Source organism: Camelimonas abortus (assembly GCF_042432745.1).
GTDB classification, from domain to species: domain Bacteria; phylum Pseudomonadota; class Alphaproteobacteria; order Rhizobiales; family Beijerinckiaceae; genus Camelimonas; species Camelimonas abortus.
In genome coordinates this window covers 1,282,093-1,737,469 of the sequence record NZ_JBHLWR010000006.1, presented here as the reverse complement: position 1 = coordinate 1,737,469, position 455,377 = coordinate 1,282,093, and the positions used below count along the sequence as shown (strand labels likewise).

Here is a 455,377-nt window from a genome sequence, read left to right as displayed (position 1 = left end):
CTATTACAGCGAGTGCAACCGTCGCCTGAAGGGCTGACGCGTCCGGCCTGCGCCGCAGTTCCTGCGGCGGTGAACGGGGCGGTCTCCGGCGGGCCGGACGCCGCCCCATATCCGTTTGCGCGCTGGTTGCGCGCGGACGTGCGCGCCGGCGCCGCCTGCGGCCCCGTCATGCGGCCGCCGCATGCGCGGCGGCGCCGGCGGGCGCCGGGCGCGGGCCGCTGCGTCTTGGCCGCTCCGCGCCGGGCATGTAGAACTCCGGGGGCCGGCCCGCGCGGCCGGCGGGCGTGACAGGGCCCGGGGCGGGCGGCGCGGGCAGGAAACGACGGACGATGAAATACGAGGGCGTTCAGGCGCAGGACACCGGCTGGAGCCGGGTGCTTCCCTGCGAGGCGATCATCAATTTCCGGGACTTCGGCGGTTACGCCACCGCGGCCGGCGGCCGTGTGGTCACCGGCCGGCTGTTTCGCGCCGCCCACCAGCACGAGGCCACCGACGCCGACCTTGCGCTGATGGCCCGGCTCAATCTCGCGCTGGTGGTGGACCTGCGCCGGCCCACCGAGCGCCGCACCCAGCCCTCGCGCCGGCCGCCCAACTGGCGCGGCCAGGTGATCGAGAACGACATCGGCGACGAGGCTGAGACGCCGCATCTCACCTTCCTGCGCCGCACCGACGTCACCCCGGCCGCCATCGAGGAATATCTGCAGGGCTATTACCGCAAGGCGCTGCACGAGGAGCGCCACATGGACCTGTTCGCCCGCGCCCTCAAGGCGCTGCCGCAGACCGACGGGGCGGCGCTGGTGCACTGCGCCGCCGGCAAGGACCGCACCGGCCTGCTGGTCGCCCTGGTCCACACGGTGCTCGGCGTGCACCGCGACGACATCATCGCCGACTACCTGCTCACCAACGAGCTCACCATGACCGGGGCGCGCCGGGCCGAGGTGCAGAAGCGTCTCTCCGGGGCGCTGGGCCGGCCGGTGCCGGACGAGGCGGTGCACGCCTTCCTCGGCGTGGCCGGCCATCACCTGGAGATCGCCTTCGATTCGGCGAAGGAGCGCTACGGCTCGGTGGACGGCTATCTCACCCGTCTTGGCGTCACCAGCGCCGACCGCGACGCCATCATCGCCCGCTACACCGCGTGAGCGGCGCGCCGCGCGGGCCCTTGCCGGCGCACGCCGGCGCGGCTATCGCAGGGACAGGCCGGGAAGGGCGTCGCCCTTCCGGCGCGACAGGGCGTGAGGGGCGGCGACGGGCATGGCGCTGACGGGGAAGAAAATCGTGATGGGCGCGGCGACCGCGCTGTTCGTGGCGGGCATCGCCGCCATGGCCTTCATGCAGGACGCCGAGGACGTGTTCGAGGTGGACGACAGCGTCGTCTCCGAAACCCCGACGCGGCCGCTGCTGCCCGCCGAGCAGGCGGCGCTGGCGAAAACGCTGTCGCCCGGCCTCAATGATCCGTCCTCGGTGCAGTGGCGCTGGCCGCCGCTCGACACCCGGACCTTCGGCAAGGGCAGGGGACAGTACTGCGGCTATCTCAACGCCAGAAACGGCGAGGGCGTCTATCTCGGCTTCCAGCCGTTCCTCGCCGCGGTGCGCACGGCGCGCGGGCAGATCCGCTCCGGCGAGCTGGCTCTGGTGGCCACCGACGACGAAGCCCTGGCGGTGGTGCGGCGCATGTGCGCCGAGGCCGGCTACGTGATTCCCTGACGCCGCGCGCGGGGCCGGCGCCGGCCCCGCCTCAGAACGCGCACTCGCGGAACGCCGGCAGCACCGAGCCGCCCCACGGGCCGTGGAACCGCTCCAGCAGCTTTTCGGCGTTGTTGCGCCCCTCCGCCACCATCTGCTGCAGCGGCGCGAGGTAGATGCGCTCGTCCTCGCCGGCGGCGTTGCGGCGGGCGCGGCGGGCCAGCCCCTGTTCGGACAGTTTCAGGGTTTCGGCCGCCAGTTCGCGGGCGCTGCGGCCGCGGATGCGGGCGGCGAAGCCTTCGCGCGGAACGTCGTCGCGCAGCTGCTGGCGCTCCTGCGCCGTCCACTCGCGCACGATGTCCCACGCGCCGTCCAGGGCCGCGGAATCATACAGCAGGCCGGTCCAGAAGGCGGAAAGGGCGATGATCATGTCGCGGTCGCCCACGTCGGCGCCGCGCATTTCGAGGAAGCGCTTCAGCCGCACTTCCGGGAAAATGGTGGAGAGGTGGTTGGCCCAGTCGGCGACCGAGGCGGTCTCGCCCGGCAGCTGGGCGAGGCGGCCCGCCAGCAGGTCGCGGAACGACGCCCCGGCGACGTCGACGTACGCGTCGCCGCGCTTCACGAAATACATCGGCACGTCGAGGGCGTAGTCGACATAGCGCTGGAAGCCCATGCCGTCCTCGAAGGCGAAGGCCAGCATGCCGGTGCGGTCCGGATCGGTGTCGCGCCATATGTGCGAGCGCATGGAGAGGAAGCCGTTGGGCGCGCCCTCGGTGAAGGGCGAATTGGCGAACAGCGCCGTGGCCACCGGCTGCAGCGCCAGCGACACGCGCAGCTTCTTCACCATGTCGGCTTCGCTGCTGAAATCGAGGTTCACCTGCACCGTGGCGGTGCGGAACATCATGTCGAGGCCGAGCGCGCCCACCTTCGGCATGTAGCGGCGCATGATGTCGTAGCGCTGCTTGGGCATCACCGGCGTCTGCGCGCGCGTCCACAGCGGGCTCATGCCGAGATGCAGGAACTTCATGCCCAGCGGTTCGGCCACCGCCTTCACGTCGGCGAGATGGGCGTCCAGCTCGGCGGCGGTGTCGTGCAGGGTGGGCAGCGGCGCGCCGGAGAGCTCGAACTGGCCGCCAGGCTCCAGCGAGATGGCGCCGCCGTCCTCGCCGTAAAGGCCGATGGGATGGTCGCCCTCCATGATCGGCGACCAGCCGGTGCGCGCGGCGAGCCCCTCCAGCAGGGCGCGGATACCCTTCGGTCCCTCATAGGGCGCCGGGCTGTTGTCGGCGGCGTAGAAGGGGATTTTCTCGTGCTCCGTGCCCAAGCGCCAGTCGCTGGCCGGGCGACAGCCGGATTCCAGCCAGCCGACCAGCTCGTCAGGGGAACCGATTGGCGTGGAATCGGAGACGTCGCGCGCCATGTGTTTCTTTCCGGAAATGTCGCTGGTGGCCCTGCGCCGCAACGGTTCTCCGCCGCGGCGGCGTACGGCGGGCCGGTGGCTCCGGTTCGCCGCGCGCCCTGATTTCATAAGGGCCCGGACGGGCCCCGGCAATCTCCGGCGTCGCCGGGCGGCGGCCACGGGCGAAAAAAGCTGCGCCGGCCGGCGTGGATCAGCGCTGCGCCGGCGCGCCGGTCCAGTCGCCGGCGGCCGCCTGCGTCACCGCCAGCGCCGCCACCGCCGCCGTGTCGGCGCGCAGGATGCGCGGCCCCAGCGAGATGCGCGCCGCCTTCGGCATGCCGGCCAGCAGCCGCCGCTCCGCGTCGGTGAAGCCGCCCTCCGGCCCGACCAGCACCGCCAGCGGCGTCCCGCGCGGAATGGCCGCCAGCGTCTCCAGCGGATTGCCCGCCGGCGCCTCCTCGTCGCAGAAAATCAGGACGCGCTCAGGCTCCAGCCGCGCCAGCGCCGCCGGCAGACGTTCCCCGGCGGCGATTTCCGGAACGGCCAGCAGCCCGCACTGTTCGGCCGCCTCGATGGCGTTGGCCAGCATGCGGTCGAGATTGACCCGCCGCGCTTCGGTGCGTTCGGTGATCACCGGAACGAGGCGGCTTGCGCCCATCTCCGTCGCCTTCTGCGCCATGTAGTCGAGGCGGGCGTGCTTGAGCGGCGCGAACAGGTAGTGCAGGTCCGGGCCGCGGCTCTGGGGGCGGGTCTGCTCCTGCGGCGTCACGGTCACCGCGCCGCGGCGCAGCGCGGAGACGCTGGCGCTCCATTCTCCGTCGACGCCGTTGAACAGCAGCACCCGCGCGCCCTCCTGCAGGCGCAGCACGTTGGCCAGATAGTGGGACTGCTGCGGCTCAAGCGTCAGCGCCGGCGCGGGCCGGCCGTCGCGGACCAGCGGCTGGGCGACGAACAGGCGCGGCGCGCGGCGGTCCCGGTTGCGGGCGTTGGAGGCGTCTGTGGCGTTCAAGGCGGTTTCCTGCGATGCGTGCGTGCGGGGCGGCGCGGGCCGGCCGTCGCGCCCGGCCGGAGGGCGGCCGCGCCGCCGGATGACGCATATTGATCAATCCGGGCGAAAGGCGCTACCAGTGTCAGGCCCGGCCTGCGTCCCGTCAGGGACACATTTGTGACCGATACTCCGCGCACGGACTTGCCGCGGGCCTGCGAAACCTGCGACAACGCCGCGATCGCGGGGTCTGCGGCGGCCTGCGCGGTGGAACGCGGACACGCGCGGCCGGGGCGTCGCGCCGGCCGGCTCCGGCATGTCAGGCCGCCGGCCTGGCGCCGGGCGGCCCGCCAGGACACAGACGGGGAAACGTATGAAAGTGCCAGTTCGGCGTATGTCGCTTGTAGCCGCGCTTGTGGCGGGAGTTGCGGGCGCGGGAGCGCTGGCCGCGTCGCCAGCGCTGGCGCAGACCCTGCCTCCTGGCTGCGAAAAACTGCAGACCCTGCTGCTGCAGCGCAAGGCCGCCGTGGACGCCATCCAGAAACTCAGCGGCGGCGGCAAGAAAAAGATGGACCCGCGCGCCGCCTGCGCGGCCTTCGGCAAGCTGGTGGCCAACGGCGCCGAGACCATCAGGTGGGTTGAGTCCAACCGGGCATGGTGCCAGATACCGGACAGTTTCGCCCAGGGCCTCGAGCAGGACCACAAGAAGGCCGGCGAGATCCGCGCCCAGGCCTGCAAGGTGGCCGCCCAGATCACTGAAATGGAGAAGCGCGCCCGCGCCGAAGGCGCCCAGGGCGGCGGCCTTCTCGGCGGCCCGGGCCTCACCGGCCAGCGCCGCATCCCCTCCGGCGCGCTCTGACGGCGCGCTCCGGAAGGGCGCTGCTGGTCCCGGCGCGGCCGACGGCGGCGGACGCCGCGGCCGGCGTGGCCCCGGGGCGGACCGCAGGCTGCACAGGGGGCTGGGCATGAACGATGTCAGCGACGCGCTGAGACTACCTGACGCCGACCGCAACAACTGGGTCGACCGGCTGGCGCCGGCCTGGAGCCGGCCCTACCTGAAAATGGCGCGTATCGACCGGCCGGTGGGCTGGTGGCTGCTGCTGCTGCCGTGCTGGTGGTCGGCGACGCTGGCCGCCATCGCCCAGGGGCGCCCCTGGCCGGATCCGCTGCACATGGCGCTGTTTTTCATCGGAGCCGTGGCCATGCGCGGCGCCGGCTCCACCTGGAACGACATCGCCGACCGCGAACTGGACGCCCGCGTCGCCCGCACCCGCATGCGGCCGCTGCCTTCAGGGCAGATCACCGTTTTCCAGGCGTTCCTGTCGCTGGCGGCGCAGTGCCTGGTCGGCCTTGCGGTTCTGCTGTGCTTCAACCGCTTCGCCATCGTGCTGGGACTGCTGTCGCTGGCGCCGGTGGCGGTCTATCCGTTCATGAAGCGCGTCACCGACATGCCGCAGGCGGTGCTGGGCCTCGCCTTCGCCTATGGCGCGCTGATGGGCTGGGCGGCCGCCTGTGGCGCGCTCGCCGGTCCCGCCATCGCGCTCTACCTCGGCGCGGTGCTGTGGACCATCGGCTACGACACCATCTACGCCATCCAGGATCTGGAGGACGACGAGCTCGTTGGCATCCGCTCCTCGGCGCGGCTGTTCGGGCGCCGCGTGCGCCTTGCGGTCGGGCTGCTCTACGCCGCCGTCGTGGTCCTGTTCGCCATCGCCCTGTACGGCGCCGGCGCCGGCGTGGCGGGCTTCCTTGGTCTCGCCGGATTCGCCGGGCATCTGGCGTGGCAGACGCGGGGAATCGATCCGGCCGCGCCGGAGCGGGCGCTCAGGCTGTTCCGCTCCAACCGCGACGCCGGGCTGATCCTGCTGGCCGGCCTGCTGGCCGACGCGGCGACGCGCCTCGTCTGAACGGCGGGCGCCGGCGCTGCGCCGCGTCCGGCCGCGCCCGCGCGTCGTTCTTGCGTCCGGGCCTGCGGTCGCGGGATAATCACCGTCCGCCGCCGGCTCCGGCCGGCCTGGCGGGCCGCACGTCCAGTTTCCGGGGGGCAGAGCCATCGTCCAGCGCAGCACAACCAGCGATATTGCCGGCGACCCGGCCGGAGCCGAGGCGCTGCTTGAGGTGATGCGCCAGGCGGCGGTCGCCGGCGGCGAGATCGCCATGGCCTCCTTCGTTCCCGGCCGGCCCACCAGCGCCCGCGTGCGCTACAAGGCGGGCAATTCGCCGGTCTCGGACGCCGACGAGGCCGTCGACGCCTATCTGATGGAAACCCTCACCCGGGCGCTGCCCGCCGCCGGCTGGCTCTCCGAGGAGACCCGCGACGACCTCACGCGCCTGCAGCACGACCTGTGCTGGGTGGTCGATCCCATCGACGGCACCCGCGCCTATTGCCGCGGCGACAGCCACTGGACCATATCCATCGCCCTCGTCCAGGGCGGGCGGCCGGTGATCGGCGTTGTCCACGCGCCGGCGCTGGGCGAACATTACAGCGCCATCCGCGGGCGCGGGGCGCAGCGCAACGGCCAGCCGGCCTTCGCCTCCCGCCGGGAGACGGCGCGCGGCGCCCGCGCCGCCGGCCCCGGCCCGATGGTGGACCAGCTGGAGAACTACACGGGCGACCTGGTGAAGACGCCCAAGCTGCCGTCGCTGGCGCTGCGGCTGGCGCGGGTGGCGGCGGGCGACATCGATGTGGCGCTTGTTTCAGCAAATGCCCGTGATTGGGACATCGCTGCGGCCGATTTGCTCATAGAAGAGGCGGGAGGCGCGTTGACAGGACTGGACGGCTTCCTTCCGACGTATAACCTGCACGACCCGCAGCACGGCGCGCTGGTTTCCGCCGGCCGGTCGCTGCACGCGGAAGTGCTGCAGGGCGTGCAGGACCTGATGCGCCGCAACGGCTGGTCCTGACGCGCCGCCCGCGAGTCCGCGCCGGGACGCCGCCCATGGGGCGGCGCGGCGCGCGGCGGCGGGCCAGCAGGGGAGGAGACCCGCCATGTTCCGGGGAGGGGCGGCGCGCGCCTGCAGCCGCCGTGCGACTGACTGGCCATTACAGGGGCTCAAATGACAAACGCTTCGTCCAAACCGTCCAATCAGCTTCTTCACCTGGTGTTCGGCGGCGAACTCGTCGATCTCGACGGGGTCGAGTTCCGGGATCCCGACAGGCTGGACATCGTCGGCATTTTCCCCAACTACGCCAGCGCCTACGCCGCCTGGAAGGCCAGGGCCCAGAGCACCGTCGACAACGCGCTGATGCGCTACTTCATCGTCCACATCCACCGGCTGATCGACCCGGACCATGGCGGCCGCGGCTGAGGGTGCGGCCCGCGGCCGGCGGGCCGGAAAGGCGTTGTCCACCAGCGCCGCGCGACAGCGTTAATCCGCCGCGATTGCGGCGGATTTCGCCGATATCCCTTGCTTTTCACGCCGCACTCGGTGATCTGGAGCATCTGCCTGCCCGGCGGGCGTCCCGCGCCAGGGCCGCAGGCGGGCCGCCAGGGACGGATGGTTCGGAGCATATGGGATTCATCAAGCGCATCGGGCGGTCGCGGGCGGTGCAGGAAACCCTTGGCTTCCTGCTGGCGCGCTACCTGCGCCTGGTCCAGGCGACGACCCGGTTCCAGATGGACCCGCCGGACATCTATGACCGCATTGGTCCGCAGATGCCGGTGATCGTCGCCATGTGGCACGGGCAGCATTTCATGGTGCCCTTCGCCCGCCGGCCGCAGGATCCCGCCGCGGCGCTGGTGTCGCGCTCCGGCGACGGCGAGTTCAACGCCATCGCCCTGCGCCATCTGGGCGTGCGCGCCATCCGCGGCTCCGGCGCGCGCCGGCGCAGCCAGATCCGCGACAAGGGCGGCGCGCGCGCCCTCATCAGCATGGCCCGGGCCCTCGCCGGCGGCGAAATGGTGGTGATGACCGCCGACGTGCCCAAGGTGTCGCGCGTGTGCGGGCCGGGCATCATCGCCCTCGCGCGCATGTCCGGCCGGCCCATCTGCCCGGTGGCGGTGGTCAGCAGCCGCCGCATCGATTTCAACAGCTGGGATCACGCCTCCATCGGCCTGCCGTTCGGGCGCGGAGCCATCGTCATCGGCGAGCCGGTGAGCGTGCCCGCCGACGCCGGCGACGAACAGCTGGAGCAGGCGCGCCTCGCCGTGCAGAAAGGCCTCGACGACGTGCACGCGCGCGCCTACGCCCTCGTCGGTTCGCAGGATCCCGGCGCGGCCGTTCCCGCCGCCCGCGACCAGGGCGCGGCCGGGGCCGTCCGCAAACACGGAGAGCGCCGCTCATGAGCCCGATGCCTGTTTCGCTCAGGCTGTACCGCGCCGGCATGGGTCTCGCCGAGCCGTTCCTGCCTCTGGTGCTGGCGGCTCGCCGCCGGCGGGGCAAGGAGGATCCCGCCCGTCTCGCCGAGCGCCGCGGCGTCGCCGCCATTCCGCGTCCGCCGGGGCGGATCGCCTGGCTGCACGGCGCCAGCGTCGGCGAGACCATCTCCATCCTGCCCATCATCGAGCGGCTCACCCAGCGCAGTTTCACCGTGCTGGTCACCTCCGGCACCGTCACCTCCGCCACGGTGCTGGCGGAGCGGCTGCCGCCGGGGGCCATTCACCAGTACGCGCCGCTGGACGCGCCGCGCTATCTGCGCCGCTTCCTCGACCACTGGCGGCCGGACCTGGCGCTGGTGGCCGAATCGGAGCTGTGGCCGGGCATGATCATGGCGCTGGAGGAGCGCGGCGTGCCGCTGATCCTCGTCAACGGCCGCATGTCGGAGCGCTCGTTCCGGCGCTGGCGGCGGGCGCCGAAGACGGCCCGGGCGCTGCTGGGCTGCATCGACGTGGCCCTCACCCAGACCCCCGCCGACGCCGAGCGTCTGGCGCGGCTGGGCGCGCCGCGCGTCACCATCGCCGGCAACCTGAAGTTCGACGCGCCGGCCCCGCCGGCCGACGCCGAGACGCTGGCGCTGATGCAGGGCCAGGTGAGCGGCCGGCCGGTGTGGCTCGCCGCCAGCACCCACGGGCGCGAGGACGAGATCGCCTGCTATGTCCACATGGTGCTGAAGCAGCGCTGGCCGGACCTGCTCACCTTCATCGCTCCGCGCCATCCCCAGCGGGCCGCCGAAATCGCCGGCATCGCCGAGGCCGAGGGGCTGGAGGTGATGCGCCGCTCGGACGGCTACGCCCCAGGCTCGGCGACCGAGATCTACATCGTCGACGTCATGGGCGAGCTTGGCCTCTATTTCCGGCTCGCCCAGGCGGCGTTCATCGGCGGCTCGCTGGTGGAGCACGGCGGCCACAATCCCATCGAGCCGGCCAAGCTGCGCACGCCCATCGTGCACGGACCGCACGTTCACAATTTCAATGACGTTTACGCCGCCTTCGACGGCGCCGGCGGCGCCGCGCCGGTGACCGACCCCGACGAGCTGGCCGGAACCGTCGCCGCGCTGCTTGAGGACCAGGCCCGCGCCCGGCGCATGACCCGCGCCGCCGCCGGCGTGGTTGAACGTTACGGCGGCGCGCTGGAGCGCACCCTGCAGGCGATCGAGCCCTATATCCTGCAGATGGAGCTGGAGCGGCTCTGAGTCGCGGCGCGGGTCGCGCGCCGGGCGGCCGGGCCCCTGCCGGCGGGGCGCGCCTTCCTGCAGGGCTGAACGGGCGGAGAACGGCCAGATGCGGACACCCGGGTTCTGGTGGAGCGCGAAACCGGCCGCGCCGGCGCGGGCGCTGATGGCGGCGCTGGCCCCGGCGGCGGCGGCGTATGGCGCGCTCACCGCGCTGCGCATGGCGCGCCGCGGCGCGCGGGCCCCGCTGCCGGTGATCTGCGTCGGCAATTTCGTCGCCGGCGGCGCCGGCAAGACGCCCGCTGCTCTCGCCATCGCCGCGCGGCTGGCGGCGCTGGGGGCGCGGCCGGCCTTTCTCACCCGCGGCCACGGCGGAAGCCTCTCGCGCCGCTCCGGCGCGACGCGCGTCGATCCGGCCGCGCACACCGCCCGCGAGGCCGGCGACGAGCCCATGCTGCTCGCCGCCGTCGCGCCCACCTTCGTCGCCCGCGACCGGCTGGCCGGCGCAAGGGCCGCCCGCGCCGACGGCGCCGACGTGGCGGTGCTGGACGACGGGCTGCAGAATCCCGCCATCGTCAAGGATCTGGCCATCGCCGTGATCGACGGCGCCGTGGGCGCCGGCAACGGCCGGGTGGTTCCGGCCGGACCGCTGCGGGCGCCGCTGGCCGCGCAGTGGCCGCATGTGCATGCGGCGCTGGTGGTGGGCGAGGGGCCGCCGGGCGAAGCCATGGCCGACATGGCCCGCCTGCTGGGCAAGACCGTGCTGCGGGCGCGCCTCGCGCCAGACCCGGACGTGGCGGCGGCGCTGGGCGGGGCGCGGGTGCTGGCGCTGGCCGGCATCGGCCGGCCGGGCAAGTTCGTGGCGACGCTCGAGGAAACCGGGGCGGAGGTGGCGCGGCTCGCCGCCTTCGGCGATCACCACCCCTTCACCGTGGCGGAGATCGCGCCGCTGGTGGAGGAGGCGGCGCGCCGCGGGCTGCGGCTGGTCACCACCGCCAAGGACGCGGCGCGCATGGCGGCGGACGCGGCGCTGCGGCCGCTGCTGGCGCAGATGACCGTGCTGCCGGTGACGCTGCAGTTCGCCGACGTGGCGGAGGTGGACGCGCTGCTGGCCGGCGCGCTGGTCGCTGGGCCCAGGCCTGCGACGGCCTCCTGATCCGCGCCGCGCGGGGCCCTGCGGCGCCCAGCCGGGCCAGGCGGCGACGCCGCAACGCGGCCGCCTCCTGACGGGCGGTCTGGCGCGGGGCCCGGGGAAGGGGCCCCGCGGCGGCTTACGCCGGCTGGCCGCCGTCCTCTTTCCGGCCGCCGAGCCGGTAGCCGTGGGCCTTCAGCACCTCGGCCGGGGAGTAATAGGCTTCCTGGCGCTCCGCGCTCCAGTAGCGCAGCTCGTCCAGCGGGATCGGCCGGCCGGAGATGGCGCAGCGCACGAAATCGCCGGCGCGGATGACGCGGTAGTCGCCAGATTCATAGTGCAGCTTCGCTTCGGTCTGTGCGGCGTCGAATCTGGTCATGCGTTCAGGCTCCTCGCCCACTGGCGGGCGAAAACGGTGTTGCGCGGTCCCGCCGTCGCCGGCCGGGGCGGCGCGGTTACTGGCGTTATTACAGGTCCAGCGTCAGCATGTCATCGTCGCCGCCGGTCCGGCGTTTTGACGCGCGCCGGCGCCCGCCCGCCGGGGCGCCGCGCGGCTCCTCCGGCGCCGCGCCGTCATCGCGCGTGGCCAGCGCCCTGACCGCGCCGTCGGCGAACTGCAGCTCCAGCCGGGTTCCGGGCGGCGCGCCGGCGGCCGAGCGCACCGGCGCGCCCGCGGCCGTGCGCACCAGCGCGAAACCGCGCGCCAGCACGCCGTGATAGCTCAGGGTCCGCAGCATCTGGTCCAGCATCTCCAGCCGGTTCCGGCGCTGGCGGGCGGCGAGGCTCCAGGCGGCGGCGACGCGGCCGGCGCAGGCGTCGAAACGGGCGCGGCGGGCGCGCAGCTCCGCCCAGGGCGAATGGCGCGCCAGCGCGCCGCCGAGCTGCGCCAGACGGCGCGCCGCCGTCTCCGTGCGCCGGCGCTGCGCCGCCTGCAGGCGCGCGGCGGCCAGATCAAGCCGCTGGCGCGGCCCTTCCAGCGCCGCATGGCCGCGCGGCAGGGCGCGGGCGAGGGCGCGCAGCGTCTCCGCCCGCTGGCGGGAGAGCCGCGCCATGGCTCCGGTCTGGCGCCGTGACAGGTCGGCGAGCTGCGCCAGCAGCTCCAGCCGCACCGGCACGATTTTCTCCGCGGCGGCGGTGGGGGTGGGCGCGCGCAGGTCGGCGGCGTGGTCGATCAGCGTCCAGTCGGTTTCGTGGCCCACGGCCGAGACCAGCGGAATGGCGCTGGCGGCGGCGGCGCGCACCACCGCCTCGTCATTGAAGCTCCACAGGTCCTCCAGCGAGCCGCCGCCGCGGGCCACCACCAGCACGTCCGGCCGCGGCAGCGGCGCGTCCGGCGCCCCTTCCGGCAGGGCGTTGAAGCCGGCGATGGCGGCAGCCACCTCGGCGGCGCTGGTTTCGCCCTGCACCCGCACCGGCCAGACGATGACCCGGCGCGGAAACCGGTCCGCCAGCCGGTGCAGGATGTCGCGAATCACCGCGCCGGTGGGCGAGGTGATGACGCCGATCACCCGCGGCAGGAACGGCAGCGGCCGCTTGCGGGCCTCGTCGAACAGCCCCTCGGCGGCGAGGCGCCGGCGGCGCTCCTCCAGCAGCGCCATGAGCGCGCCGGCGCCGGCCGGCTCCAGATGCTCCACCACGATCTGGTATTTCGACTGGCCGGGAAAAGTGGTGATCCGCCCGGTGGCGATCACCTCCATGCCCTCCTCGGGGCGCACGCGCAGGCGGGCGAAAACTGTCCGCCAGATCACCGCGTCGATGCGGGCGCCGTCGTCCTTCAGGGCGAAATAGCAGTGGCCGGAGGAGTGGGGGCCGCGATAGCCGCTGACCTCGCCGCGCAGCCGCACATGGCCGAACTGGTCCTCCAGCGTGCGCTTCAGCGCCCCGGAGAGGGCGGAGACGGTCCACTCATGGGCGTTGGAGGCGGCGCTGGCGGCGTCGCCTTCTGCGGCGGGCGCGGTTTCTGCGCCGGTGCCGGCGAACAGCGGCGTGTCGGGAAGCGCGCCGTCGCCGGCGGCGCGGCTGCGTGACTTGCGGGAAGGGGCCATGGCGCCATTGTAAGGCGGCGGCGCCGCGCCCGCCAGTCGCCGCCGCCGCCGGCCAGGGGACGGGCGGGAGCGTGCGGCGTCGCGCCGGCATGAGGGCCGGCATTTGGGGGCCGGCGTTGCGGGCGGCATGCGGCGCGCGAAGCCCTGCCATGACGCCCGCCACGCCGGGCTTCGCGTAAATGTGCAGGCTTTTTGCGCCCCGAAGTGATAATGAGCGGGGCGCGTCCGCTCCCCCGCCGGGACTGCGGGTCGCGCTCCGGCCCCGCTCCGGCCGTATTGCCGGACAAGGATCCGGAACCGGAAAACAGGCGCGCGGCGTCCGCCGGCGCGTCGCTCCGTCACAGACAAGAGACATGCCGATGTCACGACAACTGTCCCTTTCCAAAGACAAGATTCGCGTCCTGTTGCTGGAGGGGATCAGCGACACCGCCGTCGAGCTGTTCCGCGCGGCCGGCTACACCAACGTCGAGCGCCTCAGCGGCGCCCTGGACGGCGAGGACCTGCGCAAGGCCCTGGAGGGGGTGCGCATGGTGGGCGTGCGGTCGCGCACCCAGCTCACCGCCGAGGTCATCAACGCCGCGCCGCGGCTCATCGCCATCGGCTGCTTCTCGGTGGGCACCAACCAGGTGAACCTGCCGGCCGCCGCGGCGCGCGGCGTTCCGGTGTTCAACGCCCCGTTCTCCAACACGCGCTCGGTGGCCGAGCTGACCATCGGCGAGATCATCATGCTGATGCGGCGCATTCCCGAGCGGTCGCGCGCCGCCCACGCCGGCCGGTGGGACAAGTCCGCCGCCGGCAGCTTCGAGGTGCGCGGCAAGACCCTGGGCATCGTCGGCTACGGCAACATCGGCAGCCAGCTGTCGCAGCTCGCCGAGGCGCTGGGCATGCGGGTGATCTACTACGACCAGACCGACCGGCTGCGTTACGGCAACACCGAGCCGGTGGAGACGCTGCGCGCGCTGCTGGAGCAGAGCGACGTGGTGTCGCTGCACGTGCCGGACACGCCGGTGACGCGCGGCATGATCGGCGAGGCCGAGATCCGCGCCATGAAGAAGGGCGCCTATCTCATCAACAACGCCCGCGGCAAGGTGGTGGACATTGAGGCCCTCGCCGCCGCCCTGCGTGACGGCCATCTCGCCGGAGCGGCCATCGACGTGTTCCCGGTGGAGCCGGGCTCCAACCGCGAGCCGTTCGTTTCGCCGCTGCAGGGGTTGCCCAACGTCATCCTGACGCCGCACATCGGCGGCTCGACCCAGGAGGCGCAGGAGCGCATCGGCGCCGAGGTGGCGCGCAAGCTGGTGGAATATTCCGACGTCGGCTCCACCATCGGCGCGGTGAATTTCCCGCAGGTGCAGCTGCCGACCACGCCGCATGGCGCGCGCTTCATTCACGTGCACCGCAACGTTCCGGGCGTGATGCTGCGCATCAACGAGACGTTCTCGCGCCACGGGCTCAACGTGAGCGCCCAGTACCTGCAGACCGCCGGCGACATCGGCTATGTGGTGCTGGACGTGGAGGGCGGCCGCGAGCGCGCCGCCGCCGCGGTGGCCGACCTGCGCGCCATCGAGGGAACCATCCGCGCGCGCCTGCTGTACTGAGCCGCAGCCGCCGCGGTCGCCCGCCCGCGCCGCGGGCAGGGGCGTTTTCCGCCAGTGACCCGCGCCGCCCCGCACCGGAAACAGGATTGCGCCGGCCGCCCGCCTGCGGCGCGGCGCGGTCCGCGCGAGCCGCCGCCCGTGCGCGGCGGGGCCGGCCGGACATTACCGCTTGAACGGGCGTGCCGGTCAGGCCAAAGAGACGGTCCAGTCAGGATCGCCAGATTTTCGGACGCCGGCGTCGCGAGAACGTCGATGTCCGGGGCAGGGGGATGGGCGAAAGCATGAGCAGCGAGACACCGCGGGCGCCGTCGACGGATGAGGCTTCCGGCGTAACGGGAGCGGACGCGGGGGAGCGCGTCGCCGCAGGCGTTCCGGCGTCCGGGGCGGGGGAGGAGAGCGTCGCGACGGAGATGGCGGTGGAGCTGCAGGGTCTGCTCGCGCGGCAGGAGGAGCTCGTCCGGCGTCTGCAGCGTGACAACGCCCTGCTGGCCGCGTCGCACGCGCGGCTGGTTGACGAGCTGGTGGCGACCTACGCCCGGCCGCACCGCCCGTTCCTGCGCTTCGCCAAGCGCCAGGTCCGCAGGCTGCAGCTGCTGCTTCAGGACACGATGGACGAGAACCGGGTGCTGCAACTGCGCCGCTCGTTCATCCATAACCAGCCGGAGCAGTTCCGGCGCGACGCGCTGGCGGCCATCGGCCGGCCCGTGGATGACCTCGCGCTGCGCGCGTGGGAAAATCTGGGGCGGGTGCCGCTGAAAGCCCGCCTGCTTGTCCAGGGCATGCGCTGGGCGGCGGCGGCGACCGGACTGTTCAGGCCGGATCTCGCCGCCCGGCTGCGCAACGGCGCCGACCGGCGCGATCCGTATATCCGCGCCTTTATGGATGCCACGCTGGCCGCCCGCGCCAGCCGGACCGACGTTCCGCTCATCACCGATCCCGCCCGCGCCGGCCGTATCTTCGTCTCCGATTTCCGGCTGCCGCGTCCGGACGTCTCCGCTGGCGAAAGGGCGACCGCCGGTCTGGTCAGGGACCTGGCGAGGCTCGGCTTCGAGGTGGTTTTCTGCCCGCTCGACATGGCGGAGAACCCCGCCAGCCGGAACATGCTCGAAGCCGCCGGAGCCAGGGTCGTCACCGCCCGGGACGGCTATCCGGACGTGCGCGCCTTTCTTCTGGCCCATGGCGGCGATTTCGGCGCGTTCTACCTGATCCGCATCGAGACGGCGGAAGCCATCCTGCCTTATGTCCGCATGCATGCGCCGGACGCGCGGGTCATTTTCCACGCGCCCGATCTCGCCTTCCTGCGGGAGCGGCGCGGCGCGGAGCTCTCCGGCAGTCCGGAGCAGCTCGGACATGCGGAGGCGACGGCCAGGCGCGAACTGGCCATGATGCAGGCCGCCGATCATGTCGCGCTGGTGAGTCCGGCCGAAGCGCCTTACGTCTCCGCGCATGTGGGCGCCGACCGCATCTCCGTGTTCCCGGCGCTGTATGGCGATGTTGCGCAGGACCCGCCGCCGTTCGGCGCCCGCGCCGACATCTTCTTTCTCGGCGGCTACGCCCACGCGCCCAACGTGGACGCCGTGCGCTGGTTCGTGGATGAGGTGTGGCCGCGGGTGCGCGCCGCCCTGCCGGAGGCGACGTTCCACATTCTTGGCGCCGAGGCGCCGGAGAGCGTGCGCGCCCTCGGCGAACGGCCGGGCGTGAAATTCGTCGGCTATGTTGAAGATCTGGCGCCGGCGCTGGCGGGCTTTCGCGTCGCCGTCGCCCCGCTGCTTTATGGCGCCGGCATCAAGGGCAAGGTCGCCATGGCCATGGGCGCGGGCGTCGCCACCGTCTGCACGGCCATCGCCGCCGAGGGCATGGACATCCGCCCCGGGGAGGACGCGCTGGTGGCCGACTATCCTGGCGCGTTCGCGGAGGCGGTGATCCAGGCATACCGCGACCCGGAGCTGTGGCGCCGGCTTTCCGCCAGCGGCCGCGCCCTCGTGGCGCGGAAATTCGGGGCGGAGGCGAACCTGCGCGCGCTCGCGCGTCTGCTGGACGAGGCGCATGTGCTGCCGCCGCGCCTCTACGCCGGCTGGATCGCGGCGCAGGCGCCGGACCCGGCCGGGTTCCGGACGTTTGACGGCGACGTCGTGGACGTCTCCATCATCATTCCGGTCCATAACCAGTGGCGGCTGACCCGGAACTGTCTCGTCTCGGCGCAGCAGGCGCTGCGTGATTTCGCCGGGAGCTACGAGGTCATTCTGGCCGACGACGCCTCCAGTGACGAAACCGTTCAGGCGCAGACGCTTTTCCCCGGTCTGCGCGTGACGCGCAACGACAGCAGCGTCGGCTTCCTGCGCAACTGCCGCAAGGCGGCTGCGACCGCCCGCGGCAGGCGCCTGCTGTTCCTCAACAACGACACGGTGGCGCTGCCTGGCTGGCTGGAGCCGCTGATGGCGGCCATGGAGGACGGGCGGGTCGCCATCGCCGGCTCGCTGCTGCTCTACCCGGACGGGACGATTCAGGATTGCGGCGCGGTCCTGCATTCGGACGGCTCGGCGACGCCTGTCGGCCGCGGCGCCCATCCCGCCGGTCCGTTCTGGCAGGGGGTGCGGGAGACGGATTACGTCACGGGCGCCGCCATGCTCGTCCGCCGCTCCTTCTGGGATGAGGTCGGCGGCTTCGACGAGCGTTACGCTCCCGCCTATTGCGAGGACTCCGATCTCGCCATGGCGGCGCGGGCGCGGGGCCATATGGTGGTTTGCGCGCCCGCGTCGCGCGTCATCCACTTCGAGCATGGCTCCTACGCGGCGGATCAGGCGTCGGCCCCACGCCGGATGTCTCGCGTGAATGGCGTGAAACTGTTGGAAAAATGGCGCGAGGAGTTCGTCCGGGATCACCTGCCGGCCGGCGTCGAGCCGCTGGTGGCGGCCGCTCACGCCGAACGCCGGCCTCCGGCGCCGGCTGTCGCGCGTCGCCGGAGCGGCCGGCTGAACGTGCTCTACTTCAGCCCGTTTCCTTCGCATCCGGACAGCCACGGCAACCAGGCGACCATCCAGTCGTTCGCCCGCCGTTTCCAGGCCATGGGCCACAAGGTTCATTTCGTGCTGCTGGAGAGCGGCATGTACTCGGCCACCGACCTGGAGCAGATGAAGGCGGCGTGGGACAGCCTTGACCTGCTGCCAAACTCCTGTCCGTTTAACGCCCACGACGAAAACGTGCCCTTCGACGGCTGGTACCAGGAGGGCACCGGCGAGCGCATCCAGCTGCTGTGCCGCAAGTACGACATCGACGTCGTGTTCTGCTCCTACGTGTTCCAGTCGCGGCTGCTGGAATACGTGCCGGCGCACATCCTCAAGGTCATCGACACCCACGACAAGATGGGCGACCGCTACGAGATGCTGCGGCGCAACAACCAGAAGCTGGAGTTTTTCTCCTGTACGCCGGAGGAGGAGGGCGCCTATCTGCGCCGCGCGGACATCGTGGTGGCCCGCCGGCAGGAGGAGGCGGACTATTTCAACGCCGTCACCGGACGGAACAGCGCCATCGTCATCCCGCACGTGGAGGACGCGCGCTATGTCGAGCGCCCGTTCACGAAGCTCGACGTCGTGGGGCTCGTGGCCAGCGCCAACCGCATCAATCTCGCCATCACCCTGGATTTCCTGAAGGCGGTGGAGCGGCGCGCCGGCGCCGGGGGGCCGCCGTTCTCGGTGCGGATCGCCGGCCAGGTCAAGAACATGGTCCGCGACCTGCCGGCGGCGGATCAGGCGCTGTTCGCGCGGCCGTGGGTGACCATGTGCGGTTTCGTTGAAGACATCGGCGACTTCTATCGCAGCGTCGATCTGGTGGCGTCGCCGGTCACCATGGGCACGGGCATCAATGTGAAGACCGTGCAGGCCATGGCCTACGGCATGCCGCTGGTGACCACCGCCTGGGGCGCCAAGGGCATCGAGACGGGGCATCCCCTGCACGGCCACAAGGATCTCGACGCCCTGGCGCAGACGCTGTTCGCCCTGCGGGACGATCCGGCGCGCCTCGCGGAGCTGGCCGAAACCAGCCGGCGCAGGTACGACAGTTTCCTGGCCGCGGCCCAGGCGGCCATGGCGGCCATGTTCGCGCGCGTCAGGACGGAGTGAGTCCGCCGCGCGGGCCGTGGCGACAGGAGAGGGCGCCCGTCCGGCTTCGTTCGCGAGACCGGCGGCGGACACGATGAAGGGACGACAGTGACGGATCCGGCCAACCGCCAGACGGCGTTCATCCGCGAATATTTCGCCGAGACGCAGCGGCTCATGGGGCTGCTGGACGCGCTCGCGCCGGAGATTTCCCGGGCCGCAGAGGCCTGGATGACGGCGCTGCGCAACGGCAACAAGGTTATCTTCTGCGGCAACGGCGGCTCGGCCGCCGACGCCCAGCACCTCGCCGCCGAGCTCATGGGCCGCTTCCTGTTTGATCGCGAGCCCATGGCGGCGCTCTCACTCACCGTCGACACCTCGGCGCTCACCGCCATCGGCAACGACTACGGCTATGACGACGTGTTCGCCCGCCAGCTGCGCGGCGTCGGCAGGGCCGGGGACGTGCTGTTCGGCATGTCGACCAGCGGCAACAGCGCCAATGTGGTGAAGGCCTTCGCCTGCGCCAGGGAAATGGGCGTTTACGCCATCGGCCTCACCGGCGCCAGCGGCGGCCGCATGGAGGCCGTCGCCGACCTGATGATCCGCGTCCCCCATGAGCGCACCAACCACATCCAGGAGGCCCACATCGCCATCGGCCACCTGATCTGCGCCATCGTGGAGAACACGCTTTGCTCGCCCAGGCGGTAATCCTGTGCGGCGGCCTCGGCACGCGGCTTGGCGAGCTCACCGCTTCGACTCCCAAGCCCATGCTGCCGGTGGCGGGCCGCCCCTTCCTTGAGCACCTGATCCAGGAAACGGCCCGTTTCGGCGTGGAGCGCATCCTGCTGCTGGCCGGACGCTTCGGCGAGCAGGTGGCCGCCGCCTATCACGGCGCGCGCCGCTACGGCGCCGACATTGCGGTGCTGGTCGAGCCGGAGCCCCTCGGCACCGGCGGCGCGCTGCGCTTCGCCCGCAATGCGCTCGATCCCACGTTCATGCTGCTCAACGGCGATTCGTGGATCGACGCCGACCTCACCCGCTTCATGGCGGACTGGGAGGCGCGGCGGCGCGCCCGCCCCCAGGTGAAGGCGGCGCTGCTGCTGCAGCACGTGGACGACGCCGGCCGTTACGGCAGCGTCACCGCGGCGGACGGCATGGTCGTGGCCTTCGCCGAGAAGACCGCAGGCGCCAGCGGCCGGCCGGGGCTGATCAACGCGGGCGTCTACATCATCGACCGCTCCGTCGTCGACGCGCTGCCGGCCCGCGGCGCCGCGTCGCTGGAGAAGGACGTGCTGCCCGGTCTGGCCAGCGCCGGCGCGGTGGTCGCCCACGCGGCGCAGCCGGGGCGGTTTTTCATCGACATCGGCGTTCCGGAAACCTTCGCCGCGGCGGAGCGGGGCCTGCAGCGGGCGCGCACCCGCCCGGCGCTGTTCCTCGACCGCGACGGCACGCTCAACGTCGACGCCGGCTACACCCACCGTCCCGGGGACCTGCAGTGGAACTCCGGCGCGCGCGAGGCCATCCGCTGGGCCAATGACCACGGCTATTTCGTCTTCGTGGTCACCAATCAGGCGGGGGTGGCGCGCGGCTATTACGACGGGGCTGCGGTGCTGGCGTTTCACCGCGCCATGCAGCGCTCGCTGTTCGAAATCGGCGCCCATATCGACGCCATCGAATGGTGCCCGCATCACCCGGAGGGAACGGTGGCCGCCTTCAGCCACGCCTGCCGCCGGCGCAAGCCGGAGCCCGGCATGCTGCTGGACCTGATGGCGCAGTGGCCGGTGGATCGCGACCGCAGCCTGATGGTCGGCGACAGGGAAAGCGACATGCAGGCGGGCGCCGCCGCCGGCGTGGCCACGGCCCTTTATACCGGCGGATCGCTGCTGGAGCTGGTGCGGGACAGGCTCGCAGGCTGAGCCCGGCGGCGAGCGTCACCCCGCCCGGCGTGCGCGCCGCGCAGTCCGCCGCGCCGGCCTGCTTTTTTGCGGGCGCTTCGCCGGCCGGCGCGGGCGGCGCGTCTCAGGCCGGCGCCGGAACGCCCGCCGCCGTGGCCATGGCGAACAGCGGCAGGGCCACGGGCGCGTCGTGGTCGCGGAAGGCGGCGCCTTCGTGGGTGAGCAGCCAGCGCTTGCGCGCCAGGCCCGCGGCGTAGCCGCCGAGGCTGCCGTCGCTGGCGATCACCCGGTGGCAGGGAACCACGACGCCGATGGGGTTGGCGCCATTGGCCTGGCCGACGGCGCGCACGGCCCGCGGCGTGGCGCCGGCCATCGTGGCCAGCTCCGCGTAGCTGCGGGTTTCGCCCGGCGGAATCTGGCGCAGCGCCGCCCATACCCGCTGCTGGAACGGCGTGCCGCTGGTGGCGACGGGCACGGCGTCCAGCGCCGCGAGCTCGCCGGAAAAATAGGCGTCGAGCGCGTCGGCGATGGCGGCGGGGGCCTGGCCTTCCGCGGGGCGCAGCGCCGGATAGTGGCGGCGCAGCAGCCGCTGCATGCGCGCTTCATATCCCTCCCAGTCGAGGGCGCGCAGCACGCCGTTTTCATCGCTCGCCAGCAGGATGACGCCGGCTGGGGCAGGGAAACGGGACAGGACCAGCCGCGCGGGCTGGCGGGACGGATTTCCGGTCATGGCGTGCTCCTGTTGCGCGGGCTGGCGCCGGCTCCGCGGCGTGCGGCCGGCGCGCCCTGCCGTTGACCGGACGCGTCGCCGGGGCATGGCGGCCGCGGCGGGTGCGTCCGCCGCCGACTATGACAGCGCGGCGCCGCCATGGCCAGAGGCGGCGCGACGGCGGCCCGCGGGGCGGCCTGACCCGGCCGTCGCTTCCGCGCCGGCCGCGCTTCGCCGGGCCGGACCCCGCCGGAACGGCCGGGCGCGGCGGCCCGTCGCCCTGGCGCGACAGGCTGGAGCCGCGGCGCGTTTCAGGGTATGCCCGAAAGAGTGGCGCCGGCTTGCAGGAGGATTTCCCATGACGGACGCGCAGCGCATCACCGAGCTCGAGATTCGCGTCGCCGAGCAGGAGAAGACCATCGAGGAGCTGTCCCAGGTGGTCGCCGGCCACTGGCATGACATCGACCAGCTCACGCGCAAGGTGGACGCCCTGACGCGGCGCCTGCTGGCGCTGGAGGAGCAGCTTGCGCCCGAGGCGCCGGTGACCCGCCCGCCGCACTGGTGAGGTCCGCCCGGGCGGCGGGGCCGGGGCGGGCACGCGGGCCCGGCGCGGCGGCCCGGCCTGCGCGCCAGGCGTTGATCCGCCGCCGGCGCGGCGGCTGCGTCCCCTCCGGCGGGGTTTCCCTGTTCCGCGTTCGCCGTGTCGTCGCCGTGCGGCGTCGCCGGGCGTCCGGTCCGCGCGCGGCCGTTCCTGCCCGCCGCCTTTACCTTTCCCTCTCCCGCTTTTCCTGTTCCGGTTTCGCGCTCCCCGATTTCCCGCGTCATGGCGGGGCATGACGCGGGCGTCCATGGGAGGGCGCCGCGTCGCCGCGGCCGGGCCGTGTAAAGGACCCTTGCGGCCGGCCCGGGCATGACCGGGGAAGGGGCGGGCGAGAGAAAGGCGGCGACGGGCGTGCTGGCGGCCGCAGGCCCTGCGCCTAATCGAATTTCAGCGGCGGCGGGTCGTCCTGGCCGCCGAAGCCGCCGGGGGCGGCCGGCGTGTCCTGCCCGCCGCCAAGACTGCGGAACTGCTGCTCCACCGCACTGTCGTCGATCAGCTTCACCTCCCCCAGCCAGTAGGTCACGGACGAAGGCCAGAAGATGACGATGGCCACCAGGATCAGCTGCATGATCACCCAGGGCGCGGCGCCCCAGTAAATGTCGGCGCTCTTCACCTCCCGCGGGGCGACGCCGCGCAGGTAAAACAGCGCGAAGCCGAAGGGCGGGTGCATGAAGCTGGTCTGCATGTTCACGCAGATCAGCACGCCGAACCAGATCAGGTTGATGTCCAGCCTGGCCGCCGCCGGCGCCAGCAGCGGAATGACGATGAAGGCGATCTCGAAGAAGTCGAGAAAGAACGACAGCAGGAAAATGAAGATGTTGACGAAGATCAGGAAACCGGTCTGGCCGCCGGGCAGGTGCGAGAGCATGTGCTCGATCCAGCGGCCGCCGTCCATGCCCTGGAACACCAGGCTGAAGCAGGTGGAGCCGATGAGGATGAACACCACCATTGCGGTGATGCGCATGGTGTTCTCCATGCCCTCCCAGCACAGCCTCCAGGTGAGGCGCCGGTGCAGCGCCGCCAGCGCCAGCGCGCCCACGGCGCCCATGGCGCCCGCCTCCGTCGGCGTGGCCAGTCCAAGGAAAATCGTGCCCAGCACCAGGAAAATCAGCGCCACCGAGGGGATCATGCCCCACAGCACGCGCCCCGCCAGCCGCCAGTCCAGCTCGCCGCGCGCCTCCGGCGGCAGCGGCGGCATGGCGTTGGGCCGCAGCAGCGCCAGCACCGCCACGTAGAGGAGGAAGATGAGCACCTGCAGCAGCGACGGGCCGATGGCGCCCAGATACATGTCTCCCACCGAGCGGCCGAGCTGGTCGGCCAGCACCACCAGCACCAGCGACGGCGGAATGAGCTGCGTGATGGTGCCCGAGGCGGCGATGACGCCGGTGGCGAGGCGCATGTCGTAGCCATGGCGCATCATCACCGGCAGCGAGATCACGCCCATGGCGATCACCGATGCGGCCACCGCGCCGGTGATGGCGCCGAGGATGGCGCCCACCACGATCACCGCGAAGGCGAGGCCGCCGGGCACGCCGCCGAACAGCTTGCCCGTGCCCTCAAGCAGGTCTTCGGCGAGGCCGCAGCGCTCCAGAATGGCGCCCATATAGGTGAAGAACGGGATCGCCAGCAGCAGGTCGTTGGAGATGACGCCGAAAAAACGCAGCGGCAGCGCGGAAAGAAAGTCGGCGTTGAAATGGCCGGTCCACACGCCGAGCATCCCGAAGGCCAGCCCCACCGCCGCCAGCGTAAAGGCGACCGGAAAGCCGGCCAGCATGAAGCAGATCATGCCGAAGAACATCAGGGGCGGGAAAACGCCGTACTCGAACATCCGGTCCGCCTCTCCCGCGCGCCGGACCCTCCCGTCCGTCCCGTCACTGCAGGGGTTTTGCGTATTTGCTGTCGAGGACGATGAGGCCGCGCAGCGCCGCCACGCGCTTGATGAGTTCGCTCAGCCCCTGCAGCACGAGCATGAAGAACCCGAGCGGCAGCAGCAGTTTGGCCGGCCACAGCACCAGGCCGCCGGCGTTCAGGGAGTGTTCCTGGGACTGCCATGAGACCAGGAAATAGCGCCAGCAGATGATGGTGAGGAAAACCGTGACCGGCAGCAGGAAGACGGTGAGGCCGGTGATGTCGATCAACAGCCGGGCCCGGTCGGACACCGTTCCGTAGATTACGTCCACGCGCACGTGTCCGTTGCAGGCCAGCGTCCATGACGCGCCCAGCATCACCATGGCGCCGAAGAAATACCACTGGAACTCCAGCAGGCCGTTGGAGCTGTAATGGAACAGGTAGCGGACCCCGGCGTTGCCCGCGCTCACCAGCACGGTGACGAGAACCAGCACGCTGGACAGCCGGCCGAGCCAGCGGCTCACGCCGTCGACGCTGCGGCTGAACCCCAACAACAGCTGCATGCTTTCCTCCCTGTATTATGGAAGTAACGGATTTCATTTCCGCCGTAACTAAGACTATCGTCAGGTGTCCGGCCTGCCCTGCGGCGGCCGGAGACAATGACGGGGCCAGTCGGGCGTCCTGCGCGACGGCCCGCCGGAGCGCGCCGCGCCGGCGGGCGGCGCGGCGCGCCGCAGCCCCGGGGAGGAACGCCGTGAATTTCGCCGCCCTGCCTTTCGACGCGGAAGCCATGCTCCAGGGGCTGATTCCCTGGGTGCTGTGCGAGAGTCCCACCCATGACGCCGCCGCGGTGAACCGCATGCTGGACCTGGCCAGCATCGACCTCGCCGCCATGGGCGCCGTCATCGAACGCATTCCCGGCCGCATGGGCTTCGCCGGCTGCGTGCGCGCCCGCCTGCCGCATCCGCGCGCCGGCGAGCCGGGCGTCCTGATCTGCGGCCACTTCGACACCGTGCATCCGGTGGGGACGCTGGAGCGCCTGCCGGTGCGGCGCGAGGGCGACAAATGCTTCGGCCCTGGCGTCATGGACATGAAGAGCGGCAACTATCTCGCCCTGGAGGCCCTGCGCCAGCTGGCCCGCGCCGGCGTCCAGACGCCGCTGCCGGTGACGGTGCTGTTCACGCCGGACGAGGAGGTGGGCACCCCCTCCGCCCGCGAGCTCATCGAGCAGGAGGCCCTGCGCAACCGCTACGTGCTGGTGCCCGAGCCCTCGCTCACGGACAACGGCGTGGTCACCGGCCGTTACGCCATCGCCCGCTTCAACCTGCGGGCGGAGGGACGGCCCAGCCACGCCGGGGCGCAGCTTTCCGCCGGCCGCTCGGCCATTCGCGAAATGGCCCGCCAGATTCTCGCCATCGAGGCCATGACCACCGCCGACTGCACCTTCAGCGTCGGCGTCATCAACGGCGGACAGTGGGTCAACTGCGTGCCCAGCGTCTGCACCGCCGAGGCGCTGAGCATGGCGCGCCGGCAGAAGGATCTCGACGCCGGCGTCGCCGCCATGCTGGCGCTGGAGGGCGAGCGCGACGGCGTGCGCTTCACCGTGACCCGCGGCGTCACCCGCCCGGTGTGGGAGCCGGACGCGGGGACCATGGCGCTGTACGAACGGGCCAGGGCCATCGCCGCGGACCTCGGCTTCGACCTGCCCCACGCCAGCCAGGGCGGCGGCTCTGACGGCAATTTCACCGGCGCCCTCGGCGTGCCGACCCTGGACGGGCTCGGGGCGCTCGGCGCCGGCGCCCACACGCTGAACGAGCACATCCTGGTGAGCTCGCTCGCCAGCCGCGGCCGGCTGTTCGCCGGCCTGCTGGCCACGCTGCAGTGAGGCGGCCAGCCGCGCCGCGGGAGGCGCGTCAGGGGCGGCGGCCCCGCCGCCGGCCGGCCCCCGGGGGCGCCTTGCCGGCGCCGCAATGATCGCCGATCGGTGTCCTGCGTCCGGTCAGGGAGCCAGGCGCAGGCAGGAATACCGTCATGTCCATGATTGACCGACGTGCGGCGCTGGCGGCCGGAGCCGGCGCGCTGACCGCCATTCTGGCCGGCCGGGCCGTGGCCGGGGGGCCCAGCCAGTGGTTCGACCTGAAGGACGCCTCCGGCGCGAAGCTGCCCAACATGCGCCTGCCGGTGGAGCTGACCCAGGAGCTGGACAGCCTGCCGGGCATCGTGTGGACTGGCGCGGCCCAGCCCACGGTGACCTTCGTCGAGGTCCATGACTACAACTGTCCGTGGTGCCAGGCGGCGGCGCAGGACCTGCACGCCCTGCTGGCGGAGGCCGACGACGTGCGCATCGGCTTCATGAACAATCCGGTGCTGTCGGCGGCGTCGGTCGAGGCGGCGAAGGTGGAGCTGGCCCTGACCCGGCTGATGGGCCCGCAGGTGGCCTATGACTTCTACCGCGCCATGTATTCGCGCCGGCGCCGGGCGGACGGCGCCGCGGCGCTGGCGGCGGCGCGGGTGGCGATCGACGGGCGGGTGAGCGCCGTCGCCCCGGCCGGCGCGCGCGTCACCATGGCGGACGTGGAGCGCATGGCCCGCGACCCGGCCACTGCCGCCGCGCTGGAGGCGCAGATGCGCCTGGCGCGGGCGCTGGGGCTGGCGGCGACGCCGTCGTTCGTCATCGGCGGGGTGGCGGTGCAGGGCTATCCGGGGCGCGAGACGCTGCGGCGGATGGTGGCGGCCATGCGCCGCTGCGACGAGCCGGCGTGCGAATGAGCGGGAGGCGGCGGCGCGCGGCGCTCTCGCCGCTATCCAGCGGGCGCGGATTTGCTCTATAAGCCCGCGCATGAACATGCCCATCAATATCCTGCTTATTGGCTCTGGCGGTCGCGAACATGCGCTGGCGTGGAAGCTGGCCGCTTCACCCTCGTGCGACAGGCTTTACGTCGCCCCAGGCAACCCCGGCACGGCGTCGGCCGGCGAGAACGTCGCGCTCGACGTGAGCGATCACGCCGCTGTGGCGGAGTTCTGCCGCAGCAGGAACGTCGGCCTCGTGGTGGTGGGGCCGGAGGCGCCGCTGGTGGCCGGCATCGCCGACGATCTCGCCGCCGCCGGCATCCGCGTGTTCGGACCGTCGAAGGCGGCGGCGCAGCTGGAGGGCTCAAAGGGCTTCACCAAGGAGCTGTGCGCCGAGTTCGGCATTCCCACCGCGGCCTTCGCGCGTTTTGACAGTCTGGAGGCGGCGCGGGCCCATGTGCGCCGCCACGGCGCGCCCATCGTCATCAAGGCCGACGGTCTTGCCGCCGGCAAGGGCGTGGTGGTGGCCGAAACCGTGCCCCAGGCGGAGGAGGCGCTGGACATGATGTTCGGCGGCGGTCTCGGCGAGGCCGGCGCCTCGGTGGTGATCGAGGAGTTCATGGTGGGCGAGGAGGCCAGCGTCTTCGCCATCAGCGACGGCAGGACCTTCATTCCCTTCGGCGACGCCCAGGACCACAAGCGCGTGTTCGACGGCGACCGCGGCCCCAACACCGGCGGCATGGGCGCCTACTCCCCCGCGCCGGTGGTGACCGACGAGGTGCGCCGCCAGGTGATGGAGCGCATCATCGCCCCCACCGTCGCCGGCATGGCGGCGCGCGGAACCCCTTATGTGGGCGTGCTCTACGCCGGCGTGATCATCACCAGCGAAGGGCCGAAGCTGATCGAATACAACGCCCGCTTCGGCGATCCCGAATGCCAGGTGCTGATGCTGCGCTTCCAGGGCGACCTGGTGCAGGTGATGCTGGCCGCCATCGACGGCCGGCTTGACCAGCTGGCGCCGGAGCAGGTGGCGTGGTCGCCGGAGGCGGCGCTGACCGTGGTGATGGCCTCGGACGGCTATCCCGGTCCGGTGAAGGCCGGCTCGGTGATCCGCGGCGTCGAGGAGGCCGCCGGCGACGGCGCGGTGGTGTTCCACGCCGGCACCAGGCTCGTTGACGGCGCGCTCACCGCCAGCGGCGGCCGCGTGCTGGCGGTGACCGCCCGCGGCCCCAGCGTCACCGAGGCGCAGCGCCGCGCCTACGCCGCCGTGGACCGCATCGTCTGGCCCGGCGGTTTCTGCCGCCGCGACATCGGCCATCGCGCCGTGGCGCGCGAGGCGAAGGCGCGGCAGGGCTGACGTCCGCGCCCCGGCCGGAAAGGAAATGAAAAGGCCGCCGGAGCGCTCCGGCGGCCTTTTCCGTCATCCGGGACTGGTCCCGCGGGGCCAGGGGCCGCGCCGGCGCCCGCCGGCCTGTCCGCCGGCAGGGGAGGGCGCGACGCAATTTCAGATGCTCAGCGGATGGCGGGGGGCGTCGCTGATGAGCGCGTCGGACGCGCTCTCGCCGGTCGCCGGCTCCAGCAGGCCGCGGCTGGCGGCGTCGAGGCCGCGGGCCTGGCGACGCGGCTTCAGCAGCGGCTCGGGGCGCACCGCCGCGCCGTGCAGCAGTTCGGCCCCGCCCATGGCGCCGCTCTCCTTCTGCAGCTCCAGGCGGGCGATGTCGCGCTTGCGCACGTCCTCCTGCAGCTCGCGCGCCTGCGCCGGCGTCACGCCGAGCGTCTCCAGCGTCGCCCGGCCCAGCTCCAGCGCCGAATGGAAGGTGTCGCGCACCTGGTAGTCCACCGGAAGCTGCATCAGCTCGATGGCGTGCGGCCGGTTGATGGCGCGCACGATGGTGCGCGCCTGCGGGAAGTGCTCGTGCGCCAGCCCGGCGATGAAGGTGGCGGTGGGCGCGTGGTCGATGCAGATGCAGATCACCGCCGCCCGGGCGGCGCCGGCGGCGTGCAGCACGTCAAGCCGGGCGCCGTCGCCGTAATAGACGCGGAAGCCGAAGCGCCCCGCCTCGCGGATGCGGGCGATGTTGTGGTCGATCACCGTCACGTCCGCGCCGGCGGCCAGAAGCACCTGGTTCACCACCTGGCCGAAACGGCCGAAACCAATGACGATGACGCCGCCCTCCGCGCCCTCGCCGGCGGCCTCGGGCGCGTCGTCGGGCGTGGTCTCCGCCTCTCCCGCGCGCCGGAACAGCACGGCGTCGATCGCCCGGGCGGCGATGGGCGCCAGCATCATCGACAGCGCCGCCAGCGACACCAGCATCTGGGAATGGTCGGCGGTGAGCAGGCCGTATTCCTCGGCAGTGGGGAACAGCACGAAGGCGAACTCGCCGGCGGTGGCCAGCAGCGCGCCGATGCGCAGCGCGTCCGTCCACGACGAGCCGGAGACGCGGGCGATGCCGGAGACGATGGCGATCTTCAGCGCCACCATGGCCATGGCGGCGAGCGCGAGGGCGAGGGCGTGGGCGGCCACCAGGCCGAGATTGATGGACATGCCCACGCTCATGAAGAACAGGCCGAGCAGCAGGCCGCGGAACGGCTCGATGTCCGCCTCCAGCTGGTGGCGGAAGTTCGACTCCGCCAGCAGCACGCCGGCGAGGAACGCGCCCATGGCCATGGAGAGGCCCACCGCCTCCATCAGCACCGCCGCGCCCAGCGCCACCAGAAGCGCCGCGGCGGTCATCACCTCGCGCGCGCCGCTCGCCGCCAGAATGGCGAAGATGGGGTTCAGCAGGTAACGGCCGGCCAGCACGATGGCGACGATGGTGCCCGCCGCCATGCCCACGTCGGCCAGCTGCTGCGACAGCGGCTCCGGCCCGGCGGCGGTGACGTTGGCCATCAGCGGCACGATGGCCAGGATCGGCACGATGGACAGGTCCTGGAACAGCAGCACCGCGAAGGCGCGCTGGCCATAGGGGGAGCGGGTTTCGCCGCGCTCGCCGAGAATGCCGAGGGCGATGGCCGTGGCCGAGAGCCCCAGCGCCATGCCGGCGACGACCGATTCCTTGGGACCGTAGCCGGCCAGCAGCGTCCCGCCCGCCAGCGCCGCGCCGCACAGCAGCAGCTGCGCGCCGCCAAGGCCGAAGATGTCGCGCCGCATGGACCACAGGCTGGAGAGCTTCAGCTCCAGCCCGATGATGAACAGCAGCAGCACCACGCCGAATTCGGCCACGCCGCGTATGGATTCGGCCTCCGACACCAGCTGCAGGCCCCAGGGCCCGATGGCGACGCCGGCCACGAGATAGCCGATGATGGCGCCGAGGCCGATGCGCCGGAACAGCGGCACCGCCACGGCGGCGGCGGCGCAGAACACGAGCACCGGCTTGACGAGGCTGATGTGGGTGGCGGCGTCAGTCATGCGTTCCCCGGCGGCGGACGGCGGGCGCCGGGGTTGCGCCCGGACGCCGCGTTTGCTGCGCGCCCTCCCGTGCGGGAGGCGCGGCGCATGCTCACCCCGCTCCGCCGCCGACGCAAGTGATTCATGCGCTGTTCCGCGCGCCCGGCGGCCGCCATGCGCGGGGCGCCGCCGCGCCGCCGCGCGGGGAGGGGCCGGGGCCTTGCGGCGGAACGCTCACGCCGCGGCGTCAGGGCGCGTGACTGCGGCGCCGGGGGCGTCGCGCGGCGGTTCCGGTCGTGGCGACTTTATGCGACAAGGGGACTGCATCATGGCCCATGCGCCGGCCGTCGCCGCCGGCTGACCTAACAGGACGACCGTTCGATGAAGGGCGCCGTTTCGCAGGCCCGCTCCCCCAAACCCCGGCTTGACGTGCTGATCTGCGCCCCGCGGGGCTTCTGCGCCGGCGTGGTGCGCGCCATCGACGCGGTGGAGCGGGCCCTGGCGCTGTACGGCCCGCCGGTCTACGTGCGCCACGAGATCGTCCACAACAAGTATGTGGTGGAAAGCCTGCGCCGGAAGGGCGCGGTGTTCGTCGACGAGCTGTCCCAGATTCCGGACACCACGGCGCCGGTGATCTTCTCCGCCCACGGCGTGCCCCGCTCCGTCCCGGAGGAGGCGGCGCGCCGCAATTTCTTCGCCATTGACGCCACCTGCCCGCTGGTCACCAAGGTGCACCGCGAGGCCGAGGTCCATCGCCGCCGCGGCCGCCATGTGGCGCTGATCGGCCACGCCGGCCATCCGGAAGTGATCGGCACCATGGGCCAGCTGCCCGAGGGCGCCATCACCCTGGTGGAGACCATCGCCGACGTGGAGAAGCTGGACCCTGCGCTCGGCGCGAACCTCGCCTATGTCACCCAGACGACGCTCTCGGTGGACGACACCCGCGAGATCGTGGAGGCGCTGAAACGGCGCTTCCCCAATGTGGTGGGGCCGCACCGGGAGGACATCTGCTACGCCACCACCAACCGCCAGGAGGCGGTGAAGCGCGTGGCCCCGCAGGTGGAGGCGATGATCGTGGTCGGCTCGCCCAATTCGTCCAATTCGCAGCGCCTGCGCGAGGTGGCGGAGCGCGCCGGCTGCCGCGTGGCGCGCCTGGTGCTGCGCGCCGCGGACATCGACTGGGAGCTGTTCGGCAATATCTCCAGCCTCGGCGTCACCGCCGGCGCCTCCGCCCCGGAGGTGCTGGTTGAGGAGATCATCGACGCCTTCGCCGAACGCTATGACGTGCGCGTGGAGAGCGTCTCCACCGCGGACGAGAGCGTGTTTTTCCCCCTGCCGCGCGAACTGCGCGCCGATCCCACGGAGTAATCGTGGCCGTTTACACCGAGATCCCGGATGAAGAGCTGGCCGCCTTCATCCGCGGCTATGACCTTGGCGCGGTGCTGGCGCTGAAGGGCATCGCCGAGGGCGTCGAAAACTCCAACTTCCTGCTGCGCACGGAAAAGGGCGAGTTCATCCTCACCCTCTACGAGAAACGGGTGAACCCGGCCGACCTGCCGTTTTTCATCGGCCTGATGGAGCATCTCGCCGCGCGCGGGGTGAACTGCCCGGTGCCGGTGAAGAACCGCAGGGGCGAGGCGCTTGGCCATCTGGCCGGCCGGCCGGCGTGCGTCGTCACCTTCCTGGACGGTGTGTCCGTGCGCCGCCCCGGCGCCGGCCACTGCCGCGAGCTGGGCGTGGCGCTGGCGCGCCTGCACGCGGCGGGCGCCGGTTTTCCCCTGAAGCGAGCCAACGCCCTGGGCCCGCAGGGCTGGCCGCCGCTGTTCGCCGCGGCGGAGGACCGCGCCGATTCCGTCTCGCCCGGGCTGGCCGCGCGCATCCGCGCGGCGCTGGAGGAAGCGACGGCGCGCTGGCCCACGGACCTGCCCTCCGGCGTCATCCACGCCGACCTGTTCACCGACAACGTGTTCTTCATCGGGCCGAAGCTGTCCGGGCTCATTGATTTTTATTTCGCCTGCAACGACATGCTGGCCTATGACGTGGCCATCTGCCTGAACGCCTGGTGCTTCGAGCCGGACGGCTCGTTCAATCTCACCAAGGGGCAGGCGCTGGTCGCCGGCTACCAGAGCGTGCGCCGTCTCGAGGCGGCGGAGGCGGCGGCGCTGCCGCTGCTGTGCCGCGGCGCCGCGCTGCGCTTCCTGCTGACGCGTCTGGTGGACTGGCTCAACGTGCCTGCGGGCGCGCTGGTGAAGCCGAAGGATCCGCTGGAGTACGACCGCAAGCTGGCCTTCCACCGCAGCGTCTCCAGCGCAACCGACTATGGGTGGAGCGCGTGAGCGACAGGGTCACCATCTACACCGACGGGGCGTGCAGCGGTAATCCGGGTCCGGGCGGCTGGGGCGCGCTGCTGTCCTATCGCGGCGTCGAGAAGGAGCTGTGCGGCGGCGAGCCGCTGACCACCAACAACCGCATGGAGCTGATGGCCGCCATCATGGCGCTGGAGACGCTCAACCGCCCCTGCGCCGTCGACCTGTGGACCGACAGCCAGTATGTGAAGAACGGCGTCACCGCGTGGCTGCGCGGCTGGAAGGCCAACGGCTGGAAAACCGCCGACCGCAAGCCGGTGAAGAACGAGGACCTGTGGCGGCGCCTCGACGCGGCCCAGCAGCGTCATGACGTCACCTGGCGCTGGGTGCGCGGTCACGCCGGCAACGTCCAGAACGAGCGCGTGGACGCCCTGGCCCGCCGCGGCATGGAGCCGTTCCGGACGCGGAAATCCGCCTGAACGCGCCGCAGGCGCGGGGCGGGCGCCGGCGGCGGACCCTTGCGGGCATGAAAAAGGCGGCCGGGAGCGCCGGCCGCCGCGGGGGCGCGCCGCCGCCTCAGAGCGAGGACAGCAGGTGGGCGGCGGTGGAGACGTCGGCCTTGCCCGAGATTTCCTCAACGTTGAGCTGCTCCACCACCCCGTCGCGCGCCACCATGGAGTAGCGCTGCGAGCGCAGGCCGAGACCGAAGCCCGAGCCGTCCATGGTGAGGCCGATGGCGCTGGCGAACTCGCCGTTGCCGTCGGCGAGGGCGGTGATCTTGCCTTCGGCGCCGCTGGCCTTCAGCCAGGCGTCCATGACGAAGATGTCGTTCACCGCGGTGACGTAGATGGCGTCGATCCCGCGGGCCAGGATGGCGTCCGCCTCGGCGACGAAACCGGGCAGATGGTTGCGGTGGCAGGTGGGCGTGAAGGCGCCGGGCACGGCGAACAGCACCACGCGGCGGCCGGCGAACAGGTCGTCGGTGGAGCGGGCCGCCGGGCCCTCTGCGGTCATCACGCGGAACGTGGCTTGCGGAAGGCGATCGCCGGGTTTGATCGTCATGGCAACTCCCGTTGGTCTGTGGGGCGCGCGCCGGCCCGGAACATGCGGCCGCGGCGCCTGCGCTCATGCATAGAGCAAAGCGGGACGCGTGTCGCGGTCGATGGTTCGCGGCCGCGCGCGGGCGCCCTTGTCCGTTCCGCAGGCGCCCTGCGGCCGGCCTGCTTTCCAATTCCCCATAGGAGAATTGCCCGCGGCCAATTACAATATCGGCATGGCGCGATCGATCATTTCACCTTCTGAACGTTCTGACGTCTGGCTGGATGGCCAGATGCTCGTCGCCACGCCGTCCATGCAGGACGAGCGCTTCGCCCGTTCGGTCATCTACCTGTGCGCCCATTCGGACGAGGGCGCCATGGGGCTGGTGGTCAACAAGCCGGCGCGGGGGCTGAGCCTCGCCGACCTGTTGCGCCAGCTCGAGATCATCGACGACGCCAGCATCCGGCTGCCGTCGGCTTCCGAACGGGTGAAAGTGGTGCGGGGCGGCCCGGTGGACGTGGGGCGCGGCTTCGTGCTGCACAGCTCCGACTTCGCCATCGACAACTCGACGCTGCACATCGACGACGACATCAGCCTCACCGCCACGGTGGACATCCTGCGGGCCATCGCCCGCGGCGACGGCCCGGGCAACGCCATCGTGGCGCTGGGCTACGCCGGCTGGGCCGCCGGCCAGCTGGAGCAGGAGATCCAGGCCAACGGCTGGTTCAGCTGTCCGGCCGATCCGGCCCTGATCTTCGGCCGCGTCGAGGACATGTACGAGCGGGCGCTGGCGATGATCGGCGTTGACCCGCTGCGCCTCTCGGACCAGGCGGGCCACGCCTGACCGCCGCTGCGCCCGCCGCCTTCGCCAGGCGGCGCGGGCGGCGGCGTTCCGGCCGCAGGCCGGCGCGCGGAGGGTTATCGGGCGCCGGCGGTGCTCCAGGCGCTGTATTCCCAGGGGCCGTATTTCCAGGGCGGGCTGTTTGCGGCGGGCTGTTCCCCGGGCGTTCTCAATCCGCCGGAGCCGTCCGGCGAAAGCGCAGGCGCTCCGGAGCCTTCGCCCGCCGGAACGATGGCCCGGACGCCGGACCGCGCCGCCTGACCATGCGCCGCGCCTGCCCGCGGCGACCGGCGCGCGCCGCCTTACGCCGCCTCGGGCACCGAGCCCACCAGACGGCGGGCGTCGTAGGGGCTCATCGGCTCGCCGAAGGCGCTGCCCTGGGCGAAATCGAAGCCAAGCTGCGCCAGCTCCACCGCGTCCGACTCATCCTCGGCGCCGTCGCCGCACACGTCCGCGCCCAGGTCATGGGCCAGCGCCGCCAGCGAACGCAGGATGGCGAGACGCGCCGGCAGGTTGCGGGCCCGCACCAGCGACGAATCCACCTTCACCATGTCGATGTCCGCATGCTGCAGGCTGGTGAGCGGCGACTGGCTGGAGCCGAACCGCGACAGGCTCACCCCGACGCCGGCGTCGCGCAGGCGCGGCAGCGTGCGCAGCATGAACTCCGGATCCTCCTGCAGATGGCGCTCGTTGACCTCGATCTGCAGCGTGCCCGGCCGCACCCCGGAGCGCTCCACCAGCGCCCGCAGCTGCGTCAGCAGGTCGGAGCGCAGCACGTGGACGCCGGTGAGGCTGACCGTGGCGAACATTGGCGGATCCACGTCCAGCGCGTCCTGCCACGCGGCCAGCTCGCGCGCGCCGCGCTCCACAGCGAACAGGAACAGGTCGCCGAGCATGTCGTTGGCCGAGGCGATCTCGCGGAAGTCCTCCCAGGCCAGACGCCCCTGGCGCGGATGGTCCCAGCGCAGGATGGTCTCGAAGCCGGCCACGGTGCGGTCCTCCAGACGCACCACCGGGCGGAAGAACAGCTTGATCTCGCCGCGCTCCAGCGCGCCGCGCAGGTCGGCGCCCAGCGCCAGCGGCTCGCTGCGCTCCGAGCGCATCACCGGGCGGAACGCCTCCACCTGGTCGCCGCCCTGGCGCTTGGCCCAGGCGGCGGCGATCTCGGCGTTGGCCAGCATTTCCTCCGCCCCGGCCCGCACGGACGGGTCGTAAAGGGCAATGCCGATGGAGCCGGTGAGATAGGCCTCCAGCTCGCCGAGCGGGGCAGGGGCGGCGAGCACCGCCCGCACCTGCTCGGTGAAGGCGCGGATCGCCGCCAGCTCCGGCTCGGAGAACAGCATCACCGCGAATTCGTCGCCGCCAAGGCGCGCCAGCGTGTCCTGCGGCTTCAGCAGCCGGGCGAGGCGGCGCGCCACCATCTGCAGCACCGCGTCGCCGGCGGCCGGCCCCGCCTCCTCGTTGATGGTGCGGAAACGGTCGATGTCGATCACCACCACCGTGGGGCGCACCGATTCGTCGCGCCGCGCCAGCAGCAGCGTCTGGTTGAGCCGGTCCAGCAGCAGCTGGCGGTTGGGCAGGCCGGTGAGACGGTCGTGGATCGAATCCTGCAGCAGCCGCTCCTCCACCGTCTTGCTTTCGGTGATGTCCGAGAGCGAGCCGACGATGCGGATCACCTCGCCGTCGCTTCCCACCACCGGGCGCGCCTTCAGGCGCTGCCAGACATAGTGGCCGCGCGCCGAGCGCAGGCGGAAATCAAGGTTGATGCGGCCGCGGCGCTGCTCCAGCACCGAATCGAGCGTGGCGCGGTAATGGTCGCGGTCCAGCGGATGCATCAGCGCCAGCCAGTCGGCGGCGCCGCCGCTGAGGGCGTCGCGCTTCAGGCCCAGCTGCTGCTCCAGCTCCGGGCTCACCGCGATGCGGTCGGTCTGCACGTCCCAGTCGAACACCACGTCGCCGGAGCCGGCCAGCGCCAGCGCCCGCCGTTCGGTGTCGCTCACCAGGCCCTGGGCGATGGCCCCGCCGGCGAAAGCGTGCTGCAGCACGGTGAAGCCGATCAGCATCACCACCAGCACGAGGCCGCCGATCAGCACCGCCGGCGCCAAGTCCTTGTTGATGTAGCCGGTCACCGTCAGGCCCGCCGCCGCCACCCACGCCAGCAGCAGCGTCCAGGTGGGAATCAGCATCACCGCCCGGTCGTAGCCGTGCAGGGCGAGGTTCACCACCAGCAGGAAGCCGATGGCGGCGACGGCGGCGATGGAGATGCGCGCCACGCCCGAGGCCACCGGCGGATCAATCACCGCAAGGCCCACCAGCGCGCCGAGGAACACCAGCCAGGCGGCGGTGATGTGGCTGTAGCGCACGTGCCAGCGGTTGAGATTGAGATAGGCGAACAGGAACACCAGCAGCGTCGCCGCCAGCACCGTCTCGGCGCCGGCGCGGTAGACCGCGTCCGCGCCCACGGTGAACGGGAACAGCCGCTGGATGAAGCCGAAATCAATGCACGCCCAGGCCAGCACCGCCCAGGCAAGCGCCGCCGCGGCCGGGAAGATCACCGCCCCTTTCACCACGAAGACGATGGTGAGGAACAGCGCCAGCAGGCCGCAGATGCCGAGAATGATGCCCTTGTAGAGGGTGAGGCCGTTCTCGCGCGCCTTGTACAGCTCCGGGTCCATCAGCAGGACCTGGGGCAGGTTGTCCGAGGCGAGCTCGGCGACGAAGGTCACCGTGGCGCCAGGGTCGAGCGTGATCGAGAACACGTCGGCGTCCGGGCTGTCCTCGCGCTCGGGCTTGAGGCCCTGGCTGGCGGTGATGGCGGCGATGCGCGGGCTGCCGAGGTCCGGCCAGATGACGCCCGAGCCCGCCAGCTTGTAATGCGGCGCCACCAGCAGGCGGTCGATCTGCTCGTCGCCCGGATTGGTGAGGGCGAAGACGATCCAGTCCGGCCGCGAACCCGCCTCGCGGGCCTTCACGGCGATGCGGCGCACGATGCCGTCCGGCCCGGGCGCGGTGGAGATCTGGATGACGTCGCCCTGGGAGCGGTAGCGTTCGATGGCGCGGGTCAGGTCGAGCGCCGGCCGCTCGGGCGTGACCCGCACGGCCTCGATCGCCCACGCCGCCCGGAAGGGCAGGCACAGGAGAATCAGCGCTGCGATCAGGGCGCCGATGCGGACGGAGACTGCTGGCGTCGCGGGCAAATCGGACTCTGTCTGGATCACCGGCCATAACCGGCGCGGCGGGCTGTTGCTGGGGAAGTGGTAACGGCGGCGCCGCCGCAGGGCAACCGCCTCCCGGCCGGAGCGGCGGGATTGGTGAATCGCCCCCGGCGCCGGGCGCGCTGGCGCGCGCCCGGGATGCGCGCCGCGGCCGCCCGTCCCGCCGCCGCATTTCCACGCGGCGAAGATGGCGTGAATATGTTGCCGGGCCGGTCTGTCCCGGCGCGCCGGCCGCAGGGCGCGGCGACGCCGGCGGCGGGCGCGGCTCATGACGCCCACGGCGGCGCCGGGTCCGTGGCCAGCCGGGCGTAGGTCACATGGTCCTCCCAGCGGCCGGCGATGCACAGATATTCCCGCGCCAGCCCCTCCAGGCGGAAGCCGTTGCGCTCCAGCACCCGGCGGGAGGCCACGTTGTGCGGCAGGCACGCCGCCTCCACCCGCCGCAGGCCCAGCGGCCCGAAGGCGTAGGCCAGCACGGCGCGCACCGCGTCGGACATCAGCCCCTTGCCGGCCCAGGCGGCGCCCATCCAGTAGCCGAGCGTGGCGGTCTGGGCGACGCCGCGCCGCACCTGGCCGAGGGTGAGGCCGCCGACCATGACGTCCCGGTCGCGGGTGAAGATGAGAAAGCTGTAGCTGGCGTCGCGGCGGGCGTCCTCACAGGCGCCCAGCACGCGCAGCCGCCAGCTGCGGCGGCTGTATTCGTCGCCGTGGCGCAGCGGCTCCCATGGCGCGAGAAAGCTCTCGCTGGCCACGCGCAGCGCCACCCATTCCCCGTGATCCTCCATCCGCGGCGGCCGCAGATAGACCCGCTCGCCCGCCACAGGCGCCGGCTCCGCGATGCGGGGCTTGAAGCGAAACAGCGACAAGGCGCGTCCTCCCGGGGCGGGGCGTCCACAACATCCCGCCCATTCTAGCGCAGGACGCGCCGGATGGCATTCCCCCGGCAGAAACGGCGTCCTGCAGGCGCGGGGCGCGGGCCGGGCCGCGTGGAGGCGCAAAAAAGGCCGGCCCGCCGGCCGGCCCCAGGGCCTCAGCGGCGGGAGGCGTGGGCGCGGATGAAGTCCGCCACCGCCGCCTGGTCGCTGGCCATCACCGTGAACCGCTCGCGCCGGCCGAACAGGTCGGCGAGGTGCGGCGGCAGGGCGGGGCGCACGCCAGTGGCCTTCTCCACCGCGTCCGGGAACTTGGCCGGATGGGCGGTGGACAGCGCGATCACCGGCGTGGCCGGCCGCGCCGCCACTTCGGCCCGGGCGCCGCGCACCGCCACCGCGGTGTGCGGATCGATGACATAGCCGGTCTCGCGCCAGACGCGGGCGATCTCGTCGCGGGTGGCGGCCTCGTCGACGGCGTGGGCGGTGAAGCCGGCGCGAATCGCCGCCAGCGGCTCCGGCTCCAGGCTGAAGGAGCCGGACTGGGCCAGCGACGCCATCAGCGCCCGCACCCGGGCGGCGTCGCGGCCGCAGGCCTCGAACAGCAGCCGCTCGAAGTTGGACGACACCTCGATGTCCATGGAGGGCGAGGAGGTGGGGGTGACGCCGCGCTTCTCGTAACGGCCGGTGGCGAGGGTGCGCGCCAGGATGTCGTTGGCGTTGGTGGCGATGGCGAGGTTGGCCACCGTGAGCCCCATGCGCCGGGCGATGTCGCCGGCGAGAATGTCGCCGAAATTGCCGGTGGGAACGGAGAAGGCCACCGGACGGTGCGGCGCGCCCAGCGCCACCGCGGAGGTGAAATAATACACCGTCTGCGCAGCGATGCGGGCCCAGTTGATGGAGTTGACGCCGGAGAGGGCCATTTCGTCGCGGAAGCGGTGATCGTTGAACAGCGCCTTCACGATCGCCTGGCAGTCGTCGAAGGTGCCCTCGATGGCGATGGCGTGCACGTTGGGCGCGTCGACGCCGGTCATCTGCCGGCGCTGCACCTCGGAGACGCGGCCGTGCGGATAGAGGATGAACACGTCCACCTGGTCGAGGCCGCGGAAGGCCTCGATGGCGGCCGAGCCGGTGTCGCCTGAGGTGGCGCCGACGATCACCGCCCGCTGGCCGCGCTGGCGCAGGGCGTGATTCATCAGTCGCCCCAGCAGCTGCATGGCCACGTCCTTGAAGGCGAGGGTCGGGCCGTGGAACAGCTCCAGCACGAAGATGTTGTCGGCGATCTGCACCAGCGGGCACACGGCGGCGTGGCGGAAGACGGCGTAGGCGTCGTCGATCATGGCGCCTAGGATCCCGTCCGGGATTTCGCCGTCGGTCAGGGCGCCGATCACGCGCCGCGCCACGGCGGCGTAGCTCTGGCCGGCCATGGCGGCGATGTCGGCGGCGGGGATCTGCGGCCAGGCCTGCGGCACGTAAAGGCCGCCGTCACGGGCGAGCCCGGCGAGCAGGGCGTCCGTAAAGCCGATCGCAGGGGCTTCGCCCCGGGTAGACACGTGCAGCAAGGTTGCCTCCGAAGAAACTCCAGCGGCCGGCCTGGCCGGCCCTCCGTCCGCCGCGGGCGCGGGCGTCAGGGCGCGGCGCGGCTCTCCCGCCGGCTGCGCGCCCAGCGCCAGACCCAGGCGACGTAAACCGCGACCAGCGCGAGCGCCAGCCCAAACCAGGTCATCGCGTACTCCAGATGCCGGTTCGGGAAGCTGAGCACCGTGAGGCCGCCGCGCGGCCCCTCCCTGTAACCGGGGGCGGCGTCAGCATCAACAATGAAAGGCGCGACCCGCCGCAGCCCGCGTGCGGCGGCGATCTCGCCGATGTCGCGGGTGAACCACTCCTCCCGCGCCGGATCGTTGGCCGGCACGAACGGATCGTGTTTCTGGCTGGCGCGCAGCAGGCCGGTCACCGTGGCCCCGGCCGGCGAGCGCGCGTCGGTCTGCGCCAGCGCGCCGCGCATCTCCATGGGGATGAAGCCGCGGTTGACCAGCACGACGGCGCCGTCGGGCAGCGTCATGGGCGTGATCACCACATAGCCGGGGCGCACCTCGCCGCCCGCGCCCGGACCGTTGGCGTGCACCAGGGTCTGGCGGGCGAAGTCGTAGCGGCCGGAGAGGCGCACGCGGCGGTATTCCTCCGCCTCGGCGTCGAAGGTCTTCCACGCGCTTTCCGGCGGCAGCGGCTCCGCCGGCCCGTGGGCGCGGGCGCTGATGCGGGCGATCAGCCCTTCCTTCCACGCCAGCCGCTGCATCTGCCATGTTCCCAGCGACAGCAGCGTCGCCAGCGCCGCGAGGGCGCAGACGGTGAGAATGGCCAGTGACGCCACGCCCGGCGCGCGCCGGTCGCCGGCAGGGGAGGGGGGCTGTCCGGTCATCACCGGGGCCCTCCCTCGCCGGCGCGGCTGGCGTATTGCAGGGCGATCATCAGCCCCTTGAGCGGCCGCAGCGGCGCCAGGCAGACAATGATTCCGAGCGGCAGGGTGGTGAGCAGGTGCAGCAGCACGCCCGGCTCGAAGTTCAGCTCCAGCCACAGGGCGAAGCCGACGACGATGAAGCCGCACGCAAGCATGATGAACACCGCCGGACCGTCGCCGGAATCGGCGAAGTCGTAGTCGAGGCCGCAGACGTCGCATTTCGGCGCGAGGGTGAGGAAGCCGCGAAACAGCCGGCCCTCGCCGCAGCGCGGGCAGCGGCAGCGCAGGCCGGTGGCGGCCGGCGACAGCGGCGGCCAGTGCTGCTCCTGCGCCGGGGCGGGACGGGAGGCGGAGCGGCTGCTGTCGTGCTGCATGGGGTGGTCTCCGGCTTCGGGGCGGTCGTGGTTTCGCGCGGATCGGGGCCCGGCGAACCGCGCCTGCGGACCTGGGCCTGAATGACAGGCCTGAATGACAAAGGGGCGGCGTTGCAGCCGCCCCCGGACGTGTGGCCGGCGCGCCGGACGGGAGGGCGCGCCGCGCCCGCCCGCCGCGCGGCGGTCAGTGGAAGTAGCGGATGTTCGAGCCCCACACGTAGATGGAGACGAACAGGAACAGCCACACCACGTCGACGAAGTGCCAGTACCAGGCGGCGAACTCGAAGCCGAGATGCTGGTGGGGCGTGAAGTGGTTGCGGTACACGCGGGCCAGGATCACCGCCAGGAAGATGGCGCCGACGATGACGTGGAAGCCGTGGAAGCCCGTGGCCATCACGAAGGTCGAGCCATAGATGTTGCCGGTGAAGTCGAAGTGGGCGTGGGTGTATTCGTAGGCCTGCACCAGGCTGAACAGCGCGCCGAGGGCGATGGTGAGCCACAGGCCCTGCTTCACGCCCGCGCGGTCATTCTCCAGCATGGCGTGGTGGGCCCAGGTGAGGGTGGTGCCCGAGGTGAGCAGGATCAGCGTGTTGAGCAGCGGCAGGTGCCAGGGGTCCAGCGTCTCGATGCCCTTCGGCGGCCACTGGCCGCCGGTCACCTCGAGGCGGGTGAACTGGACGGCCTCCGCCGGGAACAGCGCGGCGTCAAAATAGGCCCAGAACCACGCCACGAAGAACATCACCTCGGAGCCGATGAACATCAGCATGCCGTAGCGGTGGTGCAGCTGCACGACGCGGGTGTGGTGCCCCTCGTGCTCGGCCTCGCGGATCACGTCGGCCCACCACGAGGCCATGCAGTAGATGAGGGCGATGATGGCGGCGCCAAGGACGTACGGGCCGAGCTTCATCCCGGCCACGTCGATGCCCTTCATGCTCAGGACCAGGCCGACGGCCAGCGCGAAAACTGAGGCCGAGGTAAGGATAGGCCACGGGCTTGGCTCAAGAAGGTGATAGTCGTGCTCGGGCTTCGCGTGCGCGTGGGCCATGGATTCAGTCTCCTGCCTCGGGGCGTGAGTCTCTCGATTGCGTCACAGTTTGTTCTTGTCCGCGCCGGGCGCGGCTACGGCCACAGGGCGGCCATTTTTTGACCGAAAAACCGTGTACGACAAGGTGATGTCCGTCAGGTTCTTCGTTTCCGGCTGCTTCAGCAGGTCCGGGTCCACATAAAAAACAACCGGGGCGTGCACCGTCTCGCCCGGCTGCAGCGTCTGCTCCTCGAAACAGAAGCACTGCACCTTCACGAAGAACTGGCCCGCCAGGTCCGGCTGCACGTTGAACGTCGCCACGCCCGTGGTCGGTTTGTCCCCGGGATTGGCGATGGTGTAAAAGACGGTCTTCGTTTCGCCAAGCTTCACTTTGACGCTGGGCTGGTCGGGGCGGAAGGTCCAGCCCACGCCCGGCGCCACGTTGGCGTCAAAGCGCACCGTGATCTCGCGGTCGATCACCTGCGCGGAGGAGCCGGCGGCGGCCACCATGGGCGTGCCGCCAAAGCCGGTGGTCTGGCAGAACAGCCGGTACAGCGGCACGGCGGCGAAGGACGCGCCCACCATCAGCGCCGCCACGCCCACGCAGGCCAGCGCGGTGCGGGCGCCGGCCCGGCGGCGGGCGTCGGCGTCAGCCTGTCGGGGCGCTCCGGCGCGCGCGTCTGTTCTGTCGGACATGGCGTCTCCCTCAGCTCACATCGGCCGCTTCAGCACGTTGACCCCAAGCTTGACATAGGTCACGACGTAAAGAACTGCGACAAAGGCGGCCAGGATGACGGCGATGGCCACGTTCCGCATCGACCGCCGGCGTTTCTGCTCCGGGGTGAGCGTGACGTATTCGATTTTCTGCTTGTGGTCTTCCATCTCACATCACCGCCGAAACAAGGCGCGGGCCGATGTCGAAACCGGCGCCGAGGCCAAAGGCGTGCTCGGCCAGCAGTGTGGCGAACAGCAGGAACAGGTACAGGATCGAGAAGCCGAACAGGGCGTGCTCGGCGCGCGCGGCCGCCTCACCCTCCCGGCGCCGGTACACCTGTACGGCGAGCACGATCATGGCGAGGCCAGAGATCACCGACACCGCCGCATAGACCAGGCCGCCGAGCCCCATGAAGAAGGGCGCGACGCCCACCGGCGCCAGCAGCAGCGTGTAGACGAGGATCTGCCGGCGGGTGGCGTCAGGGCCGGCCACGTTCGGCATCATCGGCACTCCGGCGCGTTCGTAGTCGCTGGCCTTGCTCAGCGCCAGCGCCCAGAAGTGCGGCGGCGTCCACATGAAGATGATCAGGAACAGGATGAAGCTGTCCCAGGTGACCCGGCCGGTGACCGCGGCTTCCGCCACCATGGGCGGGAAGGCGCCCGCCGCGCCGCCGATGACGATGTTCTGCGCCGTCCAGCGCTTCAGCCACATCGAATAGATGACGACGTAGAAGAAGATGGTGAAGGCGAGGAAGGCGGCCGCGAACCAGTTGGCGATGAGGCCGAGGAACGCCACCGAACCCACGGAGAGCGCAAGGCCGAGGGCCAGCGCCTCGCCCGGCTGCACCGCGCCTGCGGGAATCGGGCGCCGGGCCGTGCGCGACATGCGCGCGTCGATGTCCTGGTCCCACCACATGTTGAGCGCGCCGGAGGCGCCGGCGCCGAGGGCGATCAGCCCGAGGGACGCCGCGGCGATGACCGGATGCAGCGAGCCCTTCGCCACCACCATGCCGACAAGGGCGGTGAACACCACGAGGAACATCACCCGCGGCTTGAACAGCTCGAAATAGTCCCGCGGGGCGCCTGCGTAGACGGTGGGATCCGCAGCGCCGGCGCTGCCGTCGGGGGATGCGGGATGGCGCTCGCCGTACATGGTCATCCGGAGTGGTCTTTCACCTGAGCCCGGCTTCGCCGGAGGGCCTGGTCGCGCCTGGCGCCAGGCGGGCGTCAGGAGGCGGCGGGCCGGACGCCTGCGTCCGTGGACGCGCGCGTTCCGGCGCGGCTGTCGCGGTCCCGGGCCGGGGCGCGGAGACGCGGCGGCCCAGGGCCCGGCGCGATTCAGAACCGGTCCGGGTTCTTCTAGCCGCTCGGGGCGTAAACTCAATAGCGGCGGAGGGCGCGCAGAGTGTGGCGTTTTGTCGGACGGGGCCCGCCGCCCGCGGATTTCAAAGCGAAGCCGCCGGCCCAGGGGGCCGGCGGCTCGTGTTCACGTCATCGCGTTCCGCAGCTTCAGTGGCTGTCCGAGCCGGTGATGCGCGGCAGCTTCTCGAACTGGTGGAACGGAGGCGGCGAGGACAGCGTCCACTCCAGGGTCGGCGAGCCCATGCCCCACGGATCGTTCGCGGCCCGTTCCTTGCGGCGCATCGCGACGAACACGCCGTAGAAGAAGATCAGCAGGCTGAAGGCGAAGATGTAGGAGCCGTAGGACGAGATCTTGTGCCAGCCGGCGTAGGCGTCCGGATAGTCCACATAGTGGCGCGGCATGCCGGCGAGGCCCAGGAAGTGCATCGGGAAGAACAGGACGTTCGCGCCGATGAAGGCCACCCAGAAGTGCAGCTTGCCGATCCAGTCCGGCACGATGTAGCCGAACATCTTCGGGAACCAGTAGTACCAGGCCGCGAAGATGGCGAACACCGCGCCCAGCGACAGCACGTAGTGGAAGTGGGCGATCACGTAATAGGTGTTGTGCAGGGCGCGGTCGATGCCGGCGTTGGCCAGCACCACGCCGGTGACGCCGCCGATGGTGAACAGGCCGACGAAGCCCACGGCCCACAGCATCGGGGCGGTCATGCGGATGGAGCCGCCCCACATGGTGGCGATCCACGAGAACACCTTGATGCCGGTCGGCACGGCGATGACCATCGTGGCGAACACGAAGTAACGCTGCGTGTCGAGCGACAGGCCGACCGTGTACATGTGGTGGGCCCAGACGATGAAGCCGACCACGCCGATCGCGACCATGGCGTAGGCCATGCCCAGGTAGCCGAAGATCGGCTTGCGGGAGAAGGTCGAGATGATGTGGCTGATCACGCCGAAGGCCGGCAGGATCATGATGTACACTTCGGGGTGGCCGAAGAACCAGAACAGGTGCTGGTAGAGCACCGGGTCGCCGCCGCCGGCCGGGTCGAAGAAGGTGGTGCCGAAGTTGCGGTCGGTCAGCAGCATGGTCAGCGCGCCGGCGAACACCGGCAGCGAGATCAGCAGCAGGAACGCCGTCACCAGCATGCCCCAGGCGAACAGCGGCATCTTGTGCAGCGTCATGCCCGGCGCGCGCATGTTCAGGATGGTGGTGATGAAGTTGATCGCGCCGAGGATCGACGAGGCGCCGGCCACGTGCAGGGCGAAGATGCCGAAGTCAACGGCCGGGCCCGGGTGACCGCTGGTCGACAGCGGCGGATAGGCCATCCAGCCGCCGCCGAAGCCGGTGCTTCCGGGCGCGCCGGGGACGAACAGCGAGATCACCAGCAGCAGGAAGGCGGCGACGGTCAGCCACAGCGAAATGTTGTTCAGGCGCGGGAAGGCCATGTCCGGCGCGCCGATCATGATCGGGATGAACCAGTTGCCGAAGCCGCCGATCAGCGCGGGCATGACCACGAAGAACACCATGATCAGGCCGTGACCGGTGACGACCACGTTGAAGGCCTGACCGTTGGCGAAATACTGCAGGCCCGGCTCCTGCAGCTCAAGGCGCATGAGAATCGACAGGAAGCCGCCGATGATCCCCGCCATGAGGGCGGAGAACAGGTACATCGTGCCGATGTCCTTGTGGTTGGTCGAGAACAGCCAGCGCCGCAGACCCCTCGGATGGTCTGCGTGGGCGTCGTGGCCCGCTGTGGTGGATGAAGCCATAATTCAGCTCCTGATACGGTTCGCCTGCAGGGGGCGCCGGGGGCGCGGTCCCTGCGGTCAGGAAATAACGGCGTCGCCGGCGGGGGCCGCCGGCGGACGGATGGTCATCAGCGGACCGCCGCGGCCGCCGGCGCGTCAGCCGCGGCGGAGGCGAGACGCGCGCCGCTGTTGGAGGCGAACTTCGCCTTCGCTTCCTGCAGCCACTTCTTGTAGGCGTCCTCGCTCACGATGCGGATCGCGACCGGCATGAACGCATGGTTCTGGCCGCAGATCAGCGAGCACTGGCCATAGAACACGCCTTCCTTCTCGGCGCGGAACCAGGTCTCGTTCAGGCGGCCGGGGATGGCGTCGATCTTCACGCCGAAGGACGGCACGGCGAAGGCGTGGATGACGTCCGAAGCCGTGACCTGGACGCGGATGGTCTTGTTGACGGGGAGCACCACCTCGTTGTCGACGGCCAGCAGGCGCGGCTCCTTGTCCTGCGCCATGTTGCTGTCGAACGAGAAACCGCCCTGATCCTCGGGATACTCATACGACCAGTACCACTGGTGGCCGGTCGCCTTGATCACCACGTCGGCCTGCGGCAGCGTCAGCTGGTCCTTGAGCAGACGGAACGAGGGAACGGCGATCACCACCAGGATCAGCACGGGGATGATGGTCCAGATGACCTCGACCAGCGTGTTGTGGCTGGTGCGCGAGGGGTTCGGGTTGCGCTTCTCGCGGAAGCGGAAGACCACCCAGAACATCAGCGCCAGCACCAGCAGCACGATGCAGGTGATGATCGCCAGCAGCAGGTCGTGGAACGAGTGCATCGCGTGGGCGATGGGCGTCACCGGCGTCTGAAGGCCCATCTCCCACGGGGTGGGCTGACCCTCGCCAGCCATTACATTGCCTGTCGCGGCGGCCAGAACGCCGCTTGCCGCCACAAGCCTGAGGGGCAACGTTTTCATTAGCATCAGAGAATCGGAGCTCCCGTACTCGCTAGGCAAATTTTTCTTGTGACGCGGCGCTGCGTCAGGACATGCTCGCGCACGGGCCTGCGCCACAAGCCTGCCACGTTGCCTGTGAAAGACCACAATGTGGCGGAGGGCGCAATGTTCGGCCCCCGTCCCGGTATGCGGCATTTGTGCACAAGAATAGTTCCAGAGAGGCTCCCGGCAACGGTTTTCGCCCTGATCCGGCCGCGCCGCGGCGTTTTTCTTGACAGGGACTTAACCAGATGGCCCAAACGGATGCGGCGACCCGCCGCCCTGAAAACGGGCGAAAATGCGGCGGCCGCCGGACCGGGGCGCACAGCAGAGGTTCAGGATGACGGACGCCTTCGTCGCGCAGCGCGGCTCCAGCCGTGCATCTTCGGGGCAGCACGGCTCCAGCCGTGCAACGTCGGGGCGGTACGGCGCCAGCCGTGTCGCGCCGGCATGGAATCAGCTTCGGCGCGCGGCGCGCGCCATCACGGCCGCTGCTTTCGCGACGGCGGCGACGCTCGCCCCCGGGGGCGCCGACGCCCAGGGCGTGGTGCGCGAAACCTTCAACGACTGGCAGTTGCGCTGCGAGAAGCCCGCCGGCGCCGCCGCCGAACATTGCGCCCTGGTGCAGAACGTCGCCGCCGCCGACCGGCCCAACGTGACGCTGCTGGTCATTATTCTTGACACCGCCGACGGCAAGGGCCGCCTGTTGCGCGTGCTGGCCCCGCTCGGCGTGTTGCTGCCGGCCGGCCTTGGCCTGAAAATCGACCAGACCGACATCGGCCGCGCCGGCTTCGTGCGCTGCCTGCCCACCGGCTGCGTCGCCGAGGTGGTGATGGACGACAGTCTCACCAGCCGGCTGAAGGAGGGCAAGGTCGCCACCTTCGTGGTGTTCCAGACGCCGGAGGAAGGCATCGGCGTGCCGGTGACGCTGGAGGGACTGGACCGGGGCCTCGCGGCCCTCAAATGACGGATACGGATGGAGCCGAGATGTCGACGATGGTTTGCGCGCCGCGCCGCGGCGGGGCCCTGTTTTCCGCGCCGGCCGGCCGCGCCGGCGCCGCCAGGCGGCTGAAATGGCGCATGGCGGCAGGCCTGTGCGCGGCGCTGCTGGCGGGCGCCGCGCCGGCGCAGGCGGACGTGCTGCGCGACCTGCTGGGCGTCAATCCCTTCAAGAAGCAGGAGGACGGCCTGCGCGAAGGCGTGTGGGTCGACGACCCCGGCGACGACATCCACTGCCCGCGCGTGGACGTGATCGAAGGCGCAGCCTATGTGCGCCGCGGCGAGGGCGCCGGGCTTTCCTACCAGCTCTCTTTCGGCGAGCTTTCACGTGAGTGCGTCCGCACGCCGGACGGCCGCGTCGTCGCCAATGTGGGCGTCGACGTGCGCGCCGTGCTCGGCCCTGCGGGCCGGCCGGGCGTGTTCTCCTCGCCGCTCACCATCCGCGTGATGCGCGGCGACGCCGTGCTGCACCGCCTCACCCGCCAGGTGAAGGTCGCCGTTCCGGCCGGCGAGGGCAACGGCATGGCCGCGGTGATCGAGCAGGGCGTGCCGCTGCCGGAGGACACCCACGGCGTCCTGATCGAGGTGGGCTTCGGCGGCGGCCCTGCTTCCGGGGCGAAGACGCGCCGCAACCGCTGAAGCCCCGTCGCCGCGCCGGCCGCCCTGCGGCTCCAGGTCGCGCGGCGCGACCTCCTGCGGCGCGACGCCCGTGAGACGCAGGCGCGCCTGGCCGGAAGGCCTGGCGCGCGGCGATTGACAGGCGGGCCGGCCGGCGACAGACTTTCCGGCAGGCTCAAGATCCCCGCGGGAGAGACCGGCCGGGGCGACCGTCGCAAGGCCGTCGCCGCGCCGCCGGCGCCGAAGGCGCAACCGCCCCGGAAACGCTCAGGCAAAAGGACCGCGCGGGAGTTGCCGATCTGGAAAGCGGATGGCCGCAGGCCGTCCCACCGAAGGGCGTAACCCGGGTCCGCGCGGCGCCGCAACCGTCCGCGGGCCGGCCGCGCAGGCGGCTTCCGGCCAGGGCGCCGGGCGGGGAAATCTCTCAGGTTCACGGACAGATGGGGCGCACGGTTCGCACGCCGCGAAGCCGCGCCCTGCTGTCCGCCGCCGGAACGCCGGTCCGGGAACCCGAGAGGCCACATGAGCCAGACGCCAGCCGATTCCCAATCCGCCGACGCGCAGCTGCTGCGCACCCCGCTGCATGGGCGGCACGTCGCCCTCGGCGCGCGCATGGTCCCCTTCGCCGGCTACGACATGCCGGTGCAATACGCGGGGATCATCGCCGAGCACCTGCACACGCGCGCCCACGCCGGGCTGTTCGACGTGTCGCACATGGGTCAGGGCTGGATCGCCGGCCCTGACCATGAAACCACGGCGCGCGCCCTGGAGACGCTGGTTCCGGGCGACATCCTCGGCCTGAAGCCGGGCCAGCAGCGCTACACCCTGCTGCTCAACGCCCAGGGCGGCGTGCTCGACGACCTGATGGTCGCCCGCCCGGCGGCCCCGGGCCTCGACGGACGGCTGATGCTGGTGGTCAACGCCGCATGCAGGGAGGCCGACTGGCTGCACCTGTCCGGCAACCTGCCCGCGGGCGTGCGCGTGGAGCCGGAGACCGGCCGGGCGCTGCTGGCCCTGCAGGGGCCGGAGGCGGCGCAGGTCATGGCCCGTCTCGCTCCGGCGGCGGAGGGGCTGCCCTTCATGGGCGTGATCGACCTTGCGGTGGGCGGGATCGAGGCCAGGGTCAGCCGCTCCGGCTACACCGGCGAGGACGGCTTCGAGATCTCCGTGGCCGCCGCCGACGCCGTCGCCCTGTGGGACCTGCTGCTGGCGCAGCCGGAGGTGAAGCCGGCGGGGCTCGGCGCCCGCGACACGCTCCGCCTTGAGGCGGGGCTGTGCCTGTACGGCCACGACCTCAACCAGGAGACCTCGCCGGTGGAGGCGGGGCTGGCGTGGACGGTTCCGCGCCGGCGCCGGGAGGACATGCGCTTCCCCGGGGCCATCCGCATCACCGGCGAGATCCGCGACGGCGCGCTGCGGCGCAGGGTGGGCCTGCGGCCGCAGGGCCGCGCGCCGGTGCGCGAGGGCGCGCGCATTTTCGACGCGGCGGGCGAGCTGGTCGGCGAGGTCACCTCCGGCGGCTTCGGGCCGTCCGTCGGCGCGCCGGTGGCCATGGGCTACGTCGTCGCCGATTTCGCCCGTCCGGGAACCGCCGTGCAGGTGGAGCTGCGCGGCCGCATGACGCCTGCCGTCGTCGCGCCCCTGCCGTTCACGCCGCACCGCTATCGCCGCTGAGGCATCCGCCGCGCCGCTCCGGCCGCGCCGGCGGCGCCGTCTCACCGCCAGTTCCGCGAAGCAACGGCGCCCGCCGTTCCGGACGCCGTCATTACACGGGAGCGCCACATGGCCGCCACGCGTTACACCAGAGACCACGAATACATCCGCATGGAAGGCGACGTCGGCGTCGTCGGCATCACCGGCTACGCCCAGGAGCAGCTTGGCGACATCGTTTTCGTCGAGCTGCCGGAGACGGGCCGCGCCCTGCGCCAGGGCGACGAGGCCGCGGTGGTGGAGAGCGTCAAGGCGGCGAGCGAGGTCTACGCGCCTGTCTCCGGCGAGGTGGTGGCGGTGAACAGCGACCTGGAGGGCGAGCCCGCCGCCGTCAACGAGGACCCGCTCGGCCGCGGCTGGTTTTTCCGCATGCGCGTCGCCGACCCGGCCGAGCTGGACGGGCTGATGGACGAAGCCGCCTACGACGCCTACGTCGCCACGCTCGGCTGACGCCGCGCTTGCGGCCAGATCACCGGAAAGGTTTCCCGGATGCGATACCTGCCCCTGTCCGGCGCTGACCGGGAGGCGATGCTGAAGCGCATTGGCGTGGACAGCATCGACGCCCTGTATGAGGACGTGCCGCCTGGCCGCCTGCTGCCGGCGGCCCCGGAGGGCCTGCCTTCCCGCATGGGCGAGCTTGCGGTGGAGCGCGAGCTGGGCCGCATGGCGGCCCGCAACGTCGCCGCCGGTTCGGTTCCGTTTTTCCTCGGCGCCGGCGCCTACCGGCACCACATCCCGGCCACGGTGGACCATCTGGTCCAGCGCTCGGAGTTCCTCACCAGCTATACGCCCTACCAGCCGGAGATCGCCCAGGGCACGCTGCAGTGCCTGTTCGAGTTCCAGACCCAGGTGGCGGAGCTCACCGGCATGGAGGTGGCCAACGCCTCCATGTATGACGGCTCCACCGCCTGCGCCGAGGCGGCGCTGATGGCGAGGCGCGTCACGAAGCGCCGCGGCGTCATCCTCTCCGGCGGCCTGCACCCCCATTACGCCGAAGTGACGCGCACCCTCGCCGGCGACGGCGTGACGGCGCTGCCTGCGGACGTGACGGCGCAGGAGGACATCGCCGCCCGGATCACGCCGGACGCCGCCTGCGTGGTGGTGCAGTCGCCGGACGTGTTCGGCAATCTCCGCGATCTCGCCCCCATCGCCGAGGCGGCGCATCGGGCGGGGGCGCTGCTGGTGGCCGTCGTCACCGAGGCGGTGTCCTTCGGTCTGCTGAAATCGCCCGGCTCCCTGGGCGCGGACATCGTCGTCGCCGAGGGCCAGTCGCTCGGCTCCAGCCTGAATTTCGGCGGCCCCCATGTCGGCCTGTTCGCCACGCGCGAGAAATTCGTGCGGCAGATGCCCGGCCGGCTGTGCGGCCAGACCGTGGACGCCGACGGCCGGCGCGGCTTCGTGCTCACCCTGTCGGCGCGCGAGCAGCACATCCGCCGCGAGAAGGCCACCTCCAACATCTGCACCAATTCGGGCCTGTGCGCCCTGGCCTTCTCCATTCACATGACGCTGCTCGGCGGGCGCGGCCTGCGCCGCCTGGCCATGATCAACCACGCCGGCGCGGTGGCGCTGGCGGAGCAGCTGGAGTCCATTCCCGGCGTCGCCGTGCTCAACCGCAGCTTCTTCAACGAATTCACCGTGCGCCTCGCCGGCCGCGACGCCGCGGAGGTGACGGAGCGCCTCGCCGCGCGCGGCGTGCTCGGCGGCGTGCCAGTGTCGCGCCTGCTGCCCCGGGCGGGACTGGACGACCTGCTGCTGGTGGCCGCCACGGAAATGAACGGGGAGGCTGACCGCCGCGCCCTGGCAGACGCCCTGAAGGAGGTGCTGCAATGAACGCCCGCCGAGGTCCTTCCGCGCCCGCCGCCGCCTGCGGCGGGCCGCAGCCCGCCACCTTCACCGGCAACCGCGCCCTGCAGCAGGTGGAGCCGCTGCTGTTCGAGACCGGCTCGTATGACCGCTGCGGCGTCGATCTCGACGGGCCGCCGCCGTTCACGCCGCGCCTCGGCGGCATGGCGGCGGAGGAGCCGGTGAAGCTGCCGGCGCTCTCCGAGCCGGAGACCATGCGCCACTACGTGCGCCTGTCGCAGAAGAACTACAGCATCGATACCGGCATGTTCCCGCTGGGGTCGTGCACCATGAAGCACAACCCGCGCCTCAACGAGAAAGTCGCCCGCCTGCCCGGCTTCGCCGACGTGCATCCCCTGCAGCCGGTCTCCACGGTGCAGGGGGCGCTGGAGGTGATGGAGACCCTGGGCCAGTGGCTGATGACGCTCACCGGCATGCCGGCGGTGGCGCTGTCGGCGAAAGCCGGGGCCCATGGCGAGCTGCTGGGCATGATGGCCATCCGCGCCGCGCTCGCCGCCCGGGGCGAGGCGGCCACGCGCACCGTCGTGCTGGCGCCGGAATCGGCCCATGGCACCAATCCCGCCACGGCGGCCCAGCTCGGCTTCACCGTGCGCGCCGTGCCGGCCGGCCCGGACGGCGCGGTGCGCGCCCGGGACGTGGCGCCGCTGCTGGGGCCCGATGTGGGGGCGATCATGTTCACCAACCCCACAACCTGCGGCCTGTTCGAGCCCGAGATCGAACAGATCGCCCGCCTGGCCCGTGACGCCGGCGCCTATTTCTATTGCGACGGGGCCAATTTCAACGCCATCGTCGGCCGGGTGCGCCCCGGCGACCTGGGCGTCGACGCCATGCACATCAACCTGCACAAGACCTTCTCCACGCCGCACGGCGGCGGCGGGCCGGGGGCTGGGCCGGTGGCGCTGTCGGAGCGGCTGGCGCCGTTCGCGCCGGCGCCGTTCGTGCGCCGGCGCGAGGACGGTTCGCTCACCCTCGTCGAGCACGCCGGCGAGGGCGAGGCGGCCCAGGCGTTCGGGCGGCTCTGCGCTTTCCATGGCCAGATGGGCATGTTCGTGCGGGCGCTGGCCTACATGCTCTCGCATGGCGGCGAGGGGCTCCGCCAGGCTTCGGGCGACGCGGTGCTGGCCGCCAATTATCTGGCCGTCTCGCTCGGGGACGTGCTGTCGGCGCCGTTCGGCTCCCGCCGGTGCATGCATGAGGCGCTGTTCGACGACGCCTGGCTGAAGGGCACGGGAATCACCACCCTCGACGTGGCCAAGGCGCTGATCGACGAAGGCTTTCACCCGATGACCGTCTATTTCCCGCTGGTGGTCTCGGGGGCCATGCTGGTGGAGCCGACGGAGTCGGAGTCCAGGGCCAGCCTCGACCTGTTCATCGCCGCCATGCGCGACCTGGCCATGGCGGCGCGTAACGGCGACGTCGCGCGCTTCACCGGCGCGCCCCGTTACGCGCCCGTGCGCCGTCTCGACGAGACCCGCGCCGCGCGCCAGCCAGTCCTGCGCTGGAAGCCGCCGCAGCCGGTTGCCTGACCGGGGCCGCGGCCGGATATATTGCGAAAGGAAGGGCCGCCCGGTCCGGCGCAGCGCGGGAGCGGGCGCGTCCGCCTGCGCCCCGCCGGGGCCAGAACGCCGGACAACACATGCGACATCAGGGAGAGGACGCAGATGACGGGCATGTCCGCGGGGGAGCTGCTGGAACGCGATTTTGGCCTGATCGCTGATCTCGTGGCGGCGCACGCACGGGAGCGGCCGCAGGCGCGGGCCGTGGCGCATCGCGGCCGCAGCCTGACCTATGGCGAATTCAACGCCCTTGCTGACCGCGTCGCCGCCGCGCTGCAGCGCGAGGGGCTGAAGCAGGGCGACGTCATCGCCATCTGCGCCCTGTCGTCGATTCCCTACGCCGTCACCTTCATCGGCGCGCTGCGCGCCGGCGTGGTGGTGACGCCGCTGGCGCCGTCCTCCACCCGCGAGCAGCTGCAGGGCATGGTGCAGGACGCCGGCGCGCGCCTGTTTTTCGTCGACCAGGACATCGCCGGTTCGCTCGGGCCGTTCGACTGGTTCACCGGCCGCCTCGTGGCGCTGGACGACGCCGCGCCGGGCGCGCCGTGGAGCGGCTGGCTGGCGCAGGAGGGCGCCCGGCCGCAGCCGGTGGAGATTCCGCCGGAGGCGCCGTTCAACATCATCTATTCTTCCGGCACCACCGGCCTGCCCAAGGGCATCGTGCAGTCCCACCGCATGCGCTGGGCCCACGTGCAGCGCGGCGCCAGTTTCGGCTACGGGCCCGAGGCGGTCACCATCGTCTCCACGCCGCTCTATTCCAACACCACGCTGGTGAGCTTCCTGCCCACGCTCACCCTCGGCGGCGCGGTGGTGCTGATGGAGAAATTCGACGCCCGCGGCTTCCTGGAGCTGGCCCAGCAGGAGCGCGCCACCCACGCCATGCTGGTGCCGGTGCAGTACAGGCGCATCATGGCGCTGCCGGACTTCGACAGCTACGACCTCTCGTCCTTCGTCATGAAGTTCTGCACCAGCGCGCCCTTCCACGCCGATCTCAAGGCGGACGTGCTGAAGCGCTGGCCGGGCGGGCTCATCGAATATTACGGAATGACCGAAGGCGGCGGCGGCTGCTCGCTGGTCGCCCACCAGTTCCCGCACAAGCTGCACACCGTGGGCCGCCCCAACGAGGGCCACGTCATCCTGCTGCTGGACGAGAACGGCGATGAGGTTCCGCCCGGCGAGGTCGGCGAGATCGTCGGCTACTCGCCCGCCGCGGTGATGAACGGCTATCACAACCAGCCGGAGAAGACCCGGGAGGCGATCTGGATACATCCGGACGGCCGCCGCTTCATCCGCACCGGCGACGTCGGCCGCTTTGACGAGGATGGCTTCCTGATCCTGATGGACCGCAAGAAGGACATGATCATCAGCGGCGGCTTCAACGTCTATCCCAGCGACATTGAGGCGGTGCTGATGACCCATCCGGACGTCAGCGACGTCGCGGTGGTGGGCGTGCCGTCCGAGGCGTGGGGCGAGACGCCGGTGGCCTTCGTTGTGGCCGCTCCCGGCCGGCGCATCGCGCCGCAGGAGCTGCGCGCCTGGGCCAATGAACGGCTGGGGAAGGTGCAGCGTCTCGCCGGCGTCATGGTGATGGACCAGCTGCCGCGCAGCGCCATCGGCAAGATCCTGAAGCGCGAGCTGCGCGACAGCTGGGCCGCCTCCGGCCAGAAAGTGGCCTGACCCTCGCGCGGATCCGCCGGCCGCAGCCGGCGCCACGGCGACGCCGCCCCCCGGCGGGCGGCGTCCGCCGTCTGGCGCGCCGCCGGCGCATCGCCCCGGCGCGCCGTGTCCTGCCGCGCCGGCCGCCGGCGCTCCCATGGCGGATTTCCGGCGGGCTCCAGGCGGCGCTGCGTCCGGCGTCCGGCCGGGCTCAGGGCGCGCCTGGCGGACCGATGCGCGGCGGCGGCGGCATGTAGAGCGGGCCGGTGCGGAAGCGCGACATGGTTCCCTGCACCGCCATGGTCAGCGTCAGGTCGCCGATGGAGGAGGGGGTGACGATGTCGGCGCGCAGCCGCCCGTAGGTGTAGGCGCCGGAGCCGCCGCGGCTGCCGATCTGCACCCCGGCGCCGACGGTTCCGCCAACATGGATGCAGGAGTCGGAGTTCCTGATCCGGTAAAAGCCGGGGCCGCGCTCCGGGCACGGTTCGGCCCCTAACAGGTCGGGAATGTAGGGCCTGTCCGGAAACGCCCGTCCGGGCGTCGCCGCGGCCAGCCGCGGCAGCTCCGGCGTGGCGGGAACGGGCCGGGTCCAGAACGTGAGCGGCAGCCGGTCCAGCCCGAAGGCGCGCACCACGTCCGGCGTTTCGGCGAGACGGGGCGCGGCGCCGGCATGCTCCTGCTGCAGCCGGGCGAAGGCGGGCGTCGCGGGGCCGGCGGCCTGCTGGCCGGCGGCGCTGCACGGCAGGGCGGCCGTGACGGCCGCAAGGCCGGCGAACAGGGCGGCGGGGCGGAAGACGCCGGAAAAGGCGGCCATGGCTCGTCGTCCTCCTGTAGCGCCGCAGCGCGGCGGGCGAAACATGCGGCGTCGCCCGGCCGGCAGGCGAAGCGGCGCCGTTCATTCCCATACTAGCCTGGAAATTGCGGGACGGCAGCCGCTGTCCGGGGACGGGGCGCGCCCGCGCCGCAGGCAGTTATGCACAGGCCCCCGCCTGGGGGCGGGAGGGAAAAACGGTCATAAATCAGAGGCACGGGAAAAATTTTTGCCCCCGCGGCGATGGCGCCAAAAATAACATGTTGCGCCCTGCCAAACCTGGTCGTATGAATAAGGTACGTTGCAGTATCGGCCTCGGGCGAGGCGGTTGCGGCGGCGGAAGCGCCGGAGAGCGGGCAGGGCGCAAGGGCGTGGCCCGGAAAGATGCGGCCTGCAGGCAAGACCCGCAGAACGGGCGGCCTGACGGGGCGCCCGGCGGAGGGACGATTGGTCCCCGCGGGGGGATGATCCGCGCGGCCAAAAAAAAGGCCACGTCAGGGACGTGGCCGAAAGTCTAGGGAGGAAACGCCCAAGGAGGGCTGCAGCATCGCTGCTGCGCATTCTGTATACGCGTTCCTCCCCGCGGGCGCAAGCATTTTATGGCAGGAAAGCTGTCCTTTTTTCGCCGTGCGCCCATGTGCGCGGCGCATGGGTCGTTGGGCCTGTCACTTTTGCGCCATTTTCGCTTCGCCGTCGCGCCGAATCGGTCCGGCGGGCCGCCGCGCCGGCAGGCGCGGTATCAGCTGCGTTCGCTGCTTCCGTTTCCATTGTCCCGCATGCACAGGTCCACGGGGAGCCGCCGGCGCGCCCGCCCGCTGGCCGGCCCAGGCTGACGGCCGCGCAGGGCCGTGTGGCCGTGCCGTCAGCGCGCCGGCGGGACGCGGGCTACCTCCTGTCACGATGACTGTCCGGTCACGGTGAACGCCGGCCGCCGGCCGTCGGCTCCTGGCCGTCGCCTGGCGAAGAGCGCCGTCCTGTCCGCCGCGCCTGCGCCCTCGCCGGACTGCGGTCCGCGAACGGCCGCGCGCGTCCGCGTTTTTGCGCCATGTCGGCAGGGGAGGGGCGGAGCGGGGCGCTTCCCGATGCCCTGTCGCTGGAAAGGTTTCGCGTCCTGATGAAAACGCCTGCGCGGCGACAGCCAGTCTCGCGCCCGCAGGCGTAATGCCTGGCGCGCATCGTCCCCGGGCGTGAACGGGACAGGGGCGGCCGCGCCCCGGGCCCGCATGCGCCGGCGCCGGAGAAGCGTCGTGGCCCTGGCCATCAGCCTGCCTGCGCCGGAGAAACAGCGGAGGAAGACGCCGGGGCGCCGTCCGTCCCAAAAGAAAAGCCGCCCGGAAACGGGCGGCCTGTCGCATGGCGCAGGCGGGAAGCCGCGGACGGCCGCGGCCGCCGCGTCAGTGGAAGGCGGTGCGGATCTGGCTGACGCCTTCGCGCACCAGCGCGTCGGCGGTCTCGCCGCGGGTGCGGTCGCGCAGGATGACCTCGGAGGCGCGCAGGGCGGCGTCGGCGGCCGCGGCGCGCACCTCGGCGGCGGCGCTGGCCTCGGCCTGGGCGATCTTGGCTTCGGCGGCCGCCTTGCGGGTGGCCACGAAGTCGTCGAGGCGCTGCTGGGCCTCACGGATCACGCGGGCCGCTTCCTCACGGGCGGAGGCGACGATCTCCTCGGCTTCCTTCTCGGCGGCCTTGCGGCGGGCGACATATTCGTCGCGCAGGGCGCGCGCTTCGGCGGCGAGGCGGCGGGCCTCCTCGAGCTCGCTGGCGATGCGTTCGCCGCGCTTGTCGAGCATGGCGCCGACGGCCGCGAAGCCGCCCTTCCACCAGGCCACGCCGAGCAGCACGAAGAAGGATACGGCGACCCAGAATTCGGGCGTATTCAACATCGATTGCACTCCCCAGTAGCGCTGTCGCCGGCCAGGCGGCGGCGTCAGGCGCCCGGAACATGGATTTCAGTTCTCCGCCCGGAAAACTGGCGGCGGGCGCCGGACGCGCCCGCGCTGTCCCGCGTGCGGCCCGCGCGGGATCAGGCCGCGCGGTTGAGGGCGGCCTCCACCTCGGCGCGCTCCGGCGCGACGCCGGTGAGGCGCTCGACGATGGCGCTGGCGGCCTCGGCCGCGATGTCGCGGACATTGGCCATGGCGGCGGCGGCGTTGGCGCGGATGGTCTCCTCGGCGGCCGCGATCTGGGCGGCGAGGTCGGCCTCAAGCGCCTTGCGCTTCGCTTCGAATTCGGCCGCCATTTCGTCACGGGCCTTCTGGGCGATGGCCTGCGCGTTGGCGCGGGCCTCGGCGAGGGCCTTCTCATAGGCGGCGACGGCCTCCTCGGACTCGGCGCGCAGCTTCTGCGCCTCGGCGAGGTCGGCGGTAATCCTGTTCTGACGGTCCTCCATCACCTTCGCGATGCGCGGAAGGGCGATGCGGGACATCAGGAAGTAGAGGACGGCGAAGGAGATCGTCACCCACAGGAGCTGCGACGCGAAAGTCGCGCTCTCGAAGGGCGGAAAAGCCGTCGAGGCGGCGTGGGTAGGGCTAGCCATGCGACCTAATCCTCAGGCGGAACCGGCTGGTTCGCTGCCCCGCGCAGGCGGGATGCGTATCTGCGATGCGTATCGTGGGTCTGGCGGAGCGACGCGGACGCCGCCCTGGTCATCGGCAATGCGCGGGCCAGAGGCTCCCGACGGAATCTCCGGCCAGTCGAACGCATGTCCTGATCCTGGAGGATGTCGTCCGGAGCCGGCGAGGCTGCGGACGACGACCAGGCTCCAACGCGCCAGGCAGACTGGCCCGGAGGGCGGACGCCAGAGGGCCGCCCTCCGACGCTGCGTCAGACAGCGAACAGCAGCAGCAGCGCGATCAGCAGCGAGAAGATGCCCAGAGCTTCAGTCAGGGCGAAGCCAAGGAGCAGCGTGCCCTGCTGGCCGGCGGCGGCCGACGGATTGCGCAGCGCGCCCGACAGGAACTGGCCGAACAGGTTGCCGAGGGCGAGAGCAGCGCCTGCCATGCCGAAGCAAGCGAGACCAGCGCCGATGTACTTGGCTGCAACGGGATCCATTTGAAAACTCCTGGTCGATGAAGTTGGAGAAGCTGGGATCAATGATGGCCCGGATGGAGCGCATCGTTGAGGTAGATCGTTGTCAGGGTGGCAAACACGTAGGCCTGCAGAACCGCGACAAGGAACTCCAGAGCGGTCAGCGCGATCGACAGCGCCAGCGGCAGCGGCGACAGCAGCGCCCATGCGCCGGCGGCGAGCAGCGTGGCCACGAAGCCGGCGAAGATCTTCAGGGCGATGTGGCCCGCGAGCATGTTGGCGAAAAGTCGCACTGACAGGCTGATCGGCCGCGAAACGAACGACACGATCTCAACCGCCACGAGGAGCGGAAGCAGCCAGCCGGGCACGCCCGACGGCACGAACAGGCGCAGGAAACCGAGGCCGTGACGGAAGAACCCGTACAGGATCACGACGCCAATGACCAGGGCCGCAAGCGCAAAGGTGACGATGATGTGGCTGGTGACGGTGAAGGCGTAGGGCACCATGCCGATGAGGTTCAGCACCAGCACGAACATGAAGATCGAGAACACGAAGGGGAAGAACTTCATGCCCTCGGTGCCTGCGCTGCTTCGCACCGTATTGGCCACGAATTCATACAGGCTTTCCACCGCCGACTGCAGACGGCCCGGCACGATGGCCGCGCGCGCGGCCCCGCCGATCATCAGCACGGCGATCAGGGCGACGGCGACCCACATGTAGATGGCGGAGTTCGTCACCGAGATTTCATGGCCGCCGGCGGCGCCGAGCGTCACGATGTTTTTGATCTGGAACTGATGGATCGGATCTGCCATGGCCCCGTCAGGTCCCTTTCCTGTCGCCTCGCAACGCCCCGATGCGCCTCGCGCGGCGAACGGTCCGTTCACTTTGTCAATCGATCAGCGGTGGTTAGCCCATATGGGCCCCTTTCGCCAGACCGCACGGTTGTCGCAAGCCGATTTATCTGGCGCCGTCGTCGTCACCCGCCGACGGCAGCTTCAACTGGCCGGTTGCGCGCATAACATTGTAGACGCCGGTCACAAAGCCCAGCATCAGAAAAACGATCATTCCCCACGGGGACGCGCCGGTGAACTGGTCGAACGACCAGCCGATGAGTCCGCCTGCGGCGACGCCGGCGATGAATTCCGCCGAGAGCCGGAACGCCCGCCCCAGCGCCGACTGGCCGCCCGCCGGGCGTTTCGGCTCCCGGGCCCTGGCCTTCTGCTCCTCCGCCCTGGCGACCTCGTCAAGCCGCGCGCCAAGCCGTTGCATTCGTTGCGCCAGGTCCGCCCCAGGCTGCCCCGGGGCCCCGTCCGTTCCGTTCCTTCCGTCGCCACTGCTCATGGAGAACCTGCTCCTGGTCCGCAAGGCCCTGAGTCCAGATTTCCCCACAAGCCGGCGGCACCATAATTTTTGCCCATTGTGGTGTCAAGGCGAGGCAAATTCGCTTAAATTTATGAAAATAAATACAAATCAGCGTCGCTGCGCCCCGCGCGCCCCGCCGCGTCGCCTTTCCGCGACACTTTCCCGCCCTGGGCGGAACACATTCGCCCGCCCCGGGCGGGACGCGTTCGCGGCGCGGCGCGCCCGCGCCAGGGCGGGTCGCGGCCGGCAGGGAGCGCCGCCGCCCGGCCGCGCCCTCCCGCCGCCAGGCATGATTCCCGGGCAGGGGCGGGGCCTCCGGGCGGCCCTGGCGGGAGCGGCGCGCTGGCGGCCCCGGCGGGGCCTTACCTGCCGAGGACCGGCTCCAGCGCCTTGTCCAGCTCCTCCATGGAGAGCGCGCCGCGATACAGCTTGCCGTTGATGAAGAACGACGGCGTGGCGTTGACGCCGAACTTCGCCCCCTGGTCGCGCACTGCGGTCACGGCGTCGAACAGCTTCTGGTCCTTGAGGCAGGCCTCCACCTTCTCCCGGGTGAAGCCGGCCTGTTTCAGCAGGTCGATGAGGCCGTCGAGCGGTTTCTGGGCGTAGGCCCAGTCCTTCTGGCGCGAGAACAGCAGGTCGGTGACGGGGTAGTATCTGTCGTTGCCCTCGCAGCGCGCCAGCATGAAGCCGGCGGCGGCCAGCGGGTCGAGCGGGAACTCGCGCAGGGTGAAGCGCACCTTGCCGGTGTCCACGTACTTCTTCTTGAACTCCGGCCAGGTTTTTTCGTGAAACTCGGCGCAGTGCGAACAGGTCAGCGACGCGTATTCGATGACATGCGCCTTCGCCGCCTTGTCGCCCAGCGTCACGTCGCCGAGCGGACCTGGCTGCTCCAGCTCCTGGACGCTGACCGGCTGCGCGAGGGCCGGCGCGGCGGCCGCCGCCATGGCGGTGAAGGTCGCGGCGACCGTGAGGTCTAACAGACGACGACGTGTGATCATGCAGTTCTCCTGACCGGATATCCGGCGTTCATGAGCCGGCGCGTCGGCGACGCGCCGGCCGGCCTGTCGCCAGCGCAGGTCGGAAAACTGTCCAGCCTGGCTGGGAGAATCACGCTGTTCCGGCGCAGGGCGCGGCGCCGGCGCCCTGCGCGTGCAGGACGCGCCCGTTCCGGGAACCATGCGTCCGCGCGGATTTCATCTGCGGATCGGGGCGGAATCAAGTCGGCGGCCGGCGCGCGCTGCGCTCCGGCGCTCCTCACCCGCGCCGGTCAAGCACGGCCGCGCCCAGCCGCGCCACCGCCGCGCGCAGCCGCTCGTCGGCGATTGGCGCGGCGAGGTCGGCGGCGCGCCGCAGCGCCTGCGGGTCCGGGGCGCGCGGCGGCGCCGGCTGCGGCTTTGACGGCGCCGGCCCCTGGCGGATGACGATGCGGCCCACGCAGCGCCAGCCGAAATGCTGGTTGATGCGGTCGATGATCACCGGGGCCATGTGCTGCAGCTCGACCGCGAAGGCGCTGCCCGCGCGCACCTCCAGCGTGGCCGGCGAGTCGGCCTCGCCATGGCGGGACTGGCGCGGCCATGAGATGCGCAGCGGGCGGGTGTGGCTGGCGAGCCGCGCGCCGACGATGTCCTCCCACGCCAGCAATATGTCGCTGGCGGCGAAGCCGCGCGCGGCGAGGGCCTGGTCGAGGCACTGGTCAATGAGTTCGGCGAGCGGCTGCGGCTGGAAGTCGCGGGCCGGCTGGCGAGGCTGGCTCATCCGCTCTGCTCTCCCGTGGCTGGTCTGGCGGGCGGGGCGCGCCGCCAGGGGCTGGCGTTTCGCCGCCCGCCTTTTATACCGTCGCCGGCGGCGCGCTCCAAGGCCGGCGGCGCGCCGCAGGCCGCGCGGGCCCGCGCCGCCCGACGGGCTGGCGCCGGCCGCCGCGGAGGGCTAGACCGTGCGGGACAGCGAGAAGGACGACCGTGCCCCCGACCCGCGATCTCACCGCCGCACGCGGCGACGACCTTTCTGCGCGCCCGGCCCGCGCCGGCCGGGGCAGGCGGCGCGGCCGCGCCGGGGCCGCGCAGGCCGGGGGCTCCGGCGCCGCCGCCGCTGCGGCGACCGTCGCCCCGGCGCCTGCTTCCATGGCGGACGGCGGGGGCGCGCGCCCGGCGGAGGCGGAGCTCGCGGCGGCGCTGCTCGCCTGGTATGACGCCAGCCGCCGCGCGCTGCCGTGGCGGGCGCCGCCGGGCGAACGCAGCGACCCGTACCGGGTGTGGCTGTCCGAGATCATGCTGCAGCAGACCACGGTCACGGCGGCGCAGCCCTATTTCATCCGCTTCCTGAAACGCTTTCCGGACGTGCGGGCGCTGGCGGCGGCTCCGGTGGAGGGGGTGATGCAGGCCTGGGCGGGGCTGGGCTATTACTCGCGCGCCCGCAACCTGCACGCCTGCGCCCGCGTCATCGTCAACGAGCTGGGCGGCCGCTTCCCGGACACCATCGCCGGGCTGGAGGCCCTGCCCGGAGTCGGCCCCTATACGGCGGCGGCCATCGCCGCCATCGCCTTCGGTCTGCCGGCGGCGGCGGTGGACGGCAATGTGGAGCGGGTCATCAGCCGGTATTACCGGGTGGAGGAGCCGCTGCCGGGGGCGAAGCCGCGCGTCCGGGCGCTGGCGCAGGCGCTGGTTCCGCAGCGTCGGCCCGGAGATTTCGCCCAGGCGATGATGGATCTGGGCGCGACGGTGTGTACGCCGCGGGGCCCCTCCTGCGGGCTGTGTCCGTGGCGGGCGGGCTGCGGCGCCCATGCGGCCGGCGACATGGAGACGTTTCCGCGCAAGGCGCCGAAGAAAGCGGTTCCCCAGCGTTATGGCGCCGCCTTCGTGCTGGTGCGCGACGACGGCGCGGTGCTGCTGCGCGTGCGCCCGCCCCGGGGGCTGCTGGGCGGCATGGACGAACCGCCGGGCAGCGACTGGCGGGAGGCGCCGGCGCCGCCGGAGGCCGCCGCGCTGCTGGCGGAGGCGCCGTTTCCCGCCCGCTGGCGCGCGGCGCCGGGCGCGGTGCGCCACGTCTTCACCCACTTCCGCCTCACCCTGACGGTGTTCGTGGCGCCGGCCCCGCCAGATTTCGTTCCGCCGCCGGGCTGCCGGTGGGAGCCGCGGCGCAGTCTCGCCGCCGCGGCCTTGCCCAATGTGATGCGCAAGGCGGTGGCCCACGGGCTGGATTGTCTGTCCAGGGACTGGCGGCGCCTGGAGCGCGCTGGCGCCGGCAAGATCTCCGGCGCGGGGGAGTAATCGTGACGCGCTTCCGGTAACCGGATGCTGAGTCAAAATCTATATCATTCGCCCTGATTTTTGTATATTTTATGCATTGGCTGGAGGTTCCGGGCTTTTTGTTTTGCCGCCTTGTTTTTGCTGCAGTCCTGTTCCGGCGCCTGTTCCGCATCACGCGGCCTCACCGGTTCCGACTGATCGGGTCAGGCGCGCTCCCGCTGCCGGGGCCACGGCGGTTATTCTCATTTGCGCGGCGACATCTCGCGTTTTTGGTTCCGCGCCGAAATATTTTCAGGTGAAACAGGCAGATTTTCGACGTCGGCGTCGCGCGCATCCGGGGCGGATGACGGGAGGGGCGGTGATGGCAAGGGTTTAATTGCTGTAACGTTATCGCCGCATTTTTGCCGCCCGGAATCAGGGAAAACGGCATGTCAGTCTGAAGGGACCTGGATTCTGTGGCCGCTCCGGAAAGGGCGGCGCCGTTGCGATCGACCTTCCAGTTATCGTGTGCAGAAGCAGACAGGGCGTCGCCATGGCGCGCCTATTGGCCATTTCTCCCTGGCGCGGCGTCATTGCTTGTGTTTTGCATGTCTTCTCATGGGCATGATGACACGCCGTTTCATGCGGCGTGTTTTTCTCGCGTGGCCTGACACGGCGTCAGTCGCGGCGGCGGCGGCGAACAAAAAAGCCGGCGGTCGCCGGCTTTCTGGACTGGGCGTCAGGAGGCGTGCGTGCTTTACGCCGCGGCCGCGTGGGTCTGGCGGTACTGGCTGCGCAGCGCGTCGATGAAAATGCGCCGGCCGTCGCGCTCGATCATCCAGTAGGTCCAGCCGTTGCAGCTGGGCAGGCCCTGGGAGAGCGCGCCGATCTTGTGAATGGAGCCGACCGCCGGGCCCAGCTGCAGGGTGCCGTCGGCCCGCACCAGGGCGCGGTGGCGGCGCTTTTCGTCCTCCAGCACTTCGCCCGGAGCGATCAGCCCGGCCTCGATCAGCGACAGGAAGGCGACGCGCGGCTCCGAGCGTTTCGCCGGCGCAGCAGCCACCGCCTGCGGATCGACCGGCGTCGCCGCCGCCACCCGCCGGCGCGCCGCCTCGGCGTACGCCGGATCGCGCTCGATGCCGATGAAATGGCGGCCCAGCTTTTTCGCCACCGCGGCGGTGGTGCCTGTGCCGAGGAACGGGTCCAGAATCACGTCGCCAGGGTTGGACGAGGCCAGCAGCACGCGCGCCAGCAGCGCCTCCGGCTTCTGGGTGGGGTGCAGCTTGCGGCCGGCGTCGTCCTTCAGCCGCTCCTCGCCCGTGCACAGCGGGATAAACCAGTCCGAGCGCATCTGCAGGTCGTCATTGCCGCCCTTCAGCGCCTCATAGTGGAAGGTGTAGCGCTTCGAGCGGGTCGGCGTCGCCCAGATCAGCGTCTCATGGGCGTTGGTGAAGCGCCGGCCGCGGAAGTTCGGCATCGGGTTGGCCTTGCGCCAGATGATGTCGTTGAGGATCCAGTAGCCGAGATCCTGCAGGATGGCGCCGACGCGGAACACGTTGTGATAGGAGCCGATGACCCACAGCGCCCCGTCCGGCTTCAGCACCCGCCGGCACTCGGCCAGCCAGGCGCGGGTGAAGGCGTCGTATTCGGCGAAGGAGCCGAACCTGTCCCAGTCGTCGTCGACCCCGTCCACCAGGCTGTTGTCCGGGCGCGTCAGGGCGCCTTCCAGCTGAAGGTTGTAGGGCGGATCGGCGAACACCAGGTCGACGCTGGCCGCGGGCAGGCGCCGCAGCTCCTCGATGCAGTCGCCGACGATGATGCGGTCCGGCGCGAGCGGCGCGGCGGCGGGGGCGGAAGCCGGCAGGACGGCTGGCGCCGCCAGCCCGGTACGCACTACCCTGATCCGGGAACTGACGCCAGCGGTCCTTGCGCGTGAAGCTTCCATGTCGCCCTGCCGGTTACGCAACTCACAGGGGCATGGTGAATCGACGGGGTAAAGGCGAGGTTCACGCCGCCGCCGCGCCGTCCCGATACGGCACAGCCGCGCCGCGGCCGCCGGCGCGGCAGGCGCCCGTTAAACCGCCGCTAACCATCCGCCGCCGGGAGCGGCGATGCGGACGCGGGCGGCGTCAGGCGTGCTGGTCCGCGTCAAGCGCGAGCTGCGCGGCGGCGGGCGAGTTCGGCGGCGCAGTCCGGGCGCTGGCGCAGCGGCGCGAAGCTGAAGCGGTGCCAGCGGCTTGGCCCCAGCCGCTCTATGGCGGCCCGGTGGGCGGCGCTGGCGTAGCCCATGTGCCTGCCGAAGCCGTAGCCGGGGCAGACGCGCTCCAGCAGCGCCATCATGCGGTCGCGCGTGACCTTGGCGACGATGGAGGCGGCGGCGATGGAGGCGACCAGGGCGTCGCCGCCGATCACCGCCTCGGTCTCGCAGGGGAGGGCCGGCCGGTCGCGGCCGTCCACGAACACGAAGGCCGGCGGCGCGCCGAGCGCCGCGACCGCGCGCGCCATGGCGGCGAGCGACGCCCTGCGGATGTCCGTGGCGTCGATTTCTTCCGCCGGCGCGCTGGCCGCCGCCACATGCAGGGCCCTGGCCATGATGTCGTCGTAGAGCCGCTCCCGCGCCGCCCTGGTCAGCTGCTTGCTGTCATTGAGCCCGGCGGGAACGTCGTCCGGATTGAGAATCACCGCCGCGGCCACCACCGGCCCGGCCAGCGGGCCGCGCCCGACTTCATCGACGCCGGCCACCGGCCAGACGCCGCGCAGAAGCAGCCGCCGCTCGCGGTCGAACGGGAGGCCCCCGCCGCCGGCGAGCGGCAGGGCGGGGGCGGCAGAATCAGGAAGAGCCTTGCGCGCCATCGCCCAGCTGTGGACCGGCGCCGTCGCCGGATCAAGCCGCGGCCGGCGCCGGCCCCGGCGCGGACGACGGTCGCCGCGGGACGCCGCCCGGCCGTCGCTCCGGGGAATGCGGCCGGGCGCGCGCCGCGCATGGGCCGGCGCATCCCCGCCGCCCTCCGGCCATGGCGGAGCAGGGATCACCCTCCGCCTGGAACGGCGCCGGCCATGTCCGCCCCTGTTCCCGCCCGAAGGGGGCGGACGCCGGCGCCCTGTCCCCGGCTCCGGTTCTGCATGCCGTTGTCGACGAAGGCGAGGCCGTCGGGATCGCCGGTCGGCCGCGGCGCCGGTCGCCGGGGCGCCGCTTCGCCGCGCCGCGGAGCGGGGCGCGGCGGCGCCTCATCCGCGCCGAACAGCGACATCTGCCCGTTCATCTCCGCCGCGGACGGCGGGCGGAACTGGCTCACGTCCAGCCGCAGCCGCGTCTGGTTGAGGCCGATGCGGGCGCAGGCCAGCTGGAAGCGCCGGCCGGTCATCCACGCATAGGGCCCCGAGCCGGTCATGCGCTCCCCCCATGCGGCGTCATAATCCCTGCCGCCGCGTGACTGGCGCATCAGCGCCCGCGCCCGCCGCGCCTTCTCCGGCCAGCTGGTCTCCAGCCATGTCCACATCGAATCACGCACCTCATGGGGCAGGCGCAGCATCACATAGCCGGCCTCGCGCGCGCCGGCGGCGTGGGCCGCCTCGAGAATGCGCTCGATCTCGTCGTCATTGACCCCGGGAATCACCGGCGCGGTCATCACCGCCACCGGAACGCCCGCCCCGGCGAGACTGCGCATGGCCGCCAGCCGCTTCGCCGGCGTCGCCGCCCGCGGCTCCATCGAGCGGGCGAGGGCGGGGTCCAGCGTCGTCACCGACAGCGCCACCTTCACCAGATTGCGCGCCGCCATGCGCGCCAGGATGTCGATGTCGCGGGTGATGAGCGCCGACTTGGTGACGATGCCGACCGGATGGTTGCAGCGCTCCAGCACCTCCAGCACCTGGCGGGTGATCCGGAACCGCTTTTCAATCGGCTGGTAGGGATCCGTATTGGTGCCCATGGCGATGACGCGCGGGGCGTAGCCCTTCGCCGCCAGCTCCTTCTCCAGCAGCTTCGCCGCGTCCGGCTTGGCGAACAGCCGGGTCTCGAAATCCAGCCCCGGCGACAGGCCCATATAGGCGTGGGTCGGCCGGGCGAAGCAGTAAACGCAGCCGTGTTCGCAGCCGCGATAGGGGTTGACGGAGCGGTCGAAGGAAATGTCCGGCGATGCGTTGCGGGTGATGATGGTCCGCGGCTTCTCGATGGTCACCTCGGTGCGCAGCGGCGGCAGGTCCTCCAGCGAGCCCCAGCCGTCGTCGGCCAGCTCGCGGACGCAGGGCTCGAAGCGCCCGTCCGGATTGATCAGCGCGCCGCGGCCGCGCCGCCGCTCCGCCGGAATGATCTGGCGCGCGCGCCACGGCGCGTCCGCCGCCGGCTGGTCCGCGGCCGGTCTTTCGGGAGCGCCGTCGCACGCGCCCGCCGGCCCGCCCGCGGCTGGAAGCCGGGCGCCGCGCCAGCGCCGGGAATATGTCGCCTGGGCCATGGTGGGTCTTCCTCGGATGAGTCTCCTGGGGTGAGTCTCCTAGGCGTCGCGCCTGTCCCATCATAAGAACAAAATGTGAACAAATGCAATTCCACGCCCGCGGCCGGTGCGGCGAGGCTCCGGCGGGCTCCTGAACGGCGCGGCGGCGAAGCCACAGGCCCGGCAGTTCACAACCGGTCCGGATTGACGCAACAATGATGAGGCTGAAGAACTTGTCGCCGTGGCGTCAGCACAGGGAGAGCGCAGCATGCGCTGGGACGATTTTCGCGTGTCGACCAATGTCGACGACCGGCGCGGTCAGGGCCCCACGGGCGGCGGCATGCTGCCTGGCGGTCGCGGCGGTCTCGGGCTGGGCGCGATCGTCGCGCTCGGGCTCCTGGGCTGGGCGCTGGGCATTGACCCGCGGCTGCTGATCACCGGGGCCGAGATTCTCAGCGGAGGCGCGCCTTACGGCCAGCAGGCGCCGGCGCCCCGGCAGGACCGCCCCTCCGGCCCGCCGCAGGACCAGACGGGCCGGTTCGCCGCAGCCATCCTCGGCAACACCGAGGACGTGTGGAAGGCGGAGCTGCCGCGCCAGGCGGGGGTGCGCTACCAGGAGCCGCGCATGGTGCTGTTCTCCGGGGCGACGCGCTCCGGCTGCGGCATGGCGCAGTCGGCCATGGGGCCGTTCTACTGCCCGCTCGACCGCACCGTTTACATTGATCTCTCCTTTTTCCAGGAGATGCGCCGCCGCTTCGGCGTCGACGGCGACTTCGCCTACGCCTATGTGCTCGCCCATGAGGTGGGCCACCACGTGCAGAACCTGCTGGGGGTGCTGGAGCAGGCCGAGAGCGCCAAGCGCGGCCGCGCCCGCGCGGAGGCCAACGCCATCTCCGTGCGCGTGGAGCTGATGGCCGACTGCCTCGCCGGCGTGTGGGCCTATAACAGTGACCAGCGGTACAATTCGCTGGAGGAGGGCGACGTCGAAAAGGCGATGAAGGCCGCCTCAGCCATCGGCGACGACCGGCTGCAGAAGCAGGCCCAGGGCTATGCGGTGCCGGACAGCTTCACTCACGGCACCTCGGCGCAGCGCGTGCGCTGGTTCATGACCGGGCTGAAAAGCGGCCGCGTCGCCGCCTGCGACACCTTCAGCCAGAAGGACCTGTGACGTGAGGCGGGCGGCGGGGCCTCAGCCCTGGTCCGTTCCGTCCAGCGCCATCTTCACGGCGAGGAAATCGCGCCAGGCAAGGCGTTTCTGCAACGGCGAGCGCAGCAGATAGGCCGGATGCAGCGTCGGCATGGCGCGAATCCGCCGCTCGCCCGCCTGGCAGACGCTCCAGCGGCCGCGCACCCGCAGGATGCCATCGCGCACGCCCAGCAGCGCCTGCGCCGCGGGGCCGCCCAGACACACCAGCACCTGCGGATTCACCAGCTCGATCTGCCGTTCGATGAACGGCCGGCAGATGGCCGATTCCTGCGGCGTGGGCGTGCGGTTGCCCGGCGGGCGCCACGGCACGGTGTTGGCGATGAACACCGACGAACGGTCATGGCCGATGGCGGCCAGCATGCGGTCCAGCAGCTGGCCGGAGCGGCCGACGAAGGGGCGGCCGATGCGGTCCTCCTCCGCTCCGGGCGCCTCGCCCACCAGCATCAGCCGCGCGTTGGCCACGCCGTCGGCGAACACCAGCTGTTTCGCCGTGCGCTTCAGGGCGCAGCCTTCAAACTGCTCCATGGCGGCGCGCAGCTCGTCGAGGGTGCGCGCCGCGCGCGCCAGGGCGCCCGCCTGCAGCGCCAGCTCCTCCGCGCCGCTGGCGAGCCCCGGCGCCGCGGCCGGCGCGGCGACAGGCGCGGGCGCGGCGGGGGCTGGCGGCGGCGCCGGCTGCGGCGCGGCCGCAGGGGGCGCCTCCGCCCCCGGAGCGCCAGCGGGGCGGGCAGGGCCGGCGGTGAGCCACGCCGGGGCGAAGCGCGCGGGCGGCTGGCCGGCCTCGGCGAAACGGTCGTGCGGGGTTTCGTCCAGCACCCAGTCGGCGCCGGATTCGGCGTGGAACGCCAGGAGCCGCTCGAGCTCGGCAAGGTCAGGGATGGGCGGGGCCGCTGTGTCGCCGGTCATGGGCCAATCTTACGCCAGCGCGCGGCCGCGCGCGAGCCGGCCGCGCGCTGGCGCAATCATCCGGAACGGCCGTCGCCGGCGCGCCAGGGGCGGAACATCCGCCGCCGTTCATGCGTCTGTTGCATGGGAGGCGCGGCGGGTCGGCGAAATTGACGCAGGCGCAACCGGCGCCAGGCCGTTGCTCCACATCAGTTCTTGTGACACTGCCTCGAATGGTTCAAAAGTGAACGGTATCTGTCCGCGCGACGCCCTGCCGGCGTGGCGCGGCGCCCGGTTGCGCCGGCGCGCGGCGCGGGCGATATCCGTGGATGTAACCGGCCATTAACCGGCGTTTGCATTGAACGGGACAGGATTTTGCGGCAGCCAGGGCGGCGCGCGCAGCCTGGCTGCAGGGGAATGGGCGTCCGGCGGCGCGCGCCGCGCCAGCGGGCGGGGGCGGCCTTTCGCCCTTTCGCCCGTGCGTGAACAGGAAGTGGTTGGGGGCAGGGCCCGCGCGCCGGCGCGGCCGGCTCCAGGTGCAGCATCGACGCGTTTCGCGCGGCGGGTCTTGTCCCTCCCCGTGAAACGTCCAGGAGACGATCCGGAGGAGCAACGGGATGGAACTGCCTGAACGCGAGGGTATGGATTACGATGTCGTGATCGTCGGCGGCGGCCCCGCCGGCCTGTCGGCAGCGATCCGCCTGAAACAGCTCGCGCACGAGGCCGGAACGGACATCTCGGTCGTGCTTGTGGAGAAGGGCTCGGAAATCGGCGCCCACATCCTCTCCGGCGCCGTGATCGACCCCATCGGCCTGGACCGGCTCATTCCGGAGTGGCGCGAAGATCCCGACCGGCCGCTGAAGACCGAGGTCACCGACGACCGCTTCTACTACCTCGGTCCGGCCGGCGGCGTGCGCCTGCCGAATTTCGCCATGCCGAAGCTGATGAACAACCACGGCAACTTCATCGGTTCGCTCGGCAACGTCACCCGCTACCTCGCCGCCAGGGCCGAGGCGCTGGGCGTGGAGATCTATCCGGGCTTCCCGGCCGCCGAAGTGCTCTACAATGACAAGGGCGCGGTGATCGGCGTCGCCACCGGCGACATGGGCGTGGGCCGCGACGGCAAGCCCAAGAGCGACTTCACCCGCGGCATGGAGCTGCGCGGCAAGTACACCCTGCTGGCCGAAGGCGCCCGCGGCAGCCTCTCCAAGGAGGTCATCCGCCGCTTCGACCTGCGCGCCAGGTCGGATTACGACAAGTACGGCATCGGCCTGAAGGAGCTGTGGCAGGTCGATCCGGCCAGGCACCGTCCGGGCCTGGTGCAGCACTCCTTCGGCTGGCCGCTGGACAACAGGACCGGCGGCGGCTCGTTCCTCTATCACTTCGAGGACAACCTCGTCGCCATCGGCTTCGTCGTCCATCTGAACTACGAGAACCCGACCCTGTCGCCGTTCGACGAGTTCCAGCGGATGAAGCAGCATCCGCTGATCCGCGAGACGCTGGAGGGCGGCAAGCGCCTCGCCTATGGCGCCCGCGCCATCACCGAGGGCGGCTGGCAGTCGGTGCCGAAGCTGTGCTTCCCGGGCGGCGCGCTCATCGGCTGCGCGGCAGGCTTCGTCAACGTGCCGCGCATCAAGGGCTCGCACAACGCCATGCTCTCCGGCATGCTGGCGGCGGAGAAGGCGTTCGCCGCCGTGCAGGCCGGCCGCGAGCATGACGAGCTGATGGAGTACGAGAACGCCTGGCGCGCCTCGGCCGTCGGCCGGGACCTGAAGAAGGTCCGCAACGTCAAGCCGCTGTGGTCGCGCTTCGGCACCCGCCTCGGCGTGGTGTTCGGCGGTCTCGACATGTGGACCAACGAGCTGTTCGGCTTCTCCTTCTTCGGCACGCTGAAGCACGGCAAGCCGGACTACGCCACGCTGAAGCCGCTCTCCGACGTGAAGCCGATCGTCTATCCCAGGCCGGACGGCGTCATCTCCTTCGACAAGCTCTCCTCGGTGTTCCTGTCGAACACCAACCATGAGGAGGACCAGCCGGTTCACCTCAAGCTGAAGGATCCGTCGGTCCCGGTGAAGGAGAACCTGCCGAAATACGGCGAGCCGGCGCGGCTCTACTGCCCGGCGGGGGTGTATGAGATCGTCTATGACGACGAGGCGACCAGGAGCAATCCGCGCTTCGTCATCAACGCCCAGAACTGCGTGCACTGCAAGACGTGCGACATCAAGGATCCGGCCCAGAACATCAACTGGACCACGCCGGAAGGCGGCGGCGGACCCAATTACCCGAACATGTGATCCATGCGAAGCGGCGGGCAGGGCCCGCCGCTTTTGCGTCTTGGGGGGCGCGCCCGCCGGGCGGGCGGTGGAGAAGTCCGCCCGCCTTGCTCCGGGGACCCAAAAGCGCCATTGTTTTTTCCACCCTTGCAGGGGGCGCCGGGAATCGCCCGGCGCGATGTTCCGGCGACAATCATGACCGACGCGCCCTTTCGCCGACGGCCGCTCACCGCCGGGCAAGACGCGGGAGGCGGGGCGGCGGCCAGGGCCATCCCGGAAAAACCAGCGAGTAGCCAGTGATACGACTGTTCCGGCGCCCTTCGGGGTTCGTTCGTTCCGTGAGCGCGATGGCGCTCGCCGTCGCGTTCGTCGCTCCACTCGCGCTTCCGGCCGTCGTCGCCGTTCCGGCGATGGCGGCGCAGGATCCTGGAGCGGACGGCGGCGCCGGCGGGACGCTCCCGGTCGCCAGCAGCCTGGAGGGCAACTATCTCGCCGCGCTGGTGGCGGGCGCCTCCCGCGACGCCACCGCCGCCGCGCGCTATTTCGGCGCCGCGCTGCGCGCCGATCCGCGCAACCGCGACCTCCAGGAACGGGCGTTCATCGCCTTCCTCGCCAGCGGCGAGATGGACCAGGCCTTCGCCACGGCGCGGAAAATCGTCGTCCGTGATCCGGAGAACGCCCTGGCGCGGCTGGCGCTGGGCGTGCGCGATTTCCGCGAGGGCAAGTACGCGCAGGCGCGCAACCAGTTCCGCCGCAGCGGCGGCGGCGGGCCGGTGGACGTCACCGCCACGCTGCTCACCGCCTGGGCCTGGGCCGGCTCCAGCGACACCCGCAAGGCGCTGCAGACCGTGGACCGGCTGCGCGGCGTCAACGCCTTCACCCTGTTCCGCGAATATCACGGCGGGCTGATCGCCGCCCTCGGCGGGCCGAAATTCCAGAAGGAGGCGGACCAGCGCCTCTCCGCCACCTACGCCCTGGAGCGCACCACGTTGCGGGTGGTGGACGCCTATGGCCGCTATCTCGCCCGCAGCGGCGACCGCGACGCCGCCATGGCCGCCTATGAGGCGTTCCTGAAGCTCGCGCCGCGCCAGCCCATCGCCCAGGCGGCGCTGGAGGCGCTCAGGAAGGGCGAGCCGCTGCCGCTGGTGGTGAACGATCCGCGCCAGGGCGCCGCCGAGGTGCTCTATGGCCTCGGCGCCGCCGGCAACCAGCAGGGCGACGAGCTGGCGGCGATGATCTACCTGCAGCTCTCGCTCTATCTTGAGCCGCACAATGAAATGGCGCTGGTGACGCTGGCCGACATCTACGAGCGGCTGCGCAAGTTCGAGGACGCGCTGGCGGTTTACCGGAAGATTCCGGCGGATTCGCCCATGCGGCTGATGGCCGACATCCAGACCGGCCTCGCCCTCGAGAACCTCGGCCGCAAGGAGGAGGCGGAGCAGCACCTGAAGCAGCTCATCGCCGCGCGGCCCGACGACGTGGACGCGCCCGCCGCCCTCGGCGCCATCTATCGCGGCCGCAAGGAGTGGCTGAAGGCGGTGGAGGCCTATGACGCCGCCATCTCCCGCATCGGCCGGCCGGAGCAGCGGTTCTGGTCGCTGTTCTTCTTCCGCGGCATGTCGCACGAGCGGGCCCGGCAGTGGCCGAAGGCCGAGGAGGACCTGAAGAAGGCGCTGGAGCTGGTTCCGGACGGGGACGGACGCGAGCGCGCCGCCGTGCTGAACTACCTCGGCTATTCCTGGGTGGACCAGAACAGGAACCTCAAGGAAGCCTTCGACATGCTGCACAAGGCCGTGGCGCTGCGCCCGCGCGACGGCTACATCGTCGACAGCCTCGGCTGGGCCTATTACCGCCTCGGCCGTTATGACGACGCGGTGCGCGAGCTTGAGCGCGCCATCGCGCTCAAGCCCTCCGATCCCACCATCAACGACCACCTCGGCGACGCCTACTGGAAGACCGGCCGCAAGCTGGAGGCGCGGTTCCAGTGGAATCACGCCCGCGATCTCGATCCGGAGCCGGACGAACTGCCGAAGATCCTGGAGAAAATCGCCAACGGCCTGCCCGACGACGGGCCGGCCAGGGACGCGCAGGCCCCGCAGCCGGCGTCCGCGGAAGGCGCTTCCGGCGCGCGGCCGGAAGGCGCGGAGCAGCCGCCGCAGCCGAAGCCGGCCCCTGACGACCGCGGCGCCGCTCCGGCCGCGCCTGCCGGCGCCGCGACCGGCGGGCGGCCCGCCGCCGGCGACAGGGACGCCGCGGCGCCAGCGCCGAAGCCGCTGCCGGAGGACAGGCCGGCGCCCGCCGCTGGCGGCGCGGCCAGCCAGGCGGGCTCCACGACCCCTGGCGGCGCGGCCGGGCAGGGCGGCGACGCCGGCGCCGGAAATGGCGGGGCGACGCCCGCCGGCGGCGCTGCGCCGGCGCCTGGACCGGACGCGCGGCCGCAGGGGGCGCAGGGCGACAGGTAAGCCCTGCCCGCCGGCCGGGGCGGCGCGCGTCGCTCCGGCGTCGCTGTTTCCCGCCGCCGCGCCGGCCCGCTCCTGCGGCGAGGGGCGGGGCCGGTCCGTCGCCGCCTGTCCCGCGGTCCGGGCGGGCGCGCCGGCGCGTTTTCATTTTTCCTGGTGTTCCGATGTCCGCGCTCGCCACCGAGGCGCCCGCCAAGATCAACCTGACCCTGCGCGTGTCCGGCAGGCGCGCCGACGGCTTTCATGAGCTGCTCAGCCTCGTCGCCTTCGCCGCGGAGGCGGACGCGCTGACGCTGGAGCCCGGCGATTCGCTCGCCCTGACGGTGACCGGCGACACCGCCGCCCAGGCCGGGCCAGACGCGGACAATCTGGTGCTGCGGGCGGCGCGGGCGCTTCTGGCGCTGGCTCCGGGGCTGCGCGCCGGCCGGTTTCATCTGGTGAAGCGGCTGCCGGCGGCGGCGGGCATAGGCGGCGGCTCCTCCGACGCCGCCGCGGCGCTGCGGCTGCTGGCGCGTCTCAACGGCCTTGCGGCTGATGATCCGCGGCTGCTTCAGGCGGCGCGGACCACCGGCGCGGACGTGCCTGTATGTCTTGATCCGCGCGGGCGGGTGATGGCGGGCGCTGGCGAGGCGCTGGGGCCGCCGCTGGGCTTCCCGGCCCTGCCGGCGGTGCTGGTCAATCCCGGCGTCGCGGTGGCCACGCCCGCGGTTTTCCGCGCGCTCGCGGCCGGGCCGCTGGATCCGGAGGCGGCGCGGGCGGCGCGCCGGCTGACGCCGGATGTTTCCTCCGCCGCGGCGCTGCGGCGCCATGTGCTGGCCGGGGGCAACGATCTTGAGGCGCCGGCGATGGGCCTGTGCCCGCAGATTGGCGACGCGCTGGCGCTGCTGCGCGCGGACTCTGGCTGCTGGCTGGCCCGCATGTCCGGCTCCGGGGCGACGTGTTTCGGCCTGTTCGACAGCGCCGCCGCAGCGACGGCGGCGGCCGTGCGCCTGCAGGCGGCGCGCCCCGGCTGGTGGGTGCGGGCGACGACGCTCGCCTGAGCGCCCGGCCCGCGTCCACGACGCGCCGCGGCCGGACGGTGGCCGCCGGACGGGCGCCGGCGCCCGTATTCCGTCCGCGCCGTCGCCGCTTAGCTTCCGCGGCCCGCAACGTCATGCCGGGGCTGGCGGGGGCCTCTCCCCCGGTCGCGCCGGCGCGCGGGATGGCGCAAGAGCGGCGGCGCCTGTCCTGCATCCGGACCACGGCGCCCGCCGCTGCGCGACCGCGGACGCCGGGCCAGGCGGTCCGGGCGGGCGGCGCGCCTCAGCGCGGCGCGGCGGCGCGGCGCAGGCGGTCGTTGATCGCCTCGCCGAGCCCGTCCGCCGGAACCGGCGCCACCGCAATGGCCGCGGCGCCGGCGGCGTCCAGCGCCCGCAGCGCGCCGAACAGCCGCGCCGCCGCCTCCGCCAGATCGCCCGACGGGCTGAGATCCGTCACCGCCGCCGCCAGTTCCGTCCCCGGCGGCCGCTGGCCGGCGAAGGTCAGCAGGGCCTCGCCGGGGCGCACCTCCGTCACGTTGAGCCGCACGGCGGCGTTGGGCGCGTAATGCGAGGCCAGCATGCCGGGAGACGCCGGTTTCGCCGGACCGGCGGCGCGATTGTCCGCCAGCGGCCGCCCCAGCGCCGCCTCCAGCTGCGCGCGGGTGACGCCGCCGGGGCGCAGCAGCGTGGCGGCGCCGTCCGCCACCGCCACCACGGTCGACTCCACGCCCACCGCCGTGTCGCCCCCGTCGATCACCGCGTCGATGCGCCCGTCGAGATCAGCCAGCACGTGGGCGGCGCTGGTGGGGCTGACATGGCCGGAACGGTTGGCGGAAGGCGCCACCACCGGCGCGCCGGCCCGCGCCAGCAGGTCGCGGGCGATGTCCGACGCCGGCACGCGCAGCGCCACCGTTTCCAGCCCCGCCGTGGCCAGCGCGCTCACCGGCGAATCCGGCGCCGCCGGCAGCACCAGGGTGAGGGGACCGGGCCAGAACGTCTCCGCCAGACGCAGCGCCAGCGCGTCGAACAGGCCGTAACGGCGGGCGCCGGCCAGGTCCGGAACGTGGACGATCAGCGGATTGAAGGAAGGCCGGCCCTTGGCGGCGTAAACGCGCGCCACGGCCGCGCCATTGGCGGCGTCCGCGCCAAGGCCGTAGACAGTTTCGGTGGGAAAGGCCACCAGCGCGCCGTCGCGCAGCAGCTGCGCGGCCCGCTCCAGGCCGGCGGGGCCGGGGTCCAGTCGCAAGGTGGGCGGGGTCATGCAATAATCCGTGTCTGCCGGCGCGGCCCCTGGCGGCGCGGGCGCCCTGCATCTGGAGCCAATGGCGGCCGCGGTCAATCCCCGCCGCACGGTTAGATGCCGGCGCAACCGGACCAGGTGAAACAAGTTACGGAAACCATTCAAAAAAATTCGCTTCCGGCGCGCTGCGCGCTGGCGTGCGCGCCCGGTTGCCCGTAAACAGTCGCTGTTCGCAACAGACGCCCGCCGCGCCCGATGGCGGAGCGCCAGCAACTGAAGTCAATGCAGGGCGGCCGCGCGGCGCCCGCCGGGCCACGGGCCCGCGGCGTCGCCGCGCCGCCGCCTGTGCGGCGCCGGCGCGCCGGCCCCGCAGCACTCCGGAGACCGAGCCATGACTTACGTCGCTCCCGTCAACGATATGGTGGAAACCATCCGGTGGGCCGCCGGCTTCGACCAGGCCGTGGCCGAGGGCGTCTACGGCGATCTCTCGATCGACCTGGTCGCCGCCGTGCTGGAGGAGGCCGGGCGCTTCGCCGGCGAGCGGCTCGCGCCGCTGAACCGCGTGGGCGACGAAACCGGCGCGAAATGGGCCGACGGGGCCGTCACCACCCCGCCTGGCTGGAAAGAAACCTACGCCGACTGGACAGCCGCAGGCTGGAACGCCCTGCCTGCGCCGGAGGAGTGGGGCGGCCAGGGCCTGCCCGCCGTCGTCCAGGCCGCCTGCAGCGAAATGTGGAACGCCGCCAACATGGCCTTCGCCCTGGCGCCGCTGCTCAGCGCCGGCGCGGTGGAGGCGCTGCTCGCCCACGGTTCGGACGAGCTGAAGCGCATCTATCTGCCCAGACTTGTCTCCGGCGAATGGACCGGCACCATGAACCTCACCGAGCCGCAGGCCGGCTCGGATCTCGCCGCGTTGCGCGCCAGGGCGGTTCCCGACGGCGACGGCGCCTACCGCATCACCGGCCAGAAGATCTTCATCACCTATGGCGAGCATGACATGACGGACAACATCGTCCATCTGGTGCTCGCCCGCCTGCCGGACGCCCCTCCCGGCACCCGCGGCATCTCGCTGTTCCTCGTGCCCAAGTTCATTCCGGACGCCGACGGCAGGCCCGGCAGGCGCAATGACGTGCGCTGCGCCAGCATCGAGCGCAAGTTGGGCATCCACGGCTCGCCCACCTGCGTCATGGTCTATGGCGACCAGGGCGGGGCCACCGGCTGGCTGGTCGGCGAGGAGAACCGCGGCCTCAACTGCATGTTCACCATGATGAACGCCGCCCGCCTGGCCGTTGGCCTGCAGGGCGTGGCCATCGCCGACCGCGCGTACCAGCAGGCGCGGGCCTACGCCGGCGAGCGTCGCCAGGGCCGGGCCCCCGGCGCGCCGGCAGGGGAGATGAGTCCGATCATCCGCCACCCCAACGTCCAGCGGAAGCTGCTGGCCATGAAGGCGCTGGCCGCCGCCGCCCGCGTCATCTGCTACCGCACCGCCGCCGCCCTCGACCGCGCCCACCGCGCCGCCACGCCAGAGGAGCGCGCCCGCGGCGCCGCCCACGCCTCGCTGCTCACCCCGGTGGCCAAGGCCTGGTCCACCGACATGGGCGTGAAGGCGGCCTCCATCGGCGTGCAGGTGCACGGCGGCATGGGCTTCATCGAGGAGACCGGCGCCGCGCAGTATCTGCGCGACGCCCGCATCGCGCCGATCTATGAGGGCACCAACGGCATCCAGGCCATCGACCTGGTGACGCGCAAGCTGCCGATGAACGGCGGCAAGGTGGTGGAGGCGGCCATCGCCGCCATGCGCCAGACCGTGACGCGCGCCGCCAGCGCCGGCGTTCCCGGCCTTGGCGCCGCCGCCGCGCGGCTGCGCGACGCCGCCGAGTCGCTGGACCGCGCCACCGCCTTCATGCTGCAGACGCTGGCGGGCGACAGGCCGGACACGGCGCTGGCGGTCGCCGCGCCCTATCTGCGCCTGTTCGGCGTCGCCGAGGGGCTTGACGGTCTGGTCAACATCGCTCTGGCCGCCGGCAAGGCGATGGCGGGCGGCGACAGCAACCCGGCCCACGCCGGCCGCATCGCCGTGGCCCGTTTCTTCGCCGACAACATCGCCCCCGAGGCGCAGGCGCTGGAGACCATCGTGCTCGGCGGCGGCGAGGCGGTGCTGGGCGGCGCCGAAGCGGCGCTGGCCGGCTGAGGCGCGCGGCCGGCTCCGGCCTGCGGTCCGCCGCTTCCGGAAGCCGCCCGCGCGGGGCGGCCGCGGCGGCCCCGCGTCCGTTGCCGCGGGCGCCTTCCGGCGGTTGCGCCGGCGCGGAAAAAGGGTTAGAGCCGGCGCAGGTCTGGCGCAGGATATCGCCACGCCGTCCCCTGCGGCCGCGGTCGCGGCGGCTGGACTTGCGGCGACGCCCGCATCATGGTCCGGACCAGGGCGCGCTGGCCGCCGGCTCCCGCGCGCCCCGGCGCGCGCGCCGGCGCCGCCCGTGGCCGGCCTCCGCCAGACGGCGGAAACCCTTGCAGACAGATCAGGCAGAACCCGGCGGTGATGCGCGCCCTGCGGCGCCGGCGCGGCGGCGCGCGGCGACCCCGGAACGGAAACCGTGGAGGCGCCCGGCCGGCGCCTTGCGCGTCCCGGCGCCGGCGCGCATCGTCGCCAGCAGGGGCGCCGCCGTTTCCCGCGGCCGCGTTTTCGCCACATGCGGGCGCCAGGCGCGGCGCAGGCGCCGCAAGGGTCCTGCGGGCAGCCAGTGAACCGCGCCGGCGCGGGAAGCGCGCCCGGCCGGCGCGCAGCGTAGCAGTCGTCACGCCAGTGACATGATCAGGGCGGCGTCGCCGCCTGGCGGGAGACCTGGAAATGATCATCGTTCACCGGCCTGCCAGAACCCCTGAGGGCGAAACCTTTCTCGAGCGGGTCATGCTCGCCCGCGACGAGGCGATTCCGGCTGACGCCGTGTGGATCGACATGCTCGAGCCCACCCGCGCCGAGGAAAAGCTGGTGGACGCCCATTTCGGCGTCTCGGTGCCGACGCGCGAGGACACGGACTATCTGGAGCCATCCGAGCTGATCTACGCCGAAAACGGCGCCCGCTACATGACCATGCGCCTGCTGCACAACGTGGCCCAGGACGCGCAGCTGGCCAATGTGTGCTTCATCCTGGCGCGCAGCGCGCTCATCACCGTGCGGCACAACGAGCCGCGGGCGTTCGTGCTGTTCGCCCACCGCGCCGGGCGCCCTGGCGGCGCGCGGCCGACCCCCGAGGACATCATGGCCGGCCTGGTCGAGACCATCATCGACCGCGTGGCCGAGGTGCTGCAGAACGTGGGCGAGGAGATCAACGCCCTGTCGCGCACCGTGTTCGAGCCCAAGCCGGATCCGGGCAAGCGCAACGCCGAGTTCCAGGACATCGTGCAGACGCTGGGCCATCACGGCGACCTGCTCGGCAAGTGCCGTGAGAGCCTGCTCTCCATCGAGCGGGTGATGCTCTATCTCAGCGTGGCCTACCGCTCGGCTAGGGTCTCCAAGGAGATGCGCGACCAGGTGCGCTCCAACCAGCGCGACCTGCAGTCGCTGGAGGAGCACGCCACCTTCCTCGGAGCCAAGATCCAGTTCCTGCTCGACGCCACCCTCGGGCTGGTCAACATCGAACAGAACAACATCATCAAGCTGTTCTCGGTCATGGCGGTGGTGTTCATGCCGCCGACGCTGATCGCCTCGATTTACGGCATGAACTTCCGGGTGATGCCGGAGCTGGAGTGGAGCTTCGGCTATCCGCTGGCGATTTTCTCCATGCTGTTCGCGGCGGTGGCGCCGTATCTGTTCTTCCGCTGGAAGAAGTGGCTGTAAGCGCGCCCGCGGGCGCCTGCGCCGCGCGGCCCTTGCCCGGCCGGCGGCTCCCGTCGCCGGCCCTGGCGGCCGGCCGCGGGCCGGCGCTCCGGGCGTGGAACGGACGGTCTGGCCAGGGCGCAAACGCGTCACGGGCGGTCTGACGGGGGCCGGCCGCCGCCGGTGCGCCGTCATCCCTGGCCCGTTCCTGCGCCCCGGGCCCGGCTCACGGGTCGTCCGGCGCTGGCCCCGTTCTTCCGCCGTCTTGACCGCGCCTGACCCGGGCGGCCCCGCGCCGGCGTCGCCGTCAGGCCGCCTGTTCCGTTCCGCGGTCGCGCCGAGGCCTGCCGCCGCGCCGGACTGGCCCGCGCCCGCCGCAGGCGCGCTGCGCGGCGGCCCGGACGGCGAAAGGCCCGGCGACAGGCCGCCGGGCCTCCGTCATTCCCGTCAGGGGGCGGCGCGCCGCGCCGCCAGCCGCCGCTCACCCTTCGAGGCGCGAGAAATCGGCGATGGCGCGGGTGGCCTCGCGGATGCCCGCCAGCAGGCGCAGGCGGTTGGCCCGCAGCGCCGCGTCGCCGGCGTTCACCGTCACCTTCTCGAAGAAGGCGTCCACCGGGCCGCGCAGCGCCGCCAGCGCCGCCATGGCGCCCTGGTAGTCCTCGCGGCGGGCCGCCGCCTCCGCCGCCTCGCGGGCGGCGGAGAGCGCGGCGAACAGCGCCTTCTCCTCCTCCGCCTGGAGCAGCGCCGGATCGGCGTCGGCGGCGTAGCTCACGCCGTCCTTCTTCTCCTCGATGCGCAGGATGTTGGCGGCGCGCTTCACGCCCGCCAGCAGGCTCCTGCCGTCGGCGGTGTCCAGGAACTGCTTCAGCGCCTCCACCCGGCGCGCCACCAGCAGCAGGTCGTCCTGGCCGCCCAGAGACAGCACCGCGTCAATGAGGTCGTGGCCATAGCCGCGGTCGCGCAGATAAACCTTCAGGCGATCGTGGAAGAACTCCAGCAGCGACACGGCGTCCGACGACACGACGCGGCCGGCGAACGTCTCCGGCAGGCGCGGCGCGGCGCGCTTCGCGCCCTCCGGCTCCGCCTCCTGGAAGATCTCCACCAGCGGCAGGCGCAGGCTGTTCTCCAGGATCAGGCGGATGACGCCAAGCGCCGCGCGGCGCAGCGCATAAGGATCCTTCGAGCCTGTCGGCTTTTCGTCGATGGCCCAGAAGCCGGCGAGGGTGTCGAGCTTCTCCGCCAGCGCCACCGCCACCGAAACCGGCGCCGTGGGCGTGCGGTCATTGGGGCCGAGCGGCTTGTAATGCTCCTCGATCGCCGCCGCCACCTGCGGATCCTCGCCCTGGGCGAGGGCGTAATAGCGGCCCATCAGGCCCTGCAGCTCCGGAAATTCGCCCACCATCTCGGTGGTGAGGTCGGCCTTGGCGAGGCGGGCGGCGCGGGTGGCCAGCGCGGCGTCGGCGCCGATGGCCAGCGCCAGCTTGCCGGTCAGCTCCACCAGACGGGCGACGCGCTCGCCCTGCGTGCCCAGCTTCTCGTGGAACACCGAACGGGAGTCGATGAGCTTCTGCAGCCGCTGCTCCAGCGGCTTGAGATGCTTCGTGTCCTCGCGGTCGCGATAGTCCGGCAGCGGCCGCTGGTCGGTGTCCCAGAAGTGGCGGGCGTCGGAGAGGCGGGCGCGCACCACCCGCTCGTTGCCGGCGACGATCGCCGCGCCGCCGTCCGGGGCGACGATGTTCGCCACCAGAATGAACCGGTTGGCCAGCGAGCCGTCCGGCTTCTTCAGCACGAAGCACTTCTGGTTGGCGCGGATGGTGGCGCGGATCACCTCGGGCGGAATCTCCAGGAACGACTCGTCGAACGAGCCCACCAGCGGCACGGGCCACTCCACCAGGCCGGCCACCTCCTCCAGCAGGCCCTCATCCTCAACCAGCTCAAGTCCCTGGGCGAAGGCGAGATTGCGCGCCTCGGTGAGGATGATGTCCTTGCGCCGGTCGGGGTCGAGAATCACCCTGGCCTTCTCCAGCGCGGCCACATAGTCGTCGAGGCGCTTCACCACGATGTCGCCGGGGAAGCCGGCGTCCTTCGCCATGAAGCGGTGGCCGCGGGTGACGTTGCCCGCCGTGACGCCGCCGACGCTGAACGGCACCACCTGCGGCTCCTCCGTTTCCGGGCCGAAGGTGGCGACGATGGCGTGCAGCGGGCGCACCCAGCGCAGCGCCCCCGGCCTGGCCGACGCCGCGCCCCAGCGCATGGACTTGGGCCAGGGGAAGTTCTGGATGATGCGCGGCAGCACCTCGGCCAGCACCTCGATGGTGGGCTGGCCGGGCTTCTCGATCACGGCGACGTAGAAGGTGCCTTTCTTCGGATCCTGGACAGTCTGCGCCTCGTCGATGGAGGCGAGGCCGGCGCTCTTGAGGAAGCCCTGGATGGCGGCCTCCGGCGCGCCGACGCGCGGCCCCCTGCGCTCCTCGCGCACGTCCCTGCCCACGGCCGGCAGGCCGGCGACGTGCAGCGTCAGCCGGCGCGGCGTGGCCCAGGCTTTCGCGCCCTCATAGAGCAGGCCGCGCTCCACCAGCGCGTTGGTGACCAGCGACTGCAGGTCATGCGCCGCCTTGCGCTGCATGCGGGCCGGAATTTCTTCACTGAACAGTTCGAGCAGAAGGTCGGGCATCGGATGTTCCATCGGCCCGTGGGGCCTGAAAATCGGTCTTGCGGGCGTGGCCCTCGGGGCCAGGCGAATGTCCGGGCGCGCGGCTCAGGCGGCCGCGCCGCCGCCCTCGGTGCGCAGCCAGGCGGCGCCGCAGGCCTTGGCCAGCTCGCGCACGCGCAGGATGTAACTTTGCCGCTCTGTCACCGAGATCACGCCGCGCGCGTCCAGCAGGTTGAAGGCGTGGCTGGCCTTGATGCACTGGTCATAGGCCGGCATGGCGAGGCCGTGGCGGCCGTCGGCGCGCTCGCCCAGCTCCAGCAGCCGGCGGCACTCCTTTTCCGCGTCGGCGAAGTGGCGGAACAGCATCTCCGTGTCGGCGTATTCGAAGTTGTAGGCGGAGAACTCCTGCTCGGCCTGCAGGAACACGTCGCCATAGGTGACCCTGTCCGCGCCTTCGCCGCCGTTGAAATTCAGGTCGTAAACGCGCTCCACGCCCTGCACGTACATGGCGAGGCGCTCAAGGCCGTAGGTCAGCTCGCCGGCCACCGGCGAGCACTCCACGCCGGCCACCTGCTGGAAATAGGTGAACTGCGACACTTCCATGCCGTCGCACCAGCACTCCCAGCCGAGGCCCCAGGCGCCGAGGGTGGGGCTCTCCCAGTCGTCCTCCACGAAGCGCACGTCGTGCAGCGACAGGTCGACGCCGATCGCCTCCAGCGACGCCAGATACAGCTCCTGCAGGTCCGGCGGGTTCGGCTTCAGGATCACCTGGTACTGGTAGTAGTGCTGCAGGCGGTTGGGGTTCTCGCCATAGCGTCCGTCCGTCGGCCGGCGCGAGGGCTGCACATAGGCGGCCTTCCACGGCTTCGGTCCCAGCGCCCGCAGGGTGGTGGCGGGGTGGAAGGTGCCGGCGCCGACCTCCATGTCGTAGGGCTGGAGGATGACGCAGCCCTGCTTCGCCCAGAAGTCGTGGAGCGTCAGGATGAGACCCTGGAAGGAGCGCCGGGGGCTGGACTGGTTGTTGCCGGACATGATCGCATTCTTCTGGTGAGACATTGCCGGACGCGCCGCACGGGCGCGTCCGCCGCGCTCCGCTTCGCACGCGGCGCGACCGCCGTCCACGGGGCCGGGGGAGCGGGCGGCCCCGCACGCGCGGGCCGGCCCTGGCCGCCGCGGCCCGGGGGCGAGGGAGCGCCGCGCGGCACCCTGATTGCGCCGGCGGCGCAAGTCAAGAATCGCGCGCGCAATTCTGGCGCCGCCGCCGGTCCGGTCGCGGCGCCGGCCGCCGTCTCAGCCGCCGGCGCCGTCTGCCCCCGCCGCCGCGCCCCAGCTGCCCCACGGCAGCGGCGCGCCGGCGTGAACGGCGCCGGCCAGCGGCGTGAAACGCCCGTCCGCCTCATGCAGCGTGAGCGCCGGCTCCAGCACGAAGGGGCTGCGCCGCCCCCGCGCGGCCCGGACCAGCACGCGGACGGCCGGCGCGCCGGCGCGCGGCGCCACCGGCGCGACGCGGATGTCGCCGAAGCGCCGCGCCATGCTGGCCAGCAGCTCCGGCAGCGCTTCCGCCCGGTGAATGACCAGCAGCAGCCCCCCCGGCCGCAACAGCCGGCAGGCGGCGCGCAGCCACGCCGCCAGCGGCGCCTCCGCGGCGGAGTCCTCCGGCGCGAACACATGGGCGGCGCGCCGGCCGTCGCCGGGGGAGGGGCGCACGCGGCCAGGAGCGAACCACGGCGGGTTGGTGACCACCAGATCCTGGCTCCCGGGCGCGAGGCCGGCGGCGGCCAGCTCCGCCGGGCGGGCGAGCAGGTCCGCCTCCGCCACGCGCACGCGTTGCGCGAGGCCGTTGCGGCTGGCGTTGTCCCGGCACAGCGCCGCCAGCTGCGCGTCCCGCTCGGCCAGGGCGACGCGCGCGCGCGGAACGGCCTGGGCGACGGCGAGGCCGATGACGCCGCAGCCGGCGCCCATGTCGAGCACGTCAACGGCGCCGTCCGGGCTGCGCGCCGCCATCTCCGCCGCCAGCGGGGCGGCGGCCATGGCCGCCAGCACGCCGTCGGTGCCGGCGCGGTGGTGGCCGCGGCGGAACTGGGCCAGCGTCAGCCGGCCGCCCAGAAAGGCGTCGAGGGTGACGTCCGGCGATGCGGCGAAACCCGGCGCGCTCACGGGCCCGCGTCCGGCAGATATTCGGCGAGGCCGGCGTCGGCCAGCACGGCCCGCGCGTAATCCAGCATGCCGGCGGCCACCATCAGCCGGCGCGGCACGGCGCCGATGGAGCCCTCCACGGCGCTTGCGTGAAAATCGGCGACCATGTTGGGCACGCCGGCCTGGTCCAGCAGGCCGCACATGAGGCCGAGGGCGACGATGTCATTGGTGCGCAGCAATTCGTTCATGCCCGTGTATAACACCGGCGGCTGCGGCCCCCAACGCCGCGCGGGCGGCGGCGGCGGACGCGAGGGGCAATCCGTCGCTGTCATGACGTTGGGACGTCATGCGGATTCATTTGCAAATCTGACGGAAACAGTGGACAAGTCGCCGTGCAAGCGATGCGTTCATGGCGGAGCCGCGCTCCAGCCGTGAACCGGAAGGAGAGCAGTTTGGGTATCGCCGTCGCACTGGAGAAGGACAGGGCCTCGCAGCCAGGCATCGAGGCGCTCGTCTCTCTCGTATCCGCCGACATGGAGCGCGTGAACGAAATGATCCTGTCGCGCACGGGGTCGGACGTCATGATGATTCCGGAAGTGGCCAACCACCTGATTTCATCAGGCGGCAAGCGGTTGCGGCCCATGCTGACCCTAGCTTCGGCCAGCCTGTGCGATTACGCGGGCGACGGCCACATCAAGCTGGCGGCCAGCGTCGAGTTCATGCACACCGCCACGCTGCTGCACGACGACGTGGTGGACGAGAGCGACATGCGTCGCGGCAAGCTGGCGGCCCGCAAGGTGTGGGGCAACGAGGCCAGCGTGCTGGTGGGCGACTTCCTGCTCGGCCAGGCGTTCCGCATGATGGTGGAGGTCGGCTCGCTGCCGGCGCTGGAGGTGCTGTCCACGGCCGCGGCGGTGATCGCCGAGGGCGAGGTGATGCAGCTCTCCGCCGCCCGCACCGTGGCCACCGGCGAGGAGGAATATCTGGCGGTGATCCGCGCCAAGACGGCGACGCTGTTCGCCGCCGCCTGCGAGGTGGGGCCGATCCTGGCCGGCGACGATCCCGCCGACCGCGCCGCCTGCCGCGATTTCGGCATGAATCTGGGCGTGGCCTTCCAGCTCATTGACGACGCCCTTGATTATGGCGGCGTGGCCGCGACGCTGGGCAAGAACGTCGGCGATGATTTCCGGGAGGGCAAGCTGACGCTGCCGGTGGTGCTCTCGCTGCAGCGGGCCGACGCCGCCGGGCGCGAGTTCTGGCGCCGGGTGCTGGAGGAGGGGCAGAACGACGACGAGTCGCTGGCCCGGGCCATCGCCATGATGAAGGAGAGCGGCGTTCTGGCCGAGACGGTGGCGCGCGCCCGCCAGTATGGCGCCGCCGCCAAGCAGGCGCTGGACCGCTACCCTGACAGCCCGCTGAAGCAGGCGCTGCTGGACACGGTGGACTTCTGCATTTCCCGCGCCCACTGAACCGCCCGGGCGTTCGCCCGTTCTCCCGCCGTCACGTCCGGGTCGCGCCAGGCCCATCCATGCGCCGCCGCCCGGCGCGGCTTCCGTCATGCGCTGGCGCGTCGGGACAGGAAAACGCCCGGGTCAGGCCCGGGCATGACGTCGCGGGGAGGGCGGCCGTTCGCCGGGCCGTCCGCGCGGCGCCGGCCGGCGGCGGAGCAGCCGCCCGCCGCAGGCCGCCCGCAGCGGCAGGCGGTCGCGCGGACGCCCGCTGCGGAGAGCCCGGGCCGTCTCAGCCCGCCAGCCTGGCCGCGATCCGCGCCACATGCGCGCCCTGGTAACGGGCGCCGGCGAGCTCAACCTCCGACGGCTGGCGGCTGCCGTCGCCGCCGGCGATGGTGCTGGCGCCGTAGGGCGAGCCGCCCTTGATCTCGTCAACGCCCATCTGTCCGGCGAAGCCATAAGGCAGGCCGACCACCACCATGCCGTGATGCAGCAGCGTCGGCAGGAAGGTCAGGATGGTCGACTCCTGGCCGCCATGCTGCGTCGCGCTGGACGTGAAGGCGCTGCCCACCTTGCCCGCCAGCTTGCCCTGAGCCCACAGGCCGCCGGTCTGGTCAATGAACGCCCGCATCTGCGAGGCGAAGACGCCAAACCGCGTCGGCGCGCCGAAAATGATCGCGTCATACTCCGGCAGCTCGTCCACCGTCGCCACCGGCGCCGCCTGGTCCAGCTTGAAATGCGCCGCCTTCGCCACCGCCTCCGGCGCCGTCTCGGGCACGCGCTTCACCACCGCCTCCGCGCCGGCGCTGCGCGCGCCCTCGGCGACCGCCTCCGCCATTTTCTCGATGTGGCCGTAAGAGGAATAATAAAGCACAAGCACGCGGGTCATCGCAGTCTCCATGGTCGCGGCGTCCGCCGCCGCGCGCCCCTGAAGGTGGACCCGCCGGCGGCGTCGCGCCAGCGTCCGCGCGCAAGCGGCGGCTTGCAAAAATGCAAGCGGTCGCGCACCTTCGCTGCATGAGCGAGCCGCAACGCAAAGGGCGCGGCAGGCGCCTCGACAACAACGCCGTTTCTCTCGACGACTTCCGCATGGTGCGCGCCGTCGCCCGCGCGCGCGGCCTCGCCGGCGCCGCCGCGGCGCTGGGGGTGAACAGCTCCACCGTGTTCCGCCGTCTCGCCCGGCTGGAGGCCACGCTGGGCTGCGCCCTGTTCGAGCGCCGCCGCGGCGGCTACGCGCTCACCCCCGCCGGCGAGGAGATGGTCGCCGTGGCCGAGACCATGGAGGCGGCCGCCGCCGGCTTCCTGCGGCGGGTGGAGGGCACGGATCCGGCTCCCTCCGGGGAGCTGCGCGTCACCACCAGCGACGGGCTGATGACGCCACTGCTGGCCGACATCCTGCGGCGCTTCCGCCAGACATATCCGCTGATCCGGCTGGAGCTGGTGCTGGACAACGCCCGTCTCAACCTGTCGCGGCGTGACGCCGACATCGCCATCCGCGCCACCGACAGGCCCCCGGAGACGCTGGTGGGGCGGCGCATCGGCCGCATCGCCTGGGCGGTCTACGGCCGGCGCGCCGACTTCCCCGACGCCGACGGCGCGACGCCGCCGCAGCCTGGCGCGGGCGTCAGCTGGATCGGGCTGGGCGGCGAGCTCGCCGCCATCCGTCCGGCCCGTTTCGTGCGCGATCTCGCCGGCGGCGACGACAACGTCGGCTTCCGCGTCAACACCGTGCGCGCGCTGGCCGAGGCGGTGTCGATGGGGCTGGGCGTGGCGCCGCTGCCCTGCATGTGCGGCGACATCCGGCCCGATCTGGTGCGCCTGTCGCAGCCGTACAACGATATCGCCACCTCGCTGTGGCTGCTGACCCACCCCGACCTGCGCAACGCGCCGCGCGTGCGCGCCTTCATGGATTTCGTCGGCGGCGAGCTGGCGCGCCGGCGCCGGCTGGTGGAGGGCGAGGAGCCGGATGCGCCCATCCGCCGTGAGGCTTCCGCGCCCTGAAGGCCGGCCGCCGCGCCGGCAGGCGGACGCGCCGGCGACAGGGACATGCGCCCGGCGCCTCAGCCGATGTCCACCACCAGGCGGCCGCGCACCTTGCCGGCGAGAATGTCCTGCGCCGCCCGCGGCACGTCCTCCAGCGCGATATGGGAGGTCATGGCGGCGAGCTTGCCGTGATCGAGCTCCTTCGCCAGACGGCTCCACGCCTCGACGCGGTCCGGCGTCGGGCACATCACGCTGTCGACGCCGAGCAGCGACACGCCGCGCAGGATGAACGGCGCCACCGTGCCGGGCAGGTCCATGCCCTGGGCGAGGCCGCACGCCGCCACCGCGCCGCGGTATCTGGTCGAGGCGATGGCGTTGACCAGGGTGTGCGAGCCGACGGAGTCGATCACCGCCGCCCAGCGCTCCTTGCCCAGCGGCTTGCCCGGACCGGAAAGCTCGTCGCGGTGAATGACCGAGCTGGCGCCCAGGCTTTTCAGGTATTCCGCCTCCTCCATGCGGCCGGTGGATGCGATGACCTCCCAGCCGGCGGCGGCCATGAGCGCCACGGCCACCGAGCCGACGCCGCCCGCCGCGCCGGTGACCAGCGCCGGGCCGCGGTCGGGGGTCATGCCGAAGCGGTCGAGCGCCATGCGGCAGAGCATGGCGGTGTAGCCGGCGGTGCCGATGGCCATGGCCTGCGCGGTGGTCAGGCCGTCCGGCAGCTTCACCAGCCACTGCGCCTTCACGCGGGCGCGCTCGGCGTAACCGCCGGGGTGGGTCTCGCCGACGCCCCAGCCGTTGAGCACGACCTTCGCGCCGACCGGAAAGTCCGGGCTGGCGGACTCCTCCACCACGCCGGCGAAATCAATGCCCGGAATGACCGGGAACGTGCGCAGGATCGGCGAGCGGCCGGTGATGGCGAGGCCGTCCTTGTAGTTCACCGTGGAATGGGTGACGCGCACCGTCACGTCGCCGTCGGCCAGGATGGAGTCATCCACGGTCTCCAGCGAGACGGCGTGTCCCTTTGCGTCCGGCGCGGTCTTGCGCGCCACCAGGGCCCGGAATGTGGTCGCCATCGTTTCCTCTCCGTCGCCAGCGCGGCTGGCGGCATGTGCGTCGTTTGCAGCGGTTTTCGCCGCCAACTTGTGGCGTAAAGCGCCGTTTCCGGCAAGCGCCGGCGCAAGGGCGGCGGCGTCGCTCCGGCGCCGCGCGCGAGCCTGGCGGCGGCTGCGCAGGCCCCCGCGACCGGCGCGTAACTTCCGCCGCGCGCCGCCGGTCCGGGACGTGCGCGCGCCAGAACGTAGATGTTCACGGAACCGCCATGATATCTGTCCGGTCCGCATGTATTTTCCTGTTGAACTGAAGAAGTTATATCCGTATATTCAAGATGAACTCCGGTTACGCCTGTTCGCAAACGTGGATTGTATTTGTGTGCAGGTATGCGGGGCAGTTTCGCCGCAGTTTTCACTGCGTGCGCATAAACGCCTGGCCGTGGATTGCGCGCCATGGCGTCTGGCCGGGCTGGACCGGCGCGGCGCTTGCGAGGCTATCCCCTCATGTCCGCCTGCATGTCTGCAAGAGGAGAACAGCCGTGTCAGAAGAGACTGGAGAGCACAGTATCATTTCAATGACGACCAGCATTGTTTCCGCCTATGTCCAGAACAACCAGATCGACAGCGACCAGCTGGCGGACGTCATTAACTCGGTGCACAACTCGCTGTCCCGTCTCAGCGGCCAGGCCGCCGAGCCGGCGAACAAACTGAAGCCTGCGGTGCCGATCAAGAAATCGGTGACGCCGGAGTACATCGTCTGTCTTGAGGACGGCAAACGCTTCAAGTTCCTGAAGCGTCACCTGAGCGCGGCCTATGGCATGACCCCGGCCGAATACCGGGCGAAGTGGAACCTTCCGCCCACCTATCCGATGATCGCTCCGAACTACGCGTCGCCACGCACCCGTGGTCCTTACGGATACAACGACATTTACATTCCGGAGGACGAGAAGGAGCACAACCGGCTCGTCAACAGGCAGGCGGGCGGCGCCAGCCGCAAGCGCATGGCGCACACTGGCTGAGCCCGCCGGCGTCGTCAGCGTGACGGCGCGCATGGCCGGACGGACGCGGCGAAGGTGGGGCGCGCCGGCCGTCCGGAGGGCCATGGCCGCCGGGATAACGGTGGCCGGCCATGAGACGGAGGCGCCGCCGGGACGCGGCGCTTCGCGGCGGGGGCGGGAACGCGCCCCGTCCGGTCCGGGCCGCTGGAGCGGCCACGCCCGGCGGGGGCGGCGGCCAGGGCGCGGGCCGTTATGGAATGCGCAGGCGCCGTCGCTGGCCGCCGTTTTGTCCGGACATCGTCATGCCGCCGTCTCCAGGACGCGCGACCAGCTTGCGCCCCCGGCGACCGGGCTGCCGCCGGCGGCGTTCCGCGCCTGCGTGCGCCGCCGGTCGCGGAGCGGCGCGGATATCGCCGGCGCAGTCCGGTTCGCGCAGGATCGCGGATGTCCGGGGCCGGTCCGGCGAGGACGCCGGGGCGGCGCGCCTGGCGGGGCGCCCGCCGCGTCGCCGCGTTGCGGTCGCCGGCGCCGTCAGGTCTGTCCGGGGCGCAGCTGGTAGAAAATGTGACGGCCGATCACGTCGTTCTTCTTCAGCTTGCGCGCCCAGCGCGGGCGCACGTAATTGGCGTGGTAATGCGTCGCTTCGCCCACCGACGCCAGATAAAGCTGGCCGGAGTACACCTCGCGGGCGATGCGCACCGCCTGGCTCCACGCCGCCGTCTCGGTGGGAACCAGCCGCTTGCCTTCGCAGGCGAAGGTGAACTGGCAGCCCAGATAACGGTGCCGGTTCTGGTACACCACGCCGCAGATGCTGCGCGGATAAAGGCCGCTCTTCACCCGGTTCAGCACCACCTGCGCCACCGCCGCCTGGCCGGCCGGCGGTTCGCTGCGCGCCTCGAAATAAACCGCCTCGGCGAGGCAGCGCTGCTCGCGCTCCAGCCGGTCAGGACTGATCAGGCTGGCGTAGTCGGGCCGGCCGTGGCGGGCGCGGGCGAAGGCTGCGCCGCTGTCGCCACGGCCCGGAATCACCGGCGCGGCGGCGACCTCCACCGGAACCGCCTCCGGCGGCGCCGGCGTCGCCGAGGCCAGCGCCATGGCGCGCGGCACGGACGGGGTGCCGCCGTCGCGGGCGTCGGCCGGCTTGCGCCACAGCCGGGCGGCGCGGCGGGCGGCGCCGGACAGGCGGCCCGGCTCCGCCGTTTCGGGCTCCGCGGCGGCCGCGCCCGTCAGGTCGGTGGCGTCGGCGGCGGGCGAGGATTCGGTCGTCTGGCGGGCGGTGGCGCCGTCGTCGTCGTCCGCCGCCTCAAAACGCCTGATCTCGTCCAGATCGGGAATCTCCACCGCCCCTTCCATCAGCACCGTGCCCGGCAGCAGCCGCTCGTTGCGGGAGAACAGCAGGGCGGAGGCGGCGGTGCGGGCGCGCAGGGCGGCGGCGTCGAGGGCGGCGCGGCTCAGCGAGGCTTGCGGGCGCAGCGGCGGCCCCTTTCGGGCGCGCTGCGCCTCGGGAAAACGCGGCGCCGGTCCGCGGGTGAGCTCGCGCTTGAGCGCGGCGCGCGGCCGGATGACATCGCCGGCGGGCGCCTCCGCCGGCGCGGCCAGCGCCGCCAGGGTGCGGGCGGCGGGCGAAAGGCCCAGCGCCGCCGCCGCCAGGCCCGGCGAGCGCGGCACCAGGTCGCCGGGGTCGGGCGCCGCGGCCGACGGCGGCGGCGCCACGCTGGCGCCGACGCCAAGATCCTGTCCCGCCGTCGCGGTGAAGGACACCAGCATGCCGGCGGCGAGCGCCCATGGCGCGGTGGTCGCGCACATCCATCTCATGCTGTTCCGACGCACACGCATGGCTTTCCGCTGCCTGTCCGGAGGGGCGCATGACGCGGGACCGGCAGGGCCGCGCCCCGCGGGCGCCCGCGCGCCCCCTGTTTCCCGACCTCACGTCCGCCGGAAGCGACGCCGGCGCGACGCGGCCGGCTTCCGGGTTTCCCGCAACAATCGGCGAACAGCGTTGACAAACGGTAAAGCGGCGCCGGGCCGGCGCCGCCTTCGCGATGCGCTCCGGACGGCGCCATGGCGAAATGAAACAGGCCGGCGCGGGGCGCCGGCCTGACGGTTACGCTGCCTTTGCCTGAACGGGCGTCAGGCGTTGACGCCCTTGCGGCGCAGGGCGGCCTGGGCCGCCGCCAGGCGGGCGATCGGCACGCGGTAGGGCGAGCAGGACACGTAGTCGAGCCCGGCCTCCTCGCAGAACGCCACCGAGGCCGGATCGCCGCCGTGCTCGCCGCAGATGCCCACCTTGAGCGCGGGACGGGTCGTGCGGCCGCGCTCCACGCCGATGCGCACCAGCTCGCCCACGCCCTCCTGGTCGATGGTGACGAAGGGGTCGGCCGGCAGCAGGCCGCTGGCGGTGTAGGCGCCGAGGAACGAGGCGGCGTCGTCGCGGCTGATGCCCAGCGTCGTCTGGGTGAGGTCGTTGGTGCCGAAGGAGAAGAACTCCGCCGTCTGCGCGATCTCGCCGGCGCGCAGGGCCGCGCGCGGCAGCTCGATCATCGTGCCCACCTGATAGGTGAAGCTGACGCCGGTCTCCTGCTGCACGGCGGCGGCCATGGCGTCGATGCGGGCCTTCACCAGGTCCAGTTCGGCGCGGGTCATGACCAGCGGAACCATCACTTCCGGGATCACCGGCTGGCCGGTCTTCTTCGAGGCGGCGACGGCGGCCTCGAAAATGGCGCGGGCCTGCATTTCGGCGATTTCCGGATAGGCCACCGCCAGGCGGCAGCCGCGGAAGCCCAGCATCGGGTTGAACTCGTGCAGCTCATGGGCGCGGCGGCGCACCCGCTCCGGCGTGGAGCCGATGGCCTTCGCCACCTCGGCGATGTCCGCGTCGGTCTGGGGCAGGAACTCGTGCAGCGGCGGATCGAGCAGGCGGATGGTCACCGGCAGGCCGGCCATCAGCGTGAACAGCTCCTCGAAGTCCGAGCGCTGCATGGGCAGCAGGCGGGCGAGGGCGGCGCGGCGGCCTTCCCCGTCCTCGGCCAGGATCATCTCGCGCATGGCCATGATGCGCGAGGCGTCGAAGAACATGTGCTCGGTGCGGCACAGGCCGATGCCCTCGGCGCCGAAGGCGAGGGCGGTTTTCGCGTCCTTCGGCGTGTCGGCGTTGGCGCGCACCTTCAGGCGGCGCGCCTCGTCGGCCCAGGACATCAGCGTGGCGAAGTCGCCGGAGAGCTCGGGCTCGATGGTGGGCACCGCGCCGGCGAACACCTCGCCCGTGCCGCCGTCGAGGGTGATGACGTCGCCCTTCTTCAGGGTGCGGCCGCCGACGGTCATGGTCTGGGCCTGGTAGTCGACGCGGATGGCGCCGGCGCCGGAGACGCAGGGCTTGCCCATGCCGCGGGCCACCACGGCGGCGTGCGAGGTCATGCCGCCGCGCGTGGTGAGGATGCCCTCGGCCGCGTGCATGCCGTGGATGTCCTCCGGGCTGGTCTCCACGCGCACCAGGATGACCTTGCGGCCGGCCTTGCGGGCCTCCTCGGCCTCGTCGGAGGAGAACACGATCTCGCCGCAGGCGGCGCCGGGCGAGGCCGGCAGGCCGCTGGCGATGCGGTCGCGCGGGGCCTTCGGGTCGAGCGTCGGGTGCAGCAGCTGGTCCAGCGCCGCCGGATCGACGCGCAGCACGGCCTCTTCCTTCGTCAGCAGGCCCTCATTGGCCAGGTCGACGGCGATGCGCAGGGCGGCGCGGGCGGTGCGCTTGCCGTTGCGCGTCTGCAGCATCCAGAGTTTGCCTTCCTCGACCGTGAACTCCATGTCCTGCATGTCGCGGTAATGGCGCTCCAGCAGGTTGTAGATGCGGACGAGCTCGGCGTAGACCTCCGGCATCTCCTTCTCGAGCGACGGCTTGTCGGAGCCGGCGGCGATGCGGGCGGCCTCGGTGATGTCCTGCGGCGTGCGGATGCCCGCCACCACGTCCTCGCCCTGGGCGTTGATGAGATATTCGCCGTAGAGCGCCTTCTCGCCGGTGGAGGGGTTGCGGGTGAAGGCCACGCCCGTGGCCGAGGTGGGGCCGCGGTTGCCGAACACCATGGCCTGCACGTTGACGGCGGTGCCCCAGCTGGCCGGGATGCCGTGCAGTTCGCGGTACTTGATGGCGCGGGCGTTCATCCACGAGCCGAACACGGCGCCGATGGCGCCCCACAGCTGCTCGCGCGGGTCCTGCGGGAAGGGCCGGCCCAGCTCCTTCTCGACGATGCCCTTGTAGACGCCCGCCATCTCGCGCCAGTCGTCGGCGGTGAGGTCGGTGTCGAGGCTGTAGCCCTTGCGGTTCTTCAGCTGGTCGAGGGCGTCCTCGAAGTGGTGGTGCGGCACGCCCAGCACCACGTCGGAATACATGGTGATGAAGCGGCGGTAGCTGTCCCAGGCGAAGCGCGCGTCGCCGGAGAGGCGGGCCACGGTCTCCACGGTCTCGTCATTGAGGCCGAGGTTGAGCACCGTGTCCATCATGCCCGGCATGGAGGCGCGGGCGCCGGAGCGCACCGAGACCAGCAGCGGGTTGTCCCGGTCGCCGAACGTCTTGCCGGTGAGGGCGCCGACCTTGTCGAGAGCGGCGTTGACCTGTTCCTCCAGATCGGCCGGATACGTCTTGCCGTTGGCGTAATACCAGGTGCAGACCTCGGTGGTCACGGTAAATCCGGGCGGAACCGGCAGGCCGAGATTGGCCATTTCGGCAAGGTTCGCGCCCTTGCCGCCCAGGAGGTTCTTCATTCCGGCGTCGCCTTCAGCGCTTCCGCCGCCGAAGGAGTAGACCCACTTAGCCATTTTAGGCGCCACTCTCTTGGTTAGCATGCGAGGGTTGGGGGCAGGGTTTACGGATAGATCGCCAAAAGGCAATGCGCGAATGCGCCCGCGACGCCAGAATTTGCGACCGGCGTCTGTATTTTCGCCTCTTTGCCGCGCCCGCCTGCGGTCGCCCGGCAGGCCCTGGAGCCCCGAATTTCCGCCCTGAATTTCAGGAAGATCGGCGCGACGGGGCGGCATCCTGCGCGTCCGCGCGCGGGCGCGGCCCGGGACCCTCCGGGGGAGGAGGAATTTTCGCGCGCCGGCGCAGTGCGGGCCGCACGCGCCGCCCGGGCGACGCGCGGCCGCCGGCGCTGGTTTGCGCCGGCGGCCGCGTCATGATCAGGTGCTGCCCGATGTTGATGTGAGTCGCACAAACATTAGGCATTGCATATTGTTGCGGCGGCGGGACGCGCCGTCACATGCGCCGGCCCAGCAGCACGCCCAGCAGCGTCGCCGCGAGGGCGGCGTTCACCAGGGCGCTGCGCGACACCGGTTTCTTGCGCTCGCCTGTGAGATCTTCGGCCAGGTTTTCCCCAATCGCCCTGATTCGCTCGCCGGCTGCGCGCGCGGCGTCGAAAGCCTGGCCGGCCGCCGCGCCGGCGGCGCGTACGCCGGCCTCTGCGGCCGCGTTCACCACGCCGGCGCCGAGGCCGCCCGGCGCGGCCGGGGCGGCGAGGGGCGCGGGCCCCGCCGCCGGCCGCGGCCGCCAAAAGGCGATGGCGAAGCCGATGACCGCGACCAGCAGCGCCGCGCCGGCCACCGCGAGATAGCCGGTCACCGGGCCGTGGAGCCACGTCACCACGATGAACAGCGCCCGCAGCAGCGCCACCATGACGGTGATGAGCGCCGCCACCGCCAGTCCAAGGCCGATGGCCAGGCGGATGACGCTCCGCCGGACCCCGGCCGCGTGCGCGGAAGCCGCCGACAGCAGCGCGTTGATCATCAGTGTCTCCGGGTCAGCATGCCGATGAGAATGCCCACGCCGAGCGAGGCCATGACGGCGCCGAGCGGATTGCGCCGCACGGTGTCCTCCACGTCGCTGGCGAAGGAGGCGGCGTGCTCCCTGGCGGCGCCGGCCACGTCCGCGCCGGCGTTGCAGGCGCCTGCGGCCGCGCCGTAGACGGTGTCGCGCACCGCGCGCGCGCCTTCGCTCACCGCCGAGGCGGCGGCCGAGCCGCGGCTGGCGGCGATGGCGGCCACCGTTTCGCTCAGCCGCGCGATGTCTTCCCGGAGCTGTTTCAGGTCGGCGGCCAGCGCCTCGCTGGCGGCGTCAGCCGCGGCGCGCGCCTCGCCGGCGCCCTTGCGGATCTCGCCGGCGGCCCTGCCGGCGGCGTCCCTGGCCTCGTCGAGGGCGGTCCTGCCCACGCCTTCGCCCTGCGGCGTCGCATCATCTTTCTGGACCATGCCTGTGCGCTCCTGTCATCTGTGCTCGCCGGGATGGTAGGGCCGCGCCGGGGCGGGCGACCGGCCGGCCCTTGCGCCAGCTTGGGACCGTCGGCGCGGCCGCGGCAACCGGCTTCACGCGTTTTGGTGAATCCGGCCGCGCGCGCCCCGGTTCCGGCCGGCATGGCTGAAACGCCGGAGGTCACGGTCCGGTTCCGGCGCGCGGGCCGTTCCTGACGCAGGAGCGGGAAAAAGGGCGGGAACGACGGCGGGCCGGCAGCGCGCCCTGGCCGCGACGTCGCCGCCGCGCCCGGGACGCCGCCGGCGGCGGGCGCGGGGCGGCGCGGATCAGAGCACGGCGCCGGGGTTGAGCAGACCCTCGGGATCGATGGCGCGCTTGATGGCGCGCATCAGGTCCAGCGCCACCGGGTCCTTCACTGCCGGCAGCAGGTCGCGCTTCAGCCGGCCCACGCCGTGCTCCGCCGAGATGGAGCCGCCGAGGCGCGTGACGATGGCGTGGACCTTCTCGTTCATGGCGTCCCACAGCCCGAGAAAGGCGTCCCGGTCCGCTCCTTCCGGCTGGCTGACGTTGAAGTGGATGTTGCCGTCGCCCATGTGGCCGAAGGGCACCGGCCGGCAGCCGGGAACCATGCCGGAGACGCAGGCGACGGCCTCCTCAAGGAACTGCGGAACCAGCGCCACCGGCACCGAGACGTCGTGCTTGATGGAGCCGCCTTCGAGCTTCTGCACCTCGGAGAGGGCCTCGCGCAGCGTCCAGAAGGCGTGGCGCTGGTCCAGCGAGGCGGCGATGGCGGCGTCGGCGACCACGCCCTGTTCGATGGCCTCGCCCAGCAGCGCCTCCAGCATCTCGTCGAGGCCGCTTTCCGCCGGGGAGGAGAGCTCCAGCAGCACGTACCACGGCGAGACGTCGCTGAGCGGATCGCGCGCGCCGGGGATATGCCGGGTGACGAACTCCACGCCGATGCGCGGCACCAGTTCGAAGGTGGTGAGGGCGGAGCCGGCCTGCTTCTTCGCCAGCATCAGCAGCGCGAGTGCCGCCTCCGGCGACGCCACGGCGCAGAAGGCGGTGGCGCGGCTGCGCGGCCGCGGAAACAGCTTCAGCACCGCGGCGGTGACGACGCCCAGCGTGCCCTCCGAGCCGACGAACAGGTCCTTCAGGTCGTAGCCGGTGTTGTCCTTGCGCAGCTTGTTGAGACCGTTCCACACCCGCCCGTCGGCCAGCACCACCTCGAGGCCCAGCACCAGGTCGCGGGTGTTGCCGTAGGCCAGCACCGCGGTGCCGCCGGCGTTGGTGGCGATGTTGCCGCCGATGGTGCAGGAGCCCTCCGAGGCCAGCGACAGCGGGAACAGGCGGTCGGCCTGTTCGGCCAGCTCCTGGGCCTTCAGCAGGGTCATGCCCGCCTCCACCGTCATGGTGTCGGTGAGCGGGTCGATCTCGCGCACCCGGTCCATGCGCGCCAGCGACAGCACGATGGCGTCGCTCTCCGCCCCCGGAATCTGGCCGCCGACGAGGCCGGTGTTGCCGCCTTGGGGCACCACGGCCAGGCCGAGCGCGCGGGCGTGGCGCACCACCGCTGCCACTTCCCCGGTGCTGCCCGGCTTCACCACGGCGCGGGCCACGCCCCGGTAGAGATCGCGCGCCTCGCGCAGGAACGGCTCCATGTCCGCCGCCGCGGTGATGACGTTGCGCGCGCCGACGATGGCGGCGAAGCCGTCGAGGTCGACGGGCGCGCGGACGACGGGAGTGGTGGGGGCGACAGGCTTGCTCATCGTCTTGCCCTTGCGGCGCGCTCGAACACGCCGATGATTTCCGTGTGGGCGGAATGGCGGAACTGGTCCACCGGGGTGACGCTGGCCGCGGCGAAGCCGCCGGCCAGCAGGATGGCCGCGTCCCTGGCGAAGGTGGCGGCGTCGCAGGAAACATAAACCACCTTGCCGATTCGGGCGGCGGCGATCTGCCGGACCAGCGCCTCGGCCCCGGCGCGCGGCGGATCAAGCACGAGCGCGTCGAACCGGTCGATTTCCGGCGGCAGCAGGGGCCGGCGGAACAGGTCGCGCCGCTCGGTGGTGACGCGCTTCAGGCCGGGCGTGTCGCGGAAGCCCCGGTCGAGGGCGGCCAGCGCCGCCTCGTCCAGCTCGATGGCGTGGGTTTCGGCGCGTTCGGCGAGGCGCAGGGCGAAGGGGCCGCAGCCGCTGAAGCAGTCGGCCACGCGCTTCGCCTTGCCGGCCGCCGCCAGCATGATGTCCGCCAGCGCCTGCTCGCCCGCGGCCGTGGCCTGCAGGAAGCCGCCAGGGGCGGGCCGCACCAGCGCCCGGCCCATGGGCACGAAAGGCGGGCGGCGCTCCACCAGCACGTCGCCGTGCAGCGACAGGCGCGCCAGGTCCAGCTGCTCCGCCAGCGCCACCAGACGCAGCCGCGTGGCCGCCGCCTGGCGGCCGAGATTTCTCTCCCCGAGACCGCGAATGTCCACGTCCAGCCCGCCCAGGGTTGCGGTGAGCTGGATGTCCAGCGGCTTGCCGAAAGCGGCGAGCAGGCGGGTGAAGGCCAGCGCGACCTGCGGGGCGCGGGCGAGGCCCGGGTCCAGCTCCGGGCAGCGGTCGATGGCCGCCAGCTCATGGCTGCGCGGGGCCATGAAGCCCACCGCTGGCCCGCCCGGGCCGGAACGGCCGTGCAGCGTCACCCGCCGCCGGCCGGAGCCGCCGGCGTGAACCAGCGGCCGCAGCTCCACGGCCACGCCGGCGCGCTGCAGGGCGGCGCGCGCCGCGCCGGTCTTCCACTCCGCGTACAGCTGCGGCGCCATGTGGCGGGAGACGCAGCCGCCGCAGCGGCCGAACCAGGCGCAGTCCTGGGCCACGCGCATGGGCGAGGGCCGCAGCACCTCAATGAGGCGCCCGCGCCCGTCCGCCACCTCCGCCAGCACCGTTTCGCCCGGCAGGGCGCGGTCGATGAACACGGGGCCGTCCGGCGTGCGCGCCACGCCGTCGCCTTTTGCGCCGAGGTGATCGATGGTCAGTTGCTGCGCCACGGAGGCCTCATCGCGAAACGGTGTTCCGGGTCATGTGCGGGGCGCGCGGCCTTGGCCGGCGCCACGCCGGCGAAACAGCGCTTTTGCGCCCCGCGGCGGCGAAAATAAAGTCCGGCCGCCGCCGGGGCGGGCGCCGCGACGCCGCAGCCTCAGCGCGCCAGCCGCGCCGCCGCCAGAAACTCCTCATTGCCGTCGCCGCCGGCGATGGGCGAGGGGATGACCCCGGCGACGGCGAACCCCAGCTCCTGCAGCAGCGCCACGACGCCGTCGCACACGCGCCGGCGCACGGCCGGATCACGCACCAGCCCCCGGCTGTCGACGAAGGCGCGGCCGGCCTCGAACTGCGGCTTGATGAGCGCCACCAGCGTCCCCTGCGGCGCCAGCAGCGCCGGAACCGCCGGCAGCGCCAACTTCAGCGAGATGAAGCTGAGGTCCATCACCGCCATGTCGGCGGCGCCGAAGCCGTGGGCGCGCATCAGCTCCGGCGTCACCGCGCGGGCGTCCTGGCCTTCCAGCGACACCACGCGCGGATCGGCGGCGATGCGCGGATGCAGCTGGCCGTGGCCCACGTCCACCGCCAGAACCCGCGCCGCGCCGCGCGACAGCAGCACGTCGGTGAAGCCGCCGGTGGAGGCGCCGAGATCGACGCAGGTCCAGCCGGCCGGCTCGATGCCGAAATGGTCGAGCGCCCGCGCCAGCTTGACCCCGCCGCGGGACGCCCAGGGATGCGGCGCCGCCGCCGTCACCGCGTCGTCGTCGCCGATTTTCTCGGAAGGTTTGGCGATGACCCGGCCGTTGACGGCGACAAGGCCGGCGGCGATGGCCTCCTGCGCCCTGGCGCGGCTTTCGAACAGGCCGCGCGCCACCAGGGCGCGGTCGGCGCGCTCCCGGGCCATGGCCTCACCCTGCCCGGCGCGCCGTGACGCCGGCGTCGCCCAGCGCGCCGAGCACCTTCGCCACGATGCCGGCTGCGTCGAGGCCGGCGTCGGCGTACATGCGCTCGGGCCTGTCGTGCTCCTGGTAGCGGTCCGGCAGCGTCATGGCGCGCACCTTGAGGCGGCCCGAATCCAGCAGGCCTTCGTCGCTCAGCGCCTGGAACACCCAGGAGCCGAAGCCGCCCACCGTGCCCTCCTCGATGGTGACCAGCAGCTCGTGTTCGCGGGCGAGGCGGCGCAGCAGGTCGCGGTCCAGCGGCTTGGCGAAGCGCGCGTCGGCGACCGTGACGGAGACGCCCATGGCATCCAGCTCGTCCGCAGCCTTCAGCGCCTCGGCGAGGCGCGTGCCCAGCGACAGGATGGCGACGCGCCCGCCCTCGCGGATGATGCGGCCGCGGCCGATGGGCAGGATCTCGCCCTGCTGCGGCAGCTCCACGCCAACCCCCTCGCCGCGCGGATAGCGGAAGGCGATGGGGCCGTCGTCATAGGCGGCGGCGGTGGCCACCATGTGCACCAGCTCCGCCTCGTCTGCGGCGGCCATCAGCACCATGTTGGGCAGGCAGCCGAGACAGGCGATGTCGAAGGAGCCGGCGTGGGTGGGCCCGTCGGCGCCCACGAGGCCGGCGCGGTCCAGGGCGAAGCGCACCGGCAGGTTCTGCAGCGAGACGTCATGCGCCACCTGGTCGTAGGCGCGCTGCAGGAAGGTGGAGTAAATGGCGCAGAACGGCCTGTAGCCCTCCGCGGCCATGCCGGCGGCGAAGGTCACCGCATGCTGCTCGGCGATGCCGACGTCGAAGGTGCGCTCCGGAAACTCCCGGCCGAACAGGTCAAGGCCGGTGCCGGAGGGCATGGCGGCGGTGATGGCGACGATGCGCCCGTCCGCCCGCGCCTCCCGGATCAGCGCGTCGGCGAAGACGCGGGTGTAGGAGGGGGCGTTGGCCTTGGGCTTGCTCTGCGCGCCGGTGACCACGTCGAAGCTGACCACGCCGTGATACTTGTCGGCGGCGGCCTCGGCCGGGGGATAGCCCTTGCCCTTCTGGGTCACCACATGCACCAGCACCGGGCCGTTGTCGCGGTCGCGGACGTTCTTCAGCACCGGCAGCAGGTGTTCGAGATTGTGGCCGTCGATGGGGCCGACGTAGAAAAAGCCGAGCTCCTCGAACAGGGTGCCGCCGGTGAGCATGCCGCGGGCGAATTCCTCGGCGCGCTGGGCGTTGCGGTAAATGAACTCCGGCAGGCGGCTGGCGATCTGCTTGCCCATCTGCCGCAGCGAGGCGTAGGCGCCGCCCGACACCAGCCGGGCCAGATAGGCCGACATCGCCCCCACCGGCGGGGCGATGGACATGTCGTTGTCGTTGAGGATGACGATGAGCCGCTCGCCGCGGGCGCCGGCGTTGTTCATGGCCTCATACGCCATGCCGGCGGACATGGCGCCGTCGCCGATCACGCACACCACATTGCGCTTCTCGCCCCTGAGCTGGCTGGCCACCGCCATTCCCAGCCCCGCCGAGATGGAGGTGGAGGAGTGCGCCGCGCCGAAGGGGTCGTATTCGCTCTCCGAGCGCCTGGTGAAGCCGGAGAGGCCGCCGCCCTGGCGCAGTGTGCGGATGCGGTCGCGCCGGCCGGTGAGAATCTTGTGCGGATAGGACTGGTGGCCGACGTCCCAGATGATGCGGTCGTGGGGGGTGTCGAACACGTAATGCAGCGCCACGGTGAGCTCGACCACGCCGAGGCCGGCCCCCAGATGGCCGCCGGTGACCGACACCGCGTCGATGGTCTCCGCCCGCAGCTCCGCCGCCAGCTGCGGCAGGTCGCTTTCGGGCAGCGCCCGCAGGTCGGCGGGGATGCGGACTTTATCGAGGAGCGGGGTCTCGACGGCCAATGGAGCTAACCTTCAGCGTTCGGCGCCGCCCGGGCGCGCGGGGCCGCAGGCGGCGGGGCGTCGCGCGCCGTCACGCCGGCGCGGCGGTTCCGGATCCACGGACATAAGCCTTCCGGGCGCGGAGGTCAAAGGCGGCGGCGCGCGAACACGCTCCGGGACGCCGCGGCGCGGCGCGCCAGCGGCCCAGGCGCGGCGTCACTCCGGATCAAGCGGCGTGACGCCGGCGGGGCTGCCGTCGGGCCCGAGCGCAATCTTCTCGATGCGCGCCTCCGCCGCGCGCAGCAGGCCCTCGCAGTGGCGCTTCAGCGCCTCGCCGCGCTCGTAGAGGCTGATGGATTCCTCGAGGTCCACCCGGCCCTCCTCGAGACGCCGCACGATGGCCTCCAGCTCGGCCATGGCGGCCTCGAACGGCAGCGCGCTGATGTCGGCGGGGGCGGTCTGCTGCGTGGTTTCGGCCATGTGCGGTCCCTCCAGACGCCGCGGCGGCGCGCGCCGCGCGGCGGTCGGCCCCGTTATCGCTCCGGGCGGCGCCGGGCTCAAGCGCCGTCGCCGTTTTTCTCCGCGCGCGGCGTCCCGTTTTCCCCTGGCCGGGCGCCGTCTTCAGCCGCCGTCCGCCGCGAGGGCGTCGAAGCGGGCGAGAAAACGCGCCGCCGCCTCATCGGCGCTCCACGGCGCCAGATAGGGGGCCACGTCGAGCGGCAGCGGCGGCGGCGGGCCGAAAAAGCGCTCCGCCTCGGCGACGCTGAACCCCGCCAGCGCCACCGCCTCCAGCCGCGCCGAGGCGCGGTCCGCCTGCTTGATGATGCGGCGCACCGGCGGCGACGGCCGGGCGCTGAGGCCGAAGCGCAAATGCACCGCCTCCTGCAGCCGCGCCTCAATGCGCGCGTAGGCCTCGCCCAGCGCCGCCTTGAACGGCGAGATCATGTCGCCGATCACATATTCGGGCGCGTCGTGCAGCAGCGCCGCCAGCCGCGCCTTGCGCGACAGGTGCGGATGCAGGCTGGCGGCGATGGCCTCCACCAGCACGCAGTGCTGCGCCACCGAAAAAATCGCCGGGCCGCCGGTCTGGCCGTTCCAGCGGGCGACGCGGGCGAGGCCATGGGCGATGTCGGCGATCTCGATGTCCAGCGGCGAGGGGTCGAGCAGGTCGAGCCGCCGGCCCGACAGCATGCGCTGCCAGGCGCGGGCTGGCTCCGCCGTCCGGCGGCCGCGGGCCGCAGGAACCAGGGCCGGCTGGACCGGCGCGGCCGGCGTCGCGACCACTGGATCTGGCCGGACCGCCGGCGCCGGGACGGGAATGGATGAAGTTGCCTTGCGGGACATGATCAGCACTGGCGCGCCGCCGGCGGGGCCGGGGGCGGGGACTGGAAGGTTGCGCCGGCCGTCTGCGCCTGGGCGACGGGGCCGGCTGCGGGTGGGCGCATGTCGCGGCCGGACGCCGCCGCCCATGCGTCTGGCCGTCCGCCTGGCCATGCGCTTCGCCAGACGTCTGGCCGCGCGCGTGGCCATGGTCTGGCCGCGGGCGTCATCCGCCGCCGTCAGGAAACGCCGGACCCGGGCCGTCCGGCCCGTCGCGGCGCGCCGGTCCGGCGGCGCAGGCGCGACAGGCGTCATGGCGGTGGCACTCCGTCAGATGGTCGTTCACCATGCCCACCGCCTGCATGAAGGCGTAGGTGATGGTGGGGCCGCAGAAGCGGAAGCCGCGCGCCTTCAGCTCCCGCGCCATGCGCTGCGACTGCGGGCTCTGGGTCGGCGTCTCCGCCCGCGTCCGCAGGTTGTTCTGCACGGGAACGCCGTCGACGAAATCCCACAGGAAGCGGGCGAAGCCGGTTTTCTCCTGGATCGCCAGCCAGGCGCGCGCCCCGCTGACCGTCGCCTCGATCTTGGCCCGGTTGCGCACGATGCCAGGGTCCGCCATCAGCCGCGCCACGTCCGCTTCGGTGAAGCGGGCGATGCGCTCCGGATCAAAGCCGGCGAAGGCGGCGCGGAACGCCTCGCGCTTGCGCAGGATTGTGATCCACGACAGCCCTGCCTGGAAACCGTCGAGGATCAGCTTCTCGAACAGCGCCCGGTCGTCATGCTCGGGCACGCCCCATTCCCCGTCATGATAGGCGACGTAGAGCAGATCGGTTCCCGGCCACCAGCAGCGCAGCAGCCCGTCCGGATGGCGCAGCAGCCCCGCCTCCAGATATTCCGCCTCTTCCTGTCGCGTCCGGCCGGCGCCGCCCGCCAGCGCGTCGTCCTGCGCCTGCGTCCCTGTCACCGCTTCCGCCCCCCTGTCTGGCCCGTCTGCGACCGAGTTAAGAACAAAAGTGGAACAGTTGCAAGCGTCGCGCCGGCTGCGGCGCGGCGGGGTCAGGGCGCGTCGAAACTGGCCCAGGCGGGCCGCGCCAGCTGCAGCGGCGCGCCGTTGACGGTGAGGGCGAGGCCCCCCGCCTTCGCCTCCGCCGCCCGGTCGAGGCGCACGAGGGCGATGGCTGCCTCGCCGCTCACGGCGCGGATCTCGCCCACGCGTTTCTCGCCGGCCATGACCGCGTCGCCCGGAGCGGCGGCTGCGTCCGCCGGCAGGCGCGCCGCCATCATGCGGGCGCGGGCCGTGCCGCGGTGCTGCATGCGCGACACCACTTCCTGGCCCACGTAACAGCCCTTGCCGAACGACACCGCCCCGAACTGGTCCAGCCCCGCCTCATGGGGAAACACGTCGCCGGCGGCGAAATCGGCGCCGCATTCGGCCACCGCCGCGGCGATCCGCCAGGCCCGGTAGGCGTCCGCGCCTGCGTCCGGCAGGGCGGCCACGGCGTCGCGCGGGGCGATGCAGCGCTGGCCAAGGCCGGGATGACGGGCGTCGGTCCACACGAGGCCGGGCAGGGGCGCCGCGTCCGCGCCCCAGCCGGCGGCCACCGCCAGCTCCTGGCTGCGGTCCGTGAAGACGGCGCTGGCGCGCAGCCGGTAAAAATTCAGCCGCCTGATGAAGTCGGCGACGCTGGCGGCGGCCACGTCGAACAGGAAGCCGTCGCCCTGCGCCTCCGGCAGGCGGAGCAGCTGGAAATCGAACAGGATCTTGCCCTGGGGCGTCAGCAGGGCGCCGGCGACCGCCGCTCCGGGCGCAAGGCCGGCGACGTCGCAGGTGAGCAGCCCCTGGAGCAGGGTCGCGACGTCCTCGCCGGCGGCCGAAACGACGCCGCGATCGACAAGATGGGCCGTGGGCATGGTCTACTCCTGCAGGGTGCGCCTTTGGCGCTTGCGCGCCCGCGCCGGCTGACATAATCCGGGCGGGCGCAGGTTCCAACGGTCGCCGCGGGCGGGCAAGCCCCCGCGCCGGCGCCGCAGCTTTCTCCAGCACAGGAAACGGGGCTGATGGCCGAAACCTATGATCTTGTTCTCGCCGGCGGCTCCGTCGTCAACCAGGACGGCGAAGGCGTCCGCGACGTGGCCGTGCGCGACGGCGTCATCGTCCGCATCGGCGACGTGGACCACGCCCGCGCCGGGCGGGTCATCGACTGCCGCGGCCTCACCATCCTGCCTGGCGTCATCGACACCCAGGTGCATTTTCGCGAGCCCGGCCTCGACCACAAGGAAGACCTGGAGACAGGCTCGCGCGCCGCGGTGATGGGCGGCGTCACCGCGGTGTTCGAGATGCCGAACACGAACCCGCTCACCACCTCGGCCGGGACGCTGGCCGACAAGGTGAGGCGCGCCCGCGGCCGCATGCACTGCGACTTCGCCTTCTGGGTGGGCGGCACCCATGGCAATGTCGCCGACATTCCGGAGCTGGAGCGCCTGCCCGGCGCCGCCGGCATCAAGGTGTTCATGGGCTCGTCCACCGGCGACCTGCTGGTGGAGGACGACGAGGGCGTGGCGCGCATCCTGCGCCAGACCCGCCGGCGCGCCGCCTTCCACTCCGAAGACGAGATGATGCTGCGCGCGCGCAAGGACCTGCGCGTGGAGGGCGACCCCTCCAGCCATCCCGTGTGGCGCTCGGCGGAGGTTGCGCTCAACTGCACGAAACGCCTGGTGCGCATCGCCCGCGAGGCCGGCGCCGCCATCCACGTGCTGCATGTCTCCACCGCCGGGGAGATGCGCTTCCTCGCCGACCACAAGGATCTGGTCTCCTGCGAGGTGACGCCGCATCACCTGACCCTCGCCGCTCCTGAGGCCTATGAAAAGCTCGGGACCCTCGCGCAGATGAACCCGCCCGTGCGCGACGCCGCCCACCGGGCCGGCCTGTGGGAGGGGGTGACCCAGGGCGTGGCCGACGTGCTTGGCTCCGATCACGCGCCGCACGCGCTGGAGGAGAAGATGAAGCCCTATCCGGCTTCGCCCTCCGGCATGACCGGGGTGCAGACGCTGGTGCCGGTGATGCTGGACCACGTCAACGCCGGCCGGCTCAGCCTCGCCCGCTTCGTCGACATGACCAGCGCCGGCCCGGCGCGGCTGTTCGGCATCGCCGGCAAGGGCCGCATCGCGGTGGGCTATGACGCCGACTTCACCGTCGTCGACATGAAGCGCGTGGAAACCATCCGCAACAGCTGGATCGCCTCGCGCTGCGGCTGGACCCCCTATGACGGCGTTTCCGTCACCGGCTGGCCGGTTGGCACGGTGGTGCGCGGACATGTGGTGATGTGGGAGGGCGAGCTGGCCGCCCCGTCCCGCGGCGAGGCGGTGCGTTTCATCCAGGCCATGCCGCGCGCCTGACCGGCGCCGCGCCTGCGCCCGGACAGCCGGGGCGGGCGCGCCAGGTCGGGGCGCGTTCCTGCCGGGGTCCGGCGCCGTCCGGGCCTTCGCCGTTTCCGACCTGACCGCGGACGGCGGGGGGCGGCTATTTCACCACCACGCGGGTTCCCGCCGGCGCGCGGTTGTACAGGTCGATGACGTCGATGTTGCGCATGCGGATGCAGCCGGACGACACCGAACGGCCGATCTTCTCCGGCTCGTTGGTGCCGTGGATGCGATACAGCGTGTCGCGGCCGTTCTGGTAGAGATACAGCGCCCGCGCGCCCATGGGATTGGCGGGGCCGCCCTTCATGTCGCGCACGTGCGGCCAGCGCGCCTTCATCTCCGCCGGCGGATGCCAGTCCGGCCACTCGGCCTTGCGCTGGATCACCGCCTCGCCGGTCCAGCCGAAGGCCTCGTCGCCCACGGCCACGCCGTAGCGCATCACCCGGTTGTCCGGCAGCACGTAGAACAGCTGGCGCGCCTTCGTGTCGACGACGATGACGCCGGGCGGCTCGCCGGTTTCGTTGGTCGACAGCAGGTAGCGTGCGTAAACCGGATCGTCTTCGGCTTTCGGGATCTGCGCGAGCCATTCCGCGTCGCGCGGCGACAGCTGCGGGTCTGGAGTGGTGGTGTAGCAGCCGGCGAGAACCGCCGCCGACGCCAGCGCCAGCGCCGCCCTGAGAAATGTCCGCATCGCCCGCCCCAGCCCCTGTCGCGGGCCGCAGGCGCCGCGAATCGCAGGAAAGATCCTGCTCGCGCCAAGGGGTAAATGAGGCGGTCGCCGGAGGCAACCGCGGCGCGCTCACGGCGCCGTGAAGGGCGCGACGGGGGCGGGCCGGCGCCGCTGGCGGGGGCGAAAACGCGGCCGCCGCGCCCCGCCGCGCGCAGGGATGATGGACAAGCTCCGGCGGGCTTGCGACAGTATCCCCGTCCAGACCGCGTAAAACAGGGCCGTTCATTTGACGACAACGCTGTATCTGTCGCATCCCGCCAGCCTCCATCACGAGACCGCGCCGGGACATCCTGAATCCAGCGACCGCATCCGCGCGGTCGAGCGCGCGCTTGAGGACGAAAGGTTTTCCATTCTCGCCCGCGAACAGGCGCCGCTGGCGTCGGAAGCCGACCTGCTGCGGTGTCACAGCCGCGACCATGTGGAGCGTCTGCGCGGCCTCATCCCGGCCGACGGCCGTCTGGTCGAGATTGACCCGGACACCACGGTGAGCATGGGCACGTGGGAGGCGGCGCTGCGCTCGGCGGGCGGGGCCATCCGCGCCGTGGACGAGGTGCTGGAGGGCAGGGCGATCAACGCCTTCGTCGCCGCCCGTCCGCCCGGGCACCACGCCGAGCGCGGCCGGGCCATGGGGTTCTGTTTCTTCAACAACGCCGCCATCGCCGCCCGTCACGCCATTCACAGGCACGGGGCGGAGCGCGTCGCCATCGTCGACTGGGACGTGCACCACGGCAACGGCACCCAGGACATTTTCTGGGACGATCCCAACGTCCTGTACTGCTCCACCCACGAGATGCCGCTGTTCCCGCACACCGGCGACATGGGCGAGCGGGGCGAACACAACAACATCGTCAACATTCCCCTCACGCCCGGCACCAACGGCCGCACCTATCGCGAGATCTTCGACCTGATGGTGGTGCCGCGGGTGGATTCGTTCCGCCCGGACCTGATCATCATCTCCGCCGGCTTTGACGCGCACTGGCGCGATCCGCTGGCCAACATCAATCTCACCGAGAACGACTTCTCCTTCGCCACCAAGCGCCTGCTGGACATCGCCGACCGCCGCTGCAAGGGGCGGGTGGTCTCCGTGCTGGAGGGCGGCTACGACCTGGAGGCGCTGCAGCGCAGCGTCGCGGTCCACGTGGAGGCGCTGCTCGGCGGATGAGGCGGGGCGGCGGTTGTCGCGGCGGGCGCTTCGCCTGCCGTGACGCTCCCCCACAGGGACGTCGCGACGGGCCAGGGCGTGACGCTGGCGCATGCGGAAGGCGCGCGCGGCGGGCGGCAGGCGGACGCCTGGCCGGCCCGTTCCGGTGACCGGCGCGCGCCGCGCTCTCCCTCCGTCATGCGCGGCGGGGCTGGCGGGGGCTGGGCTGGCCGTCCCATGCGGGCCATGCGCCTGCGTCCGGCAGGCGTGACGCGCGCCGCCGCGCCGGCGGCGACTGGCCGTCCGTCCGCGAAAAAAACGCCCGGACCGGAGGCCCGGGCATGACGCGGGCGCCTGCATGACGCTGGCGCCTGGCGGCGGGGCGGCGTCAGCCGTCCAGCGGCTCCGTGCGCGCGATCTCGATGCCGAAGCCGGCGAGGCCGACGAAAGCGCGCTCCGTCGACGACAGGTTGATGATGGAGTTCACCCCCAGATCCCGCAGGATCTGGGCGCCAAGCCCCACCTCGCGCCACTCGCGCACCCGGGTTTCCTCGGCGCTGGCCGGATTGTCGTCCCCCTGGCGGTGCAGCGGCACGCCCGCCGCGCCGTCGCGCAGGTAAACCAGCACGCCCCGGCCCTCGCGGGCGAAACGCGCCAGCGCCTTGTGCACCGCTGACGGGCCGAACAGGTCCGCCACCACGTCGGCGCGGTGCAGACGGGCGGGAACCGCCTGGCCGTCGCCAATGGAGCCCATCACAAAGGCGAAATGCTGCACGGTGTCGAGGCCGGTCTCGTAAACATGGCCGGTGAGGTCGCCGAACTGCGTCTTCACCGGGAACGAGCCGACGCGCTCCACCAGCTTCTCGCGCGAGCGGCGGTAGGCGATCAGGTCGGCCACCGAAATGCGCTTCAGATTGTGCTCGCGGGCGAACGCCTCGATCTGCTCGCCCTTCATCACCGTGCCGTCGTCATTGGCCAGCTCGCAGATCACGCCCACCGGCGGCAGGCCGGCGAGACGGCACAGGTCCACCGCCGCCTCGGTGTGGCCGGAGCGCATGAGCACGCCGCCGTCACGGGCGATCAGCGGAAACACGTGGCCAGGACGCACGAAATCCTCCGGCCCCATGTTGTTGCTGGCCAGCGCCCGCACCGTGTTGGCGCGCTGCTCCGCGGAAATGCCGGTGGTGAGGCCATGGCGCACGTCCACCGTCACGGTGAAGGCGGTGCCGAGCGGCGCGTCATTGGCCGCCACCATCGGGTCAAGGCGCAGGCGGCGGGCCTCGTCGCTGGACAGCGGCGCGCACACGATGCCGCAGGTGTGGCGGATGATGAACGCCATCTTCTCCGTCGTGCACAGCGCGGCGGCGCAGACCAGATCGCCCTCGTTTTCGCGGTCGTCGTCGTCGGTGACGATAATGATCTCGCCGCGGGCGATGGCTTCGATGGCTTCAGTGACGCTGTTCGACATGGCTGGTGTTCACCCCTGCAACCTTGGTTTCCCGGGCCGGCGCGCGCCGCGCCCGGGAGCAGCCGGGGAGGCGCCCCCGGCGTCTCCCGCCCTGTTTCCGTCGCCCCCGGCTTACGCGCCCGCCGGCGCCGACACAAGCGCCGTCTCTCACGTCCCTCCCTGTGTCAGGCGCGCGGCGGGCGCCGGCGCGCGCGAAGGTGGAAGGTGAAGGCGGATCCGCGCCGGCGGCGGGGGAGAAGCGCCGCCGCTTACGCCCGCGCGCCCGGCCAGCGCCGCACGCCGCCGGTCTGGGCGCGGTCGCGCAGATAGTGGTCGGCGATGGCGCAGGCCACCATGGCCTCGCCCACCGGCACGGCGCGCAGGCCGACGCAGGGGTCGTGGCGCCCTTTCGTCATTATGTCCGTTTCCTGGCCATGGCGGTCGATGGTGCGCCGCGGCGTCAGGATCGAGGAGGTGGGCTTCACCGCGAAACGGGCGATCACCGCCTGGCCGGTGGAGATGCCGCCGACAATGCCGCCGGCGTGATTGGAGAGAAACGCCGGGCGGCCGTCGGCGCCCATGCGGATCTCGTCGGCGTTCTCCTCGCCGGTGAGCGCGGCGGCGGCGAAGCCGTCGCCGATCTCCACGCCCTTCACCGCGTTGATGCTCATGAGGCCGGCGGCGATGTCGGCGTCCAGCTTGCCGTAAACCGGCGCGCCCAGGCCGGCGGGCACGCCCTCGGCCACGATCTCCACCACCGCGCCGGCCGAGGAGCCGCGTTTGCGCACGCCGTCGAGATAGTCGGCGAACACCTCCACCATCTGCGCGTCCGGGCAGAAGAACGGGTTGTCGTTGACGATGGACCAGTCCCAGTTGTCGCGGTTGACGCGATGCGGGCCGATCTGCACCACGGCGCCGCGCACCACGAGGCCGGGCACCACCTTGCGGGCGATGGCGCCGGCGGCGACGCGCATGGCGGTCTCGCGCGCCGACGAGCGCCCGCCGCCACGATAGTCGCGCAGGCCGTATTTCACGTCATAGGCGAAGTCGGCGTGGCCGGGCCGGTACCGGTCCCGGATGTCGCCGTAATCCCTGGAGCGCTGGTCGGTGTTCTCGACCAGCAGGCCGATGGAGGCGCCGGTGGTGACCTGTTCGCCGGTCTCCGGATGGGCGAAGACGCCGGAGAGAATCTTCACCGCGTCCGGCTCGCGCCGCTGGGTGGTGAAGCGCGACTGGCCCGGCCTGCGGCGGTCGAGATCGCGCTGGATGTCGGCTTCGGTGAGCGGAATTCCGGGCGGGCAGCCGTCCACCACGCAGCCGATCGCCGGACCGTGGCTCTCGCCGAAGGTGGTGACGCGAAAGAGGTGGCCGAATGAATTGTGCGACATGGGATTTCCTCTGCCGCCTGCATAGGGCCGCCGCGCCGCCGGGTCAAACGCTCCGCCGCCGTTTCCCGCGCCGTCGCGCGGCGCGCGCGCGACACAAGGGCGACCGCGGCCGCGCGCACGCCCTCCGGCCGGCGGACGGCGCCGCTCAGGCGGCGATGCGGGCCGGGGCGGCGCCGCCTGGCGCGGCGGTCTCCGCGGCCGTGGCGGCCTGCGCCGCCGCCCGCGCCCGGCGCAGCGGCTGCGCGGGGGCGCCGGTCCATTCCGAATGCGCCGGCACCGTCTCGCCCTTCATGATCACCGTGGTCTGGCCGATGCGGGCGAAGTCGCCCACATGGGTGTCGTAGAGCACCGTCGAGCCTGCGCCGACGGTGACGCCCCGGCCCAGCTCGATGCGTCCCACCTTCATGATCCGGTCCTCATAGAGGTGGGTCTGCAGCGCCGCGCCCATGTTGATGACGCAGTAGTCGCCGATCGTCACGCAGTCGAACTCGGTGATGTCCGCCCAGTCCATCCACACCCCCCTGCCGGTCTTCACGCCATAAAGGCGCAGCAGCCAGGGCAGGAACGGCGTGCCGCGGAAGAACTCCAGCGAGGCCTTGCCCACAAGGCCGCTGTAGATCACCGCCACCGCCTCGGTGCGCATGGCCCACCACGACCACATCGGATGGGCGCAGGGGCGGTAGACGCCCATCATCAGCCATTTCACCGCCGCCGAGAACGCCACCAGCGCCATGGCGATGGCCACGCCGGCGGCGAGGAACACGCCCAGCGCCGCCAGCCACGCGCCTTCGTCCAGCGGCCCGGCGATCACGTCCGCCGTCATGTAGCCGCAGGTGATGAACAGCGCCGTCGGCAGCGAGGTGTGGAACGCCTCGAACAGGGCGCGCAGCACGAGCATGCGCCGCGGCGGCTGGTAGGTGAAGCTGGCGGCGGCGCTGAATTTCTGGCGCACTGGCAGGCGGATGGCGGGGCTGCCGAACCAGGTCTCGCCGGCGCCGACATGCAGGCTCTCCGGCATGCGCGACTTCACGCCGAGCAGGGCGTCGTTCTCCACCACCGAACCGCCGGGCACGATGGCGTCATTGCCGAAGAACACCCGGTCGCCGGTCTTCACCCGCTTCAGCGTCATGTAGCCGCGGCGGACCTCCTCGTCGCCGAAGATCACCTCGTCGCCGAGGAAGTTGCCGTCGCCGATGTCGACGAGATCGTAGCGGCCGGCGAGATTGGTCGAGATCTCCGAGCCCTTGCCGATCTTCGCGCCCATCAGGCGGCACCACACCCGCATGTAGAGCGTGGCGTAGAGCGAGTTCAGCGTCTCCAGCGTCACCTCGGAGGCGAGGCCCATCAGCCAGCGCCGCACGTAAAACCAGGAATGGATGGAGTGCGTCCCGGGCTGCACCCGCCGCGGCAGGATGATCCAGCGGCACGCCACGATCACCGCCATGGACACCACGATCAGCGCCAGCGCCGTCGGCAGGGCGAGGAGGGGCAGCGTCGCCCAGGAAATCTCGTGGTCCGCCGCGCCGCTGAACAGGGTGTCCAGGTTGTAGAGCAGGTAGAAGGCCGGGAAGATGGGCAGCAGGCCCAGCATCAGCATGACGATGTAGCCGACGCCGTAGGCCACGCCCTGCAGGGCGCGGGTGGCCGGGGTCGTCTGCGCCTGCGGCGGCAGCGCCGCCAGATCGGCCATGCCGGTCTTGCGGGCCGGCGAGCCTTCCCACTTCTCCGCCTCGCCCACCGTCATGTTCTCCTCGATGGCGGTGAGGTCGGCGATCTCGGCGCTGCGGCCGACGCGGCAGTTGGGCCCGAAGGAGCACGCGTTGCCGATGTAGGCGTCAGGGCCGATGTCGATGGTTCCGATGACCAGCTCGTCGCCCACCGCCGCCACGTTGGCGAAGCGGGTCTTGTTGCCGATGGAGGCGCAGTCGCCGATGCTGATCAGGTCGATGGCGCCGGCCTCAAAGTCGCCGATAACCACGTCGCGGCCGATTCTGGCCCCGAGCAGGCGCAGGTAGACGCGCATCAGCGGCGAGTTCTGCAGGAAGTGCAGCGTGCTGGCCTGGATCATGCGCTGCACGAACCAGACCCGGAAATAATAGACGCCCCACAGCGGGTAACGCCCTGGCTTCGTGCGGCCCAGCACCGCCCATTTCACGCCCGCGATCAGCAGCTTGGCGCCGATGTTGAGCGCCACGTAAATCACGAACAGCAGGCCCATCTCCACCCACCAGGGCGCGTCCTCCCGCACCACGGCGATCGAGGCCAGGAACAGCCCCAGCCACTGGATGGTCACCATGCCCAGGATCAGCGGCAGCGCCAGCGCCTGGGCGACGCCGCACCAGAAGCGCCGCGCCAGCGGCGGCGGGGTGAAGGAAAGGTCCCGCGCCCCGTCCTCGCGGTTGGCCTCCAGCAGCGCCGCCATGGCCCGCAGCGTGCGGGCGGCGTAGACGTCCTGCATGGTGAGGCTGGCGAAGGCCGGGGTCTTGCGCACCTCCGAGACGAAGCGCGCCGCCAGCAGCGAATGGCCGCCGAGATCGAGGAAGAAGTCGGCGTCGAACGGGATTGTCTCGCCGGGGAACACCTTCTGCGCCGCAGCCAGCAGCGCCGCCTCGGCTTCGCCCTGCGGCTCCTCCTGCACGGCCGTCTCGCTGGCCGCGCGCAGCGGCAGCTGTTTCAGCGCCTTGCGGTCCACCTTGCCGGACGTGAGGCGCGGCAGGCTGGCCACCGTCTCGAAATGCGCCGGGAACATGTAGGAGGGCAGGCGGTCGCGCAGCGAGGAGCGGATCGCCATGCGGTCGACCGTCCGGCCGGGCTGCGCCACCAGAAAGGCGGTCAGCCGCTCCACGCCGCTGTCCTCCCGCACCACGACCGCCGCCTGGGCCACGTCCGGGAAGTCGCACAGCGCCGCCTCGATCTCGCCGAGCTCGACGCGGAAGCCGCGAATCTTCACCTGGTCGTCGATGCGCCCGTGGAAGGCGAGTTCGCCGTCCTCCGTCAGGCTCACCGCGTCGCCGGAGCGGTAGAGCACCGGCTCGCCGCCGGCGTCGCCGAACGGATTGGCGATGAATTTCTCCGCCGTCAGCTCCGGCCGGCCGAGATAGCCCATGGCCACGCCCGGACCGCCGATCAGCAGCTCGCCGGTGACGCCAGGCGGCGCAGGCCGCAGCGCCTCGTCCACCACATGGCAGGTGTAGTTGGGCAGCGGCCGGCCGATGGTCACCGGCCGGCCCGGGACGATCTCCGCCACGGTGGCGACCACCGTCGCCTCGGTCGGGCCATAGGTGTTGAACAGCCGCCGGCCCGGCTTCGCCCAGCGCTCCGCCAGCGCCGGCGGCAGCGCCTCGCCGCCCAGCAGGATGACGCGCAGCGAGGGGATGTCGTCCGGCAGCATGGCCAGCAGCGTCGGCACCGTGTCCAGCACCGTGACCCCGGCGGCGGCGAGCCGGCCCGGAAGGTTCTCGATGTCGTTCATCACCTCCGGCGTCGCCACATGCAGCGTGGCGCCGGCGAGATATGGCACCCACACCTCTTCCATGGAGAGGTCGAAGGCCAGCGACGCGCCCTGGAAGACGACGTCGTCCGGCCCCACGCCGTAGACCTCATTGGCGGCGCGCAGGAAGTGGCAGATGTTGCGCTGGCTGACGACGATGCCCTTGGGCGCGCCGGTGGAGCCGGAGGTGTAGATCACATAGGCGGGGCTGTCGGGGCCAAGGCCGCGGGCGCGCGGATCGGGCAGGGGAGCGGGATGGCCGGCCGCCCCTTCGGCGCGAAGCGTTTCGATGGTCCAGCAGGCGGCGCCGGGCCCTTCGGCGCGCCCGGCGAAGGCCTCGCAGGTGACGAGGCCGGCGGCGCCCGCGTCCTTCAGGCACACGGCGATTCGCTCCACCGGGGCGTCGGCGTCAAACGGCAGCCAGGCGGCGCCGGTGCGGGCGATGGCCGCCTGGGCCGCCAGCAGGTCGACGCCGCGCGGGGCCCACAGGCCCACCACCGCGCCCGGGCCGACGCCGCGGGCGACGAGGGCGCGGGCGATGGCGGCGGTGAGCGCCTCGGCCTCGGCGTAGGTCCAGCTGCGGCCGTCGCAGATCCAGACGGGATGGTCGGGACGACGGCGGGCGCTCTCCTCGAAAATCTCGGCCAGGGTTTCGTCGCGGAGCAGGTCCGGTCGCGCCGGCCCCCGCAGGCAGGACGACGCGGCGGTTCCCGCGTCCGCCTGGTTCATCTCATCAAACGCTGCCTTCATCCGTCTCCCTCCGGGAGCTCCGGGCGGGACGCTGGCCGGCCCGGTCACGCCCCTGTGACCAGGGCGCGCCGCAGCAATGCCCTGCGCCAGCTGAACCACGCATGAACGGAAGCGCGGACGTGGCCGCGGCGACGCGCCGGCGGCCGGCCGGTGTGGATGTAACGCTCCGGAACGTATGGATTTTCAGGGCTGGGCCGCCGGCGCGCGCCGGGGGGCGCGGGCCGCGGCGAATGGTCATGCTCAGGCTTGCGGCGCTTCGCCGCCGGCTGCGTCCGCCCCGGCCAGGAGCGGCGCGTCGCCGTGGCCGGGCGGCAGCCCTTCCGGCAGCCAGCGGTAGCCGCAGGCGTCGATGCGCAGCACCCGCCCCTGCCACACCGGCGCATGGGCCGCTTCATCCGGCGGCAGGCCGCATGCCAGGGCGAGCAGCGCCCGGGCGACGCCGCCATGCGACACGATCACCGCGTCGCCGGCCAGCTCCGCCAGCAGCGGGGCGAGGCGGGCGGCCACGGCGGCGTAGCTTTCGCCGCCCGGCGGGGTGAAGGTCCAGGGGCTGGCCTTGCGCGCCGCATGGGCCTGCGGCGCGCAGGCGCGGATTTCCTTCCAGGTCATGCCCTCCCAGCGGCCGAAGGAGATTTCGGCGAGGCGCGCGTCCGTGACGTAATCCGCCGGGTCGAGGCCCATGGCGGCGCGCATGATCTCCATGGTGAGACGGGTGCGGGAGAGGGGGCTGGCCAGCCAGCGCAGCGCGTGCGGCCGCGCGCCAAGGCCGGCGAGCGTGCGCCCGGCGATCTCGGCCTGGCGGCGTCCGCGCGGATTGAGGGACGTGTCGCGCCGGCCCTGCAGGCGGCCGGCGGCGTTCCAGTCGGTTTCGCCGTGGCGCACGAACAGCAGGACGCCGCGCGGAATGATCCGCTGCGGCGTCACGCCGGCGGATCCGGATGACGGCGCGGGCGCGCTCACCGCGGCGCTCACTCCCTGTTGAGGACGATGTCCGGGGCGTCCGGATTCTTCATGCCGACCACGTGGTAGCCGGCGTCCACATGGTGCACCTCGCCGGTGACGCCGCGGGAGAGATCGGAAAGGAAGTAGACGGCGCTGTCGCCCACGTCCTCGATGGTCACCGAGCGGCGCATGGGCGAGTTGTACTCGTTCCACTTCAGGATGTAGCGGAAGTCGCCGATGCCGGAGGCCGCCAGGGTCTTGATCGGGCCGGCGGAAATGGCGTTGACGCGGATGTTCTGCGGGCCGAGGTCCGCCGCCAGATAGCGCACGCTCGCCTCAAGCGCCGCCTTGGCCACGCCCATCACATTGTAGTGGGGCATCCATTTTTCGGCGCCGTAATAGGTCAGGGTGAGGATCGAGCCGCCACCGGGCATCAGCTTCTCGGCCCGCTGGGTGATGGCGGTGAGCGAGTAGCAGGAGATCAGCATGGACTTGCTGAAATTGGCCTCGGTGGTGTCGAGGTAGCGGCCCGTCAGCTCGTCCTTGTCCGAGAAGGCGATGGCGTGGACGACGAAGTCGATGGTTCCCCACTGCTTCTCCAGCGTGGCGAACACGGCGTCGATGGTGGCCGGGTCGGTGACGTCGCAGTGGCCCACGACAATGGCGCCCAGCTCCGCGGCGAGGGGCTCCACGCGTTTCTTGAGCGCGTCGCCCTGATAGGTCAGGGCGATTTCCGCGCCATGCTGGCGCGCGGCTTTCGCGATGCCCCAGGCAATCGACTTGTTGTTGGCCAATCCCATGATGACGCCGCGCTTGCCGGCCATGAGATTACTGATCTGCGCAACATTGCCTGTCATGTGAACTGTAACCTTGGCGCCGACCGGAAACGCCGACGCTTCATCCGCTGCATCATTAGCCGACGCGGGCGGGGGACGGAAGCCCGCCCGCGCCCGCGATTCGCCATAATTCATGTCCGCTCCGCCCGCCGCGGGCCCGCCGCCCCAGGGCTTGCGCGGAGCGCGCGCCGTAGAAGCCGGAAAGCGGCCGGACCGCCGGCGGCCCCTCCCTTTCACCGCAAATACGGCGCTTGCGCGGCGCCTGATATGGTTTATACCCGCCGCCCTTGCAGGCGCCGCACGGCATGGCGTCGCCCGGGCGGCTGTGGCCGGCCGGTCACGGCGCGCATCCGGCCGTTGCGGAAATGCGGTTTGCAGTCCTCTATACGGGGGGAGGGCCCGCGCCGGCGAGCCGGCAGGCGGGGCCAGGGGCGAATTACATGGTGATGCGACAGGGCGGGGACGAAGGCAGCGCGGCTGATGCGTCGCGCGACGCGCAGGACGCCCGCACGGACTTGACCCGCATGGATCCGGCCCACGCCGCCGCAGGGCATGGCCACGGTCCCGCCGGCAGGGCCGGGTTCTGGGGCCTGGTCGTGGGCGCCGCGGGCGTGGTGTTCGGCGACATCGGCACCAGCCCGCTCTACGCCTTCCGCGAGGCGGCGCGGGTCGGCATGGAGAGCGGCCTCGACGCCCGCGCCTCCGTCATCGGCGTGCTTTCGCTCATCCTGTGGGCGCTGATGGTGGTGGTGACGCTGAAATACGTGTTCATCCTGCTGCGCGCCGACAACAACGGCGAGGGCGGCATTCTCTCGCTGATGGCGCTGGCGCAGCGCGCCGTGGGCCACAGCCGCAGCGGCGCCATCGTCGTGCTGGGCATGCTCGGGGCGGCGCTGTTTTACGGCGACGCCATCATCTCGCCGGCGATCTCGGTGCTCTCCGCCGTGGAGGGCCTCAAGCTGGTGACGCCGGCGCTGGACCACGCCGTGCCGCAGATCGCCAGCGCCATTCTCGCCGCCCTGTTCCTGGTGCAGAGCCGCGGCACGGCGACGGTGGCGCGGCTGTTCGGGCCGGTGATGATCCTGTGGTTCGCGCTGCTGGCGGCGGGCGGCCTCTACCACATCCTCGACGATCCGGGCGTGTTCGCCGCCCTTGATCCGCGCTATGGCGTGGACTTCATCATTCACAACGGTTTCGTCAGCCTCGCCATTCTCGGCGCGGTGTTCCTGGCGGTGACCGGCGCCGAGGCGCTCTACGCCGATCTCGGCCATTTCGGGGCCGGGCCGATCCGCTTCACCTGGTTCGTGGCCCTGCCGGCGCTGGCCCTGAACTATCTCGGCCAGGGGGCGCTGGTGCTGTCCCATCCCGAGAAGCTGGCCAATCCGTTCTTCCTGCTGTTCCCGGACTGGGCGCTGATGCCCATGGTGCTGATGGCGACGCTGGCCACCATCATCGCCGGCCAGGCGGTGATCACCGGCGCCTTCTCGCTCAGCCGCCAGGCGATCCAGCTCGGGCTGCTGCCGCGCCTCGAAATCCGTTACACCTCCGAAACCACCTCAGGCCAGATCTACCTGCCGCGCATCAATTACCTGCTGCTGGCCGGCGTGCTGCTGGCGGTGGCGCTGTTCCGCAATTCCGGCGATCTGGCCGCCGCCTATGGCGTCGCCGTCACCGGCACCATGGTGGTGACCACGCTGCTGGCCTTCATCGTCATCTGGAAGAGCTGGAAGCGGCCGGCGTGGCTGGCGGCGGCGGCGATGCTGCCGTTCCTCGCCATCGACTCCACCTTCCTGTTCGCCAACCTGCTCAAGGCGCTGCACGGCGGTCTGTTTCCCATCATCGTCGCGGCGCTGATCATGACGATGATGCTCACCTGGCGGCGCGGCGCGCGCATCGTGCTGGAGAAGACCCGCAAGGCGGAGATGCCCATCAACGAGCTGGTGGACATTCTCTCGCGCAGCAATCCGCACCGGGTGCGCGGCACCGCCGTTTTTCTCACCAGCGATCCGGACTTCGCCCCGGCGGCGCTGCTGCACAACGTGAAGCACAACAAGGTGCTGCACGAGAAAAACGTCATGCTGACGGTGATCACCGAGGACAGGCCGCGGGTGCCGGACAGCGAGCGCGTCTCCATCGAGCCGCTGCGCGACGGCTTCAGCCGGGTGACTATGTCGTTCGGTTACGCCGAGACGCCCAACGTGCCGCGCGGCCTCGCCATCGCCCGCAGCCAGGGCTGGCGCTTCGACATCATGTCCACCTCGTTCTTCGTGTCGCGCCGCTCGCTGCGCATCGGCGCCGCGCCGCGCATGCCGCTGTGGCAGTCGAAGATGTTCGTGTTCCTGGCGCGCAACGCCTCCGACGCCACGGACTTCTTCCAGATCCCCACAGGCCGGGTGGTTGAGGTGGGCACCCAGGTGACCCTGTGACGGCCGCCCGGCGCCGCGGGCGCCCTGACGGCGCCGCCGCGGTCAGGCGCTGATCCCGTCCGCGTCCTGGCCCGGCCGGCGGGCGAGCGGCCGCGCGGCGTCGCCGCCGGGGCTGCGGCGCCGGGCCGCGCCCCCGACTTTATTATGAAACCATTCATCTTGCCGCCTGAATTCCGGCGATTTACCTGAAATTTCCGCCGTCCCGCCCTGATTTCGCCGCCGCCTTCGTCTGAAAATGCGCGCGCGTGGCGCGGCCAGGGGCCGCGACGGCGCATGGATCCGCAATGGGCGCAGGGGGAGCGCCGGCGGTCCGGATGATCGCAGACATTGCGGAGGGACCAGACAATGGCAGATATGGCTCGGGCAGATACAGCCCGCAGACACGCCGGCCGCGCGCCGGCGAAGCAGTCCGAACGGCGCGAGACCGCGCCGCTCACCTTCAGGCCCATCGGCCTGCCGGCTCTGGCCGGCGCGCTCGCCGCCGCCCGCGGCGCGGGGCGCGGACGTGCGGCCGGCGACTGCGTCGTCCTGCCGCCGCGCGAGGCGGACGGCGAGGATCCGGTGGCCTGCCGTTCGGGCGCCTGACGCTCCGGACCGGGAGGCGGGCGCCGCCTTCCGCCGGGCGGCCGCCGTCAGGCGGCCGCGCTCCGTCACCGGCCGCCGCCCTGGCGGCCGTTTCTGTCCGCACGCCGCCTGCTGGCGGCTTTCTTTCTGGCGACTTTCTTTTCGCGCCGCGGCTGCGGCGGGGACGCGGGGATCCGCCCGGGCGACAGCCGCCGGAACAGCGGGTGCAAAAAGGACGGGCCCGCCGGAGGCGGGCCACGCATGCGTCAGCCCGGAAGGGCGCGGCTCAGTGCCGCGGCCGGGTCGAGAAGCTGCCCTCGCGCAGGCGCGCCGGCAGCGTTTCGGCGAAGGCCGCCACGGCCTCCTCGCCATATACGCTGACAAGCTCGCGGAAGGCGGTGAACAGGGCGGCGTGAGCCATGCAGTCCCCGTCCAGCCCGTCCAGCTGCGCTTCGGCGAAAGCTTCGGACAGGTAGTTCAGCGCCGCCTGCTTTTCTTCGCTGGCTTCGCCGAATTCGTAGTCGAAATGTGTGTCGTTCATTCACTCAAGCCTGAGCGCCGGCGCCATTCGCCATGCGGCGACAGGATAGTCGCCGCCCCGCGGGGCGCCACCAGGATCTTTCCAGACAGTTAACACGGATGGACGCCGGCGTAAAACGCCGCGTGCGTCCTGGCGACGCCCCCCGGCATGGTCAACTGGCCCCGCGGCGGGCGCCCCGACAGTAATGGCGCTGAAATTACGGTCGCGTTCCAGGTAAACGGCCGGGCGGCCGCCAGCTGTTCGCGCGCTGTCGCCGGCGCCAGCCTCATCTGGAGCCAGAATCCGCTGTCCGCCGTCCGCACATGACTTGCGTCAGCGCCGGACTCCGCCGGCGTTCCGGCGGGAAGTCCCGCCGCATGGCCGCACGCCGGCCGCGGCGTCGCCGCCAGGCCGGAGGCGGCGGGCCGGGGGCGCCGCGCCAGGGCGCGGCCGCGGCCGCGGCCTAGCGTCGCGCCAGGGCGGCGAGCGCGCGGGCGAGCTCCTCGCCTTCGGCCAGATAGCGGGTGATGACCTGCGTCGTCGCCGGGGTGCAGCGGCGGTGGCTGAGGCTGTAGGCGCTGCGCCCGGCGTTGAAGGCGCTGACCAGCAGCTCGCGACGCATGGGCGCGCCGGATTCGGCGTCGGCCAGGGCCTGAAGGCGCTCGCGCCACTTGAGGGCGTCGGCGGCGCCGCACAGCTGGCGCAGCCACGACAGCGCCCCCATGATCTCCGCCAGCCGCGCCATGCTCCGGTCCACCTGCGCGGCGGTGGAGGCGGCCGTGGCCGGCGGCGGCGCGGACGCCGCCAGCGCCGCCCAGCCGATGGTCCACGCCGCGACGGCGCCGGCGCGCGCAAGGCGTCGCCAGCCGTGGCCGGGCGGCCCCATCCGTCCGCCGCGCTCCGTGGTCGCTTGCATGCGGCCGTCTCCCCCGTTCAGCGGTCGTCCCCCGCCGGCCCGTCGCCGGTCACGCCGCCGGCGCCTCCGCCAGGCGCAGCGCCCGGCGCGCCAGCTCCTGCAGTCCGTCCGTCACGTTCAGCGCCGCCATCTCGGCGGGCGTCGCCCAGCGCACGGCCGCGGCTTCGGCGCTCACCTGCGCCTCGCCCGCGATCCAGCGCGCAGCGAAGCAGATGATAACATAATGGCGCAGCACCCGGTCGGCCTCGTCGGCCGGCGCGGCGCCGCCGCGCTCCCATGCCACGTGCTCCAGATGTCCGGCGAGGCCCGTGATGCGGGCGCTGACGCCGGTCTCCTCGCGCAGCTCCCGCAGCGCCGCCGCCTCCAGCGATTCGCCAGCCTCCACCAGACCGCCCGGCGCGCTCCACACCAGCGGCGGGGCCACGCGCCGCGCCACCAGCACGCGCCCGTCGCGCACGGCGAGGCAGCTGGCCGCCAGCAGGGGGCGGGCCGGATAGAGCCGGTCGGCGGCTTCGCCCGGGGCGGGCCGGACAGGTGAGGGCGCAGGCGGCGCAGCGGCGCTGGACATGGCGTGCTCCCGGCGGGGGATAGGCGCGGACCGCGCCGTGGCCTTACGGGTACAGTCGCTGGCGGCTCCACGGCGCTGACGCCTCTGGCCGCGTGAACAGGACGCGATCATGCAGGCGGAAGGGACGGTCATGCCAGAACTCGATGGCGAGCGGCGTCAGGCGGTAGCCGGTCCAGTGCGGCGGCCGGGGCGGCGCCGATCCTTCCGGATATTTTCGCTCCAGCTCGGCGACGCGGGCGACGAGCGTCTCGCGCGAGTCGAGCGGTTGCGACTGGTCGCTGGCCCAGGCGCCGAGCCGGCTGCCATGCGGGCGGCTGGCGTAATAGGCGTCGGCCTCCGCGTCGCAGACGCGGCTGACCGGGCCGCGCGCCCGCACCTGGCGCCCCAGCGACTTCCAGTGAAAGACGATGGCGGCCCGGCCGGCGCCGTCCAGCTCGCGGCCCTTGGCGCTCCGGGTGTTGGTGAAAAAGCTGAAGCCGCGTTCGTCAAAGCCCTTCATCAGCACGATGCGGGCGTTGGGCATGCCGTCGCCGTCCACGGTGGCGAGGGTCATGGCGTTGGGATCGGAAGGCTCGGCGGCGGACGCCTCCGCCATCCAGGCGGCGAACAGCACGAAAGGGTCGGCGGCTGTCGTGAAGTCACCGGACATTAACGGTTCCAAGGCAATCCTCCGTCCTGATCGCAACCCATGGAGACCCACGTTGCCGTCTGTCGCGCCGAACACAGGCCGGTCCCCGTCCGGAGCGATATATACGCGCGCCAGCGCTTTTGGCGAAGAACGCAAGGAGCCCGGCGTCGCGGCGGCGGTCCTGCGGGCCGCGGCGCTGGCGGCCTGTCTGGGGCTGGCGGGGTGCGGCTTCGCCATTCCCATCGGGCCGCTGGCCAGCGACGGGCTCACCACCGGCTCGGTGACGCCGGCGCCGCCGGCGCCGGCGGCGCAGGCGTCCGGGGCCGCGGCGCGCGGGCTCGGCGACGACCTCACCGGGGAGGACTGGCGGCGCGCCAGCAACGCCCTCGCCGTCGCCCTTGATCCGCTCGGCAATGGCGAGCGCACCCCCTGGGACAACCCCGAAAGCGGCCGCTCCGGCGCGTTCCGCGCCGCCGGCATGCCCTATGTGCGCGCCGGCGAGGTGTGCCGGCAGTGGGAGGGCGAACTGCGCGGCGCGGGCGTCACGCGCCGCCTGAAAGGCTCGGCCTGCCGCGCTCCCGGCGATGAATGGCGCGTGGCCTCGGTCTCGCCCGTGTGACATCGCCGCGCCGGAACGCCCGCCCTGCGCGGCGCCGTCGCGACATAGTTGTAAATTGGCAACAGTCTCCCATATGCAGGAAGACAGCCATGCGGCGGGTCAGCGACCCTGGCCGCGGCGTTGCGCGGCGGGCGGCGCGGGGGCGCCCGGAAGGGGCGGTCAGGGGCCGGGCGCGGCGCGCTTGCGGCGGCGGATAACGCTGCAGTCTGCGTCAGGCCAGGCTATTGTCGTCCGGGGACGGACGCGCCCGGGCCGGCGCGCCGGCGCATGGTCACGGGATTCAGGCCCAACAGGGCGCAGGAGCAGACAGGGTATGCGTGATCCGTATCAGGTTCTGGGCGTTGCGCGGGACGCCAGCGAGGCGGACATCAAGAAAGCGTTCCGCAAGGCTGCGAAGACCTGGCATCCGGACCAGAACAAGGATCCGAAGGCCAGGGAGCGGTTCGCAGAAATCAACGCCGCCTACGAGATCCTCGGCGACAGGGAGAAGCGCGGCCAGTACGACCGCGGCGAGATCGACGCCGAGGGCAAGCCGCGTTTCCAGGGCTTCGAGGGTTTTGGCGGGGGCCGCCCGGGCGGCGGGTTCGGCGGCGGCGGCTTCGAGGGCTTCAGCTTCGGGTTCGGCGGCGATCCCTCCGACCTGTTCGGCGCCGCCTTCCGCGACGCCATGGGCGGCGGCCGCGGCCGGCGCGCGCCGCCGCGCGGCCATGACGTGGAGGCGGAGATCGCCGTCAGCCTGCGTGAGGCGGCGCTGGGCGGCCACAGGCGCCTGCAGCTTCCCGGCGGCCGCGAGGTCAGCGTGACCATTCCGCCCGGCGTGCGCGACGGCAAGGTGCTGCGCCTGCGCGGCCAGGGCGAGCCCGGCATGTTCGGCGGCGAGTCCGGCGACATGCTGCTCACCGTGCGCATCCGCGACGACGGGCATTTCGAGCTGGACGGCGACACGCTGCGGGCCCGCCTGCCGGTGTCGCTGGAGGATGCGGTGCTTGGCGGCAAGGTGCGCGTGCAGACCCTGGACGGCGAGGTGGAGATGTCGATTCCGCCGATGACCACCAGCGGCCGCGCGCTGCGCCTGCGCGGCAAGGGCTTCCCGAAGGCCGGCGGCGGCCGGGGCGACCTGATCGTGACCGTGGAGGTGCAGCTGCCCTCCGAGCCCGATCCGGAGCTGACCGGGCTGATGCAGAAGCGCCGCGCCGCCCGCGGCGGCTGAACCTGGCCGGCGCGGCGGGCCGGAAAACGGGGGCCGGAAACGGCTGGCGCAAAAAAGGGCGGCCCGGGGCCGCCCTTTCGTCATCCGCGCCCCGTTCCCCCCGGACGCTGTGCGGGCGTCAGGGGCGGCCGTCTCAGCCCTGGCGGACCAGCGGCGGGGGCGTATAGCCGCCGAGCAGCCGCTCCAGCATGCCGGCCACGGCGATGGTGGTGAGGTCCGCCCCTTCCGGCCCGATGACCTGCACGCCGGCCGGCAGCGCGCCTTCCGCCTGCGGCACGGGCGCCACCGTGGCCGGCAGGTGCGCCACCGTGGCCAGCGAGGCCCAGTGCAGCAGGTCGAAATAGGGCGCGGACGCGCCGTCGCCGAGGTCGAGCCGGCGGGCGTGGATGTCCCTGTTGTGGTCATGCAGGATGGCGGTGACCGTGGCCGGCGGCGCCAGCACCACGTCATGGCCGGCGAAGAACTCCGCCCAGGCCTGCTTGATCTTCTCGCGGCGGGCGACCAGCGCGCGCCATTCCGCCGCGCCGAGGCCGGCGGCGCGGCACTGCTGCGCCTGGTGACTGTGGTCGTCCGGGGCGAAATTCGCGGCGTTTGCGGCGAGGCGCTGGCGCACCTTCTCGGGCACGGCCGAGAGGGCGATGGCGTGGTTCATCAGCGCATAGACCTCGAAGGCCTCGAAGAAGCTGAACGCGGGCCGGGCGGTTTCGCTCACCACGGCGCCGGCCTTCTCCAGGGCGCGGGCGGCGGCGCGCACCGCCGCCGCCACCGGGGCGGACACCGGCGCCGCCGGCTCGTCCAGCCACACGGCGACGCGCAGCCCCTCTGGCGACTCGCGGCGCGGCGGCTCCAGCCTGGCCAGCGCCCCCTGCGGCGAGTCGGCGCCGGCCACCAGCGACAGCGCCAGGGCGAGATCGGCAGCGGAGCGGGCGATGGGGCCGCCCACGCCGAGGTCCGGATTGTGGCTGGTCACGCCCGGCGCCGGCGGAATGTGGCCGCGCATCGGCGTGAGGTCCCAGGTGGACTTGTGGCCGAACAGGCCGCAGCAGTGCGCCGGCCAGCGGATGGAGCCGCCGATGTCCGAGCCCCACTCCAGCGACGACATGCCCGTGGCCACCGCCGCCGCGGCGCCGCCGGAGGAGCCGCCCGGGCTGCGGGCCAGGTCCCAGGGATTGCTGGTGGAGCCGTAAATGGCGTTGAACGACTGCCAGTCGCTGGTGAAGGCCGGCACGTTGGTCTTGCCGTAGATCACCGCGCCGGCGGCGCGCAGGCGCGCCACCGCCGTGGCGTCCTCCTCCGGCACATGGTCCTTCAGCGCCGGCGCGCCGGCGGTGGTGGCCATGCCGCGCACCGCGTAGGAGTCCTTGATGGTCACGGGCAGGCCGTCGAGCGGCAGCGCCCGGCCGGCGGCGCGGCGGGCGTCGCTGTCGCGGGCGGCGGCGCGGGCCGCCTCCACGTCCATGGCGACCACCGCGTTCAGCTGCGGGTTGAGCGCCGCCACCCGCTCCAGCGCCATGTCGAGCAGCTTTTCGGCCGTCACGTCGCCGCGCTCCAGCGCCGCAAGTTGTTCCGTGGCGGATGTGGTCAGCAGGTCCATGGCGTGCTCCTCGGCGCGGTTGTCGTGGCGCCCGGCCGGGGGAACGGCGGGCGCGACCGTATTGTTAGCGCCGGCGCCGGCGCGCGCAAATGGCGTCCGCCGCCGGGGGAAGGGCCCCGCCGGCCCGGGCGCGCCGGCGCCGGCGGCCAAAGGAGGCCTCAGGCCTCGTCGATCGCGGCGCGCCAGGCGCGCTGGATGCGGTCGAGCGCGGCGATGTCCTGCGGCGGCAGCCGGCCAAGGGTGCGCTGCACATAGGCGCGCTGGATGGCCAGCGCCTGCTCCGCCACCGCCCGGCCGCGGTCGGTGAGATGCAGGGCGTGGCTGCGCCGGTCGCCGGGCAGGGGGCGGCGTTCGGCGAGGCCGCCGCGCACCAGCCGGTCCACCAGGCCGGAGACATTGCCCTTGGTGACGTAAAGCCGGTCGGCCAGCTCCTGCTGGCTCAGGCCCTCATGTTCGGAAAGGGTGGAGAGCACGTCGAACTGCGGCACCGACAGGTCGACCGCGCGCAGCTCGGCGGTGACGCGCGCGTACAGGCGCCGGTTCAGGCGCACGAAGCGCAGCCACACCTTCATCACGTCCGGCGCAGCCGCGTCCGGCGCCGCTGGAGCGCGGGATGATTCCCTGGTTCCGGAGCCGTGCCTCAAGGTCGCCTCGTGCGGTCAGGCCGGCGCGCCGGCCGGCGCGCGCGGGCGGAGCGCCGTCGCCGCCAGTGACGCCGTCGCCCGCCGGGAAACAGACGGAGCCGTCGCTTCGCAGGCCGCCGCCGGCGCAGATATAAACCATCGCCGCCCGCGATTGTCACGACGACGGTCTTCGTCGCCAACGTAACAGTTGTGCCGGCCGTGAACTTCCTCTTTTATCTGGTTCTCCGCCCGGGGAAAAAAGCAACGGGCGGCGAACCGGACGCCTCCGGACGGGCCGTCGACGCGCAATCACTGACATCAGGCGCGGCGACGCCCGCCATTCCCGTCAGGGCGTGACGCCTTCCCGCGGATCCGCGCGATCCCGGGACACGGAAGGGCCGCGCGCCGTGGACCCGTCGCACGCGGGCTGTCCGGCCAGTTACAGGAGATCACGAACGTGCAGGGTCTGATGCAGGACTGGCCGCTGCTGATACACCGCATTATCGATCATGCGGCGTTGCAGCATGGCGCGCGCCAGGTCATCACCCGGTCCATCGAGGGGCCGTTCCACGCCACCACCTACGCGCAGATCCGCGCCCGCGCCCTGAAGGTGGCCCAGCGCCTCACCCGGGAAGGGATCACGAAGGGCGACCGCGTCGCCACCCTCGCCTGGAACACATGGCGGCACATGGAGACGTGGTACGGCGTCACCGGCGTCGGAGCCGTGTATCACACCATCAACCCGCGCCTGTTCGAAGACCAGATCGTCTATATCGCCAATCACGCCGAAGACCAGCTGATGTTCCTCGACCTGACCTTCGTCGGCATGGTCGAGAAGCTGCAGGAGCGGATGCCGACCATCCGCAAGTACGTCGTGCTCACCGACGCGGAGCACATGCCCCCGACCAGCCTCAGGAACGCCGTGGCCTATGAGGACTGGATCAGCGAGGCGGACGGCGACTTCGCCTGGGTGACGGTGGACGAAAACGACGCCGCCGGCATGTGCTACACCTCCGGCACCACCGGCAATCCCAAGGGCGTGGTCTATTCGCACCGCTCCAACGTGCTGCACGCCATGATGTGCGTGGCCCCGGACGCCATCGGCCTCGCCTGCACCGACTCGGTGCTGCCCATCGTGCCGATGTTTCACGCCAACAGCTGGTCGCTGGCCTTCTCCGCCCCCATGGCCGGCGCCACGCTGGTGATGCCGGGCATGAAGATGGACGGCCAGTCCATCTACGAGATTCTTGAATACGGCAAGGTCACGCTCACCGCCGCCGTGCCCACCGTGTGGCTGATGCTGCTGCAGTACATGGAGGCCAACAACCTGCGGCTCTCCACCCTGCGGCGCGTGGTGATCGGCGGCTCGGCCTGCCCGCCGTCAATGATCGAGAAGTTCGAGAAGGTTTACGGCGTCACTGTGCGTCACGCCTGGGGCATGACCGAGATGAGCCCCATTGGCTCCATCGGCGTGGTGAAGCCGGATTATGGCGATCTCTCCTGCGACGAGATGCTGGCGGTGAAGGCCAGGCAGGGCGCCGCCCCCTTCGGCGTCGAGATGAAGATCGTCGACGACGGGGGCCGGCGCCTGCCGTGGGACGGCAAGACCTTCGGCCGGCTGATGACCCGCGGCCCCGCCGTGGCCCGCGCCTATTTCCGCGGCGAGGGCGGCGACATTCTCGATGACGAGGGCTTCTTCGACACCGGCGACGTCGCCACCATCGATCCGTTCGGCGCCATGCAGATCACCGACCGCGCCAAGGACGTGATCAAGTCGGGCGGCGAGTGGATCTCATCCATCGACATCGAGAACCTCGCCGTCGGCCATCCCGACGTGGCCGAGGCGGCGGTGATCGGCGTGCGTCATCCCAAATGGGACGAGCGGCCGCTGCTGGTGGTCGTGCGCAAGCCCGGCCGCAACCCGGAGAAGGCCGACATTCTCGCCTTTCTCGAGGGCAAGATCGCCAGATGGTGGATGCCGGACGACGTGGTGTTCGTGGACGAGCTCCCCCACACCGCCACCGGCAAGATCCAGAAGATGGACCTGCGCCAGAAGTACGGCGACTATCTGATGCCGAAAGCGTAAGGCGGCCGGCGCCTGCGCGACGCCGCGGCGCCGGCCCCGCGCCGCGGCGGATGCGTGTTTCAGGGGCCGCACGGGGAGGTCTGGCTTGCTCAGCGCGGCGGGAATAGCGTGATGCGGCGCGCGCAGTTTCTGGAAACGCGCACGAAGGCCGGTCGCGCCGGCCGTTTCCTCGCCTGGTTCGGCCTGTTTGCGGCGCTGGGCGCCGTGGCCGTGGCGCGCGCCGGCCGCATCACGCCGGCGGAGACGCTGGCGGTGCTGTGCGCCGGCTGGGCGGTCTCGCTCGCGGCGCTGGCGCTGTCGGCGGCGGGCGTCGTCACCGTATGGCGCGAAGGCGCGCGCGGCGGGCTCGCCGCGGTCACCGGCCTTGTGGTGAGCGTGCTGTCGCTGCTCTGGCCGGCCGTGGCCGCCCTGCAGCTGTGGCGCGCGCCCGGCGAGGCGGACATCGTCACCGACGCCGCCGATCCGCCGGCGTTCTCGCCCGGCTTCGTGACGGTTTCGCCGCCGCGTCCGGCGGGCGCGGGCGGCGAACCAGGTCATGGCCTGGCGCTGCCGCTGTTTCTGGAAAAGTCGCCGGCCGCCGCCGCCGCGGACGCCGCGGCCGCCGCCCGCGCACTTGGCTGGCGGACCGGACCGGTGATCGCCGGGGCCGGCGGCGCCGCTTCCTTCGAGGCCGCCGCCCGCGGCGACATTCTCGGCATGCCGCAATATGTGGCGGTGCGCGTGCGGCCCACCGCCGACGGCGCCCAGCTCGACGTGCGCGTGGCCGATCCTTACGGCTTTCTGGTTCCCGGCTCTGGCCGCCGGCGGATCCAGGAGCTGCAGGAGGCGGTGCGGGAGCTGGCCGGGTGAAAAGGGCGTCCCGTCGCGGCGGGAAAGGGGCTCAGGCCAGCCGGTAGCGGCCCTTGAGGCGCGGCTGGCCCTCGGTGACCACCCTGCCCTGGTTCACCAGATCCTCAAGATGCGCGAACACCGAGAGGCCCGCGGCGCCGACCAGCGCCGGGGCGAGGCCCTCGTAGAGACGCGGCACGATCTCGTCCACGGTTTCGTCGCCGGCCTTCAGCCGGGCGAGGATCGCGTTTTCGCGCTGGCGGCGGTGCACCATCAGGCCGCGCACCAGCCGCTGCGGCTCGTGCACCGGCGCGCCGTGACCGGGCCAGTAGACGGCGTCCTCGCGCCCGCGCAGCTTCTCCAGCGAGGCCATGTAAGCGGACATGGAGCCCTCGGGCGGGGCGACGATGGTGGTGGACCAGCCCATGACGTGATCGCCGGAGAACAGGCCGTTCTCTTCCGGCAGGGCGAAGGCCAGGTGATTGGCGCTGTGGCCGGGGGTCTCGATGGCGACGAGGGTCCAGCCGGGGCCGCAGACGGCGTCGCCCTCGCGCATCACCATGTCCGGCGCGTAGTCGAGATCGGCGCTGGCGTCGAGATTCGCGCCTTCGCCCTCGGCCAGCGGGCGCGCCAGCTGGTGGGGGCCGCAGCCCACGAGCTTCGCGCCGGTGGCGGCCACGAGCGGGGCGGCGCCGGGCGAGTGGTCGCGATGGGTGTGGGTGACGACGACATGGCTGATGGTTTCGCCGCGGGTGGCCGTGAGAATGGCCCCGATATGGCGTTCGTCCAGCGGGCCGGGGTCGATGACTGCGACCTCGCCGCGGCCGACGATATAGGTGTTGGTGCCGCGGAACGTGTAGGGGCCCGGGTTGTCCACGACGATGCGGCGCACCAGCGGGCTGAGCTCCATGACGACGCCCGGGGCGACGTCAAATTCTTTGACGAAGGCAGCTTCTTCGGACATTCCGGTCTCCTCCGGGAATGAACTAGCGCAGCTGCGGCGCAATCGCCAGAAGTAACGGTCGCTCCTGTCATGCGTGCGGCGGTGGACAGGCGTCGCCGGCGTCCGGGAAGCGGCCGGACGGGGGGAGGGAACGGAAGAGCGCCCTGGGGGGAGGCTTTCGCCGGGGGCGTCTGCGCCCCGTTTTCAGTCCGGACGGATGATGACGGGCACATGTCCGGCGCCGGGAGCGCCGTCGCCGGCGGCGCGGGCCCGCTTGCGGCCGCCCTTGCGCAGGCTCTGCAGGTTGACGGCCTGTTTCTGCCGTTCGCGCGCATATTGCGAGCGGGATCTGGCGTAATTCGGCGCCACCATGGGATAGTCAGGCGGCAGGTTCCATTTCTTGCGATATTCCGCCGGCGTCATCCCGTAGACGGTGGTGAGATGCCGCTTCATGATCTTGAATTTTTTGCCGTCCTCCAGACAGATGATGTAGTCCGGGGTGACGGAGTTCTTGATCGGCACGGCCGGTTTCTGCGCCGGCTGGGGCGGTTCGGCCTTCCCTGACAGCCGGTTCAGGGAGTCGTGCACCGTATTGATGATTCCGCTGATTTCATTCTGGTCCAGGGTGTTGTTCTGCACATAGGCTGACACGATTCTCGCAGTCAGCGTGACCAGGTCCTGATTTACTTCGGCTTTTCGCATGTCAGGGCGTCTCCACTTGGGTCCGGAGCGCCTGTCGGGGGCAGCGGCGCGGAGCGCCGGCGACAGTTTCTCCTGGCTCATGCGTATTTTGCGAATGGTTATCGTTTTCTTCAATCATAAATTTGTGTGATCGTGTAGCAATTTAAAATTGGCGCCTGATCTGGCGTCACACGCCGGATATACATTGGCGATGCGGTAACCGCGCCGGCGTGACGTCCTGCCCGTACGGCCGGGCCGCCGGCGACGGGCGTTGCGCGTCAGTTCAGGAAATCAGCAGACGACGCAAAAGAACCATGGCGCGTTTCAGGATGATTTTCCTGCGGGAGAGATCATGCCAAATATTTAATGGCGGGGTGCTTTCCAGACGCAGTTATTCGGGAAATGATGGGGAAACGCCAGCAGGGACAACGTCGCGCGGGAAGTTTTCGCAACGTCGCGCGGCGGCCGGGTGAGACCCCTCTGGCACGGGGGAGGGCGCTCTGATGACGCATGCATCCATGCTTGGCCGCGCGCTGGTCGCCGCGGCGCTGATAACCGTGAGCGCGCCGCAGGCGGCGTCCGCGGGGAAGAACCATGGCCCCGGCGTCACTGACGCGGAGATCCGCGTCGGCAATACCATGCCGTACAGCGGGCCCGCCTCGGCCCTGGGCGCCGCCGGCAAGGTCATCGCCGCCTATTTTGCGATGGTGAACGACAGCGGCGGGGTGAACGGCCGGAAAATCGACTTCCGCTCGCTTGACGACGGCTTTGCCCCGCCGAAAACCGTGGAGCAGACGCGCAGGCTGGTGGAGGACGACCAGGTGGCGTTCATGTTCGCCACCATGGGCACGGCGCCGAGCTCCGCGATCCAGCGCTATCTCTCCCAGAATGGCGTTCCGCACGTCTTCGTGATCAGCTCGGCGGCGAAGTTCAACGATCCGCAGAACTTTCCGCTGACGATCGCCTTTCCGTGGCAGCCGCCCTACGCGGCCGAAGCGCGCATCTATCTGGAGCATCTGCGCAGGACGAGGCCTGGCGCGCGCGTCGCCGTGCTCTACCAGAACGACGACAGCGGCAAGGAATATGTGCGCGGCCTGCGCGAGGCGCTGGGAGCGGAGGCCGACAGGGTGATCGCCGCGGCGCTGCCCTTCGAGGTCACCGAACCCACCGTTGACTCCCAGATCGTGACCCTGGCGGCGACGAAGGCCGACGCGCTGATGATTCTGGGGGTGACGCCGCGCGCCTGCTCCCAGGCCATCCGCCGCGCCTGGGAGACGGGCTGGCGACCCGTGCGCTTCCTCGCCAGCAGCTGCATCAATCCCGAGCAGATCCTGAAGCCGGCGGGCCTGGAGAAGGCGGACGGACTCGTCACCATGCTCGCCTTCCGCACTGTGACGCCTGATTCGGCGAATGATCCGCCGGTGGCCGGGTTTCTCGACTTCATGAAGAAATACGCGCCGGCGGTCGATCCGGCCGATTTCTACGCCGTCTACGGCTATACGGTCGCCGGGGCGCTGGTGGAGGTGCTGAAGGCCGCCGGCGACGACCTGACGCGCGAGAACATCATGAAGCAGGCGGCAAACATGAAGGGCGTGCGCCTGCCGATGCTGCTCGACGGCATTACCCTCAACACCTCGCCCACGGACTACCGCCCGTTGCGCTCCGGCTATCTCGCGGTGTTCCGCGACGGCCAGTGGCGGCCGTTCGGCGAGCTGCTCACCGCCGACTGACAGGGCGCGCCGGCGGCGGGGCCCGCCGCCGCCCGGCGCGGCGCCCCGGCGTCCCTCCAGAAAAGGGGCGCGCGCGCCGGCGCAGCCTGCTGGACCATGCGAAACAACGCTCGCCGGCCCGTCTGCAACGCGGCCGTTCCTGCTGCGGCGGAGCGGTTTTCCGGCTGGGGGATAATGCGCCGCCAATTTCTGCGCAGGCGGCGGCTGATCCGCGGGGACATCAACATAAGGGCCCCTCCGGGGCGGCGACGGGCGACCTCATCGCGCAGGGTTCGCGGGCGCGGCTGGCCCGGCGCCAGGGAGGCGCGGGCGACGCCGCGCTCGGCCGGCCGTTAACGTTCCTTCAACCAGGACTCGCGCCAGACGGCGCTTTCCCGCATGATCAGGCGAAGCGGGGGCCTTGCGGAAACCTCCTGCTCACTTCTGCGCCGGATGGTGGGCCTGCGGCGCCGTGCGGCGGCGCGACAGATACTGTAAGCACGCAGGCGGCGGGGCGCGCCGGTTTCCTGCGGCAGGCCACAGGCCGGAGACGGGTATGAGACGACGGAAGCGCGGGGTCGCCGGCGGCGCCCTGTGCAGGAAACTGATTCTGGGCGCGGCCATCGCCGCGGGCGTGACGCCGGCGGCGACGCTGGCTCTGACGGCGACGTCCGGCGCGGCGCGCGCATTTGATTTCTTTGGCCTGTTTGGCGGCGAAAAAAAGCCGGAGCCGAGGCCAGACGCCGTTCCCTACGCCGTCGCCTTCGAGGCGGACGGCAAGAAGGCACTGGCCAGCGCCCTCAGGAGCGCCTCCACCCTCTATCGCCTGCGCGCCGACGCGCCGCCGGACGGCGCCTCCCTGGCCCAGCGCGCCGCCATCGACATCGCCCCGCTCATGGACGCCATGTGGGCCGAGGGCTACTACGACGCCCGGGTCACCATCGACGTCGCCGGCGCGCCGCTGCAACTGCCGGTGACCGAGGCGGCGCTGCAGGCCGCGGCCCGCGCCGCCGACGCCATGCGCGGGCGCGAGGTGGTTCCGGTCACGGTCAAGGTCGATCCCGGCCCGCTCTTCCATCTCTCCTCGGTCACCGTGGTGGACGAGAACGGCCGTCGCCTCGAGGACGCCGTGGTTCCGGCCCGGGCGCTGGAGCTCGGGCCGGGCGATCCGGCCCGCGCCGCCGACGTGCGCGCCGCCAGCGTCCGGGTGGTGGACTGGTACCGCGCCCGCTCCTATCCGCTGGCCAAAGGCGTCGACATCTCCGCCACCGTGGACCATCGCGACCAGACCATGCAGGTGACGCTGGTGGTGTCGCCCGGGCCGCGCGCGCCCATCGGCGAGGTGGAGCTCACCAACGCCGGCGACCGCAAGGGCGAGGTCCACGTCGATCCGCGCGTGATCCGCTCCTTTATCTATCTGGAGCCGGGCGAGCCCTTCTCGCCGAAAAAACTCGCCGACACCCGCCGCTCGCTCATCCAGCTGCCCATCATCGGCGGCGCCCGCGTCACCACGCCGGACCGGCTGGACGCCCAGGGGCGCATACCGGTGTTTGTCAGCGTCACCGAGCGGCTGCCGCGGGTGATCGGCTTTTCCGCCGGCTACTCCACGGTGGACGGTCCCAACGCCCGCGTTTACTGGGAGCACCGCAACCTGTTCGGCGGCGCCGAGCAGCTGCGGCTGGAAGGCAGCGTCTTCGTGCTGCCGCGCAATGACGGCACGCGCCGCAAGGATCTCGGCGACCTCAGGGCCGGCGACTTCGGCGGCCGTTTCAAGGCCACCTTCATCAAGCCGGCGCTGGGCGGCTCCCGCAACGACCTGATCGTCGAGGCCATGGCCGAGCGCGACCGCACCGGCGGCGACCGCTACGGCGGCTACACGGTGCGCGACGTCACCGCCACCGCCTCGATCCGTCACCGCATCAGCGAAGCCTTCAGCGTCCAGGGCGGCGCCGCCGTGGAGCGCGGCCAGACTGTCGATTCCCTCTCGCAGGTCAACTACACCCTGGTGGGAACGCCGTTTTCGGTCATTTATGATTCCACCGACAATCCGCTGGACGCCACCCGCGGCGTGAAGCTCACCGCCGCGGCGACGCCCTATCCGGGTTTCCTTGGCTCCACGGTGAATTTCGCCGAGGCGCGCGTAACCGGCTCCACCTATCTGGCCCTGGACGATTCGGCCCGCTACGTGCTGGCCGCGCGGGCGAGCATCGGCGTGCTCGGCGGCCCGAAGCTCAGCGAGATTCCGGCCAACCACCGCTTCTACGCCGGCGGCGCCGCCTCGGTGCGCGGCTACCGTCTGGCGTCGCTGGGCCCGCGCGATCCGCTGACCGGCTTCGTCGTCGGCGGCCGCAGCCTGTTCGAGATGAGCCTGGAGGCCCGCGTGAAGGTGACGGACACCATCGGCGTCGTGCCGTTCTTCGACGCCGGCAACGCCTTCGCCAGCTCCACGCCGCGCCTGAAGGACAGGCTGTACAAGTCGGCGGGCCTCGGCCTGCGCTATTACACGCCCATCGGGCCCATCCGCGCCGATTTCGCCGTGCCGCTTGACCGGCGCAAGGGCGACCGGCCTGTCAGCATGTATATCAGCATAGGGCAGTCTTTCTGATGACGGCGGTCCCCGCAAAACGTCTCCGCGCTGGCGTAATTCTCGCCCTTGTCGCGGCGCTGCTGCTGGCGCTGGGCGCGCTGTTTCATGCGCTGCAGCCGCGCGAGGTGCGCTCCGACGATTCCGAGCGCACGGTGCTGGGCGAGCTGCTGTCGCGGCTGCTGTCGTCCGACAACGCGAAAGTGTCGGTGGGCGCGGTGGAAGGCGCCCTCTCGTCCGACGCCACCATCCGCAATGTGGTCATTTCCGACCGGGACGGCCCGTGGCTGCGGCTGAACGAGGCCCGGCTGGTATGGCGGCGCCTGGCGCTGCTCTCCGGCCGGCTGGAGGTGGACCGGCTGGAGCTCGACCGGCTGGAGATCCTGCGCCGGCCGGCGCCGGCGGAGAGCGAGGCTCCTGAATCCGACGAGCCGCTGCTGCCGGAGCTGCCGGTGGAGGTGATCGTGCGCGCCTTCCAGCTGAAAGAGCTGGACCTGGCCGCTGACGTCCTCGGCGCGGCGGCGAAGATTGGCGCCGACGGTGAGGCGCGCCTCGGCGACCCGGCCAGGGGTCTCACCTTCAGGCTGGAGGCGCGCCGTCTCGACGCCCCCGGCCAGATCGGCGTCGCCGTGGCGTTCACGCCCGCCGGCCAGATGCTGAAGCTGTCGGTGCGGGCGGACGAGCCGGCCGGCGGCGTCGTGGCGCGGCTCGCCTCCATTCCCGGCCTGCCGCCGGTGAAGCTCGACTTCGCCGGCGAGGGACCGCTGGACCAGTTCGCGGCGCGGCTCAGTTTTCACGCGGGCCCTGACCTCTCGGCCAGCGGCGAGGCGACGGTCGCCCGCCAGCAGGACGACCAGACCACCGGGCAGGGGGGCGCCGTGCGCGTCGCCCGCGTGCTGACGCTGGACATGAACGCCCGCGTCTCCGGCGTGCTGCCGGCGCCGCTGGCGCCGGTGTTCGCCGGCGACACCCATCTGGGCGGCCGCGTGCTGTTCAACGCCGACGGCTCCACCGTCATGCAGGACGTGGGCGTCACCGCCCGCGCCGCCAAGCTGCTGGTCAACGGCGGCGCCGACGCGGCGCGCAACCTCGACCTCACCGTCACCGCCGCGGCGCTGCCGGTGGACGACGGCGTGCTGCGCGCCGGCGAAGCCGAGATCCGGAGGCTGGATTTCCTCGCCCGCGTCACCGGCAAGGCGGAGATGCCGACGGTGAAGGCCAGCCTCGATCTTGCCGGCGCGCGCCTGCCCGCCGGCAGCATCGGGTCGGCGAAGGCGACGCTGGACGCCGCGCCCACCGGCGTCATCGGCGAGCGCGGCACGCGGCTCAACGTCTCCGCCGACGCAGCGGCCACCGGCCTGGCTTTCGCCGATCCGGGCCTCGCCGCCGCCATCGGCGAGCGGGTCAGCCTCACCCTGCGCGCGGCCATCGGCCGGCGTGGCACGGCGTTCGTGGACACCTTCGAGGTCGGCACCGGCGCGGGGTCGGCGCACTATCAGGGCGTCGCCGGCTCCCGCCGGCTGGACGGCGTGCTCGCCGCAAGGGTTCCCGAACTGGCGAAGCTGCGCCAGCTCACCGGCATGCGCCTCAGCGGCGCGGCGGCGCTCACGGCCAGGCTCACCGGCCAGCCGCGCTTCAGCCGCGTGCGCGCGGAGCTGGACGGCGAGGCGCGCGACCTTGGCGTCGGCATACAGGCGGTGGACGGGCTGAGCGGCGGGCGGCTGAAGCTCTCCGGCGCCGTGGAGCGGCTGCCGCGCGGCGGCTTCGGCTTCGACAATCTTGTGCTGGAGGGCGCACGCGCCTCGCTGCGGCTGAACGGGCGTGCGCGCGAGGACCAGTCGGCGGTGGAGGCCGTCGCCCGCATCGCCGACCTGCGCTACGCCGACCGGCGCCTCACCGGTCGCGGCGAGCTGGCCGCGAATCTCACCGGCCCGCTGACCCGGCCGGACGCCAGCGCCGTGCTCACCCTGCGCGACGGCTCGATGCTGGGCCGCCCGGCGCCGCTGGTGGAGCTGAAGGCCGAGGCCACGGACATCACCGGCGAGCTGAAGGCCACGGCGCGCCTTTCAGGCGAGATCGACCGCAAGCCGCTCACGGGCGGCCTGTCGCTGGCCCGCGCCGGCGCCGGCTGGAGCCTGCAGGACCTCGCCCTCGCCATCGGCTCGGTGAGCGCCCGCGGCGCCCTGACCCTGGACGGGGAGGGGCTGGCCCGCGGCGCCCTCGCCATCCGCGCCGCCAGTCTCGACGACGCTTCGGCCCTGGCGCTGCGCCGGCTTGCCGGCCAGCTCAACGCCGACCTCACCCTCACCGCTGACGGCGGGGCCCAGGACGTGGCCATCCGGGCCGACGGCGCGCGCATCCGCGTGGAAGACGTGGCCATCGACCGGCTCACCGCCGACCTCACGGCCACGGACGTGCGCCGGCGCCCGGCCGCCAACGGTTTCGTCGCCGTCGACAACGCCGTGATCGCCGGCCAGACCCTGACCGGGACCCGCCTTGAGGCGAAGGGGGACGGCGCCGCCACCGACATCACCCTGCGTTCGCGCGCCGCCGGCCTTGACCTCAGCGGCGCCGCCAGGCTGACGCCCGGCGAGCCGCTGCGTCTCGACGTCACCCGCTTCGACGCCCGCCGCGGCGCGCGCCGCATCGGCCTCGCCGGTCCGGCCAGCTTCGCCTTCCACGACGGCGTCGTCGACATCCGCAAGCTGGCGGTGGCGCTCGACAGCGGCCGCCTGACCGTGGAGGGCAGGGCGGGCGAAACGCTGGACCTCAACGTCAATGTGAAGGCGGTTCCCCTCGCCGTGGCCGACATCTTCGCGCCTGGGCTCGGCCTGCAGGGGCAGGCCGACGGCGCGGCCACCGTCCAGGGGCCGTCGCTGGCGCCGCGCGGCCAGTGGAGGCTGACGCTGTCGCGGCTTTCCGTCGCCGCCGCCCGCGCCGCCGGCCTGCCGGCGGCCAGCATCGCCGCCAGCGGCCGCCTGGACGGCGCCGGGCGCACCAGCCTGGAGGCGCAGGTCAGCGCCGCGCGACTGGTGGACCTGCGCGTCGCCGGCAGCGCGCCGCTGGATACCGGCGGGCGGCTGGACCTCGCCGCGCGCGGCCGCGTGGACCTCGCCCTCGCCAACGCGCAGCTCTCGCCCATGGGCCGCCGGCTCTCCGGCCAGGCCAGCGTGGACCTGCGCCTCGCCGGCGCCCCCGGCGCGCCGCAGCTCTCCGGCGGCGTCACGCTGTCCGGCGGCGCCTTTTCGGACGCCGTCACCGGCCTGAAGCTGGAGCGCATCGCCGGCCAGTTCGCCGCCGGGGGGACGCGGGTCGTGATCAGCCGCCTCACCGCCGCCACGCCCAATGGCGGCTCCCTCAGCGTGTCCGGCGAGGTGGCGGTGGACCCGGCCGCAGGCTTCCCCGGCAATATCCGCCTCACCGGCGACAACGCCCTGCTGCTGAACGACGGCACGGCGCGTGCGGCGGCTGACCTTGCGCTGACGCTCTCCGGCCCGCTGGCCCTCCGGCCGCTGGTCGCCGGCTCGGTGGGGGTGCGTTCGCTGGTCATCAACGTGCCGAACCAGCTGCCCGGCTCGCTGACGCCGCTGGAGAACGTGCGCCAGATCGATCCGCCGCCGGAGGCGAAGGCGCGCCTGGCGCTGGAGCAGAAGGCGCGTCGCCAGGGCGGCGGCGGCTTCGACGCCGCGCTGGACATCGTGGTGACGGCGCGCGGCGCCATCCGCGTCACCGGCCGCGGCATCAACGCCGTGCTCGGCGGCCAGCTGCGCATCGCCGGCACGTCCTCGGCGCCGCAGCCCACCGGCGGCTTCACCCTGCGCCGCGGCAGTTTCGACCTCGGCTCCACGCCGCTCGACTTCACCCGCGGTTCGGTGACCTTCGACGGCACGCTGAGCCCGGAGCTGGATTTCGTCGCCGAAACCGTCGCCGCCGGCGTCACGGCGCGGGTGTCCATCTCCGGCCCTGCGTCCGATCCGTCGTTTGAGTTCTCCTCCAGCCCGTCCATGTCCACGGAGGAGATCGTGTCGCGCATCCTGTTCGGGCAGGCGGCGGGCGAACTCTCGGGTCTGGAGGCGCTGCAGCTGGCGCAGATCGTCGCCCAGTTCTCCGGCGACGGCGACAGCGCCTTCGACGCCCTGCGCAGGGGCCTGGGGCTGGGTGGCTCCGACATCGGGGCCGACGGCGACCAGGGCGCCCTGGCCCGCGCCAGCCGCGCCCTCGGAAAACGGGTGCGGGTTAACCTCAAGCCCGGCGCCACGCCCGAGACCACGGGAGTCGGCGTCAACGTCAACGTCTCGCGCCACATCCGCGTGCAGGGGATGGTGGGCGCTACCGGAGACACGTCGGTGAACGTCGGCGCCGAATGGGAGTACTGAGCCGGCGTCCGGCCGGGGGCCGCGTCCCCCGGCCCGCGGCGGAAAAATCGGGCCGCGACAGGGCATGCGGCGAATTTTCCGTTCCCGCCCTGCCTGTGGAGGCGTTGCCGTCGCGCCTGCGGGCGCGTATTGTGTCGATGCTTCACAAATTGTTTACCATGACATGTGAGGCGTGGCGGGGGTGTGAGCCGGCGCACGTCGCGGAGCGGCCCTGCAGGGAGCCGGCCGGCTCCGGAGCCCGGCGCGGAGCGACGCCGGCCAGCCCGCGCCGCCTCGGGGCGGTCATGCTCCGGAAGGTCGTGCTCCGGGCGGTCTGGCCCGGCGACGTCCCGCCCGGCGCGGTCTTGCTCCGGGCTGTTCTGGGGAATGGCGCGGCGTCACAGCGGACACGGGAGCGGAACATGCGTCTGGCGATGTTGGGCGTGACACTCGGGATGTTGCTCGCAGGACCGGCGGTCGCCCAGCCGGTCCCCACCTATTACGCGCCGGCCACCGCCTCTTACGGCTTTCCGGGCTACGGGGAGCCCCGTTACGCCGATCCTGCCGGAGCGCCGCGCAACGTGTGCTTCAACGCCGCCGCCCTGCACCGCTGGTGCCGGGTGTTCGTGACGCCCAATCCCGGCTCCTGCGTCTGCGGCTCGGCCGGCGGCGTGGCGTTCACCGGCACGCTGATCACCGACGCCCAGCTCTACGAGCTGATCGGCGAGGACGTGAAGCAGGCGGAAGTGGGCGCCAACGGCCGCCGCGTTGCGGGCCGGCCCCGCAGCGCCGCCAGTCACTACGGCTACTGATCCCGGGGCGGCGGGCCGCCTGACCTCCGGCCTTCCCGCCGTGTTGCGCGGGCGTGACGCGCTGCGCCACGGCCGGTCGCGGCGGGCCCGCCGGAAGCAGCTTCGGCGGCGCGGCCGCGGGTCTCAAATCTCCTGCCTGAATCCGGCGGCGTTGCGTGAAAGCGGACGCATGCGAAGGCGCGGCTGCGAAGGCGCTGCGCCGGGGGGCGCGGGCCCGCGGCGGGCGCCGGCGCTTTTCCGGCCGGGCGGCGCCTGCGCCGGCGCGCCCCCAGTCCCGCGCGCCCTTCCGGTTTCGCCGGGGGGCATGCCAGCCGCGCGGCGCCATCTCCGCCGCGCGGAGCCCGCCTGGGCGCGCCGTCAGCCGGCGGCCGGCTGGCTGGCCGCGCCGGCGGTCGCGCTCACGGCCGGCTGGCGCGCCGCCTGGGGTGCCTGGTCGGGAGTCGCCGGGAAGGTCGGCAGCACCGTGTGGATCACCCCGTAGACCTTGCTGCGCTCGCCGCGGGCCACGGCGCCCGCCAGGGCGTCGAGGCTGCGCTCCAGCGCGTCGATGTCCGGGAAGCTCGGATCTGCGGCGATGATGCCGGCGAGACTGACGTCGCGCGTGGCCTCGCCCTCGTCCAGCACGATCTCCTCAAGCCGCTCGCCCGGGCGCATGCCGGTGAAGACGATGTCGATGTCCACGTTCGGCCGCAGCCCCGCCAGCTCGATCATGCGCGTGGCGAGATCGAGGATCTTCACCGGCCGGCCCATGTTGAGCACGTAGATCGAGGTGGCCTTGTCCGGGTCGTTGATGGCGTGGAAGGAGGCGATCACCACCAGGTCGCAGGCCTCCGGAATGGTCATGAAGAAGCGCACCATCTCCGGATGGGTCACGGTGACCGGGCCGCCCTTGGCGATCTGCTCGCGGAACTTGGGCACCACCGAGCCGTTGGAGCCAAGCACGTTGCCGAAGCGCACCACCACGAGGCGCGTCGGCCGGCCGTTGGCCGAGACATTGGCGAGGCGGCCGCTGGCGATCTCCGCGTCCTTGGCCTGCACGTACATCTCCGCCAGCCGCTTGGTGGCGCCGAGGATCGACACCGGCTTCACCGCCTTGTCGGTGGAGATCATCACGAACGCCTCCGCCCCGCAGGCGATGGCGGCGTCGGCGGCGTTCATGGCCCCGAAGACATTGGTGCGGATGCCTTCGCTCCAGTCTGTCTCCAGATAGTGGACGTGCTTGAGCGCGGCGGCGTGATAGACCACGTTCGGGCGGAACTCCCCGAGGATGGCGAACAGGCGGTCGCGGTCGCGCACGTCGCAGATGCGCCCCAGCGGCCGGCAGCCCTCGACCCGCGACAGGTCCTCGAGAATGGCGTGCAGCGCCGGCTCGGAATTCTCCAGGATCAGGATGTCCCGGGCGCCGTAGCGGGCGAGGCGGCGGGCCAGCTCGCCGCCGATGGAGCCGCCGCCGCCGGTGATGGCGATGCGCCGTCCGGCCGTGAGGCTGGCGATGGTGTCCTCGTCAATGCTCACCGCCGGGCGCAGCAGCAGGTCCTCCATGGACAGCGGCGCAAGGCGCGCGGAGACGGCGGAATCGCTCTCGTCCAGGCCGTGGGTGCGCAGCACCTCCACGCCGAAGCGCCGCGCCGCGTTGAGAATGCCGGCGGCCACCGCCTCGTCGCCCAGCGCCGAAGGAGCCAGCACGATCACCGACGGGGAACGGTCGCGCGCCGCCAGGTCCTGCAGCACTGCGGCGGCGTCGCCGAGGCCGCCCAATACGCGCACGTTGCGGATCGACTGGCCCACGTCGGCGGCGTGGCGGCTGAGCGCTCCCACCGGACGCAGCCGCGACAGCGCCCCCTGCTCGATGCCGCGCAGGATGGCCTCGATTTCAATGCCCGTGCCGGCGATCAGCGCCGCGTCGCGCCGCCCGGCCGGCGCGGCGGCGTTGATCTGCCGCTGCTTCAGCGCCCGGTAGGCGACCCGCGGCGCCGCCAGCATCGCGATTTCGAGAATGAAGAACAGCAGGATCCACAGGCGGCCGAAATAGTTGCGGCCCAGCAGGTCCGGATGCGACAGCGCCGTGTCGATGATCAGGATGGCGAGGCTGATGATCGCCGACGCCTTGGCGATCTTGATCACGTCCGGCAGCGAGGTGAAGCGCCACTTGGACTGCGGCAGCCGCACCAGCAGGAACGCTCCCGCCGCCACCGGCAGCACGCAGGCGAGGATCAGCGGCAGCTGCTGCAGGTAGGTGGCCAGGCGCGCGTCCTGGAAACGCAGTACGATCGCCAGCGCCGTCGCGCAGGCGGTGACGGTGACGTCAGCCGCAAGGTTCAGCAGGATCGTCCTGATCGCGCGTCGCGATGCCATGGTGCTCCCCGAATGGGCCGGACACGCGGCCAGTGAATTCCGTCAGCATGGGGGGCGCCGCCCCGCCTGGCGCCCGCAGCCCCGGGCCGCGCCGGGCGCGCCGGCGCGTATTCCCTAACGCGACAGGCCGCCTGACGCCAGCTCCCGCAACCCGCCGCGCGCCATGCGCAGGCGGCTCCGGCCGCTCCGCGCGTCGCTACATAACCGATCGCGGTCGCGCGCGCATCCGCCCGGCCCGCCGCAGCCGCGGCGCCCGGCGTGATTGCAGGGCGCAATGGCGACAGTCAGGCGAAAAAACGCGCGCGCCCGCCGCCATTGCGCCGTCCGCCCGGCCCGCGGCGGTTGACCGCGCGCCCCGGCGGCCCAATCCTCGTGAACCGCAACCTTTCACGCCATCGCCATTGCTGACGGGAACCCGCCGTGTCCGCACCGACTCCGGAAACTGTCCTCACGCGCCGCCAGATCGCCGCCGGTCTCGCCGCCGGTCTCGCCGCCGCCCTGTGGCCCTCCGGCCGGGCCGCCGCCGCGCCGGTGGTGATCCGCGGCGAGGCGTTCTGGCGCGAGCGCATGGCGCTGCCGCGCGGCTCCCGTATTGAGGCGCAGCTCGTGGAGCTGAACGCCGCGGGCCGGCCCGGCGCGGCCGTCGCCAGCTCGGCCGCGCCGGCCGGGCCGGGCTCGCCGGCGCCGTTCACGCTGCGTTTCGAGCCGCGCGGGGCGCCGCGCCGCCGGCGTTTCGCGCTGACGGTGCGAATCACCGATCCCGGCGGCGCCGTGCTGTTCGAGAGCGAGCCGCAGCCGTGGAAGCCCGGCGACCGCGCGCCGGTGAGCGTGCCCGTGCGCCGCGCCGGGGGCGGCGCGCGCTCCGGTGGCGACGCCAGGCCGTGGGGCGCGTGGCGCGCGGCGTTCATTCTCGGCGAGGCGGTGGCGGCGGGCGACGCCCCGACCCTGAAGCTGTCGCCGGACGGACGGGTCTCCGGCGACGGCGGCTGCAACGCCATCTCCGGGGTGGTGCGGGTGAAGGACCGGCGCATCCGTTTCGGTCGCCTGGGCGCGACGCCGGCGGCCTGCCCGGGGCCGGCCATGGCCCGCGAGCGGCGCTTCCGCGAGGCGCTGGGCCGCGCCCGCGCCTTCCGGATCGAGGCCGGGGAGCGGCTGCTGCTGCTGGACCACGCCAGCCATGTGGTGATGCGTCTGGTGCGGGCCTGACGGCGCCGCGGCCGCGGCGCGCGAATCAGACCACCACGCCGCAGTGCTTGGCCTTGTGCTCGGGCTCCACGTGGATGGTGACCTGCGCCCCGGGCACTTCCTGCTTCAGCGCGCCCTCGATGCGGTCGCAGATCCGGTGCGCCGCCTCTACGGTGGAATCGCCGGCCACCACCAGATGGAAATCGATGAACGTCACCTGGCCGGCCTGGCGGGTGCGCACGTCATGCGCCTCCAGCGCGCCCACCGCCTCGCGCGAGATGATGGCGCGGATCTTGCCCTGCATGCTCTCCGGCGCAGCCTCGTCCATGAGGCCGCCCATGGACTCGCGGATCACCCGCCAGCCGGACCACAGGATATTGACCGCCACCAGGCAGGCGATCAGGGGGTCCAGAAACAGCCAGCCGGTGGCCAGCGCCACGCCGAGGCCCGCCACGACGCCCCCTGACGACACCACGTCGCTGAACAGGTGGCGGCCGTCGGCGACGAGGGCAGGGGAGCGCAGGGCGCGCCCGCGCCGCACCAGCACCCAGGACCACACGCCGTTGATGGCGGTGGCGACGGCGATCAGCGCCAGGCCTTCCGCCGGCGCGTCGATGACGCGCGGCGCCCGCCAGGCGCGCCACGCCTCGTGCAGGATGAGCAGCGCCGCCACGACGATCATCACCCCTTCCATCACCGCGCTGAAATATTCCGCCTTGTGATGGCCGTAAGGGTGGCGCGCGTCCGCCGGGCGGCGGGCGATGCGCACCGCCACCAGCGCGGCCAGCGCCGTGGCCACGTTGACGATGCTTTCCATGGCGTCCGAGTAGAGCGCCGCCGAGCCGGTGATCCACCACGCCAGGGTTTTCAGCGCCAGCACCGCCACGCCGGTGACCAGGCTCCCCACGGCGATCAGGGTGGCGCTGTCCGTCGCATTCTGCGCAGTCACGTTCTCTTGTCCCAGGGTGACCAGACGCTTTTGTAACCAGACGCAACAGCCGCGTCCGGGCCGCTGTCGCGCCCGGGAGGAATGCGCCGCGCCGCGACGCCCCGCATGTCGTTCCGACCGTTTGTCTAGGCCAGGGCTACCGGAGGCGCAACAACCGTGTTATTTAATGCAAACAGATTGCATCTGCAGGACATGTCGTCCACACGGCGCATGCATTGTACAGGTTGCGCCATGAAAACATTTTGCGAGAACATGATTGTTATCATCAATCATTATGCGCATGACGGCCGCGCGCAGCAGTGATGACCGCGGCTGCGGCGTGACGGCGCGCGGAACAGCTTACGTCATCATCGCCGGCCGGCGGTGACGGCGGAAGTCCGGCTCAGCCGTCGCTCCAGGTCACCGTGAGCTCTTCGCGGAAGGCGAAACGGACCAGATGGCTGGCCATCACCTGCTTGAGCCGTTCCAGCGCCTGCGCGTCGGCGGCGGCGAGGCGCATGACGAGAGCGGCGTCGCTGGCGGCCAGCTCGCATGTCCCCATGGGGAAGGTCACCCGGCCGTTATGGGCGTCGAAGGTCGCCTCCACCTTGTGGCCGAAGTGCTTGCACAGCTGCTGCAGGTATTTGCTGGCGCTGGCGGTGGCCACTTCAGCGCGCGACGACAGGGGAAGGGCGGGGGCGGACGTCATGGCGGGGCTCCATGGATGGCGGCGGCGCCGGCGCGGCGGCCGGCGCCCCGAGGCTTACAGCTTGCCCTTGCGCCGGGCAAACGCTTCCAGCGCCGCGCGCGCCTCCGGCGTGGCGAAGGCGTTGCAGAAATCCTCCACCGCCACGGCGACGCTGCGCCGGTAGTCGAGATCGTTCTGGCGCATGAAGGCGGCGCGGGCGCGCGCCACCCCCGCCGCCGGCTTGGCCGCCAGCTCCGCCGCCAGCGCCATGGCCGCCGCCTCCAGCTCCGCCGCCGGGGCGATGCGGCTGACGAGGCCGAGCGCCTGGCCTTCCGCCGCCGTAAACGTCCGTCCGGTGAACAGCAGCTCGAAGGCCCGGTGGCGGCCGACGATGCGCGGCAGGTGCGCGAAATGGAGGGCCGGCGGCAGGCCGAGGTCGATTTCGGGGTAGCCGAGGGTGGCCTCACTGGCGGCGATGATGATGTCGCAGGAAATGGCGAGGGTCATGCCGCCGCCGCGCGCCGTGCCGCTGACCACGGCGACGGAGGGCTTGCCAAGGGCGTGCTGGGCGTCGGCGAGGCCTGGGTAAAGGTCCAGCAGCGTGGCCCGCGTTTCCTCCGGCGTGGCGCGCAGCAACAGCGGCAGGTCCAGGCCGGCCGAGAAACGGCCGGGCACGTCGCTGGCCAGCAGCACGACCCGCGCCGAGCTGTCGTCCGCCGCTTGGCGAAGCGCCGCCAGCAGCTCCTGCAGCAGCTCGCGGGTCAGCGCGTTCACTGGCGGCCGCGCCAGGCCAATGCGCGCCACGCCGTCGCGCGTGGTGAAGGTGATGTGGCGGTAGCTCCGCCCGTTTCCGGCGTTTCCCTCCAAGGCGTCCTCCCTGATGGCGCGCCGCGTTTCCCGGGCTGCGGCGTCGCCGTTCCGGCGAGGTTAGCCCGGCGGGCGGGCGCCGTCAGCTGCGCCGCGCGTGCTGCGGCCGTCCCTTGCGGGGCGTGGCGGCCAGCTCCCTGAGATGCCGTTCGCTCATGGAGCGCGCCATGTCGCGGGCGGCGCCTTTCAGGGCGGATTGCTTCATCTCGCCGCGCTTGGCGGCCAGCGCCGCTCCGGCGGCCTTCTGCTGCGCTGCGGATTTGGCTGGCATGGCTGGTCTCCCCTTGTGCGGCGCGCCGCCGTGGCGCGCCTTGCGGGGACAACGTGCGTGGGGGCGGGGGCGTTCGCCGCCGGGCGCGCAACAGGTCGTGACCGGAGAAACAAAAAGCGCCCGAAGGGCGCTGCAGGGATCCGGGTCCCGCCCGGTCCGTCCGGAGATCCTGGACATCTCCGGAAGAAAAAGAATGGTCGGAGTGAAAGGATTTGAACCTTCGACCCCCTCGTCCCGAACGAGGTGCGCTACCAGGCTGCGCTACACTCCGACGGCCGGCGTCACCGCCGACGTGGCTGCCTTATACCCAACGCCCCCTGGCCGTTCAAGACCTTCTGTCGTCATGGGGCGCGCGACCTGTTGAATCTGCGTCGCGCGCCGGCAAGCGACTGATATTTAAGGGGCCGGCGCCTCCCCTCCTGGGGATAACGATCGCCGGGCCGGGGCGCGCTGCATGGCGCGCCGGCCAGAAAACGCGCTGATTCCCGCCATGCCGGGACGCCCCGGGCCGCGCGGGGCGGTCCCCGGTCAGACGCGCCGTCTCAGCCGCCTCGCGCGCCGTCGTCGTGGCGCAGGCGCTCCCTGCCGTTTCGTCTGCGCCCGGCCATGACGGCGCCGGGGCTGGAGGGTGCGAGGCGCTGGCGGGCGCGGCGGTGGGGAACGGCGAAGGGCGTGTGCTGAAGCAAGAGGGGCAGAGGGTGAGAGGCGCCGGTGACCACGACGGCAGGGACCGGGGCGGAGCGCGCGCCGGCGTCCGGGACGACGCGCCGCGGCCGGCGCAGCAAAAGGGGGGCGAAGGAGGCGGGAGAGCGCGGACGGCGGGAAAAGGCGGAGCAGGGGCGCCGGCGCGGGGCAAATCTGCTGGCCGCCGGGGCGCGCCGTCTGGAAACGGGGAGCGCGCGTCGCCATGTTTGCGGCTATTTCCAGCCCTGCCGCCGCCGCAGGCGTGGCGCCGGCCCCGGGAGAGACTCACCAGGGAAGGGGCGAACCATGAGGGGAAGGGGCGAAACGGTGACAGCATTGCGGCGCCTTCGCGCCGCATGTGCGCTGGCGCACCCGCAGGGGCGCATGCACAGCGTATGTTGCAGCGTATGTTCAAGACGTCACGTCCGCTTCGCCGGATCGGTTATGTATTAACAGAACGTTAACCGGTGCTGTCGCAGCGTAACAGGCGCGAAAAGCGGACGTTACGCCAGCCGGCGCCGGATGGTTCCGGCTGGGGACAGCCGCCGCCGGGCGCGCACGGCGTCCGGGTCTGGCGTCACACGGATGCTTTTGGGAGAGACACTGTGGCAGCGTCAGTAATCAGCAATCTTCTGGTGGTGACGGCGAGCGTCGGCGTCATGGGCCTGCTGGTGTGCCTGCTGCCCGTTCCGCGTCTGGCGCGCACGGGCATGTGTCTGCTGACGGTTCTCGCCGGTCTCGCCTAGGGCGTCGACCAGGTGCGGCTCGCCGCGCGCAGCGACGCGGCGCCGCTGGCGATGACCCGCCTCAGCGCCGCCATGTGAACGGCGTCATGTGAACGGCGTCATGTGAACGGCGCCATGTGAACGGCGCCATGTGGGCGCCGCCATGTGAAGGCGCGATGTGAGCGGCGTCATGTGGGCGCCGCCATGTGAAGGGCGCGGCGCGCTCCGCCGGGTCCGGCGCCGCGGCGGGGCAGGGTCCGTCCGGCATCCCTGGTTCCTGCCTGTGACAGGCGCGCGTCCGGCTGGCGCGCGCCAGCCGCCGTTCCGGGGGCGTCGCGCAGTTCCGCGCCGCCGCCCGGCGCGCCGCTCTGCGGCCGCGCGTCCCGGGGCTCCGGGGCGCGGGCCGGCCGGCGGCGCGGAAAACTGTCGACGTCCGCCGGCGGCGCCGGCGCTGCGGCGTATTGGCGGTACACTTTTTGCGACAATGGGTTTACGTGACGCCACGAAACGGCGGGGCGTCCCGTCACGCATAACCCAGGAGATCAGACATGGCCGGGCAGGTCAGGGAGCCGGACGCGCTGGACGGCGAGAGCGGCCGCGCGTCGCTGCGCAGCTTTCTGGAAGGCTATTTCGGCGAGCAGCCGGAGCATTTCAGCGTCACCAAAATCTCCGGCGGCCAGTCCAATCCCACCTTCTTCGTCGACTACGGCGCGCGCCGGCTGGTGCTGCGCAAGCAGCCGCCGGGCAAGCTGCTGCCCGGCGCCCACGCCATCGACCGCGAATTCCGCGCCCTGCAGGCGCTGAACCCCACCGACGTGCCCACCCCGCGCGCCGTGCTGCTGTACGGGGAGCGCGACGTGCTCGGCACGCCGTTCTATATCATGGAGCGCCTTGAGGGCCGCGTGTTCCATGACTGCTCGCTGCCGGGCCTGGTCCCGGAGGAGCGCCGCCAGGTGTATTTCGGCCTCGCCGAAGCCATGGCGAAAATGCACGCGGTGGAGCCGGAGAAGGTCGGCCTCGGCGATTTCGGCCGCCCCGGCAACTATTTCCAGCGCCAGATCGCCCGCTGGACCCGCGCCTACAACGAGAGCCCCAGCGAGCGCATCCCCGCCCTTGACCGGCTGGTGGAGTGGCTGCCCGCCAACATGCCCGGGGACGACGGCCGCGTCGCCATCGCCCATGGCGACTTCCGCCTCGGCAACATGCTCTACCACCCCACCGAACCGCGTGTGGTCGGCATTCTCGACTGGGAGCTGGCCACGCTCGGCCATCCGCTGGCGGATCTCGCTTTCGCCTGCATTCCGTGGCGCACCACGCCGGAGCAGTACGGCGGCATCCGCGGCCTCGACCACAAGGCGCTCGGCATTCCCTCCGAGGAGGAGTTCGTGGCGCATTACTACAGGCACGCCCGCCCGACCTCCGAGCTGAAGCCGTTCCACATGGCCTTCGCCCTGTTCCGCTTCTCCGTGATCTTCCTGGGCATCAACGACCGCGTGCGCGCCGGCAACGCCGCCGGCGAGGACGCGGCGAAGCTGGAGCCGCTGGCGCGCGAAATGGCCGAACGCGCGGTGGAGGCCATCGACGGCTGAGCCGTCCCCGCCGCGCCTCCGCCGCAGGGCCGGTCCGGCGCCGTCCGGGCCGGCCCCTTTTGTTGTCGCGGTCCGTTGCGTCCGTGCGGCCAGCTGGCCTGAAGTATTTCCAGAATCATGTTTTCGCGCGTGGGGAATCGCGCAAGTAATATTGCGTCGTGAACGTGGCGCGCTTCCTGAAAAACCGCGTCGCGGACCGGCGACACGCCGGGCGACGTCATGTCGGGAGCCATGGGGGCGCGATGTCTGGTTCTGTTTCATCTGGGCGGCCGTGTGGACCGGCCGCATTCTGGCGGCGCTGGTCGTCGCCGCGCTCGCGGCGGACGCGGCGGTGCTGCTCTTCGCCGTCGACGTGCTGCGCGAGGACATGAAGCTCACCGGTTTCGATCCGGCGATGGCGCCGGAGCTGGCGGCGATCATCACCGCCTGCGCGGCGCTGTTCGCCATTCCGGCCACGTCGGCGCTCGGCGCCGTCCTCGTCACCGGATTTCTCGGCGGCGCCATCTGCATGCATTTCCGCATCGGCGAGCTTGCGTCGCCGTCGCAGCTCGCGTGCCTCGCCCTCGGCGTCATGGCCTGGCTGAGCGTGTACCTGCGCTTTCCGGCGACGCGCGCGCTGCTGCCGCTGGCCCGCTGAGCCGCGCCACGGGGGACGCGGCGCCGGGCAAGGCGGCGGCCGCGGAGCGGGCGCGCGGGCCGGCGAGCGGAGCCATACCCTGCGCGCGCCCCTGCATCGCCCGGGCGCCGGGCCGTGGGCGCGCGTCAGGCCGGCTGGCCGTCGGCGCGCGGGAAGTCGGTGTAGCCCTTCTCGCCCGGCGTGTAGAAGGTCGGGCGGTGATAGGGCGTCAGCGGCGCTCCCGAGCGCAGCCGCTCCGGCAGGTCCGGATTGGAGGTGAAATAGCGGCCGAAGGCGACCACGTCGGCGTGGCCGGCGGCGATGGTGCGCCCGGCCTCGTCGCCGGTGTAGTTGCCGGCGGATATCAGCACGCCCGGCCACAACGGCCGGAACAGCTCCGCCGCCCGCGGCGCGCCCTCATGGTTCACCTCGCGCTGGCCGGCGCCGCTGGCGCGCGGTTCGATGAGGTGGAGATAGGCGAGGCCCATCGGCGCCAGCTGCTTCACCACATGGGCGTACAGCGGCATGGGGTCGTCCTCGCCCGAGCCGTTGGCGACGCCGAACGGCGACAGGCGCACGCCCACCCGCTCCGGGCCGCAGGCCGCGGCCAGCTCGCGCGTGACCTCCAGCAGCAGCCGGGCGCGGTTCTCGATGCAGCCGCCCCAGTGATCGTCGCGGCGGTTGCTGCGCGACTGCAGGAACTGCTCCAGCAGGTAGCCGTTGGCGCCGTGCACCTCCACGCCGTCGAAGCCGGCCTCCAGGGCGTTGCGGCCGGCGTCCCGCCAGGCGCCGATCAGGGCGTGGATCTCGGCGTCGGCGAGCGCGCGCGGCGTCAGCATGGGCGTGGGCTGGCGGTCGCGGGTGAGCACGTTGATGTCGGCGGCGACCGCGGAAGGAGCGACAGGCAGGGCGCCGTCCGGCTGGTGCGACGGATGGGACACCCGCCCCACATGCCACAGCTGCAGGAAGATCTGCCCGCCGCGCGCGTGCACCGCCCGGGTGACCGCCTTCCAGCCCTCCACCTGCTCTTTCGTGTAGATGCCGGGCGTGTCCGGCGCGCCGCGCCCGGTGGGATGCACCTGGGTGGCCTCGGCGATGATCAGCCCGCCGCGGCTGGCGCGCTGGCCGTAATAGACGGCGTTGAGCGGCTGCGGAATCTCTCCCGGGCAGCGCATGCGCGTGAGCGGCGCCATCGCCACGCGGTGCTCAAGGCGCAGCACGCCCGAATGCAGGCGCGAAAACAGATGGGCGCGGCCGGGGCCGGCGACGGCGGTGGTCAAGGCGCGTTTCCTCCCGGTTGTCCCGCCGCGCCGGCGCGCGCCAGCCGTGGCCGCCCGCGCTGCGGGGCAGGCGGGGCGGATCTGTTCCGGCCGGGTGCGGCGGAGATGGCGGCGTGACCTGCTGTCCGTGACGTTATTTGTGGCTTCCGCCGCGCAGACGGTCAAGGCGACGCCGGCGCCGGCCGGTTTCCTGCGAAAACCGCATACGCTCACGCCGGAAATGCACTAAGACAGGCGCGCGGCCGCCGCGGCGCCGCGCCACGCCTCCTCCTGGACGACGCTTTCACCGCACGGACACCGCCATGCCCGACGCCCGCCCGCTTCCGCCCCGCGCAGCCGCCGTGATCGGCGCCGGCCCCGCCGGCCTGATGGCGGCGGAGCGTCTCGCCAGCGCCGGCGTCGCCGTCACCGTGTACGAGCGCATGCCGAGCCCGGCGCGCAAGTTCCTGCTCGCCGGCCGCGGCGGTCTCAACCTCACCCATTCCGAGCCCATGGAGGCGTTCGTGCGCCGCTATGGCGCCGCGCCGCCGGCATGGCTGACGGCGGCGCTGGCCGGTTTTCCGCCGGCGTCGCTGCGCGCCTGGGCGGCGGAGCTGGGCGAGCCCACCTTCACCGGCAGCAGCGGCCGGGTGTTTCCGCAAGGCTTCAAGGCCTCGCCGCTGCTGCGGGCATGGCTGCGGCGTCTCGACGGGCTGGGCGTGACCCTGGCGACGCGCGCCGAGTGGCGCGGCTGGACGGCGGACGGCGCCCTGCGCATCGTCACGCCCGGCGGCGAGCTCAACCCGCGCCCGGACGTGACCGTTCTGGCCGCCGGCGGCGCCAGCTGGCCGCGCATGGGCTCCGACGGCGCCTGGACCGGCCCGCTGGCCGCGGCGGGCGTGACGCTGGCGCCCTTCGCTCCCTCCAACAGCGGCGCGCTCATCGCCTGGTCCTCGTATTTCCGCGAGCGTTTCGCCGGCCAGCCGCTGAAGCGCATTGCGCTGGCCTGCGGCGGGGAGAGCGTGCGCGGCGAGGCCGTGGTCACGCGCGGCGGCCTTGAGGGCGGCGCGGTTTACGCGCTGTCGCGCGCCATTCGCGCCGCCCTGGCGGCGGACGGCGCGGCGCGGCTGCGCCTTGACCTGCGCCCGGACCTTGACGGGGCGGAGCTGGCGCGCCGGCTGTCGGCGCCGCGCGGCTCGCGTTCCGGCGCCACCTGGCTGCGCCGGGCGGCCGGCCTTGCGCCGGTGGCGGTGGCGCTGCTGCGCGAGGCGGATCTCGGCGAGGGCGTGGACAGCCTGAAGCTGGAGCCGCAGGCCCTTGCGCGCCGCATCCGGAACCTGCCGCTGGCCGTCACCGGGCTGGCCGGGCTGGAGCGCGCCATTTCATCCGCGGGGGGCGTGAGCGCCGCGGCGGTGGACGACATGCTGATGCTGCGCGCCCGCCCCGGCGTGTTCGTGGCCGGGGAAATGCTGGACTGGGACGCGCCGACCGGCGGCTACCTGCTGCAGGCGTGTTTCGCGCTGGGCGCGCGCGCGGCGGCGGGCGCGCTGGCCTGGCTGGCGGCGCGCGCCGGCGCCTGAGCGACGCAGGGCGCACGGCCGGGGCCGGCGCTTGCGCGGACCCTGCAGGGGCGCGCCGGCGCGCCGGACGGCGGATCGTGACCGCAAGGGCCGGCCGGGGCCCGTTATGACTGTCATCCGGCGGCGCGGGACTTTGGGGGCGGCGTTGCGCGGGCGCGCCCTCCTGCCGCGGCGTCTGCGCGGCCGCGGACCGGCCCCCTCCGGACGGTCCGCCGGCGCTCCGCCGGCGCGGCCGGGGCGGGGAAGCACGGGGGGCGGCGCCTTATCAACACCTCCGGGCCTGTGGCCGCGGCGGAAACCGATCCGGTGATTGCGGAGGCGGGCCGTGTCGGATAATGTCCGCTCCGTCAGCGCCCGTAGCTCAGCTGGATAGAGCGTTGCCCTCCGAAGGCAAAGGTCACACGTTCGAATCGTGTCGGGCGCGCCAGTCGCAAGTTTGGCATTTGGCCAAAGCTTTATCACTCATAGAAAATGAGTGAAGTAGCTGCTAGGTGGTCACCGTAGCGGCGAACGCCAGCCAACCCTGGAACAGGGTAGTGTTTTCGGTGTGATTCGAGCGCCCACCGGGAGTTCGAATGGCCGGCCCATTATCCGGTTCAGCTGCGGGGTTGCCATGCTGGGAGGCGGGGGGGCTCTGTTGGACCGTCCGTTAGCGACCGTTGTGAATGGCAGCGTCAGGATCGCCGCGGTAGCGCTTGCGCACGTCTTTATTAGGCCTTTGCCAGCATGGCATAGAATTGCGCAATCTCCGGTTTGCCCAGGCGGCTGGTACTTGCCGCATGATGCGTTAAGAGGTGTCACATTCGCATCTCGTCCAAATAAGGCCCGCCACCAAGCAACGTGGCGGGTTAGAAGCTAACGCAATCTACGCTGGTGAGTCCAGGCGGCGGGGGAGAGGCTCCTGCGACGGCGAGCTAACTAGTTATCACGCGGATGTATCGATAACTCAAAATTTTTTAATGCATCCTCGCCTGGATGTGAAATATTGATATCGTCGTCGAAATCTGTTTTTATTGCAGCTGTAATTTCTTCCTGAAGGATTGCTTTTTGATTTTGGTAATACATTGCTAAATCGCGTTGTCGACTTGAATGACTGTCTGGCATCTTATTGAACACGGTTTCTGTATTGCTGATAATATATGGGCGATCAATAAGCCTTGAGTTTTTTACTATAAACGCTTCAGCAAATTGCTCCAAGTCCTTTGCCTCTGCTCTGGGCGCTGAAGTGACCTTTTCTTCGGCAATAACTTCCGGCTCTTCCGCTTGCATATCAATCCAGAAAACTGGATATGGAGCACCGCCAAGTACCCCTTTGAGCGAAACTCTTCCGTCGTATCGATATACAAAGCCATCATATTTAAAATGATGCGGTTTGGTTCTGTCGCCAGTAGCTACCAGTAATGCGAGGTCCAAGGTCATTACAAGTTTTCTTGGTGATGCCAAGTGAGATACTCTAAATCCAGCATCGATATTTGGGCCAACAAAATCTTGTATCAAATCGTGACGATCAGAATCTGAGTAATATTTCTCAAGCAACATCGCGTTTTCATAGACAAAATCATCAACTGGCTGCTCATTTGTCAATCCATTGTTGGCTGGTGCTGATCCCTTGCGTCGTATGATTATTTCGGCGTTATTCACCGGGAAGCCTGCGAGCCAAGCTGAAGCTTTAAGGTCGAGGGAGGGTGATTGTTGTTGTAGCTCTTTGCGATAGTGATTTACAGCATTTATCCAGCAATGCATGCAGCCAAAGGCTTGACGGTGATCAGTAAGTTCTTTTTGATATATAAGCTCATCTCCAACGCCTTTCCATATTTCTGGATCTGGTCCAGGAGGTAAATGATATTCTTTGGATGTTTTTTTATAATCCTCCCATTCTTCAAGGAGGAAAGCTTCCATTTTTTGATAAAAGCGCACTATAGGTGAAAACCAAGCTTCTGCAGGTACCTTAGTATCAGTTGCGGCTTGATTTTTGGCTGACTGCTTAAAAACTGTAGAGCCAACAATATCAACACTCATAAACATGCGCAGCTTTGGGCGGAATGGTCCAAGATCGTCCATCTTGATCCCCTTGGTCGGGCATCCTCAACGCAAATTGAGCGATTTAATGCGGACATCGACCGCCATGGGGGAAACTTTATATCTAACAGATAATAATATATTATTATAATTATATTTGTTTGCATAGTCGCGGAAATCTTCGGCGGGCATTAAAAAACCTGCCGCAAACCAGTTGGCTTCCCATTCGACGCGCCCAGTTCCATATCGACGCGCCTCTATCGGGCCGACAGATTTATTTTGGTGGCGTGGCCATAAAAAATGCACAACCAGATGGCCAAGCTCGTGTGCAATTGTGAATCTATTTCTGAGATGGCCAGTGTGGGATGGCAAGAATATAACGAATGTGCCGTCGTCGTTAATGCGAATTGAACCAGAGCTTGGATCGGCAACTTCACTCAAACTACGAAATTCTATGTGGCCGCCAAGTTTCTCAACTATTGGCTCGATTTCGTCTCCTGGCGTAAATCCAAGTTGACGGGCAACGCCGCTCGCAAGCCGGTCGATTGCCGGTTTGGATAAACAAGATGCCTCTGGCGCGTTATACATCGTATCCACACCCATCCAAGCGTACAGTGCGTGGTTCAGCTTCTATGCCTCGCAATCCGCGAGTAGTCCATTCCTGTCGGTTTTCACCGCAGTTATCATTCCGCTTCTGATACAAATCCGTCTTGCAACGGACAACCTAAACCCGCGTCGTATATTCAGAATTTATGTCATATGGCACGGCCGTATGGACCGTTGTTGCGCTAAACCGCCAGAGGTCGGTGGAAGGGCACCCTCACTCATACATATCATATAATCAAGCCGGCAGCGCTACAGCGATCCCGGCGTCGCTCCTTGGCCGCGGACAAGGGTGAACGCGGACATGCCTGAAAACCTCTCGTTTCGCGGGCCATTCCCGTACAGCCGCCGGGTGGCGTTCCGGGCGCGATGGCGGCGACGGCGGTGACCTGCTTCCTCGTCGGCCACGCAGCCTGGAGGTCCGGCCGCCGGACACGCAGCCGCAGGCGCTGCGCAGGCGACGGCCGCGCACGCCCTGCCAGAATGTCGCCGGCGTCCTGCGGCAATATGGCCGGTGACTTCATGAGAACACTGCATGAAAACGCGGGCTGGTCCCGGAACGAATCTGCGGCAGCGCTGTTTCCTCACAGGTTAAGCGTGTCGTCCTGAGGGAAATTGTGTTTAATTCAACGGTAGAATTCTGTATTTATACTGCATTTCTGTCAGCAGGAATATATACGATCTATCTCTTTGGCTGATCCCGGCGGCCGCGCCGTCGCGCCGGCCGCCCCGCCTGTCGCTCCCATGGCGGCGTGTCGGCATGGCTCCGCCTGGGTGGGGTTTCGCGCGCCTCCTGTTCGCCGCGCCGCCCGAGCTTTCGCCGCGCGCCGCCTGCGCCGCCGCCAGGGCTGCGGCGGGCCCGTCTGGCGGCTTCCCGATGGATCTCCCCCGTGACGGCGTCCACTGTGACGGCGCATGTGACGGCGCCGCTGTCCGCCGCGCGCCCTGCGACGTCGCCGCCGGTCCGCCGTGTGACCGGCGGCTGCTCGGCATCACGCCGGGCAATGGCCGTCTGGCGGAAGCGCCCGGAGCCGGCGACGCCGCGCAAAAGTCACGCTCCTTCTCGCGGAAATGGGGAAGAAACGGGCACGGACGGAGGTTTTTGCGTCGCGGCTTTGTCGCCGGTTTTCACTGACGCAGCCGCAGCGAAAACACGCCGGGACGTGGAGAGCCGCCGGCAAGACGGGGAGCCGTGGCGCGGCGGCCGCGCTGACGGCGATGGCGAAGGCGCGCGCTGCGCGAACGCCTGCAGGTCGCGCAGGCAGGTGTCCGGCGCGGGACCGGTTGCAGCCGGCTCTGGCCGCGCCGTTTGGGGCCGCGCGATGCGCCGGACGCTTGACCAGGATCAATGACAGCCGCCGCCACGGGTGCGCAGAAGACCGCGCAGGGTCAACGACGCGACTGCCCCCGGGGCAGCCGGGGGGCGCCCGATGAGGCCGGTCGTCAGGGTATTCTGGGGCTTTCTCGCCCTCACCGCGGTTCTGTGGCTGCTGGTGGAGGACCTGCCCGCGCCTTCCGCCGGCCTGCTGGCCATGCGCGGCTCAATGGTGCAGCTCAGCGGCGTTCTCGCCATCGGCTGCATGAGCCTGGCGGTGATTCTCGCCGCCCGCCCGCGCTGGCCCGAGCGGCTGCTGGGCGGGCTCGACCGCATGTACCGCCTGCACAAATGGCTGGGCGTCGCCGCCCTGGCGCTGGCGACCATGCACTGGCTGTGGGCGAAGGGGCCGAAATGGGCGGCGGCTCTCGGCCTGCTGGAGCGCAGGGCGCGCGGCCCGCGCCCGCCGGCGGACGGCGAGCTGGAGCAGCTGTTCCGCTCCATGCGCGGAACCGCCGAAACCGCTGGCGAATGGGCCTTTTACGGCGTCGCGCTGCTGGTGATCGTGGCGCTGGCGCGCCGGATTCCGTATCACGTTTTCTGCAGGACCCACCGGCTGGTCGCCGTTCTCTATCTGGCGCTCGTTTTCCATGCGGTCATTCTGGCGCGCTTCAGCTACTGGACGACGCCGCTGGGGCTGCTGCTGGGGGCGCTGCTGGCGTGCGGCGCGGTCGCGGCGGCGATGTCCCTGACGCGCCGGATCGGCGCCGGGCGCAAGGTGAAGGGCGAGATCACCCGCCTGCATTATTATCCCGGCCTGCGCGTGCTGGAGGGCGAGATCGCCGTGCCGCACGGCTGGCCGGGACACCGGGCGGGGCAGTTCGCCTTCCTCAGCGGCGATCCGGCCACGGAAGATCCGCATCCCTTCACCATCGCCTCGGCCTGGGATCCGCAGGCGCGCCGCCTGAAGTTTCTCACCCGCGAGCTGGGCGATTTCACCGGCGCCCTGCGCCAGCGGCTGCGCGTGGGCCAGCGGGTGGTGGTGGAGGGGCCGTACGGCTGCTTCACCTTTGACGACGACCGCCCGGCGCAGGTCTGGGTGGCCGGCGGCATCGGCGTGACGCCGTTCATCGCCCGCATGCATGATCTCGCCCTGCGCCGGCGGGCGGGGCCGGACGCGGCGCCGCGCCAGGAGATCCACCTGTTCCACGCGACCCCGGACGACAGTCCCGAGGGCGAGGCGCGGCTGCGGCAGGACGCGGAGGCCGCCGGCGTGACGCTGCACGTCGTCAACAGCCGGCGGGACGGGCGTCTCACTGGCGAGCGCATCCGCGCCATGGCGCCCCGCTGGCGCGAGGCGAGCATCTGGTTCTGCGGCCCGCCCGCATTTGGCGCGGCCCTGCGGCGGGATTTCGCCCGTCATGGCGTGGATACGGCGCGGCGCTTTCACCAGGAGCTGTTCGACATGCGCTGAGCCGCCGGCGCGGCGCCGCCGCGACCGGGGATTCTGCGGCGCGCACGAAAAAGCCGCCCGGTGGGGCGGCTCTGGCGCTGCTGCGCTGCGCGGCTGTCGCCGCGGCGGGGCGCGTCGCCGGGGCAACGCGCCCGGACGCTTCCCGCTCCGGCGGTCGCCTTTGGGGAAGCCGGGCGGCTGCGCAGGATCAGCAGGAGAGGGCGGCCTGTGGCGGCCGCCGGATGTCGGGGCCTGCGTCGCCGGCCTGTTCCGGCGCGGCGAGCGTGAAGCGCACGCGCTTGCCGACATGGACCGACGTGAGGCCGGCCCGGCGGATGTCCGCGGAACTCATGAAAACACGCGCTGACCCATCGTCAGGCTGGATATAACCACAGCCCTTCAGCGGGCTGTAAAACTGAATGACGCCAGTTAACAAAAAAACTCCGTGTGCGTTCTTGCGTATTGTTGATTGCACGTTGGGGGGGCGGGGCGTGAGGGAGGCGCAGGCGTGAGGCGGCCGGACTGGCCGGCCGCCGTCGTCTGGTTCCTCAGGCGGCCCTGAGGTTCTCGGCGGCGGACTTGCCCTTGCGGGGATCGGTCACGACGTCGAAGGACACCTTCTGGCCCTCATGCAGCGAGGCCATGCCGGAGCGCTCGACCGCCGAGATATGGACGAAGATGTCGGCGCCGCCGGCGTCCGGGGTAATGAAGCCGTAGCCGCGGGTGGCGTTGAAAAACTTGACGATACCGGTGTTCATGGCGACTTCCTTTCAAATCGACATGGAGAAACGACGTCCGGAAAACCGGACGCGGTGAGATCGAATTGAGGGAGAAAGTCGCCGGCCGCGCTGGCGGTCCGGAAAGTTCATCAGCAGTTCGATGCTTCATGCTTGTAGACGCGATTTGTGTCTTTTGCAAGGCTGCGTCGTTCACGTCGAAAAAAAATGTGTGGGGAAGGGGGAGAAGAATGGGCGCGTTCCGGAGGGCGGGGGAGGCGCGCGACCAGAACGCCGACCAGAACGCCGACCAGAACGCCCATGTATTGTTCCTCCGGCTATCCCGGTGAAAGGAAGAATACGGGGCGCAGGCGGAGCCGCGCCTTGTCCTCTTCCGTCAGCCTGTCGAACACGGCCAGCCAGTTTCTCAGCAGGTCGTCCATGTCCATCAGCTGGATATGGACGCCGATGTTGCGCGCCTCAGCGATGGCCTGTGGCGTGAATCCTCCAGACGACACGAAAAGGCCGATCTCGACGCCCGGGCGGAGTATGCCGCGCAGGGCTGCGATATCTTCCCGTCCGGCCTTCGTATCCGGCCGGTGTTTGACCTGGACCCTGACATGCGGCGTCGATGCGCCGAGCGGATCGGGGTATGCGAGGATATCTGCGCCTCGTCCGGGCCGCGTGACGCGATGACAGGGGTTGCGTATCCCATGCCCCGGAGCAGCGCCGCCACCAGCTCCTGAAACTCGTACGGGCCCATCGACCTGACATGGCTTTCGATTTCCGCCCGTGCTTCAGCCTCAGCGCGTTCCAGAACAAACGCCCGTTCGCCCAGTTCCGTCGCCGTGTCCATTTGCGCCGACGCGGAACGGGCCGGCTCATCGCTGTCCGTCGCGGTTGGCGACTGTCCTGCTTTCCAGACGCGGTACCGGCGTTGCGCTTCGTCCAGGAGCTGCATCCCCGGCAAGCGTAGCGCCGCGCGACCCTCATCCGTCAGATGCCATTTCCCGTCGCTCTTCCGGATGAATCCGCCTTTGGTGGCGTCGATGGAATAAAAATGGAGGATGCTTTCCCATCTCACGTAGCCGGTCTTTTCATACTGGTACAGATCATACGCGTCCAGTCTGATTTTCCGGGCCACGGCGGCTTTTACATCACGCAAGGGGAGACTGCCGCCGCTCTCGTCAAGCGCCTCCATGGCGGCGCGCAGAAGTACGGCGGCGCGCGCCCGTGTTTTACTGGCCTGTTCCGTCATTAATCCTCCCGACTCACCTTGATTTTGCTTATTGCGTCAGCTTGACAGCGACGGGCGGCGTTCAGCAAGCCGCTTTTGCGCCTCGGGTGAGGCGCGGCGCGCATCCTTTAGCCGGGAGGGGGCTTCGTGCGGTTTTCGCCGTGCGAAACAGGCCCGCGTCAGCTGGGCTGAAGGGGCGTCATGCGGATGGGGACCGGCCGGCCCGGTCGCCCGGCCGGCATTGACCGGACAGGCCCTCGCGGCGGCATGCCGTTGTTGTCGCCCTGGCGGACATGGCTGGGGCGCCAGGATTCGAACCTGGGAATGGCGGTACCAAAAACCGCTGCCTTACCGCTTGGCTACGCCCCAACTGGCGCGAAACATAAGCGCGACGCGCCATGGTGACAATCGCCGGGCGGGCGCTCCGCCCGCCGCTGTGCACAAAAACGCGTCGCGGCCGCGCGTGCGCGCGCAGGAACCTGCGTGCGCACGCTGCGGCGCGCGCCTGTCCGCGCGGCGCCATCCATCACCGGAGCATCCACGCGCGTTCACATGTGCGCGTATCCGCCGCCAGACGCGCGCCCGCCTGAGGCGTGTCCGGAGGCGCTGGCGGCGGAGATGGAGCATACGACGTGGGGATTCCGCCCCCTGGCGCCGGGACGCCCTGGAAGCGGGCAGGGCGGCCGGCCGTGGCGCCAGGACGCAGGCTGGCGCCGCCACGGCGCCAGTTTTGGCGGCCAGTACAGCCCGCATCGCCCGGACAGCGCGCCCGCGTCTATTGCCTCCGGCTGCGCATGGCGGAAGACTGGCCGTGCGCGCCGCCTGAATCGCCGGCGACCGGCGGCGCAGGGCGCGGACCGCGACCGGGGCCGTACGCAGGGGGAGCAGCGTGAGCACATACCGTCTCGACCGGGTGTTCAGGCCCGAATCCGTCGCTGTGGTCGGCGTCAGCCGCAGGCCCAGGTCTCTCGGCCGCGTACTGCTGAACAACCTGCTCGCCGGCGGCTTTCGCGGGCCCGTCTACGCCGTCAATCCCGCCTTCACCGGCCCGGAGCACGTTATCGAAGACCTCCGCGGCGCCGCCGGCGTCAGCTTCGCCGCCTCTCTGGAGGAGCTGGCCGCCGCGCCGCCGGATCTCGTCGTCCTCGTCTCGCCCTCCGAAACCATCGTCGACAACGTCGCCATGGCCGGCCGCATGGGCTGTTCGGCCGCCATTCTCGCGCCGCCCTCGCACGGCGTCAGCTCGCCGGAGATCGTCGCCGCCGTGCAGGCGGAGGCGCGCCGGCACGGGCTGCGTCTCATCGGCCCTGGCGGCGTCGGCGTGATCTCGCCGCGCGTGCGCCTCAACGCCTCCCTCGGGGCGCGCATGCCGGGCGTGGGCGATCTCGCCCTCATCTCCCAGTCCGGCGCCATCGCCAACGGCCTCGTCGACTGGGCCAGCCAGCACCAGATCGGTTTCTCCGGCGTCATCTCCATCGGCGAGCAGGCCGACATCGACGTGGCCGACTGCCTCGACTATTTCGCCGCCGACGACCGCACCCGCTCCATCATCCTTTATGTGGAGGACGTGGTCGACGCCCCCAAGTTCATGGCCGCCGCCCGCGCCGCCGCCCGCGCCAAGCCGGTGGTGGTGCTCAAGCCCGGCCGGCACGAGGCGCGCCCCTCCACCGCCGACATGACCAGCGTCGCCGCCCTCGCCACCCGCGACGCCGTCCATGACGCCGCCTTCCGCCGCGCCGGCCTGCTGCGCGTGTTCGACCTCGACGAGCTGTTCTCCGCCGCCGAAACCCTGGGCCGCCAGCGGCCGTTCTATGGCCGGCGTCTCGCCATCATGGTCAACGACCGCGGCGTCGGCGCCGTCGCCCACGACCGGCTGCTTGACCTGCAGGGCGAGCTGGCGGAGCTCGCGCCGGAAACCCGCGCCCGCCTCGAGGAGGTGATGCCCGAGCGCGCGCCGGTGGCCAATCCCGTCGACACCACAGGCTACATGGACCCGGAGTCGCTGGCGAAGCTGGCGCCCGCCATCCTGCTCGACCGGGGCGTGGACGCGCTGCTGGTGATCAACATCCCCAGCGCGCTCGCCGACCCGGTGGCCAGCGCCCGCGCCCTGGTGGAGACCGTCCGGAACCACCGCCGCGGCCGGGCGCTGCACAAGCCGGTGCTGGCGGTGTGGATGTCCTCGGACGGCGACGCCGGCCCCATCTTCGACGAGGCCGGCATTCCCCATTTCCGCACCGAGGCCGAGGCGCTCGCCGGCTTCATGCACCTGGTGCGCTACCGCGCCGCCCTCGACCTGCTGATGGAGACCCCCGACGCCCTGCCGCATGATTTCGCGCCGGACGTGGAGCAGGCCCGCGCCATTGTCGGCGGCGTCATCGCCGGCGGCCGCGAGTGGCTTGATCCGGTGGAGGTGCAGGGGCTGCTGCGCGCCTATGAGATTCCGGCCGTGCCCGCCACCTTCGTGCCGCTGGACGGCGACGTGGCCGCCGCGGCCCGCCCGCTGCTGGAGCGGGGCGAGCGGGTGGTGGTCAAGGTGGTGGCGCCGGGCGTGTTGCACCGCACCCGCATCGGCGGCGTGCGCCTCGACCTGCGCGACGAGGCCGCCGTGCGCGCCGCCGCCGCCGAGCTCATGGAGGTGGCGCAGGAGCGGCGGCTGGACGGCTTCGTCGTCCAGCCCATGGTCAGCGACCGCAAGGCCCGCGACCTCATCGTCGGCATCACCGACGACCCGCAGTTCGGCCCGGTGATCATGTTCGGCCGCGGCGGCTCCGCCGTGGCGGTGATCAACGACGTGTCGCTGGCGCTGCCGCCCCTCGACCTGAAGCTGGCCGAGGTGCTCATCGCCCGCACCCGCGTGGCGCGCCGCCTCAAGGGCTATCGCGACATGGAGCCGGCGGACGAGCACGCCATCCGCATGACCCTGGTGAAGCTGTCCCAGATCGCCGTGGACCTGCCGGAGGTGCGCGAGCTGGAGATCAATCCGCTGCTTTCGGACGCGCGGGGCGTGGTGGCGCTCAACGCGCGGGTGCGCGTGGCGCCCGCCCCCAAGCGGGCGCGGCGCGTCTCCGGCCATCCGCGCCTGTCGGTGCGGCCCTACCCCAAGGCGTGGGAGCGCGCCATCACCGCCCGCGACGGCCGGGTGTTCTTCGTCCGGCCGGTGCGGCCGGAAGACGAGCAGATGTTCATCGACTTCATGCGCGGCGTGTCCGAAGACGACCTGCGCCTGCGCTTCTTCGCCCCGGTGCGGGACTTCAACCACGCCTTCGTCGCCCGCCTCGTCCAGGTGGACTACGCCCGCGCCATCGCCTTCGTCGCCATGGAGGCCGCCACCGGCCGCATGGTGGGCGTGGTGCGCCTGCACGCCGATTCCAACCATGACACCGGCGAATACGCCATCATGGTCGCCTCAGACCTCAAGGGCACGGGCCTCGGCATGGAGCTGATGCGCCTCATCATCGAATGGGCGAAGGCCGACGGCATCAGCAAGGTTGTCGGCCAGGTGCTGCGCGACAACCAGGCCATGCTCGGCGTGTGCCGCAAGCTCGGCTTCTCCATCCGCGCCGACCGCGAGGACCCCTCGGTGATGATCGCCGAACTGCCCCTGGAGAAGGCGCAGGAAACGCAATAACCTTGTCGCGCAGGACCATGGGCGCGGACCACGGCCGCAATGGCGGCGCGGCGGATGGTCCGCCGGACGCGCCCGCAGGGCGCCGCGGCGCGCCCGGCGCAGCCGCCAGGGGAGAGATGCTGCATGACAGGGCTGACCGGAACGGACTCCGCCGGCGCGCGGCCGCCGGCATGGCGGCTGCCCGTCGCCGGGGACGCGGGAATCATCCGCATCAGCGCAGCCGGCGGCCAGGGAATCGCCGCCGGCGTCCTGCCCAACGGCGCCGTTTGCTGGCTGGCGCATGAGCCTGCGGACGGGCAGGGGGCGGTGATGATCAGCCAGGTCGCCGGCTCCGGCCTCGCCTGGGGCATCGGCCGCCTCGTGCTGCGCGTGGGGGGCGAGGACGCGCCGGCCGACCTGCTCGGCCCCGGTTTTGACGGCGTCTTCGCCGCGGCCGGCGACTGCGCCGTCTGGGAGGGGCGCGCGCCCCGTGACCTCGCCTGGCGGCTGACGCTGCGCCTGCACGCCCACGCGCCGCTGTGGACCTGGCGGCTGGAGCTGCGCAACCACGGCGCCGCCGTGGCGCGCGCCGACGTGCTGTTCATCCAGGATCTGGGCCTCGGCGACCGCGGCTTCCTGATGAACAACGAGGCCTACGCCAGCCAGTACATTGACCACACCGTGGTCCGCGACGGCGACCGCGGTCCGGTGATCCTCAGCCGCCAGGCGCTGGACCAGGGCGGCCGCCGCCCGTGGGCCGCCCATGGCGGCCTCACGCCCGTGGCCGGCTACGCCACCGACGCCGCCGACGTGTTCGGCCCCGCCTTCCGTGGCGCGGGGACGCTGGCCACGCGCTTCGGCGCGCCGCTGCCCTCACGCGTTCTGCAGCGCGAAACCGCCTGCGCGGCGCTGCTCTCCGCGCCGGTGACGCTGGCGCCGGGCGGCGCGGCGGTCACCGGTTTCTTCGGCCTGTTCCAGCCGGACCATCCGGCCGCCTCCGGCGCGGGCGACCTGGCGGCGGTCACGGCCGCCCTGGCGGCGTGCGCGGCGGCGCCTCCGGCCGCGGCTGGGCTGGAGCTGCGGCCGGCGCGGCGTTCGCTGCTGCAGACCGCGCCGTCCCTGGCCGTGCGCGCCCTCACGGAGGCCGAAATCGCGGCCCTGTGGCCGCAGCGCCTTTCGGAGGAGCGCATCGACGGCGCGCTGGCTTCCTTCTTCGTTCCCGACGGCGACCATAACCGCCATGTGGCGCTGCGGGACAAGGAGCTGGCGATGCAGCGCCGGCACGGCGCCATCATCCGCACCGGCGAGGGCGTGCTGCCCGCGGACGACATTTTCTGCGCGACCTGCTGGATGCACGGCGTGTTCGGCGCGCAGCTCACCCTGGGCAACACCTCGTTTCACAAGCTGTTTTCGGTCTCGCGCGACCCGTTCAACATCACCCGCGCTAGCGGGCTGCGCCTGCTGGTGGACCAGGGCGACGGCTGGCGGCTGCTGGCCACGCCCTCCGCCTTCGAGATCAGCCTCAACGGCTGCCGCTGGATTTACGCGACGGAGCGGGGCCGCGTCACCGTCAGCGCTTTCGCCAGCGTCGCCCGTCCCGTGCTGCGCTGGGAGGTGACGGCGGACGGCGCGCCGGCGCGGCTGCTCGTCGCCGGTCACTGCGTCATGGGCGAGCGGGAGGCAGCCCAGAGCGCCGCGGCGGTGGTGGACGCCGCCGCGGGCCGCGTCCTGCTGCGGCCGGACCCGCAGTCGCTGTGGGGCCAGCGCTATCCGGAATCGGTTTATGTCGTGCAGGCGGGCGATCCGGCGGCGGTCCGGCTCATCGCCGGCTCGGAGGCGCTGTATGACGGCGACGCTCCCCAAGCGCGCGAGCCGTGGCTGGTCATCGCCACCGGGGCGGTGAACGCCTTTTCCTTCATCGTCACCGGCAGCCTCACCGACCCGGCGGCGGCGCTGGCCCTGGCGGATGAGGCGGCGCGGTGGGACGCAGACGCCGAACGGGCCGCCGCCGCCCGTTACTGGACGCGCCTGACGCGCGGCCTCGCCGTGAGCGGGGACGCGCGGGCGCAGGCCCTGTCGCTGGCGGCGCCGTGGCTGGTCCAGAACGCCCTCATCCACGTTTCCGTTCCGCACGGGCTGGAGCAGTACACCGGCGCCGCCTGGGGCACGCGCGACGTCTGCCAGGGGCCCGTGGAGATGCTGCTGGCGCTGGGGCATGACGCGCCGGCGCGGGAGATCATGCTGGCGGTGTTCGCCGAGCAGTACGCAGGCCGGGGCGACTGGTCGCAGTGGTTCATGCCGCCGCCCTATTCCTTCATCCGCGACCGCTCCAGCCACGGCGACGTCATCATCTGGCCGCTGAAAATGGTCTGCGACTACATCGAGGCCACCGGCGACGTCAGCTGTCTCGACGCGCAGGTTCCCTGGCGCAATTACGACGACGCAAGCGCCACCGCGGAAACCGCCCCGCTGGCCGGACACGTCGACGTGCTGCTGCAGGCCGTGGCCAGCCAGTATCTGCCGGGCACGCATCTCGTCCGGCTGGGGGAGGGCGACTGGAATGATTCGCTGCAGCCGGCCGACCCCTCGCTGAAGGGGCGCATGGTCAGCAGCTGGACGGTGGCGCTGCTGTACCAGCAGCTTGTCCGTTACGCCGCCGTGCTGGAGCGGGCCGGGCGCCCCGGGGCGGAGGGGCTGCGCCGTGAGGCGCAGGCGATGAGGCGCGAGGTCAACGCGCTGCTGATCCGCGACGGGGTGATCGCCGGTTACGGGCTGTTCGCGCAGGGGCGGTACGACGGCGCGCCGCCGGAGCTGCTGCTGCATCCCTCCGACCGGCGCACCGGGGTGCGCTACTCAATGCTGCCCATGGCGCGGGCCATCGCCGGCGGGCTGTTCACGCCGGAGCAGGCGGAGCGGCATCTGGCCATTATCCGCGACCACCTCGCCGGGCCGGACGGCGTGCGGCTGATGGACCGGCCGCTGCCCTATCGCGGCGGCGTGGAGACCATGTTCCGCCGCGCGGAGTCGGCGGCCTGCTTCGGCCGCGAGATCGGGCTGATGTACACGCACGCCCACCTGCAATACGCCCAGGCGCTGGCGGCGCTGCTGGCGGCGGCGCGGGACGACGCCGGGCGCGCGGCGCTGCAGGAGGCGCTGGTGACGGCGCTCGCGCAGGTCAATCCGGCGGACGTTTGCGCGGTGACGCCCAACGCCAGCCCCCGCCAGCGCAACGCCTACTTCAGCAGCTCGGACGCGGCCTTCGACAACCGCGCCCAGGCCGACGCCGAATGGGAGCGGGTGCGGGCCGGGGCCATCGCCGTGGACGGCGGCTGGCGCATCTATTCGAGCGGCCCGGGGCTGTTCCTGAACCTGCTGGCGCGGGACGTCCTGGGCCTGCGCCGCGACTGGGGCGCGTGGCGGCCCCGCGGCGCGCCGCCGCCGGCCTTCGTCGCGCGCATTGCGGCGCCGCCGGAGCAGTGGCCGGCGACCGGCTGAGAGGGGCGGCGCGGACGAATCCGGCGTTCCCCGCACATGCCTTGGGGGGAGGGCGTTCCGGACGGCGCCTGCGGCGCCCGCGACGGGCCCGCCGTCGCGGGACAGCCGCGGCCCGCACGGGCGGCCCCGCCCGCCGCCGGCGCCTTCAGGTTGCGGCGGCGCGGGTGAAGCCGAGCGCGGAGAGCCCCTGCTTCACCTCCGGGCAGCTCATGAACAGCTCCCACAGCAGCCCGCTGCGGTAGTTCTCGATCATGCAGACGACCGGCCCCTGGTCGATGGCGATGTGCGCCTGCGAGGTCCAGTTCCGCGCCTCGCAAAAGGACGAGACGAAGCCGAGGTCCGTCCAGATGCGGTCGCCCTTCTCCTCATAGAAATGCCGCAGCGCCGCCAGCGACTCGTCCGGCGTGTAGGGCATGGAGCTAACCGCCGCCGTCGGCGAGATCACGCCGATGTCCTCTGTCGGCGACAGCGCCCGGTAGCCCTGGTCCGTCTCCGTGGCGGTCAGGCCCCAGCAGTCGGGGCCGTAGCCCGCCCAGCCGCGCGGATTGCGGATGCAGTACGCCCGGTTGATCAGGGTGTGGCGCACGTTCTGCGTCCAGTAGTCGGCGTAACGGTCCGAAAGCCCGCGCGGATCGAGGCCCTGGAAGCTGTAATGGGCGAAGAACAGCGGCCCGCCCCAGTCCGGCCCCAGCGGCAGCTCCATGCCCTCATAGACCCTGCGGTTGTCAAAGGCGCGCGCCTCGGCGTAGCCGCGGTGATAGACGCGCGGCGGCGCCGGGTGGCGCGGCGCCGAAACCGCCAGCACATAGGTGATCAGGCACTCGTTCCAGCCGCGGATCTCGTGATCCAGCGCCCAGCCGTGATTGGGGCTCCAGTGCCAGTACAGCACCGCCTGGCCGCCGCGGGTGAACCAGCTCCATTCCGTCTCCGACCACAGGATGTCCGCCCAGTGGCGGATCTCCCCCTCCACCGGATCGTCGCGGTGGAAATACTGGCGCGCGCACAGCAGCCCCATCATCAGATAGGACGTCTCCACGAGGTCGGCCCCGTCGTCCTTGCGGCTGAAGGGAATGGTCGCGCCGGTGGCGCCGTTGAGCCAGTGGGGAAACGCCCCGTGATAGGTGGGGCAGCCGATGAGGAAGCGCACGATCTTCAGCACCCGCTCCGCCGCCTCCGCCCGGCTGACGAAGCCGCGCTCCACCCCCGCCAGAATGGCCATGAGGCCAAAGCCGCTGCCGCCCGTCGCCACCAGGTCCGGCCGGCTGGCCAGATAGTCGGAGCGCTCGTAGGCGAGGCCGGAGACCGGATGGGCGAAGTCCCAGAAATAGCGGAAAGTGTTGCGCTGCACCTCGTCCAGCAGCGCGCTGTCGCTCAGTCCGCGCCGCACCGGCGCCATGCTGAAGGGCTGTTCCGCCATCTGTGTCTCCCCTCGTGGCCGCGTCGCCGGCGCGGCGCTCCTGCGACGTCAGTCTGTTGCGTCATGGGCCGGTCCGTCGTCCGCGCCCGGCGGCGGCGTGTTGATCCGCTGCAGCCGCAGGGTGCGGGTGAAGTGGCCGGAACGGTCCTCGACGGCGCTGGTGTAGATCAGGCCGATGTCCGGCAGCTGCCGGCTGAAGGTGCGCCGCAGCGCCGCCGCCTCCGCCGGGTCCAGCTCGTTCAGCGCCTCGTCCATGATCACCCAGCGCGGATGCTGCAGCATGGCCCGGGCCAGCGCCAGCCGCTGCTGCTCGTCCATGGGCAGCTCGCGGTCCCAGGAGGCCACCACGTCGAGGCTGTCGGCGAGGCGCTCCATGCCCACCTTGCGCAGGGCCTCGGTCACGTCCGCGTCGCTCACCTTGCCGCTGCAGGCGTAGAGCACGGACTCGCGCAGCGGGCCGCGCGGCAGGAACGGCGCCCGCGGCAGAAACGCCACCTGCTCCCGCGGCGGCATGACGATGGTTCCGGAGCCGCGCCGCCACAGGCCGGCCAGCGCCCGGAACAGCGTGCTCTTGCCGGAGCCGGCGTCGCCGTAGACCAGCACCCGCTCGCCGGGGGGCACACGCAGGTCGCTTTCCAGCCGGGCGATATGGTCGCGGAAGTGCAGCTCCAGCCCCGTGATGACGATCTCGTCGCCGGCGCCCTCGACGCGCCTGATATGCGGCCGGCCGCTGGACGCCGGCTGTTCGTCCAGCGCCACCAGCGCCTGGCGGAACGCCACCACCCGGATCAGCGTGGCGCGCCAGTCGGCGATGGTGGCGAAATTGTCCACGAACCAGCGCAGCGCCTGCTGCACCTGGTTGAACGCTCCCACCGCCATCATCAGCGCGCCGAAGCTGAGCTTGCCGCTGAAATAGGCCGGCGCGGCGACGATGATCGGCGCCACCAGCGCGAACCAGCCGTAGCCGGAGGTGATCCAGGTGAGCCGCGTCAGCGCCGAAACCAGGCTGCGCATGGCCGCCAGCACCTTGTCCAGCGGCTGCTCCAGCGCCGCCCGCTCGTGGGCCTCGCCGCGCTCCAGCGTCATGGCGTCCACGTGCTCGTTGGTGCGCACCATGGCCACGCGCAGCTCCGCCTCGCGGGAGTAGCGCTCGCTGTTGAGATGGATCAGCCGCCGGCCGGACAGCCAGCTGAGCCAGGAGGCGACGCCGGAATAGAACAGCGCCGCCCACACCATGTAGCCGGGAATGGCGAAGTCCCGCCCGTCCCAGGTGAACACCACGCTGCTGGACAGCATCCACAGCACGCCCACGAAACTGAACAGCAGCAGCGTGGACTGGAACAGGCCGATGCCCAGCTGGGCCGAAAGCTCCGTCAGGTGGCGCACGTCCTCGGCCATGCGCTGGTCCGGGTTGACGCCGATGTCGCCCGAGCGGCTGATGCGGTAGGCCCGTCCGGGCTTGAGCCACTGGTCGAGCAGGTCGCGCGTGGCCTGTTTGCGCAGCACAAGCTTGAGCATTTCCTGCAGCCAGGTCTGGGCCACCACCAGGCACAGCAGGACGCCGGCGATGATGGCGAACTGGCCGAGCTGGTTGAGGAAAGCGCTGAAGTTGCGGGCGGAGAGGGCGTCGTAGAACGGCTGGTTCCAGGCGTTGAGCCGGATCTGCATGAAGGCGACGCCGCTCACCACGACGATGATGCCAAGCACGATCATGCCCAGCTGGTTGCGCTCCGGCGAGACGATGGCCGAGCGCAACAGCAGCATCATGTCGGCGAACAGCACGCGGGGCGTGTCGACCGGATGGCCCGCCAGATCGTCCGGCTGGCCGCGCGCGGGCGTGGGCGAAGCGTCCTTTTCCGTCTTCCTGTCCCTGGCGCTGGCCATTCAGTGCTCCCTCGCCGTGGCGGCCGGCGCCCGTGTGGAGCTCTCCGGCGGCGCCGCGTCGCCGCCCGGCGTGGCGCAGACCGCCGCACAAGGCCGGGGCGCCCGGAAAGGGCGACCCTGAACGTTTCCGGCAGGCCCCCCGGCGGCGCCGACGGGGGGCGGCCGGATTCTGGCGCCCCTGCGCCGGGACTGCAACGCGCATGCGCGATGGCCGGGGCCCTTTGCAGTGCGCGTCGCGTCGCGGTGAGGCGCGAACGCACTGGCGCGACGGCGCGCAAACGGGCATTCTTGGACGCTGAATGGAACGGGCCCCGCCGCCCCGGCCGCGCGCCGCGGCGCCGGCAGGCGGCGCGCCCGCTCCAGCCGGCGTCTGGTCCCGCCATTTTTCCGGGAGCGCGCATGAGCCGCATTGCTGGCCTCTCGCCTGAAGACGTGCTGGCCCGCATGACGCTGGCCGAGAAAATCGGCCAGCTGAACATGGTCACGGCCGACACGGTGGTCACCGGTCCGGCGGGTCCGCCGGACGGGCTTAAGGATGTCGGCGCCGGCCGGGTCGGCGCCGTGCTCAACCTGTGGGGGCCGGAGACTTGGGCCCTTCAGCGCAGGGCGGTGGAGGAGACGCGCCTCGGCGTGCCGCTGCTGTTCTGCCTCGACGTGATACACGGCCACCGCACGGTGTTCCCGGTTCCGCTGGGCGAGGCGGCGGCCTTTGACGAGGCGCTGTGGCGGGAGACGGCGGCGGCCGCCGCCGCGGAGGCCGCCGCCGACGGCGTGGCGCTCACCTTCGCCCCCATGGCCGACGTCGCGCGCGATCCGCGCTGGGGCCGCATCTGCGAGAGCGCCGGAGAGGATCCGCTGGTCAACGCCCGCATGGCCGCGGCCAGGGTCGCCGGCTTCCAGGGCGACGATCTGGCCGCGCCAGACCGCATCGCCGCCACCGTCAAGCATTTCGTCGCCTATGGCGCGGGCGCGGGCGGGCGCGAATATGACGCGGTCGACGTCTCCGCCCATGCGCTGGAGACGGTGTATTTCCCGCCGTTCCACGCCGCCGTGCGCGCCGGGGTCGCAGCGGTGATGGCGGCCTTTCCCGCCGTGAACGGCGCGCCCGTCCACGCCAGCCGCGCGCTGCTCACCGGCCAGCTGCGCGCGGCGTGGGGGTTCGGCGGCGTGATCATCGCCGACTACAACGGCGTGTCCGAACTCATCGTCCATGGCGCGGCGGAGAATGGCCTTGAGGCGGCGGCGCTGGCCTTCAGCGCCGGCGTCGACGTGGACATGTGCTCCGGCCTTTACCTGCGCCATCTGGCGGAGGCGGTGGAGAAGGGGCTGGTGGACGCCGCCGCCGTGGACGCGGCGGCGCTGCGCGTGCTGCGGCTGAAGCAGCGCCTCGGCCTGTTCGAGGATCCGTTTCGCGGTCAGGATCCGGCCGGCGGCGGCGCGTCGCGTCCGGCCGCCATCCGCCGCACGGCGCGCCGCGCCGCCCAGGCCTCGTTCACCCTGCTGCAGGACCCGCGCCAGCTGCTGCCGCTGCCCGCCGACCTGCGCCGCATCGCGGTGATCGGCGAGCTGGCGACGTCCGCCCGGGACATGCTCGGCGCCTGGGCGATCAGCGGCGACCGTTCCGGCGTGGTCACCATCGCCGACGGCGTGCGGGAGGCCTGGCCGCAGGCGCGCACGGCGGTCTGCGGCGACGACGTCGCCGCGGCTTTCCGCCTGGCGAGCCGGGCGGACGTCGCCATCCTTTGCATCGGGGAAACTGCGGACATGAGCGGGGAGGGCCGGTCGCGCGCCGCGCCCGGCCTGCCCGAGCGTCATGAGGCGCTGTTGCAGGCCACGCTGGCCGCCGGCCGGCCGGTGGTCGTGCTGCTGTCCTCGGGGCGGCCGCTGGCGGCGCCGCGGCTGTTCGCCTCGGACTGCGCCGTGCTGGCCATATGGGGGCCAGGCGCCGAGGCCGGGCGCGCCGTGGCCGACGTGCTGTGCGGCGCCGTCAGCCCCGGCGGGCGCACGCCGGTGACGTGGCCGCGGGACGTGGGCCAGATTCCGCTGCATTACGCCCGGGGGACCACCGGACGCCCCCACCGGGACGGCCAACGTTTCACCAACGGTTACGCCGACCTGCCGCTTGAGCCGCAGTTCTGTTTCGGTCACGGCCTGTCCTACGCCCGCTTTGTCTGGTCCGGGCTGCGGGTGGAGGGCGACGCCCGCGCGCCGGAGGCGCCGCTGGCCATTTCCCTCGCCGTGCGCCACGCTGGTCCGCGCCGGTCCGGCGGCGGCTGGAACGGCCCCGCGACGGAAACGGTGTTCCTGTTCGTGCGGGCGCGCAGTCCGGGCCGTGCGCGGCCGCAGCTGCTGCTGCGTGATTTCGCGCGCATCTCCCTGGAGCCGGGCCAGGAGGGGCGGGTGGTTTTCCGCGCGACGCTGGCCGGGCTGGCGGCGGAGGGAACGGCGGCGCCGGAGCCACCGTCGTTTCTGGAGGTCATCGTCGCCGCCAGCGCCGATCTCGCCGCCAGCGCCGCGGACGGGCGCTGCCTGCGCCAGGTTCTGGCCGGCGGGGGCGGATGACGCGCCGCCCCCCGCCGGCGCGGGGAGCGGACGACAGGAGGATCGCGCCATGCAGGCGGACGCAGCCCACGCCGGCGCGCTTTCGCTGGACGACTGGATCGCCGCGCAGGAGACGCGCGCGGCGCGGCAGCTGTTCGACGCCATGTCCGCCACCCATCTGACCAAACGCCGGCCCGGTTTCGGGCAGACGGTGACGCCCGCGCCAGGCTCGGTGCTGGCCTCGCCGGACGACGCCAGCTGGGATCCGGAGCCAGACTATTTCTTCCACTGGCTGCGCGACGCGGCGCTGGCGATGGAGGCGGCGCGCCTGCTGCGCGACTCGCCGCTGTGGGGCCCCTTGGCCAGCTGGGAGCTGGAGCAGTACGTGGATTTCAGCCGGCGCATCAGCGCGCTCACCGGCGCGGCGCGGCTGCGCGAGGGCCCGCCGGAGCGGAACGTCATGCCGGCGTTCCGCCAGTACCTGCGCCCGGTGGAGGAGCTGGCGGCGCTGCGCGGCGACGCCGTGCGCGGCGACGTGCGCTTCAGTCCGGACGGCGCGCTGGACATCACCCGCTGGTCGCGGCCGCAGTATGACGGCGTGGCCCTGCGGGCGCTCGGCCTGCTGCGCTGCGCCGACCGGCGCGACGCCCCGGAATGGGCGGAGCTGGCGGCTGGCGATCTCGACTGCATCGCCCGCAACGCCAGCCGGCCCTGCGTCGACATCTGGGAGGAGGAGGCGGGCTTTCACCTGCACGCGCTGCTCACCCAGCACGCCGCGCTGCGCGCCGGCGTCGCCTGGGCCGCCGGCGGCCCGCGCGACGGCCAGGCGCGGGTGTGGGCCATGGCGGCCGACGACCTGTGGGAGCGCCTCGGCGCCTTCCGCCGGGAGGAGGAGGGCTGGATCGTCAGCCGTCTCGACGCGCCCGGCTGCCCGCCGGTGAGCCGGGAGAAGCAGCTGGACTCCTCGGTCATTCTCGCCGTTCTCCACGCCGGCCTGCCGGACGGGCCGTTCAGCCCGGCCGATCCGCTGGCGCACGGCGCGCTGGCGCGGCTGGAGGCGCATTACGCCGGAGCCTTTGCCTGGAACCGCCGGCGCGCGCCCGACCAGGCGCCGCTGCTGGGGCGCAATCCGGCGGACGTCTATTTCGGTGGCGGCGGCTGGCCGCTGCTCGTGCTGGCGGCGGCGGAGCTGCGCTACCGCCTGGCGCAGGCGCTGGCCGCCGGCGCGCTGGCGGAGCCGCCGGCGCCGGCCCTGTGGTTCGGCGACGCCCCGGCCGCCGACGCCCGCACGGCGGCGCGGCTGCTGTTCGACGCCGGCGACACGGGGCTGGTCACGGTGCGGGCGCTGACGCCGCCGGACGGCGTCATGGGCGAACAGGCGGACCGCGACACCGGCGCGCCCCGGTCGGCCCGGCGCCTCACCTGGAGCTGCGCCGCCTTTCTCACCGCCGTTCACGCCCGTCGCGGCGCGGCCGCGGCGCTGGCGGCGGTTTCGCCGGCAACCGTCCGTTAACCGGCGGGCCGTCATGATGATGACGCCGTCGCCGTACCTACGGCCAGCGTCCGCGGGCGGACGCACGGCGCAAATGCGCTCCCGGCGCAGCCACATGGCGGCGGTCGCCTGGATGGCGATTCATCTGCGGGCCGCGGCGCGCTGAAGTTCTGATTCAGATTCACCCTGGAGTGATTGCGCGAGTCGTTTCAGGCGCATGGCGGCTGACGTTCGCAATCTGGTTCCAGCAGTCCCGGCCGGGATGACGCGGCGGACGCGCCGCCGTCCGGGGACGCCTGGAAACTGATTCCGGCGGATGGTCTAACCTGCTGGCGCGCATGCAAAATTGCCGGCGTGCGTCCCGTCGTGCGCGGCTCGCAAACGGATTCCGGACGCGGCCGCAAGGTGCTGGCGCCAGATTCAAATTCGTTCTGGCGGCGGCCGGGCGGCGCCGCGGCCCGACGGCGCGCTCCCGCCGCGCCGGGCCGTCATCTTGCGGCAAGGCCTTGTGATTGCATCCGTTTCTGTCTCCGGGCGCGTCGCGCTTCGCCCGGCGGCCTCGAAGCCGGCCCGGCGCATGGACGCCGGGGTTGCTCCGGGCATGACGCCGGCGCGGGGGCGGCCGGAACGCGCATCCCCTCGTCCGGCGCACATGCGTCCGGCCGCGGCCGGGGCTGTCGCCGGGGCGTTCGTTGTGCGGCGGAACAGGGCCTGAAAGGCTTCATCCTGACCGGGGGGGCGTGCGCTGGCCGGAGCGCCGGCGGGGGCCATGCGCATCCTGCGCCGTCACGCCGGAGCCTGACCCGCGGCGTGCATAAACCTGTCTCGGCCGCGCAGCGGAGGCGGGGCGGCGGGCGCCCCGTCCGCGATATCCTGCGGCGGCGCGGGACGCCCTGGCCAGGGCGCAAAAAAAAATGGCCGGGCGAGCCCGGCCATTGCGGCGACCAGCCGGCGCGCGCCGGCGCGGGCGCGTCAGCCCTTGTAGCGCTCCACATAGGAGCCGTCGGCGGTCATGATCACCACCTTGGTGCCCGCCTCGATGTGCGGCGGCACCATGGCGCGCGCGCCGTTGGAGAGAATCGCGGGCTTGTAGGAGGCGGAGGCCGTCTGGCCCTTGGTGGTCGGCTCGGTCTCCACCACCTCCAGAACCACGCGCTGCGGCAGCGTGATGGCCACGGCGTTGCCCTCGAACATGGACAGCTGCACCACCATGCCTTCCTGGAGGTAGATCGCCTGGTCGCCGATCACGTCGGCCGGGACCTCGACCTGCTCGTAATTCTCCTGGTTCATGAAGATGTAGCGGTCGCCCTCCTGGTAGAGGTAGGAGTGCTCGCGCTCCTCCACGAAAGCGCGCTCCACCTGCTCGGTGGTCTTGTAGCGCTGGGAGGTCTTCACGCCGTCGGAAATGCGGCGCATGTCGATCTGGGTGGTCGGCGTGCCCTTGCCGGGGAAGAAGCTCTCCGCGGAAAGCACGGTGTAGAGCTGGCCGTCGATTTCGAGCACGTTGCCCTTGCGGACGGAACTGGCGATGACTTTCACTTGACGCCTCACGAATGCGGCGCCGCCCGCCAGCGTCCTGCTGTTGGGGGCGCGTTGGATGTCCTGACAACCCCGGCGGGCCGGGCCCGCTGCTCCGCGGCGCGCGGCCGCCCCCGCGACAGGCGGCTTCAGGCTGGCGCCGTGGCGCGGACGGCCTCTCCCGACAAATGGACGGGACAGCCGTCGCCAGCCAGGGTAAACCCGGCGCGGCGCGCCGGCGCGGCCTGCAGGCGACACAGGGTTATCGATGCGAATGGGATGCCTCTACATTGTTTTGCGCCGGAAGGCGAGCCACGGCGTGCGGTTTGTGCGGCGCGCCCGCGTCGCGGAGGCGCGCGCATGAGCGGCGCGGGCGCTCCCTCCGCCCTGTGGCGTCTGCCGGAGCGGCACGCCATGCGCCGGCCGCGGCTGCTGGCCCGCACGCGCCTGCTCGCCGCCATCCGCCGCCATTTCGACGCCCAGGGGTTCATCGAGGTTGACCCCGCCGCCCTGCAGGCGTCGCCCGGCAACGAGACCCATCTGCACGGTTACCGCGTCGACGACGGCGCCGGCGGGCCGCAGCCGCCGCTCTACCTGCACACCTCTCCCGAATTCGCCATGAAGAAGCTGCTGGCGGCGGGCGAAACGCGCATTTACGCCCTCAGTCACGTGTTCCGCGCCCGCGAGCGCAGCCCGCTGCATCATCCGGAGTTCGTGATGCTGGAGTGGTACCGCGCCGGCGCCGCGCCGCACGAGGCCATGGCCGACTGCGCCGCCCTGCTGCGGCTGGCCGCCCGGGTGGCGGCTGACGCCGGCGTCGCCCCCGCCGACGGGCTGTGGCGCTACCGCGACCGCGTCTGCGACCCGTATCTGGAGCCGGAGCGGCTGCCGGTGACGGAGGCCTTCGCCCGCCACGCGGGCCTTGATCTCGCCCGCTACCTGCCGCAAGGGGAGACGGCGGACGCGGCGTGCGTCGCCGCCTTCCGCGACGCGGCGGCGGCCATCGGCGTGCGCGTCAGCGCCGACGACGGCTGGTCGGACGTGTTTTCCCGCGTGCTGTCCGAACGGGTGGAGCCGCATCTGGGCGCCGGCCGCGCCACGCTGCTGTGCGATTACCCCGCCAGCGAGGCGGCGCTGGCGCGCCGGCGCGCCGACGATCCGCGCTTCGCCGAGCGCTTCGAGACATACGCCTGCGGCGTCGAGCTGGCGAACGGCTTCGGCGAGCTCACCGACGCCGCCGAGCAGCGCCGCCGGTTCGCCGCCGACATGGACGAAAAGGCGCGTATCTATGGCGAGCGCTATCCGGTGGACGAGGATTTCCTCGACGCCCTGACGCACATGCCGGAGGCCTGCGGCGTCGCCCTTGGCGTTGACCGGCTGGCGATGCTGGCCACCGGCGCGCGGCGCGTCGACGAGGTGATCTGGACGCCGGTGGCGCAGGACGGCTGAGGCGCAGGCGCCCCTGCGGGCGGCGGAGAGGAAGGGCGGCCATGGCCGGCAAAACCATCACCAGCGTCAGCGGCCTGATCGCGGCCGGGCTCGCCGGCGACGGCGCGCGCGCGGCGCTTGAGCAGGTGGCCGCCCGCTACGCCGTGGCGGTGACGCCGGCCATGGCGGATCTCATTCCGCCCCACGCGCCGGACGATCCGGTGGCGCTGCAGTTCGTGCCCCAGGCCAGGGAGCTGGAGACAGGGCCGGAGGAGCTGGCCGACCCCATCGGCGACGACGCCCACAGTCCGGTTCACGGCCTGGTCCACCGCTACCGCGACCGGGCGCTGCTGAAGCTCGCCTCCGTCTGCCCGGTGTACTGCCGCTTCTGTTTCCGCCGCGAGATGGTGGGGCCGGGCGGCGCCGCCATGCTCGGCGAGGCGGAGCTGGAGGCGGTTTACGCCTATCTCGCCGCCCGTCCGGAGATCTGGGAGGTGGTGGTCAGCGGCGGCGATCCGCTGGCGCTGAGCCCGCGCCGCATCGCCGCGGTGATGCGCCGGCTCGCGGACATCAGCCATGTCCGCGTCGTGCGCTTTCACTCGCGCGTGCCGCTGGTGGCGCCGGAGCGGATCACGCCGGAGCTGGTGGCGGCGCTGAAGGCCTGCGACAGGACCGTGTGGGTGGTGCTGCACGTCAATTGCGCGCGCGAGTTCACGGAGCCGGGCCGGGCGGCGCTGGCGCGCCTCGCCGACGCCGGCGTGCCGCTGCTCTCCCAGAGCGTGCTGCTGCGCGGCGTCAACGACACGCCGGAGGCGCTGGAGGCGCTGCTGCGCGCCTGCGTCGAAAACCGGGTGAAGCCCTATTACCTGCACCACGGCGACCTCGCGCCAGGAACCAGCCACCTGCGCGCCTCCATTGCTGAGGGCCAGGCGCTGCTGCGGACCCTGCGTGGGCGTCTCTCCGGCGTGGCGCAGCCCACCTATGTGCTGGACATTCCCGGCGGCTACGGCAAGTCTCCCATCGGCCCGGCCTATATCTGCGAGGATCCGCAGCGGCCGGGCGCCTATCGGGTCACCGACCCGTCCGGGGGCGTGCACGCCTATCCGCCGCCCGTCGGCGGCGACGGGGAGGGAAGGTGAGCGCTTTCCCCGCGCCCCGGCGGCGGACGGCGGGCGCGGCTGCGGTTTGAGCTCCTTTTCTGGAGAAGCGCCTTTGACTGCGGCGGCGTCCTGGCCAAAACTGGCGCGGCCAGCGTCGCCGCGGCCGCGCGCCGTCGCGACCGCCGTCACAACCACAGCCGCCTGCAAAGGGCGCGCCGCCCGGGAGGAACCATGGCCCGCATTCCCTATTTCGACCGCGACAGGGCAGATCCGGAGGTCGCCGCGATCTACGCCCGGCTGCCGGACCTCAACATCTTCCGGATGATGGGCCACTCCGGCCGCCTGATGGGCCAGTTCGTCAAGTTCGGCAACCAGCTGCTCATCTATTCCGACCTCGATCCGGCGCTGCGGGAGATCGCCATCGTGCGCGCCGGGGTGCTGTGCGGCTCGCGCTATGAGGTGCGCCAGCACGAGGCGATCTGCCGGAAGCTGGGCATGCCGGAGGAGAAAATCCGCGCCATCCACGAGGGCCCGGAGGCCGCGCCCTTCAACAGTCTGGAGCGGCTGGTGATGCGCTTCACCGACGACGTGGTGAAGAACGTGCGCGCCTCCGACGAAACCTTCCTGCCGGTGTATGAGCGGCTGGGAGCGAAACACACCCAGCACCTGGTGTTCGCAATCGGCTTCTACATGATGGTAAGCCGCTTCCTCGAAAACTTTGACGTGGACATCGAGGACGACGGCCGCCCCGCCGGCCTCGACCTGCCGGGCATGGCGAAGGGCTGAGGGCGCGCCGGCCGGTCCCGCGGCGCGGGAGCGCATTTGACAGCGGGGGCGGGCGGGTCTATCTCCCCGCTCCATGTTCCGTCACGTGTCCTGCGCCGCCGACAACCGCTGGTATTATACGCCGTTCCCATAACGGCGGGCGCATGACTCATGTCCAACCGCCGCGACGCTGGCGGTTGACCCTCTCCCACATCACCTGTCCGGCGCGCGGCCAGCGCAGAGGCTGAAGCCATGTTCTCGCCGGACCGCCATGCCGATGGCCCGCTCCGCCCCTTGCCGGAGTCCGGTCCCGTCTCCGGATCCCCGTCGCCGCGCCCCGCCGCGTCCGGCTTCGCCACGGTCGGCCTTGTCGGTTTCGGCGCTTTCGGACGGCTCATCGTCCGCTGCGCCCCGCCTGGCGCGCGCTTTCTCGTCCATGATCCGCGCCCGCTGGGGGAGACCGGGGCCAATGTCGCCGCCGCCAGCCTGGCGGAGGTCGCCGCCTGCCCGCTGGTGGTTCTGGCGGCTCCGGTGGACGCGACCGCCGGCATCTGCCGGCTCCTTGCGCCGCATCTGCGGCCGGGAACGCTGGTGACGGACGTTGGCTCGGTGAAGGTGAAGCCGGCGGCGGCCATGCTGGACAACCTGCCGGCGCATGTGGAGGTCGCCGGCCTGCATCCGCTGTTCGGGCCGCAGAGCGCCGCCGGCGGCGTGGCCGGCCTGCGGCTGGTGGTCTGCCCGCTGCGCGGCCGCAGGGTGATGCGCCTCGCCGCGCTGCTGCGGCGCGCGTGCGGCCTTGTCGTGCTGTTCGCAACGCCCGAGGAGCACGACCGCGAGATGGCCATGGTGCAGGGCGTCACCCACATGGTGGGCCGCCTGGTGGCGGAGCTGGACCCGGCCGGGGACGCCGCGCGCAGCCGCATGGCCACGCGCAGCTTCAGCCTGCTGATGCAGGCGGTGGAGATGGTGCGCCACGACGATCCGGCGGTGTTCGACGCCATCGTGCTGCGCAACCCGCATGTCGCCGGCGTGCAGGACCGCTTCTTCGAGGCCGCCGCCGCGCTGCGCCGGCGCATCCGCGCCGGGCGCCGCGCTCAGCTCAGGCCGAGCATGCGCAGGCCGGTCCAGTCGTCGTTCTCATAGCGGGAGAGCTCGAAGGTCCGGACCGGCGCATAGTCCTGCGGCGTCGTGCTGTAATGGATGCCGGGCAGGTTGATGGGGCTGGTCATGCCCTTCAGGTTGGTGGCGACTTTCAGCAGGTTCTCGCGGGTGAGGTCGTCGCCGCACCGTTCCAGCAGCTGGTGCAGCAGCACCGCCATGGCGTAGCCGGCGAAGCCGATGTTGTCGGAGCGGTCGAGATTGGGCAGCTCCGCGTCCAGCAGGCTGTAATAGTCCTTCACCGCCGGATCGTCCTGCCAGCGCGGGCTGGAGATGCTGCGGGCGGCGCGCAGCGCAAGGACGCCGCTGGCGGCCTCCGCCCCGGCCGGCTTCAGCAGCGAGATGGTGGCCGAGCCGCTGAACAGGTACTGCTCCGGCTTCCAGCCGGTCTCGCGCACCTTGCGCAGCGACTGTGACACGAACTTGCCGACCGTGAGGTTGAGAAACACGTCGGCGCCGGAGGCGGCCAGCTTCACAACCTGCGAATCCACCGTCGGATCGGCCACCTCATAGGTGGCGTCGCTGACGATCATCTCCTTCGCCCTGTCGCCGAGGGCGGCCCTGAAGGCGGCGACATATTCGCGGCCCATCTCGTCCATCTGGTGCAGCACGGCGATCTTCGCCTGCGGCCGCGTCTCCAGCACGTGGCGGGCGATGGTCTGCGCCTCGGTGACGTAAAGCGCCATGCCGGGCGTGGTCCAGGGAAACTCCTCCGAATTGTTGAAGCGCGAGGCGCCGGAGCCCACCATCAGCTGCGGCACGCCCTTGCCGTTGAGATAGCGCTGCACCGCCGCCTGGGTGGCGGTGCCGACGCTGCACCACAGGCCCAGCACCTGGTCGCTCTCCACCAGCCGGCGGGTGGCCTCCACGGTCTTGGGCGGCGAATAGGCGTCGTCGAGGGCGATGAACGTCACCTTGCGGCCGCGCAGGCCGCCGCGTTTGTTCAGCCGCCCGAAATAGGCGATCTGCACCCGCCCGCCGACGCCGGCGTAGGAGGCGGGGCCGCTGAACGGCGTGGTCTGGCCGATGCGGATCTCGCTGTCGCTGGCCCCCTGGTCGTAGCGGCTGCGGGCGATGGCCGGCGCCGCGGGCGCGACAAGGCCGGCGGCGCCCGCCGCCAGCAGCCCGCCGCCAAGCTGCAGCACGCGGCGGCGCGAGGGCGCAGGCGGACGGCCGCAGCCGTCCCGGGTCATCCTGTCCATGGCGATCCTCCCTGTGTCGTTCCCCCTGTCGTTCTCCCTGTCGTGGGGGCGGCCCATCCTGTGCTGGAGCCGGCTACAGGGTGGATGAGCCGCGCAGGACTTGCAACATGACGTGCAATATTTGTGATATATTTTGTCTGGAGCGGTTTTTGCCTGCGCCGGAAAAGAAAAGGGGCCGGCGTCGCCGCCGGCCCCGGCCTGCGCCCGCGCCGCAGGCCTCAGCCCGCGGACAGGGTCTTCACCCGCACCCAGTCGTCGTTCTCGTAACGCGACAGCTCGTAGTTCTTGTAGAGCGCGTAGTCGGTGGGCGAGGTGGCGAAGGTGATGCCCGGCAGGTTCATGGGCGAGGTCATGCCGCGCAGGTCGGTGGCGGCGCGCAGCAGGTTCTCGCGGGTGAGGTCGTCGCCGCACTTCTCCAGGATCTGGTGGATCAGCACGCCGACGGAATAGCCGGAGAAGCCTGCGTTGTCGGTGGGATCGACATTGGGCAGGAATTCGGCGCGCAGCGCCTGGTAGTCCTTCACGCCCGGATCGTCGGCCCACTGCGGGCTGCTGACCGAGCGGATGGAGCGCGGCGCCAGCAGGCCGTTGGTGGCGGCGGTTCCGGCCGGCTTGAGCAGCGACACCGTGGCCGCGCCGGACAGCAGGTACTGCTCCGGCTTCCAGCCCAGCTCATGGGCCTTGCGCACCGACTGGGACAGGAACTTGCCGATGGTGAGGTTGATGAACACGTCGGCGCCGGTGCTGGCCAGCTGCACGATCTGCGAGTCCACGGTGGGGTCGGCGGCCTCATACACCGCTTCCTTCACCAACATCTGCGCGGCGCGCGCGCCGAGGCCCTTCCTGAACCCGCTCACGTAGTCGCGGCCCAGCTCGTCGGCCTGGGAGAGGATGACGACCTTCGCGTCCGGCTTCCCGGCGGCGAGATAGCGGCCGAGGGTTTCGCCCTCCACCGCGTAGACGCCCGAGCCCGGCGTGGTCCAGGGGAACCTGTCCGGCTGGTTGAAGCGCGAGGCGCCGGAGCCCACCAGCAGCTGCGGGATCTTCTTGCCGTTCAGGTAGCGCTGCACCGCGGTTTGGGTGGCGGTGCCGATGGAGCCGACCATGGCCAGCACGCCGTCGCTCTCCACGAGGCGGCGGGTGGCCTCCACGGTCTTGGGCGGGCTGTAGGCGTCGTCGAGGCTGATGATCCGCACCTTGCGGCCGCGCACGCCGCCGCTGCGGTTGAGGCGCTCGAAATAGGCCACCTCCGCCCGGGCCATGACGCCGAGATAGGAGGCGGGCCCGCTGTACGGCGCGGTCTGGCCGAGACGGATTTCCGTGTCGCTGGCCCCCTCGTCGTATTTCCCCCGCGCGATGGCCGGCGCCGCAAGCAGGCCCGGCGTCACGCCGGCGGCGGCCGCAAGGCCGAGGCCGCGCAGCATCTGGCGGCGTGACGGCGTGAAGGTCCTGTCGTTATTCGTCACTTTCCCCTCCATGAAACGGCGCTTCTGCTTTGACTGTGCGCCTTGGCCGCGGAACATGGCAGGAGAAAAAACACGACGCAATCACTGTCACTGGCACGCGCCGCGAAAGGAATGACGCAGCGCCGTTTCCTGGCGCGCTGGCGTGAAACCTGTCGCGACGCCGGCCTTGTCAGGCGGGCGGCCGGAGAAGCCGTTACGTCGTCGTGACGGCGCCCGCGGACTGCTGCGGGCGCCGTCCGGAGGCGCCTCAGCCGGCGCTGACGTCCTGGATGCCGACCCAGTCGTTGTTCTCGTACCGGGACAGCCGGTAGGTGCGGTAGATGGCGTAGTCGTCCGGCCGGGTGGCGAGGGTGATGCCCGGCAGGTTGACCGGAACGGTCCAGCCGCGCAGGTCGGTGGCCACCTTCAGCAGGTTGTCCCGGGTGAGGTCGTCGCCGCACTTCTCCAGGATCCTGTGCATCAGGATGGCGGACGAATAGCCGTAGAAGCCGGTGTTGTCGTCCGGATCGACGTTGGGCAGGAACTCGGCGCGCAGCGCCTGGTAGTCCTTCACCGCCGGATCGTCCGCCCACTGCGGGCTGCCCACCGAACGCATGTAGCGCAGGGCGAGAATGCCGTTGGAGGCTTCCACGCCCGCCGGCTTCAGCAGCGACACCGAGGCCGAGGCGGTGGTGACGTACTGCTCCGGCTTCCAGCCCAGCTCATGGGCCTTGCGCACCGACTGCGAGGTGAACTTGCCGATCGTGCCGTTGACGAACACGTCGGCGCCGGAGGCGGCCAGTTTCACCAGCTGCGAGTCGACGGTGGGGGAGGAGGTCTCGTAGGTCTCCTCGGTCACGATCTGCCCCGCCCGGTCGCCAAGGCCGGCCTTGAGCCCCCTGACGAAATCCCGGCCCAGCTCGTCCGCCGGATAGATCAGGGCGATCTTCGCGTCCGGCCGGGTGGCGGCGATATGGCGGCCCATGGCGCGGCCCTCCACCTGGAAGTCGCCGGAGTTGGGCGTGGTCCAGGGGAAGACCTTCGGCTGGTTGAAGCGCGAGGCGGCGGAGCTGACCAGCAGCTGCGGCACCTTCCTGCCGTTCAGGTATTTCTGCACGGCGGCCTGGGAGGCGGTGCCCACCGAGCCCATCATGCCGAGCACGTTCTCGGACTCCACGAGCCGGCGGGTGGCCTCCACCGTCTTGGGCGGGCTGTAGGCGTCGTCCAGCGACAGGAGCTTCACCTTGCGGCCGTTAATGCCGCCGTTGCGGTTGAGACGCTCGAAATAGGCGGTCTCGGCGCGGGCGGTGACGCCGAGATAGGAGGCCGGGCCGCTGTACGGCGCGGTCTGGCCGATGCGGATCTCGCTGTCGTCGGCGCCGACGTCGTAATTGCCCTTCGCCAGGGCGCGGGAGCTGATGATGGCGGGCGCCGCAAGGCCCATCAGCAGGGCGGCGCGGCGGGTCATGCCGGTGGTCACGTTGGTCGTCCTCTGGAAGTCTGTCGTTATGGTCGCGCGGGCGCGCCCCGGGGCGGCGCCCGCCGTCGCGGCCGCGCCGGAGCGCGGCGGAGCGGAGCCAGAGGAGGACGGGAGACACGCGGGACAGTGCGCCCCGCGCCGGGCCTGCGCCCGGACGGCTCCGCATCCTCCCTGGTGTCCTGTAAAGGCGTTGGTTGACCGTCGCCGCCGGCTGGCCGGCGGCGAAAAGGGGCGGCGGGCCGCCCCGCGCGCGCCGCGCGGGCGCGCGAAAGTGAAAAGTGAAATCAGCCGTTGGCGGCGGCGAACTCGCGCAGCAGGTTGCGGGCGATGATCAGCTGCTGCACCTGGCTGGTGCCCTCATACAGGCGGAAGATGCGCACGTCGCGGTAGAAACGCTCCACGGCGTAATCCTGGATGTAGCCGGAGCCGCCGTAAATCTGCACGGCGCGGTCGGCGACGCGGCCCACCATCTCGGAGGCGAACAGCTTGCAGCACGAGGCCTCGGTGGTGATGGGCTCGCCGGCGTCGCGCTTGCGGGCGGCGTCGCGCACCATGCACAGGGCGGCGTAGGCCTCGGCCTTGCTGTCGGCCAGCATGGCCTGGATCAGCTGGAACTCGCCGATGGCCTGGCCGAACTGCCTGCGCTCGGAGGCGTAGCGCACGCTCTCCTCGATCAGCCGCGCGGCCACGCCGCAGCACAGGGCGGCGATGTGCAGGCGGCCCTTGTCGAGGGTCTTCATGGCGGTCTTGAAGCCCTGGCCTTCCTTGCCGCCGATGATGTTGGCGGCCGGCACGCGGCAGTCCTCGAAGATCACGTCATGGATGTGGGCGCCGCGCTGGCCCATCTTCTTCTCCGGCTTGCCGATCCTGATGCCGGGCAGGCCGGCCGGAACGATGAAGGCGGAGATGCCGCCGGCGCCGGGGCCGCCGGTGCGCGCCATCAGCGTGAACATGCCGGCGCGGCCGGCGTTGGTGATGAAGCGCTTGGAGCCGTTGATGACGTAATGGTCGCCATCGCGGCGGGCGGTGGTGCGCAGCGAGGCCGAGTCAGAGCCGGCCTCCGGCTCCGTGAGGGCGAAAGAGGCGATCACCTCGCCGCTGGCGATCTTCGGCAGCCACTCCTTCTTCTGCTCCTCGGTGCCGTCCAGCACGATGCCCTGCGAGCCGATGCCCACGTTGGTGCCGATGGCCGAACGGAAAGCCGGCGAGGCGTGCCCCAGCAGGTAAACCACCTCCACCTCCTCGGCCATGGTCAGGCCGAGGCCGCCATACTCCTCCGGCACCGACAGGCCGTAGAGGCCGAGGTCGCGCATCTCGGCGAGGATGTCTTCCGGAATCTCGTCGCGCTCGGCGACGAGCGCCTCGTTGGGGATCAGGCGTTCACGAACGAAACGCTCAACGGTGTCAAGCAGTTGCCTGAAAGTTTCAGGTTCGAGCGCCATGAGTTTCCCCTCCAGGATCTGTTCCGATGGCGGATGCGGCTTGCGTGAACGGACTGCGGCGCCGGCCGCGCCGGGCGCGGCGGCGCGCCGCCCGCGGCGGCTGCGCGCCGGCGGTTCCGGCCGACATGCGAAAAACTGTTTCGCACGCGCCCAGATACCCCATTCTGCGCGAGGCGCAAACGGAATTTGTCGCCGCCGCCGCGCCGCCGGCGCCGCGCTGCGCCCGCACGGCCGGCCCTGCGCCCGTACAGATGCGCGGATTGCGGCGGATCTGGCGCCATTGCGCCGTACAGACGCCACCTGGCGGCCTCAGGTCGCGCCTCAACGGCGGGCGCAACGCCGGAAACCGGCGTCTGGTTATCATTTGGTGATGTTATTACGTACGGATCGGCGTAGCCTGAAGTCATTCCAGACAGGGCCGCGCGTATTGCGAAGCTGTCTGCGAATATATTTGAAGCAATGAAGGTTTGTAAAAATGATTGCGACAAAACGGATTGTCTCTTCCGTCGTGCTCGTCGCCGCGCTGGCGGCCTCCGGAGCGGCCTGCGCCTGCGACCTGCTGCCCGTCGGCCGCTCCCTGTGCCAGCAGCTGTGCAGGGAGATCTATGTGGACGGAATTCCGCGCGAGGTCTGCATGCTCGGCGCGCCCGCGCCGCAGGCCGCCGAGGCGCAGGCCGGGGCCCGCTGAGGCGTCGCGCGCGCCGCAGGGGCGCGCGTTCCGGGGGGCGAATCGCCGTCTCCGGCGCCGGGCGTCGCCCGCGCCGCGTGGAGACGGCCCAGGACAGGAGTAACGTCCATGAACAGGCTGAAAACGCTGTTTCTCGGCGGCTGCCTGCTGCTGGCGGCCGCCGGCGCCGCCAGCGCCTGCGGCATGTCCGGGCTGGAGGGCGACTGCGCGGCCGCCTGCCGCAGGGCGCCCAAGGGGTGGGAGCACACCCTTTGCGTCCTCAGCGCCACCCATGACGGCGGCCACGACCAGGGCGACGCAGATCCGTCGCCGGTGACGAAGGGAGACCACAAATGAGCAGGAAATATCTCGCAGGAGCCGCGCTCGCCCTGGTCATGGCCGCCGCGCCGCTCTCCGGCGCCAGCGCCTGCCTCCACTCCGGCGCCAGCGAGGCGGAATGCGTCGCCCGCTGCGCCCGCGTCGAGGGCATCTGGGACAGCGCCCTGTGCGCGCTCGGCGCGGCGCCGGCGCCGCAGCAGCATCACGGCGCGCCGCACGGCGGGGACGGCGGACAGAAGCAGGCGCGCTGAGCGCGGGCTGAAGCCGCCGCGCCCTCCGCTCCGGCCGGCGCGCCGCCGCGCGCGGCGGCGCCCGGACCGGGCGAGGACGTCGCCCCGGGGAGCGGGCCTCCCCGGGGCGCATGACCGCCGCTCAGCGGCCCGTCGCCCGGTCCCACGGACCGAAGTCGAACAGGCCGTCGATGTTCGGCGCCTCCCTGTAGTCGCCGAGCTCCACCTGGAAGGCCAGCACCTCCCTGGTCGACTCCACAATGGAGCGCGGGTCGATGACGAAGGACACGGCCGGCGAGGCCAGCGCCTTCTCCAGCACCGCGGCGCTGACGAGGCCGGAGCCCAGCGCCTGCTGCACGTAGACCGCCGCCTCCGCCGGCTTCGTCCGCACCAGCTCCGTGGCGCGGACGGCCAGTTTCATGAAGGTCTCCGCCGCCTGCGGCTGCGCCTTGAGGAAACTTTCCGTCGCGGCGTAGACCACGCCTGGCGCGTTGGGGAACATCTGCGGCGCGGTGGCGATCACCACGGCGGAGGGGATGCGCTGGCGCACGATGGTGGCGGCCGGCTCCAGCACCTGGCCGCCGTCGATGGCGCCGGCCAGCAGCGCCTGCTGGGTGGCCTCGATGCCCATGGTCACCACCTCGAGGTCGGCGGGGTCCACCCTGTGCTGTTTCAGCCAGTACCGGAAGGCGGTGGTGGGCATGGCCCCCGGGGGCAGCGTGGCGATGCGCGCCGGCTTGCCGCGGGCCTTGCGGAAGGCGGCGAAGGCCTGCGCCGGCGCGTCGCCGGCCTCGCGGAAGCTCTCGCCCAGCGGGGCCGTGGCCAGGAACAGCGAGCCGCCGATGCCGCCGGCGCCGATCACCCGGGCGCCGAGGCCGCGGGCATAGGCCACCGCCACCGGGGCGATGCCGATGGCCAGCAGGTCCAGCGTGCCGGAGGCCAGCGCCGACACCGCCGCCGGGCCGGAGTCGAATTTGGTGGCCTGGATGTCCAGACCGGCCTCTCTCGCCCAGCCGGCCTTGTCCAGCACGTAGAAGGCGGAGGCGCCGATCACCGGCACGAAGCCGACGCGCGCCTGAACCGGCGCGGCGGCGCGGGCGTAAGAAGCCGGCAGCGCGGCGGCGCCGGCGAGGGCGCCGAGACCGCCAAGCACGGCGCGGCGGGAAAGCGCGGGATTGCTCGACATGGCCTGTCCTTTCAGGGTGTCCGGTGACGCAGGTCCCGTGACGGGACCCGGCGATGCGCGTTGGCGCGGCGCGCGGGCGGCGCGCCGCCGGGGCCGCCGGCGCCGGCCCGCGGAGGCCGGTGGCGTGCGGCGGGCGTCAGAGGGCGGCGGAGTCCGCCGCCAGATCGGCGCGCAGGCGCTGGATGATCGCCTGCAGCTCCGGGTCGCTGCGGCGGCGCGGCCGCGGCGCCGTCACGTCGATGGAGGAGCGCACCTGGCCGGGCGCGCCGACGATGGCGATCACCCGGTCGGCCAGATACACCGCCTCGTCCATGTCGTGGGTCACGAACAGGATGGTGCGGCCGGTGGCCTGCCACACCCGCAGCAGCTCGTTCTGCAGGTTTTCGCGGGTGATGGCGTCGAGGGCGGAGAACGGCTCGTCCATCAGCAGGATGTCCGAGCCCGTGGCCAGCGCCCGCGCCAGGGCCACGCGCTGGCGCTGCCCGCCGGAGAGCTGGTGCGGCCAGCGGTCGGCGAGATGGGCGAGGCCGACGAACTCCAGCGCCTCCATGGCGCGCCGGCGCCGTTCCGCGCGGGACACGCCAGGGTGCTCCAGGCCAAAGGCGACGTTGCCGGCCACCTTGCGCCACGGCAGCAGGCGCGCGTCCTGGAACACCAGCGCCGCCGGAACCGGGCCGGGGCGGGCGTTCAGCGTCACCGTGCCGGAGCTCGCCTTCGCCAGGCCGATCAGCACCCGCAGCAGCGTGGACTTGCCCACGCCCGAGGGGCCGACGATGGCCACGAACGCGCCGCGGCCGATCTGCAGGTCCAGCCCGCGCAGCACTTCGGTGCGGCGTCCGTCCTGCGCGAAGGTAAGGCCGAGGCCGCGGATGTCGATTATGGTTTCCATCGCAGCAGCCAGTTCTGGAGGCGCATGAAGCCGGTGTCGATCAGGCCGTAGAGCACGGCCATGGTCAGCATGTAGACCACGACGATGTCGGTGGCGAGCAGGCTGGAGGCCTGCATCATGCGCTGGCCGAGGCCGAACACGCCGAAGATCTCCGCAGCCACCACCGCCATCCACGCCTGGCCAAGCGCCGTGCGCAGGCCCACGAAAATGCCGGGCGTGGCCGCCGGCAGGATGATCTTGACCAGCCGCGCCAGCGCCGAACGGTGGCCGAAGGCCTGCGCCACCTCCAGCAGGTCGCGGTCCACGGCGCGCACCGCCCCGAAGGTGGCGAAATAGACGATCCAGAACACGCCGATGGCGATGATGAAGATCGCCGCGGGCGTGTTGACGCCGAACCAGATGATGGCGAACGGCACCCAGGCGAGGCCGGGGATGGGCCGCAGCAGCCGCACCACCCAGGCCACCGTCTCCTCCGCCGCCCGGTTCATGCCCGTGACCACGCCCAGCGCCACGCCGCAGGCCGAGCCGATGGCGAGGCCCAGCAGATAGTGGCCGATGGAGCTGACCAGCGCCGTCTGCCACATGCCAGAGGCGATTTCGCCCGCCAGCGCCGCCGGAATGGCGCTGGGGGCCGGCAGCAGCATGGGATTGATCAGGCCAAGCCGGGGCGCAAGCTCCCAAAGGCCCAGAAAGGCCAGCAGGCCTGTCACCCCGAGGATCAGCGGCCGCGCGTTCTTCAAGGCGTTTCTCCGGACATTGGCGGCGTCCGGGCGGCGTCCGCCGCGCCAAGGCGCCGCGCGGGCGGTCACTCCGCCGCCTTCGCCTTTTCGTAGAAGGTGACGTCGAACAGGCCGTCCAGCGGCAGCGCCTGCGGAATGGCGCCGAGCTCCACCTGGAACTGCTGCATCTTCTGCGTCGGTCCGATGATCACCGACGGGTCGGCCTCCAGCTTCGTCGCCGGCGAGGCGAGCGCCTTTTCGATGATGTCGTCGGCGATGAGGCCCTTGCCCAGAACCGCGCCGATATGGGGTGCGGCTTTCGCCGGCGCCTCCCTGATGAACTTCACGCCGCGGATGTTGGCCTTCACCAGCGCCAGCACCGCTTCCGGGTGTTCGCGCAGGAATCTGCCGGAGACGCCGATCACCGTGCCCGGCTGGGTGGGGAACATCTCGCCGCCAAGCGCCACGATCTTTATGGCCGGGTTGCGGGCGGAGATGATCGTGTCCGCCGGCTCGCGCACCGTGGCGCCGTCCACCGCGCCGGCGAGCAGCGCCTGCTGGGTGGCGTCGATGCCCATGGGCACGATCTCGTAATCGGCGCTGTCGACGGCGTTCACCCGGGTCAGCCAGTGGCGCAGGGTGGTGTCGGGCACCGACCCCGGCGGCTGGGTGGCGAGGCGGGCCGGGCGGCCCTCCTTCTCGCGGAAGGCGCGGAAGGCTTCGGCCGGCGTCCGGCCGCCTTCAAAATGGGGCGCCAGCTTCGGCCCCGCCATCACCGTCATTTCCTCGATGGCGGTGGCGGCCACCACCTTCACGTCAAGGCCCTTCGCGCGCGCCACCGCCAGCGGCGCGACGCCGGCCACATAGACGTCGATGGTGCCGGAGGCGAGCGCCTGGATCATGTTGGGGCCGGACTCGAACACCGTGAAGCTGGGCTTCACGCCCGCCTCCCTGAGCCAGCCCTCGCGGTCGGCCACCACCACCGGGGCGGCGCCGATCACCGGAATATAGCCGATGCGCGCCGGCGTCTCCGCCGCGCGGGCCTGGCCGGCGACGCCCGCCAGCGTGGCCAGCGCCGCGGCGAGCGCGGCCGCCCCGCCGGCGCGGCGCCAGGCGCGCAGCGCGGCGCCGATGCGGCCGCGAACGCGACTGGCGCGAACGCTACTGGACAGTGTCTGCTTGCGGGTCATGGCGAAGGCTCCCTCGCGCCGGCGTCTCGGTGAAGGTGTCCGGCTAGCATATTTTCGCGTCCGTGTAAGGGTAAATGTCATTCATACGCCCGGCAATGTGAATAATGCGGGCGCGGCCGCGGCCGCCGCGCGGCGCGCGCGACGTGGCCATGGCCTTGCGTGAGCGGCCGCTTTCACAGTTTGATGGCTGCTGCGGCGCCGGCGGCCGGGGTTTTCCCGTCCGCAAGAAGCGCCGGGCAAGTCGCCGCGGCCCTGCGACGCCGCGGCTGCAGGGAGAACGCCATGGGACGTCTTGAGGGCAAGAGGGCGGTCGTGACCGGCGCCGGCAGCGGCATCGGCCGCGCCAGCGTTCTGCGCTTCGCGCGCGAGGGCGCGCGGGTGGTGGCCGTGGACCGCAACGGGGAGAGCGTGCAGGAAACCGCGGCGCTGGCGCGCGCCGGAGGCTTCGAGGTGCTGGCGCTGGCCGGCGACGCCGGCGCCGACGCCGACGTGCAGGCCTTCATCGGCGCGGCGACGGAGCACCTGGGCGGCCTCGACGTGCTCTACGCGAACGCCGGCGTCAGCGGCGGCGTCGTGCCGCTGTTCGAGCAGACGGCGGAGCTGTGGCAGGAGATCCTGCGCGTCAATCTCATCGGCCCGTTCCTCGCCATCCGTTACGGCGCGCCGCACATGGTGAAGGCGGGCGGGGGCTCCATCATCTGCACCGCCTCGGTGGCGGGGCTGCGGGCCAACGCCGGCGGCAGCCCCTACAGCGCCTCCAAGGCAGGCGTGATCTCGCTGGTGCAGACCGCCGCGACGGCGCTCACCGGCACGGGGGTGCGCGTCAACGCCATCTGCCCCGGCCTCATTGAAACCGGCATGACCCGGCCGATCTTCGAAGGCGCCCGCGCGCGCGGCTCGGAGGACAGGATCGGCCAGCTCAATCCGCTGCAGCGCGCCGGCCAGCCGCACGAGATCGCCGCCATGGCGGCCTTCCTCGCCAGCGACGACGCCTCTTACGTCAACGGCCAGGCCTTCCCGGTGGACGGCGGCCTCTCCAGCTCGCTGCCTTTCGCCGGGCGCATGCACCTGCGCTGACGGCCGCCGGCGCCGGCGTGAGCGGGCGGGCTAGGACGCGCCCGCCTGGTCGAGCACGGCGTTGATGGCGGCGGCGAAGCCGTCGGCGTCATTGCCGGCGGTCACCGCGTCGGCGGCGGCCTTCGCCGCCGGCGAACCGTTGCCCATGGCCACGGCGTAGCCGGCGACGCGGAACATGGCGACGTCATTGTCCATGTCGCCGATGGCCATGATCTGCGCCGGCGGCGCGCCCATCACCCGCGCCGTCCACTCCACCGCCGTGCCCTTGCTGACGCCGGGCGGGGTGACGTCGACATAATATTTCTGCGACATGCTCACCTTGGCTCCCGCGCCGAGGCGGGCGGCGAGGCGCGCGGCGACGGCGGCCAGACGGTCATGGTCGTCGCTGACGCCGACGATCTTGCATGCTCCGTCGAGCCACGGCCGGAAATCGGGAACCACCGCCGGATCGGTCTGGATCGTGCGCCGTTCGTGCTCCACATGCGGCCCCTGCGGATCGAGGATCAGCCAGCGGCTCGCGGTGAACAGCCAGGCGCCGGTCCGCTCCCGCGCCAGCAGGTCGATGGCGGCGGCCGCCGCCTCCCGCGGTATGCGGCGGCTTTCGAGCGGGCGGCCGTCGCCGTCGGCGGCCACGGCGCCGTTGAAGCCGATGAGCGGGCCTGGCGCGTCCAGCGCCGCCGCCACATGGCGGATGCCCCAGGGCGGACGGCTGCTGGCCAGGGTGAGCCCGACGCCGGCGGCGCGCAGGCGCTTCACGGCGGCGCGGGTCGCCGGGGTCACCTCCTTGGCGGAGGTGACGATGGTGCCGTCCACGTCGGAGACGACCCAGCGCAGCGGTTGCGGAACGGGGCGGACTGGGCGCATGGCTTGCTCTCCCTGCGGCGCGGCGCGGACCTGGTCCGCCGGGCGACGGGACTGTCGCCGCGGTGCCAGCCGTCGCAGCGTCCCGGATGGGGACTGTGGCGGCAGGGCGTTGCGACCGCGCCCCCTCTGGCCTTCACAATCGCGCCAGCGCCGCGGCCACGGCCTGCCCGGGCGGGCCGGCCACGTCCACGGCGACGGCGGCTTCGTCCTTGCCTGGCGGCTCCAGCGTGGCCAGCTGGCTGTCCAGCATGGCGGCGGTCATGAAGTGGCCGCGCCGCGCCTCCAGCCGGCTGCGGATCAGCTGCGGATCGCCGTGCAGCCACACCAGACGCACGTCCGGCGCGCCGGCGCCGATGCGGTCGCGATAGGCGCGCTTCAGGGCCGAACAGGCGATCACCACCGGCGCGCCGCCGGCGCGGGCGCCGGCGATCACCGCGCGCACCCGGTCGAGCCAGGGGGCGCGGTCGGCGTCGTCGAGCGGCTGGCCGGCGCGCATCCTGGCGACGTTGCGCGGCGGATGCAGGTCGTCGCCGTCGACGAAGCGCCACGGCGGCCCGAGCCGTTCCGCCAGCAGCCGGCCGATGGTGGTCTTGCCGGCGCCGCTGACGCCCATGACCACCACCGCGGCGGGCGCGGGCGCCGCCATCAGCTCACGCCCGGGGCCGGCCGTTCCGCGTCGGCGCCGGCGGCGGCGCGGTCCAGCAGCCAGGTGAGGCAACGTTTCGCCGTGATGCGCGCCGCCGGCAGGTCGGCTCCGGCGCGCAGCCGCTCCAGCGCCGGACGCTTGTCGGCGCCGGCGACGAGGAAGGCGGTGAAGCGGCTGTCGTTCAGCGCCGGAAAGGTGAGGGTGATGCGCGGCGTGAACGGCGGCTGCCCCGCCTCCGGCACGGCCGTCGCCAGCCGGTCGGTCACGGCGAGCGCCGGCTTGCCCGGAAACAGCGAGGCGGTGTGGCCGTCGCGGCCGAGACCGCAGATCACGGCGTCGAACAGCGGCCGGCCCGGATCTTCCTCGCGGTCGCGCGCCATGGCCGCGCGCAGCGTGCGCTCATAGGCGGCGGCGCAGGCGACGATGTCGGGACCCCAGGGGATGTAATGCACCCGGCCGGCGGTCGCCGGAGCGTGGTCAAACAGCGCCTCGCGCGCCATGCGGGCGTTGCTGTCCGGGTGGTCGTGGGGCACGAAGCGGTCGTCGCCGAAATACCACTCGATCTTTTCCCACGGCAGGCGCGCGCTCCATGCGGGCGCAGCCAGCAGCGCGTACAGGCGCTGCGGCGTGGAGCCGCCGGAAAGGCACACGCGCAGCCGCCGCGCGCCTTCCGCCTCCGCGTCGGCGAGCGCCTCCAGCAGCCACAGCGCGGCGTTGGCGGCCAGGCCGTCCAGGTCGGCGGAGATGATGGTTTCCTGCAGGGCCATGGTGTCCTCCGGTGCGGCGCGCCGGCCGCCGTCGCGGCCGGCGGCGCGGTGGGGGGCGGCGCGGCTCAGGTCAGCGGCCGCCAGCTGCGCCCGTCGCGTTCGATGAGCCGGTTGGCCTCCTCGGGACCGTCGGTGCCGGCGGGATAGCTGGCGAGGTCGCGGGCGCCGTTCTTCTCGTTTTCCCGCGCCCAGGCGCGGAGAAAGGGATCCACCGCCGCCCAGCCGGCCTCCACCGCGTCCGCCCGCTGGAACAGCATGCCGTCGCCGGTCATGCAGTCATAGATCAGGGTCTCGTAGCCGGTGCTCGGCGCGGCGTCGAAGAAGTCGCTGTAGCGGAAGGTCATGTCGACGCCGCGGATCTCCAGCTCCGGTCCCGGCGCCTTGACGTTGAAATGCAGCTTGATGTGTTCGTCCGGCTGGATGCCGAGCACGAGGAAATTCTGGGCGAGCCGGTCCACCGGCGTGTTGCGGAACATGCTGATGGGCGCCTCCTTGAAGCGGATGGCCACCTCCGACTTGCGCACGCCCAGCGCCTTGCCGGTGCGCAGGTAGAACGGCACGCCGGCCCAGCGCCAGGTGTCGATCATCAGCTTCATGGCCACATAGGTTTCGGTGTGGCTGTCGGGGGCGACGTCCGGGGCGTCGCGATAGGCGCCCACCTTCTGGCCGCGCACCACGCCGGCGTCATAGGCGGCGCGCACCGAATTGCGCAGCGCTTCGGCCGGCGTGTACTGGCCGATGGCCTGCAACACCGCCGCCTTGGCGGCGCGCACGGCGTTGGCGTCAAAACGCGACGGCGGCTCCATGGCGATGAGCGACAGCAGCTGGAACAGGTGGTTGGGCACCATGTCGCGCAGGGCGCCGGTGGCGTCGTAGAACCTGCCGCGCCGGCCCACGTCCACCGTCTCCGCCACGGTGATCTGCACGTGGTCGATGTGGTTGCGGTTCCACACCGGCTCGAACAGGCCGTTGGCGAAGCGCAGCATCATGATGTTCTGCACCGTCTCCTTGCCGAGATAGTGATCCATGCGGAAGATCTGCTCCTCCTCCAGGATCTCCAGCAGGGCGGCGTTGAGCCGGCGGGCCGACTCCAGGTCATGGCCGAACGGCTTCTCCACGATCACCCGCCGCCAGGAGCGCCGGTCCTGGCGCACCATGCCGGCCTCGCCCAGCGCCGTGACGATGGGCACGAAGCCGGCCGGGGGCGTGGCCAGATAGAAGATGCGGTTGCCGCCGCAGCCCACCGTGGCGTCCACCTTCTCCAGATGGGCTTTCAGCCGCCCGAAGCTGCCTTCCTGCCCGGGGTCGGCGCGCACGTAGCTGACGTTGCGCAGCAGCCGGGCGATGGTCTTGCGGGTGAGGGGGCGCGTGGCGAATTCGCGCAGCGCCTTCTCCAGGAAATTGCGGAAGCCCTCGTCCGTCTCCTCGCCGCGGGCCACGCCGACCAGGGCGAAACTGTCCGGCAGCAGGTCCGTGGCGGCCAGATTGTACAGCGCCGGCGTCAGCAGCCGCTGGGTGAGATCGCCCGAAGCGCCGAAAATGACGAAGCAGCACGGGTCTGGCTGGGGATGTTCGCCGTGGTCGTATGCGCTCATGTGCGGCCCTCCATGCTGGCCGCGGCGAGGTCGGCGGCGCTGGGGCCGCCGGGCCGCTCCACGTGGCCGCCGAAGCCCTTGCGCATGGCCGAGAGGACCTTCTCGGCGAAGGTGTGCTCCTGGCGGGAGCGGAAACGGGCGTAGAGCGCCGCGGTGAGCACTTCGGCCGGCGTGGCCTGCTCGATGGCGGCCTGGATGGTCCAGCGGCCCTCGCCGGAATCGTCCACATAGCCGGAGAACGCGTCGAGCCGCGGATCCTGCGCCAGGGCGCTGGCGGTGAGATCGAGCAGCCAGGAGGTGATGACGCTGCCGCGCCGCCACACTTCGGCGACGTCGGCCAGATCGAAGCTGAAGCGCTCGTTCTCCGGCCGCACCGGCGAGTCGGCGGACCTGAGAATGTCGAAGCCCTCGGCGTAGGCCTGCATCAGGCCGTATTCGACGCCGTTGTGCACCATCTTGACGAAATGGCCGGCGCCGCTGGGGCCGGCGTGCAGGTAGCCCTGCTCGACGCGCGGATCGCGCCCGTCGCGCCCGGGCGTGGCGGGGATGTCGCCGCGCCCCGGCGCGAGGGCCGCGAAGATCGGGTCCAGCCGCCGCACCACGGCGGCGTCGCCGCCGATCATCATGCAGTAGCCGCGCTCAAGCCCCCACACGCCGCCGCTGACGCCCACGTCCACATAGTGCACGCCCTTCGGCCGCAGCGCTGCCGCCCGGCGCACGTCGTCGCGCCAGAAGGTGTTGCCGCCGTCGATGATCACGTCCTGCGGCGACAGCAGCTCGCCGAGCAGCCGCACGGTGTCTTCGGTGGGGCCGCCGGCGGGCAGCATCACCCATACGGCCCGTGGCGCGGCGAGTTTCGCGACGAGATCCTCCGGCGAGGCCGCCGCCGTCGCCCCCTCCGCAGCCAGGGCGGCCACTGCCTCCGCCGAACGGTCCCACACCACGCAGGCGTGTCCGCGCTGCATCAGCCGGCGCACGATGTTGCCGCCCATCCGGCCAAGTCCGATCATTCCAAGCTGCATGTCGCCAACGCCTTTCCTTCCGGCGCGCCGGCGTCGCCGCAAAAGGGCCCGGGGGCCGGCGCGCGCTGGTGATTGCCGGTAACCTGGGACCAGGCCGTTTTTGCGGCCGCCGCGTCACTTGCGCGTTACCCCTCGCTCCGCCCGTCCGGGACGGAAAAGGGCGCGGGACTGTCCGTCCCGCGCCCTGTTGTTCAGCCCGCCGCCTGCGCCAGCTGCGCCAGCGCCTTCTCCAGGTCGCCGCGCACGTGCACGCGCAGGTAACGTCGCTTCCGTTCGTCCAGCACCGCGAGATCGCCGGCGGCCTGGGCGGCGATCACCTGGCCGAAGCTGAGCCGGTGGCCTGGCACCTGCAGGTCGCGGGCCGTCTCCGCCGTGATCTGCAGGAACACGCCGGTGTTGGGTCCGCCCTTGTAGGCCTGGCCGGTGGAGTGCAGGAAGCGCGGGCCGAACCCGAGGCAGGTGGCCGCGCCATGGCGGCGCAGCAGCGCCAGCCGCAGCGCCTGCAGCAGCTCCACATGGCGGTCGTTGCGCTGGATGTAGGCGAGGATGGCGGCGTAGTCGCCCGGCCGCAGGCGGCCGAAATGCGCCGCCAGCGCGCCGGCGAGGCCGCTCTCGCGCGTGGCCGCGGCGATGGCCGCCGCGCCCTCCGCGTCGGCGTAGAGCGCGAACGGCCCGGCCTCGGCGACCGGCGCGCTTTCCGGCAGCGCGCCGGTCTCCTCGATGGCGGCGGCGAGCTCGCGGGCGCGCGCCTTGCTCGCCTCCACGTCCGGCTGGTCGAACGGGTTGACGCCGGTGACCGCCCCGGCGGTCGCCGTGGCGATCATGAAGCGGAAGAACTCCTGCACGATCCGCTCGGGCTGGGAGATGTCGATGCGCACCACCGGATGGCCCGCCTTCTCCAGCGCCTCGACGAAGGCGTCCTGGGCGAGGTTGGAGGCCTTGCGCAGCCGCAGGTAGATGAACACGCGGTCGCGGCCGTAGGCGCTGACGTCCGCCGCCGGCTCCAGGTCCACCGGGATCAGCGCCTTGCCCTGCTTGCCGGTGGATTCGGCGATCAGCTGCTCGGCCCAGGCGCCGAAGCTGCGGATGGCGGGCGAGGCGATGAGCGTCACCTTGTTGCGGCCGGCGTTCGCCGCCGCGCCGAGGGCGAGGCCGAGCTGCACGCCGGGATTGTCAGCCGGGGGCGCGTCGGCGCCGCAGGTCCACGCCATGGTGCGGACGTTGCGGATGAACTGGCGCACGTCCATGCCGATCACCGCCGCCGGCACGAGGCCGAAGCGCGACACCACCGAATAGCGCCCGCCGATGTCCGGCTGGCCGTGGAAAATCCGCCAGAAGCCGGCGCGGCGCGCCGCCTCCTCCATGGGCGAGCCCGGATCGGTGATGGCGACGAAGCGGCTGCCCACCCCGTCGCGGCCAAGGGCCGCCGCCACCTTCTCGTAGAAATAGTCGCGCAGCAGGTTGGGCTCGAGCGTCGAGCCGGACTTGCTGGCGACGATGAACAGCGTGCGCTTGAGGTCGATCTGCGACTCCACCGCGGCGATCTGGGCCGGATCCGTGGAATCGATGACGTGCAGGCGCAGGGCGCGGGCGCCGGCGCCGAAGGTCGCGGCCAGCACCTCCGGCCCGAGGCTGGAGCCGCCCATGCCGATGAGCAGCGCGTCGCGGAAGCCGAGCGAGGCCACCTCCATGTGGAAGCGGATCAGCTCCTCGGCCCGCTCGCGTTCGGTGAAGATGGCGCGCAGCCAGCCCACCCACCGGTCCTCGCCGCCGCCGGTCCACAGGGCCGGATCGCCGGCCCACAGCCGGCGCACGGCGCCGCCGGCGCGCCACTGTTCGGTGAGGGCGCCCACCTGGACGGCGAGATCCTCCGGCAGGCTCATGTGCTGGCTGTTCACCCGCTCGCCGAGGGCGGCGAGGCGCTTGCGCGCCACCGAGCCCAGCAGCTTGTCGGCGGCGTCGGCGAACAGGCGCACGCCGTCGCGCAACAGCTCCCGCGCCACCGCCTCAAGGTCGATGCCTGCGGCGGCCACGGCCTCCAGGGTCGCGGCGGCCTCGTCGAGGTCGGATTCAAGCGTGAAGGCGGCGCGGCCATGGTCGCGGAACGCGTCCATGGTGGCCGGCGGCAGGGTGTTGACGGTGTCCGGCCCGATCAGCTCGTCCACGTAGAGCACGTCGCTGTAGGCCTTGTTCTTGGCGCCGGTGGAGGCCCACAGCAGGCGCTGCGGCCGGGCGCCGGCGGCGCGCAGGTCCGCGAACCCCTCGCCGAACAGCCGCCGGTAGCGCTGGTAGGCCAGTTTTGCGTTGGCGACGGCGGTCTTGCCGCGCAGGGCGAGCAGCCGCTCCGCCTCCGCGCCGGAAGCCTTCGCCGCCGCCTGCTCCAGCAGCCGGTCCACCGCCACGTCGATGCGGCTGATGAAGAAGCTGGCCACCGAGGCGACGCCGCTGACGTCGCCGCCGCGGGCGAGACGCCCGCGCAGGCCCTCGATATAGGCCCTGGCCACCTCCTCATGGACCGTCTGCGAGAACAGCAGCGTGACGTTGACGTTGATCCCCTCGCTCACCAGCGTGCGGATGGCGGGCAGGCCCGCCGGCGTCGCCGGCACCTTGATCATCAGGTTGGGGCGGTCGACCTCGGCCCAGAAGCGGCGGGCCTCGGCGAGGGTGCCTTCGGTGTCGTCGGCGAGATAGGGCGACACCTCGAGGCTGACGTAGCCGTCGACGCCGCCGGTGGATTCATGCACCGGGCGCAGCGCGTCGGCGGCGCGGCGGATGTCCTGGAAGACCAGATGCTCGTAGAGCGCCGAAACCGATGCGTCCGAGCCGGCGAGAAACGTGGTGACGGCTGGATCGTACTCGTCGGTGTCCGCGATCGCCTTCTCGAAAATCGCCGGATTCGACGTCACGCCGCGCAGGTCGTCGTTCTCGATCAGGCGCCTGAGCTCGCCCTTCTCGATGAAACTCCGCGACAGGAAGTCCAGCCATGCAGCCTGACCGAAATCTGACAGCGTTTTGAGAGGGTTCATTCGTTCCGCTTTCTTTCGTGTCTCGCTGGAGGCGCGTGGCGACCGGCGCTGGCGCGCCGTCGACGCCGCCGCCATGCGGCGCCAGACCCACGCAATCATAACGACGGCGCGTCGCCATCAGGTTCGCGATGCGGGCTGCAGAGATAATTGTTCGCCCGGGCCAGTTCTGCAACCTCCTGACCGCGTTTCTGCCCCCGGGCCGCCGCCGCGGGGTTCAACGATGGTTTAGATTGACCGCTGGCGACGCCTGCTACAGTCTCGGTAAAAATCGGCGGATCCTGGCGCGGACGCCAGCAAATTGCGGCGTCTCCGTTGTGGTTGTCTGTCGTCTGTCGCTTCATTGTCAGTAATTCCCGGCTGTTCCGGTGCGCTTTGACCTGGGCGTCTGCTTCCGGACCCGTCCGTCGCGCCGTTGCGGCGGCGACAGTGGCGCGCGCGCCGGCGGAAACGTCCTGCGCGTTACGTCCGCCCCGCCGCGCCGCCGTCGCCGCCGCCAGCAGGGCATGTCCGGGCGCGTCTGGGGCCCTGATGGAGCCCTGCGAGGGGCGGGGTCCGGAACACGGGCGCGCGGCGCGGCCCTGGGCGGCGAGGGATCCAGGGGCGGCGGGCGCGTGGACGCAGCAGGGCGGGCGGCGGGACGCGCGACGGGGCGTCCGGCGACAAAACAGGCCGGAGGGGGCGCAGACGGCGCGCCGGCCGCAAACAGGGCCTTTCCGGTCGCGCGGCCCGTGAGGGCGCGGCCGCACGGGATCGAGATGGGAGGAAGCGTCGTGAAAACATTTCGGGGCATGAGCCGCCGCCTGTTCAGCGCCATGGCGGCGGCGTCGCTGGCGGCGCTCGGCGTGGCCGCGGCGGGCGGCGCGCTGGCGCAGAACCAGGAGCCGATCTCCATCAAGATCGGCGTGCTCAATGACCGCGCAGGCCTTTATTCCGACGTGACCGGCGAAGGCTCGGCCGTCGCCGCGCGCATGGCCGTCGAGGACTTCAGGGCCGCCGAGAAGGGCATGAAGGTTGAGGTGATCGTCGGCGACCACCAGAACAAGCCTGACGTGGGCTCCACCATCGCCCGCCAGTGGATCGACCAGGACGGCGTCGACGTCATCGCCGACGTGCCGACCTCCTCGGTGGGCCTCGCCGTGAACGAGGTGGTGCGGGAGAAGAACAGGATTTACCTGAATTCCGGCACCGGCTCCTCCGATCTCACCGGCAAGCACTGCTCGCCCAACACCGTGCACTGGACCTATGACACCGCCGCCCTCGCCAACGGCACGGCCAAGGCCATGATCCAGCGCGGCGGCGACACCTGGTTCTTCATCACCGCCGACTACGCCTTCGGCCAGGCGCTGGAGCGCGACGCCAGCAACGTCATCAAGGCCAGCGGCGGCAAGGTGCTGGGCTCGGTGAAGCATCCGCTCAACAACGCCGACTTCTCCTCGCAGCTGCTGCAGGCCCAGGGCTCGAAGGCGAAAGTCGTGGCGCTGGCCAACGCCGGCGGCGACACCATCAACGCCGTCAAGCAGGCGGGCGAGTTCGGGCTCGCCCAGGGCGGCCAGTCGCTCGCCGGCCTGCTGATCTTCTCCAGCGACATCCACTCGCTGGGCGTGAAGGCCGCCCAGGACCTGGTGCTGACCGAGGCGTTCTACTGGGACCTCAATGACAGGACCCGGGACTTCTCGAAGCGCTTCGCCGAGCGCTTCGGCGGCAAGATGCCCACCAGCGTCCACGCCGGCGTCTACGGCTCCATCCTGCACTACCTGAAGGCGGTCGAGTCCCTGAAGAGCAAGGACCCGCAGAAGGTGATGGCCAGGATGAAGGAGATGCCCATCGACGATCCGCTCGTCGGCAAGGGCTATATCCGTCCTGACGGCCGCGCCATCCACGACATGTACCTGTTCGAGGTCAAGAAGCCGGAAGAGTCGAAGGGCGAGTGGGACCTCTACAGGCTGCTGGCCACCATTCCGGGCGAGCAGGCTTTCCGGCCGATGGAGGAGGGCGGCTGCCCGCTGGTCTCCCGGAACAAGGGCTGAGGGCGCGCGCAGGAACCTGCGCGCCAGGGCCGGCGCGTCCGGAAAAGGCGCCTCCGCCGCCTGCCCCCGGCCCGGGCGGCCGGGCGGGCGGAGCATGAAACAGGGCGGCGGGCCGGCGCGGGCCTGTCCGGCGCCCGCCGCTGGAGCTGTCTGCGGAGAACTTCCGGCTCCCGCCGGCCATGCCGGGGAGCCGGCGTTTTTTTTGCAGGGGAGGCCGGCGCCGTCCGCGGGCAAGGACGGCTTGCAGGGCGGGGGCATGCGTGGTCAGCTGGCCGTGCTCCGCCGGCGGGCGCGGCCGCCGCGGACCGGGACGGCTGCGGCTGGACCCGGCTTTTCGCATATCTTATGCACGGGGCCGGCGCAGGGACCGCGAGGACCCGCCCGCAGGCCGCGCTCCACGGGCGCGGCGGACAGAACAGACCCTACAGGCCGCCCCGCGCGGAACGGTCAGGGAGGAGAAGTGACATGACCAATGCAACGGCCGGCGCTGCGTCTGCTGGCGCCAGGGCAGAGCTTACCCCGGAAGAGCTGGAGGCGATGGTCGGCAAGGAGATCGGCGTCTCCCGCTGGATCGAGATCGACCAGAACCGCATCAACCAGTTCGCCGACGTCACCGAGGACTGGCAGTTCATCCACGTCAATCCGGAAGCGGCGGCGAAAACGCCGTTCGGCTCCACCATCGCCCATGGCTTCCTCACCATGTCGCTGATGGTGCCGATGTCCTATGACGTGCTGCCCGGCATCAAGGGCCGCGTCATGGGCGTGAACTACGGCCTGGACAAGCTGCGCTTCCTTGCGCCGGTGAAGGTCGGCAAGCGCGTGCGCGGCCGCTTCGTCCTGAAGGAGTGCACCCGCAAGGCGCCCAACCAGATCCTGCTCAAGCATGAGGTGACGGTGGAGATCGAGGGCGAGCAGAAGCCGGCGCTCATCGCCGAGTGGCTCGGCATGAGCTTCCTCGCCTGAGCCGGCGCCGCCGCGTCAGGGAAAAAACCGGCCGCGGCGCCGCCTGCCGGCGGGCCGCGGCGCGAAGAAAAAGGGCCGCGGCAGAGCGGCCGATGGACCCAGGGACAGAATCCAGATGAGCATCCGTTTTGACAACCGCGTCGCCATCGTCACCGGCGCGGGCAATGGCCTTGGCCGGTCGCACGCGCTGGCGCTCGCCGCGCGCGGCGCGAAAGTGGTGGTGAACGACTTCGGCGGCGCCCGCGACGGCACGGGCGGCTCCTCCGAGGCCGCCCTGAAGGTGGTGGAGGAGATCGTCGCCGCCGGCGGCGAGGCCATCGCCAACGGCGCCGACGTCTCCAGCCGCGAGCAGGTGGACGCCATGGTCGCCAGCGCCATGGAGAAGTGGGGCCGCGTAGACATCCTCATCAACAACGCCGGCATCCTGCGCGACAAGACCTTCGCCAAGATGTCGCTTGACGACTTCTGGAAGGTGGTCGACGTTCACCTCATGGGCTCGGTCAACTGCACCAAGGCGGTGTGGGAGATCATGCGTGAGCAGAACTACGGCCGCATCCTGTTCACGGCGTCGGCCTCGGGCATCTACGGCAACTTCGGCCAGGCCAACTACGGCGCCGCCAAGGCCGCGATGATCGGCCTGATGAACGTGCTGCACCTGGAGGGCGCCTCGAAGAACATCCGCGTCAACACCCTGGCTCCGGCCGCGGCGACGCGCATGACCGAGGAGCTGATGCCCCCGCAGATGCTGGAGATGATGAAGCCCGAGATGATCTCGCCCGGCGTGCTCTATCTCGTCAGCGATGACGCGCCGTCGAAGGTGATCATGGAGGCGGCCGCCGGCGTTTACGCCCAGACCCGCATCTACCAGACCCGCGGCGCCTACCTGAAGCCCGCGGACAACACCCCTGAGGGCGTCGCCGCCAGCTGGGCGAAGATCACCAGCCCCGAGGGCCAGCGCGAGGTCAGCGGCGCCGGCGAGCAGAGCGCCAACTTCCTCGCCCTCGCCGCCGAGGCCCAGGGCGTGCAGCTGCCCCCGCGCGGCTGAGCCGTCCGCGCGGCGTCAGCTGCGCCGCGCGTTCGCCGAACGGGGCGCCGGTTCGCGCCGGCGCCCTGATCCGGGCCGGCCCGGCGCCGCGCCCCGGCGCATGACGACAACAACTGACAGCCCCGTTTGCTGGAGGACGCCATGAGAGAGGCAGTCATCGTTTCAACGGCGCGCACCCCGATCGGCAAGGCCTATCGCGGCGCGTTCAACGACACGCAGTCCCAGGAGCTGGGCGGTCACGCCATCCGCCATGCGGTGGCACGCGCCGGCGTGGATCCGGCCGAAATTCAGGACGTGGTGATGGGCGCGGCCATGCAGCAGGGCGCCCAGGGCCTCAACCTCGCCCGCCAGTGCGCCATGCGCGCCGGCCTGCCGGTCACCGTCGCCGGCATGACGCTGGACCGGCAGTGCGCCTCCGGCATGATGGCCATCGCCACCGCCGCCAAGCAGATCATCCATGACGGCATGGACGTCGTCGTCGGCGGCGGCCTCGAATCGATTTCGCTGGTGCAGAACGAGCGCCAGAACCAGTACCGGGCGCGCGATCCCTGGCTGGTGGAGCACATGCCCGCCCTCTACATGTCCATGCTGGAGACGGCGGAGATCGTCGGCGAGCGTTACGGCGTCTCCCGCGAGGCGCAGGACCGCTACGCCGTCCAGTCCCAGGAGCGCACCGCCGCCGCCCAGGCCGCCGGGAAGTTCGACGACGAGATCGTGCCGCTGCCCTCGGTGATGAAGGTTCAGGACAAGGCCACCGGCGAGGTCAGGGAAGTCTCCGTCACCCTGGAGAAGGACGAGGGCAACCGCCCCGGCACCACTTACGAGAACCTGGCGCAGCTGCAGCCGGTGTTCAGGAACGGCATGGTGATCCGTGAGGGCAGGCACGTCACCGCCGGCAACGCCTCGCAGCTCTCGGACGGCGCCTCCGCCTCGGTGCTGATGGAGGCGAAGCTGGCCGAGAAGCGCGGCCTGCAGCCGCTGGGCGTCTATCGCGGCGTCGCCGTGGCCGGCTGCGAGCCGGACGAAATGGGCATCGGCCCGGTGTTCGCCGTGCCGAAGCTGCTGAAGCAGCACGGCCTGACCATCGACGACATCGGCCTGTGGGAGCTGAACGAGGCGTTCGCCGTGCAGGTGGTTTACTGCCGCGACCGGCTGGGCATTCCCGACGAGCGCCTGAACGTCAACGGCGGCGCCATTTCCATCGGCCATCCCTATGGCATGTCCGGCGCGCGCATGGTCGCCCACGCCCTGATCGAGGGCAAGCGCCGCGGCGTGAAATATGTGGTGTGCACCATGTGCGTCGGCGGCGGCATGGGCGCGGCCGGCCTGTTCGAGGTCGTCTGATCCGGCCTGTCGGACATGTCCGTTGACGGACGCCGGCCGCCCCGGGCGGCCGGCGTCCGCGTCTGTTTCGCCCGGATGTCCGCTCCCGCGTGAATCCGGACTTTTGTCCTTGCGCGCGGCGGGCGCGGGTGGGATCGTGGTCCTGTCCGCGGGCGCACGGCGCGCGGATGTCCGGCCCGGCGGGCCGGACGGGTGAAGACGCCACGCCGCCAGGGGCGCCGCCATGGTCATGCGCGGCGCCGGGGGCGGGCCGGCCGGCCCGGAGCCGGACGGCTGGTCCGCTGGCGGCGGAGACGACCGCAGGGAGAACGCGCAGATGAGCGGCGCGCAGCTGGATTTTGGCCCGGAGCGCGATGGCGCGCGCCGTTTCTGGATGAGCCTGGCGCCCTATGTGGCCATGCTGCTGCTGGTGTTCGCCGGCATGGCGTTCACCAGCCTGTCGCCGGCGTCGTCGGCGCTGTACTGGCAGATCACGGCGGTGATTTTCGCCGGAACCTGCATCCTCAGCGAATGGAGCGGCGCGCCCAAAGGCGAGCGCCTGTCCATGGCGGTGCGCCAGGCGCTGCACTGGCTGGTGGTGATCGTCGCCATGCGCGTGCTGTTCTATGACGACGTGCTCTCGGCGATGACGCCCATGGCCCTGGGCCTGGCGGTGCTCGGCCTGCTGGCGATGGGAACGCTGCTCGCCGCCATTCACCTCGCTTCGTGGCAGATCGGCGTGGTGGGCGCGCTGCTGGCGCTGGGGCTGCCGGCGGCGCTGTGGCTGGAGCGGGTGTCGCTGCTGGTGACGGCGGCCGCGGTGGTGGCGCTGGCCATCGCCGGCGGCTGGTTCTGGCAGAAGCGCAAGCTCCAGGGCCCCTGAGCGGGGCGCGCGGCGCGCTTCCTGCGGCCCGCCGCCGCAGGGCGCGGCGATTGTGGCGCCGGAGGGGCGCGGCCGGGCGCGGCGGCCGGCCCGGAATGGTTTTTCGCCCGTTTTTCACGACCGCGTAGCGGCGCCGGAACGGCATATTTTCGTCAACCACTGTCGTGTAACCTTGCAGCTGCATGACGGCGCCGGCGTCATCGCCGACCTGTCGCAACGGGAGGTCACATATGACAGCTCTGAAACGGCTGCTGTTTTCCGCGTTCGCCTCCGCCGCTCTCGTCGCCGCTGCCGAAGCCGCGCCGGCGATTCCTGCGCCGCATGGCGTCAGGGTTCCCGGCGTTGAACTCGTGGCGCAGGGGTGCGGTCCGGGCTGGGCCCGCGACCCGTGGGGCTACTGCCGTCCATACCGTTATCTTCCGCCGCCGCCTCCGCCGCCGCCGTGGCGTTATGGCCCTCCGCCGCCGTGGCGTTATGGCCCGCCTCCGCCGCCGCCGTGGCGTTACGGTCCGCCGCCGCCGCGGCGCTATGGCCCGCCGCCGCCTCCGCCGCGGCGTCCGCCTCCGCCGCCGTGGCGCTGAGCCCGGCGCGGCGCAGGCGCGGGCGATTGTCCTTGACTTTGCGCCGCAACGGGCGCTACATCCGCGCCGTAGCCGCCTGTGGCGGCCTCCGGCGTGCGTGCCGCCGTGCGCGGAGCAGTCTGGCTCCGCCCCGCCGACGCCCAGTTCCTGGACGCCCCACACGCAGGGCGCTCCGCAACGGCTCCCGTCCATGGCGACGCGGATGCCCCGAAAGTTTCTGCATTGACATCATTTACGGACCTCGGCCTTGCTGAGCCGATCCTCGCGGCGCTGGCTGAAGAAGGCTACGTCGCGCCCACGCCGATTCAGGCGCAGGCCATCCCCCATGTGCTTGCCGGCCGTGACCTGATGGGCATCGCCCAGACCGGCACCGGCAAGACCGCCGCCTTCACCCTGCCGCTGCTGCACCGTCTCGCCGCCAGCGGCGGGCGCGCCGCCCCCGGCCAGTGCCGGGCGCTGATCCTCTCGCCGACGCGCGAGCTGGCCAGCCAGATCGCCGACTGCGCCCGCGCCTACGCCCGCCACCTGCGAGTCAGCGTCGGCGTGGTGTTCGGCGGCGTGTCGCACGGCCCCCAGGCGCAGATGCTGCGCCGCGGCCCCGACATTCTCGTCGCCACGCCCGGCCGCCTGCTCGACCACATTGCGGAAGGCGCGCTCTCGCTCGCCGGCGTGGAGGCCTTCGTGCTTGATGAGGCCGACCAGATGCTGGACATGGGCTTCATCCACGCCATCCGCAAACTGGTGAAGGCGCTGCCGCCGCGGCGCCAGACGCTGTTCTTCTCGGCCACCATGCCGAAGGAGATCGCCGCGCTCGCCGCCGACCTGCTGCACAATCCCGAGCGCGTGGCCGTGGCGCCGGTGTCCAGCACCGCCGAGCGGGTGACGCAGAAGGTGATTTTCGTCGACGGCGCCCGCAAGCGGGCGGAGCTGGCCCATGTGCTGGCCCATGAGTGCGACGGCCGCACCCTGGTGTTCACCCGCACCAAGCACGGCGCCGACCGCGTTGTCCGCCACCTGCAGGCGGCCGGCCTTGCGGCGGCGGCGATCCACGGCAACAAGAGCCAGGGCCAGCGCCAGCGCGCCCTCGACGGGTTCCGTGACGGAACCACGCGCATCCTCGTGGCCACCGACATCGCCGCCCGCGGCATTGATGTGGACGGCGTCACCCACGTGATCAATTTCGAGCTGCCCAACGTGCCGGAAACCTATGTGCACCGCATCGGCCGCACGGCGCGGGCGGGGGCGAGCGGTTCGGCCATCTCCTTCGTCGACCAGGAGGAGCGGCCGCTGCTGCGCCAGATCGAAAAGCTGACGCGCCAGTCGATTCCGGTCGCGCCCTGCGCCGCCGCGCACGTCGAGCTGCCGCCCGAGCCGCCGCGTCCGCCGCGCCAGCCGCAGCAGCAGCGCCGCGGCCAGCCGCGCGGCGGGGCCAGCGGGCGCAACGGCGCCGCGCGCGACGGCGAGCGCCGCGCCGCCCGGCCGGCGGCCGGGCGCCAGCAGCGCGAGCCGCAGCAGCCCCCGGCCCGGGGCGAGGGCCGCAACGACCATGCCCGCCCGGCCGCCGCGGAGGCGCGCGGCCAGCGCCGGCCGCATCCCGGCCAGGCGCCGCGCGGCCGCGAGGGCGCGCCGGCGGCGCGCCGCGACGCCCGCAGCGAGGGCCGCGGCGAGGAGCTGGCCTCGCTCGGCTTCATGAGCCCGCGCGGCGTCTGATCGCGCCCTTTCCTGTCCGCAGACGCAAGGCGCGCCGGTCCCTGTCGGGGCCGGCGCGCCTTGCGCATGTGGTCATGGATGTAGCGGGGGCGCCTGCTTGCTTCCGCAGGCGCTCGCGGGGACCGGGGCGAACATGCGTCCGTGCGCCCCGCGGGCCGGGGCGGGCGCCGCGCCCGCGCGCCGCGCTCACATGAACATGGTGCGCAGGTTGGCGACGAGGCCGCGGCGGGCCTGGCTCATCTCCAGGGCGTCGAGGAACTCGTTGGCCCAGGCGGCGATGTCCTGGCTCTCCACCACGCGCATCATGCGCAGGTAGCGCGCCCTGCGCTCCTCCAGCGGCATTTCCAGCGCCTGGCGGATGGCCTGGGCCACGCCCTCGATCTCGTGCGGATTGACCACCAGCGCGCCCTCGCGCAGCTCCCGCACCGCCCCGGCGAAGCGCGACAGGATGAGCACGCCTGGATCTTCGGGATCCTGCGAGGCCACATATTCCTTGGCCACCAGGTTCATGCCGTCGCGCAGGGGCGTCACCAGCCCCACCCGGGCGCACCGGTAGATGGCGGCCAGCGCCGTGCGCGAATAGCTCTGGTTGATGTAGCGGATGGGCGTCCACGACACGTCGCCCCAGGCGCCGTTGATGTGGCCGACCTTCTCGCTGACCTGCCGGTCCATCTCCATGTATTCGGGGATGTCGGAGCGGCTTTTGGGGGTGATCTGCACGTAGCTGACGCGGCCGCGCCACCGGGCGTTTTCGGCCAGGAACTGCTCATAGGCGTCCAGACGTCCGGCGATGCCCTTCGAGTAGTCCAGCCGGTCGACGCCGATGATCATGGCGGCGTCGCCGAGGCTGGCCTTCAGCTCGCGCATGAAGCGGGTGGCCGCGCCGCGACGCGCCGCCTTCTTCATGAAGGCGGCGTCGATGCCGACCGGGAAGGCGCCGAGATGCACCCGCCGCCCGCCGATGTCGAAGCGCGCGGCCCCGGCGCGGCCGGCGGCCCCCGCCTCCTGCAGGTAACGGGCGAAATTGTCCCGGTCATTGGGCGTCTGGAAGCCCACAAGGTCGAAATCCACCAGCGCGCCCACCACCTCGGCGTGGTGCGGCAGCGCCTGCAGGATCTCCGGCGGCGGCAGCGGAATGTGCAGGAAAAAGCCCATGCGGTTCTGGTGCCCGCGCCGCCGCAGGAAGCGCGCCAGGGGCATCATGTGATAGTCGTGCACCCAGACCACGTCGTCCGGCTGCAGCATGTCGGACACCTGCGCTGCGAACCACTCGTTGACGCGCAGGTAGCCGGAGAGGTCGAGGCGGGAGAATTCCGCCAGGTCCACCCGGTAATGCAGGATCGGCCACAGCACCCGGTTGGCGAAGCCGCTGTAATATTCCTGGAAATCCGCCGCCGACAGGTCGGTGACGGCGTACTGCACGCCCCCGTGCTCGAGAAACTCCGGCCGGCTGTCAGGCTGGTCGGACACCCGCCCGCTCCAGCCGTACCAGACTCCCGGCCGGTTTTTCAGCGCGGCGCGCACCGCCACCGCCAGGCCGCCGGCCTGGGGTTTTCCGTCCGTGGGCAACGCAACCCGGTTTGATACGACAATCAGGCGCGACAACAGTCTCCTCCTCCTGTTTCGCGGGGGGCCCGCCGGCTGGCGCGCGCCCCGTCTCCTGTGGTTGCGGCGCCCGGAGCGAATCTCCGCAGGGCCGTATGTTTCGCCCTGGCCGCAACCGCGACGCCGGCTGCGGCGGCGCATGTCCGCTCGGTCGCGACGCCCGTTTGCGGCGTCGCCGCGCCAGTCAGCCCCGCGCGGCCACGCGGCCGAACGCCGGCTGCGGCGCCGCGCCGGCGGCCCCTTCGCCGGCCTCAGCCGCGACCGGGCCGGCCGCGGCGTCGTCATTGCCGGGCGCGCCGGTCTGCTCCTGCGCCGTCCGGGCGGGCGCGGCCGGCCGCGCCGCGGCGTCCGCGGCCTTGCGCGCCTCGGCATGGAGCCAGGCGCGCACCTCGGCGGCGTCGCCGAAGCGCCGGCGGGCGGGGCCGAGGTCCCGGCCCACCGCCCAGGCGCGGCCGCCATGCCGGATCGCCGCGCGGAAGCCGGCGATGTCGGTGATGTCGTCGCCGATGAACAGCGGCCGGCGCCCGGCGAACGGCGGCTGGCGCATGAAGGCTTCGACGGCCGCGCCCTTGTCGGTGTCGGCCCGCTTGATCTCGTAAACCAGTCGCCCGGGCAGGATGGTCAGTCCGGTCTCGCCGCTGCGGGCGATCAGGCTTTCCAGCTCGTGGCGCAGGGCGGGGCCCAGGGTCGGCGCGCCCCGGTAATGCACGGCGACGCACAGGCCCTTGTCTTCGATGAGCAGGCCCCGGTGCGTGGCGCCGAGGCGCGTCACATGACGCATGATGGTTTCCGGCAGCCGGCCGGCGGCGGCCATGAAAATGTCGCCGCCGGGCAGGAGCCGCAGCTCGCCGCCATGGCAGCCCGCCGCCCGCGGCTTCAGGTCGCCGAACAGGCGGTCGATGTCGCGGATGGCGCGCCCGCTCACCAGCGCCAGCGCGCCGCCGGCGCGCCGGGCGAGCGCCCGCAGGCTGTCCTTCAGCGTGGCCGGCACGCTCACGTCGCCAGGACGGGCGGCGATGTCGAGCAGGGTGCCGTCTATGTCCAGAAACAGGGCTTCGCTTTCACCATCAAACGCCAGATCGTCCATTGTCACGCCGGATCAGCCTTGCGCCGGCCGCCGTCCGCCGTCGCAAGGGCCTCCAGCCCCCTGTGCTTGCAGGCCGGCGCGAGACGGCCGCCCCTGCGGGGCGCGCGCCCCCGGACAGGCCGGCGGATGCGGCGCGTGAAGTCTCGCGTAACGGCCAAGGTTGACGGCCATGGGCCAGCGGCGTCGCCGCAAATCATCCGGAGAACGGACCGGCGGGCCGGCGGCTCCGGAAAGCAGCCTGTGGTCCGCTGGCGCAGGCGCCCGCGAGGCGGGCGCTGGTTGAGACGCCCGCCAGACGGACGCTCCGGCTGGAGACGCCGCCACGGGCGCGCTCCGGCCGCGGGCCCAGGCCCCGGGGGAAAGGCTCCCCGGGGTACGAACCCCCACGACAAAGTTTTGTTCCCTGGCCGTCCGCGTCAAGGCCGGGGCGGCGTCCTGTCGCGCCGCGGCGCCGCAAAAACAGGCGCGCGGCTCTCTCGCGGGGCGGATGTTCGCCGCGTCGCCATGGACCTTTCGCCAGAATTAGGCTGCATTTGACTTGCAGCCTCCCGCTCCGGCGCAGCGAAACGCGCCTGTCACAGGCGTGATTTGTGGCGCCGGTCGCCAGATGGGAGTGTCGCGACCGTCAGGACGGGACGAGAAGCCCGTCCTTCTCCGTCCTCCCCCGACGGTCCGCGGCGGCCGCAACACAAGGGCGTGGCATGATCAATCGCGATGACATCCACTGGTATCGTGAAGCCATCATCTACCAGGTGCACGTCAAGTCGTTCTTTGACTCCAACAATGACGGCGTGGGCGATTTCGCCGGACTGACGGCCCAGCTCGATTACATTCGCGATCTCGGCGCGACCGCCATCTGGGTGATGCCTTTCTATCCCTCGCCGCTGAAGGACGACGGCTACGACATCGCCGATTATCACAACATCAATCCCGCCTATGGCGACATGGACGACTTCCGGCGCTTCATTCACGAAGCGCACGCCCGCGGCCTGCGCGTGATCACCGAGCTGGTCATCAACCACACCTCCGACCAGCATCCCTGGTTCCAGCGGGCCCGCCACGCGCCGCCCGGCTCGCCCGAGCGCGACTTCTACGTCTGGTCGGACACCGACGAGCGCTACAGGGACGCCCGCATCATCTTCTGCGACGTGGAGAAGTCCAACTGGACGTGGGACCCGGTGGCCGGCGCCTATTACTGGCACCGCTTCTACTCCCACCAGCCAGACCTCAATTTCGAGAATCCGGCGGTGCTGCAGGCGGTGCTGCAGATCATGGAGCACTGGTTCGAACTGGGCGTGGACGGGCTGCGCCTCGACGCCATCTCCTATCTGGTGGAGGAGGAGGGCACCAGCTGCGACAATCTCCCCGGCACCCATGAGGTGATCCGCAAGATCCGCGCCTTCATCGACGCGCGCTATCCGGACCGCATGCTGCTGGCCGAGGCCAACCTGTGGCCGGAGGGCATCGCCGCCTATTTCGGCAGGGGCGACGAGTGCCACATGGCGTTCCACTTCCCGCTGATGCCGCGCATGTACATGGCCGTGGCCAGCGAGGAGCGTCACCCCATCACCGACATCATGCGCCAGACGCCGGAGCTGCCCGATCACTGCCAGTGGGCCATCTTCCTGCGCAACCATGACGAGCTGACGCTCGAAATGGTGACCGAAAAGGAGCGCGATTACCTCTGGAAGACCTACGCCGCCGACGCCCGCGCCCGGCTCAACCTCGGCATCCGCCGCCGCCTCGCGCCGCTGCTGGAGAACGACCGGCGCAAGATCGAGCTGCTCAACAGCCTGCTGCTCTCCATGCCCGGCACGCCGGTGATCTATTACGGCGACGAGATCGGCATGGGCGACAACATCTATCTCGGCGACCGCGACGGGGTGCGCACCCCCATGCAGTGGTCGCCGGACCGCAACGGCGGCTTCAGCCGCGCCGATCCGGCCCGGCTGGTGCTGCCGCCGGTGCAGGATCCGGTCTACGGCTTTGAGGCCGTGAACGTGGAGAGCCAGCGCCGCAACCCCTCCAGCCTGCTCAACTGGATGCGGCGCATGGTGGCCGTGCGGCGCAACACCCGCGCCTTCGGCCTTGGCTCCATGCGCTTCATCTATCCGGAGAACCGGCGCATCCTCGCCTATGTCCGCGCCTTTGAGGACGAGACCATCCTGTGCGTCTGCAACCTCTCGCGCGCGCCCCAGGCGGCGGAGATGGACCTCTCCGAGTTCGCCGGCTGGCGGCTGGTGGAGATGACGGGCGGCGCCGTGTTCCCGCCGGTGACCGAGCTGCCGTACCAGATCACCCTGCCGGCCTACGGCTTCTACTGGTTCCGCCTGCAGAAGGTCACCGCCGCCGAGGAGGCCTACAGCCCGCGCCCCGTGCCGGAGCTGTTCACCCTGATCCTCACCGGCCGGCCGCAGGAGCTGCTGGACGGCCGGGAAGGCGAGGCGCTGACCCGTGAGGCGCTGCCGCGCTATCTGGCCAGCCGCCGCTGGTTCCCGGGCCGGCGCCGGCGCATAGCCGCCACCGCGGTGGCCGACGCCGCCCCCGCGCCCGGCGCCGTCGACGACTGGCGCTACCTGCTCACCCTGGTGGACGTCACCCTGCGCGACGGCTCGAAGCAGCAGTATTTCGTGCCCATGGCGGTGAACGAGGAGGCCGACAGCGAGGCGCTGCTGCCCTACGCCGTGGCTCGGCTGCGCCGCGGCTCGCGCATGGGCGTGCTGCACGGGGCGGAGGCCGCGCCCGAATTCATCATCGACATGGTGCAGGGCATGCGCTGCGGCGCCCGCGTGCCCACCCGGGCCGGCGGCTTCGTCGAGTTCCGCAGCGGCGGCGGCCTTGCCGACGCGCCGGCGCTCGATCCGGCCGACATGTCGCGCATGGGTCTCGAGCAGAGCAACACCTCCATGGCGCTGGGCGCGCGCATGGTGCTGAAGTTATACCGGCGCCTGCAGCACGGCGTGCATCCGGAGGAGGAGATGTGCCGCTACCTCACCGAGGTCGCCGGCTTCGCCCACACGCCGCGCTACCTCGGCAGCGTGCGCCATGTGGCGGCGGACGGAACCGTCACCATGCTGGCGCTGCTGCAGGAGTACGTCCGCAACCAGGGCGACGCCTGGCGCGTGGCCAGCGACGTGATGCTGCGCGAGATCGAGCATCTCTCCATGCTGCCGGTGGCGGACCGGCCGTCGGCCGACGAGGCCTTCGCCTCCTTCGGCCATTACGCCGCCATCATCGGCCAGCGCGTCGGCGAAATGCACCGCGCCCTGGCCCGGCCCTCGCCGGATCCGGACTTCAGTCCGGAGCGGCTGGACGGCGCCGGCGTCGACCTGATCGCCCGCGAGGCCCACGAGGAGGCAGCCCGCGCCTTTGACGGGCTGCGCGGCCTGCTGGCCTCGCCGGACCGTTCGCCGGCGCTGGCCCGCCTGCGCGAGCTGGCCACGCGGCTCGTGGCCCGCGAGGGCGAATGCCGCGAGCTGATCGACGCCCTGGCCGGGGCCGAGCCCGCCGGCCTCGCCATCCGCATCCACGGCGACCTCAACCTGCGGAATTTCCTCATCAATCATGGCGACGTCACCATCATTGACTTTGAGGGCGTTCCCGGGCGGCCGGTGGACCAGCGCCGGCGCAAGACCACGCCGCTGCGCGACGTGGCCGACCTGCTGCGCTCCATGGCCTATGTCACCGAAACCGTGCTGAGCCACGTCAGCCAGCGCATTCCGCACATGGACGACGCGCTCGCCGCCTCGGCGCGGCGCTGGGGCGAAATGGCCATGGCGGCGGCCCTGGAGAGCTATGACCGCGCCGTGGCCGGCTCTGACGTCGCCATCGCCGACGGCGCCGCCCGCGCCCGGCTGCTGCGCCTGTGCCTGCTGGCGCGCTCGCTGCTGGAGATCAGTCACGAACTGGAGACCCGCCCCGACTGCCTGCACATTCCCGTGCGCGGCGTGCTCGACCTGCTGGACGAGAACGAGGTCTGAGCCGCCGGCGGCGCGCCGTCTGCCGGGCGGCGGCGCGCGCAGCGCCCGTCGCCGTGATTTTGGGTGACGCGCGGCCGGTCCCGGCGCTAGTCTCCCACTCCTGATGAAGGAAAGCGGCCGGCGCCGTCGCCAGCGCGCGCCGGCGCGCCGCAGCGTGGGAGTGGGCGATGGACAGGCACGATTCCGGCGCAGCCACGGCGGGCGTGGACCGCGGCGGCCCGCAGCCGCTCCGGCCGGGGCGGCGCGTCTCCGCCGGCCGCCTCCGGGCGGCGTTATGCCTCGCCGTCATGGCGCTGGCCGGCGGCCTCTTTCCGGATCACGTTTCGTCGCCCCTGTCCGTAGCCGCGGCGCAGGCCCAGCCCGCCCGCCGCGACGGCGCGCCCGCCGCGGCGCCCTATGCGCGCGAGGATCTGGCCAGCGACGCGGTGCGGCTGGAGGCGCGGCTGAAGCGCGAGGCGGGGGAGGGCGCGCGCCGGCCGCTGGCCCAGCTGCGCTCCGCCGTTGACGCCGCTCTCGCCCGCCGGCAATGGGACGCGGCCCTGGCCGCCGCCCGTGACGCCGTCGCCGGCCATGGCGCCGACGCCGGGGCCATGGCGCTTTACGCCCGCGCCGCGCTCGCCGCGGCGCAGGCCGCCTCCGGAGACGGCCAGCCGGCGCCCGGCCTCAACCCCTGGCGGCTGCGCGGCGACGCCGCCGCCGCGGCCTACGCCGCCTACCAGCGCGCGCCGGAGCGCGCCCCCAGGGCGGCGCATCTGGCGCTGCTCGGGGCGGCGCTGGCGGCGGCGGGCGCATGGCGGCCCGCCCTGGACGCCTACGCCGCCTCGCTGGCGCTGGAGAACAATCCCGCCGTCGCCGAAACCTGGCGGGCGCTGCGCGAGCGGCGCGGTTTCCGCGTCACCGGCTACAGGGTCGATTCCGATTCCGCGTCGCCGCGGGCGTGCTTCACCTTCTCCGATCCGCTGGCCCGCGGACGCGTCGACTTCGCCCCCTATGTGGCCGTGACCGGCGCCGCCGGCGCCGCGGTGAGCGCCGAAGACTCGCAGCTGTGCGTGGACGGGCTGAAGCACGGCCAGAGCTATGGCGTGGTGCTGCGCCAGGGGCTGCCCTCGGCCGTGGGCGAGACGCTGCTGGCGAACGCCGATTACCAGATCTACGTGCGCGACCGCGCCCCCTCCGTGCGGTTCACCGGCCGCAATTACGTGCTGCCGCGCATGGGGCAGGAGGGGATTCCCGTGGTCTCCGTCAACACCAGCGCGGTGCAGATCGAGCTGGCGCGCATCGGCGACCGCGCGCTGCTGCCCACGGTGCGCTCGGGCTCCTTCCTGTCGCAGCTGTCGCGCCACGGCATCGACCAGGTGATCGACACCACGGGCCAGAAGATCTGGTCCGGCGAGCTGGAGGTGAAGTCGCCGCAGCTCAACGCCGACGTCATCACCGCCTTTCCGGTGCACGCGGCGGTGGGGCGGCTGCAGCCGGGCGTCTATGTCATGACCGCGCGGCCGGCCGCCGCCGCGCCGCTGGCTGGCGACGACGACTACGGCGACCGCGCCACCCAGTGGTTCGTGGTCTCTGACCTCGGTCTCACCGCCGTCTCCACGGACAATGGCGTGCGCGTGCTGGTGCGCTCGCTGGCCACGGCGCGGCCGGTGGCGGGCGTCGAGGTGCGGCTGCTGGCCCGCAACAACGAGGTGCTGGCGACGCGCGCTACCGGCCCCGACGGCGGCGTCACCTTCGATCCCGGCCTCGCCCGCGGCAGGGGCGGCATGGCGCCGGGCATGGTGGTGGCCAGCGGTCCGGACGGCGACTACAACTTCCTCGACCTGGAGCAGACTCCCTTTGATCTCACCGACCGCGGCGATCGCGGCCGGCCGGCGCCGGGCGCGCTCGACGCCTATGTCTTCCCCGAACGCGGCGTCTACCGCCCGGGCGAGACCGCGTTCATCACCGCCATGCTGCGCGACAACCGCGGGATCGCCGTCACGGGCGCGCCGCTGACCCTGGTGGTGCGCCGCCCGGACGGCGTCGAATACCGCCGCGACGCCGTGAAGGACGAGGGCCTCGGCGGCCGCTCCCTCGCCGTGCCGCTGCTCTCCGGCGCCCAGGCGGGCGTGTGGCGGGTGCTCGCCTACGCCGACCCCAGGGGCGAGCCGGTGGGCGAAACCGCCTTTCTTGTCGAGGATTACACGCCCGAGCGCCTCGAGGTGACGGCGACGCCGGCCGCCGCGGCGCTGAAACCGGGCGCGCCGGCCCGCATCGACGTCGCCGCCCGCTATCTCTATGGCGCGCCGGGTTCCGGCCTTGCGCTGTCCGGCGAGGTCACCGTCGGCAAGGCGGAGGCCAGCGCGGTGAAGGGGCTGGAGGGTTACGCCGTCGGCGTCGACAGCGAGGAGGTGGAGCCGGCGACCGCCGAATTCGACGACCTTGGCCGCACCGACGGCGCCGGCCGCGCCGGGGCGGTCGTGCCAGTGCCCGAGGTTACGGCGGCGCGGCCGCTGCAGGCGAAGGTGACGCTGCGGGTGAGCGAGGACGGCGGCCGCGCCGTGGCCCGCACGGTGACGCTGCCCATCCTGCCGGCGGGGCCGGTGATCGGCGTGAAGAAGCTGTTCGGCGACCTGTCCGCCGGCGCGATGGCCGCGTTCGACGTCGTCATGGCGCAGCCGGACGGAACGCGGCTGCGGAAACGGCTGCGATGGAGTCTCTACCGGGTGGAGCGCCGCTACCAGTGGTTCAACGCCGGCGGCTCGTGGAATTTCGAGCCGGTGAAGACCACCCGCCGCGTCGCTGACGGAACGGTGGAGACCACGCCGGAGGCGCCGGCGCGCGTCGCCGCGCCTGTCGACTGGGGCGCATGGCGGCTGGAGGTCGCCGCTGATGACGGTGAGGCCGCGCTCACCAGCGTCTCCTTCGGCGTCGGCTACGGCGGCGAAGGCGGGGCCGACGTCCCGGACGCGCTCGAGCTGACCCTCAACCGCCCGGACCAGAGCGGCGGCGAGGTGCTGGAGGCGCGCATCCGCTCCGGCTTCGCCGGCACGGCCACGCTGATGGTCGTCACCGACCGGGTGGCGCATGAGCAGGCGGTGTCGCTTGACGCCGGCGGAACCACGGTGAAGGTTCCCGTGCGCGACGCGTGGGGGCCGGGCGCATGGGCGCTGGCCTTCGCCCACCGGCCGCTGGACGTGGAGGCCAGGCGCATGCCCGGGCGGGCCGTGGGCCTCGCCTGGTTCAGCGTCGACCGCGCCAGCCGCGAGCTGGCGGTGAAGCTGGAGACGCCGGCGCAGATCCGGCCGCGCGGCCAGCTCGCCGTTCCGGTGACGCTCGCCGGCCTGCAGCCGGGGGAGGAGGCGTTCGTCACCGTCGCCGCGGTGGACGTGGGCATCCTCAACCTCACCCGCTACGAGCCGCCGCAGCCGCAGGCGCACTATCTGGGCCAGCGGCGGCTGGGCGCGGCGGCGCGCGATCTTTACGGCTATCTGATCGACGGCATGCAGGGGGCGCCCGGCGCGCTGCGCTCCGGCGGCGACGCCGCCGTGACCATGCACGGCGATCCGCCGACCCAGGCGCCGCTCGCCCGCTATTCCGGCGTGGTGAAGGTGGGGCCGGACGGCCGCGCCGTGGTGACTTTCGACATTCCGGCCTTCAACGGCGCCCTGCGGGTGATGGCCACCGCCTGGAGCGCGCGGCGGGTCGGCTCGGCCAGCGCCGACGTCATCGTGCGCGATCCGGTGGCGATCCTTCCCACCGCGCCGCGCTTCCTCGCCATCGGCGACCGGTCGCGCGTGCACGTGAAGGTGGACAATGTGGACGGGCCGGCCGGCGACTATGAGGTGACGGTGACGGCGGACGGTCCGGCCGAGGCGCCGGCCGGCGCGCTGAAGCGCCGCGTCACCCTCGCTAGGGGCGCGGCGGCCGCCTTCGACATTCCGGTCGTCGCCCGGGCCCCCGGCGTGGCCAGTTTCGCCATCGCCGTGAAGGGCCAGGGAGTGGAGGCGGAGCAGACGGTCTCCTTCCGCGTCCAGCCCGGCCAGCCGGCGCTGGCGCGCCGCATGGCGCGCCCGCTGCCGCCCGGCGCGGCGGTGGAGCTGGGCGCGGACCTGCTGGCGACCATTGTTCCGGGAACCGGCGTGGCGTCGGTGGCGGCCACGCGCTTCGCCGCCCTCGACGCGCCGGCGCTGCTGCAGGCGCTGGAGACCTATCCTTACGGCTGCACCGAACAGACGGTGAGCCGCGCCCTGCCGCTGCTGCAGGCTGACGCCGTCGCCGCCATGCGCCCGGCGCTGACCCGCGAACGGATCGACGCCCAGGTGAACGAGGCCATCGCCCGGGTGCTGTCGCGCCAGGATTCCGCCGGCTCCTTCGGCCTGTGGGCGCCAGGCGGCGACGACCTGTGGCTCGACGCCTATGTCGCCGATTTCCTCACCCGGGCGCGCGAGCGGGGCTACGCCGTGCCGCAGCAGCCCTTCCTGCTGGCGCTGGAGCGGCTGCGCAACGCCGTGGCCAGTCTTGACGGCTTCAGCCGGGAGACCAGCGACGGCCTCGCCTACGCCGTCTATGTGCTGGCCCGCAACGGCAGGCCGGTGATGGGCGACCTGCGCTATCTCGCCGACACGAAGCTGGATGAATTCGCCACGCCGCTGGGGCGCGCCCAGGTGGCGGCGGCGCTGGCGCTGCTGGGCGACCGGGTGCGGGCGGCGGCCGCCTTCGCCAGGGCGGCGGAGGCGCTCGCCGCCGGCCGCGACGACGGCTGGCGGCCTGATTACGGCTCGCGGCTGCGCGACGGCGCCGCCCTCATCGCCCTCGCCATGGAGGCGGGCATGGACGGCGCCACGGTGCAGAAGGCCGTGGCGGTGGTGGACGGGGCCCGCGCCGTCACCGCCCGGCCCAGCACCCAGGAAAACGCCTGGCTGCTGATGGCGGCCATGGCCATGGAGAAGGAGTCGCGCCGGCTGCGCCTGAGCGTCGACGGGGCGGAGCGCTCCGGCCCGCTGTTCGCCAGCCTTGACGCCGCGGCCCTGGCGAAGCCGGTCCGCATCGTCAACACCGGCGACGTTCCGGCGCAGCTGGTGATCACGGTCTCGGGCAATCCGTCGGCGCCGGAGCCGCCGCTGGCCCGCGGCTACCGGATCGAGCGCGGCTACTACCGCCTCGACGGAACCCGGGTCGATCCCGCCCGCGTGCGGCAGAACGAGCGCCTCGTGGTGATGCTGCGCATCACCGAGCAGGAGACCCGCGACGCCCGCCTGCTGGTGGTGGACCACCTGCCGGCCGGCCTGGAGATCGAAAATCCGAAGCTGGTGGACGGCGCCGCCCTGCCGGCCTTCGCCTTCGCCGACGCGGACCGCGTCGAACCCGCGGCCACGGAGTATCGCGACGACCGTTTCGTGGCGGCCTATGAGCGGCGCCAGGGCCAGCCGGCCTTCATCAACGTGGGCTATGTCGTGCGGGTGGCTTCGCCGGGGGCGTTCGTCCATCCGCCGGCGGTGGTTGAGGACATGTACCGGCCCGACCGCTTCGGCCGCACCGCCTCCGGCATGATGACCGTGGAGCCGGCGACGTCGCCGTAAGCGGGGCGGGGCCAGGGAAAAGCAGGGGAAGCGACGCATGCCTGCGCGCCCGCCAGATCCGCCGCCGCCCGCCGGCCGGCCGCTCCGCCGCTGGCGGCGGCGGCTCGCCGTCGCCGGCTGCGCCGCCGCGCTCGCCCTGGCCGGGGCGGCGCTGGCGCTGGAGCGTTACGTCGCCGCCCTCGGGCCTCCTGACCTGTCCGTGCTGGAGCGGCGGTCGGCCCTTGCGCTTGACCGCGACGGCCAGCTGCTGCGCGCCTTCGCCGCCGCGGACGGGCGCTGGCGGTTGCCGGTGACCGCCGACGCCGTCGACCCGCAGTTCCTTAAACTGCTCAAGGTCTATGAGGACCAGCGTTTCGACTCGCATCCGGGCGTCGATCCGCTGGGGCTGGCGCGGGCCGCCTGGCAGCTGCTGCGCCATGGCCGCGTCGTCTCCGGCGCCTCCACGCTGAGCATGCAGACGGCGCGGCTGCTGGAGCCGCGCGCCCCGCGCAGCCTCTCCGCCAAGCTGCGCCAGATGGTCCGCGCCGTGCAGCTGGAGCGGCGTCTGGGCAAGCAGGGCGTGCTCGCCGCCTATCTGACGCTCGCCCCCTATGGCGGCAACATCGAGGGCGTGCGCGCCGCTTCGCTCATCTATTTCGGCAAGGAGCCGGCGCGGCTGTCCACGGCGGAGGCCGCGCTGCTGGCGGCGCTGCCGCAGTCGCCGGAGGCGCGCCGTCCGGACCGCCATCCCGGCGCCGCGGCGCGCGCGCGCGCGCGGGTGCTGCGCCGCGGCCTCGCCGCCGGCGTGCTGCGGCCGGCGGAGGTGGAGCTGGCGCTGGCGGCGCCGGTTCCGGCCGGGCGGCGGCCGCTGCCCGCGCTGGCGCCGCATCTGGCGCTGCGGGCGCTTGCCGGCGAGGCGGCGCGTGAGGCGGACGGCGCGCCCGCCGCGCCGGCGCCGGCCGTGGCGCGCCTCACGGTGGAGCGCCGCCTGCAGGCCAGCCTCCAGGCCCTGGCGCAGGAGCGGGCGGGGGCGCTGGGGCCGGGCCTGTCCGCCGCCATCGTGGCGGTGGACAACGCCTCGGGCGAGATCCGCGCTTATGTCGGCTCCGCCGGCTATTTTGACGACAGCCGCGCCGGCGCCGTGGACGCCGCCCGCGCCGTGCGCTCGCCCGGTTCGGCGCTGAAGCCCTTCATTTACGCCCTGGCCTTCGAGCAGGGCCTCGCCCACCCCGAGACGGTTCTCGACGACCGGCCGTCACGCTACGGCGCCTGGGCGCCGGAGAATTTCGAGGCCGGGTTCCACGGCGCCGTGAGCGCCCGCAGGGCGCTGCAGCTGTCGCTCAACCTGCCGGCGGTGGAGCTGCTGGCGGCGCTGGGGCCGGCGCGGCTGCTGGCGCGGCTGCGGGAGGCCGGCGCCAGCATCGTCCTGCCGGACGACGCCGTTCCCGGCCTCGCGGTCGGCCTCGGCGGCGCCGGCGTCACGCTCACAGACCTGGCCATGCTCTACGCCGGCCTCGCCCGCGGCGGCGACGTCATTCCCCTGCGCTGGCGCCGTGGCGATCCGCCGGGGCAGGGACGGCGGCTCACTGATCCGCTGGCGGCGTGGTATGTGAGCGACTCCCTGCGCGAGGCGCCGCCGCCGCCCGGCTACGCCGGCGGGCGCATCGCCTACAAGACCGGCACCTCCTGGGGGAGCCGCGACGCCTGGGCGATCGGCTACGACCGGCGCTACACGGTGGCGGTGTGGATCGGCCGGCCGGACGGCGCGCCGGCTCCGGGGCTCACCGGGCGCGTCGCCGCGGCGCCGGTGCTGTTCGACGCCTTCGCCCGCATCGGCGGCGAGCCGCAGCCGCTTCCGCAGCCGCCGGGTGTGCTCAGGGCCACCGCCGCCACCCTGCCGCCGCCGCTGCGCCACCTGCGCCGCGACGCGCCGCGGACGCTGGCGGTCACGCTGACGGCGCCGCTGCGCATCGCCTTCCCGCCGGACGGGGCGCGGGTGGATCTCGGCGCCTCCGCCGGCGCCGGCGGGGCGGAGCCGCTGGCGCTGCGCGCCAATGGCGGAACGCCGCCGCTGCGCTGGTTCGTCAACGGCGCGCCGGTGGGAGAGGCGGACATCCGCCGCCAGAGCTTCTGGCGGCCGGACGGCGCCGGATTCGCCCGGGTGTCTGTGATCGACGCCCGCGGCGCCAGCGACAGCGTGCAGGTGCGGATCGACTGAACCGGCGGCAGGAGCGTATTTCCCGCGGATGACGCAGGGCGCGGCGGCGCGCGCCGCCGCGCCGGCCGGCGTTCGCCGCGTTCCGGCGCCCGTGAATGCCAGCCGGGATCATGGCGCATTTGCGCATATTTGTTCCGGTATGGAAGAAAATATGATTTTTCCGTTCGGTATGGTTTATGTATTATTTATTCTTTCTTTCATATTGGTTGTTAATATCGTTGAAAATACGGTTAAACGGAAAATTGCGGCGAATAACACAAAATTAACCATGCGCCCCGTACAGATGTCTTCGCCATGTCCGCCCGGCCCGCGGCGGAACGTGGGTTCGGGGGAAAAAAGGATGAACAGGATTGTTGTTGCCGCCGCGGTCTTCGCGGCCATGACCACTGCGGGGGCCGCCGCCGACCTGCCGCTTCGCGGAACCTTGCCGGCGCTGCCGGAGCCGGCGCCGGAGAAGGAATGGACCGGGGCCTATGTGGGCGTCTCCGCCGGCGCCGTGTCGTCGCAGGGCAGCGAGGCCCGCGCCGCCGTCTCCGGTCTGCCTTTCATCTCCACCGACGCGACTGGCGGCGGCGTGTTCCGCGCCCTGGAGCGTCGCGGCGACGCCAGCGGGACGGCCGGCGCCCAGCTCGGCTACAACTTCCAGGTCGACCGTTACCTGATGGGCGTCGAGGCCGACTACAACTGGGGCAACGCCGTCAGCCGCTCGGATTTCGTCGGCGTGGTCGCCCACAGCGTCACCAGCCCGTTCGGCCTGGAGGCCGTCGAGACTTACGCCGCCGCGGCGCGCGTGCGCACCCGCCTGGCGAGCTACGGCACCCTGCGCGGCCGCCTCGGCGTGCTGGTGACGCCGCAGCTGCTGGTTTACGCCACCGGCGGTCTGGCGGTCGGCAGCCTCCGCTCCACGGCGGAAATGGCCGGCGCCTACGGTATTGTGGTGGGCGGCGCGGCCTTCCCGTCCGCCGCCGGCGCCTGGGAGCGCCGGCGCAGCGCCGCCCGCTGGGGCTGGACCCTGGGCGGCGGCGTCGAGTTCGCCGTCACCAGCCAGCTGTCGCTCAAGGGCGAGTATCTCTATCTCGACCTCGGTTCGCGCGAGCACGTGCTGGCCACCGCCGCCGCGGACGGCTTCAACGCCACCATCCACGAGCGCAACCGCTACCACGTGCTGCGCGCCGGCGTGAACTACCGCTTCTGAGGCGGCGCCAGCCGCATGATGGTCCGGCCCGGCCCCGCGCCGGGCCGTTTTGCGTCAGCGCGCTTTCGCCGCGCGGGCCTTCTGGCCGGACCGTCCCGAAATTGCTCCATTCGGCGGGCATGGGAAGGGAACGGATTATGCGCGCCGCCCGCATGCCGCGCCGCTCCGGGCCGGGAAAAGGGTCCCGCAAGGGCGGCGGCCGGCGGGCGCGCTCCACCGGAGCGGGTCGCGGACCCGCCCGGCGGGAGCGGTTCATGAATGCGCTCCGCGGCGGCGCCAGGGGCGCTGGCCGCGGCGGCCGGCCCCGGGGCCTGCGCCGGCGGCGCGCCGCACGAGAGGAAAACGGATGATCAAACGTTCTGGCGGCCTGTCACGTCTGCTTCCCGCCGCGCTCGCGCTGGCCATGCTCGCCGGCGGTCATGCGGCGCTGGCCGGATCAGGCGGCGCGGGGGCCGGTCAGGCTGGCGGGGACGCCGCGGCGGATGCGTTCTTCGCCGGCCAGACGCCGCAGCAGGTCATGGCCACCACGCTGATCGGCTTCACTGTCGTCGGCTCCGACGACCGGGCGGTGGGCGCGGTCACCGACCTGATCATTGGCCCTGACGGCCGGGTGGACGGCGTGGTGATCGGCGTCGGCGGCTTTCTCGGCGTCGGCGAGAAGAAGGTGGCGGCGCCGTTCAGCCGGCTCGGGATCGTGCGCAACGGCGAGGGCAAGATCGACCGCATCCGCCTCGACATGTCGCGCGACGACCTGGAGAAGGCCCCGTCCTTCGTCACTCTCGCCGAGCGGCGGGCGAAGGAGAAGCCGGCGCGCGCCGGCCGGGAGGGCGAGGGCCGCTGAGGCCCCGCCGCCTGCGCCCGGCGCCGCGTCGCCCGCGCCCTGCGGGGCGCGCGCCGGCCCCGGCCCGTTTCTGGCCGGCGCCGGTCAGTGATAGGGGTCGGCGGCGTCGCGCAGCCCGTCGCCCATGAAGTTGAACGCCAGCACCACCAGCACCACCGGCGCGATCGGCGCCAGCAGCCACGGGTAAAGGTTCACGGCGGCGAGGTTCTGCGCCTCGTTGAGCAGCACGCCCCAGCTGGTGATTGGCGGCCTGAGGCCGAGCCCCAGGAACGACAGCGCCGTTTCGCCGAGGATCATCGAGGGAATCGACAGCGTCGCCGAGGCGATCAGGTGGCTCATGAAGTTCGGGATCAGGTGGCGCGAGATGATGCGCGTGCGCGAGGCGCCCATCAGCTCCGCCGCCTTGACGAAGTCTTCCTCGCGCAGCGCCAGCAGCTTGGAGCGCACCGCCCGCGCCAGCCCCGGCCAGTCCAGCAGCCCGAGGATGATGGTGATGCCGAAAAAGACGAGGACCGGACTCCAGTTGGCCGGCAGCGCTGCCGACAGCGCCAGCCACAGCGGCAGCTCCGGCAGCGAGCGCAGGATCTCGATCAGCCGCTGGATGACGTTGTCGACCCAGCCGCCGAGATAGCCGGCGAGGCCGCCGAAAAACAGCCCCAGCGCGAATGACACGGCGATGCCGGCGAGACCCACCGTGAGCGAGATGCGCGCCCCGTAGACGATGCGCGAGAACAGGTCGCGCCCCAGCCGGTCGGTGCCGAGCAGGAAGAAGGTTCCGCCTTCCGGCGGGCACGCCAGGTGAAAGCGGCTCTCGAACAGGTTCCAGAACAGGTAGGGGTCGCCCTGGCAGAAGAAGCGCAGCTTCTGCGGCCGGCTTTCGTCCACCGTGTAGGCGCGGGTGAAGGTCTCCTCGTCGAAGGTGAAGCTGTAGGGATAGACGAACGGCCCGATGAATTCGCCCTTGTGGAACAGATGCACCGGCTGCGGCGGCGCGTAGAGGAAGTCGCCGTTGCGGCGGGTGAGCTCATAGGGCGCGATCACCTCCACGAACGGCAGCGCGGCGTAAAGCGCCAGCAGCAGCGCCGCCGACGCCACCGCCAGGCGGTTGCGGCGGAACTTCCACCAGATCAGCGTCAGCGCCGATGCGCGCAGGAAGCGCTCGTCGTCATTGATGGTGGGCTCGGAGGCCCCGGGGTCGAACGGCGCGTCGTCGACGAAATGCGGCGTGCGCGGCCGGTCGCGTTCCGGCGGGACGGCGGCGGAGGGCGGGGCGGCGCTGGTCATGCTCTTTCCTCGCCTCTTCTCACCGCGCGCCCATGCGGATGCGCGGGTCCAGCCACGCCAGCAGCAGGTCCGAGACCAGCATGCCCACCACGGTGAGCGTCGCCACGAACATCAGGATGAAGGCGGCGAGGTACTGGTCCTGGCTGCGCAGCGCCGCCAGCAGCACCGGCCCCACCGTCGGCAGGCTCAGCACCAGCGACACCAGGATCGAGCCGGAGACCAGCCCCGGCAGGATGTTGCCGATGTCGGCCACGAACGGGTTCAGCGCCATGCGGAACGGATATTTCAGCAGCGCCCGCGCCGGCGGCAGGCCCTTGGCCTTCGCCGTCACGTAATACTGCTTGCCCAGCTCGTCGAGCAGGTTGGCGCGCATGCGCCGGATCATCGCCGCCGTGCCCGAGAGGCCGATCACCAGGGTGGGCGCGATCATGTGCTGCAGCAGCGACTTCACCTTCTCCCACGACCACGGGGCGTTGGCGTATTGCGGGTCAAACAGGCCGCCGATGGAGACGCCGAACCAGTGGTTGAGGTAATAGAGCAGCACCAGCGCCAGCAGGAAGTTCGGCACCGCAAGGCCGAGATAGCCGAACAGCGTCGCCACATAGTCGCCGAACGAATACTGGCGCACCGCGGAATAGATGGCGATGGGAATCGACACCACGTGCACGAACAGCACCACCGCCACGTTGACCAGCAGCGTCAGCCACAGGGAGTCGCCCACCACCTCGGTCACCGGCCGGTCATATTCGAACGACCAGCCCCAGTCGCCCTGCAGCAGGCCGGAGAAGCCGGACGGGCCGGGCCACACTCCCAGCCACACCAGGTACTGCTCCCACACCGGCCGGTCGAGGCCGTACTGGCGGATGAGGAACGCCGCCTTGGCCGCGGCCGCGTCGCCGCCCTGGGCGCGCAGCTCGGCGATCTGGTTGCTGAGGAAGTCGCCCGGCGGCAGCTTGATGATCATGAACACCAGCGCGCTGATCAGCAGCAGCGTCACGGCCATGGCGGCGAGGCGACGGATCAGGAAAGCGATCATGGCGCGCCTCCGCTGCGCCGGCGGGCGTCGTCCCAGAACAGCTCGTCCATGCGGTAAATTCCAAGCAGCGCTGTCGGCGCCCAGCTGTACAGCGCCGTTTTCGGGAAGTTGACGAGGCCGTCGCGCATGGCCACCGGCTGCAGGGCGCCGGCCACGGTGCCGATGCTCCACAGGTTGTCGGCGTGCAGCGCCAGCATCTCGTGCCAGCAGCGGGCCTGCACGGTCTCGTCGGTGGTTTCTGTCCACTCCTGCATGGCGCGCAGCAGCCGCCGGGCGACCGGGTCGTCGCAGGGCTCGCCGCTCTTGCCCTTCGTCTCCACGTACTGGCCCCATTTCGGCCAGGAGAAATTGTCCTGCCGCACCGGCGCCAGCTCGAAGGGCGCCATGCTGGCGGTGGGAATGGCGTTGTCCAGCCCGGCGGAGGCCACCATCACCGCGCGGCCCTCATAGGCGCGGTTGCGCAGGATGGCGCGGTCCTGGGGCTTGATGAACAGCTTCACCCCCACCTCGCGCCAGAATTCCGCCACCAGCTCCAGCGTGTCCACGGCGAGGCCGGTGTCGCCGTCCACCTCCACCACCACCTCCAGCGGCCGCCCGTCCGGCAGCTGGCGCAGGCCCCCGGGGCCGGCGGCGAGGCCGATGTCGTCGAGCAGGCGCGCCGCCTCGTCCGGCCGCCAGGCCGCCCAGAGGGTGCGGTACTCGGGGCGGAACAGCGCCGAGTCCTCCATCACCGTGTTGTTGCCCTCCTTGCCGAGGCCGAACAGCAGGGCGTTGTTGATGGTGCGCCGGTCGATGGCGAGCGACAGCGCCCGCCGCCAGCGCACGTCGCGGTTGAGCCTGCGCCACACCGGATCGGTGCAGGTGAGGTTGGGATAGAGCGCCAGCTCCGAGCCGCGGGCCATGCGCCACAGCAGCGTGGTGTAGTTGTGGCGCTTCTGGCCCTGCTTCAGCACCGGAATGTCGGCCATGGTCAGGCCGCGGGCCAGCAGGTCCACCTCGCCGGCGTTGGTCTTGGCTGCGAACAGGCTGGCCGAGGCGATGTCGGCGATGACCCGGTCCACATAGGGCAGCTGCACGCCCTGGGTGTCGATGCGGTGGAAATAGGGGTTGCGCTCGAACACCATGCGCGTCGGCCCGGCCTCCGCCGGCCGCCACGGATACAGCGTCGGCAGCTCCGGGGTGGCGTTCTCCAGCATGGCGTCGACGCGGTTGTGCAGCGACGCCCAGGACTTCACCCGCGCCTTGGTCACCCGCTGCTGCAGCTGCGCCGCGTCGGCGTAGCGGGCGTGGAATTTCCGCAGGAAATGCGCCGGCCGGTAGATGTAGGGATCCTGCGGCGCGGCCAGCGCCGGCAGGAACAGCGGGTTCGGCCTGCGCCACTCATAGCGGACGGTGTGGTCGTCGATGACGGTGAAGACGGGCTTCTCCCCGCCCGCCAGCAGGAACAGCGGCGGGCCGACCGGGCTCAGCGCCTCGTTGTTGGCCACGTCCTCCCAGTAATAGCGGAAGTCCTCCGCCGTGAACGGGCGCCCGTCCGACCACCGGTGGCCGCGCCGCAGCCGCAGGGTGAAGACGCGGCCGTCCTCCACGTCGATGGCGGCCAGGATGTCCGGCTTCAGCTCCAGCTTCTCGTTGTAGCCGACCAGGCGGGTGTAGGCGTTGGCCGAGAGGTAGCGGATGTCGCGGGCGCGGGCGATCAGGGTGACCATGTCGCCGCCCTGCACGCCGTTGCGCCGGCCGGCGGCGGGCAGGTCCACCACCAGCGGATCGAGCGGCAGGCGGTCCTTCAGGGGCGGCAGCTGGCCGGCGGCCACCCGCGGCGCCAGCAGCGGGCTCTCGCCGCCGGCCTGCGCCGCGGCGGGGATGATGGCGGCCAGGCCCGGCAGGGCGGCGAGCGCGGCGCCGGCCTGCAGCAGCCGCCGCCGGGAGAGGGCGAGGCGCGCATCCGTCATGCCGCGGCCCTCTGCGCCGCGCCGAAGCGCACGTAATGCTGCGGCGCGATCTCGCGCATGGCGCCGGAGTCGCCTTCCGCCAGCCGGAACGGCTCCGGCCAGGCGGCCGGCTCGGAGAACCGGCCCGAGCGCAGCCTGGCGAAATCCAGCGGATGGTTCAGGTCCGGCTCCGGCACCGCCGCCAGCAGCGCCTGGGTGTAGGGGTGGGCCGGGTTGCGGAACAGCGCCGCCCGCGGCGCCTGCTCGACGATGTGGCCGCGGCACATCACGGCGATGACGTCCGAGACATAGTCCACCACCGCAAGGTTGTGAGAGACGAAAATATAGGAAAGCCCGAGGCCTTTCTGCAGGTCCTTCAGCAGGTTGAGCACCTGGGCCTGCACCGAGACGTCCAGCGCCGACACCGGCTCGTCGCACAGCAGCACCGAGGGCGACAGCGTCAGCGCCCGGGCGATGCCGAGACGCTGGCGCTGGCCGCCCGAGAAGGAATGCGGATAGCGGCGCAGGTGCCGGGCGTCGAGGCCCACCAGCTCCAGCAGCATCTTCGCTTTCTGGAACCGCTCCTCCTCCGTGCCGACGCCGTGAATGCGCATCGGCTCGGTGAGCAGCTGGTACACGGTCATGCGCGGATTGAGCGAAGAATAGGGATCCTGGAAGATGAACTGCACCGCCCGCCGGTAGCGCATCAGGTCGTCGCCGCTGAGGCCGGCGATGTCGCGCAGGCCCGAGCCGTCGTCATAGTACACCCCGCCGGCGTCCGGCGTGATCGCCCGCATGATGATCTTGGACACGGTGGTCTTGCCGCAGCCGGATTCGCCCACCAGCCCGAGGGTCTGGCCGGGCATCAGCGTCAGGCTGACGTCGCTGACCGCCCTCACCACGCGCGTCCGGCCCGAAAACCAGCCGGAGCGCAGCGTGAAGCTCCTGGACACGCCCCGCACCTCCAGCACCGGCCCGCGCGGGGCGGAGGGGCGGGCGACGGCGCCGGCCTCGGCGATGACGCGGGCGTTGCTCACCTCGCGCAGCGGCGTCAGGCGCTCGTCCGGATCCATGCCGAAGCGCGGCGCCGCATGCATCAGCGCCCGCAGGTAGGGGTGGCGCGGATCGCGGAAGATCGCCTCGCGGTCGCCGGATTCGACGATGCGGCCGCGGTACATCACCACCACGTCGTCGGCGACATTGGCCACCACGCCGAGATCGTGGGTGATGAGCAGCACCGACATGCCGGTTTCCGCCTGTAGCTCGTTGATCAGCTCCAGGATCTGCGCCTGGGTGGTGACGTCGAGCGCGGTGGTGGGCTCGTCGGCGATGAGCAGCGACGGGCGGCAGATCAGCGCCATGGCGATCATGGCGCGCTGGCGCATGCCGCCGGAGAGCTCGAAAGGATAGGTGTCGAACACGCGCCCCGGATCGGGCAGGCCGACGCGGGCGAACACGCGCTCGGCCTCGCGCCGCGCCTCGGCCGCGGTGGCGCGGTTGTGCAGCAGATAGGCCTCGGTGACCTGGTCGCCCACCGTATGCAGGGGCGACAGCGAGCTCATCGGCTCCTGGAAGATCATGGCCATGCGCCCGCCGCGCAGGCTGCGCATCCGCGCGCCGTCAGGGGCGAGCTGCGCCAGGTCCAGCGGCGCGGCCCCGTCGTCCGGGCGGTAAAGGATCCGGCCGGCGGCGACGCGCGCGTTCTTCGGCAGGATGCCCATCATCGCCTGGGCGGTCACCGACTTGCCCGAGCCGGATTCTCCCACCAGCGCCACGGTGCGTCCGCGCGGAATGTCGAACGAGACGCCGTGCAGCGCCTGGGTGACGACGCCGGAGCTCTCGAAGGCGACCGCCAGGTCACGGATGCTGAATAGCGGCGTCACGCTCAACTCTGGTTCCCCCCTCGGGCAGGCCCTGGCCGGCCTGCGGTGTCGTCTGCGGCGCGGCGCCGCCCGCTGCGCGCCGTTGCGCGCCGCCCGCCGGCCTTCCCCCGTCCGTTCGTGTCCGCGCGCCGTTTGCGCCCATTAAACCAGAACGGCGCGGCGACGCCATAGCCTGCGGGCGCGCGGCGCCTCATGCCGCTGCGGCGCCTGTGCGGTTATCCGGCGATTTCCGCATCGATCGCGACGAAACGTCCGCCCGGACTGGCGGCGATCATGGCGACGCATTCATGCATCCAGGCGTCGACGGCGTCGTCATGGACGAGGTGGTGGGTGAGCAGGCCGACGGGGCCGAGCCGCCAGGCCGCCGCCGCCGTCGCCCGCCGGGCGATGGCCGCGACCAGCGTCTCCGCCAGCCGCCCGGGGTCGACGAGGCTGCGGTCGCCGCGCCAGTTCACCGGATCCACATGGGCGTTGACCTGCGCCAGTCCTGGCGCCGCCTCCCGCTGGCTGCGCTCGGCGAAGGTGGAGACGCCGGCGAAACCCGCCTGCGCCAGCAGCGGCAGCGCCGCGGGGCTGACGCGGTTCCACGGCGGAACCAGCACGGCGCGGGTCAGGGCCGGAGCAAGACGCCGCAGCAGCGCCAGCCCTTCGGCGGCGCGGGCGGCCACGGCCCCGGGCGCGCCGTGGCTGAGCTCGCCCTTCTTCGCTTCCGGCGGAGCCAGATTGTCATGGCTGAGGCCGTGCGGCAGCAGCGTCGCCGCCGGCTCCTCCGCCAGGCGCTGCGCCAGATCCGCCGTCGCCCGCGCCGGAATGGCGGCGATGGCCAGCGGCGCGCCATGGGCGCCGGCGCAGCGCAGCAGCCGCTCCAGCCGGGGCGTGGGCGTCGCCGCGTCGTCGTCGCGCCACCAGAAGGCGACCGGCGCGCCCGCGTCCGCCGCCCGCGCCAGCGCCTCCGCCGCCGGACGCAGCGCCGCCCGCATGGGCGCGGCGAGGCGCGCGACCGCCGGGGCGCGGCGCGCCGCCAGCATCTCGATGATCCGCGCCGTGCGCGTCGCCCCGTCCACGGCGATGTCCGCCGCCTGCGGCGCCGGGCGGCTGGCGGCTTCGTTCACCGCCGCCAGCAGCGCCGGGGGCGTCAGCGCCTCCTGCGCCAGAACCGTCACACGGCCGCGGGCCGCGAACAGGGCGGCGCGCGCGGCCTGTTCGGTCTCGCCGCCTTCGGCGAAGGGGACCACCACCGCAGGCGCGCCGGAGGCAAGAAGGTCAAGGGCGGTGTTGTAGCCGAACTGGCTCACCGAAACGGCGCAGCCGGCCAGCAGGGCGCGGAAGTCCGGCCGCGCCCGCTCGACCGTGACGTTGGCCGGGGCGGCGGCCTGCAGCGCGCCAAAGTCCGTCTCCGGGATCTTGTGGCCGGCGAGCAGCCGCCAGCGGCGTCCCGCGTCCAGCGCCGCCGCCTGCAGCGCCGCCCGCAGCAGCGGCAGGGCGGCCTCCGAGCCGCCGCCGGAGACCACCACGCCGGCGCGCGCCCCGGCGGGCGCCGGAGCCGCCGCCGCGCCCGGAGCGTCGACATAGCCGGTGTAATGCAGCAGCGGCTGCAGGTCCGGCGCCAGCGGCCAGGAGGCCTCCAGCCGCGCCACCGCCGGGTCGGAATGCACCAGCACCCCGTCATAGAACTGGCGCAGGCGCGCGTGGGCGGCGTCGATTTTCGCCTGTTGCGACGGCCGGGCGAGGATGTCCCGCACCGAGGCGAGCGCAAGCGGCGGCTGCGGCAGGGCGCGCGCCGCCGCGATAACGGCGAGAAACTCCTCGCCCAGCGCCCGCCGGCCGAAGGGAAACAGCTCGGTGACGAGGACATGGGGGGCGAAGTCCCGCACCGCCTGCGTGGCCATGGCGATGCGGGCGCCGGCGGCGGCCGCGTCGAGGGGCGCGCCGTCCGCCTGGCGCAGGTCCGAAAAGGCGGTCCCCGTCACGTGCACCGGCGGCAGCTGCACGATCTCCACCCCGGCGCGGGCGATGGGGCCGCCGGCGGCCGACAGCGGAACCGGCTGGCCGCCGGTGACCAGCCGCACCTGGTGGCCGCGCGCAGCCATGGCGCGGGCGAGGGTGCCGGCCCGGGCCAGATGGCCGACGCCGAGCAGATGGGTGACGACAATGACGACGCGCAGCGGCAGGTTCATCGGCGGGCTCCCTCAGCGGGCGTTGCGGGCGGCGGGCGCCTCCCGGCGGGGGCGCGCGCGGCCAGGGCGCGGCGGCTCATCGCGCGCGCTCCAGCGCGGCGCGCAGGGTCGCCGCCGCCGCCGCCAGGCTGTGGCGGCGCAGCACGCGCGCGCGCCCCGCCTGGCCGGCGGCGGCGAGAAACCCGGGGGCGCGCCGCTCCGCCGCAATGAGCTCGCCGAGACGGCAGGCGAAGGTCTCCGCGAGGCGCGCGTCGGCGGCCTGCGGATCGTGGCGGGCGAGGGCCTCGTCCGCCGCCGCCAGCCAGCCGCCGTCGCCCTCCGCGACCACGCCGGGCACGCCGCCCCAGGCGCCGGCCAGAACGGGCAGGGCGCTGGCCTGCGCCTCCAGCAGCGCCATGCCGAAGGCCTCGTTGCAGGCGGGCCAGACGAACAGGTCATGGGCGGCGTAGACCGCGTCCAGCTCCGCCGGATCGTTCACGGCGCCGGGCATGGCCGCCCGCGCGCCGAAGGGGGCGAACAGCGCCGCCGCCTCCGCCCGCGCCGGGCCGTCGCCGACGACGGTCAGCCGCCAGTCGTGGCGCGGCAGCCGCGCCAGCGCCGCCGCCAGCGTCGCCAGCGAACGCAGCTTGTCGCCATGGCGCAGCATGGCCACCGCCAGCAGCCGCAGCGGCCCCTCCGGGCGCGGCGGGCGCGCCGGCGCTGCGGGGATGCGGGCCAGGAATGGCGGCAGGCTCACGCATTTGCCGGCCATGTCCACGTCCGCCAGCTCCGGCGCCGACAGCAGGCAGGGCCGGTCATTCTCGTTGAGCACGAACACGGCCGCGGCCTGGCGCAGCGCCGCGACCACGGCGGCGTGCCCGTCGCGCCACGGACCGGCGGCGCGGCCCGGGGCGAGCGAGGCCTCCGCCGCCACATAGGGAATCCCGAGGGCGGCGGCCACCTGCGGGCCGATCCAGTCCGGGGCGCGGTCATAGAGATGATAGGTGAACCACAGCGCCGGCCGCTCCGGCGCCGGCGCGGCGCGCCAGCGGCCGGTAAGCCGCTCCGCCTCCGCCTGCGCCGCGGCGCGGATGGCGCGCTGGGCCGCGGCGTCGCCGGCCTTTTCATGGGCGCGCAGGCGCGAGGCCAGCTGCGGCGCGTAGCCGGCGGCCCGCAGCGCCGCCCACAGCGCCCGCGCCACCGTGCGGTCGCCGGAAGGCTGCGGATGGTCCGGCGGCTTCATGGGCGCGTAAAACGCGACCGGAACGGGCGCCTCGCCGGCCATGGCCTCAGCCCCCGCCGGCGTTGCGCGCCATGGCGGCGCGCAGTTTCGCCTCGATGAGGCTGATGCCGGCCTCCATGGAGAAATCCTCGCGCAGGCGCTTCCACGCGGCCTCGCCAAGCTGCGCCCGCCGCTGCGGCGCGCGCGCCAGCAGGTTGATGGCGTTGGCCAGCGCCGCCGGATCGGCGGGCGGCGCCAGCACGCCCTCGACCCCGTCGCGGATGAATTCGGGAATGCCGGCGAAGTCGCTGGCGACGATCGCCAGCTTCTGGCTCGCCGCCTCCATGATGACGTTGGGCAGGCCGTCCTGGTCGCCGGAGCGGGTGGGTCGCGAGGGCAGCACGAACATGTCGGCCATGGCCATCAGCGCCATCACCTCCGGCTGGGCGAGCGGCCCCATGAAGGCGACGCGCCCCTCAAGGCCCAGCCTCTGCGCCTCGGCCCGCAGCCGGTTGAGCAGCTCGCCGCCGCCCACATGCACGAACTGCCAGTGAATGTCCGGAGGCAGCATGGCCAGCGCCTGCAGCAGGTCGCCGAAGCCCTTCTTGGCCACCGCGCGGCCCACGGAGATGATGCGCACCGGCCGGGCGGGGTCGGAGCCGTCGGCCCCGTCGCGCGTCTGCGGCGGCGCCGGCAGCCGCGACAGGTCGAGGCCGTGATAGGCGAGGGCGATCCGCTCCGGCTCCGGCGCGAGGCGGCGCAGCGCCTCGGCGTTCTGGCGCGTGCAGGTGACGCCGAACAGGCACTCGGCGATTTTCTCCCGCTTCTCCCACTCCGGCGTGGTCCAGATGTCCTTGGCGTGGGCGGAGAAGCTCCAGGCGCGGTCGCCGCCGCGCAGCAGCATGGCGTAGCGCACGACCGAGGCGGGGGTGTGCAGGTAATGCACGTGCACGTGGGCGGTCTGCGGCGGCAGCTCGCGGGCGAACACCATGGCCTGGCCGAGCCGGCGCACGCGGTTGCGGGTGAAGTCGCGGCGCAGGTCGCGGAAAAAAGTCGCCATCAGCCGCAGGAAGCCCGGCTGCGCAAGCGCTGCGCCGAGGCCCTTCAGCACCCGCAGCGGCGCCTCGTGCAGATATTCCGGCAGATAGGTCACCGGCGCCTGGATCTGCCGGTGCATGGGATGGACGGACGGGTCTGTGGGCTCGCGCAGCGACCAGATGCGCAGCTTCAGCCCGCGCCGCTCCAGCGCCAGGATCTCCTGGGCGATGAAGGTTTCGGACAGGCGCGGATACCCCTTGACGACGACGGCGATTTCACCCTCGCCGCCGGGGCGCGGCTGCGAGGCGGGCGTCGGGTCGCTGTGGCGGGACGGAGCGGTCATGTGGCGTGATCGTGGACTGGTGCGGAGGCGCCGCCTGCGGGCGGCTCAGGCGCTGCGGGCGCCGAAGGCGACGGCCGCCGCCGGCTCGCCCTGGCCGGCGCCGCCGCGGCGCTGGCGCAGCCAGTTTCGGAAGTCGGCGCGGATGACGCTGGCGCCCTCGAGCAGGCCGGGCGGGGCGCCCCAGGCCCGCGAGGGCGGATTCTGCTGCGGCAGCCGGTGGAGCGCCGCCGCCATGCGCCTCGGGTCGCGCTCGCCGTTCTCCTCGACGATGCAGCTGGCGAGGCCGAGCCGCTCCGCCGCCCGGGCGCGGATGTACTGCTCCCGCCGCGGGCGCGTGCGCGGCACGATCAGCGCCGGCCGGTCGAAGGACAGCAGCTCGCAGAAGGTGTTGTAGCCGCCCATGGCCACCACGGCGGCGGCGCGGTGCATCAGCGTCTCCAGCTTGCTGTCGAAAGAGAGCGCCGCCAGCCTGGGATGGCGGCTGATGCGCCGCATGAACTGCCGGCGCCGCTCGCGGGCGATGAACGGGCCGAACACGACCAGCGCCGGCGTCTCCAGGGTGGGATCGGCCTCATAGGCGCTGATCACCCAGTCCACCATGTCGTCCCCGTCGGCGCCGCCGCCGCTGGTGACGAGGATGAACGGGCCGCGGGTGATCTTCGGATAGCGGGCCAGCTGCGGCTCCTGCGGCTCCTCCGGCAGGGTGCGGCGCAGGTAGCCGGTGTACAGCGTGCGCTCGCGCAGCCGCGCCGGCAGGTCGAAGGCGGCCAGCGGCTCGTAGATCTCGCGCAGGCCATAGACCCAGATGTCGTCGTAATAGTCCGCCAGCGCCCGCAGCGCGCCCTTGCGCTCCCATTCCGGCGCCAGCAGCGCCGGGTCGTCCATCACGTCGCGCACCCCCAGCACCACGCGCGCGCCGCGCGCCCGCGCCAGCTCCAGCGCGCCGGTCACCTCCCCGCGAAAGCCGGTCGGCTCCTTGTCGACGATGACGAGGTCGGGCCGGAAGCTGTCGGCGGTCTGGCGGATGATGGCGGCGCGCAGCTGCGCCGTCTCCTCCAGCCCCATGTTGAGATTGAGCGTGCGGTAGTCGCCGTTGGCCAGCTTCACCACGCCGGGGATGCGCACGAAATCGACGCCTGGGCCAAACTCGAAGCTGCCGATGACCGGCGAGCCGGAGGCGATGATGACCGAAACGCCCGGAGCCTCGGCGGCGAGCGCGTTGGCGATGGCGCGGCTGCGTCGCAGGTGCCCGAGCCCGAAGGTGTCGTGGCTGTAGATCAGCACACGGGCCCCGGACAGGTTGCCCCGGGAAAGGGCGCCGGCGCGCGCGCCGTGTTCCAGCGTCATGGAGACCTCATGATGGCCTGAGGCCAGAATCCTTTTTTGGTTATGCAAGGCCGGCGGATGCGCGCGGCATGGCCCTGGCGGGCAGGGTAGAGCATGATGGGCCGGCGAGAAACCCGGCGCCGACGCTTGCGAACACCAAAAGGGGCGCGCGCCTTTATTTGCCTGGACGCAGACGCTGTGCAATTCCATGCGCCGCGCGGCCCCGGGCGAATCTGTCGCGCGGCGCGCCGACGCGCAGGCCGGCGCCCCCGGGCGGGGGCGGCGCGCGGCCGGCGGGAGGCCGCGGCGCGTCCGCGCCGGCCGGAAAAAGGAGCCGCAGGCTGACATGACGGGAGGCACGACGTTGGATCGCAACCTGTTCCGGTACGTCTGGCGTCATTCCCGGCGCGACCAGCTGGTCATCTTCGCGGTCGTGCTCGCGTCCCTGCCGTTTTATTACTGGTCGCTGGACCTGCCCAAGCGCATCGTCAACGACGCCATCCAGGGCGGCGCCTTCAAGAGCGGCTCGCCCACCGCGAACTTCCTGGAGATGCACCTGACGCTGCCGCAGTTTCTTGGCGGCGGCAGGATCGCCATTCACGACGGCTTTGAGGTCGGCCAGCTCGGCCTGCTGCTCGGCCTGTCGTTCCTGTTCCTGTTCTTCGTCCTCGTCAACGGCGCCTTCAAGTACTGGATCAACGTCGCCAAGGGGGCGCTGGGCGAGCGCATGCTCCGGCGCATGCGCTTCGACCTGTTCTGCATCGCCCTGCGCTTCACCCCCGAGACCCAGAAGACGGTTAAGTCGTCGGAAACGGCGACCATGATCAAGGACGAGGTGGAGCCCATCGGCGGCTTCATCGGCGACGCCTTCTCGCAGCCGCTGCTGCTCGGCTCCCAGGCCATCACCGCCATGACCTTCATCGTCATGCAGAACGTGTGGCTGGGGCTGATCGCCGCCTGCATCATCGCCGTGCAGTTCACGGTGATCCCGCGGCTGCGGCGGGTGCAGCTGCGGCTCGGCAAGCAGCGGCAGATCCTGTCCCGGCGTCTCGCCGGCAAGGTCAGCGAGGTGGTGGACGATCTGGAAGCCGTGCACGACAACGCCGCCGTGGCCTATGAGCGCGCCGGCGTCGGCGAGCGCCTTTACACGCTCTTTGACCTGCGTTTCCGCATCTACAAGTGGAAATTCATGGTCAAGTTCCTCAACAACCTGCTGGCGCAGATCACGCCGTTTTTCTTCTATGCGGTGGGCGGATATTTCGCGCTGAAGGGGTCGCTCGACATCGGGCAGCTGGTGGCGGTGATCGCCGCCTACCGCGACCTGCCGCCGCCGCTGAAGGAACTGATCGACTGGGACCAGCAGCGTCTCGACGTGCAGATCAAGTATGACCAGGTGGTGCAGCAGTTTTCGCCGGAGAAGCTGCTGCCGGAGGAGCTGCTGCAGCCGCTGCCGCCGGGCGTGGAGCCCGCGCCGCTGCCGGGGCCGGTGGAGGTGAAGGGCCTGCATGTCGTCGACAGTCACGGCGTGACCCTGCTGGAGCAGCTTTCGTTCCGCAGCGGGCTGCCGCTGCGGGTGGCGCTCATCGCCTCCGGCGGCGCCGCGCCGTCGGCTCTGGCCCAGGTTCTGGGCCGGCGCATCACCGAATATCGCGGCCAGGTGCTGTTCGGCGGCGAGGACCTCGCCCGCATGCCCGAGGCGCTGGCCGGCCGGCGCATCGCCTACGCCGGGCCGGAGCCGGTGCTGTTCGCCGGCACGCTGCGCGACAATCTCGTCTATGGCCTGCGCCGGCGGGTGAAGGACGCGCCGCTGCTCACCGGCGTGCGCCGGGCCGAGGCGCTGGCCACCGGCAACCCGCTGGAGCCGCCGGACGTGGGCTGGCTGGACGTGAGCATCGCCGGCTGCGCCACGGTCGAGGAGCTGGACCAGAAGCTGATCGGGGTGCTCGAGATCGTCGGCCTGCGCGAGTCGCTGCTGCGGCTGGGCCTGTGGGGGCTGGTGGACGTCGACCGCTATCCCGGCCTCGCCGGGCGGGTGGTGGAGGCGCGCAAGCGCCTGCGCCAGCTGATGGCCGAACGGGGCCTCTCCGGCCTGATCGAGCCGTTTGATTTCGGCCGTTACAACGCCCAGGCCACCGTCGCCGAGAACCTGCTGTTCGGCGTGCCGGTGCGTCCCGAGTTCAGGGGCGAGGCGCTGGCCCACAACCCGCTGGCGGCGAAGGCGCTGGAGGAAGCCGGCGCGCTTACGCGCCTGCGCGACATGGGCGCGCACATCGCCGTCACCATGGCCGAGCTGTTCCGTGACCTGCCGCCCGGCCATCCGCTGTTCGAGCAGTTTTCCTTTGTGCCCGCCGACGAGCTGGAGGATTATGAGGAAATCGTCGCCCGCTGGCGCATGCGCGGCGCCGGCGGCCTGAACCGGGAGGAGCGCGACCGGCTGCTCGCCCTCACCCTCGACTATATCGAGCCCAAACACCGCCTGGGCCTCCTGGACGACAGCCTGCGCGCGGCGCTGGTGCAGGCGCGCCGCATCCTGCACGCGCGGCTGCAGTCCGGCCGCTGGGCGGGGGCGGTGGAGTTCTACCACCCTGACCGGCTGACGCTGAACGCGCCGCTGCGCAACAACCTCGCCTTCGGCCGCATGAGCCACACCGTGGCCGACGCCGCCCAGCGCGTCGCCGACCTCACCACCGGCATGCTGGAGGAGCTGGGTCTGCGCCTCGACGTGGAGCGGGTGGGGCTGGACTATGACGTGGGGCCGGCCGGGCGGCTGCTGCCGGCCCAGCAGCGCATGGCGGTTTACATTGCGCGGGGGCTGGTCAAAAATCCTGACCTTCTCGTGCTGGACGGCGTGTTCTCCGCCTTTGGCGAGACCCAGGCCCGCGCCATGATCCGCGACATCTCCCGCTACATGGCGGGCCGTTCAGTGGTCGCGGTGCTGCACAGCCAGGAGCTGGCCGATCCTGAGGCATTTGACCTGGTGGTGGCTTTCGAGGGGCCGCGGCCGGTGGTGCTGCGCGGCGCCGCCCGGCTGCCGGAGCCGGCCGGCGAGGTCACGGCCGGCGGCGCTTGCGGCGCGCGTGAAGGGGCGGCGTGAGCCCCGTCCGGGATCGCGGCCAGCAGGGGAGGCCGCCTGAAAATGCGGCTTTTCCGCCGCCGCGTTCGGCCCCGGCGATGGGGCGCGGCGGGCCGGCGGTCAGACCTGGTCCGGCTGGCGGCCGGCGCGGCTTCGCGCGCGCCGCGGGCGCCGTGGCCATATGGTGGTCGTGGGCGACGGTTCGCCCGGGAGGAGCGAGATGACGCTGGAGAATGAAGTCCAGTCCCTGCGACAGGTTCCGATGTTCCGGGACATTGATCCCGCCCGGCTCAAGCTGCTGGCCTTCACCAGCGAGCGGGTGCAGTTTTCCGACGGCCAGCGGTTCTTCACCCAGGGCGACGTGGGCGACGCCGCCTATGTGATTCTGGAAGGCGCCGCCAACGTGCTGCTGGAGACGCCCAACGGCCAGATCAAGGTGGCCGAGTTCGGCCCCAACGCCCTCATCGGCGAAATGGCGGTGCTGGCGGAAACCCCGCGCAGCGCCACCGTCGCCGCCGTGGGCGACGTGGTGGCCCTGCGCATCGACAAGCGCGTGTTCCTGGAGCTGCTGGCCCAGTTCCCGCAGATGGCGATCGCGGTGATGCGCGAGATCGCCATGCGCCTGGAGCGCACCAACGCCCGGCTCGCCGGCCAGGCCTGAGCCGCCCCGCGCGCCTTCCCGCCAGGCGTCTTCCCTGACGCGTTTTTCGTCACGCGTTTTTAGTTTTTCGTCACGCGTTTTTATTGGCGCGCCTTCCCCGGCGCGCGCCTCCTCGCGGCCGGCCCGCCGCCCCGCGGGGCAGGGACAGGGAGGCGCGGGCCCCTGCCGGGAAACGCCCTGCAGGCCGGCGGCCGGCGCCGGCGGACGCCTTACGGACCCTCGCGGTCGTCAGCCCGCTCCATCCATTTGACCAGCGGCATCACCGGCAGCACCCACGCCAGGCCCGCCACCAGGAAGAAGAAGAACTGGGCGGTCTTGCCGGCCTCCTGGATGCGCCCCTGGGCGATGACCATCACCGTCAGCGCATAGACGATCACGAACAGGATCATGCCGAACGAGCCGATGAACTTGCGTGTGCGGCGGGTCATGACGTCTCCTGTGGCGGGTCCTGCGGGGCCGGGGTCGCGCGGCCGTCGCCGCTAGATAGCGGCAATTCGCGGCCGCCGCCATAGCGCCGCCGGCGCCCGGGCGGGGGTGCGGCGGAAGCCCGCCTTGGCCGGGGCGGCCGCCGCGCGTATGGGTGCGCATCGTCCGGACCGCCGCGCCGCGGCCGCTCCGGCGCCCCATGCCCCCTCGCGGAGTAAGTCATGTCGGCAACAGGCATCCCCGACGGCGCCAGGCAGGCGGCCGCGCCCGGACTGCGCGCGGTCCGCAACTGGCTGGTTTTCGTCACCTGCCTCGTTTTCATCATGGTGGTGGTGGGCGGCGCCACGCGCCTCACCGGCTCGGGCCTGTCGATCACCGAGTGGAAGCCCATCACCGGCGCGATTCCGCCGCTCTCCCACGAAGCCTGGCTGCGGGAATTCGACCTCTACAGGGCCACGCCGCAGTACCAGCTGCTCAACGCCGGCATGAGCCTCGCGGAGTTCCGCTTTATCTACCTGTGGGAGTGGGGCCACCGCCAGCTCGGCCGCTTCATCGGCCTCGCCTACATCATTCCGCTGGTCTGGTTCGCCGCGCGCCGCGTCGTCACCGGCCGGCTGCTGGCCATGCTGGCGCTGGTCGCCGTGCTTGGCGGCCTGCAGGGCGCCATCGGCTGGATCATGGTGCATTCCGGCCTGCAGCCGGGCATGGTGGCGGTGGCGCCGGTGAAGCTGATGCTGCACCTGCTGGCCGCCTGCGTGCTGTTCATGTGCCTCATCGGCGTCATCGTCACGCTGTCGCCGCGGCCGGAGGCGCGCTCCATCGGCCGGGTCAAGGCATGGGGCGCGCTGCTGGCGGCGCTGTCTTTCGTGCAGATCGGCCTCGGCGCGCTGGTGGCGGGCCTGCACGCCGGCCTCACCTACAATACCTGGCCGCTGATGGACGGGCGCTTCATCCCCGACGCCGCCACGCTGCTGCCGCTGCAGCCGTGGTGGATGAACCTGCTCGCCACCGTGCCGGCGGTGCAGTTCAACCACCGCATGGGCGCTTATGTGCTGCTGGCGGCGGCGCTGTGGCACGCCTTCGACGTCCGCCGGCTGGCCAGCGTCGGAGCCGCGTCGCCGGGGGCGGCGCACCGGGCGGCGGCGCTGGCCTTCATCGTCTTCCTCCAGGACGTGATCGGCGTCGTCACCCTGGTTCTGGCCGTGCCGATCTGGGCCGGCCTGCTGCACCAGGGCTGCGCCATGATCGTGCTGGCGGTGGCGACCATTCACGCCAGACGCCTGATGCTGGCGCGCGGCTGACCGGCGCCGTGCGACGGCCGGACAGGCGCGACAGGGCGGCCACGGGCCGCCCTTTTTCTTTCGCGCGCCTGTTCGCCCGCAGCCCCCGCCCGGACGCGCCTTTTCCTCCGCGCCCGTCGCCGGCGCCGGCCGGCGCCCGGGCCTGCGGTTTCGGATCCAAGTAATTAGCGTTAACAATATGAACAAAGCGAACCGTTATTCATGTATTCGTTTCGCCGTATGTTTGGCGTTATTTGGAATGCCTGCTTGACCTGCCTGAAGCATTGTGTAAAGTTTGTGTCATCGTCATGATGTGATTTTGACGCGCACAAAGGATGGCCGGAGACAGGCTCCGGTTAACGGGAAGTTCCGGACGTTAACCAACCGTAAACCAGGTTACGTCCTAAATTTGCCCTGAAGAGGTGGGGAGGCGCGTATATGGTGACGATCGTTGTTCCCGCCCGATGGCGACTGCAGCTGTCCGCCACGAGCGTGGTGGTGGTTTCCGTCGCCGGCAAACGTCGGGGGAGGGAGTTGTGCGTGGGCGCGCCCAGACGGCCGCCACGCCGCTGGCGCGCCGCAAGACTGCGGGCGTCCTGACCAGGGTCCGGCGGGGGCGCCGCTGCTTCCGCCGCCATCTGCTCCACACGCTTGCGCGGGGATGGCCCGGCCGTCCCCGCATCACAGGCCGGCGGACCGCCTGGCGGCGACCGCCGGCATCGTCCGGACGTGTCTCCCGGGTCGCCGTTTCGCCCCGCGTCGCGACCGTTCGCGGCCGGCTGGCCGTGGCGGCAGGCTCCGGCGGCGGATACGCCTGCGCCATCGCGGCGAGGCCGCCCGCCGCATCATGTCCGCCAGCACCTTTCGCCTGTCTCCGGGCCGCAGGTCGCCCGGTCGCCAGGGGCGCGCATGATTGCGGTCGGCGTGGGCGGGAACAGGCGCGCCCGGAGAAAGGCGCGCCCGGAGAAAAGCGCGCCTGGAGAAAAGCGCGCCTGGAGAAAAGCCCGCCCGCGAACAGTGGGCGCGGGAGCGGGGGGCAAACAAATAAAAGGGAGAAAATAAAAGGGGGCGCAGGAAAGGACGCCCGGGAGAACGGAGCGCACGGAAAGCGCGCCGGGAAAAGGCGCGCGGGAAAAGCGCGCGCCAGACAGGAAAGGCGCGACGGAGGCCCCTCGCGCCCTGCATGCCGGCCGCGCCCCGCAGGGGCGTCGCGCCGGACCTCAGCCGGCGAGCGCCGCGTCGAGGTCGGCGATCAGGTCCGCCGGATCCTCAAGGCCGATCGACAGGCGCACCACGTCCGGACCGGCGCCGGCGGCGATCTTCTGCTCGTCGGTCAGCTGGCGGTGGGTGGTGGAGGCCGGGTGAATCACCAGCGAACGGGTGTCGCCGATATTGGCCAGGTGGGAGAACAGCTCCAGCTTCTTCACCAGGTTGACGCCGGCGTCATAGCCGCCCTTCAGGCCGAAGGTGAATACGGCGCCCGCGCCGCGCGGCAGATACTGCTGCGCCAGCTTGTGATAGGGGTCGCCCTCCAGGCCCGGATAGCTCACCCATGAGACCGCCGGATGGCCGGCGAGGTGCTTCGCCACCGCCAGCGCGCTCTCCGACTGGCGCGCCATGCGCAGCGGCAGGGTCTCGATGCCGGTGAGGATCATGAAGGCGTTGAACGGCGAAATCGCCGGGCCAAGGTCGCGCAGCGACAGCACGCGCGCGGCGATGGCGAAGGCGAAATTGCCGAAGGTCTCGGCGATGACCAGGCCCGCGTACTCCGGGCGCGGCTGCGACAGCATCGGATAGCGCGCGTCGCCGGCCCATTTGAAGCTGCCGCCGTCAACGATCACGCCGCCCATGGAGTTGCCGTGGCCGCCCAGGAACTTGGTGGCCGAGTGCAGCACGATGTCCGCGCCGTCCCTGAGCGGCTGCCACAGATAGGGCGTGGCCAGGGTGTTGTCGACGATCAGCGGAATGTTGTGCTTCTTCGCGATCGCCGAAATGGCGCGGATGTCCGACACGACGCCGCCCGGATTGGCCAGCGACTCGACGTACAGCGCCCTGGTGCGCGGCGTGATGGCGCGCTCGAACGACGACGGGTCGTCGGCGTCGGCCCACACCACGTTCCAGCCGAAATTCTTGAACGAATTGTTGAACTGGTTGATCGAACCGCCGTACAGCTTGCGCGAGGCCACGAACTCGTCGCCCGGCTGCATCAGCACGTGGAAGGTCAGCAGCTGCGCCGCATGGCCCGAGGCCACCGCCAGGGCCGCCGTGCCGCCTTCCAGCGCCGCCACGCGCTCCTCCAGCACCGCCGTCGTCGGGTTGGTGATGCGGGTGTAAATATTGCCGAACGCCTGCAGGCCGAACAGCGACGCCGCATGGTCCACGTCGTCGAACACGAATGACGCGGTCTGGTAGATCGGCGTCACGCGCGCGCCGGTGGTCGGGTCAGGGCTGGCCCCGGCGTGAATGGCCAGGGTGTGGAAGCTGGGCACGCGATCAGACATATTTACCCCCAGAAAATGTAAATTGGGATTAATCCCGTCAGATGATGTTTAAATTGCCGGAGGGGCGTCCGTCAAATGGCGCGGGGCGGAAATCGCGACATTTCCGGCCCCCGCGGCCGCGACGTGCGGCCGCCGCCGTCTCAGCCCCTGCCGCGGAAGGAAGGACCGCCCCTCCAGGCGCCCAGCGTCATGCGCTGCACGGCCCCGCCGGCGCTGACGCGGCGCTTCGACGACAGCACGCGGGAATTCACGCCGTTCCATGTGATTTCACCCGAAAGGCGACCGTATTCAATCTTGGGGCAGCGGTCCATGATGACGGTGCAGCCGCGCGCCTCGGCGCGGGCGGCGGCTTCGTCATTGCGCACCGTCAGCTGCATCCAGATGACCTTTGGCGGAACGGGAAGGGACAGGGCCTCGTCGACGATGGCGCCAGCGGCCGCGGAATTGCGGAAGATGTCGACCATGTCGACCGGCTCCGGCAGGTCGGCGAGGGCGCCGACCACCGGACTGCCGGCGATCTCCTGGCCGGCGAGGCCGGGGTTGACACCGTAAACCCGGTAGCCGCGCTTCGACATGTAGCTGGCCACGATCCAGCTGGGGCGCACGTTGCTGGCGGAGATGCCGACGATGGCGATCGACTTCACGCTGCCGAGGATCGAGCGGATGAGATCGTCCGGATAGGCGTCGCGCCGGCCCGGGGCGGCGCCGGAAGCTGGCCCGGCTTCGTCCGGAGTGAGGTTCATGGCCCGTGTTTCTCCCATGATGTCGGATCGCCGTCTGTTCTGGGCCGCGTCTGGCTGCGGCTGTTGTTCCGGCCCGCGCCCGCGCCGCGGAGATGGCGACGGACGGGCGTTTGCGCATAACAATTCAGGCAGAACCGTGTATCAGGCGATGAAGGCGATGACCATGGCCGCGCCGGCCCGGGTCGCCCGGCCGGGCCCGCGACGCCCGGGGACAGGAGAACCATGAGCCAGGGGCCCGCGCCAGCAACCCGCGCGCCGGCGTTTCGCGCCGGAGTCCGCCGCCGCATCCGGGCGGCGCGGGTGCTGTTCGGCCGGCGCTGGCGCTCCTTCATCCGCGCCGACGAGCTGTCGCCGCTGGCGCTCGGCGTGCTGGTGGGAATCATCGCCGGTTTCGGCGTGTTCTGCATCAACGCCCTGGCTCAGTGGATGCATGAGGCCATTTTCGCCCTGCCGCCGGGCGAGCGGCTCAGCGCGCAGGAGCGGCTGGATCCGTGGCGGGCGGTGCTGGGGCCGGCGGCCGGCGGCCTGGCGGTGGGGCTGCTGACGCTGGGAGTCCGCGCCTGGCGCCGGCGCGAGGCCATCGACCCCATCGAGGCCAACGCCCTGTACGGCGGGCGCATGTCGCTGCCGGATTCGCTGCTGCTCACCGCCGGCACCGTGCTCTCCTGCGGCTCCGGCGCCTCGGTGGGTCTGGAGGCCGGCTACACCCAGAGCGCCTCCGGCGTCGGCTCCTGGCTGGCGGGGCTGCTGCGCCTGCGCCGGGCGGACGTGCGCGTGCTGGTGGGCTGCGGCGCCGCCGCCGCCATCGCCGCGGCGTTCAACGCGCCGCTGGCCGGCGCCTTTTACGCCTTCGAGCTGGTGCTGGCCGGCTACACCGTCGCCGCGCTGGCGCCGGTGATGGCCGCCGCCATCACCGCCAACATCGTGCACGAACTGCTGGTGACCTCGCCGCATGCGCCGCTGGTGGGCTCGCTGAAGTTCGGCGCCGGCGATTACGCCGTGTTCGCCGCCATGGGCGTGGTCACCGCCGGGCTGGGCGTCGGCCTGATGAAAACCGCCACCACGGTGGAGTCGCTGTTCGTGCGCAGCAACACGCCGCGCTGGCTGCGCCCGGCCATCGGCGGGCTGCTGGTGGGCGGGCTGGCGCTGTTCTCGCCGGCGGTGCTGGGGGCGGGCCATGGCGGCATGGAGGTGTATTTCGCCGCCACCCATGGCGTGGGCGTGCTGCTGGCGCTGCTGTTCGCCAAGATGCTGGCGGCGTCGATCTCGGTGGGCTCCGGTTTCCGCGGCGGCCTGTTTTTCACCTCGCTGTTCGCCGGGGTGCTGTTCGGCGGCCTGGTCGGGGAGAGCTATCACGCCATCGCGCCGCATCTGGCCAGCGACCGCATCGTCTACGTGCTGGTGGGCATGGCCGGGCTGGCGGCGGCGGTGATCGGCGCGCCGCTCACCATGACCTTTCTGGTGCTGGGCATGACCGGCGACCTCTCCATGACCACGGGCGTGCTGCTTTCGGTGGTGGTGGCGACGGTGCTGGTGCGGCGCACCTTCGGCTATTCCTTCTCCACCTGGCGCCTGCACCTGCGCGGCGAGACCATCCGCAGCGCCATGGACGTGGGCTGGGCGCGCGAGCTCACCGTGGCGCGGCTGATGCGCCGCGAGGCGCGCACCGCGCCGGAGACCATGACCATCGCCGCCTTCCGCGAGCGCTTCCCCATCGGCTCCACCAGCCAGGTGTTCCTGGTGGACGGAACCGGGGCCTACGCCGGCGTGGTGTTCGTGGCCGACGCCCACGCCACCGACTATGACGGCATCGCCGGCATCGCCCTGGTGCGTGACCTGCGCCGCGCGCCCAACGCCTTTCTCACGCCGCCGCAGAGCGTCGAGAAGGTGCTTGAGGCGTTCGAGCTGGCCGAGGTGGAGACGCTGCCGGTGGTGGACGATCCGCTGTCGCGGCATGTGGTGGGCTATGTGACGGAGGCTTACGCCCTGCGCCGCTACAGCCAGGAGCTGGAGCGGCGCCGTCTGGAGTACAGCGGCGAGCGCCAGCCGCCGCGGCGCTAGCGGGCGGGGAGCGCGGCCGGCATGGCGTGGAATCCGGAGCTGGAGCGGCTGCTGCGCGAGGCGCTGGAGGGCGTCCCGTGGCTGGGCGAGAAGCGCATGTTCGGCGGCGTCGTCTTCACCATTGACGGGGCGATGGTCTGCGCCGCCATCGCGCCGGGACTGATGGCGCGGGTGGGCAAGGCGGCGGAGGCGGAGATGCTGGCCCTGCCGGACGTGCGCCCGATGGGCTCCGGCGGCCGGCGCATGGGCGGCTGGGTGCTGGCCGGCGAGGACGCCTGGCGCGACGACGTCATCCGCCGGCGTGTGGTTTCCGCGGCGGTGGCGCATGTGCTGGCGCCGCCGCCAAAGACAGCCGGCGGGTGAGGGCGCTTCCGGTCCTGGCGACGTCAACGTCACGCCCGGGGGGCTCATGCGCTGCCAGCCGCCGCACGTCATCCAGCGTTTCCGGACGGCCGGCTCACGTCCGGCCGTGACGCAGGCGGGGGCGACGCGGCCGTCCGCTTCACGCGTCGCGCCACACCGGCTGGCGCTTCTCCACGAAGGCGCCGATGCCTTCCTCGGCGTCGCGCGCAAGCATGTTCTCCACCATCACCTGCGCGGCGTAGGCGTAGGCGTCGGCGAGGCCCATCTCCAGCTGGGCGTAGAACGCCCGCTTGCCGGTGCGCAGCGTCAGGCGCGACTTCGAGGCGATGCGCTCCGCCAGGGCGCAGGCCTCCGCCAGCGCCTCGCCGGCGGGAACGACCCGGTTCACCAGCCCCATGCGTTCGGCCCGCCCGGCGTCGATCATTTCTCCGGTGAGCAGCATTTCCATGGCGTGCTTGCGCGAGACGTTGCGCGACAGCGCCACCATCGGCGTGGAGCAGAACAGGCCGATGTTCACCCCCGGCGTGGCGAAGCGCGCCGCCGCGCCGGCCACCGCCAGGTCGCAGCTCGCCGCCAGCTGGCAGCCCGCCGCGGTCGCCACCCCCTCCACCGCCGCGATCACCGGAACCGGCAGGTTGACGATGGTCTGCATCATCGTGGCGCAGCGGGCCATCAGGTCCGCGAAATGGCGCCGGCCGCGGTCCGGATCGGCGCGGCGGGCGGTGATCTCCTTCAGGTCGTGGCCGGCGCAGAAGGCCGGGCCATTGGCCGCGATCACCAGCGCGCGCATGGCGGCGTCCGCCGCCGTGGCGTCCAGCTCCGCCTGCAGGGCGGCGATCATGGCGTCGGACAGCGCGTTGCGGCTGGCCGGCGCGTTGAGGGTGAGAACGGCGTAGCCGTCGCGATTCGCGCGCAGGATCAGCGGCTCCCGGGCCGGGGCGGCGGTCATCGGCGTGCTCCTGTCAGTCAGCTCCGTGGCTGGTGGCAGTCAACGGCGCCGCGCCGGCGCAGGCAAGGGCTGGCGGACCGCAAGGTTGCGGATGGGCCGCGCCGGCGGCAAAACTGCCTGTCCGGATATCAGGGAGGAATGCGCATGACGGCCCAGAACGCGCCCGCGGCGGTGATGACGGTCGCCGAACTGGAGGAAACCCTGCGCCGGGAGTTTCCGGAGATGTGGGCGGACAACGCCCCGCGGGTGATCGAGAGCGTGGGCTATCTCACGGCGCGGGTGCGGTCGGTGTATTCGCCCGCGCAGCTGCGTCCCGGCGGCACGATTTCCGGGCCCACCATGATGGCGCTGGCGGATCTGGCGCTTTATGCGGCGATCATGGCCTCGATCGGCCCGGTGACCCTCGCCGTGACCACCAACCTGTCGTTCAACTTCCTGCGCAAGCCGGCGCCGAAGGACCTCATCGCCGACTGCCGCCTGCTGAAGCTGGGCAAGCGTCTCGCCGTGGGCGAGGTGAGCCTGTATTCGGACGGCGAAGACGGGCTGGTGTGCCACGCCACCGGCACCTATTCGATTCCGCCGCGCTGACTGGCCGCGCCGGTCGCGGCCACCTCCCGTCTGGCGCGGGATCCGCACGCAGAAATTTACGGTATTATATTACCGTATATGACAAGCTTTTGAAAAATAACGCATTTACGTGGCGTTGAAGAATCTGCGGCGCTTGACGCATGGCGCGCCAGCAGTTACACGCAGGCCAGCCCGCCCCGGAGGCGGTGCCGCGCAAGGCTCGCGCGCGGCCGCCTGCCGGAGCGTTCATCGTCAGGGGCCCGCCGCCCCGCGAAAGTTGAGACAGATCCATGAAAACCTACTCGGCAAAGCCGGCCGACGTTGAAAAGAAGTGGGTGCTCATCGACGCCGAAGGTCTCGTCGTCGGCCGCCTCGCTTCCATCGTCGCCATGCGTCTGCGCGGCAAGCACAAGCCCACCTACACCCCCCACGTCGACTGCGGCGACAACGTGATCGTCATCAACGCCGACAAGGTGGTGTTCACGGGCCGCAAGTACGAGAAGAAGGTCTACTACCACCACACCGGCCATCCGGGCGGCATCAAGGCCCGTACGGCCCGCTTCATCCTGGAGGGGCGCTTCCCGGAGCGCGTCGTCGAGAAGGCTGTGGAGCGCATGCTGCCGCGCGGTCCGCTGTTCCGCAAGATTATCGGCAACCTGCGCGTGTACGCCGGTCCCGAGCATCCGCACGCCGCCCAGCAGCCTGAGAAGCTGGACGTCGCCGCTCTCAATCCCAAGAACTCGAGGAGCGCCTGATCATGGCTGAGACCCTCCAGAGCCTCGCGGATCTTGGCCAGGCCAACGCCGCCGCCGTCGTCAACGACGCTCCCGTGCATGAGCGCAAGGTCGACGCCCTCGGCCGCGCCTACGCCACCGGCAAGCGCAAGAACGCCATCGCCCGCGTCTACATCAGGCCCGGCTCCGGCAAGATCACCGTCAACGAGCGCCCGGTCGAGGTTTACTTCGCCCGCCCGGTGCTGCGCATGCTGATCAACCAGCCGCTGGAGCTGACCAACCGCGCCGGCCAGTTCGACGTCACCGTCACCGTCACCGGCGGCGGTCTTTCCGGCCAGGCCGGCGCCGTGCGTCACGGCATCGCCAAGGCCCTGACCTACTACGAGCCCGAGCTGCGTCCGGCGCTGAAGAAGGAAGGCTTCCTCACCCGCGACAGCCGCGTCGTGGAGCGCAAGAAGTACGGTCGCGCCAAGGCCCGCCGCAGCTTCCAGTTCTCGAAGCGCTGACCGGTCGCCGCAGCCGCGTCCTGCATGCGGCTGCGACCTTTCCGGCAAGGGGCGGCCTTCGGGTCGCCCTTTTTCGTTGCGCGGCTCCTGTCCGCGCCTGCGCCGCCCGAGCCGCTCCCGGCCGGGGGCAGGGCGGCGGCGGGCGCATGGGCGGGCCGCGCGACGCGGTTGGATTTTTGCCGCAGGCTGGAGTAACGCCTGTGGAGGCGCGGCCAGGCCGGCGACATCGCGCCGCCGGCGCCGCCGCTTGAGGCTTCAGGAGACAGGTCATGGGCGCCGGAACCAGCAGCACGTCCGACACCGCAGCCAGCAGGGCGCGTCCCGCCGTCGTCTTCATTGACGGCGAGGCCGGCACCACGGGGCTCGGCATCCGCGAGCGCCTGGAGGGCAGGCCGGACATTGTCCTGCGCAGCATTCCGCACGGGCTGCGCAAGGACGTGGACGCCAAGCGCCGCCTGCTCTCGGAGGTGGACGTGGTCATCCTCTGCCTGCCGGACGACGCCGCGAGGGAGACCGTGGCCCTGGTGAAGGAGCTGGGCGCGCGCGGCCCCAAGGTGCTGGACGCCTCCACCGCCCACCGCGTCGCCGAAGGCTGGGTCTATGGATTCGCCGAGCTGCAGCCGGGCCAGGCGCAGGCCATCGCCAGCGCACGCTTCGTCGCCAATCCGGGCTGCTATCCCACCGGCGCCGTCGCCCTGCTCCGGCCGCTGCGCGAGGCCGGCTACATCGGCGAGGACACGCCCGTGTCCATCAACGCCGTCAGCGGCTATTCCGGCGGCGGCCGGCAGATGATCGAGGCCTATGAGAAGGGCGCCGCTCCCGCCTTCGAGCTCTACGGCCTGTCGCTGGCACACAAGCACCTTCCCGAGATCCAGGCTTACGCCCGCCTCGGCCGCCGGCCGCTGTTCGTGCCCTCCGTGGGCAATTTCCGCCAAGGCATGCTGGTGTCCGTGCCGCTCCATCTCGACGCGCTGCCCGGCAGGCCGGCGGTCGGAGACCTGCGCCAGGCGCTGGCGGCGTGGTATCCGGCCGGCGGCGCCGTGGAGGTGATGCCGGCGGAGGAGACCGCCGCCTTCGGCGGCCGCCTCGAGCCGGAGGCGCTCAACGGCACCAGCCGCCTGCAGCTGTTCGTGTTCGGCAATGAGGAGGCGCGCCAGGCGGTGCTGGTGGCCCGGCTGGACAATCTCGGCAAGGGCGCTTCGGGGGCGGCGGTGCAGAACCTGCTGCTCATGACCGGCGGCCTCGCCGCCTGAATGGCCGCGCAGACGGTTTTCGCGGCCGCAACCCTAGCGTATCGTAACAGCATGCGCACGCAAGCTTCCCGCCGTTTCCGGCGCCTCATCCGCCCCATCGCCGCCGTCGCCCTCGCAGGGGCGGCCGCGGCGGCGCTCGCCGGCTGCGCCGCGGAGAACTCGCCGCTGCGCGGCGTGGCCAGGGTGGTGGATTTCGCCACGGACGCGCCCCAGCCCGCGCCCTTCGTGGCGGAGAGCCGGCGCGCGGACACGGGCTACATGCGCATCGAGCGCGAGCTGCCGGCGCGCCCCTCCGGTCCCCGCACGCCGGAGGAGGTGAAGGCGCTGGAGGCGGAGCTCGACGCCGCCAGGCAACGCACCGCGGCCGAAGGCGCGGCGGCCCAGGCGGAGGCGCAGGCGCAGCCGCCCATCCAGCGCGCGACGTCGCCGGCGGCGCAGCCCGCCGGACGGGCGAAGCCCCCCGCACGGTGAGCGCCTCCGGCGCCACGCGGCGGCCGCCGGACGCGAAACCTGCTGGAAACCCGGCTCCAGTTTGATACACACGACAGCTTCCCGCATCCTGCGCCGCACCAGAACGCAATGGCGCGGGGAAATGCGGCTAGGACCGTGACCAGGGACCTGTAACCATGACCGAGTTTTACCGAATCAAGCGCTTGCCGCCCTATGTCTTCGAGCAGGTCAACAGGTCCAAGGCAGCGGCGCGGGCCCGCGGGGCCGACATCGTTGATCTCGGCATGGGCAATCCGGACCTGCCCACGCCGCGCCACGTCATCGAGAAGCTGGTCGAGACCGTCGGCAAGCCGCGCACGGACCGCTACTCCGCCTCGCGCGGCATTCCCGGCCTGCGCCGCGCCCAGGCGGCCTATTACAGGCGCCGTTTCGGCGTGACCCTCGATCCCGAGACCCAGGTGGTGGCCACGCTCGGCTCCAAGGAGGGCTTCGCCAACATGGCGCAGGCCATCACCGCGCCAGGCGACGTCATTCTGGTGCCCAACCCGAGCTATCCGATCCACGCCTTCGGCTTCCTCATGGCCGGCGGCGTCATCCGCTCGGTGCCGGCCGAGCCGACCCCGGCCTTCTTCCCGGCGCTCGAGCGGGCGGTGCAGCATTCGATTCCGAAGCCGATCGCGGTGGTGGTCTGCTATCCGTCCAACCCCACCGCCTATGTGGCGTCGCTGGATTTCTACAGGGACCTCGTCGCCTTCGCGAAGAAGCACGAGCTGATCATCCTCTCCGATCTCGCCTACGCCGAGGTCTATTTCGACGACCGCGACCCGCCGCCGTCGGTGCTGCAGGTGGACGGGGCCATGGACGTGACGGTGGAGTTCACCTCCATGTCCAAGACCTTCTCCATGGCCGGCTGGCGAATCGGCTTCGCCGTGGGCAACGAGCGGCTGATCGCGGCGCTGGCGCGGGTGAAGTCCTATCTCGACTACGGCGCCTACACGCCGATCCAGGTGGCGGCCACCGCCGCCCTGAACGGCCCCGACGACTGCGTGCGCGAGATGCGCGACATCTACCGCAGGCGCCGCGACGCGCTGGTGGAGTCCTTCGGCCGCGCCGGCTGGACCGTTCCGGTTCCCACCGCCTCCATGTTCGCCTGGGCGCCGATTCCGGAGCAGTTCCGTGACCTCGGCTCGCTGGAGTTCGCCAAGCTGCTGGTGGACCAGGCCTCGGTGGCGGTGGCGCCGGGCGTGGGCTTCGGCGAGTACGGCGACGGCTACGTGCGCATCGCCGTGGTGGAGAACGAGCAGCGCATCCGCCAGGCGGCGCGCAACATCCGCCGCTTCTTCGAACAGGACGCGGCGCGCCGTCACAACGGCGGCCCGGCCGCGCCGCGCGACTGAGCGCCCGCGGCCGCCCCGTTCCGCCTGTCGCGCGTCAGGACCCGCCGGTGACGGCGGGTTCTTTTTTGTCCGCGGCCGCGCCCCGGAGCGGATACGGCGCGGTTCGCGCCCGCCGCTCACGAAATATGACGGACTGTTACAAGATCAGGCGGCAGTTTAACCTGGTATTAGTCAAAAGTTGGGGCGGCGCTATGCAGGAGAGGGCCGCCGGCGCATTGTCATGGAAAAGCCGTCATGCACATTACATCTGTCTTGCGCGCCCCGCGGGAACGGATGCGGGCGCCGGCGCACGGCGGGTCAGGATCCGGCGGCGCGCCAGGCGCGCCCGGCTGACGCGCCCGCAGGGGAGGAACGGCGGCGGGGAGCCTGACGCCCCGCCCTGGACGGCGCGCGCGCCGCGGCGCGGCCGGCGCCGTCGCGTTCATGGTTCAGGTTCTCCGCGCAGGACGCCGGAGACATGATAAGGGACACGACAATGCAGGCTCAGGTTCGCACCATCGTCGCAGCTTCCGGCGAGCGGCTCGTGGTCATGCCGGAGGCGCAGTACGCCGCGCTGGTGAGCGCCGCGGCCCGGCCGCCGGCGGACCAGGCCGGCGCCGCGGGGCGGAGCGGGGCGGCTTCGCCCGTCCGGATGATGGCGCAGACGCCGGCGGCCGCCGCCGCGCCGCGGCCGCTTCGGCCCGCGGCCGCCCCGGTCCCGCAGCCGCAGCCGGCCGCGGCGGCCGCGGCCAGGGCCGACGCAGCCCGGCCGGCCGGAGCCGGCGCCCGCCGCGGCAGCCTCGAAGACGTGCTGCTGTTCGGCTGACGGCCCGCGCCGTCGCGGCGGCGGTTCGCGGCCGGGACGGCGCAGCAGATCGTCGCGGCCGCGCGTCGCCGCGGCCGCCGCCGGCGGCGCAGGCCGCTCCTGCGGCGCGAGACCGCGCGCCGGCCAGGGACGCGTTTTCATTTTCCCTTGTGCGGGGCGCGCCGTCCGCCGGCGGCGCCCGCGTTTTCCCCTTCCTGTTACTGCTTCCGTCCGCGCGCTCGTCCGTTGACAGGACGCGTGGGGGCATGCCATCGGCAGCGCATGAAAACTCCTCTCAGGATTGGCGTCGCGGGCCTCGGCACGGTCGGCGCATCGTTGCTCAGGCTGCTGGCCCGGCGGCGGGCGGCGCTCGCCCAGGTTTCCGGCCGCGAGATCGAGGTGGTCGCCGTTTCGGCGCGTGACCGCGCCCGCGACCGCGGCGTCGACATTTCTGCTTTCGCCTGGTTCGATGATCCTGTCCGTCTCGCGCGCGAGGCCGACGTGGACTGCGTCGTCGAGCTGATCGGCGGCGCCGGAGGGCCGGCGCGCGCTACCGTCGAGGCGGCGCTGGCGCGCGGCCTGCATGTGGTCACCGCCAACAAGGCGCTGCTCGCCGCCCACGGCATGGATCTCGCCGCCATGGCCGAGCGCCGGGGCGTTGCGCTCGCCTTCGAGGCGGCTGTGGCCGGCGGCATTCCGGTGATCAAGACGCTGCGCGAGTCGCTGGTTGGCAACGAGATCACCCAGGTGTCCGGCATCCTGAACGGCACCTGTAACTACATCCTCAGCCGCATGGAGCAGGAGGGGCTGTCGTTCGAGGCGTGCCTCGCCGACGCCCAGCGGCTGGGCTATGCCGAGGCCGACCCCAGCTTCGACGTGGACGGCCACGACACCGCCCACAAGCTGGCCATTCTCGCCAGCCTCGCCTTCGGCCTGCGCATCGACGCCGAGGCGGTGCGGGTGGAGGGCATCCGCTCCGTGCAGCCCATCGACATCCGCATGGCCGAGCAGCTGGGTTACCGCATCAAGCTGCTGGGGGTGGCGACGCGCACCGCCGACGGCGTCGAGCAGCGGGTGTGCCCGACCATGGTGGAGAAATCATCGCCGCTGGCGCGGGTGATGGGCGTCACCAACGCCGTGCACGTCGACGCCACGCCGCTTGGCGAGCTCACCCTGGTGGGGCCGGGCGCCGGCGGCGACGCCACCGCCTCCTCGGTGATCGCCGACATCGTCGACATCGCCCAGGCGGGCAGCCGCGGTCCGGTGCTGGCCGCGCCGGCCGGCGAGCTGCGCCATATGAAGCGCGCGCCGGTGAAGGACCACCCCGGCGGCTATTACGTGCGCGTCAACCTGCTGGACCGGCCGGGGGCCGCGGCCTCCGTGGCCAGCCGCATGGCCGAGGCGGGCATCTCGCTGGAGTCGATCGTGCAGCGGCGCTCGCGCGAGGCGGCGGAGCTTGACCCGCGCGGCCGCTCCGGGGCCGAGGTGCCCGTGATCCTGATCACCTACGACACCACCGAGGAGGCGGTGCGCGGCGCGCTGCAGAAGGCGACCGCGGACGGTTATGTGGGCGCCTCGCCGCAGGTGATCCGCATCGAACGCAATTGACCTGGCGACGCGCCGGCGACATGGTCCGGCGAGCGTCGCGGGCGCCCCGCCGCCTGGCCGGGGCTTCGCGCAGATCCGCAGTTCTGGCGCACGTCCGCCGCCGCACCGCCGGGGCGGAGGGCGCGCAATTCGAGGGGCCGTAACGTAATGACCGACATCACCGTTCCGCAGGGCAAAATCATCGAGCGCATCCTGAGCATGGAGCTGGTGCGGGTGACCGAGCGCGCCGCCGTCGCCGCCGCGCGCCTGCGCGGTCATGGCAACGAGAAGGCCGCCGACCAGGCCGCCGTGGACGCCATGCGTCGCGAGCTGAACCGCCTGCCCATCGAGGGCACCGTGGTGATCGGCGAGGGCGAGCGCGACGAGGCCCCCATGCTGTTCATCGGCGAGAAGGTCGGCGCCGGCGGCCCCAGGGTTGACATCGCCGTCGATCCGCTCGAGGGCACCACGCTCTGCGCCAAGGACATGCCCGGCTCCATCGCCGTGATGGCCATGGCGGAAAGCGGCACGCTGCTCGCCGCCCCGGACGTCTACATGCAGAAGATCGCCATCGGCCCCGGCTATCCGAAGGGCGTGGTGCATCTGGACGCCAGGCCCGAGGACAACATCCGCAACCTGGCCAGGGCCAAGGGCGTCGATCCCTCCGAGATCACCGCGCTGGTGCTTGACCGTCCGCGTCACGCCGACCTGATCGCCGCCATCCGCAGCACCGGCGCCGCCGTGCGCCTGATCTCGGACGGCGACGTCGCCGGCGTGATCTACACCGCCAATCCGGACGAGACCGGCATCGACATCTACATGGGCATCGGCGCGGCGCCGGAAGGCGTGCTGGCGGCGGGCGCCCTGCGCTGCATCGGCGGCCAGATGCAGGGCCGCCTGATCCTCGACACCGAGGAGAAGCGCGAGCGCGCCCGCGGCATGGGCGTCACCGACCCGGACCGCGTCTATGACATGGAGGACCTCGCCTCCGGCGACGTTATCGTGGCCGCCACCGGCGTCACCGACGGCGCCCTGCTGCGGGGCGTGCGCTTCGGCAAGAACGTGATCGAGACCGAGACCATCGTTTACCGCTCGGTCACCGGCACGGTGCGCCGCATCATCGCCGAGCACCGCGACCTCAGCAAGTTCCAGCTGGAGGGCTGAGAGCGGCCGCGCTCTCGCATTCCGGCGAAGCCAGGCGGAAAGGGGCGCTGCGGCGCCCCTTTTTTGTCGCCTCCTTCCGGCGAGGGGGGCAGGGCGCCCGCTCCTGGCAGTCGCCGCCCGCGCGCCGCGGCGGCGACGCCCGCGCCGTCCGTCCCCCTGGGCGCCGCCGGCCGCGATTGCTGCTATATGGCCGCCATATGCGCGACTCGCGCCGGCTGGACCGGCGCGCGATTCGTCATGGCGGATCAGGGGACGGCGGGAACGGCATGCTGGCGGGAGCGACGATGGCGGAAGGGGCGCGGGGCCCTGTGCTGCTCGGGGTGGAGCGTTCGGCGCTGGGGCGGACGTGGCGCAGCCGGTGCGACGCACGCGCCGAAGCCCTGGCGCTGGCCCACGCCCAGGCGCATGGCCTTTCCGACGCGCTCGCCCGCGTGCTCGCCGGCCGCAACGTGCCGCTGGAGGGCGCGCCGGCCTTCCTCGAGCCGCGCCTGCGCGACCTGATGCCGGATCCTTACGTGCTGCGCGACATGGAGACGGCGGCGCGGCGCCTCGCCGACGCCATCCGCCGCCGCGAGCGCGTGGCGATTTTCGGCGACTATGACGTGGACGGCGCCACCTCCAGCGCCCTGCTGGGCGACTTCCTGCAATACTGCGGCGCGCCGTTCATGGTCCACATCCCGGACCGCGTGACCGAGGGCTACGGCCCCAACAGCGAGGCCATCCGGGCGCTGCGCCGCCAGGGGGCGACGCTGCTGGTCACGGTGGACTGCGGCGCCGCCAGCCATGAGGCTTTCGAGACCGCCCGCGAGGTTGGCTTCGACGTGGTCGTCCTCGACCATCACCAGGCGCCCGAGCATCTGCCGCATGCGCTGGCGCTGGTGAATCCCAACCGGCAGGACGACCTTTCCGGCCTTGGCTATCTGTGCGCCGCCGGCGTCACCTTTCTGGCGCTGGTGGCGGTGAACCGCATCCTGCGGGAGGAGGGCTTCTGGCGCGGCGGCCGGGAGCCGGACCTGATGAGCGGGCTCGATCTGGTGGCGCTCGGCACGGTGGCCGACGTGGCGCCGCTGGTGGGGCTGAACCGCGCCTTCGTGCGCCAGGGGCTGCAGGTGATGCGCCAGCGCCGCCGGCCTGGGCTCACGGCGCTCGTCGACGTGGCGCGGCTCAAGGGCCCGCCGGAGGCCTGGCACATGGGCTATCTGGTGGGGCCGCGCATCAACGCCGGCGGCCGCATCGGCGACGCGGCGCTGGGCGCGCGGCTGCTGCTGACCTCCGACCCGGCCGAGGCGGCCCGTATCGCCATGGAGCTGGACGAGCTCAACCGCCAGCGCCAGGAGATCGAGCAGCAGGCGGTGGAGGAGGCGGCCGCCGAGACGGAGCGGCGGCTGGCGGCCACGCCCGGCATGCGCGCCATCGTGCTGGGGTCGCCGGAGTGGCATCCCGGCGTGGTCGGGCTCATCGCCTCGCGGCTGAAGGAGCGCTTCGGCCGTCCGGCCTTCGCCTTCGCCATTCGCGCGGACGGCGTGGCCACCGGCTCCGGCCGTTCGGTTCCGGGGGTGGACCTGGGGCGGCTGGCCCGGCTGGCGGTGGAGCGCGGCGTCGCGGCGAAGGGCGGCGGCCACGCCATGGCGGCCGGCGTCACCGTGCCGGCGGACGGACTGGAGGCGTTCGCCGCCTTCCTCGAGGAGGGGCTGGCCGGCGACGACATCGGCGCCCACGCCGCCGAGCTGCTGCTGGACGGCACGCTCTCCGCCGCCGGCGCGCAGCCTGCGCTTGTGTCCATGCTGGAGCGCGCCGGCCCCTACGGGGCGGGCAATCCCGAGCCGCTGTTCGCCCTGCCGCGGCTGCGGCTGGTGGAGGCGCTGCCGGTGGGCGCCGGCCACGTGCGGTACCGGCTGAAGGCCGGCGACGGCGCGGAGATCGGCGGGGTCGCCTTCCGCGCCCTCGGCCAGCCCCTGGGCGACGCGCTGGCGGCCTGCGCCGGTCGCCAGGTGCACGTGGCCGGCTCGCTCGCCATCAACAGCTGGGGCGGCCGTGAAAAGGCGGAGCTGCGCCTGGTGGACCTCGCCCCGGCCAGGGATGGCTGAGGGCGGAGGAGCCGCGCCGCGCTCCGGCCGGGTTTGCAGACGCCGGCAGAGGCGCGGACGCAGGCGCCCCGGAGGCGCGACGCGGGGCGCTGGCGTCGGGCCGTGGCGCGCGCCCGCCTTGCGTCCCGCCAGGCGCGCGACGCGTCGCCTGACGCCGTCATGTCGGCGCCGCCAGACCCTGCCTGCGCGGGCCGGCTACCGGCCCCGGAACACCGGCTGGCGCTTCTCCAGGAAGGCGTCGCGGCCTTCGGCGTAATCCTCGCTGTCGAAACAGGCGCCAGCCAGCGCCAGCAGGCCGGCCTCGTCCGGCGCGCCCGGCAGGCCGCTGGCGGCGTTGATCGACGCCTTGGCCGACCGCATCGCCAGCGGGGCGTTGGCCGCGATCGTCCGCGCCAGCGCCATGGTCTCGCGCTCAAGCTCCGCCTCCGGCCACAGCCGGTGCACGGCGCCCAGGGCCTTCGCCTCCTGCGCGTCGAGGCGGCGGGCGGTGAAGAACAGGTCGCGCGCCACCGCATCGCCGAAGGCCGCCACCACCAGCCGCATCGCCCGCGGCGGATAGCCCACGCCCAGGCGCGCCGCCGGCACGCCGAACACCGCGCCCTCCGCCGCCACGCGCAGGTCGCACGCGGCCGCCAGACCAACCCCGCCGCCCATGCAGAAGCCGCGGATCATGGCGATCACCGGAACCGGGCAGGCGTTGACGGCGGCGAACGCCGCCTCATTGCTCTCCTCATAGGCCCTGCCGCCCGCGGCGCTGGCCCGCAGGACGCGGAACTCGCTGATGTCCGCCCCGGAGGCGAACGGGCTGTCGCCGGCGCCGCGCAGCACGATCACGCGCACCGCCTCGTCCGCCGCCATGTCGGCCAGCAGCTGGGGCAGCGCCCGCCACATGTCGAGGTCAAGGGCGTTGCGTTTCGCGACATTGTTGATGGAAATGACGCCGACGCCGCCGTCCGCTTCGGCGATGAGCTTGCTGGTGGGTGAAGAAAAAGTTTTCATCGTGAGGCCCGGGGCGCCGCTGGTTTTTCCGGCTGGCGCGTTTATGTGATAAAGCCATCCGCCCGGCGCGCGCCCTGCGGGCGCGTCAGGCACGTCCGCCAGATGGGAGACAGACAGATGACGCTTGCTACAGTTCGCGATGATAGCAAGGTCCCCGGCAAGGTCACGCCGCTGGACCCTGTCTGGACGCACATTCGCAACGAGGCCGAAGCGGCGCTGGCGCGCGAGCCGGACATGGAGCCCCTGATCCGGGCCACCATCCTTGACCACGCCTCGCTGGAAATGGCCGTCGTCCACCGCGTCGCCTCGCGCCTCGCGCACCGCCTGCTCGGTGAGGAAACCATTGTGCGCGCCTGGACCCAGGCGCTTGATTCCGAGCCTTCCATCGCCCAGGCCATGCGGGCTGACCTCGCCGCGGTGATCGACCGCGACCCGGCCACCGTGCGGTTCATCGAGCCGGTGCTGTACTTCAAGGGCTTCCACGCCATCCAGACCCACCGCCTCGCCCACTGGCTGTGGGACAAGGGGCGCAAGGACTTCGCCCTGATGCTGCAGAGCCGCTCGTCGGAAGTGTTCCAGACCGACATCAACCCCGCGGCCCGCATCGGCAAGGGCATTTTCCTTGACCACGCCACCGGCCTCGTCGTCGGCCAGACGGCGGTGATCCAGGACAATGTCTCGATCCTGCAGGGGGTGACCCTCGGCGGCACCGGCAAGGAGCGCGGCGACCGCCATCCCAAGATTCGCGCCGGCGTGCTGCTGGGCGCCGGCGCCAAGGTGCTCGGCAACATCGAGGTGGGCCAGTGCGCCCGCGTCGCCGCCGGTTCGGTGGTGCTGCATCCGGTGCCGGCCAACGTCACCGTGGCCGGCGTGCCTGCGCGCGTGGTGGGGCCGGCCGGCTGCGCCGAACCCGCCCGCACCATGGACCAGATCCTCGCCGACTGGGCCACGGACTACACGATCTGAGCCCGCGCGGGGCCGCGACCAGGCTGTGGGCGGAAGCCGCAGGGCGCCCGCTCGCATGTGGGCGCCGGCCGCGCGGGCCTGTCGCCGCGCCGGCGCCGGGTGTATGCCTGTGGCGTCACGCGCCGGCGCAGGGCGCCGCCGCCAGCGCCATATCCATTTCCAGCCGGCCGTCCGGCTCCCGCGCCGCTCCGGACAAGGGTCCCGGGCGGCGCTTCCGGAGCCGGCGCCGCTCCTACGGAGAACTCCTTTGGACAAGAAAGAACTCGCCCGGGTTGAGCGTTACCTGCGCCGCACCTTCGGCAACGCCGCCATCCGCGTCGCGGCCCGCCCGCGCAAGAAGGACTCCGCTGAGGTCTATGTTGGCGAGGAGTTCATCGGCGTGCTGTTCCTCGACGACGAGGACGGCGACCGCAGCTACAGCTTCCAGATGGCGATTCTCGACACCGACCTGGACGACGAGTGACACAGGCCGCCAGGGGGCCGGCCTTTTCCGGACGACGGCCGCTCCCGCGCCGGCGGGGGCGCATGCGCCCTCCCGCCGCGGCCGGCGCCGGCCGCGGCGCCCGCTCAGCCGAGCAGCGCGCACACCAGCGCCGACATCATGGCCATAGCCATGAACAGGCTGAGGAACGCCCCGACCGTGAATTCGGCGGACGGGTTCCGGGCGATGATGACGTCATCGGAAATGTGAAATTCGGCGTCTGTTTCCATAGGGGCGTTCAGGTCAGCAGTGGATCGGGGCGTCATTTACTTTCTTCCGGATCCGCCTGCGCGGAAATTCACATTTGGGGCCGGCGGCGCCGCGATGACGTCGCGTTTGCTTTTGCGACGCCCGTATTCAGGGGCGGCGCAAGGCGCCAGCCCGGCGAAAACGCCTTCGCGTCGCCTTCGCGCCGCCGCGCGGCGTCCGCGACCTTGACGCGCCCGGACCGCTTCGCCAACGTTTGCGCCGACTGGAGGAAATCATGTCGGTATACGCACTTGGCGACGTCCGTCCGCAACTGCCCGCTGCGGGTTCTTACTGGGTCGCGCCCTCGGCCCATGTCATCGGCAACGTCCGGCTCGGCGAAGGGGTCGGCGTCTGGTTCGGCACGGTGATCCGCGGCGACAACGAGCTCATCGACATCGGCGCCCGCACCAACATCCAGGAGCTGTGCATGCTGCACACCGATCCTGGCGCGCCGATCACCATCGGCGAGGAGTGCACCATCGGCCACAGCGCCATCCTGCACGGCTGCGTCATCGGCGAAGGTTCGCTCATCGGCATGGGCGCCACGGTGCTGAACCGCGCCCGCATCGGCAAGGGCTGCCTGGTGGGCGCCAACGCCCTGGTGCCGGAGGGCAAGGAATTTCCGGATCACTCGCTGATCATCGGCGCGCCGGCCCGCGTCGCCCGCCCGCTGCGCGAGGAGGAGGTGGCCCGCCTGCGCATGAGCGCGGCGCACTATGTGGCCAACTGGAAGCGCTTCGTCAGTGACCTGAAGCCCGTCGACGGCTGAGCGCGCGCCCGGGGCAGGGCGCGTTCCGGCGCAAAAAAAACATGGACGGCGCGGCCCCGGGGTCGCGCCGTCCATGTTTTTGCTGGCTGGCGCCGGGTTTTCGCCGGCTGGCGCGGGCCGTGGCCGGCGCGCCGCTCCTGTTTCAGCGCGAGGCGGTGGCCACCGCGTCCTGCGGCGCGCCCAGCGACACCCAGGCGTTCTGGCTCACCGCAGACTGGCGCTTGACGAACGTGTAGCCGGTGCGGCTCCAGGGCAGGATCGCGCTGCGGCGGTTGTCCAGCACGAGATCGCCGCGGTCCGTCACCACGGTGAGCACGGCGTGGCCTTCGCCGAGATTGTCGCGCACCACGGTGACGAGCAGCGCCTGGCGCGGATAGCCCATGTCCATGAGCATGCGCCGCTTGGCCAGAACATAGTCCTCGCAGTCGCCGCGGCCGTCGGACGGATAGTCCCAGCGCTCGGCCACGCCCCAGTGCTCCATGTCGGTGACCGGAATGATGGTGGCGTTGAAATGGTCGTTGACCGCCTTGAGATCGCGCAGCGTCTTGCGGTTCAGCGGGACCTCGGCCGGGGAGGTGAGGGCGTCGTCACACTCGTCGCGGTAGTTCTGGCAGAACCCTGCCCAGCCGACCGGCGGCAGGGTGGTGGCCACCACGGCGGCGCGCGCGGGACCGGCGCCGGAGAACAGGCCGGCGGTCTTCAGGTCCGTCGCCTGGACCTGGCTGGTGGCGACGGCGAGCGCCGCGGCGAGAAAAAGACCGGACCGGACAGACACGACCTGCACCCCTGCGGGTTAACCTGCCGGTAACCATTCCATGCGCGCCCGGGACCGGCAAGACGCCAGGTCGCCAATTATGAACGAATGGTTAACCGTTCAGGTTCCCAGTCTGGCCGGCCTCAGGCGCTCCGGGCCCGCCGCGGGCCGGCGCGCCGGCGGCGGGCGGCCTTGCGGGAATCAGCCGTGGCCCGCATCATTTCATGATGAGCAATCCGGACCGGGGCCCGGCGCCCCACCTCTCTCCCGCGCCGCGGGAGCCGATCTTCAACGTGCCGACCGTCGTCGCAGGGCTGGTCGGCGTTTTTCTGCTCGTGCACGGCGTCCGGGAAATGGCGCCGGCGTTCAGCGACTTTTTCTGGCTGTACCGGCTGGCCTTCGTGCCGGCGCGGGTGTCGTGGTGGCTGGATCCCGGCGGCTTCCTGCCGGCGCTCGCCGCCCGGGCGCAGGAGCTGCCGCCGGAAACCGCCGCCGCCTGGATGGCCATGGGGCGGATGATCGTCCACCAGGACACGCTCGCGCCGTGGACGTTCGTCACCCACGCCTTCCTGCACGGCTCCTGGACCCATGTGGGGCTGAACGCGGTGTGGCTTGTCGCCTTCGGCTCGCCGCTGGCCAGCCGCTTCGGCGCGGCGCGGTTCCTGGCGTTTTTCCTGGTCTGCGCCGTGGGCGGGGCGGCGGCCCATTACCTTTCGACGCCCATGGACGTCATTCCCATGGTGGGCGCTTCGGGAGCGATTTCCGGCTGCATGGGCGCGGCCATGCGCTTCGCCTTCAACGTGCGCGGCGGGCTGTTCGGCGGCCCGGCCAGCATACATTTCGCCCACGCCGACAGCCTGCGCGAGACGCTGCGCAACCGCCGGGCGCTGCTGTTCGGCGGGGCGTGGCTGGTCATCAACGTCGTGTTCGGCCTGCTGGCCGGACCGCTGGGCGTGACGCCCGGCGAGGTGGCCTGGCAGGCCCATATCGGCGGCTTCGTCACCGGCCTTGCGCTGTTCGGGCTGTTTGATCCGTTCACGCGCCCGTCAGGCGCGGGGCGCCGTCCTGGCGGACCGGGCGCATTGCATTAAGGCCTTGTTGCGCCCACAATTCTTCTGTCAGGCCAGCCGCGCTGGCGGGGGCGTGCGCGCCGGAGGGCGCCGCGCGGGCCCGCCGCGCAGACCGCAGACGCAGCAAGGGGCAGGGACGGACTGGAGGAAGCCACGATGAGTGTCGCGCGCATTCTGGCCCACAAGGGCCGCAAGGTTACGTCCGTCGGACCGGACGCCACCCTGCAGGAAGCCGCCGGCGTCATGTCGGCCGAGGGCATCGGCGCCGTGCTTGTCCTGGACGGGACGCGGGCGCTTCTGGGCGTGCTGTCGGAACGGGACATCGTCCGCGCCGTCGCCGCCCGCGGTCCCGGCGTGCTCGCCGACGAGGTGCGTTTCCACATGACCCGGGACGTGGTGACCTGCGGGGAGAGCGACAGCGTCAACGGGCTGATGGAGGTGATGACCACCCGCAAGTTCCGCCATGTTCCGGTGGTGGACAGGGGGCGGGTGACCGGCATTGTCTCCATTGGCGACGTGGTCAAGTTCCGCCTCGCCGAAATCGAGATGGAGCATCAGGCGCTGCGCGAATATATCGCCACCGGCTGAGTCTGGCGGCCGCGCGGTTCGCCGGCGCCGGCGGAGCGGGGGGCGGGCCCGTCGCCCTGCGGCGCGGGCGCGCGGCGGCTGTTGCGCTTCGCCGCCTTCCGGCATGTCCGTCCCTGATTCAGCCGGCGCCAGTCCAAGCCCTGCCACGTGCCGCCCCTTTCGCCCTGCAGGCGGTTGCGGCCCGGCAAGGGGGCGGCCCGGCCATGATGTCGGGGGCTGGCGGCGGCCGCTCCCGCCCCGGCGCGGCCCCGCGCCGGCGACCCGGGCCGCGTCAGCTCACGATCGCCGCCGCGGCCAGCATTTCCTCCAGCTCGGGCAGGGCGCGTTCGGCGGCTTCGGCGCCAAGACGCATGCTTTCCTCGGCCCGGTGAAAGTCAAACAGGCCGATCTGGCCAAGGCGGGGGCTGATCATCAGATTGGGCGGATCGCCCGCTAGGCGCGAGCGCGCGATGCGGTCCTGGGTGATGTTGAACGCGTCCACCAGAACCGCGCCGATGCCCGGCGCGCCCTCCGCCCGGCGGTCGCGGCGGCGCGCGGCGCTGAAGGCGCCGAGCAGGCCGCGCGGGCGCGCCTCCTGCTCCGCCGCCGGTGCCTCGTCGTCGTCCAGCGGGCCGTGGCCGGGAATGGTGCTGGCGCGGCTGGCGCGCAGGTTGCCGTTGAGGTTGATCGCCAGCACGAACTCCGCCCCCAGCGCCCGCGCCACCGTCACCGGCACCGGATTGACCAGCGCCCCGTCCATCAGCCAGCGCTCGCCGATGCACACCGGGTCAAAAATGCCGGGCAGGGCGTAGGAGGCCCGCATGGCCTCGACGATGGAGCCGCGGGTCAGCCACACCTCATTGCCGGTGCCCAGCTCCGTCGCCACCGCGGCGTAACGCACCGGCAGCTCCTCAATGCGGTGCTCGCCCACGTCCTGTTGCAGCAGGTTGCGCAGACGCGCGCCGCCGAGCAGGCCAGAGCCGCCCATGGACAGGTCGAGCAGGCCCATCACCCGCCGCCGCGTCAGCGACAGGGCGAAACCCTCCAGCGCGTCAAGCGCGCCCGTGGCCAGGCAGCCGCCCACCACGGCGCCAATGGAGGAGCCGACGATCACCTCGGGAACGAATCCGGCCTGCCCCAGCACCCGGAGCGCGCCGATATGCGCCCAGCCGCGGGCGGCGCCGCTGCCAAGGGCGAGGCCGATGCGCGGCGGCCTGGCCCGGCGCCCCGCGCGGGCGTCGCGCCGGTCCGGCGCAGGGGCCTGCGCCGCCGCGCCGGCGGCCGGCGCCGCTTCCTCCGCCACGGGCGCATCCGCCCCGGCGGCCGCGGCGCGGCCGGATGCGCCGCGCCGGAATGGCATGAATGACCTGCCTGCAGACATGGAGACGCCTCCCTGGGTCAAGCCGGCCGCCGCCCGCGGCGCGGACCGGCCCGCACGGCACCGCGTCGCCGCGCCAGCATGCCTGAAATGATGACGTGATGTCAGCCGCGCGGCGCCTGTTCCACGAAGCGCAGCTCCTGGTCCGGGGTCGCGCCGTCTCCGGTGGCGACGGCGCGATAGAAACAGGTGCGCCGGCCGGTGTGGCAGCAGCCGCCGTCGCCGCCCACGCGCACGCGCAGCCACACCGCGTCCTGGTCGCAGTCCACGCGCATCTCCACCACATGCAGCACCTGGCCGGAGGTGTCGCCCTTGCGCCACAGGGTCTGGCGCGAGCGCGACCAGAACCAGCCCTCGCCGGTGGCGATGGTGCGCCGCAGCGCCTCGGCGTTCATGTGCGCCACCATCAGCACGTCGCCGCCGTCGGCGTCGGTGACCACGCAGGTGATGAGGCCGCTGGCGTCAAAGGCGGGCGCGAGCCGCGCGCCTTCCTCAACCTCGTGTTTTGAGCCGCGCGGGGCGAAGTCATGCGGTGCGGAGCACATGGTCGGAACCCTGGTGAACCGGCCCCGTCCGCCGGCCGGGCGGGCGGCGGAGCCAGGCGGATGGTCTGCGAAGGAAAGCGGCGCCCAGGCGTCGCGCCCTGGCGCGCGCGCCGCCGCGGTCAGCGGCCGGCGCGCACCATGGAGAAGAAGCGCGCCTGCTCGGCCGGATCATCCCGGAACACGCCGCTGAAGCGGGTGGTGATGGTCTGCGAGCCCTGCTTCTGCACTCCGCGCATCGACATGCACATGTGCGAGGCCTCGATCATCACCGCAGCGCCGCGCGGCTGCAGCCGCCGGTCGATGGCGTCGAGAATTTGCGCCGTCAGCGTTTCCTGGGTCTGCAGGCGGTTGGCGAAAATGTCGACCACGCGCGCCAGCTTGGACAGCCCGACGACGCCGCCATCCGGGTAATAGGCGATGTGCGCCTTGCCGGTGAACGGCACCATGTGGTGCTCGCAGTGCGAGAAGAAGGGGATGTCCCGCAGCAGCACCATGTCGTCGTAACCGCCGACTTCGGTGAAGACGCGGTCAAGGTGGGCGTCCGGATCCTGGGCGTAGCCGCCGTACAGCTCCTCGTACGCCTTCACGACGCGGCGCGGGGTGTCGACCAGCCCCTCGCGGTCCGGGTCGTCGCCGGCCCAGGCGATCAGCGTGCGCACGGCGGCCTCGGCCTCCTCCCGCGTCGGGCGCGCGACGCCCTGCGTCGGTTTCTTGTCGGCGTTGGCCGTGGCCAACCGCGCGGACAAGGACTTAACCACACCATCCATGTGGTGCCTCCCGCTGTCGATCATACGTCGTCCATTCATCCAGCGCCGCACGATCGACCTGACCCTGCGGCGCGCCAGCCGTTCGCGACGGGTGGCGCAAAACGACCGCAGCGGCAACTGCCCGGTTGCGACGGGGTCGTGACGAACCGGATCCCGTTCCGGCACGGACAGCCCCGCGCGCCCGCGAAAGCAGGCGGGGGGCTGCGCCCCTCTATATAGGAGCGGGGGCGCGCCGTCCTAGCCCCCATTTTAACGCGGCCGGCATTATTGTCGCGCGCAACGGGCGCATGCCCGCCGCGCGGGGCGAAAAAACCGCGGCGCGGGGCGTGTTCCGGAAGGCGGGCGCCGGCGGCGGGCCTTGGTGCGGCGGCGAAAAAGGCCTATCTGTGCCGCAGACGCCGCGGGCGCTCCGCCAGGCGGCGCGCTCCCTGTTCCGTGCGGGTGAAGGCATGCTCGATGATGTTTATAACCGGCGCATCCTGTCGCTGGCCGCCAACATTCCGCGCCTCGGGCGGCTGGAGCAGCCGGACGGCGTCGCCGAGGCGCACGCGCGGCTGTGCGGCTCCTGGGTGAAGGTGATGCTGCGGGTGGCGGACGGCCGCGTCGCCGATTTCGCCCATGAAGTCAGGGCGTGCGCCCTGGGCCAGGCCTCGTCGTCGATCATGGCCAGGGGCGTCATCGGCGCGGATCTGGAGGAACTGCGCCAGCTGCGCGACGCCATGTTCGCCATGCTCGACCAGGGCGCGCCGCCGCCCGGCGGAAAATGGGCCGAGTGCGCGCTGCTGGAGCCGGTGCGCGCCTATCGCAACCGTCACGCCTCCACCATGCTGACCTTCGAGGCGACGCTGTCGGCCATGCGCCAGGCGCTGGAGAAGCAGGACCAGGAGCGGGGCGCGCGGCAGCCGGCGCCGTAACCGGCTCCCGGGCGGGGCGCGGCGCTCCGGCCGCCGGCGCCACTGGCGAATACCATGAAAAAAGGACGGCCCATGCGGCCGCCCCTGCGTTTTGTACCCGCCCCCCGGCGCGCGGGCGTTCACCAGAGCGCGCGGGTGGTGAAGGAATAGGCGGCGCTGACGCCGGCCGTGTACTGGTTGCGCGAGCCGTAGCGGCGCACGATCGGGCTGTCGGCGGCCGGCCCCACCAGACGGTCGTAGGCGCCATAGATGGTGGTGGTGAAGGCGTCCGACCAGGCGTAGGAGGCCGAGGCGGTGACGCCGATGGCCGTGGCGCCGCCGCCCGCCTTGTAGGGCTGCACGAAGCCGGCGGTGAGCAGCGCGTCCTGGAAGCGCACGCCGTAAACGTCGTGGTTGTACTTGCTCCCGCCCCACTTGAGGCGCGGACCGATGGCGAAGGTGAAGCGGTCGACGTTCTGCACGAAGTCCGCCCCCAGCATGCCGACGAAGCCATGGGCGTTGCCCACGGCGTAGCGCAGCTCGGCGCGCAGGCGCAGGAAGTCCGCCGGCCACACGTCCACGAACACGCCGGGCTGCAGCGACCAGCCGGCGTCCTTCAGGCCCCGCAGCCGGCGCTCCTGGCCGCTGTAACGGCCGCCATTGTAGCCCGCCACCACGCCGGCCCGCAGCCAGGAGGTGTCGTATAGGCTGAGCGAGGCGCTGTCGGTGGGCGCGGTGAACTTCGGCCGCTCGCCCACATGGCGATAGCTGACTGACGGATAGCCGAACAGCGTCAGCCGGTCCGCGCCCGGCCAGGCCGGCGACACGCCGATCGACGCCTTCACGGTCACCACCCACTCGTCCGACGAAACCGGGGCGTTGTTGAAGATCACGTCGTTCCGGTCCCAGGCGGACTGGGCGAGCGCTGGGCCGGCCATGGCGAAGGCGGCGCCGGTCCCGGTTACGGCGGCGAACAGTCTGGTCAGGGCGTGCATTGCGGTCGGGGCTTTCCTGTAACCTGCTCCTCAGGATTGCTTGTACGACGGCAAACCTTAGCAAATCCTGACGAAAGGCTCGATACGGGGTAGATTGCGCGCCGGCGCCGGTCCGGGTCAAATTCAGCGCGGAAGGCCGCCGCGACAGGCGTGGCTCCGCGACGCGCGTCATTTGCCGTTGCCGGTGTGGCTGCAATATGGCTGGCGTCGCGACCGCGCGCCGCGCCGCCCGCACTGGTCCGAATCGGCGCGCCGTCACGCCATGATGGCCTGCCGCCGCGGGCGGCGACAGCCGTCCTGACGTTTCCCTGGCGTGTCCATGATGCGTCGCGCCGGCGCCGTGGTGTCTGGGTCCATGAAATCATTCGCGAAACCACGCCCTGATCCACAGCCCGCCGCCGCGCCGGCGCGCGGGGCGGCGCGGGTCCTGGCCGCGCTGCGCCAGACGCCGGCGCTGGCCGGCATGGCGCTGGTGCGCTGCTACCAGCTCACCCTGTCGTCCGTGCTCGGGCGCCAGTGCCGCTACCTGCCCACGTGCTCGGCCTACGCCATGGAAAGCATCGGGCGCTTCGGCCTGTGGGCCGGCGGCTGGATGGCGCTGGCGCGCGTGTGCCGCTGCCACCCGTGGGGCGGGCATGGCCTCGACTACCCGCCGCTGCGGCGGCCGCCGGCGGCGCGCTGGTGGGCGCCGTGGCGCTATGGCCTGTGGCGCGGCCAGCGCGAAACGCAGGAGGGGCCGCCCCGGCCGCGGCTGGTTTGCGACCCGCCGGATCAGCAGCCGCCATCCTGACCGGCGCGCAGCCGTCCGGGCGGTTGATTGCCTCAACGGCGGGGAAGGGGTAATTCATGCGCGCCGGCGGGGCCGGGGGTGCCCTCCCGCCCCTGCGGCGGCGCCAGCGCCGCCCGCCGGCCGGGCGCGGGCCGCCCGCGGAACAGGGCGCAGCCGGCGTTTGACGGCGTTTTTTCCTTGCAACGACGCTTACCTGCCACGTTCGCAGGAGTGAGCGGGGGACGACATGATCAACGTTACTTTTCCTGACGGCGCGGTGCGCCAGTATCCCGAAGGCGTTACGGGCGTGGAGATCGCGAAGGGCATTTCGCCCTCGCTGGCGAAGCGCACGGTGGCCATGGCCCTTGACGGCGCGCTCGCCGATCTCGCCGACCCGATCACCCGCGACGTGAGGATCGAGTTCATCTCCCGCGAGGATCCGCGCGCTCTCGAGCTGATCCGTCACGACTGCGCCCACGTGCTGGCCGAGGCGGTGCAGAGCCTGTGGCCTGACGCCCAGGTGACCATCGGCCCGGTGATCGAGAACGGATTCTATTACGACTTCGCCCGCGCCGAGCCGTTCACGCCGGAAGATTTCCCCGCCATCGAAAAGAAGATGCGCGAGATCATCGCCCGCGACGCGCCTTTCACCAAGGAGGTGTGGACGCGCGAGCAGGCGAAGGAATATTTCGCCGCCCGGGGCGAGCACTACAAGGTGGAGCTGGTCGACGCCATTCCCGAAGGCGAGGAGATCCGCATCTACCGCCAGGGCGAGTGGCTCGACCTGTGCCGCGGCCCGCACATGACCTCCACTGGCAAGATCGGCAACGCCTTCCGGCTGATGAAGGTGGCCGGCGCCTACTGGCGCGGCGACAGCAACAACCCGATGCTGACGCGCATCTACGCCACCGCCTTCGCCAGGCAGGAGGATCTCGACCTCTACCTGAAGCAGCTTGAGGAGGCGGAGCGCCGCGACCACCGCCGCCTTGGCCGCGAGATGGACCTGTTCCACTTCCAGGAAGAAGGTCCGGGCACGGTGTTCTGGCACCCCAAGGGCTGGACGCTGTTCCAGAACGTGGTCAGCTACATGCGCCGCCGTCTCGCCGGCGACTATGAGGAGGTCAACGCCCCGCAGATCCTCGACAAGGCGCTGTGGGAGACCTCCGGCCACTGGGAGTGGTACCGCGAGAACATGTTCGCGGCGCAGTCGGCGGGCGACGAGGCCGAGGACAAGCGCTGGTTCGTGCTCAAGCCGATGAACTGTCCGGGCCACGTGCAGATCTACAAGCACGGCCTCAAGTCCTACCGCGACCTGCCGCTGCGTCTGGCGGAGTTTGGCGTGGTGCACCGCTATGAGGCGTCCGGCGCCATGCACGGCCTGCTGCGCGTGCGCGCCTTCACCCAGGACGACGCCCATGTGTTCTGCACCGAGGACCAGCTGGCGGACGAGTGCCTGAAGATCAACGACCTGATCCTCTCCACCTACGCCGACTTCGGCTTCGACAGGATTGTCGTGAAGCTCTCCACGCGTCCGGAGAAGCGCGTGGGCTCCGACGCCCTGTGGGATCACGCCGAGGCGGTGATGGCGCGGGTGCTGGAGCAGATCCGCGAGCAGTCCGGCGGCCGCATCGAGACGGCGGTCAACGAGTGCGAGGGCGCGTTCTACGGGCCGAAGTTCGAATATGTGCTGCGCGACGCCATCGGCCGCGACTGGCAGTGCGGCACCACCCAGGTGGACTTCAACCTGCCGGAGCGTTTCGGCGCCTTCTACATTGACGCCGACGGACAGAAGAAGACGCCGGTGATGGTGCACCGCGCCATTTGCGGCTCGATCGAGCGGTTCACCGGCATCCTGATCGAGCACTTCGCCGGCCATTTCCCGCTGTGGCTGGCGCCGGAGCAGGTGAAGGTGCTGACCATCACCCAGGACGGCGACGCCTACGCCCAGGAGGTGCTGGCGGCGGCGAAGCGCGCCGGCCTGCGCGCCGGCATCGACCTCAGCAACCAGAAGATCACCTACAAGGTGCGCGAGCACTCGCTGGCCAAGGTGCCGGTGTTGCTGGTGGTGGGCCGCAAGGAGGCGGCGGAGCGCACAGTGTCGATCCGCCGCCTGGGCTCGCAGGAGCAGCGCTCCATGGGCCTGGACGAGGCGCTGGCCATGCTGCAGCTGGAGGCGCTGCCGCCGGACCTGAAGCGCCTGCGGGCGAAGGATCCGGTTCCCGGCCAGCTCGACGTGGAGCTGGACGGCCAGAAAGTGGTGACCGGCGCGCCGTGACGGCCCGCGCCGCGCCCGCCGTTAACCGCGGCCCCGGAGCGATCCGGGGCCGTTTCCGTTTCGGGGCGGCGGCGCGGCCTGGGCGGCGGGCGGACAGGCCGCGCGCCGCAAGAAGGACGTGACGGGGCCGCAGCCGCGCGCCGGGGCCGCCGCGGGCGTTATCCGCCCGCGCCTGACGTCCCGGCCGTTTCCGGCGGCGACGCAGCCGGTTGCGCGGGGCGCGGCGCGCGCAGCGGGCGCAGGGCGCGCCGGCCCCACGGCCGCTGGTCCGCCGGCGGCTCCGTCGCCGGCTCGGGCGCGAGCGCCATGGTCACCGCATCCTGCAGGCGCGTGGCGAGGAAATCGGCGTAAACCGCCGCGGCGCTGAACGGCGGCGGCGGATCGTCCTCCGCCAGCGGCGTAAACACCCCCACCCGCAGGCCCGGCCGGGTCCGCTTCAGTCGCCGCGCCGTCTGGCGGGCGTGCGCCGCAGAGGCGACGTTGAGATAGACCAGCGTCACCACGTCAAAATCCGCCAGCGGCAGGTCGACCGGGCCATAACCGCCCAGATCCGTGAAGGAAGCCACCGCCGTGTGCGCTCCCTGCACCTCAAGCGTCTGCGCCAGCATGGCGGCGGCCACGTCGTCCAGCTCGCCGCGGCCGCCGGCCACCAGCGCCCGCCGGCCTTCGCCGTCCGGCAGCACCAGCGGCGCCGGCGGCCCGGCGGCGGCGTCACCGTCGCCGTCGCCGGAACCGTCGCCCACCATGCGCCGGCCGGCCTCCACCAGCTTCGCCACCACCCCGTCGCTGTGCGGCCCCGCCTGCGGCGCGGCGCCGGCCGGATCTTCCGCTTCCTCCTCCAGGGCGATGTCGGTGAGGCTGGCGACCAGTATTTGCGCGGTGGCGGCGAAACGCGCCAGCTGCGCCGCGTCCATCACCCCGCGCTGGCGGTCGGCCTCGCCCATGCGCAGCGCCGGCAGCCCGATCTCCCCGTAATAGTCCACCAGATAGCGCTCCTCGAGAAACGCGCCGGCGTTGTCGGCGGCCTCGTGCGGATCGCCGGCCAGCAGCCGCTGGTACAGCCGTTCGTGCGGCTCCAGCACCGGCTCATTGCCCAGCAGCACGTCGAGAAAGGCGAACTGCCGCACGTGCCGTCCCAGCACCATCATGCACACCGTCACCGGCGTCGACAGCACCAGTCCCACCGGCCCCCACAGCGACGTCCACACGATGGCGGCGATGATGATGGCGATGGGCGAAAGGCCGGTGCGCGAACCATACAGCCACGGCTCGATGACATTGTTGCTGACCAGCTCCGCCACCAGGAACAGTCCGGCCGTCCACAGCAGCAGCGACCAGCCCGGCGCGGCGGCCACCGCCAGAAACAGCGGCCCCATCATGCCGATCGCCGGTCCGATATAGGGCACGAAGCGCAGCGCCAGGGTGAGCAGGCCCCACAGCATGGCGTTGGGAATGCCGAGCAGCCACAGCCCCACGCCCACCGGCACGGCGTAAAGCACGTTCACCAGCAGCTGCATCAGCAGGTAGTGGCCCACGCGCTCGCCGGCCTCCTGCAGGGCGGCGGTGGCGCGGTGCAGGTCGCCGGCTCCCGCAAGGCGGATGAAGCGGTCGCGCAGGTTCTCCCGCTCCAGCAGCATGAAGATCACCAGCACGATCACCAGGCCGGCGGCGGCGAACGGGCTGACCAGCGGCGCGATGAGATTTTTCAGCGTCTCGATGGGGCTTTCGCGGGCGATGATCTCCACCGGCACCGGCTGGCGGGCGCGCTCCGCCTCCGCCGGCGCGTCGGGCGCGGCCGGCGGCGTCAGGGCAGGGGGCGTCCGGAGCGTCGCGGCGTCGCCGGAGGGCGGCGCGCCGGCCTGCGGCGCGGGAGCGCCGGCCGGGCGCCTGCCCTCGATCTCCGCGCCGATGCGCCGCACGGAATCGGCGACGCGGTCGATGACCCCGTCCCCGGCCCCCATCTCCTTCAGGGACTGCACCTTCTGGACGATGTTGGCCTGGTAGGCCGGCAGGTTGCGGGCGAGGCCGGCCACCTGGCCGGCGATGATGAAGCCCACCAGGCCGATGATGGCGAAGGCCGCCCCCACCGCCAGCAGCACCGCCGGAACCCTGGGCGTCGACCACTTGCGCAGCCAGTTCACCACCGGAGCCAGGGTGAAGGTGAGCAGCACCGCCACCGCCAGCGGCATGAAAATGTCCCGCCCCACATACAGCAGTCCCGCCAGCGCCGCCACGGTGAGCAGGGCGCCGGGGGCGGGCCGGGCCGGATCGGCGGCGGCGGCCGGCGCGATGGCCGGGACAGGGGGCGGACGCAGCGTGTCGCGGACGGGCGCCATGGCGAACGTTTCCTGTGGCGGCGCCGTGAAAACCGTGCCCCCTCAGACAGGAGCGGCGCGGCGACGGGCGCGCCTGCCCCCCGTCGCGCAGGGACAACGCGGATGCGGCCGCTCCGTTCCTGTCTGGCTGAAGGCGCGGGCGGGCGTCGCGCAAACCTGCGGGGCTTCGCGGGGGGGCCTGGCGGGGGCGTTGCGGGGGCCTGGCGCGGGGCCGGCTCAGTCCGCGGCGAGCACTTCCACGTCGCGGTTGACGCCCGACTCAACCTGGAACTCGCGCGTGTACACTTTGCCGTCGTGGCGGGCGATGACGATGTAGTCGCCTTCCTCCAGCACCAGGGTGGGGAAGGCGCCGATTTCCTCGCGGATGACGTCGCCGCCCGGAGTGAGCACGCTGAAGGCGGTGCCGGCGAAGGCCTCGCCGCCAGGCGTCTGCACCAGCTTGAGCGTCACCGCGGCGGCGCGGTGGCGCACCGTCGCCTCGGTGACCTTGCCGGGCTCCACGCGCAGGTCGGCGCGCATCACCGCATTGGCGTCCCCGTAGGTCGAGACCACGTGATAGACGCCCTCCGGCAGGCGGATCACCTCGCCGGGCGGCGCGTTCTCCAGCACAAGGCGGCCTTCCAGGTCCTGGCCCACAGGCACATAGACCGACACCTGCATCTGCGCCGGCGGAATCGGCGTGTCGCCGACCACGCCGGTCACCTTCAGCCCGCCGGCGTTTATCGACAGCTGCGCCGTCGCGTCGCTGGTGAGACTGACGCGCTGCATGGCGCTGGCGAAGCCATAGGCCACATGGACCACGTAAACGCCGGGCTTCAGCGAGAGCGCCGGCGTGGCCTCGGTGGTCTCCGCTTCCGGGCGGCCGATCTCGCCGGCGGCGACGTCGCCGTCCGGGTAAATGCGCCAGACGAGGCCGCTGGCGATGGGCTTGCCCGGCGTGGCCGACAGGCTGGCGCTGAGCGACAGGCGCAGGCGCCGCCCGTCGTCCGGGCGCGTTTCCGGCGCGCCTGCGGCGGGCGCCGCCGGGGTCGCGGCCTCAGGCTGCGGCGTGTTTCCGGCGGCGGGCTGGGCGAAGGCGCCGCCCGGGGCCAGCGCAAGCACGACGGCGAGGGTCAGCGCATGGGCGCCGGGCGACCGCACGCCGCGGCCGCCGGTCCGGCGGGGCCGCGCGCCGCCATGCTGCTTCCGATTCGCCACTGGCGTCGCTTTCATCCGCATCCGCTTCCCGCAAGCTAGAGGGCTGTCCGTGAGTAGCGCGCGCCGCGCCCGGCGCCAACCGCCGCCTGCCGCCGCGCCGTGCGCCCGCCGCCTCCTGCCACCGCATCTGGCCGTTTTTCGGGCGGGCCCCGGGTTTGACCGCCGCCGCGGCGGCGGCCATGACGCTGGCGGAGCGGGCGGCGCGTCGCCGCCCGGCGAACAGGAGGCGTTCACCGCATGTCGGAGATGATGACGATGATGGCCCGGCGCCGCTCCGTGCCGCCGGCCGGCATGAAGGGACCGGGCCCGGACCGCGGCCAGCTGGAGCAGCTGCTGACCCTCGCCGCCCGCGTGCCCGACCACGGCAAGCTGGCGCCGTTCCGCTTCGTGGTCATCGCCGGTGCGGCGCGCGAGCGGCTGGCGGAGGCGGTGGCCGCGGCCGCCCGCGCCGACCTGCCGGGCGCGACCGCCGCCGCCATCGCCGCCGAGCGGGCCCGTTTCACCCAGGCGCCGGTGATCGTGGCGGTGGTGTCCACGGCGCGGCCGCACCCGAAAATTCCGCTGTGGGAGCAACAGCTGTGCGCCGGCGCTGCGTGCATGGCCCTGACCCTGGCGGCCAACGCCATGGGATTCGTCACCTCATGGCTGACGGGCTGGCCGGCCTTCGACCGGCGCGTGCTGAACGTCCTGGGGCTTGCGCCGCACGAGCGCATCGCGGGATATGTTCACATTGGCCAGGCGACGGCGACGCCGCCCGAGCGCGAGCGTCCCGACATGACGCAGATCGTGACCTGGTTCGGGGAGGAGTGATGTTCTACGAAGCTGACCGCCGGCGGGAAGCGCTGGCGCATGACCCGTTCAAGGCGCTGGTCGCGCCCCGGCCCATCGGCTGGATCAGCTCGGTGAGCGCGACGGGGGCGGTGAACCTCGCCCCCTACAGTTTCTTCAACGGCTTCTCCACCGATCCCGGCATAGTCGGCTTCTCCACCTACGGCTATAAGGACAGCATCGCCTTCGTGGAGGAGACCGGCGAATTCACCTGCAGCCTGGTCAGCTGGGACCAGCGCGACGGCATGAACCAGACCTCGGCGCCGCTGCCGCGCGGCGAGAGCGAGTTCGCCTTCGCCGGGCTGGAGATGGAGCCCGCGGCGCTGGTGAAGCCGCCGCGGGTGAAGGGCGCGCCGGCTGCGCTGGAGTGCCGCTACCTGCGCACCATCCGCCTCGACGACCTCAACGGCGCCGACACCGGCTGGAGGTTGGTGCTGGGGCAGGTGGTCGGCGTCCATATCGACGACCGCTACCTGCTGGAGGGCGGCCGGGTCGACACCGCGGCCATGAAGCTGCTGGCCCGCCTCGGCTTCCGCGACTATGCGGTGGTGACCGAGGTGTTCTCCATGAAGCGTCCCGAGGGCGGCGGCGACTGAACCCCGCCAGCCGCCGTCAGCGGCTGGCCTGGCCCGTCGCTCCGGCGCGGGCGAGCAGGCGCTGCGCCTGGCGCAGGTGCGGCCGGTCCACCATCCTGCCGCCGATGTTGATCACGCCGAGGGAGCTGTCGGCGGCGAAGGCGGCGACGATGGCCTGCGCTTCGGCCACCGCTTCCGGCGCCGGGGTGAAGGCGGCGTTGATCACCGGGATCTGCGCCGGATGGATGGCCAGCTTGCCGGCGAAGCCGTCGCGGGCCGCTCCGGCGCATTCACGCGCAAGGCCCGCCTCGTCGGCGAGGGCGGTGAACACCGTGTCGATGGCGTCCACCCCCGCCGCCGCCGCGCCGAACAGCAGCAGGTCGCGCGCCAGGCGGAAGGGGCCCGTGAACAGGCCGGCGCCGTCGCGGTTGGCGGCGGCGCCGATGTCGGCGCACAGGTCCTCCGCCCCCCAGGCGAGGGCGGCGAGGCGGCGGCTGCATCCGGCGTAGGAGCCGAGCCCGAAGATGCTTGCTCCCGATTCCGTCGCCACCGGGATGATCGCCGTGGCGCCGTCGCGCAGGTCAAATTCGGCCTCGCGCACGGCGGTCTTGGCCGCCAGATGCGCCACGTCCTGGCCGCCGGCGCATTTGGGCAGCACGAGTCCGTCCGGCGCAGCGGCCATCACCACGTCGAGATCGGCGTCGGTGAGACCGCTGTCGAGGGCGTTGACGCGCACGAACAGGCGCGGGCCGTCCGGCCGGCGGGCGGCGCGGATGAATTCGGCCGTGGCCTCCCGCGCCGCCTGCTTGCGGTCCGGCGCCACCGCGTCCTCAAGATCCAGGATCAGCCCGTCGGCCCCGGACTCCATGGCTTTCGCCATCTTGCGGGGGCTGTCGCCGGGCACGAACAGAAGCGAACGCAAGAGCACTCTCCCATGAGGCCCCGCCGGCCGAGGGCCCGGGGCGCGTGAGCCGGCGGGATGGCCGCCGTCAGTAGCCGAACTGCTCGCGCAGGATGCGCTCGTCAAGGCCATGGCCGGGATCGTGCAGCAGCACCAGCTCCACGGATTCGTCCTGGCGCACCTCCACGCGCTGCACGTGGCGCACCTCGCGGCCGTCCGCCACCGCCGCCACCGGGCGCTTGTCCGGCTCCAGCACCTCGATGGCGATGCGGGCGTGGCTGGGCAGCAGCGCGCCGCGCCAGCGCCGCGGCCGGAAGGGGGCGAGCGGCGTCAGCGCCAGCAGCTGGGCGCTGAGCGGCAGGATGGGGCCATGGGCCGAGAGGTTGTAGGCGGTGGAGCCGGCCGGCGTCGCCACCAGCACGCCGTCGGCGGTGAGCTCCTCCATGCGCACCTTGCCGTCGACGGATATGCGCAGCTTGGCCGCCTGGTGGGTCTGGCGCAGCAGGCTCACCTCATTGATGGCGTGGGCGGTGGTGACCACGCCGTTCCTGTCGGTGGCGCGCATCAGCAGCGGATGGATGATGGAGCGCATGGCCGACTGCAGGCGGACGATCAGGTCGTCTTCGCTGTAATCGTTCATCAGGAAGCCGACCGAGCCGCGGTGCATGCCGTAGATGGGCTTGTTGCGGCCCATGAAGCGGTGCAGCGTCTGCAGCATCAGCCCGTCGCCGCCGAGGGCGACGATGACGTCCGCTTCCTCGGGGTCGACGCCGTTGTAGCGCGCCCTGAGGCGCTCCAGCGACGCCCTGGCCTCCGGGGCGCCGCTGGCGACAAAGCCGATCGACAGGGTGCTGTTGGGCTGCATGTCCCGTTCTTTCGCTGTTTCCCGGCGGGCGGGCCTGTGGTGGGGCGCGCCCTTCCGCCGGCGCGCGCGCCCATGATAGGCTGGAACGCGCCGCGCCGGGAGCCTGTGCCGGCGCGCGCCCGCCGCGCGGCCGGCGCCTCGCCCGCCGCGTTCCGGAGAGGGGCCGTGAGGACGCCGCAGACGATGCCAGACACGACGCCGGAGACCACGCTGCAATCGACGCCCCACACGGGCCGCCACGCCTTCCTGTACACCACTTTTCCCGACGAAAGCACCGCCCGCGCCGCTGCGCGCGCCATGGTGGAGGCGCGTGTCGTCGCCTGCGCCAACATTTTCCCCGCCATGCGGGCCGTCTACCGTTACCAGGACCGGATCGCGGAAGCGGCGGAGACCGCGGTGATCTTCAAGCTGCCGGACGACCGCCGCGACGCCGCCGCGCGGCTCCTGCGCCAGAACCACCCTTATGAAACCCCGGTGGTGGCCTTTCTGGACGTGACCGCCGACGCCGCCACCGCCGCCTGGCTGCTGGCGGAAACCCGCGCGCCCGCCGGCGGCTGAATGGTTAACGGCGCTACGGTCAAGTTTTTGCGACCGTTACAAAAATTTTACTTTCCCCAGGCGGCGGCGCCTGTTAATATCTCCTTAACATCTGAACGCGGGCGCAGCTCCTTTCAGACTCACTCCGCGAGACCGGCCCCCTCTGTCCCCTCAGAGGGGGCTTTTTCGCGTCTGCGCCCGCCCCCTTGCATCCGCCGCCAGCTCGGCTATGCCAGAACAGGCAACAACAGGAGGAAAGCCCAATGGTTTCGATCGTCGCCAGAATCCAGGTGAAGGAGGGCGAGGGCGCTTCGTTCGAGAAGGTGGCGCGCCAGCTGCAGGACGCGGTGGCGGCCAACGAGCCCGGCTGCGAGTTCTACCGCCTGCACCGCACCGATGACCCGAACGTCTACGTGTTCATCGAGCGCTACAGGGACCAGGCCGCCATCGAGGCGCACCGCAAGTCCGACCATTTCCGCACGCTTGGCAAGGAAATGGGCCAGTTCATGGCCGGCCCGCCGAAGGTCGAGGTGTTCCAGGAAGTCTGACGGCGCCGCCTGTGGCTCCGGTCTGGCGGCGGCGCGCCGCGCAGCCACGGGGCCGGGGCTTCCGGGGCCAGACATGCGCGCGGCCGCCCTCACGGGCGGCCGCCTGCGTTGGCCGGCTTCCGGAAATGGCCGGCGCCGCCGCGGCTTCCCGCCGCGCCGGTCCGGCCGGCGTTCGCGACGGCCGGCCAGGCCTTCCGCCCCTTGCCGTCGCCGGCCCTTAGTCTTCCTGGCGCAGCAGGAAATGGCCGTAGGCGCTGGCGATGGGCCTGTCCGGATCCTCCTGCCACGCCTCCACCATCACCGACACCACGCGGCGGCCGGCCTTGGTGATGCGGCAGCGGCCGTAAGTGTCCACCGGGCGTCCCGAGCGCAGGTAGTTGATGGTGAGGCCAATGGGCTTGGGCGGCCGGTTCTGGCCGAACTGGGCGCTGAGCTGCAGCAGGGCGGTGGTTTCCAGGAAGGCGCCGATGGCGCCGCCGTGCAGCGCCGGCAGCGACGGATTGCCGATGAGCCGGGGCTCGAAGCGCAGCGTGGCGGTGACCTCCTCGCCCTTCTGCTCGCACTCCACGCCGAGGAAGCGGGCGTAGCTCATGCGCTCCAGCATCTTCTGGGCCGGGCTGTCGGGCGTGGCCGGCGGCGCCGGCGGCCGCACCGGAATCTCGCCGAGCTTCTGCCGGTCCGGACGGGCGGCGAGGGTGGTGTTGTTGGCCGCCAGCATGAAGGTGGCGACGGCGTTGGCGATCAGGTCGCTTTCGCCCTGGTAGGCCTCGGCGCGGACGAAGGCGATGTTCTTCGTCATCTTGTAGCAGTGGGCGTGGCAGCGCACCGTTTCGCCCTTCGAGGCCGGCTTCATGTAGTCGATGCGCAGGTCCAGCGTGGCGATGGCCTGTTTCATCACCCGCTTGAGCTGCACCGAGGCGCCGCAGGTGTGGTCAATCAGGGCGGTGATGACGCCGCCGTGCAGGATCCCCGATTCGACGTCGCCGGCGAACGCCTCCTGCCACGGCAGGGCGAGCGTGGCGTGTCCGACCCGCGCGGTCTCAAAGGTGAGGCCAAGGGCTTCGGCATGCGGCGTGCCGCCCTGCATGCGCTTGCGGATGAAGTCCAGCAGCGCCGGATCCAGCTCGGCGCCGTCTTCCAGGGCTCCGGTGACCTCCGTGATCTTCATTCGGGGTGGACCTCCAGGCAGAACGTGTGACTGGCCCGCGCGAGAGGCGCGGGCGGGGATCTTGTTCCGCGATACTCTCCCGTACATCATTGTGGCAAGAGCAATTGCGGCGGGCGCCGGCGCGCCCGCAAGCCGTGACGCGGGGCCGCGCCGGCGCGGGCAGCCAGCTGCGCGGCGCCGCGGGCCGGGCGACGGAGCCGGTGACGCGGCGCCGCAAGCAGACGCTGGAGGAAACACGCCCCATGACGGAGACGTCCGCCGTCCGCCCGTTCCGCCTCGCCATTCCCGAAAGCGAGCTCGACGACCTGCGCCAGCGCCTCGCCCGCACCCGCTGGCCGGAGCCGGAGACCGTGGACGGCTGGGCCCAGGGCGCGCCGCTCGCCGCCGTGCAGGACCTGTGCGACTACTGGCTGCGCCATTACGACTGGCGCCGCTGCGAGGCCATGCTCAACGGCTTCGGCCTGTTCGAGACCGAGATCGACGGCGTCGTCATCAACTTCATCCACCGCCGCTCGCCGGAGCCCGGCGCCCTGCCGCTGCTCATCACCCACGGCTGGCCCGGCTCGGTGATCGAGTTCCACAAGGTGATCGGTCCGCTGACCGATCCGGCGGCCCATGGCGGCGATCCGGCCGACGCCTTCCACGTGGTGGCGCCGAGCATTCCGGGCTACGGCTTTTCCGGCAAGCCGCGGCGCGCCGGCTGGACGGTGCAGCGCGTCGCCGCCGCCTGGGCGGAGCTGATGCGCCGCCTCGGCTACGACCACTACGTCGCCCAGGGCGGCGACTGGGGTTCGGCCATCAGCATCGCCATGGGCGAGGCGGCCCCGGAGGAGCTGGCCGCCATCCACCTCAACATGGTCACCGCGCCGCCCGCGCCCGACCAGCGCGCCGGCATGGACGCGCGCGAACAGGCGCTGCTGGCGCGCGCCCGCTACTACAGGGAGCAGGGCAGCGGCTACGCCGTGCAGCAGAGCAGCCGGCCGCAAACGCTGGCCTATGGCCTCACCGATTCCCCCGCCGGCCAGGCGGCGTGGATCTACGAAAAGTTCTGCGAGTGGACCGACTGCGACGGCGATCCGCTCAACGTGCTGACCCGCGACGAGCTGCTGGACAACATCATGATGTACTGGCTGCCGGCGGCGGCGGCGTCTTCGGCGCGGCTTTACTGGGAGAGCTTCCGCAGTTTCGCCGTCGGCGAGGTGCGGGTGCCGGTGTGCTGCAGTATCTTTCCGAAGGACATTTCGCCGCCGGCGCGGCGCTGGGCCGAACGGCGTTTTCCCGGCATCGTTTACTGGAACGAGCTTGACCGGGGCGGACATTTCGCGGCTTTCGAACAGCCGGAGCTGTTCGTCCGGGAGCTGCGCGCGGCGCTCAGGCCCTGGCGGCGCGCCGGCCACGGGCGGGCGGCCTGACGCCAGGGGCCGGCCGGACCGCCGGCGCCCTGGCGGCGCGCCTGCGCCGCGACGGACGGTCCGGCCCCGGGGGCGCAGGCGGGCCTGCGCCCGCTTCCTCTGGCGCCGCGGGGCGGCGCCGCGGAGATTTTGGCGACCATGAGCATCAATTCGGCGCTTCTCCTGCTGACGTTCTACTATGTGGCGATCGTCGCCGACGCCATGACGGCGGCGCTCGCCGCGGGGCGCCGCTCCATGGACTGGATGGGGGTGGCGATGCTCGGCCCCATCACCGCCCTTGGCGGCGGCACGGTGCGGGACGTGCTGTTCCAGCACTATCCGCTGACCTGGGTGCACAATCCGGCGCTGCTGCTGATCACCGCCGGGGCGTCGCTGGCGACCATCGCCATCGCCCGTTACATGCATCACCTGCGCCGGCTGTTCCTGCTGCTGGACGCCATCGGCCTGGTGGCGTTCTCGGTGATCGGCTGCAATATCGCCGCGGAGATGAAGCTGCCGTTCCTGATCATCATCGCCTCGGGGATGATCACCGGCTGCGTGGGCGGGGTGCTGCGCGACATCCTGTGCGACGACATTCCGCTGCTCTTTCGCACCGAGCTTTATGCGACGGTGTCGATTTTCACCGGGCTCGTTTACATGGGCGGCCAGCGTCTCGGCGCGCCGCACGATCTGGCGGCGCTGGCGGCGATGGCCGCCGGACTGACGCTGCGCCTGCTGGCGCTGCGCTTCGGGTGGAGCATGCCGAAGTTCGTCTACACCGACACGCTGCACTGAGACGTTGACGGTCCGCGCGGCCGGCCCGGCCGCGCGGGCCGGCGTGGCGTTCAGGGGGACGCAGCGCGTCCGCGTCGCCGGCGGCCCGGCCGCTGCCGTGCGGCCCGGGCCCCTTTTGAGCGCGGGGGCGCCGCGCGGCCGCATCGCCGGCGCCTCGCGGCAGGCGTCCGGCCTCTGGCGCCCGTGAGGGGAGAGCCGCGGCGCCCCGCGGCGGGGGCTCGCCAGTAAAGCGGCCCGCCAGGGAAGGGCGCGCGCGGGCCAGGGGGCCGGCGCCGTCAGGACGCCCGGCCTTCGCGCGCCGTGGCCGCGCCGGAACGTCCGTTCCTGGAGAAAAAGCCTGAAATCGCCGGCGGGACGCCGGGGATGTCCGCGCCAGACAGGGCGGCGTCCACCGCCGGCGCGCGTCCCGCGTCTTGCCTCGGCGGGCGAATATTGATAGCTGGACAGGCGACGGCGGGCGCGCGCCCGCGACGGCCGGACCGGCCGTCTCCCGGAACGCCGGCGTAGCACAGCGGTAGTGCAGCGGTTTTGTAAACCGAAGGTCGGGAGTTCGATCCTCTCCGCCGGCACCATGGATTCCAGGCCTTTTCCATCCGGAAATCTCTGGCGCCGTCTGGCCGGCGACGCGCGCATGCGGCGCTCCGCAGGCCGGCGCCTGCAGGCGCCGGCCGGGGCGCAGACATGCGGCCGGTTTCGCCGGACGCGCGGGAAGGGGGCGCGTGCCGCCGCAGGTTCAGGCGGGCAGGTTGGTGACGCCGCGGCGCACCAGCGATTCCCAGCCTTCTTCGGCCGTTTCGGCGTATTCGAACAGTTCGACGTCCTCCGGGGAGATGACCTCCTCCTCCACCAGCATGTCGAAGTTGATCAGCCGGCTCCAGTACGCCCGGTCGAACAGCACGATCGGAATGCGCGGGGCCTTGCCGGTCTGCTGCAGCGTGAGGATCTCGAAAAGCTCGTCGAGGGTGCCGTAGCCGCCGGGGAAAATCGCCAGCGCGTTGGCCCGCATCGCCAGATGCATCTTGCGCATGGCGAAGTAATGGAAGCGCAGCGTCAGCTCCGGCGTGGAGTAGGGGTTGGGGCGCTGTTCGTGCGGCAGCGTGATGTTGAAGCCGATGCTGGGCGCGCGCACGTCGGCGGCGCCGCGGTTGGCAGCCTCCATGACGCCGGGCCCGCCGCCGGTGGCGATGACGTTGTCGCGCCAGCGGTGACGCGGCGCGAAGGCGCCGCCCCGCTCCGAGGCGATGCGGGCGAATTCGCGCGCGATCCCGTAATGCCGCGACTGCTGGCGCATGCGCTCAACCCGCGCCAGCTCTTCCGGCGTGCGCGCCGCCGCCGCGGCCGCCGCCACCTGCTCCGGGCTCGGCGTGCGCGCGCTGCCGAACACGATGATGGTGGAGCGGATGCCCCAGTCGCGCAGCGTCAGCTCGGCTTTCGCAAACTCCAGCGAGAAGCGGAGGGCCCGCATCTCGTCCCGCAGCAGAAAATCCTTGTCCTCCACCGCGAGCAGATAGCTGCGGTTCATCACGCCGGCCGGTGCGCCGGCGTGGTCGCGCGTGTCGTTCTCCATGTCCGCTTTCACAACTCCGGGGCGTCAGTGGTAGCCGCGCAGGCCGAGAACCTGCCTGGTGATCGAGCCGGAATCGCGGGCCGCCCAGCGCCGGGCGATCCGGTCTCCGGCAAAGGTAAACCAGTCAATTGCCACCAATTCGTAACTGGCGCCCGTCGGATGCTGTCCGGGAAGGTCCCGCCAGGGGCCGATGAACCGCCCCTTTTCGATGACCAGCGCGGCGGCGGCGTCGCCTTCGCAGACGATGTCGACAATGTCGAGCCGCGTCGACATGTTCTGGTGCAGCTCCTGCCAGAGGCGGATCGCCTTGTCGATTCCGGTCGTCCTGTCGCCAATGCTGATGTTGGCGCCGTCAGCGAATAGCGCGCGCAGGTTCCGCCAGTCGCCGGCGTTAAAACTGGCGACATAGGCCCGGATCAGCCCTTTCGCGTTCTGTCTGGCCATGCAGCGGTCGCGCCTGTCGTCAATCACCCCACGACCGTCTTCGTTTACCGACAAATTCCCTAACGTTAAGCCGAATTTTTGCGACATCTGGTCATCCCTGCGCCCGCGTTCTCTCAAAACGCCGGCCTGTTCCCGAGGCGCATGTGCATGAGCGCGCTGTCTTCGCCTCGTCCGACCAGCCTTGCCGGCCCCTGCGCTTTGGGACGGGATCAGGGCGTAGAGATGGCGAAAAGATCGCCAGACGGTGATTTTGCGTGAGAACTGACGCGATCTGCTGACAAGAGCCGGCCGGCCAGCGCTTCCGCCCGCGCCGGGAGCCTGTCATGACATGGTCACGTCTTTTCCGGATTCCGGATATATTTCTTTTATATCACGGTGAAGTGCCGTCATTTTCTATGTATCGTGAGGTGAATATTATGAATACGCTTTCCAGTGCTGGCGCCGGCGTCCGGCCGGCGCGCGGGCGGGGGCTGCGCGCCGTCGGGCTCGCGGCGATGGTCACGGCCGGCTCGATGGTCATGCTGACGCTGTCCGCTTCCGGGGCGGCGGCGTGGGGACGTCACGGCCATTATTATTACCCGCCGCCGCCGGCCGGCGTGATCGGCGGCATGGCCGTCGGCGCGCTCGCCGGCGCCGCCCTCGCGGGGAGGCTGGCTCCGCCGCCCTATTATGCGGCGCCGCCGGTTGTGGTCTATCGCTCCTACCCGGTCTGTTATCTCACCAGGCGCCACGTCTGGATCAAGGGCGTCGGCTGGCGCCGGCGGACCGTCGAGGTCTGCGGATAGGCCGCGACTGCGCGCGGTTTCCGGAACGCACGGACCGCCGGCGCGGCTGCGCCGGCGGTCCGTTGCGTTTTTCAGGCGCGCGGCGGCGTCCGCCGCCGCGCGCCCCAAGGGGCCGCCTCGCGGACTAGCGGTTGTCGTAGGTTTCGATGTCTCGGTCCTTCGTCTCCGGCGCCAGCAGCAGGCCGATGACGAAGGTCATCAGGGCGATCACGATCGGGTACCAGAGGCCGAAGTAGATGTCGCCGGTCTGCGCCACCATGGCGAAGGCGGTGGCCGGCAGCAGGCCGCCGAACCAGCCGTTGCCGATGTGATAGGGCAGCGACATTGAGGTGTAGCGGATGCGGGTGGGGAACAGCTCCACCAGCGCCGCGGCGATCGGCCCGTACACCATGGTCACCAGCAGCACCAGCACGAACAGCAGGCCAATCACCCCCGCGACCCGCGGCTGGAAAATGTCGAACGGATGATTCATGCGGATCACGTCCGCCTGGGCGCCGCCCATCGGGTAGCCGGCCGCCTTCAGCGCCGCCGTCGCCGCCGTGCGGAAGTTCTGGTCGTAAGGCACGACCACGTCGTTTACCCTGACCGACACCGGCGTCCCGGGCGGCGGCGCCACTGTCTCGTACCGCACCGAGGACTTGGCGAGGAAGTCGCGCGCCAGGTCGCACGGCCGGGTGAACACGCGCGTGCCCACTGGGTTGAACAGGTCGCCGCACTGGGCGGGATCGGCCTGCACCGTCACGCGCACGTTCTCGATGGCGCGCTCCAGGTCGGGGTTGGCCAGGGTGGTGATCTGCTTGAACACCGGGAAGTAAAGCAGCGCCGCCAGCACGCAGCCGGCGAGAATGACCGGCTTGCGCCCGACCTTGTCAGAAAGCCAGCCGAAGAACACGAAGAAGATCGTGCCGAACAGCAGCGACCAGGCGATCAGCAGGTTCGAGGTGTAGCCGTCCACCTTCAGGATCGACTGCAGGAAGAACAGCGCATAGAACTGGCCCGTGTACCAGACCACGCCCTGGCCGGCGACAAGGCCGAACAGCGCGATCAGCACCACCTTCAGGTTGCGCCACTGGCCGAACGCCTCCGAAAGCGGCGCCTTGGAGCGGGAGCCTTCCTCCTTCATGCGCTGGAACGCCGGCGACTCGTTCAGCTGCATCCGGATCCACACCGAAATGCCCAGCAGCACGATCGACAGCAGGAACGGAATGCGCCAGCCCCACTGGGCGAACGCCTCCTCGCCGACCACGGTGCGGGCGAGCAGGATGACGATCAGCGACAGGAACAGCCCCAACGTCGCCGTGGTCTGGATCCATGACGTGTAGAAGCCGCGCCGGCCATTGGGCGCGTGTTCGGCCACATAGGTGGCGGCGCCGCCGTATTCGCCGCCGAGGGCGAGGCCCTGCAGCAGGCGCAGCGTGATCAGGATCACCGGGGCGATGAAGCCGATCTGCGCGGCGTTGGGCAGGACGCCGACGATGAACGTCGACAGGCCCATGATCAGGATGGTGACCAGAAAGGTGTACTTGCGCCCCACCAGGTCGCCGATGCGGCCGAACACCACCGCGCCGAATGGGCGCACCAGAAATCCCGCCGCGAAGGCGAGCAGGGCGAAGATGTCCCGCGTCGCCGGCGGGTAGGCGCTGAAGAACTGCGCGCCGATGATCGCCGCAAGGGAGCCGTACAGGTAGAAGTCGTACCATTCAAATACGGTGCCGAGCGACGAGGCGAAGATCACCTTTCGCTCCTCTGCAGTCATCGGGCGTCGCTGCGCGCCCGTGAGAGTGCCCGTCTCGAGCGTCATTCCAGCCTCCTTCGCTGCGCTGTTTCCGTCAGGCGGAGGGCCTGCGGGACAACCTGCGCTTTACGGAGAGTAAGGTTCGTATCCCGCTGTCCGCTGGTCGTCGCCGGAAAAGCTAGATTCGGGCCTGATACGTGTCGCTCAACAATAAGTATAAAATGTTTTGCATAAAGTGACGGTTATATTTGTTGTCATGCATGTGAAAGACGTCGCACGCGCCGCAATGCTTCCGGCGCATGGCCAGTTTTTCAGGGTCCGGCCGGCGTCCGTCCGGCCGGTTTACATGAGGTCCAGAACGTTCCTCTCGGGAGAAACCGGACAGTTCATGGGCGTTCCCCGTGATGGACGCGTTCCGGCGTCCGGGCGCGTCGCGCCACGCCCACGGTGAACAGTGACTCGCGCCGGCGCCGGACGCAGCCCCGAAAAAAGTTGGTGACGCAACGAAAGACGCAGGGCGGGATTGCGTCAGGCGCAGCCCTGGCTCAGGCGGGGCACAGGCGCGAGACGGCGTACAGCGAGATCGCCGCGGCGTTGGAGACGTTCAGGCTCCGGATCGCCCCCGGCATGTCCAGCCGCGCCAGATGCTGGCAGCGCGCGCGGGTGAGCTGGCGCAGGCCCTTGCCCTCGGCTCCGAGCACCAGCGCCAGCGGCCGGCGCATGGGGATCTCCTCCAGCGGCGCCGGTCCCGCCGAATCGAGCCCGATGCACTGCACGCCGCGCTCGGCCATGGTCTGCAGCGCCCCGGCCAGATTGCGCACGGTGACGAGGGGCACGTGCTCCAGCCCGCCGGAGGCCGACTTGGCCAGCACGCCGGTGGCCGCCGGCGAGTGGCGGGCGGTGGTGATGACGGCGCTCACCCCGAAGGCCGCGGCCGTGCGCACGATGGCGCCGACATTGTGCGGATCGGTGATCTGGTCCAGCACCAGAAACACGCCGTGCTGCGGCATCGACTCCAGGGTCGGCCCCGGCAGCGGCTCCGCCTCCGCGTAGAGGCCCTGGTGCACGGCGTCCGGGCCCACCAGCCGTTCGATCTGCTCCGGGCGCGCCGTTTCCGGCGCAACCGGCGGCTGCAGGCCTTCGGCGGCGAGGCGGCGCAGGGCGTTCTCCGTCGCCAGCAGGCGGCGGAACACGCGGCGCGGATTGGCGATGGCCTCGATCACCGGCCGCCAGCCGTACAGCACCACGATGTCGTCGGCGCAGGCATCGCGGCTGGCGTTCCGCTCCGCCCGCGCCCGCGCGGCTTCGCGCCGGGCGTGGTCCGGCCGGGGGCGGGCAGGGCCGGCGGCGGGCGGACGGCGGTGGTGCGGAGGCCGGTTGGAGGACATGGTCGCCTGCGGACAAAGCTTCGGTGGACTGGGGCGGCGCGCGGCCGCGCCGGCCCGCGACTGGCGCGGGCGGCGGGGCCTTCTTGCACCTTCCGGCCGCGCCTGTCGACAGGCGGTAATCCACATGCCTTTGCAAAAATCCGCGCCGGCGGCGTTGACAGGGCCGGCCGCCCTTCGCATAAGAGCGCCACGTTGACCGGCGGCGACGCCCCGGCGACGCCAACGGGCCGCTCACCCTGCGGTCCGCGGACATTCCGGACGGTGAGGAGGGATGCCCGAGTGGTTAAAGGGGACGGACTGTAAATCCGTTGGCTACGCCTACGTTGGTTCGAATCCAACTCCCTCCACCATCGGTCCCGGAATGCAGCGCGAGCTTCGCCGCATTTTCCACAAGCGCCCTTGCAACGCCAGAGCGATGATACATATTCTGGCGCAGGCGGCGACGGGGCGACCTGACGTCGCCATCCGGTCGCGGCGCGGCCGGCCGGCGAGGGCGCCGCTCACGCGGGTGTAGCTCAATGGTAGAGCAGCAGCCTTCCAAGCTGAATACGGGGGTTCGATTCCCCTCACCCGCTCCATAATCACCCTTGGGCAAATCACTCCTGGCGGCGGTTCTTTCCTGACGGCGCGGCGTTTTCCCCTGGCCTTGCTCTCCCTGGCCTTGCTCCTGGCGTTCGCGCGCGGGCGCAGTCGCGCGCCCGCCTGCGCGTGGGGGGCGGGGCGGCGCCGTGCGCGGCTGGCGGGGAAAGCCGTGGCGCCGGCAAGATAGATTTTGCAAACCGCGTCCAGAATTTGCTAGTAAGCCGCGCGTCGCCGCACGCGTCCGGGAATCCGCGGCGCGCGCGGCGCGGCGAGGCTCCCGGGGCACAGCTGTCGGGACGCGTTTCCCGTAACAGGATTGCAAGATGGCCAAAGAGAAATTCACGCGGACGAAGCCGCACTGCAACATTGGCACGATCGGCCACGTTGACCATGGCAAGACGTCGCTGACTGCTGCGATCACGAAGGTCCTTGCCGAGAAGGGCGGCGCGTCGTTCACGGCGTATGACCAGATCGACAAGGCTCCGGAGGAGAAGGCGCGCGGCATCACGATCTCGACGTCGCACGTTGAGTACGAGACGGACAAGCGCCACTACGCGCACGTGGACTGCCCCGGTCACGCGGACTACGTGAAGAACATGATCACGGGCGCGGCGCAGATGGACGGCGCGATCCTTGTGGTTTCTGCCGCTGACGGTCCGATGCCGCAGACCCGCGAGCACATCCTGCTTGCGCGGCAGGTTGGCGTTCCGGCGCTTGTCGTTTTCATGAACAAGGTCGACCAGGTTGACGATCCGGAGCTTCTGGAGCTGGTTGAGCTTGAGATCCGTGAGCTTCTTTCGAAGTACGAGTTCCCTGGGGACGACATTCCGATCGTGAAGGGCTCGGCGCTGATGGCGCTTGAGGACAAGTCTCCGGAGATCGGGCGGGACGCGATCCTGAAGCTGATGGAGGCGGTTGACGCGTACATTCCGCAGCCTGAGCGTCCTGTTGACCAGCCGTTCCTGATGCCGGTCGAGGACGTGTTCTCGATTTCGGGGCGCGGCACGGTTGTGACGGGCCGTATTGAGCGCGGCATCGTGAAGGTTGGCGACGAAGTCGAGATCGTCGGCCTGAAGCCGACGCAGAAGACGACGGTTACCGGCGTCGAGATGTTCCGCAAGCTTCTGGACCAGGGCGAGGCTGGCGACAACATCGGCGCGCTGCTTCGCGGCGTGAAGCGCGAGGAGGTTGAGCGCGGTCAGGTTCTGTGCAAGCCCGGCTCGGTGAAGCCGCACACGAAGTTCAAGGCCGAGGCGTACATCCTGACGAAGGAGGAGGGCGGCCGTCACACGCCGTTCTTCAACAACTACCGTCCGCAGTTTTACTTCCGCACGACGGACGTGACCGGCGTGGTGAAGCTGCCTGAGGGCGTTGAGATGGTGATGCCGGGCGACAACGTGGCGATGGAGATCGAGCTGATCGCCCCGATCGCCATGGAGGAGAAGCTGCGCTTCGCCATCCGTGAGGGCGGCCGCACCGTCGGCGCCGGCGTCGTCTCCTCGATCATCGAGTAAGGCGCGCAGGGGAGCCCCGCGCGGGGCTCCGTCCGTGATTCCGGCGGCGCCGTCCTGGAGGACGGCGCCGCTTTTTCATGCGCGTTTTCCCGACGGACAGCGTCCGGCCGCGCCGGACCGCGTCCCGCCGCCGGCGCCCGCCAGCGGGCTGGGGAAAACCCGCGGGGGCGGGGCGGGCGGCGCGCCGCGCACTTGCCAGAGCCGGCGCAATGGTGCATGTACGCCGCACGCAAGGCGCGCGGCGCCGCCGCTTAGGAGTGTAGCTCAATCGGCTAGAGCACCGGTCTCCAAAACCGGGGGTTGGGGGTTCGAGTCCCTCCACTCCTGCCAGCAGCCAGGCTGCCGGCAGGTTTTTTTGTTTCCGGGCCGCCGGGCCGGAGGCGGCCGGCGGGGCGGCCAGTCCGGTTTCTTCCCCATACGTCTCTGGCGCGGCCAGCCGTTCCGCGGTCATAATGGGCCGGCGGCGATTCCGTCTCCGTCCGCGCGGGGCGGGGGATCTGGCCGCGGCGACCTCCCGCGCGGCGAACGGGGGGGCTTGACGCCAGGGGCGCCGATCGTCCCTATGTCGAACAATTTCCGGTCCCGCCCGCTTGCGGCGCTGGATCCGGCACTCTTGCACTGGGAGCGGGCCGCTCTGGCGGCGCCGGCACATGATGGCGAAGACTAGCCCTGTTGAATTTATCCAGCAGGTGGGCAAGGAGGCCTCCCGGGTCACCTGGCCGACCCGCAAGGAGACGATGGTCACCACGGCCATGGTGTTCGTGATGGTGATCATCGCCGCGATTTTCTTCGTCGCCGCGGATCAGGTCATCCGTTTCGCCGTGGGCCTCATCCTCGGCGTCGGCCGCTAAGGGGGACGGGATGGCCAAGCGCTGGTATATCGTCCACGCCTATTCGAACTTCGAGAACAAGGTGGCCCAGTCGATCCGCGACCAGGCCGCCCAGCGCGGACTGAGCGACAGTTTCGAGGAAATCCTCGTGCCGACCGAGAAGGTCGTCGAGGTGCGCCGCGGCCGCAAGGTCGACGCCGAGCGCAAGTTCTTCCCCGGCTACGTGCTGGTGAAGTGCGACCTCACCGACGAGGTCTACCACCTCATCAAGAACACGCCGAAGGTCACCGGCTTCCTCGGCCAGGACCAGAAGCCGATGCCGATCTCCGAAGCGGAGGCGGCGCGGATCAAGGGCCAGGTGCAGGAAGGCGTGGAGCGTCCCAAGTCGTCCATCACGTTCGAGGTGGGCGAGACGGTGCGCGTCGCCGACGGCCCCTTCGCCTCGTTCAACGGCGTGGTGGAGGAGGTCGACGAGGCCCGCTCGCGTCTCAAGGTCGCGGTGTCGATCTTCGGCCGCGCCACGCCGGTGGAGCTGGAGTTCACCCAGGTGGACAAGGTCTGACGCGGATCCGCGCCGCTCCCGTCCCCGGCAGGGGAGGGGGGCGCGCGGCCGCGCCGGAAGCGCCGCGGCGCCCGGGGCCGGACAGGCCGCGGGCGCTTCGCGCATTGACAGAATCGTGTCCGGCGTTTAACGGACGCACTCTCCAAACGCCGTGGAAGGCGCGCCGGTCGCCAGCCGGAGTCACGCGTCGCACCGCGGTCTGCGCAGAACCCGGACCTGGGGCGGGAGGACCGCCGCAGGGCGCGGGCGATTTTTTCTGGAGCAGTCATGGCTAAGAAAGTAGTTGGCTACATCAAGCTCGAGGTGCCCGCCGGCGCCGCGAACCCGTCGCCGCCGATCGGCCCCGCGCTTGGCCAGCGCGGTCTGAACATCATGGAGTTCTGCAAGGCCTTCAACGCGAAGACCGCGCAGATGGAGAAGGGGACGCCGATCCCGGTGATCATCACCGCGTACGCCGACCGCTCCTTCAGCTTCGAGATGAAGCAGCCGCCGGTGACGTTCTTCCTCAAGAAGGCCGCCAACCTGAAGCTCGGCAAGAAGCCCGCCTCCGGCGCCAAGACCCCGGGCCGCGGCGCGCCGGTCGCCCGGGTGACCGAAGCCCAGATCCGCGAGATCGCCGAGAAGAAGATGGCCGACCTCAACTGCGACAGCATTGAGGCGGCGATGTCCATGATCCGCGGCTCCGCCCGCTCGATGGGCATCGAAGTGGTCGCCTGAGGGAGGCAAGCATGGCCCGTATTTCCAAGCGCGTCGCCGCCGCCCGCCAGGGCATTGACCGCAACCATCCGTACCCGGTCGAAGAGGCCGTGAAGCTCCTGAAGGAGCGCGCGACCGCGAAGTTCGACGAGACGGTCGAAATCGCCATGAACCTCGGCGTCGATCCGCGTCACGCCGACCAGATGGTGCGCGGCGTCTGCAACCTGCCCAACGGCACCGGCCGCACCGTGCGCGTGGCCGTGTTCGCCCGCGGCCCCAAGGCTGATGAGGCCAGGGCCGCCGGCGCCGACGTCGTGGGCGCCGAGGACCTGATGGAGCAGGTGCAGGCCGGCAACATCAACTTCGACCGCTGCATCGCCACGCCGGACATGATGGGTCTGGTCGGCCGCCTCGGCAAGATTCTGGGCCCGCGCGGCCTGATGCCGAACCCGCGCGTCGGCACGGTGACCATGGACGTGGCCGGCGCCGTCGGCGCGGCCAAGGGCGGCGCCGTCGAGTTCCGCGTCGAGAAGGCGGGCATCGTGCACGCCGGCGTCGGCAAGGTCTCCTTCGAAGACGGCAAGCTGGTCGAGAACATCCGCGCTTTCGTGGACGCGGTGGCCAGGGCGAAGCCCGCCGGCGCCAAGGGCGCGTACATCCAGCGCGTTTCGGTCTCCACCACCATGGGGCCGGGCCTGCGTCTGGATCTCGCCAGCGTCACCACCCCGGCCTGAGCCGCGGCGAACGCTTCAGGGGAGGCGCGGCCCGTCCGCGCCGGTCCGCCCACGCGCATTGCTATTGGCAAATGACGCTGGAGGGACTATTTACCCCATTCGTAATGCGACCGCCGGTCCGGAATCGGGCCGGCGGCCGGAGATCCGCCCCGCAAGGGCGGTCATGGCCGGGAGACGGAGGCGCGCCTCCGTCGCACCGGTTTATGCGTCCTGTCCAAGACTGCCGGCGCCTTCAGGGAGTTTCCCGGGCTTAATATCGCATGATGCCAGCACAGACGGGTCTGACCGCATTCTGGACACCTGCCGCCATTGGCGCAGCTCAGCCAGCGTAACGGTTCGAACCTCGCACGTCAGGCGCGATTCCTGGTGATCGCGGCCTGGGGGACAGGGCTTGCGAGCGTCGCCGCGTTTCCTTCGGGAAGGCGGCGGCATGTGCAGCCGGCGAACAGGGGAAACCCGTTCGCCAACCGGAGAGAGCCAAGTGGACAGAGCAGCAAAAGCTGAGCTCGTCGCGACTCTCAACGACGTGTTCTCGAACGCGGGCGTTGTGGTCGTGGCCCACTATTCGGGCCTTTCGGTCGCCGACATGCAGAAGCTCCGCAGGGAGATGAAGCAGGCCGGCGCTTCCGTGAAGGTCGCGAAAAACCGCATCGCGAAGATCGCTCTCGAAGGCAAGGACGTCGCTTCCATCGCGCCCCTTCTCAAGGGCCCGACGCTGCTGGCCTACAGCAGCGACCCGGTTGCGGCGGCGAAGGTGGCTGTCGACTTCGCCAAGACCAACGAAAAGTTCAAGGTGCTTGGCGGCGCGATGGGCGCCACTTCCCTCAACGCGGACGGCGTGAAGGCCCTGGCCTCGCTGCCGTCTCTCGATGAACTGCGCGGCAAGCTGGTCGGCCTCATCCAGGCCCCGGCGACGAAGCTGGCGCAGCTCTCGACCGCTCCGGCCGCAAAGCTGGCGCGGGTGGTTGGGGCCTATGCCAACAAGGACGCGGCCTGAGGTCTTTGAGACCCTGTCAAAGTTCGAACACAATCAGGAAAGTTTATCATGGCTGATCTGGCTAAACTCGTCGACGACCTGTCGGCTCTGACCGTTCTCGAGGCCGCTGAGCTGGCCAAGCTGCTTGAGGAGAAGTGGGGCGTGTCCGCCGCGGCCGCCGTGGCCGTGGCCGCTGCTCCGGTTGCTGGCGGCGCCGGCGCCGCTCCGGCCGAGGAGAAGACCGAGTTCAACGTCGTCCTGGCTTCGGCTGGCGACAAGAAGATCGAGGTCATCAAGGAGGTGCGCGCCATCACCGGTCTGGGCCTGAAGGAGGCCAAGGACCTGGTCGAGGGCGCTCCGAAGACCCTGAAGGAAGGCGTCGCCAAGGACGAGGCCCAGAAGATCAAGGAGCAGCTCGAGAAGGCTGGCGCCAAGGTCGAGCTCACCTGATCCGGATCGCGGCCGTCCGCGGGCGGCCGCCCGATCGCGCATGCTGGCGGTCCCGGAGGAATTCCTCCGGGACCGTCAAGCCGTCTCCGGCGTACGGCCGGAGCTGGCCTGCGGCAGAGCCGCAAACAGGGATTCTGGCGCCGCCGGCGCCGCGATCCTGGCCTGGTCGCCCGCGCTCCCAAAGGCGCCGCTGACCGCCACGGTCGTCTGAATGGTGAGGGACCACATGGCTCAGACCAACACCAGCAGGAAACGCCTCCGCAAAAGTTTCGGCAGGATCGCTGAAGTGGCGGAGATGCCGAACCTCATCGAGGTTCAGAAGGCGTCCTATGACCAGTTTCTGTTGGTTGAAGAGCCGGAGGGCGGCCGTCCGAACGAGGGCCTGGAGGGCGTTTTCCGCTCGGTCTTCCCGATCAGCGACTTCTCGGGCGCGGCCCTGCTCGAGTTCGTCAAGTACACCTTCGAGCCGCCGAAATACGACGTCGACGAGTGCCGCCAGCGCGGCCTGACCTTCGCCGCGCCGCTCAAGGTGACGCTGCGCCTCATCGTGTTCGACATTGACGAGGACACCGGCGCTAGGTCCGTGAAGGACATCAAGGAGCAGGACGTCTACATGGGCGACATTCCGCTCATGACGGCGAACGGCACCTTTATCATCAACGGCACCGAGCGCGTCATCGTCTCGCAGATGCACCGGTCGCCGGGCGTGTTCTTCGACCACGACAAGGGCAAGACCCATTCGTCGGGCAAGCTGCTGTTCGCAGCCCGCATCATTCCCTATCGCGGCTCGTGGCTCGACATCGAGTTCGACGCCAAGGACATCGTTTACGCGCGCATCGACCGGCGCCGCAAGATTCCGGTCACGTCGCTGCTCTACGCCCTTGGCCTCGACGGGGAGGAGATCCTCTCCACCTTCTACGACACGGTCATGTACACCCGCGACCGGCGGGGCTGGCGCATGCCGTACAATCCCGAGCGGATGAAGGGCTTCAAGGCCACCGTCGACATGATCGACGCGGAGACCGGCGAGGTCGCCATCGAGGCCGGCCGCAAGCTCACCGCCCGTTCGGCCCGCCAGCTGGCGGAGAAGGGCCTGCGCTTCCTGCAGGCGCCCGAGGAAGACCTCGTCGGCCTCTATATCGCCGAGGACCTGGTCAATCCGGAGACCGGCGAGATCTACGCCGAGGCCGGCGAGGAGCTCTCCGAGAAGCTGCTGCGCGCGCTTGAGGAGGCCGGCTTCGACGCGCTGCCGATCCTCGACATCGACCACGTCACCGTCGGTCCCTACATCCGCAACACCCTCGCCCTGGACAAGAACGCCAGCCGCGAGGAGGCGCTGTTCGACATCTACCGCGTCATGCGTCCGGGCGAGCCGCCGACGCTGGAGGCGGCCGAGGCCATGTTCCACTCGCTGTTCTTCGACAGCGAGCGCTATGACCTGTCCGCGGTCGGCCGCGTGAAGATGAACATGCGCCTCGACCTCGACTGCCCGGACACCGTGCGCACCCTGCGCCGGGAGGACATCCTGGCGGTGGTCAAGGCTCTGGTGGAGCTGCGCGACGGCAAGGGCGAGGTGGACGACATCGACCACCTCGGCAACCGCCGCGTGCGCTCGGTGGGCGAGCTGATGGAGAACCAGTATCGCCTCGGCCTGCTGCGCATGGAGCGCGCCATCAAGGAGCGCATGTCGTCTGTGGACATCGACACCGTGATGCCGCAGGACCTGATCAACGCCAAGCCGGCGGCGGCGGCGGTGCGCGAGTTCTTCGGCTCCTCGCAGCTGTCCCAGTTCATGGACCAGACCAACCCGCTGTCGGAGGTCACGCACAAGCGGCGCCTGTCGGCCCTTGGCCCGGGCGGCCTCACCCGCGAGCGCGCCGGCTTCGAGGTGCGCGACGTGCACACGACGCACTACGGCCGCATCTGCCCGATCGAGACGCCGGAAGGTCCGAACATCGGCCTGATCAACTCGCTGGCCACCTTCGCGCGCGTCAACAAGTACGGCTTCATCGAGACGCCGTACCGCGTGGTGCGCGACGGCGTGGTGACCAGCGAGGTGGTGTACCTCTCGGCCATGGAGGAGGCGAAGTACAACATCGCCCAGGCCAACGCCGCCGTGGACGGCGACGGCCGCCTCGTCGAGGAGATGGTGGTGTGCCGTCACGCCGGCGACGTGGTGGTGCTGCCGCCGGACCGCGTGGACTTCATGGACGTGTCGCCGCGCCAGCTGGTGTCGGTGGCCGCCGCGCTCATTCCGTTCCTTGAGAACGACGACGCCAACCGCGCCCTCATGGGCTCGAACATGCAGCGCCAGGCCGTGCCGCTGGTGAAGGCGGACGCGCCCTTCGTCGGCACCGGCATGGAGGCCGTGGTGGCCCGCGACTCCGGCGCCGCCATCGCCGCGCGCCGCACCGGCATCGTCGACCAGGTGGACGCCACCCGCATCGTGGTGCGCGCCACCGAAGACCTGGATCCGAGCCAGTCGGGCGTGGACATCTACCGCCTGATGAAGTTCCAGCGCTCGAACCAGAACACCTGCATCAACCAGCGTCCGCTGGTGAAGGTGGGCGATTTCGTGCGCAAGGGCGACATCATCGCCGACGGCCCGTCGACGGATCTGGGCGAGCTGGCGCTGGGCCGCAACTGCCTCGTGGCCTTCATGCCGTGGAACGGCTACAACTTCGAGGACTCCATCCTGCTCTCCGAGCGGATCGTCCGTGACGACGTGTTCACCTCGATCCATATCGAGGAGTTCGAGGTGATGGCCCGCGACACCAAGCTGGGCCCGGAGGAGATCACCCGCGACATTCCCAACGTCTCCGAGGAGGCGCTGAAGAACCTTGACGAGGCCGGCATCGTCTATGTCGGCGCCGAGGTGCGCGCGGGCGACATTCTCGTCGGAAAGATCACGCCGAAGGGCGAGAGCCCGATGACGCCGGAGGAGAAGCTGCTGCGCGCCATCTTCGGCGAGAAAGCCTCCGACGTGCGCGACACCTCGCTGCGCGTGCCCCCGGGCGTCACCGGCACCGTGGTGGAGGTGCGCGTGTTCAACCGCCACGGCGTGGACAAGGACGAGCGCGCCCAGGCCATCGAGCGCGAGGAGATCGAGCGTCTCGCCAAGGACCGCGACGACGAGCAGGCCATCCTTGACCGCAACGTCTACGCCCGTCTCGCCGAGGCCCTGACCGGCCAGGTGGCGGTGGCCGGCCCCAGGGGCTTCACCCGCAAGGATGCGGTCATCACCCGCGAGATCCTTGAGGAGCATCCGCGCTCCCAGTGGTGGCAGTTCGCCGTGGCCGACGACCGCCTGATGGGCGAGATCGAGGCCATGCGCAAGCAGTACGACGACTCCAAGAAGCGGCTTGAGCAGCGCTTCCTGGACAAGGTCGAGAAGGTGCAGCGTGGCGATGAGCTGCTTCCCGGCGTGATGAAGATGGTCAAGGTCTTCATCGCCGTGAAGCGCAAGATCCAGCCGGGCGACAAGATGGCCGGCCGCCACGGCAACAAGGGCGTGGTGTCGCGCATCCTGCCCATCGAGGACATGCCGTTCCTTGAGGACGGCACCCCGGTGGACGTGGTGCTCAACCCGCTCGGCGTGCCGAGCCGCATGAACGTCGGCCAGATTCTCGAGACCCATCTGGGCTGGGCCGCGGCCGGCCTCGGCAGGCAGATCGGCGAGGCGGTGGACGCCTACCTGCGCGGCGGCGAGCTGCAGCAGCTGCGCGACCGGCTGAACGACGTTTACGACAACGACCCGCTGATCGGCGAGCTCAACGACGAGGAGCTGCTGGAGCTTGGCCAGAACCTGCGCCGCGGCGTGCCCATGGCCACGCCGGTGTTCGACGGCGCCAAGGAGGCCGACATCGAGGCCATGCTGGAGAAGGCGGGCCTCAGCCGCACCGGCCAGAGCACGGTGTACGACGGGCGCACGGGCGAGCCTTTCGACCGTCCGGTCACCGTCGGCTACATCTACATGCTGAAGCTGCACCACCTGGTGGACGACAAGATCCACGCCCGCTCCATTGGTCCGTACTCGCTGGTCACCCAGCAGCCGCTGGGCGGCAAGGCCCAGTTCGGCGGCCAGCGTTTCGGCGAAATGGAGGTGTGGGCCCTCGAGGCCTACGGCGCCGCCTACACGCTGCAGGAGATGCTCACGGTCAAGTCGGACGACGTGGCCGGCCGCACCAAGGTCTACGAGGCCATCGTGCGCGGCGACGACACCTTCGAGGCCGGCATTCCGGAGAGCTTCAACGTGCTCGTCAAGGAAATGCGGTCGCTGGGTCTCAACGTCGAGCTCATCAACTCGCGCCAGCTGGAGGCCGAGGCTGAGGAGAATCCGCCGGTCGAGGCCGCGGAATAAGTTTGCGTCAGCGCGCGCCCCGGTCAGCCGGGGCGCCTTTTTCCGGTGAAGCCCGCGGGCTTCCGGGGAAGGGACGGGCGCCAGCCCCCCTTCCGCACGAATTTCAGGAGATGGTGATGAATCAAGAGGTCATGAATCTCTTCAACACCCAGGCGCCGGCGCAAAATTTCGACAGGATCAGGATCTCGATCGCCAGCCCTGAAAAAATCCTTTCGTGGTCGTACGGCGAGATCAAGAAGCCGGAGACGATCAACTACCGCACGTTCAAGCCCGAGCGCGACGGCCTGTTCTGCGCCCGCATCTTCGGTCCGATCAAGGACTACGAGTGCCTGTGCGGCAAGTACAAGCGGATGAAGTACAAGGGCGTCATCTGCGAGAAGTGCGGCGTGGAGGTCACCCTCGCGCGCGTGCGGCGCGAGCGCATGGGCCACATCGAGCTGGCCGCCCCGGTGGCGCACATCTGGTTCCTCAAGTCGCTGCCGTCGCGCATCGGCCTGCTGCTCGACATGACGCTCAAGGACCTTGAGCGCATCCTGTATTTCGAGTCCTATGTGGTCCTTGATCCGGGCATCACCCCGCTCAGGGAGCGCCAGCTGCTGTCCGAGGAGGAGTACCTGCGCTGCCAGGACGAGTACGGCGAGGACAGCTTCACCGCCAAGATCGGCGCCGAGGCCATCCGCGACATGCTGCGCGACATGGACCTCGAGAAGATCGCCGCCGGCCTGCGCGACGAGATCGCCACCACCACTTCTGAGCTGAAGCCGAAAAAGCTGATGAAGCGCCTCAAGATCATCGAGGCGTTCCAGCAGTCCGGCAACCGTCCCGAGTGGATGGTGATGACGGTCATTCCGGTGATCCCGCCGGACCTGCGTCCGCTGGTTCCGCTGGACGGCGGCCGTTTCGCCACCTCCGACCTGAACGACCTCTACCGGCGCGTCATCAACCGCAACAACCGCCTGAAGCGCCTGATCGAGCTGCGCGCGCCCGACATCATCATCCGCAACGAGAAGCGGATGCTGCAGGAGGCGGTGGACGCGCTGTTCGACAACGGCCGCCGTGGCCGCGTCATCACCGGCGCCAACAAGCGTCCGCTCAAGTCGCTGGCCGACATGCTGAAGGGCAAGCAGGGCCGCTTCCGCCAGAACCTGCTGGGCAAGCGCGTCGACTACTCCGGCCGTTCGGTGATCGTGGTCGGCCCGGAGATGAAGCTGCACCAGTGCGGCCTGCCCAAGAAGATGGCGCTGGAGCTGTTCAAGCCGTTCATTTATGCGCGCCTTGACGCCAAGGGCTACGCGTCCACCGTGAAGCAGGCCAAGAAGCTGGTGGAGAAGGAGAAGCCGGAAGTCTGGGACATCCTCGACGAGGTGATCCGCGAGCATCCGGTGATGCTGAACCGCGCCCCGACGCTGCACCGCCTCGGCATCCAGGCCTTCGAGCCGGTGCTGATCGAGGGCAAGGCCATCCAGCTGCATCCGCTGGTCTGCGCCGCGTTCAACGCCGACTTCGACGGCGACCAGATGGCCGTGCACGTCCCGCTGTCGCTTGAAGCGCAGCTGGAAGCGCGCGTGCTGATGATGTCCACCAACAACATCCTGCATCCGGCCAACGGCTCGCCGATCATCGTGCCGTCCCAGGACATCGTTCTGGGCCTGTACTACATGTCGATGATGGCCGACGGCGAGCCGGGCGAGCACCGCCCCGGCAACGCCCGCAACCCGATGCAGGGCGTCTATGGCGACATCGGCGAGCTGGAGCACGCCCTCGCCAGCCGGGTGGTGACGCTGCACACCAAGATCAGGTACCGCTGGACCGGCGTGGACGAGAACGGCCAGACCTACAGCCGCTTCTATGACACGACGCCGGGCCGCGTGCTGCTGTCGCGCGTGCTGCCCAGGCATCCGCGCCTGACCTTCGACGTGGTCAACAAGCTGATGACCAAGAAGGAGATCCAGGCGCTCATCGACCTCGTCTACCGCACCTGCGGCCAGAAGGAGTCGGTGATCTTCTGCGACCGCATCATGGCGCTGGGCTTCTCGCACGCCTGCCGCGCCGGCATCTCCTTCGGCAAGGACGACATGGTCGTGCCGCCGAACAAGTGGGAGATCGTCGAGGCCACCCGCGCGCTGGTCAAGGATTACGAGCAGCAGTACCAGGACGGCCTGATCACCCAGGGCGAGAAGTACAACAAGGTGGTGGACGCCTGGGCGAAGTGCTCGGACAAGCTCGCCGCCGAGATGATGGCCTGCATCTCCCGCGTGGAGAAGGACGAGAACGGCCGCGACAGGCCCGTGAACTCCATCTACATGATGGCCCACTCGGGCGCCCGCGGCTCGCCGGCCCAGATGAAGCAGCTCGGCGCCATGCGCGGCCTGATGGCCAAGCCCTCGGGCGAGATCATTGAGAGCGCCATCGTCTCGAACTTCAAGGAAGGCCTGGACGTGCTCGAGTACTTCAACTCGACGCACGGCGCCCGCAAGGGTCTGGCCGACACCGCCCTGAAGACCGCCAACTCGGGCTACCTGACCCGCCGCCTGGTGGACGTGGCCCAGGACGCGGTGATCCGCGAGACCGACTGCGGCTCCACCAAGGGCATCACCATGCGCGCCATCGTCGACGCCGGCCAGGTGGTGGCGTCGCTGGTGTCGCGCGTCCTTGGCCGCACCGTGGCCGACGACGTGGTTGACGCCGACGGCAACGTCATCGTCGCCAGGGGCGAGATGGTGGAGGAGAAGCACATCGACGCCATCAACGCCGCCAACATCCAGCAGATCCGCATCCGTTCGGTGCTGACCTGCGACAGCAAGAACGGCGTGTGCGCCACCTGCTACGGCCGTGACCTGGCGCGCGGCCACACGGTGAACCTCGGCGAGGCGGTGGGCGTCATCGCGGCGCAGTCGATCGGCGAGCCGGGCACGCAGCTCACCATGCGCACCTTCCACATCGGCGGCGCGGCGCAGATCGCCGACCACTCGTTCCTCGAGAGCAATTTCGAGGGCACGGTGAAGATCCGCAACCGTCACGTGGCCCGCAATTCGGACGGCGACCTGATCGCGCTGGCGCGCAACATCTCGATCGTCATCCACGGTCCGGACGGCGCCGAGCGCGCGGTGCACCGCGTGCAGTACGGCGCCCGCCTGCGGGTGGACGACGGCGACACGGTGAAGCGCGGCCAGCGTCTGGCCGACTGGGATCCCTACACCCGCCCGATCCTCACCGAGGTGGACGGCGTGGTCGCCTATGAGGACCTGGTGGAAGGCGCGTCGCTGACCGAGACGGTGGACGAGTCCACCGGCATCGCCAAGCGTCTGGTCACCGACTGGCGCGGCAGCTCGCGCGGCTCCGACCTGAAGCCGGCCATCGCCATCATGCAGGGCGACAAGGTCGCGCGCCTGCAGCGCGGCTCGGAAGCCCGCTACCTGCTGTCGGTGGACGCCATCATCGCCGTCGATCCGGGCGCCCATGTGAAGGCGGGCGACGTGCTGGCCCGTATCCCCATGGACAGCGCCAAGACCCGCGACATCACCGGCGGTCTGCCGCGCGTGGCGGAGCTGTTTGAGGCGCGCCGTCCCAAGGACGCCGCCATCATCGCCGAGAAGTCGGGCACCATCCGTTTCGGCCGCGACTACAAGAACAAGCGCCGCATCACGCTCGAGCCGCATGACGGTTCGGAGCCGGTGGAGTACCTGATCCCGAAGGGCAAGCACATCCACCTGCAGGACGGCGACGTGGTCGAGGTCGGCGACTTCATCGTCGACGGCAACCCGGCGCCGCACGACATCCTCGCCATCAAGGGCGTGGAGGAGCTGGCCGCCTACCTGGTCAACGAAATCCAGGAGGTGTACCGCCTGCAGGGCGTGACGATCAACGACAAGCACATTGAGGTGATCGTCCGCCAGATGCTGCAGAAGGTCGAGATCACCGATCCGGGCGACAGCGACTTCATGGTCGGCGAGCAGGTGGACCGCTTCGACCTGCATGAGGCCAACCAGGCGCTGGAGGCCGAGGGCAAGAAGCCGGCGTCGGGCAATCCGGTGCTGCTCGGCATCACCAAGGCCTCGCTGCAGACCCGCTCGTTCATCTCGGCCGCCTCGTTCCAGGAGACCACGCGGGTGCTCACCGAGGCGGCGGTCAATGGCCGCTGCGACAATCTCGAAGGCCTGAAGGAGAACGTGATCGTCGGCTCGCTGATCCCGGCGGGCACCGGCGCCATCGCCGCGGCCCTGCGCGAGGTGGCGCGCCGGCGCGACGAGCTCATCCTGGCGCAGCACCGCAAGCCGGCCCCGACCCCGGCGGCGCCGCCCGCGGCGCTGCCGCCTGCGGAGTAAGCCGCGGTTACGCTAACGGGGGCCGCCCGCCGGGCGGCCCCTTCCTTTTGGCGCCCGCCGCGGCAGCGGCGCCGCAGGAGACGGCGGCCGGCGGGGCAGGGCGGGAAAGCGCGCCTGTTAACGGAACGTCAAGGGGTTGGCGCCGCGGGCGCAGCCGGCGCTCCGGTTGACGAAGCCCGACTCGTCCGGTAGAAGAACCCCGCACGACAGGCTGTAGGCCAGTTGAGATCCGGGCGCCTGCCTGGACCATACGCCTAAACGCTGTCCTCCAAGCACCCCTGACCTTGGTCAGACGTCATTCTCTGGGGGCACGATCGCGCACACGCGTGATCCTCTGCACGTGGCGCGCCGGAGGCTGGAAGGGCCGAAGGCGCAAATTCGTTTTGGTCGCGCGCGATTCGTGCGTTGGCGGAACGGGTCGGGGGCGGGAATTCTGGCGGTGCGAGCGCGTCGGCAAGTCCGTGCGCGACACTGGAAGTATTGGTGGCCGTGCGGGAAACCGGCGGCATTCGGAAGAGAGAACTCGATGCCGACGATCAGTCAGCTCATTCGCAAGCCGCGTGTTGCGCCGAAGGCTCGCGACAAGGTTCCGGCGCTCCAGGCCTGCCCGCAGAAGCGCGGCGTGTGCACGCGCGTCTACACCACGACGCCGAAGAAGCCGAACTCGGCCCTGCGTAAGGTCGCCAAGGTGCGCCTGACCAACGGCTTCGAGGTGATCGGCTACATCCCGGGCGAGGGGCACAACCTGCAGGAGCACTCGGTGGTCATGATCCGCGGCGGCCGCGTGAAGGACCTTCCGGGCGTGCGCTACCACATCCTGCGCGGCGTGCTCGACACCCAGGGCGTCAAGAACCGCAAGCAGCGCCGTTCGAAGTACGGCGCCAAGCGTCCGAAGTAATGTGGTCCGTCGCGGGTAGCGCTTCGCCCGCGACGCCGCTAACCGAATTGATGCGCCGCCGGCCGGTGGGGTGTGGTGGCGAAGTTTTGCAAGGGCTAGCAGATGTCCCGTCGTCACAGCGCCGAAAAGCGTGAGATTATTCCAGACGCCAAATACCATGACGTGGTCGTGACCAAGTTCATGAACTCGATCATGTATGACGGCAAGAAATCCGTCGCGGAAGCGATCGTGTACGGCGCTTTCGACGCGATCGAGGCCAAGACCAAGTCTGACCCGCTGGAGATTTTCAGGCAGGCTCTCGATAACGTCGCTCCGGCGATCGAGGTTCGCTCCCGCCGCGTTGGCGGTGCCACCTATCAGGTGCCGGTGGAAGTGCGCGCCGAGCGGCGCCAGGCGCTGGCCATCCGCTGGATCATCCAGGCGGCCCGCAACCGCAACGACCGCACCATGGTCGAGCGTCTGTCGGCCGAGCTGCTCGATGCGTCGAACAACCGCGGCAACGCGGTGAAGAAGCGTGAGGACACGCACCGCATGGCCGAAGCGAACCGTGCGTTCTCGCACTATCGCTGGTAACGCGCCGACGGCTCCGGAGATACGACAATGGCTCGCAGTCACGCCATCGAGGACTACCGTAATTTCGGCATCATGGCCCACATTGATGCCGGAAAGACGACCACGACCGAACGCATCCTGTACTTCACGGGCAAGAACCATCGCATCGGCGAGACCCATGACGGCGCCGCCACGATGGACTTCATGGAGCAGGAGCAGGAGCGCGGGATCACCATCACCTCCGCGGCGACCACCTGCTTCTGGCGCGGCAAGCGCCTGAACATCATCGACACGCCCGGCCACGTCGACTTCACGGTCGAGGTGGAGCGTTCGCTGCGCGTCCTCGACGGCGCGATCTGCGTGCTGGACGGCGCCCAGGGCGTCGAGCCGCAGACCGAGACCGTGTGGCGGCAGGCCGACAAGTACGACGTGCCGCGCATCGTGTTCGTCAACAAGATGGACAAGGTCGGCGCGGACTTCTACCGCTGCCTTGACGACATCGTTGACCGCGTCGGCGGCAAGCCTGTCGCCCTGCAGATTCCGGTCGGCGCCGAGAGCGACTTAAAGGGCGTGGTCGACCTGATCACCATGAAGGCGCTTACGTGGGACGGCGACGCCGGTCATCCGCCGGCCGTCGGCGAGATCCCGGCCGAGCTGGCGGACAAGGCCGCCGAGTACCGCGCCAGGATGGTCGAGGCCTGCGTCGAGCTCGACGACGACGCCATGACCGCCTACCTGGAGGGTCAGGAGCCGGACGAGGACACCATCCGTCGCCTCATCCGCAAGGGCGTGGCCGAGCGCGCGTTCCATCCGGTGCTGTGCGGCTCCGCCTTCAAGAACAAGGGCATCCAGCCGCTGCTCGACGCCGTGGTCGACTACCTGCCGTCGCCGGCGGACCGCGTCGCCATCGAGGGCGTGCTGCCTGGCTCCGAGGAGCCGGCCTCCCGCAAGCCCTCCGACGCCGAGCCGCTGTCGGTGCTCGCGTTCAAGATCATCGACGACCCCTTCGTCGGCACCATCACCTTCTGCCGCGTGTACTCGGGCAAGCTCGAGTCCGGCCAGAGCGTGCTGAACTCCACCCGCGAGAAGCGCGAGCGCGTGGGCCGCATGCTGCTCATGCACGCCAACAACCGGGAGGACATCAAGGAGGCTTACGCCGGCGACATCGTCGCCTTGGCCGGCCTGAAGGACACCCGCACCGGCGACACGCTGTGCGATCCGGTCAAGCCGATCATCCTTGAGCAGATGGACTTCCCCGAGCCGGTGATTACCATCGCCATCGAGCCGAAGTCCAAGGCCGACCAGGAGAAGATGGCCATCGCCCTGGCGAAGCTGGCGGCGGAGGATCCGTCCTTCCGCGTGTCGACCGATCCGGAGTCCGGCCAGACCATCCTGCGCGGCATGGGCGAGCTGCACCTCGACATCAAGGTCGACATCCTGCGTCGCACCTACAAGGTCGAGGCCAATGTCGGCGCCCCGCAGGTGGCCTATCGCGAGACCATCACCCGGTCCCAGGAAGTCGACTACACCCACAAGAAGCAGACCGGCGGCACCGGCCAGTTCGCCCGCGTCAAGCTGCTCGTGGAGCCGAACGAGGCGGGCGGCGGCTTCGTTTTCGAGTCGAAGATCGTCGGCGGCGCCGTGCCGAAGGAGTACATCCCGGGCGTCGAGAAGGGCCTGCAGAGCGTGCTCACCTCGGGCGTTCTCGCCGGCTTCCCTGTGGTCGACATCAAGGTGACGCTGCTGGACGGCGCCTACCACGAGGTCGACTCCTCGGCCTTGGCGTTCGAGATCGCCTCGCGCGCCGCGCTGCGTGAAGCCCTGCAGAAGGGCGGCCCGGTGCTGCTCGAGCCGATCATGAAGGTGGAGGTGGTGACCCCCGAGGATTACACGGGTTCGGTCATCGGCGACCTGAATTCACGTCGCGGCCAGATCCAGGGCCAGGACATGCGCGGCAACGCCGTGGTCATCAACGCCATGGTGCCGCTGGCCAACATGTTCGGCTACGTGAACCAGCTCCGCTCCTTCAGCCAGGGGCGCGCCAACTACACCATGCAGTTTGACCACTACGAACAGGTTCCGGCCGCCGTGGCGCAGGAGGTTCAGGCGAAATACGCCTGAGCCTTGCGGCGCCAGCCCGGACCATCCGTAATCTGACGTTTCAGGGAGCCTCAAATGGCCAAAGAGAAATTCACGCGGACGAAGCCGCACTGCAACATTGGCACGATCGGCCACGTTGACCATGGCAAGACGTCGCTGACTGCTGCGATCACGAAGGTCCTTGCCGAGAAGGGCGGCGCGTCGTTCACGGCGTATGACCAGATCGACAAGGCTCCGGAGGAGAAGGCGCGCGGCATCACGATCTCGACGTCGCACGTTGAGTACGAGACGGACAAGCGCCACTACGCGCACGTGGACTGCCCCGGTCACGCGGACTACGTGAAGAACATGATCACGGGCGCGGCGCAGATGGACGGCGCGATCCTTGTGGTTTCTGCCGCTGACGGTCCGATGCCGCAGACCCGCGAGCACATCCTGCTTGCGCGGCAGGTTGGCGTTCCGGCGCTTGTCGTTTTCATGAACAAGGTCGACCAGGTTGACGATCCGGAGCTTCTGGAGCTGGTTGAGCTTGAGATCCGTGAGCTTCTTTCGAAGTACGAGTTCCCTGGGGACGACATTCCGATCGTGAAGGGCTCGGCGCTGATGGCGCTTGAGGACAAGTCTCCGGAGATCGGGCGGGACGCGATCCTGAAGCTGATGGAGGCGGTTGACGCGTACATTCCGCAGCCTGAGCGTCCTGTTGACCAGCCGTTCCTGATGCCGGTCGAGGACGTGTTCTCGATTTCGGGGCGCGGCACGGTTGTGACGGGCCGTATTGAGCGCGGCATCGTGAAGGTTGGCGACGAAGTCGAGATCGTCGGCCTGAAGCCGACGCAGAAGACGACGGTTACCGGCGTCGAGATGTTCCGCAAGCTTCTGGACCAGGGCGAGGCTGGCGACAACATCGGCGCGCTGCTTCGCGGCGTGAAGCGCGAGGAGGTTGAGCGCGGTCAGGTTCTGTGCAAGCCCGGCTCGGTGAAGCCGCACACGAAGTTCAAGGCCGAGGCGTACATCCTGACGAAGGAGGAGGGCGGCCGTCACACGCCGTTCTTCAACAACTACCGTCCGCAGTTTTACTTCCGCACGACGGACGTGACCGGCGTGGTGAAGCTGCCTGAGGGCGTTGAGATGGTGATGCCGGGCGACAACGTGGCGATGGAGATCGAGCTGATCGCCCCGATCGCCATGGAGGAGAAGCTGCGCTTCGCCATCCGTGAGGGCGGCCGCACCGTCGGCGCCGGCGTCGTCTCCTCGATCATCGAGTAAACCGCTGGGTCCGGGACGCGCCGGATTGTGACGGCGCGTCCTTTTCTGTTGCAGTACGTCGGCCCGGAGGGGTCTTATGATCAACGGTCAGAATATCCGAATTCGCCTCAAGGCGTTCGATCATCGCATCCTCGATGCGTCGACCCGTGAGATCGTCTCGACGGCGAAGCGGACGGGCGCCCAGGTTCGCGGCCCCATCCCGCTGCCCACCCGCATCGAGAAGTTCACGGTCAACCGCTCGCCTCATATTGACAAGAAGTCGCGTGAGCAGTTTGAGATGCGCACCCACAAGCGCGTTCTCGACATCGTTGACCCGACTCCGCAGACCGTGGACGCGCTGATGAAGCTCGACCTGGCCGCTGGCGTCGACGTCGAAATCAAGCTCTGACGAGCGTTAACGCCGACCTTTCGCCTCGGCACGCCTTAGAGGATACGCAAATGCGCTCAGGCGTCATTGCACAGAAGGTGGGGATGACACGCATCTTCACCGAAACGGGCGAGCACGTGCCCGTCACCGTTCTTAAGCTCGACCAGTGCCAGGTGGTCGCGCACCGCACCGTCGAACGCAACGGCTACACCGCCGTTCAGGTCGGCGCCGGTTCGGTCAAGGTCAAGAACGTCAGCCGCGCCATGCGCGGTCACTTCGCGAAGGCCAATGTGGAGCCGCGCCGTCGTCTGGCCGAGTTCCGCGTGGCTCCTGAGCACCTGATTCCCGTGGGCGCCGAGATCACCGCAGATCACTTCGTCCCGGGCCAGTACGTGGACGTGACCGGCACCTCGACCGGCAAGGGCTTCGCCGGCGGCATGAAGCGCTGGAACTTCGGCGGCCTGCGCGCCTCGCACGGCGTTTCGATCTCGCACCGCTCGATCGGCGGCACCGGCGGCCGCCAGGATCCGGGCAAGGTGTTCAAGGGCAAGAAGATGCCCGGACACCTGGGCGTCGAGCGCGTCACCACCCAGAACCTGAAGGTGGTGCAGACCGACCCCGAGCGCGGCCTGATCCTTGTGCAGGGCGCCGTTCCGGGCGTCGCTGGCGGTTGGATCATGGTTCGTGATGCGGTAAAACGCCCGCTCCCCAAGGACGCTCCTCTCCCGGGCGCGTACCGCGAGCGCGGCGCGGCCGCTGCAGAGGCTGCTTCGGAGGCTCCGGCCACTGACGGTCAGGAGACGACGTGATGAAATTTGAAGTCACCACGCTTGACGGGCAGAGCGCCGGTCAGGTCGACGTCAGCGACGCGATCTTCGGCCTCGAGCCCCGCGCTGATCTTCTTCACCGCTACGTGCGCTGGCAGCTTGCCCGCCGTCAGGCCGGCACGCACGCCGCCAAAGGCCGCTCCGACGTGGCCCGCACCGGCAAGAAGATGTACAAGCAGAAGGGCACCGGCAGCGCCCGTCACGGCGCCGCCAGCGCTCCGCAGTTCCGCGGCGGCGGCAAGGCCTTCGGCCCCGTCGTTCGCGACCATGCGCATGACCTGCCGAAGAAGGTCCGCGCCCTCGCCCTGCGCCACGCCCTGTCGGCGAAGGCGAAGGACGGCGCCATCGTGGTTCTCGACAAGGCGGTCGCCGCCGAGCCGAAGACCAAGGCGCTGCGCGGCCAGCTGGACAGGCTCGGCCTGAACAGCGCCCTCGTCGTTGACAGCGGCGAGCTGGACGTGAACTTCGGTCTCGCTGCGCGCAACATCCCGAACGTTGACGTGCTGCCGGTGCAGGGCATCAACGTTTACGACATCCTTCGCCGTGAGAAGCTCGTGCTGACCAGGGCGGCAGTCGACGCGCTGGAGGCGCGCTTCAAATGAGCAGCACTCGCCCCACTGACGTGCGCCACTACGACGTGATCATCGCTCCGGTGATCACCGAGAAGGCCACCATTCTGTCCGAACAGAACAAGGTTGTCTTCCGTGTGGCCAAGAATGCAACCAAGCCTGCGATCAAGGCGGCGGTTGAGAAGCTGTTCAACGTGAAAGTCACGAGCGTCAACACGCTCGTCACCAAGGGCAAGGTCAAGCGGTTCCGCAACACCGTTGGCCGTCGCTCCGACGTCAAGAAGGCCATTGTCACCCTGGCGGACGGCGAGTCCATCGACGTGACGACCGGTCTGTGAGCGGATACGGGAACCTGAGCAATGGCACTTAAATCCTTTAATCCGGTTACCCCGGGCACGCGCCAGCTGGTCCTCGTCGATCGCTCGCAGCTGCACAAGGGCAAGCCGGTCAAGGCGCTGACGGTCGGCAAGGCGTCCACCGGCGGCCGCAACAACTATGGCCGCATCACGGTGCGTTTCCGCGGCGGCGGCCACAAGCAGAGCTACCGTCTGGTTGACTTCCGTCGCCGCGACCGCCTCGGCGAGCCCGCGGTTGTGGAGCGCCTGGAGTACGATCCGAACCGCACGGCGTTCATCGCGCTGATCCGGTATCCGGACGGGCAGCTGTCCTACATCCTTGCGCCGCAGCGTCTGGCTCCCGGCGACACCGTGGTCGCCGACACGCAGGCGGACATCAAGCCCGGCAACGCCATGCCGCTGGCCAACATGCCGATCGGCACGATCGTGCACAACGTCGAGACCAAGATCGGCAAGGGCGGCTCCATCGCCCGCTCGGCCGGCGCCTATGCGCAGATCGTCGGTCGCGACCATGGCTACGTGATCCTGCGGCTCAGCTCCGGCGAGCAGCGGCTGGTGCATGGCCAGTGCTTCGCCTCCGTGGGCGCGGTGTCCAACCCTGACCATATGAACACCAATATGGGCAAGGCGGGCCGCCGTCGCTGGCTGGGCCAGCGTCCGCACAACCGCGGCGTTTCGATGAACCCGATCGATCACCCGCACGGCGGCGGCGAGGGCCGCACCTCGGGCGGTCGTCACCCGGTCACTCCGTGGGGCAAGCCGACGAAGGGCAAGCGCACCCGCTCGAACAAGCGGACCGACGCGCTCATCGTCACCAGCCGGCACAAGCGGAAGAAGTAAGGAACCGCACCATGGCGCGTTCAGTATGGAAAGGTCCGTTTGTCGACGGATACCTCCTCAAGAAGGCCGAGGCCGCCCGTGCGTCCAGCCGTTCGGAAGTCGTGAAGATCTGGAGCCGCCGCTCCACCATCCTTCCGCACTTCGTCGGTCTGACGTTCGGCGTCTACAACGGCCAGAAGCACATCCCCGTTCTGGTGACCGAGGAAATGGTCGGCCACAAGTTCGGCGAGTTTTCACCCACCCGCACGTACTACGGTCATGCGGCTGACAAGAAAGCGAAGAGGAGGTGAGCATGGGCAAGCCTGCGAATCCCCGCGCTCTCGCTGACAACGAGGCCCGCGCCGTCGTGCGCAACCTCCGCGTCTCGCCGCAGAAGCTGAACCTCGTCGCCCAGCTCATCCGTGGCAAGAAGGTGTCCCGCGCCCTGGCTGACCTCGAGTTCAGCCGCAAGCGCATCGCCGTCGACGTGCGCAAGGCGCTGCAGAGCGCCATCGCCAACGCCGAGAACAACCACGATCTCGACATCGACGATCTGGTTGTGGCCGAGGCCTTCGTCGGCAAGGGTCTTGTCATGAAGCGGTTCCACGCCCGCGCCCGCGGTCGCGGCACGCGTATCGAAAAGCCGTTCTCGAACCTCACCATCGTGGTTCGCGAAACGCCTGCGTCAGCCTGAGGACGGGACTATGGGTCAGAAGGTTAATCCGATTGGTCTTCGCCTCGGCGTCAACCGCACCTGGGACTCCCGGTGGTTTGCGCGCAAGGGCGAGTACGGCAAGCTGCTGCACGAGGACGTGCGCATCCGCGAGACGCTGCGCAAGATGCTGAAGCAGGCCGCTGTTTCGCGCATCGTGGTGGAGCGTCCGCACAAGAAGTGCCGGGTCACCATTTACTCGGCCCGTCCGGGCGTCGTGATCGGCAAGAAGGGCGCGGACATCGACAAGCTGCGCAAGACCGTGGCGAAGATGACCGACGCGGACGTGTCGATCAACATCGTCGAGGTGCGCAAGCCCGAGATCGACGCCACCCTGGTGGCGGAGTCGATCGCCCAGCAGCTCGAGCGTCGCGTGGCCTTCCGCCGCGCCATGAAGCGCGCCGTGCAGTCGGCGATGCGTCTGGGCGCCGAGGGCATCCGCATCAACTGCTCCGGCCGTCTTGGCGGCGCCGAGATCGCGCGCCTGGAGTGGTACCGCGAGGGTCGCGTTCCGCTGCATACGCTGCGCGCCGATGTCGATTACGGCACGGCGACCGCGTTCACCACCTACGGCACGTGCGGCATCAAGGTCTGGATCTTCAAGGGTGAGATCCTGGAGCATGATCCCATGGCCCAGGACAAGAAGATGAACGATGACGGCGGCCGCTCGCAGGCGCGTCGTGGCGCTGACGCGTCCCGCTGACGGGGCGCGGAGGCCAGGAGCATAAGCAATGCTGTCGCCCAAGAGAACCAAGTTCAGGAAGCAGTTCAAGGGCCGTATCCATGGCGTCGCCAAGGGCGGCACCGAGCTCAACTTCGGCGAGTTCGGCCTGAAGGCCCTTGAGCCCGAGCGCATCACCGCCCGGCAGATCGAGGCGGCCCGCCGCGCCATCACGCGCCACATGAAGCGCGCTGGCCGCGTGTGGATCCGCATCTTCCCGGACGTTCCGGTCACCAACAAGCCGACCGAAGTGCGTATGGGCAAGGGCAAGGGCTCGCCGGAATACTGGGCGGCCCGCGTGAAGCCCGGCCGCATCATGTTCGAGCTTGACGGCGTGAGCGAGGAGATCGCCCGCGAGGCGCTCCGCCTCGGCGCCGCCAAGCTCCCGATCAAAACGCGCTTCGTGCAGCGCATCGCTGAGTGAGGAAGTGGCGATGAAAAAGAAGGACAGGCTCGCCGACCTCCGGCGGATGTCGCCCGAGCAGCTGGCCGAAGAGCTGGTGAAGCTGAAGAAGGAGCAGTTCAATCTGCGCTTCCAGCGTGCTACAGGGCAGCTGGAAAACACGAATCGCGTGCGTGAGGTCCGTAGGGACATCGCCCGCATCCGCACGCTGCAGGCCCAGCCTGCCGCGCCGAAGGCTTGAGGAGGCGGGAATGCCGAAGCGCGTTCTCCAGGGAACGGTCGTCAGCGACAAGGGCGACAAGACTGTGGTGGTGAAGGTGGAGCGTCGCTTCACCCATCCGCTGTTCAAGAAGACTGTGCGCCGCACCAAGAACTACCATGCCCACGACGAGGGCAATGAGTACCGGGTCGGCGACGTTGTGCTGATCCAGGAATCGCGTCCGATCTCGAAGACGAAGTCCTGGGTCGTTCTGGGGAAATCAGGCCAGGCCTGATTTCTTCCCGAAACAAGGCGAGGGGACGCCAGATCCCCGTCAGTCGTAGTCCGGCGTCGCCGCGCCGGAAACCGGCTGAGACAGAGAAAGGATCTTGCCATGATCCAGGTGCAGACAAACCTTGATGTCGCGGACAATTCCGGCGCGCGCCGCGTGATGTGCATCAAGGTGCTTGGGGGCTCCAAGCGCAAGTACGCCAGCGTGGGCGACATCATCGTGGTCTCCGTCAAGGAGGCCATTCCGCGTGGTCGCGTGAAGAAGGGCGACGTCATGAAGGCGGTGGTCGTGCGCACCGCCAAGGACATCCGCCGTCCCGACGGCTCGGTGATCCGTTTCGACGGCAATGCCGCGGTTCTCATCAACAACCAGAAAGAGCCGATCGGCACCCGTATCTTCGGGCCGGTGCCGCGCGAGCTGCGCGCCCGCAACCACATGAAAATCATTTCGCTCGCCCCTGAGGTGCTCTGATGGCTGCGAAGATCAAGAAGGGCGACAAGGTGGTCGTCCTCACCGGTCGTGACCGGGGCAAGACCGGCGAAGTCATCCAGGTCTTGCCGAAGGAAGGGCGCGCCATCGTTCGCGGCGTGAACCTGGTCAAGCGTCACCAGCGCCAGACCGCGACGACGCAGGGCGGCATCATCACCAGGGAAGCCCCGCTGCATCTGTCGAACATCGCCATCGCCGATCCCAGGGACGGCAAGGCGACCCGCGTTGGTTTCAGGATTCTGGAAGATGGTCGCAAGGTGCGCGTCGCCAAGCGTTCCGGGGAAGTGATCGATGGCTGAGAAAGACAGCAAGAAGGTCGCCAAGACCAAGGCGCCGAAGGCTGAAGCCGGCGCCGGCGCCGGCGTGCGCCCGCGCGCTCCGGAAGGCTATGTGGCCCGTCTGCGCGCCCACTATGAGAACGTCGTCCGCCCGAAGCTGATCGAGGAGTTCGGCTACGCCAACCCCATGCAGGTTCCGCGCATCGAGAAGATCGTGCTGAACATCGGCGTGGGCGAGGCGACCGGCGACAGCAAGAAGGCGTCCGTCGCGGCCGAGGACCTGTCGCTCATCGCCGGCCAGAAGGCCGTGGTGACGCGCGCCCGCAAGGCGATCGCCACCTTCAAGCTGCGCGAGAACATGCCGATCGGCGCGAAGGTGACGCTGCGCAACACGCGCATGTACGAGTTTCTTGACCGCCTGATCACGATCGCGCTGCCGCGCGTTCGCGACTTCCGGGGACTGAATCCGAAGTCCTTTGACGGCCGCGGCAACTATGCCTTCGGCATCAAGGAGCACATCATCTTCCCGGAGATCAACTACGACAAGGTCGACACGATGTGGGGCATGGACGTGATCGTCTGCACCACGGCGAAGACCGACGCCGAGGCGCGCGCGCTTCTCAAGCACTTCAACTTCCCGTTCCGGCAGTGAGCAGGCCTCCTGCTCATACGCGGACACCGGAGACATAAAGTATGGCCAAGAAAAGTTCGGTTGAGAAGAACAAGAGGCGTCAGAAGCTGGTCGAGAAGTACGCCGGCCGGCGCGCCCGTCTTCTCGCGATCGCCGAGGACCGGAACCGCCCGATTGAGGAGCGTTTCGAGGCGGTCCTCAAGCTGGCGCAGCTTCCGCGCAACTCCAGCCCGACCCGCGTGCGTAACCGCTGCGAGGTCACCGGGCGTCCCCGCGGTTACTACCGCAAGCTCAAGATGTCGCGTATCGCGCTTCGCGAGCTTGGGTCGCAGGGACTGATCCCGGGTCTGGTCAAGTCGAGCTGGTAAGGAGAGCGCCATGGCAGTGAATGATCCCATCGGCGATCTGTTGACCCGCATCCGCAACGCGCAGATGCGCCGCCGTCCCCGCGTCACCAGCCCTGGCTCCACCCTGCGCGCCCGCGTGCTCGAGGTGCTGCAGCAGGAGGGCTACATCCGCGGGTTCACCGTGACCGAATATGGCAACGGCCGCACCGAGTTCGACATCGAGCTCAAGTATTATGACGGCCAGCCCGTGATCCGCCGGATCGAGCGCGTTTCCAAGCCCGGTCGCCGGGTTTACGCGTCGGTCGAGTCCATGCCGCGCGTCGCTGACGGCCTTGGCGTCACCATTCTCTCCACGCCCAAGGGCGTCATGGCCGATCATCAGGCCCGGGAATGCAACGTGGGCGGCGAAGTGCTCTGCAAGGTCTTCTGACCGGCAGCGTTGTCGAACCCACGGGGGACCATATTATGTCTCGTATCGGAAAAAAGCCGGTGTCCGTGCCGTCCGGCGTCACTGCGACGGTCGAGGGGCAGCTGGTCAAGGTCAAGGGCGCGAAGGGCGAGCTGTCCTTCCGCGTTCCTGATGACGTCACCGTCAAGCTGGAGGACGGCGCCATCAGCGTCGCTCCGGTCAATGAAACCAAGAAGGCCCGGTCGCTCTGGGGCATGGCCCGCTCGCAGGTGAACAACCTTGTCGAGGGCGTGACGAAGGGCTTTGAGAAGAAGCTGGAGATCAACGGCGTCGGCTACCGCGCCGCCATGTCCGGCAAGGTGCTGAAGCTCTCGCTGGGCTTCAGCCACGACATCGACTATCCGGTGCCGGAGGGCGTGACCATCGCCACCCCGAAGCCGACCGAGATCGTGGTGTCGGGCATCAACAAGCAGCAGGTCGGCCAGGTGGCGGCGGAAATCCGCGCGTTCCGCGGTCCCGAGCCTTACAAGGGCAAGGGCGTCAAGTACGCCGACGAGTTCATCTTCCGCAAGGAAGGCAAGAAGAAGTAAGGATCGCACATGGCTTCGAAGCACGGTTCGGGCGAGCGCCGCAAGGCTCGCGTTCGCCGCTCCATTCGGGCCGCCGCCAACGGCCGTCCGCGGCTGTCGGTGTTCCGGTCCTCCAAGCAGATTTACGCCCAGATTATCGACGATACGAAGGGCGTCACCCTTGCGGCCGCCTCCACCCTGGAGAAGGATGTCCGCGCCACGCTTCGTACGGGCGCTGACGTGGAGGCCGCGAAGGTGGTCGGCCGTCTGGTCGCCGAGCGCGGCCTCGCCGCCGGCGTGAAGGATGTGGTCTTTGACCGCGGCTCGTACATCTACCACGGCCGCGTCAAGGCCCTGGCTGAAGCTGCCCGTGAGGGCGGTCTCAACTTCTGACGCGTCCGCGACGCCAGGATGGCTGACATCGGGCCGCCCGGAACGGGGGGCCTGGCGCCAGCCATTTTTGGCGTTTGCGCCAGAAGCGTTCGCGGCATTGTCCAGCGAGCGGGGAGGGCCGCGCCCCCGCGAAAGTGAGATGGTTATGGCAAGAGACAGGCAGCCGCGCGAAGAGCGCGAGCGCGACAGCGAATTCGTTGATCGCCTTGTTCACATCAACCGCGTCGCCAAGGTCGTGAAGGGTGGCCGCCGCTTCGGCTTCGCCGCCCTCGTGGTCGTTGGCGACCAGAAGGGCCGGGTCGGCTTCGGCCACGGCAAGGCCCGCGAGGTGCCGGAAGCGATCCGCAAGGCCACCGAGGCGGCCAAGCGGTCCATGATCCGCATTCCGCTGCGCGAGGGCCGCACCCTGCATCACGACGTGCAGGGCCGCTGGGGCGCCGGCAAGGTCATCATGCGCGCCGCCGCGCCGGGCACCGGCATCATCGCCGGCGGTCCGATGCGCGCCGTGTTCGAGACCCTGGGCGTGGCCGACGTGGTGGCCAAGTCGCTCGGCTCCTCCAACCCCTACAACCTGGTCCGCGCCACCATTGAGGCGCTGAAGCAGGAAGAGAGCCCGCGTTCCGTCGCCGCGCGCCGCGGCCTCAAGGTTTCGAGCCTGCAGGCCCGCCGCCGTGACGCCGGCGCCGACGCGGCCGCCGAGGCGTGAGGGAGGCTGACATGGCGAACCAGGGCAAGACCATCACGGTCGTGCAGATCGGCAGTCCGATCCGTCGCAAAGCCAGCCAGCGCGCCACGCTGATTGGCCTCGGGCTCAACAAGATCAACCGGCGCTCGACGCTGCCCGACAACGCCGCCACCCGCGGCATGATCGAGGCGGTGAAGCACCTCGTTCGCGTCGTCGACGGGGAGTGAGAAACATGAAGCTCACAGACATTCGCGATAATCCCGGCGCGTCGAAGAAGCGCATGCGCATTGGTCGCGGCATCGGCTCCGGCAAGGGCAAGACCGGCGGCCGCGGCGTGAAGGGTCAGAAGTCGCGCGCCGGCGTCGCCATCAAGGGCTTCGAAGGCGGCCAGATGCCGATCCACCGCCGCCTGCCCAAGCGCGGTTTCAACAACATTTTCCGCAAGGACTACAACGAGGTGAACCTCGGCCGTCTGCAGCAGGCCATCGACGCCGGCAAGCTGGACGCGTCCGCGCCCATCAACGTTGAAGCCCTTGTGGCCGCCGGCGTGGTCAGCAAGCCGCGTGACGGCGTGCGCGTGCTCGGCGTGGGCGAGATCCGCTCCAGGGTGTCGCTGCACGTTGCCGGCGCTTCCCGCTCTGCCGTAGAAGCGGTGGAGAAGGCGGGCGGCTCGGTGACGATTCTGGGCGCCGCCGCCGAGGGCTGACAGGCCCTCGGGCGGACACGCCACCGTCTGAAGTTACGTCACATTTACAGACGGCCCGACATGCGGGGGGCGACCAGCCGCCTCCCGCCCCGGGCCCGGGGACAAGCGCATGGCATCGGCAGCGGAACAGCTCGCGTCCAGTCTCAGTCTCAGCTCGTTCGCCAAGGCGGAGGAGCTGAAGAAGCGGATCTGGTTCACGCTGGGAGCGCTGATCGTCTACCGGCTCGGAACCTACATTCCGCTGCCTGGCGTTAATCCGGACGCGGTGGCGGAGATCTTCCGGCAGACCCAGGGCGGCGTCCTCGGGCTGTTCAACATGTTTTCCGGCGGCGCTGTCGGGCGAATGGCCATCTTCGCCCTGAACATCATGCCGTACATCTCGGCCTCCATCATCATCCAGCTGCTGACCAGCATCGTGCCCTCGCTGGAGCAGCTGAAGAAGGAGGGCGAGCAGGGCCGCAAGGTCATCAACCAGTACACCCGCTATCTCACCGTCGTGCTGGCCGTGTTCCAGGCGTGGGGCATCGCCGTCGGCCTCGAGAGCTCGCCCAATGTGGTGCTTGAGCCGGGGCTGTTCTTCCGCATCTCCACGGTGATCACGCTGCTGGGCGGCACCATGTTCCTGATGTGGCTGGGCGAGCAGATCACCTCGCGCGGCATCGGCAACGGCGTGTCGCTGATCATTTTCGCCGGCATCGTCGCCGAGCTGCCCCAGGCCGTGGCCGGCACGCTCGAGCTTGGCCGCCAGGGCGCGCTGTCCACCGGCCTGATCCTTGGCGTGCTGGTCATGGCGGTGGCGGCCATCGCCTTCATCGTCTACATGGAGCGGGCGCAGCGGCGCCTGCTGATCAACTATCCCAAGCGGCAGGTGGGCAACCGCCTGTATGAGGGCCAGACCTCGTTCCTGCCGCTGAAGCTGAACACCGCCGGCGTCATTCCACCCATCTTCGCCTCTTCGCTGCTGCTGCTGCCGACCACCATCGCCAGCTTCTCGGCGGCGGGCGACGGCACGGGCGTGCTCGCGACGCTGTCGGCCTATCTCGGTCACGGACGGCCCCTCTACATCGTGCTGTACGTGGCGCTGATCGTGTTCTTCGCGTTCTTCTACACGGCCATCGTCTTCAACCCGTCGGAGACGGCGGACAACCTGAAGAAGCAGGGCGGCTTCATCCCCGGCATCCGTCCGGGCGAGCGCACCGCCGATTACATCGACTATGTGCTGACCCGGATCACGGTGATCGGCGCGGCCTACCTAGCTCTCATCTGTCTGCTCCCGGAACTGCTGATCTCCTACGCCTCGCTTCCGTTCTACTTCGGGGGCACCTCGCTGCTGATCGTGGTGACGGTGACCATGGATACGGTGGCGCAGGTGCACGGCCATCTGCTCGCGCACCAGTACGAGGGTCTCGTGAAGAAGGCCAAACTCAAAGGGGGACGGCGTAAATGAGACTGATTCTTCTTGGACCGCCCGGCGCCGGCAAGGGAACCCAGGCGAAGCGGCTGGTGGAGCGGTATGGCGTGCCGCAGCTCTCCACCGGCGACATGCTCCGCGCCGCGGTGGCCGCCGGCACGCCGGTCGGGCTGAAGGCCAAGGCGGTGATGGACGCCGGGCAGCTGGTCTCTGACGAAATTGTTATCGGCATCATCGCTGACCGTATCGGGGAGGAGGACGCGCGCAAGGGCTTCATCCTCGACGGCTTTCCGCGCACCGTCGCCCAGGCCGAGGCTCTCGACGCCCTGCTGGCGCAGAAGGGCCTGAAGCTGGACGCGGTCATCGAGCTGGTGGTCGACCAGGATGGTCTGGTAAACCGCATCATCAACCGCGCCAACGAGTCGCGCGCAAAGGGCGAGCCGGTGCGGGCCGACGACGATCCGGACGTCTTCAGGACCCGTCTGGCCGCCTACAACCGCGACACCGCCGTGGTCGCGCCCTACTATGAAAAGAAGGGCCAGCTGACGAAGGTGGACGGCAACCAGCCGATCGACGCGGTCAGCGGCGCGCTGTTCGCGCTGCTCGACAAGGTTGACGCCTGACCCGTTTGGGGTTAACAGGTCGCAACTTTTCGGGCGGCGCCGGTCTGCTGCGGCAGGTACGGCGCCGCCCGCATTGGTGTTTCCCGCGAGGGCCGGCCTCCACCGGACGCGGGCATTGCCGCGAAGGCGGCGCAACGTAAGCCCGGCGCGCAGTCGCCGGCCACATGGAGACGACATTGGCTCGTATTGCTGGCGTTAACATCCCTACCAACAAGCGCACCATCATCGCGCTTCAGTACATTCACGGCATCGGGCCGAAGTTCGCGGCCGAGATCTGCGAGAAGGTCGGCATTCCGGCCGAGCGCCGCGTGAACGAGCTGACTGACGCGGAGGTTCTGGCGATCCGCGAGACCATCGACCGCGACTATGTCGTGGAAGGCGACCTGCGTCGCGAAGTGTCGATGAACATCAAGCGGCTGATGGACCTGGGCTGCTATCGCGGCCTGCGCCACCGCCGCGGCCTGCCGGTGCGCGGCCAGCGCACCCACACCAACGCCCGCACCCGCAAGGGCAAGGCCAAGCCGATCGCCGGCAAGAAGAAGTAAGCCGTACTGTCGCGGCGCGTGGAGGCGGGGATCCGTCCGTGCGCCTCCGCGCCACATCATGTCCCGAGCGCCTGGCGTAACGGGCGCGCCTGAAGGAAAATATGCATGGCCAAGGAAGTCACCCGCGTTCGCCGTCGTGAGCGCAAGAACATCGTCTCCGGCATCGCGCATGTGAACGCCAGCTTCAACAACACGCTGATCACCATCACGGACGCGCAGGGCAACACCATCTCCTGGTCGTCCGCCGGCACCATGGGCTTCAAGGGTTCGCGCAAGTCGACCCCGTACGCCGCCCAGGTGGCCGCCGAGGACGCGGCCCGCAAGGCCGCCGAGCACGGCATGCGCACCCTCGAGGTCGAGGTTTCGGGGCCGGGTTCGGGCCGTGAGTCGGCCCTGCGCGCCCTGCAGGCCGCCGGCTTCACGATCACCTCCATCCGCGACGTCACGCCGATCCCGCACAACGGCTGCCGCCCGCGCAAGCGTCGGCGGGTCTGATCCGTCTCGCCCCGGTCCCTGCGGCCGGGGCGCCGCCATTCGCTGCGCGCGGCCTTTTCCTGGCGGCGCGCCGCCTTTCAAGAGATCCGCAGAGGTGTGCTCGTGATCCAGAAAAACTGGCAGGAACTGATCAAGCCGGGCAAGCTCGAGGTGTCGGGCAGCGACGACCGCAGGCACGTGGCCACCCTGGTGGCGGAGCCCTTGGAGCGCGGCTTCGGCCTGACGCTCGGCAACGCCTTGCGGCGCGTCCTGCTGTCGTCCCTCCAGGGCGCGGCGGTGACCGCCATCCAGATCGACGGCGTCCTGCACGAGTTTTCCTCGGTGCCGGGCGTGCGTGAGGACGTCACGGACATCGTCCTCAACGTCAAGATGATCGCCATCCGCATGCAGGGCGAGGGGCCCAAGCGCATGACGCTGCGCAAGCAGGGTCCGGGTCTCGTCACCGCCGGCGACATCAACACCCCTGGCGATATCCAGATTCTCAATCCGGACCTGCCGCTGTGCACGCTGGACGACGGCGCCGAAGTGCGCATGGAGTTCACCGTCAACACCGGCAAGGGCTATGTTCCGGCCGAGCGCAACGCTCCGGAGGACGCGCCCATCGGCCTGATCCCGGTGGACAGCATCTACAGCCCGGTGCGCAAGGTGTCCTACCGCGTCGAGAACACCCGCGAGGGCCAGATCCTCGATTACGACAAGCTGACCATGGAGGTCGAGACCGACGGCTCCGTGTCGCCCGAGGACGCCGTGGCCTACGCCGCGCGCATCCTGCAGGACCAGCTGTCGATCTTCGTCAACTTCGATGAGCCCCGGCGCGAGGAGGCCGGCGCCTCCGCCGCTCCGCAGCTGCCCTTCAACCCGGCGCTGCTCAAGAAGGTGGACGAGCTGGAGCTGTCGGTCCGTTCGGCCAACTGCCTCAAGAACGACAACATCGTCTACATCGGCGACCTCATCCAGAAGACCGAGGCGGAGATGCTCCGCACCCCGAACTTCGGTCGCAAGTCGCTCAACGAGATCAAGGAAGTGCTCGCCACGCTCGGCCTGCACCTCGGCATGGAGGTTCAGGGCTGGCCGCCGGAGAACATCGAGGATCTCGCCAAGCGCTTCGAAGAGCACTACTGACTTCACCAGTCCCCCGGCCTTGAGGGCCGGCAAGGAAGAGAGCGGCCGTTCCGTGGCACGGCGGCCGCATAAATACGGAGAAAGCCAATGCGTCACGGTTTCGCGCACCGCCGTTTCAGCCGCAGCTCGGCTCACCGCAAGGCGATGTTCGCCAACATGGCCGCCGCGCTCATCAAGCATGAGCAGATCATCACCACGCTGCCCAAGGCCAAGGACCTGCGCCCGATCGTCGAGAAGCTGGTGACGCTCGGCAAGCGCGGCGACCTGCACGCCCGCCGTCAGGCCATCGCCCGCCTGCGCGACCTTGACCAGGTGCGCAAGCTGTTCGACGTGCTCGGCCCGCGTTACAAGGACCGCAACGGCGGCTACCTGCGCATCATGAAGGCCGGCTTCCGCTATGGCGACAACGCGCCGCTCGCCGTCATCGAGTTCGTTGACCGTGACGTGGAGGCCAAGGGCAAGGACTCCGGTCCGACCCAGGAGGCCGCTTCCGGGGAGTGATGTCGCGCAGACCCGGTTTTCGAAGGGCGGTGGCTTTCCACCGCCCTTTTTCTTTGCCCGGCCTTGCGCCAAATTTCGTCCCGGTTCGCCGGCTAGCCCTGCGCGTGAACGCCAGGCCGGCCGTCGCCGGCGGCAACGGAGACGACTGATGCGATGGGATGACAGGATAACCGCGGCGCGGCCGCGCCGCGCAAGGGGCGCGCCCTTGCGCCGCCCGGGCCTGGCGGCCGCGCTGGCGCTCGCGGTGATCGCGGCCGCGCCCGGCGCCGCTCCGGCGCAGGAGCGGCAGGCTCCGCAAAGCCGCGCGGAGGTGCAGCTGTCGTTCAGTCCCGTGGTGCGCCGGGCGGCGCCGGCGGTGGTCAACGTCTATGGCGCGCGCGTCGAGCGGCGCGCGCAGAACCCGCTGTTCGACGATCCCTTCTTCCGGCGCTTCTTTGGCGGCGATTTCGGCGTGCCGCGCGAGCGGGTGGCGCGCTCGCTGGGCTCGGGCGTGATCGTCGATCCCTCCGGCGTCATCGTCACCAATTACCACGTCATCGAGAACATGACCGAGGTGAAGGTGTCGCTGGCGGACCGGCGGGAGTTCGACTGCGACATCATCCTGCGCGATCCGCGCACCGACCTCGCCGTGCTGCGCATCCGCGAGAAGGGGCTGAAGCTGCCTGCCATGGAGCTGGGCGATTCCGACGCGCTGGAGGTGGGCGACCTGGTGCTGGCCATCGGCAATCCGTTCGGCGTGGGCCAGACGGTGACGCAGGGCATCGTCTCGGCCCTGGCGCGCACCCAGGTTGGCGTCGGCGACTACCAGTTCTTCATCCAGACCGACGCGGCCATCAATCCGGGCAATTCCGGCGGCGCCCTCGTGGACATGAAGGGGCGGCTGGTGGGCGTCAACAGCGCCATCTATTCGCGCAGCGGCGGCAGCGTCGGCATCGGCTTCGCCATTCCCGCCACCATGGTGCGCACCGTGGTGAATTCGGCGCTGAGCGGCGGCCGGCTGGTGCGCCGGCCGTATTTCGGCGGCCAGCTGCAGGCGGTGACCCAGGAGATCGCGGAAAGCCTCGGGCTGGAACGGCCCGCCGGCGCGCTGGTCGCCGGGCTGGCTCCGGGCGGCCCCGCCGAGCAGGCTGGGCTGAAGCGCGGCGACGTCATCCTCGCCGTGGACGGCCAGAGCGTGGATGATCCGGAGGCGTTCGGCTACCGCTTCGCCACCCGGCCGATGGGCGGGCAGGCCAGGCTCACCGTGCTGCGCGGCGGCCGGCGGGAGACGCTGGCCATCCGCCTCGCGCCGGCGCCGGAAACGCCGGCGCGCGACCTGGTGAAGCTGCCGGCGCGCACGCCGTTCAGCGGGGCCACGGCCGCCAATCTCTCCCCGGCGGTGGCCGAGGAGCTTTCCATGGACCTCTCCGCCCGCGGCGTGGTTCTGTATGAGGTGGCGGAAGGCTCCCCAGCCGCCAGCGTCGGCCTGCGCAGGGGCGACGTCGTGCTGGCGGTGAACGGTGAAAAGATCGGCAGCTCGCGCGCGCTTGGCGCGGCGCTGCAGCGGCGCACGCGCTACTGGGAGATCGCCATCCGCCGCGACGGCGAGGTGTTCACCCTGGCGCTCGGCGGCTGAGCCGGGACGCGCCGCCAGGCGCGCGCCGGACCCCGCACATGACGCAGCCGCCCGGCGTGACCGGGCGGCTTTCCGTTTCGCCGGCCTGCGCCTCGGGCCGCCGCGTCGCCCGGCGCCGCAGCAGGGCGGCGCGTGGCCTCTGGGGACGCGGGGGAAGCGTCTGACGCGGCCGCGCCCCGTTTGCGCCCGCTCCCAAGGCGCCCGATGGATGCGCGCCCGATGCGCGCCTTTGCGCGCGACCGTTCGGGCCCGTCGCGCCGGCGGCGGTGGTCAGCTGGCGTATTTGATCGCGCAGCCGTAGGGACGGCTCTGCCGGACGCTCACCGGCTTGCCGGCGGCGATCTCCGCCAGCGCCTCGCGCACATGGTTGCGGGCCCCGGCCAGCTCCGCCGGATCCGTGCCCGGGCGGTCGTCGATGCCGCCGGCGTAAAGCAGAGCGCCGTCGGGGCCGATCACATACATGTGCGGGGTGGTTTTCGCGCCGTAGGCGCGGCCTGTCCGGCCGGTTTCGTCGAACAGCACCGCCGCTGGCGCGGCGCCGCGGCTCACGGTGAGCCGGCGCGCTTCCTCCGGCGTCACATGGCCCTGTTCGCCGGGCGCGGAGGAGATGATGGTCAGCCAGACCACGCCGGCGTCCCTGGCCTCCTTCTGCAGCTTCTGCATGGCGCCGGCGCCGTAGTGCTTGCGCACGAACGGGCACTCGTGATTGGTCCACTCCAGCACCACCGTGCGGCCGCGGAAGTCCGCCAGCGACACCTGCCGGCCGTCCGCCGAAACCAGGGTGAACGGCGGCGCCGGAGCGCCGATGGCGGCCGCGGCGTCGGCCGTCGGCGCATGGCCGCAGAGGGCGGCGACGCCCGCCGCCAGGGCGAGCGTCAGCCAAAGGGCGTCGCGGCGGGTGAGGGGGCGTCCCGTCATGTGGGTTCTCCCTGGATGTCAGGCCCGGTGTTCAGGCCCGCGCGTCCGGGCGCGCCGGAGCCTGTGGGCGGATTATCGGCCGGTCCGTTCCGCGCGCAACCATTTTCTCCGCCGGCGGCCGCGGCCCGTCTCAGCGGGCGGCGGCGGCGCGCGTGGGCAGCGCGTCGATCGCCGCGATCACCATGCCGGGGGTGAGGATCTGCGGCAGCACCTGCGGCGCGCCATTGCGGCCCGGATAGAGCAGGTAGAGCGGCACGCCGCCGCGGCCGAAACGGGCCAGCAGGGCCGTGATCTCCGGATTGCGGCTGGTCCAGTCGCCGGTCATGTAGACCACCCCGCGGCGGGCCATGGCGTCGCGCACCCCGGCCCGCTCCAGGGTGGTGCGCTCGTTGACCATGCAGGTGATGCACCAGGCGGCGGTGAGGTTGACGAACACCGGCCGGTCCTGCTGCAGCAGGGCGTCGAGGCGCTGCGCCGAATAGGTCTCTGCTCCGGCCCCGGCGGCGGCTGCCCCCGCGGGCGCGTCGCCGGGGCGGTGGATCTGGGCGACGCACAGCGCCGCCACTGCCAGCGCCGCCACGGCCCCGGCCCGGCCGGCCATGGCGCCGGCGCGGCCGGACTGGGCCGCCACGGCGCTGGCCCAGCAGGCGAAGGCCGTGGCCACCAGCGCCGACAGCGCCATGGCTAGCCCGAGCGGCGACGCCTGCCGAGACAGCACCCACACCAGCCAGGCGGCCGTGCCGTAGAGCGGGAAGGCCAGCGCCTGCTTCAGCACGTCCATCCAGCGGCCGGGGCGCGGCAGGGCCCGCGCCAGCGCCGGCGCGAAGGCCAGCAGCACGAAGGGCGCGGCGAGGCCGGCGCCCAGCGCCAGAAACACAGCCGCGGTCACCGCCGGCGGCTGGGTGAGCGAAAAGCCGATGGCGGCGCCCATGAACGGGCCGGTGCAGGGCGAGGCCACCACCGCCGCCAGCACGCCGGTGAAGAATGAGGCGGCGTAGCCATGGCCGTGGGTGAGGCGGTCGCCGGCGCCGGCGAACCGGGCGCCGAAATGCACCACGCCGCTGAGGCCGAGCCCCATGGCCAGCATCACGCAGGCGAGGGCGGCCACCACCACGGGCGACTGCAGCTGGAAGCCCCAGCCGGCGCTGGCGCCGGCGGCGCGCGCCGCCATCAGCGCCGCCGCGAGCGCGGCGAAGGCGGCCAGCACCCCGGCGCCGTAGCTGAGGCCGTGCAGGCGCATCTTCGCCGGCGTCCCGCCGCCGCCGCGGGCCAGCGACAGCGCCTTGATGGACAGCACCGGGAACACGCAGGGCATCAGGTTGAGAATGACGCCGCCCATGAAGGCGAACAGCATCGCCGTGAGCAGGGTGAGGCCCTCGGCGTTGACCGGCGGCGGCGGCAGGGCGGCCGCCGCCAGCGCCTGGCCGCCGCCGTCGCCGTCGCCCCCTGCGGATGCGGCTGGCGCCGGCGCCGCCGGGGCCAGCGCCGCATCCGGCGTCGCCGAAATGGCGTAGCCCTGCGTCGCGCCATTGGGGCCGGCGATGGCGATGACGCCCTCCAGCCGCTGCGGGACGCTCCCGGCCGCGCCGACGCCCTCGGCCCGCGGCGCGGTCAGGGTCAGGGCGCCCTCCGCAACGGCGAGCTGCTGCGGCGCGGCGTTGTCGATCAGGCCCTCGGCGGCGGGAAAGAAAACGGCGGAGCGGACGTCGCCGGCGCCGGCTCCCGCGGGCAGGGGCGCGCGCACGGTGAGCGTTCGCGCGGCGGCGGCGAAGGTCGCGCCGGCCAGCGGCTTCGGCAGGGCGTCGCGGGCGCGGGCGAACAGCGGCGCGGCGCCGGCGTCGGGCGCCGCCGGGGCGAGGGCAGGGGCCAGCGGGGCCGACGCGTCCAGCGTGGCCGAGCCGGGGATGCACTCCTTTTCGCAGGCCAGCCAGGAGACGTCGGCGCCAATGTCGACGCGGCCCGAGGCCGGCAGCGTCGCCGGCGGCGTGATCTCCACCAGCAGCGTCGCCTCGCCCTCATAGCCGAAGTTCATCAGCGGCTCCACCGCCAGCCGCTCCGGCGTCGGCCACTGGATGGGGCCGGCGGTGAAGCCCGGCGGCAGCTTCCAGCGGATCTCGGTCGGCAGGCCGGAATCGCCCGGATTGAGCCAGTAGGTGTGCCAGCCGGGCTTCATCTGCAGCTGCACCGCGGCGGTGAAGGGAACGCCCGCCTGGATGGCGGACGGCTCCAGCAGCAGCCGCGCCTCCACCAGATCGCCACGGGGCTGCGCGCGCGCCGGCGCCAGGGCGGCGAGCGCGCCGAAAAAGGCGAGCAGCGCCAGTATGATGGCCCGCCCTGCTCCCGTCCGCCTGATGTCGCTGCAGTAATCCGTCATCGCCTGTCCGTTCTTAAAGTTCTGGATGAATTATGGTAAATTTATTGATATTAACCATATAGTTGCATGAAAATATTCACCTTCTTCGCAAGCGCGCGGCGCGCCGCGCTCTGGCGGGGTCCGCAGGCGTCCGGCGCCGCCGCGCGGGACGCGGCCGCCGGGGTCTTCCGGCGTCCGTCTGTTTTCCGGACGCCCGCAGACTTATACATGAGGCGACAGGACAGGGCGATCGCGGCGCCAGTGGGGCGCCGGCGCGGCTGCCGGGGCGGGGCGGGTTTTTGACGCGGGCGGAATGATGGGCGATCTGTTTTCGGGCATGGAGCCGCAACAGCCGGAGGCGGCGGAGCCACAGCAGCCGGCCGCCGACCGGCCGCTCGCCGACCGGCTGCGGCCGACCACCCTCGCCGAGGTGGTGGGGCAGGACCATCTGGTTGGTCCGGACGGCGCGCTCACCCGCATGCTCGCCTCGGGCAATCCCGGTTCGCTGATCTTCTGGGGGCCGCCCGGCACCGGCAAGACCACCGTGGCGCGGCTGCTCGCCGGCGCGACCGACATGCGCTTCGAGCAGCTCTCGGCCATTTTCTCCGGCGTCGGCGACCTGAAAAAGGCTTTCGAGGCGGCGCGCATGCATCGCGCCAGCGGCCGGCGCACCCTGCTGTTCGTGGACGAGATCCACCGCTTCAACCGCGCCCAGCTCGACGCCTTCCTGCCGGTGATGGAGGACGGCACCATCGTGCTGGTGGGCGCCACCACCGAAAACCCGTCCTTCGCGCTGAACGCGGCGCTGCTCTCCCGCGCCCGCGTCCTGGTGTTCAACGCCCTGGATGAGGCGGCGATTCACCGCCTGCTCGCAAGGGCCGAGGAAATCGGGCGAAAACCGCTGCCGTTGACCGGCGAGGCGCGCGAGGCGCTGGCGCGCATGGCGGACGGCGACGGGCGCGCCGCCCTCACCCTCGCCGAGGAGGTGTGGCGCTGCGCGCGCCCCGGCGAAACCTTCGACGCGCGCCGCCTCACGGAGGTGGTGCAGCGGCGCGCGCCCGTCTACGACAAGAGCCAGGACGGCCATTACAATCTCATCTCGGCACTGCACAAATGCGTGCGCGGCTCCGATCCGGACGCGGCGCTTTATTATTTCGCCCGCATGATCGAGGCGGGGGAGGATCCGCTGTTCATCGCCCGGCGGCTGGTGGTGATGGCGGTGGAGGACATCGGCCTCGCCGATCCCCAGGCGCTGGTCACCGCCAACGCCGCCCGGGAGGCCTTCGAGTTTCTGGGCGCGCCGGAGGGCTATCTGGCGCTGGCCAACGCGGTGGTGTTTCTGGCCACCGCTCCCAAGTCCAACGCGGTTTACCGGGCGCTGAAGCAGGCGCGGACCACGGCGCGCGAGGCCGGCTCGCTCTCGCCGCCGAAGACCATCCTCAACGCGCCCACCAAACTGATGAAAGCGGAAGGCTACGGCGCGGGTTATCTTTATGACCACGACCAGCCGGACGCCTTCTCCGGTCAGGACTACTGGCCGGAGAAGCTGGGGCGCCAGCGCTTCTACGCGCCGTCGCAGCGCGGCTTCGAGCGCGAAATCACCCGCCGGCTGGACTACTGGGAGCGGCTGCGGCGCCAGCGCCGCGGCGACCCGGACGCGGACGGATGACAGGGCCGGCGGGCGGCGCGCCCGCCGCGCGATGACAGGATACGGGGAGAAACGCGATGGGCGCTTCAGGCGGCGAAGGTATCCATGGGGAGGGCAGGCTGCTGTGGTCGCCGTCGGCGGCCGACGTGGAGAACGCCAACATCACCCGCTTCACGCGGTGGCTGGAGCAGCGCGAGGGCGTGACCTTTCCGGATTACGCCGCGCTGTGGGAGTGGTCGACGGACAATCTCGAGCGCTTCTGGGGCGCGGTGTGGGACTATTTCGACATCCGCAGCGAGACGCCGTACCGGCAGGTGCTGTCAGGGCGGCGCATGCCCGGGGCCCGCTGGTTTGAGGGCGCGCGGCTGAATTTCGCCTGGCACGTGCTGCGCCACAACATGGACGCGCCGGAAAGGCGCGCCATCGTCTACGCTTCGGAAAACACGGACGTCGCGGAAATGTCCTGGGGCGAGCTGCGCCGCCAGGTCGGGGCCGTGGCCGCGGCCCTGCGCGACTTCGGCGTGAAGCCGGGCGACCGCGTGGCGGCGGTGATGCCCAACATTCCGGAGACCATCGTCACCTTCCTCGCCGTCGCCAGCCTGGGCGCGGTGTGGTCGCTGTGCTCCTCCGACATGGGCAGGAGCGCGGTGCTGGACCGCTTCCGCCAGATCGGCCCCAGGGTGCTGGTCTGCGCCGACGGCTACACCTACGCCGGCAAGCCCTTCGACCGGCAGGAGGCGATCGCCGGGCTGGTCGCGGCGCTGCCGGGGGTGGAGCAGCTGGTGATCCTGCCGCGGCTGCACGCGCAGGTGGACCGCGCCCGTTTCCCGCAGGCCCACGACTGGCGCGAGCTGGCCGCGCGCCCGCAGCAGGCGGAGCCGGCGATGGTGGAGGCCGGCCATCCGCTGTGGGTGGTCTATTCCTCTGGCGCCACCGGCCTGCCCAAGCCCATCGTGCACGGCCACGCCGGCATCACGGTGGAAATGCTGCTGATGCAGTCGCTGCACTGCGACCTCCGGCCCACCGACACGACCCAGTGGTACACCTCCTCCGGCTGGATCATGTGGAACGCCCAGGTGGGGGCGCTGCTCGCCGGCTCGGCCATCGCGCTCTATGACGGCAGTCCGGCGTATCCGGATCTGGGCGTGCTGTGGCGTTTCATCGAGAAGGCCGGGGTCACGGCGTTCGGCTGCGGCGCGGCCTATTACGGAAACTGCGCGAAGGCCGGGCTGAAGCCGCGCGCCTTCGCCGATCTCGGGCGGCTGCGGGCCATGTCGTCCACCGGCTCGCCGCTGTCGGCGGAGGCCTACGCCTGGATCTACGGGAACGTGCGCGACGACATCTGGCTGTCGCCGATCTCGGGCGGCACCGACTTCGCCGGGGCCTTCATCTGCGGCGCGCCGACGCTGCCGGTTTACGCCGGCGAGATGCAGTGCAGGGCTCTGGGGCACCGGGTGGAATCGTGGGATCCGGAGGGGCGGCCGCTGGTCGACGAGGTGAGCGAGCTGGTGTGCACCCTGCCGGTGCCCTCCATGCCGCTGTATTTCTGGAACGATCCGGACAACAGACGCTATCTGGAGAGCTATTTCGACGTCTATCCGGGGGGGTGGCGTCACGGCGACTGGCTGAAGATCACCTCCCGCGGCGGGGCGATCATCTACGGGCGCTCGGACGCCACCATCAACCGCCACGGCATCCGCATGGGCACCGCCGAGTTCTACCGGATCGTCGACGGTTTCCCGGAGATTGCCGACAGCCTGGTGGTGGACCTGGAGTTCCTGGGGCGGGAGTCGTTCCTCTACCTGTTCGTGGTTCCCGGGGAGGGGCGCGTCATCGACGACACCCTGCGCCAGGCGATCAGCGCCCGCATCCGCGAGCAGCTTTCGGCGCGGCACGTGCCCGACGCCATCGTGGAGGCGCCGGCGGTGCCCTACACGCTGTCTGGCAAGAAGCTGGAGGTGCCGGTGAAGCGCCTGCTGCTGGGCCATCCGCCGGAGAAGCTCATCAACCGCGACGCCATGGCCAATCCGGAGAGTTTCGACTGGTACGTCGACCTGGCCAGGCGCCGCCTGGCGGAACAGGAGGCGAAGGCCCGCCGGACCGGGTGACGCCGCGGGGGCGGGCATGGGCCGCCCGTTCGGGTCCGCACGCGCCGCCGCGGCGCCGGCCGGCTGGCGACGGACGGGCGTCCGCCAGTTCCGCTCGCCCCAGGCCGCGGCCCTGCATGGACGCCCGGGGCAGGACCGGGCATGACGGCGGAGAGGCGCCGCCCCCGGCGGGAATGAGGCGTCAGGCTGGCCGGCGCCGCCGCGGCGACGGCGACGCCGGCCCTGCGCCGGACCCGCCTCCGTCCGGATCGGCGCACGCATGCCGGCGGCCCCGCCATGCGCGCCGCGCCCCGCGCCAATTGCGCCCGCGGCCCTCACGGGTATATGACCGGGGCGCCAGTCACCACGGGCAGGCAGGCGGAGCAGCGGACCATACATGCAGGCGATCGCACTGGTGTTTCTCGGCGCAGGCCTCGGCGGCGTCGGCCGGCATCTGGCCGGGCTGGCGGCGGCGCGCGCGTTCGGAGCCGCCTTCCCCTGGGGCACGCTGCTGGTCAACGTCAGCGGCTCGCTGCTGATGGGCCTGCTCGTCGGCTGGCTGGCGCTGCGTCCAGATGGCGCGTCGCAGAACCTGCGGCTGTTTCTGGCGACAGGCGCGCTCGGCGGCTATACGACGTTCTCCACCTTTTCTCTCGAGGCGGTCATGCTGTGGCAGAGGGGCGAGCCGCTCGCCGCCGCGGCGTACGTTCTCGCATCAATCCTGTCTGGCGTTGCGGGTCTGGCGGTCGGACTTGCGGCGATGAGGAGCCTGGCATGACCCGCGACACTGGCAACCGCAGGGGCGGACGCGGGGGCAAACCCGGCGGCGCAGGGGCGCGCGGCCGCCCGTCCCGTTCCGCCGCCGGCGCGCCGCGCAGGCCCGCGGCGAAAGCCGGCGACGACGACTGGTTCGCCGGTTTCCGCCGCGGCAAGGCCGCGCCCGGGCCAGCGGCCGGGGGTGCCGGCAAGTCCGGGCCTGGCGCGGGCAGGGCGCCGGCGAAGGCCGCCGCGAAAGCGGCTGGCCGCTTCCCCCGCAAGGGCGCGGGGCGCGCCGGCGCGGCCGGCCGCGGCCCCCGCCGCGACGAAGGCTACCGCCGCCCCGGCTGGAATCCGGCCGCCGGGCCCGACGACGACGATCTGGTCACCGCTGACGCGCTATGGGGCGACCTGTGGCGGGCGCCTGCGGCGGACGACGACATTGACTGGGAGGCCGTTGAGGCTGAAGCCGCCGCCGCCCCTGACGGGGACGACGGCGATGACGGCGACGCTCCGCCCGCGCCGGCGAAGCGCGCCGCCCGCCCGGCGGAGCCGCGCCCGGAGGCCGCCGCTCCGGCCCGCAAGGGGGCCGGCCGCGCCGGCTCCGGTCACGGCGCGCCGCTGCCCGGCTCCAGGGCGAAGCTGAACGCGCTCGCCGCCGAGACCATGACCACCGGCGTGCAGACGCTGGTGGTGGACGCGGACGAAGCGGACATGCGCATCGACCGTTTCCTCACCGCGCGCTTTCCGCAGCTGGCCTTCACCCACATCCAGCGCATCGTCCGCAAGGGCGAGCTGCGCGTCGACGGCCGCCGGGCGAAGCCCAACGACCGCCTGCAGCCGGGCCAGAAGGTGCGCGTGCCGCCGCTGAAGCTGGCGGAGGCGCGCCCGGTCGGCCGCACGCCGCGCCAGGACGGGGACGACGCCGCCTTCCTGCGCTCCCTCATTCTCTACGAGGACCGGGACATCATGGTGCTGAACAAGCCCATGGGCCTTGCGGTGCAGGGCGGCTCGGGCACGCGCCGGCACATCGACGGCATGCTCGAATCGCTGCGCGACCCGTCGGGACAGAAGCCGCGCCTGGTGCACCGCCTCGACAAGGACACCGCCGGCTGCCTGGTGGTGGCCAAGACGCGCCTCGCCGCCTCTGTTCTCGGCAAGAGCTTCAGGTCCCGCGTCACCCGCAAGATCTACTGGGCGCTGGTGGCCGGCGCGCCGCGGGTGAAGCAGGGGCGCGTCTCCACCTTCCTCGCCAGGCAGGAGGACGGCGCCGGCGGCTCGCGCATGGCGGTGGTCCGCCACGGCGACGACGACGCCAGCCATGCGGTGACCTATTACGCGGTGGTGGAGAGCGCGGCGCAGAAGGTGTCGTGGCTGTCGCTGAAGCCGGTCACCGGCCGCACGCACCAGCTGCGCGTGCACATGGCCCACATCGGCCATCCGATCGTCGGCGATCCGCTCTATTTCAACGTTGAGAACTGGGAGCCGCCGGGCGGCGTGCAGAAAAAGCTGCACCTGCTGGCGCGGCGGATCATCATTCCGCATCCGCGCGACGGGCGGCCCATCGACGTCACAGCGCCGCTGCCGCCGCACATGGCGCAGACGTGGAACCTGCTCGGCTTCGACGCCTCCCGCTACGATCCGATCATCGAATCGCCGGACGCGTGAAGCGCAGGCGCCGACGCGACAGCATTGGGGACAGACACATGGGTTTTCGCGCTCACGACGGCAGGGATCCGGTCCGTCTCAGCCAGCAGGCGATGCAGCCGCAGCTGCCGCGGCGCTTTTACCGCGAGGTGACCGTTTCGGCGGGGGAGGACGGCTGGTTCTCCGTGCTGCTCGACGGCCGCCAGGCGCGCACCCCGGCCAGACGGCCGCTGCGCGCGCCGACGCGCGCGCTGGCCGGAACCATCGCCGCCGAATGGGCGGCGCAGGAGAAGGAGATCAACCCGGCCTCCATGCCGGCCACGCGCATGGCGGTCGCCGCCATCGACGCGGTGGAGCCGGATCCGGAGGCGGCGCTGCAGGAGATCATCCGTTACGCCGGTTCGGACCTGCTGTGCTACCGCGCCGGCGGGCCGGAAAGCCTGGCGCTGCGCCAGACGCAGCTGTGGGATCCGGTGCTGGCGTGGATGGACGAACGCTACGGCGCCCGCTTCGCCCTGGCGGAGGGGGTGATGTTCGTGCAGCAGCCGCAGGCGGCGCTGGCGGCCGCCGAGGCGGCGGTGCGCGCCCACGCCCACCCATTCGCCATCGCCGGGCTGCATGTCATGACCTCGCTGGCCGGCTCGGTGCTGCTGGCGCTGGCGGTGCGCGAGGGCCGGCTCGGAGTCGCGGAGGCGTGGGCGGCGGCGCATGTGGATGAAGACCACCAGATCGCGCTGTGGGGCGAGGACGCGGAGGCGGCGCAGCGGCGCGCGCGCCGTTTCACGGATTTTCGCGCGGCGGCGGACGCCTGCCGGGCGGGCATGGCGGGGTGATTTGCGCGCGCCGCGCCATGGCGCGGCGGCGATGGCGCGCTGATGAACCTTTGTTGTGGAAGACGCTTCCTAATCCGTTAGTTGAGTGTTAGGGAGCAGCGAGTTTTCGGCAATCCGATCGCGGGGGAGCAGAATGAAGAATATTCTCGAGGCGCTGGAGGAGCGTCGCGCCGCTGCGCGGCTCGGCGGCGGTCAGAAGCGCATCGAGGCGCAGCACGGTCGCGGCAAGCTCACCGCGCGCGAGCGCATCGAACTTCTCCTGGACGCTGGTTCGTTCGAAGAGTTCGACATGTTCGTGCAGCACCGCTGCGTCGACTTCGGCATGCAGAACCAGGACAAGATCCCTGGCGACGGCGTCGTCACCGGCTGGGGCACGATCAACGGCCGCACCGTGTTCGTGTTCGCCAAGGACTTCACCGTGTTCGGCGGTTCGCTGTCCGAGACGCACGCCCAGAAAATGGTCAAGATCCAGGACATGGCGCTGAAAATGCGCGCCCCGATCATTGGCCTGTTCGACGCCGGCGGTGCCCGCATCCAGGAGGGCGTGGCGGCGCTGGGCGGCTACGGCGAGGTGTTCCGGCGCAACGTCATGGCCTCGGGCGTCATCCCCCAGATCTCGGTGATCATGGGCCCGTGCGCCGGCGGCGACGTGTACTCGCCGGCCATGACCGACTTCATCTTCATGGTCCGCGACACGTCCTACATGTTCGTGACCGGCCCGGACGTGGTGAAGACCGTCACCAACGAGACCGTCACCTCCGAGGAGCTGGGCGGCGCCAGGATCCACACCCAGAAGTCTTCTGTCGCCGACGGCGCCTGGGACAATGACGTGGAGGCCATGCTGCAGGTGCGTCGCCTGATCGACTTCCTGCCCTCCAACAACACCGACGGCGTGCCGGAGCTGCCCACCTTCGACGATCCGGCCCGCATCGACGAGTCGCTGGACACGCTGGTTCCTGACAATCCGAACAAGCCCTACGACATGAAGGAGCTGATCCTGAAGGTCGTGGACGAGGGCGACTTCTTCGAGATCCAGGAAGCCTACGCCAGGAATATCATCACCGGCTTCGCGCGCATCGAGGGCCGCACCGTCGGCATCGTCGCCAACCAGCCGATGGTTCTGGCCGGCGTGCTCGACACCGACGCCTCGCGCAAGGGCGCGCGCTTCGTGCGCTTCTGCGATTCGTTCAACATTCCGATCGTCACCTTCGTGGACGTTCCGGGCTTCCTGCCGGGCACGGCCCAGGAATACGGCGGCCTGATCAAGCACGGCGCCAAGCTGCTGTTCGCCTACAGCCAGGCCACGGTGCCGCTGGTCACCGTCATCACCCGCAAGGCCTTCGGCGGCGCCTATGACGTGATGGCCTCCAAGCACATCGGCGCGGACGTGAACTACGCCTGGCCGACGGCGCAGATTGCGGTGATGGGCGCCAAGGGCGCGGTGGAGATCATCTTCCGCCAGGACATCGGCGATCCGGAGAAGATCGCGGCGCGCACCGCCGAGTATGAGTCGCGGTTCCTCTCGCCGTTCGTGGCGGCCGAGCGCGGCTACATCGACGAGGTGATCATGCCGCACTCCACGCGCCGGCGCGTGTCGCGCGCCCTGGCCATGCTCCGCACCAAGAAGGCGGAGCAGCCCTGGAAGAAGCACGACAACATTCCGCTCTGACGCTGCGGCCGGCGCCGCCGCGCCGGCCGCTCGCGGGCGGGACCGGGGCGCGGCGGCGCCGGGCGGACCCGGCGCCGCGCGATCCCGGAGGCTGCCGTCGTCCTGACCCGTTGGGCCGAACAGCGTCCGGTCTGGCCGGAAGGCCGCCGGACGTCCAATTCAAGGAGCTAACATGAGCAAGACTCCCATGCGCGTCGCCGTGACCGGCGCTGCAGGCCAGATTGGTTACGCACTGCTGTTCCGCATCGCCAATGGCGACCTGCTCGGCAAGGACCAGCCGGTCCACCTTTCGCTGCTCGATCTCCCGCAGGCCCAGAACGCCGTGCGCGGCGTGGTGATGGAGCTTGAGGACTGCGCCTTCCCGCTGCTCGCCGGCGTGACCGTCACCGACGACCCGCGCGTCGCCTTCCGGGACGCGGACATCGCCATCCTCGTGGGCGCCCGTCCGCGCGGTCCGGGCATGGAGCGCGCCGACCTGCTCAGCGCCAACGCCGAGATCTTCACCGTGCAGGGCCGCGCCCTCAACGAGGTGGCCCGGCGCAGCGTGAAGGTGCTGGTGGTGGGCAACCCGGCCAACACCAACGCCTACATCGCCATGAAGTCGGCGCCGGACCTGCCGGCCGAGGCGTTCAGCGCCATGCTGCGCCTTGACCACAACCGCGCCCTGTCGATGCTCGCCGCCAGGGCCGGCGTGCCGGTGGCCGACATCGAGAACCTGGCCGTGTGGGGCAACCACTCGCCGACCATGTATCCGGACTACCGGAACGCCACCGTTGGCGGAAAGCGCATCGCCGAGATCATCAACGACGAGGCGTGGAACCGCGAGGTGTTCATCCCGCAGGTGGGCAAGCGCGGCGCCGCCATCATCGAGGCGCGCGGCCTGTCCTCGGCCGCTTCGGCCGCCAACGCCGCCATCGACCACATCCGCGACTGGGCGCTGGGCAGCAACGGCCGCTGGGTGTCCATGGGCATTCCCTCCGACGGCAGCTACGGCATTCCGGAGGGCGTGATGTTCGGCGCGCCGGTGATCTGCGAGAACGGTCATTACCGTCGCGTGACCGGCATCGAATTCGACGACTTCTCGAAGGAGCGCATCCGCATCACCCTCGAGGAGCTGGAAGGCGAGCGCGCGGCCATCGCGCACCTGCTGAAGTAATGTGAGAGGCTGCTGCGGGGCGCGCTCCGCGGCGGCCGCGAAAACAGGGCGGGCGCTTGCGCCCGCCGGCGCGCCGCCGGCTCCGCGGGGGGCAGGGCGGCGCGACAGGATTTGCGCCGCCGGCAGGCTCAGCGGGAGCCGGGGCGGCGTCAAGGAGGCGCCGCCGCCCGGCGGCCGGCGCCCAGTCCCTGGGTCATCGCCTTTCCGCTGGCGGCGCGCGGCGCCGGCCCGGAAAGCCAACAGTCTGGAATGGAAACGGGCGGGGCATGTTCAGCAAGATCCTCATCGCCAACCGTGGAGAAATCGCCTGCCGCGTCATCAAGACCGCGCGCAGGATGGGCATCAAGACTGTCGCCGTTTATTCGGACGCCGACCGCGACGCCCTCCACGTCGAGATGGCTGACGAAGCGGTGTACATCGGCCCGCCGGCCGCCGCCCAGTCGTATCTGGTGATCGAAAAGATCATCGAGGCCTGCAAGGCCACCGGCGCCGAGGCCGTCCACCCCGGTTACGGCTTCCTCTCCGAGCGCGCCGCCTTCGCCGAGGCGCTGGCCGCCGAGGGCATCGTCTTCATCGGTCCCAACCCCAAGGCCATCGAGGCCATGGGCGACAAGATCGAGTCGAAGAAATTCGCCAACGCCGCGAAGGTCAACACGGTGCCGGGCTATCTCGGCGTGATCGAGAGCGCCGGGCAGGCCGCGGAGATCGCGGCGGAGATCGGCTTCCCGGTGATGATCAAGGCCTCCGCCGGCGGCGGCGGCAAGGGCATGCGCATCGCCTACAGCGTCGATGAGGTGAAGGAGGGCTTCGAGCGCGCCCGCTCCGAGGCGGCCTCGTCCTTCGGCGACGACCGCGTGTTCATCGAGAAGTTCATCGTCAATCCGCGCCACATCGAGATCCAGGTTCTCGGCGACAAGCACGGCAACGTGATCTATCTGGGCGAGCGCGAGTGCTCGATCCAGCGCCGCAACCAGAAGGTCATTGAGGAGGCGCCGTCGCCGCTGCTCGACGAGGAGACCCGCCGCAAGATGGGCGAGCAGGCCGTGGCGCTGGCGAAAGCCGTGGGCTACGACTCCGCCGGCACCGTGGAGTTCGTCGCCGGCCAGGACCGCTCGTTCTACTTCCTCGAGATGAACACCCGCCTGCAGGTGGAGCATCCGGTGACCGAGATGATCACCGGCGTCGACCTGGTCGAGCAGATGATCCGCATCGCCGCCGGCGAAAAGCTGACAATCGCCCAGGACGACGTGAAGCTGGACGGCTGGGCCGTCGAGAGCCGCATCTACGCCGAGGATCCCACCCGCAACTTCCTGCCGTCCACCGGCCGTCTGGTGACCTACCGGCCGCCGGAGGAGGGCGAGACCGCCTCCGGCGCCATCGTGCGCAACGACACCGGCGTGTATGAGGGCGGCGAGATCTCGATCTACTACGATCCGATGATCGCCAAGCTGGTGACCTGGGCGCCGACCCGCGAGGCGGCCATCGACGCCCAGGCGAAGGCCCTGGACGCCTTCGCCATCGACGGCATCCGCCACAACATCCCGTTCCTCTCGACGCTGATGCAGCATCCGCGCTGGCGGTCGGGCGCCCTCTCCACCGGCTTCATCGCCGAGGAGTTCCCCGAGGGCTTCGCCAATCCGCAGCCGGAGGGCGAGACCGCCCGCCTGATCGCGGCGGTGGCCGCCTATTGCGACCATCTCAACAACGAGCGGCGCCGCGCCATCACCGGCCAGCTCGACCGTGTCATCGAGGTTGAGTTCGAGCGCGAGCGCGTCGCGGTGGTGGGCGGCCAGTCGTTCGACATCTATGTCAGCCCCGGCGAGGACGATGACGAGGTGGTGATCTCGTTCGAGGACGAGGAGCAGCCCCGCATCGTCGAGTCGGCCTGGGTTCCCGGCGAGCCGGTCTGGCGCGGCGCCATCGACGACGTGGAGGTGGTGGCCCAGGTGCGTCCCGTGCTCAACGGCTATCAGATCGCCCACGCCGGCGCCCTGGCCGAGGCCCGCGTCTATACCCGCCGCGAGGCCGAGCTGGCGAAGCTGATGCCGGAGAAGAAGGCCGCCGACACCTCCAAGCAGCTGCTGTGCCCGATGCCGGGCCTGGTGAAGGCCATCAATGTGGTCGAGGGCCAGGAGGTGAAGGCCGGCGAGCCGCTGTGCATGGTCGAGGCCATGAAGATGGAGAACGTGCTGCGCGCCGAGCGCGACGGCGTGGTGTCCAAAATCCACGCGAAGGAAGGCGACAGCCTCGCCGTGGACGCGGTGATCCTCGAGTTCGCCTGACCGTCCGCCCGGTCGCTGGCGGGGGCTTCCCCGCCGGCGCCGGTGATGCGCCAGACGGATAAGCCCGGCCATGCGGCCGGGCTTTTTTCATGTCTGGAGTGTCATGCCGGTTGCGAGCCTGCATCCGGGCCACGGCGGCGGCCATGGGCGGAAGGAGAGGGCGGGGCGCCGGGAGAGGCCGGCGCTCCGCGTCCGCCGGCGGCCGCCCGCCGGCGGCGTGGATCAGGCTCAGACGATCAGGTGGCTGGCGACGGCCCGGAGCACGCCGAACGCGATGGCGCCCAGCTCGGAATAGAACGCGCTCGAGGCGCCGGTCAGGACGGTGTAAATGGCTTCGATCATATACGGGTTCCTTCTGCAATGGCGACGGCCGGTCGCGGAGGGGGGCGCGACGGCTGTCGGCGACATCTGTAATCACGTTCAGGAACAGGATAAATTAATTACGAGATAATATATCTGGTCTGCTATTCTCCTCCATTTTGCCGGAAATTCCGCAAAGGAATGTCCGAATTGCACTTAGAATATAACAGTTTTTCTCTGGCGCGAACCGCATGCATGAGGGGGCGGCAATAACATTTGCTTGAGGCGGCGGCCGGGGTCCGGTCCGGGCGGCGCCCCGCCGTCGCGGAAGGGGGCGGCGCCGCGCCGGCGTTCCGGGCTGGCGCGGGCGCCCGCCGCCGGAGCGGGGCGCCGGCCGCCGGCCAGCCTCAGATGGCGCCGAGCAGCTGGATGAGGTTCTGCGCCATTTCTTCAACCGTGATCAGTACGTGGACCATGAGAATTCGCCCTGTGTCGTCATGCGGGTTTGCGCCAGCCCGTGCGGTTGTTCCGTCGGGGCCGCCGGGACATTCGCCATGTTTGATTCAGGCATGTGCGGTCGCGCTCACGTAAACATCTGTCGTCTCCCCTCGTGGCTGGCGTGAAACCGGTTTGCGGACGCAATATAACGGCGGTTTTCCAATATTCATTTGCAAAAATTTCCGGTTGTGATAACAATTTATTGAATAACTTCAACAATTGTTGTCATTGTTATTGATAATTCCTTTAGAAAATTGCGGTCGGACCGGAGCCGCGGCCCCGGCCGCCGCGTGGAACGCAAACGTCCGGCGAACTGGCGTTCGCCGGACGTGCGGTCTTGCGGGGCAAGGACTGGGGGCGCGCCCGGGCTCGCGCCAGAACCGGAAAGAGCAGGGGGCCGGAAAGGGCAGGGGAAAGGAGAGGCCGGGGCCAGGCGGGGCGGCGCGGGGCGTCAGTCCTCCACCGGCGCGCCGGCCTTTTTCCAGGCGCTGAAGCCGCCCCCGATGTGGGCCACGGGGCTGAGGCCCATGCTCCGGGCCGTGTCCGCCGCCAGGGCCGAGCGCCAGCCGCCGGCGCAGAAGAACACGAAGGTCTTGTCCTCGCCGAACTGCGGCTTGAAGTAGGGGCTTTCCGGATCGATCCAGAACTCCAGCATGCCGCGCGTGCAGTGGAAGGCGCCGGGAATCTTGCCGTCGCGCTCGCGCTCGCGCGGGTCGCGCAGGTCGACGAAGGTGACGTCGTCGCGCCCGAGCAGGGCGCGCGCCTCGTCCACGGAGAGGGTCGTGATCCGGCTGCTGGCGTCGGCCACCATTTCCCGGACGCTCCTGGTGATTTTCTGGGGCATCGTTTCCTCCAACGGCGGCGTGCGGCCTCGCGGCGCCGCGGGGACCTGCGGCCGGGGCCGTCGCCAGCGGGCAGGATGCGGGCCTGGGGCGTCATTGTCCACCGGGCCGCCGGTCCGCGGCCACGGGCCGCACGCCGTGGACGCGAATGCGCCCGCCGGCTCCGCCGCCCTGACCGCCGCGGCTGGCCAGGGCCCGTCCCGCCCGAGCGCCGCTACTTGACCTTGCGGCGATCAGGGCGCATCGAAGCGTCATGACGCGACAGGATCACCGACCCGGCCGGTCCCGGCCACCGAAAAAGCAGAAGGCCGGCGGCGCCGGCGGGCGCCAGCCCGCCGCCCCGCAGGAGCCGCAGAAGCGCCGTCGCGGCGTCGGCGTGCATCTGCCGCTGGAGGAGATGGCGCGCGACATGCTGCGCCGGGCCGGCGACGCCCTGGTCGATCCGGCCGAGATCGCCCGCGCCGTCGGCGGGCAGAAGCCCGAAGGCTGGGGACCGCTGATGCAGCCGCTGCGTCTGGCCCTGGTGAAGCTCGCCCATGAGGGCAGCGTCACCATCTTCCGCAAGGGCGTTCCGGCTGATCCGGATGATTTCCGCGGCCTCTACAAGGTGGGGCGCGGCCCGAAATTCGACGAATGGGAGATCTGAGCCGGCCGGCGCCGGCTCAGTCCCCCTCTGCGTCCGGGCCGGGGACGAGCTCCGGCGTATAGCCGGCGAGCCAGTAGGCCAGCAGGCCCACCCATTCATGGGCGGCGCGGTCGGTGAGGCGCAGGCCCCGCGCCGCCTCGGCGAAGGGCAGCAGGTCGCGGGCCGTGCCGGTGGTGACGAAGTCCACCGGGAAGGGCGTGACGGCGAAGTCCTCATGGCGGAACGCCGCCACCGCGCGCGGCATGTGCGAGGCGGAGGTCACCAGCAGCCAGCGCTCGTGCGGTCGCGGCCGGGCCAGCGCGCGGCTGTAGGCGGCGTTCTCGCGCGTGTTGCGCGAGCTGTCCTCGATGACGACGCGCGCGTCATCAGCCCCGGTCTGCCGCAGCAGCAGCCGCACCGCGTCCGCCTCGCTCTCGCCCGGAACCGGAACCAGCCGGCCGTCGCCGCCAGAGAACACGATGCGGGCCTGCGGAAAACGCCGCGCCAGCGCCAGCGTCGCCGTGATCCGCGCGCCGGCCTCGCCCAGCCGCGCCTGACCGCGGACCAGCTGCGCCGAGCCGCCCAGCACCACGATGCCGTCCACGCGCTCCAGCGATTCCGTCGCCACCGCCGGGAAGCGGTTCTCCAGCGGCCGCAGCAGCAGGTTCGCCGCCGGGCTGAAGCCGAAGATCACGAGGCCGAGCCCCGCCAGCACGGCGAAGACGGCGCCCGTCCGCCGCCGGCCGGCGAGCAGCGCAAGGGCCGCCGCCGCGGACAGCAGAACCAGGCAGTTCGACGGCGTGAGAAAAAATCCGGCGACCTTTGAAATCGCGAAGAACATGCGCTCCCCCGTGCGCTGGCGGCGCGGCCGCGCCGGGCGCGCGCCCGGCCGCGGCCAGCGCGGCGTCGCGCCGCCCGACGGCGCAGGTCCTGTTTACGGGAAGGCGCGTCCGGCGGCCAGCGGCCGGGCCGCGGCCGGGGAAGCCGTCAGTCCCAGGCCGGCGCGAAGTCCGGACTGATCAGCCGCCCGTCCGGCCGGGCGAGGGCGCTGATGCGCGCCATCTCCAGCCCGGTGAGGGCGAAGTCGGACACCGCCAGATTGTTGCGGATGCGCTGCGGCGTCACCGATTTCGGCGCGGCGATCACCCCCGGCTGCTGCACCAGCCAGCGCAGCACGACCTGCGCCGGTTCGCGGCCGTGGGCGGCGGCGATCTGCGTGATCACCGGATCGTCGAGCAGCCGGCCGCGGCCGAGCGGCGAATAGGCGGTCACCGACAGGCCGTGCGCGGCGCAGGCGCGGACCAGCCGGCCCTGGTCGAGCATCGGGTGGAACTCCACCTGGTTGGTGACCAGCGGCTCGGGGCACAGCTTCACCGCCTCCTCCACGAGGGCGATGGTGAAGTTGGAGACGCCGATGTGCCGCGTCAGGCCCTGGCGCTTCGCCTCCGCGAGGCCGGCCAGCGACTCCGCCAGCGGCACGTCCGGATTGGGCCAGTGCAGCAGCAGCAGGTCGAGCGGGCCGGCGCCAAGACGGCGCACGCTCGCCTCGGCCGAGCGCAGCACCGCGTCGCGGGTCATGTCCTCCCGCCACACCTTGGTGGTGAGGAAGAAGCGCTCGCGCGGAACGCCCGAGGCGCGGACGCCTTCGCCCACCTGCTCCTCATTGCCGTAAATGGCGGCGGTGTCGATGTGGCGGTAGCCGCAGCGCAGCGCCTCCGCCACGGCGCGCGCGCACGCCTCGCCGGTGGACTGCCAGGTGCCGAGGGCGATGGCGGGAATGACGGCGCCATTGGCGTGAACCACGATCTGGTTGTCGTCCATGACGCTGGTCGGGGGCGTGGGCATGGGATCTCCTCCGCGGAAGAAACAGGAAAGGGCGCCAGGCGGCGGGCGCGCCGTCCGCCCGCCGCCGCGCCGTGGCGCGGGCCAGGCGCCCGCCGCGCCGCGGGCCGGCTCAGGGCCGGCCGGGCGCGTTCCGCATCGCTTCGGCCTGGGCGTAGAACTTCTTCTCCCACTCCTTCTGGTTCTCCAGCCCCTCGCGGATGAAGGGGGTGAAGATGGCGATGTTGAGCAGGAGCCAGTTGAACAGGTTGCCCGGGAAGCGCAGCGGCTTGACGAAGTCCACGAACAGCACCACGCGGGTCTTGTCCGTGTGGTTCCACGCCTCGTGCTCGTAGGCGTCGTCGAACACCAGGGCCTTGCCTTCCTCCCAGTGGCAGACCTGGTCGGCGACGCGGATGCCGAGCCTGTCGCGCGGCTCGGGCACGACCAGTCCGAGGTGCAGGCGCAGCACGCCGTTGTAGGGGCCGCGGTGCGGCTTCAGGTGCTTGCCCGGCTCGAAGATCGAGAACATCGCCGTCTTGAGGCCGGGGATCTTCTGCACGATCCGCCAGGTCTGCGGGCACTGCCGGATGTTGCGCTCCGACTTCAGGCCGTAGCCGACAAGGAAGAAGGTTTTCCAGCGCGTGTCGTCGCTGATGGTCTTCACGTCGGGCGACAGCTCGTGGAAGCCCGGCAGTTCGGACTGGCGGGTGAGCACCTGCTCCAGCTCGGCGCGGATCAGCGGCCATTCGCGCTCGATCTCCGCCACCCACGGGAAGGTGGCGTTGTCATAGACGGGCGGATTGCCGACCTTCGAGAAGCGGAGGTTCATCCGCTCCACCCACCGGACAATGCCCATCAGCAGCCGGGTCATCAGCCCGGGCCGCTCCATCGCGTGGATGCCCTCGGTGCCGAACTTCTGCTGCGGTTCGCCGACAGGCTGTTTCGCTTGCTGTGTCACTGTCTGGTTTCCGGAAAATGTCTGGGGCGAAAGGGGCCGGCGCGCGGAGCCAGGGGCGGCGCCGGCCGGGACGGACGCAAATGTTAGTGGCGCCCGGCCATAAGGCAAGGAGGGGGGCGCCGCCGGCCCCGGCGCCAGGCCCCGCCGGTCAGGTTCCCGCGCCAGGGCGCCGCCGGCCGGGGCGCCGCGTCAGGCGGTTCTCCCCGCGCGTCAGGCGGTCCTGGCGAACAGCTCGCGGCCGATGAGCATGCGGCGGATTTCGCTGGTGCCGGCGCCGATCTCGTAGAGCTTGGCGTCGCGCAGCAGCCGGCCGGTGGGATAGTCGTTGACGTAGCCGTTGCCGCCGAGCAGCTGGATGGCGTCCAGCGCCATCTGCGTCGCCCGCTCCGCGGCCAGCAGGATGGCGCCGGCGGCGTCCTCGCGGGTGGTCTCGCCGCGGTCGCAGGCGCGGGCCACGGCGTAGACGTAGGCGCGGCAGGAGTTGAGCGCCACATACATGTCCGCCACCTTGCCCTGCACCAGCTGGAACGTGCCGATGGGCTGGCCGAACTGCCGGCGCTCGTGAATGTAGGGCGTCACCACGTCGAAACAGGCCTGCATGATGCCGAGCGGGCCGCCGGCCAGCACCACGCGTTCATAGTCGAGGCCGCTCATCAGCACCTCGACGCCGCGGTTGACCGCGCCGAGCACGTTCTCTTCGGGCACCTCGCAGTCTTCGAAGATCAGCTCGCCGGTGTCGGAGCCGCGCATGCCGAGCTTGTCCAGCTTCTGGGCCGTGGAGAAGCCCTTCATGCCGCGCTCGATGATGAAGGCGGTGATGCCGCGCGGGCCGGCGTCCGGATCGGTGCGGGCGTAGACCACCAGCACGTCCGCGGTGGGGCCGTTGGTGATCCAGAACTTCGAGCCGTTGAGGATGAAGCGGTCGCCCCTGCGCTCGGCGCGCAGCTTCAGCGACACCACGTCGGAGCCGGCGCCGGTCTCGGACATGGCCAGCGCGCCCAGATGCGCGCCGGAGACCAGCTTCGGCAGGTATCTGCGCTTCTGCGCCTCGGTGCCGTTGCGGCGGATCTGGTTGACGCACAGGTTGGAGTGGGCGCCGTAGCTGAGGCCGACGGAGGCCGAGGCGCGGGAAATCTCCTCCATGGCGACGCAGTGCTCGAGATAGCCGAGACCGGCTCCGCCGTACTCCTCCTCGACCGTGATTCCCAGCAGGCCAAGCGCGCCCAGCTCCGGCCACAGGTCGCGGGGGAACACGTTGCTGCGGTCGATGTCGGCGGCGCGCGGCGCGATCCTGTCGCGGGCGAAGGCCGCCACGACCTCCCGGATCCGGTCCGCCGTTTCTCCAAGGCCGAAGTTCAAGCCGGCGTAGCCGCCGCCTGTGGTGCTCAGGGCCATTGTCGCTCTCCCTCGCCGCCCTGGCTGTTCTGGTCTGTGAAAGCGGCGCCGGCGCGGAAGCGGCCGGAGGGGCCGCGGTCCGCGGCGCCGCAGGGCGGGTACGCGCCAGTACAGCGCGGCGCGGCGGCGCCGGCAAGGGGGCGCAGGGCGCGACGGGGCGCGGCAAGGCGAAAGGCGCGGGGGCGCCGCCGCGCGGCGCCCGCGCAGCCGGTCTGGCGGGAAGGGGGGCGGAGGGGCGGCCGCCCGGGGCGGGGCGCCTGGCGCCGGGAACGTCAGGGCGCGCCCGGCGTCACAGATTGCCCTTGGTGAACTTGTCCCACATGTCGGCGGTGCCGAAGAAGGCGTTGCGGTCCACCGGCCCCTTGATGCCGGGCACGCGGCCGGTGGTGGTGTACTGCCAGAAGTACCACCGGCGGTCGTAGCGCATGTGCGGCTCGGCGGCGGTGGAGCGGATCCACAGCGGATACTGTTCGAAGCCGCCGTCCTGCAGAACGTCGCGGTAGAACGGGATGTCGGTGTAGATGATCGGCCGCTTGCCGGTGTGCTGCTCGAGGGCGTGGAGCATCACCTCCATCATCCGCAGCGCCTGCTCGCGCGGCACGCGGCGCGGGCATGTCCTGGAGTGGCCGTTCCACTCCACGTCGAGCACCGGCGGCAACGCGTCCGGATCCTGCGGAATGTGCTGGATGAACCACTGCACCTGCTCCTCGGCGGGGCGGCACCAGTAGACGAAGTGGTAGGCGCCGCGCCACACGCCGGCGTCGCGGGCTCCGTACCAGTTCTGCAGGAATTTCGGATCGACATGGTCGCCGCCTTCGGTGGCCTTGATGAAGGCGAAGGTGGCTCCGGCGCGCCGCACCGCGCGCCAGTCGATGTCGCCCTGCCAGCGCGACACGTCGATGCCGTGAACCGGAAGCTTCAGGGCGGCCTTCACGCCCGGATGGGGACGCGAATCCGTCATGCCGCCGAAGGTCATGTGCGCCTGCTCGGCGGCGCAGGCCGCCAGCGCGAACGAGAGCAGCGCGGCCGCGGCCACGCGGCGCGTCGTGCGGTTCATGGCGGCTCCGGCGCGCCGGCGCAGGCGCGCGGCCGTGGAGCGCAGGGAAGATGCGGATGCGGACATGCTCCTGTCTATGTGCGTCATTCGTTGACGGAGGCTTACCAAACACGGTGAACGGCGGCCCGGCGCCGCAGGCGGCCGCCGCCTCCGCGCCCGTCATTCCCCATGGAGCGCGCGGCGCGTCATGGATTTTCCGGAAAGGCGCCTGTTGAGGTCAGGCGTTCTGCGTCCTGTGCGCCGGAAAACGGCGTCATTGCCTCTGTAACGGTCGCGGCGCGTTGACATGATGACCATCACTGTATTACTGTCCAACAGTAGCGTTATTTTAAATTTGCTATTGTCAAAACATATTCACAGCGCATTGGGGGCGAGACGTCATGATTTCAGACATGACTTCCGAACGGATTCGCCGTGCGTCCAGGAAACTGTTCGCGCGTCGCGGCGTCGACGGGGTGTCGGTGCGCCAGGTGGTGGCCGAGGCCGGCGCCCGTAACAACGGCTCCATCCACTATTACTTTGGCTCCAAGGACGCTCTGGTGCGCGAGCTGGTCATGGAGGGCGCGCACGCCATCGACGACTATCGCCGCAAGGCGCTCGACGAACTCGAGCAGCGCGGCGCCAGCGTCGACGTGCGCGCCATCGTCGCCATTCTCGTCGAGAGCATGATCAATGAGGCGGACGAGCGTCTTGACGGTTACGCCCGTTTCCTCGCCGGGGTGCGCCTGAACCGGCGCCATCTCGCCAACAATCCGCTGGAGGGCCGCTGGAGCGCCGGCACCCGGCGCTGTTACGCCCATCTTGAGCGCATGCTGCCGGCGTTCGCGCCCGCGGTGCTGCTGCTGCGCTTCAACGCGGCGCTGCATTACATCACCGCGGCGCTGGCGGAGCGCGAGAGCGTGCTGGACTCCGCCGCCGGGGCCGATCCGCAGCCGGGCAGCGCCGCCGCCTGGTGGGGCAGCCGCGAGGCGATCGACGACGTCATCGACACCGCCACGGCCCTGCTGACCGCGCCGGCGCGCATTCCGGCCGGATCGCCGCCGGCCGACTGGAGCGCCGCCCGCCCGCGCCAGCCAGGCGACAGCGGGCACTGACGCGCCCGGATCGCGCGGCGGGACGCCGCCGCCGTGACGTCACGCCCGTGCCCGGCCGGGGCGTCCACAATCACGCTTCCGCCGTCCGGAGCCGCGGGGCGGACGTCCGCAAGGCCTGTCCCGGGCTGCGCCGTCCTTTCGCGTGGCGGCGGCGCGGCGACGGGCGTCCCGGGAGCGCCCGGGCGTAGTGACCGCACAGGAACGCCCGGGCGAGGCCCGGGCGTGACGGCGCGGAAGCGAAGCGGCGGGCCGGCGGCGCGTCAGTTGAGGATCAGGCCGCCGTCCACCGGGATGGTCTGGCCGCAGACATAGGCCGCCAGCGGAGAGGCCAGGAACAGCGCCACGCCGCCCATGTCGGATGGCAGGCCGAGGCGGCCCATGGGAATGCCGCGCAGGGCGGCCTCAAGCCGCTTCGGGTTCTCGGTGGTCACCTTGGTCAGCTTGGTGTCCACCAGGCCCGGCGCGATGCCGTTGACGCGGATGCCGTCCGGCGCCCAGGCCTCGCCCAGGGTGCGCACCAGGCCCACCGCGCCGGCCTTCGAGGCGTTGTAGGCCGGGTTGCCCTTGGTCGAATGGAAGGCCGAGGTCGAGCTGATGATGATCAGCGAGCCCTTGCTGGCGGCCAGCATGTCGTGAAATTTCATGCTGATGGCCATCAGGCTGTTCAGGTTGATGTCGATGACCTTCTGGAAGCCGTCCATCTGGAACTCGCCGCGGCGGTAGATGACGTAGCCCTGCGACTGCACCAGCACGTCCAGCCGGTCAAACGGCGGCTGGTAGGCCTCGATGGCGGCGAAGTCGGCCACGTCCATCTGCGCGTAGTGCAGGCCGGTGAGGTCGCAGCCATCGTCCTTCGAATAGTCGGCGGCGCTGGCGCGGGTGCCCCACACGTAGACGTTCGCACCCTTGGCGCGGAACGCCTGGGCGATGCCGTTGCCAATGCCGCTCGAGCCGCCAACCACAAGCACGTTCTTTCCGGTGAAATCGAGTTCGCTCATCCTGGCATTTCTCCCCATTGCGCGACTGGCGGCCGCCTCTGCGAGGCCTGCCGGCGTCCGGCGATACTTCAATCAAGCGTTTGGTTGCGTCAAGGCGGGGCGAGCCATGCGTCACAGGCATGGCGATGCCGGCCGGCGTCGTCCGCCATGCGTCCGCAGGCGCTTGTCCGCTGCGTCAACCTGGGCCAGGTTCCCGGCCAACGCGGCCGCGCCCACATGACGGCCGCCTGCCCCGCCGTCCGCCGGGCGGCGGGGAAAAAACTGTCCAGGAACACCCAGGGGGTACATCGCATGTTCAGCAGGCGTTCGCTTCTGTGCGCCGGCGTGGCCGGCGCGCTGGCCGCGGCCATGTCCGCATCCATGGCCGTGGCGGCGGAGAAAAAATATGGTCCGGGCGTCTCCGACACGGAGATCCGTCTCGGCCAGACCATGCCTTACAGCGGCCCGGCTTCGGCCTATGGCCTGCAGGGCGTGGTGCAGCAGGCCTTTTTCAGGGAGCTCAACGAAAAGGGCGGGATCAACGGCCGCAAGATCAACCTGATCTCGCTCGATGACGCCTACAGCCCGCCCAAGGCCGTGGAGCAGACCCGCAAGCTGGTGGAGAACGAGGAGGTTCTCGCCATCTACGGCTCGCTGGGCACGCCGAGCAACACGGCGATCCAGAAATACCTGAACAGCAAAAAAATCCCCCACATCCTCATCTCGACCGGCGCGTCGAAGTGGAACGACCCGTCCCGGTTCCCGTGGACCACGCCGTTCTTCCCGCTCTATGACGTGGAGGGCGAGATCTTCGGCCGCTATGTCGCCGAAAATTACCCCAACGCCAAAATCGCCATCCTGTCGCAGAACGACGACTCCGGCCGCGACTATGTGAAGGGCTTCAGGGCCGGCCTTGGCGAAAAGACCGCCAACATCGTCAGCGAGGCCACCTATGAGGTGACCGACGCCACCGTCGACTCGCAGATGGTGAAGCTGAAGAACTCCGGCGCCGACGTGTTCTTCCTGATGGCCACGCCCAAGTTCGGCGCCCAGGCCATCCGCAAGAAGCATGAGCTGGGCTGGAACCCGGTCACGGTGGTGGCCAGCGTCGCCGCCTCCATCGGCTCGGTGCTGAAGCCGGCCGGCTTCGAGGCCGCCCAGGGCCTGATCACCGCCGCTTTCATGAAGACCCCGGGAGATCCGCAGTACAATGACAGCCCGGACATGAAGGAGTACGCCGCGTTCCTGAAGCGCCACAACCTGGAGCAGCACTTCCTCGACACCAATGCGGTGCTCGCCTACATCTCGGCCACGGTGCTGACCCGCGCCCTGCAGAACGCCGGCGACGACCTGACGCGCGAGAACGTGCTGAAGCAGGTCGCCAACCTGAAGATCACCGACGCGCCGCTGCTGCTGGACGGCGTGATCGTGGAGACGGCGCCGGACAATTACAGCGCCTTCAACACCCTGCGCCTGCAGCGCTTCAAGGGGGAGAGCTACGAGCTGTTCGGCGAGCCGCTCACCGTCAACCGCCGGAAGTGACCGGGCGCCGCCCCGGGGCTGGCGTGAGGAAAGCCGGGCCGTCTGGCCCGGCTTTCGTGTTTTCGTGGCCGGCTGCGCCCCGCGGACGTCCCGGCGCGGGCGGGCGCGGCGGCGCCGTCCCGCCGGGCGGCTGCGACGCATCATCGATTGACCGGAGCGCGTTTTGCCAGCAACCTGAACGACGTGGACCGGCGCCGCCGGTCCTTGCTCCGCTTCCGTCGGCACGGGGCGGGGCGCGACACGGCGAACAAACAGGGCCGGTCGCTCAGGGTGGAACCGCTGGAGGGAATGATGATCCGCAGACGCGAGCTATTGCTTGCGGGCCTGGCGACGCTCGCCGGTCCGCATGTCTCCTTCGCCGCCGGGAAGAAATACGGACCCGGCGTGTCCGACGCCGAAATCCGCATCGGCCAGACCATGCCCTACAGCGGGCCGGCCTCGGCCTATGGCGTGCAGGGCGCGGTGGAGGTGGCCTATTTCCGCCGCCTGAACGAAAAGGGCGGGATTAACGGCCGCAAGGTCAACCTGATTTCACTCGATGACGCCTACAGCCCGCCCAAGACGGTGGAGCAGACGCGCAAGCTGGTGGAGAACGAAAACGTTCTCGCCATGTACGGCACGGTCGGCACGCCCACCAACACCGCCGTGCACCGCTACCTGAACCAGAAGAAGGTGCCGCAGATCCTGATCTCCACCGGCGCCTCCAAGTGGAACGATCCGAAGAATTTCCCGTGGACCACGGCCTTTTTCCCCCTCTATGACGTCGAGGGGGCGATTTATGGCCGCTACATCGTCGAGCACACGCCCAACGCGAAGATCGCCATTCTCTCGCAGAACGACGACGCCGGCCGCGACTATGTGCGCGGCTTCAAGGAAGGCCTCGGCGAGCGGGCGAAGGACATGGTGGTGGCCGAAGCCACCTATGAGGTGACCGACGCCACCGTCGACTCGCAGATGGTGAAGCTGAAGAACTCCGGCGCCGACGTGTTCTTCCTGATGGCCACGCCCAAGTTCGGCGCCCAGGCCATCCGCAAGCGCCACGAGATGGGCTGGAAGTCGGACATCTATGTGGTGAGCGTGGCCGCCTCCATCGGTTCGGTGCTGAAGCCGGCCGGCTTCGACGCCGCCCAGGGCGTCATCACCGCCACCGCCATGAAGACCCCCGGCGATCCGCGCTGGAGCGACAGCCCAGACATGAAGGCCTACGCCGCCTTCATGAAGGATGCGGGCATGGAGGGCATGTTCAGCGACAGCAGCGCCGCCCTCGGCTACCTTTCCGCCACGCTGCTGCACCGGGTGCTGGAATCGTGCGGCGACGACCTCACCCGCGAAAACCTGATGCGCAAGGTGACCAGCCTCAATTACGACGACCTGCCGATGCTGCTGCCGGGGGTCAACATCCGCACCACGCCGGAGAATTACAGCGCCTTCAACACGCTGATGCTGCAGCGGTTCACGGGCGAGGGCTACGAGCTGTTCGGCGAGCCGGTCTCGGCCCGCAAGGCCTGACCGCGCCGCCGTTTTCTCCGCGCCGGCGGCGGGGCGCGTCGCCGGGGGAACCATGCCAGGCCAGGCGGCGCGGATGGCCCGCGCCGCCGGCGACGTCAGGGAGGACATGACGGATGAACCGTTTCGCCAGGATCGTCGCGACCGCAGCCGGCGCCTCCATGCTCGCGTTCGCGGCGATCACCTCCGCGGCGGCGCAGAAAAAATATGACCAGGGCGCTTCCGACACCGGGATCCGCATCGGCCAGACCCTGCCGTGGAGCGGACCGGCGTCGGCCTACAGCGTCGAGGGCCAGGTGCAGCGGGCTTTTTTCCGGCGGCTCAACGAGAAGGGCGGGATCAACGGCCGCAAGGTCGTCTATATTTCGCTCGACGACGCCTACAGCCCGCCCAAGACCGTGGAGCAGACCCGCAGGCTGGTGGAGGACGAGGGCGTTCTGGCCATTTTCGGCGCCGTGGGCACCGCCACCAACACGGCGATCCACAAATATCTGAACGCCAGAAAGGTGCCGCAGATCCTCATCCTCTCCGGCGCGTCGAAATGGAACGATCCGGAAAACTATCCGTGGACCATGGCGTTCTACCCCCTCTACGACATGGAGGGGCAGATTTACGCGAAGCATGTCCTGCAGACGAAGCCGGACGCGAAGATCGCCATCCTGTCGCAGCATGATGACGCCGGCCGCGACTATGTGCGCGGCTTCAGGGAGGGGCTCGGCGAGCGGGCGAAGGACATGGTGGTGGCCGAGGCCACCTATGAGGTGACCGACGCCACCGTCGACTCGCAGATCGTGAAGCTGAAAAACTCCGGCGCCGACGTGTTTTTCCTGATGGCCACGCCCAAGTTCGGCGCCCAGGCCATCCGCCGCGCCCATGAGCTGAACTGGAAGCCGACGATCTATGTGGTGAGCGTGGCCTCGTCCATCGGCGGCGTGCTGAAGCCGGCGGGGCTGGAGGCTTCCCAGGGCGTGATCACCGCCGCCACTTTCAAGACGGCGCTTGATCCAATGTGGGACGACAGCCCGGACATGCAGGAATACATCCGCTTCATGAAGGAGGAGGGGCTGGAGGGCCACATCACCGACCGCTCCGCCGCGCTGGGCTATGTCTCGGCCGAGCTGCTGCGGCGCGTGCTGGAGCGCTGCGGCGACGAGCTGACCCGCGAGAACGTCATGAAGCAGGTCAGCAATCTCAATGACAGCGACCTGCCGCTGCTGCTGCCGGGCGTCACCGTCAACACCACGCCGGACAGTCTCAGCCCGTTCGGGGCGCTGCGGCTGCAGCGGTTTGAGGGGGAGAGCCGGGTGCTGTTCGGCGAGGCCATCGCCGCCCGTCCCGGCGGCGGGACGAAGGCGCCGTGATGGCGGCGCCTCCGGACGGCCCCGTCCGGAGCGCGCCTCCCGCAGCAGAGAGGCGTGATTGCGGCCTGCGGGCGCGCAGAAGCGGCGAGTCCGCAGGCAGTCCTTTCGTACTGTTTGCGCACGACCAGATATTTTTTGCCGGATGACTGATATATTCCGGCGTTTCCTGGACCTTTTTCCAATGTCATCTGCTGTTTTGTCGCCGTACCATCGCCGGCGCGACCGGTGATGACGGACGGGCGGGCGGGCGTTCCTGAAGAACAGCTGCGAGGCGCGGCGTCCGTTCTGGCGGGGCGTCGCCGCCAGCCCCAGCTCCGTCGCGGCCGGCGCCGGGAGGACATCTGCGACTGAGGAGCACGGCTGATGACGGTTAACCGGCGGGAATTTGCGATTCTTGCGGCGACGGCGCTTGGGTCCGCGGCGCTTCCGGGCGTTCCGGCGCTGGCCCAGGGCCGCGGCAGGTACGGGCCAGGAGCGAGCGACACCGAAATCCGCATCGGCCAGACCATGCCCTACAGCGGCCCGGCTTCCGCCTATGGCGTGCAGGGCGTGGTGCAGGCGGCCTATTTCAGGAAGGTCAACGAGAATGGCGGCGTTAACGGCCGCAAGGTCAACCTGATCTCGCTGGACGACGCCTACAGCCCGCCCAAGGCCGTCGAGCAGGTGCGGCGCCTGGTGGAGCAGGACAACGTGCTGTTCATTTACGGCAATGTCGGCACGGCCACCAACACGGCGATTCACAAATACCTGAACCAGCGGAAAATTCCGCAGATCCTGATCTCTACCGGCGCCTCCAAGTGGAACGACCTGAAGAACTACCCGTGGACCATGTCGTTCTATCCCTCCTATGACATGGAGGCCCACATTCTCGCCCGCTACATCCTCACCGAGAAGCCGGACGCGAAGATCGCGGTGCTCTACCAGAACGACGACTTTGGCCGCGACTATCTCAACGGCTTCAGGCATGGCCTTGGCGAGAAGGGCGTGAAGCAGATCATCGCCGAGGCGACCTATGAGGTGACCGATCCCACCATCGACTCGCAGATCGTCAGGCTGAAGTCATCGGGCGCGGACGCGATGTTCACCATCACCACGCCCAAGTTCGGTGCCCAGGCCATCCGCAAGATTTACGAGCTGGACTGGAAGCCGCTGCACGTCATCGTTTCGGTGTCGGCCTCCATTGGCGGCGTGCTGCGCCAGGCGGGCCTGGAGAAGGCCAGGGGGCTGGTGACCGCGGTGGCCTACAAGACGCCATATGATCCGCTGTGGAACGATGCGCCGGACATGAAGGAGTTTCTCGCCTTCATGGAGCAGGCGGGCCTGAAGGAGCGCGTGACCGAGGGCAGCACGGTGATCGGCTACATCTCGGCGGTGCTGCTGCACCGCCTGCTGCAGCGGGCCGGCGACGACCTGACGCGCGAGAACATCATGAAGATGGCGCTGAGCATTGACGAGCCGTCGCTGCCGATGCTGCTGCCTGGGGTGACGGTGAAGACCACCCCGGACAACGCCGACGCCTTCCGCAACCTGCGCCTGCAAAAGTTCAACGGCGAGAGCTGGGTGCTGCAGGAGGAGCTGTCCTCCCGGTGAGCCGGGGACGCCGCTTCGCTGGCGCCGCCGGCCGTGACCGCAGGGGCCGCCGTTCAGGGCGTCGCCGCGTCGCCCGCCGGGTTGACGCACGCCCGGCGCGCGCCCCGGCATACGGACGCCGGGCGGGCCGGCGCGTGGCCCCGTGGCGGCGGGCGCTTTCGCCCCCCCGGCGCAGGCTTCGGGCGCGGCGGACCGGCCTCCGGCCTGCCGCGGCCACGCTCCAGCCCGTGCTTTCCCCAGCCAGCCGGCGGCCGGCGTCCATTTGCCGGTTGATATCGGCCGCTCTTTGCTTTCCCATAACAAACAAACGTTAGGCCGGTTGCCGGACAGCGCCCGCCCGTGGCCGCGTCCGCGCCGGCTGGCGACACGCAACAACCGGAGGCGACGCCGCGCGAGCGCCGCCCCAGGGGGAGCAAACGATGGGTTGGATCATCAGCGGCGAGCGCCGCATTGAGACCGCGGAACTGCTGCAGCGCGCCGCCCGCGCGGCCACCGGCTTCCGTCAGCTGGGCGTGCAGCCCGGCGACACCGTCGCCGTCTACCTGCGCAATGACTTCGCCTTCTTCGAGGCCAGCATGGGCGCCGGCATGGTCGGCGCCTATTCGGTGCCGGTGAACTGGCACTACACCGAAAGCGAGGCCCGCTACCTGTTCGGGAACAGCGAGGCCAAGGTCATCGTCATCCACGCCGACCTGCTGCCGGGCATTCGCGGCGCCATCCCGGAGGGCGTGCCGCTGTTCGTGGTGGAGACCCCTCCGGAAATCCGCGCCGCCTACAACATTCCGGACGAGCGCTGCGTCATGCCCGAAGGCGTGACCCGCTGGTCGGACTGGCTGGAGCAGTTCCCGCCCGCCACCGAGCAGCTCGAGGCGCCGGGCTCCATGATCTACACCTCCGGCACGACCGGCAATCCCAAGGGCGTGCGCCGCGCGCGGCCCACGCCGGAGCAGGCCCTCACCACCCAGACGGTGCTGTCGCGCGCCTTCGGCTTCTACGGCCGCACCGATCTCGGCGACCTCGTCACCGTGGTCACCGGCCCGATGTATCACTCGGCGCCCAACGCCTACGGCACGCTGCTCGCCAGGCTGGGCGCCAACGTCATCCTGCAGCCGCGCTATGACAGCGAGGAGCTGCTGCGGCTGATCGAGAAGCACCGCGTCACCCACCTGCACATGGTGCCGATCATGTTCAACCGCCTGCTCCGCCTGCCGGAGGAGGTGCGCAGCAAGTACGACGTCTCGTCGCTGCAGTTCGTGGTGCACGCCGCCGCGCCGGTGTCGCCGCCCATCAAGCGGCAGATGATCGAGTGGTGGGGCCCGGTGATCAACGAGTACTACGGCACCACCGAGACCGGCTCGGTCACCTTCTGCACCAGCGAGGAGTGGCTGAAGTATCCGGGCACCGTCGGCCGGCCGTTCCCGGAGTCGACGGTGAAGATCCTCGACCCGCAGGGCAACGAGCTGCCTCCGGGCGAGATCGGCGAGGTGGCGGCGCGCACTTTCGGCATCGCCGACTTCACCTACCAGCTTGACGACGAAAAGCGCGCCAGCTCCGAAAAGGGCCGCCTGATCCTGCCCGGCGACGTCGGCTACTTCAACGAGGACGGCTACCTGTTCCTCTGCGACCGCGCCAAGGACATGATCATCTCCGGCGGCGTGAACATCTATCCGGCCGAGATCGAGGCGGCGCTGCAGCGCATGCCGGGCGTGGCCGACTGCGCCGTGTTCGGCGTGCCGGACGAGGAGTACGGTGAGTCGGTGATGGCGGTGGTGCAGCCGGCGCCGGGCGCCGACCTCACCGAAGAACAGGTGAAGACCTGGCTTCGCGGCGAGATCGCCGGCTTCAAGGTGCCGAAGAAGGTGGAGTTCCGCGCCGACCTGCCGCGCGAGGACAGCGGCAAGATCTTCAAGCGCAAGCTGCGCGAGCCCTACTGGGCCGGCGTGGGACGCCAGATCTGACCAGCCTCCGGGCCGTCGCCGCAGGGCGGCGGCCCTTCTTGCATGCGCCGACGCAGGGAAACAACGCCAGTGACTGACGCCAGCACGCCCGCCGTGACGGTCGAAAAGACCGCCGGCCACATCGCCATCGTCACCATCAACCGGCCGGAGGCCCGCAACGCCGTGAACGGCGCCGTCGCACGGGGCCTGGAGCGCGCCGTGCGCGAGACCGAAGCCGACGACGACGTCTGGTGCGTCATTCTCACCGGCGCCGGCGACCAGGCGTTCTGCGCCGGCGCCGACCTCAAGGAAGTCGCCGCCGGGCGGCGCGAGAGCATCTCCACCCCCGCCGGCGGTTTCGCCGGATTCGTGCACATGCCGCGCGCCAAGGCGTGGATCGCCGCGGTCAACGGCTTCGCCCTGGCCGGCGGCCTCGAGATCATGCTCGCGTGCGACATGGCCGTGGCCTCGGAGAAGGCCGCCTTTGGCCTGCCGGAGGTGACGCGCGGCCTGGTGGCGCTGGCTGGCGGCGTTTACCGCCTGCCGCGCGCCATTCCCCGCAACATCGCCCTCGAGCTCATCGCCACCGGCCGGCGGCTGGACGCGAAACGCGCCGGCGAGCTCGGCCTCGTCAACCATGTGGTTCCGCATGAGCGGCTGCGCGCGGCGGCGCTGGAGCTGGCGGAGGCCGTTTGCGCCAACGCCCCGGTGGCGGTGCGCGAGAGCCTCGCCGTGGCCCGCCGCGCCCATGACCTCTCCGACGCGGACCTGCGCCGGCTGGGCGAGGAGGCGGCGGCGCGCAACGCCGCCACCCTGGACTTCCTCGAGGGGCCGCGCGCCTTCGTCGAAAAGCGCGCGCCGCGCTGGCAGGGGCGCTGAGCCGTCCCGCGGCGGCCCGCCTCCCGGGAGGCGTCGTCCCCATGGCGCGGCCGGCGACACGTCATGACGCACAGGAACGGGCGCCCGCCGCGGCGGGCAGACCCGCAACGGCAGGGAGAAAACGCAGGTGAAACGCTTTGAGGGCAAGGTCGCGGTCATCACCGGCGCGGCGTCCGGCATCGGCCGCGCCACCGCGCAGCTGTTCGCCGCCGAGGGCGCGAAGGTCGTCGCCGTCGACAGGCCGGAGTCCGTCATCGCCACGGTCCATGCGGGCGAGCCCAACATTGTTCCGCTGGCCAGGAGCGTCACGGACGACGACGCGCCGCAGGCGATGCTGCAGACCGCGCTCGACCATTTCGGCGGCGTCGACATCCTGTTCAACAACGCCGGCGTCAGCGGCCGCTGGCTGGCGGAGGAGACCACGGACGAGGACTGGCGCCGGGTGCTGGAGGTCAACGTCACGGCGCAGTTCCGGGCCTCGCGCGCCTTCATTCCCGCCCTGCGCGAGCGGGCGCTTCAGAAGGGCAGGGCGCGCATCATCAACACCGCCTCGGTGATGGCCTTCGACACCGACATTGGCCTGGCCGCCTACACCGCCTCCAAGCACGCGGTGGCCGGCCTCACCAAGACCCTGGCGCTGGAGCTGGGCAAATACCGCATCACCGCCAACTATCTGCTGCCCGGCGCCATTCACACCGGCATGACCGGCGCCTCCTTCTCCAATCCGGAGATCGCCGCCATCTGGGCGAAGAAGGCGGCGCTGCGCCGCCTTGGCCAGCCGGAGGACATGGCGCGGGCGGTGTTCCTGCTCGCCTCGGACGAGGCGGACTTCATCACCGGCCACGGCCTCGTCGCGGACGGCGGCCTGACCCTGCGCGCTTGAGCCGGCGCGGGGCCCGGCCCCGCGCCATGCCGCAGGCCGGCGGAGGGCTTCCGCGCCGCCGGCCACAGCCCGGAGAATCCCCCATGGCCCAATGGAAAATTGGCGACATCACCGTGACCCGCGTGGTCGAGCTGGCCGCGACCGGCGGCAGCCGGTTCATCCTGCCGCAGGCCACGCCTGAGGAAGTCATGGCCATCGACTGGCTGCGTCCGCATTTCGCCGACGATCGCGGCCGGCTGAAGATCGCCGTGCAGACCTTCATCGTCGAGACCCCGGACGCGCGCATCCTGGTGGACACCGGCCTCGGCGCCCGCAAGCAGGGGCGCAAGGTTCCCCACTGGAACGACCGCGCCGACCCGTTCCTCGACTGGCTGGCGCAGGCCGGCGCGCCGAAGGAGACGGTGGATCTGGTGATCAACACCCACCTGCATGTGGACCACGTGGGCTGGGACACCGTGCTGGAGGGCGACGCCTGGGTTCCCGCCTTCCCGAAAGCGCGCTACGCCATGAGCCGCACGGACTTCAACTACTGGCGCGACCAGCAGGAGGACGCCGAGCACCGCGCCGTGTTCGACGATTCCGTCGCCCCGGTGGCGGCGGCCGGTCTGGTCGATCTGGTGGACGACGGCCAGGAGATCGCCCCCGGCGTGTTCGCCGTGGCCACGCCCGGCCACAGCATCGGCCACATGAGCATCCTGCTGCGCTCGAAGGGCGAGGAGTTGCTGCTGGGCGGCGACGTCATGCATCATCCCTGCCAGATCGCCCGGCCCGAGTGGTCGTCCACGGCGGATCATGACCAGGCGGCCTCGGCGCAGACGCGCCGCAGCCTGTTCGCCCGCCTGGCCGACGCCGGCACGCCGGTCATCGGCGGCCATTTCACCGCCGATGGCCGCGGACTCATCAGCCGCGACGGCGACGGCTTCCGGCTGGATATCGTGTGAGGCCGGCGGGACCGGCGGAGGGGAGACGACGATGGCGAAGCGCGAACCGGAGCGGAGGCGGAGGGCGGCGCTGGCGGGCGGCCTCGCCGCGGCGATGCTGGCGGCGGCGTCGCCGGCGGCCCTGGCGCAGGACTGCGCCGGCGGACCGGACCTTTCCCGGCCGGATGAGCTGGCCACGGCGAAGGTGAGCGCCGCCCGGGCCCATTTTTACCGCGGCGGCCCCGGTTGCCCCGCCTTCCGCAAGACCTGCCGGGAGACGGCCTATGTGGTGGCCGGCGACCGGGTGATCGTCTCGGGCTCCGCGGGCGATTTCGTCTGCGCCCACTACGTCGCCAGCCGCCGGCGCGCCGGCGTGACCTTGCCGGAGATCGTCCGCTCCGGCTGGCTCAGCGCGGCGGAGCTGACGCCGGAGCCGGCCGCGGTTCCGGCCGGGCCCGACGCCTGGACCGGGACGTGGCGGCGCGTCGAGGCGCAGATCCGAATCGCGCCGGGCAGGGACCCGGGAACGCTGGCCGTCGCCGGCGAGGCCACGTTCGGCGGGCTGGATCCGGCGCGGGTGAAGCGCGGGGCGGTCAATACCGGCGAATTTTCCGGCGAGGCGCGGCCGCAGGGCGGCGGGCTCTCCTTCGCCGTCACCGCAGACGGCTTCGCCCCGGCGGAGCGTGGCGACGAATCCAGCTGCAAGGTGTGGCTGCGCCGCGTCGGCCCCTGGCTGCTGGCCGAAGACAACGGCCTGTGCGGCGGCGCCAATGTCTCCTTCCGCGGGCTTTACAGCCGCGCGAACTGACCCCCGCGGCAAAATCTTCGCGCCGGACGGCGCCGGCGCGGGGCCCGCTCCAGAGCGACAGGCGCAACGTCCGGTGAGGCAAAGAAAAAGGGCCAGTGTCGCCCCGACGACATCTGGCCCGAGACGCTCGCCGGGAAGCTTCCCCTTGCAGGCAAGGCCTGCCCCCTGCTTCGCAACCCGGTTCGCGCATGGCCCGCCGGACAAGCCCCCCTTGCCCGGCCGCCAGTCAGCATGTTTCCGGTTCTGAAACCGGCGGGGCCATAAGTCTGGCCGCGCCGCCATGGCCGGAACGGCGCCTGACTGGTGGTCAGCATCGCCTGGCGCGGGGCGCGACGAATTGATCCAGATCAAATCCCGGCGATTTTTCGGGACACATGTCCCTTTTGTACGTCCGCGGCCGGCGCGGCCGCGACGCGGGGGAGACGCGGGGAAAAAGAGGGCCAGACGCCCCCGATGGCGTCTGGCCCTGGACGTGATCCGGATTCGCCCCCCGCAGCATGGCTGCGCCCCAATGCGGTCCGGTCACGTCTGGCGATCCGGGCAGTCCCCCAGCCCTGGTCGCCTTGGCGGCGGCGGAGCGGCGCGGGCGCCGTTCCGCCGGTTCCGTGGTCCGGCGGCCCCGGCGCGGGCGCGGGCCGCCGGCGGGCGCGTGTCAGAAGCGGTAGGTGACGCCGGTGGACACCAGCCACGGGTCGAGGTGGACCTTGCCGTACACCACGCCGTGGTCCAGCTTCACGTCGGTCTTCAGGAAGATCTTCTTGACGTCGACGTTGAAGCCCCAGTGCTCGTCGATCATGTAGTCAAGGCCGGCCTGCAGGGCGAAGCCGAAGCTGTCCTTCAGGCGGAAGGAGCTGAACGGGCCGCGGGCGCGCTCGTCGAAGAACACCGTGTAGTTCACGCCGGCGCCGACGTAGGGCCTGAACGCGCCCAGACCGGTGAAGTGATACTGCAGCGTCAGGGTGGGGGGCAGCAGCCAGGCCTTGCCGACCGGCGTGCCGGCGATGGAGCCCGCGCCCTTCACCCTGTGCGGGGTGACGCCCAGGATCAGCTCGGCGGCGAGGTTCTTCGTGAAAAAATAGGTGATGTCGAGCTCGGGAACGACGGAGTTCGACACGTCGACATTGGCGCCGGGCAGGCGCTCGCCGGCGGTGTAGAGCTTCGCCTCGTCGCGCGGAACCACGAGCAGGGCGCGGGCGCGCACCATCCACGGATTCCACTGCTGCACGACCGGGGCTTCCGGCGCCTGGTTCCGGGCCGGCAGGTCGGCGGCGAAGGCCGGCGCGGTGAGGGCGGTGGCGGCCAGAAGGCCGGCGAGAAGGCCGGCGCGGGCGAAAGTCGGTTTCATCACAAGCTCTCTGCTACGTCCCCGGCGTCCGGCGCGGCGGCCGTCGGCCGGTGAAATATCCTGTCGGTCGCGACGCGCGTCGCGGGCGCGGGCGACGCCGGACTCTCCGGCCTTTCCTGCGGGGCGCGCCCCACAGGAAAGGCCGGCGGGCGGGCCCTGGCGGAGGCTCCCCCCGGACGTCCGGGCGAAGGTCCGCGCCGTCGCCGCCCGCGCAGGGGAGAAAACGCCAGGAACGGCGCCCATGAATTGATCAGGATCAACTCCTGGGCGCCCGTACGGCCGGAACCGCCCATTCCCGAACCGGATGTTGCCAAATGGATACAGTTCCGGCGGCGGGCCGGAGCGCGCGCCGGCGCCACGGCCGGCTTGCGCGGCGCGGATGGCGGCGAATCGGCGGCGGATTCCACGGTCAGGCGGGGGGACGCTGCGTCTGCGCGTCCGGAAGCCTGGCGATCTTGCGGGAACGTGCGATTTTGTCGTGGTCGCGTGATCGTGCCCGGGCTTGAGCGGGTCTGCGGGCGGAAATTCCGTGAAAACCGGACGCAAGCCAGGTTAGAATGATTCTGGCCAGCGGAGGGGCCGCCCCGGTCGCGGCGGTCCGGCCCCGGGAAAGGCGCCCGCTGGCGTTTGCGCGAGATGTCCATGAACCAGCCAGTCCACACCGCGTCGCGCGCCGAACCCGAGCCCTGCTGCGGATGCCCCGTGCGAAGGCGCGGCGTGTGCGACTGCCTGGGCGACGATGAGCTGGCGCAGGCCGCCGACCTGTCGCGACGGCTTGTCTATCGCGCGGGGCAGACGCTGACGCCGGAAGGGCTCGCGCCCGCCGGGGCCGGCGGCGACGGCGCTCCGGGCGGTTGCGTGTTCAACGTGCGCAGCGGCATGGCGCGGCTGGCGCGCACCCTGCCGGACGGCCGCCGGCAGATCGTCGGCTTCGCGCTGCCGGGGGATTTCATCGGTTTCGACCCTGCGGCCCGACCTGTCTGCGCAGTTGAGGCGGTGACCGACATGGCGGTGTGCGCCTTCTCGCGCCGCGCCTTCCTGGCGCTGGCCGGGCGGTTGCCGCACATGGGCCGGCGGCTGCACGAGCTGGCGGTGGAGGAGCTGGCCTGCGCCCGCGAGCAGATGGTGCTGCTGGGCCGGCGCACGGCGGAGGAGCGGCTGGCCTGCTTCCTGCTGCTGCTTGACCGGCGCTGGGCGGAGATCGCCGGCGGGCGGGTCCGCCAGCAACCCGAGACGCCGCTGCCCATGAGCCGGCGCGACATCGCCGACTATCTTGGCCTCACCATCGAGACCGTCAGCCGCACCTTCCGCCGCCTGGCGCAGCAGCAGGCGCTGGTCATCACCCCCGCCGGCGTGCGCATCCGGGATCCGGAGCGGCTGCGCGAGCTCGCCGCCCTGTAAGCCGCCCGGCAAACGGCGCCGCGCCGTGCGCCCGGGAGTCCCGGCAGGCGCCGGCGCCCTGTCCGCGGCCCTGCGCCGGCGCCGTGAGACGCCCGCCTGGCGGCGGACAGGCCGGCGCGGCCTCCAAAGGCGCCAGCGCCAGCGCCCGCCCGGCGGGGCGGGCGGGAGCGGCGGCGCAGGCGCGTGACGCTGGCCTTAACGCGAGATCGGGTCGCCCATCAGCTCCCACGACTTGCCGTCATAACGGCCCATGATCATGGCGTTGAACGGCGAATAGTCGGTCGGGGTGATGCCGTAGGTGATCCCCGGCAGCAGCGCGGGCGCGGTCTGGCCGGCGAGGTTGGTGGCGTGCTTCAGCACGTTCTCGCGGGTCAGCTCGTCGCCGCACTTCTCGAGGATGCCGGCCATCAGCACGCCGACGGAATAGCCGAGGAAGGCGATGTTGTTGTCCGGATCGATGTTGGGCAGGTGTTTGGCGCGGATCGCCTCCCACTCCTTCACCGCCGGATCGTCCTGCCAGCGCTTCTCGCTGATGTTCTTCACGTACTGGGCGCAGTAGAGGCCGCGCGTCGCCTCCTCGCCGGCCGGATTGATGATGGACGAGCCCGCCGAGGTGGAGATGATGATGTTGAGCTTCGGCTTCCAGTTGAGCTCGTGCACCTTCTTGATGGACTGGGTGGTGAACTTGCCCGAGCTGCAGTTGTAGAAAACGTCGGCGCCGGACTGCGACAGCTTCAGCATCTGCGAGTCGACGGTGGCGTCGGTGAGGTCATAGGTGGCCTCGGCCACCACGGCGCCGCGGTCGCCAAGCGCCTTCTTGAAGTAGTTGAGGTAATCGCGGCCGTATTCGTCGTTCTGCGACAGCACCGCGACCCTGGCGCCCGGCAGCTCCTTCGCGACGAAGTTGGCGAGGATGGTGGCCTCGATCGAGTAGAGCGGCAGGCCGGGCGTGGTCCACGGATACTGTTTGGGATCATTGAAGCGCGGCGCGCCGGTGTTGAGCAGCAGCTGCGGAATGCCCTTGCCGTTCAGGTATTTCTGCACGGCGACCTGCGGGGCGGTGCCGAGCGAGCCGAAGAAGGCGAGCACCTCGTCCTGCTCGACGAGGCGGCGGGTGGCCTCGACGCATTTGGGGGCGCTGTAGGCGTCGTCCAGCGAGATGAACCTGATCTTGCGGCCGTTGACGCCGCCCTTGGCGTTCAGCTCCTCGAAATAGGCGGCCTGGGCGCGGCCCACCGCGCCATAAACGGAGCCGGCGCCGCTGTACGGGATGGTCTGGCCGAGCCGGATCTCTGTGTCGCTGGCGCCGGGATCATATTTCTTGCCCTTTGCGATGGCGGGTCTGGCGAGCGCGGCGCCGGCGACGGCGGCCGCGCCCGTGACAAGAAACTGACGTCTGTCCACGGCATCCTCCTCTGACATGTTATTGTGGTTAGACCGCCTTATCAGGCGATAGGTCGTGCATGCTAAGCGTTCTTCCGGCGAAATAACAGGCTTATGATCACGATCCCGTCAGGAAATGACGACGGATCGGCCCATACTTTTGTATAATATGCAGTCTGCGCGTCCGGCAAGGCGGAATGTATACTTGGTCTTTATGGACTAGTCGAAACAGACTGTTTCTACCTGCCGTCCCGGCTCAGGTTCGGGGCGGGCGCGCACGCGCGCAGGCGCGCCGGCCGGGGAGGGGCGGGCTCTCGCGGGAATGACGGGGAGGCTGAAAACAAAAAACGCGCCCTGCGGCGCGTCGCACTGTCCGTAACTTTCACCAACCACCTGTGGTTGGTGCGGTCGAGAGGACTCGAACCTCCACCCCGTCTCCAGGACTAGCACCTCAAGCTAGCGCGTCTACCATTCCGCCACGACCGCTCGTGATCAACGCGCCTGGCCGTTTCTGGACCACCGTGAGGAGGGGTGGTCTTTAGCGAAAGTCAGCCGTCCGCCGTCGATGGCTGGGCATGTAACAGATGCTTCCGGTCCCGACAAGCGCCAGCTGTGAACAACTGCCGCGATCCTGTGGGTTGGGCGCGCAAGCGTCGCCGCGTCGAGGCGCCGGGCCGCGCCGTCGCCGCCATCCGCGTCTGCGGCTAGGGGGGCCGCTCCGGGCAGGCAGGGCGGAAGGGCGGGGGGCGCAGCGCCTCCGGGCGGGCCATGCGCGCCGCCCCCCTGACGCGGGTGGCGGGTCGCCGCGCCCGGGTGTAAAACCGCCCCCGCGCCAGAAACACCCGCTGGCGCCGGTCCGGCAGGAGGCGAATCCATGACGGTACAGACGGCTGGCCATGCTGGCGCCGCGCCCGCAGCGCGGCCGCGCCATCTCTTTCTGCCGGCGCCCGGTTCGCCGCCGGTGGAGTGGCGGATCAGCGACGGTCTCACCGCCTATGACGACGCCGTCGCCTTCATGGAGGAGCGCGCCGCCGCGATCGCCGCGGGCGAGGCCGGCGAGCTCGCCTGGCTGGTGGAGCATCCGCCGCTCTACACCGCCGGCACCTCGGCCAGGCCGGAGGATCTGGTGGATCCGGACCGTTTCCCCGTGCGCCATGTCGGGCGGGGCGGACAGTTCACCTATCACGGCCCCGGGCAGCGCGTGGTCTATGTGATGCTTGACCTCAGGCGCCGCCGCCAGGACGTGCGCGCCTTCGTCTGCGCCCTGGAGGAGTGGCTTGTCGAAACCCTGGCGGTCTTCAACGTCGCCGGCGAGCGGCGCGAGGGGCGCGTCGGCGTCTGGGTGCGCCGGCCGGAAAAGCCGCCGCTGCCGGACGGCTCCATGCGCGAGGACAAGGTGGCCGCCATCGGCGTTCGCCTGCGCCGCTGGGTGTCGTTCCACGGAATCAGCCTGAACGTCGAGCCGGACCTGGAGCATTTCTCCGGCATCGTGCCCTGCGGCGTGCAGGGCCATGGCGTCACCAGCCTCGTCGATCTCGGCGTGCCGGTGACCATGCCCGAGGTCGACCAGGCGCTGCGCGACCGCTTTGAAGCGGTGTTCGGCCCGACGCGCCGCGTCGCGCCCTAGCCGGCCGTCCGGTGACGGCGGCGCAGGAGGCGGCGGCGCGTCAGGCTGCTCAGGAACACCCCCCAGGACACGATGACCGCCGTCAGGCTCACGAAGGCGCATGCATGGAGGGCGGCGGATTCCGGCGCGCCTCCCCCAAAGGCCGCCGGGCAGGCGGCGGCGAAACCGGTCGCTCCGGCCGCGCTCAGCCCGAGACAGAGGGCGTAGGGCCTGTTCTCCGGTCGCCGGAACAGCATGTGCAGGCTGGCTCCGGCAGGAATAAGCGCGGCCAGACAGCCGATGCCGGCGACGAAGCTGTTCATGTCATCCTCCCGCTGGCGGACATCCTGACAGGCTGTTGATACCAGCGGCGCCTTTTTGCCGGTATCCCCGGCTGGTCACCGCCGCCGTCACGGAAATGCGGGCTTGCATTCGCCGTCTGATACGCTTCAGTACTGTGCGGCGCCCGCCGCGGGCAGGATGGGGAGGACACGCCGTGCCAGTGATCAGTTCCGTCGCGAACGTGCGCTCCGACGAGTTCCGGGCCAACGCCGAGGCGTGGGCCGCGCTGCGGGCGGAGCTGATGGCGAAACGGGAGGCGGTGTTCGCCGGCGGGCCGCCAAAGGCGCGCGAGCGGCACGTGGCCCGCGGCAAGCTGCTGCCGCGCGAGCGGGTGGCGGGCCTGCTGGATCCGGGCGCGCCCTTCCTGGAGATCGGCGCGCTCGCCGCCGACGGCATGTATGGCGAGCCCATCCACGGCGCCGGGCTGATCGCCGGCGTCGGCCGGGTCAGCGGCCGCGAGGTGATGATCGTCTGCAACGACTCCACCATCAAGGGCGGCACCTATTACCCGATGACGGTGAAGAAGCACCTGCGCGCCCAGGAGATCGCCCTCGAGAACCGGCTGCCCTGCGTTTACCTGGTCGATTCCGGCGGCGCCAACCTGCCGCACCAGACCGAGGTGTTCCCGGACCGCGACCATTTCGGCCGCATCTTCTATAACCAGGCCAACATGTCGGCGCTGGGCATACCGCAGATCGCGGTGGTGATGGGCTCGTGCACGGCGGGCGGCGCCTATGTGCCGGCCATGTCCGACGAAACCGTCATCGTGCGCCGCCAGGGCACCATTTTCCTCGGCGGCCCGCCGCTGGTGAAGGCGGCCACGGGCGAGGTGGTTTCGGCCGAAGACCTGGGCGGCGCCGACGTGCACGCCCGCCGCTCCGGCGTCGCCGACCATTACGCCGTGGACGACAGCCACGCCCTCGCCATCGCCCGGCGCATCGTCGCCTCGCTCAATACGGCGAAACGGCCGGACATCGCCCTCGCGCCGCCGGTCGATCCGCTTTATGACGCGGCCGAGCTGGAGGGCATCGTGCCGACGGACCTGCGCAAGCAGTACGACGCGCGCGAGATCATCGCCCGCCTTGTCGACGGCTCGGAGTTCGACGAGTTCAAGAAACTGTACGGAACCACGCTGGTCACCGGCTTCGCCCGGCTGCACGGCGTTCCGGTGGGGATCATCGCCAACAACGGCATCCTGTTTTCCGGGAGCGCGCTGAAGGGGGCGCATTTCATCGAGCTGTGCTGCCAGCGGCGCATTCCGCTGCTGTTCCTGCAGAACATTTCCGGCTTCATGGTGGGGCGCCAGTATGAGGCCGGCGGCATCGCCCGCGACGGCGCAAAGCTGGTGACGGCGGTGGCCACGGCGCGCGTGCCCAGGATCACCCTGGTGGTGGGCGGTTCGTTTGGCGCCGGCAATTACGGCATGTGCGGGCGGGCCTATTCGCCGCGTTTCCTGTTCACCTGGCCGTGCAGCCGCATTTCGGTGATGGGCGGCGAGCAGGCTGCGAGCGTTCTGGCCACCATCCGCCGCGACAGTCTCGAGGCCGGGGGCAAGACCTGGCCGGCGGAGGAGGAGGAGGCGTTCCGGGCGCCGATCCGGGCGCAGTATGAGGTGGAGGGCAACCCCTATTACGCCACGGCGCGTCTGTGGGATGACGGCGTCATTCTGCCGTCCGAGACGCGCGACGTGCTTGGCCTCGCCTTCTCCGCCTGTCTCAACGCGCCGGTTCCGGAGACGAAATTCGGCCTGTTCCGAATGTGAGGAAGGCCCCCGGGGCGGCTGGCGGGACGTGGTCCCGGCGCCGTGCGCGGCGGCCCCTGCGGGCGCATCCTGGGCGCCGCGGCGGAGAGGCTTACGCGGGCGCGCCCTTTCTCCCGGCGGGCCAGTCGCCGTCATGCCCCGGACTGGCCTGGCGCTCCTGCGACGCGCGCGCAGGCCCTGACCGTCGCGGGGGCGCAGGCGCGCCGCCGCCGGCGAACCGTCCGGTCAGCCGGCGCGTTCGAACACGAAGTTCAGCCGCGTGCGCAGCTTCAGGCGGTAGCCGCGGGCGCGCACCAGCGAGGGCAGGTCCACCTGCCAGCGGCTGGAGCCGTCCTCCATCACGATCAGGTCCGGCAGCAGGCTGTCCGGCGCCTCGCGCAGGAACGGCTCCAGAATGATGTCCTCCGCGCCCTCCACGTCGAGCTTCATGGCGTTGACCCGGGTGAAGCCCTCGTCCTGCAGCAGCTGCAGCAGGGGCGTGGCCGGCACGCGGATGCTGCGCGCCCCGCCCGAAGGCAGCACCCGCAGACTCGACTCGCCGCTGTTGGCCGGATCGAGGAACAGCGTCAGCTCGCCGGACTTGTCCGCCACGGCGCAGGCGATGGCCTTCACCGTCGGCGAGGGGCACTGGCGGATGTTGAAGGTCAGCCGTTCGAAGATGTCCGGCTGGGGCTCAATGGCCAGGATGCGCGCGTCCGGGCCGGCCTTCGCCGCCACGAACACCGAATAGGCTCCGATGTTCGCGCCGATGTCGATGAACTGGAAGCTCTCGCCGCGCGCGCGCGCCTGCGCCACATGGGCGGCGAGGACGGCCAGCTCGCCGGGGTCGAAATATTGCGGCGTGAACAGCACCTTCTTTTCGCACACGTTGCGATAGGGATACAGACGCATGCGCGCTCCCAGCGCCTCCACGTCCACCGGCGCGCCGCGCAGCGCGCGGATGGCCACCCGCCGCAGCGCCAGCGCCGCGCGCCGGCCCGGCCAGTTGTCCGGCATCGCCCTGGTGAGGCCGAGAATGGCGCGCACCAGGGGGCCTGGCGCGTGGGCGCCCCAGGCTGCTTCGGCGTCGTGGCTGGCGTCGGACGCGGGGTGAGACATGTTCTCCGCCATCGGGCTGTTGCGACGCGGCTGCATACACCGCTCCGCGGCCGGGCGCAAAACCGCGGGCGCGCGGCGGGGCGCAGGGCGCGGCCAGCCGCCGGCTTGACGCGCCGGCCCGCGGGGTGCAATCCGGGCGGGCGGCCGCAGCGGCGGACAGGGCGCCGGGCGAAGCAAACTGGAAAGGACGCGCAGGTGGCGAGGCGGCGGACGGATCAGATCAGACTGCACGAACCGGCGGATTTCGAGGGCATGCGCAAGGCCGGCCGGCTGGCGGCCGAAATCCTCGACATGCTCGTGGACCGGGTCCGGCCGGGCGTCACCACGCTGCAGATCGACCAGTGGGTGCGCGACTATGGCCTGGAGCGCGGCGGCTATCCGGCGCAGCTCAACTATCGCGGCTTCGGCTTTTCCTGCTGCACCTCCATCAATCACGTCGTCTGCCACGGGATGCCCAGCGACAAGCCGCTGCGCGAGGGCGACATCGTCAACATCGACGTGACCGTGATCGTCGACGGCTGGCACGGCGACAGCAGCCGCATGTATGCGGTGGGCGAAATCCCGCGCAAGGCGGCGCGCCTCATCGACATCACCTATGAATGCCTGCAGCGCGGCGTCGCCGCGGTGAAGCCCGGCGCCACCACCGGCGACATCGGCCACGCCATCCAGAGCTACGCCGAATCCGAGCGCTGCTCGGTGGTGACCGACTTCTGCGGCCACGGTCTCGGCCGGGTGTTCCACGACAATCCCTCGATCCTGCACTTCGGCCGCCCGGGCGAGGGGCCGGAGCTGAAGCCCGGCATGTTTTTCACCATCGAGCCGATGATCAATCTCGGCAAGCCGGGGGTGAAGATCCTCTCCGACGGCTGGACGGCGGTGACGCGCGACCGCTCGCTTTCGGCCCAGTTCGAGCATTCGGTGGGAGTCACCGAAACCGGCGTGGAGGTCTTCACCGCCTCGCCGGCCGGGCTGGACAAGCCCCCGGTGACGGTGCGCTGAGCCACGCCCTTCCGGCGACAGGCTGCGGCCCGGTTCTGGTCAGGACCGGGCCGTTTTCATGCGCGGGCGCAGTCGTCGTCGCGGGCGGCCAAGCAGGAGGCTGTCGCCGGGCGCGGGGGTGCGCGCAAAATATTTGCGCGTACGGGATCATTGCGTCAGATATTGTATAAAACTGCATCGCGCGGCGATGATTTTGCCTGTCCCTGGTCGCAGTCAGCATGCGTCCTGGCCATTTTTCGTCGCCGCCGGACAGGTTTTCCTGTAAGGGGCGGGCGCGCGGCCCCGCTCCATGAGTGACGGCGACGGGGAGGGGGCCATGCCGGGCAAGCGGCCGGCGCCGCAGGCGCCGCATCACGCCGGTCACCGCGAACGGCTGCGGGCGCGGTTTCGCGACGCCGGGCCGGAGGCGCTGCCGGATTACGAACTGCTGGAGCTGGTGCTGTTCCGCTCGATACCGCGGCGCGACGTGAAGCCGCTGGCCAAGGCGCTCATCGCCCGTTTCGGCTCCTTCGCCGAGGTCATCGCCGCGCCGCCGCGGCTGCTGGAGGAGGTGGAGGGGGTGACCGGCCAGGTGGCGCTTGACCTGAAGATCGTCGCCGCCGCCGGGGCGCGGCTGGCGCGCGGCGCGGTGATGAAGCGCCGGACGGTCGCCTCATGGTCGCAGCTGCTGGAATACTGCCGCACCATTCTCGCCTTCGCCGACCGCGAGCATTTCCGGGCGCTGTTTCTGGACCGGCGCAACGGCGTGATCGCCGACGAGGAGCAGCAGCGCGGCACCGTGGACCACACGCCGGTCTATCCGCGGGAGGTGGTGAAACGGGCGCTGGAGCTGTCGGCGTCGGCCATCATCCTGGTGCACAATCATCCGTCGGGCGATCCGGCGCCATCGGCGGCGGACATCCGCATGACGCGCGAGATCATGCGCGTCGCCGCGCCGCTGGGCATCACGGTGCATGACCATGTCATCATCGGCCGCAACGGCCACGCCAGCATGCGCGGCCTGCGGCTGCTGGAGCCGGATCCCGTTCCCGGGCGCTGAGGGCGCGCCCGTCGCGCCGCGCCGCGCCGGCCGCGCTCCGGTCGCGGGGCAGGCTCACCGCAGGCCGAACAGCGAGGCGACGCCGCCGACGATCGCCGCCACGAAGCTCAGGCTCAGCGCGATGCCGATGGCACCGAAGGTGAAGCCGCTGAACGCCATCACCCCGTCGCGCTCCACCAGCCCGAGCCCGACCAGACAGGCGGCGAAACCCAGCGGGATCTGGCCGATGAACGGCGGCGCCACCAGCAGGCCTGCGGCGATCAGAAACAGCGCCAGCCCGGTGATGCGCATGCCCCACGGCCGGTTGAAATAGGCGAGGCGCATGCGCGAAATCCGCTCCAGCCGGTACACCGCCGGCAGGGCGCGCGCCACGGCGCGGGCCACGTCGGCGCGCGCCACCGTCCTGCGCAGCAGCGCCTTCGGCAGCCACGGCGTATGCATGCCAAGCGCGATCTGCGCCGCCACAAAGCCGAGCAGCAGGCCGGAGATCAGGGGAATCGGCGGCGGCATCGGCAGGCAGTTGGGCAGACCCAGCACCACCACCAGCAGCGCGAACGCCTGGTGATGCAGCGAGGCGACGATTTCGCCGACGGAGACGCGCTCGCTCGTGCCGCCGGCGAGCTTGATCAGGACGTCGGAGGTGCGGTGCGTGTTCACCAAGGAGGCCTGCCAGGTTTCGCGTTCGGTTCGCCGTGACCGCCCCGTCCCTGCGGCCCGCCGTCGGTTTCGCCGTCCGCCGCCGGTGACGCCGCCCCGTCGCGGCGCTCCCGGCCCGGAGCAGCGGCTGGTCCAGCCGGATCTCCTGGCCGCCAGTGCGTTTCCAATGTCCGTTCATACCCCACGCGGCGGTCCGGGCCAACAGGCGCGTGCGCCGGCCAGCCGCCGGGCTCCCGCCGGGGCCGTCAACGGGCGCTGCGCGGCGCGCCGGCGCCATGACCGCGAAACGGGCGGGAGGCGCCCGCCCCGCCGCGGCGGCGGCCTTGCGCCGCGTGCGCCGGCGCCGTCCTCTCGTCCGGTCATGATTCGCCGCAATCGTGGTTCATGACCACATCCGCGACAACGTCCGCGATCCCCCTGCGCCCGGCTCCGCCGGGACGGCCGGGGGCGGGGCGGCGACGCGTATTCCGGAGCCGACATGTCAAACGTTCTCATGGGTCTCGCCGGCCTCCTCCTCTGCCAGCTCGCCGGAGAGGCGGTTTCGCGGCTGCTGGCGCTGCCCGTGCCGGGGCCGGTCACCGGCATGGCGCTGATGGCCGCCATCCTGCTGCTGCGCGGCGGCCGGCCGCCGGAGCCGGTCGTCCAGGCCAGCCGCGGCCTCATTGGCGTGCTGTCGCTGCTGTTCGTGCCGGCGGGCGTCGGCGTCATCAGCCTCGGCCCGGTGGTGGCGGACAGGTCCGCGGCCATTCTCGCCGCCCTCGCCGTTTCGCTGGTGATCACCCTGGCGGTCACCGCATGGACCTATGCGCTTGCGGCGCGCTGGCAGGCGCGGCGCCGGGCGGGGGGCGGCGGGGAGGGCGCGCAATGAACGGCGCGGCCAGCTTCAGCGGGCGTCTCGACGCCTTTCTCGCATGGGCGCAGCACGCGCCGCTCACCTGGACGCTGGCGACGGTGGGCGCCTTCGTCATCGCCAGCTGGATCGGCCGGCGGGTGAACGGCCACCCCCTCGCCAATCCGGTGCTGGTTTCGGTGGCGATCACCGGCCTGCTGCTGGAGCTCACCGGCACGCCATACGAGGAGTATTACCGCGGCGCGCAGCTCATCAGCTTCCTGCTCGGTCCGGCGACGGTGGCGCTGGCCATTCCGCTGGTGGAGAACATCGCCCTGGTGAAGCGGGCGCTGCTGCCCATCGCCGTGTCGCTGGCCTGCGGCTCGCTGGCGGCCATCGTCTCCGTGGTGGGCGTGGCCCATCTCCTCGGCGTGCGCGAGTCGCTGCTGCTGTCGCTGGCGCCCAAGTCAGTGACGGCGCCCATCTCCATGGCGGTGGCGGACATCATCGGCGGCGTGCCGGCGCTGGCCATGGTGGCCACGGTGGGCACCGGCGTCGCCGGCGCCATCATCGCCACGCCGCTGTTCAACCTGATGAAGGTGCGCGATCCGGCGGCGCGGGGCTTCGCCATCGGCGTCGCCGCCCACGGCATCGGCACGGCGCGCGCCTTCCAGAGCAGCGAGGTGGCGGGCGCCTTCGCCGGCATGGCCATGGCGCTCAACGGCCTGCTCACCGCGGCGCTGCTGCCGGCGCTGCTGGCGCTGTTCTGATCCGGACGGCGCCTGGCGCGTCCGGTACCGTGTGGTACTGTCCTGCGAAAACCCGGACGATTCCGGGCAATGACCATGCGGGAGGCCAGCGTGTTCGAGAGCGTTCTTGTCGCCAATCGCGGTGAAATCGCCTGCCGCGTCATGCGCACGGCCCGCGCGCTGGGAATGCGGGTGATCGCGGTTTACTCCGAGGCCGACCGCGACGCCCCCTTCGTGCGCATGGCGGACGAGGCCGTGGCCATCGGCCCCGCGCCGGCGGCGCAGAGCTATCTCGACATCGACCGCATCGTCGCCGCCGCCCGCAGCGCCGGCGCCGCCTGCATCCACCCCGGCTACGGCTTCCTGTCCGAACGGCCGGAATTCGCCGAGGCCTGCGCCGCCGCCGGGATCGCCTTCATCGGCCCGCCGCCGGCGGCCATGCGCGCCATGGGCCTGAAGGACGCCGCCAGGGAGCTTGCGGCCCGCGCCGGCGTGCCGGTGACGCCCGGCTATCACGGCGACCGCCAGGAGCCGGAGCTGCTGAAGGCGGAGGCGGACGCCATCGGCTATCCGGTGCTGGTCAAGGCGGTGGCGGGCGGCGGCGGCAAGGGCATGCGCCGGGTGGACGCGCCGGAAGACTTCATCCCCGCCCTGGAGAGCGCCCGGCGCGAGGCCGTCGCGGCTTTCGGCGATCCGCGCGTGCTGGTGGAGAAATACGTGCGCGCGCCGCGCCACATCGAGATCCAGGTGTTCGCGGACGCTCACGGCCATGTGGTGCACCTGTTCGAGCGTGACTGCTCGCTGCAGCGCCGCCACCAGAAGGTGATCGAGGAGGCGCCGGCGCCGGGCATGACGGCGGAGATGCGCGCCGCCATGGGCGCGGCGGCGGTGGAGGCGGCGCGGGCCGTCGGCTATGTGGGCGCCGGCACGGTGGAGTTCATCGCCGACGGCCGCGACGGCCTGCGGCCGGACCGTTTCTGGTTCATGGAGATGAACACCCGCCTGCAGGTGGAGCATCCTGTGACCGAGGCGGTGACCGGGCTGGATCTGGTGGCGCTGCAGTTTCGCGTGGCGGCCGGCGAGCCGCTGCCGTTCACCCAGCAGGATCTGGCCATCAGCGGCCACGCGGTGGAGGCGCGCCTTTACGCCGAGGACCCGGCCCGCGGCTTCCTGCCCTCCACCGGGCGCATCCGCCTCCTTGAGCTGCCCGCCGGCGAGGGCGTGCGGGTGGACAGCGGCGTGGCGGAAGGCGACGAGGTCACCGCCTGGTATGATCCGATGATCGCCAAGATCATCGCCCACGGCCCGGACCGCGCCGCGGCGCTGGAAAGGCTGGCGGCGGCGCTGGCGGCGACGCGCGTGGCCGGCCCGCAGACCAACGCCAGCTTCCTGCGCCGCCTGCTGGAGGCGCCGGACTTCCGCGCCGGGCGCTTCGACACCGGCTATATCGACGCCCACATGGCGGAACTGGGCGTGGGCGCGGCCGGCGAGACCCCGGCCCCGGACGGGGCGGCGACCGCCGCCGCGGCGCTGGCGCTGAACCTGCCGGCGGCGGACGCGGACGCGCCCGGCGGCTGGCGCGACCCGTGGGACGCGCTGGCGCGGGCGAAGCCCGGGTTCCAGCTGCTGGGAACGCGCACGGCGCGCCAGCAGCTGGTGGCCGACGGCGTGCGCGTGGACGCGACGCTGGAGTGGCGCGACGGGCGCCTCCGCGCCCGCGTCGGCGAGGCCGTGGCGGACGAGGCGGACGTGACGGTCCGCGCGGGCGACCGCACGGAGTTCCGCAACGGCGTGGTGAGCGTGCGCGCCGGCGCCCAGCAGCTGGCGGTGGCCGGCGGCCGGCAGACCGTGGTGGCGCCGTTTGATCCGTTCACCGTCGATCTCGACCACATGGACGATTCCGGCGGCGTGGTGACGTCGCCCATGCACGGCAAGGTCACCGCCGTTTACGTGGAGGCGGGCGCGGCGGTGACGCGCGGCCAGCGCCTCGCGGTGGTGGAGGCGATGAAGATGGAGCATCCGCTGGCGGCGCCCGTGGCGGGCGTGGTGGCGGAGCTGCGCGTCGCGCCTGGCCAGCAGGTGGAGGAAGGCGCGGTGGTGGCGGTGGTGACGCCGCAGGCGTGAGCCGGCGCGCTCCTGCGTCGCCGCGGCCATGCCGGGCCGCGCGGCGGCGGCGCGGGGCGGGTCCCGCCGGAGAGCCCGGCCGGGCGCATGGCGGCCGGCGGCCCTGGAGCGCGGGACAGGCGCGCCGGATGGTCCGCGGGCTGCGGGCGGTTTTTCCCGCCCGCGGCCCCGCCATGGGCGTCTCGCCATGGACGTCCGGAACGGGCCAGGGCATGACGGGGCGGCTGGCGGCCGGGCGCGCCGGAAAAGCGCGTCGCGCCTGCCGTCGCATGCGCCGTCGCCCGGCGCTGCGCGCAGGGCGCGGCGGCGCCAGACGAAACCATGGAGAGAGCGCCACATGAAACGGATGGCTGCAGCGCTGGCGTCCGGCCTCGTCCTGCTGGCCGGGGCGGCGACCGCGACGGCGGAAGACCTGCCCGACGGTTTCACCGTCGCCCTCTCGATGTCGCCGGTGGCGGCGCAGAAGCTGGCGAAACTGCATGAAGGCGTGGTCATCGCCGCCTGGTGCGCCGGCGATCCTGCGCCGGGCGCGCCGCGGCGCATGACAGGTGAGGGCCAGATCCAGCTCGGCGACGGCACGGTGACCGTTGAGGGCGACACGCGGCTGGTCAGGGTCAACCTCAACCTGCGCCGCGACCGCCTGCGCTGGGTGAAGGGCGACGTCCAGGTGCTGGTCAACGTCTACTCCGCCCGGCGCAGCGGCCCGGACAACATCCTGGAGTGCGGCATATACGACGGTCCCCTGCGCAAGGCGGCCAGGGCGCCGGTGAACATCGCCTGCAGGCTCATCGGCGAGTAATACGGAGGACGGCGCGTCGCCGCGGCCGGTTCCGCTGCGGCGCGCGCCGCGCCATGCGACAGGGCGCTGGCCGCGCCGCCGCGCCTGGCCCGCCCCAGGGGGAAAGCGATGCCTCTCAACCTCATCAAGCTCTGCGTCGGCTGCGATTCCATCGACGACCTGCGGGCGTGGATCGCGCAGAACGAAAGGATGGCGCGGGCCAGCGGCGCCGACCGCCGGCCGTACGCCACCACCCGCATGATGCCGAAGCGACGCGACGAGCTCGCCGGCGGCTCGCTCTACTGGGTCATCCGCGGCCACATCGCCTGCCGCCAGCGGATCGCCGGCTTCGAGCCCTTCACCGACGGCGAGGGCGTGGGCCGGGTGCGCGTCATGCTGGAGCCGGAGGTGATTCCGGTGCGGCCGCGCCGCCATCGCGCCTTCCAGGGCTGGCGCTATCTCGAGGACAGGGACGCGCCGGAGGACATGGCCGCGGCGGCGGAGACCGGCGACATGCCGGAAGAAATGAAACGCGAACTGGCCGGGCTTGGGTTACTGTAAGGGGCGTCCGGCGCCGCGGGGCGGCGCCGGCGGACGCGACGGAGCAGGAGGCGAAGATGCGGATGGGCGCGGCGGTGACGGCGGCGCTGGCGCTGGGGATGGCCGCAGCGACGGCGGCCGGCGCGGTGGCGGCGGAGCGCAGGGACGCCCGGCGCGCCCCGGGCGCGGCCGCGGCGGCGCAACAGCAGCACATGGACGCCCGCGCCCTGGCCGGCCGCATCGATTACGGCGCGCGCCCGCAGCGCGACGGCGTGATCCGCTTCGGCGACACGGAGCTGCGCATCGGCGGCCGCGTCAGCACGAGTTACACCTGGTCGGCGAAGTGACGGGCGCGGGCCGGCGTTCCGGCGTCGCGCCAGCGGGGCGGGGATGAAAGAAGGGCGGCCGCACGGACGGCGGCCGCCGTGATCCGGCGTCGGTGCGCGGCGCTCACACGCCGGTGTTGTCGATGAGCCGGGTGGCGCCCAGCCGCGCCGCCACGAGCAGCCGCACCGGGCCCTCCGCCACGCCGCTGACCGGCGCCAGCGTCAGGGCGTGGCGCGCCAGCAGGTAGTCCACCACGAAGCCGGCCTGCTCCAGGCGGGCGACGCCGGCGGCCGTCGCCTCGGCGGCGCTGGCGCCGGCGCGCATGCGCGCCGCCACGTCCTGCAGCGTGCGGTGGATTTCCGGCGCTTTCGCCCGCTCCTCCGCGCTCAGGTAGCGGTTTCGGGAGGAGAGGGCGAGGCCGTCGGCCTCGCGGCGGGTGGGCGCGCCGATGATCTCGGCGGGAATGTTCAGGTCGCGCGCCAGCTGGCGGATCACCTGCAGCTGCTGGTAATCCTTCTCGCCGAATACGGCGACGTCGGCGCCGGTCTGCAGCAGCAGCTTGGTCACCACCGTGGCCACGCCGTCGAAGTGGCCGGGGCGGTGGGCGTCGTCGAGCCCGGCCTTCGCCGGGCCGCCCACCTTGATGGTGGTGTCGAAGCCGGCCGGATACATGGCCGCCACGTCCGGCGTCCAGGCGAGGTCGGCGCTGACCGTGGCCAGCAGGGCGAGGTCCTGCTCCAGCGTGCGCGGATAGCGCTCGAAGTCCTCACCGTGCCCGAACTGGGTGGGGTTGACGAAGATCGAGACCACGACCCGGTCGGCGTGTTTCTTCGCCACCTCCACCAGCGACAGGTGGCCCTCGTGCAGCGCCCCCATGGTGGGGGTGATGGCCACGCGCGCGCCCTCCCGCCGCCAGCCCGAGATGATGGCGCGCAGCTCCGCCACCGTGGTCGCCGTCTGAACCTTGCTCATCCGTTCCGTTCCCGTTTGCCGTGGCGCGGCGCGTCTCCGGCTGCCGCAGCGGCCGTTCGCCGGCTGTCGTGGCGTCGCCGCGCGCCTGCGCATATAACGCGTGTGTAGTAGCAGAAAGGCGGCGGCCGCGTCGCCGCCTCTCGCCGCGTCAGGGAGAATTATTCGCCAATGCTGCTGCTCGCCGGCGTCGTCGCCGTCATCGCCCTGTGGTGGCTGCTCGCCCGTTACCAGACCGCCGACCCTGGAAAGCTGGCCGGGCTGCTGCGCAGGGCTGCGGGCGTGGCCGGCTTCATCGTGGCAGGCGTGCTGCTGCTGCGCGGGCGCATCGACATGGCGCTGCTGGTCGCCGGCGCCGCCGCCTGGGCCTATGGCGAGCTGCCGTTCCGCCTGCCTTTCGACCTGCCGTTCCAGAACCGCCGCTCCGGGCGCCTGTCGCGGGCGCGCACGGCCACGCTGGAGCTCACCATCGATCACGACAGCGGCGCCGTGGACGGCGTCATTCTGGCCGGGCCGCAGGCCGGGTGGCGGCTCGGAGCCCTGGCGCGGGAGGAGGCGCTGGCGCTGCTCGGCCAGCTGCGCCGGCAGGAGCCCGCCGGCGCCGGCCTGCTAGAGGCTTATCTCGACAGCCGGTTCCCCGGTTGGCGTAAAGACGCTGATGGAGATGCGCACGCGCGGCGGGGCCCCGTCGGCGCGGGCGCGATGACCGAAGAGGAGGCCTATGAGGTGCTGGGCCTTGCTCCGGGCGCTGGTCCCGAAGACATCCGGCGCGCCCACCGCGCGCTGATGAAGCGTCTTCATCCCGATCACGGCGGCACGACGTGGCTGGCGGCGCGTGTCAATCAAGCCAGGGATATTCTGCTGGCCCGGCATCGCTAACTCCAGACGGTGAAGCCGGGATCCCGGAACGACGGCCGTGCGCCGGCGCGCCTTCATCCCGACATGTTACGCATCCCGGGCGCCCGTTCCGCTTCGCCTGGGCGGAACGACGCGGCGTCGGGGAGTGGCGCAGGCCCGCCCGGAGGCGTCCTGCGGGCGGCGGCGCGGAAGGCGGTTTCCGCGACGCTGCGGCTTGGGGCGTCCCCGGCCGCCGGCGGCGGGTGCCGGCGCGATGGCGGGGCGGAATGGTCAGGCGGCGCAGGCGTCCGGCCTGCGGCGGTCGGTCCTGGGACGACCGGTCTTGAGGCGACCGGTCTTGAGGCGACCGGTCTTGAGGCGACCGGTCCTGGGGCGCGGGCGCCCTGCGGACGTCATCCCCGCGTGGCGAAACATTCGTAGCCGCTGTCGCGGAGCGCCTTGCAGGCGTCGCGGGCCGACTGCGGGTCAAAGCCGGAGAAGCGCGCCCGCCACAGCGTGGCCCGGCCGCGGACCACCTTCTCGGTGAAGGGGGAGGCCGTCTTCAGGAAGTCGGCGGCCTCGCGCGCCTCCTCCAGCAGCCTGCGGGCGGCCGCCTCGTCCTCGGTGGCGCCGAGCTGGATCACCCAGGAGCCGGAGCGCGCGGCCGGATGCGCCGCGGCGCCCTTCTGGGCGCTCTCGCCGGCGGAGCGGCTTTCGCCAGGCGCCGGGCGCAGCGCCCTGGTGGCGATGAGGCGGGCGAGGCCGCGGGAATCGAGCTCGCGCGGGGCGGAGGGCGCCGTTTCCGGCGCATAGGCGAGGCGGGTGACGCCGGCGTTCTCGGCGGCGGCCTCGTTGCGCGCCGCCACCCAGCGGAAGGTGGAGGGCGTGGCGGTGTCGGAGTCCGCCGCCGGCGCCACGGCCGGGCGCACGCCGCTGGCGGGCAGGTCAGCCGGGCGGCGCGGCGGCTCGGCGTGGGCCACCTGCAGCTGGCGCGCCTCGCCCACCTTCGGCGCGATGCGCGCGCCGGCGTAGGCGGTGGGCAGGTGCTGGGCGACCAGCGAGGCCATGATGCGGTCGCGGATGGCGCCGGTGCGTCCGCCCAGCACCACGGCGACGATGTGGCGGCCGCTGGCGCGGGCCGAGGTGAGCAGGTTGAAGCCGGACATGCGGGTGTAGCCGGTCTTGATGCCGTCGACGCCCTCGACGGCGCCCAGCAGCCTGTTGTGGTTGCCGATGGTCTGGCCGGCGAACTGGAAGCTGCGGGTGGAGAAGTAGTGGTAGTACTGCGGGAACCGGTCCTGGATCGCCCGGCCGAGAATGGTGAGGTCGCGCGCGGTGGTGATCTGGCGCGCGTCCGGCAGGCCGGAGGCGTTGACGTATACGGTTCCGGTCATGCCCAGCGCCCGGGCCTTGCGGGTCATCAGCTGGGCGAAGCGGGATTCGCTGCCGCCGATGTGTTCGGCGACGGCGGCGGCGACGTCATTGGCCGAGCGGGTGACCAGCGCCTTGATGGCGTTTTCGGCGCTGATGGTGGAGCCGGGGCGCAGGCCAAGCTTGGACGGCGGCATCGAGGCGGCGTGGGCCGAAATGCGGATCGGCGTGTCCAGCCGCATGCGGCCCTGCTCCAGCTGCTCGAACAGCATGTACAGGGTCATCACCTTGGTGATCGACGCCGGATGCCGGCGCGCGTCGGCGTTCTTCGCATAGAGGGTGCGGCCGGTCTTGGCGTCCACGACGATGGCGGCGAAGGGCGGGTCATAGGTCTGCGCCGCAGCGGCGTGGTGCCGGATCCTGTGCTTGCGGCGCGCCTCGGCGGGGCCGGAGAAGGCCGTCACCGCCACCGCCACGCCAATGACCACCGCCAGACCGCGATACAGGGTTGATTTGGCCGTGATCGTTCCGAACGCCATGGTTTCCGCTTCCCGTTGTCGCCCGTGACCGCCGCCTGAGCGGCGGGCGTTCGCGCGGCTTTCCGCGCTGGCTGGAAGCTAGACGGATCGCAGTTACCGGACGGTTAAGCGCAGGCGGGCGTCCCGTTCCCGGCGCGCGGGGCGCGCCGGAGGGCGCCGTCGCCGTCGCGTCCCGGCGCCGCCGGCTGGATCGGCGGCTGCAGCCGGCGTAAAATGCTGCCGGTAATGACGTTTTCCGCCGTCACGGGCGCGGCGGCCGGCGTCGCCGCGCGGCCGGCGCCGGCGCGGCGGGGGCGGTCAGGCCCGCCGTTCCGTCGCGGGACGCCGGCGCGCTGTTAACCATCGGCAGAAAAAGGCGGGGCGCGTAATTTTCGCCACGCTTGCGCTCAATTTTCGCCATCCGGCCCGCGTCTCATTCGTGGACGTCGCGCCGGCGCCGGCGGCGTCAGGATACGGCGGCGGGCGACGACGCTTCCGGCGGCCGGCTCCGCTCCGCCCGGCGCGGGACGCGCCGTGGCCGCGGTCCGCGCCCGCGGGGCGGCAGGTCGGGTCGCCTGCCGGATCAAAAGGCGTCAGGCGGGCTGGCGGACGGGACGCGGGAGGATTAAACTGGAAGATACAGGCGTTCCTGACGGGAACGCCGCGAGAAACCGACCGGCGAGACGACGACGCGCAAAAGATGGCGATGAAAACACGGTGGGAGGCGGGCGTCGGTCCTGTCGGGTCACAGGGAACCTCTTCTGGCGCTGGCGGTTCCCCCAGACGGTCGGGCGAACCCGCCGGCCCCGGCGTCGCCCTGCTGACCCGGACGCGGCCAAAGCGCCCGGACATGTACAAGGTTCTGCTTCTCAACGACGATTTCACTCCGATGGAGTTCGTCGTCGAGGTGCTCCAGAGGTTTTTTAACAAGTCGCCGGAAGACGCGACCCGCATCATGCTGCACGTTCACAACCACGGCGTCGGCGTGTGCGGGGTCTACACCTTCGAGGTGGCCGAGACCAAGGTTGCGCAGGTCATGGAGTTCTCCCGACGGCACCAGCATCCGCTGCAGTGCGTCATGGAGAAGAACTGAAACGCGCGAAAGGGGAAGCCGTTGCCGACATTCTCACGGAGCCTCGAACAGTCCCTGCATCGCGCCCTCGCCCTGGCGAACGAACGGCGTCATGAATACGCGACGCTGGAACACCTGCTGCTGGCGCTCATTGATGACCAGGACGCCGCCGCCGTGATGCGCGCCTGCGGCGTGGACATGGAGCTGCTCCGTCGCACCCTGACCGATTACGTCGACACCGAGCTTTCCAACCTGGTCACCGACGGGCGGGAGGATTCCAAGCCCACGGCCGGCTTCCAGCGGGTCATCCAGCGTGCGGTCATTCACGTGCAGTCCTCCGGGCGCGAAGAGGTGACGGGGGCCAACGTGCTTGTCGCCATTTTCGCCGAGCGCGAGAGCCACGCCGCGTATTTCCTGCAGGAGCAGGACATGACGCGCTATGACGCCGTGAACTACATCAGCCACGGCATCGCCAAGCGGCCCGGTTACTCCGAGTCGCGCCCGCCGCGCGGCGAGGACGAGAGCGAGTCCCCCGCGCCCGGATCCGACGATGGCGAAAGCGTCCGCGGCCGCAAGAAGGCCGAGGCGCTGGAGGCCTATTGCGTCAACCTCAACCGCAAGGCCCGCGACGGCCGCATCGATCCGCTGATCGGCCGCGAGCGCGAGGTGGAGCGCACCATCCAGGTGCTGTGCCGGCGGCAGAAGAACAATCCGCTGCTGGTGGGCGATCCTGGCGTGGGCAAGACCGCCATCGCCGAAGGCCTGGCGCGCCGCATCGTGCTCGGCGAGGTGCCGGAGGTGCTGCGCGACGCCACCATCTTCTCCCTCGACATGGGCGCGCTGCTGGCCGGCACCCGCTACCGCGGCGACTTCGAGGAGCGCCTCAAGCAGGTGATGAAGGAGATCGAGGCGCATCCCAACGCCATCATGTTCATCGACGAGATCCACACGGTGATCGGCGCCGGCGCGACCTCGGGCGGGGCCATGGACGCCTCCAACCTGCTCAAGCCGGCGCTGGCCTCGGGCTCGCTGCGCTGCATCGGCTCCACCACCTACAAGGAGTACCGCCAGTACTTCGAGAAGGACCGGGCGCTGGTGCGCCGTTTCCAGAAGATCGACGTGCACGAGCCTTCGGTGCAGGACTCCATCGCCATCCTGCGCGGGCTGCGGCCCTGTTTCGAGGAGTTCCACCACGTCCGCTACACCAGCGACGCCATCACCGCCGCCGTGGAGCTCTCCGCCCGCTACATCCAGGACCGCAAGCTGCCCGACAAGGCCATCGACGTGCTGGATGAAAGCGGCGCGGCCCAGATGCTGCTGCCGGAGAACCGCCGCCGCAAGGTGATCGGCGTGAAGGAGATCGAGGCCACCGTCGCCGCCATGGCGCGCATCCCGCCCAAGAGCGTCTCCCGCGACGAGGCCGAGATCCTGCGCAACCTCCAGTCCACTCTGGAGAGCGTGGTCTATGGCCAGGACGACGCCATACGCGCCCTGTCCTCGGCCATCAAGCTGTCGCGCGCCGGCCTGCGCGATCCGGAGAAGCCCATCGGCTCCTACCTGTTCGCCGGCCCTACCGGCGTGGGCAAGACCGAGGTGGCCCGCCAGCTCGCCGCCGCCCTTGGCCTCGAGCTGATCCGTTTCGACATGTCCGAGTACATGGAGCGGCATACGGTGTCGCGCCTCATCGGCGCGCCGCCCGGCTATGTCGGCTTCGACCAGGGCGGCCTGCTCACCGACGGCGTCGACCAGAACCCGCACTGCGTGCTGCTGCTGGACGAGATCGAGAAGGCCCATCCGGACCTGTTCAACATCCTGTTGCAGGTCATGGACCACGGCAAGCTCACCGACCACAACGGCAAGAAGGTCGATTTCCGCAACGTCATCATCATCATGACCACCAACGCCGGCGCGGCGGAGATGGCCAGGGCCGCTTTCGGCTTCACCCGCACCCGCCGCGAGGGCGACGACGAGGAGGCGATCAACCGGCTGTTCACGCCGGAGTTCCGCAACCGTCTCGACGCCATCATCTCCTTCGCGCCGCTGTCGCGGGAGATGATCGCCAGGGTGGTGGACAAGTTCGTGCTGCAGCTTGAGGCGCAGCTCGCCGACCGCAAGGTCACCATCGAGCTCTCCGACGCGGCGCGCGAATGGCTGGTGGAGAACGGCTATGACGAGCACATGGGCGCCCGGCCCATGGCGCGCCTGATCCAGAGCGCCATCAAGATCCCGCTGGCGGACGAGCTGCTGTTCGGCCGTCTCAAGGACGGCGGCGTGGTGCGCGTCACCGTGCGCGACCCGGCGGAGCGCGGGGACAAGGGGCCGTTGCGCTTCGAGTATCCGGAGGAGGAGAAGGCCGCGGCCGAACCGGCGGCCGCCGGCGCCGGGGCCATGGCCGGCTCTCCGGCGGAGGCGTCCGCTCCGCGCGCTGCGCCGCCGCCGCGGCGCACCCGCCGCGGCGCGGAGCTGGCCCGCCGGCGGATGAAAAAGACGGACGGGCCGGCGGACGACGCCTGAGGCGGGCCGCCGCCGGACGGAGCGCGGGGCGGGGGCATGGTCTCCCGCCCTTTTTCATTGGCCGGAACCAGTCACGTTTCAGGATCCGCGCGCCATGGCGCCTGGCGCGCGGCGGGGCGGGCGGAGGCGATTTTTGCGGGCGCGGAGCGCGCGGGATCTTCCATTTGCCGCCGACATGGGCCAGTCATGTAGCGCGCGCCTGGCGCAGGCCAGGCGCCGGTGTTGACCACCGGGCGAGGCCCGCGACGGCGGCGCAGCCGCGCGCGGCGACAGCCCCCCAATGCGGATCAGGAACAGCATGGGCGCCTGGAACGAGACCCGCGCCGAGCGTCGCCGCCGGCGCAAGCGCATGGAAGAGATCATTGGCTGGATCGTGGTGCCGCCGCTGGTGCTGGGGATGTGGCTGGCCGGCGTCCATGTCTACAACGCCTTCCACGAGCCGATCTCACAGGCCATCGAGGCGCTGCAGCTGCTGAAGGACAGGCATCTGTAACCGGCGGACCGCCCGAAGGGGGCTGGCGAGCCCGGAAACGCAGGCGGCCGCCGGAAGCCGGCGGCCGTTTTCATGTGCGGCGGGCGGCGGCTCAGCAGCCCTCGAGGGCCTTGCGCAGCTGTTCGGCCTGGCGGGCCAGCACTTCCGGATCAGCCACCTCCTGGCCGCCAGGGCGCAGCTCCACGCCGTTCCAGCGCGGCAGCACGTGGAAGTGGGTGTGGAACACCACCTGGCCGGCGGCCGGCTCGTTGGACTGCAGGATGGTGACGCCGTCCGCCCTGAATGTCTCCCTGGCGGCCATCGCCACCTTCTTCACCGTGCGGGCCACGGCGGCGAGGTCCTCCGGCTCGATGTCGAGAATGTTGCGGGAGGGGGCCTTCGGGATCACCAGCACATGGCCGTCGGCGCGGGGCATGATGTCCATGAAGGCGTAGGTCAGCTCGTCCTCATACACCTTGTGGCTGGGCAGCTGGCCTTTCAGGATCGCAGCGAACACGTTTTTCGGATCGTAAGCCGCCATGTCGTTCCCATTGCATCGCAGGCCAGGCGGCCGCATCCGCGGCCGGCGCTGGCGACAGACCTGACAGGATGTCAGCCCCACGCCCGCATGCGCCGGCCGCCGGCGACAGGCTGCGCGCCGCGGCCGCCGTTTGCACGCCTGCGCCCTAAGGAAGCGTGCGCGCCGCTTCGCCGGCGTGACTGAACCTCGTGTCTCAGGTGTGACAATCATCGCGGGCGCGGTCAAGCGCACGCGGCGCGCCGGCAGGGGATTCGGCCCTGCCGCAGGCGGAATCCGCGCCCGACCCCTCAGCCGCTGCGCCGGAACGGCAGCAGCGCCTCCATCTCCGGCAGCAGGGCGTCGATATGGCGACTCTCCTCTTCGAGAAACGCCGCCACCGCCCGGCGCAGGCCGGGATGGGCGATGGCGTGCGCCGAACGGGTCTCCACCGGCCGGTAGCCGCGCGCCAGCTTGTGCTCGCCCTGGGCGCCGGCCTCCACCCGGGCGAGGCCGGCGCCGATGGCGTAATCGATCGCCTGGTAATAGCAGATTTCGAAATGCAGGAAGGGGTGGTCCTCGATGCAGCCCCAGTGCCGGCCATAGAGGGCGTCGGCGCCGATGAAATTGATGGCGCCGGCGACGTAGCGTCCGGCGCGCCTCGCCATCACCAGCAGCACCCGGTCCGCCATGGTTTCCGCGACGCGCCGGTAGAAGTCGCGGGTGAGATAGGGCCGGCCCCACTTGCGCGAGCCGGTGTCCTGGTAGAAGGCGAAGAACGCGTCCCAGGCCTCCTCGCTGATCTCCGCTCCGCTCAGGCGCTCGATGACGAGGCCGTCCTTCACCGCCTCGCGCCGCTCGCGGCGGATGGTCTTGCGCCGGCTGGAGGACAGGGCCTGAAGGAAATCGTCGAAGCTGGCGTAGCCCTCGTTGAACCAGTGATACTGCCGGTCGCGGCGCTGCAGGTAGCCGTTCCCGCCCAGCAGCCGCCAATCCTCCGCCGTGGGAAAGGTGACGTGAACCGAGGAGGCGCCGGCGCGCCCGCGCAGGGCCACGAGCCCGCGCGCCAGCGCCCGCCGCGTCTCCTGCGCCTCCGGGCCCGGCCGGGCGAGCAGCCGCGGCCCGGTGACCGGCGTGAACGGCACGCACGCCTGCAGCTTGGGATAGTAGCTGCCGCCAGCCTGTTCGAAGGCGCGCGCCCAGCCATGGTCGAACACATATTCGCCCATGGAATGGGACTTCAGGTAGCACGGGGCGATCCCGGCCACGGCGCCGTTCACGTCCTCGGCGACCAGATGCAGCGGCAGCCAGCCGGTGGCGGCGCAGGCGGAGCCGGAAAGCTCCAGCGCGCTGAAAAAGGCATGGGAAACGAACGGGTTGTCCGCGCCGGCGCAGGCGTCCCATGAAGCGGCGTCAATGGCGGAGACGCCGCCGGCGACGCGCAGGCGCAGCGTTGCGCCCGCCTGGTCCGCCGTCCTGTCGCCGCCGTCGCCGTCCATGGCTCAGCGCACCTCGAACATGCCCTCGACCTCCACCGCCGCCCCCAGCGGCAGCGAGGCCACCCCCACGGTGGAGCGGGCGTGGCGGCCGGCGTCGCCCAGCGCCTCGACCATGAAATCCGAGGCGCCGTTCATCACTCCGGCGAGGCCGTCGAAATCCGGAGCGGCGTTGATGAAGCCGCCGAGCCGCAGGCAGCGGACCACCAGGTCGAGATCGCCGATGCAGGCGCGCAGCTGCGCCAGAACGTTGATGGCGCACAGCCGCGCCGCGGCGCGCGCGTCGCCGGCGCTGACCCCGGCGCCCACCTTGCCGCGATGCTCCGGCGCCAGCGCGCCGTCGGGGCCGAGGCACAGCTGCCCGGAAATGATCACCAGCGATCCGGAGCGCACGAACGGCGTGTAATTGGCCAGCGGCGCAGCCGGCGCGGGAAGGGTGACGCCAAGTTCCGCCAATCGCTGTTCTGTCCTGCCCATGACGTGAAAGGTTCCTTCGCAGTTTCGCGAACGGCGCGCGCCGTTCGCCGCAGAGCGTAATGGATGCGCGCGCGGCTGGCGAGCCCGCCGGCCGCGGCGGCGGACGGACTGTCGCATCCGCGGCCTTCGCCATATTGTGCCACACAAGCTAGGTCATGGTCTGGCGCAAACGGTGACGAAGGACCAGGCGCGGCCGGCCTGGCGGAGCAGGAGCGGACATGCAGGCGAAGATGAAAGCGGCGGCGCGATCCGTCGCCGGCTGTGCGATGGCGGCGGCGCTGGCGGCGGGCGTGTGGGGCGCGGCGGCGGCCGCGCCGGCGGGCGGCCGCCAGACCCGGGAGCTGCCGCCCCTGGCTCCTCACGAAGCCGTCTACGCCCTGTCGCTGGCCGACGGGCGCGGCCGCTTCGCCAGCGCCGGCGGCGAGGTCGCCTACAGTTACGCCGGCGACGCCTGCGCAGGCTACGACTTCCGCCTGCGCCAGGAGCTGGAGCTGGAGCCCCATGAAGGCGAGCCGGTGAAGCTGGGCGTGGTCGCCCGCACTGCCGAGGACGCCGCCGGCGCGCGCCTGCGCTTCCGCCAGGCCACGGTCCGCGGCCAGGGGGAAGCGGAGCTGGTGGAGGGCTCCGCCCGCCGCACCGGGGGAGCAGGCGAAGCGCCTGGCCTCGCCGTCTCCCTCACGGCGCCGCAGGCGAAGCGGCTCGCCTTTTCCGGCGAGATCCTGTTTCCGGCCGCCTACACCCGCCGCCTGCTGGCGGCGGCGCGCGCCGGCGAGCGGACCATGGCGGCGCGGCTCTACGAGCCCGGCGAAAACGGCGAGACGGTTTATGACGTGTTCGCGGTCATCGGCCCGCGGGCGCCGGCCGGGCCCGGTCGCAAGACCGGCGAGGCCGGGCGCAGGGCCGGCCTCGACCGGCTGGACCGCTGGCCGGTCACCGTCTCCTATTACGGGCCGGGCCCCGGCGAGCGCACGCCGGAATATTCGGTCGCCTTCGACCTCTATGACAATGGCGTCAGCGGCGACATGCGCCTCAATCTCGGCGAGGTGTCGCTGGACGCGAAGCTCACCGGGCTGAAGGTCACCGGCGACGGCCGCTGCGCCGCCGCCGCCCGCCGGAAATAACCACGGGAAGGGCGAACGGCCCCGCCTCAGTCGCGGCGGTCGCGCAGGGCGATGCCGCGGAACACGGCGCGGTCGCCGAACTTGCCGCGCAGGGCGTCGATGGCCTTCTCCGCCATGGCCTCGCGCCGGGCGCTCTGGTCGGCGAGGTCGCCCTGGTCGGCCTCCGCCGCCGCGACCAGGGCGCTGGCGCTCACGCCCACCAGCCGCCACGCCTGCCGCCCCTGATGCGCCGCGCACTCCTGGCGCAGCATGGCGAGGGCGGGCTGGTACAGGCGCCGCGCCAGCTGGGTGGCGGGCAGGCCCGAGCGCGTGCGCGTGATGGTGCGGAATCCGGCCGTCCTGAGCTTCAGCGTCACCGCGACCGTGGCGAGGCCGGCGTTTTTCAGCCGCGCCGACACCTTTTCGCACAGCCGCCACAGCACCGGCTCCAGGGCGGCGACGTCGGCGACGTCGTCCTCCAGGGTGATCTCGGCGGAGACCGACTTCACCGGCCGCTCCGGCGTCACCCTGCGCCGGTCGGTTCCGTGGGCCAGCTCCCACAGGCGCAGGCCTTCCCTGCCGAACTGGCTGGCAAGGTTTCCCGGCGTGGCCCGGCGCAGGTCGGCGACCAGCCGGTAGCCGCGACTTTCGAGGGCGCGGCGGGTGGCGGCGCCGACGCCATGGATCACCGACACCGGCTGGCGGGCGAGAAAATCCGGCGCCTCCGCCACGCCGATCACGGAAAAGCCGCGCGGCTTGTCCAGGTCCGAGGCGATTTTCGCCAGGAACTTGTTATACGACAGGCCGATGGACACGGTGACGCCCACCTCGCGCTCGATGCGCAGGGCGAGGGCGGCGAGGCTCTCCGCCGGCGTGGCGCGGTGCAGCCGTTCAGTGCCGGCGAGATCGAGGAAGGCCTCGTCGATGGAGAGCGGCTCCACCAGCGGCGTCAGCGCCCGCATCATGGCGCGTATCTCGCGGCTCACCGCGGCGTAGCGGGCCATGTCCGGCGGCAGCACCACCGCGTCCGGGCACAGTTCCAGCGCCTGGAACATGGGCATGGCCGAGCGCACGCCGCAGGTGCGCGCCACATAGCAGGCGGTGGCGACCACGCCGCGGCGTCCGCCGCCGATGATCACCGGCCGGTCGGCCAGCTCCGGCCGGTCGCGTTTCTCGACGGCGGCGTAGAAAGCGTCGCAGTCGATGTGGGCGATGGCCAGCCGGTCGAGTTCGGGATGGAGGACGAGGCGCGGCGAGCCGCAGGCCGGGCAGCGCCGGCGCGGCGCCGGCGGGGCCGGAAAACGGGCGAGGCAGTCGCGGCACAGCGCCGGCGTGTCCCCGGCCGGGGGCGCGCCGGTCATGGCCGCGCCCTCCCGGCGGAGCGGGGCGGCGGGAAGCGCGGCGGCGATGGCGGCGTGGCGATGGCGTCCATGGCGTCCAGGCGGGGCAAGGGAGCCCGGGGGCTCCGGCGACGCTGTCAGAATTCCGCCGGCGGGCGGCCGCCCTGCAGGCGCCGGCAGGCGGGCGCGACCTGCGCCGGATCGGCGCCCTCGCTGGCGCAGAACGCCAGCAGCAGGGCTTCGTCCTGCAGCAGGTGCTCGAGCACCGCCGCCAGAAACTCCGGCCGGCTGGCGGCGGCGCGCAGCCGGTCGACGGTCAGGCCGGACATGACGAGGAAATCGCCCAGCCGGTCCGCGTCGCCGGCGAGCCAGGCGAGGGCGCGGATGGCGAGTTCGGCGGGGTCTGGCGCGGCCGCGCCGCGGCCGCCGTCTTTCTGACGCGGAATCAGCATCGTTTGTCTTTCATTCAGGGTTGCGACCCTAATGTGGCGGCGCCGGGCAGGCGCGTCACGGCCTGCGGCAAGGGAGCCCACGGCGGATTCTTCCCCATGAGCAAGACCATTCTCATTGTTGAGGATAACGAGCTGAACATGAAGCTCTTCGGCGACCTGCTGGAGGCGCATGGCTACCAGACGCTCAAGACCGCCCAGGGCTCCGAAGCCCTGGAGCTCGCCCGCGCCCACCGGCCGGACCTGATCCTCATGGACATACAGCTGCCCGACGTCTCCGGCCTCGAGGTCACCCGCTGGATCAAGGAAGATCCTGAGCTGCGGAGCATCCCGGTGATCGCCGTCACCGCCTTCGCCATGAAGGGCGACGAGGAGCGCATCCGCGAGGGCGGCTGCGAGGGCTATCTCTCCAAGCCGATCTCGGTGGGCAAGTTCCTGGAGGCGGTGCGGAACTACGCCGGACCGGCGTGAGACGCCCACCCGGGGCGGCGGGCGCAATCAGCCATTTGCATTCCGCGCCGGCCAGGTTAGGGTAAGGGCAGGCGCGGGGCCCGCAGGCCGCCCGTGCGACGGAACAGCCCGGTGATGCTCAGGTCCGCCGCATCTCCTGGACGTCACGGGCTCAGGCCGGGAGTGAGACGGCGCGCCTTCACAGGCCCGTCTCCTCCCGGCCGTCTTGCTTTCGGGGCTGCTTTCCCGTGGGAGCCCTTCATCCGCGCCGGGCGCGGCCGCCAGTTTCCACCATGCTCCGTCGCAGGTCATTCCGGAAGCCCGGTCCGGGCCGTCGCCGCGCGCCCGCGCCGCGGCGGGGAAGGGCGCCCGCCCGTCGCCGCGCCGGGCGCGGCCGGCGCAGGTCCGTAAGTCATGGTTAACCAGCCGGTGGCGAAATGATGGCGCGAACGACCTGATTCGCGCGTATCACTCCGGATGAGTATCATGGGAACAGTCGTACAGTTCCGTCCGCGCCGGCGGCCCGAGCCCATCGTCACCGCCGAGGACGACGACTCCATCGACCTGATCACCGCGCTTGACGTCGCCATCCGCGACCTGCGCGACATCGCCGGCATGTGCGAGCGCCCGGAAGCGCGTGAACAGGCCCACGCCTGTCTCACCATGCTGGAACGCGCCTACGCTGAAGTGGCCCTGGTCTGGTAAGACTGCAGGCGCACGACGCATGACGCCGGCGGACATGGCCGCCGGCGCTCCCGTTCCCGCAAGTTTCACCGCCGGTTCCGCCCGCCAGGCGGCGCGCCGCGCCGGGTTGGCGCCGCCCGCGCGCCACGCCGGGGCGGGGCGCGCACGCCGGCTGGCGGCGGGCGCCGCTTCCGTCGCGGCCGGGGAAATTCCCGGGCCGCGCCAGCGTCTGGGCCGCGCCTATGCGGCGCCAAAGGGCATGGCGCGCTCCACCGCCGCCGCCACCTGCGCCACGCGGTCCTCCCGCCAGGGCGGAGCCACGATCTGCAGCCCCACCGGCATGCCGTCGTCGCCGGTTCCGGCGCGCACCGCGCCGGCGGGATTGCCGGTGAGGTTGAACGGATAGGTGTAGGACACCCAGGAGAGCAGGTTGCAGTGCTCGAAGCCGGGCGGCAGGTTCACGCCCGCCTCCACCGACGACACCGGAACCACCGGCGACACCAGCGCGTCGTAGCGCTCGAAGAACAGCCGCATCTTCTCGCGCAGCGCGTAGCGGGCGAACACCGTGTCGTAATAGGCCTTCATTTCCTGCGCCAGCGCCTCGTCGAGGATCTCGGCCGCCGCCGGATCGAGCAGGCTGCGGTTGGCCTCCAGCACCGGCCGCAGCCGCGTGCCGACGCCGGCGTAGAACTCAGCCGTCCACAGCGGGGCCGGATCCTCGTCGAACAGCGGGTCCACGTCCTCCACGATCGCGCCCTGGGCCTCCAGCGCCTTCGCGGCGGCGTCCGTGGCGGCGATGACGTCGGCCTGCGGGCGGCCATAGCCGAAGGTGCGGCTGTAGGCGACGCGCAGGCCGGTCACCGGCGCCTCCAGCGCGCCCATCACGTCCGGAACCGGTCCCTGCACGGAGAAGGGATCGCGCCCGTCCGGCCCGGCGATGACGCTGAACAGCTTCGCCGCGTCCGCCATGGAGCGGGCGATGGGCCCCACATGGGCGAGGGTGGGCGTGGCCGGGGTGGGCCACACCGGCACGCGGCCGAAATGCCCCTTGATGCCGGCGAGGCCGGTGAAGGAGCACGGAATGCGGATGGAGCCGCCGCCGTCGGTGCCAAGCGCGAAGGGGGTGACGCCGGCGGCGACCGAGGCGGCCGCGCCGGCGCTGGAGCCGCCCGGCGTCTTTGAAAGGTTCAGCGGATTGCGGGTGACGCCCGTGACAGGGCTGTCGCCCACCGGCTTGCAGCCGAATTCGCTGGTGGTGGTCTTGCCGATGAGGATGGCGCCGGCGGCGCGGGCGCGCTCCACGGCCGGGGCGTCGGCGGCGGCGACGTTGCCTTTCATCGCCTTCGACCCGGATTCCCAGGGCAGGCCGCCCACGGCGATGAGATCCTTCACCGAAAACGGCGCGCCGTGCAGCGGGCCGAGGTCGTCGCCGCGCATCACCGCCGCCTCGGCGGCGCGCGCTTCCGCCATGGCCGCCTCCGGCGTCAGCACGCAGAAGGCGTTGACGGTGTCCTGGGTCGCCGCGGCCAGGTCGAGGGCGGCGCGGGTGACCTCGACGGGAGAGATCTCCTTCGTCCTGATGCGCCTGATCATCTCAAGGGCGCTCATGCGGGTGAAATCATTGCTCATGCTCTGGTCCTCGCGGCGTGGCGGGCGTGAAGCCCGCCGGCGGGAGGGGGCCGCGCCGGCGGGCGGCCCCGCCGCCCGGAAAAGGGGGGATGGCGGCGGGGCGTGGGCGTCAGTCGACGATGGCGAAGGCGCGCACCGGCGAGCCCGAGCCGCCCTTGAACTTCAGCGGCACGCCGAAGAACTGGAACTCGCCGACGCCGATCAGTTCCTCCAGGTTCACCAGCCATTCCCAGTGGCTGACGCCGAGGTCGCGGCACAGGCGGTGCTGGGCGAAGATGTTGTCGGTGGGCTTGTCGGTGGAGGGGCCCTCCACGCCGTGCATCTTCGAGCCGCGGTCGTAGAGCCAGCGGGTGGCCTCCACGGTGAGCAGCGGGTTCTTCCACACGGAGTCGAGGGACGGGTAGTTGCGGGCGTGGAAGCCGGTGCACAGCAGCACGATGTGGCCGTCCACCCTGACGCCGCTGGCCTTCTCGGCCGCCTCCATGTCGGCGACGGTGATGTCGCCGAGATCGGGGATGTGGCGCAGGTCGAAGCACACCGCCTTGCCCATGAACATCTCCAGCGGCATCTCGTCGATGGCCGCGCCCTTCGGGTTCACGTGCAGGAAGGCGTCCACATGGGTGCCGACGTGATCCAGCATGGAGATGAAGTTGGTCTGGAAGGTCATGGGGTCTTCCGGCACGCCCAGACCGTTGGCCTTCGTGCTCTCGTGGCTCATGTGCACGGTGAACACGGGGCGCTGGAACAGCTTGTGCGCCGGCATGTTGTCTTCGAGGGTGAGGCTGAGGTCGATAACGCGGGACATGACTGCTCCTTCGCGCGCGCAGGCGCGTTTGTTGCCGGTTTCGGGCGGGTGGACGCGGCCCGCGGCGCCGGCTCCGGAGTGAGGACCGGGGCGGGCGGGCCAGCGTTGGGTCGGGGCCGCTGCGTCAGTGGCCCTTTTTCTTGCCGAGGAAGGCTTCCATCACTTCCGGATCGCGGGCGATGTCGGCGGCCGGGCCGCTGCGGTCGACCAGACCGTTGGCGATGACATAGGCCTTGTCGGCGATGGCGAGCGCCTGGGCGGCGAGCTGTTCGACGAGCACGATGGTGAGGCCCTCCGCGTTGAGCTGGCGCAGCACCTCCATCAGCTGCTCGACGATCTTCGGCGCGAGGCCCAGGGACAGTTCGTCGATGATCAGCACCTCCGGCTCGGCCATCAGGCCGCGGCCGATGGCGAGCATCTGCTGCTCGCCGCCGGACATGGAGCCGGCCTGCTGCTTCAGCCGTTCGCGCAGGCGGGGGAACAGGGCGAGCACCTTCTCGCAGGTCTGTCTGGCGCGCTCGCCCCGCAGGCCGCCGTGCACATAGGCGCCGAGGATGAGATTGTCCTCGACCGTCTGGTCGGGGAACAGCAGGCGCCCTTCCGGCGCCATCACCAGGCCCTTCGCCACCTTGCGGCTGGCGGGCAGGGAGGTGGTGTCCTCGCCGCGCAGCAGCACCTGGCCGCCGCACGGGCGCACGAGGCCCATCACCCCGCGCATCAGGGAGGACTTGCCGGCGCCGTTGTTGCCGATGATGGCCACCAGCTCGCCCCGGTTCACCGTCATCGAAATGTCGCGCACGGCGACGGCGGCGCCGTAGCGCAGCTGCAGGTTGCGCACCTCAAGCAGGGGCTGCGCCGCGGCGGATGGATTGCTGCTGCCCATGATCATGCTGCGCTCTCCCTTGCCGGGGCCACGGGGCCGCCGAAGTAGGCTTCGATGACGCGCGGGTTCTGCTGCACCGCCTCGGGCCGGTCGCAGGCCACCACCTGGCCGTAGTCCAGCACGGTGACGGTGTCGGCCACGGCCATGATCAGGTCGACGTGGTGCTCGATGAGCAGCACCGAGACGCCGAGACTGGCGATGCGGCGGATGATGGCCTCCAGCTCGTCGATCTCCTGGGTGGTGAGGCCGGCGGCCGGCTCGTCCAGCAGCAGCACCGAGGGGCGGCAGGCGAGGGCGCGGGCGATCTCCATCCGGCGCTGGTGGCCGAAGGGCAGGTAGCGGGCTTCGGAGCCGGCGTAGTCGGCGAGGTTGACGAACTCGAGCAGGCCGCGGGCCACGGCGCGGGCCTCGCGCTCCTCCCGGCCGAAGCGGGGCGAGCGCACGAGGGCGTCCGCCAGGCCGTAGCGGAACTGCTGCTGGTAGCCCACCATCACGTTCTCCAGCACGCTCAGCTCGCCGAACAGCTCGGTGTTCTGGAAAGTGCGGGCGAGGCCGATGCGCGAGATCTCGTGCGAGGGCCGGCCGGTGAGCCGCACGCCGTCCAGCTCGCAATAGCCTTCGGCGGGCACGTAGAAGCCGGAGATGGCGTTGACGAAGGTGGACTTGCCGGCGCCGTTGGGGCCGATGAGGGCGTGCACCTCGCCCGCCTTCACCCGCAGGCTGCCGCGGTTGAGGGCGGTGAGGCCGCCGAAGCGCACGGTCATGTCCGTGGCCACCAGTTCGGCCGCCGCCTCGCCGCGATTGCGGGCGAGGTAGTCTCCGGCGGCGATGGCGTCGCCGGCGCCGGCGTCGGCCTTCTTCGGCAGGAAACGGGCCAGAAGACCGCCCAGCGAGCCGAGCACGCCCTTCGGCAGCACGAACATCACCGCCACCAGCAGCGCGCCGTAGGCGAACTTCTGCCACAGCTGGAAGTCCTGCAGGTACTCCGGCAGATAGGTGAGGACCAGCGCGCCGATCACCGGGCCGAAGGTCGTGCCCGCGCCGCCGAGGATCACCATCAGCAGGAAGCGCACGCTGTCCTGGAAGGTGAAGATGTCCGGCGAGATGTAGGAGTTGAGGAAGGCGTAGCAGCTGCCGGCCACGCCGGCCGTGATGGCGGCGATGACGAAGGCGAGGGTGCGGATGGCCGTGGCGTTGACGCCCAGCGAGCGCGCCGCCGTCTCGCTTTGGGCCACCGCCAGCATGGCGCGGCCGTAGCGCGAGTTCTTCAGGTTGTGGCCGACCGCCACGGCGATGAACAGGCTGGTCGCCAGCACGCCGTAGAAGCCGTAGCCGCTGATGCGCTCGCCGAACAGGTTCGGCCGCGGGATCGAGCTCAGGCCCGTGGTGCCGCCGGTGAGCGACTGCCATTCGATGGCGACGTTCTCGACGATGATGCCGAAGGCGATGGTCACCACCGCCAGATACACGCCGCGCACCCGCACGCTCGGCCAGGCCAGCAGCACGCCGAAGCCGCCGGTGACGATGGCCGCGCACGCGGTCGACGAGATCATGTCGAAGCCAAGGCGCGTGGAGAGGATGGCGCTGGTGTAGGCGCCGAGGGCGAACAGGCCGGCCTGGCCGAGCGAGACGAGGCCCGTGAGCCCCACCAGAACGTTGAGACCGGCGGCGATGACGCCGTAGATCAGGAAGAGCATGAACAGGCGCAGTTCATACTCGTTGTCCGCCAGGGCCGGCACGAGGGCCAGAAGGATGGCGAACAGGGCGAACGCCGGGAGCGTGAGGCGGGTCATACCTTGTTCACCTCCTTCTTGCCGAACAGGCCCTGCGGGAAGGCGAGCAGGACGGCGATCATCACGGAAAAGCCGATGATTTCGCGCGAGGCCGTGGAGATGTAGCCTTCGACGAACTTCTCCATGACGCCGAACAGCAGGCCGCAGATAACCACGCCCGGGGCGCTGGTGATGCCGCCGATGATGGCGACGGCGAAGCCCTTGAGGCCGAGCAGCATGCCCATGGTGGCCGACGCCTGGGTGACCGGGGCGATGAGCACGCCGGCGCCGGCGCCGGCCAGGGCGGCGAGGCCGAAGGAAAAGGCGACGATGGCGTTGACGTTGACGCCCATCAGCGCCGCCGCCTGCCGGTTGTGGGCCACCGCCTGCATGGCGCGGCCGATGAGGGTGTGCTTCTGCATGGCGGCGAGGCCGAACATGGCCAGGACCGCCACCGCCGGAATGACCAGCTCCTGCGGGTAGACGCCGGCGCCGAAGATGCTGATGGCCTTCTCCACGCCGGGCGAAGGCAGCGGCCGCGAGAAGCCGCCGAAATGCATGGTGGCCAGGCTCTCGATCATGATGCCCACGGCGATGGTGGTGAGCATCCAGCCGATGGCGTTGACCGAGCCGGTGAACGGGCGCACCGCGAAACGTTCGAGCAGCACGCCGAACACGCCGCCGGCGGCGATGGCGCACAGGCATGCCAGCCACACGGGCAGGCCGTTGTCGACGCCGGTCACGGCGAGCACCGCGCCCAGCATCAGCGTGTCGCCATGGGCGAAGTTCACCGCCCGGGCCGCCGACCACATCACGTGGTAGCCGAGCGCGACGAGGGCGTAGATGCCGCCGATCGCCAGCCCCGATAACAGGTATTGCAGGATTGTCGTCATGCCTTCGTCCTTCGACCGGCGCGCAGGCGCCCGTCCGGCGCGCGCGACGCGCGCCGGCTGGCGCAGGTCTGCGATGTGACGGGTGGGCGGCGGCGGGACGGAGCCCGCCAGGCCGGCGTTACTTCACGGCGGACGCGTAGGGCGTCTGCTCGATGGGCAGGAGCTTGCCGTCCTGCCACACGGTCAGCTTGTAGTACTGGGGCAGGATGGCGTCCTGGCGCTCCGGATCGGACCTGTCGAAGGCCGGGTCATATTTCGCCACGAGGCCGTCGAGCCGCACGTCGTAGAGGGCGTCGCGCACCTTCTTCCAGTCGAACGCGCCGGCCTTCTCGATGGCGGCCTTGAGGATGTAGACCGCGTCATAGGCGTTGCCGACGCCGGACGGCATCTTGATCTCCGAAGGATCCTTCACGCCGTACTTCTTCTGGATCTTCTCCCACAGCGCCTTCTTCTTCGGGTCCATGTCGCCCATGAAGGTGTAGGTCTGGATCACCTGCACGCCGTTGGCCAGCGGACCGGCCAGCTCGCCGAGGTTGCCGGCGATGCCCCAGGCGCCGATCACGGTGGGCCTGTAGCCCACCTTGTCCATGGAGCGCAGCAGCTGGTTGCCTTCGCGGTCCAGGGCCCAGAACAGGGCCACGTCCGCGCCGGCGTCGCGGGCGCGCATGGCCTGGGCGGACATGTCCTGGTCGTTCCAGTTGAAGGTCTCGACGGCCACCAGCTCCTTGCCGGCCCGGGCCATGGCGTCCTTCACGTCGGGCAGGGCGCCGTTGCCCCAGCCGGTGTTCTCATAGAAGAAAGCGATCTTGCCGTTCTTCGACTGCCTGATGGCCTGCTCGACGAGATAGCGCGCCACCCACTTGTCCTTGGCCGAGACGCGGAACATGTAGTTCGGGTCGGCGCCGTTCTCGATGGCCTTTGTATTGGCGGCCAGCACGCCGATGAAGGGAATGCCGATCTCGTTCACCGGCTCGGCCTGGGCCACCGAGACGGTGGAGTGGTAGCCGCCCAGCACCGCCACGCACTTGTCGGCGAGGGCGATGCGGCGGACGTTGTCGACGCCGCGCGGCGGCGCGCCGGCGTCGTCATACTGGATGAACTTCAGCTTCTGGCCGAGCACGCCGCCGGCCTCATTGATCTCCTCGATGGCGATCTCCGCGCCCATTTTCACGGCGGCGCCGCCAAAGGCGGCCGGGCCGGTGACGGCGTTGGAATTGCCGATGCAGGGCTTCTGCGCGGCGTGGGCGAGGCCCGCCGAAAGGCAAAGCAAAGCCGTTGCAGCCAGGGCGCGGCTGCGCGTAACACTGCGGAACTTCACTGGTAGATCTCCCCACGTTCAGTAAAGGGCGCCTGGCGGTACGCCGGGGGGTCGCCAACTGTGAAAAGGCTACTGAGACGGGGGCGGCGGCGACAAAGATAAATTTCCAATGCCGCCATAGGCAGCGCCTATAATATGAAAATATAGGCAGTTTCTATAACCGTCGAAATTCTGCAACACGTTGCGAAACGTGCGTTTTCAGCCCGCAGGCCGCCATAGGCTGACGGAATGTCCGTTTGATGGGCGCCGTGAACAAATATGCGCGTTGCCCCGCGCGGCGGAAGAGTTCTCCTAAGGTCATGGACTTCCGCCAGCTGAAATACTTCGTACAGATCGCCGACAACAACAGCTTCTCCCGGGCCGCCGAGGTGTTGCGCATCGCGCAGCCGTCGCTGAGCCAGCAGATGAAAAATCTGGAGCAGGAGCTGGGGGCGGAGCTGCTGGTGCGGCATGCCCGCGGCGTGGCGCTCACCGAAAAGGGCCAGCAGCTCTATGACCACGCCATGCGCATCATCCGTGAGGTGGAGCGCGCCCGCGACGTGGTGCGCTCCGACACCGCCTCGCCCCATGGCCGGGTGACCGTGGGCCTGCCCACCTCCGCCGCCCGCGGCCTGTCGCTGCCGCTGGTGCGCGCGGTGCGCGAGGCGCATCCGCGCGTCACCATCCACCTCATCGAGGCCATGACCGCGGTGCTGGACGAATACCTGCAGCAGGGCCGGCTCGACGTCTGCCTGCTGTACAATCACAAGGCCTTCGAAAACGTCGCCTGGACCGAGATGATCGCCGAGGACCTGATGGCGATCGTGGCCCCGGGCCATCCCCTGGCGGCGCGCGACAGCGTGACCATGGCCGAGCTGGCGGCGCATCCGCTGGTGCTGCCGGGCAGCCCCAACGTGCTGCGCACGGTGATGGAGCGCAGCGCCGCCCTGTGCGACCAGCACCTGCAGGGCGTGGACTGCGACAGCCTGCCGGCCATCGGCCGCATCGTGTGCGAGGAAGGGGCGATCTGCGTGATGCCGCACTTCGCCTTCAGCCGCGAGCTGGAGCGCGGCGAGATGCGCGCCGTGCCGATCCTCGACCCCACCCCGTCATGGAGGCTGTCGGTGGTGGTGTCGCAGCGCAGCATGAACATCCGCGGGGCCGAGGCGGTGGCGCAGATCCTGGCCGGCGTCATTTCGTCCATGGTGGACGCAGGCGCGTGGCGCGCCCGTCTGCTGGCGCGCTGAGCCTTCTGCGGACGCGGCGCCGGCGGGCGGCCGCTCCATGTTTCCGGCCCGTATTTCCTGGAGGGGCGGGGCCAGTGCGGCCGGGCGCGCAGGCAGGCGGCGCGCCCTTTCGCTTCTGCGTCTGCGGTTCAGTCCTGCGCGCCGTCGTCGCCATCCGGCGCGGCGGCGCCGGTGATCACCACCGGGCGCTGCGGCGCCACGTTCACCGTCAGGCTGAACAGGTCGGGGCGGGCGTAGTGGCCGACCGGATCGAAATCGAGCTTCGCCCCCAGAATGTCGTCCAGGTCGATGTCGGCGGTGAGGATGCCTTCCTCATCCACCAGCGGGCCGGCGAGAATCTCGCCCAGCGGCCCGACGATCACCGAACGGCCGTGCATCATCCACGCGTCCGGCTCCGACTCGATGCGGCTGGCGTAATCCTCCGGGAAATCGGAGCGTCGCATCGCCTGGCAGGCGCTGATGACGAAGCAGCGGCCCTCCATGGCGACGTGCTGCATGGTGGGAATCCAGGTGGGCCGGTCGTCGGCGGTGGGGGCGGTCCAGATCTGCACGCCTTTCGCGTAATACGCGGCGCGCAGCAGCGGCATGTAGTGCTCCCAGCAGATGGCGCCGCCGAGCCTGCCGCAAGGGGTGTCCACCACGGTGAGGGTGGAGCCGTCGCCGAAGCCCCACACCAGCCGCTCGGCTCCGGTGGGCATGGTCTTGCGGTGCTTGCCGAGCAGGCCGCCGGGGCCGAAGTACAGCGCCGTGCAGTAGAGCGTGCCGCCGTCGCGCTCCATCACGCCCACCACCACATGCATGTCGTGGCGGGCGCAGGCGGCGGCGATGGCCTCCGTCTCCGGGCCGGGAACGGCGATGGCGCCCTTCACGTAGCGGGCGAAGTCGGCCCGGCCTCCGGGCGTGCGCTGGCCGACGCAGCAGCCGAAATCCAGCCCCTTGGGATAGCCGCCGATGAACGCTTCCGGAAACACCGCGATGCGGGCGCCGAGCGCCGCCGCCTCGGCGGCGAGCGCGACCACCTTCGCCGTGGCGGCGGCGGCGTCGAACGGGATGGTGGCGGCCTGGACCGCGGCGACCTTGACCTTCGTCATGGGTGTCATCCTTCCTGACAGGGCGTTTTTCCGGGCGGCGGCCGCCGCCCCTTCCGAAAAGACGCGTGAACTCAGCGCCCGGGCGCGGCGGCGGTCTGGGCCCCGCCGCCGGCGTCCGGGGATGCGGCCTGCGCCGCGCCGGCCGGGGCCGGCCAGACGGGCCGCTCCAGGTGAAAGACGTCGCGGGTGCGCACATAGGCGGAGGCGCCGTGCATGCGCCCCACCAGATCCAGCGCCGCCGCCGCCACCCGCGGCCGCTCCGGCGGGCCGCGCAGCACGCGTTCGGCGTAATGGGCGTGCAGGATCTCGCCCACGACCAGAAGCTGGCCGGGGCCGGTGTCGAGCAGGCGCATCACGCGGCATTCGAAAGCCGCGGGACTGGCGGCGATGCGCGGCGGCGCCACCGCATGCGAGGGCGCGGCGGCGAGGCCGGCCAGCGCCAGCTCGTCCACCTCCGGCGGCGCCTCGACGCAGGTGGCGTTCATCGCCTCCGCCAGGGCGAAAGACACCAGATTGACCACGAACTCCCCGGTGGCGCGGATATTGGCCGCGGTGTCCTTCTCGCGGCCGGGGCGGGCGAGCGCGCCGATGGCCAGCACCGGCCGGTCGGCGCCGAAAAAATTGAAGAAGGAGTAGGGCGCGGCGTTCACCGTTCCGTCCGGGGCGCAGGTGGTCACCCAGGCGATGGGCCGCGGCATGATGGTGGAGGCCAGCAGCCGGTAGCGCGCCGCGCCGTCCATGGCGGCGAAGTCGAAACGGCGCGTCTCCGGCGCCCCGGCGTGGTCCGGCCCCCCGGCCATGGGGTGCTGCTGCGTCATCCGGGCGTCCTCCGGCGGTTACGGAAGCGGGCGGCGCGCCGCCGCGCGGGGCGCGGCGCGACGCGTGAGGGCGCCACGCATGGGGGCGGGGCCGGGATGCGCGACCGGCCCCGCCGGGGCCTCGGGCCGGGCCCATGGCGGGCCCGGTCCGGATCAGGGACGCAGGATCTTCACCTGCGCCAGGTCGAAGCCGCTGGCGTGGGCTCCGGCGTCCACTGCGGCGGCGATCTGCGTGTCGATGAACTTCGTCACGTCGGGCAGGCGCGGCAGCAGCCTGTTCTCCACGCCCCACTTCGCCAGCACCTCCATTTTGGCGATCTGCTCCGGCGAGAGCGCCATGCGGATCTGGTCGTAGCTCTTCGCCGTCCAGGCCGGATCGAAGGCGGAAGCCTTCTGCAGCACGTCGACCGGGATGTTCTTCGCCGGCTCCAGGGTGCGGAACCAGGCGTTGGCCAGGTCATTGTTCTGGCTGGCGAAGTACAGCGCCTCGGAATTGGCCTTGAGGAAGCGCTTCAGCACGTCCGGCCGCTCCTTCAGGAAGCGGTTGTTCGCCGTCAGCGCGATGATCGGCGACAGGTCCTGCGACAGCACCGTGGCGTGGCCGGCGTGCTCGAAGAAGGTGACGAACGGGTCGTAGGTGAAGAAGGCGTCGATGCGCTGGGCGCCGACGGCGTCGGCGAGCTCCGCCGGGCCGACATTGACGAAGGTCACGTCCTTGCCGGGCGTCAGGCCGGCCCGGATCACCGCCTCCTGGGCGTTCTGGAAGGCGGTGATGCCGAAGGTGCCGTAAATCTGCCTGCCGCGCAGGCCCTGCATGTCGGTGACGCCGGACTTCTTCGTGGCCAGCACGCCGGAGCGGAAGCGCGCCTGGGCGGCGACCGTGGTCACCGGCGCGCCGATGGCCATGGTGGTGACCGCGGCGAAGTCCGACAGGGCGCCGATGTCGCAGGCGCCGGACACCAGCGCCTCGGTCACCGCCGGGGAGGCGGCGAGCTGGATCAGCTCGATGTCGAGGCCGTTGCGCGGGCCGATGTCCGTGCGCATCAGCACGTGGGCGATCTGCGCCGAAACCGTGGTAGTGTTGAACCAGCCCATCCGCACCTTGTCGGCGCCCTTCGCGCGGACCACGGCGGGGGCGGCGACGGGCGCCGCGATGGCGAGGCCGGCCACGAGCTGGCCGAACCGGCGACGCGAAATGGTGGAGGTCATGCTCATTCCCCTTTTTGCCACTCGGGCTTCAGCGTCTCCCACAGGTCGTTGACCGCAGAGACAAACCATGGATCGGAGCGCATCGCGGCCGTGCGGGGCCTGGGCAGCGGCACGACGAGCTCCTCGCGTACGCGGCCCGGGCGGGGGCTCATCACCACCACGCGGTCGGCGAGGAACACCGCCTCGTCAATGCCGTGGGTGACGAAGATCACCGTCTTGCCGGCCTCGGTGGAGATGCGGGCGATCTCCTCCTGCAGCAGCACGCGGGTCTGGGCGTCGAGGGCGCCGAAGGGCTCGTCCATCAGCAGGATGTCGGGGTCCGGCGCCAGGGCGCGGGCGATGGCGGCGCGCTGCTTCATGCCGCCGGACATCTGGTGCGGATACTTGTCCCCGAAGCCGTCGAGGCGGACCAGGCGGATCAGCTCGCGGGCGATCTCCCCCCGCTGCGCCTTCGGCATGCCCCTGGCCTTGAGGCCGAACTCCACGTTCTCCTGAACCGTCATCCAGCCGAACAGGGCGTAGTCCTGGAACACCACCGTGCGCGACGGGCCCGGTTTCGTGACGGGCCGTCCGTCCTGCAGGACCTGGCCGGCGGAGGGGGGCTGGAAGCCGGCGATGATGGCCAGCAGCGTGGACTTGCCGCAGCCGGAGGGGCCGAGCAGCGAGATGAACTCGCCCCTGCGGATCTCAAGGTTGACGCCGTTGAGGGCGATCACCGGGGAGTCGGCGCCGGCTCCGCCGTAGACCTTGCTGACGTCGCGGATGACGATCTGGGCGTCGCTGGCGGCGGGGCGGGGCTCCTGGGCGGCCGGAATGACGGTGGCGGCGGCGTTCATGGCGGCTCTCCTCAGTTGCGTTCGGACGGGGCCCAGGCGTTGACCCGGCGCTCCAGCCGCTCCAGGGCGGCGGACATCAGGAAGCCGACGAGGCCGATGGTCACCATGCCGGCGACGACATTGTTGATCTGGAACAGCATGCGGGACTGCTGGATCAGGTAGCCAAGGCCGGTCTGGGCGGCGATCAGCTCGGCGGTGACCACGCACATCCAGCCGACGCCGAGGGCGATGCGCAGGCCCGGCAGCACGATCGGCAGCGAGGCCGGGATGATGACGTCGAAGAACAGCATGCGCGGCGTGGCGCCGAGGCACAGGGCTGCGTTCATCTGGTTGCGGTCGAGGCCGCGCACGGCGGTGTAGGTGGCGACGAAGGCCGGGAACACCGCGCCGAGGAACACCAGGAAGTAAGAGGCGCTGTCGCCCAGGCCGAACCAGAGAATGGTGATCGGGATCCACGCCAGCGGCGGGATGGGCCGCAGCGCCTCCACCACCGGGCGCACGTAGTCCGACACTGCCCGCCACCAGCCGCATACCAGCCCGAGGGCGATGCCGGCGGCGCAGGCGAGGAAGAAGCCGATGAACACGCGCACCAGGCTGGCGCTGAGGTGGGTCCACAGCGACCCGTCGACGGCCATTTCCACCAGGGCGGAAGCGACGGCGAAAGGCGACGGAAGCATGAAGCCGTCGATGACGCCAAGACTGGTGAGCGCCTGCCAGATGGCGAAGAAGGCGGCGAGGCCGATGACGGCGCGCGCCGACGGAGCAGCGAGCGCCTTGCGGAGCGCTGAAGGACGCCGTACGGGCACGGAAACCGGCGTTTCGGCGGCGGCAGCTTTGGCGTTCATGGACTGATCCTCCGTCTTTCCACGGAATCCGTGGGGCGCGTGTCGATCGCTGACGTATCGTCACCATGGGATTTGTCGGCGTTATCCGTCAATGAAATTGATCGCGTCTGACGATTATTCATTGGGCTAATTGACTGCTATCTGTGCAGATAGCCGTCATGCAGGGCGGAGATGGGCGGTCAGAATGGGAGCGGAATGCAGGAAAATGTCGGATAATTCCGACAACAGGCTGACGCTTGACGCCGTCGCCAGGCCGGCCGCAACCGTCCGTTGGGGGGCATGAACCGTGGATATCGAAGAAAAGCTGGCGCGCATCGGCATTTCCGGCACGCTCTGCCGGCTCTACCTTGCCGCCGCCGCGCCGGGAGGCGCTTCCGTCACCGATGTCGCCGCCCGCGCCGGGCTGCCGCGCACCACTGCCCATGACGGTCTGGTCAGGCTGGAGGCGGAGGGGCTGGTGCGCTTCGTCGACCGTGGCCGCCGCCGTTTCGTCGTGGCCCAGGATCCGGGCGTGCTGCTGGAGCGGCTCGAGGCCCGCCGCCAGATGCTCGACGACGTCATGCCGGCGCTGCGTTCGCTCTATTACCACCACAGCGGCAGGCCGAGCGTGCGCTTCCACCCGGGCGCGGAGGGCATCCGCACCGCCCTGTGGGACACGCTTTCCGGCGGCGACGCCATGCTGCGCGCCACCCTCTCCATGCGCGAGCTGATGGTGGAGCCCGGCCTCCAGGAAATGGAGCGCTACCTGAAGGAGCGCGCCCGCCGCGGCGTGTGGCTGCGGGTGATCCGCTCCGAGCACCGCGACGACGCGCCGATCTGGCCGAGCAGCGAGGAGGAAAAGCGCGAGCTGCGCTACGCCCCGCCGGAGCACAACATCGCCATGACCTCGTACATCTACGGAAACAAGGTCTGCATCATCTCGTCGGCGCGGGAGAGCTACGGGCTGATCATCGACAGCGCAGAGTTCGCCGCCCATCAGGCGACGCTGTTCGACGCCCTGTGGGGCGTCAGCCGTCCGGCGTGAGGTCCGGGCCGCTCCGGCGCCGGTTGTGGCCAGGCGCCGCCGGGGAGGAGGCGCCGGTTCTCCGGCCCGTGCGCGGCTGGCCCTCCCGGCTGCCGGCAGGCGGGGCGGGGGTTCCGGCGCGCCGCCCGGGCTGCGGCCGGCGGAGCGGGGCGCCGCTCCCTGTTCCGCCGCGGGCCCTGCGCCGACTCCGCCGCCGGCCCGTGTCCGCTCCCGGCTTCCGGTCCGCCCGGCTCTCCGCTGCCTCGCCGCGCCGCCGCCCTGCTTCTTCCGCCGCCAGCGCGGGCCTGACGCGGGCGTCTCCGGCCGCCGCCGGCTCCCGGAAGCCGCGGCGGGCCGCCGCCGCGAGCGCAAAAAAACCGCCCCGGAATCGGGGCGGCGGAAGCGGCGGCCCGGGGCCGCCGCAGGCCCGGCCTTGCGGCCGGAGGCCAGATCACGGGGCCAGGATCACTTGATCTTGGCTTCCTTGAACTCGACGTGCTTGCGCGCGACAGGGTCATACTTCCGGATCGAGAACTTGTCCGTCATGGTGCGGGTGTTCTTCTTGGTGACGTAGAAGTAACCGGTGTCGGCGGTGGACACGAGCTTGATCTTGATCGTAACGGCCTTGGCCATGGTCGAACCTCATCCGGCGGGCTCGATCCCGCGCGCGGCAACATAAAAAGGCCGGCGGAGCCCGGCCCGGAAGATGGGTGGGACATGCCGCATCGGCGCTCCCAAGTCAAGGCCCGCCGCGCATTTCCCCTGCCGGCGGGCGCAAAAGCCCGGCGGCCGCGCCCGCGCGCGCCGGCTCCGCCAGGGGCGCGGCCGGCCCGCGGCGGCGCCATGCCGTTGCCCCGTCAGGCGTTTTTCGCCTGCGGGCGCGCGGCCAGCGGCTCAGGCCGCGCCGCGGCGCAGCGCCACGCGCGCCAGGGCGAAGGCGGCGTAGGCCGCGAACAGCGCCGTCAGCGTCACCGCGAATCCGTGCGGCCGAATCCGGTCGAAGCCGAGGCCGATCACCGGCGGCCCGAGCATCATGCCGAGGTTGTAGAGCAGGATGAAGGCGGCGTTGGCGCTGGCGAGGTCGGCGCGGTCGGTGAATCGCGCCCCCAGATGGGCGAGGCCGACCGTGTAGAGCCCGCCGCCCACGCCGCCCCAGAACAGCAGCAGGATCTCCAGCCCCCAGGGAAACTGCGCCGCCAACGGCATCAGCGCCGAGGAGGCGGCGCCGAACAGGGCGATGAGCACCAGCAGAGTCCGCCGGTCCATGCGGTCCGAGAGCAGGCCGAGCGGAATCTGCAGCAGCATGCCGCCCAGCGCCACGAAGGACGACATGAACGCCGCCCCCGCCTCGTCATGGCCTAGGCGCAGCGCATAGAGCGGCAACAGGCTGAAGCCGCCGGTCTCCACCGCGCCGAACACCAGGGCGGCCAGGGTGGCGAGCGGCGCCGCCACGAGGAAATGGCCGATGGCGTGGCGGGAGCGGTGGTCCAGCTCGGGCGTGACGCCGCGCGCCTGGGCCAGCGGCGCAAGCCCGAGGCACATCAGCGCCGCGCCGGCCAGATAGGGCGTCCAGCCGGACGTTCCGACGTAGCCGAGCAGCACCGGGCCGATGGCGAAGCCCAGCGACAGGCAGGTGGCGTAAATCCCCATCACCAGGCCGCGGCGCCGTGGCGGGGCGGCGGCGTTGATCCAGTATTCCGACAGCACGAACAGCGCCCCCAGCGCCGAGCTGAAGGCGAAGCGCAGCACGAACCAGGCGGGCAGCCATGGCAGCCCCCTGAACGCCAGCAGCGTCGCCGCGGTGACGGCGATGGACAGCGCGATCATGGCCCTGACGCCGATGGCCGCGGCGAGGCGCGGCACGAAGGGCATGGAGAGCAGGCTGGCGAAGCCGGACATGGCCGTGTTGAGCCCGATCATGCCGCCGGAGACGCCCATACGCTCCATTTCCAGCGACAGCAGCGGGATCGACAGGCTGAGCCCCACCCCGACCAGCGACACCAGCAGGATGGCGCTGGCCAGGGCGCGCAGGTTCAGCGGCTCCTGGACGGGGGACGACGGCGGGGCCTGCGGCGCCGGGGCGCCGGAGGCGGGCGGAGAGGCTTCTGTCACAGTTCCTCGCGTTGGAACGCGCCGTTGCGCGCGTAATAGAACGGCACCGGCAGGTCGTGGCCGAAGCCGTTGCCGGCGCGTTTTTCCAGTTCTTTCAGCACCACGGTGGTGATGGACGGCAGGTCAAGCCGGCGCGCCTCCTCGATCTCCACCCACACCAGCTCGGTCAGCTCGCTGTCGGGCGTGACCACGCCGTCGATGCGCGCGGCGACATGGGCGGCGTCTATGGCGAAAAAGCGGGTGTCGAAACGCTTCGGCCGGCCCGGCGGCGTGATGGCGCGGGCGACGAAGCGCAGCGGCTCCAGGTCCGGCGTCACCCCGTGGGCGGCGAAGTCGGCCCAGGGGCCGGCGGGCGGCCGGCGGGGCGGCGCGTCGCGGCGTCCGAGCAGCAGGCCGGTCTCCTCAAAGGTTTCGCGAATGGCGGCCAGCGCCAGCGCCCGCCCGCGCGAGGGCGCCGGGCGCACGGTGCGCGCCAGCAGCTTGCGGTCCACCACCGGGTGCAGGTCGCTGGCCGGCGTCATGAAACGGTCGTTGGCCTCGATGCGCCCGCCCGGAAACACGAACTTGCCGGGCATGAAGCGGTGGCCCTCGTGGCGGCGGCCCATCAGCACCTTCGGCCAGCGCCCCGAACGGTCGATGATGATCAGCGTGGCGGCGTTGCGCGGCCGGATGGTGGGGAACACCGGCTCGTCGCGCTCGCTCTCGTCGAGCATTTTCTGGTCGCTCAGGGGGGCCTCCTGCTGCAGCGTCCCGGTCATCAGCGTTTCTCCCCGCCGCGCCGTTTCCTGCCGCCGGCGGGGCCGGCGGACGACGTCGCTGGCGTCATTGTGGCGTGAATCAGCGTCGGCGCCGGCGCGGCCGGCGTCCGCCCCATTATGCCTCACGCGCGCGGCGCGACGATTGTGGCTGGCGCATCGGAAGCCTGCGCCCGGCGGGCAGGTCGGTCAGGGCGGGCGCGCCGGCTGGCGGGGCGCGGGGCGGGCTCAGCGGGCGCCGTCGCCGGCCTGCTCCGCCGGCCAGCCGCCGTCGCAGCGGCGGGCGAACTCGTCCTTGCCGAAGCCGTGCATGCGGTGGGCCCACTGCAGGCCCACCACCGCGCCCTTCACCGGCTGCATCAGCAGGAAGCCGAGAATCAGCGTCAGCGCCGGCCACACCGACATGTGCGCCCACACCGGCCAGGTGAAATAGGTCTCCGCCAGCAGGATGCCGGTGGCGACGATATGGGCCACGATGGTGATCACCACATAGGGAGGCAGGTCGTCGGCGCGCTGGTGGTGCAGCTCCTCGCCGCAGGCCGCGCAGGCGTCATTGACCTTCAGAAACCTGCCGAACATGCGGCCCTCGCCGCAGGCGGGGCAGCAGCCGGCGAAGCCGCGCTTCATGGCCGGAATGAGCTCGCGCGGCGGCTCGCCTGAATATGGGGACTGAATCTGGAGAGCCATGATCCGCTCCTGGATGGGGCCTGTGGGGGCGACGGCCCCGTCGCGGCCGCCTGCGCGCGCCGGGCGCGCCATGCGCCTGACGGTGCGCCGGCCGGGAACCGGGGCGTTCAGCGGCCGCCCGCGCGAGGGCGGCTTCGCCTGCGGCGCCGGCGCTTGCGGCAACATGCGCATCCGGCGCGGCGGAGGCAAGCCCCGCCGCTGAGGCGCTTGCGCGCAGGCCGCCCGCCTTAACGGGCGCGGCGGGCCCGGGCCAGCAGGGCTTTTTTCGCCCGCTTCTGCTCCGCGAGCCGGCCGGCCAGGCCTTTGGGCGCGGCGCCGGCCTTCGCGGCGCGGCCCTTTTTCTTGCCCGCCGGACTGGCGCGGCCGCCGCCGCTGCGCCCCGCCAGCTCGAAGCGCAGCGCGCCGGCGACGGGCGCGGCTTCCGCCAGGCGCACCTCCACCGTGTCGCCGAGCCGCAGCATGTCGCCGGTGCGGGTTCCCACCAGGGCGTGCAGGACCTCGTCATGCCGGTAATATTCGTCGCCGATGGAGGCGGCGGGAATGAAGCCGTCGGCGCCGGTCCCGGTCAGGCGCACGAACAGGCCGGCGCGGGTGACGCCGGAGATCTGCCCCTCGAACACCGCGCCGATCTGGTCGGCCAGAAAGTGGGCGATGAGCCGGTCGATGGTTTCGCGCTCGGCCGCCATGGCGCGCCGCTCCGCCGCCGAGATCTGGGCGCCCGTCTCCGCCAGCTGCGCCCGGGTGGTGGAGGCTGGCAGGCCGTCATCGCCCAGCCGGCAGGCGCTGATCAGCGCCCGGTGGACGATGAGGTCGGCGTAGCGGCGGATGGGCGAGGTGAAGTGGGCGTAGCGGCGCAGGTTGAGGCCGAAGTGGCCGCAGTTGTCCGGCGAATACTCCGCCTGGGCCTGGGAGCGCAGCACCACCTCGTTGACGAAGGTCTTGTGCCGGGCGCCCTCCGCCTGGGCGAGGATGCGGTTGAACAGCTCCGGCCGCAGGTTGCTGACCCGCGGCAGCTTCAGGCCGATGGAGGCCATGACCTCGCCGAGGGCGCGCATCTTCTCCAGCGAGGGCGCGTCGTGGATGCGGTAGAGCAGCGGCGAGCCGGCCCGCTCCAGGGTTTCGGCGGCGCAGACATTGGCGAGGATCATGAACTCCTCGATCAGCCGGTGCGCGTCGAGCCGGGCCGGGATGACCACCCGTTCGATGCGGCCGTCGGCGTTGAGGATGAGCTTGCGCTCCGGCAGGTCGAGCTCAAGGGGCGCGCGCCTGTCCCGCGCCTTCGCCAGGGCGGCGTAGGCGGCCCACAGCGGCTTCAGCACCGGCTCCAGCAGCGGGCCGGCGACCTCGTCGGGGCTGCCGTCGATGGCGGCCTGGGCCTGCTGGTAGGCCAGCCTGGCGGCCGAGCGCATCATCACCCTGTGCACGCTGTGGCGCAGCTTGCGGCCCTGGGCGTCGATGACGATGCGCATGGCCAGCGCCGGCCTGTCCTCATGCGGGCGCAGCGAGCACAGGTCGTTGGAGATGCGCTCCGGCAGCATGGGCACGACGCGGTCGGGGAAGTAAACCGAATTGCCGCGCTCGCGCGCCGCGCGGTCCATTTCGCCGCCGGGGCGCACATAGGCGGCGACGTCGGCGATGGCGACGGTGAGCACGAATCCGCCCGGATTGGCGGGATCCTCGTCCGGGGCGGCGTGAACGGCGTCGTCGTGATCCTTCGCGTCCGGCGGGTCGATGGTGACCAGCGGCAGCTGGCGCCAGTCCTCGCGCCCGGCGAGGGTGAGGGGGCGGGCCGCCTCCGCCTCGGCGAGGACGGCCGCAGAGAACTCGTGCGGGATGCCGTGGGCGTAGATCGCCAGCATGCTCACCGCCTTTTCCGAGGCGAGCGAGCCGAGGCGCTCGCGCACGCGGGCGTGCGGGCGGGCGAAGCGGCCGATTTTCGATACGGTGACGGAGACGAGATCGCCGTCCTTCGCGCCGGCGTCGTCGCCGGGGCGGATCACCAGCTCCTCGCGGCCGGCGCTGCGCTTGTCCACCGGCTCGATCCAGCCGCCGCCTCCGGGCAGGGCGCGGAACACGCCGAGCATCTGCGGGCGGGCGCGGCCCATGACCTTGACGGCGCGGCCGCTCCAGGCGGGGCCGCCGTCCGCCCCGTGGACGCGCGACACGCGCAGCAGCACGCGGTCGCCGACGCCGGGCGCCGGCTGGCGTCCGGCCCGCCGCGGCGCGTCGACGATGATCTGCGGCGCCTCGCCGTCGCCGGTCCATTCGGCGGGGACGGCGAGCAGCTCGCCGTCGGCGTCGCGGCCGGTGATGTCGGCCACCACCATGGGCGGCAGGCCGGCGGCGTCGTGCAGGGCGCCGCGGGAGCGGCGGATGAGGCCGTCTTCCTCCAGCTCCCTCAGCATGCGCTTCAGCCAGATGCGGTGCTCGCCGGTGACGCCGAAGGCGCGGGCGATGTCGCGTTTCGACACCTTGCCGGGGGCGGCGTTGATGAAGGCCACGAGCCTGTCGCGGGTGGGCAGGGCGCCGGCCTCCGGGGCCTCGTCCTGCGCGAGGGCGTCTTCGCCGGAGACGTCGGAGACGCCGGCGGCGAGACGGCGCGCCGCCGCCTTGCGCGCGGCGCGCGAACGGGAAAGGCGCGGGGTGGGGCGGCTGGCGCCGGTGCGACGGGTCAAATCAGTTCCGTATGGGCATGGGTGCGGACGCGCATGGTCCGGGATCCGGGGCGTTGGTTCGGGCGGGCGGCTGCGTCCGCCGCAGGTTGCGCTGCGTGATGTCAGGGACCAGGGGTTTATCACAGTTCGCCGGCTGACGCCCATATGGGGACGGCGCGACGGAAATTCCATAACGTCGCCGCGGCGCCATTCCCGCCGGCCGGCGCGCCTGTTCCCCGCCGCCTGTTCCCCCGGCCGGGCCCGCGCTCCGCCTCCCCGCCGTCATGTCCGGGCCTGAGCCGGGCGTCCCTCTTGCGGAGCCTGGCCCGGGCCGTCACGGCGGCGCGTTGCTCCCCGGGGCCGGGCATGAGCAGGGCCGGGCATGAAGCAGGGAGGGGAGGAGAAAGACGGGCGGGAAGGGAACGGGCGTCGCCCGCGGGCCGGCGGCCAGACCCGCCGGCCGCCGCCGCGTCGCATGAGCCCCGCGCGGCGCGGGGCGGGGCTCACTCGTCCCACGGAACGCCGTCGTCGTCGCCGGCGGCCTTTTTCGCCGTCCGGCGGGCGGGTCTGGCGGGGGCGTCGCCGTCGCCGTCGGTATTCGCTGCGGTCTTTCTGGCGGCGGTCTTTCTGGTGGCGGTCTTGCCGCCAGCCGCCTTTTTCGTCGCGGTTTTGGCGCCAGCCGCGCCGTCGCCGGCCTTTTTCGCCGTCTTGCGCGCCGTCTTCGCGCCGCCGCCGGCCTCGCGCTTTTTCTGCAGCAGCGCCGCCGCCTCCTCCAGGGTCACCGCGTCCGGGCTCACCCCCCTGGGCAGGGTGGCGTTGGTGTCGCCGTCCGTGACATAGGGCCCGTAGCGGCCGCTCTTCACCAGCACCGTCCTGCCGCTCTCCGGGTCCGCGCCCAGCTCCCGGCCGGGATCGGCCGCGGCGCCGCGCCGGCCGCCGCCCTGCTCTTTGGCGATGATCAGGTCAATGGCGCGGTTGGGGCCGATCTCCAGCACGTCGTCGTCGCGGCCGAGATTGGCGTACACCTTGCCGTGCTGCACATAAGGCCCGAAGCGGCCGACGCCGGCCAGGATCGGCTCGCCCGTCTCCGGATGGCGCGCCACCTCGCGCGGCAGCGACAGCAGCGCCAGCGCCTTCTCCAGGTCGATCGCGGCCGGATCCATGCCCTTGGGCAGGCTCTGGCGCTTCGGCTTGACGCCGCCGCTCTCCGCCTCGCCCAGCTGCACATAGGCGCCGAAACGGCCGTCGCGCACCGTCACCTCAAGGCCGGAGGCCGGGTCGGTTCCGAGGGTGCGCACGCCGGGGCGTCCCTCGTCGCCGCCGTTTTCCTGCTCGTTCGCCGCCGCCAGCTGGCGGGTGTAGCGGCACTCCGGATAGTTGGAGCAGCCAATGAACGAGCCGAACCGGCCAAGCTTCAGCGACAGCTGGCCGGAGCCGCAGGCCGGGCAGGCGCGCGGATCGGCGCCGTCCGCCCGTTTCGGGAAGATGTACGGGCCGAGATATTCGTTCAGCGCGTCGATGACTTCGGTGGTGCGCAGCCCCCTGGCCCCGTCCACGGCGACGATGAAGTCGCGCCAGAAGTCGGCCAGCACCGCCTTCCAGTCGATCTCATGGTTGGAGATGCGGTCGAGCTGCTCCTCCATGTCCGCGGTGAAGTCATACTCCACGTAGCGGCGGAAGAAATTTTCCAGAAACGCCGTGACGATGCGGCCGCGGTCGTCGGGCACCAGGCGCTTTTTCTCCAGATGCACGTAATTGCGGTCGCGCAGCACCTGGAGCACCGCCGCGTAGGTGGAGGGGCGGCCGATGCCCAGCTCCTCCATGCGCTTCACCAGCGAGGCCTCGGTGTAGCGCGGCGGCGGCTCGGTGAAGTGCTGTTCGGCGGCGATGGCGCGCTTCTGCAGCGCGTCGCCGGCGGCCATGGGCGGCAGGCGGCGGTTGTCCTCGTCCCCGTCGTCGTCGTCGCGGCCCTCCTGGTAGAGCTTCAGGAAGCCGTCGAACTTCACCACCTGGCCGGTGGCGCGCAGCTCCAGCGTCCGTCCGTCCGCCTGCGCGACGATGTCCGCCGTGGTGCGCTCCAGCACCGCCGACTCCATCTGGCTGGCCACGGTGCGCATCCAGATGAGCTCGTAGAGCTTCGCCTGTTCGGCGTCGAGGTAGCGCGCCACGTCCGCCGGCCTTCGGGTGAGGTCGGTGGGGCGGATGGCCTCGTGCGCCTCCTGGGCGTTGCGGGCCCTGGCCGTGTAGCGGCGCGGCGCGGCCGGAACGTAGGAGTCGCCGTACATCTGGCCGATCATCCGGCGGGTCTGGGCGATGGCCTCCGGGGCCATGTCGACGCCGTCGGTTCGCATGTAGGTGATGAGGCCGACGGTCTCGCCGCCGATCTCCACGCCCTCATACAGCTTCTGGGCCACGCGCATGGTGACGGCCGGGGCCATGCCCAGCTTGCGCGAGGCCTCCTGCTGCAGGGTGGAGGTGGTGAAGGGCGGCCAGGGGTGGCGCCTCGCCGGCTTCGCCTCCACGGCGGCGACGGAGAAGCTGGCCTTCTCCAGCGCCGCCTTCAGCGCCTCCGCCTCATCGCGCGAGCCGATGTCGAGGCGGCCGATCTTCCGGCCGTCGGCCCCGGTGAGGCGCGCCTCGAACGGGGCGTCCAGCCGCGTAGCCAGGTGGGCGGTGATCGACCAGTACTCGCGGCTGACGAAGGTCTCGATCTCGCGCTCGCGGTCGCACACCAGCCGCAGCGCCACCGACTGCACGCGGCCGGCCGAACGGGCCCCCGGCAGCTTGCGCCACAGCACCGGCGAGAGGTTGAAGCCCACCAGATAGTCCAGCGCCCGGCGGGCGAGATAGGCGTCCACCAGCGCCTGGTCGATGCCGCGCGGCGCGGCCATGGCCGCCTGCACCGCGTCGCGGGTGATGGCGTTGAAGGTGACGCGCTCCACCGGCACGCCCCTGAGCGCCTTTTTCTGGTTGAGCGCCTCCAGCACGTGCCAGGAGATGGCCTCGCCTTCGCGGTCCGGGTCGGTGGCGAGAATGAGCTTGTCCGCGCCTTTCACCGCCCTGGCGATCTCCGCGAGCCGTTTCGCGCCGCGCTCCTCCAGCTCCCAGACCATGGCGAAGTCGTGATCCGGATCGACGGAGCCGTCCTTCGCCGGCAAGTCGCGGATATGACCGAAGGACGCCAGGACTTCATAATCCTTGCCCAGGTACTTGTTGATTGTCTTCGCTTTCGCCGGTGACTCGACGACGACGACTTTCATGGGCTGCCACTGGGTTCGGGTGAAAAATCTGGCCGCAGCCGCCACAGGCGGTCCGGCCGGCTCGCGTTCGGTCCCCTGGAGCCCAGCCGGCGCCTGCGCCCGATGGCCTCCAACATTCTGCAACGTCGCATCTTCCCGGCGGACGGCGCTTCGCGCCCGCCCGGACATGCCACGGCCCCCCGCCGGCGCGTCCCTGTCAGGACAGGTCCCCGGACCGCAGGCGCTGGAGCCGGCCCGCGCCGGCTCCAAGGCGGGATGAATGGGTCAAAGGCGGCGGCCTGTCAAATCCATGGAGGGGACGGACGGGGGCGGCGGGTCCGCTCAGATCAGCGGCAGCGCCCGCTGCAGCAGCAGCGGCGCCAGCGCCTTCACGTCATTGGCCCCCCACATGCGGCGCGGCTGCGCCAGGCGCGTGCGCGCCCACGCCTCCGCCACCTGCGGCGGGGCGGAGGCGGCCAGCGCCGCCGCCGCGGCGATTCCGGCGAGGCGCCCGGCGGCGAAACGGGCGCTCCATTCGGGGCTGTCCGCCGCCAGCGCCTGATCCAGCTCCTGCGCCGCCCCGGCCACGCCGGGCAGGGCGGCGGCTTCGGTCGCCAGCCGGTCCAGCAGGGCGCGGACCGCTTCCGTCGGGCGGCCGGCTGCGCGCAGCACGTCCAGCGCCATGACGTTGCCCGCGCCCTGCCAGATGGCGTTGACCGGGGCGTCGCGATAGAGGCGCGCCATCATGCCCTCCTCGACATAGCCATTGCCGCCGAGGCACTCCAGCGCCTCATGAATGAAGCCGGGGGCGGTCTTGCAGACCAGCAGCATGGCGGCGGGCGTGACGACGCGGGCGCAGGCGGCCGCCAGCGGATCGCCGGCGGCGCGGTCGAAGCTGGCGGCCAGGCGCAGGGTGAGGGCGGTCACCGCCTCCATCTCCAGCGCGAGATCGGCCAGCGTCATGGCCATGGCCGGCTGCTCCACCAGCTTCCGGCCGAACGCCGCCCGGTGGCGTGCGTGATGGATGGCCTGGGCGAGGGCCATGCGCATGAGCCCCATCGAGCCGGCCACGCAGTCAAGCCGCGTGAGCTGCGCCATCTCCATGATGGCGCGCACGCCCCGGCCTTCCTCGCCGATCCGCCAGGCGAAGGCGGCCACGAACTCCACCTCGGACGAGGCGTTGGAGCGGTTGCCCAGCTTGTCCTTCAGCCGCTGGAAGCGCAGGCCGTTCACCGTGCCGTCGGGCCGGAAACGCGGGACCAGGAAACAGGTGAGCCCGCCCGGCGCCTGGGCCAGCGTCAGGAAGGCGTCGCACATGGGCGCGGACAGGAACCACTTGTGCCCGGTGAGCTCATATTCGTCGTCATGCACCGGCGCGGCGGCGGTGGCGTTGGCGCGCACGTCCGAGCCGCCCTGCTTCTCCGTCATGCCCATGCCGAGGGTGACGCCGCGCTTCTCCCAGAACGGCAGGAAACGCGGGTCATACTGGCGCGAGCGCACGAACGGCGACCACTGGGCGAAGCGCTCCGGCGCCGCCGCCAGGGTGGCCAGCGAGGCGTGGGTCATCGTCAGCGGGCACACGTGCCCGGCCTCCACCCCCGATATGACGGCGAGCCGCGCGGCGCGGGCCACATGGCCGCGCGCCGCCGCTTCCGGCGGCGCCTCCCAGGTGGAGCAGTGCAGGCCGGCCTCCATGCTGGCGGCCATCAGCGCGTGGTAGGCCGGGTGATGCTCCACCTGGTCGCTGCGGTGACCGCGGGCGTCGTGGGTGCGCAGCCGCGGCGGATACTCATTGGCCAGCCGGCCGAGCTCGAACCGTTCGGCCGCGCCCCACGCCTCGCCGAAGGACAGCAGCCCCTCCTGCACCGGATCGGCGCCATTGGCGACCAGCGCGTCCAGCAGCGGCTGGTCCAGCGTCACCAGATTCACGTCAACGAAGGGTGGAGACTGGTTGAAGACCTGGTGGGTATCGTAAGGCGACATCACGCAAAGTCCCTGAACGCCCGGCGTGCGCCGGTTTTTCCCTGCGGAGCCGCAGAGCCCGCCGCGGACGGAGGGCGCGGGCCCGTCGTTCCGCCCGGGCGGCGAAATTTTTTTGAATGGAATCCCGTGGTGAGGCGAGGATAGACTGTCGCCGCGACCGTGCAAGCCGCGCGCCCGGGCGCTCCCTTCTTCCACGCCGCCGCGCCTGCGGCCGCGAACACTTCGCGTTCACAGTACTTCGCCGCCGCGGCCGCAGGGGCGGGCGCGGGCGGAGCGCCGCCCGCGGCGCGCTCCGGGCGGGGGCTGCGGGCGCGGGGCATGATCGCGGAAGGGCATGAACGCGGACGGGCGTGGTCGCGGGGCGGCGCGGAAGCGGCGCGCATGGCGCCGGGCGCCGCGGCGGCTGGAGGCCGGGGGGCGGCGGAGCTGGCGACGCATGGCCGGGTGGGCGCCGCCAACCGGTCCGGCCCTGTGGCCGGGCGGTCGCGCGCGGCCGCTCCGCCGGGGGAGGGCGCGCCGCCCGCGGCGCGCTCCGGGCTTTCTTGCGGCGACAACCGATTCCTCCTATAGGCGTGGCCCCAGTATGAGCGCGTCCCAGACTTCCCTGACTTTCCAGCACCGCCATCTCCTCGGCATCGAGGGGCTGACCGCCGCCGAACTCACCATGCTTCTCGACATGGCGGAGGACGCCGTCGCCGTCAGCCGCCAGGTGGAGAAAAAACGCGCGACCCTGCGGGGCCGCACGCAGATCAACCTGTTTTTCGAGCCCTCGACCCGGACCCAGTCCTCGTTCGAGATAGCCGGGAAGCGCCTCGGCGCCGACGTCATGAACATGTCGGTGGCCTCGTCCTCGGTGAAGAAGGGCGAGACGCTGATCGACACCGCCATGACCCTCAACGCCATGCGGCCGGACATCATCGTGGTGCGCCATTCCCAGGCAGGCGCGGTGCAGCTGCTGTCGGAGAAGGTGGCCTGCTCGGTGGTCAACGCCGGCGACGGCGCCCACGAGCACCCCACCCAGGCGCTGCTCGACGCGCTCACCATCCGCCGCAACAAGGGCCGCATCGAGGGGCTCACCGTCGCCATCTGCGGCGACATCCTGCATTCGCGCGTCGCCCGATCCAACATTCTCGCCCTGCAGACGCTCGGGGCGCGGGTGCGCTGCGTGGCCCCCACCACGCTGCTGCCGGCGCAGATCGGGCGCTTCGGGGTCGAGGTGCATCACGACATGCGCGCCGGGCTGAAGGAGGCCGACGTGGTGATGATGCTGCGCCTGCAGCGCGAGCGCATGACCGCCTCCTTCATCCCCTCCACCAAGGAATATTTCCGCTACTGGGGGCTGGACCGGGAGAAGCTGGCCTGCGCGAAGCCCGACGCGCTGGTGATGCATCCGGGGCCGATGAACCGCGGCGTCGAGATCTCCAGCGAGGTGGCCGACGGGCCGCAGTCGCGGATCCGCGAGCAGGTGGAGATGGGCGTGGCGGTGCGCATGGCGGTGCTCGAGGCCGTGGCCCGGCGCCTGCCCGAATGCTGACCGGCGAACGAGGGCCAGAGCCATGACCGAACAGGCGCACACCCGCGCGCTCATCAACGCCGGCCTGATTGATCCGGCCACCGGCCGCCGCAGCCGCGGCGCGGTGCTCATCCGCGGCGGCAGGATCGCCGGCGTGCTCGACGAAGCCCGGCCGGCGACGCCGGAGGGGGCGGAGGTCGTCGACTGCGGCGGCGCGCTGGTGGCGCCGGGGGTGATCGACATGCGCGCCTTCCTCGGCGAGCCTGGGGCGGAGTATCGCGAGACCCTGAAAACCGCGAGCCGCGCCGCCGCCGCCGGCGGCGTCACCACCCTGGTGAGCGCGCCCGAGACCAGCCCGCCGGTGGACAGCCCGGCCACCGTCGACTTCATCCGCCGCCGCGCCCGCGACAACGCCGTGGTGCGCGTGGCCCCGGCCGCGGCCCTGACCCGCGGCCTCGAAGGCCGCGAGCTGGCCGAATACGGCCTGCTGCTGGAGGCCGGCGCCGTGGCCTTCACCGACGGCGCCCGCTCGGTGGCCAGCCCGCGCGTGATGCGCATGGCCCTGGCCTACGCCCGCAATTTCGACGCCCTGGTGATGCACCACACCGAAGACGCCGACCTCACCGGCGACGGCGTCGCCACGGAGGGCGAACTGGCCAGCCGCATGGGCCTGCCCTCCGCCCCGCGCGAGGCCGAGACCATCATGCTCGAGCGCGACCTGCGCCTCGTGCGCATGACCGGCGGACGCTACCACGCGGCCATGATCACCCACGCCCAGTCGGTGGAGCTCATCCGCCAGGCCAAGGACGAAGGCCTGCCGGTGACCTGCGGCGTCTCCATCAACCATCTGGCGCTGAACGAGAACGACATCGCCGGCTACCGCACCTTCTTCAAGCTGCGGCCGCCGCTGCGCGCCGAGGAGGACCGCCTCGCCCTGCTGGAGGCGCTGGAGGAGGGGGTGATCGACGTCATCGTCTCCGACCACAACCCGCAGGACGTGGAGGCCAAGCGCCTGCCGTTCCCGGAGGCGGCGCCGGGCGCCATCGGCCTCGAGACCCTGCTGCCGGTGGCGGTGCGTCTGGCCAGTTCCGGCGCGGCGTCGCTGCAGCGGATTCTCGACGCGCTCACCGCCCGTCCGGCGGGTCTGCTCGGGTTCGACCGCGGCCGGCTGGTCCCGGGGCTTGCCGCCGACCTTGTGGTGATCGACACTGAGGCGGCGTGGATCTACCGGCGCGACGCCATCCGCTCGCGCTGCAAGAACACCCCCTTCGACGGCGGCCGCATGGAAGGGATGGTGCTGCGCACCATCGTCAACGGCCAGGACGTGTTCGTCGCGGCGGGCGAAACGGCCGCCTGACGCCGGCGTGACGGGAGCACTGCATGAACGCGTGGCTTGATGGCGCGCCCCTCAGCGCGGCGGACTGGCGGCTGGCGGCGCTCGCCCTCGCCGTGGGCTATCTGTTCGGCTCGGTTCCGTTCGGCGTGCTGCTGACGCGCCTCACCGGCGCCGGAGACCTGCGCCGCATCGGCTCCGGCAACATCGGCGCCACCAACGTGCTGCGCACCGGCCGCAAGGGGCTGGCCGCCGCGACGCTGCTGGGCGACGCCCTCAAGGGCACGGCCGCCGTGCTGGCGGCGGCGCCCTTCGGCCTGCTGCCGGCGCTGGCGGCGGCGGCCGGCGCCTTTCTGGGCCATCTCTATCCGGTGTGGCTGAAGGGCCGCGGCGGCAAGGGCGTGGCGACCTTCCTGGGCTGTCTGCTCGGCCTCGAGCCGCTGGCGGCGCTTGTCTTCGCCCTGGTCTGGCTCGGGGTGGCCTTCGCCAGCCGCTACTCCTCGCTCGCCGCGCTGGTCGCCTCGGTGGCGTCGCCGGCAGCCCTGTTCCTGCTCGGCGCGCCGGCCACGGCGTGGCTGTTCCTGCTGCTCGCGCTATTGTTGTGGTGGCGACATCGTGACAATATCAGGAGACTTGCGGCCGGAACGGAGAACAGGATTGGCGAAAAACGACGCCATGGCGGAAAATGACGCAGTAATGCTGCGTCATGACTTGTGGCGGCGCCCATGACGACGTCGCCGGCGCGCCTTCTCGACGACAGGGTCAGGGCTGACTGGCTCAGGTTGCTGAGAACGCAGGGCGTCGGTCCGCGCAGTTTCTTCCGCCTGCTGGACCGTTACGGCGGCGCCGCCCAGGCGCTTGAGGCGCTGCCGGAGCTCGCCGCGCGCGCCGGACGGACCGTCCTCATCCCCTCCCGCGACGCCATTGACCGCGAGCTCGACGCCGCGCGGCGGCTTGGCGTGCGCTTCGTCGCCCGCGGCGAGGCGGACTATCCGCCGGCGCTGCGCTTCATCGACAGCCCGCCGCCGCTGCTGGCGGTGCGCGGCCAGGGGCAGGCCCTGGCCATGCCGGCGGTGGCCATCGTCGGCTCGCGCAACGCCTCCGCCGCCGGCCAGCGCATCGCCGCCCTGCTCGCCGGCCGGCTGGGGGAAGAGGGCTATGCGGTGATCTCCGGCCTTGCCCGGGGCGTCGACGCCGCCGCCCATGAGGCCAGCCTCCGCGCCGGCACGGTGGCGGTGCTGGCGGGCGGCCACGACCGCGTCTATCCGCGCGAGCACGCGCGGCTGCTGGAGGCCATTCTCGAGCGCGGCGCGGCGGTGAGCGAGATGCCCATGGGCTGGACGCCGCGCGGCCAGGACTTTCCCCGCCGCAACCGCATCATTTCCGGCATGTCTCTCGGCGTGGTGGTGGTGGAGGCGACGCTGCGCTCCGGCTCGCTGATCACCGCGCGTTTCGCCGCCGAACAGGGGCGGGAGGTGTTCGCCGTTCCCGGCTCGCCGCTGGATCCGCGCGCCGGCGGGACCAACCGGCTGCTGCGCGACGGCGCCACGCTCTGCTGTGGCCCGGAGGACGTTCTGGCGGCGCTGGCGCCGCTGGCCGGCCGGCCGCCTCCGGCAGGGGCGATGCGCGAGGAACGCGCTTCCGCCGGAGACCCGCCGCTGTGGGAGGAGCTGGACGTGGAGCTGCTCGGCCTTGCGGAGCCAGGGGGCGCCGGCCCGCCCGCGGATGACGACACGCCGCCGCCCGCGCCGCCGGAGGAGCCGGAAGGCGCAGGCGCGCCGGCCGCCGCCCCCGGCGGCGGGCCGGGCGCGGCGCTGGCCCGCGTCGAGCGTCTGCTCGGTCCGGCTCCGGTGGCGGTGGATGATCTGGTGGCGCTGTCCGGTCTCAGCGTTCATGAGGTGAGCGCGGCCCTTTGCGAGCTCGCCCTTCAGGGCCGGCTGGAGCATCACGGCGCCCAGGCGGTCTCCCTGGCCCCGCGCGCGTGAACGCCTGCCGGTGGCGGCTGCAGGGCGCCGCACGCGGGCGGGATCGATCGCAGCGGCCTGCCGGGATCTGCAGGCGCCGCCTCCTTGCTGCCGCCGTGGGCTGGCGAAGGCGGCCTCCGGCGGCGGCCCGCGGCGGAATATGGCGGCCGGCCGGTTCCGGCCGCGCGGCGGCTGCGGCGCCTTTCCCGGCGCCGCAGTCATGCCCGGGCCTGACCCGGGCGTTCACGCCCGTCCGCGGCGGCGATGACGGCCGGGAGCAGCCGCGGGTGGCCGCGCCGCCCCCGACCGGCCGGGCGGAGCGGCGTCCGCCTTGTGGCCCCCGGCGGATCCGCGCATGACCGGAATGAGGCGGCGCCGCAGGGCGGCTGCGACCGCCGCGCCAGCTCCATGCCCTCCGCCACGCCGCGCGCCGCAGGCGCGGACGCCGCATTCATCCCCGCCATCCCTGCCCGTGACGGCCTTCGTCCCCGCGCATGACGGAAAGGGCGGCCGCGGCCGTATTGCCGTTCCGGCCGGGCCGCGTCCGCCCCCGGGGCGTGAAGGGCCGTCCCGCGGCTGCGGCCACGGCTGCGCCTGCGCCCGCGTCCGGGCGTCTCCAGACGTCTCCAGGCCTCTCCGGGCCGCGCGGCCGCGACCGCTCCCGGGAAAGGGGGCTCCCGGCGATCCGCGCCCGGCGTTCCACGCGCCATCCGTCCGCCCACGCCGTCGCCGCCTGGCCGCCGGCGACCCGCCCGCCTTCTCCGCCGCCGGGGGGGGCGGCGGGGGCGTCGCGGCCGCGGGGCAGGGGGCGGATCAGTGGTCGTCGCCGCTGCGCGCCTGTTCCTGGGCCTCCATGTTGGCCATCGTCAGGAAATAGGCGAGCAGGTCGAGGTTTTTCCGGCGGGCCAGGGCGTACAGCTCCTGGGTGATCTGCTCGATGTACTGCGCCACCTCCGAGCGGCCTGGCTCGGACACAGGCAGGAGACTGGCGACGCGTTTGCCGGGCGGCGTGAATGTCATGATTCGTCCTTTATATTTTCAGAACGACATGCAGGTTAAATGGACCGTCCGGAAAATTATCGCAATTAGGCGTGACGTCGAAAAGGGTCAAAAGAACGATTGCATTACTTTTGCCGCCCGGATGAATGCCTGGCGGAAGCGATCCGGTCCAGCGCGCCCTGCAGGATATACGAGGCGGCCAGCTTGTCGACGATCTGGCCGCGGCGCGCGCGGCTGGCGTCGGCGTCAATGAGCATGCGCGTGACCGCGGCCGTGCTCAGCCGCTCGTCCCACGTCGCCATCGGCAGGTCGGTCAGCTTCGCCAGGTTGCGCATGAACGCCGCCGTGGACTGGGTGCGCGGGCCCTCGCTGCCGTCCATGTTGAGCGGCCAGCCGAACACCAGCCCGCCCACGTCGTGCCGCGCGCAGATGGCCAGAAGCCGCTCCGCGTCCAGCGTGAATTTCTTGCGGGCGATGGTCTCCAGCGAGGTGGCGACCGTCCAGCTCACGTCAGACAGGGCGAGGCCGATGGTCTTCGAGCCCAGGTCCAGCCCGAGCAGACGCCGGCCGGGGGGAACGTCGAGAAGGGGGGCGAGGCTGTCGATGCCGGACATGGAGCTCCTCATGCATGCGGTCTGGCCGGGCCGGCTGGCGGCCCCGGGGCGCTTGTGCGGTCCGCCGGCGCGCCTGTCCAGCCCCGGCCGCCGGAGCGGGCGCCGCGCAATCCCCCGCCAGGGGCCCGTCCGGGGGTGATTTTGCCGGCGCGATGCCTTACAGCTCAGCGGAAGACTTCCGCGCGCGGCCATCCGCGGAAAGCGCGCGGGCCACAGGGAGAAACAGATGCAGATCACCTGGTACGGACATTCGGCGTTTCGTCTCGACTTCGGCGGCCGCGCCGTGCTGATCGATCCGTTCTTTACCGGCAACCCGTCGTTTGACGGCGACGTCAGCGCCATCGAGAAGGGCGTCTCCCACATCCTGGTCACGCACGGTCACGGCGACCATGTCGGCGACACCGTCGACATCGCCAGACGCACCGGCGCCACCGTCGTCACCAACTATGACCTGTGCATGCACCTGGCCTCCCAGGGCGTCGAGAAGTTCGAGCCGATGAACACCGGCGGAACCATCGAGACCGACGGCTTCCGCGTCTCGCTGGTGCGCGCCGACCACTCCGCCGCCATGATCGAGGCCGGCGTGGACCGCCCGCTTGGCAATCCGAACGGAATCATCGTCCAGGCGCCCGGCGAGCCCACTGTCTACGCCATGGGCGACACCGCCATCTTCTCCGACATGGCGCTGATCAACGAACTGTACGCCCCGGACATCGCCTTCGTTCCGATTGGCGACCGCTTCACCATGGGGCCGGACCACGCCGCCTACGCCGTGCGCAAGTTCTTCACCCTGAAGGCGGTGGTGCCGTGCCACTACGCCACCTTCCCGCTGCTGGTGCAGGACGCGCAGAAGTTCGCCGACGCCCTGCAGGGCTCGTCCACCCGCGTCATCGTGCCGAAGAAGAACGAGCCGTTCACCGTCTGAACGGCGCCGGCGCGCCGCCGCACGCAGCCGGGCCGGCGCCCGGCTTTCGCGCTTTTGGCCGCAGCGGCCGGGCGCGGCGCGTTGTTGCGGCTGGCGCCCGCCCGGTGCTATAGCCCCCGCGGGGCCGGCGACGGTTCCGGCCGGCGCCCGCAGGCGCGCCCGGACGCGCCGCGGCCGTCCGCGCGGGCGCCCCGCGCCGGGCCGCCCGTCCACGGCGGCCGCGTCTCCGGGGCGCGCGCCGGCGGGCGCGATCCGGCGGCGACAGCCGGAAAAGGCGGCGCCGGAGCGACGGTTCTGGAGCGGCGGTTCTCCGCCCTGATCCCTTGAGACAAGAACGAACGGAGGCGGCATGTCCGTCGATGCGACCACTGTCCGGCGTATGGCCCAACTGTCCCGCATCGCCGTGAGCGATGACGAGGTTCCCGCGCTTGCGCAGGAGATCGGCTCCATTCTGGCGTTCGTCGAGCAGCTCGCCCAGGTGGACGTCACGGGCGTCGGGCCGATGACCTCCGTGTCCGACCAGCCCATGCGCATGCGCGCCGACGAGGTGACCGACGGCGGCTACGCCGCCCGCATCGTCGCCAATGCGCCCGCCGCCGAGGACAATTTCTTCCTCGTGCCGAAAGTGGTCGAGTAATCCGCGTCGCGCCTGCGCCGCGGCGGCCGCCCGTGCGCCCCGCCGGCGCTCCGCCGCTCCCCAGTCACCGAGTTTGAAAGACGCACATGTCTGAGCTGACCGATCTCACCCTGGCCGAGGCGCGCGACGGACTGCGGGCGAAGCAGTTCTCCGCCGTCGAGCTGACGAAGGCGCATCTTGCGGCCATGGAGCAGGCGCGCGCCCTCAACGCCTTCGTGCTGGAGACGCCGGAGAAGGCGCTGGAGATGGCCGCGGCCAGCGACGCCCGCATCCAGGCCGGCGAGGCCCGCCCGCTGGAAGGCCTGCCGCTCGGCGTCAAGGACATGTTCTGCACCGACGGCGTGCGCACCACCGCGTGCAGCCGCATCCTGGCGAACTTCGTCCCGTCCTACGAGTCCACGGTCACGGCGAAGCTGTGGGCCGACGGCGCGGTGATGCTCGGCAAGCTCAGCAACGACGAGTTCGCCATGGGCTCGTCCAACGAGACCTCCTGCTTCGGTCCGGTGATTTCGCCCTGGCGCCGCCGCGGGTCGGACAGTCCCGTCGTGCCGGGCGGCTCCTCGGGCGGCTCCTCCGCCGCGGTGGCGGCGCGCCTGTGCCTCGCCGCCACGGCCACCGACACCGGCGGCTCCATCCGCCAGCCGGCCGCCTACACCGGCACCGTGGGCGTCAAGCCCACCTACGGGCGCTGCTCGCGCTGGGGCATCATCGCCTACGCCTCGTCGCTGGACCAGGCCGGCCCCATCGCCCGCACCGTGCGCGACGCCGCCATCATGCTGAAGTCCATGGCCGGCCTTGACCTGAAGGACGCCACCTCGGTGGACGCGCCGGTGCCGGATTTCGAGGCGGCGGTGGGCCGCGGCGTGAAGGGCCTCACCATCGGCATTCCGAAGGAGTACCGCGTGGAGGGGCTGTCGCCGGAGATCGACGCCCTGTGGGAGAAGGGCGCGCAGATGCTGCGCGACGCCGGCGCCAGCGTGGTCGAGGTGTCGCTGCCGCACACCCGCTACGCGCTCGCCGCCTATTACATCATCGCCCCGGCCGAGGCGTCCTCGAACCTCGCCCGTTATGACGGCGTGCGCTACGGCCTGCGCGTCAACGGCCGGGACATCACCGAGATGTACGAAAACACCCGCGCCGCCGGCTTCGGCCGCGAGGTGAAGCGCCGCGTCATGACCGGCGCCTACGTGCTCTCCGCCGGCTATTACGACGCCTATTACCTGCGGGCGCAGAAAGTGCGCGCCCTCATCAAGCGCGATTTCGACGCGGCCTTCGCCGCCGGCGTCGACGCCATTCTCACCCCGACCACGCCCTCGGCCGCCTTCGGCCTCGGCGAGAAGGGGACGACCGATCCGGTGGAGATGTATCTCGCCGACATCTTTACGGTGACGGTGAACCTCGCCGGCCTGCCGGGGCTTTCGGTGCCTGCCGGGCTGGATTCCCAGGGGCTGCCGCTCGGCCTGCAGCTGATCGGCCGGCCGTTCGACGAGGAGACGCTGTTCGCCGCCGGCGAGGTGATCGAGCAGGCGGCCGGGCGGTTCGCGCCGCCGGCGTGGTGGCGCTGAGCGCCGGCGGGGCGGCGGCCGGCTGCGCGCCGGAACAGGAGACAGCGGCGGGCGGCCTGCCCGGCAGGCCGCCGCCAGGGAGCCCGCAATGACCTATGCGGTCAAGGAGATCTTCAGGACGTTGCAGGGCGAGGGCGCCCAGGCCGGCAGCGCGGCGGTGTTCTGCCGTTTTTCCGGCTGCAACCTCTGGAGCGGGCGCGAGGAAGACCGGCCCAGGGCCATCTGCCGGTTCTGTGACACGGATTTCGTGGGCATGGACGGCGAGCGCGGCGGCCGCTACGCCAGCCCGGCGGCGCTCATGGACGCCATCGAGGCGGCGTGGGGGCCGGGGCGGACGCACCGGCTGATCGTGTTTACGGGCGGCGAGCCGCTGCTGCAGCTGGACGCGCCGCTGCTGGAGGAAGCGCACGCCCGCGGTTTCCGCTGCGCGGTGGAGACCAACGGCACGTTGCCGGCTCCGGAGGGGCTGGACTGGGTCTGCGTCAGCCCCAAGGCGGGCGCGGAGCTGGTCCAGCGCTCAGGCGACGAGCTCAAGCTGGTGTTTCCGCAGCCCGGCCTCATGCCGGACGCGGTGGCGGAGCTTGATTTCAGACACTTTTTTCTGCAGCCAATGGACGGCCCTGACCTGGCCGCCAATACGGCGGCCGCGGTGCGGTGGTGCATGGACCATCCCCAGTGGCGGCTCAGCGTGCAGACCCACAAGGTGATTGGCATTCCGTGATGTTCGAACTTTCCAAACAGTTTCGCTTCGAGGCGGCGCACACGCTCAACCGCGCGCCCGAGACCGAGGAAGTGGAGAGCAGCCGTCGCATCCATGGCCATTCCTACCGGGCGGAGGTGACCGTGCGCGGCGAGCCGGATCCGGAGACCGGCATGATCATCGACCTGACCCTGTTCGAGCGGGCGATGCAGGAGGCCCGCGACGGCCTGGACCACCGCTTCCTTGACGAGGTGCCCGATCTCGGCCCCGCCACCATGGAGAACCTGGCGCTGTGGATCTGGCGCAAGCTGGAGCCGCGCTGCCCCGGTCTGGCCGCCGTGACCGTGCACCGCGACTCCAACGGCGAGAAATGCACCTATTACGGCGGGCGCGCCTGAGCCCCGCCTGTCGCTGACCGCGCCCGCCGGGGAAGGAGGCGACGGCCTTTCCGGCGGCGCCATGCAAACCAATGGCCGGATCCGCACGCCGGCGACAACAGTGAGCCGGCCGCTTGCGCGGCGGCTGGAAGGATGGCCCGATGAATGCTCCTCAGCGTACGCCAAAACTGATCAAGGGCGCCACCGGCGACTGGGAGGTGGTGATCGGCATGGAGGTGCACGCCCAGGTCTCGTCCCGGGCGAAGCTGTTCTCCGGCGCCTCCACCGAATTCGGCGGCGACCCGAACGATCATGTCTCCCTGGTGGACGCGGCCATGCCCGGCATGCTGCCGGTGATCAACGAGGAGTGCGTGCGCCAGGCGGTCCGCACCGGCCTCGCCCTGCGGGCGCAGATCAACCTGCGCTCGGTGTTCGACCGCAAGAACTATTTCTACCCGGACCTGCCGCAGGGCTACCAGATCAGCCAGTACAAGCACCCCATCGTCGGCGAGGGGTCGCTCACCATCGACCTTGAGGACGGCTCCCAGGTGGAGGTCGGCATCGAGCGGCTGCACCTCGAGCAGGACGCGGGCAAGTCGCTGCACGACCAGCATCCGTCGATGAGCTATGTCGACCTCAACCGCTCGGGCGTGGCGCTGATGGAGATCGTCTCCCGGCCGGACCTGCGTTCGGCGGAGGAGGCGAAGGCCTACATGACCAGGCTGCGCTCCATCCTGCGCTACATCGGCGCCTGCGACGGCGACATGGAGAAGGGCTCGCTGCGCGCCGACGTCAACGTCTCGGTGCGCCGTCCCGGCGAGCCGTTCGGCACCCGCTGCGAGATCAAGAACGTCAACTCCATCCGCTTCATCGGCCAGGCCATCGAATATGAGGCCCGCCGCCAGATCGCCATCCTTGAGGACGGCGGCGTGGTGGACCAGGAGACCCGCCTGTTCGACGCGGCCAGGGGCGAAACCCGCTCCATGCGCTCCAAGGAAGAGGCGCACGACTACCGCTATTTCCCCGATCCGGACCTGCTGCCGCTGGTGATCTCCCGGGAAATGGTGGACGAAATCGCCGCCAGCCTGCCGGAGCTGCCTGACGCCAAGAAGGCCCGTTTCATGAAGGAGCTGGGGCTGCCCGCCTATGACGCCGGCATCCTGGTGGCCGACCGCGAGACCGCCGACTACTTCGAGGCCGCTCTCGGCCATGGCGGCGGCGGGCGCGACGCCAAGGCCGTGGCCAACTGGATCATGGGCGACGTCTCCGCTTACGCCAACGCCATCGGCCGGCCGGTGCACCAGACCTGCGTGAAGCCGGAGCACGTGGCCGGCATCGTCGACCTGATCGCCGGGGGGGTCATCTCCGGCAAGATCGCCAAGGACGTGCTGGCCATCATCATCGAGGAGGGCGGCGGCGACCCGCGCCAGATCGTCGAGAGCCGCGGCATGAAGCAGGTGACCGACACCGCCGCCATCGAGAAAGCCGTGGACGAGGTCATCGCCGCCAATCCGGACAAGGTCGCCCAGGCCCAGGCCAAGCCGACCCTCGCCGGCTGGTTCGTCGGTCAGGTGATGAAGGCCACCGGCGGCAAGGCGAATCCGCAGGTGGTGAACGCCCTGGTCAAGGCCCGTCTCGGCCTCTGAGGCCGGCGGCGGAAAACGCGCTGATCCGCGCGGGCGGGCCCCCCCGGGGGCCCGCCCGCCGCCTTTCGGGCCCTGCGCGGCCGGCGGCGGCGCCCGCTGACGCCGCCAGCGCCGGCAGGAATGCGCCCGCGGCATGGATGCGTCCGTGACGTGAATGCAGTTGCAACATGGGCGCGAACGCGGGCTCCGGCCCGCCATGCGCGGCGCGTCCGTCCGCTCCGGCGCGCGGCGGGCGACGTGACGGGCGGCGCGGCCGATGAATCGCCGTGCGGGCTGCGACAGGCCGTCGCGCCCTGGACGGCGCCGTCCGTCGCCATGCGCGCGCCCCGGGCTGGCGCCTGTTGCATGGCTGGTCTGTGGCGTGTTCATCGGCGTTTCGTCGCCAGCACGCGTCTGCCGGCCGTCATGATGTTGCAAATCCGCGAAAACCGGGCGCCTGTGCTTACTTGCCGGGCGGCGGAAAAAGGGAGGCGGGCGGGGCGCCGCGCCGGCGCCGCGATTGACTGGCATGGTCCGCAAAAATATTCACACCTCCCATGTCCGTCTGTGGCGGACAGCGGGACGGAATGACCAGGATGGCCGCATGAGCAGGCATGAGAACGCGGACGGCCTCGGCGGCGGGGCGTCAGCGACCGCGACGCCGCCTGTGGCCGCGCCGTTCGCTGCGGCGCGGCGCGGCCGCCTGAAGCTGGCCGCCGCCGCGCTCGGCGCCGCCGCCGTCATCGGCGTGATCTGGGGCGGCGCCTACTGGTGGACCACCGGCCGCTTTCTCGTCTCCACCGATGACGCCTACGTGCGCGCCGACATGACGCTGCTCGCCGCCAAGGTGTCCGGCTACGTCACCGAAGTGCTGGTGGAGAACAACCAGAGCGTGAAGGCCGGAGACATCATCGCCCGCATTGACGACGGCGACTATCGCATCGCCCTTGAGGCGGCCCGCGCCCGTGAAAAGACCCAGGAGGCGGCGCTGGAGCGCATCAGCCGCCAGATCGAGGCCGCGCGCGCCGCCGTGGCCCAGGCCGCCGCCCAGGTGCCGGCCGCCGAGGCCGATCTCGCCCGCGCCAGCTCCGAGCTCGAGCGCCAGGTCCGGCTCGCCCAGCGCGATTTCGCCAGCCAGCAGAAGCTGGAGCTGGCCCGCGCCGACCGGGCGCGCGCCGAGGCGGCGCTGCTCTCGGCGAAGGCGGCGCTGCAGTCCGCCAGAGCCAACGTCCAGGTGCTGGAGGCGCAGAAGGCCGAGGCCGCCGGCGTGCTCAACGAATACCGCAAGGCCACCGCCCGGGCCGAGCGCGACCTCTCCTTCACCGAGGTGCGCGCGCCGGTGTCCGGCGTCATCGGCAACAAGGCGGTGCAGACCGGCCAGTTCGTGCAGCCGGGCGCGCGCCTCGCCGCCATCGTGCCGCTGGACGACGTCTATATCGACGCCAATTTCAAGGAAACGCAGATCAGCCGGCTGCATCCCGGCCAGAAGGTGACCTTCACCGTGGACGCCTATCCGGACCGGCTCTTCCACGGCGTGGTGGCCAGCCTGTCGCCAGCCTCGGGGGCGCTGTTCAGCCTGTTGCCGCCGGACAACGCCACCGGCAACTTCACCAAGATCGTGCAGCGCCTGCCGGTGCGGCTGCTCATCGACAGGCAGGAGGTGGCCGAGCACGTGCTGCGCCCGGGCCTCTCGGTGGTGGCCACCGTGGACACCCGCACCGGCCCGGCGCCGGGCGAAGCGGCGGCGAAAGAGTGACCGTGACCCTCCCGCCGGCGGGCGCCGCGCGCGGCGACGGGCCGGCCGCAGCGGGCGCAGGGGTGGACCGATGACAGCTGCAGCACCAGCCGCCGGCGACGCCGCGTCCGCCGGCCACGAGCGCCTCGACATCCGCCGCTTCATCGCCTTCGTCGCGATGGTGTTCGGCATGTTCATGGCGATCCTGGACATCCAGATCGTCTCGGCCTCGCTGCCGCAGATCCAGGCCGGCCTCAGCGCCAGCGGCGACCAGATCCCCTGGGTGCAGACCAGCTACCTGATCGCCGAAGTGATCATGATCCCGCTGTCAGGCTACCTGTCGCGGGCGCTGTCGACGCGGCTGTTCTTCACCCTGTCGTCGGCCGGCTTCACCTTCATGAGCTTCATGTGCGCCACGGCGACGTCCATCGAGCAGATGATCGTCTACCGGGCGCTGCAGGGCTTCATCGGCGGCGGCATGATCCCCACCGTGTTCGCCGCGGCCTATACGGTGTTCCCGCCGGACAGGCGGCCGATCGTCTCGCCGATCATCGGCCTCGTGGCGACGCTGGCGCCCACCATCGGCCCCACGGTCGGCGGCTATCTCACCGACCTGTTTTCCTGGCACTGGCTGTTTCTGGTGAACATCGCGCCGGGCGTGGCGGTGACGCTGGTGGCCTTCGCGCTCATCGACTTCGACGGGCCGGACTACGCCCTGCTGCGGCGATTCGACTGGCTCGGCCTCGCCGGCATGGCCCTGTTTCTCGGCTCGCTTGAGTTCGTGCTGGAGGAGGGGCCGCTCAAGGACTGGTTCAACGACGAATACATCGTCATCTTCACCGCCGTCACCGTGGCGGGGGCGCTGCTGTTTTTCTGGCGGGCGTTCAGCGTCGACGAGCCGGTGACGAACCTGCGCGCCTTCGGCGACCGCAACTTCGCCGCCGGCTCGCTGTTCAGCTTCACCATGGGCGTCGGCCTCTACGGCCTGACCTATCTCTACCCGGTGTACCTGGCGCGGATCCGCGGCTACTCGCCGCTGCAGATCGGCGAGACCATGTTCGTCACCGGCGCGGCCATGTTCCTCACCGCGCCAGTTATCGGCCGCATCTCGGCGGTGATGGACCCGCGCGTGCTGATCGGCATCGGCTTCGCCCTGTTCGCCGCCGGCACCTGGATCGTCACCGGCATCACCGCCGACTGGGACTTCGACGAGCTGTTCATTCCGCAGATCCTGCGCGGGGTCGGCATCATGGCCTGCATGGTGCCCATCAACAACATCGCCCTGGGCACGCTGCCGCCGGATGAGGTGAAGAACGCCTCGGGCCTGTTCAACCTCACCCGCAACCTCGGCGGCGCGGTGGGGCTGGCCGTCATCAACACCATGCTCAACAACCGCATGGACCTGCACCTGCAGCGGCTGGCGGAGCAGGTGACCTGGAGCCGCGAGGTGGCGCTGGAGCGGCTCAACACGCTCACCGCCGCCATGGCCCCGCGCGGCTCGGACGCGGAGCTGGCGGCGCTGAAACAGCTGGCGCAGCTGGTGCGGCGCGAGGCCATGGTGCTGGCCTTTGCCGACGTGTTCTACGTGCTGACCTTCCTGTTCCTGGGGCTGATCCTGCTCACGCCCTTCATCCGCAAGCCGGATCCGGCGGTGCAGGTGGACGCCCACTGAGGCGGAGGCCGCGGGCGGCGGCGGCGCGCGCCCCGGCGGCGCAGCGTCGCGCCCGCCGCGCAGGGTCCGGCGGGCGCCCGCGCGCCGGGCCGGTCAGTCGGCGACGGCCATTTCGCGCAGCAGCTCGAAGGCCTGCAGCACCGAGGCGGCGCGGATCGCGTCGCGGCTGCTCTCCTCGCCGAAGCGGCGCTCCACATGCAGCGTCTCGCGGCCCTCGCGGGCGGCGGCGAAATGCACGAGGCCCACGGGCTTGTCCTCCGTGCCGCCGCCGGGACCGGCGATGCCGGTGATGGCGACGGTGACGTTGGCCGGACAGCGGCTGAGGGCGCCCACGGCCATGGCCCGCGCCGTCTGCTCGCTCACCGCGCCGAAGCGCTCCAGCGTTTCTTTCGGCACGCCCACCATCTCGTGCTTGGCGCGGTTGGAGTAGGTGACCCAGGCGCGGTCCACCACGTCCGAAGAGCCAGGGATGGCGGTGAGGGCGCCGGCCGCCAGCCCGCCCGTGCACGACTCCACGGTGGCGAGCGTCAGGCGGAAGCGGCGGTAGAGCGCGAGCAGTTCTTCAGCCTGCTGGATGATTTCCGGCGTGATGGTCATGTCGGACGTTTCCTGCTCCTGCGGCGCGTCGTCGGGCCCTGGGCCGCCCGCCCGGCGCGGCGCGCCCGGGGGGCGTCGGCGGCTTCCGCGGCGGCGGCCGGGAAGCGGCGGGCCGGCGTCGCGCCGGCGTGATCCGCGGCCCTCAGGCCGCCGGGAGGCGGATGGTGGCGACGGCCTGGGCGGCGATGCCCTCGCGCCGTCCGGTGAAGCCAAGGCGCTCGGAGGTGGTCGCCTTGACCGAAACGGCAGTTTCGCTGACCCCAAGGATTTCCGCAATCCGCGCCCGGATGGCCGCGCGGTGCGGGCCGATCTTCGGCTGTTCGGCCACGATCACCACGTCCACATGGTCGATGACGCCGCCGCGGGCCCGCACCAGCGCGGCGGCGTGGGCGAGGAAGCGGTCCGAGGAGGCGCCCTTCCACTGCGGGTCGCTCGGGGGAAAATGGGTTCCGATGTCGCCCGCGGCGATGGCTCCGAGCAGGGCGTCGGTAAGCGCATGCAGGGCGACGTCGCCGTCGGAGTGGGCGAGCACGCCGGCGTCACAGGCGATGCGCACGCCGCCCAGCCAGATGTGGTCGCCTTCGGTGAAGGCGTGCACGTCATAGCCGATGCCGGTGCGGCTGGTCATGGCCGCGGCGGGGGCGGGGAAATCCTCCGGGCGGGTGATCTTCACATTGGCGGGCTCGCCGGGGAACACCCGCACGGGCAGGCCGGCCCATTCGGCGATGGCGGCGTCGTCGGTGAATTCGGCGTCCACGCCCGCGGCGCGTCGGTGCGCCTCCAGAATCGGGCGGAAGGCGAAGGCCTGCGGCGTCTGGATGGCGCGAAGCTGCGGCCGGCGCAGCGTGGCGGTGACGACGCCGCTGTCGTCCACGCTCTTGATGGTGTCGGTCACCGGCACGCCCGGGGCGGCGGCGCCGCACGCGCGCGCGGCGGCGATGGCGCGGCGCGTCAGCGCCTCGCTCACCCACGGGCGGGCGGCGTCGTGGATCAGCACGATGTCCGGCGGCTCGGCCAGCGAGGCCAGCGCCTCCAGGCCATGGCGCACCGAGGCCTGGCGCGTGGCGCCGCCCTCCACCGACATCAGGCGGCCGTTGGCCTGGGCGCCGAGCCGCGCCACGGCGGCGTCGAACAGCGGCCTGTCCTCGCCGCGCACCACCACGACCACGCGCCGCACCCCGGCTACGGCCAGGAAACGGCGCAGGCTGTGCAGCAGCACCGGCTCGCCGTTGAGGTCGCGATACTGTTTCGGCGTTCCGCCGCCGGCGCGCTCGCCGCGGCCGGCGGCGACGATCACCGCGTCGGCGACGGCGGTCGTCGCGCCGGCGTCTGCGGCGCCGGCCCGGGCGCTGTCGTCAGCTGTCATGAAAGGCTCCCGCTCATGGCCGACCGGTTTAGCCGCGAACCTCCGGCCGGGGCAAGCCTGGCGGCGGGCGCCGCCCGCGCGCCTGCGCCGCGCTTCTGGCCGCGCTTCCGAAGGAACCCGCAAAAATCCGTGGCGTCGCGCCGGCGCGGCGGATAAAACAGCGCATCATGAACGACAACGCGCGGCGCGGTTACGACGCCATCCAGAAGCTGCGGAACGGGGGCGCGGCGCTTGCGCCCATGTCCGGGGTGACCGATATCGGATTCCGCCGTCTGGCGGAGCGCTTCGGCGCGTCCCTGGTGGTGTCCGAGATGGTCGCCTCCGGGTCGCTGGCGCGCGGCGAGGCCGAGGCCGCCGCCCGGGCCGAAGGCGCCGGCGTCGCCGTGCATGTGGTGCAGCTGGCCGGCTGCGACCCCTACTGGATGGGGGAGGCGGCCCGCGTCGCCGAGGCGGCCGGGGCCCATGTCATCGACATCAACATGGGCTGCCCGGCGCGCAGCGTCACAGGCGGCCAGTCCGGCTCGGCGCTGATGCGCGATCCCGATCACGCCATGGCGCTGGTGGAGGCCACGGTCGCCGCCACCACCCTGCCGGTGACGCTGAAAATGCGCCTCGGCTGGGACGATGCGAGCCGCAACGCGCCGGAGCTGGCCCGCCGCGCCGCCGCCGCCGGCGTCGCCATGGTGACGGTGCACGGCCGCACCCGGCAGCAGTTCTACAAGGGGCGGGCCGACTGGGGCGCCGTCGGCGCGGTGCGCGCGGCCCTGGTCCGCGACGGCTTCGACCTGCCGCTGGTGGTCAATGGCGACATCGCCGGCGCGCGCGACGCGCGCGAGGCGCTGGCCCGCTCCGGCGCCGACGCGGTGATGGTGGGCCGCGCCGCCCTGGGGCGGCCGTGGCTGGTAGGGCAGATCGCCGCCGCCCTGGCCGGCGCGCCGCGCCCGGAGCCGCAGCCGGCGGAAAAGGTCGCCGCCATGCGCGAGCACTACGAAACCATGATCGCGCTTTACGGAGCCGGCGTCGGCGTGCGTCACGCCCGCAAGCATCTCGCCGCCTTCGCGGAGCACATGGGCGCGCCCGCGGACCTGCGCCTTGCGCTGGTCAGCGTCCGGCGCCCGCAGGAGGCTCTCGCGCTCCTTCACGCCCTTCCGGACAGGATCATCAGGGAACAGGCCGCATGAGCGACACGTCAGGAGCCCCTCAGAAAGCTGGAACCGGCGCGGGCGAGGCTCCTGACAGGGAGCGCCCGCAGGCGCTTTCCGCCCCCTCCGCCAGCGACATCCTCAACGTGGTGCCGGCCCCCATCGTCGCCGTGGGACCGGACGACCGCATCCTTTACGTCAACGCCGCCGCGGAGGATTTCTTCGAGCAGAGCCGCGCCGTGCTCGGCCGGCGCACGCTGCGCCAGCTGTTTCCCTTCGACTCGCCGGTGCTCGGCGTGGTGTCCGAGGCGCGCGCGCGCCGCTCCTCGGTGAACACCTATGGCGTGGCCATCGAGCGGCCGTGGACGTCGCGGGTGCGCCTCAGCGACATTTTCGCGGCGCCCATGTCCGACAATGATGAAATTATAATCATTGTGCTGCAGGAACGGACAATTGCTGAAAAGCTCGACCGTCAGCTGACCACGCGCAGCGCAGGCCGCTCCATGACCGTGCTCGGCGCCATGCTGGCGCACGAGATCAAGAATCCGCTGTCGGGCATCCGCGGCGCGGCGCAGCTGCTGGAGCAGTCGGCCAGCGACGAGGACCGGGCGCTCACCCGGCTGATCTGCGACGAGGCGGACCGCATCGTGAAGCTGGTGGAGCGCATGGAGTTTTTCAGCGACGACCGGCCGGCCGGGCGCGAGGCGGTGAACATCCACGGCGTGCTCGACCACGTGCGCCGGCTGGCGCTGAGCGGTTTCGCCCGGCATATCCGCATCACCTGCAATTACGACCCCTCGCTGCCGCCGGTTTACGCCAACCGCGACCAGCTCATTCAGGTGTTTCTCAACCTTGTGAAGAACGCGGCCGAGGCGATCGGACCGGACGCGACGGACGGCGAAATCATCCTCAGCACCGCCTTCCGGCCCGGCATTCACATCCAGATTCCCGGATCGCGCGAGAAAACCAGCCTGCCGCTTGAATTCTGCGTCACTGACAACGGTCCCGGCGTGCCGCCGGACATGCTCCCCGAACTTTTTGATCCGTTCGTCACCACCAAGATGAGCGGAACTGGCCTGGGTCTTGCATTGGTTGCGCGGATCATCGGCGACCATGGTGGGATCGTCGAATGCGAATCCGGGGCGCGGCGGACGACCTTCCGCGTCCTGATGCCCGTCTATTCGGCAAGCGACGGGCGCGCGACGGAGGCTTGATAATGGCACGGGGACTGATTCTGCTGGCTGATGACGACGCCGCCATCAGAACGGTGCTGAACCAGGCGCTGACGAGGGCGGGATACGAGGTGCGCGCCACCGGCCAGGCGTCGACGCTCTGCCGCTGGGTGGAGGAGGGCGACGGCGATCTTGTCATCACCGACGTGGTGATGCCGGACGCCAACGCCTTCGACGTGTTGCCGCGCATCAGGAAGCAGCGCCCCGACATGCCCGTGATCGTCATGAGCGCCCAGAACACGTTCATGACCGCGGTGCGCGCCTCGGAGCGCGGCGCCTATGAATATCTGCCCAAGCCCTTCGACCTGAAGGAGCTGGTGGCCATCGTCGGCCGCGCCATGTCGCGGCCGCGCGGCGCCGGCCTCGCCGGCGACGCCCAGGACGGCGAGGACATCCCGCTCATCGGCCGCTCGCCGGCCATGCAGGAAATCTACCGCGTGCTGGCGCGCCTCATGGCCACCGACCTCACGGTGATGATCACCGGCGAGTCCGGCACCGGCAAGGAGCTGGTGGCGCGCGCCCTGCATGACTACGGCAAGCGCAAGGGCGGGCCGTTCGTGGCGGTGAACATGGCGGCGATTCCGCGCGACCTGATCGAGGCCGAGCTGTTCGGTCACGAGAAGGGCGCCTTCACCGGCGCCTCGCAGCGCAGCGCCGGCCGCTTCGAGCAGGCCGAGGGCGGCACGCTGTTTCTCGACGAGATCGGCGACATGCCCATGGAGGCCCAGACCCGCCTGCTGCGCGTGCTGCAGCAGGGCGAATACACCACCGTGGGCGGGCGCACGCCGATCCGCGCCAACGTGCGCATCATCGCCGCCACCAACAAGGACCTGCGCGGCTCCATCCAGTCCGGCCAGTTCCGCGAGGACCTGTATTTCCGCCTCAACGTGGTGCCGCTGCGGCTGCCGCCGCTGCGCGAGCGCCTCGAGGACATTCCCGACCTGGTGCGTCATTTCTTCGCCATGGCGGAGAAGGAGGGCCTGCCGCGCAAGCAGCTCGACGCCGAGGCCATGGACCGGCTCAAGCGTTACCGCTGGCCGGGCAACGTGCGTGAACTGGAGAACCTCGTGCGGCGGCTGGCGGCGCTCTATCCGCAGGACGTCATCACCGCCCCGGTGATCCAGGCGGAGCTGGAGCCGGGCGAGCTGGCTTCGCCGCTGGCCGCGCCGGCGCCGGCGGTCGCGCCGCCGGCCCGTCCGGTCATGCCCGGCGTCAGCGCGCCGCCGCCGCGTCCGGCCGCGGTTTCGCCGGCGGCCGGCGGTCTTTCCGCCATGGTGGAGCAGCATCTGGCCGACTATTTCGCCGGTTTCCGCGACGGCCTGCCGCCGCCCGGCCTGTACCACCGCATCCTGCGCGAGGTGGAGGCGCCGCTGATCACCGCGGCGCTGGCGGCCACCCGCGGCAACCAGATCAAGGCGGCGGAGCTGCTCGGGCTCAACCGCAACACGCTGCGCAAGAAGATCCAGGATCTCGACCTGCAGCTGGTGCGCTCGCCGCTGGCGATCCGCCGCCCGGCCTGAGCGGCCCGGCGGCGTCGCGGACCGGGGCCCGGACCAGCCGCGCCGGGGCCCGGCCGTCCGCGCGCCGGCGCCGCCCATGGCCGGGGCCGCGCCGCCGCATCCGCGCCGCATCCGCGTCGTCGTCAGGCCCGGCCCTGACCTGAGCGCCCGCCATTACGCGGGCGTCCGGCGGCCGGCCCCGGCGGGCCCTGGCCGCGCCGCCTCCTCAGGCCGCGCCGCCATCGGCAGGGCGCCGCAACGGCAGGCCGGCCGCGCCCGCCGGCGCGTCATGGCCGCTCCGCGGCCGTCGGGGCCCGGTCCAGGCGCGATCCGGCGCCGGCCCCTGTCCCCGTATTGCACAGCCGCCGGCCGGCGGTTTGCGCGCCGCCCTTATTCTGTCGTATTTCAACAACAGTGTGACCATTCCGCAACCGCCGTGAGTCCGTTTCCGGCCCGGCGGCCGTGGCGCACGTCCCGGACGCGCGCGCTCCCGGGAGGCGTGCGGCGACCGGCCGGTCGCACGGCCGGCGCCGGCAACAAAAGGGACGCCATTGAGCACCGGGGAAACGCTTCACGTCACCGACGCCGGACGCCAGCCAGACGCAGGCGCGCCCGCCGGGCGCGTCTCCGGCGCCATTGGCGTCGTCCTGGTGTTCTGCGCCCTGACCTGCGCGCTCACCACCTTTCTCGTCCTCGCCGGCATGACGCCCATCCTGCCCACCCACGAGGTGGTGGCGTGGATGCTGGCGGCCAACGCGGCGCTGGTGGTGGCGCTGCTCGGCCTGGTGCTGGTCCAGGGCTGGCGGCTGTGGCGGGCGCGCCGCCAGGGGGCCGCGGGCTCGGGCCTGCACGTGCGCATCGTCAGCCTGTTCTGCTTCGTCGCGGCGTTTCCGGTGATCCTCGTGGCCACCGTCGCCTCGGTCACCCTGGAGCGCGGCCTCGATCCCTGGTTCCTCGGCTCCATCAAGGCGCTGCTCAACAACACCGTCGAGATCGCCAAGGAGTACCGCGACGCCCAGTGCCGCACGGTGATCCGCGAGGCCAACCTGATGGCCGCCGACCTCAACCGGGCGAAGGTGCTCTATGACGCCGACCGCAAGCTGTTTTACGATTTCCTGCAGTCGCGTTCGGCCTTCCTCGGCTTTCCCATCACCTTTCTGATGACCGTGGACGGCTCGGTGGTGGAGCGTTTCGACAGCGGCCTCATCCAGAACGTGCCGCTGCCTACTCCCGCCGACCTGAAAAACGCTTCGGACGACGACGCCACCTGCCTGATCCCCGGCAACCGCAACGTGTTCGGCGCCGTGCAGAAGGTGCCGGAGCTGCACGGCATGGTGCTGTTCGTCGCCCGCGCCGTGGACCCCAAGGCCATCTCCTTCCTGCCCATGGCCGAGGCCGCCGCCGCCTACTACCAGGTGCTGGAGGAGAAGAAGTTCGGCATCCAGGTGGCGTTCGCCTCCATGTTCGCGCTGGTGGCGCTGATCGTGCTGCTGTCGGCGGTGTGGTTCGGCATGAGCTTCGCCAACCGCCTGGTGCAGCCGGTGCGCCGGCTGATCCACGCCGCCGACCAGGTGGCCAGCGGCAACTATTACGTCCAGGTGCCGGCGCAGAAATCGGACGACGACCTCGCCCACCTCGGCGAGACCTTCAACAAGATGACCGGCCAGCTGCGCCGCCAGCACGACGGCCTGGTGCAGGCCACCGAAGTGATGGACCGGCGCCGGCGTTTCATGGAGGCGGTGCTGGCCGGCGTTTCTCCCGGCGTGGTCGGCGTCGACGCCGCCGGGCTGATCACCATCGTCAATCCGGCGGCGGAGAAGCTGCTGCGCGCCGGCGCCGACGGACTGGTGGGCCGGCCGATCCTTGAGGCGCTGCCCGAGGCCGGCGAGCTGCTGCAGGAAATGGGCGAGGGCCGCCGCCTGGCCCAGCGCCAGATCGTCATCGACCGCGACCAGCACGAGCGCACCCTCAACGTGCGCGTCACCTCCGAGCAGGCCGACATGGGCGGCGGCGGCTTCGTGGTGACGCTCGACGACATCACCGACCTGGTCAACGCCCAGCGCACCAGCGCCTGGGCCGACGTGGCCCGGCGCATCGCCCATGAAATCAAGAATCCGCTCACGCCGATCCAGCTGTCGGCGGAGCGCATCCGCCGCAAGTACGGCAAGGTGATCGTCAACGACCGCGAGGTCTTTGACCAGTGCACCGCCACCATCATCCGCCAGGTGGACGACATCAAGCAGATGGTGGACGAGTTCTCGTCCTTCGCGCGCATGCCCGCGCCCGCGATCGACGAGGACGACATGGTGACCACCGTGCGTCAGGTGACGTTCCTGATGCGGGTGGGCAATCCGGACATCGCCTTTGTCGAGGAGATGCCGGAGGGGCCGCTGCTGGCGCGCTACGACCGGCGGCTGGTCTCCCAGGCGGTGCAGAACGTCATCAAGAACGCCACCGAAGGCATCCGCGGGCTCGCCAGCCCCGGGGAGCGCGCAAGGGGCTGCGTCACCGTGGCCCTGCGCCGGGAGGACGACAACGTCGTCATCGAGGTGACCGACAACGGCGTCGGCTTCCCGCGTGAGCATCGCAACCGGCTGCTGGAGCCGTACGCCACCTCGCGCGAGGGCGGCACCGGGCTCGGGCTGCCCATCGTGCTGAAAATCTTTGAGGATCATGGCGGCGGGCTGGAGCTGCTCGACGCGCCTCAGGTGGCCGAAGGCGGCCACGGGGCGCGCGTGCGGCTGTGGTTCCCCATCCAGGGGCCGGCCGCCGGCGCGGGCGACACGCCAGAGACAGGGAGCCAGGCATCATGAGCGCCGACATTCTCGTCGTGGACGATGAAGGCGATATCCGCGATCTGGTTGCGGGCCTGCTGGAGGATGAGGGACACCGGTGCCGCACCGCGGCGAATTCGGACGAGGCGCTCGCCATGCTCGAGGCGCGCCGCCCCTCGCTGGTGTTCCTCGACATCTGGATCCAGGGCAGCCGGCTCGACGGCCTGCAGCTGCTTGACATCATCAAGGAGCAGCATCCGGACCTGCCGGTGGTGATGATCTCCGGTCACGGCAACATCGAAACCGCAGTGGCCGCGATCAAGCGCGGCGCCTATGACTTTATCGAGAAGCCGTTCAAGGCCGACCGCCTGATCCTCGTGACGGAGCGCGCGCTGGAGGCCTCGCGCCTCAGGCGCGAGGTGAAGGAGCTGCGCTCCCACTCCATCCAGGCCAGTCGCATCGTCGGCCGCTCGGCGCCGGTCAACCACCTGCGCCAGGTGATCGAGCGCGTGGCCGCCACCAACGCCCGCGTGCTCATCCTCGGTCCGCCCGGCTCCGGCAAGGAGCTGGCGGCGCGCACGCTGCACCAGCAGTCGCCCCGCGCCAACGGCCCGTTCGTGGTGGTGAACTCCGCCACCATCACGCCGGAGAACATGGAGAGCGAGCTGTTCGGCGTGGAGGGCGGCGAGGGGCGCGGCCGGCGCGTCGGCGCCCTTGAGGAGGCCCACGGCGGCACGCTCTATCTCGACGAGATCGCCGACATGCCGCTGGAGACCCAGGGGCGCATCCTGCGCGTGCTGGTGGACCAGAACTTCCAGCGCGTGGGCGGCTCCACCCGCGTGCATGTGGACGTGCGCATCATCTCCTCCTCCAGCCGCAACCTGGAGGCGGAGATCGCCGCCGGGCGCCTGCGCGAGGATCTCTATCACCGCCTGGCGGTGGTGCCGGTGCGCGTGCCCTCGCTGGCCGAGCGCCGCGAGGACGTGCCGGAGCTGATCGAGTTCTTCATGGACCAGATCTCCCTGGCCACCGGCCTGCCCAAGCGCCGCATCGGCGAGGACGCCATGGCGGTGCTGCAGTCGCATGACTGGCCCGGCAACGTGCGCCAGCTGCGCAACAATGTGGAGCGGCTGATGATCCTGGCCAGCGGCGATCCGGACGCGGTCATCGACGCCTCCATGCTGCCGGCCGAGGTGGGGTCGCTGGTGCCCACCACGCCCATGGGCGCCGGCGGCGAGAAGCTGATGGGACTGGCGTTGCGGGAGGCGCGCGAAATTTTCGAGCGTGAATACCTGACGGCCCAGATCAGCCGCTTCTCCGGCAACATTTCCCGTACGGCGGAATTCATCGGCATGGAGCGCTCGGCGCTGCACCGCAAGCTGAAGTCGCTGGGCATCGGCTGAGGCGCGGTCCGGGCGTGGCCCGCATCCCACAGGGCCGGCGAATGTGGCGCTTCCGCCGCCGCGGACAACCCGGACGTGCTTGCCAATCAAGGGGTTTCACGGTGTAATGCGCCGATCGGTCGAGCCTTCCCCGCAAGCTGATCTGCGGGGCAACAATAAACCGTAGTCCGTCGCATGACCGGTCGCGACGCGCTCACGAGGTATCAACAATGGCGGGCGAACGCACGCAGAACCTCCAGGACACCTTCCTTAATCACGTCCGTAAAAGCAAAATTCCGCTCACCATTTTTCTCGTGAACGGCGTGAAGTTGCAGGGCGTCGTAACCTGGTTCGACAATTTCTGCGTGCTGCTGCGCAGGGACGGCCATTCCCAGCTCGTGTACAAGCACGCCATCTCGACCATCATGCCCGGCCATCCGGTGCAGCTGTTCGAGCCGGCGGACGAGGCGGACCGCGGCTGATTCCACCCGCGTCGCGGGCCGCGCGCCAGCCGCGCCGCGGGCCCGCATGCCTGCGCCATGTTCCGGGCGCGCCGCCGGCGGCGCGCCCTTTTTTGCGCCGTCGCGCCGACACGCCGTCGCGCCGCCCTGGCGGCCGGCGTCTGCGCCCGTTGCGTCCGCCTGTCGCCTGCGGGGGCGGCGCGGCGCCTCAAAAAAATGGCCGGAACGGGCCGCCGGCGCATGCAGGCGCCGTTTACTTTTTTCCCTGCGCGACCCATCTCTTGTGCAGGTCAGGGCGCGACGCCGTCGCGCCCGCTTCAGACGCAGGGAGCGACGTCACGACTGGGAACGGCAGGCGCCAGGAGACCGCAGCGGTCTTTGAGGCGGAAAAGAACATTGCGGCGCGGGCGAGAACGCTCGTCATCGGCCCCTATCCCAACGAACGGGCCCGTGCGGCCCGGCCGCCGGCCGCGGCGCAGTCCGCGGGGGCGCAGCTGCGCGATCATCAGGCCCGGCTGGACGAGGCCGTCGGCCTCGCCCGGGCCATCGATCTCACCATCGTGCGCGCCCTCCTGTCGCCGGTGTCCGCCATCCGGCCCGCCAGCTGGTTCGGCAAGGGCAAGGTCGCGGAGCTCGCCGCCATCGTGGCGGAGGAGGACATCTCCCTGGTGGTGATGGACTGCGCCCTCTCGCCGGTGCAGCAGCGCAACCTGGAGCGGGAGCTGCGCTGCAAGGTCATCGACCGCACCGGCCTCATCCTCGAGATTTTCGGCCGCCGCGCCCACACGCGCGAGGGCGCGCTGCAGGTGGAGCTGGCGCATCTGGAGTACCAGCGCAGCCGTCTGGTGCGCTCCTGGACCCACCTCGAGCGCCAGCGCGGCGGCTTCGGCTTCCTTGGCGGCCCGGGCGAGACGCAGATCGAGGCGGACCGGCGCATGATCCGCGACCGCATGGCCCGCATCGAGCGCGAGCTCGACCAGGTGCGCCGCACCCGCGGCCTGCACCGCCGCAACCGCCAGCGCGCGCCCTGGCCGACGGTGGCGTTCGTCGGCTACACCAACGCCGGCAAGTCGACGCTGTTCAACCGTCTGACGAAGGCGGGGGTGATGGCGGAGGACATGCTGTTCGCCACCCTGGACCCTACGGCGCGGATGATCGGGCTGCCGCGCGGGGCGCGGGCGATCCTGTCCGACACGGTGGGCTTCATCTCCGACCTGCCGACAATGCTGGTGGCGGCGTTCCGGGCCACGCTGGAGGACGTCACCAGCGCTGACATCATTCTCCACGTGCGCGACATTTCGCATCCGGACACGGAGGCGCAGGCGGCGGACGTGACGGCGATTCTCGCCGGGCTCGGCGTGGGCGGCCGCGAGGGTCCGCGCATCATCGAGGTGTGGAACAAGGCCGACCTGCTCGATCCGGCCGGCCGGCGCCGGCTTGAGAACCGCGCCGCCAACGCGCCGGCGGACAGCCGCCCGGTCCTGGTCTCCGGCCTCACCGGCGAGGGCGTGGACGCGCTGCTGGCGGCGATCGAGGAGCGCATGGCCGGGGGGCGGGCGGTTTACCGCGTGACGCTTGATCCCGGCCGCGGCGCCGACATCAGCTGGCTGCACGAGGAGGCGGAGGTTCTGGACCGGCGCATTGACGGGGACGGCCAGGTGGTGATGGCGGTGCGTATCGCCGCGGAGAAGGAGCCGCGCCTGCTGCGGCGCATCAGCAACGCCCGTCTGGTGCGCGGCCCCGAGGCCGACAGCCGCCCGGCCGCGCCGTCTCCGGCGCGCCGCCGCGGCGACTGGAGCCCGTGGAGCGGCCCGGCGGCGTAAGCCGGGGAGGACGGGCCTGCAGGGGCGCGGCGCGCCGCCCGCCATGGTGACGTCGCCGTTGCCCGGCCGGCGTTCGGGCTGCAACCGTTCCCGGCAGCCGGCCCGACCGGTCGCCCGCCGGCCCTGCGCGCGGTGCGCCGTCTTCCCGCCGCCGTCCGCGGCCCGCTCAGGCGGCGAGGCCGCGTTTTTCAAGCAGCGCGCGCGGATCCGCCTCACGGCCGCGGAAGGCCAGCCACGCCTCGCGCGGATCACGCATGTCGCCGGCCGCATAGACGTAATCCCGCAGCCGCCGCGCCAGCTCCGCGTCGAATATGTCGCCGCGCTCGCGGAAGGCGTTAAAGCCGTCCGCGTCCAGGACCTCCGACCACAGATAGCTGTAATACGCCGAGGCGTAGCCCTCGCCGGCGAACACGTGCAGGAAGTGCCGCGGCCGGTGGCGCATGATGATCGCCCGCGGCATGCCGATGTCCTCCAGCGTTTTCGCTTCAAAGGCGTCGATGTCCAGCCCGGAGACGTCGGCGAGCTGGTGCAGGCGCAGGTCGACGATGGCCGAGGCCGCGTACTCCACAGTGGCGAAGCCCTGGTCGGCGTTGCGCCCCTCGAGCAGCCGGCGCAGCATCTCCTGCGGCATGGGCTCGCCGGTGCGCCAGTGGGTGGCGAAGCGCTGCAGCACCTCGGGCTGCTCCAGCCAGTGCTCGTAAAGCTGCGAGGGAAACTCCACGAAGTCCCGCGCCACGCTCGTGCCCGCCATGGAGGGATAGGGCACGTCCGACAGCATGCCGTGCAGGGCGTGGCCGAACTCGTGGAACAGCGTGCGCGCCTCGTCGAACGACAGCAGCGCCGGCCGCCCTTCCGGCGGACGTGCGAAGTTCATCACGTTGACGACTACCGGCCGCTCGCCCTCCAGCGCGTCCTGCACCCGCAGCGAGCTCATCCACGCGCCGCCGCGCTTGCCGGGGCGGGCGAAATAGTCGCCGTAAAACACCGCCACATGGCGTCCGCCGGCGTCGGTCACCTCCCAGGCGCGCACCTCCCCGCGCCAGCGCGGCAGGTCCGGCCGCGGCGTGAAGCTGAGGCCGAACAGCCGGTGCGCCACATGGAAGGCCGCCTCGATCATGCGGTCGAGCTGCAGCCACGGCTTCAGGGCCTGTTCGTCGAACGCGGCCTGTTCCTGGCGCAGGCGCGCCGCGTAATGGCGCCAGTCCCACGGCTCCAGGGCGTTGATTCCGTCGGCGGCGGCCAGCTGCGCCAGCGCCTCCTGGTCGGCCAGGGCCCGCTCCCGCGCCGGCCGCCAGACCGAATCGAGCAGCTTCGCCGCCGCCTCCGGAGTGCGCGCCATGGAATCGTCGAGGCGACAGGCGGCGTAGCTGTCATAGCCGAGCAGCTTCGCCCGCTCGGCCCGCAACGCCAGGGTTTCCGCGATCACCGCGCCATTGTCATGGGCGTCGCCATTGCCGCCGCGGCTGGCGAAGGCGCGGAAGGCGCGCTCGCGCAGGTCGCGCCGGGCCGAATATTGCAGGAACGGCTCCAGCAGCGCGCGTGAAAGGGTGATGACGCGCCCCTCCAGCCCGCGCTCGCGCGCCGCCTGGGCGGCCGCGTCCAGCAGGTCTTCCGGCAGGCCGTCGGGATCATCCGGGCCCAGCTGCAGGCGCCATGCGTTTTCGTCGGCCAGCACGTTCTGGGAGAAGGTTGCGCCCAGCTCCGCCAGCCGCGCGGCGATGTCCGCCAGCCGCGCCCGCGGCCCGGGCGGCAGCGCCGCGCCGGCGCGGCGGAAGCCGGACAGGCGCCGTTCCAGCAGCCGCGCCGCCGCCGGATCCAGCCCGTCGGCCGGAACCGCCGCCAGCCGCGCGTACAGCCGCCCGTTCAGGTAAATGGCGTTGTAGTGGCGGGCGAGGGCCGGGGCCATCTCCCGCTCAAGCTCCTGCAGCTCCGGCGTGGCGTCGGCGCTGCACAGGTTGAAGAACACGGCGCTCACCCGGCGCAACAGCGCGCCCGAACGCTCCAGCGCCACCAGCACGTTGTCGAAGGTGGGCGGGGCGTCCGCGCCGGCGATGGCGGCGATTTCCGCCGCGTGGGCCTCAAGGGCGACGCGGAAGGCCTCGCGGAAGTCAGCCGGGGTGAAGGCGCCGAAGGGCGGAACGCCAAAGGGGGTGGTCCAGGGCGCGAGCAGCGGGTTGGCGCGGGCGTCGGCGGGCACGGCGTCGGTCATCGCGGGGATCCTGACGGGAAGGTGCGGGGAAGAAGGCGTCCGGAAGGCGCGGCCTTGCGCGCCGCGGCGGCGACGCGCCGGCCACGGAGAGCCGGCCGCCGGGAGGAGGCGACGGAGAGGCGGCCGCGGGCGGGGACTCACATGCGCGGCGGCCAGCTCCACATGCGCGTGGCGAACAGGCGCGCGCCGAACAGCCGGGCGACAAGCGCCAGCGCGACGAAGCCGGCCGCCGCGATCAGCGCCAGCGGAATGATGACGGCCAGCGACGCCAGGATGATCGCCGCGACCAGCAGCTGGCGGCCCAGGCGCGCCGCTCCGGCGCCCCAGAAGCTTTCGCGCTCCGGCGCGTTCAGGTGAATGCGGTCGCCCACGATCTCGCCTTCGATGATGATGGTTTCATCATGGGGGCGACGCCACGGGGTTCCGCTGCGCCGGCCAAAGTCCTGTCCTTCGGAGTTCTGCATGCGCCCTGTCCGTTCGCGGGCCGGCTGCGGCCCGTCTTCGCCCTACAAGATGGTGATGCGGCGGCGCCGGCGCAACCGTGATAGTCTGGGCGCGGGGCCTGTTGTTCCGGCGCCCGCCGCAGTGGCGGCGACGCGCGGAGCGCGTGGCGCCGTCGCGGCGGGGCGCGCGGCGGCGGGGAGAACGGCATGGAGATGGTGATGGACGGCGGCCTGCGGGCCGCGGCGCTCGCGATCGCGTTCACGCTTGCGCTGGCGGCGGCGCCTGCCGGCGCGGGCGTGCGCGCGCCGGAGATCCGGCCGGCGGCACGCCCGGCCCAGTTCGTGTGCGACAGCGCCGGCTGCGGCCTGCGCCAGGGCGCGGCCGCCCCGGCGCGGGAATATCTGGGGCGGCCCTATATCGCCGGCACTCCGGCCGAACGTGAGGCGCTGGCCGAGCGGGACCGGCTGCGCCGCGAGCGCGCGCGGCGTGAGGGCGACGGCGGCGTCACGCAGGGATCGCGCTGACGGGGAAAGGCTGACGGGGAAGGCGGAGGGCTGGCGCGACGCGCACGGGAACGCCGCGCAGCCGGCTCAGGCGGTCTTGCCGAACTTGCCCAGCAGGCGAATCAGCTCCGCGTAGTTGTCGGCGCCGCCAAGCTCCTGCAGCCAGGCGGCGTTGTGGCGGCTGTAGAGCGTGGCGGCCTCCTCAAGCAGCTTCTCGCCCTGCGGGGTGAGATGCATGGCGTGGGAGCGCCTGTCCGAGGCGGAGGGGCGGCGCTCCACCAGCCGGCGTTCCTCCAGCTGGTCCAGCAGGCGCACCAGCCGGGCGCGTTCGATGCCCAGCGCGCACGCCAGGGTGATCTGGGACAGTCCCGGATTCTGACGGATCAGCAGCAGCACGGAATACTGGGCCGGCCGCAGGTCCAGCGGGGCCATGGTGCGGATGAAGTCCTGAAAGATCCAGAGCTGCGCCCGGCGCAGCAGGTATCCGGCGTTGTCGGCGAGAGGACCATAGTCAATGGGTGCGCTTCTCACTGATTGATTCTTGCATCCGTTATTGCGATCCATCGTTTTCCACTCCGGACCCCTCAGTATTAATTAATAATTATCAAGACAGTGTTCCGGATATCTATTTTAATCGAGCAATATGCGCAAGTCATGATTTGGGAGGTTCGCGGGCGGCGCAGGGGGTGCGCGCGGGATTTATCCACGGCCCGGCGCGTAGTTCTTTCGTCGTAGCGCCCGGACGGGGACGCGCGCGCCGGCGGGCGGGTCCCCGGACGCTGCGGCGTCGCCGGCTCTGGACAGACGGCGCGCGCCGGACCATATTCCGCGCCAGTTTCCGGCCCGTCGGGGAGTTGTGCCTTGAAGAGACTGCTTCAGCTTGCGTTCACCTGGTGGAACGGCGCCACGGCCGGCACGCTGCTCACCACCTGGCGTCACGGCGAGTTCGTCGGCGAGGACGAGTTCGGCAACCGCTATTACCGCAAGCCCGGCAAGGATCCGACGGTGGGCGTCGAGCGTCGCTGGGTCATCTATAACGGCGAGGCCGACGGCTCGGCGGTGCCGCCCGGCTGGAAGGGCTGGCTCAACAACACCGTCCAGACCCCGCCGAGCGCCGAGAACTACCGGCCGCGCGAATGGCAGAAGCCGCACCTGCCAAACCGCACCGGCACGCCCCAGGCGTACCGGCCCCAGGGCTCGATCCTCCGCAGCGGCGAGCGTCCGCCGGCGACCGGCGACTACCAGCCCTGGACGCCCTGAGCGGCGCGGCCTGTCCGCGCGCCGCCGGCCGGGCCAGGCTGGCGGGACGGCGCGGGGCCATGCCCAGGCGTCATGCGCGCGCAGGCGCCACGTACTGAATGACGGCGCGCCCGCTGGCGGGACGCGCCGTTTTCGCGTCACAGCACCATCTGTGTCTGGGTGACCACCGCCACCAGCTTTCCGGCGCCGTTGTGAATGCGCGTCTGCCACACCTGGGTGCGGCGGCCGCGGTGAATGGGCGTGGTTTCGCCGCGCACCACGTCGCCCACAGGGGCGGGGGCGACGAAATTGGTCTTGCTCTCGAGGGTGGTGGTGCCCTGGCCGGGCTCAAGATTGACCACGGTGGCCACCGCGCCCAGCGTGTCCGCGAAGGCCATCACCGCCCCGCCGTGCAGCGTCGCCGGGCGGGTGCAGAACTCCGGCTTCACCGCCATTTCCGCCGTCACGCGGTCGCGCGTGGCCGAAGTGATCCTGATTCCCAGCAGTTTCGCGAAAGGAATCATGTCGTCATTGATTCTGGCGGCGAAATCCTGCTCGCCGGCGGGGGCGGCGCTGTGTCCGGTCATGGCGTTTCTCCCGTGGGGCCGCCGGCGCCTGTCGCCGGCGTTCCCTGCATGATGCCCCGGCGTGCGCGCGCCCGCCATTACCCTCGAGGTAATCGCGTTTGCGCGCCCGGGGGCAAAAATCCCGGCGCCGCGGCGCGCGCCGGCGCTTGTCCCAGGAGACAGGCCGGCGCTGGCGGACTATAACGCCAGGGCGCGTCGGCGCGGCCCAGGGGCCGCGACCGCCTCCCACCAGACGACGCGCGGCGGCGGCCGCCGCTACGACCGGCCGTTCCGTCGCGCCGCCAGATGAAGGCGCCATGGCGAAA

At 71.3% G+C, this 455,377-nt stretch carries 381 protein-coding genes, 8 tRNA genes, 3 pseudogenes and 1 riboswitch (1 of these 393 cut by a window edge); of the genes and pseudogenes, 217 read left to right on the top strand and 175 right to left on the bottom strand.

The window, feature by feature from the left end; translation table 11 throughout:
• The 3 genes from ACFFJB_RS09855 to ACFFJB_RS09845 form a co-directional block, all read left to right on the top strand.
• On the top strand, positions 1–37 hold the final stretch of the coding sequence (locus ACFFJB_RS09855; protein ID WP_376831097.1) for a hypothetical protein. Its footprint begins 539 nt before the window's first position; the window shows 37 of its 576 coding nt (coding positions 540–576); its start codon lies off the left edge, out of view; its stop codon occupies positions 35–37.
• 292 nt (positions 38–329) lie between these two features.
• The gene (locus tag ACFFJB_RS09850) at positions 330–1,139 is read left to right on the top strand and encodes a tyrosine-protein phosphatase (protein ID WP_376831096.1); all 810 of its coding nucleotides are present in this window, start codon (positions 330–332) and stop codon (positions 1,137–1,139) included.
• A 112-nt stretch (positions 1,140–1,251) separates the two neighbouring features.
• Positions 1,252–1,704: a hypothetical protein gene (locus ACFFJB_RS09845; protein WP_376831094.1), complete on the top strand. Its 453-nt coding sequence runs from the start codon at positions 1,252–1,254 to the stop codon at positions 1,702–1,704.
• A gap of 31 nt (positions 1,705–1,735) precedes the next feature.
• On the opposite strand, the gene ACFFJB_RS09840 is transcribed toward ACFFJB_RS09845, so the two are convergent.
• A complete protein-coding gene (locus ACFFJB_RS09840; RefSeq protein WP_376831092.1) occupies positions 1,736–3,103 on the bottom strand; it encodes a glutamate--cysteine ligase in 1,368 nt (455 codons plus the stop codon).
• A 190-nt stretch (positions 3,104–3,293) separates the two neighbouring features.
• Positions 3,294–4,091, bottom strand: coding sequence for a 16S rRNA (uracil(1498)-N(3))-methyltransferase (locus tag ACFFJB_RS09835; protein WP_376831090.1), 798 nt, complete (start codon positions 4,089–4,091; stop codon positions 3,294–3,296).
• 349 nt (positions 4,092–4,440) lie between these two features.
• Here ACFFJB_RS09835 and ACFFJB_RS09830 point away from each other — a divergent pair, with 349 nt between their 5' ends.
• From ACFFJB_RS09830 to lpxK, 7 genes are all read left to right on the top strand, one after another.
• Positions 4,441–4,926: a hypothetical protein gene (locus ACFFJB_RS09830; protein WP_376831088.1), complete on the top strand. Its 486-nt coding sequence runs from the start codon at positions 4,441–4,443 to the stop codon at positions 4,924–4,926.
• A gap of 106 nt (positions 4,927–5,032) precedes the next feature.
• The gene (ubiA, locus tag ACFFJB_RS09825) at positions 5,033–5,974 is read left to right on the top strand and encodes a 4-hydroxybenzoate octaprenyltransferase (RefSeq protein ID WP_376831086.1); all 942 of its coding nucleotides are present in this window, start codon (positions 5,033–5,035) and stop codon (positions 5,972–5,974) included.
• A 214-nt stretch (positions 5,975–6,188) separates the two neighbouring features.
• Positions 6,189–6,971, top strand: coding sequence for a 3'(2'),5'-bisphosphate nucleotidase CysQ (locus ACFFJB_RS09820; protein WP_376832631.1), 783 nt, complete (start codon positions 6,189–6,191; stop codon positions 6,969–6,971).
• Between the two features lie 153 nt (positions 6,972–7,124).
• Entirely contained in the window at positions 7,125–7,376 is a 252-nt protein-coding gene (locus ACFFJB_RS09815; protein ID WP_376831084.1) for a DUF4170 domain-containing protein, read from the top strand.
• 203 nt (positions 7,377–7,579) lie between these two features.
• Positions 7,580–8,353: a lysophospholipid acyltransferase family protein gene (locus ACFFJB_RS09810; RefSeq protein WP_376831082.1), complete on the top strand. Its 774-nt coding sequence runs from the start codon at positions 7,580–7,582 to the stop codon at positions 8,351–8,353.
• The gene (locus tag ACFFJB_RS09805) at positions 8,350–9,639 is read left to right on the top strand and encodes a 3-deoxy-D-manno-octulosonic acid transferase (protein ID WP_376831080.1); all 1,290 of its coding nucleotides are present in this window, start codon (positions 8,350–8,352) and stop codon (positions 9,637–9,639) included. Before ACFFJB_RS09810 ends, ACFFJB_RS09805 begins: the two co-directional genes overlap by 4 nt.
• A gap of 88 nt (positions 9,640–9,727) precedes the next feature.
• Positions 9,728–10,774, top strand: coding sequence for a tetraacyldisaccharide 4'-kinase (gene lpxK, locus ACFFJB_RS09800; protein WP_376831078.1), 1,047 nt, complete (start codon positions 9,728–9,730; stop codon positions 10,772–10,774).
• A 115-nt stretch (positions 10,775–10,889) separates the two neighbouring features.
• Here the strand turns inward: lpxK and ACFFJB_RS09795 are convergent, their stop codons facing one another.
• Both ACFFJB_RS09795 and xseA read right to left on the bottom strand, forming a co-directional pair.
• Positions 10,890–11,129 (bottom strand): DUF2093 domain-containing protein, encoded by a 240-nt coding sequence (locus ACFFJB_RS09795; protein WP_376831076.1) that lies wholly within the window; start codon positions 11,127–11,129, stop codon positions 10,890–10,892.
• Between the two features lie 88 nt (positions 11,130–11,217).
• Positions 11,218–12,795, bottom strand: a complete 1,578-nt coding sequence (xseA, locus tag ACFFJB_RS09790) for an exodeoxyribonuclease VII large subunit (RefSeq protein ID WP_376831074.1) — start codon at positions 12,793–12,795, stop codon at positions 11,218–11,220.
• A gap of 359 nt (positions 12,796–13,154) precedes the next feature.
• Here xseA and serA point away from each other — a divergent pair, with 359 nt between their 5' ends.
• From serA to ACFFJB_RS09770, 4 genes are all read left to right on the top strand, one after another.
• Positions 13,155–14,393, top strand: coding sequence for a phosphoglycerate dehydrogenase (gene serA / locus ACFFJB_RS09785; RefSeq protein WP_376831072.1), 1,239 nt, complete (start codon positions 13,155–13,157; stop codon positions 14,391–14,393).
• Between the two features lie 281 nt (positions 14,394–14,674).
• Positions 14,675–18,511 carry a glycosyltransferase gene (locus tag ACFFJB_RS09780; RefSeq protein WP_376831070.1) on the top strand — a complete coding sequence of 1,279 codons (3,837 nt, stop codon included), beginning with the start codon at positions 14,675–14,677 and terminating at the stop codon, positions 18,509–18,511.
• 87 nt (positions 18,512–18,598) lie between these two features.
• Positions 18,599–19,195, top strand: a complete 597-nt coding sequence (locus tag ACFFJB_RS09775) for a D-sedoheptulose-7-phosphate isomerase (protein WP_376831068.1) — start codon at positions 18,599–18,601, stop codon at positions 19,193–19,195.
• Positions 19,177–20,403: an HAD-IIIA family hydrolase gene (locus ACFFJB_RS09770; protein WP_376831066.1), complete on the top strand. Its 1,227-nt coding sequence runs from the start codon at positions 19,177–19,179 to the stop codon at positions 20,401–20,403. Before ACFFJB_RS09775 ends, ACFFJB_RS09770 begins: the two co-directional genes overlap by 19 nt.
• Before the next feature lie 103 nt (positions 20,404–20,506).
• Here the strand turns inward: ACFFJB_RS09770 and ACFFJB_RS09765 are convergent, their stop codons facing one another.
• Complete coding sequence (locus ACFFJB_RS09765; protein ID WP_376831064.1) at positions 20,507–21,112, bottom strand: methylated-DNA--[protein]-cysteine S-methyltransferase; 606 nt, start codon at positions 21,110–21,112, stop codon at positions 20,507–20,509.
• Between the two features lie 337 nt (positions 21,113–21,449).
• Between ACFFJB_RS09765 and ACFFJB_RS09760 the strand changes: the two genes are divergently transcribed.
• Complete coding sequence (locus ACFFJB_RS09760) at positions 21,450–21,656, top strand: SlyX family protein (protein ID WP_376831062.1); 207 nt, start codon at positions 21,450–21,452, stop codon at positions 21,654–21,656.
• Between the two features lie 412 nt (positions 21,657–22,068).
• On the opposite strand, the gene ACFFJB_RS09755 is transcribed toward ACFFJB_RS09760, so the two are convergent.
• Together ACFFJB_RS09755 and ACFFJB_RS09750 are read right to left on the bottom strand one after the other, a co-directional pair.
• Positions 22,069–23,520, bottom strand: a complete 1,452-nt coding sequence (locus tag ACFFJB_RS09755) for a TRAP transporter large permease (protein WP_376831060.1) — start codon at positions 23,518–23,520, stop codon at positions 22,069–22,071.
• A 43-nt stretch (positions 23,521–23,563) separates the two neighbouring features.
• A complete protein-coding gene (locus ACFFJB_RS09750; RefSeq protein ID WP_376831058.1) occupies positions 23,564–24,103 on the bottom strand; it encodes a TRAP transporter small permease subunit in 540 nt (179 codons plus the stop codon).
• Between the two features lie 191 nt (positions 24,104–24,294).
• Between ACFFJB_RS09750 and ACFFJB_RS09745 the strand changes: the two genes are divergently transcribed.
• The 3 genes from ACFFJB_RS09745 to purD all read left to right on the top strand — a co-directional run bounded on the left by ACFFJB_RS09745 (position 24,295) and on the right by purD (position 27,687).
• Positions 24,295–25,425 (top strand): M20/M25/M40 family metallo-hydrolase, encoded by a 1,131-nt coding sequence (locus ACFFJB_RS09745; RefSeq protein ID WP_376831057.1) that lies wholly within the window; start codon positions 24,295–24,297, stop codon positions 25,423–25,425.
• A gap of 146 nt (positions 25,426–25,571) precedes the next feature.
• Positions 25,572–26,309, top strand: a complete 738-nt coding sequence (locus ACFFJB_RS09740; RefSeq protein WP_376831055.1) for a thioredoxin domain-containing protein — start codon at positions 25,572–25,574, stop codon at positions 26,307–26,309.
• An 82-nt stretch (positions 26,310–26,391) separates the two neighbouring features.
• A complete protein-coding gene (gene purD / locus ACFFJB_RS09735; protein WP_376832629.1) occupies positions 26,392–27,687 on the top strand; it encodes a phosphoribosylamine--glycine ligase in 1,296 nt (431 codons plus the stop codon).
• Between the two features lie 147 nt (positions 27,688–27,834).
• Here purD and ACFFJB_RS09730 read toward each other — a convergent pair whose 3' ends face one another.
• Positions 27,835–29,739 (bottom strand): monovalent cation:proton antiporter-2 (CPA2) family protein, encoded by a 1,905-nt coding sequence (locus tag ACFFJB_RS09730; RefSeq protein WP_376831053.1) that lies wholly within the window; start codon positions 29,737–29,739, stop codon positions 27,835–27,837.
• A 360-nt stretch (positions 29,740–30,099) separates the two neighbouring features.
• On the opposite strand from ACFFJB_RS09730, the gene ispH reads away from it, so the two are divergent.
• The 3 genes from ispH to rnhA are packed head-to-tail and all read left to right on the top strand — an operon-like array spanning position 30,100 to position 32,503.
• Positions 30,100–31,086, top strand: a complete 987-nt coding sequence (ispH, locus tag ACFFJB_RS09725) for a 4-hydroxy-3-methylbut-2-enyl diphosphate reductase (RefSeq protein ID WP_376831051.1) — start codon at positions 30,100–30,102, stop codon at positions 31,084–31,086.
• A gap of 2 nt (positions 31,087–31,088) precedes the next feature.
• Positions 31,089–32,054, top strand: a complete 966-nt coding sequence (locus ACFFJB_RS09720; RefSeq protein WP_376831049.1) for a homoserine kinase — start codon at positions 31,089–31,091, stop codon at positions 32,052–32,054.
• Positions 32,051–32,503: a ribonuclease HI gene (gene rnhA / locus ACFFJB_RS09715; protein ID WP_376831047.1), complete on the top strand. Its 453-nt coding sequence runs from the start codon at positions 32,051–32,053 to the stop codon at positions 32,501–32,503. The genes ACFFJB_RS09720 and rnhA overlap by 4 nt, the downstream gene beginning before the upstream one ends.
• A 97-nt stretch (positions 32,504–32,600) precedes the next feature.
• Here the strand turns inward: rnhA and ACFFJB_RS09710 are convergent, their stop codons facing one another.
• Complete coding sequence (locus ACFFJB_RS09710) at positions 32,601–33,086, bottom strand: peroxiredoxin (protein WP_376831045.1); 486 nt, start codon at positions 33,084–33,086, stop codon at positions 32,601–32,603.
• Positions 33,087–33,297: 211 nt separating this feature from the next.
• On the opposite strand from ACFFJB_RS09710, the gene ACFFJB_RS09705 reads away from it, so the two are divergent.
• The gene (locus tag ACFFJB_RS09705) at positions 33,298–33,906 is read left to right on the top strand and encodes a YqgE/AlgH family protein (protein ID WP_376831043.1); all 609 of its coding nucleotides are present in this window, start codon (positions 33,298–33,300) and stop codon (positions 33,904–33,906) included.
• Between the two features lie 299 nt (positions 33,907–34,205).
• Here ACFFJB_RS09705 and ACFFJB_RS09700 read toward each other — a convergent pair whose 3' ends face one another.
• The 11 genes from ACFFJB_RS09700 to coxB all read right to left on the bottom strand — a co-directional run bounded on the left by ACFFJB_RS09700 (position 34,206) and on the right by coxB (position 46,570).
• Entirely contained in the window at positions 34,206–37,121 is a 2,916-nt protein-coding gene (locus tag ACFFJB_RS09700) for an EAL domain-containing protein (RefSeq protein ID WP_376831041.1), read from the bottom strand.
• Positions 37,122–37,384: 263 nt separating this feature from the next.
• Positions 37,385–37,984: a GNAT family N-acetyltransferase gene (locus tag ACFFJB_RS09695; protein ID WP_376831039.1), complete on the bottom strand. Its 600-nt coding sequence runs from the start codon at positions 37,982–37,984 to the stop codon at positions 37,385–37,387.
• 164 nt (positions 37,985–38,148) lie between these two features.
• Positions 38,149–39,549 carry a threonine synthase gene (gene thrC / locus ACFFJB_RS09690; protein WP_376831037.1) on the bottom strand — a complete coding sequence of 467 codons (1,401 nt, stop codon included), beginning with the start codon at positions 39,547–39,549 and terminating at the stop codon, positions 38,149–38,151.
• Positions 39,550–39,614: 65 nt separating this feature from the next.
• Positions 39,615–40,406, bottom strand: coding sequence for an SURF1 family protein (locus ACFFJB_RS09685; RefSeq protein ID WP_376831035.1), 792 nt, complete (start codon positions 40,404–40,406; stop codon positions 39,615–39,617).
• Complete coding sequence (locus ACFFJB_RS09680; protein ID WP_376831033.1) at positions 40,406–40,819, bottom strand: DUF983 domain-containing protein; 414 nt, start codon at positions 40,817–40,819, stop codon at positions 40,406–40,408. Before ACFFJB_RS09680 ends, ACFFJB_RS09685 begins: the two co-directional genes overlap by 1 nt.
• A gap of 184 nt (positions 40,820–41,003) precedes the next feature.
• On the bottom strand, positions 41,004–41,864 hold the full coding sequence (locus tag ACFFJB_RS09675) for a cytochrome c oxidase subunit 3 (protein WP_376831031.1): 861 nt from the start codon (positions 41,862–41,864) through the stop codon (positions 41,004–41,006).
• Positions 41,865–41,906: 42 nt separating this feature from the next.
• Positions 41,907–42,539, bottom strand: coding sequence for a cytochrome c oxidase assembly protein (locus ACFFJB_RS09670; protein ID WP_376831029.1), 633 nt, complete (start codon positions 42,537–42,539; stop codon positions 41,907–41,909).
• 15 nt (positions 42,540–42,554) lie between these two features.
• The gene (locus ACFFJB_RS09665) at positions 42,555–42,725 is read right to left on the bottom strand and encodes a cytochrome c oxidase system small membrane protein (RefSeq protein ID WP_376831027.1); all 171 of its coding nucleotides are present in this window, start codon (positions 42,723–42,725) and stop codon (positions 42,555–42,557) included.
• 1 nt (position 42,726) lies between these two features.
• The gene (locus ACFFJB_RS09660; RefSeq protein WP_376831025.1) at positions 42,727–43,716 is read right to left on the bottom strand and encodes a heme o synthase; all 990 of its coding nucleotides are present in this window, start codon (positions 43,714–43,716) and stop codon (positions 42,727–42,729) included.
• A 350-nt stretch (positions 43,717–44,066) separates the two neighbouring features.
• Positions 44,067–45,686: a cytochrome c oxidase subunit I gene (gene ctaD, locus ACFFJB_RS09655; RefSeq protein WP_376831024.1), complete on the bottom strand. Its 1,620-nt coding sequence runs from the start codon at positions 45,684–45,686 to the stop codon at positions 44,067–44,069.
• 107 nt (positions 45,687–45,793) lie between these two features.
• Positions 45,794–46,570: a cytochrome c oxidase subunit II gene (gene coxB, locus ACFFJB_RS09650; RefSeq protein WP_376831022.1), complete on the bottom strand. Its 777-nt coding sequence runs from the start codon at positions 46,568–46,570 to the stop codon at positions 45,794–45,796.
• 424 nt (positions 46,571–46,994) lie between these two features.
• Here coxB and ACFFJB_RS09645 point away from each other — a divergent pair, with 424 nt between their 5' ends.
• From ACFFJB_RS09645 to ACFFJB_RS09615, 7 genes are all read left to right on the top strand, one after another.
• Positions 46,995–47,621, top strand: a complete 627-nt coding sequence (locus ACFFJB_RS09645) for an invasion associated locus B family protein (RefSeq protein ID WP_376831020.1) — start codon at positions 46,995–46,997, stop codon at positions 47,619–47,621.
• A gap of 113 nt (positions 47,622–47,734) precedes the next feature.
• Positions 47,735–48,292, top strand: a complete 558-nt coding sequence (locus ACFFJB_RS09640; RefSeq protein WP_376831018.1) for a hypothetical protein — start codon at positions 47,735–47,737, stop codon at positions 48,290–48,292.
• A gap of 156 nt (positions 48,293–48,448) precedes the next feature.
• Positions 48,449–48,564, top strand: a riboswitch (glycine riboswitch).
• A gap of 229 nt (positions 48,565–48,793) precedes the next feature.
• Complete coding sequence (gcvT, locus tag ACFFJB_RS09635) at positions 48,794–49,945, top strand: glycine cleavage system aminomethyltransferase GcvT (protein ID WP_376831016.1); 1,152 nt, start codon at positions 48,794–48,796, stop codon at positions 49,943–49,945.
• 108 nt (positions 49,946–50,053) lie between these two features.
• Entirely contained in the window at positions 50,054–50,431 is a 378-nt protein-coding gene (gcvH, locus tag ACFFJB_RS09630) for a glycine cleavage system protein GcvH (RefSeq protein ID WP_376831014.1), read from the top strand.
• Positions 50,432–50,470: 39 nt separating this feature from the next.
• The gene (gene gcvPA / locus ACFFJB_RS09625; protein ID WP_376831012.1) at positions 50,471–51,811 is read left to right on the top strand and encodes an aminomethyl-transferring glycine dehydrogenase subunit GcvPA; all 1,341 of its coding nucleotides are present in this window, start codon (positions 50,471–50,473) and stop codon (positions 51,809–51,811) included.
• Positions 51,808–53,370 (top strand): aminomethyl-transferring glycine dehydrogenase subunit GcvPB, encoded by a 1,563-nt coding sequence (gene gcvPB, locus ACFFJB_RS09620; RefSeq protein ID WP_376831011.1) that lies wholly within the window; start codon positions 51,808–51,810, stop codon positions 53,368–53,370. Before gcvPA ends, gcvPB begins: the two co-directional genes overlap by 4 nt.
• A 135-nt stretch (positions 53,371–53,505) precedes the next feature.
• Positions 53,506–55,077 (top strand): class I adenylate-forming enzyme family protein, encoded by a 1,572-nt coding sequence (locus ACFFJB_RS09615; protein ID WP_376831010.1) that lies wholly within the window; start codon positions 53,506–53,508, stop codon positions 55,075–55,077.
• A gap of 190 nt (positions 55,078–55,267) precedes the next feature.
• On the opposite strand, the gene ACFFJB_RS09610 is transcribed toward ACFFJB_RS09615, so the two are convergent.
• From ACFFJB_RS09610 to ACFFJB_RS09575, 8 genes are all read right to left on the bottom strand, one after another.
• Positions 55,268–55,870, bottom strand: coding sequence for a hypothetical protein (locus tag ACFFJB_RS09610; protein ID WP_376831008.1), 603 nt, complete (start codon positions 55,868–55,870; stop codon positions 55,268–55,270).
• Between the two features lie 1,391 nt (positions 55,871–57,261).
• Entirely contained in the window at positions 57,262–57,744 is a 483-nt protein-coding gene (locus tag ACFFJB_RS09605) for a F0F1 ATP synthase subunit B family protein (protein ID WP_376832627.1), read from the bottom strand.
• 143 nt (positions 57,745–57,887) lie between these two features.
• Positions 57,888–58,400, bottom strand: a complete 513-nt coding sequence (locus ACFFJB_RS09600) for a F0F1 ATP synthase subunit B family protein (RefSeq protein ID WP_376831006.1) — start codon at positions 58,398–58,400, stop codon at positions 57,888–57,890.
• A gap of 287 nt (positions 58,401–58,687) precedes the next feature.
• On the bottom strand, positions 58,688–58,915 hold the full coding sequence (locus ACFFJB_RS09595; protein ID WP_132002207.1) for a F0F1 ATP synthase subunit C: 228 nt from the start codon (positions 58,913–58,915) through the stop codon (positions 58,688–58,690).
• Between the two features lie 38 nt (positions 58,916–58,953).
• Positions 58,954–59,703, bottom strand: coding sequence for a F0F1 ATP synthase subunit A (locus ACFFJB_RS09590; protein ID WP_376831004.1), 750 nt, complete (start codon positions 59,701–59,703; stop codon positions 58,954–58,956).
• Positions 59,704–59,848: 145 nt separating this feature from the next.
• Positions 59,849–60,160, bottom strand: coding sequence for an AtpZ/AtpI family protein (locus ACFFJB_RS09585; RefSeq protein ID WP_376831002.1), 312 nt, complete (start codon positions 60,158–60,160; stop codon positions 59,849–59,851).
• A gap of 455 nt (positions 60,161–60,615) precedes the next feature.
• Positions 60,616–61,251 carry a DsbA family protein gene (locus ACFFJB_RS09580; protein WP_376831000.1) on the bottom strand — a complete coding sequence of 212 codons (636 nt, stop codon included), beginning with the start codon at positions 61,249–61,251 and terminating at the stop codon, positions 60,616–60,618.
• 256 nt (positions 61,252–61,507) lie between these two features.
• On the bottom strand, positions 61,508–62,008 hold the full coding sequence (locus tag ACFFJB_RS09575) for a DUF721 domain-containing protein (RefSeq protein WP_376830998.1): 501 nt from the start codon (positions 62,006–62,008) through the stop codon (positions 61,508–61,510).
• Positions 62,009–62,373: 365 nt separating this feature from the next.
• Between ACFFJB_RS09575 and mutY the strand changes: the two genes are divergently transcribed.
• On the top strand, positions 62,374–63,519 hold the full coding sequence (mutY, locus tag ACFFJB_RS09570) for an A/G-specific adenine glycosylase (protein ID WP_376830996.1): 1,146 nt from the start codon (positions 62,374–62,376) through the stop codon (positions 63,517–63,519).
• 715 nt (positions 63,520–64,234) lie between these two features.
• Here the strand turns inward: mutY and ACFFJB_RS09565 are convergent.
• The 3 genes and pseudogenes from ACFFJB_RS09565 to ACFFJB_RS09555 all read right to left on the bottom strand — a co-directional run.
• Positions 64,235–65,422, bottom strand: coding sequence for a site-specific DNA-methyltransferase (locus ACFFJB_RS09565; protein WP_376830994.1), 1,188 nt, complete (start codon positions 65,420–65,422; stop codon positions 64,235–64,237).
• Between the two features lie 203 nt (positions 65,423–65,625).
• A complete protein-coding gene (gene rnhB, locus ACFFJB_RS09560; protein WP_376830992.1) occupies positions 65,626–66,330 on the bottom strand; it encodes a ribonuclease HII in 705 nt (234 codons plus the stop codon).
• A gap of 386 nt (positions 66,331–66,716) precedes the next feature.
• Positions 66,717–67,928, bottom strand: a pseudogene (locus ACFFJB_RS09555) (PA0069 family radical SAM protein); the annotation flags it as partial.
• Positions 67,929–68,175: 247 nt separating this feature from the next.
• Between ACFFJB_RS09555 and ypfJ the strand changes: the two are divergent.
• Entirely contained in the window at positions 68,176–69,075 is a 900-nt protein-coding gene (gene ypfJ / locus ACFFJB_RS09550) for a KPN_02809 family neutral zinc metallopeptidase (RefSeq protein ID WP_376830990.1), read from the top strand.
• A 21-nt stretch (positions 69,076–69,096) separates the two neighbouring features.
• Here ypfJ and ACFFJB_RS09545 read toward each other — a convergent pair whose 3' ends face one another.
• Entirely contained in the window at positions 69,097–70,017 is a 921-nt protein-coding gene (locus tag ACFFJB_RS09545) for a uracil-DNA glycosylase (RefSeq protein ID WP_376830988.1), read from the bottom strand.
• Between the two features lie 596 nt (positions 70,018–70,613).
• On the opposite strand from ACFFJB_RS09545, the gene ACFFJB_RS09540 reads away from it, so the two are divergent.
• From ACFFJB_RS09540 to ACFFJB_RS09530, 3 genes are all read left to right on the top strand, one after another.
• Positions 70,614–72,290, top strand: a complete 1,677-nt coding sequence (locus tag ACFFJB_RS09540; RefSeq protein WP_376830986.1) for an electron transfer flavoprotein-ubiquinone oxidoreductase — start codon at positions 70,614–70,616, stop codon at positions 72,288–72,290.
• A gap of 326 nt (positions 72,291–72,616) precedes the next feature.
• Positions 72,617–74,731 (top strand): tetratricopeptide repeat protein, encoded by a 2,115-nt coding sequence (locus ACFFJB_RS09535; RefSeq protein WP_376832625.1) that lies wholly within the window; start codon positions 72,617–72,619, stop codon positions 74,729–74,731.
• A 161-nt stretch (positions 74,732–74,892) separates the two neighbouring features.
• Complete coding sequence (locus ACFFJB_RS09530) at positions 74,893–75,768, top strand: 4-(cytidine 5'-diphospho)-2-C-methyl-D-erythritol kinase (protein WP_376830984.1); 876 nt, start codon at positions 74,893–74,895, stop codon at positions 75,766–75,768.
• 262 nt (positions 75,769–76,030) lie between these two features.
• Here the strand turns inward: ACFFJB_RS09530 and ACFFJB_RS09525 are convergent, their stop codons facing one another.
• A complete protein-coding gene (locus tag ACFFJB_RS09525; protein WP_376830982.1) occupies positions 76,031–77,008 on the bottom strand; it encodes an L-threonylcarbamoyladenylate synthase in 978 nt (325 codons plus the stop codon).
• Between the two features lie 370 nt (positions 77,009–77,378).
• Here ACFFJB_RS09525 and ACFFJB_RS09520 point away from each other — a divergent pair, with 370 nt between their 5' ends.
• Together ACFFJB_RS09520 and ACFFJB_RS09515 are read left to right on the top strand one after the other, a co-directional pair.
• Complete coding sequence (locus ACFFJB_RS09520) at positions 77,379–79,178, top strand: acyl-CoA dehydrogenase family protein (RefSeq protein ID WP_376830980.1); 1,800 nt, start codon at positions 77,379–77,381, stop codon at positions 79,176–79,178.
• Between the two features lie 654 nt (positions 79,179–79,832).
• On the top strand, positions 79,833–80,822 hold the full coding sequence (locus ACFFJB_RS09515) for a magnesium transporter CorA family protein (protein ID WP_376830978.1): 990 nt from the start codon (positions 79,833–79,835) through the stop codon (positions 80,820–80,822).
• A 460-nt stretch (positions 80,823–81,282) separates the two neighbouring features.
• Here the strand turns inward: ACFFJB_RS09515 and glyS are convergent, their stop codons facing one another.
• The 4 genes from glyS to ACFFJB_RS09495 form a co-directional block, all read right to left on the bottom strand.
• Complete coding sequence (glyS, locus tag ACFFJB_RS09510; RefSeq protein ID WP_376830976.1) at positions 81,283–83,475, bottom strand: glycine--tRNA ligase subunit beta; 2,193 nt, start codon at positions 83,473–83,475, stop codon at positions 81,283–81,285.
• 84 nt (positions 83,476–83,559) lie between these two features.
• Positions 83,560–84,486: a glycine--tRNA ligase subunit alpha gene (locus ACFFJB_RS09505; protein ID WP_376830974.1), complete on the bottom strand. Its 927-nt coding sequence runs from the start codon at positions 84,484–84,486 to the stop codon at positions 83,560–83,562.
• A gap of 258 nt (positions 84,487–84,744) precedes the next feature.
• On the bottom strand, positions 84,745–85,611 hold the full coding sequence (locus tag ACFFJB_RS09500; protein WP_376830972.1) for a tRNA1(Val) (adenine(37)-N6)-methyltransferase: 867 nt from the start codon (positions 85,609–85,611) through the stop codon (positions 84,745–84,747).
• The gene (locus ACFFJB_RS09495; protein WP_376830970.1) at positions 85,608–85,838 is read right to left on the bottom strand and encodes a putative signal transducing protein; all 231 of its coding nucleotides are present in this window, start codon (positions 85,836–85,838) and stop codon (positions 85,608–85,610) included. Before ACFFJB_RS09495 ends, ACFFJB_RS09500 begins: the two co-directional genes overlap by 4 nt.
• 204 nt (positions 85,839–86,042) lie before the next feature.
• On the opposite strand from ACFFJB_RS09495, the gene ACFFJB_RS09490 reads away from it, so the two are divergent.
• Positions 86,043–87,059 (top strand): polyprenyl synthetase family protein, encoded by a 1,017-nt coding sequence (locus tag ACFFJB_RS09490; protein WP_376830968.1) that lies wholly within the window; start codon positions 86,043–86,045, stop codon positions 87,057–87,059.
• Between the two features lie 271 nt (positions 87,060–87,330).
• Here ACFFJB_RS09490 and wrbA read toward each other — a convergent pair whose 3' ends face one another.
• Positions 87,331–87,930 carry an NAD(P)H:quinone oxidoreductase gene (gene wrbA / locus ACFFJB_RS09485; protein ID WP_376830966.1) on the bottom strand — a complete coding sequence of 200 codons (600 nt, stop codon included), beginning with the start codon at positions 87,928–87,930 and terminating at the stop codon, positions 87,331–87,333.
• A gap of 128 nt (positions 87,931–88,058) precedes the next feature.
• On the opposite strand from wrbA, the gene ACFFJB_RS09480 reads away from it, so the two are divergent.
• On the top strand, positions 88,059–89,042 hold the full coding sequence (locus ACFFJB_RS09480; RefSeq protein WP_376830964.1) for a LysR family transcriptional regulator: 984 nt from the start codon (positions 88,059–88,061) through the stop codon (positions 89,040–89,042).
• 59 nt (positions 89,043–89,101) lie between these two features.
• On the opposite strand, the gene acuI is transcribed toward ACFFJB_RS09480, so the two are convergent.
• A complete protein-coding gene (acuI, locus tag ACFFJB_RS09475) occupies positions 89,102–90,100 on the bottom strand; it encodes an acrylyl-CoA reductase (NADPH) (protein ID WP_376830962.1) in 999 nt (332 codons plus the stop codon).
• A gap of 551 nt (positions 90,101–90,651) precedes the next feature.
• On the opposite strand from acuI, the gene ACFFJB_RS09470 reads away from it, so the two are divergent.
• On the top strand, positions 90,652–91,095 hold the full coding sequence (locus ACFFJB_RS09470) for a Ros/MucR family transcriptional regulator (RefSeq protein ID WP_376830960.1): 444 nt from the start codon (positions 90,652–90,654) through the stop codon (positions 91,093–91,095).
• Positions 91,096–91,605: 510 nt separating this feature from the next.
• On the opposite strand, the gene ACFFJB_RS09465 is transcribed toward ACFFJB_RS09470, so the two are convergent.
• The 12 genes from ACFFJB_RS09465 to ygfZ all read right to left on the bottom strand — a co-directional run bounded on the left by ACFFJB_RS09465 (position 91,606) and on the right by ygfZ (position 106,358).
• The gene (locus ACFFJB_RS09465) at positions 91,606–92,880 is read right to left on the bottom strand and encodes a cell wall hydrolase (RefSeq protein ID WP_376830958.1); all 1,275 of its coding nucleotides are present in this window, start codon (positions 92,878–92,880) and stop codon (positions 91,606–91,608) included.
• 324 nt (positions 92,881–93,204) lie between these two features.
• Positions 93,205–95,880 (bottom strand): pyruvate, phosphate dikinase, encoded by a 2,676-nt coding sequence (gene ppdK, locus ACFFJB_RS09460; protein ID WP_376830956.1) that lies wholly within the window; start codon positions 95,878–95,880, stop codon positions 93,205–93,207.
• 436 nt (positions 95,881–96,316) lie between these two features.
• Entirely contained in the window at positions 96,317–96,844 is a 528-nt protein-coding gene (locus tag ACFFJB_RS09455) for a hypothetical protein (protein ID WP_376830954.1), read from the bottom strand.
• Positions 96,844–97,305: a hypothetical protein gene (locus ACFFJB_RS09450; protein WP_376830952.1), complete on the bottom strand. Its 462-nt coding sequence runs from the start codon at positions 97,303–97,305 to the stop codon at positions 96,844–96,846. The genes ACFFJB_RS09455 and ACFFJB_RS09450 overlap by 1 nt, the downstream gene beginning before the upstream one ends.
• A gap of 327 nt (positions 97,306–97,632) precedes the next feature.
• Entirely contained in the window at positions 97,633–99,075 is a 1,443-nt protein-coding gene (locus ACFFJB_RS09445; protein WP_376830951.1) for an FAD-binding oxidoreductase, read from the bottom strand.
• Complete coding sequence (locus ACFFJB_RS09440; protein ID WP_376830949.1) at positions 99,072–100,331, bottom strand: class I SAM-dependent RNA methyltransferase; 1,260 nt, start codon at positions 100,329–100,331, stop codon at positions 99,072–99,074. Before ACFFJB_RS09440 ends, ACFFJB_RS09445 begins: the two co-directional genes overlap by 4 nt.
• 149 nt (positions 100,332–100,480) lie before the next feature.
• A complete protein-coding gene (locus tag ACFFJB_RS09435; protein ID WP_376830948.1) occupies positions 100,481–101,227 on the bottom strand; it encodes a TlyA family RNA methyltransferase in 747 nt (248 codons plus the stop codon).
• 4 nt (positions 101,228–101,231) lie between these two features.
• Positions 101,232–103,148: a 1-deoxy-D-xylulose-5-phosphate synthase gene (gene dxs / locus ACFFJB_RS09430; RefSeq protein ID WP_376830947.1), complete on the bottom strand. Its 1,917-nt coding sequence runs from the start codon at positions 103,146–103,148 to the stop codon at positions 101,232–101,234.
• 195 nt (positions 103,149–103,343) lie between these two features.
• Positions 103,344–103,607, bottom strand: coding sequence for an exodeoxyribonuclease VII small subunit (locus ACFFJB_RS09425; RefSeq protein ID WP_376830946.1), 264 nt, complete (start codon positions 103,605–103,607; stop codon positions 103,344–103,346).
• 141 nt (positions 103,608–103,748) lie between these two features.
• Positions 103,749–104,318 carry an HD domain-containing protein gene (locus ACFFJB_RS09420; protein ID WP_376832623.1) on the bottom strand — a complete coding sequence of 190 codons (570 nt, stop codon included), beginning with the start codon at positions 104,316–104,318 and terminating at the stop codon, positions 103,749–103,751.
• Between the two features lie 355 nt (positions 104,319–104,673).
• Complete coding sequence (locus ACFFJB_RS09415) at positions 104,674–105,336, bottom strand: DNA-3-methyladenine glycosylase I (RefSeq protein WP_376832621.1); 663 nt, start codon at positions 105,334–105,336, stop codon at positions 104,674–104,676.
• A 167-nt stretch (positions 105,337–105,503) separates the two neighbouring features.
• Entirely contained in the window at positions 105,504–106,358 is an 855-nt protein-coding gene (gene ygfZ / locus ACFFJB_RS09410) for a CAF17-like 4Fe-4S cluster assembly/insertion protein YgfZ (RefSeq protein WP_376830945.1), read from the bottom strand.
• Positions 106,359–106,505: 147 nt separating this feature from the next.
• Here ygfZ and ACFFJB_RS09405 point away from each other — a divergent pair, with 147 nt between their 5' ends.
• Positions 106,506–107,843 (top strand): dihydroorotase, encoded by a 1,338-nt coding sequence (locus ACFFJB_RS09405; protein ID WP_376830944.1) that lies wholly within the window; start codon positions 106,506–106,508, stop codon positions 107,841–107,843.
• A 124-nt stretch (positions 107,844–107,967) separates the two neighbouring features.
• On the opposite strand, the gene ACFFJB_RS09400 is transcribed toward ACFFJB_RS09405, so the two are convergent.
• Complete coding sequence (locus tag ACFFJB_RS09400) at positions 107,968–108,558, bottom strand: L,D-transpeptidase (RefSeq protein ID WP_376830943.1); 591 nt, start codon at positions 108,556–108,558, stop codon at positions 107,968–107,970.
• A gap of 265 nt (positions 108,559–108,823) precedes the next feature.
• On the opposite strand from ACFFJB_RS09400, the gene ACFFJB_RS09395 reads away from it, so the two are divergent.
• A complete protein-coding gene (locus tag ACFFJB_RS09395) occupies positions 108,824–109,759 on the top strand; it encodes a histone deacetylase family protein (protein ID WP_376830942.1) in 936 nt (311 codons plus the stop codon).
• A 367-nt stretch (positions 109,760–110,126) separates the two neighbouring features.
• Here ACFFJB_RS09395 and ribB read toward each other — a convergent pair whose 3' ends face one another.
• From ribB to fabI, 5 genes are all read right to left on the bottom strand, one after another.
• Positions 110,127–111,206 (bottom strand): 3,4-dihydroxy-2-butanone-4-phosphate synthase, encoded by a 1,080-nt coding sequence (ribB, locus tag ACFFJB_RS09390; RefSeq protein ID WP_376830941.1) that lies wholly within the window; start codon positions 111,204–111,206, stop codon positions 110,127–110,129.
• A 248-nt stretch (positions 111,207–111,454) separates the two neighbouring features.
• Positions 111,455–112,573, bottom strand: coding sequence for a chorismate synthase (gene aroC / locus ACFFJB_RS09385; protein WP_376830940.1), 1,119 nt, complete (start codon positions 112,571–112,573; stop codon positions 111,455–111,457).
• 145 nt (positions 112,574–112,718) lie between these two features.
• On the bottom strand, positions 112,719–116,813 hold the full coding sequence (locus ACFFJB_RS09380) for a Pls/PosA family non-ribosomal peptide synthetase (protein ID WP_376830939.1): 4,095 nt from the start codon (positions 116,811–116,813) through the stop codon (positions 112,719–112,721).
• Positions 116,814–117,053: 240 nt separating this feature from the next.
• Positions 117,054–117,737 (bottom strand): histidine phosphatase family protein, encoded by a 684-nt coding sequence (locus tag ACFFJB_RS09375; RefSeq protein ID WP_376830938.1) that lies wholly within the window; start codon positions 117,735–117,737, stop codon positions 117,054–117,056.
• A gap of 44 nt (positions 117,738–117,781) precedes the next feature.
• Positions 117,782–118,612, bottom strand: a complete 831-nt coding sequence (gene fabI / locus ACFFJB_RS09370; protein ID WP_376830937.1) for an enoyl-ACP reductase FabI — start codon at positions 118,610–118,612, stop codon at positions 117,782–117,784.
• A 425-nt stretch (positions 118,613–119,037) separates the two neighbouring features.
• On the opposite strand from fabI, the gene ACFFJB_RS09365 reads away from it, so the two are divergent.
• Together ACFFJB_RS09365 and ACFFJB_RS09360 are read left to right on the top strand one after the other, a co-directional pair.
• Positions 119,038–121,017, top strand: a complete 1,980-nt coding sequence (locus ACFFJB_RS09365) for a potassium transporter Kup (RefSeq protein WP_446680588.1) — start codon at positions 119,038–119,040, stop codon at positions 121,015–121,017.
• Positions 121,018–121,362: 345 nt separating this feature from the next.
• On the top strand, positions 121,363–121,602 hold the full coding sequence (locus ACFFJB_RS09360; protein ID WP_376830935.1) for a hypothetical protein: 240 nt from the start codon (positions 121,363–121,365) through the stop codon (positions 121,600–121,602).
• Between the two features lie 265 nt (positions 121,603–121,867).
• Here ACFFJB_RS09360 and ACFFJB_RS09355 read toward each other — a convergent pair whose 3' ends face one another.
• The 4 genes from ACFFJB_RS09355 to pdxH all read right to left on the bottom strand — a co-directional run bounded on the left by ACFFJB_RS09355 (position 121,868) and on the right by pdxH (position 124,234).
• Positions 121,868–122,122: a hypothetical protein gene (locus ACFFJB_RS09355; protein WP_376830934.1), complete on the bottom strand. Its 255-nt coding sequence runs from the start codon at positions 122,120–122,122 to the stop codon at positions 121,868–121,870.
• Between the two features lie 442 nt (positions 122,123–122,564).
• Entirely contained in the window at positions 122,565–123,017 is a 453-nt protein-coding gene (locus tag ACFFJB_RS09350) for a TIGR02301 family protein (protein WP_376830933.1), read from the bottom strand.
• A gap of 49 nt (positions 123,018–123,066) precedes the next feature.
• A complete protein-coding gene (locus ACFFJB_RS09345; RefSeq protein ID WP_376830932.1) occupies positions 123,067–123,585 on the bottom strand; it encodes an NUDIX hydrolase in 519 nt (172 codons plus the stop codon).
• 43 nt (positions 123,586–123,628) lie between these two features.
• On the bottom strand, positions 123,629–124,234 hold the full coding sequence (gene pdxH, locus ACFFJB_RS09340) for a pyridoxamine 5'-phosphate oxidase (protein ID WP_376830931.1): 606 nt from the start codon (positions 124,232–124,234) through the stop codon (positions 123,629–123,631).
• A 52-nt stretch (positions 124,235–124,286) separates the two neighbouring features.
• On the opposite strand from pdxH, the gene ACFFJB_RS09335 reads away from it, so the two are divergent.
• Positions 124,287–124,832, top strand: coding sequence for an RT0821/Lpp0805 family surface protein (locus ACFFJB_RS09335; protein WP_376830930.1), 546 nt, complete (start codon positions 124,287–124,289; stop codon positions 124,830–124,832).
• Between the two features lie 313 nt (positions 124,833–125,145).
• Positions 125,146–126,042 (top strand): DnaJ C-terminal domain-containing protein, encoded by an 897-nt coding sequence (locus ACFFJB_RS09330; RefSeq protein ID WP_376830929.1) that lies wholly within the window; start codon positions 125,146–125,148, stop codon positions 126,040–126,042.
• Between the two features lie 133 nt (positions 126,043–126,175).
• Here the strand turns inward: ACFFJB_RS09330 and ACFFJB_RS09325 are convergent, their stop codons facing one another.
• The gene (locus tag ACFFJB_RS09325; RefSeq protein ID WP_376830928.1) at positions 126,176–127,636 is read right to left on the bottom strand and encodes an amidase; all 1,461 of its coding nucleotides are present in this window, start codon (positions 127,634–127,636) and stop codon (positions 126,176–126,178) included.
• Positions 127,637–127,794: 158 nt separating this feature from the next.
• A complete protein-coding gene (locus tag ACFFJB_RS09320; protein WP_376830927.1) occupies positions 127,795–128,208 on the bottom strand; it encodes a MarR family winged helix-turn-helix transcriptional regulator in 414 nt (137 codons plus the stop codon).
• Between the two features lie 520 nt (positions 128,209–128,728).
• Here ACFFJB_RS09320 and ACFFJB_RS09315 point away from each other — a divergent pair.
• Positions 128,729–130,345 (top strand): long-chain-fatty-acid--CoA ligase, encoded by a 1,617-nt coding sequence (locus ACFFJB_RS09315; protein ID WP_376832619.1) that lies wholly within the window; start codon positions 128,729–128,731, stop codon positions 130,343–130,345.
• A 111-nt stretch (positions 130,346–130,456) separates the two neighbouring features.
• Positions 130,457–131,194 carry a hypothetical protein gene (locus ACFFJB_RS09310; RefSeq protein ID WP_376830926.1) on the top strand — a complete coding sequence of 246 codons (738 nt, stop codon included), beginning with the start codon at positions 130,457–130,459 and terminating at the stop codon, positions 131,192–131,194.
• Between the two features lie 31 nt (positions 131,195–131,225).
• Here ACFFJB_RS09310 and ACFFJB_RS09305 read toward each other — a convergent pair whose 3' ends face one another.
• A complete protein-coding gene (locus ACFFJB_RS09305) occupies positions 131,226–132,137 on the bottom strand; it encodes an MBL fold metallo-hydrolase (RefSeq protein ID WP_376830925.1) in 912 nt (303 codons plus the stop codon).
• 183 nt (positions 132,138–132,320) lie between these two features.
• The gene (locus ACFFJB_RS09300) at positions 132,321–132,818 is read right to left on the bottom strand and encodes a Ros/MucR family transcriptional regulator (protein WP_376830924.1); all 498 of its coding nucleotides are present in this window, start codon (positions 132,816–132,818) and stop codon (positions 132,321–132,323) included.
• Positions 132,819–133,300: 482 nt separating this feature from the next.
• Between ACFFJB_RS09300 and ACFFJB_RS09295 the strand changes: the two genes are divergently transcribed.
• The 4 genes from ACFFJB_RS09295 to ACFFJB_RS09280 all read left to right on the top strand — a co-directional run bounded on the left by ACFFJB_RS09295 (position 133,301) and on the right by ACFFJB_RS09280 (position 142,257).
• Positions 133,301–134,527 (top strand): ABC transporter substrate-binding protein, encoded by a 1,227-nt coding sequence (locus ACFFJB_RS09295; RefSeq protein ID WP_376830923.1) that lies wholly within the window; start codon positions 133,301–133,303, stop codon positions 134,525–134,527.
• 535 nt (positions 134,528–135,062) lie between these two features.
• The gene (locus ACFFJB_RS09290) at positions 135,063–137,111 is read left to right on the top strand and encodes an autotransporter assembly complex protein TamA (RefSeq protein WP_376830922.1); all 2,049 of its coding nucleotides are present in this window, start codon (positions 135,063–135,065) and stop codon (positions 137,109–137,111) included.
• Positions 137,111–141,466: a translocation/assembly module TamB domain-containing protein gene (locus tag ACFFJB_RS09285; protein ID WP_376830921.1), complete on the top strand. Its 4,356-nt coding sequence runs from the start codon at positions 137,111–137,113 to the stop codon at positions 141,464–141,466. Before ACFFJB_RS09290 ends, ACFFJB_RS09285 begins: the two co-directional genes overlap by 1 nt.
• Positions 141,467–141,900: 434 nt before the next feature.
• Entirely contained in the window at positions 141,901–142,257 is a 357-nt protein-coding gene (locus ACFFJB_RS09280; RefSeq protein WP_376830920.1) for a hypothetical protein, read from the top strand.
• Positions 142,258–142,614: 357 nt separating this feature from the next.
• On the opposite strand, the gene ACFFJB_RS09275 is transcribed toward ACFFJB_RS09280, so the two are convergent.
• Positions 142,615–144,612 carry an SDR family NAD(P)-dependent oxidoreductase gene (locus ACFFJB_RS09275; protein WP_376830919.1) on the bottom strand — a complete coding sequence of 666 codons (1,998 nt, stop codon included), beginning with the start codon at positions 144,610–144,612 and terminating at the stop codon, positions 142,615–142,617.
• Positions 144,613–145,032: 420 nt separating this feature from the next.
• Between ACFFJB_RS09275 and ACFFJB_RS09270 the strand changes: the two genes are divergently transcribed.
• Complete coding sequence (locus ACFFJB_RS09270; RefSeq protein WP_376830918.1) at positions 145,033–145,818, top strand: META domain-containing protein; 786 nt, start codon at positions 145,033–145,035, stop codon at positions 145,816–145,818.
• Between the two features lie 25 nt (positions 145,819–145,843).
• On the opposite strand, the gene ACFFJB_RS09265 is transcribed toward ACFFJB_RS09270, so the two are convergent.
• The 5 genes from ACFFJB_RS09265 to ACFFJB_RS09245 all read right to left on the bottom strand — a co-directional run bounded on the left by ACFFJB_RS09265 (position 145,844) and on the right by ACFFJB_RS09245 (position 148,822).
• Positions 145,844–146,746 carry a cation diffusion facilitator family transporter gene (locus ACFFJB_RS09265; RefSeq protein WP_376830917.1) on the bottom strand — a complete coding sequence of 301 codons (903 nt, stop codon included), beginning with the start codon at positions 146,744–146,746 and terminating at the stop codon, positions 145,844–145,846.
• A 382-nt stretch (positions 146,747–147,128) separates the two neighbouring features.
• Positions 147,129–147,434: a DUF2218 domain-containing protein gene (locus ACFFJB_RS09260; protein WP_376830916.1), complete on the bottom strand. Its 306-nt coding sequence runs from the start codon at positions 147,432–147,434 to the stop codon at positions 147,129–147,131.
• Positions 147,435–147,488: 54 nt separating this feature from the next.
• Positions 147,489–148,280, bottom strand: a complete 792-nt coding sequence (locus tag ACFFJB_RS09255; protein WP_376830915.1) for an enoyl-CoA hydratase/isomerase family protein — start codon at positions 148,278–148,280, stop codon at positions 147,489–147,491.
• 82 nt (positions 148,281–148,362) lie between these two features.
• A complete protein-coding gene (locus ACFFJB_RS09250; RefSeq protein ID WP_376830914.1) occupies positions 148,363–148,551 on the bottom strand; it encodes a DUF3008 family protein in 189 nt (62 codons plus the stop codon).
• A 194-nt stretch (positions 148,552–148,745) separates the two neighbouring features.
• Positions 148,746–148,822 (bottom strand) — tRNA-Pro (locus ACFFJB_RS09245).
• A gap of 1,018 nt (positions 148,823–149,840) precedes the next feature.
• Here ACFFJB_RS09245 and ACFFJB_RS09240 point away from each other — a divergent pair.
• The 3 genes from ACFFJB_RS09240 (at position 149,841) to ACFFJB_RS09230 (ending at position 152,186) form a co-directional block, all read left to right on the top strand.
• On the top strand, positions 149,841–149,981 hold the full coding sequence (locus ACFFJB_RS09240; RefSeq protein ID WP_376830913.1) for a hypothetical protein: 141 nt from the start codon (positions 149,841–149,843) through the stop codon (positions 149,979–149,981).
• A gap of 527 nt (positions 149,982–150,508) precedes the next feature.
• On the top strand, positions 150,509–151,549 hold the full coding sequence (locus ACFFJB_RS09235; RefSeq protein ID WP_376830912.1) for a phosphotransferase family protein: 1,041 nt from the start codon (positions 150,509–150,511) through the stop codon (positions 151,547–151,549).
• 271 nt (positions 151,550–151,820) lie between these two features.
• Positions 151,821–152,186, top strand: coding sequence for a DoxX family protein (locus tag ACFFJB_RS09230; protein ID WP_376830911.1), 366 nt, complete (start codon positions 151,821–151,823; stop codon positions 152,184–152,186).
• A 125-nt stretch (positions 152,187–152,311) separates the two neighbouring features.
• On the opposite strand, the gene ACFFJB_RS09225 is transcribed toward ACFFJB_RS09230, so the two are convergent.
• On the bottom strand, positions 152,312–153,445 hold the full coding sequence (locus tag ACFFJB_RS09225; protein ID WP_376830910.1) for an alkene reductase: 1,134 nt from the start codon (positions 153,443–153,445) through the stop codon (positions 152,312–152,314).
• 302 nt (positions 153,446–153,747) lie between these two features.
• Between ACFFJB_RS09225 and ACFFJB_RS09220 the strand changes: the two genes are divergently transcribed.
• Positions 153,748–155,004, top strand: coding sequence for a BaiN/RdsA family NAD(P)/FAD-dependent oxidoreductase (locus ACFFJB_RS09220; protein ID WP_376830909.1), 1,257 nt, complete (start codon positions 153,748–153,750; stop codon positions 155,002–155,004).
• A 350-nt stretch (positions 155,005–155,354) separates the two neighbouring features.
• Positions 155,355–155,431, top strand: a tRNA-Arg gene (locus ACFFJB_RS09215).
• 491 nt (positions 155,432–155,922) lie between these two features.
• Here ACFFJB_RS09215 and ACFFJB_RS09210 read toward each other — a convergent pair.
• The gene (locus ACFFJB_RS09210; protein ID WP_376830908.1) at positions 155,923–157,065 is read right to left on the bottom strand and encodes a hypothetical protein; all 1,143 of its coding nucleotides are present in this window, start codon (positions 157,063–157,065) and stop codon (positions 155,923–155,925) included.
• Between the two features lie 24 nt (positions 157,066–157,089).
• A complete protein-coding gene (locus ACFFJB_RS09205) occupies positions 157,090–157,611 on the bottom strand; it encodes an ImmA/IrrE family metallo-endopeptidase (RefSeq protein WP_376832617.1) in 522 nt (173 codons plus the stop codon).
• A gap of 1,445 nt (positions 157,612–159,056) precedes the next feature.
• On the opposite strand from ACFFJB_RS09205, the gene ACFFJB_RS09200 reads away from it, so the two are divergent.
• Positions 159,057–160,415, top strand: coding sequence for a ferredoxin reductase family protein (locus ACFFJB_RS09200; protein WP_376830907.1), 1,359 nt, complete (start codon positions 159,057–159,059; stop codon positions 160,413–160,415).
• 187 nt (positions 160,416–160,602) lie between these two features.
• Here ACFFJB_RS09200 and ACFFJB_RS09195 read toward each other — a convergent pair whose 3' ends face one another.
• From ACFFJB_RS09195 to ACFFJB_RS09175, 5 genes and pseudogenes are all read right to left on the bottom strand, one after another.
• On the bottom strand, positions 160,603–160,869 hold the full coding sequence (locus ACFFJB_RS09195) for a cold-shock protein (protein WP_376830906.1): 267 nt from the start codon (positions 160,867–160,869) through the stop codon (positions 160,603–160,605).
• Positions 160,870–160,942: 73 nt separating this feature from the next.
• Positions 160,943–161,152, bottom strand: a complete 210-nt coding sequence (locus ACFFJB_RS09190; RefSeq protein ID WP_376830905.1) for a cold-shock protein — start codon at positions 161,150–161,152, stop codon at positions 160,943–160,945.
• A gap of 443 nt (positions 161,153–161,595) precedes the next feature.
• Positions 161,596–161,772 (bottom strand): annotated as a pseudogene (locus tag ACFFJB_RS09185) (restriction endonuclease); the annotation flags it as partial.
• A gap of 320 nt (positions 161,773–162,092) precedes the next feature.
• Positions 162,093–162,311, bottom strand: a pseudogene (locus tag ACFFJB_RS09180) (winged helix-turn-helix domain-containing protein); the annotation flags it as partial.
• Between the two features lie 330 nt (positions 162,312–162,641).
• A tRNA-Gln gene (locus ACFFJB_RS09175) sits at positions 162,642–162,716 on the bottom strand.
• Positions 162,717–163,236: 520 nt separating this feature from the next.
• Between ACFFJB_RS09175 and ACFFJB_RS09170 the strand changes: the two genes are divergently transcribed.
• Positions 163,237–165,975, top strand: coding sequence for a bifunctional acetate--CoA ligase family protein/GNAT family N-acetyltransferase (locus tag ACFFJB_RS09170; RefSeq protein WP_376830904.1), 2,739 nt, complete (start codon positions 163,237–163,239; stop codon positions 165,973–165,975).
• Between the two features lie 123 nt (positions 165,976–166,098).
• Positions 166,099–169,449: a cellobiose phosphorylase gene (locus ACFFJB_RS09165; protein ID WP_376830903.1), complete on the top strand. Its 3,351-nt coding sequence runs from the start codon at positions 166,099–166,101 to the stop codon at positions 169,447–169,449.
• A 145-nt stretch (positions 169,450–169,594) separates the two neighbouring features.
• On the opposite strand, the gene ACFFJB_RS09160 is transcribed toward ACFFJB_RS09165, so the two are convergent.
• Together ACFFJB_RS09160 and ACFFJB_RS09155 are read right to left on the bottom strand one after the other, a co-directional pair.
• Entirely contained in the window at positions 169,595–170,866 is a 1,272-nt protein-coding gene (locus tag ACFFJB_RS09160) for a glucoamylase family protein (RefSeq protein ID WP_376830902.1), read from the bottom strand.
• A 48-nt stretch (positions 170,867–170,914) separates the two neighbouring features.
• Entirely contained in the window at positions 170,915–172,750 is a 1,836-nt protein-coding gene (locus ACFFJB_RS09155; protein WP_376830901.1) for an ABC transporter ATP-binding protein/permease, read from the bottom strand.
• A gap of 399 nt (positions 172,751–173,149) precedes the next feature.
• Here ACFFJB_RS09155 and ACFFJB_RS09150 point away from each other — a divergent pair, with 399 nt between their 5' ends.
• Together ACFFJB_RS09150 and ACFFJB_RS09145 are read left to right on the top strand one after the other, a co-directional pair.
• The gene (locus ACFFJB_RS09150) at positions 173,150–175,312 is read left to right on the top strand and encodes a glycoside hydrolase family 3 N-terminal domain-containing protein (protein ID WP_376830900.1); all 2,163 of its coding nucleotides are present in this window, start codon (positions 173,150–173,152) and stop codon (positions 175,310–175,312) included.
• Between the two features lie 49 nt (positions 175,313–175,361).
• Positions 175,362–176,804: a glycoside hydrolase family 15 protein gene (locus ACFFJB_RS09145; RefSeq protein WP_376830899.1), complete on the top strand. Its 1,443-nt coding sequence runs from the start codon at positions 175,362–175,364 to the stop codon at positions 176,802–176,804.
• A gap of 951 nt (positions 176,805–177,755) precedes the next feature.
• On the opposite strand, the gene efp is transcribed toward ACFFJB_RS09145, so the two are convergent.
• Positions 177,756–178,322 (bottom strand): elongation factor P, encoded by a 567-nt coding sequence (gene efp / locus ACFFJB_RS09140; protein ID WP_376830898.1) that lies wholly within the window; start codon positions 178,320–178,322, stop codon positions 177,756–177,758.
• A gap of 339 nt (positions 178,323–178,661) precedes the next feature.
• Here efp and epmA point away from each other — a divergent pair, with 339 nt between their 5' ends.
• The 4 genes from epmA (at position 178,662) to ACFFJB_RS09120 (ending at position 182,737) form a co-directional block, all read left to right on the top strand.
• On the top strand, positions 178,662–179,750 hold the full coding sequence (epmA, locus tag ACFFJB_RS09135; RefSeq protein ID WP_376830897.1) for an EF-P lysine aminoacylase EpmA: 1,089 nt from the start codon (positions 178,662–178,664) through the stop codon (positions 179,748–179,750).
• Between the two features lie 41 nt (positions 179,751–179,791).
• Positions 179,792–180,868: a lysine-2,3-aminomutase-like protein gene (locus tag ACFFJB_RS09130; RefSeq protein ID WP_376830896.1), complete on the top strand. Its 1,077-nt coding sequence runs from the start codon at positions 179,792–179,794 to the stop codon at positions 180,866–180,868.
• Positions 180,869–181,060: 192 nt separating this feature from the next.
• The gene (locus tag ACFFJB_RS09125; protein WP_376830895.1) at positions 181,061–181,615 is read left to right on the top strand and encodes a carboxymuconolactone decarboxylase family protein; all 555 of its coding nucleotides are present in this window, start codon (positions 181,061–181,063) and stop codon (positions 181,613–181,615) included.
• Between the two features lie 231 nt (positions 181,616–181,846).
• On the top strand, positions 181,847–182,737 hold the full coding sequence (locus tag ACFFJB_RS09120) for a prephenate dehydrogenase/arogenate dehydrogenase family protein (RefSeq protein ID WP_376830894.1): 891 nt from the start codon (positions 181,847–181,849) through the stop codon (positions 182,735–182,737).
• On the opposite strand, the gene ACFFJB_RS09115 is transcribed toward ACFFJB_RS09120, so the two are convergent.
• From ACFFJB_RS09115 to ACFFJB_RS09100, 4 genes are all read right to left on the bottom strand, one after another.
• Positions 182,689–183,954, bottom strand: coding sequence for an ABC transporter substrate-binding protein (locus ACFFJB_RS09115; protein ID WP_376830893.1), 1,266 nt, complete (start codon positions 183,952–183,954; stop codon positions 182,689–182,691). The genes ACFFJB_RS09120 and ACFFJB_RS09115 overlap by 49 nt on opposite strands.
• 218 nt (positions 183,955–184,172) lie before the next feature.
• Positions 184,173–185,420 carry an ABC transporter substrate-binding protein gene (locus ACFFJB_RS09110; RefSeq protein ID WP_376830892.1) on the bottom strand — a complete coding sequence of 416 codons (1,248 nt, stop codon included), beginning with the start codon at positions 185,418–185,420 and terminating at the stop codon, positions 184,173–184,175.
• A 247-nt stretch (positions 185,421–185,667) separates the two neighbouring features.
• Positions 185,668–186,879 (bottom strand): ABC transporter substrate-binding protein, encoded by a 1,212-nt coding sequence (locus ACFFJB_RS09105; protein ID WP_376830891.1) that lies wholly within the window; start codon positions 186,877–186,879, stop codon positions 185,668–185,670.
• A 284-nt stretch (positions 186,880–187,163) separates the two neighbouring features.
• On the bottom strand, positions 187,164–188,321 hold the full coding sequence (locus ACFFJB_RS09100; RefSeq protein ID WP_376830890.1) for an acyl-CoA dehydrogenase family protein: 1,158 nt from the start codon (positions 188,319–188,321) through the stop codon (positions 187,164–187,166).
• Between the two features lie 475 nt (positions 188,322–188,796).
• On the opposite strand from ACFFJB_RS09100, the gene ACFFJB_RS09095 reads away from it, so the two are divergent.
• The 3 genes from ACFFJB_RS09095 to ACFFJB_RS09085 all read left to right on the top strand — a co-directional run bounded on the left by ACFFJB_RS09095 (position 188,797) and on the right by ACFFJB_RS09085 (position 189,578).
• Positions 188,797–189,009 carry a hypothetical protein gene (locus tag ACFFJB_RS09095; RefSeq protein ID WP_376830889.1) on the top strand — a complete coding sequence of 71 codons (213 nt, stop codon included), beginning with the start codon at positions 188,797–188,799 and terminating at the stop codon, positions 189,007–189,009.
• A gap of 108 nt (positions 189,010–189,117) precedes the next feature.
• Positions 189,118–189,345, top strand: coding sequence for a hypothetical protein (locus ACFFJB_RS09090; RefSeq protein WP_376830888.1), 228 nt, complete (start codon positions 189,118–189,120; stop codon positions 189,343–189,345).
• Positions 189,342–189,578, top strand: coding sequence for a hypothetical protein (locus ACFFJB_RS09085; protein ID WP_376830887.1), 237 nt, complete (start codon positions 189,342–189,344; stop codon positions 189,576–189,578). Before ACFFJB_RS09090 ends, ACFFJB_RS09085 begins: the two co-directional genes overlap by 4 nt.
• A 121-nt stretch (positions 189,579–189,699) precedes the next feature.
• Here the strand turns inward: ACFFJB_RS09085 and ACFFJB_RS09080 are convergent, their stop codons facing one another.
• From ACFFJB_RS09080 to ACFFJB_RS09065, 4 genes are all read right to left on the bottom strand, one after another.
• The gene (locus ACFFJB_RS09080; RefSeq protein WP_376830886.1) at positions 189,700–190,743 is read right to left on the bottom strand and encodes an ABC transporter substrate-binding protein; all 1,044 of its coding nucleotides are present in this window, start codon (positions 190,741–190,743) and stop codon (positions 189,700–189,702) included.
• A 136-nt stretch (positions 190,744–190,879) separates the two neighbouring features.
• Complete coding sequence (locus tag ACFFJB_RS09075) at positions 190,880–191,632, bottom strand: ABC transporter ATP-binding protein (RefSeq protein ID WP_376830885.1); 753 nt, start codon at positions 191,630–191,632, stop codon at positions 190,880–190,882.
• Positions 191,620–192,372 carry an ABC transporter permease gene (locus tag ACFFJB_RS09070; RefSeq protein ID WP_376830884.1) on the bottom strand — a complete coding sequence of 251 codons (753 nt, stop codon included), beginning with the start codon at positions 192,370–192,372 and terminating at the stop codon, positions 191,620–191,622. The genes ACFFJB_RS09075 and ACFFJB_RS09070 overlap by 13 nt, the downstream gene beginning before the upstream one ends.
• Before the next feature lie 65 nt (positions 192,373–192,437).
• Positions 192,438–193,541 carry an ABC transporter substrate-binding protein gene (locus tag ACFFJB_RS09065; RefSeq protein ID WP_376830883.1) on the bottom strand — a complete coding sequence of 368 codons (1,104 nt, stop codon included), beginning with the start codon at positions 193,539–193,541 and terminating at the stop codon, positions 192,438–192,440.
• A gap of 282 nt (positions 193,542–193,823) precedes the next feature.
• On the opposite strand from ACFFJB_RS09065, the gene ACFFJB_RS09060 reads away from it, so the two are divergent.
• Positions 193,824–194,618, top strand: a complete 795-nt coding sequence (locus ACFFJB_RS09060; RefSeq protein WP_376830882.1) for an SDR family NAD(P)-dependent oxidoreductase — start codon at positions 193,824–193,826, stop codon at positions 194,616–194,618.
• A 30-nt stretch (positions 194,619–194,648) separates the two neighbouring features.
• On the opposite strand, the gene ACFFJB_RS09055 is transcribed toward ACFFJB_RS09060, so the two are convergent.
• The 7 genes from ACFFJB_RS09055 to ACFFJB_RS09025 all read right to left on the bottom strand — a co-directional run bounded on the left by ACFFJB_RS09055 (position 194,649) and on the right by ACFFJB_RS09025 (position 202,879).
• Positions 194,649–195,482 (bottom strand): Cof-type HAD-IIB family hydrolase, encoded by an 834-nt coding sequence (locus ACFFJB_RS09055; RefSeq protein ID WP_376830881.1) that lies wholly within the window; start codon positions 195,480–195,482, stop codon positions 194,649–194,651.
• Between the two features lie 133 nt (positions 195,483–195,615).
• Positions 195,616–196,128 carry a gluconokinase gene (locus ACFFJB_RS09050; RefSeq protein ID WP_376830880.1) on the bottom strand — a complete coding sequence of 171 codons (513 nt, stop codon included), beginning with the start codon at positions 196,126–196,128 and terminating at the stop codon, positions 195,616–195,618.
• Positions 196,128–196,895 carry a 6-phosphogluconolactonase gene (gene pgl, locus ACFFJB_RS09045; protein WP_376830879.1) on the bottom strand — a complete coding sequence of 256 codons (768 nt, stop codon included), beginning with the start codon at positions 196,893–196,895 and terminating at the stop codon, positions 196,128–196,130. The genes ACFFJB_RS09050 and pgl overlap by 1 nt, the downstream gene beginning before the upstream one ends.
• Before the next feature lie 65 nt (positions 196,896–196,960).
• Positions 196,961–198,490, bottom strand: a complete 1,530-nt coding sequence (gene zwf, locus ACFFJB_RS09040) for a glucose-6-phosphate dehydrogenase (protein WP_376830878.1) — start codon at positions 198,488–198,490, stop codon at positions 196,961–196,963.
• Positions 198,487–199,512, bottom strand: a complete 1,026-nt coding sequence (gene gnd / locus ACFFJB_RS09035; RefSeq protein WP_376830877.1) for a phosphogluconate dehydrogenase (NAD(+)-dependent, decarboxylating) — start codon at positions 199,510–199,512, stop codon at positions 198,487–198,489. The genes zwf and gnd overlap by 4 nt, the downstream gene beginning before the upstream one ends.
• A gap of 191 nt (positions 199,513–199,703) precedes the next feature.
• Complete coding sequence (locus tag ACFFJB_RS09030) at positions 199,704–202,538, bottom strand: bifunctional transaldolase/phosoglucose isomerase (RefSeq protein ID WP_376830876.1); 2,835 nt, start codon at positions 202,536–202,538, stop codon at positions 199,704–199,706.
• A gap of 95 nt (positions 202,539–202,633) precedes the next feature.
• Entirely contained in the window at positions 202,634–202,879 is a 246-nt protein-coding gene (locus ACFFJB_RS09025; RefSeq protein WP_376830875.1) for a hypothetical protein, read from the bottom strand.
• A 447-nt stretch (positions 202,880–203,326) separates the two neighbouring features.
• On the opposite strand from ACFFJB_RS09025, the gene ACFFJB_RS09020 reads away from it, so the two are divergent.
• The 7 genes from ACFFJB_RS09020 (at position 203,327) to ACFFJB_RS08990 (ending at position 211,070) form a co-directional block, all read left to right on the top strand.
• Positions 203,327–204,565 carry an ABC transporter substrate-binding protein gene (locus tag ACFFJB_RS09020; RefSeq protein WP_376832615.1) on the top strand — a complete coding sequence of 413 codons (1,239 nt, stop codon included), beginning with the start codon at positions 203,327–203,329 and terminating at the stop codon, positions 204,563–204,565.
• Between the two features lie 465 nt (positions 204,566–205,030).
• On the top strand, positions 205,031–205,528 hold the full coding sequence (locus ACFFJB_RS09015; protein WP_376830874.1) for a MaoC family dehydratase: 498 nt from the start codon (positions 205,031–205,033) through the stop codon (positions 205,526–205,528).
• Positions 205,529–205,643: 115 nt separating this feature from the next.
• Entirely contained in the window at positions 205,644–206,573 is a 930-nt protein-coding gene (locus tag ACFFJB_RS09010) for an SDR family oxidoreductase (RefSeq protein ID WP_376830873.1), read from the top strand.
• A gap of 141 nt (positions 206,574–206,714) precedes the next feature.
• Positions 206,715–207,917 (top strand): acetyl-CoA C-acyltransferase, encoded by a 1,203-nt coding sequence (locus ACFFJB_RS09005; protein ID WP_376830872.1) that lies wholly within the window; start codon positions 206,715–206,717, stop codon positions 207,915–207,917.
• Positions 207,918–208,233: 316 nt separating this feature from the next.
• Complete coding sequence (locus ACFFJB_RS09000) at positions 208,234–208,779, top strand: hypothetical protein (RefSeq protein ID WP_376830871.1); 546 nt, start codon at positions 208,234–208,236, stop codon at positions 208,777–208,779.
• A gap of 182 nt (positions 208,780–208,961) precedes the next feature.
• On the top strand, positions 208,962–209,360 hold the full coding sequence (locus ACFFJB_RS08995; RefSeq protein WP_376830870.1) for a GCG_CRPN prefix-to-repeats domain-containing protein: 399 nt from the start codon (positions 208,962–208,964) through the stop codon (positions 209,358–209,360).
• 222 nt (positions 209,361–209,582) lie between these two features.
• A complete protein-coding gene (locus ACFFJB_RS08990) occupies positions 209,583–211,070 on the top strand; it encodes a DEAD/DEAH box helicase (RefSeq protein WP_376830869.1) in 1,488 nt (495 codons plus the stop codon).
• Between the two features lie 186 nt (positions 211,071–211,256).
• Here ACFFJB_RS08990 and otsA read toward each other — a convergent pair whose 3' ends face one another.
• Together otsA and otsB are read right to left on the bottom strand one after the other, a co-directional pair.
• Complete coding sequence (gene otsA / locus ACFFJB_RS08985; RefSeq protein WP_376830868.1) at positions 211,257–212,675, bottom strand: alpha,alpha-trehalose-phosphate synthase (UDP-forming); 1,419 nt, start codon at positions 212,673–212,675, stop codon at positions 211,257–211,259.
• A gap of 184 nt (positions 212,676–212,859) precedes the next feature.
• Positions 212,860–213,762, bottom strand: coding sequence for a trehalose-phosphatase (gene otsB / locus ACFFJB_RS08980; RefSeq protein ID WP_376832613.1), 903 nt, complete (start codon positions 213,760–213,762; stop codon positions 212,860–212,862).
• 701 nt (positions 213,763–214,463) lie between these two features.
• Between otsB and treS the strand changes: the two genes are divergently transcribed.
• From treS to ACFFJB_RS08955, 5 genes are all read left to right on the top strand, one after another.
• Positions 214,464–217,742 carry a maltose alpha-D-glucosyltransferase gene (gene treS, locus ACFFJB_RS08975; RefSeq protein WP_376830867.1) on the top strand — a complete coding sequence of 1,093 codons (3,279 nt, stop codon included), beginning with the start codon at positions 214,464–214,466 and terminating at the stop codon, positions 217,740–217,742.
• Between the two features lie 167 nt (positions 217,743–217,909).
• The gene (locus ACFFJB_RS08970; protein WP_446680581.1) at positions 217,910–223,303 is read left to right on the top strand and encodes an alpha-2-macroglobulin family protein; all 5,394 of its coding nucleotides are present in this window, start codon (positions 217,910–217,912) and stop codon (positions 223,301–223,303) included.
• A 37-nt stretch (positions 223,304–223,340) separates the two neighbouring features.
• Positions 223,341–225,500, top strand: a complete 2,160-nt coding sequence (gene pbpC, locus ACFFJB_RS08965; RefSeq protein WP_376830866.1) for a penicillin-binding protein 1C — start codon at positions 223,341–223,343, stop codon at positions 225,498–225,500.
• A gap of 340 nt (positions 225,501–225,840) precedes the next feature.
• On the top strand, positions 225,841–226,695 hold the full coding sequence (locus ACFFJB_RS08960; protein WP_376830865.1) for an outer membrane protein: 855 nt from the start codon (positions 225,841–225,843) through the stop codon (positions 226,693–226,695).
• 346 nt (positions 226,696–227,041) lie between these two features.
• Positions 227,042–227,536: a PRC-barrel domain-containing protein gene (locus ACFFJB_RS08955; RefSeq protein ID WP_376830864.1), complete on the top strand. Its 495-nt coding sequence runs from the start codon at positions 227,042–227,044 to the stop codon at positions 227,534–227,536.
• Between the two features lie 84 nt (positions 227,537–227,620).
• On the opposite strand, the gene ACFFJB_RS08950 is transcribed toward ACFFJB_RS08955, so the two are convergent.
• The 8 genes from ACFFJB_RS08950 to ACFFJB_RS08915 form a co-directional block, all read right to left on the bottom strand.
• The gene (locus ACFFJB_RS08950) at positions 227,621–228,820 is read right to left on the bottom strand and encodes an ABC transporter permease (RefSeq protein ID WP_376830863.1); all 1,200 of its coding nucleotides are present in this window, start codon (positions 228,818–228,820) and stop codon (positions 227,621–227,623) included.
• Between the two features lie 19 nt (positions 228,821–228,839).
• A complete protein-coding gene (locus ACFFJB_RS08945; RefSeq protein ID WP_376830862.1) occupies positions 228,840–229,856 on the bottom strand; it encodes an ABC transporter permease in 1,017 nt (338 codons plus the stop codon).
• A complete protein-coding gene (locus ACFFJB_RS08940; protein WP_376830861.1) occupies positions 229,853–231,808 on the bottom strand; it encodes an ABC transporter substrate-binding protein in 1,956 nt (651 codons plus the stop codon). The genes ACFFJB_RS08945 and ACFFJB_RS08940 overlap by 4 nt, the downstream gene beginning before the upstream one ends.
• The gene (locus tag ACFFJB_RS08935) at positions 231,805–233,670 is read right to left on the bottom strand and encodes a dipeptide ABC transporter ATP-binding protein (RefSeq protein WP_376832609.1); all 1,866 of its coding nucleotides are present in this window, start codon (positions 233,668–233,670) and stop codon (positions 231,805–231,807) included. The genes ACFFJB_RS08940 and ACFFJB_RS08935 overlap by 4 nt, the downstream gene beginning before the upstream one ends.
• Positions 233,671–233,885: 215 nt before the next feature.
• On the bottom strand, positions 233,886–235,847 hold the full coding sequence (locus tag ACFFJB_RS08930; protein ID WP_376830860.1) for a glycosyltransferase: 1,962 nt from the start codon (positions 235,845–235,847) through the stop codon (positions 233,886–233,888).
• Between the two features lie 76 nt (positions 235,848–235,923).
• Positions 235,924–237,111, bottom strand: a complete 1,188-nt coding sequence (locus tag ACFFJB_RS08925; RefSeq protein ID WP_376830859.1) for a glycosyltransferase — start codon at positions 237,109–237,111, stop codon at positions 235,924–235,926.
• Between the two features lie 4 nt (positions 237,112–237,115).
• The gene (locus ACFFJB_RS08920) at positions 237,116–238,429 is read right to left on the bottom strand and encodes a glycosyltransferase family 4 protein (protein ID WP_376830858.1); all 1,314 of its coding nucleotides are present in this window, start codon (positions 238,427–238,429) and stop codon (positions 237,116–237,118) included.
• Between the two features lie 45 nt (positions 238,430–238,474).
• Positions 238,475–239,776 (bottom strand): glycosyltransferase family protein, encoded by a 1,302-nt coding sequence (locus ACFFJB_RS08915; protein ID WP_376830857.1) that lies wholly within the window; start codon positions 239,774–239,776, stop codon positions 238,475–238,477.
• Between the two features lie 325 nt (positions 239,777–240,101).
• On the opposite strand from ACFFJB_RS08915, the gene ACFFJB_RS08910 reads away from it, so the two are divergent.
• Positions 240,102–242,849: an ABC transporter transmembrane domain-containing protein gene (locus tag ACFFJB_RS08910; RefSeq protein ID WP_376830856.1), complete on the top strand. Its 2,748-nt coding sequence runs from the start codon at positions 240,102–240,104 to the stop codon at positions 242,847–242,849.
• A gap of 199 nt (positions 242,850–243,048) precedes the next feature.
• Positions 243,049–243,489, top strand: a complete 441-nt coding sequence (locus ACFFJB_RS08905; protein ID WP_376830855.1) for a Crp/Fnr family transcriptional regulator — start codon at positions 243,049–243,051, stop codon at positions 243,487–243,489.
• Positions 243,490–243,698: 209 nt separating this feature from the next.
• On the opposite strand, the gene ACFFJB_RS08900 is transcribed toward ACFFJB_RS08905, so the two are convergent.
• Entirely contained in the window at positions 243,699–243,917 is a 219-nt protein-coding gene (locus tag ACFFJB_RS08900) for a DUF2842 domain-containing protein (RefSeq protein ID WP_376830854.1), read from the bottom strand.
• Positions 243,918–244,136: 219 nt separating this feature from the next.
• On the opposite strand from ACFFJB_RS08900, the gene ACFFJB_RS08895 reads away from it, so the two are divergent.
• Entirely contained in the window at positions 244,137–245,216 is a 1,080-nt protein-coding gene (locus ACFFJB_RS08895) for a COX15/CtaA family protein (RefSeq protein WP_376830853.1), read from the top strand.
• Between the two features lie 1,199 nt (positions 245,217–246,415).
• Here the strand turns inward: ACFFJB_RS08895 and ACFFJB_RS08890 are convergent.
• Together ACFFJB_RS08890 and ACFFJB_RS08885 are read right to left on the bottom strand one after the other, a co-directional pair.
• Positions 246,416–247,696 carry an O-acetylhomoserine aminocarboxypropyltransferase gene (locus ACFFJB_RS08890; protein WP_376830852.1) on the bottom strand — a complete coding sequence of 427 codons (1,281 nt, stop codon included), beginning with the start codon at positions 247,694–247,696 and terminating at the stop codon, positions 246,416–246,418.
• Positions 247,697–247,836: 140 nt separating this feature from the next.
• Positions 247,837–248,439: a CoA-binding protein gene (locus ACFFJB_RS08885; protein ID WP_376830851.1), complete on the bottom strand. Its 603-nt coding sequence runs from the start codon at positions 248,437–248,439 to the stop codon at positions 247,837–247,839.
• A gap of 222 nt (positions 248,440–248,661) precedes the next feature.
• Here ACFFJB_RS08885 and ACFFJB_RS08880 point away from each other — a divergent pair, with 222 nt between their 5' ends.
• Together ACFFJB_RS08880 and ACFFJB_RS08875 are read left to right on the top strand one after the other, a co-directional pair.
• Positions 248,662–250,500, top strand: coding sequence for a chloride channel protein (locus tag ACFFJB_RS08880; protein ID WP_376830850.1), 1,839 nt, complete (start codon positions 248,662–248,664; stop codon positions 250,498–250,500).
• Positions 250,501–250,521: 21 nt separating this feature from the next.
• Positions 250,522–250,863 (top strand): TfoX/Sxy family protein, encoded by a 342-nt coding sequence (locus ACFFJB_RS08875; protein WP_376830849.1) that lies wholly within the window; start codon positions 250,522–250,524, stop codon positions 250,861–250,863.
• Between the two features lie 139 nt (positions 250,864–251,002).
• Here ACFFJB_RS08875 and ACFFJB_RS08870 read toward each other — a convergent pair whose 3' ends face one another.
• Complete coding sequence (locus ACFFJB_RS08870; protein ID WP_376830848.1) at positions 251,003–251,812, bottom strand: enoyl-CoA hydratase; 810 nt, start codon at positions 251,810–251,812, stop codon at positions 251,003–251,005.
• A gap of 144 nt (positions 251,813–251,956) precedes the next feature.
• Here ACFFJB_RS08870 and ACFFJB_RS08865 point away from each other — a divergent pair, with 144 nt between their 5' ends.
• From ACFFJB_RS08865 to recJ, 10 genes are all read left to right on the top strand, one after another.
• A complete protein-coding gene (locus tag ACFFJB_RS08865; protein ID WP_376830847.1) occupies positions 251,957–252,400 on the top strand; it encodes a PaaI family thioesterase in 444 nt (147 codons plus the stop codon).
• A gap of 269 nt (positions 252,401–252,669) precedes the next feature.
• Positions 252,670–253,134 (top strand): 50S ribosomal protein L13, encoded by a 465-nt coding sequence (gene rplM / locus ACFFJB_RS08860; RefSeq protein ID WP_376830846.1) that lies wholly within the window; start codon positions 252,670–252,672, stop codon positions 253,132–253,134.
• A gap of 2 nt (positions 253,135–253,136) precedes the next feature.
• Complete coding sequence (rpsI, locus tag ACFFJB_RS08855; RefSeq protein ID WP_376830845.1) at positions 253,137–253,619, top strand: 30S ribosomal protein S9; 483 nt, start codon at positions 253,137–253,139, stop codon at positions 253,617–253,619.
• Between the two features lie 269 nt (positions 253,620–253,888).
• A complete protein-coding gene (gene argC / locus ACFFJB_RS08850) occupies positions 253,889–254,872 on the top strand; it encodes an N-acetyl-gamma-glutamyl-phosphate reductase (RefSeq protein WP_376830844.1) in 984 nt (327 codons plus the stop codon).
• Between the two features lie 51 nt (positions 254,873–254,923).
• Positions 254,924–255,343 (top strand): hypothetical protein, encoded by a 420-nt coding sequence (locus ACFFJB_RS08845; protein WP_376830843.1) that lies wholly within the window; start codon positions 254,924–254,926, stop codon positions 255,341–255,343.
• Between the two features lie 155 nt (positions 255,344–255,498).
• A complete protein-coding gene (locus tag ACFFJB_RS08840; protein WP_376830842.1) occupies positions 255,499–256,719 on the top strand; it encodes an LL-diaminopimelate aminotransferase in 1,221 nt (406 codons plus the stop codon).
• 475 nt (positions 256,720–257,194) lie between these two features.
• A complete protein-coding gene (locus tag ACFFJB_RS08835) occupies positions 257,195–257,524 on the top strand; it encodes a hypothetical protein (protein ID WP_376830841.1) in 330 nt (109 codons plus the stop codon).
• A 261-nt stretch (positions 257,525–257,785) separates the two neighbouring features.
• A complete protein-coding gene (locus ACFFJB_RS08830) occupies positions 257,786–259,111 on the top strand; it encodes a homoserine dehydrogenase (RefSeq protein WP_376830840.1) in 1,326 nt (441 codons plus the stop codon).
• A 147-nt stretch (positions 259,112–259,258) separates the two neighbouring features.
• Positions 259,259–260,254: a class II fructose-bisphosphatase gene (glpX, locus tag ACFFJB_RS08825; RefSeq protein ID WP_376830839.1), complete on the top strand. Its 996-nt coding sequence runs from the start codon at positions 259,259–259,261 to the stop codon at positions 260,252–260,254.
• A gap of 266 nt (positions 260,255–260,520) precedes the next feature.
• On the top strand, positions 260,521–262,341 hold the full coding sequence (gene recJ, locus ACFFJB_RS08820; protein ID WP_376830838.1) for a single-stranded-DNA-specific exonuclease RecJ: 1,821 nt from the start codon (positions 260,521–260,523) through the stop codon (positions 262,339–262,341).
• Positions 262,342–262,536: 195 nt separating this feature from the next.
• On the opposite strand, the gene ACFFJB_RS08815 is transcribed toward recJ, so the two are convergent.
• Positions 262,537–263,340, bottom strand: a complete 804-nt coding sequence (locus ACFFJB_RS08815) for an enoyl-CoA hydratase (RefSeq protein WP_376830837.1) — start codon at positions 263,338–263,340, stop codon at positions 262,537–262,539.
• A gap of 117 nt (positions 263,341–263,457) precedes the next feature.
• Between ACFFJB_RS08815 and cysE the strand changes: the two genes are divergently transcribed.
• Together cysE and ACFFJB_RS08805 are read left to right on the top strand one after the other, a co-directional pair.
• Positions 263,458–264,306 carry a serine O-acetyltransferase gene (cysE, locus tag ACFFJB_RS08810; RefSeq protein WP_376830836.1) on the top strand — a complete coding sequence of 283 codons (849 nt, stop codon included), beginning with the start codon at positions 263,458–263,460 and terminating at the stop codon, positions 264,304–264,306.
• A 247-nt stretch (positions 264,307–264,553) separates the two neighbouring features.
• Positions 264,554–264,769, top strand: coding sequence for a DUF3126 family protein (locus ACFFJB_RS08805; RefSeq protein WP_376830835.1), 216 nt, complete (start codon positions 264,554–264,556; stop codon positions 264,767–264,769).
• 104 nt (positions 264,770–264,873) lie between these two features.
• Here the strand turns inward: ACFFJB_RS08805 and ACFFJB_RS08800 are convergent, their stop codons facing one another.
• The gene (locus ACFFJB_RS08800) at positions 264,874–265,017 is read right to left on the bottom strand and encodes a hypothetical protein (RefSeq protein ID WP_376830834.1); all 144 of its coding nucleotides are present in this window, start codon (positions 265,015–265,017) and stop codon (positions 264,874–264,876) included.
• A gap of 254 nt (positions 265,018–265,271) precedes the next feature.
• Here ACFFJB_RS08800 and ACFFJB_RS08795 point away from each other — a divergent pair, with 254 nt between their 5' ends.
• Entirely contained in the window at positions 265,272–265,805 is a 534-nt protein-coding gene (locus tag ACFFJB_RS08795) for a gamma carbonic anhydrase family protein (protein WP_376830833.1), read from the top strand.
• Positions 265,806–265,947: 142 nt separating this feature from the next.
• Here the strand turns inward: ACFFJB_RS08795 and ACFFJB_RS08790 are convergent, their stop codons facing one another.
• Positions 265,948–266,580, bottom strand: a complete 633-nt coding sequence (locus tag ACFFJB_RS08790; protein ID WP_376830832.1) for a transglutaminase-like cysteine peptidase — start codon at positions 266,578–266,580, stop codon at positions 265,948–265,950.
• 203 nt (positions 266,581–266,783) lie between these two features.
• Here ACFFJB_RS08790 and ACFFJB_RS08785 point away from each other — a divergent pair, with 203 nt between their 5' ends.
• Both ACFFJB_RS08785 and ACFFJB_RS08780 read left to right on the top strand, forming a co-directional pair.
• The gene (locus ACFFJB_RS08785) at positions 266,784–267,650 is read left to right on the top strand and encodes a rhomboid family intramembrane serine protease (RefSeq protein WP_376830831.1); all 867 of its coding nucleotides are present in this window, start codon (positions 266,784–266,786) and stop codon (positions 267,648–267,650) included.
• A gap of 135 nt (positions 267,651–267,785) precedes the next feature.
• Complete coding sequence (locus tag ACFFJB_RS08780) at positions 267,786–268,217, top strand: CBS domain-containing protein (protein ID WP_376830830.1); 432 nt, start codon at positions 267,786–267,788, stop codon at positions 268,215–268,217.
• Positions 268,218–268,488: 271 nt separating this feature from the next.
• On the opposite strand, the gene ACFFJB_RS08775 is transcribed toward ACFFJB_RS08780, so the two are convergent.
• From ACFFJB_RS08775 to folE, 3 genes are all read right to left on the bottom strand, one after another.
• Positions 268,489–269,499, bottom strand: coding sequence for a patatin-like phospholipase family protein (locus ACFFJB_RS08775; protein WP_376830829.1), 1,011 nt, complete (start codon positions 269,497–269,499; stop codon positions 268,489–268,491).
• Positions 269,500–269,678: 179 nt separating this feature from the next.
• Positions 269,679–270,119: a phosphoribosyl-AMP cyclohydrolase gene (gene hisI, locus ACFFJB_RS08770; protein WP_376830828.1), complete on the bottom strand. Its 441-nt coding sequence runs from the start codon at positions 270,117–270,119 to the stop codon at positions 269,679–269,681.
• Positions 270,120–270,238: 119 nt separating this feature from the next.
• Positions 270,239–270,886, bottom strand: a complete 648-nt coding sequence (gene folE / locus ACFFJB_RS08765) for a GTP cyclohydrolase I FolE (protein ID WP_376830827.1) — start codon at positions 270,884–270,886, stop codon at positions 270,239–270,241.
• Positions 270,887–271,335: 449 nt separating this feature from the next.
• Here folE and ACFFJB_RS08760 point away from each other — a divergent pair, with 449 nt between their 5' ends.
• The gene (locus ACFFJB_RS08760) at positions 271,336–271,800 is read left to right on the top strand and encodes an iron-sulfur cluster assembly scaffold protein (RefSeq protein ID WP_376830826.1); all 465 of its coding nucleotides are present in this window, start codon (positions 271,336–271,338) and stop codon (positions 271,798–271,800) included.
• A gap of 119 nt (positions 271,801–271,919) precedes the next feature.
• Here ACFFJB_RS08760 and ACFFJB_RS08755 read toward each other — a convergent pair whose 3' ends face one another.
• Positions 271,920–272,774, bottom strand: a complete 855-nt coding sequence (locus tag ACFFJB_RS08755) for a MipA/OmpV family protein (protein WP_376830825.1) — start codon at positions 272,772–272,774, stop codon at positions 271,920–271,922.
• Positions 272,775–273,129: 355 nt separating this feature from the next.
• Between ACFFJB_RS08755 and yidD the strand changes: the two genes are divergently transcribed.
• Together yidD and thrS are read left to right on the top strand one after the other, a co-directional pair.
• A complete protein-coding gene (gene yidD, locus ACFFJB_RS08750; protein ID WP_376830824.1) occupies positions 273,130–273,564 on the top strand; it encodes a membrane protein insertion efficiency factor YidD in 435 nt (144 codons plus the stop codon).
• Between the two features lie 226 nt (positions 273,565–273,790).
• Positions 273,791–275,818, top strand: a complete 2,028-nt coding sequence (gene thrS / locus ACFFJB_RS08745) for a threonine--tRNA ligase (RefSeq protein WP_376830823.1) — start codon at positions 273,791–273,793, stop codon at positions 275,816–275,818.
• Positions 275,819–275,976: 158 nt separating this feature from the next.
• Here thrS and ACFFJB_RS08740 read toward each other — a convergent pair whose 3' ends face one another.
• Together ACFFJB_RS08740 and ACFFJB_RS08735 are read right to left on the bottom strand one after the other, a co-directional pair.
• The gene (locus ACFFJB_RS08740) at positions 275,977–278,154 is read right to left on the bottom strand and encodes an AI-2E family transporter (protein ID WP_376830822.1); all 2,178 of its coding nucleotides are present in this window, start codon (positions 278,152–278,154) and stop codon (positions 275,977–275,979) included.
• Positions 278,155–278,370: 216 nt separating this feature from the next.
• Positions 278,371–279,255 carry an RgsD C-terminal domain-containing protein gene (locus tag ACFFJB_RS08735; protein ID WP_376832607.1) on the bottom strand — a complete coding sequence of 295 codons (885 nt, stop codon included), beginning with the start codon at positions 279,253–279,255 and terminating at the stop codon, positions 278,371–278,373.
• A 333-nt stretch (positions 279,256–279,588) separates the two neighbouring features.
• On the opposite strand from ACFFJB_RS08735, the gene ACFFJB_RS08730 reads away from it, so the two are divergent.
• Both ACFFJB_RS08730 and ACFFJB_RS08725 read left to right on the top strand, forming a co-directional pair.
• Positions 279,589–280,161 (top strand): nitroreductase family protein, encoded by a 573-nt coding sequence (locus ACFFJB_RS08730; RefSeq protein ID WP_376830821.1) that lies wholly within the window; start codon positions 279,589–279,591, stop codon positions 280,159–280,161.
• Positions 280,161–280,775 (top strand): flavin reductase family protein, encoded by a 615-nt coding sequence (locus tag ACFFJB_RS08725; protein ID WP_376830820.1) that lies wholly within the window; start codon positions 280,161–280,163, stop codon positions 280,773–280,775. Before ACFFJB_RS08730 ends, ACFFJB_RS08725 begins: the two co-directional genes overlap by 1 nt.
• A 16-nt stretch (positions 280,776–280,791) precedes the next feature.
• Here ACFFJB_RS08725 and ACFFJB_RS08720 read toward each other — a convergent pair whose 3' ends face one another.
• Positions 280,792–281,682 (bottom strand): HpcH/HpaI aldolase/citrate lyase family protein, encoded by an 891-nt coding sequence (locus ACFFJB_RS08720; RefSeq protein WP_376830819.1) that lies wholly within the window; start codon positions 281,680–281,682, stop codon positions 280,792–280,794.
• 61 nt (positions 281,683–281,743) lie between these two features.
• The gene (locus ACFFJB_RS08715) at positions 281,744–282,520 is read right to left on the bottom strand and encodes an NAD kinase (protein WP_376830818.1); all 777 of its coding nucleotides are present in this window, start codon (positions 282,518–282,520) and stop codon (positions 281,744–281,746) included.
• A 183-nt stretch (positions 282,521–282,703) separates the two neighbouring features.
• Here ACFFJB_RS08715 and cutA point away from each other — a divergent pair, with 183 nt between their 5' ends.
• Together cutA and ACFFJB_RS08705 are read left to right on the top strand one after the other, a co-directional pair.
• A complete protein-coding gene (gene cutA / locus ACFFJB_RS08710) occupies positions 282,704–283,078 on the top strand; it encodes a divalent-cation tolerance protein CutA (RefSeq protein ID WP_376830817.1) in 375 nt (124 codons plus the stop codon).
• A 242-nt stretch (positions 283,079–283,320) separates the two neighbouring features.
• Complete coding sequence (locus ACFFJB_RS08705; RefSeq protein ID WP_376830816.1) at positions 283,321–283,605, top strand: putative quinol monooxygenase; 285 nt, start codon at positions 283,321–283,323, stop codon at positions 283,603–283,605.
• A 217-nt stretch (positions 283,606–283,822) separates the two neighbouring features.
• Here the strand turns inward: ACFFJB_RS08705 and ACFFJB_RS08700 are convergent, their stop codons facing one another.
• On the bottom strand, positions 283,823–284,773 hold the full coding sequence (locus tag ACFFJB_RS08700) for a PaaI family thioesterase (protein WP_376830815.1): 951 nt from the start codon (positions 284,771–284,773) through the stop codon (positions 283,823–283,825).
• 242 nt (positions 284,774–285,015) lie between these two features.
• Between ACFFJB_RS08700 and ACFFJB_RS08695 the strand changes: the two genes are divergently transcribed.
• The 3 genes from ACFFJB_RS08695 to ACFFJB_RS08685 all read left to right on the top strand — a co-directional run bounded on the left by ACFFJB_RS08695 (position 285,016) and on the right by ACFFJB_RS08685 (position 287,531).
• Complete coding sequence (locus tag ACFFJB_RS08695) at positions 285,016–286,185, top strand: epoxide hydrolase family protein (protein ID WP_376830814.1); 1,170 nt, start codon at positions 285,016–285,018, stop codon at positions 286,183–286,185.
• A 138-nt stretch (positions 286,186–286,323) separates the two neighbouring features.
• Positions 286,324–286,959 carry a trimeric intracellular cation channel family protein gene (locus ACFFJB_RS08690; RefSeq protein WP_376830813.1) on the top strand — a complete coding sequence of 212 codons (636 nt, stop codon included), beginning with the start codon at positions 286,324–286,326 and terminating at the stop codon, positions 286,957–286,959.
• Between the two features lie 497 nt (positions 286,960–287,456).
• Positions 287,457–287,531 (top strand) — tRNA-Thr (locus ACFFJB_RS08685).
• A gap of 161 nt (positions 287,532–287,692) precedes the next feature.
• Here ACFFJB_RS08685 and ACFFJB_RS08680 read toward each other — a convergent pair.
• Both ACFFJB_RS08680 and ACFFJB_RS08675 read right to left on the bottom strand, forming a co-directional pair.
• On the bottom strand, positions 287,693–288,526 hold the full coding sequence (locus ACFFJB_RS08680; protein WP_376830812.1) for an LOG family protein: 834 nt from the start codon (positions 288,524–288,526) through the stop codon (positions 287,693–287,695).
• A 24-nt stretch (positions 288,527–288,550) separates the two neighbouring features.
• Positions 288,551–289,057: an ester cyclase gene (locus ACFFJB_RS08675; protein ID WP_376830811.1), complete on the bottom strand. Its 507-nt coding sequence runs from the start codon at positions 289,055–289,057 to the stop codon at positions 288,551–288,553.
• A gap of 329 nt (positions 289,058–289,386) precedes the next feature.
• Between ACFFJB_RS08675 and ACFFJB_RS08670 the strand changes: the two genes are divergently transcribed.
• Positions 289,387–289,755, top strand: a complete 369-nt coding sequence (locus ACFFJB_RS08670; protein ID WP_376830810.1) for a hypothetical protein — start codon at positions 289,387–289,389, stop codon at positions 289,753–289,755.
• 124 nt (positions 289,756–289,879) lie between these two features.
• On the opposite strand, the gene ACFFJB_RS08665 is transcribed toward ACFFJB_RS08670, so the two are convergent.
• Positions 289,880–291,556 (bottom strand): MFS transporter, encoded by a 1,677-nt coding sequence (locus tag ACFFJB_RS08665; protein WP_376830809.1) that lies wholly within the window; start codon positions 291,554–291,556, stop codon positions 289,880–289,882.
• Between the two features lie 479 nt (positions 291,557–292,035).
• Positions 292,036–292,878, bottom strand: a complete 843-nt coding sequence (locus tag ACFFJB_RS08660) for a TrmH family RNA methyltransferase (protein ID WP_376830808.1) — start codon at positions 292,876–292,878, stop codon at positions 292,036–292,038.
• A 265-nt stretch (positions 292,879–293,143) separates the two neighbouring features.
• Here ACFFJB_RS08660 and ACFFJB_RS08655 point away from each other — a divergent pair.
• From ACFFJB_RS08655 to ACFFJB_RS08440, 44 genes are all read left to right on the top strand, one after another.
• Positions 293,144–293,228: transfer RNA gene (locus tag ACFFJB_RS08655), tRNA-Tyr, on the top strand.
• 154 nt (positions 293,229–293,382) lie between these two features.
• Positions 293,383–293,456, top strand: a tRNA-Gly gene (locus ACFFJB_RS08650).
• A 327-nt stretch (positions 293,457–293,783) separates the two neighbouring features.
• Entirely contained in the window at positions 293,784–294,974 is a 1,191-nt protein-coding gene (gene tuf / locus ACFFJB_RS08645; RefSeq protein WP_376830797.1) for an elongation factor Tu, read from the top strand.
• Between the two features lie 253 nt (positions 294,975–295,227).
• Positions 295,228–295,304: transfer RNA gene (locus ACFFJB_RS08640), tRNA-Trp, on the top strand.
• A 323-nt stretch (positions 295,305–295,627) separates the two neighbouring features.
• Positions 295,628–295,825 carry a preprotein translocase subunit SecE gene (secE, locus tag ACFFJB_RS08635; protein ID WP_376832605.1) on the top strand — a complete coding sequence of 66 codons (198 nt, stop codon included), beginning with the start codon at positions 295,628–295,630 and terminating at the stop codon, positions 295,823–295,825.
• Between the two features lie 10 nt (positions 295,826–295,835).
• Positions 295,836–296,366: a transcription termination/antitermination protein NusG gene (gene nusG, locus ACFFJB_RS08630; RefSeq protein WP_376830807.1), complete on the top strand. Its 531-nt coding sequence runs from the start codon at positions 295,836–295,838 to the stop codon at positions 296,364–296,366.
• Positions 296,367–296,633: 267 nt separating this feature from the next.
• Positions 296,634–297,083 carry a 50S ribosomal protein L11 gene (gene rplK / locus ACFFJB_RS08625; protein ID WP_376830806.1) on the top strand — a complete coding sequence of 150 codons (450 nt, stop codon included), beginning with the start codon at positions 296,634–296,636 and terminating at the stop codon, positions 297,081–297,083.
• An 11-nt stretch (positions 297,084–297,094) separates the two neighbouring features.
• Positions 297,095–297,796 carry a 50S ribosomal protein L1 gene (rplA, locus tag ACFFJB_RS08620; protein ID WP_376830805.1) on the top strand — a complete coding sequence of 234 codons (702 nt, stop codon included), beginning with the start codon at positions 297,095–297,097 and terminating at the stop codon, positions 297,794–297,796.
• A gap of 481 nt (positions 297,797–298,277) precedes the next feature.
• Entirely contained in the window at positions 298,278–298,793 is a 516-nt protein-coding gene (gene rplJ / locus ACFFJB_RS08615; RefSeq protein WP_376830804.1) for a 50S ribosomal protein L10, read from the top strand.
• Between the two features lie 48 nt (positions 298,794–298,841).
• Positions 298,842–299,222 carry a 50S ribosomal protein L7/L12 gene (rplL, locus tag ACFFJB_RS08610; RefSeq protein WP_376830803.1) on the top strand — a complete coding sequence of 127 codons (381 nt, stop codon included), beginning with the start codon at positions 298,842–298,844 and terminating at the stop codon, positions 299,220–299,222.
• A gap of 226 nt (positions 299,223–299,448) precedes the next feature.
• Positions 299,449–303,582: a DNA-directed RNA polymerase subunit beta gene (gene rpoB / locus ACFFJB_RS08605; RefSeq protein ID WP_376830802.1), complete on the top strand. Its 4,134-nt coding sequence runs from the start codon at positions 299,449–299,451 to the stop codon at positions 303,580–303,582.
• Between the two features lie 116 nt (positions 303,583–303,698).
• Positions 303,699–307,907: a DNA-directed RNA polymerase subunit beta' gene (rpoC, locus tag ACFFJB_RS08600; protein WP_376830801.1), complete on the top strand. Its 4,209-nt coding sequence runs from the start codon at positions 303,699–303,701 to the stop codon at positions 307,905–307,907.
• Between the two features lie 526 nt (positions 307,908–308,433).
• Positions 308,434–308,805: a 30S ribosomal protein S12 gene (rpsL, locus tag ACFFJB_RS08595; RefSeq protein ID WP_376830800.1), complete on the top strand. Its 372-nt coding sequence runs from the start codon at positions 308,434–308,436 to the stop codon at positions 308,803–308,805.
• Positions 308,806–308,907: 102 nt separating this feature from the next.
• On the top strand, positions 308,908–309,378 hold the full coding sequence (gene rpsG / locus ACFFJB_RS08590; RefSeq protein ID WP_376830799.1) for a 30S ribosomal protein S7: 471 nt from the start codon (positions 308,908–308,910) through the stop codon (positions 309,376–309,378).
• Positions 309,379–309,405: 27 nt separating this feature from the next.
• Complete coding sequence (gene fusA / locus ACFFJB_RS08585) at positions 309,406–311,478, top strand: elongation factor G (RefSeq protein ID WP_376830798.1); 2,073 nt, start codon at positions 309,406–309,408, stop codon at positions 311,476–311,478.
• Positions 311,479–311,532: 54 nt separating this feature from the next.
• Positions 311,533–312,723, top strand: coding sequence for an elongation factor Tu (tuf, locus tag ACFFJB_RS08580; RefSeq protein ID WP_376830797.1), 1,191 nt, complete (start codon positions 311,533–311,535; stop codon positions 312,721–312,723).
• Between the two features lie 79 nt (positions 312,724–312,802).
• The gene (gene rpsJ, locus ACFFJB_RS08575) at positions 312,803–313,111 is read left to right on the top strand and encodes a 30S ribosomal protein S10 (protein ID WP_188608688.1); all 309 of its coding nucleotides are present in this window, start codon (positions 312,803–312,805) and stop codon (positions 313,109–313,111) included.
• Positions 313,112–313,161: 50 nt separating this feature from the next.
• The gene (gene rplC / locus ACFFJB_RS08570) at positions 313,162–313,899 is read left to right on the top strand and encodes a 50S ribosomal protein L3 (RefSeq protein ID WP_376828548.1); all 738 of its coding nucleotides are present in this window, start codon (positions 313,162–313,164) and stop codon (positions 313,897–313,899) included.
• Positions 313,899–314,519, top strand: a complete 621-nt coding sequence (gene rplD, locus ACFFJB_RS08565; RefSeq protein ID WP_376828546.1) for a 50S ribosomal protein L4 — start codon at positions 313,899–313,901, stop codon at positions 314,517–314,519. Before rplC ends, rplD begins: the two co-directional genes overlap by 1 nt.
• Positions 314,516–314,824 carry a 50S ribosomal protein L23 gene (locus ACFFJB_RS08560; RefSeq protein ID WP_376828544.1) on the top strand — a complete coding sequence of 103 codons (309 nt, stop codon included), beginning with the start codon at positions 314,516–314,518 and terminating at the stop codon, positions 314,822–314,824. Before rplD ends, ACFFJB_RS08560 begins: the two co-directional genes overlap by 4 nt.
• Positions 314,825–314,845: 21 nt before the next feature.
• Entirely contained in the window at positions 314,846–315,682 is an 837-nt protein-coding gene (gene rplB / locus ACFFJB_RS08555; protein ID WP_376830796.1) for a 50S ribosomal protein L2, read from the top strand.
• Positions 315,683–315,693: 11 nt separating this feature from the next.
• Complete coding sequence (rpsS, locus tag ACFFJB_RS08550) at positions 315,694–315,972, top strand: 30S ribosomal protein S19 (protein ID WP_376828542.1); 279 nt, start codon at positions 315,694–315,696, stop codon at positions 315,970–315,972.
• Between the two features lie 2 nt (positions 315,973–315,974).
• The gene (gene rplV / locus ACFFJB_RS08545; protein WP_376828540.1) at positions 315,975–316,355 is read left to right on the top strand and encodes a 50S ribosomal protein L22; all 381 of its coding nucleotides are present in this window, start codon (positions 315,975–315,977) and stop codon (positions 316,353–316,355) included.
• A 10-nt stretch (positions 316,356–316,365) separates the two neighbouring features.
• Positions 316,366–317,076, top strand: coding sequence for a 30S ribosomal protein S3 (gene rpsC / locus ACFFJB_RS08540; RefSeq protein WP_376828539.1), 711 nt, complete (start codon positions 316,366–316,368; stop codon positions 317,074–317,076).
• A gap of 28 nt (positions 317,077–317,104) precedes the next feature.
• On the top strand, positions 317,105–317,518 hold the full coding sequence (gene rplP / locus ACFFJB_RS08535) for a 50S ribosomal protein L16 (RefSeq protein WP_376828537.1): 414 nt from the start codon (positions 317,105–317,107) through the stop codon (positions 317,516–317,518).
• Between the two features lie 10 nt (positions 317,519–317,528).
• Positions 317,529–317,738 carry a 50S ribosomal protein L29 gene (rpmC, locus tag ACFFJB_RS08530; RefSeq protein WP_376828554.1) on the top strand — a complete coding sequence of 70 codons (210 nt, stop codon included), beginning with the start codon at positions 317,529–317,531 and terminating at the stop codon, positions 317,736–317,738.
• A gap of 10 nt (positions 317,739–317,748) precedes the next feature.
• On the top strand, positions 317,749–317,991 hold the full coding sequence (gene rpsQ / locus ACFFJB_RS08525) for a 30S ribosomal protein S17 (RefSeq protein WP_376828535.1): 243 nt from the start codon (positions 317,749–317,751) through the stop codon (positions 317,989–317,991).
• A gap of 99 nt (positions 317,992–318,090) precedes the next feature.
• Complete coding sequence (gene rplN, locus ACFFJB_RS08520; protein ID WP_376828533.1) at positions 318,091–318,459, top strand: 50S ribosomal protein L14; 369 nt, start codon at positions 318,091–318,093, stop codon at positions 318,457–318,459.
• Positions 318,459–318,776, top strand: a complete 318-nt coding sequence (gene rplX / locus ACFFJB_RS08515) for a 50S ribosomal protein L24 (RefSeq protein WP_376828531.1) — start codon at positions 318,459–318,461, stop codon at positions 318,774–318,776. The genes rplN and rplX overlap by 1 nt, the downstream gene beginning before the upstream one ends.
• The gene (gene rplE, locus ACFFJB_RS08510; RefSeq protein WP_376828529.1) at positions 318,769–319,407 is read left to right on the top strand and encodes a 50S ribosomal protein L5; all 639 of its coding nucleotides are present in this window, start codon (positions 318,769–318,771) and stop codon (positions 319,405–319,407) included. The genes rplX and rplE overlap by 8 nt, the downstream gene beginning before the upstream one ends.
• 41 nt (positions 319,408–319,448) lie before the next feature.
• Positions 319,449–319,754: a 30S ribosomal protein S14 gene (gene rpsN / locus ACFFJB_RS08505; RefSeq protein WP_376828527.1), complete on the top strand. Its 306-nt coding sequence runs from the start codon at positions 319,449–319,451 to the stop codon at positions 319,752–319,754.
• Between the two features lie 10 nt (positions 319,755–319,764).
• Positions 319,765–320,163: a 30S ribosomal protein S8 gene (gene rpsH, locus ACFFJB_RS08500; RefSeq protein ID WP_376828525.1), complete on the top strand. Its 399-nt coding sequence runs from the start codon at positions 319,765–319,767 to the stop codon at positions 320,161–320,163.
• 35 nt (positions 320,164–320,198) lie between these two features.
• Positions 320,199–320,732, top strand: a complete 534-nt coding sequence (rplF, locus tag ACFFJB_RS08495; protein ID WP_376828523.1) for a 50S ribosomal protein L6 — start codon at positions 320,199–320,201, stop codon at positions 320,730–320,732.
• A gap of 9 nt (positions 320,733–320,741) precedes the next feature.
• The gene (gene rplR, locus ACFFJB_RS08490; protein ID WP_376828521.1) at positions 320,742–321,104 is read left to right on the top strand and encodes a 50S ribosomal protein L18; all 363 of its coding nucleotides are present in this window, start codon (positions 320,742–320,744) and stop codon (positions 321,102–321,104) included.
• Positions 321,105–321,249: 145 nt separating this feature from the next.
• Positions 321,250–321,810: a 30S ribosomal protein S5 gene (gene rpsE, locus ACFFJB_RS08485; protein WP_376828552.1), complete on the top strand. Its 561-nt coding sequence runs from the start codon at positions 321,250–321,252 to the stop codon at positions 321,808–321,810.
• Positions 321,811–321,821: 11 nt separating this feature from the next.
• Entirely contained in the window at positions 321,822–322,016 is a 195-nt protein-coding gene (rpmD, locus tag ACFFJB_RS08480; RefSeq protein ID WP_376828519.1) for a 50S ribosomal protein L30, read from the top strand.
• A gap of 5 nt (positions 322,017–322,021) precedes the next feature.
• Positions 322,022–322,495: a 50S ribosomal protein L15 gene (gene rplO / locus ACFFJB_RS08475; RefSeq protein WP_376828517.1), complete on the top strand. Its 474-nt coding sequence runs from the start codon at positions 322,022–322,024 to the stop codon at positions 322,493–322,495.
• A 109-nt stretch (positions 322,496–322,604) separates the two neighbouring features.
• Positions 322,605–323,942 carry a preprotein translocase subunit SecY gene (gene secY / locus ACFFJB_RS08470; protein WP_376828515.1) on the top strand — a complete coding sequence of 446 codons (1,338 nt, stop codon included), beginning with the start codon at positions 322,605–322,607 and terminating at the stop codon, positions 323,940–323,942.
• Positions 323,939–324,529, top strand: a complete 591-nt coding sequence (locus ACFFJB_RS08465; RefSeq protein WP_376828513.1) for an adenylate kinase — start codon at positions 323,939–323,941, stop codon at positions 324,527–324,529. The genes secY and ACFFJB_RS08465 overlap by 4 nt, the downstream gene beginning before the upstream one ends.
• A 176-nt stretch (positions 324,530–324,705) precedes the next feature.
• A complete protein-coding gene (gene rpsM, locus ACFFJB_RS08460; protein ID WP_376828511.1) occupies positions 324,706–325,074 on the top strand; it encodes a 30S ribosomal protein S13 in 369 nt (122 codons plus the stop codon).
• Between the two features lie 105 nt (positions 325,075–325,179).
• The gene (gene rpsK, locus ACFFJB_RS08455; protein WP_376828509.1) at positions 325,180–325,569 is read left to right on the top strand and encodes a 30S ribosomal protein S11; all 390 of its coding nucleotides are present in this window, start codon (positions 325,180–325,182) and stop codon (positions 325,567–325,569) included.
• A gap of 102 nt (positions 325,570–325,671) precedes the next feature.
• Entirely contained in the window at positions 325,672–326,691 is a 1,020-nt protein-coding gene (locus ACFFJB_RS08450; protein WP_376828507.1) for a DNA-directed RNA polymerase subunit alpha, read from the top strand.
• Positions 326,692–326,778: 87 nt separating this feature from the next.
• A complete protein-coding gene (gene rplQ / locus ACFFJB_RS08445) occupies positions 326,779–327,192 on the top strand; it encodes a 50S ribosomal protein L17 (RefSeq protein WP_376828505.1) in 414 nt (137 codons plus the stop codon).
• A 205-nt stretch (positions 327,193–327,397) separates the two neighbouring features.
• Complete coding sequence (locus ACFFJB_RS08440; protein ID WP_376828503.1) at positions 327,398–328,807, top strand: Do family serine endopeptidase; 1,410 nt, start codon at positions 327,398–327,400, stop codon at positions 328,805–328,807.
• A 270-nt stretch (positions 328,808–329,077) separates the two neighbouring features.
• On the opposite strand, the gene ACFFJB_RS08435 is transcribed toward ACFFJB_RS08440, so the two are convergent.
• Positions 329,078–329,725, bottom strand: coding sequence for a thioredoxin family protein (locus ACFFJB_RS08435; RefSeq protein ID WP_376828501.1), 648 nt, complete (start codon positions 329,723–329,725; stop codon positions 329,078–329,080).
• 130 nt (positions 329,726–329,855) lie between these two features.
• Positions 329,856–332,099, bottom strand: coding sequence for a protein-disulfide reductase DsbD family protein (locus tag ACFFJB_RS08430; RefSeq protein WP_376830795.1), 2,244 nt, complete (start codon positions 332,097–332,099; stop codon positions 329,856–329,858).
• Positions 332,100–332,394: 295 nt separating this feature from the next.
• On the opposite strand from ACFFJB_RS08430, the gene ACFFJB_RS08425 reads away from it, so the two are divergent.
• The 8 genes from ACFFJB_RS08425 to ACFFJB_RS08390 all read left to right on the top strand — a co-directional run bounded on the left by ACFFJB_RS08425 (position 332,395) and on the right by ACFFJB_RS08390 (position 344,156).
• A complete protein-coding gene (locus ACFFJB_RS08425; RefSeq protein ID WP_376832603.1) occupies positions 332,395–333,747 on the top strand; it encodes a replication-associated recombination protein A in 1,353 nt (450 codons plus the stop codon).
• A gap of 56 nt (positions 333,748–333,803) precedes the next feature.
• A complete protein-coding gene (locus ACFFJB_RS08420) occupies positions 333,804–335,834 on the top strand; it encodes an acetoacetate--CoA ligase (protein ID WP_376830794.1) in 2,031 nt (676 codons plus the stop codon).
• 376 nt (positions 335,835–336,210) lie between these two features.
• Entirely contained in the window at positions 336,211–336,591 is a 381-nt protein-coding gene (crcB, locus tag ACFFJB_RS08415) for a fluoride efflux transporter CrcB (protein ID WP_376830793.1), read from the top strand.
• Positions 336,588–338,237 (top strand): RluA family pseudouridine synthase, encoded by a 1,650-nt coding sequence (locus ACFFJB_RS08410; protein ID WP_376830792.1) that lies wholly within the window; start codon positions 336,588–336,590, stop codon positions 338,235–338,237. The genes crcB and ACFFJB_RS08410 overlap by 4 nt, the downstream gene beginning before the upstream one ends.
• A 38-nt stretch (positions 338,238–338,275) precedes the next feature.
• Positions 338,276–339,049: an ATP12 family chaperone protein gene (locus ACFFJB_RS08405; protein ID WP_376830791.1), complete on the top strand. Its 774-nt coding sequence runs from the start codon at positions 338,276–338,278 to the stop codon at positions 339,047–339,049.
• Between the two features lie 133 nt (positions 339,050–339,182).
• Complete coding sequence (locus tag ACFFJB_RS08400; protein ID WP_376830790.1) at positions 339,183–340,718, top strand: acyl-CoA carboxylase subunit beta; 1,536 nt, start codon at positions 339,183–339,185, stop codon at positions 340,716–340,718.
• A 172-nt stretch (positions 340,719–340,890) separates the two neighbouring features.
• Complete coding sequence (locus ACFFJB_RS08395) at positions 340,891–341,874, top strand: malate dehydrogenase (RefSeq protein ID WP_376830789.1); 984 nt, start codon at positions 340,891–340,893, stop codon at positions 341,872–341,874.
• 266 nt (positions 341,875–342,140) lie between these two features.
• Positions 342,141–344,156 carry an acetyl-CoA carboxylase biotin carboxylase subunit gene (locus ACFFJB_RS08390; protein ID WP_376830788.1) on the top strand — a complete coding sequence of 672 codons (2,016 nt, stop codon included), beginning with the start codon at positions 342,141–342,143 and terminating at the stop codon, positions 344,154–344,156.
• A gap of 1,249 nt (positions 344,157–345,405) precedes the next feature.
• On the opposite strand, the gene ACFFJB_RS08385 is transcribed toward ACFFJB_RS08390, so the two are convergent.
• Positions 345,406–345,798 carry a rhodanese-like domain-containing protein gene (locus ACFFJB_RS08385; protein WP_376830787.1) on the bottom strand — a complete coding sequence of 131 codons (393 nt, stop codon included), beginning with the start codon at positions 345,796–345,798 and terminating at the stop codon, positions 345,406–345,408.
• Between the two features lie 251 nt (positions 345,799–346,049).
• On the opposite strand from ACFFJB_RS08385, the gene ACFFJB_RS08380 reads away from it, so the two are divergent.
• Positions 346,050–346,442 (top strand): DUF3253 domain-containing protein, encoded by a 393-nt coding sequence (locus ACFFJB_RS08380; RefSeq protein WP_376830786.1) that lies wholly within the window; start codon positions 346,050–346,052, stop codon positions 346,440–346,442.
• A 16-nt stretch (positions 346,443–346,458) separates the two neighbouring features.
• Here the strand turns inward: ACFFJB_RS08380 and ACFFJB_RS08375 are convergent, their stop codons facing one another.
• The 5 genes from ACFFJB_RS08375 to ACFFJB_RS08355 all read right to left on the bottom strand — a co-directional run bounded on the left by ACFFJB_RS08375 (position 346,459) and on the right by ACFFJB_RS08355 (position 351,655).
• Positions 346,459–347,262: a YdcF family protein gene (locus ACFFJB_RS08375; RefSeq protein ID WP_376830785.1), complete on the bottom strand. Its 804-nt coding sequence runs from the start codon at positions 347,260–347,262 to the stop codon at positions 346,459–346,461.
• A gap of 146 nt (positions 347,263–347,408) precedes the next feature.
• Positions 347,409–348,266 carry an aldo/keto reductase gene (locus tag ACFFJB_RS08370; protein ID WP_376830784.1) on the bottom strand — a complete coding sequence of 286 codons (858 nt, stop codon included), beginning with the start codon at positions 348,264–348,266 and terminating at the stop codon, positions 347,409–347,411.
• A 109-nt stretch (positions 348,267–348,375) separates the two neighbouring features.
• Positions 348,376–349,203 (bottom strand): ornithine lipid ester-linked acyl 2-hydroxylase OlsC, encoded by an 828-nt coding sequence (gene olsC, locus ACFFJB_RS08365; protein ID WP_376830783.1) that lies wholly within the window; start codon positions 349,201–349,203, stop codon positions 348,376–348,378.
• Between the two features lie 210 nt (positions 349,204–349,413).
• Positions 349,414–350,598 (bottom strand): isovaleryl-CoA dehydrogenase, encoded by a 1,185-nt coding sequence (locus ACFFJB_RS08360; protein ID WP_376830782.1) that lies wholly within the window; start codon positions 350,596–350,598, stop codon positions 349,414–349,416.
• A gap of 289 nt (positions 350,599–350,887) precedes the next feature.
• Positions 350,888–351,655, bottom strand: coding sequence for a glycoside hydrolase family 25 protein (locus ACFFJB_RS08355; protein WP_376830781.1), 768 nt, complete (start codon positions 351,653–351,655; stop codon positions 350,888–350,890).
• A gap of 392 nt (positions 351,656–352,047) precedes the next feature.
• Here ACFFJB_RS08355 and ACFFJB_RS08350 point away from each other — a divergent pair, with 392 nt between their 5' ends.
• On the top strand, positions 352,048–352,749 hold the full coding sequence (locus ACFFJB_RS08350; protein WP_376830780.1) for a TetR/AcrR family transcriptional regulator: 702 nt from the start codon (positions 352,048–352,050) through the stop codon (positions 352,747–352,749).
• A 260-nt stretch (positions 352,750–353,009) separates the two neighbouring features.
• Here ACFFJB_RS08350 and ACFFJB_RS08345 read toward each other — a convergent pair whose 3' ends face one another.
• Entirely contained in the window at positions 353,010–353,747 is a 738-nt protein-coding gene (locus ACFFJB_RS08345) for an SDR family NAD(P)-dependent oxidoreductase (protein ID WP_376830779.1), read from the bottom strand.
• A gap of 291 nt (positions 353,748–354,038) precedes the next feature.
• Here ACFFJB_RS08345 and ACFFJB_RS08340 point away from each other — a divergent pair, with 291 nt between their 5' ends.
• The 9 genes from ACFFJB_RS08340 (at position 354,039) to ACFFJB_RS08300 (ending at position 365,152) form a co-directional block, all read left to right on the top strand.
• Positions 354,039–355,268: an ABC transporter substrate-binding protein gene (locus ACFFJB_RS08340; protein ID WP_376830778.1), complete on the top strand. Its 1,230-nt coding sequence runs from the start codon at positions 354,039–354,041 to the stop codon at positions 355,266–355,268.
• A 291-nt stretch (positions 355,269–355,559) separates the two neighbouring features.
• The gene (locus ACFFJB_RS08335; protein ID WP_376830777.1) at positions 355,560–356,777 is read left to right on the top strand and encodes an ABC transporter substrate-binding protein; all 1,218 of its coding nucleotides are present in this window, start codon (positions 355,560–355,562) and stop codon (positions 356,775–356,777) included.
• 113 nt (positions 356,778–356,890) lie between these two features.
• The gene (locus ACFFJB_RS08330) at positions 356,891–358,135 is read left to right on the top strand and encodes an ABC transporter substrate-binding protein (RefSeq protein WP_376830776.1); all 1,245 of its coding nucleotides are present in this window, start codon (positions 356,891–356,893) and stop codon (positions 358,133–358,135) included.
• Positions 358,136–358,498: 363 nt separating this feature from the next.
• On the top strand, positions 358,499–359,725 hold the full coding sequence (locus ACFFJB_RS08325) for an ABC transporter substrate-binding protein (protein ID WP_376830775.1): 1,227 nt from the start codon (positions 358,499–358,501) through the stop codon (positions 359,723–359,725).
• A 419-nt stretch (positions 359,726–360,144) separates the two neighbouring features.
• Positions 360,145–361,683: an acyl-CoA synthetase gene (locus tag ACFFJB_RS08320; protein ID WP_376830774.1), complete on the top strand. Its 1,539-nt coding sequence runs from the start codon at positions 360,145–360,147 to the stop codon at positions 361,681–361,683.
• Between the two features lie 69 nt (positions 361,684–361,752).
• Entirely contained in the window at positions 361,753–362,541 is a 789-nt protein-coding gene (locus ACFFJB_RS08315) for an enoyl-CoA hydratase-related protein (protein WP_376830773.1), read from the top strand.
• A 127-nt stretch (positions 362,542–362,668) separates the two neighbouring features.
• Entirely contained in the window at positions 362,669–363,424 is a 756-nt protein-coding gene (locus ACFFJB_RS08310; protein WP_376830772.1) for an SDR family NAD(P)-dependent oxidoreductase, read from the top strand.
• Positions 363,425–363,507: 83 nt separating this feature from the next.
• Positions 363,508–364,365 carry an MBL fold metallo-hydrolase gene (locus ACFFJB_RS08305; RefSeq protein ID WP_376830771.1) on the top strand — a complete coding sequence of 286 codons (858 nt, stop codon included), beginning with the start codon at positions 363,508–363,510 and terminating at the stop codon, positions 364,363–364,365.
• A 31-nt stretch (positions 364,366–364,396) separates the two neighbouring features.
• Entirely contained in the window at positions 364,397–365,152 is a 756-nt protein-coding gene (locus tag ACFFJB_RS08300; protein WP_376830770.1) for a hypothetical protein, read from the top strand.
• Positions 365,153–365,804: 652 nt separating this feature from the next.
• Here the strand turns inward: ACFFJB_RS08300 and ACFFJB_RS08295 are convergent.
• Positions 365,805–366,497, bottom strand: a complete 693-nt coding sequence (locus ACFFJB_RS08295) for an OmpW/AlkL family protein (protein ID WP_376830769.1) — start codon at positions 366,495–366,497, stop codon at positions 365,805–365,807.
• Positions 366,498–367,199: 702 nt separating this feature from the next.
• Between ACFFJB_RS08295 and ACFFJB_RS08290 the strand changes: the two genes are divergently transcribed.
• Positions 367,200–367,898: a helix-turn-helix domain-containing protein gene (locus ACFFJB_RS08290; protein WP_376830768.1), complete on the top strand. Its 699-nt coding sequence runs from the start codon at positions 367,200–367,202 to the stop codon at positions 367,896–367,898.
• 195 nt (positions 367,899–368,093) lie between these two features.
• Here the strand turns inward: ACFFJB_RS08290 and ACFFJB_RS08285 are convergent, their stop codons facing one another.
• Positions 368,094–369,320 carry an ABC transporter substrate-binding protein gene (locus ACFFJB_RS08285; RefSeq protein WP_376830767.1) on the bottom strand — a complete coding sequence of 409 codons (1,227 nt, stop codon included), beginning with the start codon at positions 369,318–369,320 and terminating at the stop codon, positions 368,094–368,096.
• A 361-nt stretch (positions 369,321–369,681) separates the two neighbouring features.
• Positions 369,682–369,767, bottom strand: a tRNA-Leu gene (locus ACFFJB_RS08280).
• Positions 369,768–370,155: 388 nt separating this feature from the next.
• On the opposite strand from ACFFJB_RS08280, the gene lipB reads away from it, so the two are divergent.
• A complete protein-coding gene (gene lipB, locus ACFFJB_RS08275; protein ID WP_376830766.1) occupies positions 370,156–370,908 on the top strand; it encodes a lipoyl(octanoyl) transferase LipB in 753 nt (250 codons plus the stop codon).
• Here lipB and ACFFJB_RS08270 read toward each other — a convergent pair.
• Positions 370,905–371,210, bottom strand: coding sequence for a hypothetical protein (locus ACFFJB_RS08270; protein ID WP_376830765.1), 306 nt, complete (start codon positions 371,208–371,210; stop codon positions 370,905–370,907). The two genes, lipB and ACFFJB_RS08270, sit on opposite strands and share 4 nt — an antisense overlap.
• A gap of 173 nt (positions 371,211–371,383) precedes the next feature.
• Between ACFFJB_RS08270 and ACFFJB_RS08265 the strand changes: the two genes are divergently transcribed.
• Positions 371,384–372,991 (top strand): carboxyl transferase domain-containing protein, encoded by a 1,608-nt coding sequence (locus tag ACFFJB_RS08265; protein WP_376830764.1) that lies wholly within the window; start codon positions 371,384–371,386, stop codon positions 372,989–372,991.
• Positions 372,992–373,216: 225 nt separating this feature from the next.
• On the opposite strand, the gene ACFFJB_RS08260 is transcribed toward ACFFJB_RS08265, so the two are convergent.
• Positions 373,217–374,089, bottom strand: coding sequence for an FkbM family methyltransferase (locus ACFFJB_RS08260; protein WP_376830763.1), 873 nt, complete (start codon positions 374,087–374,089; stop codon positions 373,217–373,219).
• Positions 374,090–374,284: 195 nt separating this feature from the next.
• Here ACFFJB_RS08260 and map point away from each other — a divergent pair, with 195 nt between their 5' ends.
• Both map and radC read left to right on the top strand, forming a co-directional pair.
• Positions 374,285–375,088 carry a type I methionyl aminopeptidase gene (gene map / locus ACFFJB_RS08255; RefSeq protein ID WP_376830762.1) on the top strand — a complete coding sequence of 268 codons (804 nt, stop codon included), beginning with the start codon at positions 374,285–374,287 and terminating at the stop codon, positions 375,086–375,088.
• Between the two features lie 316 nt (positions 375,089–375,404).
• Positions 375,405–376,127 (top strand): RadC family protein, encoded by a 723-nt coding sequence (gene radC, locus ACFFJB_RS08250; protein WP_376830761.1) that lies wholly within the window; start codon positions 375,405–375,407, stop codon positions 376,125–376,127.
• 54 nt (positions 376,128–376,181) lie between these two features.
• On the opposite strand, the gene ACFFJB_RS08245 is transcribed toward radC, so the two are convergent.
• Entirely contained in the window at positions 376,182–376,787 is a 606-nt protein-coding gene (locus tag ACFFJB_RS08245) for an exopolysaccharide biosynthesis protein (protein WP_376830760.1), read from the bottom strand.
• A 475-nt stretch (positions 376,788–377,262) separates the two neighbouring features.
• Here ACFFJB_RS08245 and ACFFJB_RS08240 point away from each other — a divergent pair, with 475 nt between their 5' ends.
• From ACFFJB_RS08240 to ACFFJB_RS08215, 6 genes are all read left to right on the top strand, one after another.
• Positions 377,263–377,652 (top strand): CidA/LrgA family protein, encoded by a 390-nt coding sequence (locus ACFFJB_RS08240; RefSeq protein WP_376830759.1) that lies wholly within the window; start codon positions 377,263–377,265, stop codon positions 377,650–377,652.
• Entirely contained in the window at positions 377,649–378,383 is a 735-nt protein-coding gene (locus ACFFJB_RS08235; protein WP_376830758.1) for an LrgB family protein, read from the top strand. The genes ACFFJB_RS08240 and ACFFJB_RS08235 overlap by 4 nt, the downstream gene beginning before the upstream one ends.
• A gap of 69 nt (positions 378,384–378,452) precedes the next feature.
• Positions 378,453–380,486: an acetyl/propionyl/methylcrotonyl-CoA carboxylase subunit alpha gene (locus ACFFJB_RS08230; protein ID WP_376830757.1), complete on the top strand. Its 2,034-nt coding sequence runs from the start codon at positions 378,453–378,455 to the stop codon at positions 380,484–380,486.
• Positions 380,487–380,823: 337 nt separating this feature from the next.
• Positions 380,824–381,285, top strand: coding sequence for a hypothetical protein (locus ACFFJB_RS08225; protein WP_376830756.1), 462 nt, complete (start codon positions 380,824–380,826; stop codon positions 381,283–381,285).
• A gap of 108 nt (positions 381,286–381,393) precedes the next feature.
• Entirely contained in the window at positions 381,394–381,825 is a 432-nt protein-coding gene (locus ACFFJB_RS08220) for a DUF1489 family protein (protein ID WP_376830755.1), read from the top strand.
• A gap of 56 nt (positions 381,826–381,881) precedes the next feature.
• Positions 381,882–382,151 (top strand): hypothetical protein, encoded by a 270-nt coding sequence (locus tag ACFFJB_RS08215; RefSeq protein ID WP_376830754.1) that lies wholly within the window; start codon positions 381,882–381,884, stop codon positions 382,149–382,151.
• A gap of 103 nt (positions 382,152–382,254) precedes the next feature.
• On the opposite strand, the gene panC is transcribed toward ACFFJB_RS08215, so the two are convergent.
• The gene (gene panC / locus ACFFJB_RS08210; RefSeq protein ID WP_376830753.1) at positions 382,255–383,103 is read right to left on the bottom strand and encodes a pantoate--beta-alanine ligase; all 849 of its coding nucleotides are present in this window, start codon (positions 383,101–383,103) and stop codon (positions 382,255–382,257) included.
• Positions 383,104–383,271: 168 nt separating this feature from the next.
• On the opposite strand from panC, the gene ACFFJB_RS08205 reads away from it, so the two are divergent.
• Positions 383,272–383,979 (top strand): DnaJ domain-containing protein, encoded by a 708-nt coding sequence (locus tag ACFFJB_RS08205; RefSeq protein ID WP_376830752.1) that lies wholly within the window; start codon positions 383,272–383,274, stop codon positions 383,977–383,979.
• 371 nt (positions 383,980–384,350) lie between these two features.
• Here the strand turns inward: ACFFJB_RS08205 and ACFFJB_RS08200 are convergent, their stop codons facing one another.
• On the bottom strand, positions 384,351–385,847 hold the full coding sequence (locus ACFFJB_RS08200; RefSeq protein WP_376830751.1) for a serine hydrolase: 1,497 nt from the start codon (positions 385,845–385,847) through the stop codon (positions 384,351–384,353).
• A 685-nt stretch (positions 385,848–386,532) separates the two neighbouring features.
• On the opposite strand from ACFFJB_RS08200, the gene clpS reads away from it, so the two are divergent.
• From clpS to ACFFJB_RS08185, 3 genes are all read left to right on the top strand, one after another.
• The gene (gene clpS, locus ACFFJB_RS08195) at positions 386,533–386,919 is read left to right on the top strand and encodes an ATP-dependent Clp protease adapter ClpS (RefSeq protein ID WP_376830750.1); all 387 of its coding nucleotides are present in this window, start codon (positions 386,533–386,535) and stop codon (positions 386,917–386,919) included.
• 21 nt (positions 386,920–386,940) lie between these two features.
• A complete protein-coding gene (clpA, locus tag ACFFJB_RS08190; protein ID WP_376830749.1) occupies positions 386,941–389,412 on the top strand; it encodes an ATP-dependent Clp protease ATP-binding subunit ClpA in 2,472 nt (823 codons plus the stop codon).
• A gap of 298 nt (positions 389,413–389,710) precedes the next feature.
• Positions 389,711–389,905 (top strand): hypothetical protein, encoded by a 195-nt coding sequence (locus tag ACFFJB_RS08185; protein ID WP_376830748.1) that lies wholly within the window; start codon positions 389,711–389,713, stop codon positions 389,903–389,905.
• A gap of 91 nt (positions 389,906–389,996) precedes the next feature.
• On the opposite strand, the gene ACFFJB_RS08180 is transcribed toward ACFFJB_RS08185, so the two are convergent.
• The 3 genes from ACFFJB_RS08180 to ACFFJB_RS08170 all read right to left on the bottom strand — a co-directional run bounded on the left by ACFFJB_RS08180 (position 389,997) and on the right by ACFFJB_RS08170 (position 392,374).
• Positions 389,997–390,425 (bottom strand): HIT family protein, encoded by a 429-nt coding sequence (locus ACFFJB_RS08180; protein WP_376830747.1) that lies wholly within the window; start codon positions 390,423–390,425, stop codon positions 389,997–389,999.
• 287 nt (positions 390,426–390,712) lie between these two features.
• The gene (locus ACFFJB_RS08175) at positions 390,713–391,900 is read right to left on the bottom strand and encodes a GNAT family N-acetyltransferase (protein ID WP_376830746.1); all 1,188 of its coding nucleotides are present in this window, start codon (positions 391,898–391,900) and stop codon (positions 390,713–390,715) included.
• 3 nt (positions 391,901–391,903) lie between these two features.
• Positions 391,904–392,374, bottom strand: a complete 471-nt coding sequence (locus ACFFJB_RS08170; protein WP_376830745.1) for a RidA family protein — start codon at positions 392,372–392,374, stop codon at positions 391,904–391,906.
• Positions 392,375–392,592: 218 nt separating this feature from the next.
• Here ACFFJB_RS08170 and ACFFJB_RS08165 point away from each other — a divergent pair, with 218 nt between their 5' ends.
• Positions 392,593–393,495, top strand: a complete 903-nt coding sequence (locus tag ACFFJB_RS08165) for an EipB family protein (RefSeq protein WP_376830744.1) — start codon at positions 392,593–392,595, stop codon at positions 393,493–393,495.
• 26 nt (positions 393,496–393,521) lie between these two features.
• Here the strand turns inward: ACFFJB_RS08165 and ACFFJB_RS08160 are convergent, their stop codons facing one another.
• Both ACFFJB_RS08160 and ACFFJB_RS08155 read right to left on the bottom strand, forming a co-directional pair.
• The gene (locus ACFFJB_RS08160; RefSeq protein ID WP_376830743.1) at positions 393,522–394,835 is read right to left on the bottom strand and encodes a DNA polymerase IV; all 1,314 of its coding nucleotides are present in this window, start codon (positions 394,833–394,835) and stop codon (positions 393,522–393,524) included.
• Between the two features lie 116 nt (positions 394,836–394,951).
• Positions 394,952–395,266 carry a DUF3572 domain-containing protein gene (locus ACFFJB_RS08155; protein WP_376830742.1) on the bottom strand — a complete coding sequence of 105 codons (315 nt, stop codon included), beginning with the start codon at positions 395,264–395,266 and terminating at the stop codon, positions 394,952–394,954.
• A gap of 96 nt (positions 395,267–395,362) precedes the next feature.
• Between ACFFJB_RS08155 and ACFFJB_RS08150 the strand changes: the two genes are divergently transcribed.
• Both ACFFJB_RS08150 and ACFFJB_RS08145 read left to right on the top strand, forming a co-directional pair.
• Complete coding sequence (locus tag ACFFJB_RS08150; protein ID WP_376830741.1) at positions 395,363–395,734, top strand: response regulator; 372 nt, start codon at positions 395,363–395,365, stop codon at positions 395,732–395,734.
• Between the two features lie 465 nt (positions 395,735–396,199).
• Complete coding sequence (locus tag ACFFJB_RS08145) at positions 396,200–396,418, top strand: hypothetical protein (RefSeq protein WP_376830740.1); 219 nt, start codon at positions 396,200–396,202, stop codon at positions 396,416–396,418.
• A gap of 219 nt (positions 396,419–396,637) precedes the next feature.
• Here the strand turns inward: ACFFJB_RS08145 and ACFFJB_RS08140 are convergent, their stop codons facing one another.
• The 6 genes from ACFFJB_RS08140 to ACFFJB_RS08115 all read right to left on the bottom strand — a co-directional run bounded on the left by ACFFJB_RS08140 (position 396,638) and on the right by ACFFJB_RS08115 (position 403,664).
• A complete protein-coding gene (locus tag ACFFJB_RS08140) occupies positions 396,638–398,026 on the bottom strand; it encodes an amidase (RefSeq protein WP_376830739.1) in 1,389 nt (462 codons plus the stop codon).
• A gap of 109 nt (positions 398,027–398,135) precedes the next feature.
• Entirely contained in the window at positions 398,136–398,831 is a 696-nt protein-coding gene (locus tag ACFFJB_RS08135; protein WP_376830738.1) for a cyclase family protein, read from the bottom strand.
• 124 nt (positions 398,832–398,955) lie between these two features.
• Positions 398,956–399,714: an ABC transporter ATP-binding protein gene (locus ACFFJB_RS08130; RefSeq protein WP_376832601.1), complete on the bottom strand. Its 759-nt coding sequence runs from the start codon at positions 399,712–399,714 to the stop codon at positions 398,956–398,958.
• A gap of 2 nt (positions 399,715–399,716) precedes the next feature.
• The gene (locus ACFFJB_RS08125; RefSeq protein WP_376830737.1) at positions 399,717–401,507 is read right to left on the bottom strand and encodes a branched-chain amino acid ABC transporter ATP-binding protein/permease; all 1,791 of its coding nucleotides are present in this window, start codon (positions 401,505–401,507) and stop codon (positions 399,717–399,719) included.
• Positions 401,504–402,379 (bottom strand): branched-chain amino acid ABC transporter permease, encoded by an 876-nt coding sequence (locus ACFFJB_RS08120; RefSeq protein WP_376830736.1) that lies wholly within the window; start codon positions 402,377–402,379, stop codon positions 401,504–401,506. Before ACFFJB_RS08120 ends, ACFFJB_RS08125 begins: the two co-directional genes overlap by 4 nt.
• A 118-nt stretch (positions 402,380–402,497) precedes the next feature.
• Entirely contained in the window at positions 402,498–403,664 is a 1,167-nt protein-coding gene (locus tag ACFFJB_RS08115; protein ID WP_376832598.1) for an ABC transporter substrate-binding protein, read from the bottom strand.
• A 332-nt stretch (positions 403,665–403,996) separates the two neighbouring features.
• On the opposite strand from ACFFJB_RS08115, the gene ACFFJB_RS08110 reads away from it, so the two are divergent.
• Complete coding sequence (locus ACFFJB_RS08110) at positions 403,997–404,923, top strand: LysR family transcriptional regulator (protein ID WP_376830735.1); 927 nt, start codon at positions 403,997–403,999, stop codon at positions 404,921–404,923.
• A gap of 128 nt (positions 404,924–405,051) precedes the next feature.
• Here the strand turns inward: ACFFJB_RS08110 and ACFFJB_RS08105 are convergent, their stop codons facing one another.
• From ACFFJB_RS08105 to ACFFJB_RS08085, 5 genes are all read right to left on the bottom strand, one after another.
• On the bottom strand, positions 405,052–406,014 hold the full coding sequence (locus ACFFJB_RS08105; protein ID WP_376830734.1) for a carbon-nitrogen hydrolase family protein: 963 nt from the start codon (positions 406,012–406,014) through the stop codon (positions 405,052–405,054).
• 71 nt (positions 406,015–406,085) lie between these two features.
• Entirely contained in the window at positions 406,086–406,832 is a 747-nt protein-coding gene (locus tag ACFFJB_RS08100) for a flavin reductase family protein (RefSeq protein ID WP_376830733.1), read from the bottom strand.
• Between the two features lie 153 nt (positions 406,833–406,985).
• Positions 406,986–408,041 (bottom strand): ABC transporter substrate-binding protein, encoded by a 1,056-nt coding sequence (locus tag ACFFJB_RS08095; RefSeq protein WP_376830732.1) that lies wholly within the window; start codon positions 408,039–408,041, stop codon positions 406,986–406,988.
• 2 nt (positions 408,042–408,043) lie between these two features.
• Positions 408,044–408,877 carry an ABC transporter ATP-binding protein gene (locus ACFFJB_RS08090; protein WP_376830731.1) on the bottom strand — a complete coding sequence of 278 codons (834 nt, stop codon included), beginning with the start codon at positions 408,875–408,877 and terminating at the stop codon, positions 408,044–408,046.
• An 11-nt stretch (positions 408,878–408,888) separates the two neighbouring features.
• Entirely contained in the window at positions 408,889–409,722 is an 834-nt protein-coding gene (locus ACFFJB_RS08085) for an ABC transporter permease (RefSeq protein ID WP_376830730.1), read from the bottom strand.
• Positions 409,723–410,008: 286 nt separating this feature from the next.
• On the opposite strand from ACFFJB_RS08085, the gene ACFFJB_RS08080 reads away from it, so the two are divergent.
• Entirely contained in the window at positions 410,009–410,746 is a 738-nt protein-coding gene (locus tag ACFFJB_RS08080; RefSeq protein ID WP_376830729.1) for a TrmB family transcriptional regulator, read from the top strand.
• A 444-nt stretch (positions 410,747–411,190) separates the two neighbouring features.
• Here ACFFJB_RS08080 and rpmG read toward each other — a convergent pair whose 3' ends face one another.
• From rpmG to ACFFJB_RS08045, 7 genes are all read right to left on the bottom strand, one after another.
• Positions 411,191–411,358 carry a 50S ribosomal protein L33 gene (gene rpmG, locus ACFFJB_RS08075; RefSeq protein ID WP_376830728.1) on the bottom strand — a complete coding sequence of 56 codons (168 nt, stop codon included), beginning with the start codon at positions 411,356–411,358 and terminating at the stop codon, positions 411,191–411,193.
• 261 nt (positions 411,359–411,619) lie between these two features.
• Positions 411,620–412,837: an MFS transporter gene (locus ACFFJB_RS08070; RefSeq protein WP_376830727.1), complete on the bottom strand. Its 1,218-nt coding sequence runs from the start codon at positions 412,835–412,837 to the stop codon at positions 411,620–411,622.
• Positions 412,834–413,595 (bottom strand): NUDIX hydrolase, encoded by a 762-nt coding sequence (locus ACFFJB_RS08065; RefSeq protein WP_376830726.1) that lies wholly within the window; start codon positions 413,593–413,595, stop codon positions 412,834–412,836. Before ACFFJB_RS08065 ends, ACFFJB_RS08070 begins: the two co-directional genes overlap by 4 nt.
• A gap of 225 nt (positions 413,596–413,820) precedes the next feature.
• The gene (locus ACFFJB_RS08060) at positions 413,821–414,279 is read right to left on the bottom strand and encodes a DUF983 domain-containing protein (RefSeq protein WP_376830725.1); all 459 of its coding nucleotides are present in this window, start codon (positions 414,277–414,279) and stop codon (positions 413,821–413,823) included.
• Between the two features lie 227 nt (positions 414,280–414,506).
• Entirely contained in the window at positions 414,507–416,801 is a 2,295-nt protein-coding gene (gene rnr / locus ACFFJB_RS08055) for a ribonuclease R (protein ID WP_376832596.1), read from the bottom strand.
• Between the two features lie 635 nt (positions 416,802–417,436).
• Positions 417,437–420,193: a type I DNA topoisomerase gene (gene topA, locus ACFFJB_RS08050; RefSeq protein WP_376830724.1), complete on the bottom strand. Its 2,757-nt coding sequence runs from the start codon at positions 420,191–420,193 to the stop codon at positions 417,437–417,439.
• A 321-nt stretch (positions 420,194–420,514) separates the two neighbouring features.
• Positions 420,515–422,155, bottom strand: coding sequence for an acyl-CoA dehydrogenase family protein (locus ACFFJB_RS08045; RefSeq protein WP_376830723.1), 1,641 nt, complete (start codon positions 422,153–422,155; stop codon positions 420,515–420,517).
• A 583-nt stretch (positions 422,156–422,738) separates the two neighbouring features.
• Between ACFFJB_RS08045 and ACFFJB_RS08040 the strand changes: the two genes are divergently transcribed.
• The 4 genes from ACFFJB_RS08040 to dprA are packed head-to-tail and all read left to right on the top strand — an operon-like array spanning position 422,739 to position 426,986.
• Positions 422,739–423,689, top strand: a complete 951-nt coding sequence (locus ACFFJB_RS08040) for an aspartate carbamoyltransferase catalytic subunit (protein ID WP_376830722.1) — start codon at positions 422,739–422,741, stop codon at positions 423,687–423,689.
• Between the two features lie 22 nt (positions 423,690–423,711).
• Positions 423,712–425,025, top strand: coding sequence for a dihydroorotase (gene pyrC, locus ACFFJB_RS08035; RefSeq protein ID WP_376830721.1), 1,314 nt, complete (start codon positions 423,712–423,714; stop codon positions 425,023–425,025).
• A 23-nt stretch (positions 425,026–425,048) separates the two neighbouring features.
• A complete protein-coding gene (plsY, locus tag ACFFJB_RS08030) occupies positions 425,049–425,690 on the top strand; it encodes a glycerol-3-phosphate 1-O-acyltransferase PlsY (RefSeq protein ID WP_376830720.1) in 642 nt (213 codons plus the stop codon).
• Between the two features lie 36 nt (positions 425,691–425,726).
• Positions 425,727–426,986 (top strand): DNA-processing protein DprA, encoded by a 1,260-nt coding sequence (dprA, locus tag ACFFJB_RS08025; protein ID WP_376830719.1) that lies wholly within the window; start codon positions 425,727–425,729, stop codon positions 426,984–426,986.
• 792 nt (positions 426,987–427,778) lie between these two features.
• Here dprA and ACFFJB_RS08020 read toward each other — a convergent pair.
• Positions 427,779–427,985, bottom strand: a complete 207-nt coding sequence (locus ACFFJB_RS08020; RefSeq protein ID WP_376830718.1) for a hypothetical protein — start codon at positions 427,983–427,985, stop codon at positions 427,779–427,781.
• Between the two features lie 104 nt (positions 427,986–428,089).
• Entirely contained in the window at positions 428,090–428,578 is a 489-nt protein-coding gene (gene ruvX / locus ACFFJB_RS08015; protein WP_376830717.1) for a Holliday junction resolvase RuvX, read from the bottom strand.
• Positions 428,579–428,804: 226 nt separating this feature from the next.
• On the opposite strand from ruvX, the gene ACFFJB_RS08010 reads away from it, so the two are divergent.
• From ACFFJB_RS08010 to ACFFJB_RS07975, 8 genes are all read left to right on the top strand, one after another.
• Entirely contained in the window at positions 428,805–429,503 is a 699-nt protein-coding gene (locus ACFFJB_RS08010) for a metal-dependent hydrolase (protein ID WP_376830716.1), read from the top strand.
• 349 nt (positions 429,504–429,852) lie between these two features.
• The gene (gatC, locus tag ACFFJB_RS08005) at positions 429,853–430,140 is read left to right on the top strand and encodes an Asp-tRNA(Asn)/Glu-tRNA(Gln) amidotransferase subunit GatC (RefSeq protein WP_376830715.1); all 288 of its coding nucleotides are present in this window, start codon (positions 429,853–429,855) and stop codon (positions 430,138–430,140) included.
• 86 nt (positions 430,141–430,226) lie between these two features.
• On the top strand, positions 430,227–431,705 hold the full coding sequence (gene gatA / locus ACFFJB_RS08000) for an Asp-tRNA(Asn)/Glu-tRNA(Gln) amidotransferase subunit GatA (protein WP_376830714.1): 1,479 nt from the start codon (positions 430,227–430,229) through the stop codon (positions 431,703–431,705).
• 88 nt (positions 431,706–431,793) lie between these two features.
• Positions 431,794–432,426 (top strand): 7-carboxy-7-deazaguanine synthase, encoded by a 633-nt coding sequence (gene queE / locus ACFFJB_RS07995; RefSeq protein WP_376830713.1) that lies wholly within the window; start codon positions 431,794–431,796, stop codon positions 432,424–432,426.
• A complete protein-coding gene (locus ACFFJB_RS07990; protein WP_376830712.1) occupies positions 432,426–432,803 on the top strand; it encodes a 6-pyruvoyl trahydropterin synthase family protein in 378 nt (125 codons plus the stop codon). The genes queE and ACFFJB_RS07990 overlap by 1 nt, the downstream gene beginning before the upstream one ends.
• 140 nt (positions 432,804–432,943) lie before the next feature.
• Entirely contained in the window at positions 432,944–434,428 is a 1,485-nt protein-coding gene (gatB, locus tag ACFFJB_RS07985) for an Asp-tRNA(Asn)/Glu-tRNA(Gln) amidotransferase subunit GatB (RefSeq protein WP_376830711.1), read from the top strand.
• A gap of 583 nt (positions 434,429–435,011) precedes the next feature.
• Complete coding sequence (locus ACFFJB_RS07980; RefSeq protein ID WP_376830710.1) at positions 435,012–436,163, top strand: HlyD family secretion protein; 1,152 nt, start codon at positions 435,012–435,014, stop codon at positions 436,161–436,163.
• Positions 436,164–436,233: 70 nt separating this feature from the next.
• The gene (locus ACFFJB_RS07975; protein WP_376830709.1) at positions 436,234–437,814 is read left to right on the top strand and encodes a DHA2 family efflux MFS transporter permease subunit; all 1,581 of its coding nucleotides are present in this window, start codon (positions 436,234–436,236) and stop codon (positions 437,812–437,814) included.
• A gap of 93 nt (positions 437,815–437,907) precedes the next feature.
• Here the strand turns inward: ACFFJB_RS07975 and ACFFJB_RS07970 are convergent, their stop codons facing one another.
• Both ACFFJB_RS07970 and ACFFJB_RS07965 read right to left on the bottom strand, forming a co-directional pair.
• Positions 437,908–438,411, bottom strand: a complete 504-nt coding sequence (locus ACFFJB_RS07970; RefSeq protein WP_376830708.1) for a CinA family protein — start codon at positions 438,409–438,411, stop codon at positions 437,908–437,910.
• Between the two features lie 142 nt (positions 438,412–438,553).
• Positions 438,554–439,777, bottom strand: a complete 1,224-nt coding sequence (locus tag ACFFJB_RS07965; RefSeq protein WP_376830707.1) for a bifunctional 2-C-methyl-D-erythritol 4-phosphate cytidylyltransferase/2-C-methyl-D-erythritol 2,4-cyclodiphosphate synthase — start codon at positions 439,775–439,777, stop codon at positions 438,554–438,556.
• Between the two features lie 239 nt (positions 439,778–440,016).
• Between ACFFJB_RS07965 and dusB the strand changes: the two genes are divergently transcribed.
• The 7 genes from dusB to hflX all read left to right on the top strand — a co-directional run bounded on the left by dusB (position 440,017) and on the right by hflX (position 450,090).
• Positions 440,017–440,958 (top strand): tRNA dihydrouridine synthase DusB, encoded by a 942-nt coding sequence (gene dusB, locus ACFFJB_RS07960; protein ID WP_376832594.1) that lies wholly within the window; start codon positions 440,017–440,019, stop codon positions 440,956–440,958.
• On the top strand, positions 440,955–442,133 hold the full coding sequence (locus tag ACFFJB_RS07955; protein WP_376830706.1) for a two-component system sensor histidine kinase NtrB: 1,179 nt from the start codon (positions 440,955–440,957) through the stop codon (positions 442,131–442,133). Before dusB ends, ACFFJB_RS07955 begins: the two co-directional genes overlap by 4 nt.
• A 2-nt stretch (positions 442,134–442,135) precedes the next feature.
• Positions 442,136–443,671 (top strand): nitrogen regulation protein NR(I), encoded by a 1,536-nt coding sequence (gene ntrC / locus ACFFJB_RS07950; RefSeq protein ID WP_376830705.1) that lies wholly within the window; start codon positions 442,136–442,138, stop codon positions 443,669–443,671.
• A 530-nt stretch (positions 443,672–444,201) separates the two neighbouring features.
• Positions 444,202–446,463 (top strand): sensor histidine kinase NtrY-like, encoded by a 2,262-nt coding sequence (locus ACFFJB_RS07945; protein ID WP_376830704.1) that lies wholly within the window; start codon positions 444,202–444,204, stop codon positions 446,461–446,463.
• Positions 446,460–447,827: a nitrogen assimilation response regulator NtrX gene (gene ntrX, locus ACFFJB_RS07940; RefSeq protein ID WP_376830703.1), complete on the top strand. Its 1,368-nt coding sequence runs from the start codon at positions 446,460–446,462 to the stop codon at positions 447,825–447,827. Before ACFFJB_RS07945 ends, ntrX begins: the two co-directional genes overlap by 4 nt.
• Before the next feature lie 209 nt (positions 447,828–448,036).
• Positions 448,037–448,288: an RNA chaperone Hfq gene (gene hfq / locus ACFFJB_RS07935; protein WP_376830702.1), complete on the top strand. Its 252-nt coding sequence runs from the start codon at positions 448,037–448,039 to the stop codon at positions 448,286–448,288.
• 374 nt (positions 448,289–448,662) lie between these two features.
• Entirely contained in the window at positions 448,663–450,090 is a 1,428-nt protein-coding gene (gene hflX, locus ACFFJB_RS07930; protein WP_376832592.1) for a GTPase HflX, read from the top strand.
• Positions 450,091–450,256: 166 nt separating this feature from the next.
• Here hflX and ACFFJB_RS07925 read toward each other — a convergent pair whose 3' ends face one another.
• Both ACFFJB_RS07925 and ACFFJB_RS07920 read right to left on the bottom strand, forming a co-directional pair.
• Positions 450,257–452,299 (bottom strand): M3 family metallopeptidase, encoded by a 2,043-nt coding sequence (locus ACFFJB_RS07925; protein WP_376830701.1) that lies wholly within the window; start codon positions 452,297–452,299, stop codon positions 450,257–450,259.
• 137 nt (positions 452,300–452,436) lie between these two features.
• On the bottom strand, positions 452,437–452,763 hold the full coding sequence (locus tag ACFFJB_RS07920; RefSeq protein ID WP_376830700.1) for a hypothetical protein: 327 nt from the start codon (positions 452,761–452,763) through the stop codon (positions 452,437–452,439).
• 186 nt (positions 452,764–452,949) lie between these two features.
• Here ACFFJB_RS07920 and ACFFJB_RS07915 point away from each other — a divergent pair, with 186 nt between their 5' ends.
• Positions 452,950–453,267, top strand: coding sequence for a hypothetical protein (locus ACFFJB_RS07915; protein WP_376830699.1), 318 nt, complete (start codon positions 452,950–452,952; stop codon positions 453,265–453,267).
• 66 nt (positions 453,268–453,333) lie between these two features.
• On the opposite strand, the gene ACFFJB_RS07910 is transcribed toward ACFFJB_RS07915, so the two are convergent.
• Positions 453,334–453,777 (bottom strand): MarR family winged helix-turn-helix transcriptional regulator, encoded by a 444-nt coding sequence (locus ACFFJB_RS07910; RefSeq protein ID WP_376830698.1) that lies wholly within the window; start codon positions 453,775–453,777, stop codon positions 453,334–453,336.
• A 330-nt stretch (positions 453,778–454,107) separates the two neighbouring features.
• On the opposite strand from ACFFJB_RS07910, the gene ACFFJB_RS07905 reads away from it, so the two are divergent.
• Positions 454,108–454,506: an NADH:ubiquinone oxidoreductase subunit NDUFA12 gene (locus ACFFJB_RS07905; RefSeq protein ID WP_376830697.1), complete on the top strand. Its 399-nt coding sequence runs from the start codon at positions 454,108–454,110 to the stop codon at positions 454,504–454,506.
• A 137-nt stretch (positions 454,507–454,643) separates the two neighbouring features.
• Here the strand turns inward: ACFFJB_RS07905 and ACFFJB_RS07900 are convergent, their stop codons facing one another.
• Complete coding sequence (locus ACFFJB_RS07900) at positions 454,644–455,072, bottom strand: PaaI family thioesterase (protein WP_376830696.1); 429 nt, start codon at positions 455,070–455,072, stop codon at positions 454,644–454,646.
• Positions 455,073–455,377: the final 305 nt, after the last annotated feature.

Excerpts from the sequence above, each read along its gene's own strand:
- ACFFJB_RS09850 (WP_376831096.1), top strand. The coding sequence starts at position 330 with ATGAAATACGAGGGCGTTCAGGCGCAGGACACCGGCTGGAGCCGGGTG.
- ACFFJB_RS09845 (WP_376831094.1), top strand. The coding sequence starts at position 1,252 with ATGGCGCTGACGGGGAAGAAAATCGTGATGGGCGCGGCGACCGCGCTG.
- ACFFJB_RS09840 (WP_376831092.1), bottom strand. The coding sequence starts at position 3,103 with ATGGCGCGCGACGTCTCCGATTCCACGCCAATCGGTTCCCCTGACGAG.
- ACFFJB_RS09830 (WP_376831088.1), top strand. The coding sequence starts at position 4,441 with ATGAAAGTGCCAGTTCGGCGTATGTCGCTTGTAGCCGCGCTTGTGGCG.
- ubiA (WP_376831086.1), top strand. The coding sequence starts at position 5,033 with ATGAACGATGTCAGCGACGCGCTGAGACTACCTGACGCCGACCGCAAC.
- ACFFJB_RS09820 (WP_376832631.1), top strand. The coding sequence starts at position 6,189 with ATGCGCCAGGCGGCGGTCGCCGGCGGCGAGATCGCCATGGCCTCCTTC.
- ACFFJB_RS09815 (WP_376831084.1), top strand. The coding sequence starts at position 7,125 with ATGACAAACGCTTCGTCCAAACCGTCCAATCAGCTTCTTCACCTGGTG.
- ACFFJB_RS09810 (WP_376831082.1), top strand. The coding sequence starts at position 7,580 with ATGGGATTCATCAAGCGCATCGGGCGGTCGCGGGCGGTGCAGGAAACC.
- ACFFJB_RS09805 (WP_376831080.1), top strand. The coding sequence starts at position 8,350 with ATGAGCCCGATGCCTGTTTCGCTCAGGCTGTACCGCGCCGGCATGGGT.
- lpxK (WP_376831078.1), top strand. The coding sequence starts at position 9,728 with ATGCGGACACCCGGGTTCTGGTGGAGCGCGAAACCGGCCGCGCCGGCG.
- ACFFJB_RS09795 (WP_376831076.1), bottom strand. The coding sequence starts at position 11,129 with ATGACCAGATTCGACGCCGCACAGACCGAAGCGAAGCTGCACTATGAA.
- xseA (WP_376831074.1), bottom strand. The coding sequence starts at position 12,795 with ATGGCCCCTTCCCGCAAGTCACGCAGCCGCGCCGCCGGCGACGGCGCG.
- serA (WP_376831072.1), top strand. The coding sequence starts at position 13,155 with ATGTCACGACAACTGTCCCTTTCCAAAGACAAGATTCGCGTCCTGTTG.
- ACFFJB_RS09780 (WP_376831070.1), top strand. The coding sequence starts at position 14,675 with ATGAGCAGCGAGACACCGCGGGCGCCGTCGACGGATGAGGCTTCCGGC.
- ACFFJB_RS09765 (WP_376831064.1), bottom strand. The coding sequence starts at position 21,112 with ATGACCGGAAATCCGTCCCGCCAGCCCGCGCGGCTGGTCCTGTCCCGT.
- ACFFJB_RS09760 (WP_376831062.1), top strand. The coding sequence starts at position 21,450 with ATGACGGACGCGCAGCGCATCACCGAGCTCGAGATTCGCGTCGCCGAG.
- ACFFJB_RS09755 (WP_376831060.1), bottom strand. The coding sequence starts at position 23,520 with ATGTTCGAGTACGGCGTTTTCCCGCCCCTGATGTTCTTCGGCATGATC.
- ACFFJB_RS09750 (WP_376831058.1), bottom strand. The coding sequence starts at position 24,103 with ATGCAGCTGTTGTTGGGGTTCAGCCGCAGCGTCGACGGCGTGAGCCGC.
- ACFFJB_RS09740 (WP_376831055.1), top strand. The coding sequence starts at position 25,572 with ATGTCCATGATTGACCGACGTGCGGCGCTGGCGGCCGGAGCCGGCGCG.
- ACFFJB_RS09730 (WP_376831053.1), bottom strand. The coding sequence starts at position 29,739 with ATGACTGACGCCGCCACCCACATCAGCCTCGTCAAGCCGGTGCTCGTG.
- ispH (WP_376831051.1), top strand. The coding sequence starts at position 30,100 with ATGAAGGGCGCCGTTTCGCAGGCCCGCTCCCCCAAACCCCGGCTTGAC.
- ACFFJB_RS09710 (WP_376831045.1), bottom strand. The coding sequence starts at position 33,086 with ATGACGATCAAACCCGGCGATCGCCTTCCGCAAGCCACGTTCCGCGTG.
- ACFFJB_RS09705 (WP_376831043.1), top strand. The coding sequence starts at position 33,298 with ATGGCGCGATCGATCATTTCACCTTCTGAACGTTCTGACGTCTGGCTG.
- ACFFJB_RS09685 (WP_376831035.1), bottom strand. The coding sequence starts at position 40,406 with ATGACCGGACAGCCCCCCTCCCCTGCCGGCGACCGGCGCGCGCCGGGC.
- ACFFJB_RS09680 (WP_376831033.1), bottom strand. The coding sequence starts at position 40,819 with ATGCAGCACGACAGCAGCCGCTCCGCCTCCCGTCCCGCCCCGGCGCAG.
- ACFFJB_RS09675 (WP_376831031.1), bottom strand. The coding sequence starts at position 41,864 with ATGGCCCACGCGCACGCGAAGCCCGAGCACGACTATCACCTTCTTGAG.
- ACFFJB_RS09670 (WP_376831029.1), bottom strand. The coding sequence starts at position 42,539 with ATGTCCGACAGAACAGACGCGCGCGCCGGAGCGCCCCGACAGGCTGAC.
- ACFFJB_RS09665 (WP_376831027.1), bottom strand. The coding sequence starts at position 42,725 with ATGGAAGACCACAAGCAGAAAATCGAATACGTCACGCTCACCCCGGAG.
- ACFFJB_RS09660 (WP_376831025.1), bottom strand. The coding sequence starts at position 43,716 with ATGACCATGTACGGCGAGCGCCATCCCGCATCCCCCGACGGCAGCGCC.
- ctaD (WP_376831024.1), bottom strand. The coding sequence starts at position 45,686 with ATGGCTTCATCCACCACAGCGGGCCACGACGCCCACGCAGACCATCCG.
- coxB (WP_376831022.1), bottom strand. The coding sequence starts at position 46,570 with ATGGCTGGCGAGGGTCAGCCCACCCCGTGGGAGATGGGCCTTCAGACG.
- ACFFJB_RS09645 (WP_376831020.1), top strand. The coding sequence starts at position 46,995 with ATGACGGACGCCTTCGTCGCGCAGCGCGGCTCCAGCCGTGCATCTTCG.
- ACFFJB_RS09640 (WP_376831018.1), top strand. The coding sequence starts at position 47,735 with ATGGCGGCAGGCCTGTGCGCGGCGCTGCTGGCGGGCGCCGCGCCGGCG.
- gcvT (WP_376831016.1), top strand. The coding sequence starts at position 48,794 with ATGAGCCAGACGCCAGCCGATTCCCAATCCGCCGACGCGCAGCTGCTG.
- gcvH (WP_376831014.1), top strand. The coding sequence starts at position 50,054 with ATGGCCGCCACGCGTTACACCAGAGACCACGAATACATCCGCATGGAA.
- gcvPA (WP_376831012.1), top strand. The coding sequence starts at position 50,471 with ATGCGATACCTGCCCCTGTCCGGCGCTGACCGGGAGGCGATGCTGAAG.
- gcvPB (WP_376831011.1), top strand. The coding sequence starts at position 51,808 with ATGAACGCCCGCCGAGGTCCTTCCGCGCCCGCCGCCGCCTGCGGCGGG.
- ACFFJB_RS09615 (WP_376831010.1), top strand. The coding sequence starts at position 53,506 with ATGACGGGCATGTCCGCGGGGGAGCTGCTGGAACGCGATTTTGGCCTG.
- ACFFJB_RS09610 (WP_376831008.1), bottom strand. The coding sequence starts at position 55,870 with ATGGCCGCCTTTTCCGGCGTCTTCCGCCCCGCCGCCCTGTTCGCCGGC.
- ACFFJB_RS09600 (WP_376831006.1), bottom strand. The coding sequence starts at position 58,400 with ATGGCTAGCCCTACCCACGCCGCCTCGACGGCTTTTCCGCCCTTCGAG.
- ACFFJB_RS09595 (WP_132002207.1), bottom strand. The coding sequence starts at position 58,915 with ATGGATCCCGTTGCAGCCAAGTACATCGGCGCTGGTCTCGCTTGCTTC.
- ACFFJB_RS09590 (WP_376831004.1), bottom strand. The coding sequence starts at position 59,703 with ATGGCAGATCCGATCCATCAGTTCCAGATCAAAAACATCGTGACGCTC.
- ACFFJB_RS09585 (WP_376831002.1), bottom strand. The coding sequence starts at position 60,160 with ATGCAACGGCTTGGCGCGCGGCTTGACGAGGTCGCCAGGGCGGAGGAG.
- ACFFJB_RS09580 (WP_376831000.1), bottom strand. The coding sequence starts at position 61,251 with ATGATCACACGTCGTCGTCTGTTAGACCTCACGGTCGCCGCGACCTTC.
- ACFFJB_RS09575 (WP_376830998.1), bottom strand. The coding sequence starts at position 62,008 with ATGAGCCAGCCTCGCCAGCCGGCCCGCGACTTCCAGCCGCAGCCGCTC.
- mutY (WP_376830996.1), top strand. The coding sequence starts at position 62,374 with ATGGCGGACGGCGGGGGCGCGCGCCCGGCGGAGGCGGAGCTCGCGGCG.
- ACFFJB_RS09565 (WP_376830994.1), bottom strand. The coding sequence starts at position 65,422 with ATGGAAGCTTCACGCGCAAGGACCGCTGGCGTCAGTTCCCGGATCAGG.
- rnhB (WP_376830992.1), bottom strand. The coding sequence starts at position 66,330 with ATGGCGCGCAAGGCTCTTCCTGATTCTGCCGCCCCCGCCCTGCCGCTC.
- ypfJ (WP_376830990.1), top strand. The coding sequence starts at position 68,176 with ATGCGCTGGGACGATTTTCGCGTGTCGACCAATGTCGACGACCGGCGC.
- ACFFJB_RS09545 (WP_376830988.1), bottom strand. The coding sequence starts at position 70,017 with ATGACCGGCGACACAGCGGCCCCGCCCATCCCTGACCTTGCCGAGCTC.
- ACFFJB_RS09540 (WP_376830986.1), top strand. The coding sequence starts at position 70,614 with ATGGAACTGCCTGAACGCGAGGGTATGGATTACGATGTCGTGATCGTC.
- ACFFJB_RS09535 (WP_376832625.1), top strand. The coding sequence starts at position 72,617 with ATGGCGCTCGCCGTCGCGTTCGTCGCTCCACTCGCGCTTCCGGCCGTC.
- ACFFJB_RS09530 (WP_376830984.1), top strand. The coding sequence starts at position 74,893 with ATGTCCGCGCTCGCCACCGAGGCGCCCGCCAAGATCAACCTGACCCTG.
- ACFFJB_RS09525 (WP_376830982.1), bottom strand. The coding sequence starts at position 77,008 with ATGACCCCGCCCACCTTGCGACTGGACCCCGGCCCCGCCGGCCTGGAG.
- ACFFJB_RS09520 (WP_376830980.1), top strand. The coding sequence starts at position 77,379 with ATGACTTACGTCGCTCCCGTCAACGATATGGTGGAAACCATCCGGTGG.
- ACFFJB_RS09515 (WP_376830978.1), top strand. The coding sequence starts at position 79,833 with ATGATCATCGTTCACCGGCCTGCCAGAACCCCTGAGGGCGAAACCTTT.
- glyS (WP_376830976.1), bottom strand. The coding sequence starts at position 83,475 with ATGCCCGACCTTCTGCTCGAACTGTTCAGTGAAGAAATTCCGGCCCGC.
- ACFFJB_RS09505 (WP_376830974.1), bottom strand. The coding sequence starts at position 84,486 with ATGTCCGGCAACAACCAGTCCAGCCCCCGGCGCTCCTTCCAGGGTCTC.
- ACFFJB_RS09495 (WP_376830970.1), bottom strand. The coding sequence starts at position 85,838 with ATGAACGAATTGCTGCGCACCAATGACATCGTCGCCCTCGGCCTCATG.
- wrbA (WP_376830966.1), bottom strand. The coding sequence starts at position 87,930 with ATGACCCGCGTGCTTGTGCTTTATTATTCCTCTTACGGCCACATCGAG.
- ACFFJB_RS09480 (WP_376830964.1), top strand. The coding sequence starts at position 88,059 with ATGAGCGAGCCGCAACGCAAAGGGCGCGGCAGGCGCCTCGACAACAAC.
- acuI (WP_376830962.1), bottom strand. The coding sequence starts at position 90,100 with ATGGCGACCACATTCCGGGCCCTGGTGGCGCGCAAGACCGCGCCGGAC.
- ACFFJB_RS09470 (WP_376830960.1), top strand. The coding sequence starts at position 90,652 with ATGACGACCAGCATTGTTTCCGCCTATGTCCAGAACAACCAGATCGAC.
- ACFFJB_RS09465 (WP_376830958.1), bottom strand. The coding sequence starts at position 92,880 with ATGTGCGCGACCACCGCGCCATGGGCGCTCGCCGCCGGCATGCTGGTG.
- ppdK (WP_376830956.1), bottom strand. The coding sequence starts at position 95,880 with ATGGCTAAGTGGGTCTACTCCTTCGGCGGCGGAAGCGCTGAAGGCGAC.
- ACFFJB_RS09455 (WP_376830954.1), bottom strand. The coding sequence starts at position 96,844 with ATGATCAACGCGCTGCTGTCGGCGGCTTCCGCGCACGCGGCCGGGGTC.
- ACFFJB_RS09450 (WP_376830952.1), bottom strand. The coding sequence starts at position 97,305 with ATGGTCCAGAAAGATGATGCGACGCCGCAGGGCGAAGGCGTGGGCAGG.
- ACFFJB_RS09445 (WP_376830951.1), bottom strand. The coding sequence starts at position 99,075 with ATGAGCAAGCCTGTCGCCCCCACCACTCCCGTCGTCCGCGCGCCCGTC.
- ACFFJB_RS09435 (WP_376830948.1), bottom strand. The coding sequence starts at position 101,227 with ATGGCCCGGGAGCGCGCCGACCGCGCCCTGGTGGCGCGCGGCCTGTTC.
- ACFFJB_RS09425 (WP_376830946.1), bottom strand. The coding sequence starts at position 103,607 with ATGGCCGAAACCACGCAGCAGACCGCCCCCGCCGACATCAGCGCGCTG.
- ACFFJB_RS09420 (WP_376832623.1), bottom strand. The coding sequence starts at position 104,318 with ATGCTGTCGGGCCGGCGGCTCGACCTGCTCGACCCCTCGCCGCTGGAC.
- ygfZ (WP_376830945.1), bottom strand. The coding sequence starts at position 106,358 with ATGCCCACGGCCCATCTTGTCGATCGCGGCGTCGTTTCGGCCGCCGGC.
- ACFFJB_RS09405 (WP_376830944.1), top strand. The coding sequence starts at position 106,506 with ATGGCCGAAACCTATGATCTTGTTCTCGCCGGCGGCTCCGTCGTCAAC.
- ACFFJB_RS09400 (WP_376830943.1), bottom strand. The coding sequence starts at position 108,558 with ATGCGGACATTTCTCAGGGCGGCGCTGGCGCTGGCGTCGGCGGCGGTT.
- ribB (WP_376830941.1), bottom strand. The coding sequence starts at position 111,206 with ATGTCGAACAGCGTCACTGAAGCCATCGAAGCCATCGCCCGCGGCGAG.
- aroC (WP_376830940.1), bottom strand. The coding sequence starts at position 112,573 with ATGTCGCACAATTCATTCGGCCACCTCTTTCGCGTCACCACCTTCGGC.
- ACFFJB_RS09380 (WP_376830939.1), bottom strand. The coding sequence starts at position 116,813 with ATGAAGGCAGCGTTTGATGAGATGAACCAGGCGGACGCGGGAACCGCC.
- fabI (WP_376830937.1), bottom strand. The coding sequence starts at position 118,612 with ATGACAGGCAATGTTGCGCAGATCAGTAATCTCATGGCCGGCAAGCGC.
- ACFFJB_RS09365 (WP_446680588.1), top strand. The coding sequence starts at position 119,038 with ATGCGACAGGGCGGGGACGAAGGCAGCGCGGCTGATGCGTCGCGCGAC.
- ACFFJB_RS09360 (WP_376830935.1), top strand. The coding sequence starts at position 121,363 with ATGGCAGATATGGCTCGGGCAGATACAGCCCGCAGACACGCCGGCCGC.
- ACFFJB_RS09355 (WP_376830934.1), bottom strand. The coding sequence starts at position 122,122 with ATGAACGACACACATTTCGACTACGAATTCGGCGAAGCCAGCGAAGAA.
- ACFFJB_RS09350 (WP_376830933.1), bottom strand. The coding sequence starts at position 123,017 with ATGCAAGCGACCACGGAGCGCGGCGGACGGATGGGGCCGCCCGGCCAC.
- ACFFJB_RS09345 (WP_376830932.1), bottom strand. The coding sequence starts at position 123,585 with ATGTCCAGCGCCGCTGCGCCGCCTGCGCCCTCACCTGTCCGGCCCGCC.
- pdxH (WP_376830931.1), bottom strand. The coding sequence starts at position 124,234 with ATGTCCGGTGACTTCACGACAGCCGCCGACCCTTTCGTGCTGTTCGCC.
- ACFFJB_RS09330 (WP_376830929.1), top strand. The coding sequence starts at position 125,146 with ATGCGTGATCCGTATCAGGTTCTGGGCGTTGCGCGGGACGCCAGCGAG.
- ACFFJB_RS09325 (WP_376830928.1), bottom strand. The coding sequence starts at position 127,636 with ATGGACCTGCTGACCACATCCGCCACGGAACAACTTGCGGCGCTGGAG.
- ACFFJB_RS09320 (WP_376830927.1), bottom strand. The coding sequence starts at position 128,208 with ATGAAGGTGTGGCTGCGCTTCGTGCGCCTGAACCGGCGCCTGTACGCG.
- ACFFJB_RS09315 (WP_376832619.1), top strand. The coding sequence starts at position 128,729 with ATGCAGGACTGGCCGCTGCTGATACACCGCATTATCGATCATGCGGCG.
- ACFFJB_RS09310 (WP_376830926.1), top strand. The coding sequence starts at position 130,457 with ATGCGGCGCGCGCAGTTTCTGGAAACGCGCACGAAGGCCGGTCGCGCC.
- ACFFJB_RS09305 (WP_376830925.1), bottom strand. The coding sequence starts at position 132,137 with ATGTCCGAAGAAGCTGCCTTCGTCAAAGAATTTGACGTCGCCCCGGGC.
- ACFFJB_RS09300 (WP_376830924.1), bottom strand. The coding sequence starts at position 132,818 with ATGCGAAAAGCCGAAGTAAATCAGGACCTGGTCACGCTGACTGCGAGA.
- ACFFJB_RS09295 (WP_376830923.1), top strand. The coding sequence starts at position 133,301 with ATGACGCATGCATCCATGCTTGGCCGCGCGCTGGTCGCCGCGGCGCTG.
- ACFFJB_RS09290 (WP_376830922.1), top strand. The coding sequence starts at position 135,063 with ATGAGACGACGGAAGCGCGGGGTCGCCGGCGGCGCCCTGTGCAGGAAA.
- ACFFJB_RS09285 (WP_376830921.1), top strand. The coding sequence starts at position 137,111 with ATGACGGCGGTCCCCGCAAAACGTCTCCGCGCTGGCGTAATTCTCGCC.
- ACFFJB_RS09280 (WP_376830920.1), top strand. The coding sequence starts at position 141,901 with ATGTTGCTCGCAGGACCGGCGGTCGCCCAGCCGGTCCCCACCTATTAC.
- ACFFJB_RS09275 (WP_376830919.1), bottom strand. The coding sequence starts at position 144,612 with ATGGCATCGCGACGCGCGATCAGGACGATCCTGCTGAACCTTGCGGCT.
- ACFFJB_RS09260 (WP_376830916.1), bottom strand. The coding sequence starts at position 147,434 with ATGACGTCCGCCCCCGCCCTTCCCCTGTCGTCGCGCGCTGAAGTGGCC.
- ACFFJB_RS09250 (WP_376830914.1), bottom strand. The coding sequence starts at position 148,551 with ATGCCAGCCAAATCCGCAGCGCAGCAGAAGGCCGCCGGAGCGGCGCTG.
- ACFFJB_RS09235 (WP_376830912.1), top strand. The coding sequence starts at position 150,509 with ATGGCCGGGCAGGTCAGGGAGCCGGACGCGCTGGACGGCGAGAGCGGC.
- ACFFJB_RS09220 (WP_376830909.1), top strand. The coding sequence starts at position 153,748 with ATGCCCGACGCCCGCCCGCTTCCGCCCCGCGCAGCCGCCGTGATCGGC.
- ACFFJB_RS09210 (WP_376830908.1), bottom strand. The coding sequence starts at position 157,065 with ATGGACGATCTTGGACCATTCCGCCCAAAGCTGCGCATGTTTATGAGT.
- ACFFJB_RS09205 (WP_376832617.1), bottom strand. The coding sequence starts at position 157,611 with ATGTATAACGCGCCAGAGGCATCTTGTTTATCCAAACCGGCAATCGAC.
- ACFFJB_RS09200 (WP_376830907.1), top strand. The coding sequence starts at position 159,057 with ATGAGGCCGGTCGTCAGGGTATTCTGGGGCTTTCTCGCCCTCACCGCG.
- ACFFJB_RS09190 (WP_376830905.1), bottom strand. The coding sequence starts at position 161,152 with ATGAACACCGGTATCGTCAAGTTTTTCAACGCCACCCGCGGCTACGGC.
- ACFFJB_RS09165 (WP_376830903.1), top strand. The coding sequence starts at position 166,099 with ATGACAGGGCTGACCGGAACGGACTCCGCCGGCGCGCGGCCGCCGGCA.
- ACFFJB_RS09160 (WP_376830902.1), bottom strand. The coding sequence starts at position 170,866 with ATGGCGGAACAGCCCTTCAGCATGGCGCCGGTGCGGCGCGGACTGAGC.
- ACFFJB_RS09155 (WP_376830901.1), bottom strand. The coding sequence starts at position 172,750 with ATGGCCAGCGCCAGGGACAGGAAGACGGAAAAGGACGCTTCGCCCACG.
- ACFFJB_RS09150 (WP_376830900.1), top strand. The coding sequence starts at position 173,150 with ATGAGCCGCATTGCTGGCCTCTCGCCTGAAGACGTGCTGGCCCGCATG.
- ACFFJB_RS09145 (WP_376830899.1), top strand. The coding sequence starts at position 175,362 with ATGCAGGCGGACGCAGCCCACGCCGGCGCGCTTTCGCTGGACGACTGG.
- epmA (WP_376830897.1), top strand. The coding sequence starts at position 178,662 with ATGAGCGGCGCGGGCGCTCCCTCCGCCCTGTGGCGTCTGCCGGAGCGG.
- ACFFJB_RS09130 (WP_376830896.1), top strand. The coding sequence starts at position 179,792 with ATGGCCGGCAAAACCATCACCAGCGTCAGCGGCCTGATCGCGGCCGGG.
- ACFFJB_RS09125 (WP_376830895.1), top strand. The coding sequence starts at position 181,061 with ATGGCCCGCATTCCCTATTTCGACCGCGACAGGGCAGATCCGGAGGTC.
- ACFFJB_RS09120 (WP_376830894.1), top strand. The coding sequence starts at position 181,847 with ATGTTCTCGCCGGACCGCCATGCCGATGGCCCGCTCCGCCCCTTGCCG.
- ACFFJB_RS09115 (WP_376830893.1), bottom strand. The coding sequence starts at position 183,954 with ATGGACAGGATGACCCGGGACGGCTGCGGCCGTCCGCCTGCGCCCTCG.
- ACFFJB_RS09100 (WP_376830890.1), bottom strand. The coding sequence starts at position 188,321 with ATGGCGCTCGAACCTGAAACTTTCAGGCAACTGCTTGACACCGTTGAG.
- ACFFJB_RS09095 (WP_376830889.1), top strand. The coding sequence starts at position 188,797 with ATGATTGCGACAAAACGGATTGTCTCTTCCGTCGTGCTCGTCGCCGCG.
- ACFFJB_RS09090 (WP_376830888.1), top strand. The coding sequence starts at position 189,118 with ATGAACAGGCTGAAAACGCTGTTTCTCGGCGGCTGCCTGCTGCTGGCG.
- ACFFJB_RS09085 (WP_376830887.1), top strand. The coding sequence starts at position 189,342 with ATGAGCAGGAAATATCTCGCAGGAGCCGCGCTCGCCCTGGTCATGGCC.
- ACFFJB_RS09080 (WP_376830886.1), bottom strand. The coding sequence starts at position 190,743 with ATGTCGAGCAATCCCGCGCTTTCCCGCCGCGCCGTGCTTGGCGGTCTC.
- ACFFJB_RS09075 (WP_376830885.1), bottom strand. The coding sequence starts at position 191,632 with ATGGAAACCATAATCGACATCCGCGGCCTCGGCCTTACCTTCGCGCAG.
- ACFFJB_RS09065 (WP_376830883.1), bottom strand. The coding sequence starts at position 193,541 with ATGACCCGCAAGCAGACACTGTCCAGTAGCGTTCGCGCCAGTCGCGTT.
- ACFFJB_RS09060 (WP_376830882.1), top strand. The coding sequence starts at position 193,824 with ATGGGACGTCTTGAGGGCAAGAGGGCGGTCGTGACCGGCGCCGGCAGC.
- ACFFJB_RS09055 (WP_376830881.1), bottom strand. The coding sequence starts at position 195,482 with ATGCGCCCAGTCCGCCCCGTTCCGCAACCGCTGCGCTGGGTCGTCTCC.
- ACFFJB_RS09050 (WP_376830880.1), bottom strand. The coding sequence starts at position 196,128 with ATGGCGGCGCCCGCGCCCGCCGCGGTGGTGGTCATGGGCGTCAGCGGC.
- pgl (WP_376830879.1), bottom strand. The coding sequence starts at position 196,895 with ATGGCCCTGCAGGAAACCATCATCTCCGCCGACCTGGACGGCCTGGCC.
- zwf (WP_376830878.1), bottom strand. The coding sequence starts at position 198,490 with ATGAGCGCATACGACCACGGCGAACATCCCCAGCCAGACCCGTGCTGC.
- gnd (WP_376830877.1), bottom strand. The coding sequence starts at position 199,512 with ATGCAGCTTGGAATGATCGGACTTGGCCGGATGGGCGGCAACATCGTG.
- ACFFJB_RS09030 (WP_376830876.1), bottom strand. The coding sequence starts at position 202,538 with ATGAACCCTCTCAAAACGCTGTCAGATTTCGGTCAGGCTGCATGGCTG.
- ACFFJB_RS09025 (WP_376830875.1), bottom strand. The coding sequence starts at position 202,879 with ATGAAGCGACAGACGACAGACAACCACAACGGAGACGCCGCAATTTGC.
- ACFFJB_RS09020 (WP_376832615.1), top strand. The coding sequence starts at position 203,327 with ATGAGCCGCCGCCTGTTCAGCGCCATGGCGGCGGCGTCGCTGGCGGCG.
- ACFFJB_RS09015 (WP_376830874.1), top strand. The coding sequence starts at position 205,031 with ATGACCAATGCAACGGCCGGCGCTGCGTCTGCTGGCGCCAGGGCAGAG.
- ACFFJB_RS09010 (WP_376830873.1), top strand. The coding sequence starts at position 205,644 with ATGAGCATCCGTTTTGACAACCGCGTCGCCATCGTCACCGGCGCGGGC.
- ACFFJB_RS09005 (WP_376830872.1), top strand. The coding sequence starts at position 206,715 with ATGAGAGAGGCAGTCATCGTTTCAACGGCGCGCACCCCGATCGGCAAG.
- ACFFJB_RS09000 (WP_376830871.1), top strand. The coding sequence starts at position 208,234 with ATGAGCGGCGCGCAGCTGGATTTTGGCCCGGAGCGCGATGGCGCGCGC.
- ACFFJB_RS08995 (WP_376830870.1), top strand. The coding sequence starts at position 208,962 with ATGACGGCGCCGGCGTCATCGCCGACCTGTCGCAACGGGAGGTCACAT.
- otsB (WP_376832613.1), bottom strand. The coding sequence starts at position 213,762 with ATGGACGATCTGGCGTTTGATGGTGAAAGCGAAGCCCTGTTTCTGGAC.
- treS (WP_376830867.1), top strand. The coding sequence starts at position 214,464 with ATGATCAATCGCGATGACATCCACTGGTATCGTGAAGCCATCATCTAC.
- ACFFJB_RS08970 (WP_446680581.1), top strand. The coding sequence starts at position 217,910 with ATGGACAGGCACGATTCCGGCGCAGCCACGGCGGGCGTGGACCGCGGC.
- pbpC (WP_376830866.1), top strand. The coding sequence starts at position 223,341 with ATGCCTGCGCGCCCGCCAGATCCGCCGCCGCCCGCCGGCCGGCCGCTC.
- ACFFJB_RS08960 (WP_376830865.1), top strand. The coding sequence starts at position 225,841 with ATGAACAGGATTGTTGTTGCCGCCGCGGTCTTCGCGGCCATGACCACT.
- ACFFJB_RS08955 (WP_376830864.1), top strand. The coding sequence starts at position 227,042 with ATGATCAAACGTTCTGGCGGCCTGTCACGTCTGCTTCCCGCCGCGCTC.
- ACFFJB_RS08950 (WP_376830863.1), bottom strand. The coding sequence starts at position 228,820 with ATGACCAGCGCCGCCCCGCCCTCCGCCGCCGTCCCGCCGGAACGCGAC.
- ACFFJB_RS08945 (WP_376830862.1), bottom strand. The coding sequence starts at position 229,856 with ATGATCGCTTTCCTGATCCGTCGCCTCGCCGCCATGGCCGTGACGCTG.
- ACFFJB_RS08940 (WP_376830861.1), bottom strand. The coding sequence starts at position 231,808 with ATGACGGATGCGCGCCTCGCCCTCTCCCGGCGGCGGCTGCTGCAGGCC.
- ACFFJB_RS08930 (WP_376830860.1), bottom strand. The coding sequence starts at position 235,847 with ATGAACCTGCCGCTGCGCGTCGTCATTGTCGTCACCCATCTGCTCGGC.
- ACFFJB_RS08925 (WP_376830859.1), bottom strand. The coding sequence starts at position 237,111 with ATGGCCGGCGAGGCGCCCGTTCCGGTCGCGTTTTACGCGCCCATGAAG.
- ACFFJB_RS08920 (WP_376830858.1), bottom strand. The coding sequence starts at position 238,429 with ATGACCGCTCCGTCCCGCCACAGCGACCCGACGCCCGCCTCGCAGCCG.
- ACFFJB_RS08915 (WP_376830857.1), bottom strand. The coding sequence starts at position 239,776 with ATGACGCTGGAACACGGCGCGCGCGCCGGCGCCCTTTCCCGGGGCAAC.
- ACFFJB_RS08910 (WP_376830856.1), top strand. The coding sequence starts at position 240,102 with ATGACGGGAGGCACGACGTTGGATCGCAACCTGTTCCGGTACGTCTGG.
- ACFFJB_RS08905 (WP_376830855.1), top strand. The coding sequence starts at position 243,049 with ATGACGCTGGAGAATGAAGTCCAGTCCCTGCGACAGGTTCCGATGTTC.
- ACFFJB_RS08900 (WP_376830854.1), bottom strand. The coding sequence starts at position 243,917 with ATGACCCGCCGCACACGCAAGTTCATCGGCTCGTTCGGCATGATCCTG.
- ACFFJB_RS08895 (WP_376830853.1), top strand. The coding sequence starts at position 244,137 with ATGTCGGCAACAGGCATCCCCGACGGCGCCAGGCAGGCGGCCGCGCCC.
- ACFFJB_RS08890 (WP_376830852.1), bottom strand. The coding sequence starts at position 247,696 with ATGTCTGATCGCGTGCCCAGCTTCCACACCCTGGCCATTCACGCCGGG.
- ACFFJB_RS08885 (WP_376830851.1), bottom strand. The coding sequence starts at position 248,439 with ATGAACCTCACTCCGGACGAAGCCGGGCCAGCTTCCGGCGCCGCCCCG.
- ACFFJB_RS08880 (WP_376830850.1), top strand. The coding sequence starts at position 248,662 with ATGAGCCAGGGGCCCGCGCCAGCAACCCGCGCGCCGGCGTTTCGCGCC.
- ACFFJB_RS08875 (WP_376830849.1), top strand. The coding sequence starts at position 250,522 with ATGGCGTGGAATCCGGAGCTGGAGCGGCTGCTGCGCGAGGCGCTGGAG.
- ACFFJB_RS08870 (WP_376830848.1), bottom strand. The coding sequence starts at position 251,812 with ATGACCGCCGCCCCGGCCCGGGAGCCGCTGATCCTGCGCGCGAATCGC.
- ACFFJB_RS08865 (WP_376830847.1), top strand. The coding sequence starts at position 251,957 with ATGACGGCCCAGAACGCGCCCGCGGCGGTGATGACGGTCGCCGAACTG.
- rplM (WP_376830846.1), top strand. The coding sequence starts at position 252,670 with ATGAAAACCTACTCGGCAAAGCCGGCCGACGTTGAAAAGAAGTGGGTG.
- rpsI (WP_376830845.1), top strand. The coding sequence starts at position 253,137 with ATGGCTGAGACCCTCCAGAGCCTCGCGGATCTTGGCCAGGCCAACGCC.
- argC (WP_376830844.1), top strand. The coding sequence starts at position 253,889 with ATGGGCGCCGGAACCAGCAGCACGTCCGACACCGCAGCCAGCAGGGCG.
- ACFFJB_RS08845 (WP_376830843.1), top strand. The coding sequence starts at position 254,924 with ATGCGCACGCAAGCTTCCCGCCGTTTCCGGCGCCTCATCCGCCCCATC.
- ACFFJB_RS08840 (WP_376830842.1), top strand. The coding sequence starts at position 255,499 with ATGACCGAGTTTTACCGAATCAAGCGCTTGCCGCCCTATGTCTTCGAG.
- ACFFJB_RS08835 (WP_376830841.1), top strand. The coding sequence starts at position 257,195 with ATGCAGGCTCAGGTTCGCACCATCGTCGCAGCTTCCGGCGAGCGGCTC.
- ACFFJB_RS08830 (WP_376830840.1), top strand. The coding sequence starts at position 257,786 with ATGAAAACTCCTCTCAGGATTGGCGTCGCGGGCCTCGGCACGGTCGGC.
- glpX (WP_376830839.1), top strand. The coding sequence starts at position 259,259 with ATGACCGACATCACCGTTCCGCAGGGCAAAATCATCGAGCGCATCCTG.
- recJ (WP_376830838.1), top strand. The coding sequence starts at position 260,521 with ATGCTGGCGGGAGCGACGATGGCGGAAGGGGCGCGGGGCCCTGTGCTG.
- ACFFJB_RS08815 (WP_376830837.1), bottom strand. The coding sequence starts at position 263,340 with ATGAAAACTTTTTCTTCACCCACCAGCAAGCTCATCGCCGAAGCGGAC.
- cysE (WP_376830836.1), top strand. The coding sequence starts at position 263,458 with ATGACGCTTGCTACAGTTCGCGATGATAGCAAGGTCCCCGGCAAGGTC.
- ACFFJB_RS08800 (WP_376830834.1), bottom strand. The coding sequence starts at position 265,017 with ATGGAAACAGACGCCGAATTTCACATTTCCGATGACGTCATCATCGCC.
- ACFFJB_RS08795 (WP_376830833.1), top strand. The coding sequence starts at position 265,272 with ATGTCGGTATACGCACTTGGCGACGTCCGTCCGCAACTGCCCGCTGCG.
- ACFFJB_RS08785 (WP_376830831.1), top strand. The coding sequence starts at position 266,784 with ATGATGAGCAATCCGGACCGGGGCCCGGCGCCCCACCTCTCTCCCGCG.
- ACFFJB_RS08780 (WP_376830830.1), top strand. The coding sequence starts at position 267,786 with ATGAGTGTCGCGCGCATTCTGGCCCACAAGGGCCGCAAGGTTACGTCC.
- hisI (WP_376830828.1), bottom strand. The coding sequence starts at position 270,119 with ATGTGCTCCGCACCGCATGACTTCGCCCCGCGCGGCTCAAAACACGAG.
- folE (WP_376830827.1), bottom strand. The coding sequence starts at position 270,886 with ATGGATGGTGTGGTTAAGTCCTTGTCCGCGCGGTTGGCCACGGCCAAC.
- ACFFJB_RS08760 (WP_376830826.1), top strand. The coding sequence starts at position 271,336 with ATGCTCGATGATGTTTATAACCGGCGCATCCTGTCGCTGGCCGCCAAC.
- ACFFJB_RS08755 (WP_376830825.1), bottom strand. The coding sequence starts at position 272,774 with ATGCACGCCCTGACCAGACTGTTCGCCGCCGTAACCGGGACCGGCGCC.
- yidD (WP_376830824.1), top strand. The coding sequence starts at position 273,130 with ATGAAATCATTCGCGAAACCACGCCCTGATCCACAGCCCGCCGCCGCG.
- thrS (WP_376830823.1), top strand. The coding sequence starts at position 273,791 with ATGATCAACGTTACTTTTCCTGACGGCGCGGTGCGCCAGTATCCCGAA.
- ACFFJB_RS08740 (WP_376830822.1), bottom strand. The coding sequence starts at position 278,154 with ATGGCGCCCGTCCGCGACACGCTGCGTCCGCCCCCTGTCCCGGCCATC.
- ACFFJB_RS08730 (WP_376830821.1), top strand. The coding sequence starts at position 279,589 with ATGTCGGAGATGATGACGATGATGGCCCGGCGCCGCTCCGTGCCGCCG.
- ACFFJB_RS08725 (WP_376830820.1), top strand. The coding sequence starts at position 280,161 with ATGTTCTACGAAGCTGACCGCCGGCGGGAAGCGCTGGCGCATGACCCG.
- ACFFJB_RS08715 (WP_376830818.1), bottom strand. The coding sequence starts at position 282,520 with ATGCAGCCCAACAGCACCCTGTCGATCGGCTTTGTCGCCAGCGGCGCC.
- cutA (WP_376830817.1), top strand. The coding sequence starts at position 282,704 with ATGCCAGACACGACGCCGGAGACCACGCTGCAATCGACGCCCCACACG.
- ACFFJB_RS08705 (WP_376830816.1), top strand. The coding sequence starts at position 283,321 with ATGGTTTCGATCGTCGCCAGAATCCAGGTGAAGGAGGGCGAGGGCGCT.
- ACFFJB_RS08700 (WP_376830815.1), bottom strand. The coding sequence starts at position 284,773 with ATGAAGATCACGGAGGTCACCGGAGCCCTGGAAGACGGCGCCGAGCTG.
- ACFFJB_RS08695 (WP_376830814.1), top strand. The coding sequence starts at position 285,016 with ATGACGGAGACGTCCGCCGTCCGCCCGTTCCGCCTCGCCATTCCCGAA.
- ACFFJB_RS08690 (WP_376830813.1), top strand. The coding sequence starts at position 286,324 with ATGAGCATCAATTCGGCGCTTCTCCTGCTGACGTTCTACTATGTGGCG.
- ACFFJB_RS08680 (WP_376830812.1), bottom strand. The coding sequence starts at position 288,526 with ATGGAGAACGACACGCGCGACCACGCCGGCGCACCGGCCGGCGTGATG.
- ACFFJB_RS08675 (WP_376830811.1), bottom strand. The coding sequence starts at position 289,057 with ATGTCGCAAAAATTCGGCTTAACGTTAGGGAATTTGTCGGTAAACGAA.
- ACFFJB_RS08670 (WP_376830810.1), top strand. The coding sequence starts at position 289,387 with ATGAATACGCTTTCCAGTGCTGGCGCCGGCGTCCGGCCGGCGCGCGGG.
- ACFFJB_RS08665 (WP_376830809.1), bottom strand. The coding sequence starts at position 291,556 with ATGACGCTCGAGACGGGCACTCTCACGGGCGCGCAGCGACGCCCGATG.
- ACFFJB_RS08660 (WP_376830808.1), bottom strand. The coding sequence starts at position 292,878 with ATGTCCTCCAACCGGCCTCCGCACCACCGCCGTCCGCCCGCCGCCGGC.
- tuf (WP_376830797.1), top strand. The coding sequence starts at position 293,784 with ATGGCCAAAGAGAAATTCACGCGGACGAAGCCGCACTGCAACATTGGC.
- secE (WP_376832605.1), top strand. The coding sequence starts at position 295,628 with ATGGCGAAGACTAGCCCTGTTGAATTTATCCAGCAGGTGGGCAAGGAG.
- nusG (WP_376830807.1), top strand. The coding sequence starts at position 295,836 with ATGGCCAAGCGCTGGTATATCGTCCACGCCTATTCGAACTTCGAGAAC.
- rplK (WP_376830806.1), top strand. The coding sequence starts at position 296,634 with ATGGCTAAGAAAGTAGTTGGCTACATCAAGCTCGAGGTGCCCGCCGGC.
- rplA (WP_376830805.1), top strand. The coding sequence starts at position 297,095 with ATGGCCCGTATTTCCAAGCGCGTCGCCGCCGCCCGCCAGGGCATTGAC.
- rplL (WP_376830803.1), top strand. The coding sequence starts at position 298,842 with ATGGCTGATCTGGCTAAACTCGTCGACGACCTGTCGGCTCTGACCGTT.
- rpoB (WP_376830802.1), top strand. The coding sequence starts at position 299,449 with ATGGCTCAGACCAACACCAGCAGGAAACGCCTCCGCAAAAGTTTCGGC.
- rpoC (WP_376830801.1), top strand. The coding sequence starts at position 303,699 with ATGAATCAAGAGGTCATGAATCTCTTCAACACCCAGGCGCCGGCGCAA.
- rpsL (WP_376830800.1), top strand. The coding sequence starts at position 308,434 with ATGCCGACGATCAGTCAGCTCATTCGCAAGCCGCGTGTTGCGCCGAAG.
- rpsG (WP_376830799.1), top strand. The coding sequence starts at position 308,908 with ATGTCCCGTCGTCACAGCGCCGAAAAGCGTGAGATTATTCCAGACGCC.
- fusA (WP_376830798.1), top strand. The coding sequence starts at position 309,406 with ATGGCTCGCAGTCACGCCATCGAGGACTACCGTAATTTCGGCATCATG.
- tuf (WP_376830797.1), top strand. The coding sequence starts at position 311,533 with ATGGCCAAAGAGAAATTCACGCGGACGAAGCCGCACTGCAACATTGGC.
- rplC (WP_376828548.1), top strand. The coding sequence starts at position 313,162 with ATGCGCTCAGGCGTCATTGCACAGAAGGTGGGGATGACACGCATCTTC.
- rplD (WP_376828546.1), top strand. The coding sequence starts at position 313,899 with ATGAAATTTGAAGTCACCACGCTTGACGGGCAGAGCGCCGGTCAGGTC.
- ACFFJB_RS08560 (WP_376828544.1), top strand. The coding sequence starts at position 314,516 with ATGAGCAGCACTCGCCCCACTGACGTGCGCCACTACGACGTGATCATC.
- rplB (WP_376830796.1), top strand. The coding sequence starts at position 314,846 with ATGGCACTTAAATCCTTTAATCCGGTTACCCCGGGCACGCGCCAGCTG.
- rpsS (WP_376828542.1), top strand. The coding sequence starts at position 315,694 with ATGGCGCGTTCAGTATGGAAAGGTCCGTTTGTCGACGGATACCTCCTC.
- rplV (WP_376828540.1), top strand. The coding sequence starts at position 315,975 with ATGGGCAAGCCTGCGAATCCCCGCGCTCTCGCTGACAACGAGGCCCGC.
- rpsC (WP_376828539.1), top strand. The coding sequence starts at position 316,366 with ATGGGTCAGAAGGTTAATCCGATTGGTCTTCGCCTCGGCGTCAACCGC.
- rplP (WP_376828537.1), top strand. The coding sequence starts at position 317,105 with ATGCTGTCGCCCAAGAGAACCAAGTTCAGGAAGCAGTTCAAGGGCCGT.
- rpmC (WP_376828554.1), top strand. The coding sequence starts at position 317,529 with ATGAAAAAGAAGGACAGGCTCGCCGACCTCCGGCGGATGTCGCCCGAG.
- rpsQ (WP_376828535.1), top strand. The coding sequence starts at position 317,749 with ATGCCGAAGCGCGTTCTCCAGGGAACGGTCGTCAGCGACAAGGGCGAC.
- rplN (WP_376828533.1), top strand. The coding sequence starts at position 318,091 with ATGATCCAGGTGCAGACAAACCTTGATGTCGCGGACAATTCCGGCGCG.
- rplX (WP_376828531.1), top strand. The coding sequence starts at position 318,459 with ATGGCTGCGAAGATCAAGAAGGGCGACAAGGTGGTCGTCCTCACCGGT.
- rplE (WP_376828529.1), top strand. The coding sequence starts at position 318,769 with ATGGCTGAGAAAGACAGCAAGAAGGTCGCCAAGACCAAGGCGCCGAAG.
- rpsN (WP_376828527.1), top strand. The coding sequence starts at position 319,449 with ATGGCCAAGAAAAGTTCGGTTGAGAAGAACAAGAGGCGTCAGAAGCTG.
- rpsH (WP_376828525.1), top strand. The coding sequence starts at position 319,765 with ATGGCAGTGAATGATCCCATCGGCGATCTGTTGACCCGCATCCGCAAC.
- rplF (WP_376828523.1), top strand. The coding sequence starts at position 320,199 with ATGTCTCGTATCGGAAAAAAGCCGGTGTCCGTGCCGTCCGGCGTCACT.
- rplR (WP_376828521.1), top strand. The coding sequence starts at position 320,742 with ATGGCTTCGAAGCACGGTTCGGGCGAGCGCCGCAAGGCTCGCGTTCGC.
- rpsE (WP_376828552.1), top strand. The coding sequence starts at position 321,250 with ATGGCAAGAGACAGGCAGCCGCGCGAAGAGCGCGAGCGCGACAGCGAA.
- rpmD (WP_376828519.1), top strand. The coding sequence starts at position 321,822 with ATGGCGAACCAGGGCAAGACCATCACGGTCGTGCAGATCGGCAGTCCG.
- rplO (WP_376828517.1), top strand. The coding sequence starts at position 322,022 with ATGAAGCTCACAGACATTCGCGATAATCCCGGCGCGTCGAAGAAGCGC.
- secY (WP_376828515.1), top strand. The coding sequence starts at position 322,605 with ATGGCATCGGCAGCGGAACAGCTCGCGTCCAGTCTCAGTCTCAGCTCG.
- ACFFJB_RS08465 (WP_376828513.1), top strand. The coding sequence starts at position 323,939 with ATGAGACTGATTCTTCTTGGACCGCCCGGCGCCGGCAAGGGAACCCAG.
- rpsK (WP_376828509.1), top strand. The coding sequence starts at position 325,180 with ATGGCCAAGGAAGTCACCCGCGTTCGCCGTCGTGAGCGCAAGAACATC.
- rplQ (WP_376828505.1), top strand. The coding sequence starts at position 326,779 with ATGCGTCACGGTTTCGCGCACCGCCGTTTCAGCCGCAGCTCGGCTCAC.
- ACFFJB_RS08435 (WP_376828501.1), bottom strand. The coding sequence starts at position 329,725 with ATGACGGGACGCCCCCTCACCCGCCGCGACGCCCTTTGGCTGACGCTC.
- ACFFJB_RS08430 (WP_376830795.1), bottom strand. The coding sequence starts at position 332,099 with ATGACGGATTACTGCAGCGACATCAGGCGGACGGGAGCAGGGCGGGCC.
- ACFFJB_RS08425 (WP_376832603.1), top strand. The coding sequence starts at position 332,395 with ATGGGCGATCTGTTTTCGGGCATGGAGCCGCAACAGCCGGAGGCGGCG.
- ACFFJB_RS08420 (WP_376830794.1), top strand. The coding sequence starts at position 333,804 with ATGGGCGCTTCAGGCGGCGAAGGTATCCATGGGGAGGGCAGGCTGCTG.
- crcB (WP_376830793.1), top strand. The coding sequence starts at position 336,211 with ATGCAGGCGATCGCACTGGTGTTTCTCGGCGCAGGCCTCGGCGGCGTC.
- ACFFJB_RS08410 (WP_376830792.1), top strand. The coding sequence starts at position 336,588 with ATGACCCGCGACACTGGCAACCGCAGGGGCGGACGCGGGGGCAAACCC.
- ACFFJB_RS08405 (WP_376830791.1), top strand. The coding sequence starts at position 338,276 with ATGGGTTTTCGCGCTCACGACGGCAGGGATCCGGTCCGTCTCAGCCAG.
- ACFFJB_RS08400 (WP_376830790.1), top strand. The coding sequence starts at position 339,183 with ATGAAGAATATTCTCGAGGCGCTGGAGGAGCGTCGCGCCGCTGCGCGG.
- ACFFJB_RS08395 (WP_376830789.1), top strand. The coding sequence starts at position 340,891 with ATGAGCAAGACTCCCATGCGCGTCGCCGTGACCGGCGCTGCAGGCCAG.
- ACFFJB_RS08390 (WP_376830788.1), top strand. The coding sequence starts at position 342,141 with ATGTTCAGCAAGATCCTCATCGCCAACCGTGGAGAAATCGCCTGCCGC.
- ACFFJB_RS08385 (WP_376830787.1), bottom strand. The coding sequence starts at position 345,798 with ATGCCCCAGAAAATCACCAGGAGCGTCCGGGAAATGGTGGCCGACGCC.
- ACFFJB_RS08380 (WP_376830786.1), top strand. The coding sequence starts at position 346,050 with ATGACGCGACAGGATCACCGACCCGGCCGGTCCCGGCCACCGAAAAAG.
- ACFFJB_RS08375 (WP_376830785.1), bottom strand. The coding sequence starts at position 347,262 with ATGTTCTTCGCGATTTCAAAGGTCGCCGGATTTTTTCTCACGCCGTCG.
- ACFFJB_RS08370 (WP_376830784.1), bottom strand. The coding sequence starts at position 348,266 with ATGCCCACGCCCCCGACCAGCGTCATGGACGACAACCAGATCGTGGTT.
- ACFFJB_RS08360 (WP_376830782.1), bottom strand. The coding sequence starts at position 350,598 with ATGGCCCTGAGCACCACAGGCGGCGGCTACGCCGGCTTGAACTTCGGC.
- ACFFJB_RS08355 (WP_376830781.1), bottom strand. The coding sequence starts at position 351,655 with ATGAACCGCACGACGCGCCGCGTGGCCGCGGCCGCGCTGCTCTCGTTC.
- ACFFJB_RS08350 (WP_376830780.1), top strand. The coding sequence starts at position 352,048 with ATGACTTCCGAACGGATTCGCCGTGCGTCCAGGAAACTGTTCGCGCGT.
- ACFFJB_RS08345 (WP_376830779.1), bottom strand. The coding sequence starts at position 353,747 with ATGAGCGAACTCGATTTCACCGGAAAGAACGTGCTTGTGGTTGGCGGC.
- ACFFJB_RS08340 (WP_376830778.1), top strand. The coding sequence starts at position 354,039 with ATGTTCAGCAGGCGTTCGCTTCTGTGCGCCGGCGTGGCCGGCGCGCTG.
- ACFFJB_RS08335 (WP_376830777.1), top strand. The coding sequence starts at position 355,560 with ATGATCCGCAGACGCGAGCTATTGCTTGCGGGCCTGGCGACGCTCGCC.
- ACFFJB_RS08330 (WP_376830776.1), top strand. The coding sequence starts at position 356,891 with ATGAACCGTTTCGCCAGGATCGTCGCGACCGCAGCCGGCGCCTCCATG.
- ACFFJB_RS08325 (WP_376830775.1), top strand. The coding sequence starts at position 358,499 with ATGACGGTTAACCGGCGGGAATTTGCGATTCTTGCGGCGACGGCGCTT.
- ACFFJB_RS08320 (WP_376830774.1), top strand. The coding sequence starts at position 360,145 with ATGGGTTGGATCATCAGCGGCGAGCGCCGCATTGAGACCGCGGAACTG.
- ACFFJB_RS08305 (WP_376830771.1), top strand. The coding sequence starts at position 363,508 with ATGGCCCAATGGAAAATTGGCGACATCACCGTGACCCGCGTGGTCGAG.
- ACFFJB_RS08300 (WP_376830770.1), top strand. The coding sequence starts at position 364,397 with ATGGCGAAGCGCGAACCGGAGCGGAGGCGGAGGGCGGCGCTGGCGGGC.
- ACFFJB_RS08295 (WP_376830769.1), bottom strand. The coding sequence starts at position 366,497 with ATGAAACCGACTTTCGCCCGCGCCGGCCTTCTCGCCGGCCTTCTGGCC.
- ACFFJB_RS08285 (WP_376830767.1), bottom strand. The coding sequence starts at position 369,320 with ATGTCAGAGGAGGATGCCGTGGACAGACGTCAGTTTCTTGTCACGGGC.
- lipB (WP_376830766.1), top strand. The coding sequence starts at position 370,156 with ATGACGGTACAGACGGCTGGCCATGCTGGCGCCGCGCCCGCAGCGCGG.
- ACFFJB_RS08270 (WP_376830765.1), bottom strand. The coding sequence starts at position 371,210 with ATGAACAGCTTCGTCGCCGGCATCGGCTGTCTGGCCGCGCTTATTCCT.
- ACFFJB_RS08260 (WP_376830763.1), bottom strand. The coding sequence starts at position 374,089 with ATGTCTCACCCCGCGTCCGACGCCAGCCACGACGCCGAAGCAGCCTGG.
- radC (WP_376830761.1), top strand. The coding sequence starts at position 375,405 with ATGCCGGGCAAGCGGCCGGCGCCGCAGGCGCCGCATCACGCCGGTCAC.
- ACFFJB_RS08240 (WP_376830759.1), top strand. The coding sequence starts at position 377,263 with ATGTCAAACGTTCTCATGGGTCTCGCCGGCCTCCTCCTCTGCCAGCTC.
- ACFFJB_RS08235 (WP_376830758.1), top strand. The coding sequence starts at position 377,649 with ATGAACGGCGCGGCCAGCTTCAGCGGGCGTCTCGACGCCTTTCTCGCA.
- ACFFJB_RS08230 (WP_376830757.1), top strand. The coding sequence starts at position 378,453 with ATGACCATGCGGGAGGCCAGCGTGTTCGAGAGCGTTCTTGTCGCCAAT.
- ACFFJB_RS08225 (WP_376830756.1), top strand. The coding sequence starts at position 380,824 with ATGAAACGGATGGCTGCAGCGCTGGCGTCCGGCCTCGTCCTGCTGGCC.
- ACFFJB_RS08220 (WP_376830755.1), top strand. The coding sequence starts at position 381,394 with ATGCCTCTCAACCTCATCAAGCTCTGCGTCGGCTGCGATTCCATCGAC.
- ACFFJB_RS08215 (WP_376830754.1), top strand. The coding sequence starts at position 381,882 with ATGCGGATGGGCGCGGCGGTGACGGCGGCGCTGGCGCTGGGGATGGCC.
- panC (WP_376830753.1), bottom strand. The coding sequence starts at position 383,103 with ATGAGCAAGGTTCAGACGGCGACCACGGTGGCGGAGCTGCGCGCCATC.
- ACFFJB_RS08205 (WP_376830752.1), top strand. The coding sequence starts at position 383,272 with ATGCTGCTGCTCGCCGGCGTCGTCGCCGTCATCGCCCTGTGGTGGCTG.
- ACFFJB_RS08200 (WP_376830751.1), bottom strand. The coding sequence starts at position 385,847 with ATGGCGTTCGGAACGATCACGGCCAAATCAACCCTGTATCGCGGTCTG.
- clpS (WP_376830750.1), top strand. The coding sequence starts at position 386,533 with ATGAAAACACGGTGGGAGGCGGGCGTCGGTCCTGTCGGGTCACAGGGA.
- ACFFJB_RS08185 (WP_376830748.1), top strand. The coding sequence starts at position 389,711 with ATGGGCGCCTGGAACGAGACCCGCGCCGAGCGTCGCCGCCGGCGCAAG.
- ACFFJB_RS08180 (WP_376830747.1), bottom strand. The coding sequence starts at position 390,425 with ATGGCGGCTTACGATCCGAAAAACGTGTTCGCTGCGATCCTGAAAGGC.
- ACFFJB_RS08175 (WP_376830746.1), bottom strand. The coding sequence starts at position 391,900 with ATGGACGGCGACGGCGGCGACAGGACGGCGGACCAGGCGGGCGCAACG.
- ACFFJB_RS08170 (WP_376830745.1), bottom strand. The coding sequence starts at position 392,374 with ATGGGCAGGACAGAACAGCGATTGGCGGAACTTGGCGTCACCCTTCCC.
- ACFFJB_RS08165 (WP_376830744.1), top strand. The coding sequence starts at position 392,593 with ATGCAGGCGAAGATGAAAGCGGCGGCGCGATCCGTCGCCGGCTGTGCG.
- ACFFJB_RS08160 (WP_376830743.1), bottom strand. The coding sequence starts at position 394,835 with ATGACCGGCGCGCCCCCGGCCGGGGACACGCCGGCGCTGTGCCGCGAC.
- ACFFJB_RS08155 (WP_376830742.1), bottom strand. The coding sequence starts at position 395,266 with ATGCTGATTCCGCGTCAGAAAGACGGCGGCCGCGGCGCGGCCGCGCCA.
- ACFFJB_RS08150 (WP_376830741.1), top strand. The coding sequence starts at position 395,363 with ATGAGCAAGACCATTCTCATTGTTGAGGATAACGAGCTGAACATGAAG.
- ACFFJB_RS08145 (WP_376830740.1), top strand. The coding sequence starts at position 396,200 with ATGGGAACAGTCGTACAGTTCCGTCCGCGCCGGCGGCCCGAGCCCATC.
- ACFFJB_RS08140 (WP_376830739.1), bottom strand. The coding sequence starts at position 398,026 with ATGAGCAATGATTTCACCCGCATGAGCGCCCTTGAGATGATCAGGCGC.
- ACFFJB_RS08135 (WP_376830738.1), bottom strand. The coding sequence starts at position 398,831 with ATGTCCCGCGTTATCGACCTCAGCCTCACCCTCGAAGACAACATGCCG.
- ACFFJB_RS08130 (WP_376832601.1), bottom strand. The coding sequence starts at position 399,714 with ATGGGCAGCAGCAATCCATCCGCCGCGGCGCAGCCCCTGCTTGAGGTG.
- ACFFJB_RS08125 (WP_376830737.1), bottom strand. The coding sequence starts at position 401,507 with ATGACCCGCCTCACGCTCCCGGCGTTCGCCCTGTTCGCCATCCTTCTG.
- ACFFJB_RS08120 (WP_376830736.1), bottom strand. The coding sequence starts at position 402,379 with ATGACGACAATCCTGCAATACCTGTTATCGGGGCTGGCGATCGGCGGC.
- ACFFJB_RS08110 (WP_376830735.1), top strand. The coding sequence starts at position 403,997 with ATGGACTTCCGCCAGCTGAAATACTTCGTACAGATCGCCGACAACAAC.
- ACFFJB_RS08105 (WP_376830734.1), bottom strand. The coding sequence starts at position 406,014 with ATGACGAAGGTCAAGGTCGCCGCGGTCCAGGCCGCCACCATCCCGTTC.
- ACFFJB_RS08100 (WP_376830733.1), bottom strand. The coding sequence starts at position 406,832 with ATGACGCAGCAGCACCCCATGGCCGGGGGGCCGGACCACGCCGGGGCG.
- ACFFJB_RS08095 (WP_376830732.1), bottom strand. The coding sequence starts at position 408,041 with ATGACCTCCACCATTTCGCGTCGCCGGTTCGGCCAGCTCGTGGCCGGC.
- ACFFJB_RS08090 (WP_376830731.1), bottom strand. The coding sequence starts at position 408,877 with ATGAACGCCGCCGCCACCGTCATTCCGGCCGCCCAGGAGCCCCGCCCC.
- ACFFJB_RS08085 (WP_376830730.1), bottom strand. The coding sequence starts at position 409,722 with ATGAACGCCAAAGCTGCCGCCGCCGAAACGCCGGTTTCCGTGCCCGTA.
- rpmG (WP_376830728.1), bottom strand. The coding sequence starts at position 411,358 with ATGGCCAAGGCCGTTACGATCAAGATCAAGCTCGTGTCCACCGCCGAC.
- ACFFJB_RS08065 (WP_376830726.1), bottom strand. The coding sequence starts at position 413,595 with ATGACCGGGACGCTGCAGCAGGAGGCCCCCCTGAGCGACCAGAAAATG.
- ACFFJB_RS08060 (WP_376830725.1), bottom strand. The coding sequence starts at position 414,279 with ATGGCTCTCCAGATTCAGTCCCCATATTCAGGCGAGCCGCCGCGCGAG.
- topA (WP_376830724.1), bottom strand. The coding sequence starts at position 420,193 with ATGAAAGTCGTCGTCGTCGAGTCACCGGCGAAAGCGAAGACAATCAAC.
- ACFFJB_RS08045 (WP_376830723.1), bottom strand. The coding sequence starts at position 422,155 with ATGTCGCCTTACGATACCCACCAGGTCTTCAACCAGTCTCCACCCTTC.
- ACFFJB_RS08040 (WP_376830722.1), top strand. The coding sequence starts at position 422,739 with ATGAGCGCGTCCCAGACTTCCCTGACTTTCCAGCACCGCCATCTCCTC.
- pyrC (WP_376830721.1), top strand. The coding sequence starts at position 423,712 with ATGACCGAACAGGCGCACACCCGCGCGCTCATCAACGCCGGCCTGATT.
- plsY (WP_376830720.1), top strand. The coding sequence starts at position 425,049 with ATGAACGCGTGGCTTGATGGCGCGCCCCTCAGCGCGGCGGACTGGCGG.
- dprA (WP_376830719.1), top strand. The coding sequence starts at position 425,727 with ATGACGACGTCGCCGGCGCGCCTTCTCGACGACAGGGTCAGGGCTGAC.
- ACFFJB_RS08020 (WP_376830718.1), bottom strand. The coding sequence starts at position 427,985 with ATGACATTCACGCCGCCCGGCAAACGCGTCGCCAGTCTCCTGCCTGTG.
- ruvX (WP_376830717.1), bottom strand. The coding sequence starts at position 428,578 with ATGTCCGGCATCGACAGCCTCGCCCCCCTTCTCGACGTTCCCCCCGGC.
- ACFFJB_RS08010 (WP_376830716.1), top strand. The coding sequence starts at position 428,805 with ATGCAGATCACCTGGTACGGACATTCGGCGTTTCGTCTCGACTTCGGC.
- gatC (WP_376830715.1), top strand. The coding sequence starts at position 429,853 with ATGTCCGTCGATGCGACCACTGTCCGGCGTATGGCCCAACTGTCCCGC.
- gatA (WP_376830714.1), top strand. The coding sequence starts at position 430,227 with ATGTCTGAGCTGACCGATCTCACCCTGGCCGAGGCGCGCGACGGACTG.
- queE (WP_376830713.1), top strand. The coding sequence starts at position 431,794 with ATGACCTATGCGGTCAAGGAGATCTTCAGGACGTTGCAGGGCGAGGGC.
- ACFFJB_RS07990 (WP_376830712.1), top strand. The coding sequence starts at position 432,426 with ATGTTCGAACTTTCCAAACAGTTTCGCTTCGAGGCGGCGCACACGCTC.
- gatB (WP_376830711.1), top strand. The coding sequence starts at position 432,944 with ATGAATGCTCCTCAGCGTACGCCAAAACTGATCAAGGGCGCCACCGGC.
- ACFFJB_RS07980 (WP_376830710.1), top strand. The coding sequence starts at position 435,012 with ATGAGCAGGCATGAGAACGCGGACGGCCTCGGCGGCGGGGCGTCAGCG.
- ACFFJB_RS07975 (WP_376830709.1), top strand. The coding sequence starts at position 436,234 with ATGACAGCTGCAGCACCAGCCGCCGGCGACGCCGCGTCCGCCGGCCAC.
- ACFFJB_RS07970 (WP_376830708.1), bottom strand. The coding sequence starts at position 438,411 with ATGACCATCACGCCGGAAATCATCCAGCAGGCTGAAGAACTGCTCGCG.
- ACFFJB_RS07965 (WP_376830707.1), bottom strand. The coding sequence starts at position 439,777 with ATGACAGCTGACGACAGCGCCCGGGCCGGCGCCGCAGACGCCGGCGCG.
- dusB (WP_376832594.1), top strand. The coding sequence starts at position 440,017 with ATGTCCGGGGTGACCGATATCGGATTCCGCCGTCTGGCGGAGCGCTTC.
- ACFFJB_RS07955 (WP_376830706.1), top strand. The coding sequence starts at position 440,955 with ATGAGCGACACGTCAGGAGCCCCTCAGAAAGCTGGAACCGGCGCGGGC.
- ntrC (WP_376830705.1), top strand. The coding sequence starts at position 442,136 with ATGGCACGGGGACTGATTCTGCTGGCTGATGACGACGCCGCCATCAGA.
- ntrX (WP_376830703.1), top strand. The coding sequence starts at position 446,460 with ATGAGCGCCGACATTCTCGTCGTGGACGATGAAGGCGATATCCGCGAT.
- hfq (WP_376830702.1), top strand. The coding sequence starts at position 448,037 with ATGGCGGGCGAACGCACGCAGAACCTCCAGGACACCTTCCTTAATCAC.
- ACFFJB_RS07925 (WP_376830701.1), bottom strand. The coding sequence starts at position 452,299 with ATGACCGACGCCGTGCCCGCCGACGCCCGCGCCAACCCGCTGCTCGCG.
- ACFFJB_RS07920 (WP_376830700.1), bottom strand. The coding sequence starts at position 452,763 with ATGCAGAACTCCGAAGGACAGGACTTTGGCCGGCGCAGCGGAACCCCG.
- ACFFJB_RS07915 (WP_376830699.1), top strand. The coding sequence starts at position 452,950 with ATGGAGATGGTGATGGACGGCGGCCTGCGGGCCGCGGCGCTCGCGATC.
- ACFFJB_RS07900 (WP_376830696.1), bottom strand. The coding sequence starts at position 455,072 with ATGACCGGACACAGCGCCGCCCCCGCCGGCGAGCAGGATTTCGCCGCC.